The organism is Pseudomonas sp. Z4-7, assembly GCF_051131965.1.
Classification (GTDB): domain Bacteria; phylum Pseudomonadota; class Gammaproteobacteria; order Pseudomonadales; family Pseudomonadaceae; genus Aquipseudomonas.
Genome location: NZ_CP071642.1, coordinates 1,326,830 through 1,775,911 on the forward strand (window position 1 = coordinate 1,326,830; position 449,082 = coordinate 1,775,911).

General features: G+C 60.0%; 434 protein-coding genes, 6 tRNA genes, 13 pseudogenes and 1 riboswitch (1 of these 454 running past the window's edge). Of the genes and pseudogenes, 270 read left to right on the forward strand and 183 right to left on the reverse strand.

Annotated elements, in window-relative coordinates; genetic code table 11:
- Positions 1-26: 26 nt before the first annotated feature.
- Positions 27-1,136 (reverse strand): ABC transporter ATP-binding protein, encoded by a 1,110-nt coding sequence (locus J3P91_RS05750; RefSeq protein ID WP_434569605.1) that lies wholly within the window; start codon positions 1,134-1,136, stop codon positions 27-29.
- On the reverse strand, positions 1,133-2,053 hold the full coding sequence (gene argF / locus J3P91_RS05755) for an ornithine carbamoyltransferase (RefSeq protein ID WP_305496361.1): 921 nt from the start codon (positions 2,051-2,053) through the stop codon (positions 1,133-1,135). The genes J3P91_RS05750 and argF overlap by 4 nt, the downstream gene beginning before the upstream one ends.
- A 403-nt stretch (positions 2,054-2,456) precedes the next feature.
- On the opposite strand from argF, the gene J3P91_RS05760 reads away from it, so the two are divergent.
- From J3P91_RS05760 to grxD, 3 genes are all read left to right on the forward strand, one after another.
- Positions 2,457-2,744 carry a hypothetical protein gene (locus J3P91_RS05760; protein WP_305496360.1) on the forward strand — a complete coding sequence of 96 codons (288 nt, stop codon included), beginning with the start codon at positions 2,457-2,459 and terminating at the stop codon, positions 2,742-2,744.
- A gap of 123 nt (positions 2,745-2,867) precedes the next feature.
- Positions 2,868-4,976 carry a molybdopterin oxidoreductase family protein gene (locus J3P91_RS05765; protein ID WP_434569604.1) on the forward strand — a complete coding sequence of 703 codons (2,109 nt, stop codon included), beginning with the start codon at positions 2,868-2,870 and terminating at the stop codon, positions 4,974-4,976.
- Between the two features lie 99 nt (positions 4,977-5,075).
- Positions 5,076-5,417 (forward strand): Grx4 family monothiol glutaredoxin, encoded by a 342-nt coding sequence (gene grxD / locus J3P91_RS05770; RefSeq protein ID WP_305496358.1) that lies wholly within the window; start codon positions 5,076-5,078, stop codon positions 5,415-5,417.
- Between the two features lie 195 nt (positions 5,418-5,612).
- Here the strand turns inward: grxD and bfr are convergent, their stop codons facing one another.
- Both bfr and J3P91_RS05780 read right to left on the reverse strand, forming a co-directional pair.
- The gene (gene bfr, locus J3P91_RS05775) at positions 5,613-6,086 is read right to left on the reverse strand and encodes a bacterioferritin (RefSeq protein ID WP_186635709.1); all 474 of its coding nucleotides are present in this window, start codon (positions 6,084-6,086) and stop codon (positions 5,613-5,615) included.
- 199 nt (positions 6,087-6,285) lie between these two features.
- On the reverse strand, positions 6,286-6,504 hold the full coding sequence (locus J3P91_RS05780; protein WP_003178704.1) for a bacterioferritin-associated ferredoxin: 219 nt from the start codon (positions 6,502-6,504) through the stop codon (positions 6,286-6,288).
- Between the two features lie 304 nt (positions 6,505-6,808).
- Here J3P91_RS05780 and J3P91_RS05785 point away from each other — a divergent pair, with 304 nt between their 5' ends.
- A complete protein-coding gene (locus J3P91_RS05785; RefSeq protein ID WP_434569603.1) occupies positions 6,809-7,411 on the forward strand; it encodes a peroxiredoxin in 603 nt (200 codons plus the stop codon).
- A 211-nt stretch (positions 7,412-7,622) separates the two neighbouring features.
- On the opposite strand, the gene rnt is transcribed toward J3P91_RS05785, so the two are convergent.
- Both rnt and pyrC read right to left on the reverse strand, forming a co-directional pair.
- The gene (rnt, locus tag J3P91_RS05790; protein ID WP_039591753.1) at positions 7,623-8,300 is read right to left on the reverse strand and encodes a ribonuclease T; all 678 of its coding nucleotides are present in this window, start codon (positions 8,298-8,300) and stop codon (positions 7,623-7,625) included.
- Positions 8,297-9,343: a dihydroorotase gene (gene pyrC, locus J3P91_RS05795; protein WP_434569602.1), complete on the reverse strand. Its 1,047-nt coding sequence runs from the start codon at positions 9,341-9,343 to the stop codon at positions 8,297-8,299. Before pyrC ends, rnt begins: the two co-directional genes overlap by 4 nt.
- A gap of 193 nt (positions 9,344-9,536) precedes the next feature.
- On the opposite strand from pyrC, the gene J3P91_RS05800 reads away from it, so the two are divergent.
- Positions 9,537-10,544 carry a flagellar protein MotY gene (locus tag J3P91_RS05800; RefSeq protein ID WP_434569601.1) on the forward strand — a complete coding sequence of 336 codons (1,008 nt, stop codon included), beginning with the start codon at positions 9,537-9,539 and terminating at the stop codon, positions 10,542-10,544.
- Between the two features lie 128 nt (positions 10,545-10,672).
- On the forward strand, positions 10,673-11,890 hold the full coding sequence (locus tag J3P91_RS05805; protein WP_003204943.1) for an argininosuccinate synthase: 1,218 nt from the start codon (positions 10,673-10,675) through the stop codon (positions 11,888-11,890).
- A gap of 69 nt (positions 11,891-11,959) precedes the next feature.
- Here J3P91_RS05805 and J3P91_RS05810 read toward each other — a convergent pair whose 3' ends face one another.
- Positions 11,960-12,112 carry a hypothetical protein gene (locus J3P91_RS05810; protein WP_434602970.1) on the reverse strand — a complete coding sequence of 51 codons (153 nt, stop codon included), beginning with the start codon at positions 12,110-12,112 and terminating at the stop codon, positions 11,960-11,962.
- Between the two features lie 293 nt (positions 12,113-12,405).
- On the opposite strand from J3P91_RS05810, the gene J3P91_RS05815 reads away from it, so the two are divergent.
- Positions 12,406-13,032: a response regulator transcription factor gene (locus J3P91_RS05815; RefSeq protein WP_305496355.1), complete on the forward strand. Its 627-nt coding sequence runs from the start codon at positions 12,406-12,408 to the stop codon at positions 13,030-13,032.
- A gap of 53 nt (positions 13,033-13,085) precedes the next feature.
- On the opposite strand, the gene J3P91_RS05820 is transcribed toward J3P91_RS05815, so the two are convergent.
- The 8 genes from J3P91_RS05820 to metG form a co-directional block, all read right to left on the reverse strand.
- Complete coding sequence (locus tag J3P91_RS05820) at positions 13,086-13,268, reverse strand: PA3496 family putative envelope integrity protein (protein ID WP_135846865.1); 183 nt, start codon at positions 13,266-13,268, stop codon at positions 13,086-13,088.
- Between the two features lie 107 nt (positions 13,269-13,375).
- Entirely contained in the window at positions 13,376-14,014 is a 639-nt protein-coding gene (gene nth, locus J3P91_RS05825) for an endonuclease III (protein WP_434569599.1), read from the reverse strand.
- Positions 14,011-14,538: an Rnf-Nqr domain containing protein gene (locus J3P91_RS05830; RefSeq protein WP_434602971.1), complete on the reverse strand. Its 528-nt coding sequence runs from the start codon at positions 14,536-14,538 to the stop codon at positions 14,011-14,013. The genes nth and J3P91_RS05830 overlap by 4 nt, the downstream gene beginning before the upstream one ends.
- Complete coding sequence (locus tag J3P91_RS05835; protein WP_434602972.1) at positions 14,531-15,142, reverse strand: RnfABCDGE type electron transport complex subunit G; 612 nt, start codon at positions 15,140-15,142, stop codon at positions 14,531-14,533. Before J3P91_RS05835 ends, J3P91_RS05830 begins: the two co-directional genes overlap by 8 nt.
- Complete coding sequence (locus J3P91_RS05840; RefSeq protein WP_434602973.1) at positions 15,139-16,125, reverse strand: RnfABCDGE type electron transport complex subunit D; 987 nt, start codon at positions 16,123-16,125, stop codon at positions 15,139-15,141. The genes J3P91_RS05835 and J3P91_RS05840 overlap by 4 nt, the downstream gene beginning before the upstream one ends.
- Entirely contained in the window at positions 16,112-17,116 is a 1,005-nt protein-coding gene (rsxB, locus tag J3P91_RS05845; protein WP_434602974.1) for an electron transport complex subunit RsxB, read from the reverse strand. The genes J3P91_RS05840 and rsxB overlap by 14 nt, the downstream gene beginning before the upstream one ends.
- Positions 17,113-17,685, reverse strand: a complete 573-nt coding sequence (locus J3P91_RS05850) for an Rnf-Nqr domain containing protein (RefSeq protein ID WP_434602975.1) — start codon at positions 17,683-17,685, stop codon at positions 17,113-17,115. Before J3P91_RS05850 ends, rsxB begins: the two co-directional genes overlap by 4 nt.
- A gap of 129 nt (positions 17,686-17,814) precedes the next feature.
- Entirely contained in the window at positions 17,815-19,860 is a 2,046-nt protein-coding gene (gene metG / locus J3P91_RS05855; RefSeq protein WP_434602976.1) for a methionine--tRNA ligase, read from the reverse strand.
- Positions 19,861-20,171: 311 nt separating this feature from the next.
- Between metG and apbC the strand changes: the two genes are divergently transcribed.
- Positions 20,172-21,266: an iron-sulfur cluster carrier protein ApbC gene (gene apbC / locus J3P91_RS05860; RefSeq protein WP_434602977.1), complete on the forward strand. Its 1,095-nt coding sequence runs from the start codon at positions 20,172-20,174 to the stop codon at positions 21,264-21,266.
- A gap of 160 nt (positions 21,267-21,426) precedes the next feature.
- Here the strand turns inward: apbC and J3P91_RS05865 are convergent, their stop codons facing one another.
- Entirely contained in the window at positions 21,427-22,185 is a 759-nt protein-coding gene (locus tag J3P91_RS05865; RefSeq protein WP_434602978.1) for an SDR family oxidoreductase, read from the reverse strand.
- A 150-nt stretch (positions 22,186-22,335) separates the two neighbouring features.
- On the opposite strand from J3P91_RS05865, the gene J3P91_RS05870 reads away from it, so the two are divergent.
- From J3P91_RS05870 to groL, 4 genes are all read left to right on the forward strand, one after another.
- Positions 22,336-23,067, forward strand: a complete 732-nt coding sequence (locus J3P91_RS05870; protein WP_434602979.1) for a HugZ family protein — start codon at positions 22,336-22,338, stop codon at positions 23,065-23,067.
- Positions 23,068-23,133: 66 nt separating this feature from the next.
- Positions 23,134-23,610, forward strand: coding sequence for an FxsA family protein (locus tag J3P91_RS05875; RefSeq protein ID WP_434602980.1), 477 nt, complete (start codon positions 23,134-23,136; stop codon positions 23,608-23,610).
- A 261-nt stretch (positions 23,611-23,871) separates the two neighbouring features.
- Entirely contained in the window at positions 23,872-24,165 is a 294-nt protein-coding gene (locus J3P91_RS05880) for a co-chaperone GroES (RefSeq protein WP_003204913.1), read from the forward strand.
- A gap of 53 nt (positions 24,166-24,218) precedes the next feature.
- Positions 24,219-25,862, forward strand: coding sequence for a chaperonin GroEL (gene groL, locus J3P91_RS05885; RefSeq protein WP_181288598.1), 1,644 nt, complete (start codon positions 24,219-24,221; stop codon positions 25,860-25,862).
- Between the two features lie 195 nt (positions 25,863-26,057).
- Here groL and J3P91_RS05890 read toward each other — a convergent pair whose 3' ends face one another.
- Entirely contained in the window at positions 26,058-26,801 is a 744-nt protein-coding gene (locus tag J3P91_RS05890) for a phosphatase PAP2 family protein (RefSeq protein ID WP_434602981.1), read from the reverse strand.
- Between the two features lie 320 nt (positions 26,802-27,121).
- On the opposite strand from J3P91_RS05890, the gene colR reads away from it, so the two are divergent.
- The 5 genes from colR (at position 27,122) to J3P91_RS05915 (ending at position 30,807) form a co-directional block, all read left to right on the forward strand.
- Positions 27,122-27,805: a two-component system response regulator ColR gene (colR, locus tag J3P91_RS05895; RefSeq protein ID WP_030142512.1), complete on the forward strand. Its 684-nt coding sequence runs from the start codon at positions 27,122-27,124 to the stop codon at positions 27,803-27,805.
- Complete coding sequence (locus J3P91_RS05900) at positions 27,795-29,072, forward strand: sensor histidine kinase (RefSeq protein ID WP_305496342.1); 1,278 nt, start codon at positions 27,795-27,797, stop codon at positions 29,070-29,072. Before colR ends, J3P91_RS05900 begins: the two co-directional genes overlap by 11 nt.
- A gap of 123 nt (positions 29,073-29,195) precedes the next feature.
- Positions 29,196-29,864, forward strand: a complete 669-nt coding sequence (locus tag J3P91_RS05905; protein ID WP_434569588.1) for a class I SAM-dependent methyltransferase — start codon at positions 29,196-29,198, stop codon at positions 29,862-29,864.
- A 5-nt stretch (positions 29,865-29,869) separates the two neighbouring features.
- The gene (locus J3P91_RS05910; RefSeq protein ID WP_434602982.1) at positions 29,870-30,583 is read left to right on the forward strand and encodes a lipopolysaccharide kinase InaA family protein; all 714 of its coding nucleotides are present in this window, start codon (positions 29,870-29,872) and stop codon (positions 30,581-30,583) included.
- Positions 30,580-30,807 (forward strand): hypothetical protein, encoded by a 228-nt coding sequence (locus tag J3P91_RS05915; protein ID WP_305496339.1) that lies wholly within the window; start codon positions 30,580-30,582, stop codon positions 30,805-30,807. The genes J3P91_RS05910 and J3P91_RS05915 overlap by 4 nt, the downstream gene beginning before the upstream one ends.
- Before the next feature lie 169 nt (positions 30,808-30,976).
- On the opposite strand, the gene J3P91_RS05920 is transcribed toward J3P91_RS05915, so the two are convergent.
- The 6 genes from J3P91_RS05920 to gap all read right to left on the reverse strand — a co-directional run bounded on the left by J3P91_RS05920 (position 30,977) and on the right by gap (position 40,099).
- On the reverse strand, positions 30,977-34,003 hold the full coding sequence (locus tag J3P91_RS05920; protein ID WP_434569586.1) for a multidrug efflux RND transporter permease subunit: 3,027 nt from the start codon (positions 34,001-34,003) through the stop codon (positions 30,977-30,979).
- A 13-nt stretch (positions 34,004-34,016) separates the two neighbouring features.
- Positions 34,017-35,165, reverse strand: coding sequence for an efflux RND transporter periplasmic adaptor subunit (locus J3P91_RS05925; protein ID WP_434602983.1), 1,149 nt, complete (start codon positions 35,163-35,165; stop codon positions 34,017-34,019).
- 132 nt (positions 35,166-35,297) lie between these two features.
- Positions 35,298-36,395, reverse strand: a complete 1,098-nt coding sequence (locus tag J3P91_RS05930) for a DUF1513 domain-containing protein (protein ID WP_305496336.1) — start codon at positions 36,393-36,395, stop codon at positions 35,298-35,300.
- A 2-nt stretch (positions 36,396-36,397) separates the two neighbouring features.
- Positions 36,398-37,462: an imelysin family protein gene (locus J3P91_RS05935; protein ID WP_305496335.1), complete on the reverse strand. Its 1,065-nt coding sequence runs from the start codon at positions 37,460-37,462 to the stop codon at positions 36,398-36,400.
- A 29-nt stretch (positions 37,463-37,491) separates the two neighbouring features.
- Positions 37,492-38,919, reverse strand: a complete 1,428-nt coding sequence (locus J3P91_RS05940) for a di-heme oxidoredictase family protein (RefSeq protein WP_434602984.1) — start codon at positions 38,917-38,919, stop codon at positions 37,492-37,494.
- A gap of 178 nt (positions 38,920-39,097) precedes the next feature.
- A complete protein-coding gene (gene gap, locus J3P91_RS05945) occupies positions 39,098-40,099 on the reverse strand; it encodes a type I glyceraldehyde-3-phosphate dehydrogenase (protein ID WP_305496333.1) in 1,002 nt (333 codons plus the stop codon).
- A gap of 230 nt (positions 40,100-40,329) precedes the next feature.
- On the opposite strand from gap, the gene edd reads away from it, so the two are divergent.
- The 11 genes from edd (at position 40,330) to J3P91_RS06000 (ending at position 54,041) form a co-directional block, all read left to right on the forward strand.
- Positions 40,330-42,156, forward strand: a complete 1,827-nt coding sequence (gene edd, locus J3P91_RS05950) for a phosphogluconate dehydratase (protein WP_434602985.1) — start codon at positions 40,330-40,332, stop codon at positions 42,154-42,156.
- Complete coding sequence (locus tag J3P91_RS05955; RefSeq protein ID WP_434602986.1) at positions 42,153-43,112, forward strand: glucokinase; 960 nt, start codon at positions 42,153-42,155, stop codon at positions 43,110-43,112. The genes edd and J3P91_RS05955 overlap by 4 nt, the downstream gene beginning before the upstream one ends.
- A gap of 177 nt (positions 43,113-43,289) precedes the next feature.
- Entirely contained in the window at positions 43,290-44,021 is a 732-nt protein-coding gene (locus J3P91_RS05960; RefSeq protein WP_042730801.1) for a response regulator, read from the forward strand.
- Positions 44,011-45,480, forward strand: coding sequence for an ATP-binding protein (locus J3P91_RS05965; RefSeq protein ID WP_305496330.1), 1,470 nt, complete (start codon positions 44,011-44,013; stop codon positions 45,478-45,480). Before J3P91_RS05960 ends, J3P91_RS05965 begins: the two co-directional genes overlap by 11 nt.
- Before the next feature lie 225 nt (positions 45,481-45,705).
- Positions 45,706-46,965: an AGE family epimerase/isomerase gene (locus J3P91_RS05970; protein ID WP_434602987.1), complete on the forward strand. Its 1,260-nt coding sequence runs from the start codon at positions 45,706-45,708 to the stop codon at positions 46,963-46,965.
- Positions 46,966-47,081: 116 nt separating this feature from the next.
- A complete protein-coding gene (locus tag J3P91_RS05975; protein WP_434602988.1) occupies positions 47,082-48,383 on the forward strand; it encodes an ABC transporter substrate-binding protein in 1,302 nt (433 codons plus the stop codon).
- 144 nt (positions 48,384-48,527) lie between these two features.
- Positions 48,528-49,436 carry a carbohydrate ABC transporter permease gene (locus tag J3P91_RS05980; RefSeq protein ID WP_434602989.1) on the forward strand — a complete coding sequence of 303 codons (909 nt, stop codon included), beginning with the start codon at positions 48,528-48,530 and terminating at the stop codon, positions 49,434-49,436.
- Positions 49,429-50,274, forward strand: coding sequence for a carbohydrate ABC transporter permease (locus tag J3P91_RS05985; RefSeq protein ID WP_030139359.1), 846 nt, complete (start codon positions 49,429-49,431; stop codon positions 50,272-50,274). The genes J3P91_RS05980 and J3P91_RS05985 overlap by 8 nt, the downstream gene beginning before the upstream one ends.
- Positions 50,275-50,276: 2 nt before the next feature.
- The gene (locus J3P91_RS05990) at positions 50,277-51,437 is read left to right on the forward strand and encodes an ABC transporter ATP-binding protein (RefSeq protein WP_434569579.1); all 1,161 of its coding nucleotides are present in this window, start codon (positions 50,277-50,279) and stop codon (positions 51,435-51,437) included.
- Between the two features lie 131 nt (positions 51,438-51,568).
- Positions 51,569-52,915, forward strand: a complete 1,347-nt coding sequence (locus J3P91_RS05995) for a carbohydrate porin (protein ID WP_434569578.1) — start codon at positions 51,569-51,571, stop codon at positions 52,913-52,915.
- Positions 52,916-53,186: 271 nt separating this feature from the next.
- Positions 53,187-54,041: a D-hexose-6-phosphate mutarotase gene (locus J3P91_RS06000; protein ID WP_434602990.1), complete on the forward strand. Its 855-nt coding sequence runs from the start codon at positions 53,187-53,189 to the stop codon at positions 54,039-54,041.
- Between the two features lie 137 nt (positions 54,042-54,178).
- Here the strand turns inward: J3P91_RS06000 and J3P91_RS06005 are convergent, their stop codons facing one another.
- Positions 54,179-55,039, reverse strand: coding sequence for a MurR/RpiR family transcriptional regulator (locus tag J3P91_RS06005; RefSeq protein ID WP_171061416.1), 861 nt, complete (start codon positions 55,037-55,039; stop codon positions 54,179-54,181).
- Between the two features lie 196 nt (positions 55,040-55,235).
- Between J3P91_RS06005 and zwf the strand changes: the two genes are divergently transcribed.
- Genes zwf through J3P91_RS06020 form a run of 3 tightly spaced genes read left to right on the forward strand, consistent with a single transcriptional unit; the run spans position 55,236 to position 58,091 of the window.
- The gene (gene zwf / locus J3P91_RS06010; protein WP_305496323.1) at positions 55,236-56,708 is read left to right on the forward strand and encodes a glucose-6-phosphate dehydrogenase; all 1,473 of its coding nucleotides are present in this window, start codon (positions 55,236-55,238) and stop codon (positions 56,706-56,708) included.
- Positions 56,695-57,408 carry a 6-phosphogluconolactonase gene (pgl, locus tag J3P91_RS06015; protein WP_434602991.1) on the forward strand — a complete coding sequence of 238 codons (714 nt, stop codon included), beginning with the start codon at positions 56,695-56,697 and terminating at the stop codon, positions 57,406-57,408. The genes zwf and pgl overlap by 14 nt, the downstream gene beginning before the upstream one ends.
- A gap of 17 nt (positions 57,409-57,425) precedes the next feature.
- Positions 57,426-58,091, forward strand: coding sequence for a bifunctional 4-hydroxy-2-oxoglutarate aldolase/2-dehydro-3-deoxy-phosphogluconate aldolase (locus tag J3P91_RS06020; RefSeq protein WP_283556083.1), 666 nt, complete (start codon positions 57,426-57,428; stop codon positions 58,089-58,091).
- A gap of 229 nt (positions 58,092-58,320) precedes the next feature.
- On the opposite strand, the gene J3P91_RS06025 is transcribed toward J3P91_RS06020, so the two are convergent.
- On the reverse strand, positions 58,321-59,508 hold the full coding sequence (locus tag J3P91_RS06025) for an aminotransferase class V-fold PLP-dependent enzyme (RefSeq protein WP_434602992.1): 1,188 nt from the start codon (positions 59,506-59,508) through the stop codon (positions 58,321-58,323).
- Between the two features lie 16 nt (positions 59,509-59,524).
- A complete protein-coding gene (locus J3P91_RS06030; RefSeq protein WP_305496320.1) occupies positions 59,525-59,761 on the reverse strand; it encodes a DUF3820 family protein in 237 nt (78 codons plus the stop codon).
- Positions 59,762-59,967: 206 nt separating this feature from the next.
- On the opposite strand from J3P91_RS06030, the gene J3P91_RS06035 reads away from it, so the two are divergent.
- The 4 genes from J3P91_RS06035 (at position 59,968) to J3P91_RS06050 (ending at position 63,703) form a co-directional block, all read left to right on the forward strand.
- Positions 59,968-60,432, forward strand: coding sequence for a PA2169 family four-helix-bundle protein (locus J3P91_RS06035; RefSeq protein ID WP_186709209.1), 465 nt, complete (start codon positions 59,968-59,970; stop codon positions 60,430-60,432).
- Between the two features lie 203 nt (positions 60,433-60,635).
- On the forward strand, positions 60,636-62,636 hold the full coding sequence (locus J3P91_RS06040; protein WP_434569574.1) for an FUSC family protein: 2,001 nt from the start codon (positions 60,636-60,638) through the stop codon (positions 62,634-62,636).
- Entirely contained in the window at positions 62,623-62,829 is a 207-nt protein-coding gene (locus J3P91_RS06045; protein WP_249873604.1) for a DUF1656 domain-containing protein, read from the forward strand. Before J3P91_RS06040 ends, J3P91_RS06045 begins: the two co-directional genes overlap by 14 nt.
- 10 nt (positions 62,830-62,839) lie before the next feature.
- Complete coding sequence (locus J3P91_RS06050) at positions 62,840-63,703, forward strand: efflux RND transporter periplasmic adaptor subunit (protein WP_434602993.1); 864 nt, start codon at positions 62,840-62,842, stop codon at positions 63,701-63,703.
- Between the two features lie 165 nt (positions 63,704-63,868).
- Here J3P91_RS06050 and J3P91_RS06055 read toward each other — a convergent pair whose 3' ends face one another.
- Both J3P91_RS06055 and J3P91_RS06060 read right to left on the reverse strand, forming a co-directional pair.
- Positions 63,869-64,339, reverse strand: a complete 471-nt coding sequence (locus tag J3P91_RS06055; protein ID WP_003227420.1) for a MaoC family dehydratase — start codon at positions 64,337-64,339, stop codon at positions 63,869-63,871.
- 40 nt (positions 64,340-64,379) lie between these two features.
- Positions 64,380-65,324: a lysophospholipase gene (locus tag J3P91_RS06060; protein WP_434602994.1), complete on the reverse strand. Its 945-nt coding sequence runs from the start codon at positions 65,322-65,324 to the stop codon at positions 64,380-64,382.
- A gap of 225 nt (positions 65,325-65,549) precedes the next feature.
- On the opposite strand from J3P91_RS06060, the gene fadD2 reads away from it, so the two are divergent.
- Together fadD2 and fadD1 are read left to right on the forward strand one after the other, a co-directional pair.
- Positions 65,550-67,238, forward strand: coding sequence for a long-chain-fatty-acid--CoA ligase FadD2 (gene fadD2, locus J3P91_RS06065; protein WP_434569571.1), 1,689 nt, complete (start codon positions 65,550-65,552; stop codon positions 67,236-67,238).
- 372 nt (positions 67,239-67,610) lie between these two features.
- Positions 67,611-69,302, forward strand: coding sequence for a long-chain-fatty-acid--CoA ligase FadD1 (gene fadD1 / locus J3P91_RS06070; RefSeq protein ID WP_434602995.1), 1,692 nt, complete (start codon positions 67,611-67,613; stop codon positions 69,300-69,302).
- Between the two features lie 212 nt (positions 69,303-69,514).
- On the opposite strand, the gene J3P91_RS06075 is transcribed toward fadD1, so the two are convergent.
- Positions 69,515-69,892: a hypothetical protein gene (locus J3P91_RS06075; RefSeq protein ID WP_305496313.1), complete on the reverse strand. Its 378-nt coding sequence runs from the start codon at positions 69,890-69,892 to the stop codon at positions 69,515-69,517.
- A 195-nt stretch (positions 69,893-70,087) separates the two neighbouring features.
- On the opposite strand from J3P91_RS06075, the gene J3P91_RS06080 reads away from it, so the two are divergent.
- The 3 genes from J3P91_RS06080 (at position 70,088) to def (ending at position 71,937) form a co-directional block, all read left to right on the forward strand.
- Positions 70,088-70,279 carry a CsbD family protein gene (locus tag J3P91_RS06080; protein ID WP_305496312.1) on the forward strand — a complete coding sequence of 64 codons (192 nt, stop codon included), beginning with the start codon at positions 70,088-70,090 and terminating at the stop codon, positions 70,277-70,279.
- Between the two features lie 171 nt (positions 70,280-70,450).
- Positions 70,451-71,401 carry a YihY/virulence factor BrkB family protein gene (locus J3P91_RS06085; RefSeq protein WP_434569568.1) on the forward strand — a complete coding sequence of 317 codons (951 nt, stop codon included), beginning with the start codon at positions 70,451-70,453 and terminating at the stop codon, positions 71,399-71,401.
- Entirely contained in the window at positions 71,398-71,937 is a 540-nt protein-coding gene (gene def, locus J3P91_RS06090) for a peptide deformylase (RefSeq protein WP_434602996.1), read from the forward strand. The genes J3P91_RS06085 and def overlap by 4 nt, the downstream gene beginning before the upstream one ends.
- 124 nt (positions 71,938-72,061) lie before the next feature.
- Here def and J3P91_RS06095 read toward each other — a convergent pair.
- Together J3P91_RS06095 and J3P91_RS06100 are read right to left on the reverse strand one after the other, a co-directional pair.
- Positions 72,062-72,480: pseudogene (locus J3P91_RS06095) on the reverse strand (GNAT family N-acetyltransferase).
- A 374-nt stretch (positions 72,481-72,854) separates the two neighbouring features.
- Complete coding sequence (locus tag J3P91_RS06100; RefSeq protein WP_434602997.1) at positions 72,855-73,886, reverse strand: LacI family DNA-binding transcriptional regulator; 1,032 nt, start codon at positions 73,884-73,886, stop codon at positions 72,855-72,857.
- 216 nt (positions 73,887-74,102) lie between these two features.
- Here J3P91_RS06100 and J3P91_RS06105 point away from each other — a divergent pair, with 216 nt between their 5' ends.
- The gene (locus J3P91_RS06105; RefSeq protein ID WP_434569564.1) at positions 74,103-74,636 is read left to right on the forward strand and encodes a gluconokinase; all 534 of its coding nucleotides are present in this window, start codon (positions 74,103-74,105) and stop codon (positions 74,634-74,636) included.
- Positions 74,637-74,728: 92 nt separating this feature from the next.
- Positions 74,729-76,081 carry a GntP family permease gene (locus J3P91_RS06110; RefSeq protein WP_305496305.1) on the forward strand — a complete coding sequence of 451 codons (1,353 nt, stop codon included), beginning with the start codon at positions 74,729-74,731 and terminating at the stop codon, positions 76,079-76,081.
- 162 nt (positions 76,082-76,243) lie between these two features.
- Here J3P91_RS06110 and alaC read toward each other — a convergent pair whose 3' ends face one another.
- A complete protein-coding gene (alaC, locus tag J3P91_RS06115; RefSeq protein ID WP_305496304.1) occupies positions 76,244-77,458 on the reverse strand; it encodes an alanine transaminase in 1,215 nt (404 codons plus the stop codon).
- Positions 77,459-77,666: 208 nt separating this feature from the next.
- On the opposite strand from alaC, the gene J3P91_RS06120 reads away from it, so the two are divergent.
- Both J3P91_RS06120 and J3P91_RS06125 read left to right on the forward strand, forming a co-directional pair.
- The gene (locus tag J3P91_RS06120) at positions 77,667-78,329 is read left to right on the forward strand and encodes a LysE family translocator (RefSeq protein WP_434602998.1); all 663 of its coding nucleotides are present in this window, start codon (positions 77,667-77,669) and stop codon (positions 78,327-78,329) included.
- A 79-nt stretch (positions 78,330-78,408) separates the two neighbouring features.
- On the forward strand, positions 78,409-78,897 hold the full coding sequence (locus J3P91_RS06125; protein ID WP_434602999.1) for a GyrI-like domain-containing protein: 489 nt from the start codon (positions 78,409-78,411) through the stop codon (positions 78,895-78,897).
- Positions 78,898-78,911: 14 nt separating this feature from the next.
- On the opposite strand, the gene J3P91_RS06130 is transcribed toward J3P91_RS06125, so the two are convergent.
- Positions 78,912-79,400: a GNAT family N-acetyltransferase gene (locus J3P91_RS06130; protein ID WP_434603000.1), complete on the reverse strand. Its 489-nt coding sequence runs from the start codon at positions 79,398-79,400 to the stop codon at positions 78,912-78,914.
- Positions 79,401-79,540: 140 nt separating this feature from the next.
- On the opposite strand from J3P91_RS06130, the gene J3P91_RS06135 reads away from it, so the two are divergent.
- The 3 genes from J3P91_RS06135 (at position 79,541) to J3P91_RS06145 (ending at position 81,688) form a co-directional block, all read left to right on the forward strand.
- Positions 79,541-79,966 carry a YybH family protein gene (locus tag J3P91_RS06135; RefSeq protein WP_305496294.1) on the forward strand — a complete coding sequence of 142 codons (426 nt, stop codon included), beginning with the start codon at positions 79,541-79,543 and terminating at the stop codon, positions 79,964-79,966.
- Between the two features lie 56 nt (positions 79,967-80,022).
- Entirely contained in the window at positions 80,023-80,367 is a 345-nt protein-coding gene (locus J3P91_RS06140; protein ID WP_434569558.1) for a YciI family protein, read from the forward strand.
- Positions 80,368-80,452: 85 nt separating this feature from the next.
- Positions 80,453-81,688 (forward strand): RNA polymerase sigma factor, encoded by a 1,236-nt coding sequence (locus J3P91_RS06145; protein ID WP_434603001.1) that lies wholly within the window; start codon positions 80,453-80,455, stop codon positions 81,686-81,688.
- A 210-nt stretch (positions 81,689-81,898) separates the two neighbouring features.
- Here the strand turns inward: J3P91_RS06145 and J3P91_RS06150 are convergent, their stop codons facing one another.
- The 4 genes from J3P91_RS06150 to J3P91_RS06165 form a co-directional block, all read right to left on the reverse strand.
- Entirely contained in the window at positions 81,899-83,242 is a 1,344-nt protein-coding gene (locus J3P91_RS06150) for an imelysin family protein (protein WP_305496291.1), read from the reverse strand.
- 145 nt (positions 83,243-83,387) lie between these two features.
- Complete coding sequence (locus J3P91_RS06155) at positions 83,388-85,439, reverse strand: putative bifunctional diguanylate cyclase/phosphodiesterase (protein ID WP_434603002.1); 2,052 nt, start codon at positions 85,437-85,439, stop codon at positions 83,388-83,390.
- A 397-nt stretch (positions 85,440-85,836) separates the two neighbouring features.
- Positions 85,837-86,433 (reverse strand): superoxide dismutase, encoded by a 597-nt coding sequence (locus J3P91_RS06160; RefSeq protein ID WP_127929573.1) that lies wholly within the window; start codon positions 86,431-86,433, stop codon positions 85,837-85,839.
- Between the two features lie 174 nt (positions 86,434-86,607).
- Entirely contained in the window at positions 86,608-87,210 is a 603-nt protein-coding gene (locus tag J3P91_RS06165) for a LysE/ArgO family amino acid transporter (RefSeq protein WP_434603003.1), read from the reverse strand.
- A 92-nt stretch (positions 87,211-87,302) separates the two neighbouring features.
- On the opposite strand from J3P91_RS06165, the gene J3P91_RS06170 reads away from it, so the two are divergent.
- From J3P91_RS06170 to J3P91_RS06185, 4 genes are all read left to right on the forward strand, one after another.
- On the forward strand, positions 87,303-88,202 hold the full coding sequence (locus tag J3P91_RS06170) for a LysR family transcriptional regulator ArgP (protein ID WP_434574266.1): 900 nt from the start codon (positions 87,303-87,305) through the stop codon (positions 88,200-88,202).
- A 55-nt stretch (positions 88,203-88,257) separates the two neighbouring features.
- The gene (locus tag J3P91_RS06175) at positions 88,258-89,250 is read left to right on the forward strand and encodes an NAD-dependent epimerase/dehydratase family protein (protein ID WP_434569553.1); all 993 of its coding nucleotides are present in this window, start codon (positions 88,258-88,260) and stop codon (positions 89,248-89,250) included.
- Positions 89,251-89,357: 107 nt separating this feature from the next.
- Entirely contained in the window at positions 89,358-90,239 is an 882-nt protein-coding gene (locus tag J3P91_RS06180) for an ATPase (protein WP_434603004.1), read from the forward strand.
- Between the two features lie 132 nt (positions 90,240-90,371).
- Positions 90,372-91,214, forward strand: coding sequence for a cache domain-containing protein (locus tag J3P91_RS06185; RefSeq protein ID WP_434603005.1), 843 nt, complete (start codon positions 90,372-90,374; stop codon positions 91,212-91,214).
- Between the two features lie 199 nt (positions 91,215-91,413).
- On the opposite strand, the gene rapA is transcribed toward J3P91_RS06185, so the two are convergent.
- Complete coding sequence (gene rapA, locus J3P91_RS06190) at positions 91,414-94,260, reverse strand: RNA polymerase-associated protein RapA (protein WP_434603006.1); 2,847 nt, start codon at positions 94,258-94,260, stop codon at positions 91,414-91,416.
- 248 nt (positions 94,261-94,508) lie between these two features.
- Here rapA and J3P91_RS06195 point away from each other — a divergent pair, with 248 nt between their 5' ends.
- From J3P91_RS06195 to ccoM, 3 genes are all read left to right on the forward strand, one after another.
- Entirely contained in the window at positions 94,509-94,850 is a 342-nt protein-coding gene (locus J3P91_RS06195) for an aspartate-semialdehyde dehydrogenase (RefSeq protein ID WP_434569549.1), read from the forward strand.
- Positions 94,851-94,938: 88 nt separating this feature from the next.
- Positions 94,939-95,100 carry a hypothetical protein gene (locus J3P91_RS06200; RefSeq protein ID WP_434569548.1) on the forward strand — a complete coding sequence of 54 codons (162 nt, stop codon included), beginning with the start codon at positions 94,939-94,941 and terminating at the stop codon, positions 95,098-95,100.
- 144 nt (positions 95,101-95,244) lie between these two features.
- A complete protein-coding gene (gene ccoM, locus J3P91_RS06205) occupies positions 95,245-95,361 on the forward strand; it encodes a cytochrome c oxidase subunit CcoM (protein WP_030139315.1) in 117 nt (38 codons plus the stop codon).
- Positions 95,362-95,608: 247 nt separating this feature from the next.
- Here ccoM and J3P91_RS06210 read toward each other — a convergent pair whose 3' ends face one another.
- The 3 genes from J3P91_RS06210 to J3P91_RS06220 form a co-directional block, all read right to left on the reverse strand.
- Positions 95,609-97,084 carry an inorganic phosphate transporter gene (locus J3P91_RS06210; RefSeq protein WP_305496282.1) on the reverse strand — a complete coding sequence of 492 codons (1,476 nt, stop codon included), beginning with the start codon at positions 97,082-97,084 and terminating at the stop codon, positions 95,609-95,611.
- A gap of 360 nt (positions 97,085-97,444) precedes the next feature.
- Positions 97,445-97,645, reverse strand: coding sequence for a hypothetical protein (locus J3P91_RS06215; protein ID WP_434569547.1), 201 nt, complete (start codon positions 97,643-97,645; stop codon positions 97,445-97,447).
- Positions 97,646-97,911: 266 nt separating this feature from the next.
- On the reverse strand, positions 97,912-98,172 hold the full coding sequence (locus tag J3P91_RS06220) for a hypothetical protein (RefSeq protein WP_434603007.1): 261 nt from the start codon (positions 98,170-98,172) through the stop codon (positions 97,912-97,914).
- Positions 98,173-98,188: 16 nt separating this feature from the next.
- Between J3P91_RS06220 and pcaR the strand changes: the two genes are divergently transcribed.
- The 11 genes from pcaR (at position 98,189) to pcaC (ending at position 109,118) form a co-directional block, all read left to right on the forward strand.
- Positions 98,189-99,031 (forward strand): pca regulon transcriptional regulator PcaR, encoded by an 843-nt coding sequence (pcaR, locus tag J3P91_RS06225; protein ID WP_305496280.1) that lies wholly within the window; start codon positions 98,189-98,191, stop codon positions 99,029-99,031.
- A gap of 109 nt (positions 99,032-99,140) precedes the next feature.
- Positions 99,141-100,487 (forward strand): MFS transporter, encoded by a 1,347-nt coding sequence (locus J3P91_RS06230; RefSeq protein WP_305496279.1) that lies wholly within the window; start codon positions 99,141-99,143, stop codon positions 100,485-100,487.
- Between the two features lie 303 nt (positions 100,488-100,790).
- Positions 100,791-101,651, forward strand: coding sequence for a CoA transferase subunit A (locus J3P91_RS06235; protein WP_434603008.1), 861 nt, complete (start codon positions 100,791-100,793; stop codon positions 101,649-101,651).
- Positions 101,648-102,427, forward strand: a complete 780-nt coding sequence (locus tag J3P91_RS06240; RefSeq protein WP_434603009.1) for a CoA-transferase subunit beta — start codon at positions 101,648-101,650, stop codon at positions 102,425-102,427. The genes J3P91_RS06235 and J3P91_RS06240 overlap by 4 nt, the downstream gene beginning before the upstream one ends.
- Positions 102,428-103,630: a 3-oxoadipyl-CoA thiolase gene (pcaF, locus tag J3P91_RS06245; protein ID WP_434603010.1), complete on the forward strand. Its 1,203-nt coding sequence runs from the start codon at positions 102,428-102,430 to the stop codon at positions 103,628-103,630. It begins immediately after the preceding gene.
- Positions 103,631-103,667: 37 nt separating this feature from the next.
- Entirely contained in the window at positions 103,668-104,372 is a 705-nt protein-coding gene (gene pcaH / locus J3P91_RS06250) for a protocatechuate 3,4-dioxygenase subunit beta (RefSeq protein ID WP_434603011.1), read from the forward strand.
- A gap of 1 nt (position 104,373) precedes the next feature.
- Positions 104,374-104,940 (forward strand): protocatechuate 3,4-dioxygenase subunit alpha, encoded by a 567-nt coding sequence (pcaG, locus tag J3P91_RS06255; RefSeq protein ID WP_434603012.1) that lies wholly within the window; start codon positions 104,374-104,376, stop codon positions 104,938-104,940.
- Between the two features lie 217 nt (positions 104,941-105,157).
- Positions 105,158-106,453: an MFS family transporter gene (locus J3P91_RS06260; protein WP_434603013.1), complete on the forward strand. Its 1,296-nt coding sequence runs from the start codon at positions 105,158-105,160 to the stop codon at positions 106,451-106,453.
- A 69-nt stretch (positions 106,454-106,522) separates the two neighbouring features.
- Entirely contained in the window at positions 106,523-107,887 is a 1,365-nt protein-coding gene (locus J3P91_RS06265) for a 3-carboxy-cis,cis-muconate cycloisomerase (RefSeq protein WP_434603014.1), read from the forward strand.
- A 12-nt stretch (positions 107,888-107,899) separates the two neighbouring features.
- Positions 107,900-108,715 carry a 3-oxoadipate enol-lactonase gene (gene pcaD / locus J3P91_RS06270; protein ID WP_434603015.1) on the forward strand — a complete coding sequence of 272 codons (816 nt, stop codon included), beginning with the start codon at positions 107,900-107,902 and terminating at the stop codon, positions 108,713-108,715.
- A gap of 10 nt (positions 108,716-108,725) precedes the next feature.
- A complete protein-coding gene (gene pcaC, locus J3P91_RS06275) occupies positions 108,726-109,118 on the forward strand; it encodes a 4-carboxymuconolactone decarboxylase (RefSeq protein WP_305496270.1) in 393 nt (130 codons plus the stop codon).
- Positions 109,119-109,327: 209 nt separating this feature from the next.
- Here the strand turns inward: pcaC and J3P91_RS06280 are convergent, their stop codons facing one another.
- The 4 genes from J3P91_RS06280 to J3P91_RS06295 all read right to left on the reverse strand — a co-directional run bounded on the left by J3P91_RS06280 (position 109,328) and on the right by J3P91_RS06295 (position 116,823).
- Positions 109,328-110,581, reverse strand: coding sequence for an OprD family porin (locus J3P91_RS06280; protein ID WP_434603016.1), 1,254 nt, complete (start codon positions 110,579-110,581; stop codon positions 109,328-109,330).
- A gap of 462 nt (positions 110,582-111,043) precedes the next feature.
- The gene (adeC, locus tag J3P91_RS06285; RefSeq protein WP_434569536.1) at positions 111,044-112,501 is read right to left on the reverse strand and encodes an AdeC/AdeK/OprM family multidrug efflux complex outer membrane factor; all 1,458 of its coding nucleotides are present in this window, start codon (positions 112,499-112,501) and stop codon (positions 111,044-111,046) included.
- Positions 112,498-115,662: an efflux RND transporter permease subunit EmhB gene (emhB, locus tag J3P91_RS06290; RefSeq protein ID WP_434569535.1), complete on the reverse strand. Its 3,165-nt coding sequence runs from the start codon at positions 115,660-115,662 to the stop codon at positions 112,498-112,500. The genes adeC and emhB overlap by 4 nt, the downstream gene beginning before the upstream one ends.
- 3 nt (positions 115,663-115,665) lie before the next feature.
- Positions 115,666-116,823, reverse strand: coding sequence for an efflux RND transporter periplasmic adaptor subunit (locus tag J3P91_RS06295; protein WP_434603017.1), 1,158 nt, complete (start codon positions 116,821-116,823; stop codon positions 115,666-115,668).
- Between the two features lie 265 nt (positions 116,824-117,088).
- Between J3P91_RS06295 and J3P91_RS06300 the strand changes: the two genes are divergently transcribed.
- On the forward strand, positions 117,089-117,721 hold the full coding sequence (locus J3P91_RS06300) for a TetR family transcriptional regulator (protein WP_305496265.1): 633 nt from the start codon (positions 117,089-117,091) through the stop codon (positions 117,719-117,721).
- A 243-nt stretch (positions 117,722-117,964) separates the two neighbouring features.
- On the opposite strand, the gene J3P91_RS06305 is transcribed toward J3P91_RS06300, so the two are convergent.
- Genes J3P91_RS06305 through J3P91_RS06315 form a run of 3 tightly spaced genes read right to left on the reverse strand, consistent with a single transcriptional unit; the run spans position 117,965 to position 120,533 of the window.
- Entirely contained in the window at positions 117,965-119,014 is a 1,050-nt protein-coding gene (locus J3P91_RS06305) for an alkene reductase (RefSeq protein WP_434603018.1), read from the reverse strand.
- A gap of 32 nt (positions 119,015-119,046) precedes the next feature.
- Positions 119,047-120,213 (reverse strand): MFS transporter, encoded by a 1,167-nt coding sequence (locus J3P91_RS06310; RefSeq protein ID WP_434603019.1) that lies wholly within the window; start codon positions 120,211-120,213, stop codon positions 119,047-119,049.
- A gap of 17 nt (positions 120,214-120,230) precedes the next feature.
- Positions 120,231-120,533, reverse strand: a complete 303-nt coding sequence (locus J3P91_RS06315) for an ArsR/SmtB family transcription factor (protein ID WP_014336977.1) — start codon at positions 120,531-120,533, stop codon at positions 120,231-120,233.
- A 152-nt stretch (positions 120,534-120,685) separates the two neighbouring features.
- On the opposite strand from J3P91_RS06315, the gene J3P91_RS06320 reads away from it, so the two are divergent.
- A complete protein-coding gene (locus tag J3P91_RS06320; protein WP_434603020.1) occupies positions 120,686-121,270 on the forward strand; it encodes an ACP phosphodiesterase in 585 nt (194 codons plus the stop codon).
- Between the two features lie 117 nt (positions 121,271-121,387).
- Here the strand turns inward: J3P91_RS06320 and J3P91_RS06325 are convergent, their stop codons facing one another.
- Both J3P91_RS06325 and olsB read right to left on the reverse strand, forming a co-directional pair.
- Positions 121,388-122,182 carry a lysophospholipid acyltransferase family protein gene (locus J3P91_RS06325; protein ID WP_434569530.1) on the reverse strand — a complete coding sequence of 265 codons (795 nt, stop codon included), beginning with the start codon at positions 122,180-122,182 and terminating at the stop codon, positions 121,388-121,390.
- Entirely contained in the window at positions 122,182-122,937 is a 756-nt protein-coding gene (gene olsB, locus J3P91_RS06330; RefSeq protein ID WP_305496260.1) for an L-ornithine N(alpha)-acyltransferase, read from the reverse strand. The genes J3P91_RS06325 and olsB overlap by 1 nt, the downstream gene beginning before the upstream one ends.
- A 152-nt stretch (positions 122,938-123,089) precedes the next feature.
- Here olsB and J3P91_RS06335 point away from each other — a divergent pair, with 152 nt between their 5' ends.
- The 5 genes from J3P91_RS06335 (at position 123,090) to J3P91_RS06355 (ending at position 127,407) form a co-directional block, all read left to right on the forward strand.
- Positions 123,090-123,974 (forward strand): acyl-CoA dehydrogenase, encoded by an 885-nt coding sequence (locus tag J3P91_RS06335; RefSeq protein WP_434603021.1) that lies wholly within the window; start codon positions 123,090-123,092, stop codon positions 123,972-123,974.
- A gap of 163 nt (positions 123,975-124,137) precedes the next feature.
- Positions 124,138-125,232 carry a serine hydrolase domain-containing protein gene (locus J3P91_RS06340; protein ID WP_434603022.1) on the forward strand — a complete coding sequence of 365 codons (1,095 nt, stop codon included), beginning with the start codon at positions 124,138-124,140 and terminating at the stop codon, positions 125,230-125,232.
- Positions 125,229-125,540: an amidase gene (locus J3P91_RS06345; protein ID WP_434603023.1), complete on the forward strand. Its 312-nt coding sequence runs from the start codon at positions 125,229-125,231 to the stop codon at positions 125,538-125,540. The genes J3P91_RS06340 and J3P91_RS06345 overlap by 4 nt, the downstream gene beginning before the upstream one ends.
- A 117-nt stretch (positions 125,541-125,657) precedes the next feature.
- Complete coding sequence (locus tag J3P91_RS06350; protein WP_434603024.1) at positions 125,658-126,248, forward strand: YceI family protein; 591 nt, start codon at positions 125,658-125,660, stop codon at positions 126,246-126,248.
- Position 126,249: 1 nt separating this feature from the next.
- Positions 126,250-127,407, forward strand: a complete 1,158-nt coding sequence (locus tag J3P91_RS06355) for a phospholipase D-like domain-containing protein (protein ID WP_434603025.1) — start codon at positions 126,250-126,252, stop codon at positions 127,405-127,407.
- A gap of 131 nt (positions 127,408-127,538) precedes the next feature.
- On the opposite strand, the gene bglX is transcribed toward J3P91_RS06355, so the two are convergent.
- Positions 127,539-129,830, reverse strand: coding sequence for a beta-glucosidase BglX (bglX, locus tag J3P91_RS06360; RefSeq protein ID WP_434603026.1), 2,292 nt, complete (start codon positions 129,828-129,830; stop codon positions 127,539-127,541).
- 260 nt (positions 129,831-130,090) lie between these two features.
- On the opposite strand from bglX, the gene J3P91_RS06365 reads away from it, so the two are divergent.
- From J3P91_RS06365 to J3P91_RS06385, 5 genes are all read left to right on the forward strand, one after another.
- The gene (locus tag J3P91_RS06365; RefSeq protein WP_434603027.1) at positions 130,091-130,699 is read left to right on the forward strand and encodes a LemA family protein; all 609 of its coding nucleotides are present in this window, start codon (positions 130,091-130,093) and stop codon (positions 130,697-130,699) included.
- A 43-nt stretch (positions 130,700-130,742) separates the two neighbouring features.
- Positions 130,743-131,492, forward strand: coding sequence for a TPM domain-containing protein (locus tag J3P91_RS06370; RefSeq protein WP_434603028.1), 750 nt, complete (start codon positions 130,743-130,745; stop codon positions 131,490-131,492).
- Between the two features lie 27 nt (positions 131,493-131,519).
- A complete protein-coding gene (locus J3P91_RS06375) occupies positions 131,520-132,137 on the forward strand; it encodes a TPM domain-containing protein (RefSeq protein WP_434569522.1) in 618 nt (205 codons plus the stop codon).
- Between the two features lie 289 nt (positions 132,138-132,426).
- Complete coding sequence (locus J3P91_RS06380; protein ID WP_434603029.1) at positions 132,427-133,644, forward strand: class I SAM-dependent methyltransferase; 1,218 nt, start codon at positions 132,427-132,429, stop codon at positions 133,642-133,644.
- Between the two features lie 225 nt (positions 133,645-133,869).
- The gene (locus J3P91_RS06385) at positions 133,870-134,451 is read left to right on the forward strand and encodes a DJ-1/PfpI family protein (protein WP_434603030.1); all 582 of its coding nucleotides are present in this window, start codon (positions 133,870-133,872) and stop codon (positions 134,449-134,451) included.
- A gap of 159 nt (positions 134,452-134,610) precedes the next feature.
- Here the strand turns inward: J3P91_RS06385 and J3P91_RS06390 are convergent, their stop codons facing one another.
- The gene (locus J3P91_RS06390) at positions 134,611-135,630 is read right to left on the reverse strand and encodes a DUF4917 family protein (protein ID WP_434603031.1); all 1,020 of its coding nucleotides are present in this window, start codon (positions 135,628-135,630) and stop codon (positions 134,611-134,613) included.
- Between the two features lie 233 nt (positions 135,631-135,863).
- Here J3P91_RS06390 and J3P91_RS06395 point away from each other — a divergent pair, with 233 nt between their 5' ends.
- From J3P91_RS06395 to J3P91_RS06405, 3 genes are all read left to right on the forward strand, one after another.
- Positions 135,864-137,213, forward strand: a complete 1,350-nt coding sequence (locus J3P91_RS06395; protein WP_434603032.1) for a diguanylate cyclase domain-containing protein — start codon at positions 135,864-135,866, stop codon at positions 137,211-137,213.
- A gap of 346 nt (positions 137,214-137,559) precedes the next feature.
- Positions 137,560-138,063: a DUF4142 domain-containing protein gene (locus tag J3P91_RS06400; protein WP_434569517.1), complete on the forward strand. Its 504-nt coding sequence runs from the start codon at positions 137,560-137,562 to the stop codon at positions 138,061-138,063.
- Positions 138,064-138,141: 78 nt separating this feature from the next.
- Positions 138,142-139,050, forward strand: a complete 909-nt coding sequence (locus tag J3P91_RS06405; RefSeq protein ID WP_434603033.1) for an SDR family oxidoreductase — start codon at positions 138,142-138,144, stop codon at positions 139,048-139,050.
- Between the two features lie 51 nt (positions 139,051-139,101).
- On the opposite strand, the gene J3P91_RS06410 is transcribed toward J3P91_RS06405, so the two are convergent.
- Positions 139,102-139,506 carry a low affinity iron permease family protein gene (locus J3P91_RS06410; RefSeq protein WP_434569515.1) on the reverse strand — a complete coding sequence of 135 codons (405 nt, stop codon included), beginning with the start codon at positions 139,504-139,506 and terminating at the stop codon, positions 139,102-139,104.
- A gap of 176 nt (positions 139,507-139,682) precedes the next feature.
- Between J3P91_RS06410 and J3P91_RS06415 the strand changes: the two genes are divergently transcribed.
- Positions 139,683-139,829: a hypothetical protein gene (locus J3P91_RS06415; protein ID WP_434569514.1), complete on the forward strand. Its 147-nt coding sequence runs from the start codon at positions 139,683-139,685 to the stop codon at positions 139,827-139,829.
- Positions 139,830-139,974: 145 nt separating this feature from the next.
- Here J3P91_RS06415 and J3P91_RS06420 read toward each other — a convergent pair whose 3' ends face one another.
- From J3P91_RS06420 to J3P91_RS06430, 3 genes are all read right to left on the reverse strand, one after another.
- The gene (locus J3P91_RS06420; protein WP_434569513.1) at positions 139,975-140,385 is read right to left on the reverse strand and encodes a type II toxin-antitoxin system HicB family antitoxin; all 411 of its coding nucleotides are present in this window, start codon (positions 140,383-140,385) and stop codon (positions 139,975-139,977) included.
- Positions 140,386-140,601 (reverse strand): type II toxin-antitoxin system HicA family toxin, encoded by a 216-nt coding sequence (locus tag J3P91_RS06425; protein WP_434569512.1) that lies wholly within the window; start codon positions 140,599-140,601, stop codon positions 140,386-140,388.
- A 275-nt stretch (positions 140,602-140,876) separates the two neighbouring features.
- The gene (locus J3P91_RS06430) at positions 140,877-141,506 is read right to left on the reverse strand and encodes a LysE family translocator (protein WP_434603034.1); all 630 of its coding nucleotides are present in this window, start codon (positions 141,504-141,506) and stop codon (positions 140,877-140,879) included.
- A gap of 145 nt (positions 141,507-141,651) precedes the next feature.
- On the opposite strand from J3P91_RS06430, the gene J3P91_RS06435 reads away from it, so the two are divergent.
- A complete protein-coding gene (locus tag J3P91_RS06435; protein WP_434603035.1) occupies positions 141,652-142,128 on the forward strand; it encodes an Lrp/AsnC family transcriptional regulator in 477 nt (158 codons plus the stop codon).
- A gap of 291 nt (positions 142,129-142,419) precedes the next feature.
- Here J3P91_RS06435 and J3P91_RS06440 read toward each other — a convergent pair.
- The 12 genes and pseudogenes from J3P91_RS06440 to J3P91_RS06495 form a co-directional block, all read right to left on the reverse strand.
- A tRNA-Gly gene (locus tag J3P91_RS06440) sits at positions 142,420-142,493 on the reverse strand.
- Between the two features lie 148 nt (positions 142,494-142,641).
- The gene (locus tag J3P91_RS06445) at positions 142,642-143,526 is read right to left on the reverse strand and encodes an alpha/beta fold hydrolase (protein WP_434603036.1); all 885 of its coding nucleotides are present in this window, start codon (positions 143,524-143,526) and stop codon (positions 142,642-142,644) included.
- A gap of 309 nt (positions 143,527-143,835) precedes the next feature.
- Complete coding sequence (locus J3P91_RS06450) at positions 143,836-144,528, reverse strand: pseudouridine synthase (RefSeq protein ID WP_434569509.1); 693 nt, start codon at positions 144,526-144,528, stop codon at positions 143,836-143,838.
- A gap of 35 nt (positions 144,529-144,563) precedes the next feature.
- Positions 144,564-144,782, reverse strand: coding sequence for a cysteine-rich CWC family protein (locus tag J3P91_RS06455; protein ID WP_434603037.1), 219 nt, complete (start codon positions 144,780-144,782; stop codon positions 144,564-144,566).
- Positions 144,775-145,392: pseudogene (locus tag J3P91_RS06460) on the reverse strand (GGDEF domain-containing protein); the annotation flags it as partial. The gene J3P91_RS06455 and the pseudogene J3P91_RS06460, both read right to left, overlap by 8 nt.
- Before the next feature lie 281 nt (positions 145,393-145,673).
- Complete coding sequence (gene atzF / locus J3P91_RS06465) at positions 145,674-147,452, reverse strand: allophanate hydrolase (protein WP_434603038.1); 1,779 nt, start codon at positions 147,450-147,452, stop codon at positions 145,674-145,676.
- A 22-nt stretch (positions 147,453-147,474) separates the two neighbouring features.
- Positions 147,475-151,155: an urea carboxylase gene (gene uca, locus J3P91_RS06470; protein WP_434603039.1), complete on the reverse strand. Its 3,681-nt coding sequence runs from the start codon at positions 151,153-151,155 to the stop codon at positions 147,475-147,477.
- 302 nt (positions 151,156-151,457) lie between these two features.
- Positions 151,458-152,099 (reverse strand): urea amidolyase associated protein UAAP2, encoded by a 642-nt coding sequence (locus J3P91_RS06475; RefSeq protein ID WP_434603040.1) that lies wholly within the window; start codon positions 152,097-152,099, stop codon positions 151,458-151,460.
- Positions 152,100-152,110: 11 nt separating this feature from the next.
- Positions 152,111-152,836, reverse strand: a complete 726-nt coding sequence (locus J3P91_RS06480; protein WP_434603041.1) for an urea amidolyase associated protein UAAP1 — start codon at positions 152,834-152,836, stop codon at positions 152,111-152,113.
- A gap of 13 nt (positions 152,837-152,849) precedes the next feature.
- Positions 152,850-153,638 (reverse strand): ABC transporter ATP-binding protein, encoded by a 789-nt coding sequence (locus tag J3P91_RS06485; protein WP_434603042.1) that lies wholly within the window; start codon positions 153,636-153,638, stop codon positions 152,850-152,852.
- Positions 153,635-154,450: an ABC transporter permease gene (locus J3P91_RS06490; RefSeq protein ID WP_024616101.1), complete on the reverse strand. Its 816-nt coding sequence runs from the start codon at positions 154,448-154,450 to the stop codon at positions 153,635-153,637. Before J3P91_RS06490 ends, J3P91_RS06485 begins: the two co-directional genes overlap by 4 nt.
- Before the next feature lie 15 nt (positions 154,451-154,465).
- Positions 154,466-155,533, reverse strand: a complete 1,068-nt coding sequence (locus J3P91_RS06495; RefSeq protein ID WP_434569502.1) for a putative urea ABC transporter substrate-binding protein — start codon at positions 155,531-155,533, stop codon at positions 154,466-154,468.
- 60 nt (positions 155,534-155,593) lie between these two features.
- A riboswitch (guanidine-I (ykkC/yxkD leader) is annotated at positions 155,594-155,695 on the reverse strand.
- 307 nt (positions 155,696-156,002) lie between these two features.
- On the opposite strand from J3P91_RS06495, the gene J3P91_RS06500 reads away from it, so the two are divergent.
- The gene (locus tag J3P91_RS06500; protein ID WP_305496228.1) at positions 156,003-156,422 is read left to right on the forward strand and encodes a hypothetical protein; all 420 of its coding nucleotides are present in this window, start codon (positions 156,003-156,005) and stop codon (positions 156,420-156,422) included.
- Positions 156,423-156,542: 120 nt separating this feature from the next.
- Here the strand turns inward: J3P91_RS06500 and J3P91_RS06505 are convergent, their stop codons facing one another.
- Entirely contained in the window at positions 156,543-157,655 is a 1,113-nt protein-coding gene (locus J3P91_RS06505) for an enoyl-CoA hydratase/isomerase family protein (RefSeq protein ID WP_434603043.1), read from the reverse strand.
- Between the two features lie 131 nt (positions 157,656-157,786).
- On the opposite strand from J3P91_RS06505, the gene ung reads away from it, so the two are divergent.
- Complete coding sequence (gene ung / locus J3P91_RS06510) at positions 157,787-158,479, forward strand: uracil-DNA glycosylase (RefSeq protein ID WP_305496226.1); 693 nt, start codon at positions 157,787-157,789, stop codon at positions 158,477-158,479.
- A 107-nt stretch (positions 158,480-158,586) separates the two neighbouring features.
- Here ung and J3P91_RS06515 read toward each other — a convergent pair whose 3' ends face one another.
- The 4 genes from J3P91_RS06515 to J3P91_RS06530 are packed head-to-tail and all read right to left on the reverse strand — an operon-like array spanning position 158,587 to position 162,648.
- The gene (locus tag J3P91_RS06515) at positions 158,587-159,630 is read right to left on the reverse strand and encodes an AbrB family transcriptional regulator (protein ID WP_434603044.1); all 1,044 of its coding nucleotides are present in this window, start codon (positions 159,628-159,630) and stop codon (positions 158,587-158,589) included.
- Positions 159,623-161,137, reverse strand: a complete 1,515-nt coding sequence (locus tag J3P91_RS06520) for a tripartite tricarboxylate transporter permease (protein WP_434603045.1) — start codon at positions 161,135-161,137, stop codon at positions 159,623-159,625. Before J3P91_RS06520 ends, J3P91_RS06515 begins: the two co-directional genes overlap by 8 nt.
- A 1-nt stretch (position 161,138) precedes the next feature.
- Positions 161,139-161,600 carry a tripartite tricarboxylate transporter TctB family protein gene (locus J3P91_RS06525; protein WP_305496223.1) on the reverse strand — a complete coding sequence of 154 codons (462 nt, stop codon included), beginning with the start codon at positions 161,598-161,600 and terminating at the stop codon, positions 161,139-161,141.
- 55 nt (positions 161,601-161,655) lie between these two features.
- The gene (locus J3P91_RS06530) at positions 161,656-162,648 is read right to left on the reverse strand and encodes a Bug family tripartite tricarboxylate transporter substrate binding protein (protein ID WP_434569497.1); all 993 of its coding nucleotides are present in this window, start codon (positions 162,646-162,648) and stop codon (positions 161,656-161,658) included.
- Between the two features lie 421 nt (positions 162,649-163,069).
- On the opposite strand from J3P91_RS06530, the gene J3P91_RS06535 reads away from it, so the two are divergent.
- On the forward strand, positions 163,070-163,741 hold the full coding sequence (locus tag J3P91_RS06535) for a response regulator (RefSeq protein WP_305496222.1): 672 nt from the start codon (positions 163,070-163,072) through the stop codon (positions 163,739-163,741).
- On the forward strand, positions 163,734-165,125 hold the full coding sequence (locus J3P91_RS06540; protein ID WP_305496221.1) for a sensor histidine kinase: 1,392 nt from the start codon (positions 163,734-163,736) through the stop codon (positions 165,123-165,125). The genes J3P91_RS06535 and J3P91_RS06540 overlap by 8 nt, the downstream gene beginning before the upstream one ends.
- A 54-nt stretch (positions 165,126-165,179) precedes the next feature.
- On the opposite strand, the gene J3P91_RS06545 is transcribed toward J3P91_RS06540, so the two are convergent.
- Positions 165,180-166,001 carry an HDOD domain-containing protein gene (locus J3P91_RS06545; RefSeq protein WP_434569494.1) on the reverse strand — a complete coding sequence of 274 codons (822 nt, stop codon included), beginning with the start codon at positions 165,999-166,001 and terminating at the stop codon, positions 165,180-165,182.
- 36 nt (positions 166,002-166,037) lie between these two features.
- Complete coding sequence (locus tag J3P91_RS06550) at positions 166,038-166,979, reverse strand: YgfZ/GcvT domain-containing protein (RefSeq protein WP_434603046.1); 942 nt, start codon at positions 166,977-166,979, stop codon at positions 166,038-166,040.
- Between the two features lie 149 nt (positions 166,980-167,128).
- Here J3P91_RS06550 and J3P91_RS06555 point away from each other — a divergent pair, with 149 nt between their 5' ends.
- Positions 167,129-167,383, forward strand: coding sequence for a succinate dehydrogenase assembly factor 2 (locus J3P91_RS06555; protein ID WP_039593311.1), 255 nt, complete (start codon positions 167,129-167,131; stop codon positions 167,381-167,383).
- Positions 167,367-167,819, forward strand: a complete 453-nt coding sequence (locus J3P91_RS06560; RefSeq protein WP_434569492.1) for a protein YgfX — start codon at positions 167,367-167,369, stop codon at positions 167,817-167,819. The genes J3P91_RS06555 and J3P91_RS06560 overlap by 17 nt, the downstream gene beginning before the upstream one ends.
- Here J3P91_RS06560 and nadB read toward each other — a convergent pair.
- On the reverse strand, positions 167,788-169,404 hold the full coding sequence (gene nadB / locus J3P91_RS06565; RefSeq protein ID WP_434603047.1) for an L-aspartate oxidase: 1,617 nt from the start codon (positions 169,402-169,404) through the stop codon (positions 167,788-167,790). The genes J3P91_RS06560 and nadB overlap by 32 nt on opposite strands.
- Positions 169,405-169,963: 559 nt before the next feature.
- On the opposite strand from nadB, the gene rpoE reads away from it, so the two are divergent.
- From rpoE to J3P91_RS06585, 4 genes are all read left to right on the forward strand, one after another.
- On the forward strand, positions 169,964-170,545 hold the full coding sequence (rpoE, locus tag J3P91_RS06570) for an RNA polymerase sigma factor RpoE (RefSeq protein WP_003172477.1): 582 nt from the start codon (positions 169,964-169,966) through the stop codon (positions 170,543-170,545).
- A 30-nt stretch (positions 170,546-170,575) separates the two neighbouring features.
- Positions 170,576-171,163: a sigma-E factor negative regulatory protein gene (locus J3P91_RS06575; protein ID WP_305496216.1), complete on the forward strand. Its 588-nt coding sequence runs from the start codon at positions 170,576-170,578 to the stop codon at positions 171,161-171,163.
- Positions 171,164-171,171: 8 nt separating this feature from the next.
- Positions 171,172-172,119: a MucB/RseB C-terminal domain-containing protein gene (locus J3P91_RS06580; protein WP_434569490.1), complete on the forward strand. Its 948-nt coding sequence runs from the start codon at positions 171,172-171,174 to the stop codon at positions 172,117-172,119.
- A 227-nt stretch (positions 172,120-172,346) separates the two neighbouring features.
- A complete protein-coding gene (locus J3P91_RS06585) occupies positions 172,347-173,774 on the forward strand; it encodes a DegQ family serine endoprotease (protein WP_434569489.1) in 1,428 nt (475 codons plus the stop codon).
- Positions 173,775-173,838: 64 nt separating this feature from the next.
- Here J3P91_RS06585 and J3P91_RS06590 read toward each other — a convergent pair whose 3' ends face one another.
- Positions 173,839-175,272, reverse strand: coding sequence for a M48 family metalloprotease (locus tag J3P91_RS06590; RefSeq protein WP_434603048.1), 1,434 nt, complete (start codon positions 175,270-175,272; stop codon positions 173,839-173,841).
- 98 nt (positions 175,273-175,370) lie between these two features.
- Between J3P91_RS06590 and J3P91_RS06595 the strand changes: the two genes are divergently transcribed.
- Complete coding sequence (locus J3P91_RS06595) at positions 175,371-175,610, forward strand: sulfurtransferase TusA family protein (RefSeq protein WP_434603049.1); 240 nt, start codon at positions 175,371-175,373, stop codon at positions 175,608-175,610.
- 29 nt (positions 175,611-175,639) lie between these two features.
- On the forward strand, positions 175,640-176,710 hold the full coding sequence (locus tag J3P91_RS06600) for an AI-2E family transporter (RefSeq protein WP_305496211.1): 1,071 nt from the start codon (positions 175,640-175,642) through the stop codon (positions 176,708-176,710).
- Between the two features lie 137 nt (positions 176,711-176,847).
- Here J3P91_RS06600 and J3P91_RS06605 read toward each other — a convergent pair whose 3' ends face one another.
- Positions 176,848-177,321 carry a peroxiredoxin gene (locus J3P91_RS06605; protein WP_434603050.1) on the reverse strand — a complete coding sequence of 158 codons (474 nt, stop codon included), beginning with the start codon at positions 177,319-177,321 and terminating at the stop codon, positions 176,848-176,850.
- Between the two features lie 10 nt (positions 177,322-177,331).
- Positions 177,332-177,892 carry a glycine cleavage system protein R gene (locus J3P91_RS06610; RefSeq protein ID WP_003184325.1) on the reverse strand — a complete coding sequence of 187 codons (561 nt, stop codon included), beginning with the start codon at positions 177,890-177,892 and terminating at the stop codon, positions 177,332-177,334.
- A gap of 316 nt (positions 177,893-178,208) precedes the next feature.
- Here J3P91_RS06610 and dapA point away from each other — a divergent pair, with 316 nt between their 5' ends.
- The 8 genes and pseudogenes from dapA (at position 178,209) to J3P91_RS06650 (ending at position 183,045) form a co-directional block, all read left to right on the forward strand.
- Complete coding sequence (gene dapA, locus J3P91_RS06615) at positions 178,209-179,087, forward strand: 4-hydroxy-tetrahydrodipicolinate synthase (protein ID WP_434603051.1); 879 nt, start codon at positions 178,209-178,211, stop codon at positions 179,085-179,087.
- 17 nt (positions 179,088-179,104) lie between these two features.
- Positions 179,105-180,220 (forward strand): outer membrane protein assembly factor BamC, encoded by a 1,116-nt coding sequence (bamC, locus tag J3P91_RS06620; RefSeq protein ID WP_305496208.1) that lies wholly within the window; start codon positions 179,105-179,107, stop codon positions 180,218-180,220.
- Between the two features lie 4 nt (positions 180,221-180,224).
- Entirely contained in the window at positions 180,225-180,983 is a 759-nt protein-coding gene (locus J3P91_RS06625; RefSeq protein ID WP_305496207.1) for an MBL fold metallo-hydrolase, read from the forward strand.
- A gap of 28 nt (positions 180,984-181,011) precedes the next feature.
- Entirely contained in the window at positions 181,012-181,725 is a 714-nt protein-coding gene (gene purC, locus J3P91_RS06630; protein ID WP_025212375.1) for a phosphoribosylaminoimidazolesuccinocarboxamide synthase, read from the forward strand.
- An 83-nt stretch (positions 181,726-181,808) separates the two neighbouring features.
- A tRNA-Ser gene (locus tag J3P91_RS06635) sits at positions 181,809-181,898 on the forward strand.
- 89 nt (positions 181,899-181,987) lie between these two features.
- Positions 181,988-182,102 (forward strand): annotated as a pseudogene (locus J3P91_RS06640) (phage tail protein); the annotation flags it as partial.
- Between the two features lie 230 nt (positions 182,103-182,332).
- Positions 182,333-182,533, forward strand: coding sequence for a hypothetical protein (locus tag J3P91_RS06645; RefSeq protein WP_053182737.1), 201 nt, complete (start codon positions 182,333-182,335; stop codon positions 182,531-182,533).
- A gap of 2 nt (positions 182,534-182,535) precedes the next feature.
- Positions 182,536-183,045: a type II toxin-antitoxin system YhaV family toxin gene (locus J3P91_RS06650; RefSeq protein WP_434603052.1), complete on the forward strand. Its 510-nt coding sequence runs from the start codon at positions 182,536-182,538 to the stop codon at positions 183,043-183,045.
- A gap of 641 nt (positions 183,046-183,686) precedes the next feature.
- On the opposite strand, the pseudogene J3P91_RS06655 reads toward J3P91_RS06650, so the two are convergent.
- A pseudogene (locus J3P91_RS06655) lies at positions 183,687-183,830 on the reverse strand (short-chain dehydrogenase); the annotation flags it as partial.
- Positions 183,831-184,248: 418 nt separating this feature from the next.
- On the opposite strand from J3P91_RS06655, the pseudogene J3P91_RS06660 reads away from it, so the two are divergent.
- From J3P91_RS06660 to J3P91_RS06670, 3 genes and pseudogenes are all read left to right on the forward strand, one after another.
- A pseudogene (locus J3P91_RS06660) lies at positions 184,249-184,896 on the forward strand (MCP four helix bundle domain-containing protein); the annotation flags it as partial.
- A 306-nt stretch (positions 184,897-185,202) separates the two neighbouring features.
- Positions 185,203-185,802 (forward strand): annotated as a pseudogene (locus J3P91_RS06665) (methyl-accepting chemotaxis protein); the annotation flags it as partial.
- A 13-nt stretch (positions 185,803-185,815) separates the two neighbouring features.
- Positions 185,816-186,562 (forward strand): phytanoyl-CoA dioxygenase family protein, encoded by a 747-nt coding sequence (locus tag J3P91_RS06670; RefSeq protein ID WP_434603053.1) that lies wholly within the window; start codon positions 185,816-185,818, stop codon positions 186,560-186,562.
- Positions 186,563-186,573: 11 nt separating this feature from the next.
- Here J3P91_RS06670 and J3P91_RS06675 read toward each other — a convergent pair whose 3' ends face one another.
- The 3 genes from J3P91_RS06675 to J3P91_RS06685 form a co-directional block, all read right to left on the reverse strand.
- On the reverse strand, positions 186,574-186,942 hold the full coding sequence (locus J3P91_RS06675; protein WP_434603054.1) for a cupin domain-containing protein: 369 nt from the start codon (positions 186,940-186,942) through the stop codon (positions 186,574-186,576).
- Between the two features lie 101 nt (positions 186,943-187,043).
- Positions 187,044-187,850, reverse strand: coding sequence for an AraC family transcriptional regulator (locus tag J3P91_RS06680; protein ID WP_434569480.1), 807 nt, complete (start codon positions 187,848-187,850; stop codon positions 187,044-187,046).
- Between the two features lie 123 nt (positions 187,851-187,973).
- On the reverse strand, positions 187,974-188,165 hold the full coding sequence (locus J3P91_RS06685) for a YegP family protein (protein WP_305496199.1): 192 nt from the start codon (positions 188,163-188,165) through the stop codon (positions 187,974-187,976).
- A gap of 164 nt (positions 188,166-188,329) precedes the next feature.
- On the opposite strand from J3P91_RS06685, the gene J3P91_RS06690 reads away from it, so the two are divergent.
- Together J3P91_RS06690 and J3P91_RS06695 are read left to right on the forward strand one after the other, a co-directional pair.
- Positions 188,330-189,265: a LysR substrate-binding domain-containing protein gene (locus J3P91_RS06690; RefSeq protein ID WP_434603056.1), complete on the forward strand. Its 936-nt coding sequence runs from the start codon at positions 188,330-188,332 to the stop codon at positions 189,263-189,265.
- 71 nt (positions 189,266-189,336) lie between these two features.
- Entirely contained in the window at positions 189,337-189,702 is a 366-nt protein-coding gene (locus tag J3P91_RS06695; protein WP_434569478.1) for a 5-carboxymethyl-2-hydroxymuconate Delta-isomerase, read from the forward strand.
- 3 nt (positions 189,703-189,705) lie between these two features.
- Here J3P91_RS06695 and J3P91_RS06700 read toward each other — a convergent pair whose 3' ends face one another.
- Complete coding sequence (locus tag J3P91_RS06700) at positions 189,706-190,641, reverse strand: LysR family transcriptional regulator (protein ID WP_434603057.1); 936 nt, start codon at positions 190,639-190,641, stop codon at positions 189,706-189,708.
- Positions 190,642-191,136: 495 nt separating this feature from the next.
- Between J3P91_RS06700 and J3P91_RS06705 the strand changes: the two genes are divergently transcribed.
- The 6 genes from J3P91_RS06705 to J3P91_RS06730 all read left to right on the forward strand — a co-directional run bounded on the left by J3P91_RS06705 (position 191,137) and on the right by J3P91_RS06730 (position 197,642).
- Positions 191,137-192,519 (forward strand): glutamine synthetase family protein, encoded by a 1,383-nt coding sequence (locus tag J3P91_RS06705; RefSeq protein WP_434603058.1) that lies wholly within the window; start codon positions 191,137-191,139, stop codon positions 192,517-192,519.
- 162 nt (positions 192,520-192,681) lie between these two features.
- Complete coding sequence (locus J3P91_RS06710) at positions 192,682-194,331, forward strand: phosphoethanolamine transferase (protein ID WP_434603059.1); 1,650 nt, start codon at positions 192,682-192,684, stop codon at positions 194,329-194,331.
- A 72-nt stretch (positions 194,332-194,403) separates the two neighbouring features.
- Entirely contained in the window at positions 194,404-195,045 is a 642-nt protein-coding gene (locus J3P91_RS06715; protein WP_434603060.1) for a class I SAM-dependent methyltransferase, read from the forward strand.
- Positions 195,046-195,166: 121 nt separating this feature from the next.
- Positions 195,167-196,300, forward strand: a complete 1,134-nt coding sequence (gene rnd / locus J3P91_RS06720; RefSeq protein ID WP_434569473.1) for a ribonuclease D — start codon at positions 195,167-195,169, stop codon at positions 196,298-196,300.
- Positions 196,297-196,590, forward strand: a complete 294-nt coding sequence (locus tag J3P91_RS06725) for a YcgL domain-containing protein (RefSeq protein ID WP_030141193.1) — start codon at positions 196,297-196,299, stop codon at positions 196,588-196,590. The genes rnd and J3P91_RS06725 overlap by 4 nt, the downstream gene beginning before the upstream one ends.
- Positions 196,591-196,709: 119 nt before the next feature.
- Positions 196,710-197,642 carry a D-2-hydroxyacid dehydrogenase gene (locus J3P91_RS06730; RefSeq protein WP_434569472.1) on the forward strand — a complete coding sequence of 311 codons (933 nt, stop codon included), beginning with the start codon at positions 196,710-196,712 and terminating at the stop codon, positions 197,640-197,642.
- Positions 197,643-197,769: 127 nt separating this feature from the next.
- On the opposite strand, the gene J3P91_RS06735 is transcribed toward J3P91_RS06730, so the two are convergent.
- Positions 197,770-198,363, reverse strand: a complete 594-nt coding sequence (locus J3P91_RS06735; RefSeq protein WP_434569471.1) for a nitroreductase family protein — start codon at positions 198,361-198,363, stop codon at positions 197,770-197,772.
- Between the two features lie 160 nt (positions 198,364-198,523).
- Between J3P91_RS06735 and J3P91_RS06740 the strand changes: the two genes are divergently transcribed.
- Together J3P91_RS06740 and J3P91_RS06745 are read left to right on the forward strand one after the other, a co-directional pair.
- Positions 198,524-198,973 carry a YcgN family cysteine cluster protein gene (locus J3P91_RS06740; protein WP_003184256.1) on the forward strand — a complete coding sequence of 150 codons (450 nt, stop codon included), beginning with the start codon at positions 198,524-198,526 and terminating at the stop codon, positions 198,971-198,973.
- 30 nt (positions 198,974-199,003) lie between these two features.
- On the forward strand, positions 199,004-200,233 hold the full coding sequence (locus tag J3P91_RS06745) for a hypothetical protein (protein ID WP_434603061.1): 1,230 nt from the start codon (positions 199,004-199,006) through the stop codon (positions 200,231-200,233).
- Positions 200,234-200,375: 142 nt separating this feature from the next.
- Here J3P91_RS06745 and J3P91_RS06750 read toward each other — a convergent pair whose 3' ends face one another.
- The 4 genes from J3P91_RS06750 to J3P91_RS06765 all read right to left on the reverse strand — a co-directional run bounded on the left by J3P91_RS06750 (position 200,376) and on the right by J3P91_RS06765 (position 202,611).
- Positions 200,376-200,753, reverse strand: a complete 378-nt coding sequence (locus tag J3P91_RS06750; protein WP_434603062.1) for a YgaP family membrane protein — start codon at positions 200,751-200,753, stop codon at positions 200,376-200,378.
- Between the two features lie 77 nt (positions 200,754-200,830).
- Positions 200,831-201,301, reverse strand: coding sequence for an RNA methyltransferase (locus J3P91_RS06755; RefSeq protein WP_264432809.1), 471 nt, complete (start codon positions 201,299-201,301; stop codon positions 200,831-200,833).
- Between the two features lie 201 nt (positions 201,302-201,502).
- Positions 201,503-201,877 (reverse strand): YajD family HNH nuclease, encoded by a 375-nt coding sequence (locus tag J3P91_RS06760; protein WP_434603063.1) that lies wholly within the window; start codon positions 201,875-201,877, stop codon positions 201,503-201,505.
- A 47-nt stretch (positions 201,878-201,924) separates the two neighbouring features.
- Positions 201,925-202,611: a spermidine synthase gene (locus J3P91_RS06765; RefSeq protein ID WP_434603064.1), complete on the reverse strand. Its 687-nt coding sequence runs from the start codon at positions 202,609-202,611 to the stop codon at positions 201,925-201,927.
- Positions 202,612-202,687: 76 nt separating this feature from the next.
- On the opposite strand from J3P91_RS06765, the gene J3P91_RS06770 reads away from it, so the two are divergent.
- Positions 202,688-202,975: a hypothetical protein gene (locus tag J3P91_RS06770; RefSeq protein WP_434603065.1), complete on the forward strand. Its 288-nt coding sequence runs from the start codon at positions 202,688-202,690 to the stop codon at positions 202,973-202,975.
- A 141-nt stretch (positions 202,976-203,116) separates the two neighbouring features.
- On the opposite strand, the gene J3P91_RS06775 is transcribed toward J3P91_RS06770, so the two are convergent.
- Entirely contained in the window at positions 203,117-203,590 is a 474-nt protein-coding gene (locus tag J3P91_RS06775) for a cyclic nucleotide-binding domain-containing protein (RefSeq protein ID WP_434569467.1), read from the reverse strand.
- Between the two features lie 210 nt (positions 203,591-203,800).
- On the reverse strand, positions 203,801-205,855 hold the full coding sequence (locus J3P91_RS06780; RefSeq protein WP_434603066.1) for a S9 family peptidase: 2,055 nt from the start codon (positions 205,853-205,855) through the stop codon (positions 203,801-203,803).
- 159 nt (positions 205,856-206,014) lie between these two features.
- Here J3P91_RS06780 and J3P91_RS06785 point away from each other — a divergent pair, with 159 nt between their 5' ends.
- The 7 genes from J3P91_RS06785 to J3P91_RS06815 all read left to right on the forward strand — a co-directional run bounded on the left by J3P91_RS06785 (position 206,015) and on the right by J3P91_RS06815 (position 211,877).
- A complete protein-coding gene (locus J3P91_RS06785) occupies positions 206,015-206,509 on the forward strand; it encodes an MFS transporter (protein ID WP_305496183.1) in 495 nt (164 codons plus the stop codon).
- Positions 206,510-206,540: 31 nt separating this feature from the next.
- On the forward strand, positions 206,541-207,317 hold the full coding sequence (locus J3P91_RS06790; RefSeq protein WP_305496182.1) for a class II glutamine amidotransferase: 777 nt from the start codon (positions 206,541-206,543) through the stop codon (positions 207,315-207,317).
- A 12-nt stretch (positions 207,318-207,329) separates the two neighbouring features.
- Positions 207,330-207,872: a DUF2937 family protein gene (locus J3P91_RS06795; RefSeq protein ID WP_305496181.1), complete on the forward strand. Its 543-nt coding sequence runs from the start codon at positions 207,330-207,332 to the stop codon at positions 207,870-207,872.
- Between the two features lie 284 nt (positions 207,873-208,156).
- On the forward strand, positions 208,157-209,443 hold the full coding sequence (locus J3P91_RS06800) for an MFS transporter (RefSeq protein WP_305496180.1): 1,287 nt from the start codon (positions 208,157-208,159) through the stop codon (positions 209,441-209,443).
- A 63-nt stretch (positions 209,444-209,506) separates the two neighbouring features.
- Positions 209,507-210,259 carry a 5-oxoprolinase subunit PxpA gene (locus J3P91_RS06805; protein WP_434603067.1) on the forward strand — a complete coding sequence of 251 codons (753 nt, stop codon included), beginning with the start codon at positions 209,507-209,509 and terminating at the stop codon, positions 210,257-210,259.
- Positions 210,256-210,960 carry a 5-oxoprolinase subunit PxpB gene (gene pxpB / locus J3P91_RS06810; RefSeq protein ID WP_434603068.1) on the forward strand — a complete coding sequence of 235 codons (705 nt, stop codon included), beginning with the start codon at positions 210,256-210,258 and terminating at the stop codon, positions 210,958-210,960. The genes J3P91_RS06805 and pxpB overlap by 4 nt, the downstream gene beginning before the upstream one ends.
- On the forward strand, positions 210,957-211,877 hold the full coding sequence (locus J3P91_RS06815) for a biotin-dependent carboxyltransferase family protein (protein WP_434603069.1): 921 nt from the start codon (positions 210,957-210,959) through the stop codon (positions 211,875-211,877). Before pxpB ends, J3P91_RS06815 begins: the two co-directional genes overlap by 4 nt.
- A 122-nt stretch (positions 211,878-211,999) precedes the next feature.
- On the opposite strand, the gene J3P91_RS06820 is transcribed toward J3P91_RS06815, so the two are convergent.
- The gene (locus J3P91_RS06820; RefSeq protein WP_305496176.1) at positions 212,000-213,178 is read right to left on the reverse strand and encodes a vWA domain-containing protein; all 1,179 of its coding nucleotides are present in this window, start codon (positions 213,176-213,178) and stop codon (positions 212,000-212,002) included.
- A 34-nt stretch (positions 213,179-213,212) separates the two neighbouring features.
- Positions 213,213-214,058: an AAA family ATPase gene (locus J3P91_RS06825; protein ID WP_304550908.1), complete on the reverse strand. Its 846-nt coding sequence runs from the start codon at positions 214,056-214,058 to the stop codon at positions 213,213-213,215.
- 199 nt (positions 214,059-214,257) lie between these two features.
- On the opposite strand from J3P91_RS06825, the gene J3P91_RS06830 reads away from it, so the two are divergent.
- Together J3P91_RS06830 and J3P91_RS06835 are read left to right on the forward strand one after the other, a co-directional pair.
- A complete protein-coding gene (locus tag J3P91_RS06830; protein ID WP_434605010.1) occupies positions 214,258-214,488 on the forward strand; it encodes a DUF4160 domain-containing protein in 231 nt (76 codons plus the stop codon).
- On the forward strand, positions 214,476-214,976 hold the full coding sequence (locus J3P91_RS06835) for a DUF2442 domain-containing protein (RefSeq protein WP_434603070.1): 501 nt from the start codon (positions 214,476-214,478) through the stop codon (positions 214,974-214,976). The genes J3P91_RS06830 and J3P91_RS06835 overlap by 13 nt, the downstream gene beginning before the upstream one ends.
- Here the strand turns inward: J3P91_RS06835 and J3P91_RS06840 are convergent.
- The gene (locus tag J3P91_RS06840; RefSeq protein ID WP_434603071.1) at positions 214,973-216,049 is read right to left on the reverse strand and encodes a DUF748 domain-containing protein; all 1,077 of its coding nucleotides are present in this window, start codon (positions 216,047-216,049) and stop codon (positions 214,973-214,975) included. The two genes, J3P91_RS06835 and J3P91_RS06840, sit on opposite strands and share 4 nt — an antisense overlap.
- Before the next feature lie 126 nt (positions 216,050-216,175).
- On the opposite strand from J3P91_RS06840, the gene cysK reads away from it, so the two are divergent.
- From cysK to J3P91_RS06855, 3 genes are all read left to right on the forward strand, one after another.
- Complete coding sequence (cysK, locus tag J3P91_RS06845; RefSeq protein WP_434569459.1) at positions 216,176-217,150, forward strand: cysteine synthase A; 975 nt, start codon at positions 216,176-216,178, stop codon at positions 217,148-217,150.
- Positions 217,151-217,506: 356 nt separating this feature from the next.
- Positions 217,507-218,445, forward strand: a complete 939-nt coding sequence (locus J3P91_RS06850; protein WP_434605012.1) for an aspartyl/asparaginyl beta-hydroxylase domain-containing protein — start codon at positions 217,507-217,509, stop codon at positions 218,443-218,445.
- Between the two features lie 333 nt (positions 218,446-218,778).
- On the forward strand, positions 218,779-219,642 hold the full coding sequence (locus tag J3P91_RS06855; protein WP_434603072.1) for a DMT family transporter: 864 nt from the start codon (positions 218,779-218,781) through the stop codon (positions 219,640-219,642).
- Between the two features lie 119 nt (positions 219,643-219,761).
- Here J3P91_RS06855 and J3P91_RS06860 read toward each other — a convergent pair whose 3' ends face one another.
- On the reverse strand, positions 219,762-220,652 hold the full coding sequence (locus tag J3P91_RS06860) for a DMT family transporter (RefSeq protein ID WP_434603073.1): 891 nt from the start codon (positions 220,650-220,652) through the stop codon (positions 219,762-219,764).
- Between the two features lie 131 nt (positions 220,653-220,783).
- On the opposite strand from J3P91_RS06860, the gene aceK reads away from it, so the two are divergent.
- The 5 genes from aceK (at position 220,784) to J3P91_RS06885 (ending at position 231,039) form a co-directional block, all read left to right on the forward strand.
- Positions 220,784-222,505 (forward strand): bifunctional isocitrate dehydrogenase kinase/phosphatase, encoded by a 1,722-nt coding sequence (gene aceK / locus J3P91_RS06865; protein WP_434603074.1) that lies wholly within the window; start codon positions 220,784-220,786, stop codon positions 222,503-222,505.
- Positions 222,506-222,776: 271 nt separating this feature from the next.
- Positions 222,777-226,688, forward strand: a complete 3,912-nt coding sequence (hrpA, locus tag J3P91_RS06870) for an ATP-dependent RNA helicase HrpA (protein WP_434603075.1) — start codon at positions 222,777-222,779, stop codon at positions 226,686-226,688.
- Between the two features lie 327 nt (positions 226,689-227,015).
- Positions 227,016-228,137 carry a beta-ketoacyl-ACP synthase III gene (locus J3P91_RS06875; protein WP_434603076.1) on the forward strand — a complete coding sequence of 374 codons (1,122 nt, stop codon included), beginning with the start codon at positions 227,016-227,018 and terminating at the stop codon, positions 228,135-228,137.
- Between the two features lie 327 nt (positions 228,138-228,464).
- Positions 228,465-229,775, forward strand: a complete 1,311-nt coding sequence (locus tag J3P91_RS06880; protein ID WP_434603077.1) for an OprO/OprP family phosphate-selective porin — start codon at positions 228,465-228,467, stop codon at positions 229,773-229,775.
- A gap of 139 nt (positions 229,776-229,914) precedes the next feature.
- Positions 229,915-231,039, forward strand: coding sequence for a GNAT family N-acetyltransferase (locus J3P91_RS06885; protein WP_434603078.1), 1,125 nt, complete (start codon positions 229,915-229,917; stop codon positions 231,037-231,039).
- Positions 231,040-231,204: 165 nt separating this feature from the next.
- Here J3P91_RS06885 and J3P91_RS06890 read toward each other — a convergent pair whose 3' ends face one another.
- From J3P91_RS06890 to J3P91_RS06905, 4 genes are all read right to left on the reverse strand, one after another.
- A complete protein-coding gene (locus J3P91_RS06890) occupies positions 231,205-233,037 on the reverse strand; it encodes an ABC transporter ATP-binding protein (RefSeq protein WP_434569451.1) in 1,833 nt (610 codons plus the stop codon).
- Positions 233,038-233,122: 85 nt separating this feature from the next.
- The gene (locus J3P91_RS06895) at positions 233,123-233,686 is read right to left on the reverse strand and encodes a peptidylprolyl isomerase (RefSeq protein ID WP_434603079.1); all 564 of its coding nucleotides are present in this window, start codon (positions 233,684-233,686) and stop codon (positions 233,123-233,125) included.
- Positions 233,687-233,690: 4 nt separating this feature from the next.
- Entirely contained in the window at positions 233,691-234,494 is an 804-nt protein-coding gene (locus J3P91_RS06900) for an alpha/beta fold hydrolase (protein WP_434603080.1), read from the reverse strand.
- A 14-nt stretch (positions 234,495-234,508) separates the two neighbouring features.
- The gene (locus J3P91_RS06905; protein WP_305496160.1) at positions 234,509-235,432 is read right to left on the reverse strand and encodes a LysR family transcriptional regulator; all 924 of its coding nucleotides are present in this window, start codon (positions 235,430-235,432) and stop codon (positions 234,509-234,511) included.
- 50 nt (positions 235,433-235,482) lie between these two features.
- Here J3P91_RS06905 and J3P91_RS06910 point away from each other — a divergent pair, with 50 nt between their 5' ends.
- From J3P91_RS06910 to J3P91_RS06920, 3 genes are all read left to right on the forward strand, one after another.
- Positions 235,483-235,797, forward strand: coding sequence for a 3-phosphoglycerate kinase (locus tag J3P91_RS06910; RefSeq protein ID WP_305496159.1), 315 nt, complete (start codon positions 235,483-235,485; stop codon positions 235,795-235,797).
- Between the two features lie 150 nt (positions 235,798-235,947).
- Positions 235,948-236,547 (forward strand): FMN-dependent NADH-azoreductase, encoded by a 600-nt coding sequence (locus tag J3P91_RS06915; protein WP_434603082.1) that lies wholly within the window; start codon positions 235,948-235,950, stop codon positions 236,545-236,547.
- Between the two features lie 351 nt (positions 236,548-236,898).
- Positions 236,899-237,765 carry a carboxylate/amino acid/amine transporter gene (locus J3P91_RS06920; RefSeq protein WP_434603083.1) on the forward strand — a complete coding sequence of 289 codons (867 nt, stop codon included), beginning with the start codon at positions 236,899-236,901 and terminating at the stop codon, positions 237,763-237,765.
- Positions 237,766-237,888: 123 nt separating this feature from the next.
- Here J3P91_RS06920 and J3P91_RS06925 read toward each other — a convergent pair.
- Both J3P91_RS06925 and J3P91_RS06930 read right to left on the reverse strand, forming a co-directional pair.
- Positions 237,889-238,488, reverse strand: a pseudogene (locus J3P91_RS06925) (mechanosensitive ion channel family protein); the annotation flags it as partial.
- Positions 238,489-238,818: 330 nt separating this feature from the next.
- Complete coding sequence (locus tag J3P91_RS06930) at positions 238,819-239,280, reverse strand: helix-turn-helix domain-containing protein (protein ID WP_122740274.1); 462 nt, start codon at positions 239,278-239,280, stop codon at positions 238,819-238,821.
- A gap of 127 nt (positions 239,281-239,407) precedes the next feature.
- Between J3P91_RS06930 and J3P91_RS06935 the strand changes: the two genes are divergently transcribed.
- The 3 genes from J3P91_RS06935 to J3P91_RS06945 all read left to right on the forward strand — a co-directional run bounded on the left by J3P91_RS06935 (position 239,408) and on the right by J3P91_RS06945 (position 241,105).
- A complete protein-coding gene (locus tag J3P91_RS06935) occupies positions 239,408-239,800 on the forward strand; it encodes a DUF6957 family protein (RefSeq protein WP_434603084.1) in 393 nt (130 codons plus the stop codon).
- 580 nt (positions 239,801-240,380) lie between these two features.
- Entirely contained in the window at positions 240,381-240,764 is a 384-nt protein-coding gene (locus J3P91_RS06940) for a hypothetical protein (RefSeq protein ID WP_434603085.1), read from the forward strand.
- Between the two features lie 62 nt (positions 240,765-240,826).
- Complete coding sequence (locus tag J3P91_RS06945) at positions 240,827-241,105, forward strand: hypothetical protein (RefSeq protein ID WP_434603086.1); 279 nt, start codon at positions 240,827-240,829, stop codon at positions 241,103-241,105.
- Between the two features lie 218 nt (positions 241,106-241,323).
- Here J3P91_RS06945 and J3P91_RS06950 read toward each other — a convergent pair whose 3' ends face one another.
- Positions 241,324-242,250, reverse strand: a complete 927-nt coding sequence (locus J3P91_RS06950) for a hypothetical protein (RefSeq protein ID WP_434603087.1) — start codon at positions 242,248-242,250, stop codon at positions 241,324-241,326.
- A gap of 199 nt (positions 242,251-242,449) precedes the next feature.
- Positions 242,450-242,818 carry a hypothetical protein gene (locus tag J3P91_RS06955; RefSeq protein WP_434603088.1) on the reverse strand — a complete coding sequence of 123 codons (369 nt, stop codon included), beginning with the start codon at positions 242,816-242,818 and terminating at the stop codon, positions 242,450-242,452.
- A gap of 263 nt (positions 242,819-243,081) precedes the next feature.
- Between J3P91_RS06955 and J3P91_RS06960 the strand changes: the two genes are divergently transcribed.
- The 6 genes from J3P91_RS06960 (at position 243,082) to J3P91_RS06985 (ending at position 248,113) form a co-directional block, all read left to right on the forward strand.
- Entirely contained in the window at positions 243,082-243,882 is an 801-nt protein-coding gene (locus J3P91_RS06960; protein ID WP_434603089.1) for a GNAT family N-acetyltransferase, read from the forward strand.
- 135 nt (positions 243,883-244,017) lie between these two features.
- On the forward strand, positions 244,018-244,419 hold the full coding sequence (locus J3P91_RS06965) for a GFA family protein (RefSeq protein WP_434603090.1): 402 nt from the start codon (positions 244,018-244,020) through the stop codon (positions 244,417-244,419).
- A 270-nt stretch (positions 244,420-244,689) separates the two neighbouring features.
- Positions 244,690-245,157, forward strand: a complete 468-nt coding sequence (locus J3P91_RS06970; protein WP_434603091.1) for a hypothetical protein — start codon at positions 244,690-244,692, stop codon at positions 245,155-245,157.
- A gap of 214 nt (positions 245,158-245,371) precedes the next feature.
- Positions 245,372-245,842, forward strand: coding sequence for a hypothetical protein (locus J3P91_RS06975; protein ID WP_434603092.1), 471 nt, complete (start codon positions 245,372-245,374; stop codon positions 245,840-245,842).
- A gap of 122 nt (positions 245,843-245,964) precedes the next feature.
- Positions 245,965-246,411, forward strand: coding sequence for a GNAT family N-acetyltransferase (locus J3P91_RS06980; RefSeq protein WP_434603093.1), 447 nt, complete (start codon positions 245,965-245,967; stop codon positions 246,409-246,411).
- Positions 246,412-246,637: 226 nt separating this feature from the next.
- Positions 246,638-248,113 (forward strand): hypothetical protein, encoded by a 1,476-nt coding sequence (locus J3P91_RS06985; RefSeq protein WP_434603094.1) that lies wholly within the window; start codon positions 246,638-246,640, stop codon positions 248,111-248,113.
- Between the two features lie 184 nt (positions 248,114-248,297).
- Here the strand turns inward: J3P91_RS06985 and J3P91_RS06990 are convergent, their stop codons facing one another.
- From J3P91_RS06990 to J3P91_RS07010, 5 genes are all read right to left on the reverse strand, one after another.
- Positions 248,298-248,672, reverse strand: a complete 375-nt coding sequence (locus tag J3P91_RS06990) for a hypothetical protein (RefSeq protein WP_434603095.1) — start codon at positions 248,670-248,672, stop codon at positions 248,298-248,300.
- A 242-nt stretch (positions 248,673-248,914) separates the two neighbouring features.
- Complete coding sequence (locus J3P91_RS06995; RefSeq protein WP_434603096.1) at positions 248,915-249,301, reverse strand: hypothetical protein; 387 nt, start codon at positions 249,299-249,301, stop codon at positions 248,915-248,917.
- 511 nt (positions 249,302-249,812) lie between these two features.
- On the reverse strand, positions 249,813-250,781 hold the full coding sequence (locus J3P91_RS07000) for a hypothetical protein (RefSeq protein ID WP_434603097.1): 969 nt from the start codon (positions 250,779-250,781) through the stop codon (positions 249,813-249,815).
- Between the two features lie 258 nt (positions 250,782-251,039).
- Positions 251,040-252,320 carry a translesion error-prone DNA polymerase V subunit UmuC gene (umuC, locus tag J3P91_RS07005; RefSeq protein WP_434603098.1) on the reverse strand — a complete coding sequence of 427 codons (1,281 nt, stop codon included), beginning with the start codon at positions 252,318-252,320 and terminating at the stop codon, positions 251,040-251,042.
- A complete protein-coding gene (locus J3P91_RS07010) occupies positions 252,307-252,738 on the reverse strand; it encodes a LexA family protein (protein ID WP_434578001.1) in 432 nt (143 codons plus the stop codon). Before J3P91_RS07010 ends, umuC begins: the two co-directional genes overlap by 14 nt.
- 98 nt (positions 252,739-252,836) lie before the next feature.
- Between J3P91_RS07010 and J3P91_RS07015 the strand changes: the two genes are divergently transcribed.
- Positions 252,837-253,547, forward strand: coding sequence for an SOS response-associated peptidase family protein (locus J3P91_RS07015; protein WP_434603099.1), 711 nt, complete (start codon positions 252,837-252,839; stop codon positions 253,545-253,547).
- Positions 253,548-253,631: 84 nt separating this feature from the next.
- Here the strand turns inward: J3P91_RS07015 and J3P91_RS07020 are convergent.
- From J3P91_RS07020 to J3P91_RS07035, 4 genes and pseudogenes are all read right to left on the reverse strand, one after another.
- Positions 253,632-253,963 (reverse strand): annotated as a pseudogene (locus J3P91_RS07020) (hypothetical protein).
- Positions 253,964-254,191: 228 nt separating this feature from the next.
- Positions 254,192-254,884, reverse strand: a complete 693-nt coding sequence (locus tag J3P91_RS07025; protein ID WP_434605014.1) for a DUF421 domain-containing protein — start codon at positions 254,882-254,884, stop codon at positions 254,192-254,194.
- 151 nt (positions 254,885-255,035) lie between these two features.
- Positions 255,036-255,263, reverse strand: coding sequence for a DUF6555 family protein (locus J3P91_RS07030; RefSeq protein ID WP_434603100.1), 228 nt, complete (start codon positions 255,261-255,263; stop codon positions 255,036-255,038).
- 163 nt (positions 255,264-255,426) lie between these two features.
- A complete protein-coding gene (locus J3P91_RS07035; RefSeq protein WP_434603101.1) occupies positions 255,427-255,837 on the reverse strand; it encodes a response regulator in 411 nt (136 codons plus the stop codon).
- A 414-nt stretch (positions 255,838-256,251) separates the two neighbouring features.
- On the opposite strand from J3P91_RS07035, the gene J3P91_RS07040 reads away from it, so the two are divergent.
- From J3P91_RS07040 to J3P91_RS07050, 3 genes are all read left to right on the forward strand, one after another.
- Positions 256,252-257,262, forward strand: a complete 1,011-nt coding sequence (locus J3P91_RS07040; protein WP_434603102.1) for a chemotaxis protein CheB — start codon at positions 256,252-256,254, stop codon at positions 257,260-257,262.
- 156 nt (positions 257,263-257,418) lie between these two features.
- Positions 257,419-257,643 carry a DUF2188 domain-containing protein gene (locus J3P91_RS07045; RefSeq protein ID WP_041478933.1) on the forward strand — a complete coding sequence of 75 codons (225 nt, stop codon included), beginning with the start codon at positions 257,419-257,421 and terminating at the stop codon, positions 257,641-257,643.
- Between the two features lie 933 nt (positions 257,644-258,576).
- Entirely contained in the window at positions 258,577-260,088 is a 1,512-nt protein-coding gene (locus tag J3P91_RS07050) for a sensor domain-containing diguanylate cyclase (protein ID WP_434605016.1), read from the forward strand.
- 233 nt (positions 260,089-260,321) lie between these two features.
- Here J3P91_RS07050 and J3P91_RS07055 read toward each other — a convergent pair whose 3' ends face one another.
- The gene (locus J3P91_RS07055; protein WP_434605018.1) at positions 260,322-260,531 is read right to left on the reverse strand and encodes a hypothetical protein; all 210 of its coding nucleotides are present in this window, start codon (positions 260,529-260,531) and stop codon (positions 260,322-260,324) included.
- 162 nt (positions 260,532-260,693) lie between these two features.
- A complete protein-coding gene (locus tag J3P91_RS07060; RefSeq protein WP_434603103.1) occupies positions 260,694-260,948 on the reverse strand; it encodes an AzlD domain-containing protein in 255 nt (84 codons plus the stop codon).
- Between the two features lie 12 nt (positions 260,949-260,960).
- On the opposite strand from J3P91_RS07060, the gene J3P91_RS07065 reads away from it, so the two are divergent.
- Positions 260,961-261,995 (forward strand): chemotaxis protein CheB, encoded by a 1,035-nt coding sequence (locus tag J3P91_RS07065; protein WP_434603105.1) that lies wholly within the window; start codon positions 260,961-260,963, stop codon positions 261,993-261,995.
- Positions 261,996-262,196: 201 nt separating this feature from the next.
- Here J3P91_RS07065 and J3P91_RS07070 read toward each other — a convergent pair whose 3' ends face one another.
- The 3 genes and pseudogenes from J3P91_RS07070 to J3P91_RS07080 all read right to left on the reverse strand — a co-directional run bounded on the left by J3P91_RS07070 (position 262,197) and on the right by J3P91_RS07080 (position 264,068).
- Positions 262,197-262,712: a DUF7693 family protein gene (locus tag J3P91_RS07070; protein ID WP_434605020.1), complete on the reverse strand. Its 516-nt coding sequence runs from the start codon at positions 262,710-262,712 to the stop codon at positions 262,197-262,199.
- Positions 262,713-262,739: 27 nt separating this feature from the next.
- Positions 262,740-263,348 (reverse strand): annotated as a pseudogene (locus J3P91_RS07075) (histidine phosphatase family protein); the annotation flags it as partial.
- A 183-nt stretch (positions 263,349-263,531) separates the two neighbouring features.
- Positions 263,532-264,068 carry a helix-turn-helix domain-containing protein gene (locus J3P91_RS07080; protein WP_434603106.1) on the reverse strand — a complete coding sequence of 179 codons (537 nt, stop codon included), beginning with the start codon at positions 264,066-264,068 and terminating at the stop codon, positions 263,532-263,534.
- Positions 264,069-264,071: 3 nt separating this feature from the next.
- On the opposite strand from J3P91_RS07080, the gene J3P91_RS07085 reads away from it, so the two are divergent.
- The 3 genes from J3P91_RS07085 (at position 264,072) to J3P91_RS07095 (ending at position 265,656) form a co-directional block, all read left to right on the forward strand.
- Positions 264,072-264,806 (forward strand): hypothetical protein, encoded by a 735-nt coding sequence (locus J3P91_RS07085; RefSeq protein ID WP_434603108.1) that lies wholly within the window; start codon positions 264,072-264,074, stop codon positions 264,804-264,806.
- Between the two features lie 226 nt (positions 264,807-265,032).
- Complete coding sequence (locus tag J3P91_RS07090; RefSeq protein WP_434603109.1) at positions 265,033-265,440, forward strand: hypothetical protein; 408 nt, start codon at positions 265,033-265,035, stop codon at positions 265,438-265,440.
- 12 nt (positions 265,441-265,452) lie between these two features.
- A complete protein-coding gene (locus tag J3P91_RS07095; protein ID WP_434603110.1) occupies positions 265,453-265,656 on the forward strand; it encodes a hypothetical protein in 204 nt (67 codons plus the stop codon).
- 33 nt (positions 265,657-265,689) lie between these two features.
- Here J3P91_RS07095 and J3P91_RS07100 read toward each other — a convergent pair.
- Positions 265,690-265,896, reverse strand: a pseudogene (locus J3P91_RS07100) (DUF1206 domain-containing protein); the annotation flags it as partial.
- A 183-nt stretch (positions 265,897-266,079) separates the two neighbouring features.
- On the opposite strand from J3P91_RS07100, the gene J3P91_RS07105 reads away from it, so the two are divergent.
- On the forward strand, positions 266,080-266,277 hold the full coding sequence (locus tag J3P91_RS07105) for a hypothetical protein (protein ID WP_434603111.1): 198 nt from the start codon (positions 266,080-266,082) through the stop codon (positions 266,275-266,277).
- Positions 266,278-266,334: 57 nt separating this feature from the next.
- A complete protein-coding gene (locus J3P91_RS07110) occupies positions 266,335-267,126 on the forward strand; it encodes a GIY-YIG nuclease family protein (RefSeq protein WP_434603112.1) in 792 nt (263 codons plus the stop codon).
- Here the strand turns inward: J3P91_RS07110 and J3P91_RS07115 are convergent.
- The gene (locus J3P91_RS07115; RefSeq protein ID WP_434603113.1) at positions 267,098-267,406 is read right to left on the reverse strand and encodes a DUF7693 family protein; all 309 of its coding nucleotides are present in this window, start codon (positions 267,404-267,406) and stop codon (positions 267,098-267,100) included. The two genes, J3P91_RS07110 and J3P91_RS07115, sit on opposite strands and share 29 nt — an antisense overlap.
- Before the next feature lie 407 nt (positions 267,407-267,813).
- On the opposite strand from J3P91_RS07115, the gene J3P91_RS07120 reads away from it, so the two are divergent.
- Positions 267,814-269,772 carry a hypothetical protein gene (locus tag J3P91_RS07120; RefSeq protein WP_434603114.1) on the forward strand — a complete coding sequence of 653 codons (1,959 nt, stop codon included), beginning with the start codon at positions 267,814-267,816 and terminating at the stop codon, positions 269,770-269,772.
- A gap of 206 nt (positions 269,773-269,978) precedes the next feature.
- Here J3P91_RS07120 and J3P91_RS07125 read toward each other — a convergent pair whose 3' ends face one another.
- A complete protein-coding gene (locus tag J3P91_RS07125) occupies positions 269,979-270,446 on the reverse strand; it encodes a hypothetical protein (RefSeq protein ID WP_434603115.1) in 468 nt (155 codons plus the stop codon).
- Between the two features lie 252 nt (positions 270,447-270,698).
- Between J3P91_RS07125 and J3P91_RS07130 the strand changes: the two genes are divergently transcribed.
- On the forward strand, positions 270,699-271,703 hold the full coding sequence (locus J3P91_RS07130; RefSeq protein WP_434603116.1) for a metallophosphoesterase: 1,005 nt from the start codon (positions 270,699-270,701) through the stop codon (positions 271,701-271,703).
- A 221-nt stretch (positions 271,704-271,924) separates the two neighbouring features.
- On the opposite strand, the gene J3P91_RS07135 is transcribed toward J3P91_RS07130, so the two are convergent.
- Positions 271,925-272,542, reverse strand: coding sequence for a hypothetical protein (locus tag J3P91_RS07135; protein ID WP_434603117.1), 618 nt, complete (start codon positions 272,540-272,542; stop codon positions 271,925-271,927).
- Positions 272,543-273,067: 525 nt separating this feature from the next.
- On the opposite strand from J3P91_RS07135, the gene J3P91_RS07140 reads away from it, so the two are divergent.
- Positions 273,068-273,280: a hypothetical protein gene (locus J3P91_RS07140; protein ID WP_434603118.1), complete on the forward strand. Its 213-nt coding sequence runs from the start codon at positions 273,068-273,070 to the stop codon at positions 273,278-273,280.
- Between the two features lie 391 nt (positions 273,281-273,671).
- On the opposite strand, the gene J3P91_RS07145 is transcribed toward J3P91_RS07140, so the two are convergent.
- The gene (locus tag J3P91_RS07145; protein WP_434603119.1) at positions 273,672-274,751 is read right to left on the reverse strand and encodes a helix-turn-helix transcriptional regulator; all 1,080 of its coding nucleotides are present in this window, start codon (positions 274,749-274,751) and stop codon (positions 273,672-273,674) included.
- 87 nt (positions 274,752-274,838) lie between these two features.
- On the opposite strand from J3P91_RS07145, the gene J3P91_RS07150 reads away from it, so the two are divergent.
- Together J3P91_RS07150 and J3P91_RS07155 are read left to right on the forward strand one after the other, a co-directional pair.
- Positions 274,839-275,717, forward strand: coding sequence for a hypothetical protein (locus tag J3P91_RS07150; RefSeq protein ID WP_434603120.1), 879 nt, complete (start codon positions 274,839-274,841; stop codon positions 275,715-275,717).
- A 16-nt stretch (positions 275,718-275,733) separates the two neighbouring features.
- Positions 275,734-276,075, forward strand: coding sequence for a hypothetical protein (locus tag J3P91_RS07155; RefSeq protein WP_434603121.1), 342 nt, complete (start codon positions 275,734-275,736; stop codon positions 276,073-276,075).
- Between the two features lie 687 nt (positions 276,076-276,762).
- Here J3P91_RS07155 and J3P91_RS07160 read toward each other — a convergent pair.
- From J3P91_RS07160 to J3P91_RS07175, 4 genes are all read right to left on the reverse strand, one after another.
- Positions 276,763-278,703: a DUF3732 domain-containing protein gene (locus tag J3P91_RS07160; protein WP_434603122.1), complete on the reverse strand. Its 1,941-nt coding sequence runs from the start codon at positions 278,701-278,703 to the stop codon at positions 276,763-276,765.
- On the reverse strand, positions 278,700-279,185 hold the full coding sequence (locus J3P91_RS07165; protein WP_434603123.1) for a three component ABC system middle component: 486 nt from the start codon (positions 279,183-279,185) through the stop codon (positions 278,700-278,702). The genes J3P91_RS07160 and J3P91_RS07165 overlap by 4 nt, the downstream gene beginning before the upstream one ends.
- Complete coding sequence (locus J3P91_RS07170) at positions 279,182-280,393, reverse strand: ABC-three component system protein (RefSeq protein WP_434603124.1); 1,212 nt, start codon at positions 280,391-280,393, stop codon at positions 279,182-279,184. The genes J3P91_RS07165 and J3P91_RS07170 overlap by 4 nt, the downstream gene beginning before the upstream one ends.
- A 200-nt stretch (positions 280,394-280,593) precedes the next feature.
- The gene (locus J3P91_RS07175; RefSeq protein ID WP_434603125.1) at positions 280,594-281,523 is read right to left on the reverse strand and encodes a hypothetical protein; all 930 of its coding nucleotides are present in this window, start codon (positions 281,521-281,523) and stop codon (positions 280,594-280,596) included.
- 823 nt (positions 281,524-282,346) lie between these two features.
- On the opposite strand from J3P91_RS07175, the gene J3P91_RS07180 reads away from it, so the two are divergent.
- The 6 genes and pseudogenes from J3P91_RS07180 (at position 282,347) to J3P91_RS07205 (ending at position 287,631) form a co-directional block, all read left to right on the forward strand.
- The gene (locus J3P91_RS07180; protein WP_434603126.1) at positions 282,347-285,091 is read left to right on the forward strand and encodes a metallophosphoesterase; all 2,745 of its coding nucleotides are present in this window, start codon (positions 282,347-282,349) and stop codon (positions 285,089-285,091) included.
- A 231-nt stretch (positions 285,092-285,322) separates the two neighbouring features.
- A pseudogene (locus tag J3P91_RS07185) lies at positions 285,323-285,595 on the forward strand (restriction endonuclease); the annotation flags it as partial.
- A gap of 140 nt (positions 285,596-285,735) precedes the next feature.
- On the forward strand, positions 285,736-286,269 hold the full coding sequence (locus J3P91_RS07190) for a hypothetical protein (protein ID WP_434603127.1): 534 nt from the start codon (positions 285,736-285,738) through the stop codon (positions 286,267-286,269).
- On the forward strand, positions 286,262-286,663 hold the full coding sequence (locus J3P91_RS07195; protein ID WP_434603128.1) for a hypothetical protein: 402 nt from the start codon (positions 286,262-286,264) through the stop codon (positions 286,661-286,663). Before J3P91_RS07190 ends, J3P91_RS07195 begins: the two co-directional genes overlap by 8 nt.
- Positions 286,664-286,739: 76 nt before the next feature.
- Positions 286,740-287,108 (forward strand): histone-like nucleoid-structuring protein, MvaT/MvaU family, encoded by a 369-nt coding sequence (locus J3P91_RS07200; RefSeq protein ID WP_122868601.1) that lies wholly within the window; start codon positions 286,740-286,742, stop codon positions 287,106-287,108.
- 55 nt (positions 287,109-287,163) lie between these two features.
- Positions 287,164-287,631 carry a hypothetical protein gene (locus J3P91_RS07205; RefSeq protein ID WP_434603129.1) on the forward strand — a complete coding sequence of 156 codons (468 nt, stop codon included), beginning with the start codon at positions 287,164-287,166 and terminating at the stop codon, positions 287,629-287,631.
- A gap of 387 nt (positions 287,632-288,018) precedes the next feature.
- Here the strand turns inward: J3P91_RS07205 and J3P91_RS07210 are convergent, their stop codons facing one another.
- From J3P91_RS07210 to J3P91_RS07245, 8 genes and pseudogenes are all read right to left on the reverse strand, one after another.
- Positions 288,019-288,210 carry a hypothetical protein gene (locus J3P91_RS07210; RefSeq protein ID WP_008438077.1) on the reverse strand — a complete coding sequence of 64 codons (192 nt, stop codon included), beginning with the start codon at positions 288,208-288,210 and terminating at the stop codon, positions 288,019-288,021.
- A gap of 226 nt (positions 288,211-288,436) precedes the next feature.
- The gene (locus J3P91_RS07215; RefSeq protein ID WP_434603130.1) at positions 288,437-289,039 is read right to left on the reverse strand and encodes a hypothetical protein; all 603 of its coding nucleotides are present in this window, start codon (positions 289,037-289,039) and stop codon (positions 288,437-288,439) included.
- Between the two features lie 10 nt (positions 289,040-289,049).
- Complete coding sequence (locus J3P91_RS07220; RefSeq protein WP_434603131.1) at positions 289,050-289,352, reverse strand: hypothetical protein; 303 nt, start codon at positions 289,350-289,352, stop codon at positions 289,050-289,052.
- A 511-nt stretch (positions 289,353-289,863) separates the two neighbouring features.
- The gene (locus tag J3P91_RS07225; protein WP_434603132.1) at positions 289,864-290,292 is read right to left on the reverse strand and encodes a hypothetical protein; all 429 of its coding nucleotides are present in this window, start codon (positions 290,290-290,292) and stop codon (positions 289,864-289,866) included.
- Between the two features lie 8 nt (positions 290,293-290,300).
- Positions 290,301-292,271: a hypothetical protein gene (locus J3P91_RS07230; RefSeq protein ID WP_434603133.1), complete on the reverse strand. Its 1,971-nt coding sequence runs from the start codon at positions 292,269-292,271 to the stop codon at positions 290,301-290,303.
- Positions 292,268-294,130: a hypothetical protein gene (locus tag J3P91_RS07235; RefSeq protein WP_434603134.1), complete on the reverse strand. Its 1,863-nt coding sequence runs from the start codon at positions 294,128-294,130 to the stop codon at positions 292,268-292,270. The genes J3P91_RS07230 and J3P91_RS07235 overlap by 4 nt, the downstream gene beginning before the upstream one ends.
- 32 nt (positions 294,131-294,162) lie before the next feature.
- Entirely contained in the window at positions 294,163-295,497 is a 1,335-nt protein-coding gene (locus J3P91_RS07240; protein WP_434603135.1) for a hypothetical protein, read from the reverse strand.
- Positions 295,498-297,333: 1,836 nt separating this feature from the next.
- A pseudogene (locus J3P91_RS07245) lies at positions 297,334-298,038 on the reverse strand (mechanosensitive ion channel domain-containing protein); the annotation flags it as partial.
- Between the two features lie 189 nt (positions 298,039-298,227).
- On the opposite strand from J3P91_RS07245, the gene J3P91_RS07250 reads away from it, so the two are divergent.
- Positions 298,228-299,574 carry a DEAD/DEAH box helicase gene (locus J3P91_RS07250; RefSeq protein WP_434603136.1) on the forward strand — a complete coding sequence of 449 codons (1,347 nt, stop codon included), beginning with the start codon at positions 298,228-298,230 and terminating at the stop codon, positions 299,572-299,574.
- Positions 299,575-299,798: 224 nt separating this feature from the next.
- On the opposite strand, the gene J3P91_RS07255 is transcribed toward J3P91_RS07250, so the two are convergent.
- From J3P91_RS07255 to puuE, 6 genes are all read right to left on the reverse strand, one after another.
- A complete protein-coding gene (locus J3P91_RS07255) occupies positions 299,799-300,584 on the reverse strand; it encodes an outer membrane protein OmpK (RefSeq protein ID WP_434569445.1) in 786 nt (261 codons plus the stop codon).
- Positions 300,585-300,958: 374 nt separating this feature from the next.
- Positions 300,959-302,260 carry a urate hydroxylase PuuD gene (locus J3P91_RS07260; RefSeq protein WP_434603137.1) on the reverse strand — a complete coding sequence of 434 codons (1,302 nt, stop codon included), beginning with the start codon at positions 302,258-302,260 and terminating at the stop codon, positions 300,959-300,961.
- A gap of 51 nt (positions 302,261-302,311) precedes the next feature.
- Positions 302,312-302,815 carry an ureidoglycolate lyase gene (locus tag J3P91_RS07265; protein ID WP_434603139.1) on the reverse strand — a complete coding sequence of 168 codons (504 nt, stop codon included), beginning with the start codon at positions 302,813-302,815 and terminating at the stop codon, positions 302,312-302,314.
- A 116-nt stretch (positions 302,816-302,931) separates the two neighbouring features.
- The gene (gene alc / locus J3P91_RS07270) at positions 302,932-303,933 is read right to left on the reverse strand and encodes an allantoicase (RefSeq protein ID WP_434603140.1); all 1,002 of its coding nucleotides are present in this window, start codon (positions 303,931-303,933) and stop codon (positions 302,932-302,934) included.
- Positions 303,934-304,000: 67 nt separating this feature from the next.
- Positions 304,001-304,516, reverse strand: coding sequence for a 2-oxo-4-hydroxy-4-carboxy-5-ureidoimidazoline decarboxylase (uraD, locus tag J3P91_RS07275; protein ID WP_434603142.1), 516 nt, complete (start codon positions 304,514-304,516; stop codon positions 304,001-304,003).
- Positions 304,513-305,439, reverse strand: a complete 927-nt coding sequence (gene puuE, locus J3P91_RS07280; protein WP_434603143.1) for an allantoinase PuuE — start codon at positions 305,437-305,439, stop codon at positions 304,513-304,515. The genes uraD and puuE overlap by 4 nt, the downstream gene beginning before the upstream one ends.
- A 413-nt stretch (positions 305,440-305,852) precedes the next feature.
- Here puuE and uraH point away from each other — a divergent pair, with 413 nt between their 5' ends.
- Positions 305,853-306,206 carry a hydroxyisourate hydrolase gene (gene uraH / locus J3P91_RS07285; RefSeq protein WP_434569440.1) on the forward strand — a complete coding sequence of 118 codons (354 nt, stop codon included), beginning with the start codon at positions 305,853-305,855 and terminating at the stop codon, positions 306,204-306,206.
- A 203-nt stretch (positions 306,207-306,409) separates the two neighbouring features.
- Here the strand turns inward: uraH and J3P91_RS07290 are convergent, their stop codons facing one another.
- The 3 genes from J3P91_RS07290 to J3P91_RS07300 form a co-directional block, all read right to left on the reverse strand.
- Complete coding sequence (locus tag J3P91_RS07290; protein ID WP_434603144.1) at positions 306,410-307,036, reverse strand: LysE family translocator; 627 nt, start codon at positions 307,034-307,036, stop codon at positions 306,410-306,412.
- Between the two features lie 64 nt (positions 307,037-307,100).
- Complete coding sequence (locus tag J3P91_RS07295) at positions 307,101-308,450, reverse strand: NCS2 family permease (protein ID WP_305496146.1); 1,350 nt, start codon at positions 308,448-308,450, stop codon at positions 307,101-307,103.
- Positions 308,451-308,780: 330 nt separating this feature from the next.
- Positions 308,781-309,218 carry a MarR family winged helix-turn-helix transcriptional regulator gene (locus tag J3P91_RS07300; protein WP_305496145.1) on the reverse strand — a complete coding sequence of 146 codons (438 nt, stop codon included), beginning with the start codon at positions 309,216-309,218 and terminating at the stop codon, positions 308,781-308,783.
- Between the two features lie 81 nt (positions 309,219-309,299).
- On the opposite strand from J3P91_RS07300, the gene J3P91_RS07305 reads away from it, so the two are divergent.
- A complete protein-coding gene (locus J3P91_RS07305) occupies positions 309,300-310,466 on the forward strand; it encodes a PLP-dependent aminotransferase family protein (protein ID WP_434603145.1) in 1,167 nt (388 codons plus the stop codon).
- A 142-nt stretch (positions 310,467-310,608) separates the two neighbouring features.
- Here J3P91_RS07305 and J3P91_RS07310 read toward each other — a convergent pair whose 3' ends face one another.
- The 5 genes from J3P91_RS07310 to J3P91_RS07330 all read right to left on the reverse strand — a co-directional run bounded on the left by J3P91_RS07310 (position 310,609) and on the right by J3P91_RS07330 (position 313,379).
- Entirely contained in the window at positions 310,609-310,980 is a 372-nt protein-coding gene (locus J3P91_RS07310) for a glutathione S-transferase N-terminal domain-containing protein (protein ID WP_434569436.1), read from the reverse strand.
- A 103-nt stretch (positions 310,981-311,083) separates the two neighbouring features.
- Positions 311,084-311,629, reverse strand: a complete 546-nt coding sequence (folE, locus tag J3P91_RS07315) for a GTP cyclohydrolase I FolE (RefSeq protein WP_305496142.1) — start codon at positions 311,627-311,629, stop codon at positions 311,084-311,086.
- Positions 311,630-311,706: 77 nt separating this feature from the next.
- Positions 311,707-312,264, reverse strand: a complete 558-nt coding sequence (locus J3P91_RS07320) for a Smr/MutS family protein (protein ID WP_434603147.1) — start codon at positions 312,262-312,264, stop codon at positions 311,707-311,709.
- A 74-nt stretch (positions 312,265-312,338) separates the two neighbouring features.
- Positions 312,339-312,659, reverse strand: coding sequence for a hypothetical protein (locus tag J3P91_RS07325; protein WP_305496140.1), 321 nt, complete (start codon positions 312,657-312,659; stop codon positions 312,339-312,341).
- A gap of 129 nt (positions 312,660-312,788) precedes the next feature.
- On the reverse strand, positions 312,789-313,379 hold the full coding sequence (locus J3P91_RS07330) for a cysteine hydrolase family protein (protein WP_305496139.1): 591 nt from the start codon (positions 313,377-313,379) through the stop codon (positions 312,789-312,791).
- A gap of 253 nt (positions 313,380-313,632) precedes the next feature.
- Here J3P91_RS07330 and prmB point away from each other — a divergent pair, with 253 nt between their 5' ends.
- Positions 313,633-314,541 carry a 50S ribosomal protein L3 N(5)-glutamine methyltransferase gene (gene prmB, locus J3P91_RS07335; RefSeq protein ID WP_434569434.1) on the forward strand — a complete coding sequence of 303 codons (909 nt, stop codon included), beginning with the start codon at positions 313,633-313,635 and terminating at the stop codon, positions 314,539-314,541.
- Between the two features lie 183 nt (positions 314,542-314,724).
- Here prmB and J3P91_RS07340 read toward each other — a convergent pair whose 3' ends face one another.
- Together J3P91_RS07340 and J3P91_RS07345 are read right to left on the reverse strand one after the other, a co-directional pair.
- Positions 314,725-315,513, reverse strand: coding sequence for a hypothetical protein (locus J3P91_RS07340; RefSeq protein ID WP_434569433.1), 789 nt, complete (start codon positions 315,511-315,513; stop codon positions 314,725-314,727).
- 118 nt (positions 315,514-315,631) lie between these two features.
- The gene (locus tag J3P91_RS07345) at positions 315,632-316,594 is read right to left on the reverse strand and encodes an alpha/beta hydrolase (RefSeq protein ID WP_434603149.1); all 963 of its coding nucleotides are present in this window, start codon (positions 316,592-316,594) and stop codon (positions 315,632-315,634) included.
- Between the two features lie 132 nt (positions 316,595-316,726).
- On the opposite strand from J3P91_RS07345, the gene aroC reads away from it, so the two are divergent.
- The 5 genes from aroC to mtnC are packed head-to-tail and all read left to right on the forward strand — an operon-like array spanning position 316,727 to position 320,867.
- Positions 316,727-317,818, forward strand: coding sequence for a chorismate synthase (gene aroC / locus J3P91_RS07350; protein ID WP_434603151.1), 1,092 nt, complete (start codon positions 316,727-316,729; stop codon positions 317,816-317,818).
- Between the two features lie 34 nt (positions 317,819-317,852).
- Positions 317,853-318,998, forward strand: coding sequence for an MFS transporter (locus tag J3P91_RS07355; RefSeq protein WP_434569430.1), 1,146 nt, complete (start codon positions 317,853-317,855; stop codon positions 318,996-318,998).
- The gene (locus J3P91_RS07360; protein ID WP_434569429.1) at positions 318,995-319,615 is read left to right on the forward strand and encodes a methylthioribulose 1-phosphate dehydratase; all 621 of its coding nucleotides are present in this window, start codon (positions 318,995-318,997) and stop codon (positions 319,613-319,615) included. Before J3P91_RS07355 ends, J3P91_RS07360 begins: the two co-directional genes overlap by 4 nt.
- Positions 319,616-319,633: 18 nt before the next feature.
- The gene (locus tag J3P91_RS07365) at positions 319,634-320,179 is read left to right on the forward strand and encodes a 1,2-dihydroxy-3-keto-5-methylthiopentene dioxygenase (RefSeq protein ID WP_434603153.1); all 546 of its coding nucleotides are present in this window, start codon (positions 319,634-319,636) and stop codon (positions 320,177-320,179) included.
- A gap of 4 nt (positions 320,180-320,183) precedes the next feature.
- Positions 320,184-320,867: an acireductone synthase gene (gene mtnC, locus J3P91_RS07370; RefSeq protein ID WP_434603155.1), complete on the forward strand. Its 684-nt coding sequence runs from the start codon at positions 320,184-320,186 to the stop codon at positions 320,865-320,867.
- 86 nt (positions 320,868-320,953) lie between these two features.
- Here mtnC and J3P91_RS07375 read toward each other — a convergent pair whose 3' ends face one another.
- Positions 320,954-321,232: a DUF3509 domain-containing protein gene (locus J3P91_RS07375; RefSeq protein WP_186637286.1), complete on the reverse strand. Its 279-nt coding sequence runs from the start codon at positions 321,230-321,232 to the stop codon at positions 320,954-320,956.
- Positions 321,233-321,587: 355 nt separating this feature from the next.
- Here J3P91_RS07375 and J3P91_RS07380 point away from each other — a divergent pair, with 355 nt between their 5' ends.
- The 4 genes from J3P91_RS07380 (at position 321,588) to J3P91_RS07395 (ending at position 324,906) form a co-directional block, all read left to right on the forward strand.
- The gene (locus J3P91_RS07380) at positions 321,588-323,411 is read left to right on the forward strand and encodes a long-chain-acyl-CoA synthetase (RefSeq protein WP_434603157.1); all 1,824 of its coding nucleotides are present in this window, start codon (positions 321,588-321,590) and stop codon (positions 323,409-323,411) included.
- Between the two features lie 93 nt (positions 323,412-323,504).
- Positions 323,505-324,023: an ankyrin repeat domain-containing protein gene (locus J3P91_RS07385; protein ID WP_434569426.1), complete on the forward strand. Its 519-nt coding sequence runs from the start codon at positions 323,505-323,507 to the stop codon at positions 324,021-324,023.
- Positions 324,024-324,113: 90 nt separating this feature from the next.
- The gene (locus J3P91_RS07390) at positions 324,114-324,644 is read left to right on the forward strand and encodes a hypothetical protein (protein WP_434603159.1); all 531 of its coding nucleotides are present in this window, start codon (positions 324,114-324,116) and stop codon (positions 324,642-324,644) included.
- Between the two features lie 70 nt (positions 324,645-324,714).
- On the forward strand, positions 324,715-324,906 hold the full coding sequence (locus J3P91_RS07395; protein ID WP_053149901.1) for a PLDc N-terminal domain-containing protein: 192 nt from the start codon (positions 324,715-324,717) through the stop codon (positions 324,904-324,906).
- Positions 324,907-324,967: 61 nt separating this feature from the next.
- Here the strand turns inward: J3P91_RS07395 and J3P91_RS07400 are convergent, their stop codons facing one another.
- From J3P91_RS07400 to gcl, 9 genes are all read right to left on the reverse strand, one after another.
- Positions 324,968-326,167, reverse strand: a complete 1,200-nt coding sequence (locus J3P91_RS07400; protein ID WP_434603161.1) for an MFS transporter — start codon at positions 326,165-326,167, stop codon at positions 324,968-324,970.
- 235 nt (positions 326,168-326,402) lie between these two features.
- A complete protein-coding gene (locus J3P91_RS07405; protein ID WP_434603163.1) occupies positions 326,403-327,401 on the reverse strand; it encodes a sulfate ABC transporter substrate-binding protein in 999 nt (332 codons plus the stop codon).
- 93 nt (positions 327,402-327,494) lie between these two features.
- Positions 327,495-328,319 (reverse strand): ion transporter, encoded by an 825-nt coding sequence (locus J3P91_RS07410; protein WP_434569422.1) that lies wholly within the window; start codon positions 328,317-328,319, stop codon positions 327,495-327,497.
- A gap of 21 nt (positions 328,320-328,340) precedes the next feature.
- Positions 328,341-329,252: an urea transporter gene (locus J3P91_RS07415; protein ID WP_434603165.1), complete on the reverse strand. Its 912-nt coding sequence runs from the start codon at positions 329,250-329,252 to the stop codon at positions 328,341-328,343.
- A gap of 121 nt (positions 329,253-329,373) precedes the next feature.
- Positions 329,374-330,789: a pyruvate kinase gene (pyk, locus tag J3P91_RS07420; protein ID WP_434603167.1), complete on the reverse strand. Its 1,416-nt coding sequence runs from the start codon at positions 330,787-330,789 to the stop codon at positions 329,374-329,376.
- A complete protein-coding gene (locus J3P91_RS07425; protein WP_434603169.1) occupies positions 330,779-332,059 on the reverse strand; it encodes a glycerate kinase type-2 family protein in 1,281 nt (426 codons plus the stop codon). Before J3P91_RS07425 ends, pyk begins: the two co-directional genes overlap by 11 nt.
- A 144-nt stretch (positions 332,060-332,203) precedes the next feature.
- Complete coding sequence (locus tag J3P91_RS07430) at positions 332,204-333,094, reverse strand: 2-hydroxy-3-oxopropionate reductase (RefSeq protein ID WP_434569418.1); 891 nt, start codon at positions 333,092-333,094, stop codon at positions 332,204-332,206.
- A gap of 164 nt (positions 333,095-333,258) precedes the next feature.
- Complete coding sequence (hyi, locus tag J3P91_RS07435; protein WP_434603171.1) at positions 333,259-334,041, reverse strand: hydroxypyruvate isomerase; 783 nt, start codon at positions 334,039-334,041, stop codon at positions 333,259-333,261.
- Between the two features lie 130 nt (positions 334,042-334,171).
- Positions 334,172-335,947: a glyoxylate carboligase gene (gcl, locus tag J3P91_RS07440; RefSeq protein ID WP_305496119.1), complete on the reverse strand. Its 1,776-nt coding sequence runs from the start codon at positions 335,945-335,947 to the stop codon at positions 334,172-334,174.
- A 266-nt stretch (positions 335,948-336,213) separates the two neighbouring features.
- On the opposite strand from gcl, the gene J3P91_RS07445 reads away from it, so the two are divergent.
- The gene (locus J3P91_RS07445; protein ID WP_434603173.1) at positions 336,214-336,654 is read left to right on the forward strand and encodes a GlcG/HbpS family heme-binding protein; all 441 of its coding nucleotides are present in this window, start codon (positions 336,214-336,216) and stop codon (positions 336,652-336,654) included.
- A gap of 119 nt (positions 336,655-336,773) precedes the next feature.
- On the opposite strand, the gene J3P91_RS07450 is transcribed toward J3P91_RS07445, so the two are convergent.
- Positions 336,774-338,143, reverse strand: a protein-coding gene (locus J3P91_RS07450) for an IS3 family transposase (protein ID WP_434605022.1) whose coding sequence is annotated in 2 segments (ribosomal slippage) — positions 336,774-337,667 and positions 337,670-338,143 — 1,368 coding nt in all. Because the reading frame shifts where the segments join, the coding sequence is not laid out codon by codon here.
- 171 nt (positions 338,144-338,314) lie between these two features.
- Between J3P91_RS07450 and J3P91_RS07455 the strand changes: the two genes are divergently transcribed.
- Positions 338,315-338,773 (forward strand): REP-associated tyrosine transposase, encoded by a 459-nt coding sequence (locus J3P91_RS07455; protein WP_434603175.1) that lies wholly within the window; start codon positions 338,315-338,317, stop codon positions 338,771-338,773.
- Positions 338,774-338,902: 129 nt separating this feature from the next.
- On the opposite strand, the gene J3P91_RS07460 is transcribed toward J3P91_RS07455, so the two are convergent.
- Positions 338,903-339,508 (reverse strand): TetR/AcrR family transcriptional regulator, encoded by a 606-nt coding sequence (locus J3P91_RS07460; protein WP_305496116.1) that lies wholly within the window; start codon positions 339,506-339,508, stop codon positions 338,903-338,905.
- A gap of 131 nt (positions 339,509-339,639) precedes the next feature.
- On the opposite strand from J3P91_RS07460, the gene J3P91_RS07465 reads away from it, so the two are divergent.
- Complete coding sequence (locus J3P91_RS07465) at positions 339,640-340,554, forward strand: DUF808 domain-containing protein (protein ID WP_434603177.1); 915 nt, start codon at positions 339,640-339,642, stop codon at positions 340,552-340,554.
- A 132-nt stretch (positions 340,555-340,686) separates the two neighbouring features.
- Here the strand turns inward: J3P91_RS07465 and J3P91_RS07470 are convergent, their stop codons facing one another.
- Complete coding sequence (locus J3P91_RS07470; RefSeq protein ID WP_434603179.1) at positions 340,687-341,475, reverse strand: MlaA family lipoprotein; 789 nt, start codon at positions 341,473-341,475, stop codon at positions 340,687-340,689.
- Entirely contained in the window at positions 341,468-342,766 is a 1,299-nt protein-coding gene (locus tag J3P91_RS07475; RefSeq protein WP_434603181.1) for a serine/threonine protein kinase, read from the reverse strand. Before J3P91_RS07475 ends, J3P91_RS07470 begins: the two co-directional genes overlap by 8 nt.
- Positions 342,767-343,194: 428 nt before the next feature.
- Here J3P91_RS07475 and J3P91_RS07480 point away from each other — a divergent pair, with 428 nt between their 5' ends.
- The 3 genes from J3P91_RS07480 to J3P91_RS07490 all read left to right on the forward strand — a co-directional run bounded on the left by J3P91_RS07480 (position 343,195) and on the right by J3P91_RS07490 (position 346,334).
- Positions 343,195-344,049 (forward strand): glycine betaine ABC transporter substrate-binding protein, encoded by an 855-nt coding sequence (locus J3P91_RS07480; protein WP_434569410.1) that lies wholly within the window; start codon positions 343,195-343,197, stop codon positions 344,047-344,049.
- 318 nt (positions 344,050-344,367) lie between these two features.
- A complete protein-coding gene (locus J3P91_RS07485) occupies positions 344,368-344,679 on the forward strand; it encodes a DUF485 domain-containing protein (RefSeq protein ID WP_434603183.1) in 312 nt (103 codons plus the stop codon).
- The gene (locus tag J3P91_RS07490) at positions 344,676-346,334 is read left to right on the forward strand and encodes a cation acetate symporter (protein WP_434569409.1); all 1,659 of its coding nucleotides are present in this window, start codon (positions 344,676-344,678) and stop codon (positions 346,332-346,334) included. The genes J3P91_RS07485 and J3P91_RS07490 overlap by 4 nt, the downstream gene beginning before the upstream one ends.
- Before the next feature lie 287 nt (positions 346,335-346,621).
- Here J3P91_RS07490 and gltA read toward each other — a convergent pair whose 3' ends face one another.
- The gene (gltA, locus tag J3P91_RS07495; RefSeq protein WP_003172803.1) at positions 346,622-347,911 is read right to left on the reverse strand and encodes a citrate synthase; all 1,290 of its coding nucleotides are present in this window, start codon (positions 347,909-347,911) and stop codon (positions 346,622-346,624) included.
- Positions 347,912-348,276: 365 nt separating this feature from the next.
- On the opposite strand from gltA, the gene sdhC reads away from it, so the two are divergent.
- The 11 genes from sdhC (at position 348,277) to J3P91_RS07550 (ending at position 362,460) form a co-directional block, all read left to right on the forward strand.
- Positions 348,277-348,651 carry a succinate dehydrogenase, cytochrome b556 subunit gene (gene sdhC, locus J3P91_RS07500; RefSeq protein WP_024780620.1) on the forward strand — a complete coding sequence of 125 codons (375 nt, stop codon included), beginning with the start codon at positions 348,277-348,279 and terminating at the stop codon, positions 348,649-348,651.
- Positions 348,645-349,013, forward strand: a complete 369-nt coding sequence (gene sdhD / locus J3P91_RS07505) for a succinate dehydrogenase, hydrophobic membrane anchor protein (RefSeq protein WP_003179222.1) — start codon at positions 348,645-348,647, stop codon at positions 349,011-349,013. Before sdhC ends, sdhD begins: the two co-directional genes overlap by 7 nt.
- Before the next feature lie 3 nt (positions 349,014-349,016).
- Positions 349,017-350,789 carry a succinate dehydrogenase flavoprotein subunit gene (sdhA, locus tag J3P91_RS07510; protein ID WP_434569408.1) on the forward strand — a complete coding sequence of 591 codons (1,773 nt, stop codon included), beginning with the start codon at positions 349,017-349,019 and terminating at the stop codon, positions 350,787-350,789.
- A gap of 11 nt (positions 350,790-350,800) precedes the next feature.
- Entirely contained in the window at positions 350,801-351,505 is a 705-nt protein-coding gene (locus J3P91_RS07515; RefSeq protein ID WP_039594133.1) for a succinate dehydrogenase iron-sulfur subunit, read from the forward strand.
- Between the two features lie 262 nt (positions 351,506-351,767).
- On the forward strand, positions 351,768-354,599 hold the full coding sequence (locus J3P91_RS07520; protein WP_305496108.1) for a 2-oxoglutarate dehydrogenase E1 component: 2,832 nt from the start codon (positions 351,768-351,770) through the stop codon (positions 354,597-354,599).
- Between the two features lie 44 nt (positions 354,600-354,643).
- On the forward strand, positions 354,644-355,867 hold the full coding sequence (gene odhB / locus J3P91_RS07525; protein ID WP_305496107.1) for a 2-oxoglutarate dehydrogenase complex dihydrolipoyllysine-residue succinyltransferase: 1,224 nt from the start codon (positions 354,644-354,646) through the stop codon (positions 355,865-355,867).
- Positions 355,868-355,978: 111 nt separating this feature from the next.
- Positions 355,979-357,415: a dihydrolipoyl dehydrogenase gene (gene lpdA, locus J3P91_RS07530; RefSeq protein WP_434569407.1), complete on the forward strand. Its 1,437-nt coding sequence runs from the start codon at positions 355,979-355,981 to the stop codon at positions 357,413-357,415.
- A gap of 196 nt (positions 357,416-357,611) precedes the next feature.
- On the forward strand, positions 357,612-358,778 hold the full coding sequence (gene sucC, locus J3P91_RS07535; RefSeq protein ID WP_305496105.1) for an ADP-forming succinate--CoA ligase subunit beta: 1,167 nt from the start codon (positions 357,612-357,614) through the stop codon (positions 358,776-358,778).
- Entirely contained in the window at positions 358,778-359,662 is an 885-nt protein-coding gene (sucD, locus tag J3P91_RS07540; RefSeq protein WP_434603185.1) for a succinate--CoA ligase subunit alpha, read from the forward strand. Before sucC ends, sucD begins: the two co-directional genes overlap by 1 nt.
- 463 nt (positions 359,663-360,125) lie before the next feature.
- Positions 360,126-361,439, forward strand: coding sequence for a branched-chain amino acid transport system II carrier protein (gene brnQ / locus J3P91_RS07545; RefSeq protein ID WP_305496103.1), 1,314 nt, complete (start codon positions 360,126-360,128; stop codon positions 361,437-361,439).
- Positions 361,440-361,722: 283 nt separating this feature from the next.
- The gene (locus tag J3P91_RS07550; RefSeq protein ID WP_434603187.1) at positions 361,723-362,460 is read left to right on the forward strand and encodes a DUF599 domain-containing protein; all 738 of its coding nucleotides are present in this window, start codon (positions 361,723-361,725) and stop codon (positions 362,458-362,460) included.
- A 72-nt stretch (positions 362,461-362,532) separates the two neighbouring features.
- On the opposite strand, the gene J3P91_RS07555 is transcribed toward J3P91_RS07550, so the two are convergent.
- Complete coding sequence (locus tag J3P91_RS07555; protein WP_030138335.1) at positions 362,533-362,784, reverse strand: hypothetical protein; 252 nt, start codon at positions 362,782-362,784, stop codon at positions 362,533-362,535.
- 158 nt (positions 362,785-362,942) lie between these two features.
- Here J3P91_RS07555 and J3P91_RS07560 point away from each other — a divergent pair, with 158 nt between their 5' ends.
- From J3P91_RS07560 to J3P91_RS07575, 4 genes are all read left to right on the forward strand, one after another.
- Positions 362,943-363,419, forward strand: a complete 477-nt coding sequence (locus tag J3P91_RS07560) for a PaaI family thioesterase (RefSeq protein ID WP_434569405.1) — start codon at positions 362,943-362,945, stop codon at positions 363,417-363,419.
- Positions 363,416-363,877 carry a PaaI family thioesterase gene (locus J3P91_RS07565; RefSeq protein WP_434603189.1) on the forward strand — a complete coding sequence of 154 codons (462 nt, stop codon included), beginning with the start codon at positions 363,416-363,418 and terminating at the stop codon, positions 363,875-363,877. Before J3P91_RS07560 ends, J3P91_RS07565 begins: the two co-directional genes overlap by 4 nt.
- 87 nt (positions 363,878-363,964) lie before the next feature.
- Complete coding sequence (gene htpG, locus J3P91_RS07570) at positions 363,965-365,869, forward strand: molecular chaperone HtpG (RefSeq protein ID WP_305496099.1); 1,905 nt, start codon at positions 363,965-363,967, stop codon at positions 365,867-365,869.
- Positions 365,870-366,015: 146 nt separating this feature from the next.
- Positions 366,016-366,744 (forward strand): dienelactone hydrolase family protein, encoded by a 729-nt coding sequence (locus tag J3P91_RS07575; protein WP_434603191.1) that lies wholly within the window; start codon positions 366,016-366,018, stop codon positions 366,742-366,744.
- Between the two features lie 154 nt (positions 366,745-366,898).
- Here J3P91_RS07575 and J3P91_RS07580 read toward each other — a convergent pair whose 3' ends face one another.
- Positions 366,899-367,759: a pirin family protein gene (locus tag J3P91_RS07580; RefSeq protein ID WP_434603193.1), complete on the reverse strand. Its 861-nt coding sequence runs from the start codon at positions 367,757-367,759 to the stop codon at positions 366,899-366,901.
- A gap of 119 nt (positions 367,760-367,878) precedes the next feature.
- Here J3P91_RS07580 and J3P91_RS07585 point away from each other — a divergent pair, with 119 nt between their 5' ends.
- Both J3P91_RS07585 and J3P91_RS07590 read left to right on the forward strand, forming a co-directional pair.
- Positions 367,879-368,895: an amidohydrolase family protein gene (locus J3P91_RS07585; protein WP_434605024.1), complete on the forward strand. Its 1,017-nt coding sequence runs from the start codon at positions 367,879-367,881 to the stop codon at positions 368,893-368,895.
- A gap of 209 nt (positions 368,896-369,104) precedes the next feature.
- Positions 369,105-369,569, forward strand: a complete 465-nt coding sequence (locus J3P91_RS07590; protein ID WP_434603195.1) for a DUF3859 domain-containing protein — start codon at positions 369,105-369,107, stop codon at positions 369,567-369,569.
- Positions 369,570-369,771: 202 nt separating this feature from the next.
- On the opposite strand, the gene fabB is transcribed toward J3P91_RS07590, so the two are convergent.
- From fabB to J3P91_RS07615, 5 genes are all read right to left on the reverse strand, one after another.
- Positions 369,772-370,992, reverse strand: coding sequence for a beta-ketoacyl-ACP synthase I (gene fabB / locus J3P91_RS07595; protein WP_434603197.1), 1,221 nt, complete (start codon positions 370,990-370,992; stop codon positions 369,772-369,774).
- An 11-nt stretch (positions 370,993-371,003) separates the two neighbouring features.
- Positions 371,004-371,519: a 3-hydroxyacyl-[acyl-carrier-protein] dehydratase FabA gene (gene fabA / locus J3P91_RS07600; RefSeq protein ID WP_030138344.1), complete on the reverse strand. Its 516-nt coding sequence runs from the start codon at positions 371,517-371,519 to the stop codon at positions 371,004-371,006.
- A 249-nt stretch (positions 371,520-371,768) separates the two neighbouring features.
- Positions 371,769-373,670, reverse strand: a complete 1,902-nt coding sequence (locus J3P91_RS07605; protein ID WP_434569399.1) for an ATP-binding protein — start codon at positions 373,668-373,670, stop codon at positions 371,769-371,771.
- Positions 373,667-374,599 carry an ABC transporter substrate-binding protein gene (locus tag J3P91_RS07610; RefSeq protein WP_434603199.1) on the reverse strand — a complete coding sequence of 311 codons (933 nt, stop codon included), beginning with the start codon at positions 374,597-374,599 and terminating at the stop codon, positions 373,667-373,669. The genes J3P91_RS07605 and J3P91_RS07610 overlap by 4 nt, the downstream gene beginning before the upstream one ends.
- A complete protein-coding gene (locus J3P91_RS07615) occupies positions 374,600-376,723 on the reverse strand; it encodes a TonB-dependent receptor plug domain-containing protein (RefSeq protein ID WP_434603201.1) in 2,124 nt (707 codons plus the stop codon).
- 200 nt (positions 376,724-376,923) lie between these two features.
- Here J3P91_RS07615 and J3P91_RS07620 point away from each other — a divergent pair, with 200 nt between their 5' ends.
- From J3P91_RS07620 to pyrF, 9 genes are all read left to right on the forward strand, one after another.
- Positions 376,924-377,949 (forward strand): NAD(P)H-dependent glycerol-3-phosphate dehydrogenase, encoded by a 1,026-nt coding sequence (locus J3P91_RS07620; RefSeq protein ID WP_434603203.1) that lies wholly within the window; start codon positions 376,924-376,926, stop codon positions 377,947-377,949.
- 30 nt (positions 377,950-377,979) lie between these two features.
- Positions 377,980-378,327 (forward strand): DUF4389 domain-containing protein, encoded by a 348-nt coding sequence (locus tag J3P91_RS07625; protein WP_434569395.1) that lies wholly within the window; start codon positions 377,980-377,982, stop codon positions 378,325-378,327.
- Positions 378,324-378,776, forward strand: a complete 453-nt coding sequence (gene sixA, locus J3P91_RS07630; RefSeq protein ID WP_434569394.1) for a phosphohistidine phosphatase SixA — start codon at positions 378,324-378,326, stop codon at positions 378,774-378,776. The genes J3P91_RS07625 and sixA overlap by 4 nt, the downstream gene beginning before the upstream one ends.
- A gap of 49 nt (positions 378,777-378,825) precedes the next feature.
- Positions 378,826-379,269 (forward strand): hotdog fold thioesterase, encoded by a 444-nt coding sequence (locus J3P91_RS07635; protein WP_434603205.1) that lies wholly within the window; start codon positions 378,826-378,828, stop codon positions 379,267-379,269.
- 274 nt (positions 379,270-379,543) lie between these two features.
- Positions 379,544-380,338 (forward strand): alpha/beta fold hydrolase, encoded by a 795-nt coding sequence (locus J3P91_RS07640; RefSeq protein WP_434603207.1) that lies wholly within the window; start codon positions 379,544-379,546, stop codon positions 380,336-380,338.
- On the forward strand, positions 380,335-381,186 hold the full coding sequence (locus J3P91_RS07645) for an alpha/beta hydrolase (RefSeq protein WP_434569391.1): 852 nt from the start codon (positions 380,335-380,337) through the stop codon (positions 381,184-381,186). Before J3P91_RS07640 ends, J3P91_RS07645 begins: the two co-directional genes overlap by 4 nt.
- Positions 381,187-381,333: 147 nt before the next feature.
- Complete coding sequence (locus J3P91_RS07650) at positions 381,334-382,140, forward strand: DUF4892 domain-containing protein (RefSeq protein WP_434603209.1); 807 nt, start codon at positions 381,334-381,336, stop codon at positions 382,138-382,140.
- A gap of 60 nt (positions 382,141-382,200) precedes the next feature.
- Complete coding sequence (locus tag J3P91_RS07655) at positions 382,201-383,238, forward strand: AI-2E family transporter (protein WP_434603211.1); 1,038 nt, start codon at positions 382,201-382,203, stop codon at positions 383,236-383,238.
- Between the two features lie 154 nt (positions 383,239-383,392).
- Positions 383,393-384,091, forward strand: a complete 699-nt coding sequence (gene pyrF, locus J3P91_RS07660; protein WP_434569389.1) for an orotidine-5'-phosphate decarboxylase — start codon at positions 383,393-383,395, stop codon at positions 384,089-384,091.
- A 134-nt stretch (positions 384,092-384,225) separates the two neighbouring features.
- Here pyrF and J3P91_RS07665 read toward each other — a convergent pair whose 3' ends face one another.
- Complete coding sequence (locus J3P91_RS07665) at positions 384,226-385,230, reverse strand: NADP-dependent oxidoreductase (RefSeq protein ID WP_434603213.1); 1,005 nt, start codon at positions 385,228-385,230, stop codon at positions 384,226-384,228.
- 225 nt (positions 385,231-385,455) lie between these two features.
- Here J3P91_RS07665 and J3P91_RS07670 point away from each other — a divergent pair, with 225 nt between their 5' ends.
- The 4 genes and pseudogenes from J3P91_RS07670 (at position 385,456) to J3P91_RS07685 (ending at position 389,903) form a co-directional block, all read left to right on the forward strand.
- Complete coding sequence (locus tag J3P91_RS07670; protein ID WP_434603215.1) at positions 385,456-386,217, forward strand: SDR family oxidoreductase; 762 nt, start codon at positions 385,456-385,458, stop codon at positions 386,215-386,217.
- Between the two features lie 210 nt (positions 386,218-386,427).
- A complete protein-coding gene (locus J3P91_RS07675; protein ID WP_434603217.1) occupies positions 386,428-387,825 on the forward strand; it encodes a PLP-dependent aminotransferase family protein in 1,398 nt (465 codons plus the stop codon).
- Between the two features lie 1,022 nt (positions 387,826-388,847).
- A pseudogene (locus tag J3P91_RS07680) lies at positions 388,848-388,994 on the forward strand (HAMP domain-containing protein); the annotation flags it as partial.
- A gap of 204 nt (positions 388,995-389,198) precedes the next feature.
- Positions 389,199-389,903, forward strand: a complete 705-nt coding sequence (locus J3P91_RS07685) for a methyl-accepting chemotaxis protein (RefSeq protein WP_434605026.1) — start codon at positions 389,199-389,201, stop codon at positions 389,901-389,903.
- 227 nt (positions 389,904-390,130) lie between these two features.
- On the opposite strand, the gene J3P91_RS07690 is transcribed toward J3P91_RS07685, so the two are convergent.
- Positions 390,131-390,889 (reverse strand): hypothetical protein, encoded by a 759-nt coding sequence (locus tag J3P91_RS07690; protein WP_305496076.1) that lies wholly within the window; start codon positions 390,887-390,889, stop codon positions 390,131-390,133.
- Positions 390,890-391,260: 371 nt separating this feature from the next.
- On the opposite strand from J3P91_RS07690, the gene J3P91_RS07695 reads away from it, so the two are divergent.
- From J3P91_RS07695 to J3P91_RS07710, 4 genes are all read left to right on the forward strand, one after another.
- Positions 391,261-391,336, forward strand: a tRNA-Glu gene (locus J3P91_RS07695).
- Positions 391,337-391,338: 2 nt separating this feature from the next.
- Positions 391,339-391,414, forward strand: a tRNA-Gly gene (locus J3P91_RS07700).
- A gap of 105 nt (positions 391,415-391,519) precedes the next feature.
- Positions 391,520-391,595: transfer RNA gene (locus J3P91_RS07705), tRNA-Glu, on the forward strand.
- 3 nt (positions 391,596-391,598) lie between these two features.
- Positions 391,599-391,674: transfer RNA gene (locus tag J3P91_RS07710), tRNA-Gly, on the forward strand.
- Positions 391,675-391,734: 60 nt separating this feature from the next.
- On the opposite strand, the gene J3P91_RS07715 is transcribed toward J3P91_RS07710, so the two are convergent.
- Entirely contained in the window at positions 391,735-392,595 is an 861-nt protein-coding gene (locus J3P91_RS07715; protein ID WP_434603219.1) for a helix-turn-helix domain-containing protein, read from the reverse strand.
- A 297-nt stretch (positions 392,596-392,892) separates the two neighbouring features.
- Here J3P91_RS07715 and J3P91_RS07720 point away from each other — a divergent pair, with 297 nt between their 5' ends.
- From J3P91_RS07720 to J3P91_RS07775, 12 genes are all read left to right on the forward strand, one after another.
- A complete protein-coding gene (locus tag J3P91_RS07720; protein WP_008070254.1) occupies positions 392,893-393,087 on the forward strand; it encodes a Flp family type IVb pilin in 195 nt (64 codons plus the stop codon).
- 156 nt (positions 393,088-393,243) lie between these two features.
- Complete coding sequence (locus J3P91_RS07725; protein WP_434569384.1) at positions 393,244-393,438, forward strand: Flp family type IVb pilin; 195 nt, start codon at positions 393,244-393,246, stop codon at positions 393,436-393,438.
- Between the two features lie 26 nt (positions 393,439-393,464).
- Entirely contained in the window at positions 393,465-393,995 is a 531-nt protein-coding gene (locus J3P91_RS07730) for an A24 family peptidase (RefSeq protein ID WP_434603221.1), read from the forward strand.
- Between the two features lie 2 nt (positions 393,996-393,997).
- Positions 393,998-395,326 carry an AAA family ATPase gene (locus J3P91_RS07735; RefSeq protein ID WP_434603222.1) on the forward strand — a complete coding sequence of 443 codons (1,329 nt, stop codon included), beginning with the start codon at positions 393,998-394,000 and terminating at the stop codon, positions 395,324-395,326.
- 15 nt (positions 395,327-395,341) lie between these two features.
- Positions 395,342-396,157, forward strand: a complete 816-nt coding sequence (gene cpaB / locus J3P91_RS07740) for a Flp pilus assembly protein CpaB (RefSeq protein WP_434603224.1) — start codon at positions 395,342-395,344, stop codon at positions 396,155-396,157.
- Between the two features lie 70 nt (positions 396,158-396,227).
- Entirely contained in the window at positions 396,228-397,559 is a 1,332-nt protein-coding gene (locus tag J3P91_RS07745) for a TadE/TadG family type IV pilus assembly protein (protein ID WP_434605028.1), read from the forward strand.
- A gap of 8 nt (positions 397,560-397,567) precedes the next feature.
- Positions 397,568-398,032 carry a TadE/TadG family type IV pilus assembly protein gene (locus J3P91_RS07750; protein ID WP_434569380.1) on the forward strand — a complete coding sequence of 155 codons (465 nt, stop codon included), beginning with the start codon at positions 397,568-397,570 and terminating at the stop codon, positions 398,030-398,032.
- A complete protein-coding gene (locus J3P91_RS07755; RefSeq protein WP_434569379.1) occupies positions 398,032-398,526 on the forward strand; it encodes a TadE family protein in 495 nt (164 codons plus the stop codon). The genes J3P91_RS07750 and J3P91_RS07755 overlap by 1 nt, the downstream gene beginning before the upstream one ends.
- Positions 398,520-399,740 (forward strand): AAA family ATPase, encoded by a 1,221-nt coding sequence (locus J3P91_RS07760; protein WP_434603226.1) that lies wholly within the window; start codon positions 398,520-398,522, stop codon positions 399,738-399,740. The genes J3P91_RS07755 and J3P91_RS07760 overlap by 7 nt, the downstream gene beginning before the upstream one ends.
- 3 nt (positions 399,741-399,743) lie before the next feature.
- Positions 399,744-401,183 (forward strand): CpaF family protein, encoded by a 1,440-nt coding sequence (locus J3P91_RS07765; protein ID WP_434603228.1) that lies wholly within the window; start codon positions 399,744-399,746, stop codon positions 401,181-401,183.
- Entirely contained in the window at positions 401,180-402,166 is a 987-nt protein-coding gene (locus tag J3P91_RS07770; protein ID WP_434569376.1) for a type II secretion system F family protein, read from the forward strand. Before J3P91_RS07765 ends, J3P91_RS07770 begins: the two co-directional genes overlap by 4 nt.
- Before the next feature lie 27 nt (positions 402,167-402,193).
- Positions 402,194-403,159 carry a type II secretion system F family protein gene (locus tag J3P91_RS07775; protein ID WP_434603230.1) on the forward strand — a complete coding sequence of 322 codons (966 nt, stop codon included), beginning with the start codon at positions 402,194-402,196 and terminating at the stop codon, positions 403,157-403,159.
- 342 nt (positions 403,160-403,501) lie between these two features.
- Here J3P91_RS07775 and J3P91_RS07780 read toward each other — a convergent pair whose 3' ends face one another.
- From J3P91_RS07780 to J3P91_RS07800, 5 genes are all read right to left on the reverse strand, one after another.
- A complete protein-coding gene (locus J3P91_RS07780; protein ID WP_434569374.1) occupies positions 403,502-403,771 on the reverse strand; it encodes a DUF3613 domain-containing protein in 270 nt (89 codons plus the stop codon).
- A 21-nt stretch (positions 403,772-403,792) separates the two neighbouring features.
- Positions 403,793-404,506 (reverse strand): tetratricopeptide repeat protein, encoded by a 714-nt coding sequence (locus J3P91_RS07785; RefSeq protein ID WP_434603232.1) that lies wholly within the window; start codon positions 404,504-404,506, stop codon positions 403,793-403,795.
- A gap of 56 nt (positions 404,507-404,562) precedes the next feature.
- Complete coding sequence (locus J3P91_RS07790) at positions 404,563-405,786, reverse strand: type II and III secretion system protein family protein (protein WP_434603234.1); 1,224 nt, start codon at positions 405,784-405,786, stop codon at positions 404,563-404,565.
- 381 nt (positions 405,787-406,167) lie between these two features.
- Positions 406,168-406,575: a PA2817 family protein gene (locus J3P91_RS07795; RefSeq protein WP_305496075.1), complete on the reverse strand. Its 408-nt coding sequence runs from the start codon at positions 406,573-406,575 to the stop codon at positions 406,168-406,170.
- Between the two features lie 88 nt (positions 406,576-406,663).
- The gene (locus tag J3P91_RS07800; protein WP_434603236.1) at positions 406,664-409,111 is read right to left on the reverse strand and encodes an acyl-CoA dehydrogenase; all 2,448 of its coding nucleotides are present in this window, start codon (positions 409,109-409,111) and stop codon (positions 406,664-406,666) included.
- Between the two features lie 277 nt (positions 409,112-409,388).
- Between J3P91_RS07800 and J3P91_RS07805 the strand changes: the two genes are divergently transcribed.
- From J3P91_RS07805 to J3P91_RS07815, 3 genes are all read left to right on the forward strand, one after another.
- Positions 409,389-410,012, forward strand: a complete 624-nt coding sequence (locus J3P91_RS07805) for a glutathione S-transferase family protein (protein ID WP_434603237.1) — start codon at positions 409,389-409,391, stop codon at positions 410,010-410,012.
- A gap of 134 nt (positions 410,013-410,146) precedes the next feature.
- Complete coding sequence (locus tag J3P91_RS07810) at positions 410,147-411,079, forward strand: ABC transporter ATP-binding protein (RefSeq protein ID WP_434603239.1); 933 nt, start codon at positions 410,147-410,149, stop codon at positions 411,077-411,079.
- A gap of 2 nt (positions 411,080-411,081) precedes the next feature.
- Positions 411,082-411,861: an ABC transporter permease gene (locus J3P91_RS07815; protein WP_030137687.1), complete on the forward strand. Its 780-nt coding sequence runs from the start codon at positions 411,082-411,084 to the stop codon at positions 411,859-411,861.
- Positions 411,862-412,024: 163 nt separating this feature from the next.
- Here J3P91_RS07815 and J3P91_RS07820 read toward each other — a convergent pair whose 3' ends face one another.
- On the reverse strand, positions 412,025-412,555 hold the full coding sequence (locus J3P91_RS07820; RefSeq protein ID WP_434569369.1) for a DUF2062 domain-containing protein: 531 nt from the start codon (positions 412,553-412,555) through the stop codon (positions 412,025-412,027).
- 144 nt (positions 412,556-412,699) lie between these two features.
- Here J3P91_RS07820 and J3P91_RS07825 point away from each other — a divergent pair, with 144 nt between their 5' ends.
- The 12 genes from J3P91_RS07825 (at position 412,700) to J3P91_RS07880 (ending at position 424,191) form a co-directional block, all read left to right on the forward strand.
- Positions 412,700-414,946: a DNA internalization-related competence protein ComEC/Rec2 gene (locus tag J3P91_RS07825; protein WP_434603241.1), complete on the forward strand. Its 2,247-nt coding sequence runs from the start codon at positions 412,700-412,702 to the stop codon at positions 414,944-414,946.
- A gap of 95 nt (positions 414,947-415,041) precedes the next feature.
- Entirely contained in the window at positions 415,042-415,677 is a 636-nt protein-coding gene (locus J3P91_RS07830; RefSeq protein ID WP_305496069.1) for a MotA/TolQ/ExbB proton channel family protein, read from the forward strand.
- Positions 415,674-416,102 carry an ExbD/TolR family protein gene (locus tag J3P91_RS07835; protein ID WP_434569368.1) on the forward strand — a complete coding sequence of 143 codons (429 nt, stop codon included), beginning with the start codon at positions 415,674-415,676 and terminating at the stop codon, positions 416,100-416,102. Before J3P91_RS07830 ends, J3P91_RS07835 begins: the two co-directional genes overlap by 4 nt.
- Positions 416,102-417,112 carry a tetraacyldisaccharide 4'-kinase gene (gene lpxK, locus J3P91_RS07840; RefSeq protein WP_434569367.1) on the forward strand — a complete coding sequence of 337 codons (1,011 nt, stop codon included), beginning with the start codon at positions 416,102-416,104 and terminating at the stop codon, positions 417,110-417,112. The genes J3P91_RS07835 and lpxK overlap by 1 nt, the downstream gene beginning before the upstream one ends.
- A 23-nt stretch (positions 417,113-417,135) precedes the next feature.
- Positions 417,136-417,321 carry a Trm112 family protein gene (locus tag J3P91_RS07845; protein ID WP_003179363.1) on the forward strand — a complete coding sequence of 62 codons (186 nt, stop codon included), beginning with the start codon at positions 417,136-417,138 and terminating at the stop codon, positions 417,319-417,321.
- Positions 417,318-418,082, forward strand: coding sequence for a 3-deoxy-manno-octulosonate cytidylyltransferase (gene kdsB / locus J3P91_RS07850; protein WP_434603243.1), 765 nt, complete (start codon positions 417,318-417,320; stop codon positions 418,080-418,082). The genes J3P91_RS07845 and kdsB overlap by 4 nt, the downstream gene beginning before the upstream one ends.
- A complete protein-coding gene (locus J3P91_RS07855) occupies positions 418,082-418,546 on the forward strand; it encodes a low molecular weight protein-tyrosine-phosphatase (RefSeq protein ID WP_434603245.1) in 465 nt (154 codons plus the stop codon). The genes kdsB and J3P91_RS07855 overlap by 1 nt, the downstream gene beginning before the upstream one ends.
- Complete coding sequence (murB, locus tag J3P91_RS07860) at positions 418,543-419,562, forward strand: UDP-N-acetylmuramate dehydrogenase (protein WP_434569364.1); 1,020 nt, start codon at positions 418,543-418,545, stop codon at positions 419,560-419,562. Before J3P91_RS07855 ends, murB begins: the two co-directional genes overlap by 4 nt.
- A 268-nt stretch (positions 419,563-419,830) precedes the next feature.
- Positions 419,831-420,301, forward strand: a complete 471-nt coding sequence (locus tag J3P91_RS07865) for a (2Fe-2S)-binding protein (RefSeq protein ID WP_434605030.1) — start codon at positions 419,831-419,833, stop codon at positions 420,299-420,301.
- Entirely contained in the window at positions 420,298-422,613 is a 2,316-nt protein-coding gene (locus tag J3P91_RS07870) for a molybdopterin cofactor-binding domain-containing protein (RefSeq protein ID WP_434603247.1), read from the forward strand. Before J3P91_RS07865 ends, J3P91_RS07870 begins: the two co-directional genes overlap by 4 nt.
- Entirely contained in the window at positions 422,613-423,584 is a 972-nt protein-coding gene (locus tag J3P91_RS07875) for an XdhC family protein (protein ID WP_434603249.1), read from the forward strand. The genes J3P91_RS07870 and J3P91_RS07875 overlap by 1 nt, the downstream gene beginning before the upstream one ends.
- 16 nt (positions 423,585-423,600) lie before the next feature.
- Positions 423,601-424,191 carry a nucleotidyltransferase family protein gene (locus J3P91_RS07880; protein ID WP_434603251.1) on the forward strand — a complete coding sequence of 197 codons (591 nt, stop codon included), beginning with the start codon at positions 423,601-423,603 and terminating at the stop codon, positions 424,189-424,191.
- Between the two features lie 249 nt (positions 424,192-424,440).
- Here J3P91_RS07880 and rne read toward each other — a convergent pair whose 3' ends face one another.
- Positions 424,441-427,662 (reverse strand): ribonuclease E, encoded by a 3,222-nt coding sequence (gene rne, locus J3P91_RS07885; protein ID WP_434603253.1) that lies wholly within the window; start codon positions 427,660-427,662, stop codon positions 424,441-424,443.
- A gap of 699 nt (positions 427,663-428,361) precedes the next feature.
- On the opposite strand from rne, the gene rluC reads away from it, so the two are divergent.
- The 3 genes from rluC to J3P91_RS07900 are packed head-to-tail and all read left to right on the forward strand — an operon-like array spanning position 428,362 to position 430,981.
- Positions 428,362-429,318 carry a 23S rRNA pseudouridine(955/2504/2580) synthase RluC gene (rluC, locus tag J3P91_RS07890; protein ID WP_434569359.1) on the forward strand — a complete coding sequence of 319 codons (957 nt, stop codon included), beginning with the start codon at positions 428,362-428,364 and terminating at the stop codon, positions 429,316-429,318.
- Positions 429,308-429,970 (forward strand): HAD-IIIA family hydrolase, encoded by a 663-nt coding sequence (locus J3P91_RS07895; RefSeq protein ID WP_434569358.1) that lies wholly within the window; start codon positions 429,308-429,310, stop codon positions 429,968-429,970. The genes rluC and J3P91_RS07895 overlap by 11 nt, the downstream gene beginning before the upstream one ends.
- A 21-nt stretch (positions 429,971-429,991) precedes the next feature.
- Positions 429,992-430,981: a S49 family peptidase gene (locus J3P91_RS07900; RefSeq protein ID WP_434569357.1), complete on the forward strand. Its 990-nt coding sequence runs from the start codon at positions 429,992-429,994 to the stop codon at positions 430,979-430,981.
- 125 nt (positions 430,982-431,106) lie between these two features.
- On the opposite strand, the gene J3P91_RS07905 is transcribed toward J3P91_RS07900, so the two are convergent.
- On the reverse strand, positions 431,107-431,685 hold the full coding sequence (locus J3P91_RS07905; RefSeq protein WP_434603255.1) for a Maf family protein: 579 nt from the start codon (positions 431,683-431,685) through the stop codon (positions 431,107-431,109).
- A 105-nt stretch (positions 431,686-431,790) separates the two neighbouring features.
- Here J3P91_RS07905 and J3P91_RS07910 point away from each other — a divergent pair, with 105 nt between their 5' ends.
- From J3P91_RS07910 to J3P91_RS08010, 21 genes are all read left to right on the forward strand, one after another.
- On the forward strand, positions 431,791-432,318 hold the full coding sequence (locus J3P91_RS07910) for a YceD family protein (protein WP_003204262.1): 528 nt from the start codon (positions 431,791-431,793) through the stop codon (positions 432,316-432,318).
- Positions 432,319-432,331: 13 nt separating this feature from the next.
- Complete coding sequence (gene rpmF / locus J3P91_RS07915) at positions 432,332-432,514, forward strand: 50S ribosomal protein L32 (protein WP_003179396.1); 183 nt, start codon at positions 432,332-432,334, stop codon at positions 432,512-432,514.
- 4 nt (positions 432,515-432,518) lie between these two features.
- Complete coding sequence (gene plsX, locus J3P91_RS07920; RefSeq protein WP_434569355.1) at positions 432,519-433,529, forward strand: phosphate acyltransferase PlsX; 1,011 nt, start codon at positions 432,519-432,521, stop codon at positions 433,527-433,529.
- A gap of 124 nt (positions 433,530-433,653) precedes the next feature.
- Positions 433,654-434,592 carry an ACP S-malonyltransferase gene (gene fabD / locus J3P91_RS07925; RefSeq protein WP_434603257.1) on the forward strand — a complete coding sequence of 313 codons (939 nt, stop codon included), beginning with the start codon at positions 433,654-433,656 and terminating at the stop codon, positions 434,590-434,592.
- Between the two features lie 15 nt (positions 434,593-434,607).
- A complete protein-coding gene (gene fabG / locus J3P91_RS07930) occupies positions 434,608-435,351 on the forward strand; it encodes a 3-oxoacyl-ACP reductase FabG (protein WP_018613558.1) in 744 nt (247 codons plus the stop codon).
- Between the two features lie 191 nt (positions 435,352-435,542).
- On the forward strand, positions 435,543-435,779 hold the full coding sequence (acpP, locus tag J3P91_RS07935; protein WP_003175607.1) for an acyl carrier protein: 237 nt from the start codon (positions 435,543-435,545) through the stop codon (positions 435,777-435,779).
- Positions 435,780-435,887: 108 nt separating this feature from the next.
- A complete protein-coding gene (gene fabF / locus J3P91_RS07940; RefSeq protein ID WP_305496054.1) occupies positions 435,888-437,132 on the forward strand; it encodes a beta-ketoacyl-ACP synthase II in 1,245 nt (414 codons plus the stop codon).
- Positions 437,132-437,947 (forward strand): aminodeoxychorismate lyase, encoded by an 816-nt coding sequence (gene pabC, locus J3P91_RS07945; protein WP_434603259.1) that lies wholly within the window; start codon positions 437,132-437,134, stop codon positions 437,945-437,947. Before fabF ends, pabC begins: the two co-directional genes overlap by 1 nt.
- A 3-nt stretch (positions 437,948-437,950) precedes the next feature.
- Entirely contained in the window at positions 437,951-439,123 is a 1,173-nt protein-coding gene (gene mltG, locus J3P91_RS07950; RefSeq protein ID WP_434603261.1) for an endolytic transglycosylase MltG, read from the forward strand.
- Between the two features lie 19 nt (positions 439,124-439,142).
- A complete protein-coding gene (gene tmk / locus J3P91_RS07955; protein WP_434603263.1) occupies positions 439,143-439,775 on the forward strand; it encodes a dTMP kinase in 633 nt (210 codons plus the stop codon).
- The gene (locus J3P91_RS07960) at positions 439,768-440,754 is read left to right on the forward strand and encodes a DNA polymerase III subunit delta' (RefSeq protein ID WP_434603265.1); all 987 of its coding nucleotides are present in this window, start codon (positions 439,768-439,770) and stop codon (positions 440,752-440,754) included. The genes tmk and J3P91_RS07960 overlap by 8 nt, the downstream gene beginning before the upstream one ends.
- A 40-nt stretch (positions 440,755-440,794) precedes the next feature.
- On the forward strand, positions 440,795-441,151 hold the full coding sequence (locus J3P91_RS07965) for a PilZ domain-containing protein (RefSeq protein WP_305496049.1): 357 nt from the start codon (positions 440,795-440,797) through the stop codon (positions 441,149-441,151).
- A gap of 10 nt (positions 441,152-441,161) precedes the next feature.
- Entirely contained in the window at positions 441,162-441,956 is a 795-nt protein-coding gene (locus tag J3P91_RS07970) for a TatD family hydrolase (RefSeq protein ID WP_305496048.1), read from the forward strand.
- A gap of 383 nt (positions 441,957-442,339) precedes the next feature.
- Positions 442,340-442,978 carry a TetR/AcrR family transcriptional regulator gene (locus tag J3P91_RS07975; RefSeq protein ID WP_003204240.1) on the forward strand — a complete coding sequence of 213 codons (639 nt, stop codon included), beginning with the start codon at positions 442,340-442,342 and terminating at the stop codon, positions 442,976-442,978.
- Positions 442,979-443,115: 137 nt separating this feature from the next.
- Positions 443,116-444,084 (forward strand): GTP 3',8-cyclase MoaA, encoded by a 969-nt coding sequence (locus tag J3P91_RS07980; protein WP_305496047.1) that lies wholly within the window; start codon positions 443,116-443,118, stop codon positions 444,082-444,084.
- Positions 444,085-444,218: 134 nt separating this feature from the next.
- A complete protein-coding gene (locus tag J3P91_RS07985; protein WP_434569347.1) occupies positions 444,219-444,824 on the forward strand; it encodes a DUF4823 domain-containing protein in 606 nt (201 codons plus the stop codon).
- A 16-nt stretch (positions 444,825-444,840) separates the two neighbouring features.
- The gene (locus tag J3P91_RS07990) at positions 444,841-445,401 is read left to right on the forward strand and encodes a DUF1285 domain-containing protein (RefSeq protein ID WP_305496045.1); all 561 of its coding nucleotides are present in this window, start codon (positions 444,841-444,843) and stop codon (positions 445,399-445,401) included.
- Between the two features lie 178 nt (positions 445,402-445,579).
- The gene (locus J3P91_RS07995; RefSeq protein ID WP_434603267.1) at positions 445,580-446,326 is read left to right on the forward strand and encodes a FadR/GntR family transcriptional regulator; all 747 of its coding nucleotides are present in this window, start codon (positions 445,580-445,582) and stop codon (positions 446,324-446,326) included.
- Complete coding sequence (locus J3P91_RS08000) at positions 446,323-447,198, forward strand: SMP-30/gluconolactonase/LRE family protein (protein ID WP_434603269.1); 876 nt, start codon at positions 446,323-446,325, stop codon at positions 447,196-447,198. Before J3P91_RS07995 ends, J3P91_RS08000 begins: the two co-directional genes overlap by 4 nt.
- 237 nt (positions 447,199-447,435) lie before the next feature.
- Positions 447,436-448,254: an SDR family oxidoreductase gene (locus J3P91_RS08005; protein WP_434603271.1), complete on the forward strand. Its 819-nt coding sequence runs from the start codon at positions 447,436-447,438 to the stop codon at positions 448,252-448,254.
- Positions 448,255-448,428: 174 nt separating this feature from the next.
- Positions 448,429-449,082: the 5' portion of a substrate-binding domain-containing protein gene (locus tag J3P91_RS08010; protein WP_434569343.1), read on the forward strand. The gene runs 351 nt beyond the window's last position; only the first 654 of its 1,005 coding nucleotides appear in the window; it begins with the start codon at positions 448,429-448,431; its stop codon lies beyond the right edge, outside the window.

Genomic DNA, 449,082 nt, shown 5'->3' on the forward strand with positions numbered 1-449,082 from the left:
CCCACAGGTATTGTGTTCTTCCAATCTTAGCTGGCGGTGCCATACCGCCGCACACCACTTTCCCCGATCGGCAGATGCGCCGCCGTGCTGCCCGACGCCTGGAACAGCACCAGGTGCTCAGCCGCCACGCGTATACCGACCGTAGCCCCGACCTGATGGTCGGCATGGCTTGGAAAAATCGACTCCAGTTGTGCGCCGGTCGGCAGTTGCAGGCGATACAAGGTTGAAGCACCGAGGAACGTCTTGCCAACGATAGTTGCCGTGAGCGGACTGTCCGGCGCGTGGACGATGTCGTCCGGGCGCAGCAGGACGTCTACGGCACTGCCGATGGGCCAGGTGTACGCCCGGTTGCCGCGCAGCATGCCCAGTTCGGTCTGCACCGATTCCGGGCTGTCGAGCTGACCGCGGATGAAGTAACCCTGGCCGATGAAACTGGCGACATAGGGCGTCAGAGGTTCGTGATACAGGTTGTAGGGCGTATCCCACTGTTCCAGGCGACCCTCTCTGAACACACCGACATGGTCACTCACCGCAAAGGCTTCTTCCTGGTCATGGGTGACCAGGATTGCGCTGGTGCCGCGGGCCTTGAGAATGTCCCGCACCTCATGGCTGAGCTTGCGTCGCAGCTCGCCGTCGAGGTTGGAGAACGGCTCGTCGAGTAACAGCAGTTGGGGTTCCGGTGCCAGTGCGCGGGCCAGCGCCACGCGCTGTTGCTGGCCTCCCGACAGCTCGTGGGGAAAACGCTTGCCCAGGCTTTTCAGGTTGACCAGCTCCAACAGTTCTTCGACCACGCGATCCTTGTCCGGATGTTTGCGGATGCCGAACGCGATATTTTCGGCGACGCTTAAATGCGGGAACAGCGCGTAGTCCTGGAACACCATGCCGATGCGGCGTTTTTCCGGAGCGAGGGTAAACCCCGCGCGGGAAATGGTTTCCCCAGCCAACTGGATCTCGCCTTCATGCACCGGTTCGAAACCGGCGATGGCCCGCAGGGTGGTGGTCTTGCCACACCCGGAAGAGCCGAGCAGGCAACCGATGTCACCAGCATTGAGGTGCAGGTTGAGGTTCTGGACGACCCGCTGGTCCTGATAACCGCAGGCCAGATTGTGCAGATTCAATAACAATGGAGCACTCATGCGTGGTGGTACGCCGGCTCGACGAGGAATTCAAGCAGGGCCTTCTGTGCATGGAGACGGTTTTCTGCCTGGTCCCACGCCACCGAGCGGGGATCATCGAGCAGGTCGAGACTGATTTCTTCGCCACGGTGGGCTGGCAGGCAATGCATGAACAGCACCTCGGCATCCGCGAGGTCGAGCAGTGCCCGATTGACCTGGAAGGGCGCAAACAACTCCAGGCGCTTGGCGGTTTCTTCTTCCTGGCCCATGGATGTCCAGACGTCGGTGCTCACCAGGTGCGCGCCGGCGACGGCCTGTTTCGGATCGCGCAGGATTGTCACCCGGTCGCCGGCCCTGGCGACGAATTGCGGGTTGGGTTCGTAGCCTTCAGGGCAGGCGATGCGCAACTGGAAGTCGAACTGGATCGCCGCTTCTATATAGCTGTTGCACATGTTGTTGCCATCGCCGATCCAGGCCACGGTCTTGCCCTGGATCGGGCCGCGATGTTCGAGGAAAGTCTGCATGTCGGCGAGCAACTGGCACGGGTGCAGATCGTCGGACAGGCCATTGATCACCGGCACGCGAGAATGCGCCGCGAACTGGGTCAGCGTGCTGTGGGCAAAAGTCCGGATCATCACCGCATCGAGCATGCTCGACATGACGATGGCGCAATCGCCAATGGGTTCGCCACGGCCCAGCTGGGTGTCACGGGGCGACAGGAAAATCGCCTGGCCGCCGAGCTGGATCATGCCGGCTTCGAAAGAAATGCGCGTGCGCGTGGAGGATTTCTCGAAGATCATCCCCAGCACACGGTTTTTCAAGGGCTCGAACAGTACGCCGCGCTTACGCAGGTCCTTGAGCTCCACGCCTCGACGGATCACGCCGAGCAACTCTTCGGGCGTGAAATCCATCAGGGAGAGAAAGTGCCTTGCGCTCATGATTGACTACCTTTTTGTAACTGACCGCAGATGCTCAAAGCCTTGTTTAATGGAAAAACGGGCGAGACCTGCGGCAAAAGCCGCACGGGGCGACGAAATTAGGGGAAGGCGCGATATTGACATTAAATGTCGCGTCTTACCAATAGGGCTACGGTTTTAGGGGATTTCAACGAGGTCATGGCAGGACTGCGATGACATGTTTGAAGCCGGTTTCCTGACAGCAGCGACCCCATTTGTACACTGGCGCTGCGGCGCTTGGCAAACAAGCCGGACGGGCGCCGGAGGACAAACGGCGTTTTATTGGCCAGCGTGCAATTGATTTCGTGTGTCTGTCATCGGATGTGAGATTTCTTAATGCAAGGGCCTGGGTTATAAATGAACCCTTAGACGCAGGAGCCCCGAAATGGATTCGAAAGAGCAACAACTGATGGAACTGCTGGGGCTGACGGCACGCTCCCTGACGCACCTGACCGCTTCGGTGACCTCCATGTCATTCGAATTGTTGCGCAGCGAAGACGAAGTGACCAAGGCTGCCGGCCGCCGCATGATCGACCGCATGGCTACCATCAGCAGCGGCCTCGACGAACATTGGCGATTGATCGGCGAGTTGACCGGAGTGCCCATCGCTCAGGAACAAGTGGAAACCGTCGAGGAAATCCAGCTGCTGGCGCCGCCTCCCGAGCACCCCTGAAATCGGTTGGCCTGATGCCCGGCGATTCACAGGACGAACGTCGCTGGCGCGGTGGAGGATCCCGCGCCATAGTTTTGTTCCCGCGGCCGAAAGTGCCCGCTACGAATAAAACAGAGACTGGCCATGACCAAGACTCTTCATCACCGTGCGTGCCATCTATGTGAGGCTATCTGTGGCCTGACGCTCGAAACCACCGAAACTGAAGGCCAAGGCCTGGCGATCACCTCGATCAAGGGCGATCCGCTGGACAGTTTCAGCCGTGGGCACATCTGTCCCAAGGCCGTCGCCCTGCAAGATATCCAGAATGACCCGGACCGGCTGCGCCAACCCATGCAGCGGGTCGGCGGCGAGTGGCAGCCGATTGCCTGGGATGACGCTTTCGCCCTGGTCGCCGAACGCCTGGCGGCAATCCAGGAGCGCCACGGCCAGAACGCGGTGGGCGTCTACCAGGGCAACCCCAGCGTCCATAACTATGGGTTGATGACCCACAGCAACTATTTCCTCGGCCTGCTGAAGACTCGCAGTCGCTTCTCGGCGACGTCGGTGGACCAACTGCCCCATCACCTGACCAGTCACCTGATGTACGGTCACGGCCTGCTGCTGCCGATACCGGACATCGACCATACCGATTTCATGCTGATCCTGGGAGGCAATCCTCTGGCTTCCAACGGCAGCATCATGACCGTGCCGGACGTCGAGAAGCGCCTCAAGGCGATCCAGGCCCGTGGCGGCAAAGTCGTGGTCGTCGATCCACGGCGCAGCGAAACGGCGGCGATTGCCGACCAGCATGTTTTCGTGCGTCCCGGTGGCGATGCCGCGCTGCTGTTTGGCCTGCTCAATACGCTGTTCAGCGAAGGTCTGAGCCGCGACAGCCATTTGCCGGTGGACGGCCTCGAAGAGGTGCGCCAGGCCGTGGCAGGTTTTACCGCCGAGGTGATGAGCCCCCTCTGTGCGGTGCCGGCGCCGCAGATCCGGCAGTTGGCCCGCGACTTTGCCGCCGCGCCTTCAGCGGTCTGCTACGGCAGAATGGGCGTGTCCACCCAGGCGTTCGGCACGTTATGCCACTGGCTGATCCAAGTGATCAATCTGGTCACCGGCAACCTCGATCGGGTGGGCGGGGCATTGTGCACCGAGCCGGCGGTGGACCTGGTGGCGACCACCTCGGGTGGCCATTTCAACCGTTGGCAGAGCCGGGTGTCCGGGCGTCCCGAATATGCCGGCGAGCTGCCCGTGTCGACCTTGGCCGAAGAAATGCTGACCGAGGGCGACGGGCAGATTCGTGCGCTGGTTACCGTGGCCGGCAACCCGGTACTGTCCACGCCCAACGGGCGGCAGCTCGAACAGGCGCTGGATGGGCTGGAGTTCATGGTCAGCATCGATTTGTACATCAACGAGACCACGCGTTATGCCGATCTGATCCTGCCATCGACTTCGGCTTTGGAAAACGATCACTACGACACCACGTTCAACCTGTTCGCGGTGCGTAACGTCAGCCGTTTCAATCGGGCGATCCTGCCCAAGCCCGAAGGGGCACTGCACGATTGGGAGATTTTTGTCGGCCTGGCCAAGGCCTTCGCCGCGCGGACTGGCAAGGAACTCAAGCCGACCATGCCGCCCGCGCAAATGATTGATTTTGGCCTGCGCGCTGGAAGGTATGGGGATGCCTCGCCACACAAGTTGTCGCTGGCGACGCTGTTCGACCATCCCCACGGCATTGACCTCGGTGCGCTCAAGCCCAACCTGACGACGCGCTTGAAAACCGAAAATGGCCGCGTGCAGGCCGCGCCGGCGGTGATCCTCGCGGATCTGGCGCGCTTTGCCGCGCTGCGAGCGCCGGCATCGGACGAGTTGCTGATGATTGGCCGTCGGCATGTGCGCAGCAACAATTCCTGGATGCATAACTTTCATCGACTGGTGAAGGGCAAGCCGCGCCATCAGTTGCTGATGCATCCTGAAGACCTCGCCAGTCGCGGTTTAGTCGATGGCCAGCGCGTGCAGGTCAGTTCACGGGTGGGCGTGATCGAAGTGGAGGTGCAAGGCAGCCTGGACATGATGAAAGGCGTGGTCAGCCTTCCCCATGGCTGGGGCCACGCCCGACCGGGCGTGCAGATGACGATCGCCAGCGGCCAGCCTGGTTCCAGCGCCAACGACCTGACCGATGAATGTCAGCTCGATGAGTTGTCCGGCAATGCGGCGCTTAATGGGGTTCCGGTGAAAGTGGCGGCTGCGTAGAATTGTCCTTGGGCCGGACCGAGCAGGGTGCTCGGCTTTCCGTTACAATGCGCCACCGTGTCGACATCTGTAGTCGCAAAGTTCAAGCCGAGGTGCTCCGTGGATATCATCGAAACGATCAAAGACCAGATTGCCAACAACACTATCCTGCTCTACATGAAAGGCTCGCCGAATGCCCCTCAGTGCGGCTTCTCGGCCAAGGCTGCTCAGGCGGTGATGGCGTGTGGCGAGAAGTTCGCTTACGTGGACATCCTGCAGAACCCGGAAATCCGCGCCAATCTGCCCAAGTACGCCAACTGGCCAACCTTTCCACAGTTGTGGGTTGGCGGTGAACTGATCGGCGGCAGCGACATCATGACCGAGATGGCCGCGGACGGTTCGCTGCAGTCCACGATCAAGGCAGCTGTGGAAGCAGCGGCGGCGAACAAGACCGAAGCCTGATTCACCCCAAACCAATGTGGGAGCGAGCCTGCTCGCGATGAGGGCGTGTCAGTCAATTTGATGGTGACTGACACACCGCTATCGCGAGCAGGCTCGCTCCCACAAGGAATCTAGGTGAGCCTGGAATCCAGGCAATAAAAAGCCCCGCCTCTCGAAAGAGGGCGGGGCTTTTTAGTGGCCTGCTACTGGGGAAGCTTATTCTTCGCCCATCTGCGACTGCAGGTAGTTCTCCAGACCGATCTTGTCGATCAGGCCCAACTGGGTTTCCAGCCAGTCGATGTGCTCTTCTTCGGACTCGAGGATATCCTCGAGCAACTCGCGACTGCCGAAGTCACCGACGGTTTCGCAATGGGCGATGGCGGCTTTCAGGTCGGCGTGGCCGGTGCGTTCGATGCGCAGGTCGCATTCGAGCATTTCCCGGGTGTGTTCGCCGATGTGCAGCTTGCCAAGGTCCTGGACGTTCGGCAGGCCTTCGAGGAACAGGATGCGCTTGATCAGCTTGTCCGCGTGTTTCATCTCGTCGATGGATTCGTGGTACTCGTGCTTGCCCAGCTTGTTCAGGCCCCAATCCTCATACATGCGCGCATGCAGGAAGTATTGATTGATCGCGACCAGCTCATTGGCGAGGATCTTGTTGAGATGCTGGATGACTGTAATGTCGCCTTTCATGGTGAGGGCCTGCCCTGTAATAGCTGTGTATACGGCAGAGTTTGAGCCGCGCAATTACCAGTGTCAAACCTAAGTTATTGAATAATAAATGAAAATTAATCGGAATAAGAATGTTTGTGTTCCGCGTCTGGAAGCTAAGCACTTGATTTACCGGCATAAAAAAACCGGACATTGAGTCCGGTTCTTCAAAAAGCTGGATTTATGCGGCAGTAAATTCTACCGGATAAGGGATCGAGGCCTGGGCAGTCTGCACTTTGGCCAGGGTTTCACGCACCACTTCCTTGGCAAGGCAGGCACATTTACCGCATTGGCTGGCTACGCCGGTGGCCTGGCGGACTTCCCGATAACTGCAGCAACCTTCATAGATCGCTTCGCGGATCTGTCCGTCGGTGACGCCAGTGCAGAGGCATACATACATAAGTGAGAACCGTCGCTGGTTGTGACTCAATTGAGACGGATCTTAATGTTAACGAGAATGATTGTCAAAGTGGTTTCTGATAGTCCCTGGCTTGAGATGCCTTGGTCTGACGAACGGTTTTTTCCCGGTGGGCCATGAGACGTCGCGGATTTCCGTGATCCCCGAAAAACCGTTGAGGACAGTCCAAACGCGCGGTGTATGATGGTCGGTCCTTGCAAAGCGGGTTCGTGTCACAGGGCTGTCGCCTGAGGGTGGCAGGCTGGCGCGGACCCGGTTTTCACGTTACTACACCAGGAGATATCCAATGAGCGTACTCGTAGGCAAACAAGCCCCTGACTTCACCGTTCCAGCCGTACTCGGCAACGGCGAAATCGTCGACAGCTTCACCCTGTCCTCGGCCATCAAAGGCAAATACGGCCTGGTGTTCTTCTACCCGCTGGACTTCACCTTCGTCTGCCCGTCCGAGCTGATCGCACTGGATCACCGCATGGACGATTTCAAGGCGCGCAACGTTGAAGTGGTCGCGGTTTCGATCGACTCGCACTTCACCCACAACGCCTGGCGCAACACCCCGATCAACAACGGCGGGATCGGCCCGGTGAAGTACACCATGGCCGCTGACATGAAGCACGAAATCGCCAAGGCCTACGACGTTGAGTCCGAAGGCGGCGTGGCCTTCCGTGGCGCGTTCCTGATCGACGACAAAGGCGTGGTCCGTTCGCAGATCATCAACGACCTGCCGCTGGGCCGTAACATGGAAGAGCTGATCCGTCTGGTCGACGCTCTGCAATTCCACGAAGAGCACGGCGAAGTCTGCCCGGCCAACTGGAAAAAAGGCGACAAGGGCATGACCGCATCGCCTGAAGGCGTAGCGGCTTACCTGGGCGAACACAGCGACAAGCTGTAAGCGCACTCAGGCATAAAAAAACCGGCCCTTGATGGGCCGGTTTTTTTATGGGCGGGTTATAAGCTGCAACGCAGGACTTTTTGCACGGAACACCGTGGCGAGGGAGCTTGCTCCCGCTCGACTGCGCAGCGGTCGCAGGCTTTTGGGGCCGCTGCGCAGCCCAGCGGGAGCAAGCTCCCTCGCCACAAGAGCACTGGAGTCAGTGCCGATATCAGTCGTCGAAATCCTGCCAGCCGCCCATTTCCTTCCAGCGATTGACGATGCCGCAGAACAGCTCGGCAGTCTTCTCGGTGTCATAGCGGGCCGAGTGGGCTTCGCGGCCGTCGAAATCGATGTCGGCGGCCTGGCAGGCCTTGGCCAATACGGTCTGGCCGTACGCCAGGCCGGCCAGGGTCGCCGTATCGAAGCTGGAAAACGGGTGGAATGGGTTGCGCTTCATGTCCAGTCGCGCAACGGCGGCGTTAAGGAAGCCCAGGTCGAAGCTGCTGTTGTGACCGACCAGGATCGCGCGCTTGCAACCGTTGGCCTTCAGGGCCTTGCGCACGCCACGGAAGATATCGGTCAGTGCCGTTTCCTCGCTGACCGCCATGCGCAGCGGGTGGTCGAGCTTGATCCCGGTGAATTCCAGCGCGGCTGCTTCGATGTTGGCGCCTTCGAACGGTTCAACGCGGAAGAAATAAGTGTGGTCCGGGAACACAAAACCTTTTTCGTCCATGCCGATGGTGGTCGCGGCGATTTCCAGCAACGCATCGGTGGCCGAGTTGAAACCGCCGGTTTCTACGTCGACCACGACCGGCAGGTAACCCCGGAAACGGGCTGCCATGGGGTGGCGAGCGCCGCCGGAACCACCGTTGCCGTCCAGTTCGTCGTCGAAATGATCTTCACTCACGCGTTTTCCTCCAGCAGGCGCCAGCGCAGTTTTTCACCGGCGCGCAGCGGGATGACAGTCTGTTCGCCAAACGGCAGGCTGGCGGGGGCAGTCCACTCGTCGCGGACCAGGGTAATGCTATCGGTGTTCACCGGCAGGCCATAGAAACGCGGACCGTGCAGGCTGGCAAAACCTTCGAGCCTGTCCAGCGCGTTGCGCTGCTCGAACGCTTCGGCGTACATCTCGATGGCGGCATAGGCGGTGTAGCAACCGGCGCAACCGCAGGCGGCTTCCTTGGCATGGCGGGCATGGGGCGCCGAGTCCGTGCCGAGGAAAAACTTCGCGCTGCCGCTGGTGGCGGCGTCGAGCAAGGCTTCCTGGTGGGTGTTGCGCTTGAGGATCGGCAGGCAATAGAAGTGCGGCCGGATCCCGCCCACCAGCATGTGGTTGCGGTTGTAAAGCAGGTGATGCGCGGTAATGGTCGCGCCGACGTTGGCCGGGGCCTCGTTGACGAACTGCACGGCATCGCCGGTGGTGATGTGTTCGAACACCACCTTGAGCGTCGGGAAACGCTCCACGACGCGGCGCATGTGCTCGTCGATGAAAATTTTCTCGCGGTCGAACACGTCGACATCGCTGCGGGTGACTTCACCGTGGATCAGCAACGGCATCCCGACCTCGGCCATCGCTTCGAGCGCCGGGAAGATCTTGTCGATGCTGGTGACGCCGGAGTCCGAATTGGTGGTGGCACCGGCCGGGTACAATTTGGCCGCGTGGACGAAGCCGCTGGCCTTGGCCTCGCGGATTTCTTCGGGCTGGGTGCGGTCGGTGAGGTAAAGCACCATCAGCGGTTCGAAGCGGCTGCCGGCCGGGCGTGCGGCCAGGATGCGCTGGCGATAGCCATCGGCCTCGACAGCGTTGCGTACGGGCGGAACCAGGTTAGGCATGATGATGGCGCGCCCGAAGGTGCGCGCGACATCGGCGACGGTATGGGTCAACACAGCACCATCGCGAAGATGAATATGCCAGTCGTCGGGACGCAGCAGGGTCAGGCGGTCGGACATTGGGGGGCTTCCAGGCGGGTCAAACTCTGGGGGAATGCTACCGGAAAAGACCGATGCGGGCACCCGCTATCAAGTTTTGCCACAAGTTACCGATAGCCCCTTCAGGTGTGCCACGAATCCGTGCGGTGTCTCGTACAGGCGTCATGCCCGGTGTTTTTCGATTTCCGTAAGTAAAAAGCCAGTGGAGCCTCCCGTGCGCCAGCGTTATCTAGCCTTGCTCAGCTTGTTTGCCAGCCTTCCTGCGATGGCGCTCACGTTCCAGACTCGTCTGGAGAGCATCGAGTGGACGGTCGAAGGCGACAAGTTCGAGTGCCGGCTGAGCCAGCCGATCGCCGATTTTGGTAGCGGCGAGTTCGTCCGCCGGGCGGGCGAGCAGGCCACGTTCCGACTCAAGGCCTACAACCCGGTGCTGGGTGGCGGTTCCGCGACGCTGCTGGCGGCCGCTGCGCCGTGGCAACCGGGGCGGGGCGACATCAACCTGGGGTCGGTCAGAATCGGCAGCGGCGACGTGTTGTTCAACAGCTCCCAAGTCCAGGCGGGACGCCTGATCAGTGGGTTGATGGAAGGGCGCAGCCCCGTGGTCCGGCGTAATGCCGAGGATGGCCGGGTGTCGGAAGTTCGCCTGTTGCCTGTGCGCTTCAACAAGGCCTTCAGCGACTACCAGGGCTGCGTGGCGAAACTGTTGCCGAAGAATTTCGAGCAGATCAAGCAGACCCAGATCGGCTTTCCTGGCGAGGGGGTTGAGCTCGACGCCCAGGCCAAGGCTCAATTGCAGGTCATGCTCGACTTCATCAAGGCTGACCCGAGCGTCAACCATGTCGAACTCGATGGGCATTCCGACAACAGCGGCAACCGCTTGACCAATCGTGAGCTGTCGCGCCGCCGTGCGCTGGCGGTCATGGATTTCTTCAAGGCCAATGGCTTCCAGGAATCGCAGTTCACTGTGCGTTTCCACGGTGAGCGTTATCCGCTCGTGCCTAATAACAACGCTGCCCATCGCGCCAAGAACCGGCGTGTGGTGGTGCAACTGGATCGAGTGGCGGCCACTCAGGCGCCAGCGGCCCAGCCCACCACGCCAACCCCGCCAGCAACGCCAGCTGTGCCTGCGGCGACGCCCGCTGCGGCACCCGGCAAGGCTCCGGCGCCGGTCGCCCCCACCAAGGCCGTGGCGCCCGCAGCGGCGACTGCAAGAACTTCCTGAGGCCATTCTGATCGTCGCGCCATCGACATAATCTGTCGCTTCGTCGTCATAAGCTGTCGCGCCTCTGTAAATTATCCGCGCTGGACGTTAGACTTCCCGGCTTTCCGTACAACCCGTGGAGTGATGGCATGGCGGACGTAAACAAGGTCGTTCTGGCGTATTCCGGCGGCCTGGACACTTCGGTGATCCTCAAGTGGCTGCAGGACACTTATAACTGTGAAGTGGTGACGTTCACCGCTGACCTGGGGCAGGGCGAAGAAGTTGAGCCTGCCCGCGCCAAGGCTCAGGCCATGGGCGTCAAGGAGATTTACATCGATGACCTGCGCGAAGAGTTCGTCCGCGACTTCGTGTTCCCGATGTTCCGCGCCAACACTGTTTACGAAGGCGAGTACCTGCTGGGTACCTCCATCGCCCGTCCGCTGATCGCCAAGCGCCTGATCGAAATCGCCAACGAAACCGGCGCCGACGCCATTTCCCACGGTGCTACCGGCAAGGGCAACGACCAGGTACGTTTCGAGCTGGGCGCCTATGCCCTCAAGCCGGGCGTCAAAGTCATCGCCCCGTGGCGCGAGTGGGACCTGCTGTCCCGTGAAAAACTGATGGACTACGCCGAGAAGCATGCGATCCCGATCGAGCGTCACGGCAAGAAAAAATCCCCGTATTCGATGGATGCCAACCTGCTGCACATCTCCTACGAAGGCGGCGTGCTGGAAGACACCTGGACCGAGCACGAAGAAGACATGTGGCGTTGGACCGTCTCCCCCGAGAAGGCTCCCGATACCCCACAATACCTTGAGCTGACCTATCGCAACGGCGATATCGTTGCCCTCGACGGCGTGGAAATGAGCCCGGCCACCGTCCTCGCGACGTTGAACCGTATCGGCGGCGAACACGGCATCGGTCGCCTGGACATCGTTGAAAACCGCTATGTCGGCATGAAATCCCGTGGCTGCTACGAAACCCCCGGCGGCACCATCATGCTGCGTGCTCACCGGGCGATCGAGTCGATCACCCTGGACCGCGAAGTGGCTCACCTGAAAGACGAGTTGATGCCCAAGTACGCCAGCCTGATCTACACCGGCTACTGGTGGAGCCCGGAGCGTCTGATGCTGCAACAGATGATCGATGCTTCCCAGGCCCACGTGAACGGCGTCGTGCGCCTGAAGCTGTACAAGGGCAACGTGATCGTGACCGGGCGCAAGTCCGACGAGTCGCTATTCGATGCAAACATCGCGACCTTCGAAGAAGACGGTGGCGCCTACAACCAGGCCGACGCGGCCGGCTTCATCAAGCTCAACGCCCTGCGCATGCGCATCGCGGCGAACAAGGGTCGCAAGCTGTTCTGACCCGGCTGCTTAAAAAAGGCCTGCCTTGCGCAGGCCTTTTTTTTGCGCATTGTCTCGTCCTGAATAATGTTATTGCCGAGGAATATCATTGATCGCTTTCCCTGGTTTATAACAAAAGTAAATTTTTGAATTGAGTAACGCAAATAGGCTTCGGAAATAACGATATTGTGCTGCTTTCTCTTCCTTGGAATTTTTTTCTGCAGGAAGCAGGCGTTTGGGCATGAATAGATCAATTACTTTGTATGAGAAAAGTCCCACGTCTAATAACAAGTCAGGTGTGTTTTTTGCCGAAGCCGAGCTGTCATCGGGGAGCCGTGGCGCGTCAGAATCACTCCATCGCTGCGACGGGAAAAATCATGGCGCGTTATGTTACGGGTTATTTGTAGGATTTTTCTGCATTGCTTGTAAGTTTTGTCTTTCGGTGCGAACGGCTTGCTACAGCGGCATCCCACGGGTGAAATGACTACGCTATTGTGCGTGCTCTAAAAATTCGAACAGCTAAGTTGGATTTGCCCATGAATAAAGTGCTGATCGTGGATGATCACCCCGTCATTCGTCTTGCTGTACGTTTGTTAATGGAGCGCCATGGATATGAAGTCATCGCGGAAACAGACAATGGCGTCGATGCGTTACAGCTGGCGCGCGATAAAATGCCCGACATCGTTGTTCTCGATATCGGGATCCCGAAGTTGGACGGACTGGAGGTTATCGCGCGCCTGACCACCAATCCTTCGCCCCTGAAAGTGCTGGTGCTCACCTCTCAGTCGCCAGGGCATTTCTCGATGCGATGCATGCAGATGGGAGCGGCCGGTTATGTGTGCAAGCAACAGGACCTGACCGAGTTGTTGAGTGCAATAAAAGCGGTGCTCTCGGGCTACAGTTATTTTCCCAACCAGGCGTTGCATACCGTGCGTTCGAGCCTGGGCAACGCCAGCGAGTCGGATATGGTCGATCGTTTGTCCGGACGAGAGATGATGGTCCTGCAGCAGCTGGCCCGTGGGAGAACCAACAAGGAGATTGCCGACGGGATGTTCCTGAGCAACAAGACAGTGAGTACCTACAAGACCCGACTGTTGTTGAAGCTCAATGCTCGCTCACTGGTCGACCTGATCGAGCTGGCACAGCGTAACGGATTGGTGTAAGTCCAAAGCCCACGTGCTCGGTAAAAGGCCTCCGTCAGGGAGGCTTTTACGAGTCAGAGGTCAAAATCATAGTCGGCCAATTGTTTCTGCAAGCGACGCTCTTCCAGCAGGTTATCGATGGTGCGACGTTTGCTCAGGTTGGTTTTCGCCACTTCCACGACCACAGGTTCCGCATCGTCAGCCTCGACGGCGATGAAATCGTCTTCTACATCCAGTTGTTCTTTGCCAGCGCTCATGGGTTCGACTCCAGGCTAAGACTGCCATTGGCGCTCCTTATAGCGATAAACCTGCGGCGGGTAAAAAAGATTTTTTCAATCGCTCGATCAAAGAAAGCAATAGCGCCTCAATCGTCAGATGTCTTGTGCTTGTATTCGCACAGGTCTTCGATTCGGCAGCTGCCGCAACGGGGCTTTCTCGCCAGGCAGACGTAACGTCCATGGAGGATGAGCCAGTGGTGGGAATCCAGGAGGTATTCCTTGGGGACAAATTTCATCAATTTCTTTTCCACTTCCACGACATTTTTGCCCGGAGCAATCCCGGTACGGTTGCTGACGCGGAAAATGTGCGTGTCGACTGCCATCGTCAGCTGACGAAACGCGGTGTTGAGCACCACGTTGGCGGTCTTGCGGCCGACGCCTGGAAGGGCTTCCAGCTCTTCGCGGGTCTGCGGGATCTCGCCGCCATGACGCTCTATCAGCAGGCGGCAGGTCTCGATGACGTTTTTGGCCTTGCTGTTGAACAGCCCGATGGTCTTGATGTATTCCGACAGCCCTTCGACCCCCAAGGCGTGGATCGCTTGCGGCGTATTGGCCACGGGAAACAGCTTGGCTGTGGCCTTGTTGACGCCGACGTCGGTGGATTGGGCCGACAGGATTACCGCGATCAGCAGCTCGAAGGGCGAGGAGTAGGCTAGTTCGGTTTTCGGCTCCGGGTTGTCTTCATGAAAGCGACGGAATATTTCCAGGCGTTTTGCGGCGTTCATGGGCGCGGCGTTTCCTCTAGGGGTGGATGGGGTTTGCTGGCCGTCCAGGCCTGGTGGGCCGCCAGCAGCAGGCCGAGCAGGATGAACCCGCCCGGAGCCAGCAGGGCCAGTGGGACGCCATTGCCGGTCAATTCGCGCAGGGCGCTCAGAATGGCCATCAGGAGGCCAGACTGGCCCGCAAGCCTGAGGCGGTCAGCTACCCGGGATTCGTCCACTGGCGCTTGATCCAGCGCTACGCAGCTCAAGGCGATCCAGCCGAGGTAAAGGCCTGACGATGCATACCACTCCGGCAGCCAGGCCTGCGTGACCAGGCTTGCGCAAGCACTCAAGGCTGCGGCCAGCAGGATAGCGGCAACCAGCCGCTGATAAGTCGTGCAGCGTGGCCCGGCCAGCGCCATGGCCCAGCCATGGCCGAAGCTGATCAAAACCCAGGCCAGCCACACCCCCAGTGCATTCGTCAGCGAGCTGCTTGCACCCACCAAGGGCACGAGCAGCAGGCCACGGGTCAATACCGGCTTATTCATTGGCACTCGCTCCGGTCAGGTGGGCCTGGTGCTCATCGAAATAACGCAGCGCATCGTGGATCGCCTGGAGCACCGCGCGCGAGGTCACCGTCGCGCCGGCCAATTGATCGAACTGGCCCTGGTCCTTTTTCAAGGCCCAGCCGTCATCGGTCGGCGCCTGGCGCGACTTTCCGGTGAATGTCCGCAGCCAGGCATTCGGCCAGTCGGCGATTACCGCGCCCAGGCCGGGTGTTTCCGACTGGCGCAGGGTTTTAACGCCAAGCAGGCGGCCGCTGGGGTCGATGGCGATCATCAATTCGATGCTGCCCTCATAGCCCAACGCCTGGCTGCGCAACAGCACCGCGCTGGGCTGGCCGTTGCGGGTCGCCAGGTAACCGCCCAGCAACCGGCTGTGGCTCAACTCAACCGGCGTCGTTATGACTGGTTGCGCCAACGGCTGGTTGTCATAACGCTCGAAGGGCAATACCTCGAGCAAGGTCCTGCCGGCCAAGGCTTGCCGTTGGGCTTCGATGCGTCCGGCCAGATTGATCTGCATGAGGTACGTGGCGCCGATGCCGAGGCCGGCCAGGACGATCAGGATCAGCACGCCGCCGGGTCTTTTCATGTCAGTGCTCGCCTTTGTCGTGCCTCGGCGAGACGATCCAGCGCAGGCACGCCGAGGTTCATCAGCAGCACGGCAAACGCCACGCCGTCCGGGTAGCCGCCCCAGGTGCGAATCAGGTAGACCAGCGCGCCCACGCCAGCCCCGAACAACAGTCGGGCGAGCGGGGCCTTGGCGCCTGACACCGGTTCGGTGACGATGAAAAATGCGCCCAGCATGGTTGCCCCGGTCAACAGATGAAACAGCGGCGAGCCATGGGAGTCCGAGCCCGAGCCGTTCCAGCACAGCAGGCTCAAGGTGAACAGGCTGGCAAGCATGCCCACCGGCGCGTGCCAACTGAACACGCGCTGTTGCAGCAGGAACAAGCCACCGGCGAGGAAGGCCAGGTTGGCCCACTCGACACCGCGTCCACCCCAACGACCGAACGCCGGATTGCTGGCGAACAGCTCGTCGACGGTCAGGCTTGTGTTGATTCGCAGACTGTCCAGCGCCGTGGCGCCGGCCCATCCGTCGGGCGCCTGGGCAATGCCGGCGACTTGTCGCAGACCTTCGAGAAAGTCCATGTCATGGGGCGCGGGCCATTGGCTCAGGTGCTGGGGAAACGCCACCAGCACCAGGGCATACCCGAGCATCGCCGGATTGAAGGGATTGCTGCCGAGCCCGCCCCATAAATGCTTGCCGAACAGCAAGGCGCAGGCAGCGGCCGTGACGGTCAGCCACCATGGGCAATACGCCGGCAAGGCCATGGCCAGCAGCGCGGCGCTGACCAGTGCGCTGCCGTCGCTCAGGCCGGGCTTGAGGGGACGTCGTCGCAGACGCAACGCCAGCGCCTCGACAGCCAGCGCGGCGAGGGCCGACAACAGCAGGTTCAGTGCCACGCCCCAGCCATAAAACCAGACCATCGCCAGCACGCCGGGCAGCATCGCCAGCAGCACGCGTCGCATCGCTTGCCGCAGTCGCTCGTCCACCGGATCAGGGCGTAGCATGGGCGTCCACCTGCCGTTGGGCGTCTTCCACCGCTTGTTCCAGTGCTTGCAGCTGTTCGGCGGACGCCGCGGCAGCGCGGGCCTTGCCGAGTTCGGCGCGACGCATCGCCAGCTGGATCTTGGCCCGCTTCAATTCAGCACTCTGCGCTGATGCCGGGGCGGCGGGCGCCGCGCTGCCTTCCAGTCTGGCCAGGGCCTGCTCTGCCGCTTCGAATTGGCGTTGCAGCACGATCAATTGTGATTGTTGTTCGAAGGTCGGTGGATGGCCGAACGCTTTCAAGGATTTATTCAGCTGTGCCCGACTCATGGCCAGGTCGACCTTGGCTTTTTTCAGGGCGGCGTCGGCGCTGGCGGCTTTTTGCGCGCGCACTCGTTCCAGCGCAGCCTGCACCGGATCAAGTGGCTGGGCCTGGGCTGGTTGAGCGTTGCGCTGTGTTCGGGCCAGGCGCTCGGCCTGGCGCTGCTCTTCTTCGCGGCGCAGGCGCGCATTGCGCAGCTCGAAGCGGCGGCGGGCGTGATTGCGCTTGGTGGTCCGCGCCTGCTGCTCTTCGATGCTGGAGGCCAGGCCACCGATGACCGGCGTTACGGTTGCCATCGGCAGTGGGCGCATCTCGATGCAATCCACCGGACAAGGCGCCACGCAGAGGTCGCAGCCGGTGCACTCATCGATGAGGACGGTGTGCATCAGCTTGGCCGCGCCAACAATCGCGTCCACCGGGCACGCCTGGATGCACTTGGTGCAGCCGATGCATTCGGCTTCGCGGATGTATGCGATCTGCGCCGGGGCCGAGCCATGGCTGGCGTCCAGTTCGAGTACCGGCACGGTCATCAGCTCGGCCAGGGCAGCGATGGTTTCGCGTCCACCGGGGGGGCACTTGTTGATCGGTTCGCCCTGGGCGATGCCTTCGGCGTAAGGCTTGCAGCCGGGATGGCCGCACTTGCCGCATTGGGTCTGCGGTAGCAGGGCATCGATACGTTGAATCAGGTTCATGTCTTGACCAACCCGCGCAATCCGAGAAATGCCACCGCCATCAATCCGACGCTGATCAATTGGATTGGCAGGCCCCGAAAAGGCAAGGGAATATCGTTATCCTGGACTCGCTGGCGCAAGTCCTCGAACAGGCTCAGCACCAGCCAGAAACCCAGCCCGGCGCCCAGGCTGAAGGCCATGGCCTGGCCCAGGCCCTGGTCGTTCCGGCTGTTGAGCAGCGTGACGCCCAGTACGCCGGCATTGCCGAGCAGCAGCGGCCACAAGCCATCGAACGGCTGCGACGGCAGCCAATGCGTCAGCAGGCGCAGCAATGGGCTGATCAGCAGCACGCTCAGGGGCAGCCATACGAACAACCGTAGCGATGTCAGGTGCGCCGGAACCAGCAGCCAGCGGTCGAGCAGATAACCGAGGGCCCCGACAACCAGCATCAGGCAGGCTGTCGCCAGGCCCAGTGCATGTACCCGGCTCCTCGCTTTGGCCGCCAGCAGCGGATCGACGCCCAGCGGCCAGTGCAACACGAGGTTGTTGATCAGGGCAGCGCTGAACAGCGAGAGAAGAATGTCAGTCATGGGCATGAGGCAACAGGGGAGCCGGTTGAAAGATCAGGCATTATCCGGCACGCCGCGAGGGCGGGCCAGATATGAAAATCCCACAGCCGCTCGACAGCGACTGTGGGATCGGTGCAGCGTGCAGTCGCGTTATTTGATCCGCTGACCCGGCTTGGCGCCGCTGTCGGGGCTCAGCAGGTAAATTTCTTCGCCGCCAGGACCGGCCGCCATGACCATGCCTTCGGATATGCCGAAGCGCATTTTGCGTGGCTTGAGGTTGGCGATCATCATCGTCAGCCGGCCCTCGAGCTTGGCCGGATCCGGGTAGGCGCTCTTGATGCCGGAGAACACGTTGCGCTGCTCATCGCCGATGTCCAGGGTCAGGCGCAACAGTTTGTCGGCGCCTTCCACGGCTTCAGCCTTGACGATCAGCGCCACGCGCAGGTCGATGGCGGCGAAGGCATCGAAATCGATTTCCGGCGACAGCGGGTCCTTGGTCAGCTCGCCGTTGCCAGCAGGGGCACCGGTGTCGGTCTGGCTGGCGGCCAGGTCTTCCTTGGACGCGTCGATCATGGCCTGGACCTTGGCCGGGTCGATGCGGGTCATCAACGGCTTGAACGCGTTCAGTTGATGGTTGCTCAGCAGGGTCTGGTGGTCGTTCCAGGTCAGCGGCGCAACGTTCAGGAACGCTTCGGCATCGGCGGCCAGCAACGGCAGCACCGGCTTGAGGAAAATCACCAACTGGCGGAACAGATTGATGCCCAAGGCGCAGATGGCCTGGACTTCGTCCTGCTTGCCGTCCTGCTTGGCCAGCGACCATGGGGCCTTGTCGGCGATCCAGGCGTTGGCGCGGTCGGCCAGGGCCATGATTTCACGCATGGCGCGGGCAAAGTCGCGGCTCTCGTAGGCCTCGGCGATGCTTGGCGCGGCAGCCAGGAAAGCGTCGGTGAGTTCCGGCGCGGCGTTACCCGCCACCAGCACGCCGGCGTTGCCCTTGTGGATGAACCCGGCGCAACGGCTGGCGATGTTGACGACCTTGCCCACCAGGTCGGAGTTGACCTTCTGCACGAAGTCCTCGAGGTTCAGGTCGAGGTCGTCGACGCCACGGCCGAGCTTGGCCGCGTAGTAGTAGCGCAGGTATTCCGGCGACAGGTGATCCAGGTACGTCCGCGCCTTGATGAAGGTGCCACGGGACTTGGACATCTTCTGGCCGTTGACGGTCAGGTAGCCGTGGACATTGATGCCGGTCGGCTTGCGGAAACCGGCGCCTTCGAGCATGGCGGGCCAGAACAGCGCGTGGAAATTGACGATGTCCTTGCCGATGAAGTGATACACCTCGGCCATGGAGTCCTTGGCCCAGAACGCGTCGAAGTCCAGCTCCGGGGTGCGATCGCAAAGGTTCTTGAAGCTCGCCATGTAGCCGATGGGCGCGTCCAGCCATACATAGAAGTATTTGCCGGGCTCGCCAGGAATTTCGAAGCCGAAATACGGCGCATCGCGGGAGATGTCCCATTCCTGCAAACCGGAGTCGAGCCATTCGGCGAGCTTGTTGGCCACCGCGTCGTGCAGCGTGCCGCTGCGGGTCCAGGTCTGCAGCATCTCCTGGAAATCCGGCAGCTTGAAGAAGAAGTGCTGGGAATCCCTGAGTACCGGCGTCGCGCCGGAAATCGCCGATTTGGGGTCTTTCAGGTCGGTCGGTGCGTAGGTGGCGCCGCATTTTTCGCAGTTGTCGCCGTACTGGTCTTCGGTGCCGCATTTCGGGCAGGTGCCCTTGATGAAGCGGTCGGCCAGGAACATTTTCTTTTCCGGGTCGAAATATTGGGTGACCGAACGGGTGGCGATATGCCCGGCGTCACGCAGCTTCAGGTAGATCTGGCTCGACAGCTCACGGTTTTCTTCGGCGTGAGTGGAGTGGAAGTTGTCGAAGTCCACCAGGAACTCGGCAAAGTCGGCGCTGTGTTCAGCCTGGACATTGGCGATCAGTTGTTCCGGGGTGATGCCTTCCTTTTCCGCGCGCAACATGATGGCCGAACCGTGGGCGTCGTCGGCGCAGACGTAGATGCACTGGTTGCCGCGATGTTTCTGAAAGCGCGTCCACATATCGGTCTGGATGTATTCCAGCATATGGCCAAGGTGAATCGAACCATTGGCATAGGGCAGGGCGCTGGTGACGAGAATCTTGCGTGGCTCGGACATGGGGCTCGGCTACTTGATGAAACGGAGGTCGGCCACTATAAAGCGCCGGGAAATATATTTCACCCCGCGGGCCTGTTTCCCGCCGAATCCGTGGCGAGGGAGCTTGCTCCCGCTGGGGGGCGAAGCCGCCCCAAAAATGGTTCTACGCCCTGGCTGGTCGACAGCGTCGGCTTCATTGCGACTGCTGCGCAGCCGAGCGGGAGCAAGCTCCCTCGCCACAAGAGCGTTCGTCACCCTTAATCGGGTCGCCACGCGAGAGCGTGCGGCGTAGGATAGCGGCCTGTTTTCAAGTCTTGTTATCGGAGTTGCCCATGAGCGCCGTCAATCGCGCAGCGGTGGAAGCCGTCCTTCGCCAGTACACCGACCCCTACCTGAGCCAGGATCCGGTCAGCGCCGGATGCGTGCGAGCCATCGATATCCAGGGCGATCGTGTCAGCGTCGAACTGGAGATCGGTTATGCCGCCGATCTGTTCAAGAATGGTTGGGCGCAAATGCTGCAGATGGCGGTCGAAGGCCTGGACGGCGTGGCGAGCGCCAAAGTCCAGGTCACCAGCGTGATTTCCGCCCACAAGGCCCAAGCCCAGGTGCCGGGCTTGGCGAACGTCAAGAACGTCATCGCCGTGGCCTCGGGCAAGGGCGGCGTAGGCAAGTCCACCACCGCCGCCAACCTGGCGCTGGCCCTGGCTCGCGAAGGGGCGAAGGTCGGTATCCTCGACGCGGATATCTACGGTCCGAGCCAAGGCATCATGTTCGGCATCGCCGAAGGCACCCGACCGCAGGTCAAGGACCAGAAGTGGTTCGTACCGCTGCAATCCCATGGCGTGGAGGTCATGTCCATGGCCTTCCTCACCGATGACAACACACCAATGGTCTGGCGCGGGCCGATGGTCTCCGGCGCCTTGCTGCAACTGGTCACGCAAACCGCCTGGGGCGACCTGGATTACCTGGTGATCGACATGCCGCCGGGAACTGGCGACATCCAGCTGACCCTCGCGCAGAAAGTCCCGGTGGCCGGCGCGGTGATCGTTACCACGCCCCAGGACCTGGCCCTACTGGATGCGCGCAAGGGTGTGGAGATGTTCCGCAAGGTGAACATCCCGGTACTGGGCGTGGTGGAAAACATGGCCGTGCACATCTGCTCGAACTGTGGACACGCCGAGCATCTGTTCGGTGAAGGCGGCGGTGAAAAACTGGCGACCCAGTACGGTGTCGAGTTGCTGGCTTCGTTGCCGCTGTCGATGGTGATCCGCGAGCAGGCCGACGGCGGCAAGCCGACCGTCATCGCCGAGCCGGACAGCCAGATCGCCATGGTCTATCAGGAGCTGGCCCGCCACGTGGGCGCGCGGATCGTGTTGCAGGAGGCTGCGTCGCCGGCGATGCCGAACATTACTATCAGCGATGATTGAATAAGCGGTAACACATCCCATTGTGGGAGCGAGCTTGCTCCGGGCGGCGATCCGACGATAGCGGTCTTACATTCAACATTGATGCAAACTGACCCGACGCCATCGCGAGCAAGCTCGCTCCCACATTTTTGGGTCAGTCCATTTTGTTATGCGATGGGGTTTAGATCCGCAACCCGCCATCCATCTCCAGGATCCGCCCGGTGTAGTAGTCGTTCTCGAAGATATACGCAGCCGAGTGCGCAATCTCTTCGGGCTTGCCCATGCGCTTGAGCGGAATTCCCGAGGTCATTTTTTCGAGGGCTTCGGGTTTCATGCCCAGGGTCATTTCGGTTTCGATGAAGCCCGGAGCAATCCCCGCCACGCGGATGCCGTAGCGCGCCAGTTCCTTGGCCCAGGTCACGGTAGCGGCCGCGACGCCGGCCTTGGCCGCCGAATAGTTGGTCTGGCCGACATTGCCGGCGCGGGAGATCGAGGAAATATTGATGATCGCGCCGTTGTTCTTCAGCTCGACCATTTTTGCCGCCACTTCGCGGGTGCACAGGAATACACCGGTGAGGTTGACGTCGATCACCGCCTGCCACTGGGCCAGGCTCATTCTGGTCATTTCACCGTCCTTGACCTTGAGCAGCAGGCTGTCGCGCAGGATACCGGCATTGTTGATCAGCCCGTGGATTGCGCCGAAGTCCTCGGCCACCCGGGCAACCATGTCGATCACCTGATCTTCATTGGCCACGTTGCACAGGTACGCACGCGCCTCGACGCCCTTGGCGGCGCAGGCGGCGACCGCCTCGTCGAGTTTTTCCTGATTGAGGTCCACCAGCGCGAGCTTTGCACCCTTGCCGGCGAAATACTCGGCCATGGAGCGACCCAGGCCCTGGCAACCGCCGGTGATAATGATTACTTTGTCAGTGAGTTGCATTCTCATGTCCAGGTGGCGCAGCGGTGGAGGGGTTGGGCGCGTCTCGATTTGCAGCGCGGCTGCGCGAGCAAACAGGCCCGAAGGTGCGTCAGAACATTACTCCACTCAACCGACCGTTTTCTAGACGAATTTTATTAAAGGAGTCATAAATTGAGCGTTGAAGCTGCCAAGCATGCCCGCGAACTGCTGCTCAAGGAATATCGGGGCATGCTCTCCACCCATTCCAAATCGATGCCCGGCTTTCCGTTCGGCTCCGTTGTGCCGTATTGCCTGGACGCGCAAGGCCTGCCGCTGATACTCATCAGCCGCATCGCCCAGCACACCCACAATCTGCAAAAAGACCCTAAATGCTCAATGCTGGTGGGAGAGCGGGGCGCCGAGGATGTTCAGGCCGTCGGGCGCCTGACCTATCTGGCCGAGGCGCAGAAGCTGGAGGACAGCGCCGCCATCGAGGCCGCCGCCGAGCGTTATTACCGCTATTTCCCCGAATCGCAGAACTACCATAAGGCCCACGATTTCGATTTCTGGGTTCTCCACCCGGTGCGCCATCGTTATATCGGCGGCTTCGGCGCGATTCACTGGATCGACCAGATCACCCTGGCCAATCCCTTTGCCGGCAAAGCCGAGGCGGGCATGGTCGAACACATGAATGCCGACCATGCCAAAGCCATCGCCCACTACGTCGAATTGAGTGGCCTGCCAAAAAACCAACCCGCGCGATTGGTCGGTATCGACAGCGAAGGCATGCACCTGCGCATTGGGCAAGGCCTGCACTGGTTGCCGTTTGCGGGGCCTTGCAATACCCCGACACAAGTGCGCGAAGCCTTGGTTTTCCTGGCTCACGCCGAGCAATGGCCAAAAAATGCCGAGGTTGATGCTTGAATTCACGAAAGGGCGACGTCATTTAGGTTTTCATAGCAAGGCATTCTTGCGTTGAGGAACCATTTGATGCGCCCTTTTTTATTGCTCTTTCTGCTGTTCCCGGTGTTGGAGCTGTTCGTATTCGTCAAGGTCAGCGGTGCGATCGGGTTCTTCCCGGCGTTGCTGCTGGTCATTCTCGGCTCGATGCTCGGCGTGTTCGTGCTGCGCATCGCCGGCCTGGCCACGGCACTGCGTGCCCGTGAAAGCCTGACCCGTGGCGAACTGCCCGCCCAGACCATGCTCGAAGGCCTGATGCTCGCGCTGGGTGGTGGTCTGTTGATCCTGCCTGGCTTCATCAGCGACGTGCTGGGCCTGGTCTTGCTGCTGCCCTTCACGCGCCGGTTGCTGGCCAACAAGATGCGCCAGCGCGCCGAAGAACAGGCGATGCGCCAGCGGGCTTTCGCCGATGACCTCCAGCCCCGTGGCGGTCCGACGCCGCGCGAACCCGTGGGCCGTGAGCCCAACGTGATCGAAGGCGAATTCGAACACCGCGACCCCAAGTAGCTTTCAGTGACACGGCAGCCAGCGACACGGCACCTTCGGGTGCCGTGTTCGTTTTAGCGCTCGTTCAGTAAAAAATTTCACCCTCGACCCTTGTAATCGACTTGCACGCCCTTATGTATGGGTCACCGCAAGGTTTCCGGTGGCGACACCGGACAGACTTCCGCGGTTCGCTTGACGAACCGCACCCCGGCTCCGCCGGCTTTTGTTAAACCCGCCGGGACTACACCGGCCGATGAAAACCAAAATTAGGAGAGATCGACAATGAAGCTTCGTCCTCTGCATGACCGCGTCGTCATCCGTCGCAGCGAAGAAGAGAAGAAAACCGCTGGCGGTATCGTCCTGCCAGGTTCGGCTGCTGAAAAAGCCAACCACGGTGAAGTTCTCGCTGTAGGTCCGGGCAAGGCTCTGGAAAACGGTGAAGTACGTGCGCTGGCCGTGAAAGTGGGTGACAAGGTTGTGTTCGGCCCTTACTCCGGCAGCAACACTGTGAAAGTCGACGGCGAAGACCTGTTGGTAATGAGCGAGAACGAAATCCTCGCCGTTCTCGAAGGCTGATTTCCCCGCTCATTTTCCCGCTACTACTACAAAGTATTTAAGGAATATCGATCATGGCTGCTAAAGAAGTTAAATTCGGCGATTCCGCCCGCAAGAAAATGCTCGCCGGTGTCAACGTCCTGGCTGACGCAGTAAAAGCGACCCTCGGCCCGAAAGGCCGTAACGTGATCATCGAGAAGAGCTTCGGCGCTCCGACCATCACCAAGGACGGCGTTTCCGTAGCCAAGGAAATCGAGCTGAAAGATCGCTTCGAAAACATGGGTGCGCAACTGGTCAAAGACGTTGCTTCCCGTGCCAACGACGACGCCGGTGACGGCACCACCACCGCGACCGTACTGGCTCAGTCGATCGTCAACGAAGGCCTGAAAGCCGTCGCTGCCGGCATGAACCCGATGGACCTCAAGCGCGGCATCGACAAGGCGACCATCGCCATCGTCAAGGAACTGAAGGGTCTGGCCAAGCCTTGCGCTGACTCCAAGGCAATCGCCCAGGTAGGTACCATCTCCGCCAACTCCGACAACTCCATCGGCGACATCATTGCCGAAGCCATGGAAAAAGTCGGCAAGGAAGGCGTGATCACCGTTGAAGAAGGCTCGGGCCTGGAAAACGAACTGTCGGTTGTAGAAGGCATGCAGTTCGACCGTGGCTACCTGTCGCCATACTTCGTCAACAAGCCGGACACCATGGTTGCCGAGCTGGACAGCCCGCTGATCCTGCTGGTCGATAAGAAGATCTCCAACATCCGCGAAATGCTGCCAGTGCTGGAAGCCGTTGCCAAAGCCGGCCGCCCTCTGCTGATCGTGGCTGAAGATGTCGAAGGCGAAGCCCTGGCGACCCTGGTCGTGAACAACATGCGTGGCATCGTCAAGGTTGCAGCCGTCAAGGCTCCAGGCTTCGGCGACCGTCGCAAGGCCATGCTGCAGGACATCGCCGTACTGACCGGCGGTACCGTTATCTCCGAAGAGATCGGCCTGAGCCTGGAAAGCACCACCCTGGAGCACCTGGGTAACGCCAAGCGCGTGATCCTGTCCAAGGAAAACACCACCGTGATCGACGGTGCTGGCAACGATGCCGATATCCAGGCTCGTGTCACCCAGATCCGCGCACAAGTGGCCGAGACTTCGTCCGACTACGACCGCGAAAAACTGCAAGAGCGTCTGGCCAAGCTGTCCGGCGGTGTTGCGGTGATCAAGGTTGGCGCCGGTTCCGAAGTTGAAATGAAAGAGAAGAAAGCCCGCGTTGAAGACGCCCTGCACGCAACCCGCGCAGCCGTCGAAGAAGGCGTGGTGCCTGGCGGCGGCGTGGCACTGGTTCGTGCCCTGCAAGCCATCAGCGAGCTGAAAGGCGACAACGATGACCAGAACGTTGGCATCCAGTTGCTGCGTCGCGCTGTTGAAGCACCTCTGCGCCAGATCGTTGCCAACTCCGGCGACGAGCCAAGCGTAGTGGTCGACAAGGTCAAGCAGGGTTCGGGTAACTACGGTTACAACGCTGCCACCGGCGAATACGGCGACATGATCGAAATGGGTATCCTGGACCCGGCCAAAGTGACTCGTTCGGCTCTGCAAGCGGCTTCGTCGATTGCCAGCCTGATGATCACCACCGAGGCGATGATCGCTGAAATCAAGGACGACGCTCCAGCTGGCGGCGGCATGCCAGACATGGGCGGCATGGGTGGCATGGGCGGCATGATGTAAGCCAGCCTTACCCCTGTAGCGAAAAACCCCGCCTGTGAAAGCAGGCGGGGTTTTTTATTGCCGTGGATTCATGAACGACACCAATCCCAATGTGGGAGCGAGCTTGCTCGCGATTACGGTGTGTCAGCTCATATATCCGGCACTGACCCACCGCTATCGCGAGCAAGCTCGCTCCCACATGGGACGTGGTTCAATTCAGGCATTGGCGGGACTGGCGACCGCGACACGCCCAGCCATGGCGGCAGGTCGGTACAGAACGCAGTAATAACACCCGAGGCAAATCAGCCAGCAGAACACCGCCGTCCAGACGTTGTGGGAGAAAAAGTGCGCCCCTTGCATCATGCGTCCCACGGAAAACACCGTGCCCAGGGCAAAGGCGAACACCAGCGCCTGGCGTGCGAGGCGTGGGCGACGGTCACGCAGTACGAAAAACAACGCGAACAGCGTGAAGCCGGTGGCGGCATGCCCGCCGGGCCAGCATCTGCCGGGCTTGTCGGTAGCCGGGCGTGGGCTCAGTAGCTCACTGTAGGTTTCCTTGCCACCGAACTCCTTGAGACTCCATGGGCATTGCACTGCCGTCACTGCCTTCAAAGGCGTGACAAACGCAGTCGCCAATGCCAGCGACAGGACCAGGCAACCCAGCTCACGTTTGTACGGCTTGAGCCGAGCGATAAAAAACGAGGCGATAAACCCCACGACCGCCAGCACGGAAAACCCGATGACCAGCTGTTTGGCCCGGTCATGCAGGATGTCTTCCAGGAAAAAACTGTGTCGACCGATAAACCCACCCGCCGTCGGATCGTAAAACAGCTTGGCCACGTTCATGTCCAGGGTGGTCAGTTCCAGCAACACCAGAATGGCTGCGACCACGGCGGGCAGGCCCAGGGCGACCCATAGATTCAGGGGCCTGGAAGCGGGGCGGATGGCAGTGGAAACCATGGCAGTACCTTTGATGGGAGTTTTCGTGATCAGCGCGTTGCACAGTCTGGTCTGCGTTGCGTTCGGGCGGTGTGAAGGTTGGGTGAAAAACTCGTCAACACCCGCGCAGCCCCGCTGCTGAGGGCTCTTGACCTTTGTGGGAGCGAGCCTGCTCGCGAAGGGGCGGCACATTCAACCTGGATGGCAGCTGTTCTACCGCCTTCGCGAGCAGGCTCGCTCCCACAGTGACTCGCACTGCGTATACAACCCTAGCCGTAAGCCACGCTTGGCCTTAAGCTGCGCGGGCCACGACGATTGCCCCGTGCGCAGAGGAGATGCCCATGCGAATTCTGTTGGTTGAAGACAACCGTGACATCCTGGCCAACCTGGCCGACTACCTGGGTCTCAAGGGCTACACGGTCGATTGCGCACAGGACGGTTTGTCAGGGCTGCACCTGGCCGCGACCGAACACTACGACTTGATTGTGCTGGATATCATGCTGCCGGGCATCGACGGCTATACGCTGTGCAAGCGCCTGCGCGAAGACGCCCGGCGCGATACACCGGTGATCATGCTCACCGCGCGGGACCAGTTGGATGATCGTTTGCAGGGTTTCAAATCCGGGGCGGATGATTACCTGGTCAAGCCCTTTGCCTTGTCGGAGCTGGCGGCGCGGATCGAAGCGGTCATGCGGCGTGCCCAGGGTGGTGGCCGACGCGCGTTGCAAGTCGGCGACCTGAGCTACGACCTCGATACGTTGGAAGTGACCCGGGAAGGCAAACTGCTCAAGCTCAACCCCGTGGGCCTCAAGTTGCTGGCGGTACTGATGCAGAAAAGCCCCCACGTACTGCGGCGCGAGATCCTTGAGGAAGCCCTGTGGGGCGATGATTGTCCGGATAGCGACAGCCTGCGCAGCCATGTCCACCAATTGCGCCAGGTGATCGACAAACCGTTTGAAAAACCGTTGCTGCACACTGTGCACGGCGTCGGCTATCGGTTGGCCGAGGGCCGAGATGGAGTTTAAGCAAAGCCTTGCGCAACGGATCATCATCGCTTTTGCGCTGATGAGCGCATTGGTGGCGGGAGCGTTTGCACTGGGCATCGTGGCAACGGTCCATCTGGTGGAAGAAAAGCTGATTTCCGCCGGGCTCGGAGGCGACCTGCAACGCCTGCTGTTGATGGACAGCGTTTCCGACTGGAGTCATCGTCCGGAACCCGACCAGCTGTTCTATTTCAGCGGCGGCCCGGGGGACTTCGAGTTGCCCAGGGACCTTCGTCACCTGCAACGTGGCTTTCACGAAGTCTTTCGCGAACAGCTGTCCTATCACGCGATGGTAGAGATTGTTGACGGTCGGCATTACGTGCTGTTGCAGGACCAGAGCGATTTCGAGGAGCGCGAGCGGGTGCTGTTTGCCGTGGTGCTGGTGGGCTTCGTCCTCAGTCTGGCGCTCGCGGTGTTCCTGGGCTGGGTCCTGGCACGCCGGGTGATGGCGCCGGTGGTACGTCTGGCCCGGCAGGTACGGCATCGCGACCAGTTGCTCGGGCTCGCTCCGCCATTGGCGCCGGATTATGCCGCTGATGAGGTGGGCGAGCTGGCCGTGGCGTTCGATGCCACGCTGGGCCGGTTGCGCCAGGCCCTGACCCGGGAACGGTTGTTCACCAGTGACGTAAGTCACGAACTGCGCACGCCGTTGATGATCCTCGCCACCTCCTGCGAATTGTTGCTGGAGAATCCGGCGCTGGACCAGCGTGGTCGCACCCAGGTCGAGCGCATCAACCGCGCCAGCGAAGAAATGCGCGAACTGGTGCAGACCTTCCTGATGCTTGCCAGGGCCCAACGCGAGGACAACGGCATGTCGCCTCGCTCGACGCTGGGGCAGGTCGCGGAAAACCTCCTTGGGGTGTGGCGTGCGCCGATCGAATCCAAGGGCCTGACCTTGATCTTCGAACCAGGGCAAACCACCGATACGCAGTACAACGCCACGTTCCTGACTGCCGTCATGGGAAATCTGCTGCGTAACGCCTTGCATTACACCGACCAGGGTTTTATCCGCGTCTCGCTGACCGCCACTGGATTTGTCGTCGAGGACAGCGGCGTAGGCATTCCCGAGGAGAAGCGCGAGGCGATGTTCGAGCCGTTCGTGCGCGGTAACGAAAAGCGTGGCGAGGGACTGGGGCTGGGGCTGTCACTGGTGCAGCGGATCTGCGAGGACCAGGGCTGGACCGTGAGCCTCAGCACGATGGAACCCAACGGATGCCGTTTCGAGGTGGAGTTGAACCCGAAGTCCTGAGATCGGCGGCGAAAAATCTTGAAAACATTCAGCCGTTTACATGACGAAGTTTTCACAAAGGGATGACCTGGCAGCTACAAGCCGATCCCTAAGGTGGCGCCATCAACTCTGGAGGCGCCATCGATGTCCAATCCCATCAAGCTAGCTTTTTCCGCCAAGTACGACGAGCGACATGCCCAGCAGTACCTGCGCAAACACAAGACGGGGCTGAGCCGCCGTCTTTCCCACCATCGGGACGAACAACTGGCCCGGCGCGCCTTGATGCTCGCGGGCGACCCGGGCCTGGTCCTGGACTTGCCGTGCGGAGCCGGACGTTTCTGGCCGCTGCTGGCCGAGAAAGCCGGCCGGGTAATCATCGGCGCGGACAATTCCACCGCCATGCTCCAGACGGCGTTGAAGGCACAACCGGCCGATGTCGTAAAACGGGTACAACCTTTGCACACATCTGCGTTCGACATCGCCTTGCCTGATAACGCCGTCGACAGCATTTTTTGCATGCGCCTCTTGCACCACATCGGCGAACCCGCGCACCGACTGGCGATATTGAGGGAATTCGAGCGTGTCACCCGTGACAGCGTAATCGTTTCATTGTGGGTCGACGGCAATTTCAAGGCCTGGAAACGCAAGCGCCTGGAGCGCACCCGTGGGCAGAAAGACTACCAGAACCGATTTGTGTTACCGGTCGCTACAGTCGAAGAAGAGTTTCGGCAGGCCGGGTTTCGCATTGAGGAACAGTTGGATTTCCTGCCGCTCTATGCCATGTGGCGAGTTTATGTATTACGCAAGGGGTAGCAGGCATGGTTGTACAGGTAGCAGGAGCCCAGGCGGCTTCTCGTAGTTGCTTTGACCAGATCTGGAATCAGCGTGGCGAGTGGGTGGAAGCGCCCAATACCCGGCGTGGCGGCGAAAGCGGTGTGCAGCGGATCAGCCATGATGGCGAGCTGTTTTATTCCAAGCGCCAGACCGGACACATTTACCGTAGTCTGTTGCACCCGTTCGGCCGTCCGACCGTGTTGCGTGAAGAGCGAGCGCTGTTGGCCCTGGCGGAACTCGGCGTCACGGTACCCCAAGTGGTCTTTTGCGGCGCGCAGAGAGACCCGGTCCACAAGTGGCGGGCGCTGCTGGTCACCCGCGCTCTGGACGGCTTCGAGGAAATCGGGCATTGGTATGCCGCAGGCGGCCGCGAGCGTCATGGCGAGGCGGTCCATGATCGTCTCCTCCAGGCCCTGGCCGAGAACCTCGCCCGTATGCACAAGGGACGCTGGCAGCACAGTTGCCTCTACATCAAGCATGTATTCGTGCGAGTAACCGGAGAGGGCGAGTCGGCTAAGGCCGAAGTGGCGTTGCTCGATCTTGAGAAATGTCGCCAACGGCTGACCGCACGCGGCGCGGCGTTCCATGACATGAGCCAGCTGCGGCGCCATTCGTCGTTCCAGGATTGCGACTGGGGAAAACTCGTCTATTTTTACGAGGCGGCGTTTGGCAGCGCTATCAAAGGTTTATCCCGATGAAACTAGAAATTGCTAGAGGTTTGTTTTTAGTCGGAGCCCTGGCAGTTGCATCCCTGGCGCTGGTGGTGTGGGAGCAGCCACGCTCGCAGATCCTCAGTGCCTCCACTGTCGGCGCACATTGCCCGGTGCCTCGGGTGGCCAAGGCCAGCGAGGCGATCCAGCCGGACGACGACCTGTTGCTGTTCATGTTCAGTCTGTCCCAGGGCATGCGACCGCAGAGTTGAGTGTCAGGAAGCCGAAACATGGGGGCTGTGGCGAGGGAGCTTGCTCCCGCTCGGCTGCGAAGCAGTCGTCATCCATACGACGAATAGCCTGATCCGGAATCCAGTCGGGACCGCTTCGCGGTCCAGCGGGAGCAAGCTCCCTCGCCACGGGACCCCGACCCTCATGCCCTCAGGCTTTGTCCGGCTTGGCCAGCAAGGTGTAGACACACGGCAGCACGAACAACGTGAACAAGGTGCCGATCGACATGCCGGTGGCGATGACCGTGCCGATGTCGAAGCGGCTCACTGCGCCGGCACCGGTGGCGAGGATCAACGGCACCATGCCAAACACCATGGCGGCAGTGGTCATCAGCACCGGACGCAGGCGAATCGATGCGGCCTGTTCCACTGCGTCTCGCGGACTCAAGCCTTGCTCCTTGCGCAGCTGGTTGGCGAATTCGACGATCAGGATGCCATGCTTGCTGATCAGGCCGATCAGGGTCACCAGCCCCACCTGGGTGTAGATGTTCATGCTCGACCAGCCGAGGAACAGCGGAATCAGTGCGCCGCAAATGGACAACGGCACCGTCACCAGGATCACCAGCGGGTCGCGGAAGCTTTCGAACTGCGCCGCCAGCACCAGGAAAATGATTGCCAGCGCCAGGCCAAAGGTGACCCATAACGCGCTGCCTTCCTGGACGAACTGACGCGAAGCTCCGGCGTAATCAAAGGCGAACCCTGTCGGCGCTTCCTCAAGGGCTATCTGGCGAACTGTCTCGATGGCCTCGCCCATGCTTACCGTGGGAAAGCCCGAGATCGTGACAGCATTGAGCTGCTGGAACTGGTTCAGTTGCCGCGGTCGTGCCTGGTCGCTGACCTTGATCAGCGTCGACAACGGAAGCGACTCGCCCTGGGCGTTCTTTACGTAATAATTGTTCAGCCAGTCCGGATTGTCCCGGAATGGCCGCTCGACCTGGGCGATGACCTTGTAGCTACGCCCCTCCAGCGTGAAGCGGTTGATCTCCGCCTCGCCCAGCAGTGTCGCCAGCGTGCCGCCGAGATCTTGCATCGAGACGCCCATCTGGGCGGCTTTGGCGCGATCGATGTCCACCACGACTTCAGGCTTGTCGAACGCAAGGTCGATGTCCATGAAGGCGAACTTGCCGGACTCCAGCGCACGCTTCTTGACCCGTTCGGCAATCTGCAGGAGCGTCGTGTAGTCCTTCGGCGAGTTGATGACGAATTCGAAGGGCAAGCCTTCGCCCGTGCCGGGCAGCGAGGGCAGGTTGAAGCCGAAGATCTGCAGGCCGGGCACGCTTTCCAGCCTGGCCTGGACTTCCGGGAGGATTTCCATCTGGGTGCGGCTGCGTTCGTTCCAGGGCTTGAGCAGGAAGCCGCCGATGCCCGACTGTACGCCGTTGTAGCCGTTGATCTGGAACGAAGAGTAGTACTCGGGGAATTCCTTGAAGATCGTGATGAAGTGATCGGTGTAAGCGTTCAGGTAGTCCAGGTTGGTGGTCTTCGGGGCGTTGGCCATCATGAAGATGATGCCCTGGTCCTCGTCAGGCGCCAGTTCGGACTTGGTGAACATGATCAGCACCGGAATCAGCAACAGCACGAGCACGGCGAATACCAGCACCACCGGCCGAGTGTTGAGCGTGCCGTGAAGCATGCGCTGGTAACGGGCCTTCAGGCGCTCGAAGATCACGTCCAGCCGATGGGCCAGCCCCGAGGGGTTCTGATCATGACGCAGCAGCATCGCGCACATCATTGGGGAGAGGGTCAGGGCGACGATTCCAGAGATCACCACCGCCCCGGCGAGGGTCAGGGCGAACTCCTTGAACAGCGCCCCCGTCAGGCCTTCGAGCAGACCGATCGGTGCATAGACCGCCGCCAGCGTGATGGTCATCGAGACCACCGGCATGGCGATTTCCCGCGCGCCTTCAATCGCGGCGTCGAACGGTGTCTTGCCTTCCTCGATGTGCCGGTGGATGTTTTCCACCACCACGATGGCGTCGTCCACCACCAGGCCGATGGCTAATACCATGGCCAGCAGTGTCAGCAGGTTCATGGAGTAGCCCATCAACTGCATGAAGAACATCACGCCGATCATCGACAGGGGAATGGTCACTACCGGAATGAGCACCGACCGCAGGGCGCCGAGGAACAGGAACACCACGACGATGACGATCAGCACCGCCTCGAACAGGGTCTTCACCACTTCGTCGATGGAGGCCTGGATGAACAGCGTGGCATCGTAGGCGATCTCGGCCTTGAGGTTGGACGGCAGCTGGGCCTCCATTTCCGGCATGATCTTGCGCACTTCCTTGATGACATCGAGGGGGTTGGCCCCAGGGGTTGCCTTGATCCCGATGTACACCGAAGGGGTACCACCGAAAGAGCTGATGGTGTCGTAGTTTTCGGCGCCCATCTCCACCCGCGCCACGTCCCGCAGCAACACGCGGCTGTCACCGTCAGTCTTGAGCGGGATGCCGGCGAATGCCTCGGCGGATTTGAGTTCGGTGTTGGCGTTGATGCTGGTGACCACGTACTCGCCTTTCACTTCACCAGCAGCGGAGAGAAAGTTGTGCTGGCGCACGGCGTTGGTCACGTCGGCGGCGGTCAGGCCGAAGCCTGCGAGCTTGACCGGGTCCAGCCACAGGCGCATGGCAAACACCTGGTTGCCGAGGATCTCGGCCTCGGCCATGCCCGGCAGCGTTGCCAGTTTGGGCTGGATGACGCGCGACAGATAATCGGTGATCTGTGGGTTGTTCAGCTCCTTGCTGAAGAAACTGATGTACATCAGCGCCGAGGCATCGGCTGCCTCGCGGCTGAGGACCGGGTCCTCGGCGTCCTGGGGCAGTTGGTTCTTCACCTCGTTGGCCTTGGCCAGCAGTTCGGTAAAGAGCCGGTCGCTGTTCGAACCGATGCGCGCGTAAACCGATATGACCGAGAAATTCTGGCGGCTGACCGAAGTCATGTAGTCGATGCCCTCGGCACTGGCCAGGCTTTGCTGCATCGGTTGGGTGATGTAACCCTGGATGGTCTCGGCGTTGGCCCCGGGGTAGGCGGTGGTCACCGTGATCAGGGCATTTTCCATCTGTGGATACTGGCGCAGGGGCAGCTTGCTCCAGGCCTGGAAGCCCAGCAGCACGATCAACAGGCTGACCACGGTGGCAAGCACCGGGCGGCGGATGAACGGATCGGTAAAGGCCATGGGGGTTCCTTGATCAGTCCGCGCGCGGTGGGCTGTTCTGTTCGGTCAGGGTCTTGTCGTCGCTGATGGCGATGGGCGTACCGTTGTCGAGCTTGATCTGGCCGGCAATCACTACTTCTTCGCCGCGCTGCACGCCCTTGGTCACCAGGACCTGCCCGTCACGGCGCTCACCGGTTTCGACAAAGCGCCGTTCGGCAATCAGGATCGGCTGGCCCTTGTCATCCTTCTCGACACTGCCATCGGCGGTTTTCTTCTGAGTGACCACGTACATGGAATTGCCATAGAGGGTGTAGGTCACGGCGCTCTCCGGCACGACGATACCGACGGCGACGTCCGGCAGGATGACGTTCAGGTTGGCGAACATGCCGGGCAACAGCTTGCCGTCGGGGTTGGCGAGCGTGGCGCGCACGAGCACATTACGGGTGCTGTCCTCGACCTTGGGGTTGATTGCGCTGATGGTGCCAACGAAGGTCTGGCCGGGATAGGCCGAGACGCTGACGTTGACTGGCTGGGCAACCGCCAGCCGGGGCACCGTCTGTTCAGGAACGTAGAAGTCGACGTACAGGCTGCTGAGGTCCTGCAGGGTCGCGATCACCGTGCCGCTGGCGAGGTAGTCGCCGACATCCACCTGGCGGATGCCGATGGTGCCGCTGAACGGCGCGACGATGTGTTTTTTCGCCAGCGAAGCCTTGAGCTGGTTGACCGTGGCCTGGTTCTTCTTCAATTGGGCCGAAAGCCGGTCGAACTCGCCCTTGGAAATTGCCTGGCTGCCCACCAGTTGTCGGCCACGGCCGAAATCCAGTTGCGACAGGCCAAGGTCGGCCTGGGCAGTTTCCAGCAGGGCGCTTTCGACTTCGCTGTCCAGTTGCAGGATCGGTTGCCCGGCCTTGACCTTCTGGCCGGATTCGAACTGGACCTTTTGCACGGTGCCGGCGATTTCCAGGCTCAGGTCGACGCCTTGCAACGCCTTGAGGCTGCCGACAGTGGGCAGGCGGGCTTGCCATGGCTGTTCGACGGCCTTGGCCACCGCGACGCTGACCGCAGGTTTGGGCGCAGAGAACATCTGGATCTGCTGATAGATGGAATAGGCCTTGTAGCCCGCCAGCGCCAGCACCACCAGCAGGACAACACCCAACATGATCAGCATGCGTCGTCGCAGCATGTTCCACTTCCTTGGAAAATAGCCGAGAGAAATACAGACAGGCGGGCACCTTACCTTGAGTGCCCGGAGGATTCCAATCGGTGTTTGTCGGCAATGTGTAAGGTTTTTCCCTGCGCCCTCTGCGCTTGCAGCTCAGACCAGATGCAGATGGTTGTCCCAGAGCCCCGCCGGCAGATCCAGCGGCTTTGCAACCAGTTGTGGCTGCCGACAATCGTAGTAACGGCAACGTCCCTGGCCCGAAGTCACGACAAACCCGTCGGCTACCGCGCCGACCCCGGCGCAGTCCGGCAGGGGCGCGTCGAGGCGAACCTCGCCGCTGTCCAGGTCCCAGATGAAAAAACGGTTGCCCCGTGGCGCCGTCAGGGCTACCAGGCGCAGGTCGCTGTGCACGGCGACGCTGGCGGTGTAATGCCCCATGGCTTGCAGCTGGTATTCAGGTACCGGGAACGCCTTGAACGGTTGGCCCGGACGCTTGATCGCGAGCAATTCGGACGATTCGTGGGCCGCTCCCATGAACTGCTGGCCGGTGACGATGGTGCCATCGCTGGCGATGCCCATATGGCGCACGCTGTTCATCTGCTGGGCGAGGGTTTCCTTGCTCAACAGCGTGCCATCACGGTGCATCAGCACCAGGCTCGGCTCCATGGCGTCGAGGTTCATTTCGACCCGGCTTTCGGCCTCGGTGCGGATGCCGCCGTTGGCCACCACCAGCGTCTCACCGTCGGGCAGCCACGACACTTGGTGAGGGCCGATGCCGTGGGTGGACAGTTCGCCACTGTGCACCAGCCGTTCGCCTTCGAAACGGTACACGCCGAGCAGGCCGCGTCCCGGATCGCTGGTATCGTTTTCTGTGGCGTAGAGCCATTCGCCGCTCTTGTGGATCACCGCATGACCGTAGAAATGCCGGTTCGGCAGCGAGGTGATGGTTTGCAGCAGCGTGCCGTCGCGCAAGTCGACCAGATAGCTTTCGGTGCCCGGGCGGCGGGCGACGAACAGGGCGATCGGCAGCGCCGGGTGATTGATGATGTCATGGCAGCGCTGGCCAACCTGGGTGGCGAACACCCGTGTGCCGTCCAGTCGATAGCCGACCGCGTAGTGCTTGCCGTCGGCATCGTCCCGTGCCGACAGCAGTAACGGACTCTTGTCCTTTTGCTTGAACAGCGTCCAGCCGCCCAGGGTGATGGCGCCGAGCAGCAAGCTGCCCAGCGTCAGAGCCTGACGTCGAAACATGATCAGTCACCGTCGTTGGCGTTGAAGCCCAGTTGAATGCCCAGCGCCTTGGCCAGTTCGCCTTCATGCAGGCGATGGACGACGTTGAGGCTGTCGTACAAATCGTTGAGTTGCTGGCGCCCGGCGTCGTCACCGAGCATTTCGGTCAGTGAGCGCTGGCTGCTGGCGAACAGTTTCAACGAGGCGTCGTAGGCAGCGTCGATCTTGTCGGCCAGCGGCTTCTGCTCGCTTGGCAACAAACCTCGCAAGCCTTTGTTGTCGACGCCAACCCAAACGGTCCGGGCGGCGCTCAGGCTGGCCTCAAGCCCTTGCAACGACGACTGGCTGCGCCACGCATCGGCCTGGAACGGTTGCGGCACGCCCTTGCTCTGGCGGCCCATCGGCGTGCCGAGTTTTTTCTTCAAGGTGTCCAGGGCGGTCACCTGGACCCGCAGCAGGTCGGCGATCGCTTCATGGGAATCGGCATAGCGCTGGTTCGGGAACTTGCTCATCTGGGCGAGCATGCCGTCGTTGGTGTTCCACCGCGACAGGATCTCTTCGGCCAGTTGCTTCTGGCGTTCGCCGATGGCGATCAGCAGCGGGCAGTACTTGGCTTTCTGGGCGCTGTCGGCCATGTCGATCTTTGCGTCGAACAGCAGGTATTCGTAGGCCGAGAGCCCTTGCACGACGACGCTGGACTTGGCCAGGCCGGCGGCGTCGATCTGCGGCTGGCTGTTGACCAGTTGCTCGACCTGGCGGCCCACGAGGTTTTTCTTGTCCGGCCAGAACTGTACCTGCCAGGCGCGGTTGCCCTCCGCCAGCGGCCCGATCAGCAGCGGCTGGAGTTCAGCCCAGGCTTTTTGTGCCTTGAGGAAATCGGCGCGGGCGGTTTCCAGGTTTTCCTTGCCCTGGCAGAACGCCAGGGCGCTGGTCGCCAGTTGGCGGTCGGCCTCGACCCAGCGACTGTAGGTCGGCAGGATCACCTGCTTGGCGATGGCGGCCGAGGTGACCGCTTGCGGGTCCTGGGGCGAGCAGGCACCCAGGGCGATGGCGGCGAGGCTGGTGAACAACAGCTTGGGACGGAACATGTCGGGCTCCCGTTTTTCGGAAAGTGCGTTTAAAGAGAGTTCAGGAAAGCCAACAGCGCAGCGCGCTGCTCGGCGTTGAATGCTAGAACCTGTCGCTGCGCCGCCTGGGCTTCGCCGCCATGCCAGAGCACGGCTTCGAGCAGGTTGCGGGCGCGACCGTCGTGGAGAAACTGGGTGTGGCCGTTGACGGTTTCGGTCAGGCCGATGCCCCACAGCGGCGGGGTCCGCCAGTCGCGGCCGCTGGCCTTGAATTCGCTGCGGTTGTCCGCCAGGCCTTCGCCCATGTCGTGCAACAGCAGGTCGGTGTAGGGACGGATGACCTGGTTCGCCAGCTCGGGTTCGGCGGCATTGGCGGACGTCGTGTACTTGGGGGTGTGGCAGGACTGGCAACCGGCCTGGAAAAACAGGTTCTTGCCCGCCAGCACCTGGGCCGAACCCACCTCGCGGCGGGCCGGCACGGCGAGGTTGCGGCTGTAGAACAGCACCAGCCGCAGAATGTTGTCGCTGACTTCCGGTTCGCCCTCAGGGCCGTTGCCGTTGGGCGCGCGCTGGCAATCGAGCTGGGCCTGGGTGCAGTCGTCGAAGGGCCGCAGGCTGGTCGTCAGGCCCATGTCGCCGGAGAACGCATGGACGTTCTGTTGATTGAGGTTCGGTTGTCCGGCCTTCCAGCCGAAGCGCCCCGGCACGGTTTTTTGCTGGACGTCGTCCCAGACCATGTTCGGGCGACCGGCGATGCCGGTGTTCTCCCGCGCCTGGGACTCGGCATTGGCCAGGATGGCTGCATCGGGGATGGCCTCGAGCAGACCCAGGCCGATCATCGGCGGTGCGACACGGGCCGAAAATCGTGTGTCGGGGTGCATCGGGCCATAGCCCAGCTGGGTGATCTGCAGGCTCGGCTTGCGCAATTCGACGACGGTGCCGTCCTCGAAGCGCACCGGGACGGGAGAGTAATCGACCCTGACCTTGCCTTCCGGCGCGACGCCCGGCACGGACATGTCCTGCAATTGCCCGCCGTAGACCGGCTCCGGTACGACGCCGAGTTGTTCGATGAGCTTGGCGTAGGGCGGCGCATCGGGGATCGACAGGCGTACCAGCATCGACACCGCGCTGCTGGCATCCGGTGCCGGCGGATGGCCGCGACCGTCCTTGATGTGGCAGTTCTGGCAGGCGTTGGTATTGAACAGGGGGCCGAGGCCGTCCCGGGCGGTAGTGGTCGAGGGCGCGATTACCCAGGGACTGCGGAAAAAACTGTTGCCGACGCTGAAGTCCACGCGCCGCGAGGGCGGCAGATTGGCCGAGGGCAGCGAGAAGGCGTTCTGGTCGGCCTTGCGTACTGTCGCGCTGCCGCCGGATCTGGCTTCGCCGGGCTCGGCCTGGGTAAAACGCGGGGCGTCATCGCAGGCCGTCAGGCCCAGGGCCATGAACAGAGCGCACAAGCGAAGAGGCAACGACAGCATTGGAAATCCTGCGGGACGAGTGAAACGCGGGCGCAAAGTCTAACAGGGTGGGGGAGTTTGAATAAGAGGAATTATCGTTTGGTTCGAGGCCGATGCTTCAACCGCGTGGCGGTGGACGGCCTTTTTCGACTATCGCCCCCAAGGGAGCAATAGTCGAGGCACACGCAGCTATCGGGGATTATTCGGCGTTGCACAGCGCCAGGCAGTTATCCAGCATGCGGTTGGAGAAACCCCATTCGTTGTCATACCAGGCCAGTACCTTGAGCAGCTTGCCGCTGGCCTTGGTGTGGTTGGCATCGAAGATCGACGACAGCGGGTTGTGGTTGAAGTCGCTGGAGACCAGCGGCAGGGTGTTGTAGCCAAGGATCTTCGAATGCTGGCTGGCCTGCTTGAGCAGCGCGTTGACCTCATCGGCCGAAGCTTCGCGCTTGAGCTGCACGGTCAGGTCCACCAGCGACACGTTGATCACCGGCACGCGCACGGCCATGCCGGTCAGCTTGCCCGCCAGCTCCGGCAGCACCAGGCCTACCGCTTCGGCGGCGCCGGTCTTGCTCGGGATCATGTTCTGGGTGGCCGAACGGGCGCGGTACGGGTCGCTGTGATAGACGTCGGTCAGGTTCTGGTCGTTGGTGTAAGCATGGATGGTGGTCATCAGGCCGCTTTCGATACCCAGCTCGCGGTGCAGCACCTGGGCCACCGGGGCCAGACAGTTGGTGGTGCACGAAGCGTTGGAAATGATCTGGTGGGACTGGCGCAGGATGTCATGGTTCACGCCATACACCACGGTCGCGTCGGCGCCCTTGGCCGGGGCCGAGATGATCACCTTGCGGGCGCCGGCGCTGATGTGCGCGGCGGCCTTGGCGCGGTCGGTGAACAGGCCGGTGCATTCGAACACGACGTCGATCTTTTCGGCGGCCCAGGGCAGTTCGGCCGGGTTGCGGATGGCACTGACCGCGATGCGGTCGCCATTGACCGTCAGGCTCTCGTGATCGTGCTGCACGTCGGCATCAAAGGTGCCGTGGACGGTGTCGAACTTGAGCAGGTGAGCATTGATCGCGCTGTCACCTAGGTCGTTGATGGCGACGATCTGCAAGTCGCGACGATAGCCTTGGGTATACAGTGCACGGAGGACGTTGCGGCCGATGCGGCCAAAACCATTGATTGCGATTCGAAGAGTCATTAACTGCGCCGCCGTCGATTTGTTGTTGGAATTACAAGATTATTCGCATAAAAATAGAAAACAAGCCTTTTTAGTGGCAATATTTTGTTTTATCTACAACGAGTGACCTGAATCAACTGGTCCGATTGGTCAGAAACCGTCTGTCGCCCTGTCTTTCCTGCGGCGTGCAAAGGGCTTCTAACCAGCATAGACAATCAGGTCGCCACATCCGTTAGCCTGGAGTTCTACACATGCATCCCCGCGTACTTGAGGTCACCGAACGGCTTATCGCCCGCAGTCGCGCTACTCGCGAGGCTTACCTTGCACTGATCCGCGGTGCAGCCAGCGACGGTCCGATGCGCGGCAAGCTGCAATGCGCCAACTTCGCCCATGGCGTTGCCGGTTGCGGCACTGAAGACAAACATCACCTGCGGATGATGAACGCCGCCAACATCGCTATCGTGTCGTCCTATAACGACATGCTCTCGGCCCACCAGCCGTACGAAACCTTCCCGGAACAAATCAAGAAAGCCCTGCGCGAGATCGGCTCGGTCGGCCAGTTCGCCGGCGGTACGCCAGCCATGTGCGATGGTGTGACCCAGGGCGAGGCGGGGATGGAGCTGAGCCTGCCGAGCCGCGAAGTGATCGCGTTGTCCACGGCGGTGGCGTTGTCCCACAACATGTTCGACGGTGCCTTGATGCTGGGCATCTGCGACAAGATCGTCCCGGGCCTGATGATAGGCGCGCTGCGCTTCGGTCATCTGCCGACGATCTTCGTGCCTGGCGGGCCGATGGTCTCGGGCATTTCCAACAAGGAAAAGGCCGATGTGCGCCAGCGCTACGCCGAAGGCAAGGCGACCCGCGAAGAGCTGCTGGAGTCGGAGATGAAGTCCTACCACAGCCCAGGTACCTGCACGTTCTACGGCACCGCCAACACCAACCAGTTGCTGATGGAAGTGATGGGCCTGCACTTGCCGGGCGCCTCGTTCGTCAACCCGAACACGCCACTTCGCGATGCCCTGACCCGCGAAGCGGCGTTCCAGGTGACGCGCCTGACCATGCAGAGCGGCAACTTCATGCCCATCGGCGAAATCGTCGATGAGCGTTCGCTGGTCAACTCCATCGTTGCGCTGCACGCCACCGGTGGCTCCACCAACCACACCCTGCATATGCCGGCCATCGCCATGGCGGCGGGCATCCAGCTGACCTGGCAGGACATGGCCGACCTCTCCGAAGTGGTGCCGACCCTGAGCCACGTCTACCCGAACGGCAAGGCCGATATCAACCACTTCCAGGCGGCGGGCGGCATGTCGTTCCTGATTCGCGAACTGCTGGAAGCCGGCCTGCTCCACGAAAACGTCAACACCGTGATGGGCCATGGCCTGAGCCGTTACACCCAGGAACCGTTCCTGGAGGACGGCGAACTGGTCTGGCGCGATGGCCCGACCGAAAGTCTCGACGAAAGCATCCTGCGTCCGGTAGCCCGGGCTTTCTCGCCGGAAGGCGGGTTGCGGGTGATGGAAGGCAACCTGGGCCGGGGCGTGATGAAGGTCTCGGCCGTGGCTCTGGAAAACCAGGTCGTCGAAGCCCCGGCCATGGTGTTCCAGGACCAGCAGGACCTGGCCGATGCGTTCAAGGCCGGTCTGCTGGAGAAGGATTTTGTCGCGGTGATGCGCTTCCAGGGCCCGCGCTCCAACGGCATGCCGGAGCTGCACAAGATGACGCCCTTTCTCGGCGTGCTGCAGGATCGCGGGTTCAAGGTAGCGCTGGTCACCGACGGGCGCATGTCCGGCGCATCGGGGAAAATCCCGGCGGCCATCCATGTCAGTCCCGAAGCCTATGTCGGCGGCGCGTTGGCTCGGGTGCGCGAGGGCGATATCATCCGTGTCGATGGCGTCAAAGGCACCTTGGAATTGAAGGTGGACGCCGAGGAATTCGCCGCGCGCGAACCGGCCAAGGGCCTGTTGGGCAACAACATCGGCACCGGTCGCGAGCTGTTCGGTTTCATGCGCATGGCCTTCAGCTCGGCAGAGCAGGGCGCCAGCGCCTTCACTTCTGCCCTGGAGACGCTTAATTGAAACTGGCTTTGGTCGGTGATATCGGTGGGACCAACGCACGTTTCGCGTTGTGGAAGAACCACAACCTGGAAAACATCCAGGTGCTGGCGACGGCGGATTACGCCTGCCCGGAAGATGCCATCAAGGTTTACCTGAGCGGCATGGGCATGGTGCCGGGTTCCATCGGCTCGGTGTGCCTGTCGGTGGCCGGTCCGGTGAGTGGCGATGAGTTTCGCTTCACCAACAATCACTGGCGCTTGAGCAACCTGGCGTTCTGCAAGACTTTGCAGGTGGAGAAGCTGCTGCTGGTCAACGATTTCTCCGCCATGGCCCTGGGCATGACCTGCTTGCGTCCCGATGAATACCGGGTCGTCTGCCAGGGCACGCCGGAGCCGATGCGCCCGGCGGTGGTGATCGGCCCGGGCACGGGGCTGGGCGTCGGTACGCTGCTGGACCTGGGCGAGGGCCGTTTCGCGGCGTTGCCGGGGGAGGGCGGGCATGTCGACCTGCCGATGAGCAGTCCGCGCGAGACCCAGCTCTGGCAGCACATCTACAACGAAATCGGCCACGTCAGCGCCGAAACGGCACTGAGCGGCAGCGGTCTGCCTCGTGTGTACCGGGCGATCTGCGCGGTGGACGGCCATGAGCCGGTGCTTGATACCCCCGAGTCGATCACCGCCGCCGGCCTGGCCGGCGACCCGGTCGCCCTGGAGGTGCTCGAACAATTCTGCCGTTGGCTGGGGCGCGTGGCGGGCAACAATGTGCTCACCGTGGGCGGGCGTGGTGGCGTGTACATCGTCGGCGGCGTGGTCCCGCGCTTTGCCGATTTTTTTGTCGAGAGCGGCTTCGCCAGATGCTTCGCCGACAAGGGCTGCATGAGTGATTATTTCAAAGGCATTCCGGTCTGGCTGGTGACGGCGCCGTATTCCGGCCTGATGGGCGCGGGCGTGGCGTTGGAGCAGTCCTCCGCAGTTTGAGATGTAGCCCCTTGTGGGAGCGAGCCTGCTCGCGAATGCGGTGTATCAGCCAGCACTTATGGCGACTGACACACCGCTTTCGCGAGCAGGCTCGCTCCCACAGGGGGTGTGATGTGTTTGTAAAACCCGTCCATCAGGCATAATCGCCCCCAATTCAAACAACAAGGACGAGGCCCCGTGAGTTCAGTGAACAAATCGATTTTGCTGGTCGACGACGACCAGGAGATTCGCGAACTGCTGGACACTTACCTCAGTCGCGCGGGTTTCCAGGTGCGTACCACCCCCGATGGCGCCGGGTTTCGCCAGGCCCTCAACGAGGCGCCGAGCGACCTGGTGATCCTCGACGTGATGCTGCCCGACGAGGACGGCTTCAGCCTTTGCCGCTGGGTTCGCCAGCATCCGCGCCAGGCCCATGTGCCGATCATCATGCTCACCGCCAGTTCCGACGAGGCCGATCGGGTCATCGGCCTGGAGCTGGGGGCGGATGATTACCTGGGCAAGCCGTTCAGTCCTCGCGAATTGCAGGCGCGCATCAAGGCCTTGCTGCGACGGGCGCAGTTCGGCCAGGAGCGATCCGGCGGCGAAGTGCTGGCCTTCGATGAGTGGCGGCTGGACATGGTCAGCCACCGGCTGTTCCATGCCGATGGCGAAGAGGTGATCCTGTCGGGTGCCGATTTTGCCTTGCTCAAGCTGTTCCTCGATCATCCACAGGAAATCCTCGACCGCGACACCATCGGCAACGCCACCCGAGGGCGTGAATTGATGCCGCTGGACCGGATTGTCGACATGGCGGTCAGTCGCTTGCGCCAGCGCCTGCGCGATACCGACAAGCCGCCGCGATTGATCCGCACGGTGCGCGGCAGCGGTTATCAACTGGCGGCCAGTGTGGTTGCCAGCAATGGTCATTGAGGGAATCCGCAAGATTGCCCGACGGGTGCCCGTGCCGCGCTCGTTGCTCGGACGGATGCTGCTGCTGACGCTGCTGGTGGTGCTGTTCGCCCAGACGCTGTCGAGCCTGATCTGGGTTTCGCAACTGCGCGCCACGCAGCTCGAAGGCCTGGTCACCAGCGCCCGCAGCCTGGCTCACTCGATGACCGCCACCGTGACCTACCTGCGTTCGCTGCCGGTGGCCTATCGGCCGTTGGTGCTGGACCAGTTGCGCAGCATGGGCGGCACGCGGTTTGTCGTTACGCTCAATGACAAGCCGCTGGGCATGGATGTGCTGCCGGTCACGCCGCGCAAACTGGCGGTGCTCAAGGCCGTGGACGATGTGCTGCGCCGCTCCCTGGGCAATAACGCCGACATCTCCGTCAAGTTTGTCAGCCCCGAAGACCTGCGGATCTTCAACGGCGGGCTCAAGCTTGATGAGCTACCCCGTTCGTGGGCTCACTACGCCCTGACGCTCGAGCCGGTGAACCCGCCGGTACTGGTCACGCAGATCCAGATGGCGCCGGGCGAATGGCTGTACATCGCCTCGCTGCTGCCCGAACCCTATACCAGTCTCGAAGAGCAGGACCTGCCCAAGCAGCAGGTGGGCTTCATCGTGCTCACCAGTAGCCTGTTGCTGTTGTTCATCGGCTTGCTGGTGCATTGGCAGAGCCGGCCGCTCAAGCGCTTGGCCCGTGCCGCGCGGGACATGTCCCTGGGCGCTGAAGTGGAGCCCGTGGCCGAGGGCGGCGGCAGCGAAGTGGTGGAGGTGGGGCGTGCGTTCAATGCCATGCGCGAGCGTATCAGCCGCTACCTGACCGAGCGCAGCCAGTTGTTCAGCGCGATTTCCCATGACCTGCGCACGCCGATCACCCGCCTGCGGCTGCGGGTCGAGTTGCTCGAGGATGAAAATCTGCAGGCCAAGTTCGGCCGCGACCTCGACGAGCTGGAGCTGCTGGTCAAGGGCGCGCTGCAATGCGTCAAGGACACCGATATTCACGAGAACATCGAGCCGGTCGACCTCAATCATGTGCTCGATTGCCTGGTGGAGCCTTACCTGGCGCCCCACGGCAACGGCCGGGTGACCCAGGATGGCCGGGCGTTGGCACCGTACCCCGGCAAACCGCTGGCCCTCAAGCGCTGCATCGGCAACCTGATCGACAACGCCTTGAAATACGGGCAGAGGGCCCACTTGCACATCGACGACGATGAAAACGCCTTCATCCTGCACGTTGACGATGAAGGCCCGGGCGTACCGGAACAACGCCTCGAACAGGTCTTCGAACCGCACTTTCGCCTGGCCGGGCAGCAGCAGGGATATGGCCTGGGGTTGGGCATCGCGCGCAACATTGCCCACAGCCATGGCGGCGAGGTGAGCCTGCAGAACCTGCGCGAGGGCGGGTTGCGGGTGACGTTGCAGTTGCCTCGCAGTGTGGATTGATTAGACCGCGTTATCGTTCATCGCGAGCAAGCTCGCTCCCACAGGGGATTTGTGAACGCCGAAGATCCAATGTGGGAGCGAGCTTGCTCGCGATGGCGTCAGTCGTCTCGATACTTCTCTCAGCTGAATGTCACAAGCCGGTGACATAACTCGCCCCTTTCGTTACCTGCCACCCATCCCGCCTTGTTTAGACTCCCTGCGTCAAACAACAAAAAAGGTACCTCGATGGACACCTTCCAACCGGCGTTCAGCAGTTGGCTGAATGCGCCTGCCCATCAGCAATGGCTCGCTGCCGAAGGTTTGCGGCTGCTGGCGTTCGCCAAGGCTTCGAAGCTGCCGTACGGTTTTGGCAACCTGGACGAGCTGGGTCGCCTGCCGGCCGGTGCGCGGGCCGAGACCATGAACACCGCACGCATGACCCACAGCTTCGCCATGGCCCACATCCAGGGCCTGCCGGGGTTCGCCGAGCTGGTGGATCATGGCGTCCAGGCCCTCGGCGGCCCGCTGCGCGATGCCGAACATGGCGGCTGGTTCGCCATGGCTGATCCCGATGCCAGCGACACCGGCAAGGCGGCTTACCTGCATGCTTTTGTGGCCCTGGCCGCCAGCTCCGCGGTAGTCGCCCAACGCCCCGGCGCCGAGGCATTGCTCAAGGAAGCGGTGCGGGTTATCGACGAGCATTTCTGGTGTGAAGAAGAGGGCGCCCTGCGCGAGTCCTTCAACCGCGACTGGAGCGAGGAGGAAGCCTATCGCGGCGCCAACAGCAACATGCACGCCACCGAAGCCTTCCTGGCCCTGGCCGACGCCACGGACGACCCGCGCTGGTTGGCCCGCGCGCTGCGTATCGTCGAGCGGGTCATCCATGGTCATGCGGCCGCCAACGACTACATGGTGGTGGAGCATTTCGACCGCGACTGGCAACCGCTGCGCGAGTACAACCAGGACAATCCCGCCGATGGCTTCCGCCCCTACGGCACCACGCCCGGTCATGGTTTCGAATGGGCGCGGCTGCTGCTGCATCTGGAAGCCGCGCGCGTGCAGATCGGCATGCTGACACCGGGCTGGCTGGCCCAGGATGCGCAGAAACTTTTCGATCAGAATTGCCGCCATGGCTGGGACATCGATGGCGCGCCCGGCATCGTCTACACGCTGGACTGGGACAATCGCGCCGTGGTTCGCCATCGCCTGCACTGGGTGCACGCCGAAGCGGCAGCGGCGGCCAGTGCCTTGCTCAAACGTACCGACGAGGCGCAATACGAAGTCTGGTACCGGCGCTTCTGGGAGTTTTGTGACAAACATTTCATCGACCGCTGCAACGGCAGCTGGCATCACGAGCTGGACCCGCAGAACCGCCCCAGCGCCGATATCTGGCCGGGCAAACCGGACCTTTATCACGCCTGGCAAGCGGTGCTGATACCACGCTTGCCATTGGCGCCGAGCATGGCGTCGGCCCTGGCGCGATTATCCGATCCTGCACCTGTGTAACCATGTCGTGACATACACGCGTCCCTTCGTTACCTGCGAAGGGATTGCCCCTGATTAGAATCCATGCAGCGCAAGCATCAGACTTGCATGCATAACAACAAGAAAGGTACTTCTAGATGAATGCGATTTCTCGCCTCGCTACTGTCATTTCTCTTGCTTCCTTGCTTCCCGTCGCAGCATTCCCCGTCAGCGCCCTGGCCGCCGAATCGAAAGGTTCCGTGGAAGTCGTCCACTGGTGGACGTCGGGTGGTGAAAAAGCCGCGGTCGATGTGCTCAAGGCCCAGGTAGAAAAAGACGGCTTTACCTGGAAGGACGGCGCTGTCGCCGGCGGCGGCGGTTCCACCGCCATGACCGTGCTCAAGAGCCGTGCCGTGGCCGGCAACCCACCGGGCGTAGCCCAGATCAAAGGTCCGGACATCCAGGAATGGGCGTCCACCGGCCTGCTTGATACCGACATCCTGGAAGACGTTGCCAAAGCGGAGAAGTGGGACAGCCTGCTCGACAAGAAAGTCTCCGACACCGTGAAGTACGAAGGTGACTACGTCGCCGTGCCGGTGAACATCCACCGCGTCAACTGGCTGTGGATCAACCCGGAAGTCTTCAAGAAAGCCGGCATCACCAAGAACCCGACCACCCTCGAAGAATTCTACGCTGCCGGTGACAAGCTCAAGGCCGCGGGCTTCATTCCCCTGGCCCACGGCGGCCAGCCATGGCAGGACAGCACCGTGTTCGAAGCGGTGGTGCTTTCGGTGATGGGCGTCGATGGCTACAAGAAAGCCCTGGTCGACCTGGACAACAAGGCGCTGACCGGTCCGGAAATGGTCAAGGCGCTGACCGAGCTGAAAAAGGTCGCGACCTACATGGATCCCGATGGCAAGGGCCAGGACTGGAACCTGGAAGCGGCCAAGGTCATCAATGGCAAGGCCGGCATGCAGATCATGGGTGACTGGGCCAAGAGCGAGTGGACCGCGGCCAAGAAAGTCGCCGGCAAGGACTACGAGTGCGTAGCGTTCCCGGGCACCGACAAAGCCTTCACCTACAACATCGACTCCCTGGCGGTGTTCAAGCAGAAGGACGCAGGCACTTCGGCGGGGCAGCAAGATATCGCCAAGGTCGTGCTGGGTGAGAACTTCCAGAAAGTCTTCAGCATCAACAAGGGCTCGATCCCGGTGCGTAATGACATGCTGGGCGACATGGCCAAGTACGGTTTCGACTCGTGCGCCCAGACCGCCGCCAAGGACTTCCTGGCAGATGCCAAGAGCGGCGGCCTGCAACCAAGCATGGCGCACAACATGGCGACCACGCTGGCGGTGCAGGGCGCGTTCTTCGATGTCGTGACCAACTACATCAACGACCCGAAAGCCGACCCGGCCGATGCTGCCAAGAAGCTTGGTGCAGCGGTTCAGTCTGCGAAGTAATTAGCGCCGCGGTCCCTTGTGGGAGCGAGCTTGCTCGCGATAGCGGAGTGTCAGGCAGCAAATGAGTGAACTGACACACTGCCATCGCGAGCAAGCTCGCTCCCACAAAGGGAGGCCCTTGTAACCTAGTTTTTGGATTTTCCCATGAGTTCTGTTGCTGTGTTCAGCAAGGCCTCGCCGTTCGATGCATTGCAGCGCTGGCTACCAAAACTGGTGCTGGCGCCGAGCATGTTCATCGTCCTGGTGGGCTTCTATGGCTACATCTTGTGGACGTTCGTCCTGTCGTTCACCACATCGACCTTCCTGCCTACCTATAAATGGGCCGGCCTGGCGCAATACTCACGGCTTTGGGACAACGACCGCTGGTGGGTGGCGAGCAAGAACCTGGCAGTCTTTGGTGGCATGTTCATTGGTATCACCCTGGTGATCGGCGTGCTGCTGGCGGTGTTCCTCGACCAGCGTATTCGCCGCGAAGGGTTCATCCGCACCATTTACCTGTACCCGATGGCGCTGTCGATGATCGTCACCGGTACCGCCTGGAAATGGCTGCTCAACCCGGGCATGGGCCTGGATAAATTGTTGCGCGACTGGGGTTGGGAAGGCTTCCGCCTGGACTGGCTGATCGACCCCGATCGCGTGGTGTACTGCCTGGTGATCGCTGCCGTATGGCAGGCCTCGGGTTTCATCATGGCGATGTTCCTGGCCGGCCTGCGGGGCGTTGATCAATCGATCATCCGTGCCGCGCAGATCGATGGCGCGAGCATGCCGCGCATCTACTGGAAAGTGGTGCTGCCAAGCCTGCGTCCAGTGTTCTTCAGTGCCGTGATGATCCTGGCGCATATCGCGATCAAGAGTTTCGACCTGGTGGCGGCGATGACAGCTGGTGGTCCGGGGTATTCCTCCGACCTGCCTGCCATGTTCATGTATTCCTTCACGTTCAGTCGCGGCCAGATGGGCATGGGCTCGGCCAGTGCAATCCTGATGCTCGGTGCGATCCTCGCGATCATCGTGCCTTACCTGTATTCCGAGCTGAGGGCCAAGCGTCATGACTAGTCTCGCTGCGAAACCTTCCATCAGCCTGAGCCGCATCGCGATCTACGCAGTGTTGATTCTCGCGGTACTGCTTTACCTGGTGCCGTTGGTGGTCATGCTGTTGACCAGCTTCAAGACGCCGGAAGACATCAGCACCGGTAACTTGCTGAGCTGGCCGACCGTGGTCAGCGGCATCGGCTGGGTCAAGGCCTGGGCCACGGTCAACGGCTACTTCTGGAACTCGATCAAGATCACCGTGCCGGCCGTGCTGATTTCCACCGCCATCGGCGCGTTGAACGGTTATGTGCTGTCGATGTGGCGCTTCCGTGGCTCGCAGTTGTTCTTCGGCCTGTTGCTGTTCGGCTGCTTCCTGCCGTTCCAGACCGTGCTGCTGCCGGCCTCGTTCACCCTCGGCAAGATGGGCCTGGCCAGCACCACCACCGGCCTGGTGTTTGTCCATGTCGTCTACGGCCTGGCGTTCACCACGCTGTTCTTCCGCAATTACTACGTGAGCATCCCCGACGCGCTGGTGAAGGCCGCGCGCCTCGACGGTGCCGGGTTCTTCACGATCTTCCGGCGGATCATCCTGCCGATGTCGACGCCGATCATCATGGTCTGCCTGATCTGGCAGTTCACCCAGATCTGGAACGACTTCCTGTTCGGCGTGGTGTTCTCCAGCGGTGACTCCCAGCCCATCACGGTGGCGCTGAACAACCTGGTCAACACCAGCACCGGGGCCAAGGAATATAACGTGGACATGGCGGCGGCGATGATCGCCGGGCTGCCGACCCTGCTGGTCTATGTGATCGCAGGCAAGTATTTCGTGCGCGGCCTCACGGCTGGCGCGGTCAAGGGGTAATCATGGCTACGCTTGAACTTCGCAATGTAAACAAGACCTACGGCGCGGGCCTGCCCGACACCTTGAAAGACATCCAGTTGTCGATCAAGGAAGGCGAATTCCTGATCCTGGTCGGCCCTTCGGGTTGCGGCAAATCGACCCTGATGAACTGCATCGCCGGCCTCGAGACCATCACCGGTGGCGCGATCATGATCGGCGACCAGGACGTCAGCGGCATGAGCCCCAAGGATCGCGACATCGCCATGGTGTTCCAATCCTACGCGCTGTACCCGACCATGAGCGTGCGCGAGAACATCGAGTTCGGCCTGAAGATTCGCAAGATGAAACAGGCGGACATCAACGAAGAAGTGGCGCGAGTGGCCAAGCTATTGCAGATCGAGCACTTGCTCAACCGCAAGCCCGGGCAGCTCTCCGGCGGGCAGCAGCAGCGTGTCGCGATGGGCCGGGCCCTGGCGCGGCGGCCGAAGATCTACCTGTTCGACGAGCCGCTGTCCAACCTCGACGCCAAGCTGCGGGTCGAGATGCGCACCGAAATGAAACTGATGCACCAGCGCCTGAAGACCACCACGGTCTACGTGACCCACGACCAGATCGAAGCCATGACCCTGGGCGACAAAGTGGCGGTGATGAAGGACGGGATCATCCAGCAGTTCGGTACGCCGAAGGACATCTACAACAACCCGGCCAACCTGTTCGTGGCGAGTTTCATCGGTTCGCCGCCGATGAACTTCATCCCGCTGCGCCTGCAACGCAAGGACGGTCGCCTGCTGGCCTTGCTCGACAGCGGCCAGGCCCGTTGCGAGTTGCCGCTGGGCATGCAGGACGCCGGGCTGGAAGATCGCGAAGTGATCCTCGGCCTGCGTCCGGAGCAGATCGTCCTGGCGGGCAACGAGCCAAACGGTTTGCCGACCATTCGCGCCGAAGTCCAGGTCACCGAGCCCACCGGTCCGGACACCCTGGTGTTCGTCAACCTCAACGACACCAAGGTCTGCTGCCGTCTGGCACCGGACGTGGCGCCGTCGCCGGGAGAGACCCTGACGTTGCAATTCGATCCATCGAAAGTGCTGCTGTTCGATGCCAAGTCCGGCGAGCGCCTGGGCGTGGCCGCGCAACCGTCGATGGAAGCCCGGGCCGACAATGTGGCGCAGTTCAAAGGCCGCTGATGAACAAAGGTGGGGGCAGCAAGCCTGCTTCCACACAAAAGGAGTATGCGATGGGTGGGGACATTCATCGCAATCGTTGTAAACCGCGTTAGATAAAAACAGTTAATAACAATAAAGACGAGGATGTAGGGATGAAGAAGAAGAACAATGCCCAGCTTATCTGCCAGTTGTCAGCCGTTGCGGCGATGATGCTGGCCGGTAGCGCACACGCAGCCGACGCGTTCAGCGCCGACTCGAAGTGGATGACGGGCGACTGGGGCGGTGAACGGACCAAGCTGATCGAGCAAGGTATCGATATCAAGGCGGATTTCGTCGGTGAGATGGGTGCCAACCTCGACGGCGGCTACAACGATGACAAGACCGCGCGCTGGTCCCAGCAGTTTGGCCTGGGCGTAGCTCTTGACCTGGAGAAACTGGCAGGCTGGAACGATACCGAAGCCAAGATTCAATTCACTCGCCGGGACGGTCGCAACATCTCCAACGACCGTATCGGTGATCCACGTGCCGGCACCCTCAGTTCCTCCCAGGAAGTCTGGGGCCGTGGGCAGACTACCCGTCTGACCCAGTTGTGGATCAAGCAGAAGTACTTCGACAGCAAGCTGGATGTCAAAGCCGGTTACTTCGGTGAAGGCGAAGACTTCAACACCTTCCCGTGCGAGTTCCAGAACCTGGCGTTCTGCGGTTCGCAAGCGGGTAACTGGGCGACCGGCATCTGGTACAACTGGCCGATCATGCAGGCGGCGATCCGGGTTAAATACAACCTCACGCCTGAGCTCTATGCGCAAATCGGGGCCTACAACCAGAACCCTTCGCAACTGGAAAACAACAACCGCTACAAGCTCAGCGGCAGCGGCACCAAGGGCACTCTGATTCCGGTCGAGTTGGTCTGGTCGCCGAAGCTCAATAACCTGCCGGGCGAATACCGCGTCGGTTACTACAAGAGCACGGCCAAGGCTGACGATGTTCGTGAAGACATCAACGGCGATGACGCCGCGACCACTGGCAACGCCTATCGTAGCCACAGCAGCAAACATGGCTACTGGCTCGTCGTGCAGCAGCAGCTCACCACTCACAATGGCGATGCTTCCCGCGGCCTGAACATCGCGGCCAACGCTACCGTCCACGACAAGGACACCAACGTCGTCGACAACTACCAGTCGCTGATGTTTGTGTACAAGGGGCCGTTCGATGCGCGTCCGAAGGACGACGTTGGTATCGGTTTCGCCCGTATCCATGTCAACGAGGACGTCAAGAAAAACGCCGAGCTGACCAACGCCGCCAATGGCGTCAGCGACTACGACGATCCACTGTTCGCGCCGTTGCGTAGCACTGAGTACAACTACGAAATCAACTACGGCTTCCATGTCACCAACTGGCTGACCGTGCGTCCGAACCTGCAATACGTGACTCACCCGGGTGGTGTCGATGAAGTCGACAACGCGCTGGTGGCCGGCCTGAAAATTCAGTCGGTGTTCTAACGCTGTTGCGATAAGCTCCTCTCTATGTGCGCATATTTGCGGACGGCCAAGGCTGTCCGCTTTTTTTTGCGGGGGGCGTTTGGTTGCGCGCGGAACCCGTGGCGAGGGAGCTTGCTCCCGCTGGGTCGCGAAGCGACCCCAAAGCCATTCACTGCGGTGCTTCAGCCAGACCGTATGTGCCTCGTTTACGACTGCTTCGCAGCCGAGCGGGAGCAAGCTCCCTCGCCACAAAGGCAGATGAGCGACTCAATGATTTCCAGGACCGCGACCCATGCATGAGCATCCACTACAACGCTTTTTCAGATCCTTGCGCGAGCGTCCGGTGTTTGCGTGGGAGCGCTATCAGCAGCGCGATGTGTTGGTGATCGACCACCCGTTGTGCCAGGCGGTGTTCAGTCGCCAGGGCGCGCAGCTGCTGCACTTCCAGCCGCGCGGGCAGAAGCCGTGGTTGTGGTGCGCAGCCAGGTGGCCGCAAGTCGGGGCGATTCGCGGCGGGGTGCCGGTGTGTTGGCCATGGTATGGCCGTCATCCAAGTGAAAACGCCTGGCCCTCCCATGGTTGGGCGCGATTGATCGATTGGAAATTGCTCGACAGCAGCAGCGACGAAGAGGGCGTTCACCTGCATTGGCAATTGCAGTTGTGTGACTGGCAGGTGGACCTGCATGCCGACCTGGGTGAGCGCATGGAGCTGCGCTTGAGCACCGAGCATCAGGACAGCCTGCCCTGCCAGTTGAGCCAGGCCTTGCACGCCTATTGGCGCATTGGTGACGTTGGCGAGGTAGCGCTGTCTGGCCTCGACGGCGCCCAGGGTTACGACCAGTTGAACCGGGCGGTTTGCCAGCAGGAAGGCGAGTTGCGGGTGGAGGGTGGCTGCCAGCGGGTGTTCCAGCATGAGGGCGAATTGCAGCTCAAGGATCACGCCTGGCAACGCGAGCTGCGCATCGACACCGGCGACAGCGCCGATACGGTGGTGTGGCATCCCGGCGCACGGCCACTGTTGGGTGTGAGCTGGGATGAAGTGAATGAATTCGTCTGCGTCGAAGCGGCCAGCGGCGGTACCGGGAGCCTGTGCCTGGCGCCGGGTGAGCGGGCGCATTTGAGTTTGCAGGCGCGGGCGGGGGCTTAGGTCAGGATCGCTGGTGTGGCGGCTGGCCTCATCGCGAGCGAGCTCGCTCCCACAGGTTTTGTGAACGCCAAAGAACCCTGTGGGAGCGAGCTTGCTCGCGATGACGGCCTGTCATGCAATAAAGCACTCAAGCCAGGTCAGTTGAACTCATCCCCAACCGGATACCGGCTGGCATTCAGGCTTTCCTTGATCTTGCGCAAATGCGGTTGGAAATCCACGCCGCGGCGCAGGGTCATGCCGGTGGCGAGCACATCGAGCACGGTGAGCTGGATGATCCGCGACGTCATCGGCATGTAGATGTCGGTGTCTTCCGGCAAAGGGATGTTCAGGCTCAAGGTGCTCGCCTTGGCCAGCGGCGAGCCTTCGGCGGTCAGGCCGAGCACCGATGCGCCGTTTTCCCGGGCGATGCGCGCCACTTCCACCAGTTCGCGGGTACGCCCGGTGTAGGAGATGATCACGAACAGCTCGCCGGTATGGGCCACCGAGGCGATCATGCGCTGCATCAGCACGTCGGCATGGGCGGTCACCGCCAGGTTGAAGCGGAAAAACTTGTGCTGGGCATCCAGCGCCACGGGGGCCGAGGCGCCGAGGCCGAAGAAGTGGATCTGGCGGGCCTGGATCAGCAGATCCACGGCGCGACTGATCAAATTTGGATCAAGGGCCTGGCAGGCGCTGTCCAATGAAGCGATGGCACTGCCAAAGATTTTGCGGGTATAGGCTTCCGGATTGTCATCGGCCTCGACCGCACGGCTGACATAGGCCGCGCCGCTGGCCAGGCTCTGGGCCAGTTGCAGCTTGAGTTCCGGATAGCCGCTGACGCCGAACGAGCGGCAAAAGCGGTTGACGGTCGGTTCGCTGACCGAAGCGGCCTGGGCGAGGGCGGCGATGCTGAAGCGGGTCGCCTGCTGCGGATTGAGCAGGATCACCTCGGCCACCTTGCGTTCGGCCTTGTTCAGGTCTTCCAGGCGACTCTGGATCTGCTCCAGTAGATTTCGCACGCGGTCCATACAAGATTCCTAGAGAAACGGGTCTTTGATACGACCCTTGGCGGTGGCCTATCCTACTGATGGCTCCGACGGACCACCACTCGGAATCGGTATTTTCGAAAAATGTTGTGGTTATTACTACATTTTTCCTTGAGTGATACCTTGAAAAAAGGTATTTGTAGTTTAACTTGATAAAAGAACAAACATCATGCATTCGATTACGGTTGAACCGTGCACCTTCGCCTTATTCGGCGCCTTGGGCGACCTGGCGTTGCGCAAGCTGTTTCCTGCCCTTTATCAGCTCGACGGTGCCGGCCTGTTGCATGAGGACACGCGAATCTTCGCGCTGGCCCGCGAACCTGGCAGCGAACAGCAACACCTGACGTTCATCGCGACCGAGCTGCGTCGCTATGTGGGCGAAAAAGACCTCGACGAAACCGTGATCGAGCGCTTCCTGGCGCGGCTGACGTATCTGCATGTGGATTTTCTCAAGGCTGACGATTACGTCGCGCTTGCCGAGCAGGTCGGCCAGGCCCAGCAGCAAGTCATCGCCTATTTCGCCACGCCGGCGGCGGTCTACGGCGCGATCTGCGAGAACCTGGCGAAAGTCGGCTTGAGCGAGAACACCCGCGTCGTATTGGAAAAACCTATCGGCTCGGACCTGGAATCGTCGCGCAAGGTCAACGACGCCGTGGCGCAGTTCTTCCCGGAGAACCGCACTTACCGTATCGACCATTACCTGGGCAAGGAAACGGTCCAGAACCTGATCGCGTTGCGTTTCGCCAACAGCCTGTTCGAAACCCAGTGGAACCAGAATTACATCTCCCACGTGGAAATCACCGTGGCCGAGAAGGTCGGCATCGAAGGCCGCTGGGGCTATTTCGACAAGGCCGGGCAACTGCGCGACATGATCCAGAACCACTTGCTCCAGTTGCTGTGCCTGATCGCCATGGACCCGCCGGCCGACCTGTCGGCCGACAGCATCCGTGACGAGAAGGTCAAGGTGCTCAAGGCCCTCGCACCGATCAGCCCGGAAGGCTTGACCACACAAGTGGTGCGCGGCCAGTACATCGCCGGCCACAGTGAAGGCAAGGCCGTCCCCGGCTACCTGGAAGAACCCAATTCCAATACCCAGAGCGACACCGAGACGTTCGTCGCCCTGCGCGCCGACATTCGCAACTGGCGCTGGGCCGGTGTTCCGTTTTACCTGCGTACCGGCAAGCGCATGCCGCAGAAGCTGTCGCAGATCGTGATTCACTTCAAGGAACCGTCCCACTACATCTTCGCCCCCGAGCAGCGTTTGCAGATCAGCAACAAACTGATCATCCGCCTGCAACCGGACGAAGGCATTTCCTTGCGCGTGATGACCAAGGAGCAAGGCCTGGACAAGGGCATGCAATTGCGCAGCGGTCCGCTGCAACTGAACTTCTCCGACACCTATCGCAGCGCGCGGATTCCCGATGCCTACGAGCGGTTGTTGCTGGAAGTCATGAATGGCAATCAGAACCTGTTTGTCCGTAAAGATGAAATCGAAGCCGCGTGGACGTGGTGCGACCAGCTGATTGCCGGCTGGAAGAAGTCCGGTGATGCGCCCAAGCCGTATGCCGCCGGGTCATGGGGGCCGATGAGCTCCATCGCACTGATCACGCGGGACGGGAGGTCATGGTATGGCGATATCTGAGTTGAAACTGCCCGAGGGCGTCACAGCCCTTGAGTTCAAGAGCCCGGTGCTGCTGGCGGAAAACCTCGCGCTGAACGTGGCGCAGCAACTGCGCGCAACAATCGACACTCGCGGTGCGGCGACTTTGGTGGTGTCTGGCGGTCGTAGCCCGGTGGCATTTTTCCAGAACCTGTCCAAGCAGACGCTGGACTGGTCAAAGGTGGTGGTGAGCCTGGCCGATGAGCGCTGGGTGCCGGTAGAACACGCCGACAGCAATGCCGGTCTGCTCAAGCGTTACCTGCTTCAGGGCGCGGCGGCCAAGGCGCAGTTCCTGAGCCTGTACAGCGCCAGCGCCAACCTGGAGGCCGCGGCCGAACAGGCGGATCGTCTGTTGGCCGAGCTGCCGCCGATTGATGTGCTGGTACTAGGCATGGGGGACGACGGGCATACCGCCTCGCTGTTTCCCGACAGCCCGAACCTGGCCGAGGCCCTGGATGAAAAGGGCGCTCGCCGTTGCTGGCCGATGCTCGCGCCAACCGTCCCGCACCAGCGCCTGACCATGAGCCGCGCGTTGCTGGCTTCGGCCAGGCACAAGGTGCTGTCGATTTCCGGTCAATCGAAGTTGACCACCCTGAACGCCGCGGCGGCCGGTGACAACGTCGCCGAAATGCCGATCCGCGCGTTTTTGCAACCTACGTTAGAGATTTACTGGTGCCCATGAACCAAGGATCAGCCGCTATGACAAACCCATCCCCGACCGTTTCCATGGCGGACAAAGTAACGCTGATCGACAGCCTCTGCGCCAAGGCGCGGATCTTGCCGGTGATCACTATTGCCCGTGAGCAGGACATCCTGCCGCTGGCCGATGCCCTGGCCGCCGGTGGCCTGACGGCGCTGGAAGTGACCTTGCGCTCGCAGTACGGCCTCAAGGCCATCCAGGTGCTGCGCGAGCAGCGTCCGGAACTGGTGACCGGCGCCGGCACGGTGCTCGATCGCCATATGCTGGCCGCCGCCGAGGCCGCCGGTTCGCAATTCATCGTGACGCCGGGTATTACCCGCGACTTGCTGGAGGCTAGCGTCCAGAGCCCGATTCCGTTGTTGCCGGGAATCAGCAATGCCTCGGGCATCATGGAAGGCTACGGGCTGGGTTATCGCCGCTTCAAGTTGTTCCCGGCGGAAGTCAGCGGTGGCGTGGCTGCCATCAAGGCCCTGGGCGGCCCCTTCGGCGAAGTGAAATTCTGCCCGACTGGCGGCGTCAGTCCGGCCAATATCAAGAGCTACATGGCGTTGAAAAACGTGATGTGCGTGGGCGGCAGCTGGATGCTGGATCCGGAGTGGATCAAGAACGGCGACTGGGCCCGCATCCAGGAGTGCACCGCCGAGGCCCTGGCGCTGCTGGACTGATTGTCTTACCGAACTTCGTTGGGTGTTCTACGGCTTTACGGTGCGCTTGGTCGGCGCACCGTTTTTTTTTGCCTGTTGTTTCACTGCGCATCCCCGTGGCGAGGGAGCTTGCTCCCGCTGGGCTGTGAAACAGCCCCAATCAGCACGAACGAGATTGGCCTGACTCACCGAGGTGATAGTTCAAGGGGCTGCTGCGCAGCCCAGCGGGAGCAAGCTCCCTCGCCACGGGTTATGTGTTGCTCAGGTGGATAAGCGCCTGGGTCAACCGCTCGATATCCCGTGCCAAGGTAATCAACCCAGGCGTGATGCGGATGCACGGGCCGACGCTGGTCTTGCGCACCACGGTAAAAATCCCATGTTCTTTCAGCAGCCGATCGGCCATGACTTGCTGATCGGAGTGGGCGGTGAAGCGCATCGAGGTGATGCCGCAATAGAGCCGCCGGTCGTCCGGAGTCATGACTTCGATGCCGGGCACATCCCGCACCGCGTTCACCCACAGGTCCCGCAAGTAGCAGAGCCGGGCACCTTTGGCCGACGCGCCGCCCAGGGTGCGGTGTTCTTCAAAGACCAATGGCAGCGTCAGCAGGGCAGGGATGTTGGGCGTGCTGTGGGGTGTGCGTGAGCGCACATCGGTGGCGGGGTAATTGGTTTCGTCCATGTCCGGATCGATGTCGACCAGCCGCTCTGGAGCGATATAGAGAAAGCCCAGGGCCAGCGGGCCGCCAATCCACTTCTGCAAGTTGAAACCGGCAAACTGGATACCCAGCTTCTTCAGATTGAACTCGATCTGACCCAGGGCGTGCGCGCCGTCGAGAATGATGTCGACATCGAACTCCCGCGCCGCCTCGGCAATCGCCTTGATCGGCATGACGAGGCCGGTCAGGTGGTTGACGTAAGTCAGCGCCATCAGCTTGAGGCGCGGGTAACGAATGAAGGTTTCCCGATAGGTGCCCACCAGGCTTTCGAAACTGGCGGGATGCGGGTGGACCAGTTCGATGATCTGCGCTCCTCGCTGGCGAGCCAGCCAGCGCATCGCGCTTTTGACTGACTCGTACTCGACGTCGCTTATCAGCACCTGGTCGCCAGGCTTGAGGCCGTTGTAATTGCGAATCAGCGTCTGCAGGGCGTCCACCGCGCTGGTGGCCAGCGCCACGGTAGAGGAGGGGACGTGAATCAGTTGCGCTACCTGCCGGCGGATGGCCTCGCTGTGCTCCCGGTCGAAATGCTGACGTACGTATACCGAGTTGCTGCGATTGACGAATTCGATGTTGCGCTGGTACTCCTCGACCACGGTACGCGACATCCGCCCGAAGTAGCCGTTTTCCAGGTTGAGCGGGCCCTCGGGCTCGACTTCGTAGCGGTCGACGAAGGTCTGCCAGAAAGCTTCATCATGGGCGCGTAGGGTGTTTTCGGGCATGGGCGGATTCAGTCGGTCAATGGCGTGGTTTGGGCAGGCCGTGTTTGGCGCGCAGCGGATCCAGCAGGTCCGACAGACCGTTGTGGTCGATCTCCTGCATCAGCGCCAGCAAAGCGCCCAGTTCTCCGTGGGGAAAACCCTCCCGGGCAAACCAGTTCAGGTACTGGCCCGGCAGGTCGGCGAGGATTCGGCCCTTGTATTTGCCGAAGGGCATCTGGCGCGTCACCAGCAGTTCAAGCTTTTGCGGATTCATGGCGATTTGTCTTGATAGGAACCATCGGCAAAATACAGGCATTCTGCATGCAGGCCAAATGACAGATCATGCAAATAACGCGGATACAGATTTTTTGGTATTTTATAACTTATTGAATTTAAAGTATTTTTATTGTTGTTTTTGGCTGGCACGGCCAATGCAATATTCCTTGCAGGTTTTTATTCACCAAGCAAAGGAACTGAAAAATGACTGACATCAATAAAGAATCCATCTCTGTCTTGAACGACCTGATCGAGACCAGCAAGGATGGCCAGGAAGGATTCAAGACCTGCGCTGAAGACATCAAGCATCCAGAACTCAAGGCCCTGTTCGTTAAACGCGCGGCCGATTGCGCAACTGCCGCGGCCGAGCTGCAAGCCGCTGTGCGTTCCTTGGGCGGCGATCCGGAAACCTCCACCAGCGTCGCTGGCGACCTGCACCGTCGTTGGGTAGACGTAAAATCGATGTTTACCGGCAAGGACGAAGAAGCGGTCCTCAACGAAGCCGAACGCGGCGAAGACCATGCACTCAAGGCTTACAAGGAAGCCATCGAGAAGATCAACAAGCACAACCTGGTAGGTATTCGTGACCTGGTTGAGCGTCAGTACCACGGCGTGCAACGCAACCACGACCAGGTCAAGGCGCTGCGTAACCAGGCGCGTGCCAGCTGACACATGCCTGTGACGCAAAAAAACGCCAGCTTGCTGGCGTTTTTTTATGGGCTCGAAACCGCAAGAGTGTTTGTCAGATCCATCAATAATCTGCTCTGGACTCGAATAGGTAGCTAGCTAATAATTGCGCTGCCCCTCGGGCGATCTATCGTTATTACGTTCGTGACTACTTCATTACCTCGGCCCCCAGAAGAGTTTTCCGCGTGCCCATTACCTTCCAGGCCTTGTTCGCCCCTGACCGCCTCGCTGTGCAGTTCGCCATCAAAACCGTGCTCGGCGGCGGCCTGGCGTTGTGGCTGGCGTTGCGCTGGGGCCTGGAGCAGCCGTCGTGGGCATTGATGACGGCGTTCATCGTCGCCCAGCCGCTGTCCGGCATGGTGGTACAGAAGGGCCTGGCGCGTTTGGTCGGTACTTTGGTGGGGACGATCATGTCGGTGGTGTTCATGGGATTGTTCGCCCAGGCACCGTGGTTGTTCTTGCTGGCGCTGGCGCTGTGGCTGGGTGTGTGCACGGGCTGTTCGACGCTGTTGCGCAGCGCCTGGTCGTATTCTTTCGTGCTGGCTGGCTACACGGTAGCGATCATTGCCTTGCCGGCCCTTTCCCATCCACTTGGGGTCTTCGACCAGGCCGTGGCGCGGTGCACCGAGATCAGCTTGGGCATTACCTGCGCCACGGCGGCCAGTGCCTTGCTCTGGCCGTTGCGGGTCGAACGACAACTGGCGGATCAGGCCCGTGCCGCCTGGCAGAGCGGCATGCAGGCGGCGCGTGCAACGTTGGCCGGCGATGCCCAGGCGCGCAAAGGCTTGCTCGAAATCCTCGGCAAGATCGTTGCGGTGGATGCCCAGCGCGAACACGCCTGGTTCGAAGGCAGCCTGGGCCGCCAGCGCGCCCGGGCCATCAGCGGCTTGAGCCAGAAACTGCTGATGCTGTTGCGTATTTCCCGTTCGGTGCGTCGGCAGTGGAAACAACTCGAACCTCAGGAAGCCGAAGCGCTCCAGCCGTGGATGGACGAGGTGCAGCAGGCGCTCGCTGCAGACAGCGCGACGCTCCAGGCCCTGCGGCCTCGGGTTCTGGATGCCTCTCATGACCTGCGGATCAGCTCGGCGCAAAGTTACTGCCTGGCTCGTTTCGCCTTGTTGCTCGATACCGCCCTGGCTGCCTGTGCCGCGCTCGCGGCCGTGCAGGAGGGCAGGGCCGCCGCCGATCCGCCGCGCACGCTGGCGCCGCACCGTGATCTGTCCCTGGCCATGGTATTCGGGGCCCGCAGCGCCCTGGCATTCCTGGCAGTAGCCTGTTTCTGGCTGGCGACCGCCTGGCCCGCCGCATCCGGTGCGCTGTTGCTCACCTGCGTGGTGTGCAGCCTGTTTGCCAGCCGCGAAAACGGTGCGCAGATCGGCATGAGTTTCCTGCGGGGTATTTTCCTCGCAGTGCCGACGGCGTTTGTGATCGGCGAGATTTTCCTGCCGCAATGGAGCAGTTTCGCCATGCTGTGCATGGCCATGGGCGTGCCGTTGTTCCTGGGGGCGCTGTGCATGGCCAAGCCGCCGCTCTACGCCACGGCCACCTCGTTCTGCCTGCACTTTGTGGTGCTGGTCTCGCCGCTCAATGCGATGAAGTACGACGTTTCGGCATTTTTCAACAACGCCCAGGCGATGATGATCGGCGTCGGCGCGGCGGTGCTGGCGTTCAAGCTGCTGATCCTGCGCAACCCGGCCTGGCATAGCCGTCGGCTGCTGGCCGCGACGCTGGACGATCTGGTCAGGCTGACCCATCGCAATCTGCGTGGTGCTGAAAGCTGGTTCGGTGGCCGCATGGCTGACCGGCTGCTGCAACTGGCGCGGCATTATCCCGAGCTGCCGGTGCCGGCGCGCAGCCGTTGGGACGACGGCTTGCTGGGCCTGGACGTCGGTGACGAGTTGCTGCATCTGCGCCTGAGCCTGGCCGTCGCCCAGATACCCGACAGCCCGGCCCAGCGCGAATATTTCGAAACCCTGGAGCAGGCGCTGGAACGCGGCCCCGGCGGCGATCAGGCCGAGGCTTTGGCCCAGGCAAGCGACGAATATCTGCGGGTGCTGTCGCAGCAACCGTCCAGCGATGCGCTGAAGCTCGCCCAAGGCGCGGTGGTGCAATTGCAGAACAGCTGGCGCGCCTGGTGCCGCCAGCACGAATCCGAAGAAGGGAAACATAGCCATGGGCTTGCGTGAATGGTCGATTGGCGGGGTGCTGCTCAGCCCGTTCCTGATTTATGTGGTCCTGGCCTTGCTGGCAACCGGGGCGCTGCGCCTGTTGCTCGGCCTGTTGCCCGTCGGGCGCTGGATCTGGCATGAAGCCTTGTTCGACTGCGCCCTGTACGTCTGTGTCCTGACTGTCATTACCCTGGTCCTCGGACCGTTATAAGGAGCTGAACATGCGTACACCCGTACGTGTCGCCGTCACGCTGGGCGTGGTGGCCGTGGCGATCTTCGCCGGGTTTCATCTGTGGCAGTACTACATGCTCACGCCCTGGACCCGGGATGCGCGAATCCGTGCCGACGTGGTGGTGGTCGCCCCTGACGTATCCGGTTGGGTGCGCGAACTCAAGGCCGTGGACAACCAGCAGGTCAAGGCTGGCGACCTGTTGTTGAGCATCGACCGCGAACGCTTCGAGGCCGCGCTGGAAAAGGCTCGCGCGGTGGTCCAGACCCGTCAGCAGCAGCTGAGCCTGCGTGAGCACGAAGCCAGCCGCCGCGCCGCCCTGGGGCCTCAGGCGATCAGCGCCGAGCTGCGGGAAAATGCCCAGATCAACGCCGGCATTGCCCGTGGCGAACTGCGCGAGGCCCAGGCCCAGGCCAAGGTCGCCGAGCTGAACCTGGCCCGCAGCCAGGTCCTGGCGCCACGCAGTGGTCATATCACCAATCTGCGCCTGGCCGAAGGCAACTACGTCAACGCCGGGCAACCGGTGATGGCGCTGATCGATGATTCGACGTTCTACGTGCAGGCCTATTTCGAGGAAACCAAATTGCCGAGGATCCGCGTGGGCGATCCGGTCAAGGTCTGGTTGATGAGCGCCGACCATGCGCTGGACGGCCATGTGGAAAGCATCAGCCGCGGTATCACCGACCGCAACACCAACCCCGATGCGCAATTGCTGGCAGAGGTCGAACCGACCTTCAACTGGGTGCGCCTGGCCCAGCGGATCCCGGTGCGGATCAAGCTCGACAAAGTGCCGGAAGGGGTGAGCCTGAGCGCGGGGATGACGGCGAGTGTGCAGGTGCAAGAGCGGCTGCAATAGCCGTCGCACTGCGGACTCCGTGGCGAGGGAGCTTGCTCCCGCTCGGCTGCGAAGCAGTCGTAAAAAGAACATCACGGTTAATCAGATTAAACGCGGTGGGCTTTTCTCAGGGGCGCTTCGCACCCCAGCGGGAGCAAGCTCCCTCGCCACGGGGAATCATGATCATCAGCCGATGCTGATCGCCGGCAACGTCGGCAACGTAACAGTCTGCTGCTTGCGCGGAGCCAGGATCTCGGCCTCGCCGTCCACCACCAGTTCATCGCGCTGATTGAACACGCGCGTGGCGATACGCACGCGGAACTTCGGCAGTTTCTCGAGGATTTCCAGGCGCACGGTCAGGGTGTCGCCAATCTTCACCGGTTTCTGAAAGCTCATCTGCTGGCCGATATAGATGGTGCCCGGCCCAGGCAGCTCGCACGCCACCGCCGCGCTGATCAGCGCACCGCTGAACATGCCATGGGCGATGCGTTCCTTGAACATGCTGGCGGCGGCGAATTCGGCGTCCAGGTGCACCGGGTTATGGTCGCCGGACATGGCGGCGAACAGCTGGATATCGCGCTCTTCGACGGTCTTGCTGTAGCTGGCGGTCTGGCCGACTTCGAGGGCTTCGTAAGGGATGTTGGTAACCTGGGTCATGTCTGGATCCTGTAACAGGTAAAGGAAAAACGCTGCGAACCTACTCGCTGCGTGGCGGCCGCTGATGGCTCAGCGCCTGGGCAATCCAGGCCAGCACGTCGGCCGTCACTTCATCGCGGTTGGTTTCATTGAACAGTTCGTGCCGGGCCTGCGGGTAGATCGTCAATTGCAGATGTTGATTGCCGGCGTCGCGCAGGGCATCGGCCAGATCTTTCAGACGCTTGCCTTCGCTCACCGGATCACATTCGCCGCCAATCACCAGCAACGGCAGGCCCGGATCGATCTGCGCGAGATTGGACGCTTTGCTGATCTGCTGCAAGCCGCCGAGGAGGTCGATCCACAGCTGATTGGTACAACGAAAGCCGCACAGCGGGTCCTGGACGTATTTGTCCACTTCGGTCGGGTCGCGACTGAGCCAGTCGAAGGGCGTGCGCGCCGGTTTGAATTTTTTGTTGAAACTGCCGAATGACAGCCACTCGATGAGCGCGCTACGCCCCGTGGCTCCCTGGCGTCGACGTTCGAGGCGGGCGATCAGGCGCGCCGCGCGGTACAGCGCCACGGGCTGGAAATTCGAGCCGCTGAGAATCGCCCCGTGCAGGCTGGCGCTGTGGTGCAGCAGGTAACCCTGGGCGATATAGCTGCCCATGCTATGGCCCAGCAGGAGAATTGGTATTTCTGGATGTTGCTGGCCGATGTGCTGATTGAGGCTCGCGAGATCGCCGACCACCTTGGCCCAGCCGTCCTCGTCGGCAAAATGCCCCAGGACTGTTTCCTCGCCGGTCTGGCCATGGCCGCGCAGGTCCGGTGCGTAGACACCATAACCTTCATCGCACAACGCCTGGGCCAGGCGCCCATAACGAGCGCTGTGTTCGGCCATGCCGTGGGCCAGCATGAGCACGGCCTGCGGGGCGGTTTCGGGCAACCATTGGTTGACGAAGATGCGCCTGTGATCGGTCGCGTTCAGCCAGAACGTTTGGTGGATCATGGCGGTTCCTTTGCACAAAGTCAGACGCAGCGTCGCTGCATTGTATAGCGCATCCGTCGCGTCTCGCCTGATCAGGTCACGGCAAGGGAGGAAGATTCACACGATCTATGACGCAAGTTGCCATATTTGCCTGATTGGCCATAGCTGCTAGTGTCCGAGGAGCTCCGCCTGTGCAAGCGACACGCAAGCGGTCCCGGATACGTTCAGGTAAAGAGGACAAAAACAATGCAGCCTGATTTCTGGAATGACAAACGCCCGACCGGCGTGCCCTCGGACATCGACCTGGGTGCCTACAAGTCGGTTGTCGAGGTGTTCGAGCGTTCCTGCAAGAAATTTGCCGACCGTCCGGCCTACAGCAACATGGGGGTGACCCTCACCTACGCCGAGCTGGAGCGCTACAGCGCGGCCTTTGCCGGTTATCTGCAAGCCAATACCGACCTGGCGCCGGGCGATCGCATCGCCGTGCAGATGCCCAACGTCCTGCAATACCCGATCGCCGTCTTCGGTGCCCTGCGCGCCGGCCTGGTCGTGGTCAATACCAACCCGCTGTACACCCCGCGGGAAATGCGTCATCAGTTCAAGGACTCCGGTGCCCGGGCGCTGGTGTACATGAACCTGTTCGGGCAGAAGGTCCAGGAAGTGCTGCCCGACACCGACCTGCAATTTCTGATCGAAGCGAAGATGGGCGACCTGATGCCCACCGCCAAAGGCTGGCTGGTGAATACGCTGGTCAGCAAGGTCAAGAAAATGGTCCCGGCCTATTCGCTGCCCCAGGCGATTTCCTTCAAGAGCGCCTTGCGCCTCGGGCGAGGCCAGGGCATCAAGCCCCTGAACGTCAGCCTCGATGACATTGCCGTGCTGCAATACACCGGTGGCACCACGGGGCTGGCAAAAGGCGCGATGCTGACCCACGGCAACCTGGTCGCCAACATGCAGCAGGCCCGGGCGTGCCTGGGGCAGATCGGCGATGACGGCCAGCCGCTGTTGCGCGAGGGCCAGGAAGTCATGATCGCGCCGTTGCCGCTTTACCATATCTATGCGTTCACGGCGAACTGCATGTGCATGATGGTCACGGGCAACCACAACGTGTTGATCACCAATCCCCGGGACATCGGTGGCTTCATCAAGGAGCTGAAGAACTGGCGGTTCTCGCTGTTGCTGGGGCTCAACACGCTGTTCGTGGCGCTGATGGACCATCCTGATTTCAAGACGCTGGATTTTTCCAACCTCAAGGTCACCAACTCAGGCGGCACCGCGCTGGTCAAGGCCACGGCCGAACGCTGGAAGCAGCTCACCGGCTGTGGCATCACCGAGGGCTACGGCCTGACGGAAACCTCGCCGGTGGCCAGTGCCAACCCTTACGGCGGCAAGTCGCGCCTGGGTACGGTGGGGCTGCCGGTGCCGGGTACGCTGATGAAGGTCATCAACGACGACGGCGTCGAACTGCCCCTGGGCGAGCGCGGCGAGCTGTGCATCAAGGGCCCGCAGATCATGAAGGGCTACTGGAACAAGCCCGAGGCGACCGCCGAAGTGCTGGACAGCGAAGGCTGGTTCAAGTCCGGCGATATCGCGGTGATCGATCCCGACGGGTTTGTGCGCATCGTCGACCGCAAGAAAGACATGATCATCGTCTCGGGTTTCAATGTGTATCCCAACGAGATCGAGGACGTGGTCATGGCTCACCCGAAAGTCGCCAGTTGCGCGGTCATCGGCGTGCCGGACGAGCGTTCGGGGGAGGCGGTGAAACTGTTCGTGGTGGCCCGTGAGGCGGGCGTCAGCCTTGAAGAACTCAAGGCCTACTGCAAGGAGAACTTCACCGGCTACAAGATCCCCAAGCACATCGTATTGCGTGACTCGCTGCCGATGACGCCGGTGGGCAAGATCCTGCGGCGGGAGCTGCGCGATATCGCCTGAGGCGCTTGCCTCAATGGAAACCCCTGACCCTGTGGGAGCGAGCTTGCTCGCGATAGCGTTAGATCAGTGACAGAGATGTTGGCTGATCCAACGCTATCGCGAGCAAGCTCGCTCCCACAGTTGTTATATGTCGATGCAATCACGCGGTCTTAGAATTTTTACTCTAAAAATGACCATTAGATTTTCTTGAGTCGGATTTGTGACTGTAGGGCCCATTTTTGGCTCTAGTCGACCCTTGGCAAAGCTGCTACTCTCGGCGCGCTTTTGTGACTTCTCGGCCTTGATTCAAGCCAGATTCACCAACAAAACACACACCAATAATAATCGCATCAAATGCGGTGAAGAATTCGCGTTGCTGAGGAGTGGGCTTCCATGATTGAAGACTTTTGGAAGGATAAGTACCCAGCTGGGATTGCTGCCGACATCAATCCAGACGAGTATCCGAATATTCAGGCGGTGTTGAAGCAGTCCTGCCAACGCTTCGCCGACAAGCCGGCATTCAGCAACCTCGGCAAGACGATCACCTACGGTGAACTCTACGAATTGTCCGGTGCCTTTGCCGCGTACCTGCAACAGCATACCGATTTGCAGCCGGGCGATCGAATCGCCGTGCAACTGCCCAACGTGCTTCAGTATCCGGTGGCCGTTTTCGGCGCGATCCGCGCCGGGCTCATCGTGGTCAACACCAACCCGCTATACACCGCGCGGGAGATGGAACACCAGTTCAACGACTCCGGCGCCAAGGCGCTGGTGTGCCTGGCCAACATGGCGCACCTGGCCGAGAACGTGGTGCCCAGGACCAGCGTCAAGCACGTCATTGTCACCGAAGTCGCCGACCTGCTGCCGCCGCTCAAGCGCCTGCTGATCAACAGCGTGATCAAGTACGTCAAGAAGATGGTCCCGGCTTACCATTTGCCCAAGGCCATCAAGTTCAACGACGTGTTGAGCAAGGGCCACGGCCAACCGGTGAACGAAGCCAACCCCACCAGCGATGACGTGGCCGTTCTGCAATACACCGGTGGCACCACCGGCGTGGCCAAGGGGGCGATGCTGACCCACCGCAACCTGGTGGCGAACATGTTGCAATGTAAGGCATTGATGGGCTCCAACCTCAATGAAGGCTGCGAAGTGTTGATCACGCCGCTGCCGCTGTACCACATCTATGCGTTCACCTTTCATTGCATGGCGATGATGCTGATCGGCAACCACAACATCCTGATCAGCAACCCGCGCGACTTGTCGGCGATGGTCAAGGAACTGTCGAAGTGGAAGTTCAGCGGTTTTGTCGGCCTCAACACGTTATTCGTGGCCCTGTGCAATAACGAAGCCTTCCGCAAGCTGGACTTCTCGGCATTGAAGGTGACCTTGTCCGGTGGCATGGCGCTGCAACTGGCAGCGGCCGAGCGCTGGAAGGCGGTCACCGGCTGCCCGATCTGCGAAGGCTACGGCATGACCGAGACCAGCCCGGTGGCTACCGTCAACCCGATCCAGCACATCCAGGTCGGCACCATCGGCATTCCGGTGCCATCGACGCTGTGCAAGGTCATCAATGACGCGGGCGTCGAATTGCCACTCGGTGAAATCGGCGAATTGTGTGTGAAAGGTCCGCAAGTGATGAAGGGCTACTGGCAGCGCCAGGAGGCCACCGACGAGATCCTCGACGGTGAAGGCTGGCTCAAGACCGGTGATATCGCGCTGATCCAGCCGGACGGCTACATGCGCATCGTCGATCGCAAGAAGGACATGATCCTGATCTCCGGCTTCAACGTTTACCCCAACGAACTGGAAGACGTACTGGCCACCCTGCCGGGTGTGCTGCAGTGCGCGGCGATCGGTGTACCGGATGAAAAATCCGGCGAGGCGATCAAGATTTTCATCGTCGTGCGTCCAGGGGCCACGCTCACCAAGGAACAGGTGATGGAGCACATGCGCGCCAACGTTACTGGCTACAAAGTGCCCAAGGCCGTGGAGTTCCGCGATGCATTGCCGACCACCAACGTGGGCAAGATCCTGCGGCGCGAGTTGCGCGATGAAGAACTGAAGAAGCTGGGGCTGAAGAAATAAACCCGCCGCCAATGAAAAGCCCCGCTGATGCGGGGCTTTTTGTTACAAGGCTATGGCCTCGCGCGGGGCGGCCGTTGTGGCGAGGGAGCTTGCTCCCGCTGGGCTGCGCAGCAGCCCCATCCGGTCCGACTGATACACCGCAGGGGCCGCTTCGCGTCCAGCGGGAGCAAGCTCCCTCGCCACTGGGGAACCGGTGATCCTGGCAATCGGGACTACAACCGAAACTGCGCAAAATCCAGGTTGGTGCCACCCGGCCGCATGTCTTGCAGGTAGGAATCCTTGTCGGCACTCAGTTCCAGGCTCAGGGCCGCCTTGCGTTTGCCCTGGTTGCGTACTTCCAGGCCTTCCAGTTTTTCCCGCAGGAACACCGTCGGCACTTTCAGGTGCAGCAATTCATCGGTGGCGGGGGTGTGCAGCAGCAGGTGAATCCATTCGTATTGACCAATGGCCAGCCGGGCCACCGGAATGTCGAACCAGAAGATGTTGCGATTGCGGTTCAGTTCGCTGAAATGGCAATTGTTGACGCCCAGGACGGCGCCGCCCAGTTGCTGGTTCCTGCGGGCGATGGCCTGCTTTTTATCGAGTTTCATAACGTTCCTACGGAATTGGAGCTTCAGGTCGCAGCCTGAATACGTGGGGCATTCTCGGGGGTTGATCGGCAAACATAAAGCGCAACCTGCAGTCGCCGACGAAATCAGCCGCAGAAAAAATGAAACTCCCCGCAAACGGTCCCAGTCAACCCTTGTGTAATGACTTTTCTTACGGTTATTCACAGGAGAGACACCATGGGTAGCACGAGCGATAAAGTGAAGGGCGTTGCCAACGAAGCCGTCGGCAACATCAAGCAAGGCGTCGGCAAGGCCACCGATAACGACCGCATGCGCGCCGAGGGCGTGGTCCAGGAGAAAAAGGGTGAAGCCCAGCAAAACGTGGGCAAGGCCAAGGATGCCGTCAAGAAAGGCGTCGACGAGGCGTAACCGATCAGTTGAAACGTGATCGGAACGGTCATCTGCGGGTGGCCGTTTTCATGTCGACTCGAACTTGCACCGGGGGAAATTGTTCCAAAGTCGCCAACAGGTTACTTTGTCTTGGCATAACCCGATGAGTCGCCAGGCGACCTTCCTTTTTTGCGGCGAAAGGAGACGCACATGATGTTCCCGGCCTTGAAAGGCTTGCCCCTGCACCGCGTGATGATGCGCACGGTAACCGAATTTCTCGACGACGAGATGTCGACGTACGCCTCCGCACTGGCTTACCAGATGTTGTTTTCGCTGTTCCCCTTCATTCTTTTCCTGATAGCCCTGATCGGTTTTCTGCACCTGCCGGATTTTTTCTCCTGGCTGCGCCTGCAATCGGAACTGGTGCTGCCGCCGCAGGCGCTGGAGCAGGTCAACCCGGTGATCGACCAGCTCCAGCAGTCAAAGGGGGGCCTGCTGTCGGTCGGTATCGTGATTGCGTTGTGGACCGCGTCGGCCGGCGTGCGGCTGATGATGAGCGCCATGAATGCCGCTTATGACGTGGTCGAAGGGCGCCCGGCCTGGAAGCGTTTTCCGCTGTCGATCCTGTACACCGTCGGCATTGCGGGCATGCTCCTGGCCGCCGCGGCGCTGATGGTGCTGGGGCCGCAGGTGATGGGCTGGATTGCCGCCCAGATCGGGCTGGAGGAATTTATTGTCACCGTCTGGACGCTTGCGCGCTGGCCAGTCATCGTGTTTTTGCTGATGGTCGCGGTGGCGCTGATCTATTACGTGATGCCCGACGTCAAACAGGAGTTTCGCTTCATCACGCCGGGCTCGGTATTGGCGGTGGTGGTCTGGATCATCGCGTCCCTGGGCTTCGCGTTCTACGTCAAGACCTTCGCCGACTACAACGCCATGTATGGCAGTATCGGCGCGATCATCGTGCTGTTGCTGTACTTCTATATCTCGGCGGCGGTACTGTTGCTCGGCGCTGAGATGAACGCGGTGATCGAGCACATGTCCGCCGAAGGCAAGGACCATGGCGAAAAGAGCCCCGGCGAGCATGAAAAACAGCATGTATCGGGCCTTGGGCGCGACCATTCCATTCCTCACAATCACACTGACGAAGCCCGACCATGATCCGCGAAATCCTGAAGATGGGCGACGAACGCCTGCTGCGCATCGCACCGCCGGTGCCGCCAGAAATGTTCGACAGTCCCGAGTTGTGGCAATTGATCGATGACATGTTCCAGACCATGGAAAGTGTCGGCGGTGTCGGCCTGGCGGCGCCGCAGATCGGCGTCGACCTGCAACTGGTGATCTTCGGCTTCGAGCACAGCGAGCGTTACCCGGATGCCGAGGCGGTGCCGCAGACCATCCTGATCAACCCGTTGATCACGCCGCTGAGCCCGCTGATGGAAGAGGGCTTCGAGGGCTGCCTGTCGGTGCCGGGGCTGCGCGGTGCGGTGGATCGCTACCAGCACATCCGCTATGAAGGTTTCGACCCGAAGGGCGAGCCGATCGTGCGCACCGCCTCAGGCTTCCACGCGCGGGTAGTCCAGCATGAATGTGATCACCTGATCGGCCGCTTGTACCCATCGCGCATCACCGACTTCAGCAAGTTCGGCTTCACCGAGGTGATGTTTCCGGAGCTGGATCCCACCGCCGACGATTAGCTGAGTCCTACCCAAAACCCTGTGGGAGCGAGCTTGCTCGCGATTGCGGTGTGTCATCCAAATTGATTCAGCTGACCTGACGCCATCGCGAGCAAGCTCGCTCCCACACTGGACTGATGGGTCTTCAGGGTCTTGCAGGCACCAACCCCATCGCAATCATCGGCTTGCTCCGCGCATACCGGCTCAGCCGTTCAGCCATCGCATAAGGCAGTTCCGGATCGAAGTCGAACCCGCGTCGCTCATAGAAGCCGCGCAGGTCAGGTGGCAGAACAGCCACACCGGCGCCTCCACGCCTTTCACCGCCTTTTCTATCAACCGCGCCGCGATGCCTTGCGCGCGGAACGCCGGGTCGACGAACAACCCCGTCAACCAATACCCACCGGACACCGGTCGCAGGCACAGGGCCGCGACGATTTCATCGCGCCGCGCCACCCAGAGTTGCGCGTCGCGCACGGCTTTCATCGAAGATTGGTGGGCACGATAAAATTTGTTCATCAACGGCCAAAGCGATTCTTCGAGCGCTGCATAACGGATTTCGGACATGGCTGGGTCATGGCGAAGAGGGGGAGGCGATTATAAAAGAACGCGGCTGCAGGGATAGGTGTATACCTGAGGTACATCCCGTATGAGTGGAGTGCGTATCATGGCCAAAGGCATGGATTCAAAAAAAGCGGCAAAGAAAAAACCAGCGAAGAGCGCCGATGAAAAACGCGCCGACAAAAAAGCCAAGAAGGTCAATCTGTTCGGTCATTGAAACGCTGTCGGCTCGGTTGGTCGCAGGTTTGAGGCGGAGGTTGCAACGCTCCGCCCAAACCCGCTGAGGTGATACCGAGGCGCTGCCAGACTCAGAGGGTGGCGAGGACGGTGCTCTCGGCAGGGTTCGTCGGCATGGTTCGACCGCATCCTGCCGGGGCCGCTCAGGTGCTTTCGCGGACCTTGAGTTCGAACCCCAGGTCCACCACCGGCTGGGCGATGCGGTTGCCAGCCATCAAGGTGAGCATCTGTTCAGCGGCACGGCGGCCGATGGCTTCCCGCGGGGTGCTGATGCTGCTCAAGCGCGGCACCATGTGGGCCGAGGCGGGAAGGTCGTTGAAACCGAGGATCGAAACCTGCTCGGGGATCCTGATACCGCTGCGCAACGCTTCGAGCAGTGCGCCGTGGGCCAGGTCGTCGTTGCCGAAGAAGATCGCATCGACGTTCGGGTGGCTGGCGAGCAACTGCAGGAACAACTCGCCGCCCAGGCCCACCGATGACGGACGCGGCGTGAGTATTTCCAGGTCCGGGTCGTAGAGCCCGGCCTCCTGTAATGCGCGCCGGAAACCTTCGCCGCGCAACAGCGTGCGCTGGTCCAGTTGCGCGCCGATGTAGGCCAGGCGCTTGCGGCCTCGGGAAACCAGGTGTTCGGCAGCGGTTTCGCCGGCCTTGAGCTGGGAGAAGCCCACACAGTTGAGGCCGGCGCCCGGGTCCAGTTCCATCATGTACACGCAGGGAATGTTGCTGGCCTCGATCATCCGTCGAGCGCTTTCGGTGCGGTCGAACCCGGTGAGCAACAATCCTCGCGGCTGATAGGCCATGTAGTTGCGCAGCAGGTCCTCTTCTTCATCCCGGGAATAATGGTAATTGCCGATCACCACTTCGAAGCCCTTGGGCCGCAGCACGCGATGAATGGCTTCGAGAGTGTCGATGAACAACAGGTTCGACAACGATGGCACCAGCACCACCACCGAATGGCTCTGGGCCGAAGCCAGGGCGCGGGCGGCGGGGTTGACGACGTAGTTGAGTTCCAGGGCGGCCTGGCGGACCTTGTCCACCAGCTCGACGGCCACGGTGCTGACGCCGCGAAGGGCACGGGAGGCGGTGATCGGGCTGACCCCGGCCAGGCGTGCGACCTCGTTGAGCGTGGGGCGACCGGTGGTGCGAGTATTCTTATCGTTTTTAGGGGCGGTCATCAGGGCGGCTTGCCAAACAAAAATCAAGGCACTAAGGTAGCGCTGTCTCGGCGCGGCTGCAAATGCGTGAGCAGGGTTTGCCTGATCCCCTCTCCGCTGGCGTCGTGGACGTACATGCTGCAACCACAAAAATGACAAGAAGGCGTCGGCAACTTCTGCTTTTGCTGCGGTGTCATAACTGGCAAAGGTAGCGCTGTCTGCGCGCTGAGGTGTTACATGAATAATCCAATCACCGCCCTGGTCATCATGGGCGTTGCCGGTTGCGGCAAAACCTGCGTCAGCCAGGCCCTGTGCCAACTGAGCGGCGCCAGCGCCATTGAAGGCGACACTTTCCACCCCGCGGCCAACATCCAGAAGATGAGCGCCGGTATCCCCCTGAACGACGACGACCGTGCCGGCTGGCTCGACAGCCTGTGCGATGAGTTGCGCCGTGTCGACGCCATGGGCGCGCGCCCGGTGCTGACCTGCTCGGCCCTCAAGCACAGTTATCGCGAGCGCCTGCGCAGCGCCTTGCCGGGCCTGGGCTTCGTATTTCTTGAATTGACCCCGGAAGTAGCCGCTGATCGCGTGTCCCATCGCCCGGGCCATTTCATGCCGTCGACCCTGATCGACAGCCAGTTTGCCACCCTTGAATCTCCTGTCGGCGAGCCCCTGACCCTGGCTCTGGATGCGTCCAGCCACAGCGTTGATGAACTGGCCCGCCAGGCTTACGTCTGGTGGCTGGCCCACGGCCTGAAGCTTGCGAGCTGAAGCGTGAACAATTTGCGTCAGAAAGATAGCGCTGTCCCGACGGCTTGAAAATAACTGCTTCAATAACAACAACAAATCAGGAGACACCTCCCATGTTCGGCATGTCCCACGAGACGTTCCTGCTGCTAGATGCAGTGGTTACGGTGATCGGACTCATCGTCCTCATCACCAAGTTCAAATTCCACCCGTTCATTGCACTGACCATCGCCGCCGCGTTTCTCGGCCTGACGTCGGGCATGCCGACCGGCACCATCATCAAGGCGTTCCAGGACGGCTTTGGTGGCGTGCTCGGTTTTGTCGGCATCATCCTGGCGCTGGGCACGATGCTCGGCAAAATGATGGCCGAGTCGGGCGGCGCCGATCAGATCGCCCAGACCCTGATCCGTGCCTTCGGCAAGGAGAAGGTGCAGTGGGCCATGATGTTCGCCGCGTTCCTGGTGGGCATCCCGCTGTTCTTCGAAATCGGCTTCGTGCTGCTGATCCCGCTGGTGTTCATCGTCGCGCGCCGCACCGGCGTGTCGATCATCAAGATTGGTATCCCGCTGCTGGCCGGTCTTTCCGCCGTCCACGGCCTGGTGCCACCGCACCCGGGTCCGCTGCTGGCAATCGGCATCTTTGGCGCTGACATCGGCAAGACCATTCTCTACGGCCTGATCGTCGCGCTGCCGACCGCCATCATTGCCGGACCGATCTTCGGTACGTTCATCGCCAAGCACATCCCCGGTCATCCGAATCAGGAGCTGGTGGACCAACTGGCCCGCGAGACGAACGCCGCCGAACTGCCAAGCTTCAGCATCACCCTGATCACCGTGCTGTCGCCGGTATTCCTGATGCTGCTCAAGACCTTCGCGGATGTGGCGCTGCCGGACGGCAACCTGTTCCGTGTCTGGATGGACATGATCGGCCACCCGATCTCGGCCTTGCTGCTGGCGTTGCTGTTGTCGCTGTACACCTTTGGCTACAAGCAGGGCATCGGTTCCAGCCAGATGCTGAAGTGGCTGGACGCGAGCCTGGCGCCGACGGCGGCGATCATCCTGATCATCGGTGCCGGCGGCGGTTTCAAGCAGATGCTGGTGACCAGCGGCGTGGGTGACGTGATTGGCCACATGGCCGTCAGCGCGCAGATTTCGCCGATCCTGCTGGCCTGGCTGGTGGCGGCGGTGATTCGGATTGCGACCGGTTCGGCGACCGTGGCGACCATTACCGGTGCCGGGATCGTGGTACCAGTGGTGGGGATGATGCCAGGGGTGAACCGTGAGCTGCTGGTACTGGCGACCGGCGCCGGCTCGCTGATCCTGTCTCACGTCAACGATGCGGGCTTCTGGCTGGTCAAGCAGTACTTCAACATGACCGTGGCCGAGACCTTCAAGACCTGGACCGCGATGGAAACCATCCTGTCGGTGGTGGGGCTGATCTTTATCCTGCTGTTGTCGCTGGTGATCTAAGACATCCTGGACTTACTGTGGCGAGGGAGCTTGCTCCCGCTGGGCCGCGAAGCGGCCCCAATCCAGTCAACTCCGATTCATAGAGTGAGGCGACCGGTTTGCGACTGCTTCGCAGTCGAGCGGGAGCAAGCTCCCTCGCCACATAAAAATTGTGGTTGGCTGTCAGGCTTGTTTGCCAGCCAACCCATCCGCCCGGAACATCCCGCGGATCCCGCGTACCGCCTGGCGAATCCGGTCCTGGTTCTCGATCAGCGCAAAGCGCACATGATCGTCCCCATATTCCCCGAACCCCACCCCCGGCGAGACGCAGACCTTGGCTTCGGCCAAAAGCTTCTTGGCAAACTCCAGTGAGCCCAGGTGCGCATAGGCCTCGGGAATCTTCGCCCAGACATACATCGATGCCTTGGGATTCTCCACCATCCAGCCCAGTTCATGCAGGCCCTTGACTAGTACGTTGCGGCGCTGGCGGTACTGCTCGGCGATGTCGCGCACGCATTGCTGGTCGCCTTCGAGTGCGGCGATGGCGGCCACTTGCAGCGGGGTGAAGGTGCCGTAGTCGTGGTAACTCTTGATCCGCGCCAGGGCGCTGACCAGTTCCGGGTTACCCACCATGAAGCCGATGCGCCAGCCGGCCATGTTGTAGCTCTTGGACAGGGTGAAGAACTCTACCGCAATGTCTTTCGCGCCCGGCACCTGCATGATCGACGGGGCTTTCCAGCCGTCATAGACGATGTCGGCGTAGGCCAGGTCGTGGATGACCAGTACGTCGTATTGTTTGGCCAGGGCGATGACCCGCTCGAAGAAGTCGAGCTCCACGCACTGGGCGGTCGGGTTGGACGGGAAACCGAGGATCATCATCTTCGGCTTGGGGATCGAACCGCGAATGGCCCGTTCCAGTTCATCGAAAAAATCCACGCCGGGCACCAGCGGCACCGAACGCACCTGGGCGCCGGCGATCACCGCGCCGTAGATGTGGATCGGATAGCTGGGGTTGGGCACCAGCACCGTGTCGCCCTGGTCCAGGGTGGCCAGCATCAGGTGTGCCAGGCCTTCCTTGGAGCCAATGGTGACAATGGCTTCGCTTTCCGGGTCGATGTCCACTTCGTAGCGGTCCTTGTACCAGCGCGAGATGGCTCGGCGCAGGCGTGGGATGCCTTTGGAAGTGGAGTAGCCGTGGGTATCTTCGCGCTGGGCGACGGTGACCAGCTTCTCGACAATATGCGGGGGCGTGGCGCCGTCGGGGTTACCCATGCTCAAGTCGATGATGTCTTCGCCGCGCCGACGCGCAGCCATCTTCAGCTCGGCAGTGATATTAAATACGTACGGGGGGAGTCGATCGATGCGCGCAAAGCGGCGCGGCGAACCTTGTTCAGCCATTGTTGCCTCGAGATACGTGAGCGCCCGGAACCGTCCGAGCGACGTCGGCCAATGCGTTGGCCTGCGGCGCAAGATAATCGGGCCAATGGCGGATTGTCCAGTAGCCGCGCCGAACTATTTTCGACGACACTGTCGCCCTGGCTGCGCCACCAGCGGTGGCCGTAGCGGCTTGTCGGACCTGTCTTACCCAATTGTAATGGAATGAATAATGGAATTTTCCAGCGGCTTCCTGCTGAGCCTTTCCTTGTGCCTGGACATCGGCGTGGCCAATATCGCGATGATCACCCTGGCGATGCAGCGCGGCTATTTCCAGGGCTTTGCCCTGGGCCTGGGCACCTGCGTAGGCGACCTGGTCTATGCGGTCCTGGCACTGGCCGGGATGACTGTCCTGCTGCAATACGAAACGGTGCGGTGGGTGCTGTGGATCGGCGGTTCGGTGCTGTTGCTGTATTTCGCCGCGAAGATGGTTCATTCGGCGATCTTTCACAGTGCGGTGCTGGCCGAGGCCGGCGAGGTCCGGGGCAACTCGTCTCGGCAGGAGTTTTTTCGCGGGATCTTCCTGGCGATGTCATCCCCCAGCGCCATCCTCTGGTTCGCGGCGGTGGGAGGTACGCTCATTGCCCGCTCAGGGGGTGGCACGGTAGTCAGTTCGGCGCTGTTTTTGAGCGGATTCCTCTGCGCCGGGCTGCTCTGGAGCGCCGGCCTGTGCCTGGCGGCAACCCAGGGCGGAAAATTGTTGGGGGATAAATTGCTGCGTTATTCCTATTGGGTGTCGGCGGCGATTTTCTGCTATTTCGCCGTCTACGTGATCGTTTCTGGCTACAACGAGTTTGTCGGAACAACCGCCTCGGCTGTCCCGCCTGGACTCTGACAAGCGAAACGGCCTGGCAATCACCGTTTGGGTTCTATACTGCCAAACCCGACTTCAAGTTTTCCGGAGTGTCGAAGCAATGGAATCGCAAAAACGCGTTAATGCATCCGAGCCGCGCTTCGAGCAAGGACGCTTTCAGCTCATCGCCGGTTTCGGCGCGCGTTTTACCCAGGACACCGCCCAAGACATCCCGCTGCTCTGGGAAAAGTTCTTGCCCTGGCTTGGCAAAGTGCCGGGGCAGAAAGACGAAGTGACCTACGGCGTGTGTTGCAACCCGGACGGTACAGGCGGCTTTGAATACATTGCCGGCGTGGAGATCAGCCGGCTTGACGACCTTCCGGACCAATACCGCTGGATCGAAATCCAGCCCGGGCCCTACGCCGTATTCGAGCACAGAGGGCCATTGAAGAGCCTTCCGGACACTTTCCAGTACATCTGGAAGGAATGGTTGCCACAATCCGGCCACGAAGCGGCGGATGAGCCTGAGTTCGAGCGCTATAGCGAAGACTTCAACCCGCGGACGGGGGAAGGCAGCCTGGAGATCTGGATACCCCTCAAGCCGAGTTGATCGTCGCGAGCCTGTTATTCAAACACCAACCCCATCCGCCGTTCATAACCGATTCGGCCCTTGTAGGCCTCGCCGCTGTCGACCCAGCCCAGGCGGGTGTACAGGCTGATGGCCGCGTCGTTGTCTGCATCCACCGAAAGCTCAAGCCCCTTTATCTCCGGCCATGCCGCTCGGGCGACGGTGGGTAGCGCCTGCAGGCAGGCCTTGCCGTAGCCTTTGCCTTGAGCCCGGCGGTCGACCTGCAAGGCGTGCAGGGTGGCGCTGTGTTCGTTGGCCCAGGCGGGCAGTACGGGTGGCCGCTTGAGCAGCAGGAACGCGACGGGCACTTCGTCGGCCAGCAGCGCAAAACCCTTTACCCCAGGGGCGGGCCTGGACAGCAGCGTATGCAGCGCACCGTGGATATCGCCGGAAAACCTGATCTGTTCGGGGTGGATTTCGATGGCTTCGACCTGTTGCCGTTGCAGCGCGGTCAGGTCTTCATAGGGTACAAGCTGAGCAGTCACGAAAACGTCCATTGTTGCCGATAGAATGAGGCCTGGATTCTAGCGAAATTTTTTCTTTGGATTATTTTTGTTTGGCTGTCGATTCACTGTTTCTCCAGACGACTAAGGCTGTCTCTAACAAAAAACTGCGGAGAACCACCATGAATACCGAAACCGAAATCCAAGCGTTGATCGACACCTATCGCCAGGCCGTCATGGCCAAGGATGTGGAAAAAGTCATGGCGCTCTATGACGACGATATCGTCTCGTTCGATGCCATCCAGGCCCTGCAATTCAAAGGCAAGACCGCCTACCGCGCGCACTGGGAAGCCTGCATGGAAATGTGCCCTGGCCCGCACAAGTTCGATTTCCATCAGGTCCAGATCACCCCGGCGGAAAACATTGCGTTCGCCCATTGGCTGGCCTATTGCGGCGGTACCAACGACAAAGGCGAGGAGCAGGCCTGCTGGATGCGCGTGACCGCCTGCTACAAACGTGCGGCCGGACAGTGGAAGATCGTCCATGAGCATTGGTCGGCACCGTTCGATCCGATGGCGGGTACGGCGATATTCGACTTGCAGCCCTGATCGGCTACGGTTTCCTCCTGCCACCTTTGTCGATCGGTTCGATCACGGAGCTTTCCATGAAGTATTTATGCCTGGTGTATAGCAACGAACAGGCCCTGCACAACTCTCCCGACAGCCCTGAGGACGCAGAGTGCATGGCTTATGCCGAGTCGATCCAGGGCAGCGGACGCATGGTCGCCGCCGAAGCCCTGGAGTCGGTGCAGACCGCCACCACGGTGCGTATGCGCGGCGGCAAACTGTCGATTACCGACGGCCCGTTCGCCGAAACCAAGGAGCAACTGGCGGGCTTCTACCTGATCGACGCCAAGGACTTGAACGAAGCCATCCAGGTCGCCGGGCACATCCCGGCGGCCCGGGTCGGCTGCGTCGAAGTCCGGCCGGTACGCCAGCTGAATCCCTGAACGACAATCACAACGGGATGATTTCCATGAGCCGTGAACCTGCTTTGTTGTCCATCAGTCCGATCACCCAAGGCCTTCCCGGCTGATGTCGGCCGAAGCGGTCAAGGCACGGGTCGAGCAGGTTTATCGCCAGGATTCGCGGCGAATCCTGGCGACGCTGATTCGCCTGCTGGGAGATTTCGATCTCGCCGAGGAAGCCTTGCACGAGGCGTTCTTCGTCGCGGTCGAGCGCTGGCAGCGCGACGGCGTGCCGGACAATCCGCGGGCCTGGCTGGTGTCGGCCGGGCGTTTCAAGGCGATTGACAGCCTGCGTCGGCGGGCGCGCTTCGCGGCGTCCCAACCGATGCTGATCGCGCAACTCGAAGCGCTTGAACAGGCCGAGTGGAGTGATGAGGACGTGGAAGACGACCGCCTGCGGCTGATTTTCACTTGTTGCCACCCGGCTCTGGCCGCTGATGCCCAGGTACCGTTGACGCTGCGGGAAGTCTGCGACCTGACCACCGAGGAAATCGCTCGTGCGTTTCTTGCCGCGCCGGCAGCCATCGCCCAGCGCATCGTGCGGGCCAAGGCGAAGATTCGTGATGCGAAGATCCCCTATCAGGTGCCGTCCCGCACGGAGCTGCCTGAACGACTCGACAGTGTGCTGCGGGTGATCTACCTAGTGTTCAACGAGGGATATTCAGCCTCGATGGGGGCCGAGTTGACCCGCGATGACCTGACCCGCGAAGCCATACGCCTCGCACGCCTGCTGTTGGAGTTGCTGCCCGAAGCTGAAGTGATGGGCCTGTTGGCGCTGATGCTGCTGCACGAGTCGCGGCGGCCCGCGCGAATGTCGATGGCCGGCGATCTGGTCTTGCTCGATGAGCAGGACCGGTCGCTATGGGACCAGACAATGATTGCCGAAGGTTGCGCGATGGTCGAGGCCGCGCTCAACACCCGGCGGTTCGGACCGTATTGCCTGCAAGCCGCGATTGCTGCGGTGCACGCCGAAGCGCCGAGCGCCCGGCAGACCGATTGGCCGCAGATCGTCGGCCTCTACGATGTGCTGTTGCGGGCCGTGCCGTCGCCAGTGATCGAACTCAACCGCGCGGCCGCCCTGGCCAAGCGCGATGGGCCGCAGGAGGGGCTACGCCTGGTTGACGGGATACTCGGCAGGGGCGAGCTGCTTGACTATCACCTGGCCCATTCGGCACGGGCTGAGTTCTGCCGGCAGTTGGGGCGAGTGGAGGAGGCGAGGGCCGCCTATCGACGGGCGCTTGAATTGACGCAGCAACTGCCGGAGCGGCGGTTTATTGAAGCACGGCTTGCCGGTTTGCAATGAGGGGAGTCGAGCCCATGCCCGTGGCGAGGGAGCTTGCTCCCGCTGAGCTGCGCAGCAGCTCCTTTTATTCAACTGACACGCCGCAGGGGGCCGCTTCGCGACCCAGCGGGAGCAAGCTCCCTCGCCACGTGGGTCTCCTTCATCCTGAACTGGCGGGCAACAGACAAAAAAGGCGACCCGAAGGTCGCCTTTTCAGTCAGCCGGCGTTGATCAGAACTCGTGATCAGCGTTGTCCGGGTTCAGGTCGCTGATACCCAGCTTGCCCGCAGCCTGTTCGATCGAGCCGGTCTGCTTGACCAGGGCGGCGATGGCGTCACGCACGATCTGGTTGCCCGCGGTGTTACCGGCGGCGATCAGCTGGTCGTAATGCTCACCCTTGTTGGCGTGATCGACCATGACCTGGATCTTGGCTTCGGTGTCGGCCAGCTCGGCCTTGAGCGTGGTGTCGGCGGCCGGGTCGGCCTTGGCCACCAGGGAGGACAGGCTCGCGCCGGTCATCTTGGTGCCGTCGACGCGGGTGTATTCGCCCAGGTAGACGTTACGCACACCCTTGGCATCGTAGAAATGCGAGTAGTGGGTGTTGTCGCTGAAGCAATCCTGTTCGTCTTCTGGCGAGTTGGCTTCCAGGGAGACCTTCATGCGCTCGCCCGCCAGTTCACCCAGGGACAGGCTGCCCATGCCGAACAGCATCTTGCGCAGACCGGTTTCGGCCGGTTCGGCTTCCAGCGTGGCGCGGTAGTTGTCGGCGACGTTCGGTTTCCAGTTGCCGACCATTTCCTGCAAGTCGTTCACCAGCAGTTGGGTCACGGACTTGAGGTAGGCACGCCGACGGTCGTTGTGGCCGCCAGTGGCGCCGGCGCCTTCCAGGTAGTCCGAAGCCGGACGATTGCCGGCACCCGGGCCGGTGCCGTTGAGGTCCTGGCCCCACAGCAGGAATTCGATGGCGTGGTAGCCGGTGGCAACGTTGGCCTCGGAACCACCCAGCTCGTTCAGGCTGGCGAGTTTTTCCGGGGTGATGTCTTTGACGTCGACCTTGTCTTCGCCGACCTGCACTTCGGTGTTGGCGATGATGTTGGCGGTAGCGCCCGGGTTACCCAAGGCGTGCTCGTAGGATTTGTCGACGTAGTCGATCAGGCCTTCGTCCAGGGGCCATGCGTTCACCTGGCCTTCCCAGTCGTCGATGATGGTGTTGCCGAAACGGAACACTTCGCTCTGCAGGTAAGGTACGCGCGCGGCAACCCAGGCAGCCTTGGCGGCTTTCAGGGTATCGGCGTTCGGCTTGGCGAGGAAGGCGTCGACGGCGGTCTGCAGGGTTTTCGCGGTGGATTCGGCATCGCTGTAGACGGCGTAGACGATGTCGGCGTAGTGCGCGACAACGGCCTTGCCAGCGGCTTCGTCGATCTTGCCAGCGGCTGCGGGGGCAGCCGGAGCCGCAGTGCTGGCGGCCGGCGTTGGCGCTTGCGGCGCGGCCGCCTTGTCTTTGCCTTCGCCGCAACCGGCGAGGGAAATAGCGATGGCCAACAGACTGGCGGTAGCCAGAGGCATACGAATCATGGCGAACATCCTGCTTCGGTGATGAATGGGACAGGCGCGAGGGCGCGCAAAACTGCGACATAATGCGAAAGATTTGCATTATATGTAAAGGGCTGCGGCGGTAATATTTCTAGCGCAGGCAGCCCGCGGAGAAGGGGGGAAACAGTCAGATGATCGAGGCGTTGATGCGCTCGGCTTGCTTCAGATAGTTACCCAGCTCCCGTGCCGGCAACGGTTTGCTGTAGTAGTAGCCCTGACCTTCATGGCAGCCCTCGGCAATGATGTAGGCTTCCTGCTCGATCGTTTCGACGCCTTCGGCGATCACCTGCATGCCCAGGCTCTTGCCGAGCTGGATGATGGCGCGAACGATGGTCGCATCGTCTTCGTCATCGAGCAGGTCCTGGACGAAACTCTTGTCGATCTTGATCTTGTCCAGCGGCAGGCTCTTGAGATAACTCAAGGACGAATAGCCGGTGCCGAAGTCGTCGATGGCGATCAGCGCGCCGGAACGGCGCAGGCTCAACAGATGCTGGGCGGCCGTGGTGATGTCTTCCATCAGGCCGGTTTCAGTGACCTCCAGCTCCAGGCTGCGCGGGGGCAAGCGGTACATCTGCAGGAAATTGCTCACCACTCGGGGCAGTTCGGCGTGGTGCAGTTGCACTGTCGACAGGTTGACGGCCATGCGCAGGTCGACAAAACCCTGGTCGTGCCATTCGCGCAACTGTTTGCAGGCCTGGTCCAGCACCCATTCGCCGATGGCGATGATGGTGCCGTTCTGTTCCGCCAAGGGAATGAACAGGTCGGGCGGTACGAGGCCGTGCTCGGGGTGATGCCAGCGGATCAGCGCTTCGGTGCCGACCACCCGCAGGTCGCGGTAGCTGACCTGCGGCTGGTAGACCAGGGTGAACTGGTCGCGAGCCAACGCCTCGCGCAAGTCTTTTTCCAGTTCACGCCGGCGGCGCATTTCGCTGTCGACGCTGGCGATATAGAACTGGTAACGATTGCGCGAGCGCGTCTTGGCCAGGGTCATGGTCTGCTCGGCTTTTTGCAGGAGCTTCTCGGTGCTGTCGCCGTCTTCGGGGAACAGCGTGATACCGATGGTGGCCCGCAGGCGGATCCCCTGGTCGTCGAGGATGAATGGCGCTTCCAGATCGTCGAGGATGCTCTGGGCCAGTTCGGCGGCCTCGTAAGGCTGCTCGATATCGGCTTGCACCAGGGCGAACTGGTCGCCGCCCAGCCGCGCCAGGGCGCCGAGGCGTCCGCTGTGGGCGCGCAGCCGATCGGCCAAGGCCAGCAGCAATTGGTCGCCGGTCTGATAGCTGAACTGTTCGTTGATACCTTTGAAGTCGTCCAGTCCCACACACAACACGGCCACGCGACGTTGCAGGCGCCCGGCGTCCACCAGGATCTTGTCCAGTTGTTGTTGCAGCTGCTGGCGATTGGGCAGGCCGGTGAGGAAGTCGTACTGGGCCATGCGCAGCAGGCTGTTTTCCGCTTCGTGGCGCAAGTGCGTGTTGCGCTCGATGGATTCGAGCAACTGGTTCGCGGTGTTGATCCACAGGCCGAGCTCGTTCTGCTCATGGCCCCGTAGCTGCGGGATCTTGTGCGCGCTGGGGCGATCGGGGTTGATTTCGGTCAGGTGCTGGATAATCCGCGACAGCGGTTTGGTCAGCAGCCAGTGATAAACCAGGTACAGCACCAGGCCCATGGCCAGGGCCCGGAGCATTCCGGAAATGAAAATGATCACCGAGCTGACAATGAAGCCCTGGCCGTAGATGGCGGTGTCGAGGGTGATGCTCAGGTCGCCGTAATATTCACTGTAGGGCCCGCGTCCCACCAGTTGCGTGGTGAAGGTGCGCTCCTGGCCCAGGATCAGGTCGGTCAGCCAGCGGCTTTCGGAATGCTGGAGGGGCCGGGTCTTCTCGGCGAGCATCGTTTCGTGGGGGTGGCCAATGGAGGCCATGCGCACGGCCTCATCCTGGAACAGGCCTTCGATGACCTGCATGCCCATTTCCCGGTCGAGGCTGTAGACCGCCTGGGTGGAAGGGTCGCGGAACATATCGAGGATGCGCTGGGCGTCGTCGGCGACGGCCCGATTGGTTTTGTAGGCATCGAAAACGATCTGGGCGCAGCTCAAGGCCACGCCAACGATCAATGCCGAAAGGAGCACGACCCGGAGCAACTTCACAGACAAGCTGTTCTTGAGTTCCAGCTTCAAAGAGGGATTCCTTGTTCCGTGCGGGTAGCGTCAAGTTGCCATGAGTATTGGCAATCCTGTGATGTCAGTCAAAGGGACAATCCAACACAAGGCTTTTCGCCTGAAACCTGGCCGTTATACGGTGTTTGCAGAGTCTTTGCTCTACGACCATTGTTTCGGTTGAGGAGGGCCGCAACTTGAGGCCTGGCGGGATTATTTATCGGATTTCAGACGCGAGGTCATTTGCACGTTGCGAAGCTGTTGTGGGGAGTGAGCTTGCTCGCGATGAGCAAGGTACCGTCAACATCTCAGTGTCTGAACCACCGCTATCGCGAGCAAGCTCGCTCCCACAAAGTAAAACCGAAAAAAAAGCGCTTTCCCGTCTCCGGAAAAGCGCCGTTTTCATTGGCATCACAACTTACGCAGTAAAGGTCTTGCCTTCGAACTGCTCAGCCACGAACTTCCAGTTGACCAGGTTCCAGAACGCTTCGACGTACTTCGGACGAACGTTGCGGTAGTCGATGTAGTAGGCGTGTTCCCAGACGTCGCAGGTCAGCAGCGGAGTGTCGCCGCTGGTCAGCGGGTTGCCGGCGCCGATGGTGCTGGCCAGGGCCAGGGAGCCGTCGGCCTTTTTCACCAGCCAGCCCCAGCCGGAACCGAAGGTGCCGATGGAAGTCTTGCTGAATTCTTCCTTGAACTTGTCGAACGAACCGAAGGCTGCATTGATGGCTTCAGCCAGGGCGCCGGTTGGTTGACCGCCGGCATTTGGCGCCAGGCAGTTCCAGTAGAAAGTGTGGTTCCAGACCTGAGCGGCGTTGTTGAAGATACCGCCCGAGGAAGTCTTGACGATTTCTTCCAGGGTCTTGCCTTCGAACTCGGTGCCAGGCACCAGGTTGTTCAGGTTCACGACATAGGTGTTGTGGTGCTTGTCGTGGTGGTACTCCAGGGTTTCTTTGGAGATGTGCGGCTGCAGTGCATCGTGAGGATAGGGCAGCGGCGGCAATTCGAAAGCCATGGTGATTCTCCTAATCAGGTCAGTTGCGGTGAGCGCAAGGCCGATCACGGGCGGCCAGACTAGCGCCGGGGAGTTTGTACTCTTTGCGGCGCAGGAGTCGGATCATAGCACCGGGGGTGCGGCATAACCACGCAACAACTGTGTGGAATAGAGGTTCCAGAGCGGTTTGGAATATCACCCCGAGACGATCAATTGCAGCGCCACGGTGAACATCATCAGCGCTACCAGCAGGTCCAGGATCCGCCAGGTACTGGGTCGGGCCAGCCAGGGAGCCAGCCATGCCGCACCAATGGCCAGGGTCGAAAACCACAGCAGCGAGGCACTGGCCGCCCCCATGACATAGGCACCGGGCATGCTCTGCTGGGCGCCGAGGGAGCCGATCAGCAACACGGTGTCGAGATAGACGTGGGGGTTGAGCAGCGTGACCGCGAGTGCGCTCAGCAGGACTGTTCCCAGTGAGCGCGCGGCCTGTTTTTCATCGCGTTGCAGGCTCTGTTTCGAACAGGCGCGGCGCAGCGCCTGGGTACCGTACCAGAGCAGAAACGCGGCGCCGCCCCAGCGTGCGATCGAAAGCAGCAACGGGCTTTGCGCCAATAGCGTCGCCAGGCCGAACACTCCGGCGGTGACCAGCAACGCATCGCAGATGATGCACAAGGCAGCCACCGGCAAATGGTGCTCGCGGCGCAAGCTCTGGGCGAGCACGAAGGCGTTCTGCGTGCCAATGGCCATGATCAACCCGAGGGCGACCAGCAGCCCGTTTACATAACTTTGCCACATGACGTCAATTCTCCAGCTGGATTTGCAATGCTGGCCATTCTCCGGTCCGGCGCGGTATAAGAAAAACCAATCTTGCTGATTGCTCATTAGGAATTCTGATGTTCGATTACAAACTGCTGTCTGCCCTGGCGGCCATTGTCGAGCAGGCCGGATTCGAGCGTGCCGCCCAGGTGTTGGGACTGTCGCAGTCGGCCATCTCCCAGCGGATCAAGCTTCTGGAAGCGCGTGTCGGCCAGCCCGTACTGGTGCGTGTCACACCGCCGGTGCCCACCGAAATCGGCCGACGCCTGCTCAACCATGTGCAACAGGTTCGTTTGCTTGAGCGTGACCTGCAAAGCCTGGTGCCGGCGCTGGATGAGGCCGGGTTGCCGGAGCGCCTGCGAATTGCCCTGAACGCCGACAGCCTGGCTACCTGGTGGGGCGGTGCGGTGGGGGCGTTCTGTGCCGAGCGGCAGCTCTTGTTGGACCTGGTGGTGGAAGACCAGAACGTCGGCCTCAAGCGCATGCGCGCCGGGGAAGTGGCGGCCTGCGTCTGCGCCAGCGAACGGCCGGTGGCCGGCGCCCGCAGCGTATTGCTGGGGGCGATGCGCTACCGGGCGCTTGCCAGCCCTGCGTTCATCGCCCGGCACTTCCCCGGCGGGGTGCGCGCCGATCAGTTGGCTCGCACGCCGGCCCTGGTATTCGGCCCGGATGATTTCCTGCAACACCGTTACCTGGCTTCCCTCGGTATCGAGGGCGGTTTCGAGCACCATCTGTGCCCGTCGTCCGAAGGCTTCATCCGTCTCGCTGAAGCGGGGCTTGGCTGGGGACTGGTGCCGGAACTGCAAGTGCGCGAGCAACTGGCGCGGGGCGTGCTGGTGGAGTTGTTGCCTGACAAGCCGATTGATGTGCCGCTGTACTGGCATCATTGGCGCAATGGAGGACACTTGCTCGGTCTGTTGACCGAGCAACTGATTCAGGCGTCCCGGCAGTGGCTGGTGCCGTTGGCCTGACTGACAGCGTCAGGATTAGACGAAGTATGCAAAACCCTAGCAATCGGAGCACTACATGAAGATTCTGGTCACCGGCGCAAGCGGCTTCATCGGCGGGCGCTTCGCGCGTTTCGCCCTTGAGCAGGGCCTGGATGTACGGGTCAATGGCCGCCGGGCCGAAAGCGTCGAGCATCTGGTGCGGCGTGGCGCCGAGTTCATCCAGGGCGACCTCAGCGAGCCGATGCTGGCCCTCGATCTGTGTCGCGATATCGATGCCGTGGTGCATTGCGCCGGCTCGGTGGGGCTGTGGGGGCGCTATCAGGACTTTCACCAGGGCAACGTCCAGCTCACCGAAAACATCGTCGAGGCGTGCCTCAAGCAAAAGGTCCGGCGATTGGTGCACCTCTCCTCACCGTCGATCTATTTTGATGGCCGTGACCACTTGGGACTGACCGAAGAGCAGGTGCCCAAACGTTTCAAGCATCCCTACGCCGCCACCAAGTACCTGGCCGAACAGAAGGTCTTCGGCGCCCAGGAGTTCGGCCTGGAGGTGTTGGCGCTGCGGCCGCGCTTCGTCACTGGTGCCGGTGACATGAGCATTTTTCCGCGCTTGCTCAAGATGCAGCGCAAGGGACGACTGGCGATTATCGGCAACGGCTTGAACAAGGTCGATTTCACCAGCATGCAGAACCTCAACGAAGCACTGCTCAGCAGCCTGCTGGCCACCGGTTCGGCCCTGGGCAAGGCTTACAACATCAGTAACGGGGCGCCCGTTCCGTTGTGGGACGTAGTCAATTATGTGATGCGGCAGATGGAAGTCCCACAAGTCAGGCGTTACCGCTCCTACGGGCTGGCCTACAGCGTTGCGGCCATGAACGAAGGGTTCTGCGCATTATGGCCGGGGCGCCCGGAGCCGACGTTGTCGCGCCTTGGCATGCAGGTGATGAACAGGAATTTCACCCTGGACATCGGTCGGGCCCGGCATTATCTCGATTACGATCCGCAAGTCAGCCTGTGGGCCGCGCTCGATGAATTTTGCGCCTGGTGGCGCGTCCAATATGCCCGCTGATCGCCCCGTCATGAACCGAGTGCCCGGTTCGGGGTCAATGGCTGCGGTGGGCGAGGGGGTTATACTCGCCGCATCGAGTCACTACCGATTTCCCAAAGGTTGAACCCATGCCCACGCGTAACGATGCGAACGACGACTTCGACGATGTACCGAGCCTGCGGATGCGGGCGGACATTCCCGATGACGATGACTTCCTGACCAACCGCCAGCCCCACGTGCAAGCGCGTCCGGCGCCTGTTGCGGCGGCCAGGGTCAAGGCACCGAGCACCGGCCCGTTGTGGGCATTGGTCGGTGCCTTGTTGTGCGCCTTGGCGTTTCTCGCGTGGTGGAGTTTCCAGCAGATTTCCCTGATGGAGCAGCAACTGGTGGCCACCCAGGAAAGCTTCGCCCGGATCAGTGAGGATGCCGCGGGCCGCCTGCAGGACATCTCCGGCAAAGTGGTTGCCGGGCAGTCCAACGTGATGAGCGACAGTGAAGCCTTGAAATTGCAGATCAAGCAGTTGGACAGCAAGCTGCAGGAGCAGGGCCGGCAATTCGACGGCAAGTTGATGGAGCAGTACAAGCAGCTGCAAGGCGCGTTCGGACCGTCCGCCGACCTGGACAAGCAGCTGGCCCAGATGATCGCCCAGGATTCCGAGCAGCAGAACGCCTACACCCAGTTGCAAGCGGCCAACACCCAGCTCCAGGCCCAGGTCAAGGCGTTGGCGGCCGAGGTTGCAACCTTGAAGAACCAAGGCGAGGGCGGCGCGCTGGATGCCCAGCTCAAGAGCATCGGTGCCGACATCACGGCCTTGAAAAGAGCCAACTCGAACTCGGCCATCGAGCGCCTGGAGCAGGACATGATCGTGCTCAAGAGTCAGCAGGAGAACCGCTCGGGCGGCAATAACGCCGAGTTCGATGCCTTCCGCGGCCAGGTCACGCGCAACATCAATACCCTGCAATCGCAGATCCAGTACCTGCAACAGCAGCTGAGCAATCGGGCCCAGTAACGGGCCCTGTGGGAGCGAGCCTGCTCGCTCCCACAGATATTGCAGTTCGCCTGCAACCATCTCCTGAATACTCCAACATCGCCCCACCCCGTCTACGCTCTTGGAACACCAACAAGAACGAGGGGCGTGCCCATGGGGTTTATTCGAAGGCTGGCCTGGCTGGCCGCAATGCTGGCGCTGGGGCTGAACCACGCACAGGCCGCTACGCCGGATGACGGCCAGGCGGCTCGGGCGCTGTTGGAAAGGGCGTTGGCCTACTATCACGATTACGGCGACTATGCGTTCGCCGCCTTCAGCCGCCAGGGCGAATTCGTCGACAAGGACCGCTACGTGTTCGTGGTCGACACCCAGGGAGTAATGCTTGCCAGCGGCGGCCCATCGTCAGCGCTGATCGGGCGAGACGTGTCCGAGGTATTGGGGCCGGATCTGCGCAAGGCGTTCAAGGATGCGTTGAAGACCCCGGAAGCCAGCGGCATCCAGCAGGCCGAGTATCGCTGGCAGAACTGGGCGGACGGCAAGGTCGAGCGCAAGCGTGTGTATTTCCAGCGGGTCGGCGAGCATATCCTCGCGGTTGGCTATTACTTGCCAAGGGCTTCTGCCGAACAGGCCAGGGCGCTACTGGACAAGGCTTCGGCGGACCTGCTCAAGAGTGAGAAAGCGACGCTGACGGCGATCAATTCCCTCAAGGGCGGTTACCTTCAGGATGACCTGTACGTCTTTGTCGTTGATCTCGGTACCCGCCGTTATGTCGGTCATGGCACCAATCTGCGTTTGATCAATACCGATTTTGCCAAGGTCAAGGATCCGGCTGGCAAACCGGTGGGTGAGCCGATCCTGGCAATGATGGGCAAGCAGGATGCGGGGGAATATGAGTATCGCTGGAAGAATCCGGTCACGGGGAAAGTCGAGAACAAGCATGCCTATTTGAAGAAGGCTGGGCATTTCTTGGTGGCTGTGGGGTATTACAGTCCTTGATTTCTGGGGTTCTGGGTTTCTGGGTTTTGGGTATATATCCGTTGCTGCGGTAATGGCGGCATAGGGTTCCGCTTTTACAGCGGGTCACTTTCAAAAAGCCCGGAAGCCGGCCCAGTCGAAAGTGACTCGCCGTAAGGGCGAAACCCTAAGTGGTCATAACCGCAAAAAAAAGGATATGTACGCAAAAAGCCCCGGGGAATCACCCCGCCACCAACACCCGAATCGCCTCCAGCCGCAACGCAGCCTTCTCCAGCATCGCCAACCCTTGCTCACGCTGCTGGCGCAGAGCCTCCAGTTCGCTGTCGCGCACGGTAGGGTTCACCGCTTGCAAAGCGGTCAAACGGGCCAGTTCCTCTTCGGTGTCGGCCGCCAGACGGCGTTGCGCCTCGGCCACGCGTTCGGCGTGACGCGGGGCGATCTTCTCTTCGCCGGCGTTGATCCGTGGCGAGAGCTGGTCGCGCTGGGCCTGGATGAACTTGTTGGCGCTGGCGCGGGGGACGCTTTCGAGCTGGTCGTTAAGCGTTTCGAACGACACCCGGCCCGCCAGGTCGTTGCCGTTGGCATCCAGCAGGCAGCGCAGGGCGGCCGGTGGCAGGTAGCGGCCCAATTGCAGCGAGCGCGGGGCGACCACTTCGCTGACATAGAGCAGTTCCAGCAACACGGTGCCAGGCTTGAGCGCCTTGTTCTTGATCAGCGCCACGGCGGTGTTGCCCATGGAGCCGGACAGCACCAGGTCCATGCCGCCTTGCACCATCGGATGCTCCCAGGTGATGAATTGCATGTCTTCACGAGACAGCGCCTGGTTGCGGTCATAGGTGATGGTCACGCCTTCGTCGTCGCCCAGGGGGAAACTGGCGTCGAGCATTTTTTCGCTCGGCTTGAGGATCAGTGCGTTATCGGAATGGTCCTCGCTGTCGATACCGAAGGCGTCGAACAGGGTTTCCATATAGATCGGCAGTGCGAACTGGTCGTCCTGTTCAAGGATGGCCTCCACCAAAGCGTCGCCTTCGCCCGCACCGCCGGAATTGAGCTCCAGCAGACGGTCGCGACCGGTGTGCAGCTCGGCCTCCAGGCGTTCGCGTTCGGTGCGCGCCTCGTCGATCAATGCCTGCCACTCGCCGTCGTCGGCTTCTTCCAGCAACGGCAGCAGGCGCGGGCCGAACTGATGTTGCAAGGCGTTGCCGGTCGGGCAGGTGTTGAGGAAAGCATTCAGCGCCTCGTGATACCACTGGAACAGCCGCGCCTGCGGGCTGGTTTCCAGGTACGGCACATGCAGCTCGATAGTGTGTTTCTGGCCGATCCGGTCCAGACGGCCGATCCGCTGTTCCAAAAGGTCCGGGTGCGCCGGCAGGTCGAACAGCACCAGGTGATGGGCGAATTGGAAGTTGCGACCCTCACTGCCGATTTCCGAGCAGATCAGCACCTGGGCACCGAACTCTTCGTCGGCAAAGTAGGCCGCCGCGCGGTCGCGCTCAAGGATGTTCATGCCTTCATGGAACACCGTGGCCGGAATGCCGGAGCGCACGCGCAGGGCGTCTTCCAGGTCCATCGCGGTTTCGGCGTGGGCGCAGATCACCAGGACCTTGGTGCGCTTGAGCATCTTCAACTGATCGATCAGCCATTCGACGCGCGGGTCGAATTTCCACCAGCGTTCTTCTTCGCTGGCTTCAGGCTGAGCCTGGAAGCTGACTTCCGGATACAGCTCAGCGTGTTCGCCCAGCGGCAGTTCCAGGTATTCGTCAGGGCACGGCAGAGGATAGGCGTGCAGCTTGCGCTCGGGGAAACCCTGGACGGCAGCGCGGGTGTTACGGAACAGCACGCGGCCGGTGCCGTGGCGGTCCAGCAGTTCGCGAACCAGGCGGGCGCTGGCTTCGATATCGCCATCGTTGACGGCGGTCAGCAGCGCTTCGCCTTCATTGCCCAGGAAACCATGGATGGTCTGGTGGGCCTCGGGCGACAAGCGTCCCTTGTCCAGCAGCTCCTGGACGGCTTCGGCCACCGGGCGATAGTTCTCGCTTTCGGCACGGAAGGCCTGCAGATCGTGGAAGCGGTTCGGGTCCAGCAGGCGCAGGCGAGCGAAGTGGCTGTCCTGGCCCAGTTGTTCCGGGGTGGCGGTCAGCAGCAGCACGCCAGGGATGGTCTCGGCCAACAGTTCGACGAGCGCGTATTGCGGGCTGACGTGGTCTTCGTGCCACACCAGGTGGTGCGCTTCGTCGACCACCATCAGGTCCCAGCCGGCGGCGAACAGCGCGTCCTGGGCCTTTTCGTCCTCTACCAGCCATTCCAGCGCGACCAGCGCCAGTTGGGTGTCCTCAAACGGGTTGCTGGCATCACTTTCGATAAAGCGTTCTTCGTCGAACAGCGCGACCTGCAGGTTGAAGCGCCGGCGCATCTCCACCAGCCACTGGTGCTGCAGGTTTTCCGGGACCAGGATCAGGATGCGACGGGCGCGGCCGGAAAGCAGTTGCCGATGGATGATCAAGCCGGCTTCGATGGTCTTGCCCAGGCCCACTTCGTCCGCCAGCAATACCCGTGGCGCAATGCGGTCGGCGACTTCACGGGCAATATGCAACTGGTGAGCGATCGGTTGGGCACGCACGCCACCCAGGCCCCAGAGCGGCGACTGCAGTTGGCGGCTGGTGTGTTCCAGCGTGTGGTAGCGCAGGGAGAACCAGGCCAGCGGATCGATCTGCCCGGCGAACAGGCGATCGCTGGCCAGGCGGAACTGGATGAAGTTCGACAGTTGGGTTTCCGGCAGCGTGACGACTTCGTTCTGCCCGTTGAGGCCGTGGTAGACCAGCAGCCCGTCGACGTCATCGACTTCGCGCACGGTCATTTTCCAGCCTTCGAAGTGAGTGATCACGTCGCCCGGCGAAAACCGCACGCGGGTGAGGGGCGCATTCCGTAGCGCGTACTGGCGAGTGTCGCCAGTGGCCGGGTAGAGCACGGTCAACAAGCGGCCGTCCTGTGCCAGAACGGTGCCCAAACCCAGCTCGGCTTCGCTGTCACTGATCCAGCGTTGCCCCGGTTGATACTGCTGCGCCATGCTGCCTGACTCCCGCCGTGAAAAAGCCGGCTATCTTAACGGAATGACGCGTCAGACCAAAGGATTTACGCACGTAACCAGCGCTCGTGACGGCTCGCCCATCAACCGGCCCAACGGAACTTAAGCGTGTTCTGCGATCAAACAAGCTTGTGTCCTCGCCCCGCGTAATGCCAACCAGCTCACAAGTTTCAGACCAGCGGTTCAAGCTGTCCTCGCCGCCGCCGACAACCTGAAGACAGGAGACCTTTATGTTGCCACCCATGCTTCCCTTGAGCGCCGTACCCATCACCGCTCAGCAGGATCCGATCCGCCCGCGACCGGATATTCCTCCCGTGGTCCCGGTACAACAAAGCTCCAACGAAAGCACCATCGACCTGCAAAAGGGTGACCCGGAGGAGGCCGCTCTGTTGCTGCGCGAAGAGCAGCGTCGTCAGCAGGAGCGCAACCGGCGCCGCCGCGAAGCCGACGAGGATCCCGAGGAGCATCTGGCTGTTCCGGGCACGGAGCTGAACGCCGACAACACCGTGCCGGTCGTTCCGCTCGTCGAGGGCGAAGAGCGCCAGGGCCTATGGGTGGATATCCAGATCTGAGGTCTCGTCGACGTCGCTGGCTGGTCAACGCAACCGGTAACCCGCATCATGGGCGCATCCGCCACTCACCGTACGATGTCGACACAGCATGAGCCAAGAAGACAAACTGATTGATCTCGGTGCAGAGCGCGCAAAGCGCGTTCACGACCTCAACGAAAAACGTCTCAATGAAGTCCGCCAGGCCTTCGAGCAGGCCATGCCCTTGGGCAAGCCGAAGAAAAAATCGAAAAACAAACCGAAAAAGCGCTGAACCCCCTCGATCCATTGATATGGATCAGTTATCACCCTTCCTTTGCGCTCCGTCGCGAGCGTTATTGACCCCGGTCAATTTTCCTCCAGGCCTGATGGGTTAACTTGATCCCATCGCAACAGGGGCAAGACCAGGAGGCCAGTCATGTTTATCGATAATGTGGTGTTTGCCGGTGTGTTGACGGTCGGCCTCATGTTCGTGTTTTTTGCAGGGTTTGGATTATTCATCTGGAAAGACGCACACAAGCGCAAAAAGCCGTAGGTCTTTCCGGCGACAACGAGCACGCAAGGCATTTGGGCGACTTCGGTCGCCCTTTTTTTGCGCGAACTTTCAGGTCCATATAAACCTTGTGGGAGCGAGCTTGCTCGCGATGGCGGTGCGTCAGGCACTGTAGCGGTGGCTGATCCGCCGCTATCGCGAGCAAGCTCGCTCCCACAGGGGAAAGGTATCGGGCATAAAAAAAGGTGCGAACCGCAAGGAACGCACCTTTTTCACGAGCCGCTGAAACTCAGCTGCCGATGGCCTTCGACGCCAGCCAGAACAGTGCCGCCGACAGGCCCACCGTCGCTGGCAGGGTCAGCACCCAGGCCAGCAGGATAGTCTGGACCGTGCCGCCCTGCAGGCCGCTCTTGTTGGCCACCATCGTGCCCGCCACGCCGGAAGACAGCACATGGGTGGTGGAAACCGGCAGGCTGAAGATATTTGCCGCGCCGATCATGCAGGCCGTGGTGATCTGCGCCGACATGCCTTGGGCGTAGGTCATGCCTTGCTTGCCGATCTTCTCGCCGATGGTCAGTACCACGCGCTTCCAGCCGACCATGGTGCCCAGGCCGAGTGCCAGGGCAACCGCCAGGATTACCCAGAACGGGGCGTATTCGGTGGTCGCGGTCAGGTCCTTGCGCAGCTTGTTCAGGTCGTCTTTTTCACGGGCTGCCAGGCCAGGCAACTTGCCGACTTTTTTCGCCGTATCGTCCAGGCAAAGCAGGTAGCGGCGCACTTCGATGCGGCTTTCCGACGGCAGCGAGTGGTAATCCGCCACGCCTTTGAGGGTGTCGAGCAGCGCATTGATGGTCGGTTCGGTCTGCTGCGGGTTGCAGCGGAATTTCTCCGGCAGGTCGCCTTCGACGCTCTTGCCCAAGGCCAGGAACTCACCCAGCGACTCGTTGTTGCGCTTGTAGAACTGGCTAAGGTGCAACGTCGCGTCGCGGGTGCGCTCGATCTGGTAGGTAGTGCTGTTCAGGTCGAGAACGAACTGTGCGGGTACGATACCGATCAGCACCAGCATGATCAGGCCGATGCCTTTCTGGCCATCGTTGGAACCGTGGACGAAGCTGACGGCCATGGCGGAAATCACCAGTACCAGGCGATTCCAGAACGGCGGGTGTTTCTTGTCGTCGATCTTGCGGCGCTGTTCCGGCGTCTTGTGCATCTTCGACAACGGGCGCCACCATTTCAGGCTGAGCAACACCAGGGCCGCGATCAGGAAGCCGGCCATCGGCGAGAACACCAGGGAGGCGCCGATATCGATCGCTTTCTGCCAGTTCACCCCGTCGGCCAACGGAATATCGTTGATCAGCGCATTGGCCAGGCCCACGCCGAGGATCGAGCCGATCAGCGTATGGGAACTGGACGCCGGGATACCGAAGTACCACGTGCCGAGGTTCCAGGTGATGGCCGCCGCGAGCAGCGAGAACACCATGGCCAGGCCGTGTCCGGTGTTCACATTGATCAGCAGCTCCACGGGCAACAGGTGAACGATGGCGTACGCCACCCCCACGCCACCCAGCAGTACGCCGAGGAAATTGAACACACCGGAAAAGAACACCGCCAGGTGAGGCGGCATGGCTTTGGTGTAGATAACAGTGGCAACCGCGTTAGCGGTGTCATGAAAGCCGTTGATGAACTCGAAGGCGAGGACAAAAGCCAGGGCGAGCAAGAGGCTCACGAGCACCCAAGCATCCAGTCCGCTGAATAAATCGATCATGAAGGTTTTCTGACCCAGTCATAAGGGGGCGCGATTATGCCAGAAAACCTCGCTAATCGATGCATCGACTGCTCATCGGTAACATTCTTCAACGAAATAACCGGCAGGAAGCCGTGCAGGCCTGGGTTTTGAATGGGCTGCGCAACCCTTTGATTTCGGGATGAAAATTCCGGCTGGCAAGGTTCTGCGCAGGGCGTGGGGGGCTGGGGCGGGCGCCTGAAATATCTGAAAAAAGAAAATCAGCGGTGAATGTCCGCCGACCGATGGTGCAGAGAATGACGGCCCGCTTTTGGCGGGCCCTCGCTACCGGTGTCCGACCGGGGTGTGGCCGGACACGCTACGGAACTCAAGCCCGGAGAATCATTCTTCCTCGGCCTTGAGTTCTTTTTCCATTTTTTGCAGTTCCTGGCTGAACGCCTGGTCCTGAACAGTGGCGCGTTTGCGCCAGGGTTTGCGTTCCGGTTCAGGTTGCGCGGCGTAGGTGGTGACTTCCCCGCCGTAAACTTCCTTGTAACGTTGTTCCTGGCGCTCAAGTTCTGCGCGCAGTTCGTCTTTCGTCACATCATTACCTAATGAATTGAAATTGATCTGGTGATACGCACTGCATGTACGCGATGCAGACGGCCACGGCACCAGAGCTGATAGCTGACGTAGCATCAGGGTTTCACATATTGCCGATACGGGAGATGCGGCCAGGCTGCTGACACAACAAAACCATTGTGCGCGCGGAAGGAGTGGATCCATTGGCCGATCCGCCACTGGCGCGCATTATAGCGGTCCGCCGCAATAACACTAGCAAAGTTAAAGTACCGGGTTACCGGTGTGAATCAATATTGCATAAGTGTTGCTAGTTGTGCGGCACGCATCACAAGTGTCGATATCCTGACGTCATTTTCATATGACAAGTTCATTATTCTTTGTCGCTGTTCAAGTTCGTCGTCCAAGGTGCTTGCTGGAAAAACGCAAAAAACAGCAAGACTGGCAGGCGCCTGCTGATTGCGATTATCGACCGCCGGTTCGATAATCGCACGGTGTTGATGGATCGACACTTGTCTGTCCGACGGGCAGCCGCTTGTAATAGCCGTCATTCCGGGAGAACCAGAGATGAACGACCAATTGCGCAACGCCTTCACTTCAGTAGCGCCGCCGATCGTCGCTTCGCCGGCCAAGCGGATCCAGGCCCTGACCGGTGACCCGGACTTCATGACCTCGCTGGCCCGTGGACTGGCGGTGGTCCAGGCATTCCAGGAGCGCAAGCGGCACCTGACCATCGCCCAGATCAGCCACCGCACCGAAATTCCCCGCGCGGCGGTGAGGCGCTGCCTGCACACGTTGATCAAGCTCGGCTACGCCACCACCGACGGACGGACTTATTCGCTGTTGCCCAAAGTGCTGACCCTGGGCCATGCCTATTTGTCATCGACACCGCTGGCGGTTTCTGCCCAACCGTACCTGGACCGCATGAGCGAACAGCTGCACGAGGCCTGCAACATGGCGACGCTGGAAGGCGATGACATCCTTTACATCGCCCGGTCGGCCACGACTCAAAGGCTGATTTCGGTGGACCTGTCCGTCGGTGGCCGCCTGCCAGCCTATTGCACGTCGATGGGCCGGATCCTGCTGGCGGCACTGGATGACGCGTCGCTGCGCGATTATCTCGAGCATGCCGACCTGCAGGCCAAGACCAGCCGCACCCTGCACACGCCCGAGGCGTTGCTCGAATGCTTGCAACAGGTCCGGCAGCAGGGTTGGTGCATTGTCGATCAGGAACTGGAACAGGGCCTGCGCTCGATTGCCGTGCCGGTATACGATGCTTCGGGCCAGGTGGTGGCGGCCCTGAACGTCAGCACCCATGCCGGACGGGTCAGCCGCAACGAGCTGGAGCAGCGCTTTTTGCCTGGCCTGCTCGGGGCCAGCCGGGACCTGAGCGCGCAACTATTCACTTAAGCTGTTCGATAAACGCACACACTCCGCTTCGGTGAATTGACGGTATTTGCCCGGGCTCATTAATGTCGCGCAGCGTCATCTGGCGTTTCTTGCGTGGAATAAAAATAAAATGAACCAGCCCCAGACCTCCGTAGGCACCTGCCTCGATGTGCAATCCTTCATCAATGCCCAGCCCATTTCTCGTTACCAATGGCGAGTGGTCATTCTCTGTTTCCTGATCGTTTTCCTCGATGGCCTCGACACCGCGGCCATGGGATTCATCGCCCCGGCGCTTTCCCAGGATTGGGGCATCAATCGGGCCAGTCTTGGCCCGGTGATGAGCGCAGCGCTGATCGGCATGGTATTCGGCGCACTGGGTTCCGGCCCATTGGCTGACCGTTTCGGACGAAAAATCGTATTGGTGGGGGCGGTCGTGTTGTTTGGCGCTTTCAGCCTGGCCTCGGCCTTCTGTACCAACGTCGACCAACTGCTGGTGCTGCGTTTCCTGACAGGCCTGGGATTGGGGGCCGGGATGCCGAATGCCACGACCTTGCTCTCGGAATACACCCCGGAACGCAAGAAGTCCCTGCTGGTCACCAGCATGTTCTGCGGCTTCAACCTGGGTATGGCCGGCGGCGGTTTCATCTCCGCCAAGCTGATACCGGCGTTCGGCTGGCACAGCTTGCTGCTGATCGGTGGCGTGCTGCCGTTGATCCTGGCGGTGGTGCTGGTGTTCTGGCTGCCGGAGTCGGCGCGTTACCTGGTGGTGCGTAACCGTGGCACCGACAAGGTGCGCAAGACCCTGGCGCCGATCGACCCGCCGACCATCGCCCAGGCGGCCAGCTTCAGCGTGCCCGAACAAAAGACCGTAAAAGCGCGCAACGTGCTGGCGGTGATCTTTTCCGGTACCTACAGCGCCGGCACCTTGTTGTTGTGGCTGACGTATTTCATGGGGCTGGTGATTGTCTATCTGCTGACCAGTTGGCTGCCGACGCTGATGCGCGACAGCGGCGCGAGCATGGAGCAGGCGGCGTTCATCGGCGCGCTGTTTCAGTTCGGCGGCGTATTGAGTGCAGTCGGGGTGGGTTGGGCGATGGACCGTTTCAATCCGCACAAGGTCATCGGCATTTTCTACCTGATGGCCGGGGTATTTGCCTACGCGGTAGGGCAGAGCCTGGGCAACATTACCTTGCTCGCCACCCTGGTGCTGGTGGCCGGCATGTGCGTCAACGGCGCGCAATCGGCGATGCCGTCCCTGGCGGCGCGGTTCTACCCAACCCAGGGCCGGGCTACCGGGGTGTCGTGGATGCTGGGCATCGGCCGGTTCGGCGCGATTCTTGGCGCGTGGATGGGCGCGACGTTGTTGGGGTTGGGCTGGAACTTCGAACAGGTCCTGACCGCGCTGGTGATTCCAGCGGCATTGGCGACCGCGGCGGTCGTTATCAAAGGCATGGTCAGCCATGCGGATGCGACCTGACTTTTTCTCTGAAGCTGAATCCGCACCTGTGGCGAGGGAGCTTGCTCCCGCCGGGGCGCGAAGCGGCCCTGTTTTTTGGGGGCTGCTTTGCAGCCCAGCGGGAGCAAGCTCCCTCGCCACAGGCCCTGCGTTGTTTCAGGACAGAGTAAATCGATAGCTACGCAACAATCTGTTCGATAAACGAACACTCTGTCGATTATCGGATTGTTTGGCGTTTTTCCCCAGCTTAATCTTCAGTCACCCAGGCGCTGGACCTCGCGCCTCTTTTTCATGTCGATCTACTGGATAACGGGAGCCTGCCCCATGGCTGAAATCCTTTCGCTGCACGACGCGGTGAAGCAGTTCGTCAACGACGGCGATACCGTCGCGCTCGAAGGCTTCACGCACCTGATCCCGACGGCGGCGGGTCATGAAATCATTCGTCAGGGCAAGAAGGACCTGACCCTGGTGCGCATGACGCCTGACTTGATTTACGACCAGTTGATCGGTGCCGGTTGTGCTCGCAAGCTGATTTTTTCCTGGGGCGGAAATCCAGGCGTGGGTTCCTTGCACCGGCTGCGCGATGCGGTCGAAAAGCAATGGCCGCATCCGCTGGAAATCGAGGAGCACAGCCACGCCGACCTGGCCAATGCCTACGTTGCCGGCGCCTCCGGCCTGCCGTTCGCAGTACTTCGGGCCTACGCCGGCTCCGACCTGCCGAAGGTCAATCCGCTGATCAAGAGCGTCACCTGTCCCTTCACCGGGGAAGTGCTTGCCGCCGTGCCGTCGGTGCGACCGGACATTACCGTGATCCACGCACAGAAGGCCGACCGCAAGGGCAACGTGTTGCTGTGGGGCATCCTCGGTGTGCAGAAAGAAGCGGCCCTGGCGGCCAAGCGTTGCATCGTCACCGTGGAAGAAATCGTCGACGACCTGAACGCGCCGATGAATGCCTGCGTGCTGCCAACCTGGGCCTTGAGCGCGGTATGTCATGTACCGGGTGGCGCGCATCCGTCCTACGCTCACGGCTACACCGAGCGTGACAATCGTTTCTACCAGGCGTGGGATCCTATCGCCCGGGACCGTGAGATATTTACCGCATGGATTGACGAGTACATCCATGGCACCAGGGACTTCAGTGAATTCCAGGCCCGGCTGGCGGCCGCTTCGCAGGTGAAACCATGACCTATTCCACCACTGAGATGATGACCGTCGCCGCGGCCCGTCGGCTGAAGAACAACGCCGTGTGTTTCGTCGGCATCGGCCTGCCGTCGAAAGCGGCCAACCTGGCGCGGCTGACTTCGTCGCCTGATGTCGTCCTGATCTACGAATCCGGTCCGATCGGCGCCAAGCCCAGCGTATTGCCGCTGTCCATCGGCGACGGTGAACTGGCGGAAACCGCGGACACCGTCGTACCCACCGGTGAGATTTTTCGCTACTGGCTGCAGGGCGGGCGCATCGACGTCGGCTTTCTCGGCGCGGCCCAGGTGGACCGTTTCGGCAACATCAACACCACGGTGGTCGGCGATTATCATCAGCCGAAAGTCCGCTTGCCGGGTGCCGGTGGCGCGCCGGAAATTGCCGGCTCGGCGAAAAGTGTGCTGATCATCCTCAAGCAATCGGCGCGTTCGTTTGTCGACAAGCTGGACTTCATCACCTCGGTCGGTCACGGCGAAGGCGGTGATTCGCGCAAACGCCTTGGCCTGCCGGGCGCTGGCCCCGTAGGGATCATCACTGACCTGTGCATCATGGAACCGGAAGCCGGCAGCCATGAGTTCGTGGTCACTTCGCTGCACCCCGGGGTGACCCGTGAGCAGGTCATCGCCGCCACCGGCTGGGCGATCCGTTTCGCCGACCAGGTGCAGACCACCGCCGAACCGACCGAGGTCGAGTTGCGCGCATTGCGCGACCTTGAGGCCCGTACCGCTGCGGCCCACGGCCAGACTCCAGGAGAAGCCTGAATGCGCGACGTTTTCATCTGTGATGCGATTCGAACCCCCATCGGCCGGTTCGGCGGCAGCCTGTCCGCAGTGCGTGCCGATGACCTGGCGGCCGTGCCGATCAAGGCGCTGATGGAACGCAACCCATCGGTGGACTGGCGCGCGGTGGACGAAGTGTTCCTCGGCTGCGCCAACCAGGCCGGTGAAGACAACCGCAACGTCGCGCGCATGGCCTTGTTGCTGGCCGGTCTGCCGGAGAGCATCCCCGGCGTGACCGTCAACCGCCTCTGCGCCTCGGGCATGGACGCCATCGGCACGGCGTTTCGTGCCATTGCCAGCGGCGAAATGGAGCTGGCCATCGCCGGCGGCGTCGAATCGATGTCCCGCGCGCCGTTCGTGATGGGCAAGGCCGATGCGGCGTTCTCACGCAACATGAAGCTGGAGGACACGACCATTGGTTGGCGCTTCATCAACCCGCTGATGAAAGCCCGGTACGGCGTTGATGCAATGCCGCAGACCGCTGATAACGTGGCGGATGACTACGCGGTGTCCCGCGCTGATCAAGACGCCTTTGCCGTGCGCAGCCAGCAGCGTGCGGCGGCGGCCCAGGCGGCGGGATTTTTTGCCGAGGAAATCGTGCCGGTTCGCATCGCCCACAAAAAGGGCGAAACGGTGGTCGAGCAGGACGAGCATCCACGCGCTGACACCACGTTGGAAACCTTGGGCCGACTCAAACCGGTCAACGGCCCGGACAAGACCGTGACCGCCGGCAACGCCTCGGGCGTGAATGACGGGGCCGCGGCGCTGATCCTCGCGTCCGCCGAAGCGGTGAAGAAACACGGCCTGACCCCCAAGGCCAGAGTGCTGGGCATGGCCAGCGCCGGCGTCGCGCCACGGGTGATGGGCATCGGCCCGGTGCCGGCGGTGCGCAAACTGACTGAGCGCCTGGGCCTGGCGGTCGCCGATTTTGACGTGATCGAGCTCAACGAAGCCTTTGCCAGCCAGGGCCTGGCGGTGTTGCGCGATCTTGGGCTGGCGGACGATGCACCGCACGTCAATCCGAACGGTGGCGCCATTGCCTTGGGCCATCCACTGGGCATGAGCGGGGCGCGGCTGGTAATGACAGCGCTGCATCATCTGGAAAAGACCGGCGGCAAGAAAGGCCTGGCGACCATGTGCGTTGGCGTCGGCCAAGGTCTGGCACTGGCTATCGAACGCGTCTGACGGGTCGTCCTACCAATAAGAAACCGAGGAATGCTGCATGACTGACAAGCCTGGTTACCGTCGCCCTCAAGCGGGCACTCAGCCGGAGTATCTGCACCCGCCGTACCAGTCCACCAACCTGCGCTCGCCGTCCAAGCCGTTGGTGTACCTGCCCCATTCATTGTCGGAAATCACCGGGCCGACCGTAGGTGCTGATCGTCTTCAGGAGAAGGACCATGACCTGACCGCCCAGCATGCCGGTGAGCCGCTCGGTGAACGGATCATCATTCACGGGCGCGTGCTCGATGAGCACGGCGAGCCGGTGCCGGGCATCCTGATCGAGATCTGGCAGGCCAACGCCGCCGGTCGCTACAACCACGACCGTGACAACCACGATGCGCCGCTGGACCCGAACTTCACCGGCACCGGTCGCACCGTGACCGATGCCGATGGCGGGTATCAGTTCCAGACCATCAAGCCCGGCGCCTATCCGTGGGGCAACCACCACAACGCCTGGCGCCCGGCGCATATCCATTTTTCATTGTTCGGGCCGAGCATCCTGACGCGCCTGGTCACGCAGATGTATTTCCCCGGTGATCCGTTGCTGGAATACGACCCGATCTACAACTGCGTGCCGGACGCCCGGGCCAAGGAACGCTTGATCGCCAGTTTCGACCTGGAAAAAACCATTCCTCACTACGCCCTCGGTTATCGCTGGGACATCGTCTTGCGCGGCCGCGAAGCCACGCCGATGGAGAAATAAGATGACGCTCAACGCCACTACGTCCCACACCGTCGGCCCTTACTACCACATCGGCCTGACGTGGCTGAACCGCGAAGACCTGACCGACGCCCAGACGCTCGGCCAGCGCGTGGCGATCACCGGGCAAGTGATCGACGGCAACGGCCAGTTCGTCAACGACGCCATGCTGGAAGTCTGGCAGGCCAACGCCGCCGGTAAATACGCTCACCCGGAAGACGATCAGGAAAAACCGCTGGACCCGCATTTCGACGGTTTCGGCCGGGTGCCAGTGGATGCCGAAGGGCGGTTCCGCTTCACCACCATCAAGCCGGGCACCGTGCCGGGGTTGGGCGGTACGACCCAGGCGCCGCATCTCGTTGTACTGGTGTTCGCCCGCGGGTTGGTCAAGCATCTGTTGACGCGCATCTATTTCGCCGACGAACCCGCCAACGAAGCTGACCCGTTGCTGGCCTGCGTACCCGAGGAGCGTCGCGACACCATCGTGGCCAGGCCCGATGCATCGGGTGTTTACCAGTGGAACGTGATTCTCCAGGGCACGGATGCCGAGACAGTGTTCTTCGATTACTGAGTGAAAACCCCCGTGGCGAGGGAGCTTGCTCCCGCTGGCTTGCGCAGCAAGCCCATGGCAGGCGACGCGGTGCATCCAAAACAGCGCCGGGCCTGGTTTTGCGACTGCTGCGCAGCCGAGCGGGAGCAAGCTCCCTCGCCACAGGTGGCAAGACTGTGGAACGGGAGTGTTACGAAGTATGTCTAGACTTCGTCAGTCCCCAACGAGTGATTAACCCATGACCACCCCAATCAGCCACTACACCGGCGAAGAACGCAGCAAGCGCATCTTCGCCATCGTCGGTGCCTCATCCGGCAACCTGGTCGAATGGTTCGACTTCTACGTCTATGCGTTCTGCGCGATTTATTTCGCCCCGGCGTTTTTTCCATCGGACAATCCGACGGTGCAACTGGTCAACACGGCGGGGGTATTCGCCGCCGGGTTCCTGATGCGGCCCATTGGCGGCTGGATTTTCGGCCGGGTAGCGGACCGTCACGGGCGCAAGAATTCAATGATGATCTCGGTGATGATGATGTGCTTCGGCTCGTTGCTCATCGCCTGCCTGCCCACCTACAAGGACATCGGCGTCTGGGCGCCGGTGCTGCTGCTGTTCGCTCGCCTGCTGCAAGGCCTGTCGGTGGGCGGCGAGTACGGCACTACCGCGACCTACATGAGCGAAGTCGCTCTCAAGGGGCAACGCGGCTTTTTTGCCTCGTTCCAGTACGTGACGCTGATCGGCGGACAACTTTTGGCAGTGTCGCTGGTGGTGATCCTGCAGCAGTTTCTCAGCGAAGACGAACTGCGCGCTTACGGTTGGCGAATCCCGTTCGTGGTGGGCGCCGCCGCGGCGTTGATTTCCCTGTTCCTGCGCCGGTCCTTGAAGGAAACCACCAGCAAGGAAATGCGCGAAAACAAAGACGCTGGCAGCATCGCCGCGTTGTTTCGCGATCACAAGGCGGCGTTCATCACCGTGCTGGGCTACACCGCCGGCGGTTCGCTGATTTTCTATACCTTCACCACTTACATGCAGAAGTACCTGGTGAACACCGCCGGCCTGCATGCCAAGACCGCCAGTTACATCATGACCGGTGCGCTGTTTCTCTACATGTGCATGCAACCGCTGTTCGGCATGCTCGCGGACAAGATCGGCCGGCGTAACTCCATGCTCTGGTTCGGCGGGCTGGGGGCGTTGTGCACCGTGCCGATCCTGCTGACGCTCAAAAGCACCAGCAACCCGTTCCTGGCGTTTGTCCTGATCACTTTCGCCTTGGCGATCGTCAGCCTCTACACCTCCATCAGCGGTCTGGTGAAAGCCGAAATGTTTCCACCAGAAGTGCGGGCGCTGGGAGTAGGGTTGGCCTATGCGGTGGCGAACGCGATTTTTGGCGGTTCGGCCGAGTACGTTGCCTTGAGCCTGAAAGCCCAGGGCGTGGAAAACGCTTTTTATTGGTATGTCACGGTGATGATGGTCGTTGCGTTCCTGTTCAGCCTGCGGCTGCCAAAACAACCGGCGTATTTGCACCACGATCTTTAAGGCTTGGTTGATTCATTGTGGCGAGGGGATATCTGGCCATAGAGGCATCCATTTTTCGAAGGACTGTTTATGAGCGAACGACCGGGCAATCAGCTGTTCGATGCCTACTTCACCGCCCGCGACATGCGCGAAGTGTTCTGCGATGCGGGGCGTGTGCAGGCGATGCTCGACTTTGAGGCGGCGCTGGCCCGGGCCGAGGCGCGGGTTGGGCTGATCCCCCAGGAGGCGGTGGCGCCGATCGGGAATGCCTGTCGCGCCCAGCTGTACGACTTTTCAGCGTTGAGCGAAGCGATTGCCAGTGCCGGCAATTCTGCGATCCCGCTGGTCAAGGCGTTGGGCAAGCGCATCGCTGCCGAGAGCGCCGAGGCCGAACGCTACGTGCACTTGGGCGCAACCAGCCAGGACGTGATGGACAGTGGCTTGGTGCTGCAACTGCGCCAGGCGCTCGGACTGATCGAAGGTGAACTGGCGCAACTGGCCGTCACCCTGGCTCGACAAGCCGAACGTTACGCCGCCACGCCGCTGGCCGGGCGCACCTGGCTGCAACACGCCACGCCGGTCACCCTGGGGATGAAAATCGCCGGCTGGCTGGGGGCCGTCACGCGCAGTCGCCAGCGCTTGCGGGAACTCAAGCCGCGCCTGTTGGTACTGCAATTGGGCGGCGCCTCCGGGACCCTCGCCGCCCTGGGGAAGCAGGCGCTGCCGGTGGCCGAAGCCTTGGCCGCCGAGCTGCAACTGAACCTGCCGGAGCAGCCTTGGCACACCCAGCGCGATCGCTTGGTGGAGTTCGGCGCGGTGCTGGGCTTGATTGCCGGCAGCCTGGGCAAACTGGGGCGCGACGTCAGCCTGTTGATGCAGACCGAGGCAGGCGAGGCGTTCGAACCTTCGGCACCGGGCAAGGGCGGTTCGTCGACCATGCCTCACAAGCGCAACCCGGTGGGCGCGGCGGTGTTGATCGGCGCTGCGACGCGGGTGCCCGGCTTGTTGTCGACGCTGTTCAGCGCCATGCCCCAGGAACATGAGCGCAGCCTCGGCCTGTGGCACGCCGAATGGGAAACCCTGCCGGACATCTGCTGCCTGGTGTCCGGCGCGCTGCAACAGGCGCGACTGCTGGCCGAAGGGCTGGAAGTGGATACGGCGCGCATGGCCCGCAACCTGGAACTGACCCAAGGGCTGGTGCTGGCCGAAGCCGTCAGCATCGTCCTGGCCCAGCGGGTGGGTCGCGACACCGCGCATCATCTGCTGGAGCAATGCTGCAAGCGCGCGGTTGCCGAACAACGGCATTTGCGCGAGGTGCTGGGGGACGAACCCCAGGTCACCGCGCAGTTATCCGCGACCGAGCTTGATCATCTGCTCGATCCGGCTCACTACCTCGGACAAGCCCAGGCCTGGGTTGCCCGAGCGGTGGCCGAACACCTTGCCTTGAATGCCTGAAAGGAGATTGTTGTGGGATTGGTCAAACTCGCCGAGGGCGATCTGAGCTATTGTTTTGATGAGCGGCGATTGGACAGGCCGCAGGACGCCCCGGTGCTGGTGCTCTCCAACTCTTTGGGTACCGATTTGCATATGTGGGACGAGCAGGTCGCGGCGTTCAGTGAACACTTTCGGGTCTTGCGTTTCGACACCCGTGGTCACGGCCGGTCGCTGGTCACTGAAGGCCCCTACAGCATCGAACAGCTGGGCCGCGACGTGCTGGCGATGCTTGATGCGCTGGACATCGACAAGGTGCATTTCTGCGGCCTTTCGATGGGTGGCCTGATCGGGCAATGGCTGGGAATCAACGCCGGCGAGCGCCTGCACAAACTGGTGGTATGCAACACCGCCGCGAAGATTGGCGACCCTTCGATGTGGAACCCGCGCATCGAAACCGTGCTGCGTGATGGCAAGGCGGCGATGGTGGCGTTGCGTGATGCGTCGATTGCCCGCTGGTTCACGTCGGATTTCGCCAAGGCCCATCCGGCGAAGGCGGAAAAAATTACCGACATGCTGGCGGCGACCTCGCCCCAAGGCTATGCGGCCAACTGCGCCGCAGTACGCGACGCCGATTTTCGTGAGCAGCTATCGCTGATCCGTGTGCCACTGCTGGTGATCGCTGGCACCGAAGATGCCGTGACGCCGCCAGCGGGCGGACGTTTTATCCAAGAGCGGGTCGAGGGTGCCGAATACGCCGAGTTTCATGCAGCGCACTTGTCCAATGTCCAGGCCGGCGCCGCGTTCAGCGCGCGGGTACTGGATTTCCTGCTTGATACTGGCCGCGCCTGAGGAGTTTTCAGTGGACGAGAAACAACGTTACGACGAAGGCATGCAAGTACGCCGCGCAGTGCTGGGCGATGCCCACGTCGACCGCAGCCTCAATGCCTTGACCGAATTCAACAGCGAATTCCAGGAGATGATCACTCGCCACGCCTGGGGCGACATCTGGACCCGCCCGGGCTTGCCGCGCCATACCCGCAGCCTGATCACCATCGCCATGCTGATCGGCATGAACCGCAACGAGGAACTCAAGCTGCACCTGCGCGCCGCCGCCAACAACGGCGTGAGCCGCAGCGAGATCAAGGAAGTGATCATGCAGAGCGCCATCTACTGCGGCATCCCGGCGGCCAATGCCACCTTCCACCTGGCCGAATCCGTCTGGGATGAACTGGGCACCGAATCACGAACTTGAGGGATGACTTCATCCCTGTGAGAGCGGGCTTGCTCGCGAAGGCGGTGGTTCAGCCAGCACTCATGTTGGATGTGCCCACGCCTTCGCGAGCAAGCTCGCTCCCACATTGGATCTTCGGTGAGCACAAGTTTTTTGCTCGGCACTGATCCCCTGTGGGAGCGAGCTTGCTCGCGATGGCGGTGGTACAGCCACCATCCATGTTTGGCTTTTTACAACAAGCTGATCGGATAGCTGACAATCAACCGGTTCTCATCGAACTCATTGGTATTGAAGTCCCGGCGCATCGTCGAGTTGCGCCACTTCACGTTGAGACTCTTCAGCGCACCGCTCTGCACGGTATAAGCCAGCTCGGTCTCGCGGCCCCATTCCTTACCGTCATCGACGGTGGCGGTGTGCACGTTGTCACCGCTGATATAGCGGTTCATCAGGGTCAGGCCCGGCACGCCGACGGCGGCGAAGTTGAAGTCGTGGCGCAACTGCCAGGATTTTTCCTTGGCGTTGTCATAGCTGGAGTTGTAGCTGTCGTTCGCCAGGGTGCCGCCGCTGGTGCCGTTGACGCGCATCCAGGCATCATCGCCGCCGACTTTCTGCAGGCCGACATAGAAGGTGTTGCCACCGTATTTGGCCGAGAGCATGGCGAACGCGGTCTTGTTATCCAGGTCGCCCGCCAGGGCGCTGCCATCTTCCTTGCCGGTGAAGTAGCCCAGGTTGGCGCCCAGGGTCCAGTCGCCCATGGGTTGGCTGTGGGTCAGGTTGAAATATTGCTGCTGGTAGATGTCGGACAGTTCCGCGTACCAGACACCGACCTGGGTGCGTTTTTCGTTGAAGGCGTATTCGCCGCCGCCGAAGTTGAAACGGTCGGAAGTGAAGGCACCGCGGCCGTTCATCGACATGTCTTCCATGCTCGCGTCGTTGCGCGGGCTGTTGCCACGGAACTGACCGCCATAGAGGCTCAGGCCGGTGATCTCGGTGGAAGTGACCTGGCCGCCCTGGAAGGTTTGCGGCAGGGAGCGACCGTCGTCGGAACGCAGGATCGGCAGCACCGGCATCCACTCGCCGACTTTCAGCTCGGTCTTCGAAACCTTGGCCTTGAGGGCCACGCCCAAACGGCCGAAGTCATCGGCCGGGCGACCGTCGTCGTGCACCGGCAGCAACTGGGTGCCGGCGGTGCCACGACCGCCGTCGAGCTTGACCGAGTACAGGCCGAGCACGTCCACGCCGAAACCGACCGTGCCTTGGGTGAAACCGGACTTGGCGTCGAGGATGAAGCTTTGAGTCCATTCCTCGGCCTTGCCCTGGGCGGCGGCGTCGTTGGTGAAGTTGCGGTTGAAGTAGAAGTTACGCAGGTTCAGCGTGGCCTTGGCGTCCTCGACGAACCCCGATTCCGCTGACGACACTGGCAATGCTACACCGGACAGCGCGACGGCAATGAGGCTGGGGAAAACTTGCTGTGTGGGTTTCATGGGCGTGTCTCTTGTTTTTCTGTGGACGAAGCGAGTCGTTGCCGCAACCCTTGGGTTGCAGGCGGTACGGTGGGGCTGGACGGTTAAAGTGGCTGAGGATCAGCCGGACGGTGCAGGGCGTAGGAGCATGGCGTCGAACCTGTTGTTATTGGTTTTGTGCGAGCGATGGTGAAGGGCCGCCCGGGATCGGTTCAATTGCGATTTGCGGGTTTCGGGCGATTATCGAACGGCAAAACAAGCGCAATTCCTTGTGGGAGCGGTGTACGCAGATTTGACGAGCGCAGACGACTCGGGTGGGAGCGAGCCTGCTCGCGAAGACGTTGGCACATTCAATATCAGTGCAAGCTGATCCAATACTTTCGCGAGCAGGCTCGCTCCCACATTGGAATTTGTGTTGGGCTGGGAATCAGGCGCAAACAAAAAGCCCACCTTTCGGTGGGCTTCATGTTTCAGCGCATCAAATCAAAACAACTTTGTCTCCGGCGCTTTCTCCGCGATCGGTTCGCGTTTGCCCGTCTCGGCATTCCAGCCGCCGCCAAGGGCCTTGTACAAATTGACCTCGCTGGTCAGTTGCGCAAGGCGATCGGTGATCAGCGATTGCTGCGCGCTGAACAACTGGCGCTGGGCATCGAGGAAAGTCAGGTTGCTGTCGACGCCGATGCGGTAGCGACGCTCGGCCAGGCGGTAGTAGTCCTGGTTGGCGGCGACGAAGTCGGTCTGTGCCTGCAACTGTTCGTTGTAGGTCTGGCGCGCGGCCAGGCCGTCGGAGACTTCCTGGAACGCGGTCTGGATCGACTGCTCATACTGCGCGACGTTGATGTCTTTCTGGATCTTGGCATAATCCAGGCTTGCCCGCAGGCTGCCGGCGTTGAAGATCGGCAGGTTGATCTGCGGAGCGAAGGTCCAGGTGCCCGAGCCGCCCTTGAACAGGCCGGACAGGTCCGGGCTGAGGGTGCCGGCATTGGCCGTCAGGCTGATGCTTGGGAAGAACGCGGCCCGCGCGGCGCCGATATTGGCGTTGGCGGCGAGCAGGTTGCGTTCGGCCTGGAGGATGTCCGGGCGCCGTTGCAGCAGGTCCGAGGGCAAGCCGGGTGGCACTTCGCTGAGCAGGTCGGCGCTCAGCGGTTGTGTCTGCAGGTTGGTCGGCAGGCCGGTGCCCAGCAACAGGGTCAGGCTGTTTTCGTCCTGGGCCACCTGGCGGGTGTAGCGGGCCAGTTGCACGCGGGCGTTTTCCACCGCCGTACGGGCTTGGCTCAAGTCCAGGGCCGAGGCCACGCCGACTTCGGCGCTGCGCGAGGTCAGCTTCAGGCTTTGCTCATAGGTGCCGAGGGTATCCTGGGTCAACTTGAGCAGTTCCTTGTCGGCCTGCCAGGTCAGGTAAGCGTTGGCGACGTTGGCCACCAGGCTGATCTGGGTGCTGCGGCGGGCTTCTTCGGTGGCGAAGTAGCTTTGCAACGCTTGCTCGCTCAGGCTGCGGACGCGACCGAACAGGTCCAGTTCGTAGGCGCTGATACCCAGCGTCGCCGAGTAGGAGCTGCTGATTGCCGCTTCACCGGTTTGCGAGGCGCGTGCCGGCACCCGCTGGCGGTTGCCGGAGCCGGTGGCCGAGACCGCCGGGAACAGGTCGGCGCGCTGGATGCGGTACTGCGCGGCGTAGGCGTCGATGTTCAGCGCCGCGACGCGCAGGTCGCGGTTGTTTTCCAGGGCGACCTGGATCAGCTGTTGCAGTGCCGGGTCGTGGAAGAACTGTTTCCAGCCCTGCTCGGCGGCGGCCTGGCCGGGTGCTTTGGCCGGCTCATAGGCCGGCCCTTGCGGGTACTGCGCCGCGACCGGTGCTTCGGGCCGCTGATAGTCGGGAATCAGCGAGCATCCGCTGAGCACGACGGCGGCGATGGTCAGGGAAAGTAGCGACTTGCTCATTGGCCAGCCTCTTTAGAAGTTTCAGGAGTGTGGTCCTGGTCGATATTTTTACGCCGACCGATTGACGACACCGTCACGAAGAACAATGGCACCCAGAAGATTGCCAGGATGGTCGCGGTGAGCATACCGCCAATCACCCCGGTACCGATGGCGTGCTGGCTGCCCGAGCCGGCGCCGGTGGAGATGGCCAGCGGCACGACGCCGAGGACGAACGCCAGGGACGTCATGATGATCGGCCGCAGACGCATCCTGCAGGCTTCGATCGCAGCCTCCACCAGAGTCCGGCCCTGTTCATGGAGTTCCTTGGCGAACTCGACGATCAGGATGGCGTTTTTCGCCGCCAGGCCGATGGTCGTCAACAGACCCACCTGGAAGTACACGTCGTTGGACAGGCCGCGCAGGCTGGTGGCCAGCAGGGCACCGATGATCCCCAGCGGCACCACCAGCATGACCGCGATCGGAATCGACCAGCTTTCATACAGCGCCGCCAGGCAGAGGAATACCATCAGCAGCGAGAGCGCGTACAGAGCCGGCGCCTGGGAACCCGACAGGCGTTCCTCGTACGACAGGCCGGTCCAGGAGATGCCGACACCCGCCGGCAGCTTCTGCGCAATGGCCTCGACTTCGGCCATCGCTTCACCCGTGGAATAACCTGGCGCCGGAGCACCGAGGACTTCCATCGCTTCCACGCCGTTGTAACGGGCCAGTTTCGGCGATCCGTAGGTCCACTCGCCCTTGGCGAAGGCGCTGAACGGCACCATGGTCCCGGCGCTGTTGCGCACGTACCATTTGTTCAGGTCCTCCGGGCTCATGCGCGCGTCCGGTCGGCCTTGAACGTAGACGCGTTTCACCCGACCACGGTCGATGAAGTCATTGACATAGTTACTGCCGAGGGCAATCGACAGCGTGTTGTTGATGTCCGAAAGGGTGATGCCCAGTGCACTGGCCTTCTCGTCATCGATGTCCAACTGGTACTGGGGCTCGTCGTTGAGGCCGTTCGGACGCACCTGGGTCAGGACCTTGCTCTGCGAAGCCATGCCCAGGAACTGGTTGCGAGCCTCCATCAGTTTTTCGTGACCGATGCCGGCGCGGTCTTGCAGGAACACGTCGAAACCGGTGGCGTTACCCAATTCCATCACCGCGGGCGGAGCAAAGGCAAACACCATCGCGTCGCGGAACGTGAAGAAGTGCTGCTGGGCGCGGCCGGCGATCTTGAATACGGTGTTGTCGGCGTTTCGCTCTTCCCACGGCTTGAGCATGATGAACGCCATGCCGGAGCTCTGGCCACGACCGGCGAAGTTGAAGCCGGTCACGGTAAACACCGAGGCCACGCCATCCCCTTCACCGCCGTCCTTGCTCGGACGCAGCAGGAACTCACGCATCTTGTCCACCACCACCTGGGTGCGCTCGGCACTGGAGCCGGCCGGTGTCTGCACTTGGGCAAACAGCACGCCCTGGTCTTCTTCCGGCAGGAACGCGGTCGGGATGCGGGTGAACAGCCAGACCATGCCGACCAGAATGATCACGTAGGCCAGCAGGTACGGGGCCTTGTGCTTGAGCATGTTGCCCACGCCACGCTCGTAGCTGCGGACGCCACGGTCGAAGTTGCGGTTGAACCAGCCGAAGAAACCGCGTTTCGGCGTGCCGTGCTCGCCCTTGGGGATTGGCTTGAGCATGGTGGCGCACAGGGCCGGGGTGAAGATCAGGGCAACCAGCACCGACAGAGCCATGGCCGAGACGATGGTGATGGAGAACTGTTTGTAGATCACGCCGGTGGAGCCACCGAAGAACGCCATCGGCAGGAGTACCGCCGACAGCACCAGGGCGATACCCACCAGGGCGCCCTGGATCTGGCCCATGGATTTCTTGGTCGCTTCCTTGGGCGACAGGCCTTCTTCGCTCATCACCCGTTCGACGTTTTCCACCACCACGATGGCATCGTCCACCAGCAAGCCGATGGCCAACACCATGCCGAACATGGTCAGGGTGTTGATGCTGAAACCGAACGCGGCGAGGATCCCGAAAGTACCCAGCAGTACCACCGGCACCGTCATCGTGGTGATGATGGTGGCGCGGAAGTTCTGCAGGAACAGGAACATCACCAGGAACACCAGCGCGACCGCTTCGATCAGGGTTTCAATCACGCCCTTGATCGATTCGCTCACCACTGGCGTGGTGTCGTAGGGGAACACCACCTCCAGGCCTTGCGGGAAGAATGGCTTGAGATCATCGACGGTCTGGCGCAGGGCCTTGGCCGTGTCGAGGGCGTTGGCGCCCGTCGCCAGGCGCACTGCCAGGCCGGAAGCCGGCGCGCCGTTGAACTGAGCGTTGATGCTGTAGTTTTCGCCGCCGAGGGCCACATCGGCGACATCGCCGACGCGCACTTGCGAGCCGTCCGGGTTGACCTTGAGCAGGATCGCCTTGAACTGCTCGGCGGTCTGCAGGCGGGTCTTGCCGATGATGGTGGCGTTCAATTGCTGGCCGGGCAGGGCAGGCAGGCCACCGAGCTGGCCGGACGCGACCTGGACGTTCTGCGCGGAAACCGCGTTGCTCACATCCACCGGGGTCAGGTTGAATTTGTTCAACTTGGCCGGGTCGAGCCAGATCCGCATGGCGTACTGGGCACCGAAGACCTGGAAGTCGCCGACGCCCTTGGTGCGCGAGATCGGGTCCTGCATGTTCGACACGATGTAGTTGGACAGGTCCTCACGAGTCATGCTGCCATCGCGCGAGACCACGCCGATCACCATCAGGAAGTTTCTCACCGACTTGGTCACGCGGATGCCCTGTTGCTGCACTTCCTGCGGCAACAGTGGAGTGGCCAGGTTCAGCTTGTTCTGCACCTGGACCTGCGCGGTATCGGAGTTGGTGCCTTGCTCGAAGGTTGCGGTGATGGTCATGCTGCCGTCGGAGTTACTTTCCGACGACACATAACGCAGGTTGTCGATGCCGTTGAGCTGTTGCTCGATGACCTGCACCACGGTGTCCTGCACGGTTTGTGCGGATGCACCCGGGTAGGTCACCTGGATCGCAATGGCCGGCGGCGCGATGCTCGGGTACTGGTTGATCGGCAACTTGAGGATCGATAGGGCCCCGACCAGCATGATCACCAGGGCAATCACCCAGGCGAAGATCGGACGGTCGATAAAAAATTTCGACATGGTTTACTCCCCTTTGCCGCCGGCGGCTTTGTCAGCTGCCTGAGCGGAGGCCGGGTTCTTTGCGTCAACGTTGGTGGCTTCGGTGGCTTTGACTTCCACCCCTGGCCGTACGTACTGCAACCCTTCGGTGATCAGGCGATCACCGGCCTTGAGGCCGTCTTCGATCAGCCACTGGCTGCCGACGGTACGGCTGGCCTTGAGCTGACGCAGTTCAACCTTGTTGTCCGCGCCCACGACCATCGCAGTCGGCGTACCCTTGAGGTCGCGGGTCACGCCTTGCTGCGGCGCCAGGATTGCGGCGCTGTTCACGCCGGCCTGCAGCTGCGCGTGGACAAACATGCCCGGCAGCAGCGTGTGCTCAGGGTTGGGGAACACGGCGCGCAAGGTCACGGAACCGGTGGTCTGATCGACCGAGACTTCAGAGAACTCCAGCTTGCCTTCATGAGGGTACTGGCTGCCATCTTCCAGAGTCAGCTTGACCATGGCGGCATTATCGCCAGCCTTTTGCAAGCGACCACTTTCCAGCTCCCGGCGCAGGTTCAGCAGCTCGACGGAACTCTGTGTCACGTCGACGTAGATCGGATCGAGTTGCTGGATGGTCGCCAGGGCGTCGGTCTGGCCATTGCTCACCAGCGCACCCTCGGTGACCGAGGAGCGCCCGATGCGACCGGAAATCGGCGCGTAGACCTTGGTGTAGCGCACGTTGATCTGGGCCGTCTGCAGGTTCGCTTCCGACTCAAGGCGGTTGGCCACGGCGGTGTCGTACTCCTGGCGGCTGACGGCCTGCTCGTCGACCAGTTGCTTGTAGCGATCGGCAATCGACTTGGTGGATCGCAGGTTGGCCTCGGCGCTCTTGAGGTTCGCTTCATAGACGGCCGGGTCGATCTGGTACAGCTGCTGGCCGGCCTTGACGTCGGCGCCTTCCTTGAACAGGCGCTTGAGGATAATGCCGTTGACCTGCGGACGCACTTCGGCGACGCGGAACGCACTGGTGCGGCCCGGCAATTCGGAGGTCAGGGTAAAAGGCTGAGTCTTGAGGGTTACGACGCCGACCTGAGGAGGGGGAGGGGCAGGGGCAGCCTCTTCCTTGTTGCATCCGCTGAGCAGCGATGCCAGGGCGATGGCAGTGACCAGAGCGGTAATAGCTGGCTTGAATTGCATGGAAATCCTCGGGTCCAGGCGCGCAACAGGCGCACTCGAAAAGTGGAAGGTTAAAAAATCAGCATTATTCAATTAATAGGTTGCTAAGAAATATACTTACGTACATGGTTGTTTGTAAACAGCCAAATTGCGTACCATCCGTATTTACAAAAGCCTGACAAAGGCCGATGCAGTCCGGGGACGCATTCCGACAGGCACTGCTTCATAGGTTATCCAACCGATCCTTACGCATTGCTTACGCATCCTGATTGAGGTGTTTACTGCCATGGTACGTCGTACCAAAGAAGAAGCCCTGGAGACTCGCAGCCAGATCCTTGAAGCGGCCGAAAAGGCCTTCTTCGAGCGCGGCGTGGCGCGAACCACGCTGGCCGACATCGCGACGCTGGCCGGTGTGACGCGTGGTGCGATCTACTGGCATTTCAGCAACAAGGCGGATTTGCTCCAGGCCATGCTCGATACCTTGCATGAGCCGCTCGATGAGCTGGCCCGCGCCAGCGAAAGCGAGGAGGAACTCGACCCGCTGGGGTGCGTGCGCAAGCTGCTGGTGAGGTTGTTCCAACAAGTGGCCCTGGACCCGAAAACCCGCCGCATTAATGAGATTCTGTTCCATAAGTGCGAATTCACCGATGAAATGTGCGACTTGCGCCAGCAGCGGCGCGAGGTCAGCCTTGACTGTAACGTGCGCATCGCGCTGTCCCTGCGCAATGCAATGAAGCGTGGGCAGATGCCGGATGACCTGGATCCCGAGAGGGCTGCGGTGGCTATCCATGCCTATATCGACGGGATCCTGTATCAGTGGCTGCTGGCGCCGGACAGCTTCGCCCTGGCCGGTGAGGCGGAGCGCTGGGTGGATATCGGGTTGGACATGCTGCGCCTGAGCCCTAACCTGCGCAAATGAAACAAAGTGTGCAATTGCGACCGGTTATGTCAATGGCGTAGGACGTTGCCGCCGTCTCCCGGGCGGTGTCGTATGAATCAAGGCTGCTTTTATATACGCATGGTTGCCGCGATGACAGGTCCAAAAGCGGCTAATTTGTAGGAAATTTGTTGGGATCGGATGACAGATCGTTAACATCCGCCGCTTGCAAACAAAAAAGCCCCGGCTCTTTCGAGTCGGGGCTTTTGCTTACACGGCGCCGGTTTACAGCGCGGGATAATCGATATAACCCACCGGTCCCTTGCCATAGAAGGTTTCCGGGTGAGGTTCGTTCAGCGGTGCATCGGCTTTCAAGCGTGCCGGCAGGTCCGGGTTGGCAATGAACGGCACGCCAAACGCCACGGCGTCAGCCTTGCCTTCCGCCAGCCAGGCATTGGCACTTTCTTTGGTGAAACGCTCGTTGGCGATGTAAGGGCCGCCGAACGCTTGCTTCAGTTGTGGGCCGATGCTGTCCGCGCCTTCTTTCTCGCGCGAGCAGATGAAGGCGATGCCACGCTTGCCCAGTTCGCGGGCCACATAGCTGAAGGTTTCCAGGCGGTTTTCGTCGCCCATGTCATGGGAATCGGCGCGCGGTGCCAGGTGCACGCCCACGCGGCCGGGGCCCCAGACTTCGATCGCCGCGTCAGTCACTTCCAGCAACAGGCGCGCACGGTTCTCCAGGGAGCCGCCGTAGTTGTCGGTGCGCTGGTTGGTGCTGCTTTGCAGGAACTGGTCGAGCAGGTAGCCGTTGGCGCCATGAATTTCCACGCCATCAAACCCGGCGGCCTTGGCGTTTTCGGCACCCACACGGTAGGCATCGACGATGTCGGCGATTTCCGCGGTTTCCAATGCGCGCGGCGTCGGGTAGTCGGCCAGCGGACGTACCAGGCTCACATGCCCCTTGGGCTGGATGGCGCTCGGAGCCACCGGAAGCTCGCCGTCCAGGTAGGACGGGTGGGAAATCCGGCCGACGTGCCAGAGCTGTAGGAAAATCTTGCCGCCGGCGCCGTGGATGGCTTTGGTCACGTTGGCCCAGCCGCGTACCTGGTCGTTGGACCAGATGCCTGGGGTATCGGGGTAGCCCACGCCCATCGGCGTCACCGAAGTGGCTTCGCTGAGGATCAGCCCGGCGGAGGCGCGTTGCACGTAATACTCGGCCATCAGCGCGTTGGGTACTCGGCCTGCGTCAGCGCGGCAGCGGGTGAGCGGGGCCATGATGATGCGGTTTTTCAGCTCGATGTCGCCGAGTTTGATGGGGTCGAAAATTGTCGCCATGAAATGCAACCTCGCAAGTGAAGGGTTAAAAGTCAGTGAGTGGCAGGGGCCAGGTCGGCATTGCCGCCCTGGCGAAAAGTGATCAGGGTTACCAGCAGTGCCAGCACGGCCAGCGCGCCGGCGGCCAGGGGCACGGCTGTCAGGCCCAGGCCATGGTCGATGACACTGCCGCCGACCCAGGCACCCAAGGCATTGCCAATGTTGAAGGCACCGATGTTCAGGGTGGACACCAGGTTTGGCGCGGCTTTGCCGAAGGTCACCACGTTGACTTGCAGGGCCGGCACGGCGGCAAAGCAGGCGGTGGCCCAGAGGAACAGGGTGATTTCAGTCGGGATCAGCGCCACGCTGGTCCAGCTCAATACCGTGGACACCAGCGCCATGGTCAAAAAGACGCCCATCAGCGTGTTCGCCAGGCTCTTGTCCGCCAGCTTGCCGCCGATGATGTTGCCAAGCGTCAGGCCGAGGCCGATCAGGACCAGGGTCCAGGTCACGCCACGGGGCGAAACGCCGGTGACTTCGCCGAGCAGAGGGGCGACGTAGGTGAACAGCGTGAACACCGAGGCGGAGAACAACGCGGTCATGCTCAGCGACAGCCACAGGCCTGCGCCCTTGAGCGCCACCAGCTCGGCACGCATGTCGAGTTTTTCCTCGTCGCGCTTGGCCGGCAGGAAGCGGATCAGACCGATCAGGGCGATCACACTGATGACCGTCACGGCCCAGAAGGTCGAGCGCCAGCCGGCCTGTTGGCCCAGTGCGGTGCCCAGCGGTACGCCGAGCACGTTGGCCAGGGTCAGGCCGGTGAACATCAGGGCCACGGCCGAAGCGCGCTTGTTCGGCGCCACCAGGCCGGCCGCCACCACCGAGCCGATGCCGAAGAACGCACCGTGACACAGGGCAGTGACGACCCGGGCGAACATCAGTACGTTGTAGTCGCTGGCGACGGCGCAGAGCAGGTTGCCGACTATGAAGATCCCCATCAGCGCCACCAGCGCAGCCTTGCGCGGCAGCCGCGCGGTGGCCATTGCCATGAACGGCGCACCGATGGCCACGCCCAGCGCATAGCCGGTCACCAGCCAGCCGGCACCGGGAATCGATACGCCGAGGTCCGCCGCCACATCGGGCAACAGGCCCATGATGACGAATTCCGTCGTGCCGATGGCGAAGGCGCTAAGCGCCAGGATCAAGAGTGAAAGGGGCATTTCGAATCCTTGTCAGGTCAGAGCTCTTGGCTCATTTGCTTGAGGAATTGCTGGATCACGTCCTCGTTGCGTTTGAAGAAGTGCCATTGACCGACCTTCTGGCTGGTGATCAACCCCGCCCGCTGCAACACCGCCAGATGCGCCGATACCGTGGACTGCGAAAGGCCGCAGCGCTGATCGATCTGGCCGGCGCAAATACCGAATTCATGGTTGTGCAACTGTTCGGGGAACTGGACCTTGGGGTCCTTGAGCCAGTTGAGGATGTCTCGCCGTACTGGGTGCGCCAGGGCTTTTATTATTTCGTCGAGGTCGAGGGTCATTGGGGCAGCTCTTATGAATAACGCTATATCGCGATGAGGCGAACCTTAAATCGTTGCTTCGCGATATACCAATATGTATTTGATCTGATGAGCGAACAAATCGCTATATCGGGTTATAACGATATAAGCGCGGCGATGGTAAGCTGCCCGCCATGAACTATCTCGCACACCTGCACCTCGGCGGCCCTGGCCGGGAACAACTGCTCGGCAGCCTCTACGGCGATTTCGTCAAAGGGCCGCTGCAGGGGCAATTCACTCCGCAGATCGAAGCGGCGATCGCCCTGCATCGACGCATCGACATGTACACCGATCGCCATCCGTTGGTGGATATCGCCTTGTCGCGCTTCTCCACGGTCCGCCGGCGTTATGCCGGGATCGTGCTGGATGTGTTTTTCGACCATTGCCTGGCCCGCGACTGGGCGCAGTACGGCGAAGGGCCGCTGCTGGATTTCACTTCCCGGGTCTACCAGGTGCTCGCCGCCGAAGCGCAACTGCCCGGGCGCCTGGCGCAGATCGCGCCGTTCATGGCGGCGGATGACTGGTTGGGTTCCTATAAGGAATTCGACGTGCTCGGGCAGGTGCTGCGCGGTATTTCCCGGCGCCTGTCGCGGCCCGAGGAACTGGCGGGGGCGATGGCGGAGTTGGTCAGGCTGTATGAGCCGTTGAGCGAGGATTTTCGGTTGTTCTATCCGCAGTTGCAGGATTTTGCGCAGAATCAGATCACACCGCAAAATTGATATTGTGGGAGCGAGCCTGCTCGCGAAGACAGTGCATCAGTCGATAAAAATATTGGCTGACACACCGTCTTCGCGAGCAGGCTCGCTCCCACAGGGTGGGAGTTCAGAGGCTTCGGATCAAGCCGCAATCGCCGCAGGCCGTACCGGCGCTTGCTGTTTCTCTGGAATCGTTCCGAACAGCGCCTTGTGCACCGCCTGTTGCGCCTGGAATGCCAGGGCCGCGCGTTCCTGGCCGTGGCAGGCAATGGGCTCCAGCAAGTGGATTTCCACGTCGCCCAGGTCATTGGCAAACAGGCGCATCAGATGTGACAGCAGGTCATCATCGCCAATGAAGGGAGCCAGCAAGTCGGGTTCGCCGTTACGCAGGTAACGGATCGCCACCGGTTGCAAGGCCACATCGGCATCGATGGCCGCCGACAGCAGGCGACCATGGAACGTGCGCAGCGAACGTCCGTCGGTGGTCGTACCCTCAGGGAACATGAGCAGCGGATGCGCTTGCTCCAGATGGCGGCTCATCTGTTTGCGAATCAACTGGCTGTCGCCCGAGCCGCGCCGGATGAACAGGCTGCCGGCCTTGGCGGCCAGCCATCCAGCCACCGGCCAGGTGCGCACTTCGGCCTTGGACAGGAACGACAGCGGCGTGAGCATGCCCAGCAGCGGAATGTCGGTCCAGGACACATGGTTGCTGACCCACAGCATCGGCTGTTTTGGCAGGTGTCCATGAACGGTGACGCGAAAGGGCAGGGCATTGCTCAGTCGCGCCATGAAAAACCGCGACCAGCGCTGGCGGCGCACCATCGAATGGGCCAGCCCCAGGCGTTCCAGCAGCCCGAACACACTGGCCATGGCCAGGCCCAGCGCTACGACCAGCAACACGCGCGCGATTCGCGCGTACACCCGCAGCCGGCTCATCACACCGCCGCCTTGAAGTGACGGGCATAACGCGGGCAGAGTTCGTCGCGCTTGAGCAGGATGAACACGTCGGCGACCTGGAAATCCTCGTCCCAGCACGGCTCGCCGCAAATCTTCGCGCCCAGGCGCATGTACGCCTTGAGCAGCGGTGGCATCTCGGCGATGACGTTGGACGGAACGTCGAGTGCCGGCAAGGGTTTTTTCGGCACGGCTTGCAGGTGTTCGGTGCACAGGTAGCGTTCGCGCAGGCGTTGCATGATCGCCTGGGCCTGGATGCCGCCGTCTTGCATCGGAATGCTCGCGCAACCCATCAGGTAGCTGTAGCCGCCTTCATTGAGGACTTCGGCCAGTTCGCCCCAGAGCACCGCGATGGTGCCGCCGTTGCGGTAGGCCGGGTCGACGCAGGTGCGGCCGATTTCCAGGATCGGACCCTGGAGATGGACCAGCCCGTGCAGGCTGAATTCTTCTTCGCTGTAGAACCGGCCCAGACTGCTGGCGGCCTGGTGGTCGAGCAAGCGGGTGGTCGCCACGAGGCGGCCGGTGTTCAGGTCGCGTACGCCGATGTGGGCGCAGTGAACATCATAGTCATCCATGTCCAGACCCAGTTCCGCGCCCTTGAGCTTGGCGTTGAATTCGCCGCTGAAGACGTTGAAGCGCAGGGCCTGTGCTTCTTGCAAGGCCTTGGCGCCAATCAGGCGTTCGGCTTGCAGGCGGCGTTCATTGCCGGTGTCGCTGATGCGGGCGATCTGAGTCATAGCGAATCTCCGTGCGGGCTTTACACCCGTCTTGGGGTGAGCCAATCGACTTTCTTTATGCAGCCATGTTGTGCAAAGTCAGGCTATGTAGCCCCGGTGTCATCGCCATGAAGCTTTGGTGATGCTTATATGACAGCCCACGAGGAACCCCCATGCCTTGGCAAACCCTGATCGAACGCGGCGAGCGGTTGCCTGCCTTCATGGATCTGGCGGAAGGTCACGCGGGCTTGTTGCAACGGCTGGGGCCGGTCACGCCATTCGAGCTGGCCGTGGCCGGCGCGAGGTTGATGGCCACGCCGGGGCTGGCGTTCCTGGTGGGCTACCAGGCGGCCCTGCGGGCGCTCTGGCCAAGCGCGCCGCAGAGCCTCGGCGCCTTGTGCGCCACCGAGCAGCGCAGCCTGCGCCCGGCGGATATGCAGACCCGTCTCAGCGACTTGCGGGTGAATGGACGCAAGGATTTCGTCACCGCAGGCGATGCCGCCGAATGGCTGCTGATCGAGGCCCGAAGCGAAGCGGCCGGCGAAGCACCGCGGCTGAAGCTGGTGGTGGTCTATGGCGGAGAACCTGGAGTGAACCTGGAAAAACTCCCCGCCATCCCCTTGATGCCGGACATCGGCCATGCTCGGGTATTGCTCGATGGCGCGTTGTGCGAAGTGCTGCCGGGTGACGGCTGGGATGCCTACGTCAAACCGTTCCGTACCCTGGAAGACCTTTATGTGCTCAGTGCAATGGCTGCCTGGCTCTATGGTGTGGGCCAGGAGTGCGATTGGCCGCAGGCCTTGCAACTGCGTCTGCTGGCGTTGCTGGCGGGGTGCGCGGAGGTGAGTCGGCAAAATCCGTCCAGTGCGGCCGGGCATGTGCTGCTGGGTGGGCTGTTCGCGCAGTTCAAGGGGCTTGATGCCGAATTGAATGAGGCACTGGCTGCTGGGCCGGCGTCGTGGCGAGAAATGTGGGGGCGCGACAAAGGAGTCATGGACATCGCGGCGGGCGCGCGGGCCAAGCGGTTGGCCAAGGCGTTGGAATCTTTATTGGCTTGACGGGCCTCCTCGCGAGCAAGCTCGCTCCCACATGGGTCTGTGTCGCACATGAGACCCATGTGGGAGCGAGCTTGCTCGCGATGGCGTCCTCCCAGACCCCATCAACTCAAACTGTCATCAAGCCCGGCTAGGCTCTGCAGGTTAAATCCTGCGAGCCCCACGCATGTCCAGACGCTGGCTGTTGCTCCCGCTGTTGCTGTTGACCCTCACAGCCCGCGCTGAAGAGTGGCCGTCAGAACAATGGCCAACCGGCCCGACGCCCACTGGGCCGGCCCTCGAAGCGCTGGAGCAATACGCCTTTACCCAAAGGGATGACAGCACCCGCGAGGGCATCCGCACCGACGCGCTCCTGATCATCCAGGACGGCCGACTGGTCTATGAACGCTACGCCGGACCCACGACCGCCCAGACTCCGCACCTGACCTGGTCCATCAGTAAAAGCCTGCTGGCGACAATCTTCGGCGTGGCCTACGGCGAAAGGCTGTTTGCCCTGGATGATCTTGCTGCCAAGTACTACCCGCCGCTGCAGCGACACCCGGACATGACCCTGGCCGATCTGTTTCATTGGACTTCCGGCCTGGACTGGCAGGAAGACTACGAATACGCGCCACTCAATTCCTCGGTCGTGGCGATGCTCTACACGCGGGGGCGCCACGACATGGCGGCGTTCACTGCCGCGCACACAAGCTTCGGCCCGCCCGGGCAAGTGTTCCGTTACTCCAGTGGCGACAGCAACCTGCTGGCGGCGGCGCTGAAAACCATCGTCGGCCCGGCGCGCTATGCCGATTACCCCTGGACGGCCCTGTTCGAACCGCTGGGCATCCGCCACGCGACCTGGGAAACCGACGCCAGCGGCACGTTTGTCGGATCGTCCTATGCCTACCTGACGGCGCAGGACCTGGCGCGTGTCGGCTTGTTGATGCAGCGCGATGGCCGCTGGGGCGACCGGCAACTGGTGCCGAAAGACTGGATAGCATTCAATCGCGAGCCTTTCGCCGGTTTCCAGGCGGGCCAGGACGAAGCCGTGCCTGGCGGGCATTGGTGGCTCAATCGCGGTGCCGACGCCACCCTCCGCCCATGGCCTGACGCACCGCCGGATACGTTTGCCGCGCTCGGTCACTGGGGCCAGGCGCTGTATATCATTCCCAGCGCCAGGCTAGTGATCGTGCGCTACGGCGATGACCGCGACGGCAGCTACCGCCACAACGAATTGCTCAAGCGCGCCATGGCGGCCTTCGCCGGGGCGGTACGACCATGAGACGCAACGTGTTGCTCAGCCTGGCGTCGGTGCTGCTCATTGCCCTGTTCGGTTGGGTCTGGCTGGAACGGGTGGCCCTGCAGGCCTTTCCCGGCATTATCAGCGCGTACACCGCCAAGGAGTATTGCTCGTGCCGCTATGTGATGCGGCAGCCAGCCGAGTATTGCCGGGGCTACGTGAAGCAGTCGGTTCCCGTCAGCGATTTTTTCGAGACCGTTGAAGCCAGACGCGTCACCGTCAGCGGGTTGGGGCGTAGCCACAGTGCGCGCTGGATCGGCGAGCGGCAGGGGTGCCGGTTGGAACCCTGAATGCTGATTCAAGGATTGCCTTTGTGGCGAGCCAAGGCAGTTGTCGAAACCGACAGTTTGCAATCGCCCTCGTCCCGGTTAAGGTTCGCCACAGGTTTCTCTGCCCTCCGAGTCTGTATGTTCAAGCGGTTCCTCCCCCACGCTGTCATCACGTTGCTGCTGGCCTGCGCCGCATTGCCGGCCCAGGCCGATTGGTACCTGGACGGCGAATCGTCGCGGCTTTCGTTTATCAGCAGCAAAAACGGCAATGTGTCCGAGGTCCAGCGCTTTCTGGTGCTTCATGGCCAGGTCCAGCCCAAGGGCCTGGCGCGGCTGGAGGTCGAGCTGGAGTCTATTAACAGCGGCGTCCCGCTGCGGGACGAACGCATGCGCGCCGAGCTGTTCGAGATCAAGCAGTTTGCCGAAGCCACCATCACCGCGCAGCTTGACTTGATGCCGATCCAGGACCTGGCCAACGGCGCACAGTTGGAGCTGCGCCTGCCGGTAACGGTGGACCTGCATGGCAAGCAGCACGAATACAACGTGCAACTGCTGGCGACGCGCCTGGATGAGCGACGTTTCCAGGTCGTGACCCTGGAGCCGGTGGTGCTCAACGCGGCGGATTTCGGCCTGGCGCCGGGCCTGGAAAAGCTGCGCGCACTGGCCGGATTGTCGACTATCAGCCTGTCGGTGCCGGTGAATGCGGTGCTGATCTTCACGGCGCGCTGACATGAGCGGTCCGGTATTCCCTTGGCGCGAAGGCAATCGCTTCGAGTTGCTGATCGACGGTCCGCAGTTCTTTCCGCGCATGCTGGTGGAAATCGCCCGCGCCCAGGAGCAGGTGGAACTGGAGCTGTATCTGGTGGAGGCGGGCGCTTGCGCCGAGGCGATGGTCCAGGCGCTTGTCCAGGCCGCCGAGCGGGGTGTTCGCGTGCGCTGCCTGTTCGACGACTACGGCAGCCTGGCGTTTACCCTGGGCCTGCGCAATCGCCTGGTCGAGGCAGGTGTGGAGCTGCGGTTCTACAATCGCCTGAGCTGGCGTCGCTGGGTGCGCAATCTTTACCGCGACCATCGCAAGCTGCTGCTGGTCGATCAGCGCCTGGCGGTGGTCGGCGGCACCGGGGTCACCGACGAATTCTGGAACCCTTTGGAAGACCAAAGCGACTGGCACGAGGTGATGGTGGAAATCGTCGGCCCGCTGGTGCTCGACTGGCAGCTTCTGTTCGACCGCCAGTGGCTCGCCAACCGCCATCGTCGGGCCTGGAAACCGGCTTCCAATTTCGGCTTGCCGCGCTTGCCCCGTGTTCCGCCGGTGGGCGAGGGTATGGGCCGGGTGGCCTATGCCGACGCCCGCCAACACCGCGACATTCTGCAATCACTGTCCCGGGCGTTAAACAGCGGCCAGAAACGTATCTGGATGGCCACGCCGTATTTCCTGCCGACCTGGAACGTGCGTCGCTCCTTGCGCAAGGCCGCCGCTCGGGGCGTCGATGTGTGTCTGCTGCTGACCGGCCCGCGCACCGATCACCCCTCCGTGCGCTACGCCGGCCACCGTTATTACCCGCGCCTGCTCAAGGCCGGTGTGAAGATCTATGAGTACCAGCCATGTTTCCTGCATTTGAAAATGGTGCTGGTGGACGATTGGGTCAGCATCGGCTCGTGCAATTTCGATCACTGGAACCTGCGCTTCAACCTGGAGGCCAATCTGGAAGCACTGGACTCAGGACTGAGCAAGGCCGTGGCGGCCAGTTTTGAGCGCGATTTCGACCAAAGCCTGCAAGTGAGTCTCGACGCCTGGCAGCGTCGGCCGCTGTGGAAGCGCGTCAAGCAACGGTTGTGGGGATGGGTGGACCGGCTGGTGGTGAATCTGCTGGATCGACGGGGGTAACCAGCCCACCGCAAAACCAATGTGGGAGCGAGCTTGCTCGCGATTGCGGCCTGACTGTCGATGATGCATTAACTGACAGGGCCTCATCGCGAGCAAGCTCGCTCCCACAGGGTTGTTATTGTGCGGCTGGCTCAGAGCAACTCGAAACTCTGCTGCTTCACGTCCTGGGAATCCAGGCCGATCTGCACGTTGAACTTGCCCGGTTCAGCGGCGTACTTGAGCTGGGCGTTGAAGAACTTCAGGTCGTCTTCGGTGATGGTGAAGTGGATGACTTTCTTCTCGCCGGCCTTGAGCATCACCTTGCGGAAGTTCTTCAGCTCTTTCACCGGACGGATGATCGAGCCGGTCACGTCCTGGATGTACAGCTGCACCACGGTTTCACCGTCACGCTCGCCGGTGTTTTCCAGGGTGATGCTGGCGTCGAGCTTGCCGGTCTTGTTCAGCGTGGTGGACGACAAGGCCATGTCCGACAGGTTGAACGTCGTGTAGCTCAAGCCATAGCCGAACGGGTAGAGCGGGCCGGTGGTGTCGTCGAAATATTGCGAGGTGTAGTTGCCCGGCTTGCCCGGCGTGAACGGCCGGCCGATGCTCAGGTGATTGTAGTAGGTAGGAATCTGCCCGACCGAGCGTGGGAAGGTGATCGGCAGCTTGCCCGACGGGTTGTAGTCGCCGAACAGCACGTCAGCAATGGCGTTGCCGCCTTCGGTGCCGCTGAACCAGGTTTCCAGGATCGCATCGGCTTGCTGTTGTTCTTCCAGCAGCGACAGCGGACGGCCGTTCATCAGCACCAGCACCAAGGGTTTGCCGGTGGCTTTCAGGGCTTTGATCAGCTCGCGCTGGCTGGCCGGGATGTTCAACTCGGTGCGGCTCGAGGACTCGTGGGACATGCCACGGGACTCGCCCACGGCGGCCACGACCACGTCGGCTTCCTTGGCGGCTTTCACCGCTTCATCGATCAGCACCTGGGCCGGGCGCGGGTCATCCACCACTTCCGGTGCGTCGAAATTGAGGAAGTTGAGGTAGTCGAGCACCTTCTTGTCGCCGGTGATGTTGGCGCCACGGGCGTAGATCAGCTTCGACTCGCCGCCCAGCGCACGGGCCATGCCGTCGTACACGGTGACCGACATGGCCGGGCGACCGGCGGCGGCCCAACTGCCCATCATGTCGATCGGCGCCTTGGCCAGCGGACCGACCAGGGCGATCTTCGCGGTCTTCTTCAAGGGCAGGGTCTGGTTGCGGTTTTCCAGCAGGACCAGGCTGCGGCGCGCCACGTCACGGGCATCGGCGCGATGCATGCGGCTGTCGGCATAGACGTCGGCCGGGTCATCCTCGGCCTTGCCGATGCGCAGGTACGGGTCCTTGAACAGGCCCATGTCGTACTTGGCGGCCAGCACTTCACGCACCGCGTTATCAAGGTCGCTCTGCTCGATTTCGCCAGCCTTGAGCAGCCCTGGCAGCTCTTTGCCATAGAGCGAGTCGTTCATGCTCATGTCGATGCCGGCCTTGATCGCCAGTTTGGCCGCTTCGCGACCGTCCCGGGCGACGCCATGCTTGATCAACTCGAAAATCGCCCCGTGGTCGCTGACGGCCAGGCCCTTGAAGCCCCATTCCTTGCGCAACAGGTCGTGCATCAGCCAGGTGTTGGCGGTGGCCGGCACGCCGTTGATGGAGTTCAGCGCGACCATCACCCCGCCTGCACCGGCGTCGATAGCGGCGCGATAGGGCGGCAGGTAGTCCTGGTACATTTTCACCGGGCTCATGTCCACGGTGTTGTAGTCCCGGCCGCCTTCCACCGCGCCATACAGGGCGAAGTGCTTGACGCTGGCCATGATGCTGTCGGCGGCGTTGGCGCCGCTGCCCTGGAATGCCTTGACCATCACCCCGGCAATGCGCGACACCAGGTAAGTGTCCTCGCCGAAACCTTCGGAGGTGCGGCCCCAGCGCGGGTCGCGGGAAATATCCACCATCGGCGCGAAGGTGATGTCCAGGCTGTCGGCCGCCGCTTCCTTGGCCGCGATACGGCCGGAGCGGTAGATGGCGTCCATGTCCCAGCTCGAAGCCAGGGCCAGGGGAATCGGGAAAATGGTCCGGTGGCCATGGATCACGTCATAGGCGAAGAACATCGGGATCTTCAGCCGGCTGCGCATGGCCGCGTCCTGCATCGGACGGTTTTCGTCGCGGGTGATGGAGTTGAACGTACCACCGATGTTGCCCGCGGCGATTTCCTTGCGAATCATCTCCCGGGGCATTTCCGGGCCGATGCTGATCAGGCGCAGTTGGCCGATCTTTTCCTCGAGGGTCATTTGCTTCATCAGGTTGCTGATGAAAGCGTCCTTGTTCTCTATGGGGGCTGGCAGGTTGTCGGCTAATACAGGTTGAGTGGCCAGGGTGACAAACAGGCCCAGCAGACACAGCTTCTTCATGAATGATTTTCTCGCAAGCCTAAAGGGCGGTGAACAGGACACGCCGGTCAGCCTGAATGTGAGGAGCGGCTATTGTTGTTCGGGTGTATCCGGATAAATGCAGCACACTTTCGAACCCATGGGGATGAACTAAGTTTCGCACCGGGCATCTTTTAGCCCATCGACCCGATTCAATCCAGTGCGGCGGCGATTATGCCCCAGACGCCGGTAAGATAGGTGGCGGTGTTTTTTTAATGCAATGCAAGGGAGCGCTCGATCCGATGAATCCACGACTGAACCACCCTCGCGGCCTGCAAATGCTGGCCCTGATGCTGTTCACCACGCTGTTGGCCGGTTGCGGCATCAATAACATCCCGACGCTGGACGAGCAGGCCAAGGCGGCCTGGGGCCAGGTGCAGAACCAATACCAACGCCGCGCCGACCTCATCCCTAACCTGGTGGAAACCGTCAAGGGTTATGCCCGGCATGAGCAGGAAACCCTGACCGCAGTCATCGAAGCGCGGGCCAAGGCCACCTCGATCCAGGTCGATGCCAATACCTTGGACAATCCGGAAAAACTCAAGCAGTTCCAACAAGCCCAGGACCAGTTGAGCGGGGCGTTGAGCCGCTTGATGGTGGTGTCCGAGCGCTACCCGGACCTGAAGGCCAACCAGAACTTCCTGGCCTTGCAATCGCAACTCGAAGGCACCGAGAACCGCATTGCCGTGGCGCGTCGCGACTTCATCCTGGCGGTGCAGAAGTACAACACCGAGATCCGCACGTTCCCCGGTCGTCTTTGGCACAGCGTGATGTACAGCGACTTGCCGATCCGCGAAACCTTCGAGGCGACCAGCCCGAATGCCGAAAAAGCGCCTGAGGTGAAATTCTGATCGTTGTTCCACAGGCTATGGCATTCCTACGGATGAGGTTCCAATGCGCGCGTTGAAGTTTGGCCTGGTGCTGTTGCTCTGGGTGTTCGCAGTTACGGCCCAGGCCGAATTGAAGTTCCCGGCATTGACCGGGCGGGTGGTGGACACCGCCCAGATGCTGGAGCCCTCGGTGCGCACGCAACTCGATGCGCAACTCAAGGCCCATGAGCAGGCCACCAGTGAACAGGTGGTTGTCGTCACCCTGCCGGACCTGCAGGGCGCCAGCATCGAAGACTTCGGTTACCAACTAGGCCGCCACTGGGGCATCGGGCAAAAGGATAAAAACAACGGCGCGCTGCTGATCGTCGCCCGCGATGACCGTAAACTGCGGATCGAAGTGGGGTACGGCCTGGAAGATCGGCTGACCGATGCCCAGAGCTCGGTCATCATCAATCAAGTCATCACTCCGGCATTCAAGACGGGAAATTTCAACAAGGGCATCAGCGACGGCGTCGCGGCGATGCTCGTGGTGTTGGGCGGCAGTCCGCTGGATGAGCCAGCCCCTGCGTATGACGCGGGAGGGCAGGGTGAGGGCGACTTCATCGACCGGCATGCGGGGCTGATAATCTTCCTGGCGATGCTGTTCATCCTGACGATAGGCGTTTGCCAGGTGCTTGGTATCCTGCCGAGCAGTGGCGGTTCCGGCGGTGGCAGCCCCAGAAGCGGCGGTGGCGGTTTCGGCGGCGGCGGTGGCGGAGGCTTCAGCGGTGGCGGTGGCAGTTTTGGTGGCGGCGGTTCGTCGGGCGGCTGGTGAGCATAATAATGAGCAGGCATTTTTGACATGGCATTACTGACTGAACACGAACAACGCAAGGTGGCCGAGGCCATTGCCCGGGTCGAGCGCGACACCGATGCCGAACTGGTGACGGTGCTCGCTGCTCGCGCCGACGACTATGCCTACATCCCGCTGCTCTGGGCCAGCTTGCTGGCCTTGGTGGTGCCCGGCGTGGCGCATTACCTGACGGGCTGGCTGACCACGCACAGCTTGCTGTTGGTGCAGTGGGGCAGTTTCATCGGGTTGTGCCTGCTGTTTCGCCTGCCTGCTATCACCACGTACCTGATCCCTCGCTCAGTACGTCACTGGCGAGCGTCGAACCTGGCGCGCCGGCAATTTCTCGAGCAGAACCTGCACCATACGGTGGACGGCACAGGCATGCTGATTTTTGTTTGCGAGGCCGAGCGGTATGTGGAAATCCTGGTGGACGAGGGCATTTCCAAGCGACTCGACAATAAGCATTGGGAGGCGATCGTCGCGGCATTTACCCAGCGGGTTCGCCAGGGCCAGACGTTGCAAGGCTTTGTGACGTGCATTGAAGCCTGCGGCGAACTGCTCAAGGCGCATGTGCCGGTGACCCATGCGCGCAATGAGTTGCCGAATCGGTTGGTGGTGCTCGGCTGACACTATTTTCTGCCGGACACCGTTGTGGCGGGAGCGCCTTTGTGGCGAGGGAGCTTGCTCCCGCTGGAGCGCGAAGCGCTCCCCATCGGTCTGAAGGTTGAGTCAGGCCTGGAGTCAGGCGACTGCTTCGCAGTCGAGCGGGAGCAAGCTCCCTCGCCACGAAAGCCTGGCTGACCATGAAGATGGATTCTCGCTTTTGCACCGTTGGGGAAATTCCCCGTGCCCTGGCCTCCCATCCCCCCTAAAATACCCGCCATTCCCGATCCGCCCGCCCCGAGGCCGCTTTTCCATGTCCGTCACTGCAACTTCCGCCCGTCCCGCGCCGGATCACCACGCCCAGTTCATCGAGCTGTTGCAGGCTAGCCTTGGGCAGAACGCCTTCATCAAGCTGGTGCTGGCCAAATACGTCGGTGACGAAGCCGATCTGCAGCGGCTGATCATCAAGCAACTGACGGTCAAGGATCAGCCGTGCCTGTCCTTCGTCTACCGCTACAAGACGCGCGACATCACCAAGAATTTCCCGCTGGTCGAAGGCGTTGAGACGGTCGCCGCGCTGTTGCCGGCCTCGTTCAAGAACGCACATCTGCTGGCAATCACTGACGAGGCGCAGCTGGAGTACAGCAAGAAGGGCAAGAGCTCGTTGTTCAAGAGCAAGCCCCAGCAGCTGCGGGAAGTGCCGTCCGCGGGGCACAACCGTGAGAAAAGCCGCTTCCTCGATCTGAGCCGGCCGTTCCTCGCCGACCTGGGCGTGACCAACCACAAGCACGAGCTGATTCCGGCGATGTCGCGCAAGTGGAAGCAGATCAACAAGTTCATCGAAGTCTTCAGCCACGCGTTGACGTCTTCGCCGCTGGCGCTGGACAAACCGGTGCGGGTCGCGGATTTCGGCTCGGGCAAGGGCTACCTGACGTTCGCCATCCATGATTACTTGCGCAACACCTTGCAGGCCGAGGGGCTGGTGACAGGCGTCGAATTGCGCGAGGACATGGTCAAGCTGTGCAACGAAGCCGCCGCGCGGCTAGAGCATCCGGGCCTGGAGTTCCAGCACGGTGACGTGCGCAGCGTCGCGCCGCGTGAAGTGGACGTGATGATCGCCCTGCATGCCTGCGACATCGCCACCGACTACGCGATCCACATGGGCATCCGCTCGGGGGCCTCGATCATTATGTGCTCGCCGTGCTGTCATAAGCAGATCCGCCTGCAGATCCAGAGCCCGGCGCTGCTCAAGCCGATGCTGCAATATGGCCTGCACCTGGGCCAACAGGCGGAAATGGTCACCGACAGCCTGCGGGCGCTGTACCTCGAAGCCTGTGGCTACGAGACCAAGGTGTTCGAGTTCATCTCCCTGGACCACACCAACAAGAACAAGATGATCCTGGCGGTCAAGCGCGCCGAGCCGGTGGATCCTGCCGAACTTCTTGCCAGGATCGAAGAGCTCAAGGCGTTTTACCACATCACCGAACATTGCCTGGAAACGCTGCTGCGGGCTGACGGCTACCTCGCTTGAAACCGCTGCTCGAAATCCTGTGGGAGCGAGCTTGCTCGCGATTGAACGATGACGCGGTATGCCTGAAACACCTTATCGCCTGAATCGCGAGCAAGCTCGCTCCCACAGGGGGCGACCGACACGCCGCTGTGCAGCCCGTCAGCCAGTGGACAGAGTTTCTCCCTGTTCTGTTACAGCGGACTACCTTTAATGCGTTCCCCCACGCATCCCAAAGGAGCCCATGCCATGGCCGCGAAGAAAATCCTCATGCTGGTCGGCGATTACGTCGAAGATTATGAAGTGATGGTGCCTTTTCAGGCCCTGCAGATGATCGGCCACACAGTGCATGCGGTGTGCCCGGACAAAACCACCGGGCAGACGGTGCGCACCGCGATCCATGATTTCGAAGGCGACCAGACCTACAGCGAGAAGCCTGGGCATCTGTTTGCCCTCAACCATGATTTCGCCAGCGTCCAGGCCAGCGACTATGACGCACTGCTGGTGCCGGGCGGTCGTGCGCCGGAATACCTGCGCCTGAATGAAAGCGTCCTGCAACTGGTGCGCGATTTCGATCTGGCGGGCAAGCCGATCGCCGCGGTGTGCCATGGGGCGCAATTGCTTGCGGCGGCAGGCATCCTGGAAGGGCGGGAATGCAGCGCCTATCCGGCATGTGCTCCGGAGGTGCGCCTGGCCGGCGGGACGTTTATCGATATTCCAGTGACCGAAGCCCATGTCCAAGGCAACCTGGCCACGGCACCGGCGTGGCCCGCCCATCCGAACTGGCTGGCGGGGTTCCTGACGCTGCTGGGCACGGCCATCACCTTGTAGTACCAGGACGCGCGCACTCGCGCCTATGGAGTGAGCTCTTGTGGCGAGGGAGCTTGCTCCCGCTGGAGCGCGAAGCGGTCCCATCGCGTAAATGGCGACCGCTTCGCAGTCGAGCGGGAGCAAGCTCCCTCGCCACGGTTCTGCGCCGCCCCGTCGGATTTAGACCTCCACCGGCACCGCCAGCTTCGGATCGCCCAGCGGGTGGGTCTTGGCATCGAAGAAACGCAGTTGCGTGTCCAGGCCCTCGAACAATTTGGCGTAATGCCGCTTCTGATGCTGGATGAACGCCTGGCTGCGCGGGTAAATCGAGATGGCCACCGTCCTCGGCGCCGCTTGGCGCAGGGCATGGACGATATGGCTGTCCTGCTCGCCCAAGGCATGGCCGAACAGACACAGATTGTCGTCGTGGTGCAGCAACTGGTCGTAGCAGAACGACAGGTAATCGCTGCTGCGGATGGTCTTGAGTTTGTCCTGGCTCGGCCCTTCGCTGACAAAAAGCGGCACGTCGTCGAGGGTCTTGAGGGTGTTGTTGATGGCAAAACTGCCCAACAGCGTGCCTTCGGTGGAAGCGAGCTTGCGTGCCGTGCCGTCCTGGTTGCGCACCAAATGCAGGCCGCCGTGCAGATACAACAGGCGCGGCTTGTCTGTACTGGTCCGACTCGGATCGAAGCTGTGATCGGCACCCAGGAACAGATCGGTCAGGGTCTCGGGCGTATGCTGGATCGCCCAATAGCTGAGCAGATCGTAGTTGGTGGTGAACACTGTGCGGTAGCGGCCCAGCTCCTGATTGAGACTTCCCAGGGTCGAGGGTTGCACCAGTCGCCAGGGGATATGCACCGCGTGCACGGTGTTGATCAAGGCTTCCTTGATTGCGTAATAGCGATTGCGCGGGGCGGCGGAGCTGACGGCCAGGGCCTTGTTGACCCGGCTGGTGGTTTTCAACGCGCCCAATACCTGCTCGAAACTGCGGGTCTGCAGGGCGTCGAAGACGCTCAGTTCCGAAGGGCTCAGTGGTTTTTCCTCGACGGTGCGGGCGTTCTCGAACAACGAGTCATAGCCGAAATCATCCCACACGGCGCGGCTCGCGCCATTGCCCACCAGCAGGCCGCTGAAAGCGGTGTTGGTGCGCAACGTCTCCCAATTGTCGAGCCGGGCGTCGTATTCCTGGAAATCGGTCATTGCGAAGGTCATCTCAAAACGTGGCAAAGGGCAGGACGCGACTTTATCACGACCCAGTCTTGAGCCAGATCAAGATACGTCGTGACCGGCCGATAACCTTTCAGGCGTTCTGGTCGAGCGGTTTACTGAGGCGGATCGGGCGCCTGGGCTATCCTCACCGGTATTCAGGGCGCGCGCTGGCCTGGCGATTTCCCGGTTCGTTCATTGCTGTATTCCCGGATGGCTTCTGTGCCATGGATATTCGAAACTCCACGCCGCTGGCCGGTTACCTTGATCTGCTGATGGATGCCGTGTGCGCCGTCGACGCCCTGGGGCGTTTCGTGTTTGTAAGTGCCGCCAGCGAGCGGATCTTCGGCTACACGCCGAAGGAGCTGATCGGCCGTTCGATGATCGATATGGTCCACCCTGCCGACCGCGAGCGGACCCTTGACGCGGCGCGCGAAGTCATGCGTGGAGAGCCCAAGCTCAATTTCGAGAACCGCTATCTGCGCAAGGACGGTGGGGTCGTCCATATCCTCTGGTCGGCGCGCTGGTCCGAGCCTGACCAATTGCGGATCGCCGTGGCGCGGGACATCACCGAGCGCAAGCTGGCGGAGTCTCGGCAGGCCGCGTTGTACGCGATCTCCGAGGCCGCCCATGCGGCTGCCGACCTGCTGGCGTTGTTCAAACGTATCCATTTGATAATCGGCGAGTGGCTGCCAGCACTGAATTTTTCGGTGGCGTTGTATGACGAGCAATGTGCCCAGCTCAACTTTCCCTATCACGTCGACGACCGGGAGCGGCAGCCGGAACTGCCGGGTACGACCATCGGGCGTTTGTGTGCCGAAGTCATACGCAGCGGCCAGCCGATCCTGCTGACGCCCGGCTCCAGCTCGTTGCCCGTGGAGCTGCACGACCTCGTGGCGAAACCGGACGCGCCGTGCTGGCTGGGTGTGCCACTGAATTCGCAGAGCGGCACGATTGGCGCGTTGATCGTCAAGAGCGCGGCGGATAACGAGCGCTACACCGAGCAGGACAAGGAATTGCTGCAGTATGTTTGCGTGCAGATTGCGATTGCCATCGAGCGCCAGCAACTGCATACCCGGTTGCAGCACATGGCGCAGTACGATCAGCTCACTCAGGTACCCAATCGCGAGTTGCTGCGTGACCGCTTCAAGGCCGCGTTGACCACGGCCCGTGTTGCATCGGGGCGGATGGCATTGCTCTACATCGATCTGGATCGCTTCAAACAGATCAACGACACCTACGGCCATGCCGTTGGCGACATGCTGCTGCAAGCGGTGGCCAGCCGACTCAAGGGTTGCATACGTGACACCGACACCGTCGCACGCATCGGTGGCGATGAATTTGTGGTGCTGCTCCATAGCATCCAGAGCGTGGCAGACGCCGACCGGGTGCAGGAGCAGATTCGTCACGCGCTGGCCCAGCCGCTGCGGCTGGACGGTCATTGCCTGAGCATCGAACCGAGCATTGGCGTGGCATGTTTCCCCGAACACGGCACGGAAGACATCACCTTGTTCCGCCACGCCGACGAGGCGATGTACGCAGCCAAACGCCACAATCACCGGGCCTTCGGCATCTGACACTTCACCGTTCGTCGTCGCGCCAGCGCTTTTTCCAAACCTTGAATGCCGACTCATTTCAAATAAAATACGGGGCAGGCATGCCCATCATTCATGCAATACGGAGGGCTCGAGCATGCGCGGGTCAAGCAACATTTATCCGGGAAACATTGCTCATGATCGAACGAAGGTGTCTGAAGCGGGTCGCAAAAGTGGGAGAACCACCACCGCGAGTGTCGATAAAAGTCCGCTGAAGGCTGAGATCGGCCGCAAGCCGGATCGCACGACTCGCTAAATATTCAACGGTGGTTCTGATTCAGCGGCGGGGAAACCCCGGCGCAATTTTCTATCAGAGGAGGGCGTGACCATGAGCCGGATGGCCACCTTTTTACGCACCACCAGTGTTGTCGTGCTGATGGGCCTGGGTGCCAGCAGTGCCTGGGCCCAGTCACCTGCCGAATTCATCGACGATGCATCCGCCAAAGGCATGGCTGACATCGAAGCCAGCCGTGCCGCACATTCGAAGGCGGAATCAAGGGAGGTCAAGGATTACACCATCATGGTGATCAACGACCGCACTACCGCCAACCAACACCTGGCGAAAATCGCCAAGAAGCTCGACTTGCCCGTCGCGCCCCGGGAAGAAGTCGCGGACAAGGCCAAGACCTTGATGCCGCAAGTGGCCGAGGGCGAGTCGTTCGAAGCGGCGTATGCCGCCAGCCAGGTCAAGGCCACTGAGGAAGCCATCGAGCAGATCCAGCAACAGGCCCAGACCACCAACGTGCCGGAGATCAAGGCGTTCGCCGACGAAACCCTGCCCAAATTGCAGACGCATCTTGAGATGGCCAGGGCGCTGCAGGCCAGTCGCTGATTTGCCGCACCTGTTTTTACCTCAGGACCGGGACGCCAGCGTCCCGGCTTGTTTTGCCCGCCGAAAAGGAGAACCTCGATGTCTACACGCCGAGAACCCAACCAATACGCGATGCAGAATCCACTGACCCAATACCCTCCTCCGGAATTCCCCGACCAGCCGCAATCTCCTCCCGGCATTGACCAGGACATGGAACCACAGCCCGATCACGGCGAAAAAACCTATCAAGGCTTCGGTCGCCTGGAGGGGCGCAAGGCGCTGATCACGGGCGGCGATTCGGGGATCGGTCGCGCGGCGGCCATTGCCTATGCCCGCGAAGGCGCCGATGTAGCTATCAACTATCTGCCCAGCGAGGAACGCGACGCGCAGCAGGTCATCGAGCTGATCAAGGCCGAAGGCCGCAAGGCCATTGCGATTCCGGGAGATCTCAAGGACGAAGCGTTCTGCGTCCAGATGGTGAAGATGGCGCAGCAGGAGCTCGATGGCCTGGATATCCTGGTCAACGTCGCCGGTAAGCAGGAAGCGCAAAAGGACATTGCCGACATCACCACCGCGCAATTCGACGACACCATGAAAACCAACATCTACGCGATGTTCTGGATCTGCAAGGCCGCGATACCGCTGATGCCGGCCGGGGCGACGATCATCAATACCGCGTCGATCCAATCCTACGATCCGTCCGCGACGCTGCTCGATTACGCCACCACCAAAGCGGCGATCGTGGCGTTTACCAAGGCGTTGGCCGGACAGGTCATCAGCAAGGGAATCCGGGTCAATGCCGTGGCTCCGGGGCCGATCTGGACGGTGCTGCAACCCAGCGGCGGACAGCCTAGGGAGAAGATTCCTACATTCGGCTCCCAGGTTCCGATGAAGCGTCCGGGGCAGCCAGCGGAATGTGCGCCGCTGTACGTGCTGCTGGCCTCGCAGGAGTCGAGTTATATCACCGGGGAAGTATTCGGCGTGACGGGAGGGAATCCGTTGCCCTGATGCGCGTCACTCGGATGCGCGAGCGTTGCAATAACGCTCGCGCATCTGCTTTCAGCACTGGTTCAGGTCGACTTTCTTCTCTTCTTCTACACCCTCAAGGCTCTTGGCCTCGTCTTTGCCCATGTCTTGGTAGCGCTTGCGCAACGCTTCCAGCTGCTTGAGGTCCAGCGACTCGAGACCGAGCATTGCATTCTGCGCGTCCTTGGTCGCGCGCAACAATTCGTCGACTTTCAGATGCAGGATATCGGTATCGCGGTTTTGCGTGTTCTGGATCAGGAAAACCATGAGGAAGGTGATGATCGTGGTCGAGGTATTGATGATCAGTTGCCAGGTGTCGTTGAAACCGAAGAACGGTCCGCTGGCGGCCCAGAGCGCCAACAACACAATAGCTCCGAGAAAGGTCTTGGGACTTCCTGCCCACAGGGCCAGTTTTTGAGCAATCTTTGCGAACGTCATTGCCGTGTTTCCTCAGTGGTTGCACCTGTCTGGTGTGACAGCAACGAAGCGGCGAAAATTCTACTTACATTTCAATCCGAACCTCCGTCGACGTTCATCGTTCGGGACGAAGACTGGCGCAACCATTTGCTCTGCCTGATGGTCACTCCTTAAAGCCTTCATCGACGGAGAACACCATGAACCTCACCCGCACCTTCTGCCTCGCCTGTTGCCTGTTCGCACTGCAGGGCTGCTTTGACAATTCGGATAACGAGACCAAGGACAACACCGACGGCACCAAGTCTTCGGTGCAGATGCAGGAATCCAAGTCAGAGAGCAAATAAATGACATAGCCCAGGCCGGGCTATGTCAAACCTGTGGGAGCGAGCCTGCTCGCGAATGCGGTGGAACAGTCAATCCAGGTTGATGATCCGACGCCTTCTCGAGCAGGCTCGTTCCCACAGGTTCTTGTGTTTCGGCAGGTATTGCTCAGCGTCCTTGTTGCAAAACCTTGAGTGCCGCAGATGCCAGGAAGCCTGACCGGCTTTTTTCTTCCGGATGATGCAGCACATATTCATCGATACGGTTCAGCAGGTAGCCGGGCAGGGTGATGTTGAGTTTCTGCGCCTTGCCCAGATATCGGGTCACATCAATGTCCACCAATGCCCAAGCGCACCCGGCATATTTCGGATTGGCCGCGTGCAGCGTCACGGTGTTGGCCGGCGGAATGGGCGAACCATCTTCGGCAAGAATTTCAAAGTGCCCTTCGATGGCCTCGCGCGCCATGGCCATGGCATCGTCCAGATCATCGCCTGCGGAAAAACAACCAGGGATATCCGGCACTTCAACGCCCCAGGCGTGGTGCTCATCGCCCATGGAAATCGCAATCGGGTAAAGCATTCAATCGTCCTCCGGGGAAGCTGGGCAACTGGCCGTCTGGAGCAGGGCCTGTTGCAAGATACTGATGGCCGTTTTCTTGAGCAGGTCCTTCTTGGGATGAGGAACCGTAACCAGTCCCGGTTTGGTCGGGTGCTTGAAATGGTGGTGACTGCCTCGGATCCGTACCAGGTACCACCCATCCGCAACAATCTGGCTTATCAGGAATCGGCTGTTCACAACACCTCCGTGGTGTGTGTGGTAGGTACTATACCTACTGGAAAGAAATGATCAACACTATAACCACCGTTAGCGACGACCGGGATCGAGTGGGATCTACGTCCTAAAGTCTAGAAGCGGCGCAGGACAAGGCGACGGAGAGTCGAATTGGGTCTATTTCCAGATGTGGGACGCAAGGAACATTTGGAGGATCGCAACCCGTGGCGAGGGAGCTTGCTCCCGCTGGGCTGCGAAGCAGCCCCGGTTTCAGCGATTCGCAGACATATCCACAGGACCTACGACTGCTGCACAAACGTCAGCCGTACCGCAAACCCAATCAGCAGGCTGCCAAACAACCACTGCTGCACACGTTGGGCCGAAGGCGATCGCTGAAGCCAGCGTCCGAGCACGACGCCCACCAGTGCGTAGGCGCTGTCGAACAGCAGGCCGACGCCGACCAGCACCAAACCGAGCATCGCGAATTGCCCCTGCACCGGCCCGCCCTGTGGGTCGATGAACTGCGGTAGCAACACTGAGCAAAACAGCAACGCCTTGGGATTGAGCAGGTTGGTCAGCAGACCGCGTTGTATCGCTTGGTACCACTGTCGCTTTCCGACCTCGGCGTCAGCTCCTTCAAAGCTTGGCACCAACGTGGTTCGCAAACACTGGAACCCGATCCACGCCAGATACGCAGCCCCGGCCAGGCGCACCACATCAAAGGTCCAGGGCGCTGTCTTGAACAACACCGAGAGCCCCATTGCCGCCAGCGCGACATGACATGCCCGGGCAATCCCCAAGCCTACCGCCGTCGCCAGCGCCGCAGCCTTGCCCTGACGGGCACCGGTTTGCAGCACCAGGATCATGTCCGGCCCGGGCAACAGATACGCCACCGTCAACGCCATGAAAAACAACCAGAGCTCTGTCATTGCATGTCCTCCGCAATCAATGGATTGGAGAGGCCAGTCTATGGCCGAAGGGTAGGGCAGGTGGTTGCGTAATCAGCTTCTAAAGCTCGAAGGATTGGCATAATCTGCCAAGTAATCGAGCCATTCAATTGGAAAGTGCCAAACCATGAAACTTGATGCCTTCGACCGCAAAATCCTCGCCGCACTGCAACGGGACGGCCGACTGAGCAACGTACAACTGGCCGAAGAAATCGGCCTGTCCCCCTCGCCATGCCTGCGCCGCGTGCGAATGCTCGAGGAAGCGGGAGTGATCCGCGGCTATCAAGCCATCCTGGATCGCGATGAAGTGGGCCTCGGTATGACGATCTTTGTCGGCATCAAGGTCGAACGGCACACCGATGAACGAGCCGAGGCATTTCGCCTGGCGGTGACCGCGCTACCCGAAGTGATCTCGGCATTCCTGGTCTCAGGCGAGTCGGATTTCCTGCTGCAAGTGGTGGTGCCGGACTTGCGGGCCTATGACCGATTTGTCACGGGCAAGCTGCTGAAGCTGCCGGGGGTAAGTGACATTCGCAGTAATTTTGCGATCAACACGGTGAAGGCTCCGGGGCCGTTGCCGTTGGGGCATTTGGTGGGGGAGTGAGGCTGTTGCTGCAATGCCGAAAGCAGCCACTCTTGTGAGCGCTTCGCACTCAAGCGGGAGCAAGCTCCCTCGCCACGGGAGTCCCTCGTTCTTGAGATTATGATCTGTCTTTCCTGCAACGGTCCGGTGTCAAGGGTGCGCAACGTCTCGCAACAGCCTTCGGATAAAGCCGCTGACCTGTTCATTCCAGATCATCGCCAACCAAAAAATCAGGCCAAAAAAAACCGGCCACCAGGAGCCGGTTTTTTTATCCCCCGTCAAAACCATCACGACGCGGGACCAGAATTCGATTGGAGCGGGTGAAGGGAATCGAACCCTCGTTATCAGCTTGGGAAGCTGGAGTAATGCCATTATACGACACCCGCTCAGAGCGGCTGACTTTGTACCAGATGTGGCCTGGGATTTGAAGTTTTTCTTTCCGGACGGCGAGGTCATCCGTCTACGCAAGCCTCAAACCAGAGCGGTCATTCGCGAGCAAGCGCCGTTGCCGGCGACTTGCTCGCGATGACTTTTTCAGATGGCCACTGCATGGTAGTCCTGCACATAGCTGTAGCGCGGTCGGCTGGCGTGGTGGGTTGGCTTGAGGAAACCCAGCAACGCCTCGCGGCTGTCGCGGCAGGCGGCCTTGTGTTCCATGTCGAGGAAGTGCCCGGTGGCTTGCAGCGTGGTGAAGCTGCTGTGCTGGACATGGTTGGCGAAGAGCCTGGCGTCGGTGGCCGCGGTGTATTCGTCCCATTCGCCATTCAGGAACAACACCGGCACGTTGATCTTTTTCGCCGCGTTGACATAGCACTGCTGGTCGCTGTGGAGCACGTCGTTGATGTGAAAGTGCATCTGTCCGTATTCATGCTCGGCCAGGTTGCTGACGTGGCGATAGTTGAAGCGCTTGAACAGCGGCGGCAGGTGCTTGCCGATCGTGCTGTTGACCAGGTGTCCGACACGATCGCCGTCCAGGCTGCTCAGGTAATCCACGCCCCGTTCCAGGTAGTCGCGCATCGGCGCGTTGAGCACCGGTGAGAAAGAACTGATCACGGCTTTTTCGATGCGCCGCGGGCGCTGGGCCAAGGCGGTCAGGGTGGCGGCTCCGCCCCAGGAAAACGACAACACGTGATCGGCGGCGAAGTGGTCGATCAGCTCCAGCAGGATCTGGCCTTCGACTTCCTTCGTCAGCATTTTCTCGTGGCGGTTGTGAGCCTTGGACTTGCCCGCGTAGGGCTGGTCGTACAGCACGACATTAAATTGCGGGTAGAGGTTTTTGGTGGTCTGAGCAAACGACGCGGTGGTGGCCATCGAGCCGTTGACCAGGATGATGGTCTTTTGCGCGGCGTCTGCGCGATAGAACTCCGTGTAAACCCGATACTGACCCTGTATATCCAGCACAGCGATTTCTGGCCTCATGTCATAAGACTCCTGGCAAGCGGGTATGCGCGCAATGAGATTGCACGGGCAATGTGACAGGTAGGCATACGCCTGGAAGATAAGGCCCATGTCGATCCGCGCAAGCCGGTCGACGGGTGTTGTTATGGCGGGCAATTTGCCGGCGAGCGAGGCGGAACCTGAGGGCTCCAGCCGGCAAAAAGTTTCTTAGAGGTATGGGGTGACTCGTCGGTCACATTTCGGCCGACGGTTTGATTCAAGCAGGGGGGAGGCTGTTGCGCAAGTGCTCTTTGAAAATTGCCCGACACTTCTGCCCAGCGGTCGTCTGGCTCAGATCAGGCCAACTTCTTCTGGGCTCAAGGCGCGGTATTGGCCCGGCGCGAGATGAGGATCCAGCAGCAGCGGGCCCATGCTTTCACGGTGCAGGCGCAGCACCTTGTTGTTGAAGTGACCAAACATGCGCTTGACCTGGTGATAACGGCCTTCAACGATGCTCAAACGCGCGGATGTCGGCCCCAGTTGGGTCAATTGCGCCGGTTGGGTGGTGAGGTCTTCGAACGCAAAGTACAAGCCTTGGGCAAACGTGAAGGCGTACTCGGCGGTAATGGTTTGCTCGGTCTCGACGTAGTAGACCTTCGGCAGTTTGGTCTGCGGCTGGGTCAGGCGCCGCGACCAGCTGCCGTCGTTGGTGATCAGCATCAGCCCGGTGGTATTGAAGTCCAGGCGACCGGCAATGTGCAAGTCGTCCTTGTCCGGTTCGTCCAGTAGATCGAGGACGGTGCGGTGCTGCGGATCGCAGGTGGCACTGACGCAGCCGGGCGGCTTGTGCAGCATGAAATAGCGCGCCGGTCGGCCTGCTTGCAGCACTTCGTCATCCACCTCGACGCGGCTGAATTCACGCACCTGTGCCTGTGGATCGTTGACGGTCTGGCCGTCGATCCGCACGCGCCGTTCCACCAGCAGCAGACGGACCTGTTGGCGGTTGAAACGCGGCAGGTTACTGAGGAAACGGTCAACGCGCATGGGCAGTTCGGGCAAGGGAGCTGGGGGCGGGCATCTTACGTGATCGATTGAGAATTGGCGCGCAACTGGTCATCGACCCGGGCGCATCGCGGGCACAGGCAGGATTGGTTGCGCAGCTCGGCCGGCAAATTTTCCAGCACCGTCGGGTCGATGCTCACGCCGTAGCACCAGCAGGCACGATCAGCGGTTTTCGGATTGGCCAGGGTGCAGTCGTTGGTGGCGCCACACGCCGGGCAGAGATCGGGTTTATTCATAACTGGAATGAGGCATTTCCACGCAGGTTCGGTTGCTTCCGGTCTGTCGGGCGCGTTGCAGCGCATGATCGGCCCGGGACAGCAGGCTGTGCAAGGTGTCTTTGTCCTGCAAGGTGGTCAGGCCGATGCTGATGGTGATCCGCAATTGCTTGCCGCTGCAAAAGTAGCGCTGTTGCTCGATGCGCTGGCGAATTTTCTCGGCGATTTTCAGAGCGTTCTGTCCATCGGTGTCCTTGAGCAGCAGGACGAAGGCATCGGCGCTCCAGCGGCAGACAATGTCTGAATGGCGCAGTGTATCGGTCAGGTCGCGAGCGAAACCCGTCAGCAACTGATCACTGGCGATGTGGCCGTGGTTGGCGTCCAGTCGCTTGAAGTCATCCACCTCCAGCAACAGCGCGCTCAGTGGCCTGGGCTCGCGTTGGGCTTCGTGCAGGGCCTGTACCGCAAGCAGGTCGAAGCCCCGCCGATTGGGTAGCTCGGTGAGGCCGTCAAGAATCGCTTGGGCATCGATCCGCCGCTGGTAGCTGACCATCAGCCGATGCAGCACCACGAGCGCGGCCACCGTCACCAGCAGGCCGATCAGCAGATTGAAATACAGCGTCTTGAGCACGTTGTCCCGCAGCGATGTGTTGGCGGCGTAGTAACCCAGCAGCGACGTCACCAGGAAGCCGGCGCCGAGCAAAATGGCCAGGATGAGCACCGGCGAGCGCTGGGAATACAACGGCGAACGAAGCGACATGGCGATTCCCTTGGAGTGACCCGATGGAATCAGTTTAGTGGCCCTGTAAGAAAAGACATTCGGATTTACAGCTTTGCAAGATCGTGGCGAGGGGATTTAGCGAAACGTCGCGCCGCCCAGCGGGGATAAATCCCCTCGCCACAGGGTGCTGTTTACTGACGGGTACTCAGATAAGCCCGCCATCCGCCCAGATGACTGATGTCCTGCGCGCCGTCCAGACCATACGGCTCGCAAATGAAGCCGCTTTCCCAGTGTCCGTCGGCCAGTTGCACCTTACCCAGCCCCAGCGGTGCCGGGATACCGGTGAGGAACGAACCCAACTCGCTGCTTGGCAATTCCCAGACTTCCACTTCGATCGCCACGCCCCCCTCGCCGACCCGAAGCATGCCAGGGCGCAGGGGCGGGCCGCCGGCCAAGGCGTAGAGGCGATAATCCGCTGAGCTTCGGGTCGCCTCGATCAGGCGGGCGCCACGTTGCTTGAGCTGCCAGTTCAAGGCCAGCCCATCCAGGTGCGCGCCGCACACGACCAACCGTGCCCGATCATGGCGCGCCGGGTTGGCAGGCACTGGCAGATCAGGCGCTTGCTGACGCTGCAAGGCGTCGGCCACGCTCAGCAGGTACTGATCGGTGAAGGCGCGGCCGAACAGCGTCACGCCCCAAGGCAAACCGTTGGCCATGAATGCGCTGGGAACGGCCACGGCGGCGTAGTCCAGCAGATTCATGAAGTTGGTGTAGTAACCCAGTTGCGAATTGCGCAGGAGCGGTTCGGCGGCGAGTTCGGCGAGCGTCACCGGGCGCCCGATGGTCGGGGTGAGGACGCAATCGAGCGCTTCCATCGCGCGATCGCATTGGGCCTTGAGCGCCTGCAAACGGTACTGGGCACGGAAGGTTTCCACGCCGGTCACCGTCGGCGCTTGCGCCAGCACGGCGCGGATCACCGGCAGTACCGCGTCGGGTTCGCGCTCCATCAGTTCCTCGGCCACGCTGTAGCGTTCGGCAACCCACGGCCCCTCATAGAGCAGGCGTGCCGCTTCGAGGAAGGGTGACAAGTCCAACTCGACAGCTTCGCCGCCCAGGTGTTCGAGGCGCTCGATGGCATCGGCGAACAGCCGTGGGCCTTCGTCGCAGTCGAAAAATTCCAGGTCTTGCCGGCGGGGCACGCCGAAGCGAAAACTTCGTGGCGCGCCGAACGCCGCGCCGTCGTTCCATTGCGGGTTGGGGCGGCTGTATTCGTCGCGCGGGTCGAGACGCGCAGTCAATGCCAACAGCTGGCTGGCTTCGCGCGCCGTCGCGGTGAAGGTGGTCACGCAGTCCAGCGTACGGCAGGCCGGCACCACGCCAGCGGTGGAGATCAGGCCCTTGGTGGCTTTCAACCCCACCAGGTTGTTCAGCGCCGCAGGCACGCGGCCAGAGCCGGCGGTGTCGGTGCCCAGGGCAAAGCTGGCCACGCCCAGGGCCACCGCCAGCGGCGAGCCCGCGCTGGAGCCGCCCGCCGGGTAGTCGGCCAGCACGCTGTTGCGGCAAGCCCCGTAGGGCGTGCGGGTACCGTTGAGGCCAGTGGCGAACTGGTCGAGGTTGGTCTTGCCAACAGGAACCGCACCCAGCGCCAGCAATTGCTCGACGATGCTCGCCGAACGTTGCGGCACGTAGGCAAAGGCCGGGCAGGCGGCGGTGGTGGGAATGCCAGCCAGGTCGATGTTGTCCTTGATCGCGAATGGCACGCCATACAACGGCAGGTTTTCCAGGTCGCGGTTTTCCAGTGCCGAAAGGTAAGGTTCGAGTTCTCCGGGCGAGAGCAGGTGGATGAACAGGTGATAGTCCGGGTTGAGCGCAGCGGCTTTTTCCCGCAGGGCCAACAGCAGCTGGCGCGGTGTCGTTTCACCCTTGCGATAGGCGTCGCGCAGGTTGTCCAGGCGCAGAGAGAGGGTCATGGCGTTAATCCTTTGATTGAGTTCAGTCACGTTCCAGCACCACCACGCGTTGCCCGGCGCGCACCGCTGAACCGGGCTGGACGCGCACTTCTCGGACGACGCCGGCGATGGGCGCAAGCACCGGGATTTCCATTTTCATGGATTCCAGAATCACCAGCACGTCACCTGCGGCGACCCGCGCACCCACCTCCACCTGGACCTGCCAGAGGTTGCCGGCGATGTGGCTGTCGACGCTCAGTTGGCCCTCGTCCAGCACTGAATCTTCGCTCGGCGCGGTCGCCGGTTCCTCGCTGTCGAAATGCGCCTGGCCACTGGCGATCCAGCGCTCGCGCTCGGCACGGAAGGCGCCTTGTTGCTGCTCGCGGAACGCGTCGATGCTGTCCGCTTTCCGGGCCAGGAAGCGCTGGTAATCAGCGAGGTTGAGTTGGCTGTGTTCGATCGCCAGGTCGAAGCGGCCCAACGGGAAATCCCGACGGATGCGCAGCAGCTCATCGGCGCTGACCGGGTAGAAGCGGATCTGGTCGAAGAAGCGCAGCAGCCAGGGCTTGCCGTCAAATGCGGCGACGTCCCGATAACGATTCCACATCTGCAACGTGCGGCCGACGAACTGATAGCCGCCGGGGCCTTCCATGCCGTACACGCACAGATAGGCGCCGCCGATGCCCACCGAATTTTCCGCGGTCCAGGTGCGCGCCGGGTTGTATTTGGTGGTCACCAGCCGGTGCCGCGGGTCCAGCGGCGTGGCGACCGGCGCGCCGAGGTAGACATCGCCGAGGCCCATCACCAGATAACTGGCATCGAACACCGTGCGTTGCACTTCGTCGAGGTTGGGCAGGTCGTTGATGCGCCGGATGAACTCAAGGTTGCTCGGGCACCAGGGCGCGTCCTTGCGCACGGTGGTCATGTACTTTTCGATCGCCAGCTGGCAGGCCGGATCGTCCCAGGACAGCGGCAGATGGACGATGCGCGACGGCACCTGCAAGTCTTGCGCGGCGCACACGGCGTCCCACTCGCCGGCGACGATGGCCAGCAGATCGGCCAGGGGTAATTGTTCGGGCTGGTAATGCACTTGCAGCGAGCGAATACCCGGCGTCAGGTCGATCACCCCTTGCAGGTGTTTTTGCTCCAGGGCCTGCATCAAGGCGTGAGCGCGAAAACGCAGCACCAGGTCCAGTTCGGGAGCGCCGATTTCAAGCAGCAGATGGGTGTCGCCGGACAGCCGCGCGACCAGGCGGGTGTCGTCCTGGCCGATGTCCAAAACCACGGGCGAAATCAATGTCTGTGTAATTCCCAAACCTGTGGCGAGCGAGCTTGCTCGCGCTGGGTCGCGCAGCGGCCCCAAATTTTCAGCGCCAGGAATATTGTCTGGCGAGCGCTGCGCACTCGAGCGGGAGCAAGCTCCCTCGCCACGGGGGAAATCCATTGCCAATGCGCGGGCAATCTTCAGGTCCACCGGCACAAACCGCACCTTGTCCCCCGCCTTGAGCTGTCCCAGTTGCCACAGGTCCGCCTCGATCACCGTCACGGGGCAGACGAAGCCACCCAGGCTCGGGCCGTCGGGGCCGAGGATGACCGGCATGTCGCCGGTGAAGTCCACCGCGCCGATGGCGTACGGGTTGTCATGGATATTGGACGGGTGCAGGCCCGCTTCGCCGCCGTCGGCACGTACCCATTCCGGCTTCGGCCCGATCAGCCGCACGCCGGTTCGGCTGGAGTTGAAATGCACTTCCCACGCGGTGCCGAAGAACGTCTGGATGTAGCGCTCGGTGAAATATTCCGGCGCGCCGTGGGGACCGTAGATCACACGGATCTGCCGCACGGCTGGCAACACCAGGGGCGGCTCTTCGATCGACGGCATGACGACGTGCTCATCCAACGCAGCCAGGTGCAGCACGTCGCCGGTGCACAATGCTCGCCCGCCGTGGCCGCCGAACTGGCCGAGGGTGAAGGTGCTTTTGCTGCCGAGGTAATCCGGTACCTGCAAGCCGCCATGCACACACAGATAACTCCGCGCCCCGGCGCCTGTAATCGTGCCGATGGCGAGGGTGGACCCTGCACCGATCGACAGCGCGGTGTCCATCGGCACCGTTTCGCCGTCCAGCGTCAGGGCGATTTCTGCGCCGGTCACCGCCACTCGCGCAGCGCAGTTGAAGCGCAGCAGCGGCCCGCTCATGGTGATTTCCAAGGCCGCCGCACCTTCCTCGTTGCCCAGCAGGCGATTGCCCAGGCGCAACGAACGGCTGTCCATCGGTCCCGACGGCGGCACGCCCACCGCCCAATAACCGAGGCGACCGGGGTAATCCTGAACGCTGGTTTGAGTGCCTGGGCTGAGCACTTCGACGGTGTTGGCGCGGTAGGCCAGGGTCTCCAGGCAGCGGGTCCAAGGCTGGCCATTGGCGAAGGGCGCGTCGAGCAGGATCTGTTGCAGGTAGACACGGTTGGTTTCCACGCCGTAGAGCAGGCTTTCGTCCAGCGCTTGATGCAGGCCCAGGCGTGCCTGCTCGCGGGTCGGCGCCCAGCGAATGACTTTGGCGATCATCGGATCGAAGTAGGGCGGGATCTGGCAACCGGCCTCGACCCAGGTGTCGATGCGCAGTTCCTTGCCGTTGGCCTGCGCAAATTCCACCGCAGTCAGCAGCCCCGGGCTCGGCTGGAAATCCCGGCCTGGGTCCTCGGCATACAGGCGCGCCTGGATCGCGTGGCCCTCGGCTTTCAGCCCTTGGCTCAGCTCGCTCAGTGGCGGCAGTTCTCCGGCGGCCAATTGCACCATCCAGCGCACCAGGTCGACGCCCCACACCTGCTCGGTGACGCCATGCTCCACTTGCAGGCGCGTGTTCACTTCCAGGAAATAGAAGCGTCCTGCCTCACTGTCATAGACAAACTCCACGGTGCCGGCGCTGCGGTAGTCGACCGCCTGGGCCAGCTTGATCGCGGCAGCGCAAAGCGCGTCGGCCATGCCCTCGGGCAGGTTGGGCGCCGGGGTTTCTTCGATGACTTTCTGGTTGCGCCGCTGCACCGAGCAGTCGCGCACGCCCAAGGCGATCACCTGGCCCTGGCCGTCTCCGAACACTTGAACCTCAAGGTGCCGCGCCCGTTCGATGTACTTCTCGATGAACACGCCAGCGTCGCTGAAATTGTTCTGCCCGAGCCGTTTGACCGCTTCGAAGGACTCGCTCAATTCAGCGGCGCTGCGGCATACGCGCATGCCGATTCCGCCGCCGCCCGCCGTGCTTTTCAGCATGACCGGGTAGCCGACCTGCGCGCCGGCCAGTAGCGCCGCATCGAGGCTGTCGAGCAGTTCGGTGCCTTCGAGCAGGGGCACGCCGTGCTGGCGAGCCAGGGCGCGTGCGGTGTGCTTGAGGCCGAACACTCGCAACTGCTCCGGTGTCGGGCCGATGAAGGCAATGTTGGCGGCCTCGCAAGCTTGTGCGAAAGCGGCGTTTTCCGAGAGAAAACCGTAGCCGGGATGGATCGCAGTCGCGCCGCTGTCCCGGGCGATCGCCAGCAGCTTGTCCACGGCCAGGTAGGTGCCCGCCGCCGCGCCTTCGCCCAGGCAGTGGGCTTCGTCGGCCTGGAGGATGTGCAGGCTGGCTTCGTCGGCCTGGGAGTAAACCGCGACGCCTTTGACGGCCAGCTCGCGCAGGGTCCGCAGGATGCGGCAGGCAATGGCGCCACGGTTGGCAATCAGGATTTTTTCGAACATGGCATTTACCCCTCAGGCCGCAATGTCAGCCTGAATCGGGATGCGGGCCGTCCCGCAGTTTTCGATGGCCGACGGGGTCGTCCCTGGCGGCAAACCTCCAAACACCACTGCCCCTTGTGGGAGCGAGCTTGCTCGCGATAGCGGTGGCACATCCAACGTCAATGTGATTGACAGACCGCTATCGCGAGCAAGCTCGCTCCCACAGTGGATGGGTGGTGTTCATAAAATCTTTTTTTATTTGATGCACTGCCCCGACCGGCTCTGGCACAGCGCGAACAGCCAGCGGCGCAGGCGCATGAGTTTCAGTTCCATATCAGCAGCTCCGCAGGGGTAGGGTTGTAGGCGTTGCACGGGTTGTTCAGTTGCGGGCAGTTGGAAATCAACACGATCACATCGATCTCGGCCCGCAGGTCGACGTATTTGCCCGGTGCCGAGATCCCGTCTTCGAAAGTCAGGCCGCCGTCGACGGTCACCGGCACGTTCATGAAGAAATTGATGTTCGGTCCGATGTCACCCTTGCCCAGTCGACCATCGTGGGCGCAGGCCCGCAGGTAATTGTCGCGGCAGCTGTGCATGTAGCGTTTTTCCAGGGCGTAGCGCACGGTGTTGCTTTCCTGCGCGCAGGCGCCGCCGAGGGTGTCGTGGCGCCCGCAGGTGTCCTCGACGATGGTCAGCATCGGGCGGCCAAGGTTGGAATACAGCACGCTGCCGGTGCCCAGGTAGACGCTGTTCTGCCGGCGCAGTGTGCGTTGCACGTCGTAGCGTTCCTTGGGGTTGGCCAGGCTGAAGAACAACGTATCGACTGCCTGGTTGCCTTCCAGGTCAAGGATGCGCAGGGTCTGGCCGGCCTTGACCTCGGTCAGCCAGGGTTCGCCGGCGGGAATCGTGGAACGGTAGACGGCGGTCTCGGGTTGCTTGTGTGCAGTGGCGATGGCGAGTGACATGGCGACGATCCTCAGGCGAACAGGCGGTCGGTGTTGATGAAGCCGCGCTGGTTTTCCGGGCGCGATTGGCGGCAGTGTTCGGCGACGCTGGGGTTGGCGTTCATCCAGCTGAGTTTGAGCGGCTGCGGCGCGTATAGCGGGTTCGGGTCCATCGGATGTTGCAGCGCGGTCAGCACCACCAGGGTGTCCATCGGTGCGTACAGCTCGATGTAGTCACCGGCCTTGGAGTTGCCCTCCACGAAGTGGAAGTGGCCGGCCTCGTCGACATCGACCCGGCTGAAAAGGTTGAGGGTCATCAACAGGTCGGACAGACCCAACCCCCATTTGCCCAGTTCTACCAACAGGTTGTCGGTGCCGTTGCGGAAGAAGCCGTTGCGCAGTTCCTGGTAACGGCCCTGACCATACTTTTCAGCGATTTCCTCGGCGCAGAGCACGCCGCCAAAACTATCGCTCCAGCCACAGGTATCCGCAGTGATTGCCGCCAGTACCCGGCCCATGTCCGAGTACAGGCAATGACCGGCGGTGAGCTTGGCGGTGTGTTGGCATTTCAGACTGTCCGGCAAGTTCAGGCGCTCGGTTTTTTCGTTGGCATTGAGCAAGGTAAGGCTCACGTTGGCACCGCCACGCACATCGGTCAGGCGCAGCAACTGGCCGCGCTTGAGGACGAACGAGCGATGGCCGCCACCGGGCAGCAATTCTTCGGCGAAGGGGGGGGACAGCTGGGTCGAATCGGTCATGGAATTTCTCCTTTCAAGCGATACGCAACGTGCCGGCCAGTTCGGCGGGCAGGGCGTCGACGGCGGCACGGGCGGTGCGGCGTTCGCTGTTCAATGGGATGTCGTAGGTGATGCGCGCGCCATAGGCGCCAGGGGCGTGGGGATCGACACGAACCTTGTCGAACACCAGCAGGCGGGTGCCAAGGCTGAAGCCTTCGGACAGGTCATGGGTCACCATGAACACGGTCAGCCGGGTTTCCCGCCAGAGCTCCAGCAGCAGGGCATGCATGTCTTTGCGAATGCCGGGGTCGAGGGCGCCGAAGGGTTCGTCGAGCAACAACACTCGCGGTTTCATGATCAGCGCCTGGGCGATGGCCAGCCGTTGCTGCATGCCGCCGGAGAGCTGCGCGGGGTATTTGTCCAGCGCGTGGCCGAGGCAGACTTTGTCCAGCAATTGTGCGGCGTCTTCGCGGGCCTGGCGTTTGGCGCCGCCGAACAGACGCCCCAGCAGCGGCGAGCGCGGCAATTCCAGGCCGAGGGCGACGTTGTCCAGTACCGTCAGGTGCGGGAATACCGAGTAACGCTGGAACACCACTCCACGGCTGGCATCCGGCTCGCCCGCCAAAGGCTCGCCATCCAGCAGGATCTGTCCGCGACTGGCGCGTTCCTGGCCTAGCAGCAGCCGCAGGAAAGTCGACTTGCCGCAACCCGAGGCACCCACCAGGGTGCAGAACTCCCCCTCGGCAACGCTCAGGTTCAAGCGCTCGAGCACCACTTGGTCGGCATACTGCTGCCAGACGTTGTTCACGGTAATGAAGCTCATGCCTTCGCCCCCTCGTACCAGGGAAATGCTCGGCGGGTCAGGCGCTTGAGGCCCCAATCCATCAGCCAGGCGAGCAGGGTGATCCACACCACGTAGGGCAGGATCACATCCATCGCCAGGTAACGACGCACGAGGAAAATCCGATAGCCCAGGCCATCGGTGGAAGCGATGGCTTCGGCAGCGATCAGGAACAGCCAGGCCGAACCCAGCATCAGTCGCAGGGAAATCAACAGGCGCGGCAGCAATTGCGGCAGCACCACGCGCAACATCAGGGTCCAGGTCGAGGCACCCAGCGTCTGGGCCTTGATCAACAGCTCAGGCGGAATTTCCCGGGCACGCTGCTCCAGGTCGCGAGCCAGGCAAGGGGTGATGCCGATGACGATCAGCATCACCTTGGACAACTCCCCCAGGCCGAAGACGATGAACAGGATCGGCAGGATCGCCAATGGCGGCACCATCGACACCACGGTGAGCAGGGGCGACAACGGCGCGCCGAACAGCGGCAGCGTGCCGGCGGCGATGCCCAGGCACAACCCGGCCAGGGCGCTGATGCCCAGGCCGATCGCCAACCGGCGCAGACTCGACGCGGTGTCCTGCCAGAGCAGGTAATCGCCGCTACGAGCGTCGGCGGTAAAGGCCAGGCGTTTGACCGCATCGGCCATCTGCACAGCGCTGGGCAGCAGCTTGTCGTTGGGGTTGTCCGTCAGCCGTTCCGCCGAGCCCATGAAGTAGGCAAACAGCACCAGCGCAAATGGCAGGATCACCAGCAACAAGCGGCTGGGGCGATCGGGGTAGCGGTTGATCAGGCGCATGCCAGTCCTCCGGTCCTACAACTTGGCGTCGGCGGCCAGTTGCACGTAGGTGGGGTCGAAGCGCAGCTTGAGGTTGGTTTTGTCGCCCAGGGTCACGCCATTGGCGAACGCCATGCCCACTGCGTCGGCATCCTTGGCGCCTTCCCCCAGCAGACCGTGGCGGAACGAGAACTCGGCGACCTTGCGCAGGGTGGCGGGCAGTTGCTCGCTGGTGGCGAAGGCGAGGGCTTCCTTGGGGGTGGCGAACAGCTTGGTAGTGTCCAGTTGCGCCTGGAAACCTTTGAGATCAGTACCCGACGCCTTGGCCATGTGTTCCAGCGCGGCATTGGCGGCTGCGTTCCTGGCGTTCATCAGCGCCACCACTTCGAACCAGGCGCCGGTCAGTGCCTTGCCCAGGGCCGGGTTGTCTTTGAGGGTCTGAGTGTTGACCACCATCATGTCCATGATTTCGCCGGGAATCTGGCTGGAGTTGAATACTTCGCTGACACCCGGCTGGGCCTTGATGTCCGAGAGCATCGGGTTCCATGTCGTGACGGCTTTGACCTGGTCGGTGTTGAAGGCGGCAGAAATATCGGCGTCGGAGGTGTTGACGACTTTCAGGTCTTTCTCGGCGAGGCCGACCGAATCCAGGGCCCGAGCCAAGAGGTAGTGGGACACCGACAATTCCACCAGATTGACGTCCATGCCCTTGAGGTCGGCGACTTTCTTGCCCTCGCCCTTGAGGACGATGCCGTCGTTGCCGTTGGAGAAGTCACTGACGATCAGTGCGGTGCTGTCCACGCCGCCGGCGGCGGGAATGGTCAGGGCATCCATGTTGGTCATGGTGCAGCCATCGAACTGACCGGCGGTGTACTGGTTGATGGATTCGACGTAATCGTTGAGCTGCACGACATCAATGGTGATGCCGTATTTCTTCGCCCATTTGTCGACGATGCCCTGGCTGCCGGCGTATTCCCAGGGCATCCAGCCGGCATAGATGGTCCAGCAGACGCTGAAATGGTCCTTGGGCGCGGCGTGGGATGGGATGCTCGCGAAGGCCGCAAGCGCGGCGAGGAGCAGTGAGGACAGACGAAGCTTGAGCATGGTGGTTCTCCAGTTGATCAAGGGCGGACAGGAGCAACGCGGCACCGCGAACGGTGGCTTGTCTCCCGGGCTTTTGTCCCGCCGTGTAACCTCAACTGGAGGTCGCCAACTCTCGGACCAGCCACTCGCCAGAGGCGAGCCGGAACCCTAGTCAGCCATTGCAAATTGTGGTGCCGCGAACCTGTGATGACTCCTGCACAAGGTTCGTTAAAGCGAGAGCCGTGCCAAGTACGCGCAAGCCCCGGCCCAGAGCGACCGCATGCCAGGAAGGCGCGGATCTCAAGCGGATTCATGCGTTGTTGTGGTGCTGTGGCGCACCGCAATGAAGCAAAAGGCTACATGTTTCGAGTTATTGCAACGTCGCACCAGATTCCGATTTCGCTGTCAGATTAATCGTCAGTCACCCCAATAGATGACTGCCGCCCGTCAGCGTCGCTGATGTGGCCCATCCGCGGTCCAGGAGGCCGCCATGTATCGACGACTGCTGCTCATTGCGTTTCTCGGTTTGACTCTTTCGGCCTGCGTGCCTTATTCCGACGGAGGCTCCAGCTACTACCGTTCCGAGGTCTACACCTCTCCGGCGCCGGTCTATTACAGCGGCGGTGGAAGTTACTACTCGGCACCGCGTGGCTATTACGCACCACCCCGGTACTACCAGCCGGCGCCGCGTTATTATTCGGCTCCGCGCTACTACCAGCATGGCCCACGCTATTACTCGCCACCGCGAGCGGCGTATCGCCCCTATCCGCATCGGGGCGGCTGGGACGGCCGGGACCGGGGCGGCTGGAATGACGACCGTCGCGGCCGGGGCGGACGTGACCGTGGGCATGATCATCGGGGACGTGGCCATGATGGACGTGGCCATGACGGACGGGGCGGTCATCGCTGACGGATCGGCAGCAAAAAGCGGCGCAATGAGCGCCGCTTTTTTTGTGCCTGCGTAAAGCTAACCCTCTAAACCCTGTGGGGGCGGGTTCCACCAAAGGTATGCCCACCAAAAGCAGGTCCGTTATTCGTTGGACAAATCCGCCAACGGATGCCGCCCCTCCCATACCTTACGGAAATGCGCCTCGACCGCCGCTTGCGGCACATGATTGATATCCGGCCAATGCCAGCGCGGCTTGTGGTCCTTGTCGATCAACCGCGCCCGCACGCCTTCGCTGAATTCCGGATGGCGGCAGCAGTTGAGGCTCAAGGTGTATTCCATGCGGAACACACCGGCCAATGACAAAGGGCGGGCGCGGCTGATCTGCTCCCAGACCAGGTGCGCCGTCAGCGGCGAGCCTTCGGTCATGGTCCTGGCGGCTCGGGCGATCAATGGGTCCGGATGATCCACCAGCAGGCTGAGGGCTTTCCAGGCGCAGCGCACGTCGCTGACATCCAGCCACTCATCGATTTGCTGCCGACGCGGCAACCATTGGGCTTCGGGTTGTTGCGGCAGTGCTTCTTGCTGCAGGGCCTTGAGCAGGCTGTTGAGCTGCATCTCGGTCTGTTCCTGCCAGTTAAGCTGCAACAAGCCTTCGATCAGGTCATCCTGCTGCTCATCGAGCAGAAAGCGATCGGCCAGACCCAGATCAATGGCATCCCTGGCGTTCATGTGGGCGCCGGTAAGGCCGAGGAACAGGCCAAGCTTGCCCGGCAGACGCGACAGGAACCAACTGGCGCCGACGTCCGGATACAAGCCGATGCTGATTTCCGGCATCGCCAGTCGACTGCTCGGCGTGACGATTCGCGTGCTGGCGCCTTGCAGCAGGCCCATGCCGCCGCCGAGTACATAGCCATGGCCCCAGCAGATCAACGGTTTCGGATACGTGTGCAGATTGAAGTCCAACCGGTATTCGGCAGCGAAAAACTGCGCCGCCAGCGGCGGCACTTCGCCGGGGTGGGCGCGACACGCTTCGACCAGGCTGCGCACCTCGCCACCGGCGCAGAAGGCCTTGGCACCATTGCCGCGCAACAGCACACAGACAATCTGCGATTCCCGGGCCCAGGCGTCGAGGCGATCGCGCAGGGCGTTGATCATCGGCAGGGAAAGGGCGTTCAAGGATTTTTCGGCATCCAGCGTGGCGACGCCCAGGCGCGCCCCGTTGATGCCGGTCAGTTCTTCGAAGTGCAGATTCATCGTGACCTCGATCGGAAAATTGAATGATCAGTATGACTGCTGTGGGGGAAAGTGCCGGATTGACGTCAGATCAATTGACAAGCCCTGTAGGCTTTCCTAGGGTGCGCCCATTGTTTCTACCGGGTGCAACCATGACCGCTGACGACCGTATCAAACTCGAACCCAGCTGGAAGCAGGCACTGCGTGCCGAGTTCGACCAGCCGTACATGGCGGAGTTGCGCGAGTTCCTGCGCAGTGAATACGCCGCCGGCAAGGAAATCTATCCGCCGGCCCCGCTGATTTTTAATGCGCTCAATTCCACGCCGCTGGACAAGGTCAAGGTGGTGATCCTCGGCCAGGACCCGTACCACGGCCCGGGCCAGGCCCATGGCTTGTGCTTTTCGGTGCAGCCGGGCGTGCCGACGCCGCCGTCGCTGGTGAACATCTACAAGGAATTGAAGCGCGACCTGAACATCGATATCCCCAACCATGGCTATCTGCAGAGCTGGGCCGACCAGGGTGTGTTGTTGCTCAACACGACCTTGACCGTGGAGCGCGCCAATGCCAATGCCCACGCTAAAAAAGGCTGGCAGCACTTTACCGACAAAGTCATCGAAGTGGTCAGCGAACACCAGCCGCACCTGGTATTCCTGCTGTGGGGCGCTCATGCCCAGAGCAAGCAGAAGCTGATCGATGCGACCAAGCATCTGGTGTTGACCTCGGTCCACCCGTCACCGCTGTCAGCCCATCGGGGCTTTATCGGCTGCGGGCATTTCAGCCGGACCAACAAGTTTCTCCAGCAGCATGGCGAGCAGCCGATCGATTGGCGGTTGCCGCCGGTTTGATGCGCTAGCCGGGCGGGCCCCATCGCGAGCAAGCTCGCTCCCACAGGGTTCTAGGGCAACACAAATCCCTGTGGGAGCGAGCTTGCTCGCGATGAAGGCAACTCGGTCTACAAGCCCGGATCCGGTCTGCGAACCCAATACCTGAACAACGGCTCAGCCAGAAACAGCACGAACAACAGCCGCATCACCTGTAGCGCCGTCACCAACGGCACCGACAGTTGCAGGGTCTCCGCCGTCAAGCTCATTTCGGCGATGCCGCCGGGCATCATGCCCAGGGTCAGCGAGCGCAAGTCCAGGTGGGTCAAGGTGCTCAGGCCCAGGGCCGCAAGCGTGGCGATCAGCATGGTCAGCACCGTGCCAATCAAGGTACGACCCATGAACGACGGTGCGCGGCGGAAGAACTGCCGGTTGAAATGACAGCCCAGGCCGCTGCCGATCAGCCATTGGCCGATCTGGCTGCCGCCGTCGGGCAGGCCGATGTGCAGGTCCCAGCCGATGCTCACCGCCGCGCTGACCAACAAGGGCCCGAACAGCCATGGATTGGGTTGGCGCAAGCGCTCCCAGATCCAGGCGAGGAGGGCACCCGCCGGAAACAGAACCGCCAGCCACAACCAATCCACCGCCGTGGCGTGTTGCACCGGCGTGCCGTCACCGAGCAGATACTTGAAGGCAGCCGGCACGCACAACACCACCACCAGCACACGCAGGCTCTGGCCCGCGGCAACATGGCTGAGCATCGCGCCATTGCGGGCGCCGAGGTTGACCATCTCGCCGGAACCGCCCGGCATGCTGGAGAAAAAGGCCGTGGCGCGGTCTTCGCCGGTGCGGCGCATCAGCCAGACACTTACGATGCTGGACACGCTGGTGATCAGCGCGCCGAAGAAGATCAGGCCGAAGTGGCTGAGGACCTGTTCCATCACCACCGGCGTGAAGTGCAGGCCGATACCGATGCCCACCACCCATTGGCCGCATTTGCGGCCGCCGGGGATTTCCATCAGTTGCCAGGGAGTGAGACAGCGCACCAGGATGATCGCCAACAGCGAGCCGACCATCCAGGGCAAGGGCCAGCCGATCAGGCTGGCCAGATAACCGCCGGCCAGACCGACCAGCGGTGTTCCCCACCATTGTCTGAAAGTTGTCGCCTCAGACATTGGCCAGGGCACGACGCTGGGCACTGCGACGACGCCAGATGCGCAGCAGCGGCAGGAACAACATGATTGCCGTCAGGACCCAGCAGCCGAAGGTGATCGGGCTGGACCAGAGGATTTCCAACGCGCCATTGGAAATCGACAATGCACGACGCAGGTTCTGCTCCATCAGACCGCCAAGGATGAAGCCCAGCAGCACGGGCGACAGCGGGAAATCCAGCTTGCGCAGGATGTAACCGAAGATGCCGATGCCGATCATCAGGAACAGGTCGAATGTGGTCGCGTGCACAGCGTAAACGCCGATCCCGGTGATGATCGCGATGACCGGCACCAGCGCCCAGTTCGGCACGGCCAGGATGCGGGTGAAGATACGAATCATCGGGATGTTGAGGATCACCAGCATGACGTTGGCGACGAACAACGAAGCGATCAGGCCCCAGACGATGTCCGGCTGTTGCTGGAACAGCAGCGGGCCGGGCGTGATGTTATAGAGCGACAGCGCGCCGATCATCACCGCCGTGGTGCCCGAACCTGGGACGCCGAGGGTCAGCATTGGCACCAGCGCGCCGCAAGCCGCGCCGCCGATGGCGGTTTCCGGCGCCGCGAGGCCACGCTTGTCGCCCTGGCCGAACGTCCCACTGGCTCCAGCCATGCGTTTTTCGGTCATGTAGGCCACGGCACTGGCCAGGGTTGCGCCAGCGCCAGGCAATACGCCCATGATGAAACCGAGCACGCCGCAGCGGATGTTCACCCAGAACACCGAGGCCGCTTCCTTGAAGTTGAACATCATCCGCCCGGTGGCTTTCACCGCCTCCTGGCCGCGATGGGTTTTTTCCAGCAGCAACAGAATCTCGCTGATGGAGAACAGGCCCAGCACCAGCACGACGAACTGGATGCCATCGGTCAAATGGATGTTGTCACCCGTAAAACGGTACACGCCGCTGTTCGCATCGATGCCGACGCAAGACAGGAACAGCCCGATCAGCGCAGCGATGAAGGTCTTGAGCGGTCGGTCGCCGGCCATGCCGCCGAGGCAGACAATGGCAAACACCATCAGGACGAAATATTCCGCCGGTCCGAAGGCGATCGCCCATTTGGCCAGCAGTGGCGCAAACAACACCATGCCGCAGGTGGCGATGAACGCGCCGATGAACGAACTCCACGCCGACAGCGACAACGCCACCCCGGCCAGGCCTTGGCGGGCCATCGGGTAGCCGTCCAGGGTGGTCATCACGGTGGAGGCTTCACCGGGGATGTTAAGCAGGATCGAGCTGATACGTCCGCCGTATTCGCAGCCCAGGTACACCGCCGCCAACAGGATCAGCGCCGATTCCGGCGGCAGGCCCAGGGCAAAGGCAATCGGGATCAGCAGCGCCACGCCGTTGATCGGCCCCAGGCCCGGCAACAGGCCGACCACGGTACCGATCAGCGTGCCGCTCAACGCGGTGACGAGGTTGTACGGCGTCAGCGCAACGCCAAAACCCTGGCCGAGATAATTCAGGGTATCCATATCAATTCTCCAGGACGCCGAGCAGGCCCAGGGGCAGCGGCACGTCCATCAGCTTGTCGAACAACAGATAAAGACCAATGGCCATGAGGCTGATGATCACCACGCTCGGCACCCAGCGGCCGCCGTACAGACGTGCCATCGGCACGCCGATCAGAATGCTGGCGAGGATGAATCCCAAGGGCTCGAAGGTCCCGGCGAATACCAGCAGCAGCGCCACGCAGATACCGATCTTCTGCAGGGTTTCACGGTCCAGGTGCGGATCGTCTTCGCTGTGCACGACGGGCGTGGGACGAAACAGCATGTACAGCAGCGCCAGTCCCATCAGCCCGAGTATCAGCAGGGGAAAGGCACGCGGGCCAACCGGTTCATAGGAAAAGGCTGCCTGATAGGGCCAGGCCATCAGTGCCAGGCCGATGCAGGCCAGCAGCAGCACCGCGGCAATAATACGTTGGATGACGAGCATGACTAACTCCTGGGCGGCGCCGACTGTGCCGGTACCGCCGCGAGAACAGAGGCGATTACTGGATCAGGCCGAATTCTTTGGCCAGCATCTTGTAGTCGGCCACTTGCTTCTTCACGTAGGCGTCCAGCTCCGGACCGGTCATGGCGAACGGGAACAGTTCCCGCTGGTCGCGCAGCTTGGCGAACTCTTCGGAGGCCAGCAGCTTGTCAAAGGCGTTTTTCCACCATTCGTATTCTGCATCGGTGACCTTCGGGCCCAGGTAGAAGCCACGTACTACCGGCCAACGGATGTCGTAGCCTTGTTCCACGGCGGTCGGGATGTCTTTCATCTCCGGCTCGTCCAGGCGTTTATCAGAGAACACCGCCAGCAAACGCATGTCGCCGCTCTGGATGTGTGGCATGGAGTCGGAGATGTCGGTACTGCCCACCTGGATATGGCCACCGAGCAGGGCGGTCGCGATTTCACCGCCGCCTTCAAGGGCCACGTAGCGCAGTTTGCGCGGGTCGATGCCGGCGGCCTTGGCAATCAAAGCGGTCTGCATCCAGTCCTGGCTGCCGACGGTACCGCCGGAACCGATCACCACCGAGCCCGGATCTTTCTTCAGGGCCTGTACCAGATCGTCGAGGTTTTTGTAGGGCGAATCGCTTTTCACGGCGATGGCGCCATAGCTGGTGCCGACGGCAGCGAGCCAGCGCACATTGGTTTCGTCAAAACGGCCAAATTTGCCTTGCGCCAGGTTCAGCAACGAGCCACTGGACCAGGCCACCAGCGTGCCGGCGTCGGCCGGGCGTTGTGCGACGACTGCGTTGTAGGCCACCGCGCCGACACCGCCAGGCATGTAAGTGACGCGCATCGGCTTGGTCAGCAGTTTTTCGTTGACCAGCGCGCTTTGCGCCAGTTTGCAGGTCAGGTCGAAACCGCCGCCAGGGGCAGCGGGTGCGATGCATTCCGGGCGCTTCGGCTCTTTGGATGGGTCCGCGGCGAGCAATTGCCCGGCGAACATCAGGCATCCGGCGGCCAAGGCTACTTTGCGCAGTGATAGGTTCATTTTTGTCTCCACAGGAGTTGTTGTTGTGTGTTTCAAGTCAGGCTTCGCAGAACATGTACGGTGCAGATCCGCAAACGCGTTTCAAAGACGCGGCAGTTCGGTCTGCGCAGCGGCACAGGCAAGGGTAGTCTGGTTGGGGCAGGAATGGCGGGTGGGCGTTGAAGCCAGAAGCTGTATGGACAGCATGATGAATACTCCGCTTATTGTTTTTATTCGGCGAAAACGCTTCGAGGCGTTTTTCGTTTCGCGATGTGTTTCGCGACCGGCAGTCGAAACTGTCCGTGGAGCGACTCTAGCGGCCCAACCTTTCGCTAACCTTTCAAAAGCTGTCAGGATGATTTTGAGCTTCACAGTGGCGGATGCGGCTGTAAACTCCGCGCCAAAGAATGGCCCCGACCATCCCTGAATCGAGGAAAACCCCATGCGTGTCCTGCTCGTCGAAGACCATCTGCAGCTCGCCGAAAGTGTCGCCCAGGCCCTCAAGAGCACAGGGTTGACGGTGGATGTGCTGCACGACGGGGTGGCCGCCGACCTGGCCTTGAGCAGCGAGGAATACGCGGTGGCGGTCCTTGATGTCGGGCTGCCGCGCATGGACGGCTTCGAGGTGCTGGCGCGCTTGCGGGCGCGGGGCAAGACGCTGCCGGTGCTGATGCTGACCGCTCGCAGCGACGTCAAGGACCGGGTCCATGGCCTGAACCTCGGCGCCGACGATTACCTGGCCAAACCTTTTGAACTCACCGAGCTTGAGGCGCGGGTAAAGGCGCTGCTGCGCCGTAGCGTACTGGGTGGCGAGCGGCAGCAGCGCTGTGGTGGACTGGTCTACGACCTGGACACCCGGCGCTTTACCCTCGACGAGGAACTGATGACCCTGACCTCTCGCGAGCAGGCTGTCCTGGAAGCGTTAATCGCCCGGCCCGGGCGGGTGATGAGCAAAGAACAACTGGCTGCCCAGGTGTTCGGCCTGGACGAAGAGGCCAGCCCCGACGCCATCGAAATCTATGTCCATCGCCTGCGCAAGAAGCTCGACGGCCATGCGGTGGCGATCGTGACGTTCCGCGGCTTGGGCTATCTGTTGGAAAACCGCGATGCATAAGCCCGACAGCCTGCGCTGGCGGCTACTTCGCAACCTTGCTTCGTTGCTCGTGGTACTGATGCTCGCCAGCGGCCTGAGCGCCTACTGGAATGGCCGTGAAGCCGCCGATACGGCCTACGACCGGACGCTGCTGGCGTCGGCCCGAACCATCGCCGCCGGTCTTTCGCAGCGCGACGGTACCCTCAGCGCGGACGTACCCTATGTCGCTCTGGACACCTTCGCCTATGACAGTGCCGGACGTATCTATTATCAAGTCAACGACATCCACCAGAAGCTGATCTCCGGCTACGAGAATCTTCCCGGGCCGCCGCCCGGTACGCCGCGCACCGACGATTACCCGGCGCTGGCACGTTTCTACAACGCCAGTTACCAAGGGCAGAATGTGCGCGTGGTGAGCCTGCTCAAGGCCGTGAGCGAACCCGAAATGAACGGCATGGCGGAAATCCGCGTGGCCGAAACCGAAGAGGCGCGGGTCAGCATGGCCCGCAGCTTGATGGCCGATACCTTGTTGCGGCTGGGCATGCTGGCGGTGGGCGCGCTGTTGCTGGTGTGGTTCGCGGTCAGCGCGGCGTTGCGCCCGCTGGAACGCTTGCGCACGGCGGTGGAGGAACGCCAGCCGGACGATCTGCGGCCGTTGCCGCTGGTGGAAGTCCAGCACGAATTGTGGCCGTTGGTACGTGCCCTCAATCATTTCACCGAACGGCTGCGCGGCCAGTTCGAACGCCAGGCGCAATTCATTGCCGATGCCGCCCATGAGCTGCGCACGCCGCTCGCGGCGCTCAAGGCTCGTCTGGAGCTGGGCTTGCGCGCCAGCGAACCGTCGACCTGGCGCGAAACCCTGGAAACCGCCGCCCAAGGCACTGATCGCTTGACCCATCTGGCGAATCAACTGCTGTCGCTGGCGCGGGTGGAGAACGGCGCGCGGGCAATTGCCGAAGGCGGTGCACAATTGCTCGACCTGAGCCAGCTCGCCCGAGAACTGGGCATGGCCATGGCGCCACTGGCCCATGCCCGTGGGGTTGCGTTGGCCCTGGAAGCCGATGAACCCGTCTGGTTACGGGGCGAACCGACTTTGCTCAACGAGCTGTTGAGCAACCTGGTGGACAATGCCCTGGCCCATACTCCCTCGGGCGGTAACGTGATCCTGCGGGTCACCGCGCCGGCGGTACTGGAAGTCGAGGATGACGGCCCAGGCATTCCCGAGACTGAGCGGGAACGGGTATTCGAGCGCTTCTATCGGCGCAACCAGCAAGTGGCGGGCTCGGGATTGGGGTTGGCAATTGTCGGAGAAATCTGCCGTGCGCACCTGGCGCAGATCACCCTGCATGATGGGCAGGAGGGCGGGTTGAAGGTGCGGGTGAGTTTTGCTCCTGGCTCAGAATGAGCCCGAGCCGAATGCCACAGGTTGTGACCAACACACATTCATTGCCCGGCCTGCTTAATAAAACATTGACCGCGCTTCTTCGATATCCGCGCAGCGGTCCTTGTTGTCCAGGTCGATGCCCAGCTTCCTGATCGCCGGAACCCCGAACGCGTCAATCCTGCTCAGCGGATGGTCGGCATCCTTGTAGCAGTACAGCGCGGCAACCTGCACCAGGTCGACATAATCGAGTTGCTTCGAGTCTCGGGTGAAATCCAGGTACAGCCCCGGCAACTTCACCAACCGTTCCGGAAACTCCCAGACACTGAGCAGCTTGTCCCCCAGCACGGGATGGATCGTCTCGATGACGTGATTGAGGCTGACCGGGTCCGACAGCAGTTCATTATTGTCCTCGGCGTACGTCAGGATCGGCAGCACGCCGATCTGATGGACCAGTCCACCCAGCGCCGCCTGATCGGGCTTGAGATGCGTGTAGCTGCGACATAATGCATAGCTGACGCCGGCGATCTCCAGGCTCTTGCGCCAGACTTCCCGCATCTTTTGCTCAACCACTTCGGAGCGAGCATGGAATATCTGCTCCATGACCAGCCCGATCGCCAGGTTGCTGCTGTAGTTGACCCCCAACCGCGTGATGGCCGTGTGCAGGTCCGTTACTTCCTGGGTGGCACGCAGCAGGGGGCTGTTGACTACTTTTATCAGGCGCGCCGAGAGGGCGGTGTCACGACCAATCACTTTGCTCAGGTTGCTGACGCTGATTTCCGGGTCTTCGGCGGCCCGGCGAATCTGCATGGCCACTTCCGGTAATGTTGGCAGGACCAGGTCATCATTATCGATGGCCGCCACCAAATCCCGCTGGACCTTATCCGCCAAATCGCTCATTTCGGTTCTCTAGGGTGTTGCGACAAAATGTTGCGATCAACGCTGGATTTCGCGGTCGCGGTCCAGTTCGTAAGGCAAGTCCAGCAATTGTAGCGCGGGTCCTTCCAAAGCTCCGAGGTGCAAATTGCCATCTTCCGCTGCTTCGGCCTGCAACACCGCCAGCAGTTCAATGTTTTGTTCGGCGCGGGCAGCAATGACCACTTCGCCGATGGAACTGCCGTGAGTGGGGGAGAACAGCGGAGTGCCCGGCTCTGGCAGCTCGCCTGCCCCCAGCTGCAGGCGATACAGCCGGCGCTTGAGCTTGCCGAGGTACTGCATGCGCGCGACGATTTCCTGGCCGGTGTAGCAGCCTTTCTTGAAACTCACGCCGCCTACGGCCTGCAGGTTGAGCATCTGCGGAATGAACAGCTCGCGAGTAGCCGGCATGACCTGGCCAATGCCCGCGCGAACCTGGCCCAGCAGCCAGCGGTTGAGATCGCCTTCGGCCAGTTTCGCGCTCAGGCGAGTGCGCAGCGTATCGGCCTGTTCGGCGCGAGCCCAGAGTTCGGCGCGGCCTGGAGAGACGCGGATGGCGATCAAGGATTCATGGCGAACCACGCTGTCGGTATCGACCGGCAGTTCCAGGCCCAGGTCGGTGAGCGTGGCATCGGCGCCTTCCAGTCCGAAACGAACCCATGCGGCGCTCTCGTCGGTGAGCTTGGATTTGGAGAATACTGCGTATTTTTTCAGGTCCGCCAGTTGCGGTTCGAGCAATTCGCTGGCCATTGCCAGGAGCACGCCGTCGCCTTCAAGCAGGATCCTGAAGCTCGATTGCATCCGGCCCTTCTGGGTGCAACGTGCGCCGAGGCTGGCCCGGCTGTCGCTCAGGTAGTTGAGGTTGCAGGTCAATTGGCCTTGCAGGAATTTGCTTGCGTCCACGCCGCGGACCGCGAGAACGCCTTCGTGGGACAGGGTGCAGAAAAAAGCGGAATCAGCCATGGGTCATCGCAGGGTAAAAAGTCTGGCAGACATCATAAGGGGACGCCCTTGAAATGGGTAGTTCACAAAGGATCGGAGGCGCCCGACCAAAGCCGTCTGTTCCGCTACGGCCGGGCCTGTATACTTGCGCTCTATTTGAGGAGTGCTCCATGGTCGAAGATGTTGAACTGAATCGCCTCTACTGGCACAGCCGCCGCGGCATGCTTGAGCTTGACGTGCTGCTGGTGCCGTTCGTGAAGGAGGTCTACCCACACCTTGATGAAGTCGACCGTGCGTGTTACGTCCGTTTGCTCGAATGCGAGGATCAGGACATGTTCGGCTGGTTCATGGAACGCAGTGAATCCGAGGATCCGGAACTGCAGCGCATGGTCCGGATGATCCTGGACCGTGTCCAGCCCAAGTAGCCGCTTCGAGTGCCGCTGGCGCGCCTCCCGGCAGCTGCTGGCGGCCTATCTACTGGCCCAGGTGTTTGCCTTGGGCTCGTTGTTCCTGTGCTCGATTCCTCCCTGGCTCGCAGTCGTTGCTTCCATGTTGTGCCTGGGCCACGGCGCCTGGGTGCTACCGCGATATCTGTTGCTGAGCCATCGCCAGGCCTTTCGTGGTTTGCGTCGCGATGCCGACGGCTGGCAGCTCTGGAGCGAGGGCGGCGGCTGGCAGGCGGTGCAGTTGCGGCCGGACAGCCTGGCATTGCCGATGATTGTGGTGCTGCGCTTTCGCTTGCGGGGCGAGTGGTGGGTCCGCTCATTATGCGTGCCCCGCGACGCGCTGGCGCCGGATGTCCATCGGCGCCTGCGGGTCCGGCTCAGGTTCAGCCGGCGTAGGTGGGCGGCACCAGGATAGTGTCCAATGCCTCGGGCAGCAGGTCCGGGTAGTCGAGGGTGTAGTGCAGTCCTCGGCTTTCCTTGCGCTCCATGGCTGAGCGAATCATCAGTTCCGCCACCTGCGCCAGGTTGCGCAACTCGATCAGGTCGCGGCTGACTTTATAGTTGCTGTAGAACTCATCGATCTCATCGAGCAGCAAACGCACCCGATGCTGGGCCCGTTGCAGGCGCTTGTTGGTGCGTACGATGCCGACGTAGTCCCACATGAAGCGCCGCAGTTCGTCCCAGTTGTGGGCGATGATCACGTCTTCGTCCGAGTCGGTCACCTGGCTGGCATCCCAGGTGGGCAGGGTGGTGGGAATGGCGATCTGCGGCAACTGCTCCAGAATGTCCGCCGCCGCCGAGCGGGCATAGACGAAACATTCCAGCAGCGAATTGCTGGCCATGCGATTGGCTCCGTGCAATCCGGTGAAGCTGGTTTCGCCAATCGCATACAGGCCGGGTACATCGGTGCGGCCGTGCCGGTCGACCATCACCCCGCCGCAGGTGTAATGCGCCGCTGGCACCACCGGGATCGGCTGCTTGGTGATGTCGATGGAAAATTCCAGGCAGCGTTCATACACCGTGGGGAAATGACTTTTGATGAAGGCTTCGGGTTTGTGGCTGATGTCCAGGTACACGCAGTCGATGCCCAGGCGCTTCATTTCATGGTCGATGGCCCGCGCAACGATGTCCCGTGGGGCCAGTTCGGCGCGAGGATCGAAGCGCTGCATGAAACGTTCGCCGTTGGGGAGCTTCAGATGAGCGCCTTCGCCGCGCAGTGCCTCGGTCACCAGGAAGCTCTTGGCCAAGGGGTGATACAGGCAAGTGGGGTGGAACTGGTTGAATTCCAGGTTCGCCACTCGGCAGCCTGAACGCCAGGCCATGGCAATGCCGTCACCGCAGGCACCGTCGGGGTTGCTGGTATAGAGATAGACCTTGGCTGCACCGCCGGAGGCGAGGATCACGAAGCGCGCCCCGTAGGTGTCGACTTCGCCGGTGCCCCGATTGAGCACATAGGCCCCCAGGCAGCGGTCACCTTCCAGGCCGAGGCGTTTCTCGGTGATCAGGTCGATCGCGACTCGCTGTTCCAGCAATTCGATGTTCGGCCGTTGCCGGGCCTGGGCCAGCAGGGTCTTGAAAATTGCCGCGCCGGTCGCATCGGCTGCATGGATGATCCGCCGGTGGCTGTGGCCACCTTCGCGTGTCAGATGAAATTCAAAGCCGCCATCTTCAGTGCCCGATTGCTCGTCACGGGTGAAAGGCACGCCCTGGTCGATCAGCCATTGGATGGCTTCCCTGCTGTGCTCGACGGTAAAACGCACGGCTTCGCGATTGCACAACCCGCCGCCGGCGTTAAGCGTGTCGTCGACATGGGATTGGATAGTGTCCGCGTCATCCAGCACGGCGGCGACGCCGCCCTGGGCCCAGAACGTCGAGCCGTTGGCCAGGTCGCCTTTGCTCAGCACTGCTATGCGCAGGTTCGCGGGCAATGTCAGCGCAAGGCTCAATCCGGCGGCGCCGCTGCCGATTACCAGAACATCATGTTGAAACTGTTGGCTCATTCGAATGGTTTCCGCTCAAAGCGACCCGGGTCGGGGTGGGTGCCAGGCATCCGGTTCAATGGGGGCAGGCGACCGTGCAGCCCACTAGTATATAGAGGGGGGGATCGGCACAATAGCCGGGCGTTCATGGCAATATGGAACCAGTGCGACAGGGAAGCGACGCGCTTCGTCGGATCAAGGTTTTGCTGAAACGGCGACAACGCAGCCTTTTCGAGGACAGAACGCTGTTTATCTCGTCACGGTTGCTAAATTTTCGTTTCGAAGAGCTACAAATGGTGGGAACTTTTGCCAAGCGCCTAGGTTCAATAGACGGTTGTCTGCAAAAGGGAACAGCGTCGGGTTGGTGCAGGACTTCGATTCGAGTCCCATCCGACAGGCCCGACGACAGATTATTCGCGCGGCCGGGCAATCCCGTGCTGCGTTTTTCGTGCGTGCCGGATCAGAGCACGCCGGAAACTTGCTTGGAAGGGGGAGAACTTTTGCGAAAAGCCCGAGTCTATGGTTGCAAGCTTGGACGATTAGTAATGCAAGCCTCCTTCGAGCTTATCGAGGAGTGTTCATGCTAACCCAGGAAGAGGATCAGCAACTGGTCGAGCGCGTTCAACGCGGCGACAAGCGAGCTTTCGATCTGCTAGTGCTGAAATACCAGCACAAAATTCTCGGGTTGATCGTGCGTTTTGTGCACGACACCCATGAAGCCCAGGATGTTGCCCAGGAAGCTTTCATCAAGGCGTACAGGGCACTTGGTAATTTTCGCGGGGATAGCGCGTTTTATACGTGGCTTTACCGCATCGCCATCAACACGGCGAAAAACTATCTGGTTTCACGCGGCCGCCGGCCGCCGGATAGCGATGTTAGCTCCGAGGATGCAGAGTTCTATGACGGCGATCACGGCCTCAAGGATCTCGAATCACCGGAACGTGCATTGCTGCGGGATGAGATCGAAGGCACTGTCCATCGAACCATTCAGCAACTGCCTGAAGATTTGCGTACGGCGTTAACTTTACGTGAATTCGACGGTCTGAGTTACGAGGACATTGCCAGCGTCATGCAATGTCCGGTGGGTACCGTGCGCTCCCGGATCTTCCGCGCTCGGGAGGCCATCGATAAAGCCCTGCAACCATTGTTGCAGGAAAACTGAGACAGCGGCGACAGCCAAGAGAGGAACGCCATGAGTCGTGAAGCCCTGCAGGAATCGCTGTCCGCAGTGATGGATAACGAAGCGGACGAATTGGAATTGCGTCGGGTATTGAATGCCTTTGACGATGTTGAAACCCGTGAGACCTGGGCTCGCTACCAGATTGCCCGGGCGGTGATGCACAAGGACTTGTTGCTTCCACGCCTGGATATCGCTGCGGCCGTTTCTGCTGCTCTGGCTGACGAAGCCGTGCCGGCAAAAGCCTCCCGCGGTCCATGGCGCAGCCTGGGTCGCCTGGCAGTTGCTGCCTCGGTTACCGTAGCTGTACTGGCAGGTGTGCGTCTGTACAACCAGGATGAGATTGCCGGCGTGCAAATGGCGCAGCAGTCCAACCAGCCTGGCCTGGCAGCACCACAGGTCAAGGGCCCGGCGGTACTGGCTGGCTACAGCGAAGGTTCGGAAGCTGCCGGTCCGATGGCCAACGGCGTCCTGCAAGGCCAGCCAGGCTGGCATGATCAGCGTTTGCCTAACTACCTGCGTCAGCATGCCCAGCAGGCTGCGCTGAAAGGTACTGAAAGCGCGCTGCCATACGCTCGTGCGGCCAGTCTGGAAAACCGTTAAGGAGGACCATGCGCGCCATACCTCTTTTCTCGCTTCTGGTAGGTGGCTGGTGCGTTGTTCCAGCCTATGCCGGTGAAGCTCAGGACTGGCTCAATCGTCTGAGTCAAGCCGAGCAGCAGCAAAGCTTCCAAGGCACTTTCGTTTACGAGCGTAACGGTAGTTTTTCTACCCATAACATCTGGCATCGCGTCCAGGATGGCAAAGTCCGCGAGCGGCTGCTCCAGCTCGATGGTTCGGCACAGGAGGTCATGCGCATTGATGGAAAGACTCAATGCGTCAGCGGCACCTTGATCGCCGGGCTGGGCAATACGCCAGATGGCACCGCACGTGCGCTCGATCCGCAGAAACTCAAGAATTGGTATGACCTTGCCGTTATTGGCAAGTCGCGCGTGGCTGGGCGTCAGGCTGTCATTGTCGCCCTGACTCCCAAGGATCAGCATCGCTATGGCTTTGAGCTGCATCTCGACAGAGAGACCGGCTTGCCGCTCAAGTCCCTGTTACTCAGTGACAAAGGCCAGTTGCTCGAACGTTTCCAATTCACTCGCTTGAACATCGGTGAGCCTTCAGACGCTGATCTGCAGGCCAGTGTCGAATGCAAGGCTGTTGCGCAGGGGCCCGGTAAGGCCGCCACGGTGAAAACCGCCTGGCATTCCGACTGGCTTCCGCCCGGCTTTGAATTGACCAGTAGCGCTGCGCACAAGGACCCGGACACCAAGATCCAGGTCAGTAGCTTGATGTATGACGATGGCCTGGCCCGTTTCTCCGTGTTCCTGGAGCCGCTAAACGGTGCAACTGCCACCGACACCCGCACGCAGCTTGGCCCGACCGCAGCGGTATCGCGTCGGCTTACTACACCCCAGGGCGAGATGATGGTGACGGTGGTTGGCGAAATACCTATCGGTACGGCGGAACGGATCGCGTTGTCCATGCGTTCCGACGTCGCGGCAGCCCAATAACACGCTGCCCGGGTGGCTCGATTGCGCAAGAGGCCGGCAAGCGTGCTTGGGCAAAATGCTGAAACTTCCTGTCAGCATTTTCATTTGCAAAATAACCAGTTTTTTTCTATTAGGTCAGAGCCGCTCGGCTCTGGCCTTGTCTGTTTGCGGAACAAAAATACTGGCGTATCGTTCCCAGGTATTTCTGCTCCATATCGCTTAACCATGCTCGTCGTAACGGGAGCCGTATGTCGATACCACGCTTGAAAACCTATCTCTCCATTTTTGCCACCGTGCTGGTGCTCGGTCAGGCCGTTCCCGCTGTGGCGGTCGAGTTGCCGGACTTCACTCAACTGGTCGAACAGGCTTCGCCTGCCGTGGTGAACATCAGTACCACGCAGAAGCTGCCGGAGCGTCGGGTGATGGACCCGCAGATGCCGGACCTGGAAGGCCTGCCGCCCATGCTGCGCGAGTTCTTCGAGCGAGGGATGCCACAGCCGCGTTCGCCTGGCGGTGGTCGTCAGCGTGAAGCGCAGTCCTTGGGCTCGGGCTTCATCATCTCGCCAGACGGCTACATCCTGACCAACAACCATGTGATTGCCGACGCCGATGAGATCCTCGTGCGCCTGGCAGATCGCAGTGAACTGAAGGCCAAGCTGATCGGCACCGACCCGCGTTCGGACGTGGCCTTGCTGAAAATCGAAGGCAAGGACCTGCCGGTGCTCAAGCTCGGCAAATCGCAGAACCTGAAAGCCGGCCAGTGGGTGGTGGCAATCGGTTCGCCGTTCGGCTTCGACCATACCGTGACCCAGGGCATCGTCAGCGCCATTGGGCGTAGCCTGCCAAACGAAAACTACGTGCCATTCATCCAGACCGACGTGCCGATCAACCCGGGCAACTCCGGTGGGCCGCTGTTCAACCTCGACGGCGAAGTGGTGGGTATCAACTCTCAGATCTACACCCGTTCGGGCGGTTTCATGGGGGTGTCCTTCGCTATTCCGATCGACGTGGCCCTGGATGTATCCAACCAACTTAAAAGCGAGGGCAAGGTCAGCCGTGGCTGGCTGGGCGTGGTCATCCAGGAAGTGAACAAGGACCTGGCCGAGTCGTTTGGCCTGGAAAAACCTGCCGGCGCGCTGGTGGCGCAGATCCAGGAAGGTGGTCCGGCCGCCAAGGGCGGCTTGCAAGTGGGCGATGTGATTCTCAGCCTCAATGGGCAGCCGATTGTCATGTCCGCCGACTTGCCGCATCTGGTGGGCGCCCTCAAGGCCGGGGCCAAGGCCAATCTGGAAGTGATTCGCGAAGGCAAGCGCAAGAATGTCGAGTTGACTGTCGGCGCGATCCCGGAAGAAGGCAAGGAACTGGATTCGCTGCCCAAGTCCGGCGTCGAGCGCAGCAGCAATCGCCTGGGTGTCGCGGTGGCCGAGCTGACCGATGAGCAGAAGCGAACCCTGGAATTGCAGGGTGGTGTGGTGATCAAGGAAGTACAGGACGGTCCCGCTGCGTTGATCGGCCTGCAACCTGGCGACATCATTACCCACCTGAACAACCAGGCCATCGGCTCGGCCAAGGAGTTCACCGACATCGCCAAGGCGTTGCCGAAAAATCGTTCGGTGTCGATGCGCGTCCTGCGCCAGGGGCGTGCAAGCTTCATTACCTTCAAGCTGGCTGAATAAACCGGTATTCAGCTGAAAAAAACCGCCTCGATATCGAGGCGGTTTTTTTATGCCTGGTCAACGCTCAGCCCATCATGTCCTTGACCATGCGTTCCTGCTCCATGAGTTCACGCTGGCGGGCGTCGATGCGCGATGACAAAGGGAAATTGCTCCCGGCGCGTCGTTTGGCAAAATCCAGTTGCTGGATCGCCTGGCGATAGTCGCCAACCAGCGCGAAATATTCGGCGCGCGCCTGGTGCAAGCCGATGATGTTGCCCGACAGGCCACGTGTTTCGGCCACCATGTACCAGATGTCCGGGTCGTCCGGGCGGCTCTTGAGCAGGGTTTCCAGGGCCTTTTCCGCGTCGGCGGGGCGATTCTGCTTGAGCAACAGATCGATGCGCACCTGATTGAGCGGGTAGTTGCCCGGATATTGGCTCAGCAGTCGATCCACGCGAGATTGAGCGTCCGCCAGCTTGTTACTGGTGATGTCCAGGTCCACCTGGGCGAGGTTGTAGATGATCTCGTTGGGCGCTTTGGCCAGCAATGGCTTGAGGTTCTCCCTGGCTTCATTCAGTTGGCCGCCCTTGATCTGGGCGATCGCCAGTCCGTAACGGGCCACGTCACTCTTCGGGTTCTCGTCCAGCTGTGCGCGGAAGCGCTTGGCCCCCAGGCCAGGGGTTTCCTCATAGGTCAACTGGACCCGCGCGCGGATCAGTTGGTAACGCATGCTGTCCTCGATTCCGCCCGGCTTGGCCTGTTCGGCGCGGTTGCGGGTGTCGGCGATGCGCGATTCGGTGACCGGGTGAGTCAGCAGGAATTCCGGGGGCTTGGCGTCAAACCGGTACTGGCGCATCAGACGCTCGAACATGGTCGGCATTGACCGTGGATCGTAACCGGCTTTCTCCAGATTCTGGATGCCGATGCGGTCGGCTTCCTGTTCGTTTTGCCGCGAAAAACGCCGTTGCTCCTGGATGGCGGCCGCCTGGGTCCCGGCAATGGCGGCGATCCCGGCGTCACCGCCACCGGCGGCGGCAATCACGATGCCGGCCAGCAGCGCCGCCATCATCGGCACCTGCATGCGTTGTTGGGCTTCGACGCCGCGGGCAAAATGGCGTTGCGACAAGTGCGCCAGTTCGTGGGCCATGACCGAAGCATATTCGCCTTCGGTCTGGGCATTGAGGAACAGGCCGCCGTTGACCCCGACGATCCCGCCGGGTGCGGCGAAAGCGTTGAGCTGGGGGCTGTTGATCAGGATGAATTCCAGGCGTCGGTCGTTGACCTGGCTGGTCTCCACCAGCTTGTACACGCTGGTTTCGACATAGTCCTTGAGCTGCGGATCGTTGAGTTGCGAGACCTGGCTGCGCAACAAGGCCAGCCAGGCGCGGCCCAGCTGATGCTCCTGTTCCGGCGAGACGATGGCAGAACTGGCATCGCCAAGTGACGGCAGGTCGTCGGCGAAGCCCGGTGAGGCGAGCAGGCAAGCGAGCGTCAGCAGGGTGGGGCGCAGAAATGTCATGCACGAAGCCTTAGTCGACAAAGACCTTACTGTAGCCGGACAGCGGGTCCGGGACCAGATATTCTAGGCCGCTCGACGACCTGTTGCGGAGTGAAACAATGACCGATGCTGTAGCCCACGATGCCGAGCTGGACGCCAGTGGCCTGAACTGTCCGCTGCCGTTGCTCAAGGCCAAGCTGGAACTCAATCGCCTGGCCAGTGGCGCCGTGCTCAAGGTGACGGCCACGGATGCGGGCTCCCAGCGCGACTTTCGCACCTTTGCCCGCTTGGCCGGTCATACGCTGCTGCGCGAAGAAGACGATAACGGCATCTACCGTTACTGGCTGAGAAAAGCCTGAAAACCGACAGCGTCTCCTAAGGATTTTTAATGTTCAAAGTGTTACGCGACTGGATTCAGCGCTACTTCTCCGATGAGGAAGCGGTGGTCCTGGCAGTGCTGCTGTTCCTGGCGTTTACGGCGGTCCTGACGCTGGGCGGGATGCTCGCGCCGGTGCTGGCGGGAATGGTGCTGGCGTACCTGATGCAGGGGCTGGTCACAGCCTTGGAACGCCTGCGTTTGCCTGGCTCCGTGGCGGTAGGGCTGGTGTTCGCGCTGTTCATGGGGCTGCTGGTGGTGTTCCTCGTGGTCATCGTGCCGTTGCTCTGGCACCAGTTGGTGACTCTGTTCAACGAGCTGCCGGGAATGCTCGCCAAATGGCAATCGCTGTTGTTGCTGCTGCCGGAACGCTACCCGCACCTGGTCTCGGACGAGCAAGTGCTGCAGACCATCGAAGTGGTGCGTGGCGAGATCGGCAAGTTCGGCCAGTGGGCGCTGACGTTTTCGCTGTCCAGCCTGCCGTTGCTGGTGAACATCATGATCTATCTGGTGCTGGTGCCGATCCTGGTGTTTTTCTTTCTCAAGGATCGGGAAATGATCGGACGCTGGGTCCGAGGCTACCTGCCGCGCGAGCGGGCATTGATCACCCGTGTGGCCCAGGAGATGAACCGGCAGATCGCCAACTACATCCGTGGGAAAGTCATCGAGATTTTCATCTGTGGCGGCGTGACCTACATCGGCTTTGTGGCCCTGGGTCTCAACTATGCCGCGTTGCTCGCGTTGCTGGTGGGCATTTCGGTGGTGGTGCCTTACGTCGGCACTGTGGTCGTGACCGTGCCGGTGGCGCTGATCGCGCTGTTCCAGTGGGGTTGGAGCGACCAGTTCATCTATCTGATGGCGGTGTACGGGATCATCCAGACGCTGGACGGCAATGTGCTGGTGCCGCTGCTGTTCTCCGAGGCAGTGAACCTGCATCCAGTGGCGATTATCTGCGCGGTATTGTTGTTTGGCGGGCTGTGGGGCTTCTGGGGGGTGTTCTTTGCGATTCCCCTGGCGACGTTATTCAAGGCGGTGCTGGATGCGTGGCCGAGCAAGGAGCCGGTGGTGGCGCCGTTGTTGTAGAAGTCAATCTGACTGGTCGGGAGGCTGATGGCCCCTTCGCGAGCAGGCTCGCTCCCACAGGGGATTGATTAACGCCACAAATCCAGTGTGGGAGCGAGCCTGCTCGCGAATGAGGCCAGTGCAGACAACAAAGAACTTCAGGCTTGGTTGAGCGCCTGAGCCGCCGCCAGCACCGCATCCACATGCCCCGGCACTTTCACGCCACGCCACTCCTGGCGCAGCACGCCATCCTTGTCGATCAGGAAGGTGCTGCGATCAACGCCCAGGTATTCCTTGCCATAAAGCTTCTTCAGCTTGATCACGTCGAACAGTTGGCAGACCGTTTCGTCCTTGTCGCTGATCAGCTCGAAGGGGAACTCCTGCTTGCACTTGAAGTTCTCGTGCGACTTGAGGCTGTCGCGCGACACACCGAATATTTCGGTGTTGGCGCCCTGGAACTGCGCGTATTGGTCGCGAAAACCCTGGCCTTCGGTGGTGCAACCGGGGGTGCTGTCTTTCGGATAGAAATAAATGACCACCTGTTTGCCTTTCAGGGCGGCGAGGCTGACGGTCTGCCCGCTGGTGGCGGGCGCCTGGAAATCGGTAACCGGCTGGTCGATGGCAACGGCCATGAACGCTTCCTTACATTGGGTTTTGTGGGCGCCACGGTTCGATCAGTGCGTCCAGGTTCATCGCGTCGGCGAAATCCAGGAACTGATCGCGCAGCCAGCTGATCTGGGTGCCGGCCGGCAATGTCACGGTGAACGTGGCGTTGAGCATGGTGCCGCCAGTCTGCGGGGCCTGATAGGTATCGCAGGTCAGGTTTTCCAGCTCGACGTGATGGTCCATGAAAAACTGGCACAGTTCGTTGATGATGTCCGGGCGGTAGGCCGAACTCACATAAGCAACATAGGGCAGGGCCTGGGGACGATTTTCCAGCGCGGCGCTGCGCACCACGTTGACGGTGAAGGCGTGCTTCTTGGCCAGCACCGGCAGGCTGCCCTCCAGGCGCGCCAGGGCGTCCCAGCTGCCGGAAATCTCCAGCACGAGGGCGCTGCATTCGCCATGACGGGTCAGGCGTGAGGTCACGACGGCGCAGCGATTTTCATGGCTGGCGCGGCACAGGACGTTAGTCAGCTCCATGGGGTTTGCGCCAAGGGCACTGATAACAAGGAATTGTTCGCGGACTGTGGGGGTGGACATGCAGCATTCCTAAAGCGATGAGCGGTCGGTACCTTTGTGCCGCGCGGCACGGTAGCAGCCCTGCGAAAGCGAACGGTTCAAGCCCTCTGCCCGGGTTTCTGCTGCATTGCGGGATCAGCCAATGCTTCAGGACAAACGCAGGATCGGGGCTTGTAGCGACGAAAACGGAGGCTGGGAACCGGCGTGTGAGCTTATCGGTACCGATCAAAGCCTGAAGGGTAGCGAAAACCATCGCCAAGGGGAATGGGAGTTCGCTTGTACAAGCATCTTGGCGCCAGTACCATTACCGCTCTCTTTTTCCGGCAGGAGCGGTTTCATGATTGCGGGCAGTATGGTGGCACTGGTCACACCCATGGATGCACAAGGGCGTCTTGACTGGGCCAGCCTCAGCAAACTCGTGGACTTCCACCTTGAAAACGGCACCCACGCCATCGTTGCCGTCGGTACCACCGGCGAGTCGGCCACCCTTGACGTTAACGAGCACATCGAAGTAATCCGCGCCGTGGTCAAGCAGGTCAATGGCCGCATTCCGGTAATCGCCGGCACCGGCGCCAATTCGACCCGCGAAGCCGTCGAGCTGACCCGCAACGCCAAGGAAGCCGGGGCCGACGCCTGCCTGCTGGTCGTTCCGTACTACAACAGGCCGACCCAGGAAGGCCTGTACCAGCACTTCAAGCACATCGCCGAAGCCGTCGACATCCCGCAGATCCTCTATAACGTTCCCGGCCGCACCTCCTGCGACATGCAGGCCGAGACCGTGATCCGCCTGTCCACCGTGCCGAACATCATCGGCATCAAGGAAGCCACTGGCGACCTGACGCGTGCCAAGGCCATCCTCGATGGCGTGAGCGAGGACTTCATCGTCATGTCCGGCGATGATCCGACCGCTGTCGAGCTGATCCTGATGGGCGGCAAGGGCAACATTTCCGTCACCGCCAACGTCGCGCCACGCGCCATGGCCGACCTGTGCGAGGCCGCGCTCAAGGGCGACGCCGAGACCGCACGTGCAATCAACGAAAAACTGATGCCGCTGCACAAGGACCTGTTCATCGAAGCCAACCCGATCCCGGTGAAATTCGCCCTGGTCGAGATGGGCCTGATGCACGAAGGCATCCGCCTGCCGCTCACCTGGTTGAGCACTACCTGTCACGAACAGCTGCGGCAGGCCATGCGCCAGTCCGGCGTCCTGGTTTAATTGAGGAACTACACCGCATGAAGCGAATGGCCGGCCTTTCCGCACTTGCCTTGATTATCTCCAGCACCAGTGGCTGTGGATGGATCTGGGGCCCGGATGGTTATTTCCGCGACCGTGGTAGCGATTACCTCGAAGCGCAACAGACTGCACCGATGCAACTGCCACCTGATGTCAGCGTTGCCAAGCGCCTGGATCCGCTGCTGCCGATCCCGCGCAACGTCGCCGATGACAGTGTCAAGGGCGAGTACGTTGTCCCGCGTCCACAGCCGTTGTCGGCCGTGGCCGATGCCAGCGACTACACCTTGCAGAAGAGCGGTGATTCGAGCTGGGTCATGGGCCAGCATCCACCGGCCGAAGTCTGGCCCGTGGCTATCCAGTTCTTCCAGGACAACGGTTTCCGCCTGGACGAACAGCGCCCGCAGACCGGTGAGTTCACCACCACCTGGCAGCGCTCCGATGAACTGTCCGCGGCCATGGCCAAGCGCCTGAGCGCCGCCGGTGTCGCAGCCGACAGCGAAACCCGCGTGCGCGTGCGCATCGAGCCGGGCGTGCAGCGCAACACCAGTGAAATCTACGTGGTCAGCGCCGAGCGTCCCGCCGGCAGCACTGCCGACGTGGCTTTCACCAATCGTTCGGTCAATACCAGTCTCGACGCCGCGCTGGTCGACGACATGCTCGCCAGCATGAGCCGTAACGCCGAGCAGGGCGGTTCGGTCTCGATGCTCGCGACCCGTGACTACGACACGCCGAGCCGGGTCAGCCTGAGCGAAGACGGCAGCGGCAACCCGGTGCTCAACGTCGGCTCCGACCTCGACCGCGCCTGGTCGAGCGTTGGCCGCGCGCTGGAGCAGGGCGAATGGCGGGTTGAAGACATCAACCGCAGCCTGGGTCTCTACTACATCAACCTCGCTGAAAAAGCCGAGAAGAAAGACGAGAAGCCTGGCTTCTTCAGTAGCTTGTTCGGCAGTGCGCCGGACAAGGAAGAAATCGAAGCCCGCGCCGAGCGTTACCAGGTTCGCCTGAGCAAGGTCGGCGACAACGTCCAGGTCACCGTCGAGAAAAACATCAATACCGTGGCGCCAGCCGATGTGGCTCGCAAGGTATTGGGTGTGATTCAGGACAACCTGGGCTGATCCGATGCGTTTTGCCGTTCTCGGCAGCGGTAGCCAGGGGAACGGCACGCTGATAGCCAGTGCTGGCACCTACGTGCTGGTCGATTGCGGTTTCTCCCTGCGGGAAACCGAGAAGCGCCTGTTGCGCCTGGGTGTGCATCCGGCGCAACTGAGCGCGATACTCGTGACCCACGAACATGCCGACCACGTGCATGGCGTGGGTTTGCTGTCTCGGCGCTACAATCTGCCGGTCTACCTCAGTCGCGGGACGTTCGGTGGGCTGCGCAAGCCCATCGAGCCGGCTGGCTTCGTGGCCGGTGGCGAGCAGTTGCGTATCGGTGCCCTGGACATCAGCGTGGTCAGCGTGGCGCACGACGCCCGCGAGCCGACGCAGTATGTGTTCAGTGATGGCGAGCGGCGCTTCGGATTGCTCACCGACCTGGGCTCGTACTGCGACAGGGTGATGGACAGTTATCGGGACCTCGACGCACTGATGATCGAGTCCAACCACTGCCGCGACATGTTGGCGCGAGGGTACTATCCCTACTTCCTGAAGCAACGGGTAGGCGGGGAACACGGACATCTGAATAACCACCAGGCGGCATTCCTGGTGGCCGAGTTGGGCTGGCAAGGCCTGCAACACCTGGTCCTGGCCCATCTGAGCAGCAAGAACAACCTGCCGCAGCTGGCCCGGCAATGTTTCGTCGACACCCTCGGGTGCGACCCGGACTGGCTGCAACTGGCCGATCAAGATTCAGGGCTCGACTGGCGACATATCGCCTAGCCCATCTACTTAGCAAGCGGAGCCCATCATGGAAAAACGTGAAGAACTCTACCGCGGCAAAGCCAAGTCGGTTTACAAGACCGATGACGCTGACCGCTTGATCCTGCTGTTTCGCAACGACACCTCGGCGTTCGACGGCAAGCGCATCGAACAGCTGGATCGCAAGGGCATGGTGAACAACAAGTTCAACGCCTTCATCATGCAAAAGCTCGAAGCCGCCGGCGTGCCGACCCAGTTCGACAAGCTGCTGGGCGACAACGAATGCCTGGTCAAGAAGCTGGACATGATCCCGGTCGAATGCGTCGTGCGTAACTACGCCGCCGGCAGCCTGGTCAAGCGCCTGGGCGTGGAAGAGGGCATGAAGCTCAACCCTTACACGTTCGAGCTGTTCCTGAAGGACGACGCCAAGGGCGACCCGTTCATCAACGAATCCCACGTCGTGGCATTCGGTTGGGGCACCGCTGAGCAACTGGCGCGCATGAAGGAACTGTCGCTCAAGGTCAACGAAGTGCTGACCAAACTGTTCGACGACGCCGGTCTGCTGCTGGTGGACTTCAAACTCGAATTCGGCGTGTTCAGCGACGGCTCCATCGTCCTGGGTGACGAATTCAGCCCGGACGGCTGCCGTCTTTGGGACAAGGACACCAAGAAGAAGATGGACAAGGACCGCTTCCGCCAAGGCCTCGGTGACGTAATCGAAGCCTACGAAGAAGTCGCCCAACGCCTGGGTGTTCCGCTGTAATCGACGCAAGCATCTGATAGCAAGGAAAAAATTTCGCTCGGGGGTTCGCTTCCGGCAAATGTGCTGGTATGATGCGCGCCACTGGAGAGATGCCGGAGTGGCCGAACGGGACGGATTCGAAATCCGTTGTACTGGCGACAGTACCTAGGGTTCAAATCCCTATCTCTCCGCCATATTAAAAAGCCCTGAGCGCTTAACCGCCTCGGGGTTTTTTTGTATTTTTGGGGGGGGCTTCCTCGACTCCGCCCCGACCGCCTTGGCTTTTCTGTTGCACAACTAATATGGCCGCCCGTCAGAAAATAAGTGTATTCGGTGGTCCATGGCTTGATCGTGCGAGACTTGTATTGGGGCACAGAGGCACGCAAGTCGACGCTTGATATGACATGTTCGTCTTTTCTGGTCATTCGCATAGGCTTCGCCATCTGTTACATCATCACGCTTCCTTTATTCGGCTTTGATGGTGTTAAATGCACTCCTCGTGAACCATAGTGATCTACAGTGATCCTACTGAGGGCACGGAAATGCCCCCGTAAGGGCCATGCTCGCCATGAAGCGCTCAGGCCATGTCCTGTTGAAAGTGCAGGAAAATTAGCGATGGAGAGAAGTCATGTCTAAAGGCAATGTCGTCTCGTTTACCGACAGAAAGGCGGAGATCCAAGCTGGTATCGAGTTCCTTGATCTGCTTGACAGGGATATCAAGGAAAATCCTGAAGGTATCCAGCCTATCCCTCGCGGCCTGCTGCAGCGAATTCAAGCAATTCGCAATCAGGCGGACGATAATCGTCGTCGCGAGCTTCAAGAAGGCTAAGCGTGACTGAAAGCACGATTCATATCGAAAACGGGTGGGCACTTTATGCTCACCCGTTATTCATTGCGCGCCTCGAAGAAATTACCGTCGCTGTTGAGAGGGTGATGGCTAATGACCCGGAAAACTTTCACCATCATCCGGTCTACAAGCTTTTCGATGCGGTGAGCGCGAATATCCTAATCAATGTTCCGTCCGATCCGACCCACCCCTGCTATCGTCAGGGGAACACGCTAGGGCGTGACTTTAAGCACTGGTTTCGGGTGAAGAAGCAGGGGATACCTCCACGGTATCGCCTGTTTTTTCAGTTCAAATCCGAGGCGCCGATGACCATCATCTATGCGTGGCTCAATGATGAGAGAGCGTTGAGGAAGGACGGCGATAAAAATGATGTGTATGCAGTTTTTACTGCAATGCTCCTAAACGGTAAAATGCCTAATTCCTACACCGACCTCATCGCGGCTTGCGACGTCTTGGAATATGGAAATTCTACGACAGGAACGGAGGAAGAATAAAATCATCCGTTCCCCATAAAAGCCTGGCGTATCCGCTGGGCTTTTTCGTTTCTGGGGTTTTGTGGCGTACGGGAGCGTAGCGTTATGGATTGCGCGACAGTACCGCGAGCGTGAGTCTCGGGGCAGGGATCGTCTGACCTATGATGCGCCGTGGGGGATAAACCACGATTTTATTGTCAAAGATGACCGGTATCTAAATTTATCGAACACGTTCTGACCATCACGTGCAGCTTGTCGAACGTTAAGAAATGTCAGCTCTTCGTGAGTGACTTTCCAGCGCGTTTTCTTGACTTTTTTGGCAGCCAACGGAGTCTCCGAGGTATGTGTATTCATGCTGATCAGCTTGTGTGACTAATCGAGTCCGGGCAAACCGGAGGGGGTTGGTCTCATCAAGCCAAGCTCGTTCGACCGGCCCCGTGAGGGTAATAATGTTCACTTAAGGCAATCAAGGAACCCGTGGCGAGGGAGCTTGCTCCCGCTGGGCCGCGAAGCGGCCCCAAAACCTGCCAAATACGTAGTATCAGACACACCGCATCCGCCGGTTTACGACTGCTTCGCAGCCGAGCGGGAGCAAGCTCCCTCGCCACGGGTACATCATTCTTTCTTAGATGATCCACATCACCCGTGAGAGGCCCGTTGAACTAGGCTGGCTCTGCATCCAAGCGTCGCGCTATGACATCGAGTACGTCACAACCATCCCTCAAGGAGATGCAGCACAGTTGTGCAAAGTCCTGAAGCACTACTGAGTCACTCGGAATATCCCCTCGCATGGCGAGGCATTTCAAACTCCGTTTGATTGAAGGCCTTCTTACCATTTGTAATCGAGTCGCCAAACCCAAGCCGCTCTTACGAACGACGCTTGGACTATAGGGCCTTTCTGTAGAGATCATCAATCAGACGATGCGTAGGAAGCTTCCCTGAATTATGTGAGCGAAAAATGTCAGAAAATTCCCCGGCGATACTGCGTCCAACCCGTACCTTTTTATCCAGATCAACTCCCCTCCGCATCCTGAATAACTACAGCCCTTCACACCAAAACCTTTGTGACAATCAGACTAATGGGCTATAGCTCAAGGCATGGCTGCCGATAGGCAGGTTATCCCCCATGTAAGGAGTGACACCATGCTACGGTTTTTCGCCGACCTTGGCTTTCGTTGGAAAATCACTCTGCCGATTGGGTTCCTGGCGGTGCTGCTGGTGCTGATGGGGTGGACGGGCATGCGCGGCATCGGTCAGGTGACCGAGTCCAGTACGCAGTTGACCAAGCGCTATCTGCCGGCCATCAGCCTGTTGCTCAATGCCGACCGCGATCTTTATCAGGCCTTTGTGGCCGAGCGCAGTCTGCTTGATGGTCATGCGGATGAGCATATCCAAGCGCTGAGTGCCAGTCATGGCGAGAATGCCAAGCAGGCCTATGACCGTGTGCAGAAATATGCCGCGATGCAGCCCGGTGCAGAGACTCAGGCATTGGTCAGCCAGTTCAATGACAGTTTCGGGAAATGGATGCAGGTTTCGCGGCGGGTGGTCGAGCAGTCGGTAGGCGATCCGCAGGGCGCCAGCGCGCTGAGCTTTGGTGACAGCGAGCGCCTGTTCGAAACCATGCGTGATTCAATCGACAAGCTGGGTGATCTGGAAGATGCGGCGTCCCATCGCGAGGGCGATGCGGCCATCGCCAATGGCGAGGCGGTCGGCGTGCAGCAGGGCGTTATTCTGCTGGTTGGCCTGCTCGGTTGCATCCTGGTTCTGGTTGCCTTGCCGCTCGTGGTGCTGAGCCCGATGCGCCGTTTGTTGCACCGCGTCGAGCAGATTGCAGAGGGCGGCGGCGATCTCAAGGGGCGCCTTGAAGTGCGTTCGGCTGATGAGCTCGGGCAGCTTGGCAGCGCGTTCAACCGGTTCCTGGACAAGTTGCAGCCGCTGATTGCCGAGGTCGGACGGGTAACCGGGGAAGTGGACTCGGCAGCCCGGGCCATGGCTGCTATGGCTGCGACGAATGACCGGTTGATCAGCAGCGAGCATGCGGCGCTCGACCAGGTCAGCACCGCCGCGACGCAGATGAGCGCCGCTGTGCATGAAGTTGCTCATAACGCAGTGAGCGCCTCGGACGCCGCGCAGCAGGCCACCAGCCAATCCCGCGACGGCGCCGAGGTGGTCAGCAGCACGATCGAGTCGATCCGCCAACTGGCTCACGAAGTGGAAAGTGCCTCGGGCACGATCGAGGCATTGGCCCAGGAAACGTCCAGTATCGGTGCGGTGCTGGAGGTGATCCGTGGCATCGCCGAGCAGACCAACCTGCTGGCGCTGAACGCCGCCATCGAGGCTGCGCGAGCTGGCGAACAGGGCCGTGGTTTTGCCGTGGTGGCCGATGAGGTCAGGGCGCTGGCGGCACGTACCCAGGATTCGACCAAGGATATCCAGGTCCGTATCGAGCGCCTGCAGAGCGGTGTTGCCAAGGCCGTGCAGGCCATGCAGGTCGGCAGCAGCAAGGCGCGGGACAGCGTCGAGCGCGCCGCCGGTGTCGACCAGGTGCTCAGTGGTACTGGCGGGTCGATCCAGCGGATCAATGACATGGCCGCGCAAATCGCCAATGCCTGTGAAGAGCAGAGCAGCGTGACCGAGGAGATCGCTCGCAACATTTCCGATATTCGTGACCTGTCCAACGAAGCGGCAGCGAACTCCGCCCAAAGCATGCACGCCAGCCAGCAGCTGTCGAACCTGTCGAGGAACCTGGCAGAGCTGACCGGTCGTTTCCGGACCTGAGCAGGTTGCGACCGTGTCCACCGCTGATCTTTTGCACGCATTGCATCAGGACGGTTTTGTCCTGATGCCCGGTGTGTTGAGCGCCACGCAAATCACCGAAATACGCCAGGCCATCGACCAACTGAAACCCCATCACTGGGACTACAGCGGCGTCATCGATCATTACAAATGCGTCTTCAATCGAGACCCGTTCTGGCTGCCGTATCTGGAGGTGAGCGGGGTGATCGACCTGGCCGAGGCGGCGTTGGGCGAGGATTGCCACATCATTGGGCAGACCGCCTGGCGCTGCCATCCCGGTTTTGTCGGCGCTGGGCTACACCTGGATTACTTGCCGATGCAGCTGCCCCCCAGCCTGTTGGCCGAGCCTTCTTTTGAACTGCCGATGCAGGTTTTCACCGCACAGTTCTACCTTGATGACATCGACGCCGACTTGAGCCCGACGCGGGTAATTCCCGGCAGCCACAAGGCGGGGCGGGCGCCCATGGCCGGCGAAACCCAGTGGCAGGGCCGTTCGGCAAAGCCGGTGCTGTGCCAGGCGGGTGATGTGCTGATATTGCGCAGCGAGTTGTGGCACGCCGGCAGTGACAACCGGACCGCCGACCGCACCCGCTACATGCTCCAGGTGCACTATGGCCGGCGGATGGTCGCGCAGAAGTTTTCACCTTACCTGCACTGGCGGTTCAATCCCGCGGTGCTGGCCGCCGCGACACCTCGCCAACGGCGGCTGCTGGGCGACCATCAGGAGGCGGAATACGATTGAGCCTGGCTCGGTCAGATCCAGATATCATTGATCGCGGTTCGCGCATTCACTTGTTCGCCGGTATTGATGACTCCCCGCGGTTCGATCAGCAACAGCTTCACTTCCTGCGCTGCACTGGGCTTGTGCTCGACCCCTTTCTTGACGACGTACATCTCGCCCGGACCGATCAGCACCGCACCATCGCGAAAGTCGATACGAAGTACGCCGTCCAGCACGATGAAGGTTTCATCCGTGTCGACGTGGGTGTGCCAGATGAAATCGCCTTCCAGGCGGACGATCTTGAACTGGTAGTCATTCATTTCAGCCACGACTTTCGGTGCCCACTGATCGTGGAACAGCGTGTACTTCTGCGCGAAGTTGATTGGGGAATATCGAGTCATCCTGGCGTGCTCCTCTGTGGTTGATGAGCCGCACCTTAGCGCTGGGGATAGCTTGGGTATTGGATGATCGTGCAGCTTTTCGCGTTATGCCGTGCGTGCCGCTAGCGCAGCATTTTCAGCCAGCGTGCCGGTGAAATGCCAAAGGCCTGGGTGTGCAGCCGGGTCATGTGGCTCTGGTCGAAAAAGCCGCAGGCCAATGCGGCTTCGCTCAGTGGCATGCCATGCAGCACCAGACGACGGGCTTCATTCAGTCGACGCTGGGTGATGTAGCGATAGGGGCTGGTGCCGTACAGGGCGCGAAAGTCCCGGGACAGGCTCCATCGGTCCCGGCCACTGGCCTGCACGAGATCATCCAGGGTAATGGCCTGATCAAGGGCATCATGAATGAACAGGCGCGCGCGCTCCGCTGCCGGGTAGTCAAGCAGTCGGCGTCCGCGTTGGTTACCTGCCGCGTCAGCCAGTGCCTGGGCCACGTCGTAGAGGGCATCGTCTTCCTCCAGCGGATCGAGGTGATGCCCGAGGCTGCCCAAGAGCCTGCGAGTCGCAACGTTGAGCCGGGGATCGTTCGACAACCCGCCTTCGATGAAAGGCAATGGCCTGCCCCCCAATACCTGCTGGATCAATGACGGTTCGATGTAGGACATTCGATAATGAAAACCATCGCTTGTCCCCGCCTCGCCGTCATGGACTTCGTCCGGGTGCAGCACGATGGTTCCGCCGGGCTGGCTATGACGTTTGCTCTGCCGGTAGTTGAAGCTCTGGACTCCGGCGAGCGTGAACCCGATGGCATAGGTGTCATGCCGGTGGGTGCTATAGCCGTGCCCACTGAAGTAGGCTTCGATGCGCTCGAGCTTCTTCGATTCAGGCGCGCGCAGCAGCCAGTCGCGACGGTTACCAGGTTGGGTCATGGAAGGTCGGCTCTCGCTTTTGTCTGCATACGATACCTGTCCGGCACGACCCATCACAGCGGCGGCTTGTAGTTCAGGGAAAGCTGCTCATCGAGCAGCTTCGAGTGATACGAATGGACGCCTTCAGATTTCCTTTACAGGCGTCTCGCATTGGGCGGTTTTGATCAATCCGATGACGTGAAGGCAGTCCGCCTTGTTCACGTAGGATTCACCGCTGGCGATGGTTTCGTGGTTGCCGGCTCGCAGGCGCCAGCGCCATTGACCTTGTCCTGTGGTCGGGGTCCCTCGGGTCTGTCGATAGATTTCAAAGTACATCGGTTCGCTCCATGCGATTAACGGATTCAGGACATGCTTGAACATGTCCTGGCAAGCCTAGCCAAGCTGGAATTTTTCGCTAATGGGAATACGTTTCCAATGATTGTGAGATATTTCCGCAAATTGCAGCGCTTGCTTGATCCGACCGGAACCAGGAGCAATGGATGAACCGCAACGAATTGCGCAAGGCCGACATCAACCTGATGGTGGTTTTCGAAACGCTGATGCTGGAGCGTAACGTGACACGGGCGGCGGAAAAGCTGTTCCTCGGCCAGCCAACCATCAGTTCGGCACTGAACCGCTTGCGCACGCTGTTCAACGACCCGTTGTTCATTCGCGTCGGGCATCGCATGGAGCCCACCGCGCGGGCCGAGGAAATCATCCAGCACCTGTCTCCGGCACTGGATTCGCTGTCGGTGGCCTTGAGCCTGACCCATGATTTCGACCCCTCCAGCAGTGCCATGACGTTTCGCATCGGGCTGTCCGACGATGTCGAGTTCGGCCTCTTGCCGCCGCTGTTGCGCAGCTTGCGGCAGGAGGCGCCGCAGATCGTGTTCGTGGTCCAGCATGTCGATTACTGGCGTATCCCCGATTTGCTGGCCTCGGGCGATATCACTGTCGGCATCAGCCAGACCCGTGGGCTGCCGGCCAATGCCAAGCGCAAGCTGTTGCGACATATCCAGCCCTGCGTGTTGCGCGCCGATGCCTCGGATACCCCGCTGACCCTGGATGAATACTGTTCGCGGCCCCACGTGCTGGTTTCCCATACCGCCAACATCGCCGGGTTTGCTGACGAATGGCTGGCCGAGATCGGTCGCAAGCGCCAGGTAGTGCTGTCGGTGCCGCAGTACAGCGCGCTGCCGGCGTTGCTGGCTGGAACCGACCTGATCGCCAGCCTGCCGGACTACACCGCCACCGCCATGGCCGCTTCCGGCCAGGTGTTCTGCGAACCCTTTCCCTTCAAGACACCGACCCTGGACCTCTCCATGGTCTGGCTGAGCCATGTCGACAATGACCCGGCCGAACGCTGGTTGCGGTCCCGCCTGGAGGCTTTCATGAGCGAGCGCGCCGGCGTGCTGGACGAAACAAAACCTGCCTGAAACTGCAAAGTCGAGGTATGGTTGCGCCGACTGTCATCCCAACATCATCTTTTCGAAACGGAGTCGAACACATGCCTCACTTGCACATGGAGTACACCGCCAACCTGACCGAGCTGAACGCCGACGTCGCGCTGTTGCGCATGAACAACGCACTGGTGGCATCCGGTCAGTTCGCCGCCGAGTTCGACATCAAGAGCCGGGCCGTGAAAATCGATACGTTTCGCGTCGGCACCGGCATGGGGGAGCGCGGGTTCGTGCATGTGAAGCTGGCCTTGCTGAGCGGTCGTTCGCCGGAAACCAAGAAGCAGCTGGCCGATAGCCTGCTGGCGGTGATCCAGGATCTTGGCCCATGGCCCGTCGGCGTCAGCGTGCAACTGTGCGTGGAAGTCCTCGATATCGACCGCGGCCCCTACGCCAAGGCCGCCATCGGTCTTTGAAGTTCAAGCGAGGTCTTGCCCGGGACAGGCCTTGACGATCTGTTCACGCAGCCAGGCGTTGGCGCTGTCCTGATCGGCCGCAAGGCTCCATTGCATGTCCAGGGTAAATCCCGGCAAGCCCGCCGGCGCCGGGCAGTGCTGGAATGTCGCTGCGCTGGCCAGCAATTGCTGGATGCGACGGGGCAGGGTCAGGAGGAAATCGGTACCGGCGATCATCTTCAACGCCGCGCCGTAACTGTTGGCACGTGCGGCGATCTGCCGTTGCCGAGCCTGCCGCGTCAGCCAGCCGTCCACCATGTTGGTGGGCGACGCCCAAGGCGTGGGAAAAACGTGTCGACGCTGTACGAACGCTTCGATGCTCAACGGCGATTCCAGCGGAGCCGACCGTTTGTCTGTCACGCAGACCAGTTCTTCTTCCAGCAGGCGTTGGGTCTTGAGATCGGCATGGCTGCTGTGGAAATGGGGGCCGAAACAGATCACCAGGTCCAGGCTGCCGTCACGCAAGTCATCAACGGGAATATCGGCTCCGAGCTTGTGCACGTTTACCACGACGGGCAGGTCTGCATGATCGAAGCCTTGCAGCAGTTGTGGGAGGAGCAGCTGTTCAAAGTATTCCGGTGCGCAAATCTCGAAGGTCACGGCCTGCCGGGTCGGATCGAAGGTCGGCGTGCCGGCATGGCAGAGGTTGATGCTTTGCAAGATGCTGCGCACATGCTCGTGCATGCCTTCGGCCTTGAAGGTGGGGCGCATGCCGGTCCGGGTGTTGATGAACAGTTCGTCGTCAAAGCAGGCCCGCAACTTTTTCAGGCTGTAGCTGACCGTTGACTGGCTGACGCAGAGGATCTCCGCCACACCGGTGACGCTGCCTTGCTCGAATACGGCGCTGAACACCATGAGGTCCTGCATGTCGAGCTTTCTGAGGGTGTTGCTGTTCAGCATCCGTTCTGTCTCTCGCTGTGCTCCTTGCGCGGGGCGTGCGCAAACAGGTTTTGATCCTAACGGAACGAGCGTGTGCAGAGAATGCCGACCGCTGCTTTTCCCGCCGGCAAGGCTGTGTTCAGCCAGCATGGCAAAGACGATTGTTTAGCCGACGCCAACGCAGACTCCATCAAATCCTGGTTTAACGGCTCCTGGCGTCATGGGAGGCTCGTGTCGAATGTTTTTTCCGTGATGCTCCTATGGACGGTTGGCCTGTCGCATTTCAATACCCGCCTTGCCCCGCCATCGTCCTGGTCGGCGCCCAACCGCCTGCCGTGCCTCCAGCATCCTTTGCGCTGCCCTGCGAACTGGCGTTCTGGGCCCTCTGGCATTGTCGCCACGCACGTCCTCCGGATGGCCGTATTTCCTGTTGATTCCTTGAACCGTGCTCGTTGATCGCGAGCACAGGATGACGGTGCCTGATCGCCCGTCCGACACGAAAATACGAGCGTTCCCATGAATCTTGTCGAATCTTCTTTTGCCTCCGTGCAGCAAGCCCAGGCGTTCCTGGCACAGAACCCGGATATCGAGCTGTTCGAATTGTTTATCGTGGATAACAACGGCTTGCCTCGGGGCAAGTGGCTGCATCGGGACGAACTGCTCGCGGTCTACCAGAGTGGCCGGCCGCTGCCGAGTACGATCCTCGGGCTGACGCTCAATGGCGACGATGTTGAGAACTCTGGCCTGGTCTGGGATGTCGGTGATATCGATTGTCGTGCCTACCCCATCAGCGGCAGCTTGCAGCGCATGCCGTGGCGGCGGATTCCTACCGCCGCCGTGCAAGTCGGCATGCATCCCCGGGAGGGCATGCCGGCGGCCATTGCCGATCCGCGCTATCTGCTCAGTCGGGTGATCGAGGCCTTGCAGGCGCAGGGTTATTACCCGGTAATGGCGGCGGAGCTGGAGTTCTACCTGCTGGATGCGCAACGGGACAGCGAGGGGCGGCCGCAACCGGCGCGGGACGCAGATGGGAGCAGGCCGCGTTCCACCCAGGTCTATGGTTTGCGTGAGCTGGAACAGATCGAGCCCTTCCTTGCTGATCTTTATGCGGCCTGCAAGCTGCAGGGTATCCCGGCCCGTACGGCCATTTCCGAATACGCGCCGGGGCAGGTCGAGATCACCCTTGAACACCGCACCGATGCCCTCCAAGCCATGGATGACGCAGTGCGCTACAAACGGCTGGTCAAGGGCGTGGCGCACCAGCACGGCATGGCGGCCTGTTTCATGGCCAAACCGTTCGATCACCTGGCGGGTTCCGGCATGCACATGCATGTCAGTCTCGCCGACCGGGAGGGCAATAACCTGTTTGCCAGCGAAGCTGCCGACGGCACGCCGTTGCTGCGTCATGCGGTGGGCGGAATGCTCGCGACTTTGCTCGATTCGCTGCTGTTGTTTTGCCCGAACGCCAACTCCTACCGCCGTTTCCAAAGCCACAGCTACGCGCCGCTGGCTGCGACCTGGGGCGTGGACAACCGCACTGTCAGCTTGAGAGTCCCGGGTGGCCCGGCCTTTTCTCGGCACATCGAACACCGTATCTGTGGTGCCGATGCCAATCCGTACCTGGCCGCAGCGGCGATCCTGGCCGGTATCCATCGTGGCATACGCGAACAGCGCGATCCCGGAGCGCCTGTCGAGGGCAACGGGTACGCCCAGGCGAGCCAATTGTTGCCCACCGACTGGCTGACCACCTTACGTGCCCTTGAATCTTCGACATGGGCGCGGGAAGCGTTGGGGGATGGATTCCTTGGCGTCTACCTGGCGGTCAAGCGCGCCGAATATCGCCAGTTCATGGGCGAAGTCGGCGAGCAGGATTGGCGTTGGTACCTGAACCAGGCCTGAAGTGTTTTGAAGTGGCTGTTGAAAAATTATTTAACAGCAACTTTTTCACGAAAAATTGATGGTGGGCTGCCTAAAGTTTGTGTTGCCGTAGCAAATGAATTTTTCACATTTGCCTACGGCAGGTCTTTTTAAAGAGCAACTTTCAGGAAGTCTCCAACCCTCATGCTGACTATTAAAGCCGTGCGCCCCGAGTGGGTGACGCTGGTCGCCAGTGCCTTTTTGTTAGTGGCCTTCAACGCCATTCTCTGGCAACACCTGCTCGCCATCACGGCGGCGGACGGACACGGTGTGTTGCTGTGCATGGCGTTTGCCGTGATGGTGTTCTGCGCGTTCAATCTGGTGCTGACACTGGTGGCGTTCCGTGCGCTGCTCAAGCCGGTGTTGATGCTGTTGTTCATGATCAGCGCCGGGGTCGCTTATTTCATGGCCCAATACGGTGTTTTGATTGATGCCGGCATGTTGCGTAACTTTGCCGAAACCAATGCCACGGAAGTGCGTGACCTGTTGTCGTTAAAGTTGTTTGGCTACCTTTTGCTGTTAGGTGTACTGCCTGCATGGTTATTGTTCAAGACCCCGATAAGTTATCGTCGCTGGCCCAGGGAGTTGTTAAGCAAGTTGCTCGTCGGCGTCGTCTCGGCTGTGCTGTTGGGCGGGGTTGCCTTGATCAATTACCAAGGGTTGTCTTCGCTGTTTCGCAATCATCACGAGTTGCATCTGATGGTGGTGCCGAGCAACTACATCGGCGCCTCGATCGGCTACTTGCGCGAGCAGGTCGCCTCGGCCAAGCAGCCATTTATTACATTGGGCGAGGATGCGCAGCGCAACCCGGCCTGGCAAACCCATGGGCGCAAATCCCTGACGGTGCTGGTAGTGGGCGAGAGCGCGCGTGCGGAGAACTTCGGCATTCTCGGCTATCACCGCGATACCACACCGCAGTTGGATAAAGAGGCCGGCCTGATTGCCTTTACCGACGTGCATTCCTGCGGCACCGAGACCGCCGTGTCGGTGCCGTGCATGTTTTCCAACATGGGCCGCAAGAACTACGACGCGAGCAAGGCCAAGAACGAAGAGGGCCTGCTGGATGTGCTCAAGCGCGCCGGACTGGAAGTGATCTGGCGCGACAACCAGTCCGGCTGCAAAGGCACCTGTGATCGGGTTGCGGTGCAGGACGTCAGTAATCTCAAGGACCCGGTCCTGTGTGCCAACAGTGAATGCCGCGATGAGATCCTGCTCCAGGGTCTGCAGCAATTCATCGATACCCTCGACAAGGACACGGTGCTGGTGTTGCACCAGATGGGCAGCCACGGGCCGGAATACTTCAAGCGTTATCCCAAGGAGTACGAGCATTTCACCCCGGTGTGTGAAAGCAACGCGTTGAACAATTGCAGCCGCGAAAGCATCGTCAACGGCTACGACAATACGCTGGTGTACACCGACCATGTGCTGTCGACCCTGATTGACCTGCTGCGGATAAATCAGGACAAGGTCGACACGGCCATGCTGTACCTGTCGGACCATGGCGAGTCGCTTGGCGAATACAACCTGTTCCTCCATGGCACGCCTTATATGCTCGCTCCGGAGCAACAGAAACATGTGGCGATGCTGGCCTGGTTCTCCGACGGTTATCAGAAAGCCTTCTCGGTCGATACGCATTGCCTGCAACTGAGTCGGGACAAACCCCTCAGCCAGGATAACCTGTTTCATTCGATGCTCGGGCTGCTGGAGGTCAACAGCAAGGTCTACAACCAGGAGCTGGACATGTTTGCCGGTTGTCGCGGCGCAGTCATCGACGGCGTGCTCGCCCGTGAGTAGAAGTTTCCTACACCTTTTTTTCACGCGGCACTGTTTAAGCTGTTGCTCACTTATTTTTACTGAGCTGTGAGTATGCCCGGGCAATCCCCATCCACCGTCGAGCTTGAATTCGCCCGACAGCACGAGCAGGAGCATGCGCAAACGTGCCGTCAACCGGCGCCTCGGCGGTTGCGCCTGGTGTTCTGGCGTGACGAGCAGTTGGTGCGCAACGCTCTGAAGGCCGCCGGCGAGCCCGGCCTGGTGCTGGATGTGGCGTGCGGGGCGGGGCGCTTCTGGCCAGTGCTGGCCGAACATGCCAACCGGGTGATCCTGGCGGCGGACCCGTCGCCGCAAATGCTTGATCACGCGCTCGCCCACCACGAGCAAGCGTTGCTTGAGCGGGTCAGGACCTTCCCGAGTTCTGCGTTCACCCTCGGGCTATCCGCGAACGCGGTGGACTGTATTTTTTGTCTGCAACTGTTTCTGCATATCCAGGCCAGCGAGCATCGCCTGGCGTTGCTGCGCGAATTCCATCGGGTCAGCCGCGACACAGTGATCGTGTCGGTCCAGATCGAGGGCCGGCTGAGAACCGGCCAGCCGCCACCCAGGCGCCTGGTCGACCGGGCCCGGGTCGAAGCGGAGTTTATCGAAGCCGGTTTCAGCGTGCAGTGGTATCAGGATTTCCTGCCCGGTTTTGCCCTGAAGCGGGTTTATGTATTACGTAAGACCAGTTAACCGCTGATGTAGGACTATTCTTGCGTTTGCGCAGGCGATTTCTCTAAAGCTCTTGCTCCGTAGATGCTCGCAATCGCCGACGGCGATATATACTGCGCGCCATTCTTCAAGGGAGAGCCGTGTGGCCATCGATATTCACTGGATTCGCGACAACGATAGCCTCGGTCGGTTTTGCGCCGAATGGCAACAGTTGCCATTCGTCGCCCTCGACACCGAATTCATGCGGGTCGACACCTTTTATCCCATTGCCGGCTTGCTGCAGATCGGTGACGGTAAAAGCGCCTACCTGATCGACCCATTGACCATTGATGACTGGCAACCCTTGGCTGCGCTGCTGGAGAACCCGGCTGTGCTCAAGGTGTTGCATGCCTGCAGCGAGGATCTGGAAGTCTTGCTGCGCCTGACGGGCAGCCTGCCCGCGCCGCTGTTCGACACCCAGCTGGCCGCCGCTTACCTGAACCTGGGCTTTTCGATGGGTTACTCGCGGCTGGTGCAGGAAGTGCTGGGTATCGAGTTGCCCAAGGGCGAGACCCGTTCCGACTGGTTGCAGCGGCCCCTTTCCGAGACGCAGATTAGCTACGCCGCCGAGGATGCCGTGCACCTGGCGGAAGTTTTCGTCGAGTTGCGCCCGAAGCTTTCCGATGAAAAGTACGCCTGGGTATTGGAGGATGGCGCCGAGCTGGTGGCCAACCTGCGACGTGAAATCGACCCGTATGAGGTCTACCGCGAGGCCAAGCTGGCCTGGAAGCTCTCCCGTGCGCAATTGGCCGTACTGCGCGAGCTTTACGCCTGGCGCGAACGCGAGGCGCGAGCCCGTGACCTGCCGCGTAACCGCATTATCCGCGAGCATTCGCTGTGGCCCTTGGCCCGCACGCAACCGGATAACCTCGGCGCGCTGGCAAAAATAGAAGACATGCACCCGCGCACGGTGCGTCAGGACGGCGAATTCCTGCTGGACCTGATCAAGCGTGCCGGCAGCGTGCCGCCCGAGCAATGGCCGCCCGCCGTGGCCGAGCCGCTGCCCATCGAGGCCGCGGCGCTGCTCAAGCGCCTCAAGGCGCTGGGCCAGGCTGAAGCCGAGCGCCTGGGCATTGCGCCTGAATTGATGCTTCGCAAGAAAACCCTCGAAGCCCTGATCAAGAGCGGCTATCCCGAGGGACCTTACCAACTGCCCGATTCGCTGCGTGGCTGGCGCCGCGAGTTGATGGGCCAGGCGCTGCTCGACAGCCTGGCCACCGCCGGAGAACAGCCTTGAAACGTATCTGCTCCATCTACCGAAGCTCGAAGAAAAACGAGATGTACCTGTATGTGCTCAAGAGCGAGGCATTGGCCCGTGTGCCTGAGCCATTGATGGCGGCCTTCGGCAAGGCGATCCATGCCTTCGACCTGGTTCTGAGCCCGGAGCGGCAATTGTCCCGCGAAGACATCAACAAGGTGCTTGAGAACCTCGATACCCAGGGTTATCACCTGCAGATGCCACCGGCAGAGGACGAATACATCGAGCATTTGCCCGAAGAGTTGTTGCGCCGCAACGACCCGGTCTGATTGCCTTGGGCGTCCGTCCTGGGGGCTCTCGAAACACTGGAATGATTATCGGGATGGCCGCGAAGATGGAGCAACACTCTGTCGGCGGTCGTTTGCACTGTTTTTGAAAGGTTTGATTCATGCGCGTTCTGATTGCCGAACACGACCACGCGATGTATGCCCAGCTCCTGCGCCAGGCTGCAGCCGATATCGAAATCCTGACCAGCGGCGACTCCGCTGAACTGTCACGCCTGGCCGCCGATTGCCCGGTCTGGCTCGGCCAGCCGGACTTGCTGGCGACCTTGTTGCGTCAGGGCCACAAGCCCCGTTGGCTGCAATCGACCTGGGCAGGCATCACCCCGCTGCTGGCCGAGGGCCTGGCCCGTGATTACCGCCTGACCCGCGCGGTGGGCATTTTTGGTCAGGTCATGGCCGAATATGTGCTCACCTACATGCTCGGGCATGAGCGCGAAGTCCTGGCGCGCCTGGTCAGCCAGGTGGAGCGCAAATGGGACAATCGCCAGAGCCAGAGCCTGGCGGGCCGCAAGGTATTGATCGTCGGGACCGGCGATATCGGTCGCCGCGTGGCTGAGTTCCTGGTGCCATTTGGCGTGCAGTTGTACGGCATCGCCAGTGAAGCTCGGGAATTGGCGCCGTTTATTGAAGTTGGCGCGTTGCAGGACTTGCCCCGTCTGGTGGGCGAGGTGGACTACGTGATCAATCTGTTGCCGAATACACCGGACACTCACGATATCTACGACGCGGCGTTGTTCAAGCAATTCAAACCCACCGGGCTGTTCATCAATGTCGGCCGTGGCGTGGCCGTGGTCGACGCGGACCTGGTGCAAGCGTTGCAGGACGGGCACCTGGCCGGTGCGGTAATCGACGTGTGCCGCCAGGAGCCGTTGCCACAGCGCCATCCGTTCTGGACCGCCTGGGGATTGTTGCTGACCGGCCACAGCTCCGCACCGACGTCGCCGCCGATGATGGTGCAGTTGTTCCTGGAGAACCTGCGAGCCTATGAGGCCGGCGAAGCGTTGCGCGGGGAAGTGGATTTCAGTCGGGGCTACTGATCCGGCATTCAATGCGGTCCATTGTGGGAGCGAGCTTGCTCGCGATAGCGGTTTATCAGTCGACATCAATGTTGGCTGACTTGACGCCATCGCGAGCAAGCTCGCTCCCGCAGGGGGTGTGTCGAGATCAGAAGGTGAAATCACCCTCGGCCACCAGTTCGCTCAACGGCCGGCGCGGGCTCGGGACTTCGCGGGCCTGGAGGTAGTCGGCCAGCGTCGATTTGTCTCCCAGCTTGCCAATCGCCACGGCCGCGTGCAGAGCGTAGCCGTCGGGGATCTTCAGTTCCTTGCGGGTCAGCTCCTGGTCGAAGCCGGCCATGCCATGGGTGTGCCAGCCGCTGAGGCTCGCTTGCAACGCCAGGTGGCCCCAGGCCGCGCCCGTGTCGAAGGTGTGGCACTGGGCCGGGGTTTCCTCGGTGGCGCCGGGCACCGCGAAGGTGGTTTTCGAGGCGATGATCACCAGCGCCGAGGCGTGTTGGGCCCAGCCACGGTTGAATTCGTTGAGCAAGCCCAGGTAACGCTCCCAGTTCGGCGTGTCGCGACGGGCATACAGGAAACGCCACGGCTGCGAGTTGTAGGCCGAAGGCGCCCAGCGCGCGGCTTCGAAGAAGCTCAGCAGGGTTTCTTCGCAAATGCTTTCAGCGGTGAAAGCGCGGGGCGACCAGCGTTCGATGAACTGGGGGTGGATGGCGTATTCGGCGATGCGGGGATTGGCACTCATGGGCTTACCTTGGCTGGGATCGGGAACGTGATGAAGCAACCTACGTCCACACATCCGGGCTGACAAGCCCCCTTGTACCGACAGTCGCCAATGCTTGGCCTCAAGAGGCCCCGGCACTAGACTGTCGGCCTTTTCACCACGTGATGTTGATGCTTGAGCCATGGCCGCCAAAGTCGAACCGTTCTGGATACGCAAAACCCTCGATCAGCTTGATTCACAGGAGTGGGAATCGCTGTGTGACGGCTGTGGCCTGTGCTGCCTGCAAAAGCTCGAAGACGAAGACGACAACAGCGTCTACTACACGCGTATCGCCTGCAAATTGCTCGACCTGAAGACATGTCAGTGCACCGATTACCCCAATCGTCGCGACTTTGTTCCTGATTGCATCCAGCTCACGCCAGGCAAGGCCGATGAGTTCAAATGGTTGCCGCCAACCTGCGGCTATCGCCTGGTCAGCGAGGGCAAGGACCTGCCGCTTTGGCACCATCTGGTCTGCGGCGACCGTGACGCGGTGCACCACGAACGCATTTCCCAATCCGGGCGCATGCTCGCCGAAGGCAGCGTGGCTGAAGAGGATTGGGAAGATCACCTGATTTTCCGCGCCGGCTGAAACACCCGCCATCGCACCCCAGGAGAACCCATGGCTGCAGGATTGAAATGGATGCTGGCGGCCGGGCTGCTGGCAGTGAGCGGACCGCTGTGGGCCGCGCAGAAAGTCGATCTGGATTATCACATCCACCTGTTGCCGCAGAGCGACCAGGCCGAAGTGCGCCTGACGCTGGCGCGGGGCTCGGCGGTGCGCAGCCTGGATTTCGATCTTGGAAGCGATGGTCGCTACAGTGATTTCAAAGCCGATGGCCAGTGGCAACTGACTCCCGGTCACGAAGCTCGGGGCGTCTGGCGCCCAGCTGCTGACAAGGCGAGCCTGACTTATCGCGTCCGCCTCAGCGAGTCGCGCAAAAACGGCTCCTTTGAGACCCGCATGACCCCCGGATGGGCGCTGCTGCGCGGTGATGACCTGGTACCGCCAGCCAGGCTGGATCAGCAGGACGGCACTGAACTGGTTTCACGCCTGGAATTCGAATTGCCGGGTGGCTGGCAAAGCATCGAGACGCCCTGGCCGCGTATCGGCAAGCAGCGTTTTCGCATCGACAACCCTTCGCGCCTGTTCGACCGACCGACGGGCTGGATGCTGGCCGGCAAGCTCGGCAGCCGCCGCACGCGCCTGGGCGAGACCGAAGTGACCGTGGCTTCGCCGCGAGGCCAGGGCATGCGGCGGATGGACGTGCTGACGCTGCTGACCTTCGTCTGGCCGCAGGTGCAGGCAATCGTGCCGCGCCATCCGGCCAAGCTGTTGATCGTTGGCGCGGGCGACCCGATGTGGCGTGGCGCCCAGGGCGGCCATGAATCGATTTACCTGCACAGCCGTCCGGCATTGGTCAGCGAACGGGGCAGCAGCCCGTTATTGCGGGAGTTGGTCCAGGTGCTGGCGCGCATCAACGATCATGATCGCAGCGATTGGATCAGCGAAGGGCTCAACGAGTATTACGCCATCGAATTGCTGCGCCGTGCCGGCGGCATGAGCGACGAGCGTTACCAGGCACTGAATGATCGACTCGGCCGGGACAGCAAGGGCGTTACGACATTGCGTGGTGAACAGGTGAGCCCTGCAATGGTGTCCAAGGCGGTGCTGCTGTTGCAGGAGCTTGATCGGGAAATTCGCCTGAAGACCCGCAACAAGCGTTCGCTGGATGATGTACTGCAAGGGGCGATGCGGTTGGAAACCGTCGACACCGAGGAGTTTGTGCAGCTCAGTGAAAGTGTTCTGGGTGCAGGCTCAACTGTTCTGGATAGCCGGTTACTCCAGTAACACCGCCATCGCGAGCAAGCTCGCTCCCACATTGATCGAGTCGTACACAAATAGTGTGTCCATTGAAGATCCAGTGTGGGAGCGAGCTTGCTCCGGGCGGCGTTCCGACGATGGGGCCATCAGCCTCTACGCATCTGTCCGCTCAGAGCCCAGCCTTCGGCGAAACCAACGAATCATTTCCCGTCACCGTAGCGGTGCCGGTCGCCGCCTCGGCATTGGTTTTCATGCGGCTCAGTTCATCACCGGCCTGCTCGATCCGGGCGCGGGCGTCGTGCAGGTGCTGACGGTTTTTTTCCAGCAGGGTCTTGGCCGAACAATGTCCGGTGATGCCGCGGGCCAGGGCCATGCCGCCGATTGCCAGTTGGGCCAGGCCGATCACACCGCCGCGGCGCAAGCCCTTGCCCATCATCAGCACCCCACCGGCCAGTGACCCAATGCGCTCCCAGCCGTGCACATTCTGCGGGCTGCGGGTTTGGAAAGGGGTAGTCTCAACCGGCCCGAACGGATTGTTGTCGCTCATGATCTGTCTCCAGTGTGGGGATGTGTATAAAGCTGACTGCCAGAGCGAATCCGTCGTTCCATGGAATTTCCCGCCGGTCAGCGAAATTGCGGCCCCGAGCGGGTGTTGTTGCCTTTGGCCATGCGGTCGTAGAGCACGACGTTGACTGTAGCGGCCAGGTTCATGCAGCCGTTGGTGGGGATATAGATCACGTCTTCGCACCAGTCGCGGATGTCCTTGTCCAGGGAACCGTCTTCCGGGCCGAAGATGTACAGGGCCCGGTCCGGATGGGTGTATTCGGGCAAGGGACGGGCGCCGTCCACCAGTTCCACGGCCACCGGCACGCAGCCCAGGGGCAGGATCTTTTTCAGGTCGTCGATGCCGATCAGCGGGATGTCGTAGTGGACTTTTTTGGTGTCGGTAACGAAGTCGGCAGCGCGTTCGTAGCGCTTGCCGGTGTAGAACACCGACGCGACGCCGTAACAGCCAGCGGCACGCATGACCGAACCGACGTTTTCCGGCGACTTGGGGTTGAACAGACCGATGCAGCTGTAGCGTTTGTTGGCCACGGACGGGGTGCCTTTGGGAAAAGGCGCGATTATACGGGGAATGGGTGAGGCTGGTCAGGTTCGAGATCAGTGGTGTTTGTTAGATTGCCATCGCGAGCAAGCTCGCTCCCACACTGGATTTTCGGCGTCCACAAAACCTGTGGGAGCGAGCTTGCTCGCGATGGCGGCCTGACAGTCTGCAACATTTTTGGGTAATGACGACTACTCGTCTTTTTTCATCAACCCGGCCAGCGCGGCGAAGGGGTTGTGCGTCGCCTTGGCGATCTTCGGCGTGCTCAGGGAGCCGTCGCCGAAGTATTGCTGGTCGGTATAGCGCGAGTGCTCGTTGTCGTGGCAGTACAGGCACAGCAGTTCCCAGTTGGAACCGTCCTGCGGGTTGTTGTCGTGGTTGTGGTCACGGTGATGGACGGTCAGTTCGCTCAGGCGCTTGCCGGAAAACTCACGGGCGCAGCGACCGCAGACGTGGGGGTACATTTTCAGGGCTTTGTCGCGGTAGCCCATTTCCCGGTCGCGCTGGGCGTCGGCGAGGATGCGGTCGAGCTTGGCGGTGTTGGGCGGTGGGGTGGACGAACTCATGGGTTCACCTTTGTAAAAAGACTGATGACGGTTGGACAGAGTTTAGCTCAGCCCTTGAGCTTCTCGGCAATCCAGATGGTGTGGCGGGTGCCCTTGTTGCCATGGGCGAACACTTGCACCTCTTCGGCCTTGAAGCCGGCCTTTTTCAGCTTGTCGGAAAACTGCCGGTCAGCGCTGGCCGACCATACCGCCAGCACGCCCTTGGGGCGCAGGGCCTTGGCGCACGCGGCCAGGCCGCCGGCCGAATACAGCCAACTGTTGGCTTTCTGGGTCAGGCCTTCCGGGCCGTTGTCGACATCCAGCATGATCGCGTCGAACCCCTGCGGCTCGGCTTGCAGGACCTTGGCGACGTCTTCCATGCGGACCACGGTGCGCGGGTCCGACAGCGGTCGCCCGGCCTTTTCGCCGAGGGGGCCGCGGTTCCACTCGACCACACCCGGGACCAGCTCGGCCACTACCACTTCGGCGCTCTTGCCCAGGTGTTTCAGGGCGGAGGCGAGGGTGAAGCCCATGCCGAGACCACCGATCAGCACCCGCGAGCCGGGACGGCCGGCGACCTTGCGACAGGGAATCTCGGCCAGGGCATCTTCGGAACCGTGCATGCGGGTATTCATCAACTGTCCGCCGTCACCGCCCTGGATCTTGATGACGAAATCTTCGCCATACTCGAAAAGGCACAAGGCACCGCTGTTGTCGGGAATGGGCGTGGTGTCGAGAAGAACGAAACGTTTCATGGAAATCTCATGGGAATGGGGCAGACCGGCCCGGTTGGGACTAGCCTGAAAGCAGACAATAGCCACGGAGCCATTGATGAAGTGCACCATTCTAACGGCCATTGCCGTGGCGGCGCTCTCGATAAGTTGCGCCCAGGCCCAGCAACCGACGATTCCCGTCAACCCGCCGAGCATTCCCGGGGCGCCGGGCACCGCCACGCCCATGCCGTATCCGCCGGTCACGCTCAACGGCGTGCCCAAGGCTGCCCCACCGGGTGGCGGCCCGCCGCTGTTGCCGCCGATCGAAATGCCCAGGCCGCCGAAGGACCAGCCGATCCCGGGCATGGAACCGAAGCCGGCGAAGGCGAAGTCGCCGGGGGGTTAGATTTTTAACTCGACGCCATAACCTGTGGGAGCGAGCTTGCTCGCGATGGCGGCGGATCGGTCAGAATTAAAGTCGACTGACACACCGCTATCGCGAGCAAGCTCGCTCCCACAGGGGCTCGTGCAAGGTCCAATGGTTCAGCTACACCTGCTGCGACAGCAACTGCCCGTCGGCCATGCGCAGGCGCTTGGACAGGGAGACGGCGAGGGCGCGGATGATCTTGGCGGCGATCTTCGGTGCGTCGTTGAGCATTTTTTCCAGGGAGTCCTTGCCCAGGTTCAACAACTGACATTCGGTGGCGGCGATGCAACTGGCCGAGCGTCGTTCGCCGTCGAGCACGGCCATTTCGCCGAAGGCGCGGCCGCTGCGCAGCGTGGCGATGGTCACGGGCTGGCCGTCGGGGCCGGTTTTCTGCACGGCCACCTGGCCGGTGTGAAGGATGCACATGAAACTGCCGGCATCGCCCTCGCGAAAAATCGCTTCGCCCTGGGCGACGGTACTGATGCTGAAATAGCCCGATGCCGCGGCGAAGTCGACGGGCAGCAGTTGGTCGAAGAGACCACAGTCCATCAGCCAGTCGCGAATTTGGTTGTTCAGTAAGGTCGGTTCTGACATGTCGTCACGGTCTTTTCTTATCGTGTTCTGCGATTTTGGATTGTCTTGAATGTAAGGCGATTCCCTGTGGGAGCGAGCCTGCTCGCGAATTCGGTCTTTCAGCCAACGTTGGGGCAGGCCGATCCACCGTCATCGCGAGCAGGCTCGCTCCCACATTTGATCCAGTCGAGCCAGGTATGGAGCTAAGACCCGGCCATCCCGCAGAGTTCCTCAAGCCACGCCCAAAACCTTCAAGACAAATGCATATTCGAGCGCTACGTCACGCAATCCCTGGTAGCGGCCGCTCATGCCGCCATGGCCAGCGCCCAGTTCGGTCTTGAGTAGCAGCGGGTTTTCGTCGGTCTTGGTCGCGCGCAGTTTCGCCACCCACTTGGCCGCTTCCCAGTACTGCACGCGGCTGTCGTTGTAGCCGGCGATCACCAGCATCGCCGGATACGCCTGGGCGCGGACGTTTTCGTACGGCGCGTAGGCCCGGATCCGATCATAGACGTCCGGCTCCTCGGGGTTGCCCCATTCGTCGTATTCGGTCACGGTCAGTGGCAGTTCGGGGTCGAGCATGGTGTTGAGCACGTCGACGAACGGCACTTCGGCGATCGCCACCTTGAACAGGTCCGGGCGTTGGTTGAGGACTGCGCCGATCAGCAGGCCACCGGCGCTGCCGCCGCTGATCGCCAACTGATCGGCCGAGGTGAAGCCCTGGGCGATCAGGTGTTCGGCGCAAGCGATGAAATCACTGAAAGTGTTGTGCTTGTGCTCCTGCTTGCCGGCGCGATACCAGGCCTCGCCCAGTTCGCCGCCGCCGCGCACATGGGCGATGGCAAACGCTACGCCACGATCCAGCAGGCTCAAGCGCGAATGGGAGAACCACGGGTCGAGGCTTTCGCCATAGGCGCCGTAGCCGTACAAGTACAGCGGCACGGGTTTGCCCAAGGCCTCGCGCTTGACCACCAGACTGATTGGCACTTGCGTACCGTCCGGTGCCGTCGCCCAAAGCCGTTGGCTGACATACGCATCGGCATCAAACGGACCCAGCACCGGGGTTTGCTTGAGTACGACCTGAGCACCGCTGGCCAGGTCCAGCTGGCGGATCTGCGCCGGACGATTCAGCGCTTCGTAGCGCAGGCGAATGCGCTCGCTGACAAACTCCAGGCTGTTCTGCACGTGCAGGCTGTAGGCCGCGTCCGGCAATTGCACCCGATAGGCCGGTAAACCTTGTGGGTGGACTTCGATGATCGGCAGGCCGCCCTCGCGCAGGCTCAATGTCATGGCGCTGGCGTTCAGGCTCAGGCCGTCAATCATCACCGCGTCACTGTGGGGGATCAGGTTCTGCCAGTCGGCTTCGGCCGGCGCTTCGCCCATATCAGGCGCCTGGTACAGGGCGAAATTGATGCCGTCGCGGTTGCTGCGGATGAACCAGGTCCATTGCCCTTCGAGCAGGCCATGGTCGACATCGTATTCGTGGTTCTCTACCCGTGGCGCGACGCAGGTAAACGGTTGTTGTGGTTGCGCCGCGTCCAGCACCCAGACTTCGCTGGTGGTCTTGCTGCCCAGGGACAGGATCAACTGCCGCTCGGAGCTTGAACGGTAGCAATGCAGGAAAAAGCGCCCGTCCGGCTCATGGAACACTTCTTCGGCGGCGGTGCCGTCCAGGCGATAGCGCAGCAGCTTGTGCGGGCGATGGGTATCGTCAAGTTCGCCGAAGAACAGCGTCAGGCTGTCGTTGGCCCAGGTCATGCTGCCGTCGCAGTTTTCGAAGGACAGCTCGCTGACCTTGTCGTTGGACAGTTCTTTGACGAACAGCGTGTAGATCTCATCGCCGCTGGTGTCCAGGCTGTAGGCCAGACGCTGATGGTCGGGGCTGATGCTGAACGCGCCGAGGGAAAAGAAACCGCCATCGGCCAGCGCGTTCGGGTCCAGCAACAGCTGTTCACGACTTTCATCGATCGTCAGGCTGTCATCGGCCGGACGCGGGCAACGGTAATGGCGAGCGTATTCATCACCCGCCGTGGTGCGGGTGTAATACAGGTAAGGGCCCCAGGGCGAGGGCAGGGAGAGGTCGGTTTCGAGGATTCGTCCCTTGATTTCCTGGAACAGCGTTTCGCGCAGTTCGGCCTGATCGGCGAGCCGGGCTTGCTGGTAGCTGTTTTCAGCCTTCAGGTATTCGAGCACGGCGTCGGTGTCGCGCTCCTGCAGCCAGGCGTAGGGGTCAACACCGGGGGCCTTGCGGGCAATCGGGGCGTCGGGAACGTGGGCGGATAGGGGCATGGAAAAACTCTCAAGCATGATACGAACAGGGACAAGTGGCCGACGGGGTCAGTTCGGTAGCCGGACCGAAAAACTCACCCCGCCGGGCATCCGGCAGATGCCGGGGCAGCCTGACGAGCGAAAAGCCGTTACTATAAGCGCCTCTTTGCCTGCCTTGCCATGGACACCATGACCGAGAACGATTATCTGATTGCCTGGGGTCTCTACGCCTTCGCCGCCCTCGGCTGCCTCCTGGTGTGGATGCGCATGACCCGCTTCATGTGGCGCTGGTTGCGCGAGCCGCTGCGGCTGCTGATGGCGGTGTTGCTGTTCAGCCCGACCATCGTCGACCCGGTGAAGGAAAAGGTCGCCCCGGCGCTGGCCATTGCCGCTCTGGACCTGCTCTTCAAGGTTGGCAACAACGTCTGGCGCGCAGCGTCCGACCTGCTCATGTACGCCATGATCGCCTTCGGCCTCTATCTCGTCCTGGTGCTGATCCGTATTCCTGTCGAACGCGCGGCCAAGGCTCGCCAGGAGCGGGCCGCCGCGGCCAAAGCGGCCGCCGCTGCCGAGCCTGACGACGAGCCTGCGTTCGGCGTGGCCGGTGATGACCGTTATGGTCGCCCACCCGTGCCGAGCAATCCCCAGCGTTCGCGTATCGAACCGCGCCTGTAACCGGGCTGCCCAATCAAACGAGGGTTCGAGCATGTGTGAGTTATTGGGCATGAGCGCCAATGTGCCGACCGATATCGTCTTCAGCTTCACCGGGCTGATGCAGCGCGGCGGCAAGACCGGGCCGCACCGCGACGGCTGGGGCATCGCTTTTTATGAAGGCCGTGGCCTGCGCCTGTTCCAGGACCCGGCCGCCAGCAGCGAGTCGGAAGTGGCGAACCTGGTGCAACGTTATCCGATCAAGAGCGAAGTGGTCATCGGTCACATCCGCCAGGCCAACGTCGGCAAGGTCTGCCTGTCCAACACCCACCCGTTCGTGCGGGAGTTATGGGGGCGCAACTGGTGTTTCGCCCACAACGGCCAGCTCGCCGATTTCCAGCCGGGCGTGAGTTTCTACCGCCCGGTGGGCGATACCGACAGCGAGGCGGCGTTCTGCGACCTGCTCAACCGCGTGCGCCAGGCTTATCCTGAGCCGGTGGAGGTCGAGCAGTTGCTGCCGGCCTTGATCGAGGCGTGCAGCGAATACCGCAGCAAGGGCGTGTTCAATTGCCTGCTCAGTGACGGCGACTGGCTGTTCTGCTATTGCTCGACCAAACTGGCGCAGATCACCCGGCGCGCACCGTTCGGCCCGGCGCGGCTAAAGGATGTGGACGTGATTGTCGACTTCCAGGCCGAAACCACGCCCAACGACGTGGTCACGGTGATTGCCACCGAACCCTTGACCGAAAACGAAACCTGGACCCGCTACGAACCGGGCCAATGGAGCCTGTGGCGACGCGGCGAATGCGTCAGCCATGGCCGGACCGAATAAGGACGTCACGTTATGTTGCTCAGTTATCTACGGTTGGTGTTGTTCGCGGTGGGCCTGCTGGTTGGGGTCCAGGTGCCGGGCTTCGTCAATGATTACGCCAAGCGGGTCGAGGCCCACCTGATCGAGGCGCAGACTGGCCTGCAGGGGTTCCAGGGCACCGCCAACCAGTTCTTCAAGGGTGACATGCAGGCCCTGGTGGCGCATTACCGCGCCAGTGAAGACCCGATCTTTCGCAGCGATGCCGACAGCCTGAACACCTTGCTCGTGCGCCAGCAGGCTCTGGACAAGCAGTTCCAGGCAATGCAGGGCCCGTGGTACATCCGCCTGCTGCAGGTGGCCCTGGCCGCCGATCCGGACATCCGCAAGGAAACCTGGAACGGCTACAGCTACCAGATCCTGCTGACCCCCGAGGCGATGATCTGGGGCATCAGCGGCGCGATGTTGCTGTCGTTCGGCCTGGAATGCCTGTTCCGCCTGATCGACTGGGTGGTGCTGGGTGGCAAGCGCCTGCGCCAGAGCCGGCCGATCGAAGAGCGTGACCTGCGCGGACTCTGACTCGATGGTTCAGTGAGCTTCCTGTGGCGAGGGAGCTTGCTCCCGCTGGGCTGCGGAGCGGCCCCAAGATTTTGCGAGCGCTACGCACTCGAGCGGGAGCAAGCTCCCTCGCCACAAAAGCGGTCCGCCTTTCCTGGCGATGTGCTGCCCAATCAAGTTTTTCTTATGACCCGGCCAAGGTTTTATTCGTTGGACGCGATCAGCCGTGGGCTCAAGAATCGGGGCAACGGTCTCCACGCCAGCGTCGTCGAGACTCACAACAATAAAACCCGTGGAGAACCACCATGAGTGCACCCGACACGCTCGGCGTCCCCCAACCCCAGGCCCGCTCCGGTCCGTTCGATTGGTATCGCAACATCAACCAGCAGGAACGGCGCACCTTCTGGAGCTGCAAGATCGGTTACGCCCTGGACGGCATGGACACCCAGATGCTCAGCTTCGTGGTGCCGACGCTCATCGCGATGTGGGGCATCAGCACGGGTGAAGCGGGGCTGATTCACACCAGCACCTTGATCGCTTCGGCCATCGGCGGCTGGGTGGCGGGCATTCTCTCGGACCGCATCGGTCGAGTGCGCACGTTGCAATTGACGGTATTGTGGTTTGCGTTTTTCACCTTTCTCTGCGGTTTCGCCCAGAACTACGAACAACTGTTGATCGCCCGCACGCTGATGGGCTTCGGCTTCGGCGGCGAGTGGACCGCCGGCGCCGTGTTGATGGGCGAAGTGATTCGCGCCAAGGACCGTGGCAAGGCGGTCGGCATGGTGCAATCGGGCTGGGCCCTGGGCTGGGGCATGACGGCGATTCTGTATGCGCTGCTGTTCTCGGTGCTGCCGCCGGAAGACGCCTGGCGCGCATTGTTCATCCTCGGCATCGTGCCGGCGGTGTTCGTGATCTTCGTTCGCCGGCTGGTCAAGGACCCGGAAGTCTATAACCAGACCAAGGCCCGGCTGACGCCCGAGAACCCAGCGAAGTTCTACGAGATTTTTGCCCCCGGCATTCTGTTCACGACGATTCGAGCCTCGCTGCTGACCACTGGCGCGCTGGGTGGCTACTACGCCATCACCTCCTGGCTGCCGACCTTCCTGAAAAACGAGCGCGGCTTGAGCGTCCTGAGTACCGGCGGCTACCTGGCGATGGTGATCGTCGGCTCTTACGTGGGTTACGTCATCAGCGCTTATTTGTCCGACATCCTCGGACGCAAGAAAAATTTCGTCCTGTTTGCCGTCGGTTCCTTCACCATCGTGCTGCTGTACACCCAGGTGCCGGTGAGCAACAACGTGATGCTGTGGCTGGGCTTCCCCTTGGGCTTCTTCGCTTCGGGCATGTTCAGCGGCATGGGGTCGTTCCTCACCGAACTGTTCCCCACGCGCATCCGCGGATCGGGGCAGGGCTTCTGCTACAACATTGGCCGCGCGGTGGCGGCGCTGTTTCCGCTGTTGATCGGTATCCTGAGCCAGAAGGTGCCGCTGAGCGTCGGTATCGGAGCCTTCGCGGCGGTGTCCTATGGCGTGGTGATCCTGGCGGCCCTGAGCCTGCCGGAGACTCAGGGCAAGCAGTTGGAAGCCGACTGATTGATAACCTGTGGGGGTGCGATCCCCATGGTCCATAAGAAAGAATCCACAGGAGCGTTCACCGTGAACCGCCTGCTACTGAACTGCGACATTGGCGAAAGCTTCGGCAACTGGACCATGGGTCTGGACGCCGAGGTGATGCCCTTCATAGATTGCGCCAACATCGCCTGCGGCTTTCATGCCGGCGACCCGAGCATCATGCGCAAGACCGTCAGCCTCGCCCTGAGCCACGGCGTACGGATCGGCGCGCACCCGGCCTATCAGGACCTGGCGGGCTTCGGCCGCCGCTCCATGGCCTATGGCGCCCAGGAGCTGCAAGACCTGCTGCACTACCAGATCGGCGCCCTGGACGGTATCTGCCGGGCCCAGGGTGGACAGGTCAGCTACGTCAAACCCCATGGTGCGATGTACAACGACATGATGGCCAACCCGGCGCAACTGCGTGCTGTTATCGAGGCCATCGCCGCGTATGACCGGCAGTTGCCGCTGATGCTGCTGGCGACCCGGGACAACAGCGCCGCCCAGTCCCTGGGCGACGAATACGGTGTGACCCTGTGGTTCGAAGCCTTTGCCGACCGGGCCTATGACAGCGCCGGTCGCCTGGTCTCGCGGCAATTGCCGGGGGCGGTGCATCACGATTCCGAGGTGATCATCGGGCAGGCACTGACCATTGCCCGCGGCGACGCGCTGACGGCCAGCGACGGCAGCGCCTTGAATCTGCACGCCGATACGTTGTGTGTGCACGGCGACAACGCCAGCTCCGTGGCGGCCGTGCAGCGTATCCGCGAGGCCCTCGACCGGCAGAGCGCGCCATGAAACCACGCGTGGAAGTGGTGGCGGTGGACTGCCTGATGGTGCGTCTGTTCGATGAAATCGCCGAGGCCAACATGCCGTGGATGCTCGCTGCGAGCGAGCGCCTGCGCGCGGTTTTCGCCGATGATCTGATCGATCTGGTGCCGTCCTACACCACCCTGATGGTGCATTACGATTTGCTCGCCCTGACTCCGACCCAGGCCCGCGAGTTGATCGGCGAAGCGCTGAACAACCTCTCGCCGGATGCCCGGTCCGCCGGGCAATGCCATGTGCTGCCGGTGTGGTACGACCCAAGTGTCGGGCCGGAGCTGGACCTGCTGGCGAGCCGCAGCGGGTTGACGGTGACGCAAGTCATCCAGTGTCACAGTGAGCGCGAATATCAGGTGTTCGCCCTGGGCTTCGCGCCGGGATTCGCTTTCATGGGGCTGGTGGACGAGGAACTGGCCGCACCGCGACTCGACACCCCACGCAAACGGGTCGCGGCGGGCAGCGTCGGAATCGCCGAGCGCCAGACCGCCGCGTATCCGGTGGTATCGCCTGGCGGCTGGAACCTGATCGGCCGCACCCCAGCCAAATTGTTCGACCGCGAGCGCGATGGCTACAGCCTGATGCAGCCCGGCGACACGGTGCGTTTTGCCGCTGTCGGTCACGCTGAGTTCATTGCCCTGGGCGGCGACGACACACCGTTGGAGGCACAGGCATGAGCCGTCTGTTGATCGAGGCCAGCACAGCGCTGTGCCTGTTGCAGGACACTGGCCGCTTCGGCGTCAGGCACCTGGGCGTGACCCAGGGCGGCGCGGCGGACTGGCTGTCGATGAGCTGGGCCAATTGGATGCTGGGCAACGCCCCGGACGCGGCGGTGGTGGAAATCACCCTCGGCGGTTTTACCGTGGTGGCCGAGGAGGATTGCGTGCTGGCGCTGGCCGGTGCGGACCTGGGCGCGCGGATAGACGGGCAGGGCGTGGCGTCGTGGCGCTTCTTCAGCCTGCGCCAAGGCCAGACGTTGGCGCTCACTCAGCCGGTGCTCGGTGCCCGCGCCTACCTGGCGGCTCCCGGCGGCTTTAATGCGCCTGCGGTGCTGGGCAGCCGGGCGACGGTGGTGCGCGAAGAACTCGGTGGCCTGGATGGGCGGGGGCGGGCGCTGAGTCGCGGTGAGCAGCTGAGTTATTCAGGATCGGCAACGCCTCGGCCGATGCCGCACAGGCGGATTCCGGACTTTCAGCAGCTGCAGCCGCTGGACCTGATCCTCGGTGCGCAAAATGGCGCGTTCAGCGGACGCAGCCTGTTCGATGCCTTCAATACACCGTGGACGCTGGACAGTCGCGCCGATCGCATGGGCATGCGCTTGCTCGGTCCGGCGCTGGAATACCAGGGCCCGGCGATGATTTCCGAAGGCATTCCGCTCGGCGCCGTGCAGGTGCCGCCGGACGGCCAGCCGATCGTGCTGCTCAATGATCGGCAGACCATCGGCGGTTATCCGCGCCTGGGCGCCTTGACGCCGCTGTCCCTGGCCCGGTTGGCGCAATGCCTGCCAGGGACGCAACTGCGGTTGCGGCCGGTGGTGCAGGAGGTGGCGCATCGGCAGCAGGTTGAGTGTATGCGGGGGTTGTTAAACCGCTAAAAGCTTCGTCGGATCGCCGCCCGGAGCAGGCTCGCTCCCACAGGGTGGACCCCATATGTGACGAAGATTCAGTGTGGGAGCGAGCCTGCTCGCGAAGAGGCCCTTACAGGCACCGGAAGACTTTACTTGGAAAGAAACCGCATCCCTTCCTCCAACCCTCGCAACGTCAGCGGATACATCCGGTCCTCCACCAACTCACGGACGATATTGGTCGAGGCGGTGTAACCCCAGGTGTCCTTCGGGTACGGATTGATCCAGATGAGCTTCTTGTACTTCTCCATGAAGCGCTGCATCCACACATAACCGGCTTCTTCGTTCCAGTGCTCGACGCTGCCGCCGGCCTGGGTGATCTCGTAGGGGGCCATGGCCGCGTCGCCGATGAAGATCACTTTGTAGTCGGCGCCGTATTTGTGCAGCAGGTCCTGGGTCGAAGTGCGCTCCGAGGTGCGACGCAGGTTGTTCTTCCACACCGATTCGTAGACGAAGTTGTGGAAGTAGAAATACTCCAGGTGCTTGAACTCGGTCTTGCAGGCCGAGAACAGCTCCTCGCAGATCTTCACATGGGCGTCCATCGAGCCGCCGATGTCGAACAGCAGCAGGAGCTTGACGGTGTTGCGGCGCTCCGGGCGCATCTGGATGTTCAACAGGCCAGCGTCCCGGGCGGTGTGATCGATGGTGCCGTCGATGTCCAGCTCTTCGGCCGCGCCCTGGCGGGCGAACTTGCGCAGGCGGCGCAGGGCGATCTTGATATTGCGAGTGCCCAGTTCCACCTGGTCGTCGAGGTTCTTGTACTCGCGCTGATCCCAGACTTTCACGGCCTTGCCCTGGCGCTTGCCAGCGTCGCCGACCCGGATGCCTTCGGGGTTGAAGCCGCCGGAACCGAACGGGCTGGTGCCGCCGGTGCCGATCCACTTGTTGCCGCCGGCGTGGCGTTCCTTCTGTTCTTCCAGACGCTTCTTGAACTCTTCGATCAGCTTGTCCAGACCGCCCAGGGACTGGATCTGTGCCCGTTCCTCATCGGTCAGGGAGCGCTCGAACTCCTTGCGCAACCAGTCCTCGGGAATCAATGCCTGCAGATGATCATCAAGTTTTTCCAGACCATTGAAGTAAGCGCCGAACGCGCGGTCGAACTTGTCGAAATGCCGTTCGTCCTTCACCAGGATGGCCCGGGACAGGTAATAGAACTCGTCCATGTCGGCGAAGATCACCCGCTGTTTCAGCGCGTTGATCAGGTCCAGCAGTTCGCGCACCGACACCGGCACCTTGGCGGCGCGCATCTCATTGAACAGGTTAAGCAGCATGGCAATCGCCCTCGCTCTTGTTGGACGAAGAGGATCAGCGAGTGCCGCGACGGCTCATGAACGCCAGGCGCTCAAGCAATTGCACGTCCTGTTCGTTCTTGACCAGGGCGCCGGCCAGCGGCGGGATAGCCTTGGTCGGATCACGCTCGCGCAGCACCGCTTCGCCGATGTTGTCGGCCATCAGCAGCTTGAGCCAGTCCACCAGTTCGGAGGTGGAAGGTTTTTTCTTCAGACCCGGCACCTTGCGCACGTCGAAGAACACGTCCAGCGCTTCGCTGACCAGGTCTTTCTTGATGTCCGGGTAGTGCACGTCGACGATTTTCTGCAGGGTGGCGCGGTCGGGGAAGGCGATGTAATGGAAGAAGCAGCGGCGCAGGAAGGCGTCCGGCAGTTCCTTTTCGTTGTTGGAGGTAATGATGATGATCGGGCGCTGCTTGGCCTTGATGGTTTCGTCCGTCTCGTAGACGTAGAACTCCATCTTGTCGAGTTCCTGCAGCAAGTCGTTGGGGAACTCGATGTCGGCCTTGTCGATTTCGTCGATCAGCAGGATGACCCGCTCTTCGGACTCGAACGCTTCCCAGAGCTTGCCCTTCTTCAGGTAGTTGCGCACGTCGTGGACCTTGTCCACGCCCAGCTGTGAATCACGCAGGCGGCTGACCGCATCGTATTCGTAGAGGCCTTGGTGGGCCTTGGTCGTGGACTTGATGTGCCAGGTGATCAGGCGCGCGCCGAAGGACTCCGCCAGTTGTTCGGCCAACATGGTCTTGCCGGTGCCCGGTTCGCCCTTGACCAGTAACGGCCGTTCCAGGGTGATGGCGGCGTTCACCGCCAGTTTCAGGTCATCGGTGGCCACGTAGGCGCGGGTGCCTTCGAACTTCATCTGCAAATCCTCGAACGGTGTCGCCGGCCCGGCGAGGCGGGGCGCGCGAAATAAATGTCGTGCCCGACTATAACGCGCGGCCCCGCCGACTGTGAACGCAGACGCTGTATTCAGTCTCTGAATGGGGCGTCACATGTTGACTCAGTCTCGGCGTCTTGCCAGTATTGCCTATCGCCAAATCGGCGATACATTCGATGGCATGTCCACTAAATATCGATTCAGAGATACCTATCGCATCCAATTGCGGGAAAGGGATCATCCACCTCCCCATGTCCACCTCACCGGTGGCGGAGTGGATGTCGTCCTGGGCCTAGAGACCGTTGAAGTCATGATGGGCCGCGCTCCGCCATTGATTATCAAGGAAGCGCTGGACTGGGTCCGGGCCCATCAGGCGCAACTGCTGGAGGATTGGCAACGATGCTACCCATGAAACGGCCGCGGCTAATGGCCGTGCAGCCTTTATTGCCGTTCAGTCTCGAACTGACATTCATCGACGGTCAACAACTGAGGCTGGACTTGAGCGCCGATGTGCAAAGTTATCCGGGCTTGCAGCCATTGCTTGAAGACGGTGCGTTTGGTGGCGCAGCCCTGGGCGACGACGGCTGGAGTGTGGAGTGGCCGGACCTGGATATCCAGATCGGCGCCGACACCTTGTATTTCAACGCATTGGCCCAGAATGCCGCGGATGAAAACACCCGTATTTTCATCGATTGGCGCGCCCGAACCGGGTTGCCATTAAACAAGGCGGCCGAAGCGCTGGGGGTCAGTCCGCGCAGTATCACTCGCTACAGCAGCGGCCGTGAGGCGGTACCGCGATCGCTGGCTCTTGCATGCCTGGGCTGGGACTCTCTGCAACGCGGTACGGGCCGGGCGGTGGCGGAGCAAAAAGGTCGCTACGTTGTCACTCCCAAGACCTAGTCTTTGGAGGGCGGCGGCTGTTCATAACGGGCATTGAAGGCCTGGACGAAACCGTTGCGCAGAATCTGCAGGAAGGCTTCGAAGGCGCTGATGTTCTGCTGATGCACGTTGCCGCTGAGCTCCACGCGAGTGGCGAACTGGTTCTTGCTCTGGTTTTTCAGGGCGGTTTCGCCCGTGCCGACCAAGGCTTCCCAGACCGAGCGGAAGATGTTCTTGTTCTTGTTTTCGACGTCCTGTTGCCAGTCGAACACGTCCACATCGCGAAGCAGCGGCTTGATGTAACCGCTGAGCCGGGCGTTATCGGCTTCGGCCTCGACTACAAGGTCGCCGTGGCCGGCGTTGAAATCGAACTTGCCATAGGCCGCGGCAAAGTCGTTCAGGCGCTTGAGCTCGATGTTGGTGGCGCGCAGGCGGAAATCGAAATCCTCGAAGTCGCTCAATGGATCGAAGGTTGCCTGGACTTCCAGTGGCGCATGCTCGGCCACCAGGGCCTTGCCTTCGAAACGGGCGTCGCGCTTGCCTTCGGTGTCGACCACATTGGTCAGGTTATAAAAGCTGGCGTTGACGTTGGTAGCTCGCAGATTGACCGGTGGTTTGGAGTTGAAGTTGCGAAACGTGGCCTTGCCGTCGCTGATCCGCACCTCGTTCAGGGTGATGGGCATCAGTTTGCTCAATTGTTCACGCCAATTGGTACCCCGGCCGGTCTGGGAGTTCTGCCGGTTGGGCCCGCCGTCAACGAAGTTGACCTCGGGATGGGTGAACTCCACGGCGGCCACCACCGCATGGTCATACCAGAGCGAGTGCCAGCTCACGGACAGGTCGACCAGTGGCGCGTCGACGAATGGCACCGGGATCTTGCCATCGACCTTGACGATTTTCAGGCCATTGATCCGGTAGGCGCCGCGCCAGAGCGCGAGGTCGACATCGCTGACCTGGCCGCGGTAGTCGCCCATGTCCGCCAATTTGTCGTTCAGGTAGTCGCGCACCAGATAAGGCAGCGCGAAATGCACGGCCACCAGCAGTGCAACGATGGCGACGAAGGCCCACAGTGGCCAACTGTATCGACGCTTCATGTCAGTAGTCTCCGTTGTTAAAGCCATTGACTCTCGTAACAACTGGAACGTTCGCTGCAACTGGACGCCCTTTGGCAACAGGCTTACCTTTAAGCGCTAAATTCCCTCTGCATTAAGGACCCGGTCATGAGTCGTATATACGCTGACAACGCCCATTCCATAGGCAATACGCCACTGGTGCAGATCAACCGCATCGCCCCGCGCGGCGTGACCATCCTGGCGAAGATCGAAGGGCGCAACCCGGGTTATTCGGTCAAGTGCCGGATCGGCGCAAACATGATCTGGGACGCTGAAAGCTCAGGTCGTCTCAAGCCCGGCATGACCATCGTCGAGCCAACCTCGGGTAATACCGGCATTGGCCTGGCGTTCGTCGCCGCCGCCCGTGGCTACAAGCTGATGCTGACCATGCCGGCGTCCATGAGCATCGAGCGGCGCAAGGTGCTCAAGGCGCTGGGCGCGGAGCTGGTGCTCACTGAGCCGGCCAAGGGCATGAAGGGCGCCATCGAGAAGGCCGCCGAGATCCTCGCCAGCGACCCGTCGAAATATTTCATGCCGCAGCAGTTCGATAATCCGGCGAACCCGGCGATCCATGAAAAAACCACCGGTCCGGAAATCTGGAACGATACCGATGGCGCGGTGGACGTGCTGGTCGCGGGGGTGGGTACGGGTGGAACCATTACCGGGGTCTCTCGGTATATCAAGAACACCTGTGGCAAACCGATCCTGTCGGTGGCGGTGGAGCCCGAGGCGTCGCCGGTGATTACCCAGGCGATGGCGGGGCAGGAGATCAAGCCGAGCCCGCACAAGATCCAGGGGATCGGTGCGGGTTTTGTGCCGAAGAACCTCGATCTGTCGATTGTCGACCAGGTCGAGCGAGTGACCGATGAGGAGTCCAAGGCCATGGCCCTGCGCCTGATGCAGGAAGAGGGCATCCTTTGCGGCATTTCCTGCGGCGCAGCCATGGCCGTGGCGGTGCGCCTGGCGGAAAAACCGGAAATGCTGGGCAAGACGATCGTGGTGATCCTGCCTGATTCGGGCGAACGGTACCTGTCGAGCATGTTGTTCAGTGACCTGTTTACCGAGCAGGAGACTCAGCAGTAACTGAACGCTGGATTTAGCGGCGGAAGGCTCTTGTGGCGAGGGAGCTTGCTCCCGCTCGACTGCGAAGCAGGCGCCCGGGATTGAGGCGTGCCGCCGATTGCAGGGGCGCGCTTCGCACGCCAGCGGGAGCAAGCTCCCTCGCCACAAAAAGATCTCGCCCTCTGGAGGGCAGGTGGAAGATCGTTCGATGCGTCAGCCAAGGTTCAGCTGACGCATGTTAACAAGGGCTTTGTTGCGTAATCCTCAACAGTGAATGTCGCGTCTGACGATGTTTCATCTGCATGAGGATATCTAACATGGCCAGCCGCCGCGTCGGGCTGATGGCGCTGCGCAATTCAAACAAGGAGTTGAAAGAAATGAGCGTTTCGTTTGTCGCCAAGGCCTCGGTGTTGCTGCTGTTTGTGGGCAGTACGCTTTTTGTGCATTTGCGTGGCAAGGCGCGTCTGCCGGTGTTGCGCCAGTTCGTCAACCACTCGGCGTTGTTTGCCCCTTACAACGCCTTGATGTACTTGTTTTCCAAGGTGCCCTCCAAACCCTATCTGGATCGCCGCGAGTTTCCTGAGCTGGACGTCCTCAAGGAAAACTGGCAAGTGATCCGCGACGAAGCCATGCACCTGTTCGACGAGGGTTATATCCGCGCCGCCGAGAAAAACAACGACGCCGGTTTCGGTTCGTTCTTCAAGAAAGGCTGGAAGCGCTTCTACCTCAAGTGGTACGACAAACCGCTGCCGTCGGCCGAGTTGTTGTGCCCCCGGACCGTCGAGCTGGTCAATCGGATTCCCAACGTGCGTGGCGCGATGTTCGCCCTGTTGCCGGGGGGCAGCCACCTCAATCCCCATCGTGACCCGTTCGCCGGTTCCCTGCGATATCACCTGGGGCTGTCCACGCCCAACTCCGATGATTGCCGGATCTTCGTCGACGGGCAGGTCTACGCCTGGCGCGACGGCGAAGATGTGATGTTCGATGAAACGTATGTGCATTGGGTCCGCAATGAAACAGACCAGACGCGCGTGATCCTGTTCTGCGATATCGAGCGTCCCCTTAAAAATCCCTTGATGACTCGTTTCAATCGCGCCATCAGTGCCTTCCTCGGCCGCGCCACCGCGCCGCAAAACCTGGACGACGAGCACGTCGGCGGCATCAACCGCGCCTATGCCTGGAGCAAGACGTTCAGCGACGGCATCAGCGGTCGGGTCAAGCAATTCAAGCGCCGGCATCCCAAGGCCTATCGGATGATGCGACCGGTGTTGGCGGTGACAGTGTTGACGGCGCTGGGCTACTGGTTGTTCGTTTAAACATTGCGTTACACATCTGGCGCTGGTTATAGTCGGCGCTCGGTCTTCGGACCCATCCCTCAAGAGATCGGCTCATGCCTGCATTCCCATTCACCGCGGTTGTGGTTCCAGCGTTCAACGCTGGCGTCGTGCCGTGCGGGAATCCGCAGCCTGAGCAGATCGGTCAATACCCTCCACCTGTCGGTCGCTCACCGGTATACGCCTGCGTATCACCGCCGGGTGTTGGCGTTCGGGGCTGATCGGCAACGGTTGCCGTTCCCTGTGCCTGCCTGAAAAACGACTGGATTTCAGCTTCGGCTGAGTTGGCTTTTTGCCTGACTACAGGTGGTTTTCATGTTTTCCTTTTCCAAGAACGCCTTATTGGCGACGGCTTCCACGAGTCTGTTCGTTTTGTTGTGGAGCAGCGGAGCGATCTTTTCCAAACTGGGCCTGGCCCACGCGTCACCCTTCGCTTTCCTGCTGATCCGTTTTGCGATTGCGCTGTGCGCGCTGGTGCTGTTGATCCCGCTGTTGAAGTTCAAGCTGCCGAAGGCTGGCAAGCCGATGCTGTACGCGGCGGCGACCGGCCTGGTGTTGTTGGGTGCCTATCAGATTTTCTATCTGCTGGCGCTGCAATTGAACGTTACGCCCGGTGTGATGGCCACGTTGATGGGCGTACAACCGATCCTCACCGTGGTGCTCATGGAGCGCCAGCGTTCCTGGCAACGGATGTTCGGCCTGGCGCTGGGCCTGGTGGGCTTGATCATGGTGGTGTACCAAGGCATTGGCCTGGCTGGCATGTCGTTGACGGGCATGCTGTGCGGGTTGCTGGCGCTGGTGAGCATGACGGCAGGTTCGATCATGCAGAAACGCATCACCGACAATCCCCTCGGTACATTGCCGGTGCAGTACCTGGCCGGGCTCTTGCTGTGCGTGGTGTTCGTGCCGTTTCAACCGTTTCACTTCGAGCACAATGCGGGGTTCATCGTGCCGGTGTTGTGGATGGGGCTGGTGGTGTCGGTGTTGGCGACCTTGTTGCTCTACCGCTTGATCGCCCGGGGCAACCTCGTCAACGTCACCAGCCTGTTCTACCTGGTGCCGGCAGTGACGGCGATCATGGACTACCTGGTGTTCGGCAATCGGCTGGCGTTGTTGAGCCTGCTGGGCATGGTGCTGATCATCGTCGGGTTGGTATTTGTGTTCCGTAAGAGCCGCTAGCCGATAGATATCTATTGATTGCACCGCTGCTTTCGCGAGCAGGCTCGCTCCCACAAGGGTTGCAATTGACCCTGTGGGAGCGAGCCTGCTCGCGAAGCTTTTTTGGCCACACCGATGAATTACCGGCTAGACGCCCCAGGCTTCAACACCAGCCACAACGCCGCCGCAATCAACACCCCGCCATACAAATGCGCCATCCCCAACGGCTCATCCAGCAACAACGCGCCCCACAGCACGCCGAAAGGCGGGATTAGAAAAGTCGTTGTCATGGATTTGACCGGACCGATAGAGCTGAGCAAGCGGAAATACAGGATGTACGCCAGCGCGGTGCAAACCAGGCCCAGCCCCAGCAACGATAGCCAGACGCTCCAGCCGCCCCAACTGGCCGGCGGTTGGCTGACGACGCTGTAACCGAACAACGGCAACAGGAAAACCGTGGCGCCGAACATGCTGCCCAGGGCGGAGAGGCGGCTGTCCAGCCCACCTTGATGGTCGAGCCAACGACGGGTGAGGAAGCCGGCAAAACCATAGCAAGTGGTGGCGAGCAAGCAGGCGAGGGCACCCATCAGTAACGGGTGGTCGAATGCCACCGGGCCGGCACCGGTCAGGATGCCAACGCCGAACAGGCCGAGGAACACCCCGCTGACCTTGGCCACGGTGAGTTGCTCGCTGAAAAACAACCCGCCGATCAACACGCCCATCAACGGTGTGGTGGCGTTGAAGATTGCCGAATAACCGGCCGGCAACACCTGGGCGGCAAGGGAATAGAACGTTGCCGGAATGCCCGAGTTGATCAGGCCCAGCACCATCACCGCTTTCAGCTTGCCGCGAAAATTCCAGTCGATACGCATCAGCGCAAGAATGACCAGCAGGCCGACGAAGGCAATGGAAACGCGGAAAAAAGCCGTAGGAATCGTGCCAATCACCGGGGCGATGATGCGCATGAACAGGAAGCTGGCCCCCCAGATGGCGGCCAGCGACAGCAAGCGCAGGGTGTCGACGAGATTCACGAGATGCGTCCTTCCTTGATCGGGCCGCAAGTGTCGCCCCGCCAAACACCGATGGCAATGGTTGCGTTGCCGCTTGATTGGCCTCTAAGCTCAGTCGCCAATAACAAGCATGACCCGCCGAGGTTTTCCCTATGTCGCAGCCATGGCCCGCCACCGATATCGCCCGTTCGATTCTCGACGGCTTCGATGATTACCGTGAGCAATTCCGGCACATCACCGATGGCGCCCGTGCCCGGTTCGAGCAGGCGCAGTGGCAGGAGGCGCAAGCGGCGTCGGCGGCGCGCATCAACTTGTATGAAGAAAAAGTCTTCGAAACCGTGGCCAGGCTGCGCAACACCTTCGATGCCGAGGCCTTGATGGATGTCGGTTGCTGGCCGCTGGTGAAAAGCGCCTATATCAGCCTGATCGACCTGCGGTTTGACGATGAGCTGTCGGAGACCTGGTACAACTCGATCTTCTGCGGCCTGTTCAGCCATGACCTGATCAGCGACGGCACCATGTTCATCCACACCACCCGGCCGAGCCTGCGCCGTGCCCGTGCGGCCCAGACCCGGACCTACAAACCCCAGGGGCAACTGGACAGGATGCTGGCGGCGATTTTCGCCGACTATCGCTTCAGCGAGGACTACGCTGACCTGCCCGGCGACCTGCAACGCCTCGAAAGCCAACTGCGCGAGAACCTGCCGGATTGGGTCTGCAAGGATCCGGAACTGACGGTGGAGTTGTTCTCCTCAGTGCTCTACCGCAACAAGGGCGCTTACCTGGTGGGGCGCATCTACACCCGTGACGACCAATGGCCGCTGGTGATCCCGCTGCTGCATCGCGAGGGGCGCGGCATCCAGATCGACGCGCTGATTACCGACGAGGCGCAGGTGTCGATCATTTTCTCGTTCACGCGTTCGTATTTCATGGTCGATGTGCCGGTGCCGGCGGAATTCATCGGTTTCCTCAAGCGCATCCTGCCGGGCAAGCACATCGCCGAGTTGTACACGTCCATCGGTTTCTACAAGCACGGCAAATCGGAGTTCTACCGGGCGCTGATCAACCACCTGGCGAATACCGACGACCAGTTCATCATGGCCCCGGGCGTGCGCGGCATGGTCATGAGCGTGTTTACCCTGCCGGGCTTCAACACGGTCTTCAAGATCATCAAGGACCGTTTCTCACCGTCGAAAAACGTCGACCGGGCCACGGTGATCGAGAAGTATCGACTGGTGAAAAGCGTCGACCGGGTCGGGCGCATGGCCGACACCCAGGAGTTCGCCGACTTCCGGTTTCCCTTGAGCAAATTCGAACCGGCCTGCCTGGAGGAGCTGCTGGAAGTGGCGCCGTCCACGGTGTCGGTGGACGGCGACACGGTGCTGATTCGCCACTGCTGGACCGAACGCCGGATGACGCCGCTGAACCTCTATCTGGAAAACGCCAACGAGGCTCAGGTACGCGAGGCGCTGGAGGATTATGGCCTGGCGATCAAGCAACTGGCGGCGGCCAATATCTTCCCCGGCGACATGCTGCTGAAGAATTTCGGCGTGACCCGCCATGGCCGCGTGGTGTTCTACGACTACGATGAAATCTGCTTCCTGACCGAAGCCAATTTTCGCCACATCCCGCAGCCGCGTACACCGGAAGACGAAATGGCCTCCGAGCCCTGGTATTCCATCGGGCCGCTGGACGTCTTCCCCGAAGAGTTTCCGCCGTTCCTGTTCGCCGACGCCGGGCAGCGCAAGCTCTTCGACCAATTGCATGGCGAGCTGTACAACGCCGATTACTGGAAAAGCCTGCAAGAGGCGATTCGGGCGGGGAAGGTGATCGATGTGTTCCCGTATCGGCGCAAGGACCTGGACAGCGAATAATCGCCCGGCAAACAAAGCCCCTGTGGCCTGCGGCTTATAGTCTGTGGTCTGTGGTCTCTGGCTTTTGTGGCGAGGGAGCTTGCTCCCGCTGGACTGCGCAGCAGGCCCCTGCGTTCTGTCCGTCACATCGCGGTGCCGAATACAGCTGGGGGCTGCTTCGCACCCCAGCGGGAGCAAGCTCCCTCGCCACAAAAGCGCTAGCGCTCGGCGTCCGGTGCGCAAATCTGCGACAATCGCTCCCTTGCTCAAACCGACGACCCCTGCGTACCTGATGACTGACCAAGCCCCCGCTATCGACAAACTGCTGAAGAACCTCGATCACGCCATGCTCGCCGACCGTCACCGGTTGCGGCGGCAGTTGCTCGAGCTGCGCAAGAAACCCGACGAGGCCAAGCTGGCCCAGTGGGTGACGCGCATGCAGGCATCGTGCGACCAGGTGCTGGCGCGCAAGGCGAGCGTGCCGTCGATTCGCTACGATGACAACTTGCCGATCGCGGCCAAGCGCGACGAGATCAAAGAGGCGCTGCTCAAGCATCAGGTGTTGATCATCGCCGGCGAAACCGGCTCGGGTAAAACCACCCAGTTACCGAAAATCTGCCTGGAAATCGGTCGCGGCCAGCATGGCTTGATCGGCCACACCCAACCACGCCGGATCGCTGCCCGCAGCGTGGCGAGCCGGGTCGCCGAAGAGCTTGGCACGCCGCTGGGGGCATTGGTGGGTTACCAGGTGCGCTTCGAGGACCAGAGCGATGCCAATACCCTGATCAAGCTGATGACCGACGGTATCCTGCTGGCCGAGACCCAGAACGACCGCTACCTCGAACGCTATGACACGATCATCGTCGACGAGGCCCACGAACGCAGCCTCAACATCGATTTCCTGCTCGGCTACCTCAAGACCCTGTTGCCGCGCCGTCCGGACCTGAAGGTGATCATCACCTCGGCGACCATCGACCTGGAACGCTTCTCCAAGCACTTCGATGACGCGCCGATCGTCGAAGTCTCGGGCCGTACCTTTCCGGTGGAGACCTGGTATCGCCCGTTGACGCTGGAGCAGGACGAGGAGGGCAATCGGGTCGAGGACGACTTGACCGTCGACCAGGCGATCCTCGCCACCCTCGATGAAATTGCCGCCCATGAACGCAGCGAGCGCCGCAGCCCCGGCGATGTGCTGGTGTTCCTGCCGGGCGAGCGGGAGATTCGCGACGCGGCGGAGATGCTGCGCAAGGCCCAGCTCAAACACACCGAAATCCTGCCGTTGTACGCGCGACTGTCGCCGGCCGAACAACAGCGGATCTTCCAGTCCCACCCGGGCCGCCGCGTGGTGCTGGCAACCAACGTCGCCGAAACGTCGCTGACCGTGCCGGGTATCCGCTACGTGATCGACAGCGGCACCGCGCGCATCAGCCGCTACAGCTACCGCGCCAAGGTCCAGCGCCTGCCCATCGAAGCCATTTCCCAGGCCAGCGCCAACCAGCGCAAGGGCCGCTGCGGACGAGTCGAGCCGGGGATTTGCGTGCGCTTGTACAGCGAAGAGGATTTCCTTGGCCGGCCGGAGTTTACCGATCCGGAGATCCTGCGCACCAACCTGGCGGCGGTGATCCTGCAGATGCTGCATCTGCGCCTTGGCGAGATCACCGACTTTCCGTTTATCGAGCCGCCGGACGGCAAGGCCATCAGCGACGGCTTCAACCTCCTGCAAGAGCTTTCGGCGGTAGACCGCAACAGCCAGTTGACGCCGTTGGGGCGTCAACTGGCGCGCTTGCCGGTGGACCCGCGCATGGGCCGCATGTTGCTGGAAGCGGCGAAACTGGGCAGCCTCCAGGAAGTCCTGATCGTCGCCAGTGCCATGTCGATCCAGGACCCGCGCGAACGCCCGCCCGAGCGCCAGCAGGCCGCCGACCAGGCCCACGCGCAGTGGAAGGATGCGGACTCGGACTTCGCCGGGCTGGTCAATCTGTGGCGCGGCTTTGAAGAACAGCGCCTGGCCCTGACCGCCAGCCCCCTGCGTAACTGGTGCCGCAAGAACTTCCTGAATTACTTGCGCCTGCGTGAATGGCGCGATTCCCATCGCCAGTTGAGCCTGATCTGCCGCGACATGCAGTTGAGCCTCAATAAGGAACCGGCCGACTATCCGAAACTGCACAAGGCGGTGCTCTCGGGCCTGTTGAGCCAGATCGGCCAGAAAACCGAGGACGGCGATTACCTCGGTGCGCGGCAGCGACGCTTCTGGGTCCATCCCTCGTCCGGGCTGGGCAAGAAGCGCCCGCAGTGGCTGATGACCGCCGAACTGGTGGAAACCACCAAGTTGTATGCGCGCATGGTGGCGAAGATCGAACCGGACTGGATCGAACCGCTGGCCGGGCACCTGATCAAGAAGAACCACTTCGAGCCCCATTGGGAGAAGAAGCGCGGGCAAGTGGTGGCTTACGAGCAGATCACTTTATTCGGGCTGATCGTGGTCGGTCGCCGGCCGGTGCATTACGGGCCGGTGGACCCGGTGGTGTCCCGCGAACTGTTCATCCGCGAGGCGCTGGTGCGTGGCGAAATCCAGTCCCGGGCCAAGTGCCTGAGCGCCAACACCCGATTGCTGGAGCAGCTTGACGAACTCGAAGCCAAGGCCCGTCGCCGCGACATCCTGGCGGATGAGGAGACCCTCTTCGCGTTCTACGATGCACGCCTGCCCGCCGAGATCCACCAGACCGCGACGTTCGATAGCTGGTACCGGATCAACAGCCAGAAAGACCCGCAGTTGTTGATCATGCGCGAAGAAGACGTGCTCGCTCGCGAGGCCAGCGAGGTGACGGCCAATCTGTATCCCGACACCTTGCGCGTCGGCGACCTGACCTTGCCGTTGAGCTATCACTTCGAGCCCAACCACCCGCGCGATGGCGTGACGCTGCGGGTACCGGCGCCGCTACTGCCGATGTTGCCGCCGGAGCGCCTGGAATGGCTGGTGCCGGGGATGATCGAGGCCAAGTGCATTGCCCTGGTGCGCAACCTGCCCAAGGCCTTGCGCAAGAACTTCGTGCCGGTGCCGGACTTCGTCAAGGCGGCGCTGCAGCGCATCACGTTTGCCGAGGGCTCGCTGCCGCAGTCCCTGGGGCGTGAGCTGCTGCGCATGACCGGCGCGCGGGTCAGCGACGAAGCCTGGGCGGAAGCGGCGCAGCAAGTGGAAAGCCATTTGCGCATGAACCTGGAAATCGTCGACGGCCAAGGCAAGTTCCTCGGTGAAGGCCGCGACTTGGCCGAGCTGACCGCGCGTTTTGCCGAAGCCAGCCAGGCCGCGTTGGCCGTGCCGCAGACGGCGAAGAGTCAGGAACCGGTGGAAGCGAAAATCTTTGCGCCAGTGGCGGAAAAAACCCAACAGAAGATCGCCGGGCTGTCGATGACGGTGTACCCGGCGCTGGTGGAAGAGGACGGCGTGGTCAAGGAAGGCCGTTTCCCGACCCCGGCCGAAGCCGAGTTCCAGCATCGCCGCGCCTTGCAACGCCTGCTCATGCAGCAACTGGCCGAAACGGCGAAGTTTCTTCGCGGCAAGCTGCCCGGCCTGACCGAACTGGGCCTGCTGTATCGCGAACTTGGGCGCATCGACGGTCTGGTGGAAGACATTCTGCTGGCGAGTCTCGACAGTTGCGTCCTCGACGGCGAGCCGAGCCTGCCACGCGACGGCGCCGCGCTGGCGGCACTGGCCGAACGCAAGCGTGGCGGCTGGACCGAACATGCCGAACGCCTGGCCAGGCTGACCCTGGATATCCTGAAACTCTGGCACGGCCTGCAAAAACGCTTCAAGGGCAAGATCGACCTGGCCCAGGCCGTGGCGCTGAACGACATCAAGCAGCAGCTCAGCCACCTGGTGTATCCGGGCTTCGTGCGTGAAACCCCGCATCAATGGCTCAAGGAACTGCCGCGCTACCTCAAGGCTATCGAGCAACGCTTCGAGAAGCTCGGCAGCCAGGTGCAGAAGGACCGGGTCTGGAGCGGCGAGCTGTCCAACCTCTGGGCGCAATACCAGGCCCGCGCCAGCAAGCATGCCCAGGAAGGCAAGCGCGATCCGCAGCTGGAACTGTACCGCTGGTGGCTGGAGGAATACCGCGTATCGCTGTTCGCCCAGCAACTGGGCACCAAGGTGCCGATCTCCGACAAACGCCTGAGCAAGCAGTGGGGGTTGGTGGAGGGCTGATGGAGTAACGCCGCATAACCCCTGTGGGAGCGAGCTTGCTCGCGATGGCGGCGTATCAGTCGACATACATGCAAGCTGAACCACCGCTATCGCGAGCAAGCTCGCTCCCACAGGTTTCATCCCTGGTGAAAGGGAGAATGGGCCAAACGCCAGCGTTTATGGCAAACTTCGCGCCTATAAATGCCGGTCCCGTGGTTTTGGCTTCAATGTCACGGGCGGATCGGAATAAAGCGATGCCAGGTCTGCTCCCACGGGATGGGAAAGACCCTTTGCGTGTTGGTACGTCGGTGCCAATACTTTCTGCCTGAACAGATCAGAGACACGACCATGCATAACGTCGTCATCAGCGGCACCGGCCTGTACACCCCGGCCAACAGCATCTCCAACGAAGAGCTGGTGCAGTCTTTCAATACCTATGTCGCGCAGTTCAACGCCGACAACGCCGACGCCATCGAGCGCGGCGAAGTCGAGGCATTGACCGAGTCCAATGCGGCCTTCATCGAAAAGGCTTCAGGCATCAAGAGTCGTTTCGTGATGGACAAGGACGGTATTCTCGATCCCAAGCGCATGACGCCGCGCCTGCCGGAGCGCTCCAACGAAGAATGGTCGGTGCTCTGCGAAATGGCCGTCGGCGCCGCGAAACAGGCGCTTGAGCGCGCCGGTCGCAGCGCCGCTGACATCGACGGCGTGATCGTTGCCTGTTCCAACCTGCAGCGTCCCTATCCGGCCATTGCCATCGAAGTCCAGGAAGCTTTGGGTATCGAAGGGTTCGGTTTCGACATGAACGTGGCCTGTTCTTCGGCGACCTTCGGCATTCAGGCGGCCGCCAACAGTGTGCAACTGGGCCAGGCCCGGGCGATCCTGATGGTCAACCCGGAAGTGTGCACCGGCCACTTGAATTTCCGTGACCGCGACAGCCATTTCATCTTCGGCGACGCAGCCACGGCGGTGATCATCGAGCGGGCGGACCAGGCGACATCGCCGTACCAGTTCGACGTGGTCAGCACCAAGCTGCTCACCAAGTTCTCCAACAACATCCGCAACAACTTCGGCTTCCTCAACCGCGCGGCGGAAGAGGGCATCGGCACGCGGGACAAACTGTTCGTCCAGGAAGGCCGCAAGGTGTTCCGCGACGTCTGCCCGATGGTCGCCGAATTGATTGGCGCTCACTTGCAGGAAAACCAGCTGAACGTCGGCGAAGTGAAGCGTTTCTGGCTACATCAGGCCAACCTGAGCATGAACCAGCTGATCGTGCGCAAGCTGCTCGGGCGCGAAGCCAGCGAGGAAGAAGCTCCGGTGATTCTCGACCGCTACGCCAACACCAGCTCGGCGGGTTCGGTGATTTCCTTTCACCTGTACCAGGACGACCTGCCCAGTGGCTCGGTCGCGGTGCTCAGCTCGTTTGGCGCCGGCTACTCGATCGGCAGCGTGATATTGCGCAAGCGTTGATACGGACTGCTTGATTCGTGGCGAGGGAGCTTGCTCCCTCAGCATGCAATAAACCTAACTTCATGTAGGAGCGAGCCTGCTCGCGAAGGCGGCGGACCAGTCAATGCAACGTTGACTGACTTACCGCTTTCGCGAGCAGGCTCGCTCCCACAGGTTTTGCAGCAAATCCGTTATTCCCATTCGAAGTAAAAAGTTCCGCTGTCATAAAATCTTTATGTGATAGCAACTCGCCTGACACAACCCATCGCCAAGATCCCCTCCCAACACCAGCGGGCCCAGTTCCGCGTGTTTTCTAACGCATAGACTACCAACTAGGGGAATTCTTCGATGATCCGTAAGCACTTCGCAGGTTTTGCCGCCAGCGCTCTGGCAATGGCAGTAACCGCCCAGGCTTTCGCCGGCACCGTAACCACCGACGGCGCCGATATCGTGGTCAAGACCAAGGGCGGCTTGGAGGTCGCTACCACTGACAAAGAGTTCAGCTTCAAGCTCGGCGGTCGTTTGCAGGCTGACTACAGCCAGTTCGACGGGATCTACACCGACAATGGCAATTCGGCAGACGCCGCCTATTTCCGTCGTGCTTTCTTGGAACTGTCCGGCGTGCTGTACACGGATTGGGCATACACCATCAACTACGACATGTCCCATAACACCGGCGATTCCGATAACGGCTACTTCGACGAGGCGTCTCTGGCCTATAACGGTTTCAAACCGGTTTCCATCAAGGTTGGCCGTTTTGACCCAGACTTTGGCCTTGAAAAAGCCACCAGCTCCAAATGGGTCACCGCGCCTGAGCGAAACTCCGCCTACGATCTGGTCGATTGGGCCATGGACAAGCAGAACGGTATGGGTATCCAGGCATCCAGCACTTTCGCTGATTCGTTCTATGCTTCGGCCGGCGTGTTCAGCAAGGACAATGACGATGCTGACGGCGACAGCGTCAAGCAAGTCAACGGTCGCTTTGTATTCGCGCCGATGCACGAAGCCGGCAACGTGCTGCACTTCGGTTTGAGCGTGGCCTCCCGTGACGTCTCCGACACTGCGTTCGATGCTCGTTATCGCTCCCGCCTGGGCATGCGTGGCGTTGAAACCCTGGGCGGCAACGATGCCGGTCCTAACGGCAACCGTCCGGTCCTGGGCGGCGCGAACAACTCGCCGGCCGGTTCGTACGACACTGACACCGCCTTCGGCCTGGAAGCCGCTTTCGCTATGGGGCCAGCGTCGATCCAGGGTGAATACATCTCGCGCAAGACCAAGGCTGACAGCGACGCCTTCGAAGACCTCAAGGGCCACGGCTTCTACGTCCAGGGTGCCTACACCCTCACCGGCGAGTCCCGTGGTTATAAAGTCGGCAAGTTTGACGCGATCAAGCCACAGAACAAATCCATCGGTGCCTGGGAAGTGTTCTACCGCTACGACAGCATGACCGTCGAAGACGACAACATCACCACTGCCTCGGCGACCCGCGAAGTGGGCGATGCCGAAGCCAAGGTGCACAATCTAGGTGTGAACTGGTACGCCAACGAAGCGGTGAAAATCACCGGTGCCTACGTCAAGGCCAAGACCGACAAGGTCACCAACGTCAACGGCGATGACGACGGCGATGGTTTTGTTGTCCGCGCTCAGTACGTGTTCTAAATCGCTTTGACTTGATACACCGCTCCACTTTCATCCGTTACGCTCCTTTGAACCCCGCCTCTGGCGGGGTTTTTTTATGCCCGACCGGCCTGGATCGGCGATACTCGGGTAATCCGCCGCCTGGATATCGAGGAACCGCATGCCGCTTCACGTCCTGGACAACCTGTCCGCCATCGCGTCACCCGAGTGGGACGCGTTGGTGCCCGCCAATCAACCGTTCCTGCGCCACGCTTTTTTAAGCACACTTGAAGACAGCGCCAGCCTGGGTGCGCATTCCGGCTGGCAGCCCGAGCACCTGTTGCACATGGAAGACGGACGGCTGCTGGCGGCCCTGCCCAGTTACCGCAAGTGGCATTCCTACGGCGAGTACGTGTTCGATCATGGTTGGGCCGACGCCTGTGCCCGGGCGGGCATCGACTATTACCCCAAGCTGTTGACGGCGGTGCCGTTCAGTCCGGTCAGCGGGCCGCGGCTGCTGGCGGCGTCAGTGGAGGACGGTCTGGAATTGCTCGGCAGCCTGCCGGGTTATCTGGAAATCGAAGGGCTTTCCAGCGCTCACATCAACTTCACCGATGCCTTTACCGATGCGGCGCTGGCCGGTCAGGAGGGTTGGCTGCAGCGGATCGGTTGCCAGTACCACTGGCAGAATCGCGGCTATCGGGACTTCCAGGATTTCCTTGATGCGCTCAGTTCCCGCAAGCGCAAGCAGATGCGCAAGGAGCGCGAGCAAGTGGCAGGGCAGGGCATCGAGTTCGAGTGGCTCGAAGGCCATCAACTGGACGAGGCGCAATGGGATTTTGTCTACGCCTGTTACGCCAATACCTATGCGGTGCGTAGGCAAGCACCTTATCTGACCCGGACATTCTTCAGCCTGCTGGCCGAGCGCATGCCCGAAGCCATTCGCGTGGTGCTGGCCAAGCAAGGTTCGCGGCCGGTGGCGATGGCATTCAGCCTGGTCGGTGGCGACAGTTTTTACGGCCGTTACTGGGGTTGTCCCGCGGAGTTCGATCGCCTGCACTTCGAGACGTGTTTCTACCAGGGCATGGACTATGCGATCGCCAACGGTCTGCAGCGCTTTGACGCCGGGGCCCAGGGCGAGCATAAATTGATTCGTGGGTTCGAGCCGGTGATTACCCGCTCGTGGCATTACTTGCGCCATCCGGGCCTGAAGGCGGCGGTGGCGGATTTCCTCGTGCGTGAGCATGAGGGCGTGCTGGCGTATGCCGAAGAAGCCAGGACAGCACTGCCGTATCGGCAGTGCTGAGGATGTCATGAAACCCCGTGGCGAGGGAGCTTGCTCCCGCTGGGCTGCGCAGCAGCCCCAAAAAATCTGAATCCAACCATGAAGCTGGACCGGGCTCCAAGGGGGGCGCTGCGCACCCCAGCGGGAGCAAGCTCCCTCGCCACGGGTTTTGTGCGGACTCCGGAGTCAATCAATCCCGACAAATCCACCCGTCTGATGCTGCCAGAGCCGCGCATACAGCCCGCCATGGGCCAACAGCTCGGCATGGCTGCCGGTTTCGGCGATGTGGCCGTTTTCCAGTACTACCAGCCGGTCCATCCGGGCGATGGTCGAGAGGCGGTGGGCAATGGCGATCACGGTCTTGCCTTGCATCAGCGTCTCGAGACTTTCCTGGATCGCCGCTTCGACTTCCGAATCCAGCGCGGAGGTCGCTTCGTCCATGATCAGGATCGGCGCATCCTTGAGCAATACCCGGGCGATGGCGATGCGTTGGCGCTGGCCACCGGAGAGCTTCACGCCGCGCTCACCGACGTGCGCATCGAAACCGCTGCGGCCTTCGGCGTCCGACAGTAACGGGATGAACTGATCGGCACGGGCCTTGTGCACCGCTTCCCAGAGTTGCGCGTCGGTGGCGTCGGGCTTGCCGTAAAGCAGGTTGTCGCGGATCGAGCGGTGCAGCAGCGAGGTGTCCTGGGTGATCATGCCGATGCGTTCGCGCAGGCTTTCCTGCCCGACATGGGCAATGTCCTGGCCGTCGATGAGGATACGTCCGCCCTGCACGTCATAGAGGCGCAGCAGCAGGTTCACCAGCGTGGATTTACCCGCGCCGGACGGCCCGATCAGGCCGATTTTCTCGCCGGGCCTGATGGTCAGGTTCAGGTCGCTGATCACGCCGCTTTTCTTGCCGTAGTGAAAATCGACATGTTCGAAACGCACCTCGCCACGGGCCACCGCGAGCGGCTTGGCCTGCTCGCGGTCGGTGACGCTGACCGGCTGGGAGATGGACTGCAAGCCGTCCTGGACCATACCGATGTTTTCGAAAATGCCGGTGACCACCCACATGATCCAGCCGGACATGTTGACGATGCGGATCACCAGGCCGGTGGCCAGGGCAATGGCGCCGACGCTGATGAGCGATTGCGTCCACAGCCACAGCGCCAGGGCGGTGGTGCCGACGATCAGGAGCCCGTTCATGCTGGTGATGACCACGTCCATGCTCGTCACCACGCGTCCGGCCAGCTGGGCTTTCTCGGTCTGTTCCTCGATGGCTTCGCGAGCGTATTGCTGTTCGAAGTTGGTGTGGGCGAACAGCTTCAGGGTGGTGATGTTGGTGTAGCCGTCGACGATCCGGCCCATGAGCTTGGAGCGCGCATCGGAGGACACCACGGAGCGTTCCTTGACCCGTGGCACGAAGTAGCAGAGCGCGCCGATGTAGGCGGCGATCCAGGCCAGCAGCGGGATCATCAGGCGCCAGTCGGCTTCGGCGAACAGCACCAGTGAGCTGATGGCATAGATCAGCACGTGCCACAACGCATCCACGGCCTGTACCGCCGAGTCGCGCAGGGAGTTGCCGGTCTGCATGATGCGCTGGGCGATGCGCCCGGCGAAGTCGTTCTGGAAGAAGTTCAGGCTCTGCTTGAGCACGTAGCTGTGGTTTTGCCAGCGGATCAGGCTGGTCATGCTCGGGCTCAGGGTCTGGTGCACCAGCAGGTCATGCAGGGCCACGAAGATCGGCCGGAACACCAGCGCGACCACCGCCATCCAGGCCAGCTCGAGGCCGTGCAGCTTGAAGAAGTCGGTGTTGGGCGTGGCCTGGGTCAGGTCGATGATGCGGCTCAGGTAGCTGAACAGCGCCACTTCGATCAGCGCGCCGATCAGGCCGACCACCAGCAGTGCGGCGAAGCTGGGCCAGACCTGTTTCAGGTAATACGTGTAGAAGGGCAGGACGCGGTTCGGCGGGGCCGAGGTCGGGGCGTCGCGGAAGATGTCGATCAGTTTTTCAAAACGGCGGTAAACCATGGGGTACATAGCCCGGGCGGGGGCTCTCCTTTTTTGCGGTGGGCGGCGCGGGGTAGCCGGCGCCGCTCAGGCTTGCCCTGTGGGTTCAGTCGATGCGCTTGGCCGACTTGATGATCACAGGATCGACCGGCACGTTTTGCATGCCTGATTTAGTGGTGGCCTGGGAGTTGACGATGATGTCCACCACGTCCATGCCCTTGACCACCTTGGCGAATACCGCGTAGCCGGCGTCGCGGCCCGGGTCGAGGAAGGCATTGTCGGCCACGTTGATGAAGAACTGGCTGGTGGCCGAATCCGGGTTGGATGTGCGGGCCATCGACAAGGTGCCGCGAACGTTATGCAGGCCATTGCTGGCTTCGTTCTTGATCGGTGGCTTGGTGTCTTTCTGCTGCATCTGCTGGGTGAAACCGCCGCCCTGGGCCATGAAACCCGGGATCACGCGATGGAAAATCGTGTTGTTGTAGAAGCCGCTGTCGACGTACTCAAGGAAGTTCTTGGTACTGATGGGCGCCTTGACCGGGTCCAGTTCGATTTCGATCTGGCCGTTGGTGGTGTCCAGCAGGACGTGTGGTGCCTTGGCCGGCGTGGCAGCCATCAGGTTGGCAGCAAACAGTACGGTGCCGGCGGCGAGGGCGATTTTTTTCAGCATGGGTTCAGTGATCCTGGGTAGTGAAGTCGGTTGCGGTCAAGAATTCGAGCAGGGTCTGGTTGAAGCGTTCGGGTTGATCCAGGGGCGTAGCGTGCCGTGAATCGACGATGACTGCCAGTCGTGCGTCAGGCAGCAGTTTTACATAGGCCTCTTTCAGCGCCACCGGGGTGTAGTCGTGGTCGGCGCAGATAATGAGGGTTGGACAGGCAATTTGCGCCAGGTGTTCCTGCACGCCCCAGCCGACAATGGCGTCGAAACTGGCGAGATAGGCACGTTTGTCGTTCTCTGCCCAACGCCGGGCCATTTCCAGGCGCAGTTCGGTTTGTTCGGGCTTGGGAAACAACTTCTCGCCGAGGGCCTTGCCGATGGTTTCCAGGCTCAGCAGGCGCATCAGGCTCCAGCGCTTGAACCATTGCCAGCAATCGTCGGGCGTACGGACTTTGACTTCAGGGGCACTGTTGACGATGCACAGGCTCCTGACCCGTGCGGGTTCGTCCACGGCCAGCTGGAAACAGATCATGCCGCCCATGGACCAGCCCACCAGGTGCACCGGGCCGAGATCGAGGTGCTCGATCAGGGCGCCCAGGTCGGCGCTGAAGCCCGCGATGCTGTAGTGCTCGCGCGGCTTGTCGGAGCGGCCGTGGCCGCGCACATCCATCACGATCAGGCGGTAGTGGCGCGACAACACGGGAATCTGCTTTTCCCAGTCGCGAGTGCTGGAGCCCAACCCGTGGACCAGCACCAACGGTGTGCCGTGGCCATATTCCTCATAGTGCAGGTTGCAACCTTCATGTTCGAAAAAGGCCATCGGCGAGATCCTTGTCAGGCTTGTTCAGGGGCAGCGAACGGCGCATCCAGCGGCGCGGTATCGAAGGTGCGCAGCAGCTCGATGAGAATCTGCGTGGCCGGTCCCAGGGGCTTTTCCTTGTTCGAATACAGGTAGAAGCTCGGGTTGCGGCTGGCGCCCTGATCCAAGGGTAGACGTTTGAGCGTGCCCTCCCTGAGTTCTCGCTCGATCATGTGCCGGGGCAGCCAGGCAAAGCCCAGGCCGCTGCCAACGAATGTCGCGGCGGTGGCCAGGCTTCCGACGGTCCAGCGCTGTTCGGCGCCGAGCCAGCCGACATCGCGGGGCTGCTGGCGGCCGGAATCGCGGATCACCACTTGCAGCTGGCTTTCCAGGTCCTGGAACGTCAGCTCGCGGTTGAGTCGGTGCAGGGCGTGCTCGGGATGGGCCACCGCGACGAATTCGACATCGCTCAGTTCCGCGCCCAGGTAACCGGGAATGCTGAAGCCGCTGATGGCAAGGTCGGCGACGCCTTCGAGCAGCACCTCTTCGACGCCGGACAACACTTCTTCGCGCAGCCTTACCCTGCAGCCCCGACTCTGCGGCATGAACGCGGTCAGCGCGCGGACGAGGCGGGCAGTGGGGTAGGCCGCGTCGACCACCAGGCGCACTTCAGCTTCCCAACCCTGCTCCATGTGGTGGGCCAGGTCTTCCAGCTGGCTGGCCTGTTTCACCAGTTGCCGGGAGCGGCGCAACAGCACGCCGCCGGCTTCGGTCAGCACGGCCTTGCGCCCGTCGATACGCAGCAACGGCACGCCGAGCTGATCCTGCATGCGGGCCACGGTGTAGCTCACCGATGATTGAGAGCGGTGCAGTACTTCGGCGGCCTGGGCGAAACCACCATGGTCCACCACCGCCTGCAACGTTCGCCATTGATCAAGGGTCACGCGGGGCGCTTTCATATTGAGCTCCTCTTGTCCTAAGCTGGCGGTCCCCTCGTGGAGACTGCCGAATGAAAAAAATCTGTTGTGCGCTGCTGGCCCTGCTGCCGCTGAGTGCCTTTGCCTACCCGATCGACGTGGAAAAACACCTCAACGGCTTGAGCATCGACTACACCGCCTACGACACCGATGCCGACATCGGCTCGATCCAGGTCAACAACTACGGCAGCACCGACGCGGCGTGCAGCGTGGTGTTTCGCAACGGCCCCGAAGCGCCGCGAACCCGCAAGATCGAAGTCGCCGCCGGCAAGTTCAAGAACGCTACCGCCAAGTTCAACCGCAACATCATCAAGCTGCGCATCGAGCTGACCTGCAAGCCGAAATAACCAGCGGCGGGGCAGCGTCACAAGGCGTGCTCCGCTTATAAACGAAATAATCGATGTTTTGCAGCAATTATTTGCGCTTTTTCATCGATATGATCGCGCTTAACCTTCACTCCATCGACTTACAACATTCTCAGATGGAGCCTACAAGCCATGTCCCGCGTTCTGATCATCGAAAGCAGTGCCCGCCAGCAAGACTCGGTTTCCCGTCAACTGACCCAGACCTTTATCAGCCAGTGGAAAGCCGCGCATCCGGCCGATGAGATCAGCGTTCGCGACCTGGCAGTCAACCCGGTTCCGCACCTGGACGCCCATCTGCTGGGGGGCTGGATGAAACCGGCCGAGCAGCGCAACGACATCGAGAACGCTTCGCTGGAGCGCTCCAACCAGTTGACCGATGAGCTGCTCGCCGCCGATGTACTGGTGATGGCCGCGCCCATGTACAACTTCGCCATCCCGAGCACCTTGAAAGCCTGGCTCGACCACGTGCTGCGCGCCGGCGTGACCTTCAAGTACACCCCCACCGGTCCCCAGGGGCTATTGACCGGCAAGCGCGCTTTCGTGCTCACCGCCCGCGGCGGCATTCATGCCGGTGGCAGCACCGATCACCAGGAACCGTACCTGCGCCAGGTCATGGGCTTCATCGGTATCCACGACGTGACCTTCATCCATGCCGAAGGCACGAACCTGGGCGGCGACTTCCAGGAGAAGGGCCTGAACCAGGCCAACGCCAAGCTATCCCAAGTGGCCTGAGCGTTAATCCTCGGGTAATCGCCAGGTGTTCTAGTGACTTGGCGCTTCCCTTCAAACCGTTTTGCGCATTGAACCTCCCTTGGCACTTATTGCTCCTGAGTGCAGCCGCCCGATTGAACGCTGAAGCGAGATCGGGCTTTTTTTTGTCTGCGACCTCCCATTCACTGAATTTCCCCTGTGGGAGCGAGCTTGCTCGCGATAGCGGAATGTAAGCCGACATCTCTCTCGACTGTCAGGCAGCCATCGCGAGCAAGCTCGCTCCCACAGGGTTTAGTGTCTGGGCTGGTTATTGCGGTTAGCGGCGATCCTGAAAAACCGCTATCTTCGCCGCCATTCGAAACGAGGGGCGGTATGGGCTATCTACTTTTTGTGACCTTGATCCAGGCGTTTTCCTTCAGCCTGATCGGCGAATACCTGGCCGGGCATGTCGACAGTTATTTCGCGGTGCTGGTGCGCGTAGTGTTGGCGGGGCTCGTGTTCATTCCACTGACCCGCTGGCGCCAGGTTGAGCCGTCGTTCATGCGCGGCATGCTGTTGATCGGCGCCCTGCAGTTCGGCGTGACCTACGTCTGCCTCTACCTGAGTTTCCGCGTACTGACGGTGCCGGAAGTGCTGCTGTTTACCATCCTCACGCCGCTGCACGTGACCTTGATCGAAGATGCACTCAATCGACGCTTCAACCCCTGGGCCTTGATTGCGGCGTTGGTGGCGGTGGCCGGCGCGGCGGTGATTCGTTATGACCGGATCAACCCGGATTTCTTCATGGGCTTTTTGCTGCTGCAACTGGCCAACTTCACCTACGCGGCCGGGCAAGTGTTGTACAAGCACCTGGTGGCGCGGCACCCGAGCGACCTGCCGCACTATCGGCGTTTCGGCTATTTCTACCTCGGCGCGCTGATGGTCGCGCTGCCGGCCTTCCTGCTGTTCGGCAAGGCCGATTTCTGGCCTGAAGCGCCGTTGCAATGGGGCGTACTGGTCTTCCTCGGCCTGGTCTCCACCGCGCTGGGGCTGTATTGGTGGAACAAGGGCGCGTGCCTGGTGAACGGCGGGACATTGGCGGTAATGAACAACCTGCACGTGCCGGTGGGGTTGCTGGTGAACCTGCTGATCTGGAACCAGCATGAGGCGTTGGGTCGGTTGCTGCTGGGTGGGTCGGTGATACTCGCGGCGGTGTGGATCAGTCGGTTGGGGATACGCCAGCCCCAGCCTTCACATTGACCCTTCACCCTGAACCCTGTGGGAGCGAGCTTGCTCGCGATGGCGCACTATCAGTCAACATCTATGTTTCTGATGCACCGCTATCGCGAGCAAGCTCGCTCCCACAGGGGAATCGGGTTGGCTTCAGACCACCTGCTTTTCCGGTTGCGGAATATGGCTTGCCCCTAATACCGCGGGCAGCAAACCCGCCCGCAGATCCGTACCGCTCGGCTGTTGGTACAAGCCCAGCCCGAACTCTGGCATCACCGCCAGCAGGTAATCGAAGATATCCCCCTGGATGCGCTCGTAGTCGGCCCACACGGTGGTGCCGGTGAAGCAGTAGATTTCCAGCGGGATACCCTGGGCAGTGGTCTGCAGCTGGCGGACCATGCAGGTCATGTTCGGCTGGATCTCCGGGTGGCTTTTCAGATAGGCCAGGGCATAGGCGCGGAAAGTGCCCAGGTTGGTCATCCGCCTGCGGTTGGCCGCCATCGCCGCGACGTTGCCCTGGGCTTCGTTCCAGGCCTTGAGCTCGGCCTGCTTGCGGCCGATGTAATCGGTCAGCAGGCGCACCTGCGTCAAGCGCTGTTCTTCCTCGTCGTGCAGGAAGCGCGCGCCGCTGGCATCGATGAACAGGCTGCGCTTGATCCGCCGTCCGCCGGATTGCTGCATGCCGCGCCAGTTCTTGAACGATTCGGACATCAGGCGCCAGGTGGGGATCGAGACGATGGTCTTGTCGAACCCTTCTAATAGTGAGCTTCTTAGAATATGGACAGCATACAGCCCAGTAAAACCGGGCTTAGGGCGAAAATGAAGCTGTCTGGATTTTTGTAGGCAGAAACGGACAACCACCGATGCTCGCGAAGCGTAGCATGTCCGGCGCGTCTCATCCTCTCAGCAATGGCCGCCATTGGAATTCCCAGAAATTCAGCAAATCACTAAGGCAAGACAGGCCTACGTGGCTCTAGCCTTGGCCTTCATATCTCGTGGCAAATCGGCGAAAAATTGCATCTGCACACCTGAATGTCGTCATAGATACCAGAGATAATGAGTCGTCCGATGCGGCGCTGATGATCAGTCTTTCGATACCTGATGCCAGAAACGACGCAATGTAGATTCAGGCATTTTTAGTTGTTTAGCAGCCTCACCTTGCGTAAGCCCTTTTCCCTTCAGTTCCTGTACTGCCTGCCATTTCCTCCGCGCCGAGGCGACGTTGGGCGGAACCTTGTTTTCAGGTACAGAGGGATGATTGATATCAGCCAAGCCGAGGGCTTCGATCTCGGCTAGAGCAGCGAGAAGGAGTTCTCGAGGTGTGCGATTGCTGTCGCGAGAAACTGTCAAAGCAATCAGCGCAGTCAGCTCAAGATCAAGCGCCGAAGCCAATTTTTGGCTCATATCCAAGGTCACCGAGTGCTTACCGCTCTCCACTTTGCTGATGGTTGTTTGATCCAGGCTGGAAGCCATGGAGCGCTGCGTATTCCCTTTGCTTTGGCGCAGCGTTTGGAGCACTTCCGCAAAGGATTGGCGGAGCGACATGACAAGTCCCCAAAAACAAAGATGTATGCCGCGTTTGCCTATCGCCAAACAAACGAATATATTCCTCAATGTGGCGGCAAGGTCTTTGTGCCTGCAATTTATGTGAAATTAAATGCGAGGTTGTGAGATGGGAAGCCCACTATCCGAAGGACTGCTGGGGGAGGGGGTTGATCTGGCCGGCTCCGAGTTAGACCTTGAGCGTGTGATCCTCGCAGCCAGGAAACACTACAAGTATCTCCCCCTTTGCGTCGTCGAGGAGTGGATCATCCTAGACGCCATCGTCACCGACGAAGAGCGAGCGAAGATAACCGCCGCAGGCTGCCAGCCAATGTTTATGTTTGCCCACAAAGTTGTCGACGATGAACAGAGGCGTTTTGAGCCAGGCCATTGGGTGCGCTCGAGTATGGGTACTGCGTTCAACGACGGCTTTCTGTTCGAAACTCGGAATTCCGTCTACGTCCTTCTCGGGCCGGGACATCGCAAGTCAGCAACCATCAAAGAGATTTTCTCTCTATTTTGAATTACCGACCGGGCTGCTTTGCGTCCGCAGAAAATTGAGGCACCTGATGTTCAGAACACAAGACTCAGATCTTATCGGCGTCCCGGGGATCTTTGGTGAAGGCCTTGCGCATTGGCATAGCGTGTCACGGATTCTCAGAACTCACTGGTATCACCTTACTGTTCGCTTGACTGACCAAGGTCGCAGCACTGAATTCGTTGACATGATTGAGGGGGAGCACAGGTTGCAAAGCATGCTCGTCACTCAGAGCGCTGAACGAGAGATAACAGATGTTCAGGTCATGACCCCCGCATGGATGAATAAAGGTGCCGGGTGGGACATGGAGCGCGTAACTAAAGTATCCCTCGGCTACGACGGTGATTTTGAGGTCTGCTTAATAGAGGTTGAGGGAGGAGCTTTCTACCACAGCTCTCACCGACCAGACTTTCAAATCGATTTGCTAACAGACCTTCGCCCGATCTTTCTCTCGAGCATGATTCGATCAGTCTGAAAATTACCAACAATCTTGCACGATACCAACGCGTCTGGTTCCGTGCGGAATTCCTGATAACGCCTTGCGGAATAGCACCGGAGCGCAGTGATGCTCGACACTATAGATGTGAATTTCCACGGAAAGCGCCACACAGATTTTGATCTCAAACGAATAATCAAAGCCCAGGAACAAGGTTTTGATGTGCCAGTGACCGCCTATCTCTGCGGTGTTTCCATCAGGTCTCGCGCAGGAATCGGTGTTGTTTTTGGCCACAAGCGTAAAGATCAATATGGGCGGTTTGGTGACGGCCATCTGATTCGGACTTCTGATGTGATCAAAGTCGAGCGTGAAGGCAGGTTTTGGGTGATGACAACGGAAAATAGCCGTTATGTCTTGGCGACTTTTCAGCGCCAAAATGGCCGCGCCAGCTTGCGTGATTTTTTGCGTGCTACTAAAGGGCAATACCATCCGACCCCTCGGATCTTGCAGTGATATTTCACCCGGGAGGGGGGAGTCTCGGCCTACTGTTGTGAGTTTGGGATCAAGGTGGCTTCATGCTCCTGAAGAAAGGCGAGGTCGTCACAGTGGCGTCCGGTATCTTTGAGTCGTACAGCCGGGAAGGGCCGTTTGTAGCGACCCAAGATTTCGACCTTGGCGCATTCGTTGCCAAGGCCGTGTCTGATGTCACGGAACCTTGGGAAGTCACCTGGGGGCTTTGGGAGGTTCCTCGAATGCTTGTTGAGCATGGTCTCCTTCTAGAGCTACCTTGTCGACGAATTCACTTGGGGTCACTGGGTGACGTTGAGCTGACGGAAGAGAAGAAGGATTTGTGATTTCGCGTTTCTGATTAGCCGTCGAGGACTACCAGTGAGTGCGGCTTTGGAGATTAAGTCGGGCATTGACAGTTCATTGCGTGCCTCTCCGGGGACTCTGTCGTGTACCAAGCCACTGCGTGTCTTGGCCCTCGCGTGCTTCCATCCTCACGCCTACGGCCGGTGGCATGCGCGCTCCGCTTGCATTGTTTTATGCGTTGGGCAGGGTAACGCCCTGGTCAGCACTCGATGAAATGATCCGCTTGATCGATGTACATTTCTATATTTTCAAAAAGCCAAGTCTGAGTGGCATCTTCACGGCCCCTCGTTTGTCGAACTCGCGCTTTCCACTGCCCAAAAAAAATGTATTCGTGATGGCGCTTGAGCAGGGAGGCGAGTGCGGACTGCTTTAAAATGACTTGAGGCACCGGTTTGCGGACAACACCGTCCTTGTCTGACTCAACAAAGGGAGATGTGAGCTCCGCTACGTGATACGGGAAACGATCGCTAGGAAGGCGGATGTCTTGGACATACCCGGCGATAGCCAACGGGATTGTCAGGGTATCTGTACCGTACCATCGAATGAAATCGCCGAGGTTGCTGTGATCGAAATAGAACTTGTTCCATGGGATGGTAATTTCTTTGGATTTCAGCGTGACGAGATTTTTTAGCTCGTCATTGTCTTCACATAATGCCCGCAGTTCGAGTATCTGACCGAGCGTTTTAAGATAGTTGGTAAGACGGCCCTTATTTCCATACGCTTTGTTTTTCGCTTCCGGCGATCCCCAGCCGCGCGCCCTAGCCTCTACTTCGGTATCATCAAGCTCCCACAGTGCTTTGATCAGTATGTGAAGGCGAAATTCAAATTTCGATGCTGAGATAGCCGAAAATAGGTCTGAAGATGACTCTTTAGCGATGACGCTAAGCTGGCCTCTAAGATTATATTTACAGTTCGGATCGTGGCTGGACTGCTTCTTCAGCCTGAAGCAGGGAGCCACCTCAATCGTTTTGGTAGCATATCGTCTGTCGTGTCGCTTGACGAAGGAAAGGCGCGCAGCGCAGCCATTGGAGGGGCAAGATAGCAGTCCTACGGGGCTGCTTTCATACTGCAGTGCACTGATTTTTGCTCCAGAAGCATTCCTGGCCTCTGGGATTTTGCTTCCCATTTATTCCTCCTTGTCCAGACGGCTTGAGCAGGTGCAAGGTTTGCAGAGCTGCGAACACCATTAATTGAGCACATGGCGCTGATTCCCCGGCAGCATGAGTTTCCGGACTCATCCACGAAAGCATTATGTTCTGTCCATGAGCTTGCTCCATCAACAACGTACTGAGCCCGGTGGGTCGCCCAATGGCAAGGTGGCGAACTTAGTTCGTCGCAGTGGTAGTGCCTGGAGCGGGGCCTTCGCTGAACGTGTAGTTGATGACCACGTCATTACGGATCAAGACGTCGAGCGTTTTCTGAGTGCCAGTAGTCGTCACCTTCATGGTGACCACGTAGCTTTGGGCATGGGCTGAGCCATTGGTGTAGGTGTAGATCCACTTCTCGTCAGTCTCGCTGACGGGGCTCTTGGCGTAGGGCTCACCGAACAGTGACTTCAACTCAGCGGTTGTGGTTTTGCCCTTGGTGATACTCGCTACGCTGGCCGATGGAAAGTCTCGGCCCGCTGTGTAGTGCGACGTAGCACAGCCGCCGAGTGCGACACACATCCCCATAACTGCGATGAGCTTTTTCATATCCTTCCTTGATTCTAGAAAGCTCCAAATCTAGCTGGCATCAAGGCTAAAAGCCATCGCCATCTTGATCTTCCGCGCTCGTACTCGCCGGCAGGGCACCTACGCTTAGAGATAATGCTCGTGTCCCAGATGACCGGAGAAGCTCCGATCATTGAGATCTAAAGCGAGCAAGCAAACGTACTGCTACGCGCAGGTGCTTTGCAGGTGCGTATTGTCTGATTTATCGCTACCTTCCTTGGAACCACTCGATAGGGATTACGCAGATGGATGTTGGAATGGCCCACGCAATCGAGGCTGCAGAAGCCGAGTATTTGTGCTCCCGCGTTGAGAGCTTGTCGCGGGTGAGTGGAAACCCTTTCGGTGCTCGCGTGTTTTTCAACGAAGCTTTTCCATGCTTTCAAGTGAATGCGTCGCCTAGCCCGATGTTCAATCGCATCTACGGCGACATCACCGGTAGCCCCCAGCCACTTTTGAGCTTGCTCAAGAGCTCAGCAGAATATTCAACCGTGACGCCTCTCATTGGAAAGCCTTCGTCCTTGGAGCAGTTCGCTTCTGTGGACGGGAGGCGACTAGAACGCTTGAGAGGTTGGACGCACCTGCAGCTCGCGTGCGCCATCAAGGACGTAGTCTTGAGCCACCACTCGTTTGAGATCGAAGAAGCCACCTCACACACTCTTCCTGCGTTCGCAGCTGTTCATGCGGGTGGATTTCATACCAAGCCAGAGCATCGTCAGTTGCGCCAGGCCTGTTTTGCAGGGCTACTGTCTAATGATCGTCTGAAAATTTACGTCCTTAAAGCTGATGGACATGTAGTTGCAGGAGCGTTGATGTACCTCGCCTGTAATGGAGTTGCATACCTCGGGACGGCTGCCACCCGAAAAGATGCACGAGGCTTAGGCTATCATGGAGCCCTGATATCTCATCGCATAGAGCAAGCAAAGAATTACGGCAGTTTGGTGATCGCCGCAACTGCGCTTCCCAGTTCGCAAAGTCGCCGTAACTTGCAGCGCACGGGGCTTGCGACATCTCACTTTCAAGCGCTATATCGCTTAGCAGATAGTTGATGTATGCCGATGAAGGAGCATCTGCTATTGGCCGACCTCTGCCGTCACGATGGGCGGGAGTCGGCCAGAAACTGTCGGTCGACTGGTTAGAGTGGGACGGTTACGCTGACGTTTTTCGCATGACTGGAAAAGCGTATGACAGAGGTGTACCAAGGACGCTGCTTATGCGCAGCCGTCAGCTACGAGCTATCCGCCACACCGAAAGCAGTGAGCCATTGTCACTGTCGCCAATGCCGCAAAGGTCACGGGGCAGCATTCGCTTCGTACGGCAGCGTTCCCCGTAACGCACTACGGATACTTTTCGGCGCCACCAGCATCAAAATCTATACATCCTCAGAGACAGTGTTGCGCGAATTCTGCACGCACTGTGGCTCGACATTGTTCTGGTCACGATCTCAAGGCGAGTTTGCCGACTGGATTTCGATAGCACTGGGCACGCTCGACACGCCCTTCATGCCTGAAAAGCAAAAACACGTTCATGTCGACTCCGCAGTCCACTGGTACACGCCATCCCAATTATGCTTCCAGGTCGGCTGACTGCTTTGAGTCAATCTCAGCTGGTCACGATAGGCAGAAAACGGCCAAAAGCGGCCCTTCAATCTCGCTATTCATCTATCTCCCGAGCGTGCGAAATTACTAGCCATCCAATTTCTCTCAAAGGCAGGCTCATGACCTCCACCCTGGCAGACTTCTCATTGCTCTGCGAACTGGTGCCTGAGCCGGATGGCCCAGATATCTTTGACTCGGAGCGGGGTTATCATTGGATTATGGTTTCAAATTGAGCTTTGGGGTAAGGAGCAACAACACATGAAGCAAAACCTTATTTTGGTCATTGCGATGGCGCTGGGAACCACCTCCACGGCCTACGCCAACTCACGGATAGCAAACATAGATTCCTTGGAAAGTAGCTATGTAAAATGCATAGAGACACGTTTTGAGAACAACTGCTGGGACAAGGCGTTTATCGGTCACTTCGACAAGTGGCAAAAAAACGAAACCACAATAATAACCAAAAGCCAAGAGGCCTACCTGGCTTGGCTGGATGGGCACTCCGTGTACAAAGTTCACATCATCCCAAGTGTTAAACGAGCCGGAGTATTCGAGAATAGAAACTATCTAGTTGAACGAGATGATGGCGAAGTCATAGGCCTGCATGTTGGCTATAGAAAAGTTTTAGGCAGTTGGTACATATATGCCCTTCAAGGCGGGTCTGATGACACATTTATTCGATCAATACTCGACATGCCCGCTCCAGAAACACCCCCCACTAAATGATAGAAATCATCTCGTCCAATCCAGTCGCCTTCAGAGTTCACTGGTATAAGCCATCAGCTCATCGCCTCAGATCGAGTGACCGCAATGGGTCGAAAACTGCCCTTGAGAAAAGGCAGCTTTCGGCCAGAAGTAGCCCATCGCGATCAGAAACGTTTGACGACAACGCGTCGCTCTCGCACTCTGTTTTGCCCCCTATTCTTCACTAGGCTTCCCTATGTCATTCGCAACCGTAGTGCTGCTTGACTCCTGGCCACAGCCAAGTACGTCGCCCGAACCCATCGTGTTTGCCACGGACACGCAGCTATGTTTACGGTATTGCACCGCTGGGGAAGAAATAGCTGTAATCCATTTTCCCCTAGTTAAAAAAATTCAGTTCGGCTCACCAAACGACGAAGCTTTGGGCGGTCATCCGCTTATTGGACTTGGCCTCGAGCATTACCAAATTCATCGAATAGATAATTCGCCTTGGCTAGCAGAGCTTGAGCAGAGAAACGCCATTCATCCGCTACACGATAGACAGCGGTTTCTAAAAGATGCCATCCATTATGTCTTCACGTTTCAGGACTCTACCCTAGAATGCATCATAATTGAGGGGCAGTTCTGGCATCCAAAAGTACAAGTCTTTACCTCGGAGCAGAAGGCAAGCGATGCCTGGCGCAAACTGATAAATGACGTGGGCGCATGATCCCAATAGTCACGAGTGGATGCCCGCCTTGGGTCTGTATCTGCCACTCGCATCGCTCACAGTACGCGCCCAACGCGCCCTCGATCAGCCAAAAAGGATTCACACCTAATCAGGGACGATGAATGAAACCAATAGAAATTCAACACATCACTCACCTGCCGGCGGAAGTTATTACTTTGGAGAAAGAGGCAATTGCAGAAGGGTTCAGATTTCTGACGCGCCTGATTTCGGAATGGCATTCAGGAAAGAATCGCTTCAACGCGCCCGGTGAATGTCTCATGGCAGCGTATTCGAACCAGCAATTGATAGGAATCGGAGGGCTATCAGTTGATCCCTTTAATCAGACCAATACCGCAAGGCTACGGCGAGTGTACGTGGCGCCTGCGGCAAGAAATCAACATGTCGGTCACGCGCTGGTAAAGGCGTTGGTTGCACACGCCGCTCTTCGCTTTCAGAAGGTGCGTCTTTCTACCGATACTTCTGCAGGCGATGCGTTTTACCTGCGCTGCGGCTTCATGCGAACAGAAGACGCCCATGCCACCCACATCATGGAGCTGGTCAACCCCTGACCCGGGAGCTTTCGGCCAATAGCGGGCGTTCCCAAGCGACAGCTAACGGCCAAAAAGCAAACAGTAGACCTGCTGCTCATGTCTTCGTAAAGTGCTCACCATCCAAGCTGAATTGTCTACTATCTACACGTGAAAGTAATCGATTAGTAAACAGATTGTTCTGACTGCGGGGATTCGGTCGGCCGGAAGGAGAGAATGATGCGTGTGATAATTAAGGAGAACTGTATTGAAGGACAAACTGGTCGTGCTTGCGATGAAAATAAAGCTGACGCGCTGGATTTTGATATTTTCTTTGAGGTTCCCGTGGCTCGCGCCTAGCCTTTTGCGGTTTATTGGAAAGGATTATGGCGAGCAGGACAGCGAGGTAATGCGAGAGATTCATAGCAAAGAAAATCGCATTCTAACTGCCAGTATGTTTGAAGGTGAAGTTTCTTGGAAAGGTATAAGCTTTGTTGCAGAAATTGGGCGTGAGGATTTAGATAAAGTTCACAGGTGGATGAGTGGACAGCCGCGCGCAGGAGGAAATTACAGTTCAATGCACGAAAAGGTGATAAAAAGTAAAGATTTAATTGGTGCCAGTTACATTAATCTAGGTTTAGTGTCTTTTGATCGCGCAACAATGTTTTCGGTTGGATGCGTAAGTATCGCGGCTCAACTACCTAAAAGCTGTTATATAACTCTTCTGAGGTTAAGAAATGGGGCTTGCTATATTTCTCTTTACGTGAGCTTCGATGAGTCTGTTAACTCGCTAGTTTCTGATGTTGACGTTCGCCATGTTAAGCGATATGAAGTATTTCAATCTTTCAACCCGTTCTCCCCAAAATTTGCAATAACTGAGCATCACGACAGACGATCTGTAATTGAAGATTTTTTGTATAGCAAGGCAAATGAAGTAGTAGTTGAGGCTAAGCAAGCGATTCAAACGCTGCTAGAAGTTTGGGGCATAAAAAGAAAGGCTGATGAGTTTTCGAAGGTTGCCGATTTTTTCAGAGAAGATGTAGGTTCTTATTTTGAGGATTCTCCATCATTGGAAAACGAGAAGGCCAGCACCTCTATTGTAGTAATTGAACGCGATAGAGGCCTGTTTCTGACAAGTCCGCTGAGTGAAGAATCATCAGAAGAGTACATAGAAAACTACGTCCCGAGTCAATTTGGACTAGATGCAATTTTTTTGAAGAGCCAAGTAACCTTGGAAACTGAAAGCTTCCATCGTTATAATTTCAAGCTCATTGGAGTGACTGACAATTATAGCTATATAGCAATCCTGACAGAAATATATTCACGATTCAAAAAGTGCACAAGCAAGGTAAGTCCTGTTTTCCTAGGTGGCAATAGAAAAGAAGAGCGCGATCTAAAAAAATTACTGGACGCAGGACTAGAGCTGAACGTAATTGAGGAAAGATTGACTGCTGTTGAAGAGGGGTTACATTGGTGTGAAGAAAAATATCGAAAATTTACGCGCAATCGAATAGCTGGTATTCGCTCCCATGTCTCTTCATTTCGAAAGGACGTAGAAAGGCGTAGGGACTTGAATAATGGAAAACTGCAAGTAAAAAGTTTAATTTGGATGCGGCGCTACTCGATAATGGTATTTGTCTTCGTGCTGGTGCAAATTGCTTTATCACTGCTCAATGTTGATTGGACAGATTCCGGTAGAAGTAAAAATCCAATTTATATTAATCTTTTCCATAATGCAAAGTAAGTTTAATTCATAATGTCGATCAAGCAGTAAACCTCCGAACTTACATTTAAGTGCTGGGGGGCAGTGGCTGCAGCACCATCGATTTTAGGTGCTGGGGAGCGACAGCTTTTGGCCGATGGCTGCCACTCGCGCCAACAATTAAATACCACTCGCGATGATGCCGACTCGGAGGCAGTGCTCGCTTTTAACCCGGCTGGACAGCTGTCCATCCCTTGCCCTTACTCGACGATGCTTTATCACCCGCCATGCACACGCTTACCTGAAGGCGTTTCATTTTTGCAAATACTTGAGGACTCAGCGCTTGGCCGTACAGTTGCGACAGTTGGGCACTGCGAGCGATGGACTCCTGATAGTTTCGGCTGGCATCGGCTTCGCAGCTATCGATGTCGGCTTTAAAGGTGGCTTGCTGGGAGGAGACATCCACTCCCGGTTTCTCGAATCTTGTACCATCGTAGCTTTGGCGGTTGTAGTCGATCTTGGCCGTTGACGTAGAGGGTGCTGAGGCACATCCGGCAAGAATTACGGAAATGAGAGCGGCAATGAGGTGGGTTTTGCGCATGGAGCTTCCTTGGGCTTACGGCTTGGGCCATCGAGCGTTATTAATATGAGGATGGTATCGGCGCCGAGTGTCAGTCCCTTGAGGATTTTTCTGTATATTCCCCTTCCGAGGCGATCCGATATTTACTTTGGGAACTACACCAATCCGACCTGTTGCCACCGGTAATCGGCAGCTTTCGGCCAAAAGCGGCGTTCGATCACTACCCTCCAGCCGAAGAGCGAAAACCTCTCGATCAGTGAAAGCTAGTCTCTAAGGGTACGCATTATTTCCTCTACCACCGGCTTCGTGTATTTCTCACTGGGGTCAGTTTCCGGTGGGTCGTTACTGCGGAACCATTCACCTTGATCGAATGCTTGGTAAAGCGAGAAAGCGGGCTGAGGCATGTCGTTAGTCATGCCTACTTCAACCACAGCATTTATGATGCCGTTCATAACGCCGTTGCAAAAATCATAGAGCAGAGATCCTTGTAGATAGCCTTCCGCAACCGCGACGGACAGCTCGTTCAGCACATCATGCGGTGCAACGGCGAACCTTTCGCAAATGGGGACAAGATCACTCAGCGTTAAACCGTCTGCTTCCGCTTTCACCGACAGTTCCTTGAGTTCGTTCTTCGGTAACACCATGATCATGAGCTTCTTCCGGTTAGGTGCGAAGATAGCGCTTACAGAGTGGCCGCACAGCGCTGCCACACGTCAGTTCCATGCTGCAATACGGATTCATGGTCGGTCGACTTCAGCTACAGGCAATGTCCGCTTTGGGTCGATTGTATCCTTTCGTACAGCCAGCATTTAGAGGGCTGCTCATCGGCTTGGTCGCCTACACCCTTGCACCCATTCGAGCGACACACCATCCTGGCGCCGTTGCTTGAGACACGATATCGCGCCCTGATCTGACACCATTATCTCTATAACTTGGATCGAACAAGTGACTTGCTGGATGCTTACATCTCACTGACTATCTGGGTAAGGCGATTGCGTATGTTAACTCAGTAATCGAATGAGATCGGGCAGTTACTACTGCCCGATACGTGCAGGACATGTTGCCGCACGCCTACAGGTTTGAGGCGCCAGCCGTTTGCGGTTCACCGCCAAGCATTCGGTTAAGATCCATTAGCCAGGTAAACGTCTGCAAGACTCAATTCTACCGACACATTGCGCCCTCGCAACGCAGGGAATTGAAATCATAAACTGCGGAATGTCCCGGTTGGCCGCTCGGTAGGGGGACGCCCTTGGGTACGTAAAACGTGACCGCGTTGCCGCCGTACAATCCGGCCGGGAAGGTGAAGGCTTTCAATATCACGTAGGCCTTGTAAACGCTCGGCGACGGGCGCGTTGCAACTGCTCCGGCTACGGGCGGAACATCGCGCCTGGGGCTACTCGCTACCTTGGCATCAATCCAAGCCTGAGCATCAGCACTTGTGGCAGCCCGTAGCGAGCCGTTTTTCACTGCTACGTCGATGCCCGCCTGGCCGGCCAGCGGCGCCTGTTTATCGCGCAGGGACTCGGGGCTCACCGTTGAAGACGTGACGAGCCTCGCGTCCGCGCCGAAGGGCAAACCAACCGAAATTTTGCCAGATTGGTCGCCGGGATAAACCATCGTCACGGGCTGACCGAACAATTTTCGGGATAAGGGATTCAGGTATTCGTTAGCTTCTGCGGTCACGTAGGAAGAACCGCATGCTCCTTTGTTGTGGTAGCTGCTGTTGAGAATGGGTATCTTGGAATCGAGTCCGGCCACTGCTTGGCGGTGATAGCCAGACACGTAGACAGCGACGATGTTAGTGCCCTGAGTCCAGCCGATATTCCACACCGTCGGCTCATAGGCGCCGAGTATTAACGCCACAGGTTTGTCAGGGCTGTTGACAGCAATGTCGAATTGGGTGGCCTGATGGCCGCTCTGGTCAATCTGAAAGGGCACCTCACGCCCGGAATAGGCGCCCGCCGCATAGACTGTTAGCCCTGCTGGGGCCTTGAAGCTTTCAAAGCCGCAGCTCGGCGGAGCACCTGCCTGGACAGCCGTTGGTGCGGAGTCGAACTTGAACGACTTCAAATCGTCTGCGTAGACAGCGATCGTGGCACTCATCAATGCCGCAGCAATCCCTACTTTCATATCCCTTCCTTCAGCGAGTGAAAATCCCGCTCACAGTACCCTTGCGAAGACGTTAAAACACCATCTGGTCAGCGGAATCGGAGAGTTTTTTTGAGTCACGCGCGAAAGCAGGCCTACCTGTTAATTTGGGCCTGGCCGTTCTGGGTGAATCTGTAATGCAGCCCTCACGGCAGTCAGAAAAACGAATGTCCGCTCCTGGCCGTAAGCAGCGGTTCAAGCGCCTCGTTTTTAGGGCGGAAGATGTCCATCGCGTCGTTGCTACTTGGCTCTCACCGTCCACAACTGATCAAGCTTCGTCGTATAGCTCTGACTCATCAGCTCCCGACGCATTGCCCAACCAGGGGCGACAGGCACGCTGGCTAAACGCACCACTCCCTTTCCCCAGCGGCCATTAATCTCGTCCAGCACGCCCATCACCTTATCCGCCATTACCGGCTGAGATTGTGCGAACAGGTCATCGGTGAATTCGCCAGGCTGTCGCAGATCCATCAGCAATACTTCGGCTTTGCTGTATTTGAAGCCAGGCCGGAACAAACGGTTAACCGCTTCGTTTGCTGCCTTGGCCATGAGCCGCACGTCGTTGGTCGGGTACGGCAATTCCACCAAGGCGCCGTTCGCATACTTCGCTTCCTCGGGATTAAACATTCCTGTCCTAATGCTCACGCGGATCTTCTTGCATAGCGAGTTTTGTGCTCGAAGCTTTTCCGCCGCGCGTTGTGTATAGGTAGCGACAGCTTCCTTAATTGGCTCAATCTCGGTAAGCCGCGAGCCGAACATCCTGCTGCAGCAAATCTCCTGCTTGGGTGGATCAGCTTCACCCAATTCCAAACATGAAGTGCCGGCGAGTTCGCGAGCCGTCTTCTCGATCACCACGCTGAATTTCTGGCGAAGCATCCAGGGGTCGGCTTTTGCCAAGTCCATCGCGGTCTTGATGCCCATCGTTTCCAGGTGAGCCTTCATGCGCCTCCCGATACCCCAGACCTCGCCGACATCGGTGTTGCGCAACGTCCAGTCCCGTTTGAACGGATCGCACAGATCCACCACACCACCGGTAATATCCAGTAGCCGCTTGGCTGTATGGTTCGCCAGCTTGGCCAAGGTCTTGGTGTGAGCGATGCCTACGCCGACTGGGATGCCCGTGCGCTTGAAAAGCACGGATCGCATTCTTCGGCCAAAGTCAGATAAATCACCCTGTATGCCAGTCAGATCGGCAAACGCTTCGTCAATGCTATAGACCTCAAGCGCTGGCACCATCGATTCGATGATAGTCATGACGCGCTCGCTCATGTCGCCGTACAGCGCGTAGTTACTGCTGAACGCTACAACACCATGCCGGCGGAGATGGTCTGTGATCTGGAAGTACGGCTGACCCATTTTCACGAAAGGCTTTGCATCGTAGCTACGCGCAATCACACAGCCGTCGTTGTTGGACAGCACCACGATAGGTGTCTTAGCGAGGTCGGGTCTAAAGACGCGCTCGCAGCTTGCGTAAAACGAGTTGCAGTCAATCAGGGCGAAGACAGGTTCAGGTGTTGTCATGATCGCGGACGCTGTATTTCACTACACCCCAAATCATGAGTTCGTCGCCTTCCATCACGTGCCTTGCCGGATACTTGGGATTTTCCGACAGAAGTATTACGGCGTTGTCGCGCAAATGCAGACGCTTGAGCAATGGCTCAGAATTAAGGGCAGCTATGACGATGTCCCCACTGATCGGATCTATGCTTCGATCAACCACCACCATATCCCCCGAATAGATCCCCGCGCCCTGCATGCTGTCGCCATCAATCCTCACGAGGTAGACGTGGGGAGCTCGTATATCGAAGAGCTCATCTAGAGAAATGTGCTTTTCGATGTGATCAGCAGCGGGCGAAGGGAAGCCTGCAGGCACCTTGAATGAGTACAGAGGCAGCTTCTCGCCGCCGGTAGCCAGCGGGCCCAGAATGGTGATGCTCATGATGCAAACCTTAGAGTGGAAACTGTATATACATACAGTTAACGATTTGGTTCGCTTGCGGTCAATCTCATAAGCACGACAATTCGACGGGTGACAGCATGTGCGGACGCTACTCGATCTACGAATCGATGGATCACTACCTCAAGGAGCTTGCGCCAAAGCAGCTAGTGATCAATGGCTATGACCTTTGGCCCATTGAGCGATACAACGTCGCGCCGGCGACGCGGGTAGAGATCATTCGGCCAGGGGGAGAGGGGTTGAGTGTCGACAAGGTCAAATGGGGATGGTCGCCCTTCTGGGCGAAGGGTAAGCGTCCCGACCCGATAAACGCCAGAGTCGAGAGCGTCATCACCGGTAAGTTTTTCAATCAGCTCTGGCCAAACGGACGCGTGCTTGCTCCGGCGAATGGCTGGTTCGAATGGGTAAAGGACGAAGAAGATCCGAAGAAAAAGCAGCCGTATTTCATTACTCTGAAAGAGCAAATTCCGATGTTCTTCGCAGGGCTGGCCGAGGTGCACGAAGGTATGGAGCCGGATGATCGCGACGGCTTTGTCATCATTACCGCCGCGAGTGATGAAGGCATAGTCGATATCCACGACCGCAAGCCCTTAGTCTTATCGCCGGAGCATGCGCGTGAATGGATCGACCCGAATACCTCACCTGAGCGAGCTCGTGAACTAGCGATGGAGCAATGCAGGCCCGCTACAGATTTTGATTGGTACAAGGTTGGTAAGGATGTCGGAAATGTTCGGAATCAGGGCTCGCATCTGATTCAGCCGCTTTCCTTGGCCTCTGATGTCGATGATTGAGCAGACGCGACACCGTAGCCCTGCAGAGGCCTCACGTTCTGTATAGGCACATCGACAGCTACCTCATTAGCCCAGCCGCGTTTGTTACATCGATTTAACCGATACCACTTCCACGTACCTGTACTTCTGCCTGGCAGCCCTCACAGCATCTTGCTCAGCAAGTAACGAACTCAGCGTGTCGGCCTCATGGATCAGCTCGTGCATCGTCCCTCGAATTCGTTTCCAACCCGAAGCGTGACCCTGAGCCTAGGCGTGAACGGTTTCGCCGGCTTCTTCTTGGCTGCAGATACAGCTATCGGGTTGGTGATGACGACTTCTGCCACAGGTTCCGGTGCTGGAGGTGCAAGAACCTCTTCGGGCTTAGCCGTACCGAACAAAGCTCGGCGCATTTCTACTTCAGTGAAATCAGCTTTCATAAAACGTCTCGATGGAGCAGCAATTAGCTCAAGTTTAGGAAGGCTTACATCAGGATGGGCTATGGAGCGGAAGGAGATTTCGCTTGCCCAGGTCAATTTCAAGACAAGACTCCCTCCAGGCTCGCGAAAGTTGCCCCTTAGACAGTAATGTAATGAGCCCGTCCGCTAGGTCACTGGCGTACCGGGCGTACAGCATCACTGTACCCGGTAGCCCAACCGAGGGCGTCGTCACCGACAGCGCGGTGTTGTGAGCGCAATTGACCAGATGTCATGACTACACCGAGAACAATCAGCCCGCTGGGCCTCCGCAATTTGCTGAGAGAAACCGCAATTTGCGCAGCAATACAGGGCCGACGCAGGCGCGGTTTCAAACTCGGCACGATGCTCTAATGGTAGGACGGACAGCCCAGGGCGCAGATCTTTCTGCTCAAAAAAATAAAGGCTGATGTCGCCGTCGGTCTCAACGAGACCGAGCCTTACTTGTCCGAGATGTTCAACACCTTGCTGTCGTAACTCCATCAACAATTCGTTGGATGAGATGTTCAGCGTTTCTAAAGACTTGAGCTCATAGAGACCGTCACGGATGACGGTTACCGGAAGCCCATCCATCCAGGCTTCGAATCTTTTGCTCTTGGTCATCACTAAGACGGTAAGCCGGTAGAGAAGCAGGAGCGTGAGAAATACTACGGCGACCGGCAGCAGCGGAACGTCATGATAGAAGGACACATCTCCTGCGGCGGAGCCCAATGTCAAAATCACGACCAGCTCAAAGAGTGAAAGCTGTCTGATCCCTCGTCGTCCGCTGGATTTCAAAAAAAGAAACACTGCGAGAAAAGCGAAGGTGGCCCGGAAACCCACCTCCAGCAAAAACGTTAAGGGAAATACGTCTATCAGCATCCGCTGGATATCAAAAGGCGACATCATGACCTCGATTTTATTGTGAGAGTAGCCGACGGATCGATTCAGCCTTTGATTCCAATAACTGGCCAGAGTATTCAGCCGGCCACCGACTTTGCGGTAGGGCTACGACGCGAAGCGGCTTTATCAAAGGCGCGCGCCATATAGCGCACTGCTACGTTGAGCTGGCTCGCCAGGTGACATCGGTAATGCCGTATTTTTCGGCTTGAGGTTTGGACACCATTTTCAGTGGCGGGCGACCAGGTCTGGGAATGGGTGCTACGCCCGCATCGCAACTAGCCCAGTGCCAGGCATCGGCGTTTTGCATCGCTTTGCTACGGATGATGAAGGACTTCGGCACACCATGAAGCTTGTAGTTGATGATGAATAGATTGTTTTCCATGAGTAACTCCGTCTGCTCTTGCTAACGGAGTCATCGAGCGGGGAAAAATTCAAAAAAATCAGGGGCTTCAGCGCCGAATTGTTTTCATGAGCAGTAGTGTTGCAGACCTAACGGGCTGAGCACCAACCCCGTCCTGCCTGGCCTTACGATTTCGAAGCCAGGCTCAGCGTTTGCTAATCGGTTTACCGGGCTGCAAAAGTTCCGCCACTGCCGCCACCAATTCATCCAGTGACCAAGGCTTGTGCAGGTAAATAGTTTGAGCTGGCACTGCGGTGCCCTGGATCAGATAACCCGAGGTAAGTATCGCAGCGATGTGAGGCCACCTGCCTTTGACCATCTCTATGAATTCGATGCCTTGGACTTGTCCGGGGACGCCATAATCGGCAATCACTAAGACGCATTCGCCATGTGCTCCGAGCAGGTAGGTCAAGGCATCATCCGCCGTAGCGAACGAGACAGTCCTAGCGCCAATCTCATCCATGATATCGGTCATGAGCGACTGCAGAGTTGGGTCGTCCTCAATCACGATGACCTCGCCGCGAATCGGCAGCAATCCTTCCCAATTTACGTTCAAACAATCCTCCTCTCAAAACCGACCAAACAAACGGAACGGTTGCATGAGTGTAAGCGTAAATAGCGTGGGTGCGGTGAAAGCGCTTGGAGCACACGGGACACTCGACTCAGGTCGTGCCCCTACAGACGTCCTCGCAGCGTATTGAACGAGAGCTAGGCGCCTCGATTTTCTAGTCGCCTGAGTGGGCACCGAATTAAGATCCAATTGTGTGCCAAGGGCTAAGGATGCTGCTCAGCAATCCCATGACCTAGATCAAGCAGTGCGCATTTTTTCGAACCTTCCCCCCGAGGTATCTATCGAAACTATGAAGCGGGTCAACGCATCATCGAGACACAGACAAGCACTCATTCGCATAGTAGCTGGGGCAGTTGATCAAATTGGAGCATGCAACAGCTAGCAACCTAGGATCGATTCATGCAGCAGGAAAGCCAAAACCACCAAGTCATCGTCATCGGCACTTCCAGCGGCGGTCTCGCTGCATTGCGTGCGTTTCTTGCCGAGCTTCCGTCTGATTTAAATGCGGCTGTCTTTGTCACGCTGCACATCGGAGACCAACCTAGTGCTCTCCCTAACCTTCTTGCCCAAGCGAGCCCATTGCCCGTCGGCTTCGCTGTAAGTGAAGAACGGGTACAGATGGGTCGTGTATACATAGCGCCTCCGGACAAACATCTGCTTGTCAAAAAAGGAGCTATTCAGGTCGTTCGGAGCGCCAAGGAAAACCACTCGCGACCTGCGATTGATCCGATGTTTAGATCGGCTGCCATCAGCTACGGAAGCAATGCCATAGGGGTGTTGATGACTGGCGAACTTGATGACGGTGTAGTTGGGCTTCAGGCGATAAAGGCCTATGGCGGGCTTGCCTTCGTACAAGACCCTGAGACTGCCGAAGCGCCCTCAATGCCGACGAGCGCTCTTCTTCATGTAAGTGTTGACGGATGCCTGCCGCTCACTGAGTTGGGTAGGAGGGTTGTACAGATCATCAATCAGCGCATAGCCGGAGCGACAGCGCCTTCTGAGTCAAAACGTATCGAGCCATTCGCTACGGAGAATGATCTGGCCGAGGATTTCAGTAAGGGTGGTTCCTACGCGCTGGATGAGATCGGCCAAGTCGCAGGCATGTCCTGTCCTGAATGCGGAGGCGCTCTGTGGGAGATAGACGCGTCATCACCACGGTTTCGCTGCCATACCGGTCATGCCTACACCGCCGCCGCGTTATTTCATGCCCAGAATGAAACGATTGAGGAGGCACTGTGGGTCGCCATTAGAGCATTGCATGAAAAACAGTTGCTCCTTGGTCGGCTCATGCAGAGCAGCAAAGACGGCGGGCGCTTTGCCGCGTTACGAGAATACGAACTTGTAAATGAAGGACTCGAAGGTCATAAGGCGACCCTTCGAGCATTGCTTACTTCGTTACGTTCCGCTTGAGAAACGTGCCGATTGGATCTTGTTGTTGTATCGCCTAAAAACGTCCGAAGCGGATTTCCGAGAGCATTCAGCGTGCCGCCAATCCGTTCAAACTCTCTGGATCTCCAATGGTCAACCTAATAGCAGATATCGATACGGCATATCAGAGGTGAGCCAATGGATAACTATCACATCAAGAAAACAGAAAAGCTTTGGGAACTCGTCAAAGAGGGCGCGCAACGCGCCTCCAAGACCGCCTCTACCAAAGCAGAAATTACCGAGATAGCGAGCGAATTTCTTCAAGGAAAAACAGCCTCTCTCAAAATTCACAAAGAGGACGGCACGATCCAAGAGGAACGTACATTTCCTCGATCAGCGGATCCAAGGAAAACAAAAGGCTGAACCAATTCTCTGTCATGGAGGCGGTGCGCATTGCACCGGACTGCTGCGCAAGCAGCCAACCTAGATGTATCCGGTCATTTCAAGTGAGCTCGTTTTAAACACAGGTGCTGATCATGGTAATTGCATGCCTAGGATGGGGGTCGTTGATTTGGAAACCGGGCACCCTACCGCTTGCGAGCGAATGGTTCATGGACGGCCCGGTGTTGCCCATCGAGTTCGCCCGAGTCAGTGATAACGGAGACCTTACGACAGCCATATGTGCGAACGCCCCCGGGTGCAAAGTGCTTTGGGCGGTATTAGATCTGGACAACCTTGATGACGCGCGCGAGGCCCTAAGAATTCGAGAGGGGGTTCCTCAAGATCGGGAGGATGGCATCGGCAGTTTCGTGGTCGGTGCGACGGCAGAGGGAGTTATTGCTGAATGGGCAATCCACCGCCAATTGGACGCGGTAATCTGGACTGGACTGCCTCCAAGGTTTAGAGGCATTGAAGGGCTAGTTCCCGCAGCCGAAGACGCTATTGCCTATCTTGCCGGCTTATGCGGAGAAACACGTGAGCATGCGCGCGACTACATCGGAAAAGTGCCTTCCCAGATCGATACACCTTACCGGCGCGAGATCCAGGCAAGGCTTGGGTGGCAGTGATTGATATACCCCACACGAACGTCGCTGCCACAATTGAGCATTGGGAGCGCTGCGCAACTGGCTGCAAATATCTTTACCAGCCAATGGAGGTGAGTTTTCGCACCATCAGTCGAAGGGGTGCTTAAGGCGTTTTACAAGGTGGCGCAGGTATTGAATTTTGGGCGCTCTGTCAATGTTCGACGCGTTCCGGGGGCGCTCAGAAGCTGCGGGCGAATGCTTTGATCTTTCTTTAGATCTACGGTATGAAAATTGCTCTGTTAAGCCCACCGCAAATTTTGACGACGAAAAAATGACGCTCTTCTTACCGATATCAGCAAGGCTGACACCTAAAGCATTGTCTCTTTCGCTGATAGGTTTCATTCTTCTAGTTTGTTTTTCGTTGATCCTCGCAACCGCTTGGCAGATGGTGAAGTCGTCCGGCGAGCGAGTAGACGCGGCCAAAATAACTGTTTCGAACATTGTCCTGGCCGCAGAACAGCAGGCACGTGACACGATGCTGCAAGCCGACAATACCTTGCGAGATCTTGCTGAGCGTGTAGCGCACGATGGGATTGGCCCCGATCAACAAGAGCGCTTGGCGAAGCTGATGGCCCGACAGGTGAGTGATATTGAAGGAATTCAGGGGCTTTTCATCTTCGATGCACAAGGCAACTGGATGGCCAATTCGTTCTCTGAGGGTTTGCAAACTAAAAACAACAGCGACAGAGCGTACTTCATTTACCATCGTGAGCACGATGACCAGTCCATCCACGTAGGCTCCATAGTTGAAAGTCGTACGACTGGCGACATGGTGATTCCTATCAGCCGGCGTATTGAAACAGCTGATGGAGCCTTCGCTGGGGTTGTTTTAGCCACTGTTCCGGTTTCTTATTTTCAAAGCTTTTTCAAGCGTGTGGACGTTGACGACGAAGGAGTAATTTTCCTCGCACTCAATAACGGCGAGCTACTCGCCCGACGCCCGACAGTCGCAGCTTTGATGACGACCAATCTTTCCAAAGGTGAGATCTTTAGCCGGTATTTACCCCAGAGCGATAGCGGTACTGCAATTCTCAAATCCGTTGTCGATGGCGTTGAGCGGATCTATGCCTATCGTCGCTTGGCTGGGCTGCCTATCGTCGCAGCAGCCGGAGTGTCGTACGAGCATGTATTTGCTCCTTGGTGGTCATATGTTTACCAATCGGTTGCACTGGTAGGTTCGATCATATTGGCATTGGCATTTCTAGGCAGCTTGCTATATCGGCAGATCCAACAACTGCTTGTTGCAGAGCGCGAGCTCAAAGTAATCCGCAAAGAGCTAGAGGTGATTGCCCATACAGATGGTCTCACTTCTCTGGCTAATAGGAGAAGTTTTGACTTGGCTATGGCAAAGGAATGGAAGCGTGCCACGAGAAATCAGACAAGCTTATCTTTAATTCTTTTGGATATAGATTTGTTCAAACAATATAATGACCATTACGGTCATTTGAGCGGCGATGAGTGCCTAGTGCGCGTAGCAAGCGTTATTGCAGGCAACGTCAATAGACCCGGTGATATTGCTGCTCGCTACGGTGGGGAAGAGTTCGTAGTTTTGCTTCCGGACACTGAACTAGCAGGTGCGGTCATGGTTGCAGAAAATATTAGACTTTCCCTGTTAGACGCAAAAATTGAACATTCAGCAAGCCCATTTGGCATAGTCACAATAAGCTCAGGTGTAATCTCTACTTGCAATACAGGGGATGAGAATTACAAGGATTTTCTCCTCAAAGCTGACCGTTTACTTTACGCCGCGAAGTCAAAAGGAAGGAATCGGGTAGAAAGCTAGATCGTTTTCTCTCCCCAGGTGCGCTTGGCCACTTTATCGGCTGGCTGGACTGTTGCTGTACCATGTTGTCCAAGAAACGCGACTTCAGGCGCCTATGGGTTTCCTCACGGTTAATTGCAGACGCAGCCGGCCTCAACCCTCGACAGGGAGCCGAACCAAGTTGATCGCAGCCTTGCCAGTGATGTAGTGCGCGCGAGAAACGCGTTTGAGATCAAAATCAAAAACCGGCTGGGTCATGGAAGCTTTTTGAGGCGGGCTAGACCTTGCTTGATATATCCGGCGTTCTCGCCAATTGTCTCCAGGGCACCACGGATGTTGTCGCCTACTTCCGTATGCCCCTGGGCTTCCACATGGAGGGTTAGCTCCATTAGGGCAGCCTCGAGGGCAAGCTGGTTTTGGTACATTCTCTCCAAAATATCGGGTAGTGAATATTCAGTCACGATGCACGTTTCCCTCAGGCTAAAAGAACAGCATAGCAACCGGATAGCTTAAAGAATTGCGTTACCCCTCAAACCACGGCAGGCCGCTGATACGGTTCGGGTAAGTCAATGAAACTCGACGGAAAAGCGGCTGCCCAGGCCGCAGCAACTGGGCCGACAACCAACTCAAAGGTTTCGCCATAGGGCCGCTACGGCAATGCCCGCAGCAATCGCTGGCAAAGGTTTTTTCGAAACCAGCGTTATGATGCCCGTCGTCAACAAGGCGAGACGGGCGCCATTGCCACCTGTAACCGCCAAGGGTGTGAGGACAGCTATCAGGATTGAGCCAGACATCGCACTGATGAATTGTTGCATACGGTAGCTTATGGGCACGAAGGACATGACGAAAACGCCTTCCCTGCGTGCTATTAGATTAAACATAGGAAAATAATCGTGAATGGTAAATTGGATGCTAGTGCACGAAACGTTGTGGTTATAGGTACTTCTGCGGGTGGTGTTCAAGCCCTTATGTCGTTCTTTGAACATCTCCCTTCAGATTTGCCAGCTGCATTTCTCGTGGTGCTGCATATTCCCGCTCACGAGCCAAGCGTGCTTCACAGCATCCTCTCAAGGGTGACTAGGATGCGAGTCAAGGCGGCTCAAGACGGTGAGCGTCTGGAGCCGGGCACCGTTTATGTGGCCGTCGCGGATCGTCATCTGGTGGTGACGGTGGAAGGTATACGCTTGACGCGCGGGCCAAAGGAATGCCGAGCTCGGCCTGCTGTGGACGTGTTATTTCGTTCAGCGGCGGTGAGCTATGGCGCCAGAGTAATAGGCATAGTCTTGTCAGGCGCACTTGATGATGGCACCGCTGGGCTTTGGGCGGTGAAAGATCGAGGTGGCTTGAGCTACGTTCAGAGTCCCTCAGAAGCGATGCTCAGCTCTATGCCTGAAAGTGCCATACAACACGTTGAGATCGATTTAGTTGGCTCGGTTGAATCCATCGCACGTGAGTTAGCCAAAGTGGTCGGCACCCTGGCTGCTCAACGCTCTCAGAGCGAAGTAACAACAAGCCATCTAGTCGAAAATACCATTGCCATAAACGGCAACGGTTTAGAAGCCGGCGTCATGGATCTCGGTAAAATTTCTAAGTTCACCTGCCCGGATTGTCACGGAGTCTTGGTACAGATTCATGAAGGATCAATCGTGAGGTTTCGCTGCCACACCGGTCACGCGTTTTCCATCAAGTCGCTGATTTGTGAGGTCAACGCCGCTATCGATACCGGACTTTGGGACACTTTGCGAGCAGTGGAGGAGCGGATTATGTTATTACGCCAGATGGCCGAGCTGGCGAAAGCAGCAGGTACGCCCAATGAGGCTTCTGAGCTCTACAAGCAAGCTGATGCTGCAGAACGGCGCCTTGAGTCATTGCGTAGCCTAGTGCTTGATCCGACTTTATTCGGGCATGATGACGCTAACGGCAGCTAACCGAACCAAGACCCTCAGCGTATCTCGCCGAGTTTGCCGCGATAGCTAGCTGATCACCACAAACTCGGCGGTAATCATGCAAGCGCAGCGCGCAGGTGTGAGGATGGAAGCGCGGAGGCCGAGACGCTTGCGTTTACGCCAAGGCTTGGTTCAAGACAGCCGTTCCCTAGTAGGGGCACGCAACGATACGTTAAATCAGACTCACAACTCCTTCAGCATCCGCTCTAGTGTCTGATGCTCCCATGTGCTGAGCAGTGCTACTGGATCAGTGCCAAAGCGATCCCCCGAGTCAAACGACCAGCGCCGCCCATCAGGGCTGATGCATTGTTCGCAGTAGTCGAGCTGATCACAGTCGTTGTAAATCGATATCTCCCAACCGTCTACATTGATCTGGAAGTGGCCGGCGTAAATCTCGTCCCACGATTCATGACCAACCTTACTCATGACGCTGCGACCGAAAATCGCCTCCCTCAGTACCTGGGATACCTCTCTTGCGGATAGCTCAGCCGCAGTGTTTTCGCTAACGCTACCTACCGGAGATGAACGAGCTGCCTCTCTGGCAGCTTTCAGCCTTTGCTCAGCGTACATCGCCGGATCATCACCTAGCAGCGGATAGCCTGCGGCTGAGAGAGCTTCGGCGCGCTCTTCAATGAGCAGGCGCTCAGGATCACGAGCGACTTGATAGGCTCTGCCTGATACTCGCCAAGTTGCATCCATTCGTGATTCCTTAGGGGCTGACCGGCTCACTCTCCAACCGGCTTCGTCGGGATCTTTCGAAAGCAGGCACTCACCACAATTGGGCACGTGGTTAGCGATCTCATACTCACGCCAATCGGCCATCGCACGGCCATCGATTTCCTGTGGGTTGCGCTCGATGAGCCACGCCACTGCATTGATGAGTTGCCCATGCGAAAACACAGCAATGTCATGAGCAGGATGATCTGCAAGTCGATTCAGGAAAGACTGGGCTCGAGATATAAAGTCCAGGAAAGATTCTGCGCCATCACCATCCCTGAAAGCTGGATCCTCACTGACCCAATACTCTTCCACCCAACCTCGCCGCTGAGCAACGGTCGTGTTGGTACACCGCGCAGGTTTGAGGTAGGTGAATTCATGGATGGGCCAGATTTCAAATGGTACTGAAGAGAAAGCAGCCACTGTCTGCATTGCAGTTGCTTGGGCTCGGGAGAACGGCGAGGCAACGATCAGATCTGGGGCCTGGACGAATGACCCTGCCACTAGGCGCGCTTGTTCGACACCCTTTGGCGTAAGAGGGATGCTCGCGTGATCCAGGCTGGCTTTGCCGGCGTTGGCGGCGCTTTCACCGTGCCTGATTAGCCTGACATGCTTCATCGAATATTCTCACAGGCTGGTACGTAGCGCGTTCCATCCATTGCTGATGTCGGCGGCTTATGACGTAGAGTCAATGGATTGTTGCCCCAAAGATAACCCTTTGGTCAGTGGTCTGCATGGGCAAGTCAGGATTGGTGGGTGTGGAGAGCCTCTGAGAATCCCGACAGCACTGTGGTGAGGAAGCTATTCCTTGTGCCAGTAACGTTGCACAGTGGAGGCAGGTAAACCGAGCCTCATCACTGTTTCACGCTGAGTCATGCCCGCAACCTTGCATTCACGTACAGCAGCCAATTTTTGCTGGGAAACCTGAGCTCCCGACGGCCTGCGTACCAACTCGCCATTTTCGATTTGGCTTGCGAAATCGGCCAAAAAACGTGGCGAAGAAAACTCGCGTACTTCCGTTTTTACTTCGGCTAGCAACTCCTGAGGCGATATTTTTTCGCGAAGGCTTGTGGCGAGCACCAGCAACGAGATGGTTCGGAGGTCAAGGATCTTTGCTACGGACTCGAGCGTTTCAAGCGATACGCTGACTTTACCGTTTTCAAGGTTGTTCACGTGAGTGGGGTCGATGCCGGTCGAAAAATCCTCTGCTTTCAGGTCGCGTGCGCGTCTGAGAACGCGCAGGACAGCGGCAAGTGAGTCCCTAGCAAGCATTGGAATCTCCAAATGCGAGGATAAGGCCACATTGCTAAAACCCATTCCATCTAATATATTCAGCATCGGGTGTGGCTGGTTGATATCACCTGCGTAACGCCGACCCGCAGGGAAATGCCAGAGGCTCCTCGCAGAAGGATGTTCCGCACGCACCTCCCTGCTACCGGGAAATGCTTACATTTGGGGGAAGCTGTTGATTTCAACCGCCCCAGAACTCTATTACGTGAATACAAGGTAAATGTTGTAATGAAGTTTGATTGCGTAAAGGTTTCAGGAAAGCTCGACTATGTTCGATCAGTTATACCCATGAAGGGTGGCTACAAAGCCAAGATCAGTATTGATGGATCGATCATTCCTAATTTGACATTGACCAATAAAATTTACGAAGAATTAGAGGTTGGCCAAAGTGTGACATTTTATGGGATGTTCAAGAACAGTAGTAATAAAGAAAAAAATATTGGTATGATTTATGGTGTTCAAAAAGAAAGTGGCGAGAAAATGTTCGCTACTTCCTTTAGGCTCATGGTGCCCATGATTTTGGCGGGCACCGCCGCTCTCGCATTCTGCATGGTATTTCTCATCGGCTGGTTTCCTTCTTTATTCGCATTGATCTTCTTATTCGGGCAAGATCAAAGCTATATGTATAACGCTACGGTGGTTACGATAGTTGAAGCAGGGTTGGTTGCACTATTTTTTCTTTGGCGTGCCTGGGTAGTTTTCAGTGCCACCTCGAGGCCGGAATCGTGGGAAATTATTGCCCCTTCAACTCTGTCGAGTCGCTTCAGCAAGTTTCATAAGGAGTAGTGTTCGCGGCTGGCGGGGAAAGCGAAATGTTTGGCCCACAATTTCGCTAGGAACTGAACTCAGGCAAATCCCGGCGCGCTACGCATTATGCAAGCGGAGCGCGCAGGTGTGCTGGATGAAAGCCCGGAGGGCCGAGACGTGGCTTGCCACGGCTCGGTTCACGCCAGCCATCCGCCGAAGGCGGAACGCCATAACCACCGCCGAGCTTTGTGAAAAGGAGGCTGAAATGACCTGCGATTTACTCCGCGAGCGTGAGAGAACTAGGCGAAGAGTTCTGTGGGCGCTTGCCAGCTTCCATCCTGGTGATCCGAATGCCTCAGAACTGCTCACCATCCTTGATAGCCTCGACGTCCAAGAACGATACGACACCCCCTGTAGCGATAAGCCACTCGAGCTCATTGAGGTTCGTAACTCTGTCTCGGTGAGGCGTCATAACTCCGGAATCGACATCATTTTGGAGGAAACTATTCCGCAGCCCTGGAGGGAACGTTTCCACCAGGCAAGCATCGGATCGACCAAATTGGTTGATGGGCCATACGCCGCAGACTGGGATAAATTCCTGGCGAGTTGGGAAGCAGAGATGCGGCATCTGGAGCAGCATAGGGCCGCAAGAAATAAATCTAAAAAAGACTGAGCGGGTGAGGGCATGGGACAAGAGGATGACACGGTATACTGCGATATCCAGATGCCGCTAGCCCAGGGCCGAGAGCTCCTAGGATTAGTAAATGCACTGCGAGAATCGAAAGCTCATCCGCGTCTCGACAAAGTCCTCGAGCACATGCAAGACGAGCTCAGTATGTCCATCGATATCGTAGACAACCCGCCAACGTGGGGGCCTTGGTGCGAGTAAGGCTCCTCATGGCCCTGAAACTTCCGTTTCTAATCAGTCCCTGCTCGGCACTCCAGGTACGTCCATGTTGATCCTGCGCCAGATAGCTTCAGAGAAGCTGTAAACCGAGAAAGCAATCAACCCTAATGCCATCACCATCAAAATCAATCATCCGGCTGGTAGATTCTGGAGCGCGTCTAGAGCCTCCTTCATGCCAGGTGGATCCATCGCTTGATAAGCAGAACCGTTAATTGCCAGCAACCCTCTGGCGCAGGCCAGGGCTGGCTCAACATGTGTTGAAGTAGGTGGCCGCTAGGAGCAGGGCATTTGTAGGCACTTTCTAAGACCTAATTTTCATGGAGGAGCTCGTTCGGGTGAGGGGGTGGCATTAGGCCACTTCGACTTGTAAGCTTGCCACCCCAAAATTTGGAAACGGAATCCACAATGAAACTCAATGCTGCCCTCCTGCTGTTGGCAATCACTGCTCTTTCTGGTTGCGTGCAAACTGCCTATAGCAAAAGCATCTCAGTTACCAAGGATGCGGAAGGTCGAATCGTTCAGACGGTCGAGACTGAGACGATTACACAGCCAGGCCAGGGATACCAAATGAAGCTGGAAAAAATCAAAGGCATTCAGCCATAAACGTCCTCTTCAACAGAACGGAATCTCAAAGTGTTTCTAACCCTCCTGCAACACTACATGCGCGACCTCGATCTCAGGAAAGCAAAGATCCATTTGGCTGGTTTCAACCAAGTGGAGGAGCCAATCGACGAATTCATCGCGGGCACTTTTGATGAATGGCAGTCCTACCAAAACGCCAAAAACTTCAGCCGTGAGTATCTGATTAGCCTGATCCAGATGCCAGGCACAAAGCGTTGGCTTTTCGCCGGTGTGTATGACCAGTTGGTGCCTACGAAGAGGCCCGCAGACACAAAAACCAAGTGGAAATATACCTATCGCCACCTCGCTGGGTTTGAGGAACTCGAGGGGCGGCTAATCCTTGAGTACGCTCGTTCAGGACGTCAGGCTTACGTTTATGCCGACAAGGTTGTGCATGACATGCGGGTGCATTCTCTTCGAGCCAAGCGAATGACCGTGGGCGACTTCCCTGGCTTCAAGGCCGTAGATATCAGTCACAGAACACTCAAGGTCATTGTAAAAGAACAGATCGATTCTTGGCGGTCTGCTTTGAGCAGTGTGGCCGGCGTCTACCTCATCTCAGATCGTGAGCACCACATGCTCTACGTGGGTAGCGCAACGGGAGAGGGAGGCATTTGGGCACGGTGGGAAACCTATGCTCACGGTGGGCATGGGGGGAATGTGCGGCTCAAGGCACTGGAAGCTGAAAAGGGCAGTGTTTTTACCAACGGCTTTTATTTCTCGATCTTGGAGATCGCGGATAAGAACACTGGCGAGAAGCAGATGATGCAGCTCGAGAGCGAATGGAAGAGGCGCCTGCTTACTAGAGATGCTGGGCTGAATGGGAACTAGCTAAACCCGGTGTTACGCTCCAAGCTCTTGAAGTTGGCGCAGGGCCGTAGGTTAGCAGCGCAACCGGATCTGTTCCGAATCGGTTTCCAAGATCAAATCGTAAGTGCCTGCCGTCCGGACTGTTGCATTTTTCGCGGTAATTGAGCTCAACACAATCGTTGTAGAGATTGATAGGTATGGCAAGCGGAGCGCGCGACGTTTTGGATGTAATCCTGGAGGGACAAGACGCCGGGTTGCCAAGGCTCGGTTCACGACAGCCATTCCCCGCAGGGGCACGCACAAAAAACGCGCTAGTCGGACGCGGCGGAAAACGACCAGGTTGAGTGGAGAAATCCGATGGGTATGACGGACGATGACGACACAGTGTACTGCGACATTCACATGCCCCTAGGGCGGGGCCGTCAGCTGCCGTAGATGTTGGGCATACTCACGAAGTCAAATGCCCATCCGACTCTGGACATGATCCGGAGCGAAGGCCGGATTGCTCAGAAAAATGTCGTGAAAATTACCATGAGGGGCTTTTTTCAAACATGCTCACTCACGCGAGCAGGGCACGTGAAGTGGTATGTATGACAAGACTTGACCTCAAGATTGCGGTAGATCGGCCGAAAGCATGCTAAGAAATGCTTTTGGATCCCATTTTAAACCTGCTTGCTCGGAGCTGGCGGCCGAATTTAAGGTGCGCATATGTTGTTACTGGAGTTTCTTGCAGCCAAACGTTATTCGGGCGCCGACCGTATTTACGTCGCCCCGCACATCCCACTCAAGCTGCTGAATAATGCACTGGATTCGTATGGCCTAAATGAAGACCCAGCTAGCATTAAGGTTCTGATAGACGACACGGTGTTTGGTAGCGGAAAAGAAGGCGCGTTGATCGCAGAGGATTTCTTTGGCTTCAAAGAAGTATTTGCCGACATGGAGCCTTTCGAGTTCAAGGATGTGGAAAAGCTGGAAGCAAAAGGCGCCAAAATCCACCTTAACGGCGAAGCCGTCACGAGCATGTCCGTGGTGGACAAAAAAAACCTCCAGCACTTTTTTTCTTTGTTGAGTGAATGGCGGGAAGTGGTTCGTGCTGGCGGGGCGGGCGCCCAAGTGGTGGTCGGCGGCCCAGCCGAGCTTTCCGATGTGCAGGTGCAGCAAGTGATACAGCGCATGGTCGCTGCAGCGCAGCGCTTAGCGCCCGAGCGGGTGTTCGTGACACCCAACATCCCGCCGAAAAAACTTCAAGGTGCGCTCGAGTCCTATGGCGGATCTCTGGTCGCCGATGATGTGCTGATATTGATCGATGACACGCTGTTCGGCGGCGCAAAGGAAGGGCTGCTGTTTGGTCGCGAAACCTTCGCCCTGAAGGTACTGATGGATTCGCCCCGGCTGTTCTTCTGGCGCCACGCTGAAACTATTAATTTGATCAAGCGCGACCTGTATATCAATGGCCGCAAGATCGGCACGCTAACTCAGGCTGGCGAAAAGGAACTCGGGCCATTCCTTTCCGCGATTAATGCGGAATTGAAAGCTGCGCGCGCTGGCGAAGTGATCGGTTCCCCCGCCGCAATACCAGCGCCGGTGGAGCCCGCCCACACCGCCAACGATGAAGTGGAATCGCTTACATTCATTGAACCTGAGGTTTTTCTGCAGCAGGCACCCGTGCGCACGGTGACTGCGCAGACGGAAAAAATCACGCCGGAAAAAGCAGCTGCGCCTGCCAAAAATGGCACCAAGGACAAACTCCTTGGCTATGTCGGCGGAGCCATTGAGCAAAACAAATCGAGAATTATCCCTTTTTTGAAGGAGAAGACCGGCGAAGCGTCGATGGCGGCTTTGCGAAACGATGAAAACATCGAAAAGCTAGCTAGCATCCTTTACGCCTTCTTGCCCGGTTTTGTGCGACTGGCGCTTAAGGAGCATGTGTTCGTCAAATTCGTGCTGGAAAATCGCGACAAGATCCTCGACAAGTTGCTGCAAGAAGAACTCCAGCCCCAGCCAAATTTGGCAGCGCCAGTATCGGTGGCCATGCTTGGTTTCGACAAACAGCTTGATAATTTGCTGGGCGATGACCAATTATCATTAGTGGCCGATGGCGCCACCGCCATCGCCAAAATGCGCGGCATCTCGCAGGCCCTGCAAGCTGAACTCACCGATGCCGACGACGTATTGTTGTTCAGTCTGCCGATTCAATGCCTCAATGCTGTACTGACCAAGGCGCATAAATTATCGGGCGAGCCCCAAGCCGATGTGGAGTCGCACATCTTTTTTGCGCTTTCGTTCATGTACGGTTTCTCGTACCACAAAATTCCGGAGCAATTACGCCACGACAATGTGTTTGAAGCTTTCTTCACGGGTTTTTTGATGATTTGCGAAAAGTATCTGGAGTTGCCAGGTGCAGTGGTAGACGTCGAAGGCGAATCGGTTCCCATGGCCTACGGCTTGGCCAAAGTCGTTTCCAAACAAGACTTGAACATGATGGTGCGGAAAATGCTTACCGAAGCAGAGGCGGTACAACAACCAGGTGAGTTTCAGGTCGACGATATTATGTCGCTGCTGCGGGAGGCGAACACCTTTGCAACCGAATGGATCACCGCGCTTACCCAGCAGATAGTGGCAGACGAGCAAGCGTTGCAGCGTAAATGGGGAGATCTGTTGACCTGACCTGCAGCCAAAGACCGTGGGGTGTCGAGCTTGCTAGCAGTGAGGTCAGCAGATTTAGCATGGCAACAGAGGTTTGGCACTGCGCCGCCACAGGCCTGTTCTCATCGCTATAGTTCCAATTATTCAACTGCTAGTCCATAAGCTCTCGCTACGCATACAACCTATTGCGCTCATCCGCGTGCACACAGACGGCTCATTGGCTTCCTTCAGTCATTCCAGGATTTGGGCGGTTCCCCAAGATTTTGGTTCGTCCGCATTTTGTATGCGATGAAGGCCGTCACTCCGTAAATAAACCAGTAAACGGGCGCTGCCGCCAAGCTGGATAGGAACAATAAAGCAGTGCAGACGATGAGCATGATGATGTAGAGGTTCAACAGCGGACGATCGTCTCTTTTTCGGATGTGATTGAGACCAATGCAGATGCCTATCATGTAGAACGAAGTCACGAGAACCCAAATCCTGAAGGTGACCGAAATTGCCCTATCACCTCTGCCGTGATCCTGTTGAAAGAAAATCGGGCCAAGCAGCCAGAAGATGCCGAGCGACAGTGCAACTGTCCCCAGAAGCCCCCATCCGAAATAGGTTTTCGCGAAACTGTAATGTCCCTTGCAAAGGCGGCTTTGCAGAAAAGGAAAGGTCAGGACGGCGAGCAAGATTGGCACGAGAAAGGACATCGAAACGTTCCGTCGTTGTATAGAGTGATGTTTTTGAATGTTTGAAGCTTGTACCAGCTTTACTACCTACGACAACTGATGATCAGAGGAAATCTATCAATTTCAATAGTAGCACATGGCCGCCAATTCTTGCCGCCGACAGCTCGAAAAGTAGTGGAAGGGTAGGTTGGCGGCGCTCATTCTGCTGACAAGGGGGTACAATGAAGCTACTCAATCAACCCATCGGCAAACGCTCCGGAGTACCGATCCAAAATGAAGCAGGCGCTTTTACGCCTCCCCAAAAACGACCTTGGTCGTGACTTTGTAGTTGGTGATATCCACTTCAAAACCATGGAGCTGCACAAGGGTCTTCGTGCGCTCGGCTTTGACAGTGCGGTTGATCGGGTCATTGCTGTAGGTGATCTGATCGACCGTGGGCCTGGGATGCTAGATGGCCTAAAGCTGCTCGGCGAACCTTGGTTCTTTTGTGTCCAGGGCAATCACGAACAAATGTTGATCAACGCTTACCGTGAGAATCCACAAGCGCGCTACAGCTCCCACGGTGCGGGTTGGTGGGCAACCATCGCCGATGAGTCGAAAGGAATGGTGATCGAAAGGCTGGAACGTCTTCCGACCGCCATAGAAATTCAGTCCGCACGTGGCCTGGTCGGTGTCGTTCATGCCGATGTGCCGGCAGGGATTTCTTGGCAGGAGTTTGTTGGCAGCCTAGACAATGCTCAGATCGAAGAGATCGCTCTGTGGGGCAGGGAACGGATCATCAAGCATTATCGTGATGGTGTTACCGGCATCTGGAGAGTGTGCTCGGGACATACGTGGATACCGAAACCGCTGAGATTGGGGAATTTTCTTGCGCTTGATTGCACGGGAGGAGGGGATGGCCCATTAGCAATCTACTGCATCCAGGAGGATGTGATCTATGTAGAGGGACGCCCTGTGTCACTTGATGGTGCAGAGATCATCACAGGGCAGTTGCAGGAGCTAGAGCAAGTCCTCAGTCAGCTTAAGACCGAGGTAAGCGGTAACAGGTTGATTGAATCGCAGAGGCTCAGCGGCAAGGCTGAAGCGTTGGCCAAGCAGGCGAACTCGTCGTGGATCAGCATGAGAGATGATGACGCCGAATCTCAGAAGCTTATTAACGCGTTACACGGCCTAAGCTTACTCACCGGCGAGCGCAGAGGTGCCAAGCTTGATGAGCTGAAGGCAAGGTACAGTGGAACGCAGACGGAGCAGCTGCTTCAGAGGCTTTTCGGCGCCTGATTTGCTGTTCTGGGCTTCACAATATGGATCTCAGGACGCTTTCGCCACTAAACCAGCAGCATTTCACAGGCGTGCTGAAGGTGGAATAACACGGTAGTGATACGGCCATCGTCGTCAAAGCTATTGAAGGGACTGCATCCCGATACGAAGGGAGCTGACAGCTTTGATCTTAAGGGTTCGTGCGTCCCGTAAAAACTTCATCATTCATTCCTTCGACAAGGTCAAACCCCGGGACTGATCGGGTTTCGCACTACGGGGGGAGAACTGAATTCTTCATCAATTCTCTGCAACCAGTCGGGGTTTTCGGATTTTCGGCCTGAGCCCACGACTATCTTCAGCGCGCACTCTCGACATTGGTCGAGCAGTGAATAAGGGATTTGCTCTAGCAGTCCTTTGTACTCATCAACGTCACCATCGCGGTATCGATAAAGGTCTGCGCACCAGAGGTTGTTGACCCACTCGCTGATATCTTCTTCGGAGTGCTGTGACGTATACACTAGGTCTTTGACGAAATCGACGATCCGAGGGCGCTCGCGCTTACCGAATCCTCGAGTGGTGAGACAGAAAAATTTCACCGATTTGATAGCCTGTCGGTACTTCCAGGTCAGCGAGTCGAGAGACTGCTCGTCACGCATCTCCGGCACAAGCCTATAAGGGTTAATCAACTCTCCCGTGTTTTTAGCTACCGCATGAATTATTCGATTTATATTGAATGATCGCCATTCATCACGGGCGTGGCAAAACGCGCCAATGAGAATATCGGTTTCCTTTTGCAAATCCGAGATTTCCCGTTCGGTAATGCAGCCTTCACCATCTTGATATTTAATGAGTATGCGCATGTGTTCTCCTGAAATTGCCCCTTCCATAGGACGCTGGATAGAGTCTAGGTGCTAATCCCTTGAGGCAACAGCTTCCCTAAGGAATTGCTCCGATACCGCTATCTTTTCACCAGCCCTTTGTACCGTTCTGGTGATGCAAGGATCTGGTCTCTGAGTTCTTCAGGGTCGATTCTCATGCCGACCCGCGTAGTTATCTGTAGCGTTCTCAAACTGTTCACAGCCTTTATGAACGCTCGTTCCTCTGCCTGCACCCATTCAGGACGTTTATCTTTCCAAAGTGACCATGACATCGGGCTAACTCCACCACTTACTGGATGGAAGCAGTATGTAGGAGCTACGAGTAATGTCTAAGCCGAGAAGTGACTTAAGTCATTATGCAAGCGGAGCGCGCAGACCAGGACGTTCGAAGGCATGAGGACGGAAGCCCGGAGGGCCGAACCCTGTCGATAGACAGGATTCGGTTCACGACAGCCATCCCCGCAGGGGCACGCACAAAACCAAGCTGGTGAAGAGGATGATCCAGCCTTGACTGATCCCTACAATGGCATCCTCCTGACTGCGTCCCTTCACAGACTGATGGATGCCGGGGTCATTGGCTTTGACTCGGATCGCATGTTGGTGGTCGATCCAGAGTTAAGCTTCGAGGAGCGAACGATCCATCAGCTGGTAGGGGTGCACGAGATTGATTTTCGTCCTGAAGCGATGAAATACCTTCAGCATCGCATCAAGCGCACATAGGATTACTGTGGAGGTTGAGCTTTAATTAATAGCGGCCAAGTTTGGTGCGGTAGCTTGTCAGCAAACTAGCGGGTGAGGATGGAAGCCCGCATGACCAAGACGTCCGCTTTTGGCGGTTTGGTTCACGACAGCCGACCCCCATTGGGGTCACGCTCCGAAACAGCTGAAGCGCCTTCAGCATCCACTCATGCGTCTGATCCTGCCGTGTGATCAGCAGCGCCACCGGATCAGCACCCAACCGATCAGCCAAGCTGCCCATCCGGACTTAGAGCATGTTGGCGGTAGCTGAGCGCGTCGCAGTCGTTATAAAACGTGATGTGCCAGCGATCTACATTTGCCACGATGTGATTCGCGTCGGCCTCATCCCAGACCTGAACACCTACAGTCACCATCACACCTTGTCGCTTGCGTACATTTCCAAAGCCCGGCGCAATGAATTTTTGATGTGGTCGCGAAGGTAAGGCGGTTCTAGGACTTCGATCTCGTCTGCATTGCTAAGCAAAAACAGTCTCAGCCCTTGGGTATCTTGAATTGAGCATTTCAAGATGGTACCGATAGAGGTGTGTTCGATTTTTTGAGTTTCATTTAGCTGGTTTTCAGTGAGGCGGTTAAGGAGATTCGCTTCAAGACGCAGCCTCAGCTCTACAGGAGCCTCCTCATGAATGGTATTTAGATCTCTCTGCACTACGAATGCGCCGACGCTGTATCCCTCTGGCTCAGGGGTATCTTGCCAATAGGTCTTGATGTTAACCATCCTATGAAGCATGAGCACGCACTGCTTGCCTGGCCCATTGCTGCTGTACTTCCCGCGCAGGGCATCCCGCTTCGGCATCTTACCGTCAGGCCACTGCTCAGATTCGACGTAGGCCGACAGATAGACATTGGAGTCTTGGAAGGAGAGCGCTAGAGGCCTCAAAATATATGTGCATTCGAGATCACCAACATCGCGTGGCTTATAGACGACCTCTAACGACTGACCGTCGAGCATGGCCGCTTGGATGAGCTCAAGGTGCGCCGGATCGTAAGCACCAGGCAGTAGGGTGATGAAGCGAGTGCCCGTAGTGATTCTGCCCTGGCCGATCAGGTCGTGTTTTGAGTTTCGGCTTATTACCCCTAGCGCGTAATCTCGAAGCTCCACTAGCTGGTCGGTTACCACTTTGAACCCGAAGCGCTCGGCATGCTGCAGTATTGCTACGAGCGTCATCGATTCAGCGGGTGTCAGTACGAGATCTAAGCGAGCTTTTCGCAGTTTCCACCGGTAGGATTTTTGACCTACTGGCTTTTCACCGGTGATCAGTCCCTCCGAAGCAAGGGTCTGCAGGTCGCGCAATGTGGTTTTAAGGTGGGGAACCTGTTCAATCCAATGTGTCAGCTGAGCGTGCAGATCCTCGGTAAGCAGGGAGCGACGCTCCCGCAGCAGCATACCTAAGAGTGCCTTGCGTCTATCTTCTTTGGAAATTTTATTAACCATAGCGAACTCACAGACAAAATCTGTCCTTATTGTGAGTCAGTATCACTTTGCCAGCAAGAAAACCCACCGAACTTAATGGAGCGTCGCATGATTAAGGTCTCGCACCGGAAGTACCCAGCTTACAAAGACCGCGCTGAGGTCAATGCTTTCATTGAATGGCTTGCTGATCAGTTGGGGTCTAACAAGCCTTTAGAGCATCATTACACCAACCGCCAGACCCGCAAGATCTGGCAGTTCTCCAGTCTTCATGACGCTTTTGAGCAGTACGAATGGAATCACCCAGGGGTGGCCCATCTCAATGTAAGTGCGGGCAGTTGTGGTAATAGCAACACTAAAGCCCTTGAGGCTCTAGCCGCTGACCTCAGCGCGGCTGCATGCGACGACTCGATGCTGCGGGGAACCCAGGCCACCATGTCTTGGGGTGGTGTTTCTGCTAAGAACAACCGCTGGCTTGAAGAGAATCGAGTGGGTTTGGCAGCGATGATCGAGCAGGTTGCTGAGGTTCTGCGACATGGAGATCTGGATAGCCCTAAATTCTTCAGCGATCTGCGCTTCAATGCAGGCATGACTAAGGTCTATTCGCTGATCTGCGAGAATTTCATCATCTACGACAGCCGAGTCGCTGCTGCTATGGGCTGGCTAGTCATGAAATACTGCGGTGACAGAAAACTTACCTCTCTCCCTGACGGGCTTCGTTTCCCTTGGGCGCCCGCAAAGGAGGCTCAGAACACTGTTGCGCCTAAGAACCGCGATCCGAGTTTGGAGTGTGACTTTAAATTTCCCCGGCTGCGACGAGGTCATCACCACGCACTCTGGAATATGCGGGCGAGCTGGGTGCTCAGCGAAGCCTTGGCTCATCCATTGGCGCGCGCGAGCCGCTTTCATGAGGGGTTCGGGAATCCTCTTCGTAAGCTTGAAATGGGCCTTTTCATGATCGGGTACGACCTTGGCCAACGAATCGGATGAGCGAGGGGATCGGGGAATGAACGACCAACTTAATCTGGAGGCGCTGATCCTGGCATCGGTTGGATCGGGCATTTCCCACTCCTTGTTGGGGAACCGAATAGCCGAGCAGGTACCACACGTATCTTGTCGAGAGCTTGATGCTGCGCTGGGGGAGCTCCAATTATCCGGCGCACTGCATCAGTTTTACACTAAGGCGGAGTGTGTTTGGGTTGTTGGCCCGTGCGAGGAGGAGGTTTTCAAAGACTTCAGTCCCGAGGTGATTGAGCAGATCCTCAACCCCGGAGAGTTTGTTGAAATAGATGTCGATCAGCTACTCGCTGAGCTGGATGCCATGATCGCTCGGGCCCGGACGAAATAGTGTCAGGGCTAGGCAGGGGATGGGTATGGAACGTCCGGTCGAACTGGTTCCAGTCCATGCTCAGCAGCCCTTGGACTGCCGGGATAAACGCTCAGAGAATAACCGCTTAGGGCGGTTCAATAAGTCTGGCGAAGGTTGTCCGGCTCCTCCCTCCGGTTTATGCGCCCCGTGCTGTCAGTGGTAAAGGCTCGATTGTTCCAGTTACTGCGAACCGCATCCCGGCGATCTCGAGTTTTTCGGCGATGGCCGTCTTGTCAAAGTCCATGGCTTTAAGCTCTCTAATGACGTCCGCATTTCGAGGTCGCGTGGGCGGTCGCGGTATGGAGGTTCACCTTCGCGGCTGTGAGGTACGATGGCTTCCTATGCGAACAAGGGGGCTAGACGCTCGCATCATAGCGGCCCTTTATCGTCGACTGACTGACTACCGGTCGGAATCGAGGCACTGAAAACGGATGATGATCTCCGTACGCGTGGGCAGGTGCCGAAGACTTTTTTTCAAGTACACGGTAGGTCGCGATGTCGGATCGATATGGGCAAGCGGGGCGCGCGGCGTGCAGTATGGAAGCCCGAAGGGCCGAGACGCAGGCGTTCCAAGGCTCGGTTCACGAAGGCACGTACCAGTAACGCCTTTGCGTTATCCGCAGTTAAAAATGGAAATCTTCGGAAACAGCACTCAGTCGACTGTTTTCACTGCTCAGATCGCTGCGGCCAGTCCATTGGGATCAATGCATTCCCAGAGGTGCGAGTCCATCGTTCCCTTGTCGCACCCACATAGCGGGGATCATCAGCGAAGTAGGCGTGTTCGATCAGCAGTACCTGGAGATCCTTCTGAGCCGCCGTTTCATTGAATAAAAAATTGATGTGCTTGCGCATTGCGAGAATTTCTTCGTCTTCACCTGTGAGGAAGGTTTCATCTTCACCACGAGTCGGGTAGTAGGGGCGGCTTATCTGATCGAAAGCCAGGAAGCCAGGTACTGGCGCTCCAACGTCCTTGAAGAACGATTGCAAGGCAAAGGTGAGGGCAACATGAATAGCCAGGCAGTTTTCATCGGAGCCTAGGTCTATCATTCGCAGGACGGCATTCTGTCCACGTTCGATGACCGCTACCTCGGGTGGACGAGCATAAAATTCAATGTCCACATCAACGCATGGCTCTTTGGTCGGCAGATAAACGATTGATTTCGTCATTCTCTCCGAGACCTTGCGTTGAGCCCTATCCAATAGCACCTTCCTGGCAGCATGGTCGACTTTCGCTTCCAGCTCTTCAATCTGAGAGCGCAGCACATCAAGGCTAACTGCGGCTGGCCGTTCAGCAGGGCTGAGCTCAAGAAATAATGAGACTTTTCCTAGCAGGTTCGCCCGATAAGTCGAAGCCGACTCAAACCTTTTATTTTCTTCATTTTGCCGCACCCATGTTGCGATCCGCTCGTTCACTGCCTTGAGATCGGCATTGATGCCTTTGAGCTCGTCATGAAGCACTTGGTCATGCTCCACGAGTCGTGGCTTTACGCTTTCCACAGCAACACTTTCTGAGCGGATGATCTGGAGGGTGGCCTGCAAAGCACCTGCTATTGACCGTCCCTTCTGGGAAGGCGAGTCACAAACAGGGCACACTTCGCCGATCTTCCGGATGTGTTCTGAAATCTCCAGCTTTTCGTATTGGCGCTGTACTGTGCCTCTAAATTCCTCCATTTCAGTTAGCGCGGTCTGAGTTGCGCGTACTCTGCGACGTTGATAATCCAACAGGTTCAGCAGCCTTTTCCGCTCAGCGTATAACGCTGGCAGTTCGTTTTCGTCAGGATTGACCGAGCGACTGGCTGAGCTTCTGCGAGCTGCAACAAGGGCGGTCTTGAGTTCTTCGTCCGTAGCTTGACTGTCCGGGAGAGCGCTGATCATGCCGCATCGCTGAGCATCCATCAAAAGCCGCATTGCCACTGTCCTGAACTCACTGTCGGTCGCTTTCTGGGTACGTTGACGGCGCTCTTCCCTGTCATACCGTTGGCGCAGCTCACGGAGCTTCCGTTCATGGATCACGGACTCTTCGTTTACCACACGGAGAAAATAAGGCATCGTTTCAATTATGCCCTTTGCTTCGTCTGCCTGATCTAGGCCGTGGAGTAACGCCTTCTCGTTGTTGATGACTTCTTTGGTCACAAACATATAGGCAGTGGCGTGGCGCACTGAAGCTCTCCAGCGCTGCACACCAGCTTCATACGAGTCTCCAGCAAGATCCCCAATTCCAAACGCTCGCTCAATGAGTGCCCTCGCTGACTTGAGCGTGGTAGCGCCTTCGAACTCACTGATCTTCCGAGGGAGCGGTAGGTCTCTGCCGGTGCTGACAAACATACTCCCACTACTCTTCTGAGTGAGTGGTGGAATGATGCGTCCCGTGATCATTTCAGCGCTATCGGAGATCCATTTGACTCCAACCGCGATGCTGTGACGGCGCACATACGCCGCGAGTTCGCACTCGCTCGATCCTAAGCAGTAATCGATAGCCTTGATCAGCGTCGATTTTCCAGTACCGGAGGCGCCAGTGATGATGTTCACGCCAGGCTCTAGTGTGATTGTTCTCAGTCGACCTTCTTCCCCAAGGAAAAAGATGCTCGCAATGTTCCAGCGATTCATACGGTCAACCCCATCATGTTGAGTGTAGTGCGGGTGCTTCCCGCCATTGCCATCCAATATCCCAGTGAGCGGGCACGTTTGAAGGCATTCAAATTACGAGAGCTGAGCCGATTGATCGCGCTCTTATTCGTGGACTTCGGCCCTGCTGACAAAAGGCCTTGCTCATTGATACTGAAGAGCTTCGAAAAACAACCATATTGGATGGCTTCAGTAACGATGTCTGCCGAGCTATCGATGCGTTCGCGGAGGTCAATCTGGATGACCGGATTTCTCTGTAGCCACTCAAGAAGCCCTGTCAGGCGGTTAGTCCCCAGAAATGTTTTTTCCAGATTTCCTGACAGCGCAATCGGCAATGCTGCATAGCAGAGCAACATCTCCGGACTACTAGATTTTTCCTCTTCGTACGCCGATGTGAAGGTCGCGAGGATATAGGCACAGAACGCAGGATTCGTTTCAGCGTAGAGGTCGTGAGCGACTATCAAGACTCATCCTCCAGAAGTTTAATGTAGTCAGGGTGCCAACCCACTCGACGGTCTATCGAGAGAGTTTGGTAGGTGCCTCGTATGTAGAAGTGGCGACTCGGCGTAGAGATCGGTTCCACGTTCTTAGGCGCCTCGTCATAAGCCCACCTCAGAAGCTGGAGGCCACTCTCTCGCTTGATCGCTTCATCTTTATCCTCGCAGTCCAATGCCATCTGCTCATGCAGGTCAGACCAGTATTCGATCAGTCGGGAGTCGTATTTGGCGACCTTGAGCTTCATACTTGGGTTATCGGAAACCCAACTCGAGCGCTGTCCATGGGCTCGCCATTGATCTCGAGTGGAGCGTTTCAGGTCGACCTTACTGCCATTGACCAAAGCAATTTGCCGTTCAAGCATGCGGTGGGGCGAATGACCAGGAGGAAACATCGCGTCCTCAAACTCCCACGACAAGTTGTCCTCGACCAGATCGCTTTCGATCTCCATCAACATGTGCTGCAATTCGGTAAACGAAATTGCTCGGTCTCTCATACCGCACAGCGAATGTACAACCTGAAGTCCCCACCATTCGACAAGTCTCTTTGTCACACTGGGACGGTACTCGACAGGTGTCAATTTCAGCTGCTGAGCTATCAAGGCTTCGATCTGAGTGATATCAGGGCTGTTCGGGAATATCTCGATTTGCCTTAGCAAATTCAAACGATTCGAATCACTCAACGCCAAAAAGGCTTCACATCCTGGCGCTCGATCCACATAGGGGAGGGGCGTTTTGGTGGAGGTGGTACGTCGGTCAACGACTCGTTGTGCTTCTTCTGTCATTGCCATGAGAAGCGAGTGTCGATCAGTGTTTCCTTCACACAACGAAAGCAGAGGAGAGCCGTCCGGTATGACCCCAACAGCGATCAAATGGAATCTGGTCGACGCAAGAGACACACTCGGCAGCGTATCGATCCATGCCTTGATCGTCTTCCAAAGCGCCGTTGAGCTGAGTGAAATGGGAGGTGGGCGTTTAGAGAGAGAATGCTTGAGTTGAATGAGCAGGTGCTGGCCATTCACTTCCAATTGCACGTCATCGAGGCGTTCGATGGAAACTGCTGAATCATCCGTGGAATGTCGCAACAGCGACAGCAAGGCATAGTGGGCTTGGTAATAAAAGCCTAACGCGGAAGCGCCGGCTTCGTGCCCCGTTGAACCACTTGATAAATCGGCCACCGTTCCTTGGCTCCTGTTGAATTCAGTGGGGTCGTTACAGACGAACACGACGCATGGTAACAGAATGCCACTATTTTGGGGCTGAAAAGACTGAACGATGATTTCAGGCTGGTCGATTCCCTCGACGTTTTCGAAGCTACCCCGAGAGTCGGGATTTAGGGGGCCATATCGATATGATCAAGGCTCGTTTCGAGATGTGACTAGACAGCCCCAGAGGCAACCATCTGGTAGTAACTGAGATAAATTTGCCCGGTCTGCGCTGCGTGACGCTTTTTCCTGAGCAGCAAACTTACAAAGTCGATACGTTCCTCAAGCACGGCCATTAGGTCTCCTCCGTCAACCAGAAATATTGACGCTCCTCCAGCCTGGTGTGCAGCAACGCCATCCGAGGAAAAGCCGTTGATCGATAGAAATATCCCTAACGTGTTGTCCAGCTTGGTTCTCACCTTGTCGGTGAAAATTGCGAGATCACCCTTGTTGACTGGGCCTTTCTGCCATTTGGCCTCGAACAAATACTCAGTTCCGTCCAACGAAAAGGCTCCGTCGATTTGCTCTCCCTTATTTTTAAACGAGGCCTTTGGGTCAAGGTCGAACAGTTCAAACACTTCATACATTACGCGCTCCAGTTCGAAGCCGCGAGTTTGTGCATTGTCAGAGCCAATCAGAGCCAGATATCGTGTGTTTATGGCTTGGAGCTTCTGCCGTACAGCAGCGTTTTCACGGAGCTTTTTGGCGGCGACTTCTTGCCTGCGCTTAATCTCGTCCTGTTCTTTTTTGACGTCCTGATGTGGCTCTACCAATGATCTGAGCTGGTTGACTGCACTCCTAGCTTTTTCCACTTTCTGGTGGCCATCTTCCAAGCGTTGAAGATGAGAGAAGTCGGTAATTCTACAAAGCTCATAACAAATCTTCGTCAGATCACCCAGATGGGGTTCAGCATTAGCACACAAATAATCGACCACGTCCGAGGCAATCTGGCGCTTGTAGTTGTCCCAGTGAAACCGGTTAAGGATGGCTGGCGTGGAAAGACAAAGATGTAAAAATCCCCTGAGCTCCGATTTATACCAGTACACCGAACAGAGCGCCTCTTTGAGCGCCATCACCCCAGCAGGGGAAAGCTGTTTTGCCATGTGCATCACCTGGTTATGCAGATAGTCTATGTTTTCTTGCAGCCCTAAGTCCGGCTTCCAAGTTCTGTATCCGCAAGCTTAGCCGATGGTTTAGGTCATGGCGCGACACGCACTTGCATCGGGGGGGCAGGCGGAGAATTTGAGATTCAACTTCCGACAATTTAGGCTTTGATCATGATGGGGTGGAGTTCGCTTTGGCGGTCGCAAGCGGAGGGTATGGCGTGCAGGATGGAAGTCCAAAGGTTTGAGAAGCAGGCATTGCCAATGCTCGGTTTACGACAGACTTTTCCCGTAGGGGGGGCATGCACAAACATCGCCGCAATGGAATGCAGAGCTGATGAAGTTTAATGGAGAGAGTCCGATGTGTACGCCAGACGATAACGACACCGTGTATTGCGACGTTCAAATGCCCTGGGCGCAAGGTCTGATCTGCAGCTGAGCACACTCAGACAAATGCCCATGCGACTCTGAGCAGAGTCATTAAGCCTATGCAGGATGAGCTCAGACCTCAACCGATATCATTGAGATCGCCACCCTCTCGATACCGATCATGAACTTTCCAGCATAATGTCGGCCCATTTCTGAGGGCCGGCTCTGGTTCAGTAATTTTTCTGAGAACCACAGGGTCGTACGAGGCTTTTTTCATGCGGCGCTGCCTACGCAACTCACTTACCTCAGACCTGTAGACTGAACGCCGCCGGCCTCCGATAATGGCATTTCGACCAATCCTCAGCAATGGAGTGCTCATTCGGTGTCATCGACTGTCAGCTGGCTGCACCTATCCGACTTTCACACAGGCAAAGATGGTTATGAGGAGTCTGAAATGTTCTCCCGAATCATCCAGCACGTACGTCATAAACTAGCTAGCGGCTTCACGCCGGATTTTGTCTTCATAACTGGAGATGTAGCAGACAAAGGGGCATCCTCGCAGTACGAAAAGTTCTGCGATGAATTTTTGCAGCCGTTGCAAGAAGTGATCGGCGGAGATATTCACTCTAGAACTTTCATGGTTCCTGGTAATCATGACCTTGATCGAAAGGTGAACCACGCTTTTGATCGGGTCGAATTTGGGAAGCTACGTGAACGCTATTTTGACCCTACCACCGATGGTGCAGGCGCTAGAAAAATGCTCGTGGAACGCTTTCGAAGCTTCATCGACCATGATGTTACAGATAGGGCAGACGGATTTGCGGCCTCTCAAGGCGCATTTTCGGAGCGCGTTACCTTACGCGGTGTTGATGTAGGCGTTGTGGGGGTGAATACCGCCTGGCTATCTAGGGATGAGCACGATGAGGGCTTTTTGACTCTCGGCAAACCACTCTTAGAGACAGCTTTGCGTAAAGTCGATGGGAGCGAGCTAACGATAGTGTTGGGGCATCACCCAATCAGTTGGTTTGCCAAGGAACAGCAACGACCTATCAGATCTCTACTGGCCCATCAGAACTGCATTTACCTGCATGGACATCTCCACGATGCTTGGAGCGAGCCCAGCTATGGGGATGGTGACTTTTTTTTGGCAATCCAATCAGGCGCCGCTTTCCAGGCCCGGGAGGGGGATAGGTGGCGCAACGGCCTAGTGTGGGGAAAAGCGGATTTTTCGACGGGTATGGTCGGTTTGCAGTCCTATCATTGGAATACAAATCATCAAAATTGGACTTTGAATACCGATCCTTTTTCTGAATCCCACCGCGATGGTGAGTGGTGGAATTATCGGTTGCCCTCGTCTCTCAAACCGACTTCTGGAAAAGCAATGCAGCCAGAGCGCCAGTTACCTGGTGGTTGGGAGATTGTGCGTGGTGTCGATTTAGAACCGCATCTTGGTGCATTAGAGTCCGCGTCCGCCCTAGCTTTTTTTGACGGTGCCGTGCCCGACTGGTCGACCGCGCTTTCTAGGTCAATCCCACGGCGAGAAATTGTCGACAGACTCGTGGCACCCTTCAGAGCTCTGACCGATAACGATTTGTGCACTGTCACATTGCTAACCGCAGCTGGGTGTGAAGGTAAAACCACGGCATTGCTTCAGGCCGCGTTTGAAATAATCAAAGACGATCCTGAATGGTCGATATTACGGCGAAAAAATGATGTCCGCCCATTTGATATCATAGAGCTAACTCCATTTTTGTTAGCTGACGGTAAATGGTTAGTTGTGCTTGATGGTGCAGATCAAGCTGCGAAGGCTGTACACGCATTTGCGTCAAGTGACGTAGAGCTTGCTCAGGGAAAAGTGTCCTTTTTACTCGGAAGTCGTGATTCAGACTGGCTGGCGTGCGGAGCAGACAAACTCGCTTGGAAGGCCGCCTGCAGTTTTAAGCATGAACAACTTTCAGGATTGAGCTTGCATGACGCCTCGAAGATTGTCGATGCTTGGTCTCTACACGGTGATATGGGCCTTGGAGATCTTGCCAACACCGAAGCAAAGCACAGAGCGGAGCGGTTTCGGGATTTAGCGAAACTTGAAGCGAAAAGTAGTTCAGGGGGGAACTCAGGAGCGTTCTTCGGCGCTCTTCTCGGTGTCCGTCATGGAAGCGATCTGATTGATCATGCAAGAGCCATGTTGGATAAGCTCGAAACCATCGCCATTCCTTCTGGTGGAACCCTAAAAGACGCAATGGCGTTTATCTCAATCATGCATGCCGAAGGGCAGGATTATCTATCAATTCCAGTATTGGCGGGAGTTTTAGGATGTGATATTGGAAAGTTCCATGCGTTGGTTATTCGTCCCCTTGGCCAGGAGGCAGCGGCGACTACTACCTCGACCTGTGTCTATACGAGACATAAAAATATCGCGAAAGCGATTGTGAATGTACTTGAAAATGGCTATTTGGAGAATATAGCCGAGCATTTCAAGCAGTTGGTGAAAGCTGCGCTCGCTGCCCATCGGGAAGGTGGCTTTATCAAAGGCCTGCATTCGTGGCGATATGATCTCGCAGAGCATTTTTACACTAGCAATAGGCCGCTGCTCGCTGTTGAGATTGCGCAGGCGGTGTTTGAGGCGGAACCGAACGAGCCGAGGGTTATTACGAACCTTGCTTATCTGCATCGAGTGGCTAAAGAACCCCAGGATGCAGTTAGGATGTATCGGAAAGCGCACTTAGTAACTGAAAATCGCCCTTATTATAATGACTGGGCAGTGTCAGAGTCAGAATGTCGGAACTTCCTGGAAAGTACGATTCTCTCGGCTTATGCACTAAGCGATCAGTGTGCACCGAGCCGACCTGCAGTTAACGATGTTAAGGGCTATCTTTCTACCCTTGGTAAAGGGTTTAAGCAGCTATATAACGCCTACTTGGACAGTTCCTATAGAGAAGCAGACCACGCTGTCATGTCAATAAGATTGATTTTCGCCCCACAAAAGTTGAACAGCGAATTTAGGGAATTCAGGTCAAGGGTTGAAAAACGCCGCGCGAATGAATATGACCTCGCTAAAGCGATTCACCTTATAGGTGTCGGAGTCCGAACAGCATTAGAAGGCGGAGCACACCCCTCTGTGACAGATGCAGTGCTAACTCGTGGCAAATTTACATTTTCTGGGCTGGAAACGTTGTCTCGTAATAAAAGCGAGGGATAGGATTTTCCATGTCACAGTAAGATCTGCGGTGGGCTGTTCGTGAGCCTGTCGCAGTTCACCAAGCTAAGTTCTCAGCGGCGGTTCTAAGTGCATTGCGAGTCTGTGAATTTCGATTCAGGGAAAGCTCGCCGTCTCACCTCCCATGGGCTACTACAATTCGCCGATACCTTGAACCGTTTCCCGCATCAACACTTCGAAGCTAGCAGCAGGCTGATTACCTAATTCTGACGCAAGCTACTGCAGACCATCGTCTTCAACTCTTCCTACTTGGGATGTCTCAAGAAAAACGACTGGCCACATTCGCACTGACCTGGCCGACACCTTGCCCTCTTGGATTGAAGATGCCAGCTCAACGTTTAGGTCTGCCTTGGTCATGTTCTGCTCATCACCATGTAGCTGGTGGATGCCATGGAAGGGTTTCAATTCGAAGCCTCTCTGGTTGAGATTTTTCAAACCATCGGCTACGACATGAAAGAAGCCAAAAAGACGGCTAACCATCGCGCGTCGCCCGAAGATGGATTGGCGTAGTACCTGGCAAGCCTCCCTTGCTTTGAGCGCAGGCGTAGGCTCGTTAGGGCAATCGGTTAAAGTCATAAAAGAAACCAGCCGGCTTTGATCGTTTTACCAAAGGTACACTGGCACGCATGAACCAGATACTCACAGGGGAGGAGGGGATGAAGGCATTTTTGGACTGCGAATCCACTCAGCTTAACCGAGACACGAAGTTGATTTCGCTGGCACTCGTGTCCGAGGCCGGCCACGAATTCTACGTCGAGCTCACTGATACCTACCAAGTGGCAGACTGCAGCGACTTCGTGATCCAGAACGTCCTGTCTCAGCTCAACCTCCCTGAACATGGGAAACCCCTGGTCGAAGCTCAAACCTCACTGCTCGCTTTCCTTAGCGACCTTGAAGGCCCGCTCGAAATTTGCTCGGACGCTCCGGACTGGGACTGGGATCTCTTCTGCCAATTGGCCTACGTAAATCATCGTTGGCCAGCTAACGTTGCCAATCGTCCAACCAACCTGATCCTGCTATTCAGGCATCTCGAAGCGGATGATATCGGCAACGTGACGCTCCCGGAACTTCCACATCACGCGCTGCTGGATGCTCGCCTCTTAGCCGACCTTTATCGTCGACTGACTGCCGGTTCCAATCGAGGCGCTGAACATGGCTGATGATCTTCGTACGCTTGAGTCTGTTAGGCGCAAAGCCCTCTGGACACTCTCGCACCTGGTGCCGGGCAACCCACAAGCTGTCGCTATTTTGAATGTGCTTGACGATATTGAAGACCAAGAGCGCGTCGACTTAAACCAGAGTCATCCACATCTCGATATTGATGCTGTCCGCAAAGCAGTCCTGATTGAGCGCCACAGTTCCGGTATCAACATCGTTGACGAGGCCAGTATTCCCCAGCCGTGGCGTGAGCGTTTTCTTCAAGCGAGCATCGGCTCGACGCGCCTGATCGATGCCCCATACGCCCGTGATTGGGAAAAATTCCTGGCTCAATGGCAGGTTGAAATGCAGCACTTGGCTGCCCACAAGATTGCAAGACGAGCGCGTCAGCGTTAAGCATCGGGCGCACCTGCGATTGTCTACCTTTGATGGCGCTGACTATACTGCTGTCACTAACTACCTGAGGTCTTACATGTCCCGTCTCGCTGAATTCCGCGCGCTTGAACAGCAGCTTGCTGCCCAATTGGCAGAGCTTGAAACACTGAAAAACGATGATGGCCTGAAGCGTGAGATCGAGTTCGAGAAGAAGCTCCGCGATCTTCTGGGCGAGTATGGCTACAGCCTGCGCAACATCGTCGCGATTCTCGATCCGCAATCTTCTAGCCGCCGCGCTCCTGCAGTCGCTGAGACCAAGGGTGTCCGCAAGGCTCGCGCCGTCAAGGTTTACAAGAACCCTCACTCAGGTGAAGTGGTTGAGACCAAGGGTGGCAATCACAAAGTGCTGAAGGAATGGAAAGCCGAACATGGCTCCGATACGGTCGAGAGCTGGCTGGCCCAGTAAAATCTGTTGAGTACAAATGGAGGGCCCTGCGGGCCCTTCTTTATGGGGATAGGAAATGCTTCGTTCAGCAGCGCTTGAGTTGGCAACGAGCTTCAGGTTGGCAGTCGAGATGGTCGTACAGACCGACGATGTCCCCATGCACATTCAAGGTTTCCCACGCGGATGCTGCGGAATCATTTCTGAGCTCATGGGCGACTATTTGAACACCGTAGGACTTGGCGAATTCTTCTATGTTTGCGGGATGAAGGACGGCGCTTCACATGCTTGGCTTGAAGTCGATGGACTGATCGTCGACATCACCGGAGATCAATTCCCTGACCGACCTAGTATCTATGTCGACACACCAGACGCTTGGTACGGCGAATGGGAGGAGGACATCAAGCACTTGGCGGTTCATGAACCCTCTGCATTCTTCTATGGGGAAGAGCGCCGTTTCCTAGAACGGGTGCTGGCGCAGCTCAATAGCCGTGAATCCACATCAGATCAATCGCAATCGATCCGTTCTTTCAGAGCGGTGAACTAGCAGCACTCATCGCTAACGTTGAGCCCATCGCCGAGGAGCTAGGCAAAAAGTCGATGCACCTGCGTTGCAGAGATCAGTACGTAGACTTTTTCAGGGATCAGGGTTATCGATATATCCAGGCGATGACTTCCGACGAGATCAGCACTTGGCATGAGATGGGAATCAAAAAGAGGTGGGATTGATCACTGGAGTCCATCGCGCGTGCGGCTCAATCGAATGACTGCGTGAGCTCCGCGTGGGTAAGCCACGCAGTTGACTCGGGACGGTAAGCCACTGACGTGGGCGCCATGGTTTCAGTGAGTCGAGCTTACTCGGTCACCTTTTTTTGCCGTTCTGAAAGCATGCTAAATGGCGGAGGCTGCAAGCAGGTTGCCTTACACGCTACCGTTATTTGTGAACCAGGTCTTTGTATAACTCACGGGCTGCAAGGATCTGATCCCTGAGTTCTTCCGGGTCGATTCTCATGCCGCCTCGTGGTGTCACCTGCAGTGTCTTCAGGCCGTTCGCAGCTTTGATGAAATCTCGTTCTTCCGCTTGAACCCATTCAGGGCGTTTGTCCTTCCAAAATGACCATGCCATTTCGCCTAGCCTCACTCCACGATGGATGGAAGCTAGTATGTGGTAGCCGCAGGGAATGTCCAAGCTAGGTGGTGACTTTGATCATCATGCAAGCGGAGCGCGCAGACCAGGAGGGTCAAAGGGCATGAGGATGGAAGCCCGGAGGGCCAAGACCTGTCGTAGACAGGGCTTGGTTAACGACAGCCGTCCCTGCTAGGGCATGCCACGACAACCGTAGTGTCGAATACTACCTCAAGGCGCGCTGTTCAAATGACCGAGGAACAACCCCCTGCGCGCAAAGATCATACGTTTTGCGTAATGCTACCTCATCGCCAGAAGACACCCTCGCGTGGGTAAAGATCGTCGACAGAAAGCGTTTCCTTTCGCCGTTGCCGAGCTCAGACCAAATCCTCGGCTGCCCTTGTGCATCAGGGATCGCCAGCCGGTCGAGGAGATACTCTTCCAGGCTGTGCAGACGTTGCTGACCATCGACCAGAATCTCGCTGTTCTCCGCCAATACCCTGCCAGTGCTCGCCGGCTCGCACCAATCGTTTGTAAGGTAGCTTCCCAAGTCTGCCCCTGACCAAACAGCGCTAATAAAACGAGCCTGCTGGCCTACGTTCCACTCCAATCCGCGCGCCCACTTGGGTACGGGCATACCCATGACAAATCGTCCAGCCCATGGAAACCTATCGTGAGCGGAGGAGGAGTCAACCAGATACATTTCCCAGTGACTTACCAGAACATCAATTGGGTAATGACTGACGGTTGTAGCCAGAACCCGCTGCGGCATCTGGATGCGTAATTCAGACGGTTCGTCGTCGGCATAGCGTTGAAAAATAGAAGTCATGATTTCCTGGCTAGCTCAGGTTGGTCGAAGTATTCGGATAAGTACGGGCGCATCGCCATGCATCCACCGTTGCAATGATCAGCAGATCCCGATCTGTGGAGGTATAAATCTGGCCGCTATCGGCCAAAGCATGCGCATAGCCCTCGGCATAGGCTGCCGCCTTGTTGAATTCAGATGTGCAGACTGAGGATTCGATGTGCCTGATCAGCCGCTGCCATGTGCGCCGTTGGCGGTTGCCGATAATCGTGTAGGGGAACGATAAGGCGCTGTTCAGGCGCTGTGCGAAGTCATCTGTCGAAGAGGTCAAAGCCATTGCTCGAAAAAAGGTGCTTACCTATGACAAACGGTTTGTTTTAGAAAACCTTGAGCCTGATGCGATTTTTTTGTAAAAGGCCGGTGAATTAGGTTTCAGCCCGGGACAAGTGACCAGGTGAAGGTAGGAGAGCGCTGTTTTTCTCCCAATGATTAGTGCCTTGGAAATAATCAGCTCAATCATAAACTGCGAATATTCTCATAGTTTTGATTCCTTCAAGCGGGGATCAAATATCCCCGCCCAAGAAAACGGCCTGTTAAGGCAGCTCAGTTTAGGAGCGATCTTTTGAAAATAAGCAGTTTGCTGATTCTTTATTGGGGTCTTCAAGAGCCCGAGCACTGTTGAAGCATCCTCCAATCTTTCCCTTTGAATAATACTCAGTCATTACCTGCACAGAGTGTGAGCGGATCATCTTCATGACAACGGCAGGTGGAATAGTGTGTGCTTTGTGGTCTTCCATTTTCTTGCTCCATTAGCGTGGGGGGTTATAATAGGTGTCGCTGTATTGGCTTCAGTGGTCGACAAGCGAGCTGTTAGGCACAAAGTCAATAATGTTCGTATGCTTTTTCCACCGCTGCTCATAATCGTCAATTTGATCGAGAAGAAACAATTCACGGGCTAGAGCGGCTTTCCACAGTTCCTCAAGACGCTCGGATTCACTACGGAGCTGTGCGATTCGGGCTTTCAGTTCTTGCGTTTGTCCTTTTTTCCTATCGTTTTTTTCTTTCTGAGCTGCTGCATAGTGGTCGATATCGTTAATGAGATGCTCGTAGATTTCACGATCACTTTTGATCAGGCTTGGGTCTTTGCCGGCTTCAAGGGCGACAGCGCTCCGTGAGATCTTGGTGCCTTTCGGTACGCGCTCCGGGGTGCTGGCGACCAGGCGGAGTAGGGCATCATAAAGATCTTTTAGGCCTGCGCCTTTAATGTTGGTTTTCATAAATATGTCTAGTTTAAGTGGCTGAGGATTACTTCATAGTCCTGGATGTTTCGCTGCTCCATCCTGAACTCGAAGGATTTTGGGTCTAGATCCATGAGATCAATATGGGCGTGCTCAATTACGGACTTAACATTGCTCGCCTTGAGTACGGAACTAGCGCACCCGAAGCAATTGACGAAATTACCATGTGCACGTTCGTTGCAAGGTTTGCTACTTGCACACCCACCCAGCGGGGTTGGTTGATAAGAAATAAGGCCTTTCTTCGCTTTCTGCATGGTTTCTTCGGCAGTTTGTCGGTAGATAATCCTGTTAGGGTCATTCGCTTTGCTCATCGGGGTTACGCGTTCGCCATGTCCACCATGTAGCTTCTCGGTCGAATACAAAACTTCATTGAGGTACGAAATCCACTGGGCGTCATTCATGGCGTTTTTAAATTCTTTTGCAAGCTCTGGGCTTTTCAGCTTCATGTTGTACCCACCTGCAGAACAGCCGCGCTGGTAGTAGATGCTCATAGATTCGGTAAGATGAGTCAGGAGCCTTTTGAGCTCGGGTATATCTAGCACTTGGCTTTGGGCGCCAAATACGGCCATGGTTCTGCGGAATTGGTGGGAGGCAATTTTCCACGGTTTACCTACCTTGTATTTCGGATCTGAACGCCAGTCTGCAAGTGGGTCAATTGCTTCCAGTTCAAGGATGTCAGCTTCTTCAATGAGAATTTTAGGTAGATATTTATCATATCTCGCAGAATTTCTGGGTATAACAGTCTTTCCGGGTTTGGTTTGGCTGAATGGCAGAAAGGCAGGTGTCAAAATCAAGCATTCAGCTCCAGGCGTGTTTTCGGGGACGTATGGGGTTATTATGCTTTTGATCAGCTTCAGAGCGTTGATTGGTTCAGTAATAAGCTCGTTTGCAATCCAAGCAGTATCCTTAACGGAACCTGTTAATTTTGTTGAGACTCCCATCATGTATAATCCCTTAGAGTTCCATCCCTCTGCGGGTTGAACGCATTCATCCTCTAGTAATTTAGCTTCATGATCTCTGACCAATGTATAAATGTGAACAAGGCACTTCGCGCTGTGTTGGGCGACATGCAAATGTGTGCAAATTCTTGCGGCGCAAGAAATTCCGTATCTTTTAGAATACTCTTGAAGGTCGTGATCAATCAGAGCTTGAATGAAGTTTGTTCGGGGCTTTTCCGCCTCTAATCCGCACTCGGGGCGACTTTTCGACCTGCTGGCCTTGCTGGCGTCGCGGCCATAGCAAGGGTCGCTTGCTAGTTTATGGGTCAGAGACTGAATGTTTTCGAAGTTCTCGATAAAATCATGAATAAGGCTGTTGTACTGATGATACTTTGCATGAAGGATTCGGCTTGGTATAACAGGGGTTTGCTTTCCGCCTGTACATCTCACGTTATGGGCTTTCTTGAAGTCTTCAAAAAGCTTGTGATGCGGTTCTAGTTTAAGTGAGTTATCAGTAAGCTTCAGGTAGTCCCTAATCACGACAGACAATGCAGATGCATATTTTTCGCCAATTTCCGTAATAAACTCAATGTTGCTAGGGGAAGATATGAGTTCTTGGATTGTTATGTTGCGTTTGTCGGCGCTCCTTGATATCGCTTTTAGCGCCTTGTAGGATTGATAGATGGTAGAGATTCTTAGTTCTCGACCAGCATGGCTCAACGAGAATATGTAGGTGGCAAGCAGTAGTTGGGATGTTTCTAAGTTGTTTGCGTTAAATTTCGCTGAATTGATAAATTGCTCAAAGCTAAAGTCGGTGGAATCCGTGGGTACTAAGCGCAGTTGCGGAAAATCCCAGTGCAGATTTTTTAGAAAGATTGGCTGGCCATTTTGGTCGTGGCTTATAATGCAATCACCATTGAGGTCGTTGAGATTCATCCCAATATGAGCAGTAATGCTTTTGTTTTGATCAGCGCTTTGCGCACATGTTGGTTCTGAATAAATGGGTTGAAGGTTTTTCATGATACTACCTTTAATCGTACCAAGCGCTCTAGGTGGCGCTGCCAGTAATTGGTGAGGCTATTGCTGTCGTAGACGTCTTTTCGCAAGTCTTCCAGCTTTTTCTGAAGTGAAGGGTTGACGGATAGCATCTCTTTCAAAATTCGGTCTATTTGCTGCAGTGTTGGGCCATGTATCTTCTCGAAATGTTCAAGGCTAGAACTGGCATGTATCATTTGTTTGGTAACATATTCGAAGCTCAGTAGCTTCCAGGCGTCTTCATCATTTGCGTGGACTTTATGGTGAACGCAATTCAAACACCCTGCTTCGCTTTTGCAATTCGGTTCGGAGGTGATTTGAGTGTCGTTTTTTTTCTTTGGGAAACTCTCACCATTACAACCGCCCACAGGGGTAGAGCATTGGTGTGGGTTGTTAAAAAACTCATTGACCACTGCATTGAATTTGCCAATTTGATCAACTGCGTTTTTTTCGTTCGCTTTTAAATAGTTTTTTCTTTGGGTTCTTTCGCTATGGCCTAGAAGGATCCTAGATGCTTCATGACCGTGATTTTTTGCCGTATAGTTATCTTTGTAATTCCTGTAGTTATTGTAGCTAAGGAAAGGCACGTCCGGGTCAATTAGGCGGGTCAAGCTTACATTGAGTCGACTTAAGATATTGGTGTCCATGATTCTATAGTTGTACTTGCTGTTACCGTTGAATCCAATGAAAAGATAAGGATGGTCAATTCCTTCGCAGAGAAAACCTCTTAGTTCAACAAATTTCTTGAAATGCTTGATGAATTCGACCTTGATCCTGACAGTAATAGTTTTGTTGTTTGCCCGGAATTTGAGCGTTCTCATGCCGATCTCTTCATCCTTGATGATTTCGTAATTCGGATCCCAAGGCAGTTCTCGCAGTGGGGACTCATTGATCCCCGTATTTGCTACAAACATAGCTACGAAGCAATTGTGCGCGTACCGCCCCAATCTGACGCGATATTCATTGTCTTTTGTAGAGTTTGCTACAGATAGCCTTGAGGCATAGGCCTTGAGTGCCTTGTTGTGAGCTTTGGTACAGAAATTAGAGGAGCGGGCTTTGTACTCTTCTAGAGTACGCATCCTGCCCTCACTATAATCAATGGTCACTGAAGCAGCGGAGTGGGCACCGTCTTTTGAAAGAATTTTGCTTGTTATTATTGGATATTTAATGTCCGGCATAATCCAAGCGAAGTCTTGATTCAACTTTAGCGCGTACGGTAGATTAGCATTCTTTAACAAAAGATCAGTTAGACCTACGAATACTGGTTCGCATATTTGAAGGTGACGCTTCACCGACTCTTCACTAGGAGGTTCAGCCGTTTTTGTTTGTTTCTTTCTAGGTCGTCGAACTAACGGAGTTTTCGCGAGCAAGTAAACTTCTTCAGGAAACATTTGTTGCCCGAACGTTTTGCATGCTGTTTGTATGCGCTTGCGTGTTCTGTATGCCCTATGGTCGCTGTTAAGGTGCGCCGTGAATTCCGCTAGTGCCTCATAGTAAAGCTCAGGCGATTCAAGGAAATTAAACCAGCCGTTGGCTTCGCACCAACTAGCCATGCCTGCCCAGTCATTTACAGCGCTGTAACCAGAAGTGAGCGCTATTGACGTTAGACTTGCAGTGATTATGTGGCTAGCGAGTGTTTTTAGGTTGGCTAATCGCTTAGGTAGGCGGCTCGATAGATCAACTTCTTTCCACGCTCTTGCGCCAGTACGGCTGGCGAAGCACCAGGCCCCAAAATCAAAGGCATGTCGGTGATTGAAACGAATAATGATTGATTCGATTGGATTTGTTGCTAGCACATGTTGAGCGTCAGCTAGCAAAGTTGCATTGTTGATCTGAGCGTCCAAGCGGATCTCGCAGCGGCTCCGGTAGGGCATTTTTAGTTTTCCAGGAGACCCATAATGTGCTTCTGATAGTCAGAGTCGGCTTCGTGCACCAATTCGCTAATCCTCCGATAGTCCAAGTAACTCATGGTTGTTTTACGGTTCGAATGATGCAGACGCTTGGCAACATAATCGATCAGTTCCAAATATCCGATTTTACCTTGATCAAGAAGTGCTTTGCGTTCTTCTACGAGGTTCATACCAAAAGAGGCTCTTAGGTCATGGAAGCTAAAAGTAAATTCGTGGCCGCGCTTTTTGAGCAGAGGCAACATAGTTTCGCTGATAAACTTGCGTACTGCAGAACCTTTCTCATGATTTTTATATTTATCTTTATCCAGCGCGCTCACGTAGAGGGGCTTGCCAGTTCGGCTGAGAAACACATATTGCTCAGATTCATCCCTTTCCAGTGCCTGATTTCTGCGGCTTTGGTAGCGTTCGGATTGAAGGTAGGTGAAAAGCCGATTATGTACCCAGCCCGGCACCTGGATATTCTGCCGCTTACCATATTTGGTATCTACGAGGTAACCTTCCCCTGCGTAGATTGGGTATGTAGCGATATCATCTGCTGAAGCCTCAAGCACGTTTCCGACACGTATTGTTAGTACCGTCTGAATTCTCATTCCTGAGAAGAGAGCCAAGATAAAGGCGAGTATCATTTCTACGTTACTTGTCAGGAGAAGTATTTCAACTACAGCATCCTGTTCGAATTTATTCAACGGGCGAAGCTTTCCTCCGTCATAAATGAAGTCACTCGACTCTTCCTTGTTTGTGGGGAAGGTTAGGTCAGTAGTGACGACCTCGCGGAAGCGTGTTATCCCATGCCTGTCAAGGCGGGAGACATAAATGATGTTCTCTTTCCAGGCTGGCTTGGCGGGGATGAAATTCCGGTACTTAATTCGCCATCGATAGTAACGAATGACGGTGCGAATCTTGTTGTTCACACCTTCAGCGCCGGTTTCCTTTCGGGCGATTGCTAGCTTGAAGTGTGCTTTAAAGATGTACGTTGGCCTTTCAAATTCTCTGCCTTTAAAGTCGAGGTGGTCTTGATTGTGATCAAGCATCACATTCATGAAGTCTCTTAGGTTTGCTGCTTCAGAGGCTAATGTGCCTTCTGAGAGCTTGGGGTACTGCTTGGCTCGCCATAATAGGAAGAGATTCCCTTCTACCCACGGAGTGCCATCAGGTTGAAGAATAATCTTCATCCCTTGAATGTAATCTTCGTCTTTGTACTCCACCGGGTAAGATAAAGGAGGCTCAGCCGGAACTGAGACCATTGCCTTTATGGGGAGCTCGTAGCTTTTGGTGAAAGGGGTTAGGTCTTTCAATTCCACAGTTGTATACATGGCGCACTTGGATGTCAGATATGGGCGGAATTACCAGAGTTGTACCTCTGATTCTATTTCAGTGGCTGAGAAGATTAACTAACGTCAAAAGTTTTGCAAGAGTGGTTTTTTCAATTTTCTTTCGAAGAGGTGTTTTAATTATTTATATATTGTTATGGGTTTTTGATTTCCTTTCTTATGTGTTTTAGTTGGCTTGAGGATGGAGGTGCTCAGCCGCAGGCAGCGTCGTCTCTGGAGCTGCGTTTTTTTTGATTTTGAGAATTGTCGTTTTGTAAAATATGTTTGTTGCTTACAGGCGTTCTGTCGATACGAAGCTTCTTTGTAATATGTCGATAAACGCAGTCCAAGGTGTCTGGCAGGTTGTCATGTCTGCTTGGTCTGCCGTCTAGGCGGCGTGGATCTTGATGTCAGAGGATTTTTGACTGCGAATAATTAATTACTAAAAAAATGGCACAGGCGCCCTCAATTGCGCCTTTTATTCGTTAATTGACACGGAGTTTATATTTTTTGCAGAAAAGCGACGGACGGTCGAGGAAACCCACCAACTAGGCATTTTTTGCCACTCTTCCAGTCCGCACGGAGGGCTCAATTTCGCTCTCCACCGCGTGTGGACTACTTGATTGAGGGCGGTTGCAGTGGACGTAACTGGTCTGTCTCTGGACGCTGGCACCTGGGGGGTAGGAGCTGGGTTTCGGCTTCTCAGGCATGTAGCTGTCGAAGTAGACAAGGATTGCCAACATGGCCACAGGGCTTCGCTGACGCCCGTTTTGCCGGTGTGTGGGTCTGAGACGCTGGCTCTGCTGCGCCTGGCCCTAACGAAATGAGCGGCGCTGTGAACTTACTAAGGAAGGCGGAGGCTATGGCTGATGCGGACTTGTAGTATCACAGGCTTGCAGTGTGGCTCAGCCAAGGCGTGTTCCAGTTTGGCCACGTTTAAAGTGCATAATCGTCCCAGAATGACGGTGGGGCAGGCCCGGAATATGGGTTTGGTTGAGGTTCAACCGACGACATCGACAGTTGCGGCGCTGGGGCATTAGCAGGTGCGCTCGAGCTGCGTGGGGTGCTCGCATCTGTATCATTTCACGAGCCTTGGCATAGAGGGCTGGTGCAGGTGGCGCTAGCATTTTCGTCGAGGCGTCGAGTCCAGGAATTGTTCAGGCCTAGAGGCAGTGACCGGCAAAGTGTGAGGGCGGGGATGCAGATGATCATTGTCCTCAAGGAGGCGCTGCTGACCTGCGTTCGCGTCGATCACTAGGTGATGTAGATATCACCACTCATGTGAAACAGGCGGTCGTCTATGGGCGAATGACTTTTAGCGAAACGCACCCAGAGAAACTCAAAATTAGGGTGGTATAGCTATGCGCAGGCGAGGGGCGATCACCACCTCATTTTGGATGCATGAAAGGGCAAAGCGTCACTCTTCTTGAGAAAGTTGAACGTACGCAGCCCTCGGGTTCTTACCATCCAGCCTTTCCTCTCACTCCCCATCATCTATGACTCGCAGGTATTGAATAGTTGGATGGACGAATTATTTGGCAGGACTGCTACTTATTCAGGGACGCCCATCTCGCGATGGCGTAGCTATTCCTGCTCCGACACCCCACCCACGTGTTAGCTGTACAGAAGATCACTCTGGCGTTTTCCGTTCTGACATCGGGGGAGAGTCTTCAACGAGGTGGTTTTACGAGGGGAGGGGAGATTGGCACGACTTGAGGTAAGGAGGAGAGGGCGCAGTTTGCCACGCTTGCGTTCCCTTCGAGCAGACCTGTTGCTGTCAAGATCGCTGCGAGCTCACAATACGTCGACTTTGGCTTCAACTCACGCGTAGTTCTGTACCTTCACCGTGTGCAGGGTGATGTCCACCACATCACCGTCGGCGCCCACCTGGGGCATTTCGATCCAGTCGCCGACCCGCAGCATGTCGTTGCTGGTCAACTGCACGCTGGCGACAAACGACAGCAGCGTGTCCTTGTAGACCAGGAGGATCACCGCCGACATCGCACCCAGGCCCGACAGCAGCAACAGCGGTGATCGGTCGATCAGCGTGGCGACGATGATGATCGCGCCGAACACGTAGAGGACCATTTTTGTCAGCTGCACGTAGCCCTTGATCGAGCGGGTGCGGGCGTGTTCGGTGCGCGCATAGACGTCCAGTAGCGCACTGAGCAGGGCACTGACGGCCAGCAGCATGAACAGGATGGTAAAGGCCAGCGCGACATTGCCTAGGAAGACCATGCTGGTCTTGCTCAGCCCCGGCACCAGGTGCAGGCCGAACTGGATGATCAGCGACGGCGTCGTCTGCGCCAGGCGATGAAAGACTTTGTTCTGGCGCAGGTCGTTGACCCAGTGCAGGGCCGGTTGGCGGCCGATCAGCTTGGCGCCGTGCAGGATCAGGTAACGCGCCACGCGTCCGAGCACCAGCGCGATCGCCAGCAGCAGGGCCAGGGCGAGACCGGAATGCAGGAGCGGGTGCTGATCCAGGGCCCCCCAGAAATCCTGAAGGTTGAGCCAGAATTGTTTGATATCCATGGACGAGACGGTCTTCTATGAGCGCGATGGCGAATTAGAGCATTTAAGCGTGGCGAAGTGACCGTTGATGACAAATCCGGTCTTGAAAACACACTGATTTGCAGCCGTTTGTATAAAGAAACTCGGCCTGCGCGCTCGAAACCGGTAACCTATGCAGCTGTTTTTTTGCATTTCTTCGAGGTAGCACCCGTGTTTTCCCAATTCGCCCTGCACGAACGCCTGCTCAAAGCCGTGGCCGAGCTTAAATTTGTCGAGCCAACGCCGGTGCAGGCAGCGGCTATTCCGCTCGCGCTCCAGGGGCGTGACCTGCGGGTGACGGCGCAGACCGGCAGCGGCAAGACCGCTGCGTTCGTGCTGCCGATCCTCAATCGCCTGATCGGCCCGGCCAAGGTCCGCGTCAGCATCAAGACCCTGATCCTGCTGCCGACCCGCGAACTGGCCCAGCAGACCTTGAAGGAAGTGGAGCGCTTTTCGCAGTTCACCTTCATCAAGTCCGGCCTGATCACCGGCGGGGAAGATTTCAAGGTCCAGGCCGCCATGCTGCGCAAGGTGCCGGATATCCTGATCGGCACGCCGGGGCGGATGATCGAGCAACTGAACGCCGGCAACCTCGACCTCAAGGAAGTCGAAGTGCTGGTGCTGGACGAAGCCGACCGCATGCTGGACATGGGTTTTGCCGAAGACGTGCAGCGCCTGGTGGATGAATGCGTCAATCGCCAGCAGACCATGCTGTTCTCCGCCACCACTGGCGGTTCGGGCCTGCGCGAGATGATCTCCAAGGTCCTGAACAACCCTGAGCACTTGCAGCTCAACGCGGTCAGCCAGCTGAACTCCACGACTCGCCAGCAGATCATCACCGCTGACCACAACCAGCACAAAGAGCAGATCGTCAACTGGTTGCTGGCCAACGAGACCTACGAAAAAGCCATCGTGTTCACCAACACCCGGGCCATGGCCGACCGCATCTATGGTCGTCTCGTCGCCCAGGAATACAAGGCGTTCGTACTGCACGGTGAGAAAGACCAGAAGGATCGCAAGCTGGCCATCGACCGCCTCAAGCAGGGCGGTGTGAAGATACTGGTTGCCACCGATGTCGCCGCCCGTGGCCTGGACGTCGACGGCCTGGACATGGTCATCAACTTCGACATGCCCCGCAGCGGCGACGAGTACGTGCACCGCATCGGCCGCACCGGTCGCGCCGGCAACGATGGCCTGGCGATCTCGCTGATCTGCCACGGCGACTGGAACCTGATGTCGAGCATCGAACGCTACCTCAAGCAGAGCTTCGAGCGCCGCACCATCAAGGAAGTCAAAGGCACCTACGGCGGACCGAAAAAGGTCAAGGCGTCGGGCAAGGCCGTTGGCGTGAAGAAGAAAAAGGTCGACGCCAAGGGCGACAAGAAAAAAACCGGCGCCAAGGCCCCGACCAAGCGCAAGACCGCCAACCGCCCGAAGAGCGACGCGCCATCGCTGGTCAGCAAGGACGGCATGGCCCCGCTCAAACGCCGCAAGCCCGAGGCGCCGGCGGCTGAATAAGCCCATGAACGAGAACCCGGGTGGAAACAGACCCGTGGCGAGGGAGCTTGCTCCCGCTTGACCGGGCTGGCGCTCCAGTGCGAAGCGCTCACAAAAAAGGGCCGCTACGCAGCCCAGCGGGAGCAAGCTCCCTCGCCAAGGTGCATGGTTGTATCTACACGGTGTATCGTTCTATCCAGATGAAAACCGGACCTTGGGTCCGGTTTTTTTATGGGTACGCCGGATCAGAAATGATATTTGACCAGCAAGCTGGTATTGCTCTGGTTGGTCTTGAAGCTTTCGCTGTCCTCGATGGCGTACTTGTTCTTCCAGTAGTCGTATTCCACGCCCACGTATAGCTGCTTGGCGCCGAGCTTCAAGGCCTTGCCCAGGTCATATTTGATCTGCGGGACGATATGCAGGTTGGCGTGGTACGTGCCCTTGGCGTTGCTGTCGTTGTCGACGACCCAGTCGATGAACCCATCGAACAGAATGTCGGATGAACCCACCGGGACGGTGACGGCCCAGACCGGGGTGATCTGCCAGACGTTGTCGCCTGCCCGCGAGCCTTCGGTCTGGCGGTTGTAGAAGTTCAACTGGAAATAGTCGAAGCCGGGAATCGCCAGGTCGAAACCCGGGCCGATCAGGTAGGACTCGTTGTCACCTTCGCCAAACTCATAGGTCATGGCCAGCAGCACGTCCTTGACCGGGCCCAGTTCCAGCTTCTGATCAAAAATCTTGCCGAACGACAGGCGCGGGCTGAACTCGCCGTAGTAGGTGTTCGGGCCGGAATTGCTGTCGTCTTCGCCGTTGTAGAAGATCCGGTCGAGGAAGAAGAAGTTGTCGCCGTATGTCCAGGCATCGGCGTGTTCGAACGTCACGGTCTGCTGGATACGCGGATTGATCTGGAAATCCTTGCCGTAGAGGTAACTCAGGCTGTTGTTCTGCCACTGCAACAGATCGCCGGCCATGGCTTGGCTGCCGGCGAGCAACGATCCTGCGAGTATCAGGCTGGTGCACGTACGTTTCATTCGGTTTGCTCCCAAAGGTAAGTGGTACCGCGTTGTTGTCGTCAGCGCTCTGGTGTGGCGCCTTTTTCCACGGACAAAACATCCGTTCGGTCAGCTTTTTGTTTGTGGCAGTGGCTGAAAGTCGGTGGGTCGCTCAGGACCTGATGATTATTTTGAGGTGTCCGGGTTTGAACGGCCGCGCAGGATACGGACTTGCCTGGAGCGACTCAAGTGCGCTGCGACGGCGCATCTGGAGGCGTGACGATGGAGCGCATGCATAAAGCTTTCCTCTTGTTCTTATTGTTGAGGCGCAGGCGGCCGCTGACAGGCGACCGGTCGTGTGCCGGCCTGCCTGTCTGCGGTATTGCGGGTGGAGCGGGGTGTGTCTGGCCGGACTAGTTGGTGCGTGCGCCCTGGGTGATCCAGGCTCCGATCAGGTCACGTTCCTGCTGGGTCATCTGGGTGATGTTGCCCAAGGGCATGATCTGGGTGGTTACGGCCTGGGCCTGGATGCGTGCGGCCTGTTGCTGGATCTGCTGCGGCGTATCGAAGATCACCCCGCCTGGCGCGGCGCTGAACAGCGGACTGGTGGGCTTGGCCGAATGACAGACCGAGCAGCGCTCCTGGATCACGCTGTGGACCTTTTCAAATGACGGGCCCTGCGCACTGGACGCCTGGGCGGGCGCCGTTGCCGGAGCGGTTGGCGCCGTGGCCGGTTTGGCCCCGCCGCCCACTGCCGTTTCCGGCAACGGTTGATACTCGATCACGCCAGGAGCCTTGGCGACTTCCGGTGCCGTTGGCATTGGCTTGGGCCCGGTGACATAAGCCAGGCAGATCATCGCCAGGGCGCCGACCGGCAGCGTCCAGGCAAACCGGTTGCTGTCATGGCGGGTGTTGAAGTAATGACGCACCAACACGGCCGCCACGGCGATCCCGGCCAGGATCAGCCAGTTGTATTGGCTGCCGTAGGTGCTCGGGAAGTGGTTGCTGATCATGATGAACAGCACCGGCAGGGTGAAGTAGTTGTTGTGGCGCGAACGCAGCAGGCCCTTTGCCGGCAACGCCGGGTCAGGTGTGCGGTTCTCGGCGATGGCCGCCACCAAGGCGCGCTGGGCCGGCATGATGATGCGGAACACGTTGCCGACCATGATCGTACCGATGACGGCGCCGACATGCAGGTAGGCGCCGCGACCGCTGAACACCTTGCTGAAGCCGTAGGCCGCGGCGATCAACAGCACGAACAGAATCAGGCCGAGCAAGGCGGGGCGCTTGCCGAGTGCCGAGTCGCAGAGTGCCGAATAGACGAACCAGCCAACGAACAATGAACCGATGCCCAGGGCAACACCCTCAGCGCCGCTCAGGCTGCTGCCGGGAGCCAGCAGGTAGACGGTCGGGTTCCAATAGAACACCAGGCACAGCAGGGCGATGCCCGACATCCAGGTGAAATAGGCTTCCCATTTGAACCAGTGCAGGTTGTCCGGCATGGACGGCGGCGCGAGTTTGTATTTTTCCAGGTGGTAGATGCCGCCACCATGGATGGCCCATAAATCACCGGCCAGGCCGCTCCGGGGATTGACGCGATTGAGGTTGTTTTCCAGCCAGACGAAGTAGAACGACGCGCCGATCCAGGCCACGCCAGTGATCATGTGAACCCAGCGCACGCTCAGGTTCAGCCATTCCAGCATATGTGCTTCCACAGTCTTTACCTCTCGCCCGTCACCCTTGTCTTCGGGTGATCGGACCTTCTCTTATTGGTGGGGGGCGAGGATCAAGTACTCATCCTCTTGGAAAAAATGTTCATCGCAGTTGTTGCCTGTGCCACTGCGATCAACCACCAGGAAGTCATCCCGCTTTTCGATCGTCAGCACCGGGTGGTGCCAGACGCCGCGATGGTAATTGATGCCCTGCCTGCCGTTGGTGACGAAGGCGCGGACCAAGCCTGATACAGGTGCATCGCCAAGTGGCGCGACCACGATCAGAAAGGGGTTGCCGAGCAGCGGAATGAAGGCCTGGCTGCCCAGCGGATGGCGCTCCAGCATGCGCACGGTCAACGGCATCTGCAGCGCGTCGGCGCGGAAGATGCTGATGGTCGCCTGGTCGTCCGGCGTGGCGGTCTCGACCGTCGCCAGGCGATGGAAGCGCATGGTCGAACCGTTGTTGATCATGAAGTGATCGCTGCCGTCGGTTTCGATCACGTCACCGAACGGGGCGAAGGCTTCTTTGGTCAAAGGCTCGATCTTGAGTGTGCGCATGCTGGTCTTCTTAACCTTGAATTCTGTGTTGTTTGTTATGCCGCCATCGCGAGCAAGCTCGCTCCCACAGGGGAACGCATTTCAAATGTGGGAGCGAGCTTGCTCGCGATTGGGATTCACCCTTGTTTCGACACCTTGCCCAATACCCGCAGGCGGCTCACGCCACCGTCCGGGAACACGTTCAGGCGGATGTGCGTGATCGGCCCCAGCGCCTTGATCTGCTCGGCGAAGGTGTGTTCGGCGTGCATTTCCAGCTTCTGGCTCGGCAGCAGTTCACGCCAGAACAGCGACTGGGTTTCGATCTGGCTGTCGGTGCCGCCTTTGACGAACGCGCCCTGGATCGAGCAGCTGTCCGGGTAGTTGCCTTTGAAGTGCAGGGTATCGACGACGACTTTCTCAACAATGCCGGCATGGCCCAGGGCGACGATCACCCAGTCATTGCCGGGGGTGCGCCGACGGGCGGTTTCCCAGCCGTCGCCCATGTTCACGCCACGGCCCGGGTTGAGGATGTTGCTCATGCGGCCGAAGTGTTCGTCGGAGCAGGCCAGGGCACGGCCACCGTTGAGGGCGGCAGCCAAGTCAATCTGTTCGTTGTCACCGACGGCGGACCAGTCGCGGTATGGAACCCCGTAGACCCGCAGGCGGGCCACGCCACCGTCCGGATAGATATTGAAACGCAGATGGCTGAACGCCTGGTCGTTGCTGATTTCGTGGTAGTGGTGGCTGTCGCCCTTCAGCTCGACGGCCGACAGCACTTCGGTCCACTGGGTGTTTTCATCCGGCTCGCCTTCAGCCAGGAAACAGGCTTCCAGGGAGGCCGACGGTGGGTAATTGCCGGTAAAGAATGAGGTGTCGATATCCACGCCCTTGATCGAGCCCGGCACGCCCAGGCGGATCACCGCGCTGTCGTAGCCTTCGAAACGCTTGCGGCGCGACTCCCAGCCGTCCATCCATTTGCCGTTATCGTCGAACACACCCTCCTTCCATACGGCCGGGGTCGGCTGGAACAGGCGGTTGGCATCGGCGAACCAGTCATCGGTCACCGAAATGATCCTGGTGCCCAGGCGGGCGTCGGCCAGGTTGACGAATTTCTCGAACGGTACGGCGTAAGCTTTCATTCTTCTTGTCTGCCTTTGATAAGTTGGCTGGGGATGCTTGCAGGACCTGGTCTTGAGGTGCTGCTCGCTAAAGGGTCAGTAATCGGAACAACGCGATCTTGTTGATCTCTGCCAATGCGCATTTGAATTCGGCATCCGCCGAGTGGTGAATGCGCGTTTCGAACGCGGCAAGGATCTGGTGCCGGTTGCTGCCTTTTACCGCCATGATGAAGGGAAACTTGAACTTGGCCTTGTAGGCCTCGTTCAGCTCGGTGAAGCGCTGGAACTCTTCGGCCGTGCATTGGTGAATACCGGCGCCAGCCTGTTCGTTGGTGCTGGCTTCGGTCAGTTGGCCCTGGACGGCGGCTTTGCCGGCCAGGTCCGGGTGAGCGTTGATCAACGCCAGCTGGCTGGCGTGGTCGGCACTCAACAGGATGTCGCTCATGCGCTGGTGCAGGGTTTCGATCTGGTCGATCGAGGGATCCTGGCCCAGGTCGAAGGCCTTTTCGGCAACCCATGGCGAATGTTCGTAGATGTCGGCGAAGGCTTCGACGAACGCTTCGCGGCTCAGGTTGGAAGGCTTGAGGGTCTGGAAGGCAGTCATTTCGAAGCTCCCGGATACGGGTGGGTCTGCTGCCAGTGGCGTGCAATGTCGACCCGGCGGCTGAACCACACCTGTTCGTGGCCCTTGACGTATTCCAGGAAACGCTTGAGGGAGGCGATGCGGGCAGGGCGGCCGATCAGGCGGCAATGCAGGCCGATGGACAACATCTTCGGTGCTTCGGCGCCTTCGGCATACAGTACGTCGAAGGCATCCTTGAGGTACTGGAAGAAGTCGTCGCCCTTGTTGAAACCCTGCACCTGGGTGAAGCGCATGTCATTGGTGTCGAGTGTGTAAGGGATTACCAGGTGCGGCTTGCCGGTGGGGTTGTTCGGCTCCCAGTACGGCAGGTCGTCGTCGTAGGTGTCGCTGTCATAGAGAAAGCCGCCTTCTTCCATTACCAATCGCCGGGTATTGGGGCCGGTGCGGCCGGTGTACCAGCCCAACGGCCGCTCGCCGGTAAGTTCGGTGAGGATGCGGATCGCTTCGAGCATGTGCTCGCGTTCCTGCGCTTCGTCCATATACTGGTAGTCGATCCAGCGATAGCCGTGGCTGCAGATTTCGTGGCCGGCGGCGACCATGGCGCGGATCACGTCCGGATGGCGCTGGGCGGCCATGGCCACGGCGAAGATAGTCAGCGGAATATCGAATTGCTTGAACAGCTTGAGGATCCGCCAGACGCCGGCACGGCTGCCATACTCGTATAGCGACTCCATGCTCATGTTGCGCTCGCCCAGCAACGGTTGCGCCGAAACCATTTCCGAGAGGAACGCTTCGGACTCACGATCGCCGTGCAGGATGTTGCGCTCGCCGCCTTCCTCATAGTTGAGTACGAAAGACAGGGCGATTCGGGCATTGCCCGGCCATTGCGGGTGGGGAGGGTTACTGCCGTAACCGATCAGGTCGCGTGGGTAGTCAGCGCTCACTGCAGTCTTCCTTCTTCTTCGAACCATGTAGGTGGCGCCTTGGGGGGGGGATCACAGGCTGGCGTCACGACGATGGGCTGATTGTATACAACTTTATATTCGACTTGTAAGCCTGTTTTTTGCATTTTTCATCGCGACCGTCGATTTGTCTCCACTGCAAGAAATTTGCCCACTTGGTCAATTTGCCCTTCATAAGCCTTTGTCGAAGCAGGGGCGGACCGGGAGTCGGGCGGAACCATCGTCAGGTGGCATGCACGAGAAAAATTCATTTTTTATTGTGTACAATTTATGTTTAAAGTGTCTTAATTCGAGAATTGCCGCAGCGTTAATGCTTCAGAATGGTGCGGCCTGTCTTTTCAACTGACTCAGGAGGCGCCGTGCCTGGTCGCCTTGCGGCAAGGCACGCACAATCAATGGGACGTCTGACTACACACGTTTTGGATGCTGCACACGGTTGTCCGGGCAGCTCGATCAGGATCGAGCTGTACCGCGTCGAAGGTTCGCAATTGCAGCTGGTCGCCAGCGCATTGACCAACAGCGATGGCCGTTGCGACGCACCGCTTCTGCAAGGGGATGACTACCGCAGCGGGGTCTACCAGATTCAATTCCACGCCGGCGACTACTACCGCGCCCGTGGCGTGCAACTGGCCGAGCCGGCGTTCCTTGATGTGGTGGTGCTGCGCTTCGGTATTTCGCAGGAGCAGGAGCATTACCATGTGCCCCTGCTGATTTCGCCTTACGCCTATTCAACCTATCGAGGCAGCTGAGCCCCCAAGCAGCTGCCTTGCCCTGGAAGCGACTGCGCATAGAGCTTCTTTGGTTTTTAGCCCGCTCACACTGCGGGCTTTTTTTGGCCTTGAAAAAGAGGTTGTCTTCGAGGCCGCCTTCGCGAGCAGGCTCGCTCCCGCAAGGTTTCGTGAACACCAGTAATCCAGTGTGGGAGCGAGCCTGTTCGCGAAGCTTTTGCTTATCAGCGGCTCAACAAAGAAGCCGCCCCCGCCCCACTGAACAACCCCGCACTGACCCGGTTGAACCAGCTCTGGCCCTTGCCGGTACGCAGATACCGGGCAGCGCCGTGGGCACCCAGGCCATAGGCCAGTTTGCACAGCAGGTCGAGCACGGTCCAGGTGGCGATCATGATCAGCAGTTGCGGCAGGAATGGCTGTTCGGCGCTCAGGAATTGCGGCAGGAACGCCGCGAAGAAGAGGATGTCTTTCGGGTTGCTCGCGCCCAGCACGAATGCCCGGCCGAACAGGGCGCGAAACCTTGGAGTGGCGGTAGCCTGGGGCACTTCGGCACCCTGGGATGGCTGGCGCGATTGCTGCCAGCTCTGCCAGGCGAGGTAGAACAGATACAGCGCGCCGACAATTTTCAGGGCGCTGAACAATTGTTCCGACGCCAGCAACAGCGCCCCGAGCCCCAGCGCTGAGGCGCTCAACAGGCAGATCGAGGCGACCACCCCACCGAGGAACGCCGGATAAGAACGACGCAGACCGTAGTTGAGGCTGTTACTGATCATCAGCAGCGACAGCGGGCCGGGGATGAGGATCACCACCAAGGCGGCGCCACTGAACAACAACCAGGTTTCCAGATTCATTGCTTTGCTCCTGATGCACAAAAGCCTCACCCGACGGGGTGAGGCGGATACAGACGGCGCCCGCTTACAAGAAGATGAACTTGGCGATAAAGATCGCGCAGAGCACCCACAGGCTGACGGATATTTCCTTGTGTTTACCGGTGCCGGCCTTGAGTACCACGTAGGTGATGAAACCCAGCGCGATGCCATCGGCGACCGAGAAGGTCAGCGGCATCATGATGGCAGTGACGATGGCCGGGATGCTGTCGGTCGCTTCGTCCCACTCGATGTGAGCCATGCCGCCCATCATCAGCATGGCCACATAAATCAAGGCGCCGGCCGTGGCGTAGGCAGGAATCATCCCGGCCAGCGGGGCAAAGAACATGGCGGCAATAAATAGCACACCGACCGTCACCGCCGTAAGCCCCGTGCGGCCGCCGGCTGCCACGCCGGCCGCGCTTTCCACGTAGCTGGTCACCGGCGGAACACCGACCATCGCGCCGAATACGCTGGAGGCGCTGTCGGCCTTGAGGGCCTTGGACAGGTTTTCGATCTTGCCGTCGGGCTTTACCAGGCCAGCGCGCTGGGCGACGCCCATCAAGGTGCCGGCGGTGTCGAACATATGCACGAACAGGAAGGCCAGTACCACACTGATCATGCTGACGTTGAACACGCCGGCGACGTCCATCGCCATCCAGGTCGGAGCCAGGCTTGGCGGCGTCGACATCACGCCGTTGTATTGCACCAGTCCCAGGCCCCAACCGGCCAGGGTCACGGCAATGATACTGATCAGGATCGCGCCGAACACGCGGTGATAGCTCAGCACGGCGATCATCAGGAAACACACGGCGGCCAGCAGCGGTCCTGGCTCATGCAAGGAACCCAGCTTGATCAACGTCGCCGGGCTGTCGACGATGATTCCGGCGGTCTTCAGGCCGATCAGCCCGAGGAACAATCCGACCCCCGCGCCCATGGCGTAGCGCAGGCTCACCGGAATGCTGTTGAGCAACCACTCACGCACCCGCGACAGGGTCAGGAACATGAACAACACCCCGGAAACGAACACCGCGCCCAGCGCGGTTTCCCAGTTGTAGCCCATGGTCCCGACGACCGTGTAGGTGAAAAAAGCATTCAGGCCCATGCCCGGCGCCAAGCCTACCGGCCAATTGGCATACAGGCCCATCAACAGGCAACCCAGGGCGGCGGCAATGCACGTAGCGACGAACGCAGCACCGTGGTCAATGCCCGCGTCGGCCATGATGTTGGGGTTGACGAAGATGATGTAGGCCATCGTGATGAAGGTCGTCAGGCCGGCGATCAGCTCGGTCTTCACCGTGGTGCCATGCAAGCTGAGTTTGAAGATTCGCTCCAGCCAGCCACTGCGTAGTGGCGGCGAAAGGTCCAGGGTCTGGGCTTCGGGTTTGCGGCTTTCCACAGCGAGTACTCCTCAAGAGTCTTATTGTTATTTCAGCACCGCGTGCTCCCTGAGGAAGGCTGCGAGGCATTGAGGCGGTAAGGCTGGCGAAGTAGTTGACCTTTTGGTCAGGAACTCGCACGAAGCGAATTATGCTTTTGTATACAAATAAAGCAAATAATGTTTTCTGTTTTGTTGACGAAAATTATGACGGTCGGGCTATATCGGCCTTCAGGACGTTATCGCGAGCAAGCTCGCTCCCACAATCGTGCTGTGGTGAATGAAAGATTGTGTTCACCGATGAACCCTGTGGGAGCGAGCTTGCTCGCGATAGCGGCGGAGCAGACGCTTTCATTCGCTGGATTTCCCCAACCCCAGATTCACCGCCAGCCACCCATCCACCGCCGCTTCCCCCGCCTCGGCAAACACCCGTTCAAGCAATTTCACCTGCTCGCGCCGTAACGCCTGTTCAAAGCGCGCGCCCTCGGCAGTCAGTTCCAGCAGCCGCTTGCGCTTGTCGGCCTCGGAGGCAACGCTGTTAACCAAATGCATTTCCATCAATTGCCGCAGCGGCATGTTCAACGCCTGTTTGCTCACGCCAAGCAGCGCCAGCAGCTCCTTCACACTCAATGATGGATAACGGGCAATGAAAAAAACGATGCGCTGATGCACGCGGCTCAAGCCCCGGCGCTCAAGCATTTCATCGGCTTTGGCGGTGAACGCCTGATAACCGAAGAAGAACGCTTCCATGGCCATTTGTTGGGAGGTCGGATTTTTAAGGTCAAGCATATTGACGTTTCCAGAGGCGGCGCGGTAATTTCGGTCAAACAGTTTGACTCATTTTTCCAACGCCTCGCTACAGGTGACCCCATGGCTTTTTCCGAACGTGTCTCGCGCCTTAAGAGTTCTTTGATCCGTGAAATTCTCGCCGCGGCGCAGCGCCCGGAAGTGATGTCATTTGCCGGCGGCCTGCCGGCCGAAGCCATGCTGCCGAAGGTGCAGTGGGAGGACATGCCGCTGTCCATGGGCCAATACGGCATGAGCGAAGGTGAGCCGGCCTTGCGTGAAGCGCTGGCAGCGCAGGCGCGATCGTTGGGCCTGGCTTGTGAGGCCGGTCAGGTATTGGTCGTGAGCGGTTCCCAGCAAACCCTCGATCTGGCGGCAAAGCTGCACATTGACGTCGGCACCGAGATCCTGCTCGAAGCGCCGACCTACCTGGCGGCTTTACAGATTTTCCAGTTGTTCGGCGCCAATTGCATCACCGTGCCCCTTGAAGCGGATGGTCCGGACCTTGAGCAATTGCGGGCCCGGCTGCAGCAGCATCGACCGGCGTTCATCTACCTGATCCCAACGTTCCAGAACCCTTCGGCGGTACGCTACAGCGAGGCCAAGCGCGATGCGGTCGCGGCACTGCTGGACGAGCTCGGCGTGACGCTGGTGGAGGACGAGCCCTATCGCGAACTGACCTTCGATGGCGGCAGCGCCACGCCAATTGCCAGCCGTTTGAAAAAGGCCAGCTGGATCTACACCGGCACGGTGTCGAAGACGCTGCTACCTGGGTTGCGGGTGGGGTATCTGATTGCCAGCCCGGATCTGTTCCCGCATCTGCTACGGCTCAAGCAGTCAGCGGACCTGCACACCAATCGCATCGGCCAGTGGCAGGCGTTGCAATGGATCGGCACCGAGCAGTACCGCAGCCATTTGAGTGAATTGAGGGATTTTTACCGGGATCGCCGCGACAGGTTCCAGGCCGCGCTGCAAAAGCATTTCGCCGACATCGCCGACTGGAACGTGCCCCAGGGCGGGCTGTTTTTCTGGCTGACCCTCAAGCAACCGCTGGATACCCGGACCTTGCTTGCCGCAGCCCTGGCGGAGGACGTGGCGTTCATGCCAGGAGAGCCGTTTTTTCCCGAGCCGGACAAGCATCCCGGGCACTTGCGGTTGAATTTCAGCCATATCGATCCGGCGCGGCTGGATGAAGGGCTCAGGCGACTGGCGGGGGTGGTGCGGGGGGCTTTGGCTGCCGAGGCGGCTTGAGGCTTGGGTTGGATCGACCCGCCTCTTCGCGAGCAGGCTCGCTCCCACACGGATCTCTGGGTGATTGCAAACTTGTAATCAACACCGGCCTCCTGTGGGAGCGAGCCTGCTCGCGAAAGGGCCTTCAACCCCGGCAAAAATCTCAGACCGCCGAAAACCGCTTATCCAGATAATCAATAATCACCTTGGACTCATACATCCAGGTGGTCTCGCCGTTCTCTTCAATACGCAGGCAAGGCACCTTGATCCGGCCGCCCTGTTCCAGCAGCGTCTGGCGATCCTGCTCGTTGTTTTTCGCATCGCGCAGGGTCACGGGCACGTTGAGGCGGTGCAGGGCGCGGCGGGTCTTCACGCAGAACGGGCAGGCATGGAACTGATAAAGCGTCAGGCTGCGGGCCGCCTGGTCGACTTGCGCCTGGGCCTCGGCCGAGCGCTTTTTCTTGCCGGGGCGAGTGATGAAATCGATGAAGATGATGAGCTGGCCCAGACCAACTCGAAGCGCTTTGACGATCACGGTGCAAGCCTCGAAGCAGGGAAGAAGAGGGCGCGCAGCTTACCTGATTTTTGCCAGGCGAAAAAAAACCGGCGATCAATGCCGGTTTTCTTGATGCATCGCGTTACTTGATCAGGCTGAGGAATTCCATGCGGGTCGCCGCGTTTTCACGGAATTCACCGAGCATCACCGACGTGATCATCGAAGAATTCTGTTTTTCCACACCGCGCATCATCATGCACATGTGCTTGGCTTCGATCACCACTGCCACGCCCATGGCCCCCGTCACCTGCTGGACCGCATCGGCGATCTGGCGGCTGAGGTTTTCCTGGATCTGCAGGCGACGCGCATACATATCGACGATACGCGCGACTTTCGACAGGCCCAGCACCTTGCCACTCGGGATGTAGGCCACATGGGCCTTGCCGATGAAAGGCAACAGGTGGTGCTCGCACAGCGAGTACAACTCGATGTCTTTGACCAGCACCATTTCGCTGTTGTCGGAGCTGAACAAGGCACCGTTGGTGACTTCTTCCAGGGTCTGTTCATAACCGCGGCAAAGGTACTGCATGGCCTTGGCAGCGCGCTTGGGCGTGTCGAGCAGGCCCTCGCGGGAAACGTCCTCGCCGAGTTGGCCGAGAATCGCGGTGTAATTCTGTTCCAGAGACATGAAACTACCTGTGGGATTTTACGCAAAGGGCAAGGGTACGGTGGCGGACACGGTGCTGCAAGCTCGGCAGTCGAGGGTTACTCGTCGCGACCTTCCATCATGGTGCGCTTGAGCATCACGTAGACCGCCCCGGCGCCGCCGTGCCTGGCCTGGCAGGAGGTGAAGCCGAGCACTTGCGGGTGCTGGCGCAGCCAGGTGTTGACGTGGCTCTTGATCATCGGTCGCTTGCCGTCCAGCCGCACCGCCTTGCCGTGGGTGACGCGCACGCAGCGGATTTCGAATCGGGTGGCTTCGGCGAGGAAGGCCCAGAGGGTTTCCCTGGCTTTTTCGACGGTCATGCCGTGCAGGTCGAGGCTGCCTTCGAAGGGGATCTGGCCGACCTTCAGCTTGCGCATCTGGCTTTCCTGGACCCCGTCGCGCGCCCACATCAACTCGTCTTCAGGGCCGACGTCGATGACGAACTGATCGGACAGGCCATCCACGGTTGTTGCATCGGTGCGCACGGTGGCGGCCTGGCGCAACTTGGCGATCTGCGCGCGATCGGCCTTTGGCTTGCCGGTTTCGGCGCGATCGTGCTTGATCGGTTTTACGCCCTGGATCGCACTTTTGAACAGGGAAAAGTCGTCGTCTTGCATGTCAGCCTCCGCGAAGGCCGGCCAGTTTACCCAACTCCGCTGGGATAGGGCGCGACAAAACGTCGGATGGCGGATCAGTCGTGTTTTTTCATCAGATGGGGAGCCATGGCCAGCTCCAGGGATTGGCGGGCGCGGCGGCGGCAACGGCGCCAGAGCCAGATGCCCAACAGCAGAACCAACAGACCGATTGCCAGGATGATCGCCGAGCCGAGCGGGGTGGCATTCAACTCGCCCAGCGCGGGCGGACGGCCGAGCAGGCTGGCGGCGCCGGCCATCGCCAGCAGCACACCGAGCGTTGCCAGCAGCGCCGCGATCCCCGCGCCGATACGAAATCGCCAGTTGCTCGGGCCCTTGGGCCGCAAGCGACGTGCGTCAAAACCATCGGATAACTTCATTCCGACCTTCCTCAATGGGTATCGGCCCTTCGACCGGAAGATGTTCGGGTTGTTCCTGACGCCGGGACAATTGCAGCAAATGAGACGTTTTTGCGGATGAGCGGCGCAACCAGCCGCTCATCGGTTGTTTCAGGTGAAGTCGCGGGTCATGGCCAGGGTGGCGAAGTTGTCCGCCATGATCGCCATTTCAGTCTGGTGGACGTGTTCGGCGCTCAGCACGCCGCCTTTGTGCGGCAGATCACGAGTGGCGCAGGCGTCTTCGACCAGGGTGCAGCGAAAGCCCAGGTTCTTGGCGGCGCGCACGGTGGTGCTGACGCTGGAGTGGCTCATGAAACCGCAGACGATCAGATCCAGTGGGCCGAAATCTTCCAGGCGCTTCTTCAGTTCGGTGCCGTGGAAAGCACTCGGCAAGAGCTTTTCGATAATGGTTTCGTCGTCCCGCGGCTCAAGGCCTGGAATGAATTCCCCCCGTTCGCCCTGTGGATCGAACAGCCCGCCGTGGGTACCGAGGTGGCGTACATGCACGATCGGCCGGCCGGCGGTGCGGGCTGCGCCGAGCAGTTGCTTGATGTTCGCGACCGCCGCATCCATGCCGCTGAGGGCCAGGGGGCCGGCGAGATACTCTTTCTGGGCATCGATGATGATCAGTGTCGCTTGACTCAGGTTGGCCGCTGCATAACCGCGGCCGCTGAGTTGAAACATCGTTTTTGGAACGGACATTCTGGGGCTCCTTCGAGTGGGGCTTTTGCGACATTCTCCTCCGGCTGAGCGGTTCTGTGAATCGCTTCCATCGCAAGGGCCGTCGTTGCTGGCCTACAGCCTTATCAAGATCGCCATCTTATTCAACGGGCGGTGCAAAAAAAGGACAGATCCTACGGCTGGATCGGAGTTTTTCGTTTCTCGCGGGGGGTGTTTGGGAGAGTGCGGGTTTGGCTGGTAGACTCGCCCGTCGATTTCTCTGGAGTTTGCCGCTGTGATCACTTCCCGCCTTCGTACCCTGCGCGACCATATTCGTTGGGCCGTCAGCCGTTTCCATGGCGAGGATCTGTTCTTTGGCCATGGCACCGACAATGCCTGGGATGAGGCTCGCCAACTGGTGTTGGGCGCGCTGCATTTGCCTTGGGAAATTGCCGACAGCTATCTGGATTGCCGTCTCGAAGACGAAGAGCTGGTGCATGTACAGCGCCTGCTGCGCCGACGTATTGCCGAGCGCATTCCAACGGCCTACCTGCTCGGTGAAGCGTGGTTCTGCGGAATGTCTTTCATTGTCGACGAACGCGTGCTCATCCCGCGTTCGCCCATCGGCGAGCTGATTGAAAAACGCTTCGAGCCCTGGCTGGGCCAGGAGCCTGCGCGGATCCTCGACCTGTGCACCGGTTCCGGCTGCATCGGGATCGCCTGTGCCTATGAATTCCCGGAGGCCGAAGTGGTGCTGGCCGACCTGTCGTTCGAAGCGCTGGAGGTGGCCAATCAGAATATCGAGCGCCATGGCGTCGATGAGCGGGTGTTCACAGTCCAGGGCGATGGTTTTGATGGCTTGCCGGGGCAACGTTTCGACCTGATCGTGTCGAACCCGCCTTACGTCGACGCGGAGGATTTCGCCGACATGCCCCAGGAATACCAGCACGAACCTGAGTTGGGCCTGGCCTGTGGCGATGACGGCTTGAACCTGGTTCGCCGGATGCTGGCCGAGGCGGCCGACCATCTGACCGAGAAGGGCCTGTTGATTGTCGAAGTGGGCAACAGCCAGGTGCATGTCGAGGCACTGTACCCGGAAGTCGACTTCGCCTGGCTGGACTTCGAACGCGGCGGGCATGGCGTGTTCATGCTCAGCGCCGGACAGTGCCGTGAGCACCAGGCGTTGTTTGCTTCAAGGATTTGACGCAGTGCTGCTTTTGTGGCGAGGGAGCTTGCTCCCGCTGGGCTGCGAAGCAGCCCCCGCTTCAAAGGTTTGAGATAGGAGTCGCCCGGTTTACGACTGCTGCGCAGCCGAGCGGGAGCAAGCTCCCTCGCCACGGTTTCTGCGTTCTGCCGCGCTCCCACAGGGTTATTCACCCGCTTGGATTCAATGTCGCGTCGCAATCCAGATCAGCAATCCCGCCTGGAACATCGCAAACGCCACCAGGCAAGTGATGGTAAAGCGCAAGCCGGTGTCTTCGCGCTTGAACTTGTTGACCTTCTCTTCCTGCTTCTTGAGTTTGACTTCCTGCTCCGCCAGGTTCTGCTCGGCTTGTTGCAGCATCTGCGCGGCTTCGAGAATCTCGACGAACTGCAGCTTCTCGGTGTTCCAGTCGCCCACCAGGTCGCCAACCTGGGCGGCCTTGACGCTGCCCTTGAGATGCTGGGCGTCGGCGTAGACCACCTCGAAGCCGTGGGCCTTGAGGAAGTGATCGCGGCGCAGGCGCGTGTCTTCGTTCAGCGCGTCCTTGTTGTTCAGGTCGCTGCCGTCCACCCGATAGCTCGACCAGCGCTTCTTCGCCCAGGTGATGCCCTGAGCGGCGAGAAAGCGTCCGAGCCCACGATTCAAAGGCTCGACTTGCAAGTTGTCAGGGGAGAAAGACAGACGTTTCTCGACGTGGTCGGCCCAGACGTCCAGATGGTTCTGTTCCTTGCGCACCCGTTGGCCCGGCAACTTGATGCTCATGCGCAGCAAACTGCGCTCCTTGCTGTGACGCTCGGCGTAGCTGAACTCGACAAAGCGCAAGGGCCGCACACCGGTGGCGCGATCGGTCTTGAGCGGGGCCAGCCGGAGCATTTTATGCTGCTCAGCCTGCACATCCGCCCAAGGCTGCTCCACCGCAGGCGCGGCGGCCGGTTCGGCGACGGTGTCGGGAGAAGTTTGAGTCTCAGTCATAACGGCAAAATCCTGTCCAGGCCGGCTTGTCGACAGCCATTGCGCTGCCCGACGTCGGTTTATCGGCCGTTTTCGCCAGGACTGGAGGGCAATTGGCCGGTATGGCGATCAAGTCCGCTCAATGGGAACCGATCGAGCCGATAAAGCGCAGGATCTGCACACCCAGTTCAGCCGCCAGGGGCAGATTGGGGTCTTTATAGGACGCCAGTTGCCGCTTCACGTCGTTGGGCACAATGCGCATCACATGGTTCATGCCCTCGATCAGGGCCAGTTGTGCGTCAGGCTTGGCGGCTTTCAGCTGCCTGGCATCGTCGACGCTGACCTGGATGTCATGGCTGCCCTGGATGATCAGCGCCGGCATCTTCAATGCCGCGAAGGCTTGGGCCGGGTCCTGGCGGAACAACGAGATCAGGTAAGGCTGCACACTGGGACGGAAAATCACCTGCAGCTGCGCAGGAACGTCCGCGTCAGGGCGCCCGGCCTTGAGGCTGTCGAGTAACTCGTTGCTGCGCAACATCAGCGCCGGTGGCAAGCGGCTGCTCAGTTGTTGCCGTAGCACCTGGTCGATCGGCCGTGCACTGCCGGACACCGAAATCACTGCCGCAGCGTTGGCCTGGGGCGCGGCGAGGCTGGCGATCAGCGCGCCTTCGCTGTGGCCCAGCAGGATCAACCGGCCCAGTCGCGGATCGGCGGCGAGCTTGTGGCTCCAGGCCACGGCATCGGCGACGTAAGCCTCGACGCTGAGGTTGCGCTCGTCCGGCGTGGCGGCGAGGCTGGCGGCCACGCCGCGCTTGTCGTAGCGCACGCTGGCGATGTTGTGCCTGGCGAGTACCCAGGCCAGGCGCTTGAGGCTGTCGTTGCGCCCGCCCTCGGGGTTGTTTCCGTCACGATCCGTAGGACCTGACCCGGAAATGATCAGGACAACGGGCACCGGTGTGTCGGACTTGGGCAGCAGCAGCGAGCCGAAAAGTTCACCGTTGCCGGTGTCGAGGCTGATGGGGCGTTGCAGGACGGTGGCCTGGGCCTGGCCGCAAACCAGGCCAGTCAAGAGGGCGAGACTCAAGGCAAACAGTTTTAACATCGTGACGCCATTAGTTGCGAAGGTGCCGGTTGGACTGGCGCGCACCGATAAGGTTCGAGGATGAACTACTCGGGGAGCCTGCGTATACTGGCGCCCATCTCGATTTTTCAGCGATTCCACGGAGCACCCTGCATGTCCGGCAATACCTACGGCAAGCTGTTCACCGTCACCACCGCGGGCGAAAGCCATGGCCCGGCGTTGGTCGCCATTGTCGACGGCTGCCCGCCGGGCCTGGAGATTTCCCTGGAGGACCTGCAGCGTGACCTTGATCGCCGCAAGCCCGGCACCAGCCGCCACACCACCCAGCGCCAGGAAGCCGATGAAGTCGAAATCCTCTCCGGTGTGTTCGAAGGTCGCACCACCGGTTGCGCCATCGGCTTGCTGATTCGCAACACCGACCAGAAGTCCAAGGACTACTCGGCCATCAAGGACCTGTTCCGCCCGGCCCACGCCGACTACACCTACCATCACAAGTACGGCGAGCGCGACTACCGCGGCGGCGGTCGCAGTTCGGCCCGGGAAACCGCCATGCGCGTAGCGGCCGGGGCAATCGCCAAGAAGTACCTGGCTAGCCAGGGCATCATCATCCGTGGCTACATGAGCCAGCTGGGCCCGATCGAAATCCCGTTCAAGACCTGGGATTCGGTGGAGCAGAACGCCTTCTTCAGTCCCGACCCGGACAAAGTACCCGAGCTTGAAGCCTACATGGACCAGTTGCGCCGGGACCAGGATTCGGTCGGCGCGAAAATCACCGTGGTCGCCGAGGGCGTGATGCCTGGCCTGGGCGAGCCGATCTTCGACCGTCTCGACGCCGAACTGGCCCACGCGCTGATGAGCATCAACGCAGTCAAGGGCGTGGAGATCGGCGCCGGTTTCGCCTGTGTCGCCCAGCGTGGCACCGAACACCGTGACGAGTTGACTCCCCAGGGATTTCTGAGCAACAACGCCGGCGGCATCCTTGGCGGCATCTCTTCGGGCCAGCCGATTGTTGCCCACCTGGCGTTGAAGCCGACGTCCAGCATCACCACACCGGGACGCTCGATCGACATCCACGGCGACCCGGTGGACGTCATCACCAAGGGCCGCCACGACCCTTGCGTGGGGATTCGCGCAACGCCGATTGCCGAGGCGATGATGGCGATCGTGCTGATGGACCACCTGTTGCGTCATCGCGGACAGAACGCCGACGTTCGGGTCGGCACACCGGTGTTGGGTCAGCTTTGATGGCTGGCCTGCCGACCGCCGTGGCCTGACGACCATGGCGGCAGTGCCGTACTGGCGGCTTTCCAGCTTCTATCTGTTTTACTTTGCGTTGCTCGGTTCGACCGCGCCGTTCCTGGCGCTGTATTTCGATCACCTCGGGTTCAACGCCGCGCGCATCGGCGAGCTGGTGGCGATTCCCATGCTGATGCGTTGCGTCGCGCCGAACCTCTGGGGCTGGCTGGGTGACTACACCGGCCGGCGCCTGGCAATCGTGCGGTTTGGCGCGATCTGTACGCTGCTCAGTTTCTCACTGATCTTCATCGACAGAAGCTACGCCTGGCTGGCGATGGTCATGGCGCTGCATGCGTTCTTCTGGCACGCAGTGCTGCCGCAATTCGAAGTCATCACCCTGGCCCACTTGAGCGGGCAGGCGGCGCGCTACAGCCAGATCCGCCTGTGGGGCTCCATCGGCTTCATCATCACCGTGGTCGCGCTCGGTCGGTTGTTCGAATGGTTGAGCCTGGACATCTATCCCGTGGCGCTGGCGTTGATCATGGGTGGCATCGTGCTCAGCAGTTTCTGGGTGCCCAACGCCCAGCCCGTTCAGGGGCCGCGGGTGGCCGGGGACGGTTTCCTGCGGCAGTTGCGCAATCCGGGCGTGCTGGCGTTTTATGCCTGCGTTGGCCTGATGCAACTGAGCCATGGGCCGTATTACACCTTCCTGACGTTGCACCTGGAACGCCTGGGCTACAGCCGCGGATTGATCGGCATGCTCTGGGCCGTCGGCGTGGTCGCGGAAGTGCTGGTTTTCCTGCTGATGAGCCGGATCCTGGCGCGGTTTTCCGTGCGCCGGGTGTTGATGGCCAGCTTCCTGCTGGCGGCGCTGCGCTGGTTGCTACTGGGGTCGTTGGCGGAGTTTCTCTGGGTGCTGTTGCTTGCCCAGGTCCTGCACGCGGCGACGTTCGGCAGCTTTCACGCCGCTGCCATCCATTTCGTGCAACGTAGCTTCGGCTCACGCCAGCAAGGTCAGGGGCAGGCGCTATACGCCGCGCTGGCCGGCACCGGCGGGGCGCTGGGCGCACTGTATTCCGGCTACAGCTGGAATGCCCTGGGCGCCGGTTGGACTTTCAACATCGCCAGTCTCGCAGCCTTCGCTGCAGCCGTTATCATTGCCACACGCATGCAAGAGGACAGGCCATGAGCCTTACCCGTGAACAACTCACCCGGGAAATCATCGACGCCGGGCGTTTTCTGTATGGTCGCGGCTGGTCCCCGGCCACCAGCAGCAATTATTCGACCCGGTTGTCTTCCGACCAGGCCCTGCTTACCGTTTCCGGCAAACACAAGGGGCAACTGGGCGTCGACGATGTGCTTGCCACCGACCTGGACGGCAACAGCCTGGAGCCGGGCAAGAAACCGTCTGCCGAAACCCTGTTGCACACGCAGCTGTATCGCTGGCGGCCGCAGATCGGCGCGGTGCTGCACACCCATTCGGTGAATGCCACGGTGCTCTCGCGCCTGACCGGCGCAGCCTTTATCGACTTCGAGGACTACGAGCTGCAAAAGGCCTTCAGCGGAGTCACGACCCATGAGTCCCAGGTTCGCGTGCCGATTTTCGACAACGACCAGGACATCGCGCGCCTCGCCGCCAAGGTTCAGCCCTGGCTCGACGCGCACCCCGATTGCGTCGGTTATCTGATCCGTGGGCACGGCCTGTACACCTGGGGGCCGGGCATGAACGATGCGCTGCGGCAAATCGAGGCGTTCGAGTTCCTGTTTGAATGCGAGCTCAAGACTCGCACAGTCCTGAACCGTTAAATTGCTGGAGCCATGACCATGAGCAGCCTGTCCGTCTATCACGTTTCAAGTCCCGAGATTCCGAACAAGGTCCTGACCCATTTCGAAGACATCGCCGCGACCCTCGCCGAAAAAGGCGTGCGCTTCGATCGTTGGGAAGCCGCGACGAAGATCCAGCCCGGCGCCAGCCAGGAGGAAGTGATTGGCGCCTACCGGACCCAGATCGACAAGCTCATGAGCGAGCGCGGCTACGTCACGGTGGATGTCATCAGCCTCAACAGCGACCACCCGCAAAAAGCCGAACTGCGCGCCAAGTTTCTTGATGAGCACCGTCACGGCGAGGACGAAGTCCGCTTTTTTGTCGCCGGTCGTGGCCTGTTTACCTTGCACATCGACGACTACGTCTACGCGGTACTGTGCGAAAAGAACGACCTGATCTCGGTGCCCGCCGGTACGCCGCATTGGTTCGACATGGGCGAACACCCACATTTCGTCGCCATTCGGCTGTTCAATAATCCGGAGGGCTGGGTCGCCAAGTTCACCGGTGATGAAATTGCCAGCCGTTTCCCGCGCCTGGAGGACTGAGCCCGTGACGATCAAGGCTATCCTCACCGACATCGAAGGCACCACCAGCGCGGTCAGTTTTGTATTCGACGTGCTGTTTCCCTATGCCGCCCGACACCTGCCGGATTTTGTCCGGCACAACGCCGGGCGCGCCGACGTCGCGGAACAACTGGACGCCGTGCGCCGCGACAGTGCCGAGCCGAACGCGGACGTCGAACGGGTCATCGCGATCCTGCTGGGCTGGATTGCCGAAGACCGCAAGGCCACGCCTCTCAAGGCGTTGCAGGGTATGGTCTGGGAGCAGGGATACACGGCCGGCCAGTTGAAAGGGCATGTTTATCCTGACGCGGCGCAGGCGCTCGAAGCCTGGCATCGGCAAGGTTACCGGTTGTTTGTCTATTCCTCAGGGTCGATCCAGGCACAGAAGCTGATTTTCGGCTGTTCCGAGGCTGGCGACCTGTCGCCGTTGTTCAGCGGTTATTTCGACACCACGTCGGGAGCCAAGCGGGATGCGCAGTCGTATCGGCGAATCAGCGAGGCGATGGGGATCGCGCCGCAGGAAATCCTGTTTCTGTCGGATATCGTCGAGGAACTGGACGCGGCCAGAAATGCCGGAATGGCAACCTGTGGATTGGCCCGCGAGGGCGGTGATCTGGCCGGCCACACAACGGTGGAAAGCTTCGCGCAGATCGAACCTTCGCGCTTCTGAACGCCTTCTCGCGGCTAAAAAAATCAGGCCATGGAACCGCTGGGTTCCATGGCCTGTCTTTGTTCAGAGCTTGAAGCTGGTTGCTGTCAGGCGCTGTGATAGGTCGGCAGCGCGAAACGGTGCTGGCTCTGCAGCATCGCGACCGGTGGCAGTTCGCTGGCCTGTTCAGCCAGATCACGGCGAATGGCACTGATCGCCCAGGAGAGTTGATCCCCGGCATGCAGCTGAGCGTAGGAAATCGTACGCTTGAACAGTTTGCCATCGCTGTTACGCAAGGTCAGCAGGATGCCGCCGTCCGGGCGAGGCTGCGTGGTGACTTCGTAGTTGGAAAACAGCGATGCAAACTTCTCTTGAATCATGTTCATAGTTGACTGCTCCATGGTATGGCAAACCGTGGAGGGGTAGTTGCAGTGTCTATGCCAGCATTGGAATACTGAAAAACTCCTTTAAAAACAAGAAGTTAATCTTTTAGGGTTTTTTTGCATTCGTGCATCTTGCATGAACGGCCATCGTGCATCCTGCATTTTGCGGGGATGCTTGATTATTTTTGGAACCAAACCGCATCCTGGCGCTCCCGCTTCGCCTGTTCACCACAGCGGATACAAAACATTGCAAAAACCGCATGTACAGCACCGGAATCGCTGGCGTAATTTCCCTCCAGATTCGCCCAATCCATAACAAGAACCGCGGCCCACAAGGTCGAACGGGGAAGGATCGTCCATGAGTCGTACACCCAGCGACGCTATTACCTGGGGCATGATGCTGCGCAAACTGCCCGTCATTGCCAGAGTTGTTCCCCGAATCATCAAAGGCCTGAAACTCGCCAACGTCCAGGACCCCACCCAGCCTTGCGGCCTTGGTTGGTGTTTCGAACAGGCCACGCAACGCAATCCCCTCGGCCCGGCGCTGCTCTGCGGCGACACGGTGCTGTCTTATGCACAGGTCAATGAACAGGCCAATCGCATTGCCCATTACTTGCTGGCGCAAGGTATTGGCAAGGGCGACTGCGTGGCGATTGTTCTGGAAAACCGCCCGCAGTTGCTGATTACGGTGTTGGCGGTGGCGAAGGTCGGGGCGGTGAGCGCGATGATCAATACATCGCAAACCGGAGACGCCCTGGTGCACAGCCTGGCGCTGGTCGCGCCGGTGGCGGTGGTGGTCGGGGATGAACGGGTCGCGGTCTTCAACGACGTGCGCGGCCGAACGGCGCTGGCGGATGCGCGGACCTGGTGGGTTGCCGACCAGGACAGTGGCGCGGTTCCGTGCGGATTCGTCGACCTGATGGTCGGCAGCGAGGATTACCCAGGCGATAACCCGCTTGGCAGACAGGTGTTTTTCAACGATCCCTGTTTTTATCTCTACACCTCGGGCACCACCGGGTTACCCAAGGCCGGCGTATTCCGCCATGGACGCTGGATGCGCACCTCCACCAGTTTTGGCCTGATCGCCCTGGACATGCAGCCCGATGACGTCGTTTATTGCACGCTGCCGCTGTATCACGCCACCGGCCTGTGTGTTTGCTGGGGTGCGGCAGTTTGCGGTGCCTCGGGGTTCGCCATCCGCCGCAAGTTCAGCGCCAGCCAATTCTGGAGCGACGTGCGTCGCTACCGGGCGACCACGTTGGGTTATGTCGGCGAACTGTGTCGCTACCTGATCGAGCAGCCCGCCAGCGCCGACGACCGGCGGCATGAGGTCCGGAAGATGATCGGCAACGGCTTGCGCCCGGGCGCCTGGCTGGCCTTCAAGACCCGCTTCGGAATTGGCCATATCTGTGAACTGTATGCGGCCAGCGACGGCAATATCGGCTTCACCAACATCCTGAACTTCGATAATACGGTCGGGTTTTCCCTGATGGGTTGGGAACTGGTGCAGTACGACCATGACAGCGGTGCGCCCTTGCGCAACCTGCAAGGGCGCATGCAGAAAGTCCCAAAAGGCGAGCCGGGCCTGCTGCTGGCGCGCATCGACGAAAAGGCGCCGCTGGATGGCTACACCGATCCGGCCAAGACCGAAAAAACCGTCTGCCGAGACGTCTTCGTCCCAGGCGATTGTTATTTCAACACCGGCGACCTGCTGCGCAATATCGGCTTCGGCCACGGGCAGTTCGTTGATCGCCTCGGCGACACCTATCGCTGGAAAGGCGAAAACGTCTCCACCACCGAAGTCGAAAACGTGCTCCTGCAACATCCACAGATCGCCGAGGCGGTGGCCTACGGCGTGGAGATCACCGGCACCAACGGCCGCGCCGGGATGGCCGCGATCACCCCGGCCGAGTCCCTGGCGACCCTGGATTTCAGCGAGCTGCTGCAATTTCTGCAAGGCAAGCTGCCGGCCTACGCGGTGCCGCTGTTCCTGCGGATCAAGGTGAAGATGGAAACGACCGGCACGTTCAAGTATCAGAAAACCCGTCTCAAGGCCGAAGCCTTTGACCCCTGCCTCACGGGCGAGGAACCGATCTACGCCTGGCTCCCCGACACCTCGACCTACGTGCGGGTGGACCGCCAACTGGCGACGCAGATCCAGGGTGGGCAATACCGCTATTGATTGTGGCTATGGCTCTTGCAGAGAAAAAAGGGATGACAGGCTATGAGTCCCTCGGGAAACTAGCGGCTTTGCAAAAGCCAGAGGAAGTTGTCCATGTCCGATACAAGCCGCCAGATGACCCCGGAAGAGGCTGCGGAGTTTGCCGAGCAGGTATTCAACGTCGCTCGTCAGGGCGATGCCGCGATGATGGCCGCGCTGTTGAGCAAGGGCCTGCCGCCAAACCTGCGCAATCACAAGGGCGACACCTTGCTGATGCTGGCCGCGTACCACGGGCACGTGGAGACGGTAAAAGTGCTGCTGGAGAATAAGGCCGATCCGGAAGTCCGCAACGACAACGGCCAGAGCCCGATTGCCGGTGCGGCGTTCAAGGGGGATCTGGCGGTGGTTTCGGCCCTCGTCGATGGCGGCGCGCAAGTCGAAGGCTCATCGTTCGATGGCCGCACGGCGCTGATGATGGCGGCGATGTTCAACCGGGTGGAAATAGTCGATTACCTGATCAGCAAAGGCGCCGACCCGAAGGCCAAGGATGCCAACGGCGTATCGGCGCTGGATGCGGCCAGGACCATGGGCGCGGTGGACACCACGGCGCAGTTGGAAAAGTTGTTGGGCTGAAGCCTGGCTCCCCAGCCACAGGGTTCCTGACTTGACCTGGGGTGATGCGCTATCCTGCGCGCCTGAAAATTCAGCCACAGGATCCGCCCAATGAAAGCCGCACTCGTCGAACTCATCAGCAAAATCAGCTCCGGCTGCCTGGGCGAGGCGGACATCGAGAAAATCGCCGACGAAGCGGCCCAGGCCTACGCCGACCCGGTGACGTTCCTGGCGGCGAACCCGGACATCAACTATGACGACAGCTTCCCGATCCCGCTGGGGGAGTGGGTGGTGGTAGGCAGTCTGCCGGACACCGTGCTGTTCCAGGCCGACTCCTACGTCGACCTGTTCGAGCAGATCGTCGCCTCGTTCGGCCCTGGCGTCGCGTTCAACCTCAAGCCCAAGCAACTGGCGAAGACCGAGGCGCTGACCGCGCTCAATCGTATCCAGATCCAGATGAGCAGCCTGAACAAGGAAAACGGCGGCTACGTGCTGATGAACTTCAGCCAGTTGCTCGACGATGAATTGCAGATGGTGCTGGTGTACGGCAACGACGTGCCGCGTGTGCTGGAACTGTGTGGCGAAGTCGGCATCGCCGCGGCCCCCGCCCTGGAAGCGCTCAAGATCGCGGTTCACGTCTGAAACAATAAACGGAACCCTTGCCCGGACCCCGCTATCCTAAGTGTGCATACCACCATTCGGGAGCGACACCATGGGTTCCACTTTCAACGGCCTGATTGGCCTGATCATCCTGGCGCTCGATATCTGGGCGATCATCAATGTGCTCAAGAGTGGCGCGGGCACCGGGGCGAAAGTCCTGTGGGTGCTGCTGATTCTCCTGCTGCCGGTGTTGGGCCTGATCATCTGGGCGATTGCCGGGCCGCGGGGCAACGTGCGGGTCTGACCGCTCCATGAAAAAAGCCCGACAGGTCCTGGCCTGTCGGGCATTTTTTTGTTCGACGGTATCAGGCCGTCGCCAGCGAAGCCTTCTTCGAAGCACTCAGGAAACGCAACAGGGCCAGCAACGGGAAGGCGCTGCCGACGATCACTACCCACAGCCAGCCGCCATGCTCGTAGACGGCGCTGGCGATGGACGAACCGAAAGCGCCGCCGACAAAGATGCTGGTCATGTACAGCGCGTTCAGGCGGCTGCGGCTTTTTGCGTCAAGGGCGTAGATGGTGCGCTGGCCCAGGACCATGTTCATCTGCACGCAGAAATCCAGGACCACGCCGGTCACCGCTAGGCCGATCACGCTATAAGCGGGATGGATGAACGCCGGCAGGAAACTCAGGCTGGCGAACAGCATGGCCAGCAGCGAAGCAATTCGGGTGTGGCCGGCGTCTGCCAGGCGGCCGGCAATCGGCGCGGCGACGGCACCGATGGCGCCGACCAGCGCAAACAGCGCAATTTCAGTCTGGGACAGGCCATGGTTGCGCGACAGCTCCAGGGGGACGGCGGTCCAGAACAGGCTGAACGTGGCAAACATGCACGCCTGGTACAAAGCCCGCTGGCGCAACTGCGGCTGCTGGCGTAACAGGGTGCCGAGCGAGCCCAGCAGTTGCGGGTAGGAGGCGCGGTGCTCGGGCTGGCGCTTGGGCACGGTGAATGCCAGGACGATGCTGATTGCCGCCATCAACGCGGCGGCGATCATGAACATCGCCCGCCAGCCAAGGTGATCGGCGACGAGGCTGGACACCGGCCGCGCCAGCAGGATCCCCAACAGCAGGCCGCCCATGATCCCACCCACGACCCGTCCCCGGGATTCTTCCGGCGCCAGGTGCGCGGCCAGCGGAATCAGCACTTGCACCGAGACGGAACTGAACCCCACCAGCAATGACACCAGCAGGAACACGTTCGGCTGCTCGGTAAACGCCGCGCCCAGCAGGCTGGCGATTGCCACCACGGTGGTGAGGATCATCAAGCGCCGGTTTTCCAGCAAATCCCCCAGCGGCACCAGGAAAAACAGGCCCAGGGCGTAGCCGATCTGGGTCAGCGAGACGATCAGGCTGGCCATGGTGCTGGACAGGCCGACGTCGGGCGCGATCAGTTCGATGATGGGTTGGGCGTAGTAGATATTGGCAACGATGGCGCCGCAGCAGAAGGCAAACAGCAGGACCATGCCCTGGGTCAGGGCAGCGGGCGAGGCGGGTGAATGAGCACTCATGGCAATCTCATCGATCGATTGAAAGGGATGGCGAGAGGCTAAAGACTTGCAGGGCTCTGGAACAGGGCTTGGGGTTGATAGCAGTCATGCCCGGAATTAATGGTGGTCTTCAGACTCCTGTGGGAGCGAGCTTGCTCGCGATAGCGGTCTTTCTGTATCAGTGATGTTGAATATACAGACGCAATCGCGAGCAAGCTCGCTCCCACAGGTTCTGACTGGTTAGCCGAGCCGGGGCTTATTGCCCGCTATAGATCTGGTCAAAAATCCCACCATCGTTGAAATGGGTCTTCTGCACGGTGCGCCAGTCGCCGAAGGTTTTTTCCACCGAGAGGAAATCCACTTTCGGGAAACGGTCGGTGTATTTGGCCAGCACCGCCGGGTTGCGAGGGCGCAGGTAGTTGGCGGCGGCAATTTCCTGGCCTTCGGGCGACCACAGGTATTTGAGGTACTCCTCGGCAGCGGCGCGGGAACCTTTCTTCTCGACGACTTTATCCACAACGCTAACCGGTGGCTCGGCTTCGGCGGAGACGCTTGGGTAGACCACTTCGAACTGGTCGCGACCGAATTCACGGGCGATCATTTCCGCTTCGTTCTCAAAGGTCACCAGCACATCGCCGATCTGGTTGGTCATGAACGTAGTCGTCGCGGCACGACCGCCGGTATCCAGCACGGGGGCCTGCTTGAACAGCTTGCCGACGAAATCCTTGGCCTTGTTTTCATCGCCGCCATTCTTCAGCACATAACCCCAGGCCGAAAGGTAGGTATAGCGGCCGTTACCCGAGGTTTTCGGGTTGGGCACGATCACTTGCACGCCGTCCTTGAGCAGGTCCGGCCAGTCCTTCAACGCTTTCGGGTTGCCCTTGCGCACGATAAACACGGTGGCCGAGGTGAACGGCGCGCTGTTGTTCGGCAGACGGGTGACCCAGTTATCCGGAACCAGCTTGCCGTTGTCGGCCAAGGCATTGATGTCAGTCGCCATGTTCATGGTGATGACATCCGCCGGCAGCCCATCGATTACCGAACGCGCCTGCTTGCTCGAACCGCCAAAGGACATCTGCACGGTGATGCTTTCGTTGTGCTCGGCCTGCCAGTGTTTCTGGAACGCGGCGTTGTAGTCCTTATAGAAATCCCGCATCACGTCGTAGGAAACGTTGAGCAGAGTCGGGGCGGCGTGGGCCAGGCTGCCGAACGCCAGGCCGGCGGCGAGGAGGGAGGCGCCAAAGAAATTCTTCACTGCGAGGTCCTTTTTATTGGCAAGGGATGCGGGCGATAAGCCAGCACCCTAGCGATTAGCTTATAGGTCATCAAGAATTAAAAAGTGCTTTGCTTATTCCAATTTTTTAAACAGTGCGTTACCGCAACGAGAACAGAATGCAGCGCCATGTTCGTGGTTGTTTTTGCTGCACACCGGGCAATTGTGCTTGAGCTGGTCACCGCGCATGGCGGTGGCGAGTTCCGCAGTGAAGATACCCGTCGGCACGGCGATGATCGAGTAGCCGGTAATCATCACCAGGGACGAAACCACTTGGCCCAGCGGCGTCTTCGGCACGATGTCGCCGAAGCCTACGGTGGTCAATGTCACGATAGCCCAATAGATGCCCTTGGGAATGCTGGTGAAACCATGCTCGGGGCCTTCGATGACATACATCAGGGTGCCAAACACCGTCACCAGCGTCGACACGCTGACCAGGAACACGATGATTTTCTGCTTGCTGCCGCGCAGTGCGGCCAATAGATAGTTGGCCTGCTTGAGGTAGGGGCTGAGCTTGAGGACGCGGAAAATCCGCAGCATGCGGATGATCCGCACGATCAGCAGGTACTGGGCATCGCTGTAGTACAACGCGAGGATGCCCGGCACGATCGCCAGCAGATCCACCAGGCCATAAAAGCTGAACGCATAGCGCAGCGGCTTGGGCGAGCAGTACAGGCGCAGGCCGTATTCAACGATGAAAATCAACGTGAAGCCCCACTCGATGTAGGCCAGCAGGGCCGCGTAGTTCTTGTGCACGCTGTCGATGCTGTCGAGCATCACAATCACCAGGCTCGCAAGGATGATCAACAGCAGCGTGCTGTCGAAGCGCCGGCCGGCCACCGTGTCGGTCTGGAAAATGATCACGTAGAGGCGTTCACGCCAGTTGTTGTTGCTGTCCATAACCTTCGCCTGAACCAATGATCAGCGCAGCCTAGGGTGATTGCCCCGCAGAGCGCAAGGCGCGATGTCGAGACAGGCTGGGTGCCAAAGCCGCGCGGTGGCATGCACCAGCCAGCACGCGAGAATGAAAGGCGCCGTCAGCGGCGCCACGCCCAGCGCCGCGAAACCCGGTGCGAGAAGGACCGCCAGCAGCACGCCCGCCAGCGGCTGCCATGGCCCGCGTGCGTGTTGGCCCAGGGCCAGGGCCGCTAACGCCGGGTTGTAGCCGCCCAGGCCGGACAAGGCGTGCGGGCAATCGTGCAGCCAGGCAAAGGCAAAGCCTGCGACGGAACCGAACAGCGCCCAGCCGACGGCGCGACGGTTGGCGATCAGCAGGCCGATGGTGATCAGCACACCAGCCAGGGGCTGGTCGAGAAACATGACCTGGCCCAGGCCGTTCAGCGGGGCAAGCAACAGGTTGGGGAGTGTCTGCTCCAGTGCAGCGGGCAAGGGCGCAGGCGGGGCGAGACCCAGCAGCAACCAGCCGAGCCCGACAAAAGGCGCGGTGTAGGCGGGCAGGCAGCGTGGGCCTCGGGTGCGCTTGAGCCACTGCTGGGTCAGCATTGCGCTGAGGCCGCCAGCGGCGATGATCAATGGCGGCAACAGGGCTGACCAAGGCAATGCCAGGCTCAGCAGCAAACCCAGCAGGATGGCGTTATAACTGAACAGCCCGGCCTGCCGATCCTCCTTGGCATAACCACGTCGTTGGGCCGTCAGCAATCCGGCCACGCCGCCCAGTAGCGCGCCGCCGAACAACGCTGGCGCGGTGAGCAGAATCGCCAAGAGGCAGAACAGGCCGCACAGGGGATGGCGCTGGAGGAAAATCTGGCTGAAGCCGTTGAGCAGGGCGGTGGCCCAGTCTGGGCAGTGGGAGGATGAAGAATGGTTGGGCATATGGGTCAGGGATAAGGGAACATTGTGGCGAGGGAGCTTGCTCCCGCTCGGTTGCGTAGCGACCGCAAAAAAAGGGGCCGCTACGCGACCCAGCGGGAGCAAGCTCCCTCGCCACGGAAAATCAGATGAGGGTCTCGATGCGCAAGGAGTTGGTCGACCCCGGCTGCCCGAACGGCACGCCGGCGGTAATCAGCAGGGTGTCGCCACGCTGGGCCATGCCCTGGGCCTGGGCGATTTCCAGCGCGGTGGAACACACTTCGTCCACCTGCCGCAGCCGATCGTTGACCACCGAATGCACGCCCCACGCGACGGTCAGGCGACGGGCCGCCTGCAGGTTGGGCGTCAGGTTGAGGATCGGCACCGCCGGCCGTTCCCGCGCCGCCCGCAGGCTGGAGCTGCCCGACTCGCTGTAGTTGACCAGCACCGCCACGGGCAGCACGTTGCTGATCCGGCGGATCGCGCAACTGATGGCGTCCGACACCGTGGCCTCGGCTTTCGGTCGGCTGACGTCGAGTTGTGCCTGGTAGTCCGGGCCGTTTTCCACCTGGCGGATGATCTTGCTCATCATCTGCACGGCTTCGAGGGGATAGTCGCCCGAGGCGGTTTCCGCCGACAGCATCACCGCGTCGGCACCCTCGGCCACGGCGTTGGCGACATCGGTGACTTCGGCGCGGGTCGGCGCCGGGGAGAAGCGCATCGACTCAAGCATCTGTGTCGCCACCACCACCGGTTTGCCGAGGGCGCGGCAGGTGCCGATGATGTTTTTCTGAATCTGCGGCACGCTCTCGGCCGGCACCTCGACGCCCAGGTCACCTCGGGCAACCATGATCGCGTCGCTCAGTTCGGCGATTTCCCGCAGTTGGGCGACGGCCGAGGGCTTCTCGATCTTGGCCATCAGGAACGCCTTGTCGCCAATCAGCGCGCGGGCTTCGCGAATGTCCTCGGCACGCTGCACGAATGACAGCGCCACCCAGTCCACGCCCAGCTCCAGGCCGAAGCTCAGGTCGCGGCGGTCCTTGGCGGTCAGCGGGCTCAGGTCGAGCACGGCCTGGGGCACGTTCACGCCCTTGCGGTCCGACAGTTCGCCACCGTTGAGCACCTCGGTATCAATGGCGTCGGTGTGTCTGGCGGTTACCCGCAGGCGCAGCTTGCCGTCATCGAGCAGCAAGTCCATGCCCGGCTCCAGCGCGGCGATGATTTCCGGGTGGGGCAGGTTGACCCGACGCTGATCGCCTGGCGTCGGGTCCAGGTCCAGACGCAAGGCTTGACCGCGCTGCAACAGCACCTTGCCATCGGCGAACTTGCCGACCCGCAGTTTTGGTCCTTGCAGGTCCATCAGGATGCCCAGCGGGTAATTGAGCTGCTGCTCGACTGCGCGGATCCACTGGTAGCGCTGGGCGTGGTCGGCGTGGTCGCCGTGGCTGAAGTTCAGGCGAAAGATGTTCACTCCGGCCTGCACCAGTTCGCGGATGTCATCGATCCCACGGGTGGCGGGGCCGAGTGTCGCGAGGATCTTGACCTTCTTGTCAGGCGTCATTTTTCGGGTTCTCGAGGATCAGGATGGCGCGAAAATCGTTGACGTTGGTGCGGGTCGGCTCGGTGACGATCAACCCGTCCAGCGCGGCGAAGTAGCCGTAGCCGTTGTTGTTATCCAGTTCATCGCTGGCGTTCAGGCCCAGCTCGGTGGCGCGGCGATAGCTGTCCGGAGTCATGATGGCGCCGGCGTTGTCTTCGGAGCCGTCGATGCCGTCGGTGTCGCCCGCCAGTGCATAGATGCCGGGGTGGCCCTTGAGGCTGTCGGTCAGGCTCAGCAGGAACTCGGCATTGCGCCCGCCACTGCCATTGCCGCGCACGGTGACCGTGGTTTCGCCGCCGGAGAGGATCACGCACGGCGCAGCCAAGGGCTGGCCGTGAAGGGCGATTTGCCGGGCGATGCCGGCGTGGACCTTCGCCACGTCCCGGGATTCGCCTTCCAGGTCACCGAGGATCAATGGGCTGAAACCGGCCTGGCGAGCCTTCACCGCCGCGGCTTCGAGGGATTGCTGAGGACGGGCGATGAGCTGGAAATGACTGCGTGCCAGACTCGGGTCGCCGGGCTTGACGGTCTCCGATTCCGGATTTTGCAGCCACGTGCGCACCGAGGCCGGGATCTCGATGCCGTAGCGCTTGAGAATCGCCAGCGCGTCGGCCGAAGTGCTGGGGTCGGCCACGGTGGGGCCGGAGGCGATGACCGTGGCGAGATCACCGGGCACATCGGAAATCGCGTAGGTGTAGACGGTCGCCGGCCAGCAGGCCTTGCCCAGTCGGCCACCCTTGATCGCCGAGAGGTGCTTGCGCACGCAATTCATCTCGCCAATGGTGGCGCCAGACTTGAGCAGGGCCTTGTTGATCGATTGCTTGTCGGCCAGGGTGATGCCCGCCGCCGGCAAGGCCAGCAACGCCGAGCCCCCGCCGGACAGCAGGAAGATCACCCGGTCGTCTTCGTTGAGGTTGCTGACGAGTTCGAGCACCCGTCCGGCCACTTCCAGGCCAGCGGCGTCCGGTACTGGATGAGCGGCCTCGACCACTTCGATTTTCTCGCAGGGCGCGCCATGGCCGTAGCGGGTTACCACCAGGCCGCTGACTTCTCCGTGCCAGCAGCGCTCGACCACTTGCGCCATGGCCGCGGCGGCCTTGCCGGCGCCGATGACGATCACCCGACCGCTGCGGTCAGCGGGCAGGTACTGTTCGAGGACGTGCTGCGGATGGGCCGCGTCGATGGCCGTGGCAAACAGCTCGCGCAGCAATTGTTGCGGATCGACCGACATGGCGGGCTCCCGATTTTTATTATTGGCTGAGGCGACTCGGTTACCTGTGGGAGCCTGCTCGCGAAGGCGGTCAACCTGCCAATCAAGCGTTGACTGACACACCGCTTCGCGAGCGGGCTCGCTCCCACAGGGGCAGGGCAGGGCCTATTTGTCGCGAATCGAGAAATTGGCCATATGCTCCAGCCCCTTGATCAGCGCCGAGTGGTCCCAATTGCTGCCACCCATGGCCGCGCAGGTACTGAACACTTGTTGGGCGTTGGCGGTGTTGGGCAGGTTGATGTTCAGCTCCCTGGCGCCTTGCAGGGCCAGGTTCAGGTCCTTCTGGTGCAGGCTGATGCGGAAGCCCGGGTCGAAGGTGCCCTTGATCATGCGCTCACCGTGCACTTCGAGGATCTTCGACGAGGCGAAACCGCCCATCAGCGCTTCACGGACCTTGGCCGGGTCCGCGCCGTTCTTCGAGGCGAAGAGCAGGGCCTCGGCCACGGCCTGGATGTTCAGCGCGACGATGATCTGGTTCGCCACCTTGGCGGTCTGGCCATCGCCGTTGCCGCCCACCAGGGTGATGTTCTTGCCCATCGCCTGGAACAGTGGCAGCGCGCGCTCGAACGCGGCGCTGTCGCCACCGACCATGATGCTCAGGGTCGCGGCCTTGGCGCCGACTTCACCGCCCGACACCGGGGCGTCGAGGTACTGCGCGCCTCTTTCATTGATCTTCGCCGCGAACGCCTTGGTGGCGGTAGGGGAGATCGAGCTCATGTCGATCACCACCTTGCCCGCGCCCACGCCGGCCGCTACGCCGTCGGCGCGCAACAGCACATCCTCGACCTGCGGTGTGTCCGGGACCATGACGATGATGAACTCGGCCTCCTGGGCAACTTCCTTCGGGTTGGCCAGCGCCACCGCGCCGCCTGCCACGAGGTCGGCCGGGGCAGCGTCGTGATGCTGGGTCAGGAACAGGCTGTGACCGGCCTTTTGCAGGTTCAGTGCCATGGGGTGGCCCATGATGCCGGTGCCGATGAATCCGATTTTAGCCATGTGGAAAATCCTCTCTTGTTTAAGGTGCCCCGCGGACTCTGTGGCGAGGGAGCTTGCTCCCGCTGGGCCGCGAAGCGGCCCCAGAAATCCATCGGTGAAAAAACATGCGTCTGCTTCGCAGCCGAGCGGGAGCAAGCTCCCTCGCCACAAAAGCTCGTGTCAGGTCAGATCGCGTTATGGCTTTTCAACCAGCCCAAGCCTGCTTCGGTCGTGGTGAGCGGCTTGTATTCACAGCCGATCCACCCCTGATAACCAATGCGATCCAGGTGTTCGAACAGGAAGCGGTAGTTGATCTCGCCGGTGCCGGGCTCGTTGCGGCCCGGGTTGTCCGCCAGTTGCACATGGTTGATCTCGCCCAGATGCGCCGACAGCGTCCGGGCCAGGTCGCCTTCCATGATCTGCATGTGATAGATGTCGTATTGCAGGAACAGGTTGGCGCTGCCCACCTGTTTGCGGATCGACAGGGCCTGGGCGGTGTTGTTCAGGAAAAAACCCGGGATATCGCGGGTGTTGATGGCTTCCATCACCAGCTTGATGCCGGCGCCCTGGAGCTTTTCGGCGGCATATTTCAGGTTGGCGACGAAGGTTTTTTCCGCCAGCGCTTCGTCGCACTTCTGCGAACGGATCCCGGCCAGGCAATTGACCTGGGTGTTGCCCAACACCTTGGCATAGGCAATCGCCAGGTCGACCCCGGCGCGGAACTCCTCGACCCGATCCGGCAGGCAGGCGATACCGCGCTCACCCTTGGCCCAGTCGCCGGCCGGCAGGTTGAACAGCACCTGGGTCAGGCCATGGGCATCGAGCAGGGTCTTGAGTTCAGCGGAGCTGTAGTCGTAGGGAAACAGGTATTCGACACCACTGAAACCGGCCTTGGCGGCCGCTTCGAAACGGGCGAGGAAATCCTGCTCGGTAAACAGCATGGACAGGTTGGCGGCGAAACGCGGCATGGTGGTCTCCTGTAAATAGTTGGCAGGCCTCCCTTGTGGGAGCGAGCCTGCTCGCGAAAGCGGTATGTCAGTCAACATTCAATAAAGGGTAGATCGCCTTCGCGAGCAGGCTCGCTCCCACAGGAGAAGGTCAGTCGAGCAATGAAATCGCGGTGGGTGCATCGTTGCCCACCAGCGCCAGGTCTTCAAATTCATTGACGGCGTTGATCTCGGTGCCCATGGAAATGTTGGTCACCCGCTCAAGGATGATCTCGACGATCACTGGCACCCTGAACTCTTCGATCATTTCCTGGGCCTTGCGCAGCGCTGGCTGGATACCTGACGGCTCGAACACCCGCAATGCCTTGCAACCCAGGCCCTCGGCCACGGCGACGTGGTCCACGCCATAACCGTTGAGCTCCGGTGCGTTGAGGTTGTCGAAGGACAGCTGCACGCAGTAGTCCATGTCGAAGCCGCGCTGGGCCTGGCGGATCAAGCCCAGGTAGGAGTTGTTCACCACGACGTGGATGTAGGGCAGCTTGAATTGTGCGCCCACCGCCAGTTCTTCGATCATGAACTGGAAATCATAGTCGCCCGACAGCGCCACGACCTTGCGATCCGGATCGGCCTTGACCACTCCCAGCGCGGCCGGAATGGTCCAGCCCAGGGGACCGGCCTGGCCGCAGTTGATCCAGTGGCGTGGTTTGTAGACGTGGAGGAACTGCGCCCCGGCGATCTGCGACAGACCGATGGTGCTGACATAGCAGGTGTCCTTGCCGAACACCTGGTTCATTTCCTCGTAGACGCGCTGCGGTTTCACCGGCACGTTGTCGAAATGGGTCTTGCGTTGCAGGCTGGCCTTGCGTTGCTGGCAATCCTGAAGCCAGGCGCTGCGGTTCTTCAGCTTGCCGGCGGCTTGCCATTCGCGGGCCACTTCGATGAACACGGTCAGGGCCGAGGCTGCGTCGGAAACGATACCCAGGTCGGGGGTGAACACCCGGCCGATCTGGGTCGGTTCGATGTCGACATGAATGAACGTGCGGCCTTCGGTGTAGACGTCTACCGAACCGGTGTGGCGGTTGGCCCAACGGTTGCCGACGCCCAGCACCACGTCCGACTTGAGCAAGGTGGCGTTGCCGTAGCGGTGCGAGGTTTGCAGGCCGACCATGCCTACCATCAACGGATGATCGTCCGGGATCGTGCCCCAGCCCATCAAGGTCGGGATCACCGGGATGCCGGTGAGCTCGGCGAACTCCACCAACAGGTCGCTGGCATCGGCATTGATGATGCCTCCACCCGCCACCAGCAATGGGCGCTCGGCCTGATTCAGCATCGCCAGGGCCTTCTCGATCTGCACCCGGTTGGCGGCCGGCTTGGCCAGGGGCAGCGGCTGATAGGCGTCGATGTCGAATTCGATCTCGGCCATCTGCACGTCAAACGGCAAGTCGATCAGCACCGGGCCCGGACGGCCGGAGCGCATCTCGAAAAAAGCCTTCTGAAAGGCGTAGGGCACCTGTCCCGGCTCCAACACGGTAGTCGCCCATTTGGTCACGGGCTTGACGATGCTGGTGATATCCACCGCCTGGAAATCTTCCTTGTGCATGCGGGCGCGGGGCGCTTGTCCGGTGATGCACAGGATCGGAATCGAGTCGGCCGAAGCGCTGTAGAGGCCAGTGACCATGTCAGTGCCCGCCGGCCCCGAAGTACCGATGCACACGCCGATGTTGCCGGCCTTGGTCCGGGTGTAGCCCTCGGCCATGTGCGAGGCGCCTTCAACGTGGCGAGCGAGGACATGATCGATGCCGCCAACCTTTTGCAGGGCAGAGTACAGCGGGTTGATCGCGGCACCCGGGATGCCGAAGGCGGTGTCTACGCCTTCACGGCGCATCACCAGGACGGCGGCTTCGATTGCTCTCATTTTGCTCATTGTTTTGTGCCTCTTACGTTTTGTAATTGTATACAAGTGGCTGTGGATCGGAGTTTATTCACGGCAGACGGCTAAGGTCAATTGATTTTCTCAAGCAGCTGTTTGGTTCTCAGATGCCAGATTTTGCTGATGCCTTTTGTCGCTTAAGGCGGATAGTGAAAATTATTGTATACAAAAATTAGGTTTGTTGTGTTCTATTTACTGAATTCGGTTTTGCTGAAAGTAAAGCCTCGAGGCTCTCCCATGACTAAAGAAGGACAGCACCCATGAGCGATCTCACCTTGAAAATCGCCGTCAGCCTGGCGGGGCAAGCCCTTGCCGCAGGCCGCGAGATCAGCGCAGCCCCCTTGACCGTCGCGATCCTGGACAGCGGCGGACACCTCGTAGCCTTGCAGCGCGAGGACGGTGCGAGCCTGTTGCGCCCGCAAATCGCTATCGGCAAGGCCTGGGGCGCGATCGCCCTGGGCAAGGGCTCACGCCTGCTGGCCCAGGACGCCCAGCAGCGCCCGGCGTTCTTTGCCGCTTTGAACGGCTTGGGGCAAGGCAGCGTCGTGCCGGCGCCGGGCGGAGTGTTGATCAGGGATCAGGACGGGAGGGTGATAGGGGCGATTGGTGTCAGCGGGGATGTTTCGGATGTGGATGAGCAGGTGGCGATCAGGGCGGTGGAGGTGTCGGGGTTAAGGGCGGATGCGGGGGTGGTTGCTTGATTATGTAGTGATTGGACTGGCGCCATCGCGAGCAAGCTCGCTCCCACAGGGTTGGGTGTTGGACACATAATTTAAGAAATGCGCAAATCCAATGGACTGACCCCAAAATGTTGGACGGTCTACTGCCACATGCCCACGGATTGAGTCCTGTATTCCACGGGGCTCAGTCCACCGAGCTTCGATTTGATCCGCTCATGATTGTAATAACTGATGTACTCGTCCAGCCCTACATTCAGCTCTTCCAGATTTTCAAAGCGTTTCAGGTAGAAAAACTCGGATTTCAGGGTGCCGAAAAAACTCTCCATCGCCGCGTTGTCGAGGCAATTTCCCTTACGTGACATGCTCTGCTTTATGCCGCGTTGCTTCAGTGCATGCTGATAGCGAGGTTGCTGATACTGCCAGCCCTGGTCAGAGTGCAGCAGCAGATGAGCCGGCCCTTGCAGGCGCTCGAAGGCCTTTTCCAGCATTCCAGTCACCAAGGCAAAGCATGGGCGCGGGGCTGTTTCATAGGCAATGATCTCGCCGTTGTACAAGTCCATTACCGTCGACAAATAGAGCTTCTTTGACCCGACTTTGAACTCGGTGACGTCCGTTACCCACTTCTGATTGGGCCGTTGCGCGACGAAATTACGCTCCAGAAGATTCGCCGCGACGGTTCCAACTTGCCCTCTATAAGATCGATATTTTTTTGGGCGCACCAAGGATTTAAGGCCCATGCGCTCCATCAGGCGCTGAATCATTTTTTCACTGACCGGCTCTTTCTTTTGAAGTGCCAAAGCGATGCGGCGATAGCCAAATCGCCCTTCGTGCTGGTCGTAGAGGTCGCAGATCTTTGTTTTCAGCGAGGCATATTTGTCAGGTTTCTGAAGGGCGCTGGCCTGGTAATAGAACGTGCTGCGGGCCAGATTGGCTAACTTCAGCAGACTGTCCAGAGGAAACCTGGATCTCAACGCCATTACGGAGATGGTTTTTTCCCGGGGCGACTCCTCTTCGAAGCTTCCCTTACCTCTTCGAGCTTTTTTAGGTAAGCGTTCTCCATACGTAGGTACTCGAGTTCGGCCTTCAGTTGCTCTCGGCTCTTCGAATCGTCGTCTACGGGTTGGGAGTGATCAGGGACAGGCGTTTTTTTGGGCATGACAACAGCCTTTTTTCTCTTGGGTACGATCAGGGCAGGAAGACTGCCACTGTAGTACTGCCGCTCCCAAATGCCCACCTGCGAGGACTGACCGAGCCCGAACCGCGCGGCGACTTCCCGATGTGAGAGCCGCTCTTTTTGCATGCATTGGATGACTGAGCGTTTAAAGGCCGCGCTGTAATGGTGACCATGCGATTGCAGCCCAGCACTGCCTCGAGCCTGATAGGTGGCGACCCAGCGCCGAAGCAGGCTGTAGTCGATCAAGTAGCGGTGAGCTACCTTTCGAAAGCCTTCATTGCCATTGATATAAGCCTCAATCGCCGTAATTTTGAACTGAAGCGAAAATTTGCCCATGGAAACACCGCCAAAAGTCAGGTTGGTGTCCAACTTTTGGGGTGCAGTCCACAATGTGGGAGCGAGCTTGCTCGCGATGACGATCTACCCGACACATCCTGCGAAGAGTCTGTCCGGCGTTCAAAATCCGCTGGCCTAGCCTTTGATGACCTGATCATTGGAGGCGCAGGAATGTCTGATTTACCCGCTTCACATCGCTTGCGAACCGGCCGCTACGGTGAGTTGAATCGAATCTATTTATTGACCACTAACACGGCTGGTCGAAAGCCCGTCTTCCACGATTTCGCTTTAGGCAGATTAGTCGTTGAACAATTTCGATGTGCTGAGGATAAACGATGGGCAAAGTCATTAGCCTGGGTGGTCATGCCGGATCATTTTCATTGGCTGGTTGAGTTGCAACAAAGCTCACTGAACGAGTTGATGCAAAAGACCAAGTCCTTGAGCGCTCGGGCAGTAAACATATCCACCGGCTATAGAGGCAGCCTTTGGCAGCCGGGATACCATGACCGAGCATGGAGGCAGGAGGATGGATTGATAGTTATGGCGCGCTATGTCGTCGCCAACCCACTGCGGGCAGGCCTGGTGAAGCGGCTTGGCGACTATCCATTGTGGGATGCCATCTGGCTTTGACTTGAAATCGAGTGGCCTTCATCGCGAGCAAGCTCGCTCCCACAGGGTTTTGTGGTGAATACAGGCTCTGCTGGCAACCTGGATTCCCTGTGGGAGCGAGCTTGCTCGCGATAAGGGCAACACGGTCTATCAGCCCACCTCACACCCCTTCAAAACCAACCGGATAATCGTCTGCGCCGCCGCTTCGTAATCCGCTTCGTCGAGCTTGGCCTTGCCGGTCACGGCGCTGATCTGCCAGTCGAAATCGGCGTAGGTCTGGGTGGCGGCCCAGATGCTGAACATCAGGTGGTTGGGGTCGATGGGGGCGATCTGGCCGCGGTCGATCCAGGTCTGGATGCAGTCGATGTTGTGCCGGGCCTGGGCGTTGAGTTGTTCGACCAGGTCGGCGCTGAGGTGCGGGGCGCCGTGCATGATTTCACTGGCGAAGACTTTCGAGGCGAAGGGCAGGTCGCGGGAGATGCGGATCTTGGAGCGGATGTAGTGGCTCAATACTTCGCCCGGCTCGCCGTCAGCGTTGAAGGGCGTGGAGGCCTGGAGGATCGGCTCGATGATGCTTTCCAGGACCTCGCGGTAGAGGTTCTCCTTGGATTTGAAGTAGTAATAGACGTTGGGTTTGGGCAGGCCCGCCTTGGCCGCGATGTCGCTGGTTTTGGTCGCGGCGAAGCCCTTGTCGGCAAACTCTTCGCTGGCGGCACGCAGGATCAGTTCTTTGTTGCGCTCGCGGATAGTGCTCATAAACCCTGGGGTTCCTTGCCGATTCTGGCGGTGGCGCATGGTAGCACCGGCCTCGCGGGCCGCTCAAGAATGCCCCAAGGTGGCGCCGCTCGCGGTATGCTGCGCAGCATTATTGTTCAAGGAGCCCCTCCATGGCTGGAAGCAGTTTGCTGGTTTTGATCGACGACATCGCCACCGTGCTCGACGATGTGGCGCTGATGACCAAGATGGCCGCCAAGAAAACTGCCGGCGTGCTCGGCGATGACCTGGCGCTCAATGCCCAGCAAGTCTCCGGCGTGCGGGCCGAGCGGGAGCTGCCGGTGGTCTGGGCGGTGGCCAAGGGTTCCTTCATCAACAAGCTGATCCTGGTGCCGTCGGCGCTGGCAATCAGTGCCTTCGTGCCTTGGCTGGTGACACCCCTGTTGATGGTGGGTGGCGCCTACCTGTGTTTCGAAGGGTTCGAAAAACTCGCCCACAAGTTCCTTCACAGCAAGGCTGAAGACCAGGCCGGGCATGCGCAACTGGTGGAGGCGGTGGCCGACCCGGCGGTGGACCTGGTGGCCTTCGAAAAGGACAAGATCAAAGGCGCGGTTCGCACCGACTTCATTCTCTCGGCGGAAATCATCGCCATCACCCTTGGCACTGTCGCTGATGCGCCGCTGACCCAGCAGGTTATCGTGCTGTCGGGCATTGCGATTGTCATGACTGTCGGCGTGTACGGCCTGGTGGCGGGGATCGTCAAGCTCGATGACCTGGGCTTGTGGCTGACCCAAAAGCCTGGCCAGGCCGCCAAAAGCATCGGCGGCGCCATCCTGCGCGCCGCGCCCTACATGATGAAAAGCCTGTCGGTGATCGGTACGGCAGCGATGTTCCTGGTGGGCGGCGGCATCCTGACCCATGGCGTACCGGCGGTGCATCACTGGATCGAAGGCGTGGCGGCTGGTGCCGGCGGCGCCGGGTTCATCGTGCCGATGCTGCTCAATGCGGTGGCGGGGATTGTCGCGGGAGCTGCAGTGTTGGCGGGTGTGCTCGTGGTGGGCAAAATCTGGAAAGTGCTGAAAGGCTGAGTCCGGCAACACAAAACAACTGTGGGAGCGAGCTTGCTCGCGATAGCGGTGTATCAGCCAATGCAAATATAGCTGAACCGACGCCATCGCGAGCAAGCTCGCTCCCACAATGGGTTCTATGGTGTTCGCAAGTTACTCGGCGATCTGCAACTTGCGCGACTCGGTATACACGTACCGCACCTTCTCATACTCGAACGGCGAGTTCAGCTGCCCGTAGCGGAAGCTGGTCTGGTAGCGCCTGTCCACGCCGCGCAACAGCAGCAGTTCCGGGTGGTTGGAGCTGACTTCTGAGACGTTCAGGAAGTTGATCGCCGATTCCGCGGTGTAGTCCACCAGCAGGCCCGACGTGTCGCGCAGGTTCGAAGGGCCGAAGATCGGCAGCACGAAATACGCGCCGCCGGGCACACCATAGAAGCCCAGGGTCTGGCCGAAGTCCTCGCTCTGGCGCGGCAGGCCCATGGCCGTGGCCGGATCCCAGAGGCCGGCGATGCCGACGGTGGTATTGAGGAGCAGGCGCGCCGTGGTTTCCATCGAACGCTTGCCCTTCAATTGCAGCAGGCTGTTCATCAGGTTCGGCACGTCGCCCAGGTTGTTGAAGAAATTGCTGACGCCGGTGCGCACGAAGCTCGGAGTGACGTAGCGATAGCCGTCGACGACGGGCAGGAAGACCCATTCGTCAAAGCGGTAGTTGAAGTGGTAGACGCGGCGGTTCCACGATTCCAGCGGGTCGTAGACGTTCAAGGCGTTGAGCGTCGAGCGTTCGAATTCGCGCTGGTCCAGGCCGGGGTTGAACTTGAGTTTGGTCAGCGGCTCCTTGAAGCCGTCCGAATCCACCACCACGGGCGCATTGGCCTTGCTGTTATCGGCGTGGACCATGCCCGCACTCATTAACGCGGCGATAAGCAGGAGGTATTTAGCCACGGAAGAACTCCAGCATGGCGTCGCTGTTGACGCGATAGTTAAGGTTGCCGCAATGGCCGCCCAGTGGATAAACGGTCAGGCGGTCGCCAAAAGTCTTGCGTAGGAAGCCGAGGTCGCCCGGGCCGAGAATCACATCGTCGGCGTTGTGCATCACCGCGATTTTCGTGCTGGTCTGCAGATAATCCTTCAGCGCGTAGAGACTGACCTGGTCGACCAGTTGCAACAGGCTGCCGCCGTCTGTGCGCGCACGCCACATCGGGATCACCTGCTCGGTGAGGTAGCAGTCGAAATCGCATTGCAGCGCGCGCTTGAGGAACGGCGTCAGGCTGGTGCTTTCAGTGATCGGGAACTTCGGCGGGATGATCAGGCCGCGACGGTTGATCAGGTCCGAGGTAAAGGCGATGTCGGCCGCCGAGAAACGGAACGAGGTGCCGATCAGCATCGCCATCTGTTCGTTGGTCAGGTGTTGCTTGGACTGCTGGAAGTCATAGAGCAACGCATCGTTGAGATCGATGTAGCCTTTCTGCTGGAAGTAGCGGGTCAGCTTGTTCAGCACCAGTTCATAGAATGTCGTGGTGCTGTTGATGCCCTTGACCTCGGTCTGGACCAGCTTGTCCAGGTTGGTGATCGAGGTGTAGAGGTTTACTGGCGGGTTCAGCAACAGGACTTTCTTGAAGTTGAAACTGCGCCGGGTCTCGTCCAGGTGCGCAACGAAGGCCGCGTCCAGGGCGCCGAGGCTGTAGCCGGTCAGGTAGTACTCGGTGACGGGCACTTTCGGATTTTGCGCGCGCACGGCCTGCATCACGCGGTACATGTCTTCGGCGTCTTCCTTGGTGATGCCTGGCGTGGCGAAGCGCGAAGCGGCACTCATGAAATCGAAACTGGTGGGCGAGGACAACTGCACCACGTGGTAGCCGGCCTTGTAGTAGAGGCGCTTCAAATACTCATTGAGCGTGCTGTCATACCGCGCGCCGGTGCCGGCGATCAGGAAGATCAGCGGCGCGGGTTTGTCCTGGGTAGCCATGCGGTAGGTGAGGCTTTTCACCGGCCAGAAATTGTCCGGCAGGATGAATTCGCGCTCCGGACGCAGGGTCAGGCTCTGGTCCGACTGGTTGATGTCCTCATTGAGCGGCAGCTCCGGGCGCAGGTCCGGCGGCGTGGTGGCGATGGTCGCCTCGAACGGGTTGGTCAAGGGGTAGCCATAGCTGGCGGCGTCGACATCCACCGCCAGCGCGGACGCACTCAGGATAAGGCCGCCGGCGAGGGCAGCGAAGCGCAAGGAACGGAGCATGTCTGGATCCCTTAAGAGGAAGGTGCCGAATGAAGTTCGCAGCCTATGACCACCGAAGTGAAGCCAAGTGCCATGACGGCTGCAAAACAAGCGCGGACGGGTCGCGATAGTAGCGGGACGATACACGTTGAGGCGTGGTGACCGCTAGTGACCTGGCGGCTCGCCTGGTTCAGGCATGCAAGATTTGATCGAAATCCGCGGTCTGAAACGCCGGGATTGGCTTGCTGGCTTTCTGATGTCGTTTCTCGCTGCCTCAGCGTCGCAGACAGAGCAGGTTCCAGATCGGCGCAGGTTGATGATCAGCCTGTCAGTACTCCACTGGCGTTCGAACCGGTTTGCAGGTGAGCGTGATGGGGGCGCTGTGCACCATAACAATACGTTGACGCTGCTCGGCATCCGTCGGGCGCAGCACTTTCGGGGAAGTAACGATGAAGATGCGACGACTCTTGGGCGCAGGTGCCGCACTGGTACTGGCGATCAGCTCCACCCTGGCCAGCGCCGAAACCAAAACCCTGAGCATTGGTTATGTCGACGGCTGGTCCGACAGCGTCGCGACCACCCATGTGGCGGCCGAAGTGATCAAGCAGAAACTCGGTTATGACGTGAAGCTGCAAGCGGTGGCGACCGGGATCATGTGGCAGGGCGTGGCCACCGGCAAGCTCGATGCAATGCTTTCGGCCTGGCTGCCGGTGACTCACGGTGACTACTGGACGAAAAACAAGGACAACGTGGTCGACTACGGCCCGAACTTCAAGGACGCCAAGATCGGCCTGATCGTGCCAGAGTACGTCAAGGCCAAGTCGCTGGAAGACCTCAAGACCGACGATTCCTTCAAGAAACGCATCGTCGGCATCGACGCCGGTTCAGGCGTGATGCTCAAGACCGAACAGGCGATCAAGGACTACGACCTGACCGGTTATCAACTCAAGGCCAGCTCCGGCGCCGGCATGATCGCCGAGCTGACCCGTGCCGAGAAGAAGAACGAGTCCATCGCCGTCACCGGTTGGGTGCCGCACTGGATGTTCGCCAAGTGGAAACTGCGCTTCCTGGAAGACCCAAAAGGCGTCTACGGCGCGGCTGAAACCGTAAACAGCATCGGCAGCAAGGAGCTGGCTACCAAGGCGCCGGAAGTGGTCGAGTTCCTGAAGAAGTTCCAGTGGGCCTCGAAAGACGAAATCGGCGAAGTCATGCTGGCGATCCAGGAAGGCGCCAAGCCGGACGCCGCCGCGAAGGATTGGGTTGCCAAGCACCCGGACCGCGTGAAGGAGTGGACCGGTAAGTAATGGGCCTGGTCTGACTGTTCCGAAAAACCGCATGAGTTGTTCATGCGGTTTTTTTGTGCCCGCGATTCCTTAGTTCTCCACGATTCCCTTGTGGGAGCGAGCTTGCTCGCGATGACGGCGCAACGTTCAATAGAGATGCAAGCAGACACGCCGCTATCGCGAGCAAGCTCGCTCCCACAGGAGGGGGAACTGCGGAAAATTGCGGGAAACTGGCAAAACCGTCATGTCGTTCTAATACTAAGGTCGTCTGGAACCTGGCCTTGAGCCGCATAGAGTAGGGTCGTTCCAACTTAAATCTGTGCTGCGAGGATAAAAACAATGAACGACAGCATTTACCTCTCGATACAAAACAGCCCGCGCTTCAAGGAGCTGGTGAGTAAAAGGGAAAAGTTCGCCTGGATTCTCTCGGCGATCATGCTAGGGCTTTACTCGGGATTCATCCTGCTGATTGCCTACGGGCCGCACATTCTCGGGGCCAAGATATCCCCGGAGTCCACCATCACCTGGGGCATTCCCATCGGGATCGGCCTGATTCTCTCGGCTTTTGTCCTGACCGGCATTTATGTACGACGCGCCAATGGCGAGTTCGACGACCTGAACAATGCGATTCTCAAGGAGGCTCAGCAATGATCCGGCGTCTACTGGCTCTTTTGAGCATCGCTGCGTTCGCACCGAGCGTCTGGGCGGCTGATGCCGTGGCGGGGGCTGTGCAGAAACAACCCCTCAACGTCGCGGCTATCCTGATGTTCGTGGCCTTCGTCGGCGCGACTCTGTACATCACCTACTGGGCATCCAAGAAAAACAACTCGGCGGCCGACTACTATGCGGCCGGCGGCAAGATCACCGGCTTCCAGAATGGCCTGGCGATTGCCGGCGACTACATGTCGGCGGCGTCCTTTCTGGGTATTTCCGCGCTGGTGTTCACGTCCGGTTATGACGGCCTGATCTACTCCATCGGCTTCCTGGTGGGCTGGCCGATCATTCTGTTCCTGATCGCCGAGCGTCTGCGCAACCTGGGTAAATACACCTTTGCCGACGTGGCATCCTATCGCCTCGGGCAAACCCAGATCCGCAGTCTGTCCGCCTGCGGCTCGCTGGTGGTGGTGGCGTTCTACCTGATCGCGCAAATGGTCGGTGCCGGCAAGCTGATCCAGCTGCTGTTCGGCCTGGACTACCACGTTGCGGTGATCCTGGTCGGTATCCTGATGTGCCTCTACGTGCTGTTCGGCGGCATGCTGGCCACCACCTGGGTACAGATCATCAAGGCCGTGCTGTTGCTGTCGGGTGCTTCGTTCATGGCGCTGATGGTGATGAAGCACGTCAACTTCGACTTCAACATGCTGTTTGCCGAAGCGGTCAAGGTTCACCCTAAAGGTGAAGCGATCATGAGCCCTGGCGGCCTGGTGAAGGATCCGATCTCGGCCTTCTCCCTCGGCCTGGCGCTGATGTTCGGTACCGCTGGCCTGCCCCATATCCTGATGCGCTTCTTCACCGTGAGCGACGCCAAAGAAGCTCGCAAGAGCGTGCTGTATGCCACCGGCTTCATCGGCTACTTCTACATCCTGACCTTCATCATCGGCTTCGGCGCGATCCTGCTGGTCAGCACCAACCCGGCCTTCAAGGACGCGGCAGGTGCCTTGCTGGGCGGCAACAACATGGCGGCGGTGCATCTGTCCAACGCGGTTGGCGGCAGCATCTTCCTGGGCTTCATCTCGGCGGTGGCGTTCGCGACCATCCTGGCGGTGGTAGCGGGCCTGACCCTGGCCGGTGCCTCGGCGGTGTCCCATGACCTGTACGCCAGCGTGATCAAGAAAGGCAAGGCCAACGAGAAGGATGAGATTCGGGTTTCGAAAATCACCACTATCTGTCTGGCGGTGCTGGCGATCGGCCTGGGCATCCTGTTCGAGAAGCAGAACATCGCGTTCATGGTGGGCCTGGCGTTCTCCATCGCGGCGAGCTGCAACTTCCCGGTACTGCTGCTTTCGATGTACTGGAAGAAACTGACCACCCGTGGCGCGATGATCGGCGGCTGGCTGGGCCTGGTCAGTGCCGTGGGCCTGATGGTGCTCGGTCCGACCATCTGGGTGCAGATCATGGGTCACGAGAAGGCGATCTTCCCGTACGAATACCCAGCGCTGTTCTCGATGGCCATTGCGTTCGTCGGCATCTGGTTCTTCTCCATCACCGACAAGTCGGCTGAAGGTGCAAACGAGCGGGCGCTGTTCTTCCCGCAATTCGTGCGTTCGCAGACTGGCCTGGGGGCGAGTGGGGCGGTGAATCACTGAGGCAGCTGGAAGTTGAAAGCTTCAAGTTGAAGCGTTGTGTTTGAAGAAATACCCCGGTCGAGAGGCCGGGGTATTTTTTTGCATGTGATGTTTGCGTTGTCTGTGAGGACGCCTTCGCGAGCAGGCTCGCTCCCACAGTGGTATGCGATCCTTGTGGGAGCGAGCCTGCTCGCGAAGAGGCCGGTCCTGACACTAAGCTTTTTGAAGGCATAAACAAAACAGCCCCTGCTCTTTATAAGAAGCAGGGGCTGTTCCGGTGCAGCTTGAGACTTACTGCAAGGCAAGCCTTACTTGCGGTCTTCCAGCTTGGTGATGTCACGCGACTCGTAGCCGGTGTACAGCTGGCGCGGGCGGCCGATCTTGTACGGGCTGGAGAGCATTTCCTTCCAGTGGGAGATCCAGCCGACGGTCCGCGCCAGGGCGAAGATCACGGTGAACATGCTGGTCGGGATGCCGATCGCCTTGAGGATGATCCCCGAGTAGAAGTCGACGTTCGGGTACAGCGAGCGCTCGATGAAGTACGGGTCGGTCAGGGCGATCTCTTCCAGGCGCATGGCCAGTTCGAGTTGCGGATCGTTCTTGATCCCCAGTTCCTTAAGCACTTCGTCGCAGGTCTGCTTCATGACGGTGGCGCGCGGGTCGCGGTTCTTGTAGACCCGGTGACCGAAGCCCATCAGCTTGAACGGATCGTTCTTGTCCTTGGCCTTGGCGATGAACTTGTCGATGTTCGAGACATCGCCGATTTCATCGAGCATGGTCAGTACCGCTTCGTTCGCGCCGCCGTGGGCAGGGCCCCAGAGCGCGGCGATACCGGCGGCGATACAGGCGAACGGGTTGGCACCCGACGAGCCGGCCAGGCGCACGGTGGACGTGGAGGCGTTCTGCTCGTGGTCGGCATGGAGGATGAAGATGCGGTCCATGGCCTTGGCGAGCACCGGGCTGATCGGTTTGATCTCGCACGGGGTGTTGAACATCATATGCAGGAAGTTCTCTGCATAGGTCAGGTCGTTGCGCGGGTACATCATGGGCTGGCCCATGGAGTACTTGTAGACCATGGCTGCCAGGGTCGGCATCTTCGCCACCAGGCGGATCGCGGAGATTTCGCGATGCTGGGGGTTATTGATGTCCAGGGAGTCGTGGTAGAAGGCCGAGAGGGCGCCGACAACACCGCACATGACGGCCATCGGGTGAGCATCGCGACGGAAGCCGTTGAAGAAGGTCTTCAACTGCTCGTGAACCATGGTGTGGTTCTTCACGGTGCTGACGAACTGGGCCTTTTGCTCTGCGGTTGGCAGCTCGCCGTTGAGCAGCAGGTAGCAGGTTTCCAGGTAGTCCGATTTTTCAGCCAGTTGCTCGATCGGGTAGCCGCGGTGCAGCAGGATGCCGTTGTCGCCGTCGATATAGGTGATTTTCGACTCGCACGAGGCGGTCGACATGAAACCTGGGTCAAAGGTGAAACGGCCCGTGGCCGTCAGGCCCCGTACGTCGATTACATCGGGACCAACGGTGCCGGTTAAAATGGGCAGCTCGACGGGGGCTGCGCCCTCGATGATCAACTGCGCTTTTTTGTCAGCCATGTGGCCTCCTATTAATGCTTGGAATCATCAGACAGACCCCCCACGCAGGGCCCGCACCACTATAGTGAGATAAATCCGAATGTCAATTTGCCTAAAGTCTTGCTCCAGAAGGCTTTAACCGGACTTTTTCCGCGAAATTGCCTGCCGTTTACGCCTTTTGCCCTGCATGTGCAATGCGCTATTAGGGGAAGGTGAACGCGTTGTCATTAGTAGCCTAACTGTCTATACTCGGCCACCGACCGCCAGGGGCTTTTGGGCCTGCTTTCTTGGGGGTCGTCACTCCCTGGGTGGTGAGTACCTGACCAGTGCGCGCCCCAACAACTTTGCCCTGATTGTTAGGGGCTCTTCAGTGTGAAAAAAAAGCCGTGAAAAGCCAACGACCTGTAAACCTAGACCTAAGGACCATCAAACTCCCAGTCACTGCTTACACGTCCATTCTTCACCGTATTTCCGGTGTCATCCTCTTCGTCAGCCTGGCCATCATGCTTTATGCATTGGACAAGTCGCTCGATTCGGAAGAAGGCTTCGGTCAGGTGAAAGCGTGTCTGACCAGTCCGCTAGCCAAGCTAGTGATTTGGGGCATCCTGTCCGCCTTGCTGTATCACCTGGTAGCCGGCGTGCGCCACTTGATCATGGACATGGGCATCGGTGAGACGCTGGAAGGCGGCAAGCTGGGCTCGAAAATCGTTATCGCCGTTTCCGTGGTGGTAATCGTTCTGGCAGGAGTCTGGATATGGTAACCAACGTCACGAACCTTTCGCGTTCGGGCCTCTATGACTGGATGGCGCAGCGTGTCTCTGCGGTCGTTCTCGCGGCTTATTTCATCTTCCTGATCGGATATGTGGTAGCCAACCCCGGCCTGGGCTATGCCCAATGGCACGAACTGTTTGCAAACAACTGGATGCGTATCTTCAGTCTGCTGGCACTTGTCGCACTCGGCGCTCACGCCTGGGTCGGCATGTGGACCATCGCGACCGACTACCTGACGCAGATGGCGTTCGGCAAGTCGGCGACTGCCGTACGTTTCCTCTTCCAGGCAGTATGCGGCGTTGCGATGTTCGCTTACTTCGTCTGGGGTGTGCAGATTCTCTGGGGTATCTGATTCATGGCTAACATTCCAACGATTTCTTTCGACGCCATCATCATTGGTGGTGGCGGTGCCGGCATGCGCGCAGCGCTGCAACTGGCACAGGGCGGTCACAAGACTGCCGTGATCACCAAGGTTTTCCCGACGCGTTCGCACACCGTTTCCGCCCAGGGTGGCATCACTTGCGCCATCGCTTCGGCCGACCCGAACGATGACTGGCGCTGGCACATGTACGATACCGTCAAGGGTTCCGACTACATCGGCGACCAGGACGCTATCGAATACATGTGTCAGGAAGGCCCGGCCGCCGTGTTCGAGCTGGACCACATGGGCCTGCCGTTCTCGCGTACCGAAACCGGCCGCATCTACCAGCGTCCGTTCGGTGGCCAGTCCAAGGACTACGGCAAGGGCGGCCAGGCTGCACGTACTTGCGCGGCGTCCGACCGTACCGGTCACGCACTGCTGCACACCCTTTACCAGGGCAACCTGAAGGCCGGTACCACGTTCCTGAACGAGTACTACGCCGTTGACCTGGTGAAGAACCAGGACGGTGCCTTTGTCGGCGTGATCGCGATCTGCATCGAAACCGGCGAAACCACCTACATCCGCGCCAAGGCCACCGTGCTGGCGACCGGCGGCGCGGGCCGTATCTACGCGTCCACCACCAACGCCCTGATCAACACCGGTGACGGCGTCGGCATGGCCCTGCGTGCCGGCGTGCCGGTGCAGGACATCGAAATGTGGCAGTTCCACCCGACCGGCATCGCCGGCGCTGGTGTACTGGTCACCGAAGGCTGCCGTGGTGAAGGCGGTTACCTGATCAACAAGCACGGCGAGCGTTTCATGGAGCGTTATGCTCCGAACGCCAAGGACCTTGCCGGTCGTGACGTCGTGGCTCGTTCGATGGTTAAAGAGATCATTGCCGGTAACGGCTGTGGCCCGAACGGCGACCACGTGATGCTCAAGCTCGACCACCTCGGCGAAGAAGTGCTGCACAGCCGCTTGCCAGGCATCTGCGAACTGTCCAAGACCTTCGCTCACGTCGATCCAGTCGTTGCGCCGGTTCCAGTGGTTCCAACCTGCCACTATATGATGGGCGGCGTTGCCACCAACATTCATGGCCAGGCAATCACCCAGAACGCCGAAGGCGTGGACGAAATCATCCCTGGCCTGTTCGCAGTGGGTGAAGTGGCGTGCGTATCGGTGCACGGTGCCAACCGCCTGGGCGGCAACTCGCTGCTCGACCTGGTGGTATTCGGCCGCGCTGCCGGTCTGCACCTGGAAAAAGCGCTGACCGACGGTATCGAATACCGCGACGCCAGCGACACCGACATCGACGTGGCGCTCAAGCGTCTGGCCGGTCTCAACGAGCGTACCGAAGGCGAAGACGTCGCCACCCTGCGTCGCGAGCTGCAAAGCTGCATGCAGAACTACTTCGGTGTGTTCCGTACCGGCGAATACATGCAGAAGGGTATTGCCCAGCTGGCGCAATTGCGTGAACGAATCGCCAACGTGAAGATCAACGATAAGTCGCAGGCGTTCAACACTGCCCGTATCGAAGCGCTGGAACTGCAGAACCTGCTGGAAGTGGCCGAAGCCACCGCCATCGCGGCTGAAGTGCGTAAAGAGTCCCGTGGTGCCCACGCCCGCGAAGACTATGAAGACCGTGACGACGAAAACTGGCTGTGCCACACCTTGTACTTCCCGGGTGATAAGCGCGTTACCAAGCGTGCCGTGAACTTCTCGCCGAAGACTGTTCCGACTTTCGAACCTAAAGTCCGGACTTATTAAGGGTGACCGCTATGTTGCAAGTCAGTGTGTATCGCTACAACCCTGATCAGGACGCCGCGCCGTTCATGCAGGACTTCCAGGTCGATACCGGTGGTAAAGACCTGATGGTGCTGGACGTGCTGGCCTTGATCAAAGAGCAGGACGAAGGTTTTTCCTATCGTCGCTCGTGCCGCGAGGGCGTTTGCGGCTCCGACGGCATGAACATCAACGGCAAGAACGGCCTGGCCTGCATCACGCCGCTGTCGGCCGTGGTCAAGGGCAACAAGCTGATCGTTCGGCCGCTGCCAGGCCTGCCGGTCATCCGTGACCTGGTCGTCGATATGAGCATCTTCTACAAGCAATACGAGAAGGTGAAGCCATTCCTGCAGAACGACACGCCGGCTCCGGCCATCGAGCGTCTGCAGTCTCCTGAAGAGCGTGAAAAGCTCGACGGTCTGTACGAGTGCATCCTGTGCGCCTGCTGCTCGACCTCGTGCCCATCGTTCTGGTGGAACCCGGACAAATTCCTGGGCCCGGCCGCCCTGCTGCAAGCGTATCGCTTCCTGGCAGACAGCCGTGACACCAAGACGTCCGAGCGTCTGGCCGCACTGGATGACCCGTTCAGCGTATTCCGCTGCCGCGGGATCATGAACTGCGTCAACGTCTGCCCGAAAGGCCTGAACCCGACTAAGGCCATCGGTCACGTACGTAACATGCTGCTGCAAAACGGCGTGTGATTCAGCTGCTGTACCCGTAGAACCGCTGTACCCGTAAAGGCGAGGGCGTGGGCTTCAACCCACGTCCTGGCTATAACCAGAACAGCCACTCACAAAGCGGCCGTTCTTATTTTGAAGAAATGAGACAAGCAGGGGCATCCGGGCTGGTACCCGGACTATCAGCGTGATCCTAAGTGGCTTGTTTTAGTCGCTGCACTCGGACTTCTGCAAGTTTGCTCGGTGTTTTCGCCGGTGGTGTTCCCCTAATCGAGGGTGACCAAGCATGCAAGAAAGCGTGATGCAGCGCATGTGGAACAGTGCCCACCTCTCCGGTGGTAACGCTGCCTATGTGGAAGAGCTCTACGAGCTCTACCTGCACGACCCTAACGCTGTGCCAGAAGAATGGCGCACCTACTTTCAGAAGTTGCCGGCTGACGGTAACTCTGCCACCGATGTTTCGCACTCGACGATTCGCGATCATTTCGTGCTGCTGGCAAAGAACCAGCGCCGCGCCCAACCGGTGTCTGCCGGCAGCGTGAGCTCCGAGCATGAGAAGAAGCAAGTTGAAGTACTGCGACTGATCCAGGCCTACCGGATGCGCGGCCACCAGGCAGCCCAGCTGGACCCGCTGGGGCTGTGGCAGCGTCCTGCACCTGCAGACCTGTCGATCACTCATTACGGCTTGACCAATGCCGATCTTGATACGACCTTCCGTGCCGGCGACCTGTTCATCGGCAAAGAGGAAGCGAGCCTACGCGAAATTCACGAAGCGTTGCAGCAGACATATTGCCGCACCATCGGCGCTGAATTCACGCACATCACCGATTCCGAGCAGCGCCAGTGGTTCCAGCAGCGTCTGGAAAGCGTTCGTGGCCGTCCGACGTACTCCGCCGACATCAAGAGCCACTTGCTCGAGCGCGTCACCGCCGGTGAAGGTCTGGAGAAATACCTGGGTACCAAATACCCGGGCACCAAGCGTTTCGGCCTGGAAGGCGGCGAAAGCCTGATTCCGATGCTCGACGAGCTGATCCAGCGTTCCGGCTCCTACGGTACCAAGGAAGTCGTCATCGGCATGGCCCACCGTGGTCGCCTGAACGTACTGGTCAACACCTTCGGCAAAAACCCGCGTGAGCTGTTCGACGAGTTCGAAGGCAAGAAGAAGGTCGAGCTGGGTTCCGGTGACGTGAAATACCACCAGGGCTTCTCGTCCAACGTGATGACCACCGGTGGCGAAGTCCACCTGGCCATGGCCTTCAACCCGTCCCACCTGGAAATCGTTTCCCCGGTGGTCGAGGGTTCGGTCCGTGCCCGCCAGGATCGTCGCAACGACCCGACCGGTGAAAAAGTCCTGCCGATTTCCATCCACGGTGACGCGGCATTCGCCGGTCAGGGCGTGGTCATGGAAACCTTCCAGATGTCGCAGACCCGCGGCTTCAAGACTGGCGGTACGGTTCACATCGTCATCAACAACCAGGTCGGTTTCACCATCAGCAACCCGCTGGACTCGCGTTCCACCGAGTACGCTACCGACGTCGCGAAAATGATCCAGGCGCCGATTCTCCATGTGAATGGTGATGACCCGGAAGCCGTGCTGTTCGTGACCCAGCTGGCCATCGACTACCGCATGCAGTACAAGCGCGACGTGGTGATCGACCTGGTCTGCTACCGTCGTCGCGGCCACAACGAGGCCGACGAGCCAAGCGGTACTCAGCCACTGATGTACCAGCAGATCGCCAAGCAGCGCACCACCCGCGAGCTGTACGCCGATCGCCTGACCCAGAGCGGCGTTCTGGATGCCGCGCGCGTCCAGGAAAAAGTCGATGAATATCGCAACGCCCTGGACAACGGCCTGCACGTTGTAAAAAGCCTGGTCAAGGAACCGAACAAGGAACTGTTCGTGGACTGGCGTCCTTATCTGGGCCACGCCTGGACCGCGCGTCACGACACGCGCTTCGATCTCAAGACCTTGCAGGAACTGTCGGCCAAGCTGCTGGAAATCCCGGAAGGCTTCGTGGTCCAGCGCCAGGTTGCGAAGATCTACGAAGACCGCCAGAAGATGCAAGCCGGCGGCCTGCCGATCAACTGGGGTTACGCCGAAACCATGGCGTACGCGACCCTGGCGTTCGAAGGTCACCCGATTCGCATCACCGGCCAGGACGTAGGCCGCGGTACTTTCTCGCACCGCCACGCGGCGCTGCACAACCAGAAAGACGCCAGCACCTACATCCCGCTGCAACACCTGTACAAAGGCCAGCCACGTTTCGACCTGTACGATTCGCTGCTGTCCGAGGAAGCCGTCCTGGCGTTCGAATATGGCTATTCCACCACCGAGCCGAATGCGCTGGTGATCTGGGAAGCCCAGTTCGGCGACTTCGCCAACGGTGCCCAGGTGGTAGTCGACCAGTTCATCACCAGCGGCGAGCACAAGTGGGGTCGTCTCTGCGGCCTGACCATGCTGCTGCCACACGGTTATGAAGGGCAGGGGCCGGAGCACTCTTCGGCACGTCTGGAGCGTTACCTGCAATTGTGCGCCGAGCACAACGTCCAGGTTTGCGTACCGACGACCCCGGCGCAGATCTACCACCTGCTGCGTCGTCAAGTCATCCGTCCGCTGCGCAAGCCGCTGATCGTGCTGACGCCCAAGTCGCTGTTGCGGCACAAGCTGGCGATTTCTACGCTCGAAGACCTGGCCGAAGGCTCCTTCCAGACCGTTATCTCGGAAATCGATACCCTGGACGCGGCAAAGGTGACTCGCCTGATCCTGTGCAGCGGCAAGGTCTACTACGATCTGCTGGAAAAACGTCGTGCCGAAGGCCGCGAAGACATCGCCATCGTGCGTATCGAGCAGCTCTACCCGTTCCCGGAAGACGACCTGATGGAGGCCATCGCGCCTTACACCAACCTCACCCACGTGGTGTGGTGTCAGGAAGAACCGATGAACCAGGGCGCGTGGTACAGCAGCCAGCATCATCTGCGTCGCAGCATCGGCAACCATAACAAGGCCCTGGGCCTGGAGTACGCCGGTCGTGACGCTTCTGCTGCCCCTGCGTGTGGTTATGCGTCGATGCACGCCGAGCAGCAGGAAAAACTGCTGCAAGATGCCTTCACTGTTTAACGCCTTCGTGCTGACTGAAACCGAATTTTAAGGACCCACAGATAATGGCTATCGAAATCAAAGCCCCGTCATTCCCGGAATCGGTTGCCGATGGCACCGTTGCCACCTGGCACAAGAAACCAGGCGAGGCCGTCAAGCGTGACGACCTGATCGTCGACATCGAGACCGACAAGGTCGTGCTGGAAGTATTGGCCGAAGCCGACGGCGTGCTGGGCGCAATCATTGCCGAAGAGGGCGCTACCGTTCTGTCGAACCAGGTCCTGGGCTCGATCGAAGAGGGCGGCGCTGCCGCCGCCGCTCCAGCCGCTGCTGCTGCACCGGCTGCCGCTCAGGCCGCTGCTCCTGCTGCATCGGGCGAAGACGATCCAGTCGCTGCCCCTGCTGCTCGCAAGCTGGCTGAAGAGAACGGTATCAACATCGCTTCCGTTGCCGGCACCGGCAAGGGTGGTCGTGTGACCAAGGAAGACGTGGTTGCAGCTGTTGCCGCCAAGAAAGCCGCACCGGCCGCAGCACCAGCCAAGCCTGCCGCGCCTGCCGCTTCTGCACCAGTGTTCGCTGCCGGCGACCGCGTGGAAAAACGCGTACCGATGACCCGCCTGCGTGCCAAGGTTGCCGAGCGTCTGGTCGAAGCCCAGTCGAACATGGCGATGCTGACCACTTTCAACGAAGTCGACATGACCGAAGTCATGGCCCTGCGTTCGAAGTACAAGGATCTGTTCGAGAAGTCCCACAACGGCGTACGCCTGGGCTTCATGTCGTTCTTCGTCAAGGCTGCCACCGAAGCGCTGAAACGCTTCCCGGCCGTCAACGCGTCGATCGACGGTTCCGACATCGTCTACCACGGCTACGCCGACATCGGTGTCGCGGTCTCCAGCGACCGTGGCCTGGTGGTTCCGGTACTGCGCAACGCCGAGCTGATGAGCCTGGCCGAAATCGAAGGCGGCATCGCCACCTTCGGCAAGAAGGCCCGTGACGGCAAGCTGTCCATCGAAGAGATGACCGGCGGTACGTTCACCATCACCAACGGTGGTACATTCGGTTCGATGATGTCGACCCCGATCGTCAACCCGCCACAAGCGGCTATCCTCGGCATGCACAACATTCTGCAGCGTCCGATGGCGATCAATGGTCAAGTCGTGATTCGTCCGATGATGTACCTGGCACTGTCCTACGATCACCGCCTGATCGACGGCAAAGAAGCCGTGACGTTCCTGGTCACCATCAAGAACCTGCTTGAAGATCCGGCTCGTCTGCTGCTGGATATCTGATTTTCGCCGCGAGGGCCGGTCTGTTGACCGGCCTCTTGCTGAAACAACCGGTTTCGTCCCTCGACGGTCACCACAAGTGACCGTCCGGTTTGATTCGAAAAGGAATGACTCATGACTCAGAAATTCGACGTGGTAGTGATTGGTGCGGGCCCTGGCGGCTACGTAGCGGCCATCAAGGCTGCGCAACTGGGCCTTACCACTGCCTGCATCGAGAAATACACCGACAAGGAAGGCAAGCAAGCCTTGGGCGGTACTTGCCTGAACGTCGGTTGCATTCCTTCCAAGGCGCTGCTGGACAGCTCCTGGAAATACAAGGAAGCGAAAGAAAGCTTCAACGTTCACGGTATCTCTACCGGTGAAGTGAAAATGGACGTCGCCGCGATGGTTGGCCGCAAGGCCGGCATCGTCAAGAACCTGACCAGCGGTGTTGCCACCCTGTTCAAGGCCAACGGCGTGACTTCCATCGAAGGGCACGGCAAGCTGCTGCTGGGCAAGAAAGTCGAAGTGACCAAGCCGGACGGCTCGGTTGAAGTGATCGAAGCCGAAAACGTCATCCTGGCGCCAGGCTCGCGTCCGATCGACATCCCGCCGGCTCCGGTCGACCAGAACGTCATCGTCGACTCCACCGGTGCCCTGGAATTCCAGACCGTGCCAAAACGCCTGGGCGTGATCGGCGCTGGCGTGATCGGCCTGGAGCTGGGTTCGGTATGGTCGCGCCTGGGCGCTGAAGTGACCGTGCTCGAAGCCCTCGACACCTTCCTGATGGCCGCCGACACCGCGGTTTCCAAGGAAGCGCTGAAAACCCTGACCAAGCAAGGCCTGGACATCAAGCTGGGCGCTCGCGTGACCGGCTCCAAGGTCAACGGCGAAGAAGTCGTGGTCAACTACACCGACGCCAACGGCGAACAGACCATCACTTTCGACAAGCTGATCGTAGCGGTCGGCCGTCGTCCGGTGACCACTGACCTGCTGGCCGCCGATTGCGGCGTGGAAATCGACGAGCGCGGCTTCATCGCGGTCGATGACCATTGCGCAACCGCCGTGCCGGGCGTCTTCGCCATCGGTGACGTGGTTCGCGGCATGATGCTGGCGCACAAGGCATCCGAAGAAGGCATCATGGTTGTCGAGCGCATCAAGGGTCACAAGGCCCAGATGAACTACGACCTGATCCCATCGGTTATCTACACCCACCCGGAAATCGCATGGGTCGGTAAAACCGAGCAGGCCTTGAAAGCCGAAGGCGTTGAAGTTAACGTCGGCACCTTCCCGTTCGCCGCCAGCGGCCGCGCCATGGCAGCCAACGACACCGGCGGTTTCGTGAAAGTCATCGCCGACGCCAAGACCGACCGCGTATTGGGCGTGCACGTCATTGGCCCAAGCGCTGCCGAGCTGGTACAGCAAGGCGCGATCGGTATGGAATTCGGCACCAGCGCTGAGGACCTGGGCATGATGGTCTTCTCCCATCCGACCCTGTCCGAAGCCTTGCACGAAGCGGCCCTGGCCGTGAATGGCGGCGCCATCCACGTGGCCAACCGCAAGAAGCGTTAACGGATAATAAGAAACCACGGCGGTGCGGCCCGTCGCGAGCCTTGCGTGCAAGACTCACCGCGGAATGTCCGCTGGACGCAGTCTTGCGTAGCGGCACCGGTTAACCGGAACGCTACGCAAGCAGCAGTCACAGGTGGTGCGGCACCACAACGGTGCAGCACCGAATGCGCAGTACCTAACGAAGACGGTAATAAGCATGAATCTTCACGAGTATCAGGGTAAGCAGCTGTTCGCTGAGTACGGCCTGCCAGTATCCACCGGTTACGCGGTAGACACCCCGGAAGCGGCAGCAGAAGCTTGCGACAAGATCGGCGGCAGCGAATGGGTTGTCAAAGCCCAGGTTCACGCCGGTGGTCGCGGTAAAGCGGGCGGCGTCAAGCTGGTTCGCAGCAAAGAAGACGCCAAAGCCTTCGCACAGCAGTGGCTGGGCAAGCGTCTGGTGACTTACCAGACTGACGCCAACGGTCAGCCAGTCACCAAGATCCTGGTTGAATCGTGCACTGATATCGCTAAAGAGCTGTACCTGGGCGCTGTCGTTGACCGTTCGAGCCGCCGCATCGTGTTCATGGCTTCCACCGAAGGTGGCGTGGACATCGAGAAAATCGCTCACGACACCCCTGAGAAAATCCTCAAGGCCACCATCGATCCACTGGTTGGCGCACAGCCATTCCAGGGTCGCGAGCTGGCTTTCCAGCTGGGCCTGGAAGGCAAGCAGGTTGCCCAGTTCGCCAAGATCTTCGTTGGCCTGGCCAAACTGTTCCAGGATCACGATCTGGCCCTGCTGGAAGTGAACCCGCTGGTGATCAAGGCCGACGGCGATCTGCACTGCCTCGATGCCAAGATCAACATCGACGCCAACGCCATGTACCGTCAGCCTAAGCTGAAGACTTTCCACGATCCGTCGCAGGACGATCCGCGCGAAGCGCACGCTGCCAAGTTCGAACTGAACTACGTAGCGCTGGAAGGCAACATCGGCTGCATGGTCAACGGTGCCGGCCTGGCCATGGGTACCATGGACATCGTCAACCTGCATGGCGGCAAGCCAGCCAACTTCCTCGACGTGGGCGGCGGTGCTACCAAGGAACGCGTTACCGAAGCGTTCAAGATCATCCTGTCCGACTCCAACGTCGCTGCAGTACTGGTCAACATCTTCGGCGGCATCGTTCGCTGCGACATGATTGCCGAAGGCATCATTGGCGCCGTGAAAGAAGTCGGCGTGAAAATCCCGGTTGTTGTGCGCCTTGAAGGCAACAACGCTGAACTGGGCGCTAAAGTACTGGCAGAAAGCGGTTTGAACATCATCGCTGCTACCAGCCTGACCGACGCTGCTCAACAAGTCGTCAAAGCTGCGGAGGGCAAATAATGAGCGTCCTGATCAACAAAGACACCAAGGTTATCTGCCAGGGCATTACCGGTTCGCAAGGTAGCTTCCACACCCAGCAAGCCATCGAATACGGCACCCAGATGGTCGGCGGTGTAACGCCGGGCAAAGGCGGCACCGAGCACCTGGGCCTGCCAGTGTTCAACACCGTGAAAGACGCTGTAGCTGCCACTGGCGCCACCGCCAGCGTGATCTACGTTCCAGCTCCTTTCTGCAAGGACTCCATCCTGGAAGCAGCATTCGGCGGCATCAAGCTGATCGTCTGCATCACCGAAGGCATTCCTACCCTGGACATGCTGGATGCCAAGGTCAAGTGCGACGAGCTGGGTGTTACCCTGATCGGCCCTAACTGCCCAGGCGTGATCACTCCAGCCGAATGCAAGATCGGCATCATGCCAGGTCACATTCACTTGCCAGGCAAGGTCGGTATCGTTTCCCGTTCCGGCACCCTGACCTACGAAGCCGTGAAGCAGACCACTGACGCCGGTTTCGGTCAGTCCACTTGCGTCGGCATCGGCGGTGACCCGATCCCAGGCTCCAACTTCATCGACATCCTGAAGCTGTTCCAGGAAGACCCGAAGACCGAAGCGATCGTCATGATCGGTGAGATCGGCGGTTCCGCTGAAGAAGAAGCCGCTGCCTACATCAAGGCAAACGTGACCAAGCCGGTCGTTTCCTACATTGCTGGTGTGACTGCCCCTGCGGGCAAGCGCATGGGCCATGCGGGTGCAATCATCTCCGGCGGCAAAGGCACTGCGGACGAGAAGTTCGCCGCGCTGCAAGACGCCGGCGTGAAAACCGTGCGTTCGCTGGCAGACATCGGCAAGGCCCTGGCCGAGCTGACTGGCTGGGAAATGAAGAAGTAAGCTTCGGCTGACCCTTCGTTCCAGCAACAAAGGCCACCTTCGGGTGGCCTTTGTCGTTTCTGGTTCGCTCTTGTGGCGAGGGAGCTTGCTCCCGCTCGGCTGCGTAGCAGTCGTAAACTGGACAGCGCATTTTGTCTGAATAAATACAGGCGCCTGAATGAGGGCCGCTGCGCAGCCCAGCGGGAGCAAGCTCCCTCGCCACGGGGGATAGGTAGCTTGGAGAATAGGCGCGAGCCGAAAAATAGATACGTAAATGCGACACAGCAATGTCGTGTATCGGATAGTTCGCCCTGTAACAGTGCGTTTTTCACTTGAATTCGTTAGGCTAGCAGCCATTTTTGCGACCGCTGCCCACAAGGAAGCGACGCGCTAAACGGGTCGGTCTCATACGGATCGGCAGCATTTCCCTCACCCATAAGGGAAATCCCTCTCTAAATTCCGATTCAGTAGTGTGGTTTCCTTAATGAAAGTGTTGAAAGGCCAGGACATCCTGGCGCTTGGTTTCATGACATTTGCCCTGTTCGTCGGGGCCGGCAACATCATCTTCCCGCCTATCGTCGGTTTGCAGTCCGGGCCTCATGTCTGGATGGCGGCGCTGGGCTTTCTCATCACGGCGGTCGGGCTGCCGGTGATCACGGTCGTTGCGCTGGCCAAGGTCGGCGGCGCGATGGACGCCTTGAGCAGCCCCATCGGCAAGATCGCCGGTGGTTTGCTGGCAGCGGTGTGCTACCTGGCGGTCGGCCCGCTGTTCGCCACCCCGCGAACCGCTACCGTATCGTTCGAAGTCGGCCTGGCACCGCTGACCGGCGAGAGCCCGTTGGCGTTGTTCCTGTACAGCGCGGTGTACTTTCTGGTGGTGTTCTTCATCTCGCTTTATCCGGGCCGCTTGCTGGACACCGTCGGGCGCTTTCTCGCGCCGCTGAAAATCATCGCCCTGGCAGTGCTGGGCATCGCCGCGTTTGCCCTGCCGGCGGGCGACATCGGCGTGGCGACTCCCGAATATGTGGCGGCGCCGTTTTCCCAAGGCTTCATCAATGGCTACCTGACCATGGATACCCTCGGTGCCTTGGTGTTCGGCATCGTCATCGTCAACGCCATCCGTTCCCGAGGGGTCGAGTCTCCGGCATTGATCACCCGCTACGCCATCATCGCTGGGCTTATCGCCGGGGTGGGGCTGGCGCTGGTCTATGTCAGCCTGTTCCGCCTGGGTTCGGGCAGCCATGAAGTTGCCGCGGGCGCGACCAACGGCGCGGCCGTCTTGCATGCCTACGTGCAACATACCTTCGGCAGCCTGGGCAGCGGCTTCCTTGCGGTACTGATCTCCCTGGCGTGCCTGGTGACGGCGGTTGGCCTGACCTGCGCCTGCGCCGAGTACTTCAGCCGCGTCTTGCCGCTGTCCTACAAGACGCTGGTGATCATCCTCGCGGCGTTTTCGCTGCTGGTGTCCAATCTCGGGCTGACCAAGCTGATCGCTTTCTCGATTCCGGTCCTGACCGCGATCTATCCGCCTTGCATCGCATTGGTCGCCCTGAGCTTCTGCAAGGACTTCTGGCATGAGCAGGGGCGCATCGTCGGCCCGGTCATGCTGGTGTCGTTCCTGTTCGGCTTGATCGACGCCCTCAAGGGCGCCGGGCTGGCGGATTGGCTGCCGACGCAGTTGGCCCACCTGCCGTTGAGCGACCAGGGCCTGGCTTGGCTGGTGCCTTCGGTCATGACCCTGGTGGTCGCAGTGGTCTGCGATCGACTGCTGGGCAAGCGCAGCGAAGCGTTGGCGTAAGCGGCTTCCAGCAGGCCCATCGGTAAAACGAAATGCCCCGTATCAATCGATGCGGGGCATTTTTCATGGCGTGCAGTGTCTTTTTCCGTGGACTGACGTCGAAGCAATGTCTTGAAAAGCCTGCACAGAACCTTGTGGGAGCGAGCTTGCTCGCGATAGCAGTCTATCGGCCACTTCATCGCTGACTGATCCGACGCTATCGCGAGCAAGCTCGCTCCCACAGGTCTGCATTTCAAGGCAAGTCTGGCTTTAGACGTCATGTTTCAGACATACAGGAAATCGAATGTCATTCATCCAAGCCAACCTGATCCATTTGCTCGCCGCCGTCTGGTTCATCATCTGCTGGGCCGGCTACACCCGTTACGCTTCCTGGAAGGCCCGCGACACGGCGTGCCTGGCCAGCGTGATGCACCTGTACCGCGAAGACTGGATGCGTCGCATGTTGCTGCGTGATAACCGCATTGCCGATGCCAGCGTGATCGGCAACCTGGAGCGCAACGCGTCGTTCTTCGCCTCCAGCACGCTGATCATCCTGGCCGGTATCCTGACCGTGCTCGGGGCGTCTGACCGCGCGGTATCGCTGCTTGCGGACCTGCCGTTGGTACAACAGGCCTCCCAAGGCATGGCGGAAGTGAAGCTGCTGTGTCTTGCGCTGGTGTTCGTCTACGCGTTCTTCACGTTCAGCTGGTGCATGCGCCAATACAACTTCGCCGCGGTCCTGGTAGGTTCGGCGCCAATGATCGGCGAGCGGCATGTGTCCGAGCTGGAGCGCAAGGCCTTTGCTTCGAGGGCGGCGCGGGTCATTTCGATGGCGGCCAACCAGTTCAACTTCGGCTTGCGTGCCTATTATTTCGGCATGACCATGCTGGCGTGGTTCGTCAGCCCCTGGCTGTTCATGCTGATGAGCGCCGGCGTGGTGTTTGTGTTGTATCAACGCGAGTTTCATTCGGATGTGCTGGACGTGATGGTCTATACGCCTACCGAAGCGCCGGTGCCCGAAACCGGCAAGGAAGCGGCTTGACGGCAGTTTTCTCGAATTGCAGGTAAAAGAAAACCCGCACCAGGCGGGTTTTCTTTTACCACTGAAACCGTATCAGTTGGTTTTAGGCGCGGTAGCAGGGGCTTGTTCCTGCTGGGCGGCACTGTTCGATTCAGACTGAGCTTTGGCAGCTTCGGCGTTTTCTTTCGCCGCGTCGTTCACTTTATCCTGTGCTTTGTTCATGTCTTGCTGAGCTTGTTCAGCGTGTTGGTTGGCATCTTGAGCCTTGTCCTCGGATTTTTTATCGCAGGCAGCGAGACCGAGGGAGGCGGCCAACATCAAGGCAATAGCAAAAGTCTTACGCATGGGGTGTTTCTCCTTATGGATATAACTACTGGCCTTTTGAGCGCGCCCCCTCGGGTTAAGTTCCTCTTTTGCTCTAGATATATAACTTTGCAGCGCAGCGGAACTTTATGGCCCACGGTGGTTGTTGGGCTTCTTCATACATAAGGGCATTAACACAAATGGCTGAGGATTCCGTTTTTGAGCGTGCGACACGGTTCTTATCCGCGCTAAGGCATTGCCAGGTGCTGGGTCTGACATTGCACAGCGCCAATTCCGAAGGTTTGACCGTGATGTTGCCCTACAGCCCATCTATCGTTGGTAATCCGCTGACAGGCATCGTCCATGGCGGAGCGCTGACCACGCTGATGGATACCGCTTGTGGCATGTCGACCTTGTGCGTGCTGCCGCAATTCGAGGTCTGCCCGACCCTGGATCTGCGCATCGATTACATGCACGCGGCCATGCCTGATAAAGCCATCTATGGTTTCGCCCAGTGCTATAGGGTCACGCCGGACGTGATTTTCAGCCGGGGTTTTGCCTACCAGGATGATCCCGCGCAACCCATCGCCCATGTGGTGGGCACTTTCATGCGCCTGGGCGATAGCGCTCGGGGAATGAGAAAGGGTGGCCTGACGGCTGCAGCGCAAAAGCCATGAGCGATATCACCGAGGAACACCTGCGCCAGGCCTGCGAGCATGGCGACTACGCGCTGCTGCTGGCCTCGATCCCCTATGCGCGCCTCATCGGCGTCGAATGTTCTCGTCAGGGCGACGAGTTGCTGTTCTGCCTGCCGGCCAACAAGGACAACATTGGTAACCCTTTACTGCCCGCGATCCATGGCGGGGTGATTGCCGGTTTCATGGAGCTGTCGGCCGCCGTTCATCTACTGATTGCGACCCGTGCGACCGGGGTGCCGAAGATCATCGATTTTTCCCTGGATTACCTGCGCGCCGGGCAGTTTCGTGACACCTATGCCCGGTGTCAGGTCTGGCGCCAGGGCCGGCGCGTGGCCAATGTGGCGATCACCGCCTGGCAGGAATCCGAAGCCGAACCGATTGCCACGGCTAGGGCTCATTTCAAGATCCCTGCACCCTCCAGGCCGACCGCCCCTTGAAATCATCACCGGTGCCCCCACCTTGTGGACATCCCGCCGCCAATCTCAGCGAGGCGGACACCACCATCCACTTGGAGTTTGATGACCATGAGCGTGGAAACTCAAAAGGAAACCCTGGGCTTCCAGACCGAGGTGAAGCAACTGCTGCACCTGATGATTCACTCGCTGTATTCGAATAAGGAAATTTTTCTTCGCGAGCTGATCTCGAACGCCTCTGACGCTGTCGACAAATTACGTTTCGAAGCGCTGTCCAAGCCAGAACTACTGGAAGGCGGCGCGGAGCTGAAAATCCGTGTGAGCTTCGACAAGGACGCGAAAACCGTCACTCTCGAAGACAACGGTATCGGCATGAGCCGCGACGAGGTGATCACGCACCTGGGCACCATCGCCAAGTCTGGCACCGCCGATTTCATGAAAAACCTGTCGGGCGACCAGAAGAAGGATTCCCACCTGATCGGTCAGTTCGGCGTCGGTTTTTATTCCGCGTTCATCGTTGCCGATCAGGTCGAAGTGTTCAGCCGCCGTGCCGGCCTCGCAGCGAGCGAAGGCGTGCACTGGTCATCCAAGGGCGAAGGCGAATTTGAAGTCGCGACCATCGACAAGGCTGAGCGCGGTACCCGCATCGTCTTGCACCTGAAGTCCGGTGAAGAAGAGTTCGCCGATGGCTGGCGCCTGCGCAACATCATCAAGAAATACTCTGACCATATCGCGCTGCCGATCGAGTTGCCGAAGGAAGTCACCGCTGCCGAAGGCGAAGAAAAACCTGAAGTGGAATGGGAAACCGTCAACCGCGCCAGTGCCCTGTGGACCCGTCCTCGTACCGAGATCAAGGACGAGGAATACCAGGAGTTCTACAAGCACATCGCCCACGACTACGAGAACCCGCTGAGCTGGAGCCATAACAAGGTCGAAGGCAAGCTGGAATACAGCTCGCTGCTGTACGTGCCGGCCCGTGCGCCATTCGACCTGTACCAGCGCGAAGCACCACGCGGGCTGAAGTTGTACGTGCAGCGCGTGTTCGTGATGGACCAGGCCGAATCGTTCCTGCCGCTGTACCTGCGCTTCATCAAGGGTGTGGTGGACTCCAACGACCTGTCGCTGAACGTTTCGCGGGAAATCCTGCAGAAAGATCCGATCATCGACTCCATGAAGTCGGCGCTGACCAAGCGCGTCCTCGACATGCTGGAAAAGCTGGCGAAGAGCGAGCCTGAGCAATACAAGAGCTTCTGGAAGAACTTCGGCCAGGTGATGAAAGAAGGCCCGGCCGAAGATTTCGCTAACAAAGAGAAGATCGCCGGCCTGCTGCGTTTCGCCTCGACCCAGAGTGACGACGGCGAGCAGAGCGTCAGCCTGGCCGATTACCTGGCCCGCGCCAAGGAAGGCCAGGACAAGATCTACTACCTGACCGGCGAAACCTATGCACAGGTCAAGAACAGCCCGCACCTGGAAGTCTTCCGCAAGAAAGGCATCGAAGTGCTGCTGCTGACCGACCGCATCGACGAGTGGCTGATGAGCTACCTCAATGAGTTCGACGGCAAGAGCTTCGTCGATGTGGCCCGTGGCGACCTCGACCTTGGCAACCTGGATTCGGAAGAAGACAAGAAAGCCGCCGAAGAAGTCGCCAAGAGCAAGGAAGGCCTGGTCGAGCGGATCAAGACTGCGTTGGGCGATGCCGTCAGCGAAGTGCGTGTCTCGCACCGCCTGACCGACTCCCCGGCCATCCTGGCCATCGGCGAGCAGGACCTCGGCCTGCAGATGCGCCAGATCCTTGAGGCCAGCGGCCAGAAGGTGCCGGATTCCAAGCCGATCTTCGAATTCAACCCGGCTCACCCGCTGGTGGAAAAACTCGACAACGAGCAGAGCGAAGAGCGTTTTGGCGACCTCTCGCACATCCTGTTCGACCAGGCGGCCCTGGCGGCCGGCGACAGCCTGAAGGACCCGGCGGCCTATGTCCGGCGTTTGAACAAGCTGCTGGTTGAGCTGTCAGCTTGATCTGACGTAAGAAAGTCCCCTGTGGGAGCGAGCTTGCTCGCGATGACGGTAGACCAGTCAACGCATCTGTTGAATGTCGGACCGAAATCGCGAGCAAGCTCGCTCCCACAAGGGCTTCTTGAATGTTTCATCAAGAGGAGTCCGTCATGAGTCAGGTTACGGTTCGTTCACTGGTGTATCAGATCGATGGGCAAAGCTATGAAGGTCGCCTGGCCTTCGACGTCAACCAGCAGGGCCCGCGTCCGGGTTTGCTGATGGCGCCGAACTGGATGGGCGTGGGGGCGGGGGCCGAGGACATTGCCAGGTCGGTGGCCGCCAACGGCTACGTGGTGCTGATCGCCGACCTGTACGGGCAGACGCTGCGCCCGACCAACGCCGACGAGGCGGGAGCGGCAATGATGCCGCTCAAGAATGACCGGGCCTTGTTGCGCAAGCGCATGCAGGTTGCGCTGGAGCAATTGCAGAACCAGGGCGAAGCGCAGGTCGACACGGCGAAACTGGCCACGTTCGGCTTCTGCTTCGGTGGTTGCTGTTCACTGGAGCTGGCTCGCAGCGGCGCACCGCTCAAGGCTGCGATCTCGTTCCATGGGACCCTGGATACGCCGAACCCGGCCGATGCGCAGAATATCCAGGGCGCCGTCCTGGTGATGCATGGCGCCTCCGATCCGCTGGTGCCGAAAGAACAGTTGCCGGCTTTCGAGGAGGAGATGAACGCCGCCGGGGTGGACTGGCAATTGCTGAGTTATGGCGGCGCGGTGCATTCCTTCACCGATCCTCAGGCCAATGTACCGGGCAAGATGATGTACAACGCCAAGGTCGCCGGGCGGGCGTTCCGGTCGATGCATAATTTGCTGGATGAGGTGTTCAAGGGCTGAGGTCGGGCCTGGATCTCTGCTGTCTGATACAAAGCCATCGCGAGCAGGCTCGCTCCCACATTTGCTCCAAGGTGTTCACGGCATTTGTGAGCGACATTGATTTAATGTGGGAGCGAGCCTGCTCGCGATGGCTGCATATGAGACACCCCTGAAATCAGGGCAATTCGATCCGCTCGCTTTCCCCCGGCACAGTCGGCCAGTCCCCGGCCGCCCAGCGCCGGCGGGCTTCATCGATACGGGCCGGGTCGCTGGCGACGAAATTCCAGTTCATCCGCCGTGGCCCGTCCAGCGGTGCCCCGCCGAACAGCACGGCATGGCAGTCGCTGCTGGCGAACAGGGCCATCTCTTCTTCGGCCGGCAGGATGACCAGCGAATGAGGCTCCAGCGGCTCACCGTCCAGTTGCGCCTCGCCGCTCAATACATACAGTGCACGCTCTTCATGCTCGGTGGGAATCAACAATGTCGTCGCGGTTTGCAGGTTCAGTTCGGCATACAACGTAGGCGAGAGCACCGGTACCGGCGATTCCAGGCAAAAGCCTGACCCGGCAATCATACGGATGCTGACGCCCAGGTTCTCGCTGACCGGCAAGGTCGGCGCCGGATGATGGCTGTAGTGCCCGGGGCCCTGCTCATGAGGCTGGGGCGAGGCCAGCCAGACTTGCAGGCCATGCATGACAAAAGCGCTGCCCAGCAACGACTGCGGAGTACGCTCGACATGGGCGATCGCGCTGCCCGCCGTCATCCAGCTGACATCCCCGGCATCCACTACCTGGTCGGAACCCAGGCTATCCTTGTGCTGAAGTTTTCCTTCGAACAGGTAGGTGAGGGTGGATAACCCGATGTGCGGGTGCTGGCGGATGTTCATGCCTTTGCCTGCCGCGTAGGTGGTTTGCAACATATGGTCGAAAAACACGAAAGGCCCGACGCTGCGGCATTTTGCGGACGGCAGCGGGCGAAGAATCGGCTGGCCCTCCACGTCTTCTGCGCGGGGACGAACGATCAGGGGAGCGGTCATGGTGTCTTCCAGGTTGAACGACGAATGCGCAAAGCATAACCCGAGGCTACAGCGGACGGCAGCGCTGGCTGAACCCAGGCGGGACGGATGGGTCTATGCTGCTTATGGCTTTTCGGAGACTGCCTGTGCCCTTGACCCGTTTGATCTTCATTTGGCTGCTGGCTGTTTCGAGCACCGGCGCTGTGGCTCGCGAATACACCTACAGTGATGCGCACCTGCACTACGTCGACTTCTTCCAGGAAACGGCCGGCATGCCCAAGTTGCTCAAGGCCATGGCGGACAATCGCATCGAGCATGTGATGATCTCCGGCGTGCCGGTGGCCAAGAAATGGCATGAAGACGAACCCAAGCGCCCGCGCTATTACGCCGGTGACGATGCCGACGCCTATTGGTACAGCGCCACCGATGTGATTGTGGCCGCCGCGGTAAACAAACTGCCCGCCGAACAGCGGCAGTACTTCCATCCGTTCCTGTCCGGCTTCAATCCCAATGACAAGAACTCCGACGCTCATATCCAGCGCATGCTCGACCTGTATCCGGGGCTGTGGCAAGGCATCGGCGAAGTCTTCACCCGCCATGATGACCTGACGGCGCTGACCTCCGGCGACACACCGCGCGCCAACAACGAAGCGATGACGCGGATCTATCACCTCGCGGCGGAAAATGACCTGCCGGTGATGCTGCATTCCAACATCACCTCCAAGCGTGAGAAAAATCCGCTGTACCTGGCGGAGGTCGAAGAGCCGTTGCGCAATCATCCCCATACGCGATTCATCTGGGCTCATGCCGGCACCAGCATGGAAATCCATCGGCACCAGACTCGGCTGGATTTCCTGTTGCCCACCCTGACGCGGATGCTTGAGTCTTATCCCAATCTGTTCATCGACCTGTCCTGGAGCATGCTCACGCCGTATTTGCTCGACGAGGCGGGTAAGCCCCGCGAGGAATGGGTAAAACTGGTGGAGCGCTTCCCGGAGCGCTTCATGGTCGGATCTGATGTGGTCGGACGTTTCAACAAGCTGGGCAAGGAGCTGCAGAGCTTCGACCCGTTCCTTGATGCCTTGCCGGAAGATGTCGCGAGGAAAGTGGCGCGGGATAACTTCCTTTCGGTATTGCCGCGCTCAGTGACCCGCTAAGTCCGTTTTTGTGGCGAGGGAGCTTGCTCCCGCTGGGCTACGCAGTAGCCCCAAAATCTGGCGACTGCTGCGCAGCCGAGCGGGAGCAAGCTCCCTCGCCACAGGTCTGCCAATCCCTGGGCTGTTGGTGGCGTGGCGAACATCGCTTTGTCATCAGGCTGTCACTCCCGCGTCATACCCTCGCGCTCATCTCAATCAAGGAGCGCACTATGCATCTCACCCGTTCAAGCGCACTGGTCGCGCTGTTGTTGACCTGCGGCCTGGCACAGGCCGAAGTCCGTGTCGAAGGTCCGGTGGAATACGGTGTCTTCGAAGGGCCGCAAGCCGAATTGCAATCGGGCGAGCGGGTCCTGCGGCGCAGCAATGAGCAGATCCGCCAGACCGCGAGCGTACCGGCAAAGCTGGGCACCAAATTTGGCATGCGCTACCAGCTGGCCGGCAAGGTCGCGGATGACCAGCCGTTGACCCTGTTGTATTTCACCCCGGGCATCCGTACCCCCGATGGCGTGCGCCATGACAAATTCGAAGTCATCCAGAAGCTGGTGCCTGGCGCGCCGCAGGATGTGATGGCCTACGAATTCACCGAAAGCCACGAAGTGGTGCCGGGGGAGTGGCGATTCATGGTGTTCCAGGGTGATCGGTTGCTGACGCAGCAGCGGTTTGTCGTGCGCTAAATTTAATCCACCACAAGCCAATGTGGGAGCGAGCTTGCTCGCGATAGCGGTGGATCAACAAAATCGATACTGACTGATCTGGCGCCATCGCGAGCAAGCTCGCTCCCACAGGGGAGCTCCCTCAGAGATTTTGTGTTGTGAGCAGATAAAAAAACGCCCCGAACCAGTCGGGGCGTTTTTGTGTGCGGCGTAGCAGCGGGACTTACTGGCCCTGCCAGCGCTTCATCACCAGGGTGGCGTTGGTGCCACCGAAGCCGAAGCTGTTGCTCATCACGGTGTTGATGGTGGCGTTTTCGCGAGTCTTGGTCAGGATCGGCAGGTCGGCCACTTCCGGGTCAAGCTCGTCGATGTTGGCCGAACCGGCCATGAAGTTGCCTTCCATCATCAGCATGCAGTAGATCGCTTCGTGAACGCCGGCGGCGCCCAGGGAGTGACCCGACAGGCTCTTGGTGGAACTGATGGCCGGGGCCTTGTCGCCGAACACTTCACGTACGCCCTTCATCTCCGCGACGTCGCCGACCGGAGTCGAGGTGCCGTGGGTGTTCAGGTAGTCGATTGGCGTATCGACGGTGGACATGGCCATCTGCATGCAGCGCACGGCACCTTCGCCGCTTGGCGCGACCATGTCGTAGCCGTCGGAAGTGGCGCCGTAGCCGACGATTTCCGCATAGATCTTCGCGCCACGGGCGAGGGCGTGTTCCAGCTCCTCGACCACGACCATGCCGCCACCGCCGGCGATGACAAAACCGTCACGGTCGGCATCGTAGGCACGGGAAGCTGTCTGCGGGGAATCGTTACGCTTGCTGGACAAGGCGCCCATCGCGTCGAACAGGAACGACTGGCTCCAATGTTCTTCTTCGCCGCCGCCGGCGAAGACGATGTCCTGCTTGCCCATCTGGATCTGCTCGACCGCGGTGCCAATGCAGTGGGCACTGGTGGCGCAGGCGGAGGAGATCGAGTAGTTCAGGCCCTTGATCTTGAATGGCGTGGCCAGGCAGGCCGACACGGTGCTGCCCATGGTCCGCGTGACGCGGTACGGGCCGACACGCTTGACGCCTTTTTCGCGCAGGATGTCCAGCGCTTCCATCTGGTTCAGGGTCGACGCGCCACCGGAACCGGCGATCAGGCCGGTGCGCACGTTGGAAACCTGCTCGTCGGTCAGGCCGGAGTCAGCGATGGCGTCCTTCATGGCCAGGTAGGCATAAGCTGCCGCGTGGCCGACGAAACGGTAGATCTTGCGATCGATCAGCTCTTCGAGATTGACGTCAATGGAGCCGGAAACCTGGCTACGCAGACCCATTTCGGCGTATTCCGGGTTGTACCGGATGCCAGGGCGACTTGCACGCAGGTTAGCGGAGACGGTCTCTTTGTCATTGCCCAGGCACGAAACGATGCCCAGACCAGTGATAACGACGCGGCGCATGCGGATAACCCTTAGAAGTTGTCAGTGGAGGTGAAAACGCCGACCCGAAGGCCTTCGGCGGTGTAGATCTCGCGACCGTCGACAGCCACCGAACCATCGGCAATGGCCATGTTCAGCTTGCCCTTGAGGACGCGTTTGATATGGATGTTATAGGTAATCTTCTTCGCGGTCGGGAGCACCTGACCGAAGAACTTCACCTCGCCCGAACCCAGGGCGCGACCGCGACCCGGCAAGCCCTGCCAGCCAAGGAAGAAGCCGACCAGTTGCCACATGGCATCCAGGCCCAGGCAGCCCGGCATCACCGGGTCACCTTCGAAATGGCAGGCGAAGAACCACAGGTCCGGAGTGATATCCAGCTCGGCGACCAATTCACCTTTGCCGTACTTGCCACCCTCGTCGCTGATATGGGTGATGCGATCCACCATCAGCATGTTCGGGGCGGGCAGTTGCGCGTTACCTGGGCCGAACAGCTCACCGCGACTGCAGCGCAGCAGATCTTCCCGAGTAAAGGCGTTTTGTTTGGTCATGCGAGCTCCTCAATAGTCCCATGCGGCAGGGTGGGGCAAATCTTCCCGGCCGATCGAAGCGTTCATGCCTCGAGTCGGCAGCCTACTCATAGACTATTGCGTTGTAGTGAAAGTCACAGCACACGGGAAAATGAATGTACACCTGTGCACTGAAATTGTTATTCGTTTCCCGATCGAGACTTGTCCGGGTGCTTAAGACTGCCGCACTTTCGCCTTTCACGCCAGTCACAGATGGTCCGGGGCCCCGGATCAACGTACCCAGCGCTGCAAAATCTGCTGCAGGTCAATTCTTTTGAATGGCTTGGCCAGGTAATCGTTCATGCCTGCGGCCAGGCAGGCTTCACGGTCGCCCTGCAACGCGTTGGCCGTCAGGGCGATGATGGGCACCTCGGCACAGCCCGGCAACTGACGGATCTGTCGCGTGGCTTCGTAGCCGTCGATCACCGGAAGCCGGCAGTCCATCAGGATGACTTCGAAAATCAGGCTTTCGGCGCTGCGCACGGCCTGGGCGCCATCGGTGGCGACGCTGACCGTGAAGCCCAGGCTGCGCAGCATGGCTTCGATCACGGTCTGGTTGACCGGATTGTCTTCCACCAGCAAGACGTTGCGGCCCTCGCCATCATTGCCGCCACCGGGCGCGCGCGGGGCCAGGGTCGGTGGGGACTGCCGCGACAGCGCGAGCGGGATTTCCAGGGTGAACACCGAACCTTGGCCTTCCACGCTCTGGGCCCGCAGTGTGCCGCCCATGCGTTCGGCCAGGGTGCGCGCGATCGGCAGGCCCAGGCCCGTGCCGCCATAGCGGCGGGAAATCGAACTGTCGGCCTGCTGGAACGCATCGAACATGCGCTCCAGGCTGTCGGCCGGGATGCCGATCCCGCTGTCGCGTACCGTGCAGGTGAACCACAGCAGTTCATGATCCAGCGCCTGCCACTGGCATTGCACGGTGACGCGCCCCTGGTCGGTGAACTTCAGTGCGTTGCCAATCAGGTTGACCAGGATCTGGCGGATCCGCGTCGGGTCGCCTTGCACTTGCAGGGCCCGCATGTCGTCGGGGATCAGCAAGTCCAGGCCCAGCTTGCGTTGCGCGGCGCTGTGCTGGAACGACTGGGCGCAGCTGCCGACCAGTTCCGCCAGGTTGAAAGCGATATGTTCAAGTTCCAGGGCCGAACGTTCGATGCGCGAGAAGTCGAGAATATCGTTGATCACCTTCAGCAGGTGCTCGGTGGATTCCGAAGCCAGCGCGGTGTACTCGTGCTGCTCGTCGGTCATCTGGGTGGTTTCCAGCAACTGCAACATGCCCAGGACACCATTCATGGGCGTGCGCAGTTCATGGCTCATCATGGCCAGGAATTCCGATTTGGCGCTGTTGGCCTTTTCCGCTTCCTCGCGGGTCTGGATCAACTGCGCCATGGCTTGCTGCTGTTCGCGGCTGGCCTGCTCGAGGCCGTCGGCCAGATTGTTGATGTGCCGTGACAGAGCGCCCAGTTCGCCGTCGTCGACGATCGGCAACGGGGTGCTGTAGTCGCCTTGCTGGATCGCCTTGACCGCGTTGCCGATGTCGCGGATCGGCTGTGACAGGCTGGCGGCCAGTCGGCGCGCCACCAGGAAGGTAAAGAGCAGGGCGAACAACGCCAGGATCGCGGCCTTGAGCAGGATCTCCTGCTGGCGCTCGCTGAAGGCATCACTGGACATGCCGACGATCACGCGGCCCAGGTAGTCTTCGCCGGGCGCCTCGGTGGACGGGCTGGTGCCTTGCAGGAAGTCATTGTTCAGCGCAATGCGTTGCAGGCGAACCGGAGCCTGGAACACCTCCACCTGCCGCGAGTGGTTGCGCGTCTGCGCCGGTTGCTCGACGTACACGAGGATCCGCTCCGTGCGGTCCTGGACTTCCAGGAAGCGTACATGAGGGGTGGCCAGGGTGGCGGTGAGCAAACTTTCCAGCACTTCGTTGTTGCCGGAAATCACCCCGTATTCCGCAGCCGGAGCCAGTTGGTTGGCGATCAGTTGCCCGGTGTGGTTGAGTTCCTGGCGCAAGTCCTGGATTCGCACGAAGGTAAAGAAGCTGATCAACAGCACGGTCAGCAACAATGCCGGGCCGAGGGCAATGAGCTGGGTGCGGGTATTGATATCCCAACGTCGACGCAAGGTCATGGGCGGTGTTCTCCTTCTGCCAACTGCGCAGCGACGGCTTCGGCATCAATCGGTTCAATGCCCAGCGAGCGGGCGACCTGCTGGTTACTCATGACTTTGAAACGGACCGGATACAGCGTGCGCGGCCAGCTGGCGGTGGGACGGTCGAGCAATTCGTCGAGGATCGCCAGCCAGTCGTCTTGGTCGCTGTAGGTGCTGGCCAGGCTGCCGGCCCTGACAAACGCGGCGCTTGGCCCGATCAGCGCGCGTTGCCGGGCGTAGCTGCTGAGCAGCAGGTTCTTCACGGTCTTGGGGTTGTAGAGGTCGGGGTCATCGAGGCCCAGCAGTACGTCGCTGCGGCCCAGCAGGTTCTGCAAGGGACGGTTGTCGCTGCTGTCGTCCCAGCGTTCGCTGACGATTTCCAGGCCCAGCGGCATGGCTGCCTGCTGGATGTCCTTGAGCAGGAATTCGCTGTGCCGGTCGAACAGCACGCCGACCCGCCGCACTTGCGGCAGTACCCTGCGGATCAGTTGCAGTTGCCGCGCCATGGGCGGATCGCTCCACAGCAGGCTCAGACGCTCAGGCGTTGCCTCGCCCAGGCGTTCGTATGCCTGCAAGCGACTGATGCGCAGGACCAGCGTGGCCGGGCCGTGGTTTTTTTGCAGGCGCCAGTCGAGGCTTGGCGGATCAAGCAGGACCAGGCGCAAATCGCCGGGCAGGCGGTCCGGCGACGGCAGGCTGGCCAATGGCGCGAACCGCACGTTGTCTTGCGGGCGTCGGGCTTGCAGGGCCTGGGTGAACGATTGCACGCCGGGGGTATCCTGGGCGCCGGTCAAGAGAATCTCGGCGGCCCGGGCATCAAGGGTCGTCAGCAGACTGACAAACGCCAGGCACAGGAGTAGCGGCAGGCGGCCACGGAGGGGCGTCTTGCGCGGTTGGTCCGCAGACATCTAGAACGACAGCTCCGCGCTGAAATACAGGACGTGACGGGCGTCGTAGCGATTGTCGGCGAACGTGGTCGGCTGGTTATCGAGGCGCTGCTGCACGATACCCGCCAGCTCCAGGCTGGCCTTGCCCAGGGGGATCCGCTTGGCGACGCGGGTATCGACCCGCTCGTAGCGGTAGCCATTGAGATCGTCGGCCCCGTAATAGAAAACCGCGCTGTTCCAGCCCTGGCCCCAGTCGTGCAGCCATCCGGCCGAGCCGCTGTTGCGGGCGGTCAGTTGTTCGTCGAGAGGATTGCTGGCCCGGGCATCGACGTAGGCATAGGTCAGGCGCAGGCGATCGGCGCTGGTCAGGCGCCAGTCGAGCTGGGTCTCGGCACCGTCGAACTGCGAGTCGTTGGCATTGCTGGCGATGTACTGGTTGTTGCGCAGCGGTTCGCTGATCATGCCGGTGATTTCGTCATGGAACAGCTTCACATCCACCGTCAGGCCCAGGTCCATGAAATAACCGTTGTAGCCCAGCTCTCGCGAACGCATGTGCTCCTGCTCGAGGTTCCCCGGGCCGCGCGTGCGGACGAAATAGCGCGCGCTGTCCTGGCCGAACGCGGCGGGCCGCAGGTTGGTGACCTGGTAGCTCCAGTTGACGTTGTTCTCGAACATGTCTGGCGAGCGCACCGCTTCGGAGTACACCGCCCGAAGCCCGTGTCGCGGGTTGATCAGGTAATTGACCGCGACTCGCGGGGTCAGTGAGCTGCCGGTCAGGCGGGTGTCTTCGAACATCGCCCCACCCTGTAGCAGCCAATGCTCGCTGGCGCGCCATTCGAGTTGGCCGAACAGACGCCAGGTGGTGTCGTCCAGCGTGCCGTTGAAGTACGTTTCGGAGTCGGCCCGGTCGTAGCGATAATTCGCCCCGGTGACCAGGCGCAGGCTATCGGACAGGCTCAGGGTGTCCTGGATTTCCAGGTCGTAACGTGACTCCCGGGCGCTCTGGTCGATGTCGCCGCACAGGGTTCGCGAGGCACCGTTGCGCCATTGATCGATCACCTGGTTGGCCAGCGCCTGTTCCTGGGCCGTGCCGGCAGGTGCCCCTGTGCCAAGGAAGCTTGGAATATTGCGCGCCAGCTTCTCGGCGTAATTCGGGTTGAGCTGCCAGAGGTCGGTCAATTGCGGGCTGAAGGACACCTCGGCATCGCAGGCGCGCCAGGTCTGCTGGCGATCCCAATGCTGGATCGAGCCTTGTACATAAAGACTGTGGTTGGGGTCCAGGTCGAGGTTCCAGCGCAACGAACCGGCGTAGTCCTTGGCGATGACATCGGAGTTGTCCCCGGCCGCGGTTATCCCGGCGAAAACCGGACGATAGGTATAGGGCCGCTGGTTGCTGCCCTCCTTGGCGCTCAGTTGCCAATCGATGCTCTGCCATTCGTCCAGGGACTGGCTGACGGAGAGGTTGATGCGATTCAGGCGCCGACTGTCGCGGTAGTCGGCGCCGTTGCGGTCACTGTCGAAACCGTCGTCTTCCTGGCCGGACAAGGACAGGCGCATATCGCCATTTTCCCAACCGCTGCCCTGGCTGGCGTACCAGTCGCTGATGCCACGCTGGCCGCGGGTCATTTTCAACCGGGTGCCGTGGCTACCTGCCGGGGCGCGGGTGATGATATTGACGACTGCCATCAGCGCATTGGCGCCGTAGCTGACGGTGTTGGGGCCGCGGAAGACTTCGATCCGGTCGATGTCTTCCATGGCGACCGGAATGTCACTCCAGTCCACCGTGGCGAGGCCGGCGCGGTACACCGAGCGGCCATCGATCAGCACCTGCATGCGTCGCGCTTCGCTGGCGTTGGTGCCGTGGTAATTCACCGTGGCCTGGTTGCCGCTGAGGTTGCCGACCATCATGCCCGGCACCAGGCGCAACAGTTCGCTGATGTCCCGGGCACCGCTGGCCTTGATCAACTCGCTGTCAAGCACGGTCATGCTGCCCGGCACCGCCGCCGGCGACTGTTTGAGGCGCGTGGCGGTGAGTACCTGGGGCAGGGGCTGGTTGTCCACGAACAGATCATCGGCCACCACGGAGGGGCTGATGACCAGCGCCAACAGCAGTGATGAACCTGGACGGGAAGGGCCAACGAACACGGCACAGCCTATGATTGAAGGAGGGATGGCGGGCATGTTAACCGAGCCGTGCGACTTTTCCATTCACGTTGACAGCATTTTCCTCGCAATTGATTGTCAGCTTGCTACTGCCATCGGTAATTGCTGGCGGGGCTGGTCGCGGTTCGGCTGCTCCGTATAATGCCGGGCATTGCCACTTGGTATGGAAGAGCGGATTGCATATGACTGAACAGCGCCCGATCGCGGTCCTGGGAGGCGGGAGTTTCGGCACCGCCGTGGCTAACCTGCTGGCGGAGAACGGCCACGCGGTGCGCCAGTGGATGCGTGACCCGGAGCAGGCCGAGGCCATACGGCTCAACCGGGAGAATCCGCGTTACCTCAAGGGCATCAAGGTTCGCCCTGAAGTGGAGCCGGTCACCGATTTGCAGGCCACGCTCGATGGCAGCGATCTGTTCTTCGTTGCCTTGCCTTCCAGCGCCCTGCGCTCGGTGCTGGCGTCCCACGCCGAACGCCTGAGCGGCAAGTTGCTGGTGAGCCTGACCAAAGGCATCGAGGCGCAGACCTTCAAGCTGATGAGCGAGATTCTTGAGGAAATCGCCCCCAAGGCGCGCATCGGCGTGATTTCCGGGCCGAACCTGGCGCGGGAAATCGCCGAGCATGCGCTGACCGCCACCGTGGTCGCCAGTGAAGACGAGGAGCTTTGCCGGCGGGTCCAGGCCGCCCTTCATGGCCGAACCTTCCGGGTCTATGCCAGCGCCGATCGTTTCGGCGTGGAGCTGGGCGGGGCGCTGAAGAATGTCTACGCGATCATCGCCGGCATGGCGGTCGCGCTGGGCATGGGCGAAAACACCAAGAGCATGCTGATCACCCGGGCGCTGGCGGAGATGACCCGTTTTGCCGTCAGCCAGGGTGCGAACCCGATGACATTCCTCGGGCTGGCCGGGGTGGGCGACCTGATTGTCACCTGCTCTTCGCCCAAGAGTCGCAACTACCAGGTCGGCTTCGCCCTCGGCCAGGGCCTGAGCCTGGACGAGGCCGTGTCGCGCCTGGGCGAAGTGGCGGAAGGGGTCAATACCCTCAAGGTCCTCAAGGCCAAGTCCCAGGAAACCGGGGTGTATATGCCGCTGGTCGCGGGACTGCACGCCATTCTGTTTGAAGGGCGCACGCTGGAGCAGGTCATCGAACTGTTGATGCGTGGCGAACCGAAGACCGATGTCGATTTCATTTCCACCAGCGGTTTCAACTGATTCCGTATCGACCGCAAGCAGGAGCGAACCATGAACGATCCGAAAGGGCAGCCACAATACGAATCCATCCTGCTGCGTGTGCTGTGGATGGTGATTTACCTGCTGGTCTGGCAGGTGGCGCAATTCATCCTCGGCGCCGTGGTGCTGGTGCAATTGGTTTATCGACTGATCTACGGCGCACCCAGCGCCAGCCTGATGAATTTTGGCGACAGCCTGAGCCAGTTCCTCGCGCAGATCGGCCGCTTCGGCACTTTCCACAGCGACCAGAAACCCTGGCCCTTCGCTGACTGGCCGACCCCGCGGACACCGGAAGGCGAAGCGCCTCACACCGTGGCGCCGGCGCCGCACCCGGTCCGTGACGAGGAGCCGAAACTATGAAACTGTGGGTATTGCGTCACGGTGAAGCCGAGCCGCACGGGGCTCGTCCGGACCCTGAGCGGGTATTGACGGTCCATGGCCGCGAAGAGGTGCTGCGCAGCGCCGGGCAGTTGATGGCTGAGCCGTTGCGGGCCATTTATGCCAGTCCCTACGTGCGTGCCCAGCAAACCGCGCAACTGGTGCGTGAAGCCCTGGGGTTCGAGCCAGAGTTGATCACGGTCGACTGGCTCACCCCGGAGACCCGGCCGGCCGATGTGTTGAAACATCTGGAGGACCAGGACGACGTACTGCTGGTCAGCCACAACCCGCTGGTGGGCAGCCTGCTGGGCTTGTTGCAGCACGGCCACCTGCAGCAACCTGAACAGGTGCAAACGGCCGGTCTGGCGGAGCTGGAAGGCGACTTGCCGTTGGCCGGCTCGATGAAACTCAAGAGCCTCAGGCACCCCTAAGAAACCGCTTGCGGGCGGGCAAAACAAAAAATCACGAAGGAAGGGCACGATGAGTCTTTGGCGCACCACCCCCAACATCGAACAACTGAACGCCGCCGGTAAAAATACCATCAGCGAAGTGCTGGACATCCGTTTTGAATCCTTCGATGACGAATCCCTGACCGCGAGCATGGTGGTCGATCATCGCACCCACCAACCGTTCGGGTTGCTGCACGGCGGCGCGTCGGTGGTGCTGGCCGAAACGGTCGGATCCATGGCCGCCTACCTGTGCGTCGACACCAGGAAGTTCTATTGCGTCGGCCTGGAAATCAACGCCAACCACCTGCGTGGCGTGCGCAGCGGGCGGGTCACCGCGACGGCTCGCGTGGTTCACCTGGGCCGCACTACGCAGGTCTGGGACATTCGCCTGGTCAATGATGATGGCAAGGTCAACTGTGTATCGCGCCTGACCATGGCGGTAGTGCCGCTGGGCGAGCAGCCGCCGGCGCGTTGATGCCTACGGGGACGTCTTCGTGGCGAGGGAGCTTGCTCCCGCTGGGCCGCAAAGCGGCCCCCGGTCAATTGACTCGCGCAGCCTGACATACCGCGTCGCCTGGCTTCGGGCCTGCTGCGCAGGCCAGCGGGAGCAAGCTCCCTCGCCACGGGTGCAGCGGGGCAGGGCGCCATATCCCAACCCCGACTGTCATCATTCCTGTCAGTTACGGTCATTGCCGGGCTATCGGGTTCTGCGGACAATCGGTGGCAGTTCTCGCAACGGATCGGCCAACATGTCGCAACAGGTGTTTTTCGCCCACGCCAATGGTTTCCCCTCGGCTACCTACGACAAGCTGTTCGCCGCGCTGGCGCCGCAATATGAGGTCGCGCACCTCGAACTGCACGGTCACGACCCACGGTTTCCGGTGGACGACAACTGGAACAACCTGGTGGACGAGCTGATTCATCACCTGGAGCAGCAACCGGAACCGGTGTGGGGCGTCGGGCATTCCCTGGGCGGTGTGTTGCACTTGCACGCGGCGTTGCGTTGCCCTCGGTTGTATCGCGGCGTGGTCATGCTCGATTCCCCGGTGCTGACCCGCGCCGACCGATGGCTGATCCTGGCCGCCAAGCGCATGGGGTTCATTGATCGCCTGACCCCGGCCGGGCGGACCCTGGGACGACGCGAGGAATTCAGCGACCTGGCGTCGGCGCGGGCCTATTTTGCCGGCAAAACGCTGTTTCGCGGTTTCGACCCGGAATGCTTTGAAGCTTATCTGCAACATGGCTTGCAACCCGTCGGTGACCGGTTGCGGCTGCGCTTCGACCCGGCCACGGAGATCAGCATCTACCGTGGCGTGCCCCATACCCGCCCCGCGAGGGCTGGAACACTCCAGGTTCCGCTGGCGGTAGTACGGGGCCGGCAGAGTCGCGTGGTGATGCGTCATCACACGCGTGTGGTGGGGCGCATGCCGCAGGGTGAATCCCTGACCATGCCCGGTGGCCACATGTTTCCCCTCGAATATCCCCAGGACACGGCCAACCTGCTCAAGGACCTGCTCCAGCGCTGGCAAGGGCCTGACGCATGAACGCCGTCGAAGAGGTTCGCCTGAGCTTGCCCCACATCGAACTGGCGGCCCATCTGTTCGGACCGGAGGATGGCCGGCCGGTGATCGCGCTGCATGGCTGGCTGGACAACGCCAACAGTTTTGCCCGGCTTGCCCCACGGCTGGAGGGTGTGCGGGTGATTGCCCTGGACATGGCCGGCCACGGTCATTCCGGACACCGCCCGCCCGGGGCCGGTTACGCCCTGTGGGACTACGCCCATGATGTGCTGCAAGTGGCCGAGCAATTGGGCTTGAAACGTTTCGCGTTGTTGGGGCACTCCATGGGCGCCATCGTTTCGCTGGTGCTGGCCGGCTCTCTGCCGGAGCGGATCACACACCTGGGCCTGATCGACGGGGTGATTCCGCCTACAGCCAAGGGCGACAATGCGGCGGAGCGGATGGGCATGGCCCTGCAGGCGCAGCTGGATTTGCAGGAAAAGCGCAAGCCGGTCTACACAACCCTCGACCGAGCCATCGAAGCGCGCATGAAAGGGCTGGTGGCGGTCAGTCGCGAGGCTGCCGAGTTGCTCGCCCAGCGCGGCCTGATGCCAGTGTCGGGCGGCTATACCTGGCGCACCGACAACCGCCTGACCTTGCCATCGCCACTGCGCCTGACCGATGAACAGGCCATGGCGTTCGTGGCCCGAGTCGCCTGTCCAGCGCACCTGGTTGTGGCAGCTGACGGCATGCTGGCCCAGCATCCGGAGTTGCTGGAACGTCTACCCTTCAGTCATGAGCGGTTGCCTGGCGGTCATCATTTGCACCTGAACGATGAGGTCGGTGCGGCTCTTGTAGCAGACTGTTTCAATCGGTTCTTCAGCGTTTCTTGACTTGCGCCGGGCAACTGTCGAGGCTTGGCGGGTGGAAAGGGAGCCAACCATGACAGAAAACCGTACATTCGCCTTGCTGCGCATCAGCATTAAAAGACGCCTTCGCGTCGCGCGGGTCCAGGCACAGTCGATCCGATGAAACTATCCATGTATTCATTCGCCCTGCTGGCGCTGGCCGCTTTCGGTCCGGCCGCCCTGGCCGCCGATGTGTCCGGCAGCCAGGACCTGGCGCGCGTGCCGCGGATGCCCGACGCGCAAATCGTCGATTACAAGCAAACCAGCGACCTTGAGCGTATCTACCCGATGGGCTCGATCCGCAGGATCAGCGGCCAGCTACGCTTCGATGGGCAGGTCGACGCCCGCGGCAACGTCACGTCGGTCACCTATGAATTACCGCCGGAGCACACCGCCACCCAGGCTTTTACCGCTGCTCGCGAAGCATTGCAGAAGCAGGACGCCGAGCTGCTTTTCTGGTGCCAGGCGCGTGATTGCGGTGAAAGCAGCCTGTGGGCCAATCAGGTGTTTGGCAATGCCAAGCTCTATGGTGCCGACAGCGGCCAGGCCTATCTGCTGTTGCGCCTGGCGCCGCCGGCGGACAACACGCTGATCGCGCTGTATGCCATCACCCGCGGCAACCGCAAGGCCTACCTGCACGTCGAACAGTTCGAAGCGAACGCTCCCCTGGGGGATCTGCTGCCGACATCTGCGACGTTGCTGCGCCAGCTCAAGGACACCGGCGTGCTGGATCTGCCGCGTCTTGCCGGCGAGCCGGACGACGCCTGGCAGCGCTTGCTCTCCCGGGCGCTGAACCTGGACACCGGCCTTCGGGTCAGTATCGCCGGCCCGCAGGCCGAGGTCTGGCGCCAGGCCCTCATTGGCCAGGGTGTGCGGGCCGCGCGCATGGAGACGTCCAGCGATGACGCGAAGGGTCTGCACCTTGAACTGTTGCGATAAGCTGTTTCAGGGATGCACCCTACGCCGTTGACCGGCCCCGTTAATTTTTCGAGACCTTTCATGCTCAATAACGATCGGCTATTGGTGCAGATCCTGCTGCTGGTGTTGTTCGGCGCAAGCCTCTGGGTGATGGCGCCATTCTGGTCGGCGCTGTTCTGGGGCGCCGTGCTGGCTTTCGCCAGCTGGCCGCTGATGCGCTTGCTGACCCGCTGGGTCAACGGGCGTGAATCCCTCGCCGCGGCGTTGCTGACGGTCGGCTGGATGTTACTGGTGGCGGTGCCGCTGGTGTGGCTGGGGTTCAACCTGGCCGATCATGTGCGCGATGCCACGGCGTTCATCAGGGATGTCCAGGTCGACGGCCTGCCCGCCGCGCCGGAATGGCTGGCTGGTGTGCCGCTGGTAGGCGGGCGGCTGGTGACGCTCTGGGACAGCATCGATCAACAGGGCGCGGCGATGATGGTGTCCATCAAGCCGTACCTCGGAAGGGTCGGCAATTGGTTGCTGGCCCGCAGCGCGCAAGTAGGCGGCGGTATTCTCGAACTGACGTTGAGCATCGTGTTCGTGTTCTTTTTCTACCGTGATGGCCCACGCCTGGCGGCCTTTGTCCAAGGCTTGCTGGAGCGGTTGATTGGTGACCGGGCCGGGTACTACGTTGATCTGGTGGCCGGTACGGTGCAGCGGGTGGTCAACGGCGTGATCGGTACCGCGGCGGCCCAGGCCGTGCTCGCGCTGATCGGTTTCCTGATCGCGGGCGTGCCGGGAGCACTGGTGCTTGGTATTGTCACTTTCCTGCTCAGCCTGATTCCCATGGGCCCGCCGCTGGTCTGGATCCCCGCAACGGCCTGGCTGGCGTGGAAGGGCGAATACGGGATGGCGGTGTTCCTCGGTATCTGGGGCACCTTCATCATCAGCGGCGTGGATAACGTGCTCAAGCCTTACCTGATCAGCCGTGGCGGAAACCTGCCGCTGGTCATCGTGCTGCTGGGGGTTTTCGGCGGGTTGATCGCCTTTGGTTTCATCGGCCTGTTCATCGGTCCGACGCTGTTGGCGGTGGCGTACAGCTTGCTGACGGATTGGAGCAAGAGCCACGCGCGCTAGGACTGCAGGTTAACCTGTGGCGCGGTGCGGGTAATCAGCCAGTTGGTCAAGATCAAAGTCGGGGCTGGATGACGATTTACCGATCATCGGGTCCCGCACAGGCGCTGGTTCCGCTACAATGCGCGCCGATTTCGACTTGCCTGAGAGCCCGCTCATGTCCGCCTGCCAGACGCCTATCATCGTCGCCCTGGATTTCCCTACCCGTGACGCCGCCCTGAAGCTGGCCGACCAGTTGGACCCCAAGCTCTGCCGGGTCAAAGTCGGCAAGGAACTGTTCACCAGTTGTGCTGCGGAAATCGTCGGCACCCTGCGGGACAAGGGCTTCGAGGTCTTCCTCGACCTGAAATTCCACGACATCCCCAACACCACCGCCATGGCCGTCAAGGCCGCTGCGGAGATGGGTGTGTGGATGGTTAACGTGCACTGCTCCGGTGGCCTGCGCATGATGGCGGCGTGCCGGGAAGTGCTGGACCAGCGCAGCGGTCCGAAACCGCTGCTGATCGGCGTGACCGTGCTGACCAGCATGGAGCGTGAGGACCTGGCGGGAATCGGCTTGGACATCGAGCCCCAGGAGCAGGTGTTGCGTCTGGCGGCGCTGGCGCAGAAGGCCGGCATGGACGGTCTGGTCTGTTCGGCCCTGGAAGCCGGCGCCCTGAAGACGGCCCACCCGTCACTGCAACTGGTGACCCCGGGGATTCGTCCAGCGGGCAGCGCCCAGGACGACCAGCGCCGTATCCTGACTCCGCGCCAGGCACTGGATGCCGGTTCTGACTATCTGGTGATAGGCCGTCCGATCAGCCAGGCCGCCGATCCTGCCAAGGCCTTGGCGGCGGTGGTGGCCGAACTGGCCTGACGGCCACCTGTGGTTCAACTCTGCTCACCTCACCTGTGGGGGCGAGCCTGCTCGCGAAAGCGGTATGTCAGTCAAGCTGATATTGACTGACACGGCCCCTTCGCGAGCAGGCTCGCTCCCACAGTTGCTTCCTGTCAGACCTTCAACACCAACTTCCCGAAGTTCTCCCCGCTGAACAGCTTGGTCAGCGTCTCGGGGAAGGTCTCCAGACCTTCGACAATGTCTTCCTTGCTCTTGAGCTGCCCCTTGGCCATCCAGCCGGCCATTTCCTGCCCGGCGGCGGCGAATTGCGCGGCGTAGTCCATGACCACGAAACCTTCCATGCGTGCGCGATTGACCAATAGCGACAGATAGTTGGCCGGTCCTTTCACCGCTTCCTTGTTGTTGTATTGGCTGATCGCGCCGCAAATCACCACGCGGGCCTTCATATTCAGGCGGCTGAGCACCGCGTCGAGGATGTCGCCGCCGACGTTGTCGAAATACACATCCACGCCTTTGGGGCATTCGCGCTTGAGGCCGGCATGGACGTCTTCGCTCTTGTAGTCGATGGCGCCGTCAAAACCCAGCTCATCAATGAGAAACCGGCATTTATCGGCACCGCCGGCAATGCCGACCACGCGACAACCTTTGATTTTGGCGATCTGCCCGGCGATGCTGCCTACCGCACCGGCGGCTCCCGAGAGCACTACGGTTTCGCCGGCCTTGGGGGCGCCGACATCCAGCAGGGCGAAGTAGGCGGTCATGCCGGTCATGCCCAGCGCGGACAAATAACGCGGCAGCGGCGCCAGGTTCGGATCTACCTTGTAGAAACCTCGTGGCTCGCCGAGGAAATAATCCTGCACGCCCAATGCACCGTTGACGTAGTCCCCGACCGCGAAGCCCGGATTGTTCGACGCGACAACCTGGCCTACGCCCAAGGCCCGCATGACTTCGCCGATGCCGACCGGCGGGATATAGGACTTACCCTCGTTCATCCAGCCACGCATGGCCGGATCCAGAGAAAGGTATTCGTTCTTCACCAGGATCTGACCGGCTGCCGGTTCGCCGACCGGCACTTGTTGATAAGTGAATGTCTCGCGGGTCGCGGCGCCTACCGGGCGTTTCGCGAGCAGGAACTGGCGGTTGATCTGGGCAGTCATGGCTTGCACTCAAGATGAATGAAGCCTTGTTGATAGACCCTCGGGGACTTGGCCGCAAGGTTTGCCGACACAGCGAATGCACGTCGATCCAACCCGGTGATGATGCGGACGGGGCTGTCATCACTGGCATCCATGAATATCCAACCGGCATTTGCATAGTGCTGCCGTAGTAGCGCGGGCGATGACTATATTCAGCGACTCCCGTAACTCTTCGAGGCATTGACAATGAGCATGACGTTTTCCGGACAGGTTGCCGTGGTGACGGGCGCGGCAGCAGGCATTGGCCGCGCCACCGCGCAGGCGTTCGCGGCGCAAGGCCTGAAAGTGGTCGCGGCGGACCTGGACGTGGCCGGCGGCGAGGGCACCGTGCAGTTGATTCGCGATGCCGGTGGAGAGGCGGTGTTCGTGCGCTGTGACGTGACCGTGGAAAGCGATGTGCAACGTCTGATGGACGAGGTGATCAGTGCCTACGGTCGCCTGGATTACGCATTCAATAACGCCGGCATCGAGATCGAGAAGGGCAAGCTGGCCGATGGCACGCTGGACGAGTTCGACGCGATCATGGGGGTCAACGTCAAAGGCGTCTGGCTGTGCATGAAGTATCAATTGCCGTTGCTGCTGGCCCAAGGGGGCGGCGCTATCGTCAATACGGCCTCGGTGGCCGGGCTAGGGGCTGCGCCGAAAATGAGCATCTATGCAGCCTCCAAGCATGCGGTGATCGGCCTGACCAAGTCGGCCGCCATCGAATACGCCAAGAAGAAGATTCGCGTGAATGCGGTCTGCCCGGCGGTCATCGACACCGATATGTTCCGGCGCGCCTACGAGGCGGACCCGAAGAAAGGCGAGTTCGCCAATGCGATGCATCCTGTGGGGCGTATTGGCAAGGTCGAGGAAATAGCCAGCGCGGTGCTATACCTGTGCAGCGACGGGGCGGCATTCACCACCGGGCATTCGTTGGCCGTGGACGGCGGGGTCACGGCGTTCTGACCGTCAGGGTTGCAACCCTGTACGCAGGACTAAGCCCGCACTGGATGCGGGCTTTGTTTTTTCTGGGGAAGGTTCACTTGATGGACCGACCAATGTATTTCAAAGAATGAGAAGCAGACGTTTTCACGCCGTTGGCTTACATCGTCCGATCCGGCCCTGTGCTTAACTGTTTGTGAACGCAAACACATACGCTTAGGAGCTTGGTTACTCATGGAGTTGAGAATCGACCGGCAGGCCCTGGTGCCTGTCGTGCAGCAAATTGTCGACGCGCTGGCCAGCCGGATCCGCCAGGGTGTGGTACCGCCAGGAGCCCGACTGCCGTCCATCCGACAGTTGGCGCGGGAAAACCTGCTAAGCCAGGCGAGTGTCCACGAGGCTTGCCAGCGGCTGGTGGCCCAGGGGTTGCTGGCATCTCGTCACGGCTCAAGTTTTCTGGTTGCCTCAGGCCCCTTGGCATGGCATGAGCCTGTCGATCAGTTTTGGCCGCCGGGCATTTCTGACCAGCAGGCGGGATTGGGGGACGGTTTGCCAGGGCCACTGGAGTTGGGTGGCGGCGGGTTGCCGGAGAGTTGGCGTGAAAGCGATGACCTTGGTTATGCGATCCGCCAGGTCTCTCGAACCGACATGGCGGGGCTGTTCAACTACAGCACGCCGATGGGGCTGCCGGCACTGCGGGAGCAATTGTCCAGGCGCCTGAAACAGTTTGATATCAACGCTGATGAAAACCTGGTCCTGACCACGACGGGGGCAAGCCACGGGCTGGACCTGATCGTGCGGACACTTCTGCAACCAGGGAGCTGCGTCGTGGTGGAAAGCCCGGGTTATTCGAAACTGTTCGACCTGCTCCGGCTGCACAAGATCGACATGGTCGAACTGCCGAGGACTCCCCACGGCCCGGACATCGCTGCGCTCGAATGTCTGTTGGCGATGCATCGCCCCAGTGCCCTGTTCATCAACAGTGCCTGCCACAACCCGACCGGCAGCAACCTGTCCCTGGCCGTGGCCCAGCGGTTGCTGGAGCTGGCGAAAGAGCACGCCTTGCTGGTCATCGAGGACGATGTCTATGCCGACTTCCAGGGTTCGACGCGAGTCCGACTGGCCGCTCTGGATGCCGATGTGATCTACCTCGGCAGTTTCTCGAAAACCCTCAGCAGTTCTTTGCGAGTCGGCTTCGTGGCAGCCAGGTCCTGCGTTATCGCGCGCCTGAGCGAGGTCAAGGGAATAACCAGCATGGGCGGGTCGCGATTCTGTGAAGCGGTGTTGACCAATCTGTTGGCCAACGGTGCCTACCGAAAACTGGTCCAGCGCCAGCGACAGCGGTTGAATGCCGATATGGCTGTAACATTGGAGTTGCTCGACGAGACCGACTGGGAAGTGTTTGGCAAGCCGGCGGGAGGGCTGTTCATTTGGGCGCGTCCGCCCGTTTGCGACTATGCCAGGTTGCAGCGTCTGGCCAGGTACTGCGGCATCCAGCTGTCCTCGCGTACGGCGTTCAGTCCTTCAGGCACCGACACTGACTGGTTGCGGATCAACGTGGCCCATGCCCGAGACCCCAAGGCGCTGGCGTTTTTCCATGCCACGGCTCTGGATCGACCTCAAGTGTCCTGAAAACGACGCGGCTGTAGCTTTTTGCCATTATTCCGACGCAGGCATCTTGTGTTGCGAGGTGTCTCGTTGCGAATCTGCAAGCAACACACACTGGCAGAGGACTGGGCGCAATGATTACGGCCGTGCAAGGACGTTTTGCCAACCTCGGTATGGCGAAAAAACTGGGCATCGGGTTTTTCCTGGTGTTGCTGCTCACCGCGTTGGTGGCGGCCATCGGTGTCTGGTCCCTGCAAACCATCAGTCAGCGTTTCGATGGTTTGAAACAGATGTCGTCCCTCAACAGCGGGTTGCTCAAGGTCCGGTTGCTTGAGCAGGAATACGCCTCGCGCTCCGACCCCAAGACGGCCGATGCCTTGCGCCAGGGTGTCGATGCATTGGTTGCCCTGGCGAATGAGCTCAAGGCGCAATCGGCTGCCAATGTACCGGTGATGAATGATGTGGAGCAGGCCCTGGCGGCGTATCGCAAGGCGTTCGATGAGTTTGTGGATCTGAGCCAGAGCAAGGACCTGGCCCTGGAAATGGCCAGTTGGTCGGTTTCCAGTGTCGCCAACAACCTGGATGTGTTGCAGGCGGGTCTGGCCGATGACGGCGCCTATACCTTGAAAGAGTCCGAAGGCAAGGACGGTGCGGAATTCATCGAGCAGGCCAACCAGGTCAGCGAGGTCTCGCGGCTGATGCTGCAGGCCATGAACGAAGCGCGGGTTCGCCTGGACCAGAGCCGTAAAGGCAGCGAGGAGAACGCTGGGCAAGGCAACATCGAACAGGCCGAGCAGGCCATGAAACTGGCCGAAGTACTCAAGGGCGCGGTCAAGGATCCAGGTTACCAGACCGTACTCAACGAAGTGGCCGGGCACATCGGCGGATTTAATCAGCAGTTGGCCGAATACACCGGTTTGCTGGCCAAGGAGAAAACCGTCTACCAACAATTGCATGAGCGTGCCGACCAGGTTGTGGCGCGGGTCGACCAGGCCTACAACGCCGAAGACAGTGCAATGCAGGCGGAGCTGAAGAAAAATTCGCTGATGATCGTCGGTTCGTCGGCCCTGGCCCTGCTGGTGGGATTGATCGCTGCCTGGCTCATCACCCGCCTGATCGTTACGCCGCTGCGCAGTGTCATTCGCGTCGCCCAACAGATTGCTTCAGGTGACTTGAGTGCCAAGGTCGATGTGACACGTCGGGATGAGATCGGCCAGTTGATGCTGGCCATGCAGCAGATGGCGGCCGGCTTGAGCAGCATCGTCAGCGGCTTGCAGGCCGGCATCGAGCAATTGGCCAGCTCGGCACAGTCGCTGTCGTCCGTGACCGAGCAGACCAACCTTGAAGTCAGCAGCCAGAAGGAGGAGACCGAGCAGGTGGCCACGGCCATGAACCAGATGACCGCCACCGTGCATGACGTGGCGCGCAACGCCGAAGAGGCCGCGCAAGCAGCCCAGACCGCCGACGACAAGGTTGAAAGCGGCCAGCGGGTGGTGCGCCAGAGCATGGTGCGTATCGAACAACTGGCTGATTCGGCCATGTCGGCCAGCACCAGCATCGAAAGCCTCAGCGCCGAGATACAGAACATCGGCACGGTGCTGAGCGTGATCAAGAGCGTCGCCGAACAAACCAACCTGCTGGCGCTCAACGCCGCTATCGAGGCGGCCAGGGCTGGCGAGCAGGGCAGGGGTTTTGCCGTGGTGGCCGATGAGGTACGAGCCCTGGCCAAGCGTACGCAACAGTCCACCGAGGAAATCGAGCGATTGGTCAGCGCCCTGCGCTCGGCCGCACAGGCCTCCGTACAACAGATCCAGAGCAGCGGCGAATTGGTCAAAATGGCCGTCAGCGATGCGCTGCAGACTGAAAGCGCACTGGGCAGCATCGCGGCGGCGGTGTCGTTGATCCAGCAGATGAACCAACAGATCGCGGCGGCAGCCGAGCAACAGAGTTCGGTGGCTGAAGAGATCAACCGCAGTGTTACCAGTATCCGTGCCAGCGCCGATCAATCGTCCATGGCCATGCAGGGCAATGCCGCTTCAAGCATTGAGCTGGCACAGCTGGGGAGCGAGTTGAAGGGGATGGTGGGGCATTTCAGGTTGTGAGTGTGGGGCTGCACTGATCGCCTTCGCGAGCAGGCTCGCTCCTACATTGGATCTTCGGTATGCGCTGCATCATGTGCGACACCAGACCCTGTGGGAGCGAGCCTGCTCGCGAAGGCGGCGTGTCAGGCACTGAGATGCTGGATGTGCTGGCCTCTTCGCGAGCAGGCTCGCTCCCACCCACAGAGAAATGTGTTTGCACAAGAAACGGGCGGGCTATCAGTCCGAACTCAATCGTAGACTTTCTTCTTTTTCCACTCGTCGTTCGCTTCGTCTTCCTTCAACCCTTCAGTCAACTGGTTAACCTCGCCCTCGACCGGCTGGGTGCTGGCCAGGACCTGGGCGTTGGCGCGGGCCAGAAGCTTCTCCAGATAGGCCAACTGTTCGGCATAGACCTGCGGCTCCTGCTGTTTGCGCAGGTATTGCACGCCCCGCTCGAAGGCCAGGCGGGCCTGCCCCGGTTGCTCCTGTTGCAAGGCTTGCTGACCGAGATTGTTAAAGAACTCGATGTGCAGCAGTACCAGCAGGTGCCGCACTTCACGGATCCAGCGCTTGGCCTCGTTGGGCGGCAGGAAGCCATCCTGCGCGGCGCGGGTGATCTGGCCGTGCAACGCTTCGAGCAGAAACCGCACATCCTTGGCCTTGGCCTCGGTTTGTATCGGTGCCGGCGGGTTGCTTACCGGAATCGACTCACCCTGGGCAGCCAATGCGGAGAGTTCATCCAGGCGAGCCTTGACCGCAGCGTTGGACTTTTCAAGATTGAGCAAGCGCTGGCAGACATTCATCTCCAGGCGCGTCATCAGCAATTTCAGGGCCGGGGTCATCAACTGGCCGGGGAAGGTTTCCGTGAGCTCGCCGCAACGCCGCAAGCGGTCGTTGAGTTCGACTTTGGTGCGGGCCTTTTCCAGCTTGTTGTTTTCCACCACATGGTTCATGTAGCCAATGGCGATCAACAGTGCGATCCCGGCTACGACGAGCAGGGTGATCATGAGTGGTGTCACCGGTAAGACCTCTTTATTAGCGTTCGCATGTCATGAGTGTAGTGGCTTGGCTTTTAAGCGCATAGGCCCGAGCGACGCGATTAGACGGGCGACGTACTGTTCACGCGGCGCGTAGCGGAGTAGATGCACATTGCCACTATTTGTCGGGCGCGACTATAACCCCTTGGCGGGCGACAGAATATAGGCGCCAGAGAGCGGACGGGGAAAATCCGCGAATCCTCCTCAAACCGGGCGAAGTCATTGATTTAAATAAATTTATATTCGGGGGTTGACGACCCTCCAATCCATCCATAGAATGCGCGCCACTTACAGCGTAAAGCACTCAGCCAAACGCGATAAGCAGTGAATGTTGTACGTGTGTCCCCTTCGTCTAGTGGCCTAGGACACCGCCCTTTCACGGCGGTAACAGGGGTTCGAGTCCCCTAGGGGACGCCAATGCGGGAATAGCTCAGTTGGTAGAGCACGACCTTGCCAAGGTCGGGGTCGCGAGTTCGAGTCTCGTTTCCCGCTCCAATTTTAAACAGCGTTGCTTTCGGGCAGGGCTGAGTGAAACCAGAGCCGACATCTTCGGATGCGGATTTGGGCACTGGGATACACACCATGTGTTCCAGTTAGCGTGTCCCCTTCGTCTAGTGGCCTAGGACACCGCCCTTTCACGGCGGTAACAGGGGTTCGAGTCCCCTAGGGGACGCCATTTGCGGGAATAGCTCAGTTGGTAGAGCACGACCTTGCCAAGGTCGGGGTCGCGAGTTCGAGTCTCGTTTCCCGCTCCAAATTCAAAAAAACGCCGCTCATCGAGCGGCGTTTTTTTATGCGCGTGAAAAAAGTCTTTTTCAGCCCTCAAGGCTGTGTACCAGGCTTTCCAGCGCCTCCTCATCCGATGGCAACGGCGCCGGGCTTGCGCAACGCATCAGATAGGCAAGGCGATATTCGCTCGGCGTACAGTTGGCGTACTGCTTGAAGGCACGCGCGAAGTAGGACGGGTCCTTGAATCCGGCCTCGTAGCCGATGCTGGTGATGGGCATCTGGCTGTTGTCGAGCAATTCCTTGGCGAAACTCATGCGCTTGTTCAGCACGTAGTCGGTGAACCCCAGGCCATTGGTCTCCTTGAACACGCGGCTGAAGCGAAACGTCGTCATGCCGCAACGCTTGGCCAGGTCGCGCTGATCGATGCTGTCGCGAAAGTGCTGGTCGATGTACAGCATGATGTGGTTGAGGGCCTGGTGTTTCTGATGCCCGGAGGTCAGGCGGATGCTGTCCGGCAGCGTTGGCGCATGGTCGATCTGCGAGGTCGAGCCATGGCCACCAGCCTGCCTGCGCAATTCGCACAATTGCACCACGGCGGTCAGGTAGCGTTTCCTCTCGGCGGCTGTCAGGGGAAGTACCATGTATTCCCAGACGCTCGAGCGCATGGCCCAGACCGCCAGCTCCTCGGAGTGCTGCACCGTGAACATGCTGATGGGAATTGCCGGGACGGTGCGCTTGATGTCCAGCAGCCGCCTGAGTCCCTGGGTATCCGGCCGGTCGAAATGAATGCAGATCATGTCGGCCTGTACGCCATTGGGCAGCAGGGGGTTTTTTGCCAGGACGCAATTGCACGTTTGCTCGAACTGGCTGGCGAGTTCCTTGGTGGACCGATCATGCGTCAGATCGAACCACAACAGCTTGGGCTTTCCAGTCTGATTCGGCGCCATAGGACAACTACTCGGTGGTTCTTCCTGCCCGTTAGCTAGCAGTATTGTCAATGTGCTATCAGTTTGCCGAATAAATTTTCCCCGGCGTCCCGTCCTTTAGCGCGTGCCCCAGCCACCGCCGGTATAGCGCCCGGGAGGGTTGGGGTTCATGGGCAGGGCTATTTCGTCTGCCGCGCAAAATAATCCTAGCGTTGTGCAAAATCCTCCTAACGACTGTACCGACCTGCTGACTAGGGTTGCATCAGGCAGTTCGCAAAGTACTGCCTCTTTGAAAACAACCCCGATGAGGTGTGCGAAATGACTCTTCAAACTATCAAGGCTTCGGTACTGAAGTTCGCCAAAGATGAAGATGGCCTGACCATTGTGGAATACGCCGTGGCCGGTGGCCTGATCACCGTATTGGTCGCCGCAGCCTTCGTCCTGCTGGGCGGGGCTGTCAACACCAAGATCCGTGCGTTGTGCCAGGCCGTCAACGGCAACGTTGCCTGCTGACGGCGAACTTGCGCGATGGGGACACGGTAACTTCCAGGGAAGCTGCTTGCGACTCTTTTGCAGTGAGTACAACGACTTGGACAAATGGACTTGGTGCTGTCCCCGACAACTAAGTTCATGACTTCGAGCCTTTGTTCAAAGGTAGGGTGAATCAAGATGACTCTTCAAACAGCAAAAACTGCAATCAGCAAGTTCGCCAAGGATGAAGATGGCCTGACCATCGTCGAATACGCCGTGGCGGGCGGCCTGATCACGGTGTTGGTGGCAGCGGCTTTCGTCCTCCTGGGCGGTGTCGTGGATACCAAGATCCGCGCGCTGTGCCAGGCCGCCAACGGCAACGTGGCCTGCTAACGACAATCGCAACAGGGAGGCACGTCATGTCCATGGAATTGCTGATATCGACAGTATTGCTGCTAGGACTGCTGGGAGTGGCGGTGGTGGGCGATCTGCGTCGCCACCGTATCCCTAACACGCTGGTCCTGACGGGGGTTGCGCTGGGATTGGCCGGCCAGGTTTATACCGGCGGGTTGAGCGGGTTGGGTGACAGCCTGCTGGGCATGCTGATCTGTTTCGCGCTGTTCCTGCCGATGTACGCCGTGGGCGGCATGGCCGCTGGCGACGTCAAGTTGATGACCATGGTCGGCGGTTTCCTGCCCTTTCATTACGCCCTCTGGGCGGCGCTGTTCAGCCTGATCGCCGGCGGGGTGTGCGGTTTCCTGATCGTCCTGGCCCGCGGCCAACTGCTCCGGACCCTGCAGCGTTACTGGTTGAGCGTCCGGGCCCAGGCCTATCTGGCGCCCACTGTCGATGAGGTGGCTGGCAAACCTTTTCCCTATTCGATTGCAATCCTGATCGGCACCTTGAACAGCGTTTACTGGCAACTGGTTGCCGACGGCTGGGGAGTCTAGTCATGCACGTCATCAACGATAGCGATGCCTACCCCAGTGAACGGGAAGCGGTGCAGCGCCTGGCGCCCCAGCCTGGCTCCATACGCGACACCGGCCTGACCGACAGCTTTCTCGGCGAACTGCTCTGCAAGCATTTGCACGAAGCCGGTGTGCTGGACATGTCGCGACTGGTCGAACGCCTGGCCCTGACCGGCGCAGTGCTGGAGGAAGTGCTGGCCTTCCTGCGCAAGGACGGCCGGGTCGAAGTGCTGGGCCAGCTGGCCCAGGCAGGCGGGCAGTCGCTGCGTTATGGCCTGACCGAACGCGGCCGCAGTTTCGCCCGGGATGCGCTGGCCCGCAGTGGCTACATCGGCGCGGCACCGTTCCCGGTCAGCACGTATCGCTCGCTGATCAAGATCCAGACCATCCACCACGGCCGTATCACCGCCAAGGATATGAACCACGCCCTGGCGGGCATGGTGCTGAGCCAGGGCATGCTCGACCAGTTGGGCGTCGCGCTGAATTCCGGGCGAGCAATCATGATCTACGGCCCGGCGGGCACTGGGAAAACCTACGTCAGCAGCCGGCTGATCCGGTTGTTTGCCGAGGCCATCTGGGTGCCCCACGCCATCGTCATCAACGAGTCGGTGATCGAGATCTACGATCCGCAGGTGCACCAGCGTCTGGATGACAGCAGCCAGACGAACAGCCTGATGCTCAACGAAGGCATCGATCGCCGGTTGCTGTGCTGCAAACGTCCGATCGTCATCACCGGCGGCGAATTGAGCATGGAGCAACTGGACGTACGCTACGACCCGTTCACCCGCCAATACCAGGCGGCCTTGCAGCTCAAGGCCAGCAACGGCCTGTTCATCATCGACGACATGGGCCGCCAGCGCATGGCCCCGGCTGAATTGCTCAATCGCTGGATCGTGCCGATGGAGGAAAAGCGCGACTTCATCAACCTGGGCGGCGGCCGCCACTGCGAGCTGCCGTTCGACCTGGTGCTGGTGTTCTCCACCAACCTCAATCCCCTCGAACTGGCCGACGAGGCCTTCCTGCGGCGCATCGGCTACAAGGTCCAGTTCGGCTACCTCAAACCCGAGGAATACGAGCGCATCTGGCGCCAGGAATGCGAACGCCTGGGCATCGTGCATGACCCGCTGCTGGTGCGTCATGTCCTGCAGCGGTTGTATGGGGGCGAGGGCATGCCGCTGGTGCCCTGCCATCCCCGCGACCTGTTGAGCATGGCGCTCGACCGCCAGCGTTACCTGGGCGGTTCCGGGCCCCTGGCGCCCCAAGAGCTGGAGTGGGCCTGGCACAACTACTTCGTTCAGCTCGACTTCCTTTGATCTGGAGATACCGACATGAGCTCTCGTACGTTTTCGCTGATAGGCGTTTCCCTGGTAATGGGCCTTGGTGCCGCATGGATGGCTGACTCCTGGCTGAGCGCGCGACTCAACGCGACCCCCGACGATCATCTGCGCAGCGTCGTCATCGCGACGGTCCAAATCCCCTTCGGGCAAATGGTCGAGGCCCAGCAGGTGACGACCGTGCGCATGCCCATGGACACCATCCCGGACGATGCCTTCGATGCCAGTGAAAAAGCCGTGGGCAAGATCGCCACGTTCGACATCCTGCGCGGCGACATCGTGCGCGGTGCCCGGCTCAGCGAGCACTTGGGTGGCAGCACCCTGGCCTCGCTGATCGCGCCGGACAAACGCGCCATATCGGTACGCGTGGATGATGTGGTCGGTGTCGGTGGATTCCTGTTGCCAGGTAATCGGGTCGATGTGCTGGCGACCAAGACCACCAACGCCGGTAGCAACAGCGCCACGTCCCGGACTCTGCTGGAGAACCTGCGGGTGCTGGCGGTGGACCAGACGGCGGGTACTGACAAGACCCAACCGGTAGTGGTGCGGGCCGTGACCCTGGAAATGTCCGCCAGCGAAGCGGAATTGCTGGTCACCGCGCAGACCGAAGGCAAGCTGCAACTGGCCTTGCGCAACCCGTTGAACCTGGAGAAGAGAGCCGTGGCCGTTGCGCCGCCAGCTCCGGCGCCGATGATGGCGGTGGCTGCAGCTCCGGTGCCACGGCCTGCGGTGCAGCGCAGCGCCAAGCCTCAGGGCAGTGCGGTCACGTTGATCCGTGGGGTTGAAAGCAGTGTGATCAACATCCGCTGAATGAAGCACCCGTGCCAGCCCCCTCGGGCTGGCGATACCGATCCTCAACGTTGTAGATGAGGGCTCGATGATGAATTCCAGTACCCGGCAGCCCTTGACGCTGCCTAGACGCCAGGGAGGGGCGGTGAGTGTATTGATGGTGATCGCGCTGGTGGCGATTTCCATGATGGCGGCGTTGGCCCTGGACGGCGGTCACATGTTGCTGAACAAGACGCGCCTGCAGAACGCGGTGGATGCCGCGGCCTTGGGTGGCGCGAAGACCCTGAGCCAGGTGAGCGGTGGCGTCAACATGTCCAGCAGTACCCGCACGGCGGCCCTGGACACCCTGACGCTCAATGCCGACGCCGCTGGCAACGCCGAACTCGCAACGGCCATCGCCGGCAATCCGGGGGCGTTTGCCGTGGTCGAGTTGGCCAGCAGCGTCTATGGGCCTTTCTCCTATCCTGGCCCGACCGATGCGAAGTACGTACGGGTATCGGTCGCCAGTTATCAACTGAACGGGTTCTTCTGGAGTGCCGTCCAGACGATAGGCAGCGACGGCCTGGGCAACAAAAGAGTCGCGGCGATCGCCACGGCAGGCCCCAGCCCGACGGCTCCGTGCGATCTGGCGCCGCTCATGGTCTGTGGCGATACCTCTCAATACAACCCGGCCGCCGGCAATTTCTGGGGCTACCGCTTTGGTGACCTGGAAGTGTTGAAGACTGCGGCAGGCAATACTTCGCCCATCGGACCGGGCAACTTCCAACTGCTCGATTTTGGCTCCGGCGGCAGTGCGGTACGGGAAGACCTGGCCGGTGGTGGTTCGATTTGCCGCAGTGTCGGGGACAACGTCCAGACCTCGCCCGGCAACAAGGCGGGCCCGACATCCCAGGGCCTGAACACCCGCTTCGGGATCTACAACGGTCCGGTCAGTTCCTCCGACTACCCGCCCGATCTGGTCACGGCCTCCAACACGCCGGCAATGACCTATGACGATGCGCTTGGCCCCAGATACGAAGGCCAGTCTGTCACCTCGAGCAATGGCGACCTGTCGGCGGGCGGCCAGGCAATCCTGGATTACAACGATTGGCGCGCCAGCGTTGCCGCGTGTGTCGCGGGAGGCGGCAGCGGCTGTGAAAGCAATGGGGTGTTCGAGCGCAGGATGCTGAAAATCGTCATCGGCGACTGCGCCGGAAAACTCAGCGGCTCGACTTCGATCCCGGTCCTCGGTTTCGGCTGCTATTTCGTCGTGCAGCCGGTGAACGGCGGTGGTTCGGAATCCGTCATCTTCGGTCAGTTCGTCCAGGAGTGCGAGGGCGACAACGTCCCCGGGCCGACGCCGTCCAGCGATGCCGGCCCGCAAATCATCCAGCTCTATAAAACCTACCTCAACGGCAGCGGCACTCCGAGCACCGACTCGTAGGAGGCGTCATGAGACTTGTCCCATTCAGACCGCGTCGCGCCCAGCAAGGGGTGGCGCTGGTGGAATTCACTCTGGTGCTGCCGTTGTTGCTGCTGCTGTTGCTGGCCTTCGGCGAGTTCGGTCGCATGCTTTATCAGTACAACGTGCTGCTGCAAGCCAGTCGCGATGCCGGCCGCTTCGTCTCCAGCCAGGCCTGGAACACCACCCTTGGCGCCATCGACTTGAACGGCACGCTGCGGACCCGGACAAAAAACGTCGCGGTGTATGGCGTGCCCAGCACCGCCGGTGCGGCGGTAGTGCCGGGGTTGACAGTCGGCAACGTGGTGGTCGAGGCCGTGGGCAGCAATCACGTGAGGGTGACCATCACCCATGCCTTTTCCCCGGTCATCGGCACTGTGATTCCAGGCTTCTTCGGTGCTCCTACCCGCCTGGGCATCGATCTGGTCGCGACTACCGTGATGAGGGCGCTCTGATGAACCGCAAGCACATGCGCGGTACCTATGTCGTGGAGTTCGCCTTCGTCGGCCTGCTGGTGTTCACCCTGCTGTTCGGCGTCGTCGAAATGGGCCGCCTGTATTTCACTGCCAATGCCCTGGATGAAGCGGCACGGCGCGGGGCACGGCTGGCGGCGGTGTGCAACATCAGCGATCCGGTGGTCTTGCGCCGGGCCATTTTCAACGCCGCGACGGACGCCGGCACCAGCCAGCTGATCAGCAACCTGGCCACCACGAACCTGGCGCTGACGTACCTGGACGTCGACGGTGCTGTCGTCGCCAACCCGGCCAACACCACTGGCACCGCAGGTTTTCGGGCCATCCGCTACGTGCAGCTGAGCGTGCAGAACTTCACTTTCAATCTGTTCATCCCCGGCTTGGGCGTGTCGATCACGTTGCCTACCTTCAGGGCGACCTTGCCACGCGAAAGTCTTGGGCGTCATTCCGATTCAGGGGAGATCACACCATGCTGAACACCCGGGAAACTCCGCTCACGACCGCTACCGGCAGGCCCGGCTTGCGGTTACTGGTCAGCAGTCGCGACGCGACGTCGCTGCGCGATCTGCAATGCGTCTGCCAGCGCATGCCGGGCCTTGAAGTCAGCACCCGGCTGGTCAGCAACGGGCATGTCGATCCGCTCTTCGGCCTCGATCGCATGCCTGACCTGTTGCTGTTGCGGGTCAGCCATCTGTGGCGCGAGGAACTGTCGGCGCTGCTGCAACGTCCGGCCCATGAGCGCCCGCCGATGCTGGTGTGCGGTCTGTTGGGCGAGCAGGAGGGCATGCGCCTGGCCATGCAGGCCGGTGCGCGTGACGTGCTGCCCGAACCTTTCGCCGATACGGAGCTGGCGGCCGCGCTGAACCGGCTGGTGGCCGAAGTGCGTCTCGGCAACGGCAACGAAGGCAAGCTGATTGCAGTGATCAGCGCCAAGGGCGGCTCCGGCGGGACCCTGGTGGCGTGCAACATGGCCCAGCAACTCAGCGCTCGTGCAGGCAATACCTTGCTGTTGGACATGGACTTGCAGTTTGGCAGCGTGACCCATTACCTGGACGTGGCGCAGTCCCACAGCCACCTTGAAGTGCTGCAGCAGGTCGATGACATGGACAGCGTGGCGCTTCGCGGTTTTTGCAGCCATTTCAGCCCGACCTTGCATGTGCTGGGTGGCCGGGCCGGCGAGCTGTGCCTGCCCCAGGATGCCCAGCCCGAGCAGCTCGATGTGCTGTTGCAACTGGCACGCGGCAGCTATGACTGGGTCGTGGTGGACCTGCCCAGGCAGATCGACCACCTCACCGGCGCAGTCCTGGAGCAGGTCGACCGGGTGTACGTGGTGGTCCAGCAGAGCGTCAGCCACCTGCGTGATGCCAGCGCCCTGGTGCGGATCCTTCGCGAAGACCTGGGCGTGCGCGGCGAGCAATTGCAGATCGTGATCAACCGCTACGACAAGACCTCCGCCGTCAGTCTGAAGGATGTTGGCGAGGCCCTGCGTTGCGCGAACCTGTCGAAATTACCCAATGACTTCAACCTGGTCAGCCAGAGTCAGAACACTGGCGTGCCGTTGGGGCTGCATGCGCCGAAGGCGGCTATCACCGCCGCCCTGCGCGATTTGGCCGAGGACCTGGTCGGTCACCAGATGGCCGCAGACAAAGGCCTGCTCAAACGCGCCTTCAACCGTTTTTTCGGGGGATGACTCATGATCAGCGACTTCCGCAACCGCTTGCGCAAACAGCCCGCCAGAGCCGCGGCTCCAGCCGCCCAGCCGAGAGACAGCCTGCCCGATAGCATGGATGAATTGATGCCATGGGAGCAGGCCATCCCGGATGTGCTCTATGAAACCCGCAGCCAGGTTACCCCGGTGGAAGCCGAGTGGCGGGAAAAAATCTATCAGCAACTGCTCAAGGTCATGGACCTGTCCCTGCTCGATGCCCTGGAGCAGGCCGAGGCTGCGCGGCAGATCCGCGATATCTGCCAGCGCTTGCTGGAAGAACATTCGGCCCCTGTCAGCACGGCCAGCCGCCAACTGATCATCAAGCAGATCACCGATGAAGTACTCGGGCTCGGGCCACTGGAACCGTTGCTGGCCGACCACAGCGTCTCCGACATCCTGGTCAACGGCTTCGCCTCGGTCTATGTCGAACGCTTCGGCAAGCTGCAACGCACCGACGTGCGTTTCCGCGATGACCAGCACTTGTTGAATATCATTGACCGCATCGTTTCCAGCCTCGGCCGGCGCATCGATGAGTCCTCGCCGTTGGTCGACGCACGCCTCAAGGACGGCTCGCGCGTCAACGCGATCATTGCGCCGCTGGCCATCGACGGCCCGAGCATGTCGATCCGGCGTTTTGCCGTGGACCTGCTCAACACCGACAGCCTGATCCAGGTGGGCACCATGACCCCGGCCATCGCCTTGCTGCTCAAGGCCATCGTCCGCGGACGCCTGAACGTGTTGATTTCCGGCGGGACCGGCAGCGGCAAGACCACCATGCTCAACGTGTTGTCGAGCTTCATCCCGCATAACGAGCGCATCGTCACCATCGAGGATTCGGCCGAGTTGCAGCTGCAGCAACCCCACGTGGTGCGCCTGGAAACCCGGCCCTCGAACATCGAAGGTCGTGGCGAGGTGAGCCAGCGTGAACTGGTGCGCAACAGCCTGCGGATGCGCCCCGACCGCATCGTCATCGGCGAAGTGCGTGGCGCCGAAGCGATGGACATGCTCACCGCCATGAACACCGGCCACGATGGTTCTCTCACGACGATCCATGCCAACACCGCCCGCGATGCACTGGGACGAATCGAAAACATGGTGTCGATGACCGGGGCGACGTTTCCCATCAAGGCGATGCGTCAACAAATTGCCTCGGCCATCGACGTCGTGATCCAACTGGAGCGTCAAGAAGACGGCAAGCGTCGCGTTGTGAGCATGCAGGAGATCAATGGCATGGAAGGGGAGATCATCACCATGACCGAAATCTTCTCGTTTGCCCGCCACGGTCTCGGCGAGCACGGTGAGGTGCTCGGGGAATATCGGCCCAGCGGCATGATCCCGGCGTTTCGCGACGTGCTGGCCAAGCGCGGCATCGAGCTGCCGCTGACACTGTTCCGTCCTGAGTGGATGGAGGGTCGGCAGTCATGAATAACATTCCTGGTGAGTTCATCCTGGCGTTCCTCGGCATGGTCTTTGTGGCTGTGTTCCTGCTGTCCCAGGGCGTGGTGGTCCCGGTCTTCGGCGAGGCGGGGAAAATGCGCAAGCGCATTCGTGGCCGTCTGCATGTGCTGGAGAAAGCCAATCACTTGCCCAACATGCAGACGGTATTGCGGCAGAAATACCTGACGCGCCTGTCTCCCTTGGAGGCCCGGCTGGAGCAACTGCCGTTCATGGCCAGCCTGACCCAGATGATCGAACAGTCCGGCCATGAATACCGGGCCTATCGGGTCATGCTGCTCGGCCTGGCGCTGGGCGTGGCCGCCGGGGCCGCGGTGCTGCTGGTGTCGCCGCTCTGGTGGATGGCGCTGATCGCGTCGTTTGTCGTGACGTGGCTGCCGCTGCTGAAAATCATGCGCGACCGCAACAGGCGTTTCGCTGCGTTCGAGGAGGGCTTGCCGGATGCGCTGGACGCCATGTGCCGGGCCTTGCGCGCCGGGCATCCGTTCAACGAAACCTTGCGACTGGTGGCCGAGGAGCACAAGGGGCCGGTGGCCCAGGAGTTCGGCATGACCTTCTCCGACATCAACTATGGCAACGACGTGCGCAGGGCCATGCTGGGTCTGCTGGAGCGCATGCCGAGCATGACCGTGATGATGCTGGTGACCTCCATCCTCATTCACCGCGAGACCGGCGGCAACCTGACCGAAGTGCTCGAGCGCCTGAGCCGGTTGATCCGCGGGCGCTTTCGCTTCCAGCGCAAAATCAGAACGTTGTCGGCGGAGGGACGCATGTCGGCCTGGGTACTGGTGGCGATCCCGTTCGTGCTGGCGATCGCCATCGTGCTCACCAGCCCCAGCTACATGCCTGTGCTGATCAACGACCCCATCGGTCACAAGCTGATCATCGGTGCCTTCTGCGCCATGTTGATCGGAATCTTCTGGATCAAGAAAATTATCCGGATCCAGGTTTAAGCGCAGTTATGCCCAGAGGTGGCAGTCATGGATTTCTTACTTGGGTTGTTCAGTCGGTTCACCGGAAGCGAGGAGCTCGCCCGGCTGTTGTTCATCGCTGTGATCGGCCTCAGCACGGTGCTCGCGGCCGTTGCCGTCAGCCTGCTTTTGCTGGGCTTGCAGGACCCGGTCCAGCGGCGCCTGGCGTTGATCAAGCGCGGCTATGCCGGCAGCACGGCGGGGCAGGAGGCGCCCGGCAACCTGCAACTGCTGCTGGAGCGGGTCGGCCAGCGCTTTGCCTCGGCCGACCCGACGCAGGTTTCGGCGACCCAGATGCTGCTGACGCATGCTGGCTACCGCTCCGCCTCGGCGGTCCAGATGTATTGGGCTGTGCGCCTGATCCTGCCGCTATTGATGATTGGCCTTGCGCTGGTGTTGCTGCCGATGATCAAGGTTTCAGTGGCTATTGGTTTGCTGGCCGTGACGCTCGTTGCCGGCATCGGCTGGCTGTTGCCGGCGCTCTATGTCGGCAAGCGCAAGCAGGCACGGCAAACCCGTTTGCGCGCGGCGTTCCCGGATGCGCTGGACCTGATGGTCGTCTGCGTCGAGTCAGGCCTGGCCCTGCCCACGACGATAGAACGGGTGGCTGAAGAAATGTCGGTCAGCCAGGTCGAACTGGCCGAGGAACTGGCCTTGGTCAACGCTCAGATCCGCGCGGGCATCACCAGCACCGAGGCGCTCAAGCAATTGGCCGTGCGCACCGGCCTGGAAGACATCCAGGGCCTGGTCAGCCTGTTGGCGCAAAGTATCCGTTTCGGCACCAGCGTGGCCGATACCCTGCGAATCTATGCCGACGAATTTCGTGACCGGCGGACCCAGGCCGCCGAAGAAATGGGTGCCAAGATCGGCACTAAACTGATCTTCCCGCTGATCTGCTGCCTCTGGCCAAGCTTCTTCCTGGTCGCCATCGGCCCCGCCATGATCGGTGTGTTCAGGGCTTTCGGGAATATGTAGCACTGCTTGTCTGTCATAGATTCATGTGGGAGCGAGCCCGCTCGCGAAAGCGCTGTAACAGTCGATGTAGATGTTGGCTGCCAGATCGCTATCGCGAGCAAGCTCGCTCCCACAAGTGCTTGTGTTGCTCCACCTATTCATGTCCATCCGCTGACCGCGCTTATGTCGCTGCATCTTCAGGCACCACACTCCGTGGCGAGGGAGCTTGCTCCCGCTGTGGCGCGCAGCGGCCCCGGTCTGTTTCAGTCAAATACCCGTAAGACAAAAGATCGCAGCCCCGGCAGTCCTGCATCGAATGCAAGGTTGCCGAAGGCTGCGATCCCGGGGTTGTCGTGACGGGTGTTATTTGCTGCTGGTGATCTCTCCACCCGAGTCCTGGTCAAAAAATTCCGGGATCGGATAGGTGAAACTATTGAGCCAGCGCTGCATGGCCAGCTCGCGTTCGGTGGCCGAGACGGTCTGAAGATTGGTCGATGCCACGACACCGCGGATCTGCAGTTGCATCCAGCGCTCGGTGCCTTGCTGCGCCGCGGAGGAAGGACCTGGCTCGATCGCCCAGGCGGTGGTAGACAGGCAGGCCACGCAAACGATCATCAATTGTTGGGTTTTCATTGTCCGGACTCCTCGAATGCTCTACTTGGCCGCGCCGGTTGAGGCCTCGACGACCTCGTTCAGGCGGTTCGCTTGTGTCGTCAGGGGATGACTGGCCGAGCCCCTGATTTTTTCCGCGCGGGCCTGGGCATCAGCTATCTGCTGAGGGCTCAGCTTGGCCATGTTCGCGAGCTCGGCGGCCTGCTTCCAGTTGTCCTGGTAGATCAACAGGGTGACCATGTTAAGTGCCGCCAGCGAGTCTGATCGCTGAAGTTCCATGGCTGTCATGAACTCGAAGCGGGCCTGGGGAATCCGGCGTTGGTTGAGATAGACCACCCCCAGGTCGTTGCGGATCTTGCCTTCGGAGGGGGCCATCCTGGCGGCGTGCTCAAGGTGTTCCGTAGCGCTGGCGTAATCATTTCGAGCGGCGGCCAACTGCCCCAGGCCATGTTCGCCGTCGGCGGCCAGGCAAGTCCCGAGCAGGCTCCTGTACAGCGGCTCGGCCTCGTTGCGCCCCATCAGGCGCAGCACCCGAGCCTTGCGCAGGCGAACCTGGACCAGCTCCTCGGGTAAACCTTCGAGGTTCGCCAGGCTGGCATACAAGCGCCCATCATTGGCCATGTCATCGGCCAGGTTGAGGGCCAGATCCTGATCGGATCCGGGCTTGGCGCAACTGGCCGGGTGCGAGGCCACGGTGCCGTTGCTGGCGCAACCGGTCAACACCAGGGCCGCCGCTATTGCGGTCAATGTTTTCATTGAATTTCCCCTTGTCACCGGCTGGATGGGTGACGCCTCGGATTTCGGATGGCGGCTCATTGGGAAAGCCCGCTGCGCTTGTCGAACTCGCCGTTTTCAAGGAAATACATGCGATAGAAGTTCGGGTCATAGTTGCGCAGTTGCTCGCCCGGTAGCGTCGGCAACTGAGCGTTGGCGGCCAAAGGCTGAACCAGGTGCGGCGTGACGATCATCAGCAGTTCGCGCTCTTCGCGATTGATCGAGTTGTCACGAAAAAATGCACCGAGAATCGGCACGTCGCCCAGGCCCGGAAATTTGTTCACCTGAGACGCATTGCGTGTGCTGATCAGACCGCTGATGACAAAGCTTTCACCGTCGGCCAGGGCGATGCTGGTATCGGTGCGGCGCACGGTCAGCGCCGGGACGAGCGTGCCGGCAATGTTCACGGCGTTGGTGAAATCCAGTTCACTGACTTCGGGCGCCACCTTCAACACGATGCGATTCTTGCCGATGACGGTCGGCGTGAGCGTCAGGCGAATTCCGAACTCCTTATACTCGATGGACACGTTGTCGCTCCCGGCACTCGGCACCGGAATCGGTACTTCGCCACCGGCCAGGAAGCTCGCGCTTTGCCCGCTGAGCGCCACCAGGCTCGGCCGCGCCAGGGTATAGGCAAAACCGCTGCCCTCCAGCGCATTGATCATCAGCAGCGTCTGCCCGGTGGCGAAGGACAGGTTGAACATGTCGTTGTTGACCGGCAGGGAAGGACGGACTACGCCGCCGATCGTGGGCAGCGTTCTGGGCGAGCCGAACAGGAAGTTGCCACGGCTGCCGAAAATCGAAGTCGAGGCCTCCTTGAGCTTGGTCCGGCTGACCTCGACGAAGCGGATGTCGGTCTGGACCTGGGCAAGCAGCATCGGGTCTTCCGACGGCACACTCGCGGCGCTGGTCAGCGCCGCGGTGGCCCGGCCCGTCACGAAGACCATGCTCTGGCGCGGTATTTTCGAGCACTCGGTCCAGACCATCAGACTGGTGGCACCGGGCATCAGGCCGGTGAGAATGAAGGCATCGCTGCCGCTGGGTTGCACGTCGGCAATCTTCGGATCGCCCACCGCCAGCTTCGTCACGGGGGCCAGGATACGCAGTTCATTCTGCAGCCCTTGGCCGACCTCGAAGGTCGCGGGCAGATTGTCCAGTTGCGAGCAGTTGGCCGAAGCAGCGTGGGCTGCTTCCAGGCCGAGGCCCATCCAGAACAATCCATGTATGAAGCGTTTTAGTGTAGGCACGGTGCGATAGGTCATGAAGTGATCCTCGTCAGAGAGGCCATCCCAGGCTGGTCGGTCGCCTCGGATCACTTAAGAGGCCCGGGCTGCCCCTCTGTATCTCACCTGATCGCCTGATCGGGTGGCCTCGGGCGTGGTCAGACATGCCGTCCCGAGTCCTGCTGTTGTGACGGTAGTTCACCCATGGCAAAGCGCCACGTCGCAAATGAAGTTTCCGCCTGAAATCTGACGGAAGGAAAGAAACTAAGAAACAGGTGTCAATAAAATATCTTTTTGCTGTCTTGCGCCGGGGAGGAAATTGGCGGGGCAGGGCGATTCGGGTCTCCCGATGTTCTTTCATTCCCACAAAAAAAAGCCCGCAGGGTTAAACCGTGCGGGCCTTCGAGTGATGGCGGGCAATCAGTGCTTGCTGTCCTGATCCGACATGGCCAGCAATTGTTTTTCCTGGTTCCAGTCGAACGGCTCGTCGTTTTGCTCGGCTTCGAAACGACGTTCCTCAAGGGCCTGGTACAGGGCGATCTCTTCGTCGGGCATGTAGTGCAGGCAATCGCCGCCGAAATACCACAGCAGGTCTCGAGGCACCAGGTGGGCGATCTGTGGATAACGCACGATCACCTGGCACAGCAGGTCCTGACCCAGGTACTGGCTTTCGATCGGGTCGACTGGCAGTTGCGCGCGCAATTCGTCAAAGCGCTCCAGGAACAGCGCATGGCTTTCTTCGGGAACCTGTTCGGCCTCACCCACGGCGACCAGGATGCTGCGCAAGTGGTCAAGCAAGACGAGGTGATCGGCAACGACGTTGGACACGAGATAAGTCCTCAAGAGCAAAACGGGCGCAGGAGTATAAAGCCCCTGCGCCCGCTTTTACATGCTATCGATCAGATCGCTGCCAGCATCACCGCACCTTGGCCTCGGCGAGCGTCAGTTCCTCCTTGTCGAAATCATCCACATCGATGACCTTGCGGCGTGCCGCTTCGGCTGCGTGCAGGGTCTGCGCCTCACCGGCTTGCAGGACACCCGCCTCCAGGGCCGCATCGATGACGTGTTCGCCTGGCGCCGGGTTGAGTTGACCCTGCTTGAGCGCTCCATGAAGCTTTTTGTGGAGCGGTTGAGCGGCGGCCAGCAGATCAGCGGCATGTTGCAGCGCGCCCACCGGGTCCTCTTCCGACTGCGGGCGATAACAGCCTTGGAGCAGCTCTTCCAGAGTCGGATCGCCCTTGGCGCGGCCGATAACGGCAGCCACCTCGGCGTCCAGCCTGTCGCTCGGTCCCTTGTGACGGCGGCCGAAAGGAAACACCACCACTCGCAAGAGGCCGCCCAGCAGCCGATTCGGGAAGTTGACCAGCAGTTCGTCCAGTGCCCGCTCCGATTGACCCAGGCTTTCCTCCATGGCCCAGCGAAACAGCGGCGCCATATGGTCTGGCGAATCAAGGTCGTGATAGCGCTTGAGCGCCGCCGAGGCCAGGTAAAGGTTGCTCAATACATCGCCCAGGCGGGCCGACAGGCGTTCGCGACGTTTGAGTTCGCCCCCCAGCAGCATCATGCTCAGGTCCGCCAGCAAGGCGAATGCCGCCGCCTGCCGGTTGAGAGCACGAAAATAGCCTTGGCTCAGGGCATTGCCCGGCACGTTGTCGAAGTGCCCCAGGCCGAGGTTCAGGACCAGGGTGCTGGCGGCGTTGCCGATGGCAAAACCGATGTGCTTGAGCAGCAACCCGTCGAATTCGACCAATGCCTGGTCTTTGTCTTCTCGAGTTGCCAGGGCCATTTCCTTCAATACGAACGGATGGCAGCGAATCGCCCCCTGGCCGAAGATCATCAGGTTGCGCGAGAGGATATTCGCGCCTTCGACCGTGATGAAAATCGGCGCACCTTGCCAGCTGCGGCCCAGGTAGTTGTTCGGCCCCATGATGATGCCCTTGCCGCCGTGCACGTCCATGGCGTGGCTGATGCACTCGCGGCCGCGCTCGGTCAGGTGGTACTTGAGGATGGCAGACAGTACCGAAGGCTTTTCGCCGAGGTCCACCGCGTTGGCGGTCAGCATGCGTGCCGCGTCCATCAGCCAGGCATTGCCGCCGATCCGTGCCATGGCTTCCTGAATGCCCTCGAAGGCGGACAACGGCACGTTGAATTGCTCCCTTACCTGGGCGTACTGGCCGGTGACCAGGCTGGTGAACTTCGCCGCGCCGGTCCCTACCGCCGGCAGGGAAATCGAGCGCCCGACCGACAGGCAATTCATCAGCATCATCCAACCCTTGCCGAGCATGGCCTGGCCGCCAATGAGGCAGTCCAGCGGAATGAACACGTCCTTGCCCCAGTTCGGTCCGTTCATGAAGGCGGCGCCAAGAGGCAGGTGACGGCGACCGATATTGACACCGGGCGTATCCGTGGGGATCAGCGCCAGGCTGATCCCCAGGTCCTCTTCTTCACCCAGCAGGTGGTCGGGATCATAGGCTTTGAAGGCCAGGCCGAGGAGGGTGGCGACGGGGCCGAGGGTGATGTAGCGTTTTTCCCAGTTCAAGCGCAGGCCGATGGTTTCCTGGCCTTGCCATTCGCCTTTGCAAATGATCCCGGTGTCGGGCATCGCCCCCGCATCGGAGCCAGCCAGCGGCCCGGTCAGGGCGAAGCAGGGGATATCGTCACCCCGGGCCAGTCGCGGCAGATAATGGTTGCGTTGTTCATCGGTGCCGTAGTGCAGCAGCAGTTCTGCCGGGCCGAGGGAGTTGGGGACCATCACGGTGGACGCCAGGTCGCCACTGCGGGTCGCCAGTTTCATCGCCACCTGGGAGTGGGCATAGGCGGAAAATCCCTTGCCGCCGTATTCCTTCGGAATGATCAGGGCGAAGAAACCATGTTCCTTGATATGGGCCCAGGCTTCGGGCGGCAGGTCCATGGCCTGGCCGATCTGCCAGTCGCTGACCATCGCGCAGAGTTCTTCGGTTGGACCGTCGAGGAATGCCTGCTCTTCGTCAGTCAGTTTCACTTTTGGGTAGGCCAGCAGCATGTCCCAGTCCGGCCGGCCGCTGAATAATTCCCCGTCCCACCACACCGTGCCGGCATCAATGGCATCGCGCTCGGTCTCGGACATCGGTGGCAATGTTTTCTGGAACCAGTCGAACATCGGCGCGCTGAAATATCTGCGGCGCAGGTCAGGTAGCAACAGCGGGGCTGCAACGGCGGCGAGTACCAGCCATAGGACAAGCAGCAGCCACCCGGGCGCATGGCTGAAGATCCCCATCGCCAACAGGTAGACCGCAACGATGCCCAGCGCTGGCAGCGGGGCGGTGCGGCGGTGTGCCAGCCAGGCTATCCCGACGACCAGAACCAGTATCCACAACAACAGCATAAATAATCCTCCGTGAACCAGGGCAAGACCGACCCTCAGAGCTTAGACGTCCTCTGTAAAACCGGCGGTCGGCGCGATGTGATTGATTTCGTGGGAAACCTTGGATGCATTGCGCCAGTCTGGTTGGCAACACCGGTAGGAAATCGTTCGTTGGTCAGGTGAGAAAACGCCATTGTTTGGCTGAAACGCCGTTATTGCTCAGCGACATGCAGGGTGATTTGAGTCGCGGTTGATCCGGCGTATGCTGCTGCGGCATTTATCCATTGAGGAAGCCGTGATGCTGAAGATCTGGGGTCGGAAGAATTCGTCGAACGTGCGCAAGGCGCTGTGGTGTGCCGAAGAGCTGGGGCTGGCCTACGAGGCCATCGACGCGGGCGGCGCGTTTGGCGTGGTGGATACGCCCGGGTACCGCGCGAAAAATCCCAACGGCCGGGTTCCGATGATAGAAGACGACGGCTTCGTGCTCTGGGAATCCAACACCATCGTGCGTTACCTGGCGGCTCGCCATGCCCCAGGCTCGGCCTGGTATCCCGATGACATACAGGCCCGGGCCAGCGCTGAAAAATGGATGGACTGGACCACGTCCAGCTTTGCCGCTCCGTTTCGCACGGTGTTCTGGGGCGTGCTGCGCACCCCGGCCGAGCAGCAGGACTGGCCGGCCATCAATGCGGCAATCAAGGAGTGCGACCAGTTGCTGGCAATGGTGGAGCAAGCCCTCGGCGAACAGCCTTACCTCTGCGGTGAGGAAATCGGCATGGGCGACATTCCCTTGGGCAGTTTCATTTATGCCTGGTTCGAGATGCCCATCGAGCGCGCCGCATTGCCTCGGCTGGAGGCCTGGTATGCGCGGCTCCAGCAGCGTCCGGCTTATCGCAAGGCCGTCATGACCGCGTTGACTTAATACTTACTATCGACACACTTCACTGTACTTGTGCGGCGACGCCACGCACCATTGCCTTCATGCGCCGTGGTTGTATTGCTCGCCGCCGGCCCTTATCTATTCTTCTTCCTCCCCTTCTTGGTGCGTAATCCGATATGAGTTCCGCTCTGTCCATACGGCAGCTAACCAAAACCTACGGCAACGGTTTCCAGGCCCTGAGTGGTATCGATCTCGATGTCGCCGAAGGTGATTTTTTTGCCTTGCTGGGCCCCAACGGTGCCGGCAAATCCACCACCATCGGCATTCTTTCCACGCTGGTGAACAAATCCGGCGGGACGGTGAACGTCTTCGGCCATGACCTGGACCGCGAGCCCGCCGCGCTCAAGCGCTGCATTGGCGTGGTGCCCCAGGAATTCAACTTCAACCAGTTCGAAAAGACCTTCGACATCGTCGTGACCCAGGCCGGCTACTACGGCATCCCGCCGAAGATCGCCAACGAGCGCGCCGAGCAGTATCTGACCCAGCTCGGCTTGTGGGACAAGCGCGATGTGCCGTCCCGCTCGTTATCCGGCGGCATGAAGCGACGCCTGATGATTGCCCGCGCGCTGGTGCATGAACCGCGCCTGCTGATTCTCGACGAACCCACCGCCGGCGTGGACATCGAGCTGCGTCGTTCGATGTGGACCTTCCTCACCGAGCTGAACCAGAAAGGCATCACCATCATCCTCACCACGCACTACCTGGAAGAGGCCGAGCAGCTGTGCCGCAACATCGGCATCATCGACCACGGCACCATCGTCGAGAACACCAGCATGCGGCAGTTGCTGAGTCAGCTGCATGTGGAAACCTTCCTGCTGGATCTCAAGCATGACCTGAGCGCCGCGCCGCAGTTGGTGGGTTATCCGGCTCGCCTGCTCGACGGCCATACCCTGGAGGTCCAGGTCGACAAGTCCGCTGGTATCACCGGGCTGTTCACCCAGCTGGCCGTGCAAAACATCGAAGTGCTGAGCCTGCGCAACAAGACCAATCGCCTTGAGGAGTTGTTCGTGTCCCTGGTGGAAAAAAACCTGGCGAAGGTGGCGATATGAGTATGAGTTCGGAACTGCGCCCCAACCTCATCGCCCTCAATACCATTGTCTATCGTGAAGTCCGGCGCTTCATGCGGATCTGGCCGCAGACCCTGCTGCCCCCGGCGATCACCATGGTCCTGTACTTCGTGATTTTCGGTAACCTGATCGGCCGGCAGATCGGCGACATGGGCGGTTTCACGTACATGGACTACATCGTGCCGGGGCTGATCATGATGTCGGTGATCACCAACTCCTACGGCAACGTGGTATCGAGTTTCTTCGGCAGCAAGTTCCAGCGCTCCATCGAAGAGCTGATGGTTTCACCGGTTTCACCCCATACGATCCTGATCGGCTTCACCCTGGGCGGCGTGCTGCGCGGGCTGGCGGTCGGCCTGATCGTGACGCTGCTGTCGCTGTTCTTCACCAATCTGCAGGTGCATCACCTGGGGGTGACGATCCTGGTGGTGGTCCTGACGGCGACGATCTTTTCGCTGCTGGGCTTCATCAACGCGGTGTTCGCGAGAAACTTCGATGACATCTCCATCATCCCGACGTTCGTGCTCACGCCGCTGACGTATCTGGGCGGGGTGTTCTACTCGATTTCCCTGCTGCCACCGTTCTGGCAGACCGTATCGCTGGCCAACCCGGTGCTGCATATGGTCAATGCTTTCCGATACGGGATTCTTGGCGTTTCGGACATTCGCATCAGTATTGCAATTACCTTCATGCTGGTGGCGACCGTGGTGCTTTATGTGGGCTGTGCGCGGTTGCTGGTGAGTGGGCGAGGGATGCGTACCTGACACTGTCCGTGTCTGAAGTGTCGTACCTGTGGGAGCGAGCCTGCTCGCGAAGGCTGAGCGTCATCCGATGCAGATGTTGGATGTGATGGCCTCTTCGCGAGCAGGCTCGCTCCCACAAGGACTTCGGCTTACCCCCGAATGTCGTGTCTGGGGGGAGACGCGTTCAGTCCAGCTTTTCTCTCATCCGACTGCGCTTGCGTCGCCGCCACTGCCTGGCAACCCACCATCGCCAATACGCCATGGTGACGAAATAAGCCAAGACTCCAAGCACCAACCCAGTGACCACCGACCCCAGCAAAAATGGCTGCCACAACGTTGACAGCTGGTTGGTGATCCACTCCCAGGTCAATTCGTCCGGCAGCGTCCGGGCTGGAACGTCCATCAGCCAGGCGCCGGTCTGATAGGTGCAGAAGAATACCGCGGGCATGGTGATGGGGTTGGTCAACCAGACCAGGCTTACCGCGATCGGGATGTTGCCGCGAACCGTGACGGCCAGCGCGGCGGCCAGGAGCATTTGCAGCGGTATCGGCAGAAAAGCGGCGAACAGGCCAACGGCCATCGCCCGCGCCACCGAATGACGATTGAGATGCCAGAGGTTGGGATCGTGCAGCAGGGTGCCGAGAAAGCGTAAGGATTTATGTTCCCGAATGCTCGCGGGGTCAGGCATGTAACGTTTGAATAATCGCCGGGGCATAAGGCTTCTCGGTCGGGTCAAAGCTGTAAGGCCGCAAGTATGTCCGGATTCTACAACCGGGAGATTCAGACTTTGTGACAATTGTTAACGCCCACGGTGCCCCGCACCGGCTAAGCCTGGAGAGGGACTCTCAAGGATGGGCTTATGCGCACGGCAATGGTCGCGCTTGCACTGGGGCTGCTGGCCCCGGTTTTTCTACCGGTACTGCCGTCGCCATGGCTGATCGCAGCCATGGCGACGCTGGCGTTGATGGTACTGCCGTTTCGCCTGTACCCAGCGGGTTGCTTCCTCTTCGGGCTGGTCTGGGCGAGCCTCGCCGCACACCATGCACTGGACGGACGGTTGCCCTTCGCACTGGACGGCGAGACGCGCTGGGTCGACGGGCGGGTCGTCGGTTTGCCGCAACACGGCGATGGAACGGTGCGTTTCGAATTGGCCGATATCCAGTCAAGGCGCACGCGCTTGCCAACCTCGATGCGCCTGGCCTGGTATGGCGGGCCGCCGGTCAGCAGCGGTGAGAAATGGCGCCTGGCGGTAAAGCTCAAGCGACCCGCGGGGTTGCTCAATCCCCATGGCTTTGACTATGAGGCGTGGCTGTTGAGCCGCGGCATTGGCGCGACCGGCAGCGTCAAGCAAGGGCGACGCCTGCAACCGGCCCAGGGCGCTTGGCGCGACGGGGTGCGCCAGGCATTGGCGAAAGTCGATGCCCAAGGGCGTTCCGGGGCGCTGATGGCATTGGTCCTTGGCGATGGCTCCGGGTTGAGTCGCGAAGATTGGCAGGTGCTGCAAGACACCGGCACGATCCATCTGCTGGTCATTTCCGGGCAGCACATCGGTCTGTTCGCCGGCCTCGTGTACCTGCTGGTCGCCGGCGCGGCGCGTCATGGTGTCTGGCCGGCGTGGTTGCCATGGCTGCCTTGGGCGTGCGTGCTGGCGTTCACCGCGGCGCTGGGTTACGGCCTGCTCGCCGGTTTCGAAGTGCCGGTGCGGCGGGCCTGTGTGATGATCGGACTGGTGCTGCTGTGGCGCTTGCGCTTTCGCCAGGCCGATCCTTGGAAAGCCTGGCTGTTGGCGCTCCTGGCAGTGCTGCTGCTCAATCCGCTGGCGAGCCTGCGGCCGGGGTTCTGGTTGTCGTTCGCCGCGGTGGCCGTTCTGATGTTTACCTTCGGCGGTCGCCTGGGCCCCTGGCGTTGGTGGCAGACCTGGACCCGCGCCCAGTGGCTGATTGCTCTCGGGCTGTGCCCGCTACTCTTGATCCTCGGGCTGCCGGTCAGCCTCAGCGGTCCGTTGGCCAACCTGCTGGCGGTGCCCTGGGTCAGTCTGCTGGTGTTGCCTTCGGCCTTGCTTGGCACCGCGTTGCTACCGATACCTTACATAGGCGAGAGCCTCCTCTGGATTGCCGGCGGCTTGCTCGATCTGCTGTTCAAGGCGCTCGCGCTGGCAGCCGGGCAGATGCCAGCCTGGGTGCCTCCCGCGGTGCCGCTGTGGGCCTGGTGCGTGGCGGCGCTCGGCACTGCGCTGCTGTTGCTGCCCAAGGGCGTACCGCTGCGGGTCCTGGGTTGGCCGATGCTGATGCTGATGGTTTTTCCCCCACGGGAAGAAGTACCCCACGGGCAAGCCGAAATCTGGCAACTGGACGTCGGCCAGGGGCTGGCGATCCTCGTGCGCACCCAGCGGCACGTCTTGCTTTATGACGCGGGGCCGCGTTTTGGCGACGCCGATGCGGGCGAGCGCGTGGTGGTGCCGACCTTGCACAGGCTCGGTGTGCGTACCTTGGACATGCTGCTGCTCAGTCACGCCGATGCCGATCACGCCGGCGGTGCACAAGCCGTACGCAACGGATTGCCGACCCGTCGGGTGGTCAGCGGCGATCCCGAGGCGCTGCCCGTCGATCTGCAGGCAGGGGCGTGCGATAGCAGCGAACGCTGGGAATGGGACGGGGTCAGGTTCGAACTGTGGCGCTGGGCATCGGCTGTCGAGAGCAACCAGAAATCCTGTGTCTTGCTGGTCGAGGCCGGTGGCGAGCGGTTGCTGCTGACCGGCGATATCGATACCCATGCCGAACGGGCCTTGCTCGACAGTCCCTTGGCGATGCCGACCCAGTGGCTGGCAGCGCCGCACCATGGCAGCCGCAGCTCATCGTCGATGGCGCTGCTGGCGCGACTTGAGCCCCATTCGGTATTGATTTCCCGGGGGCGCAACAATGCGTTCGGCCATCCCCATCCGTGGGTGATGGAGCGTTATCGACGCTTGGGCATGGCGGTCTACGACAGTGCCGAACAAGGTGCCATTCGTCTGCAACTCGGCGCCTTTACACATGCGCTTGGGCAGGCGGGCATTCGCCGTTACTGGCGTGATCCGCCGCCTGCCGGGCCAGCGTCGGAGCATTGATCTGGCGCAGCGTTCTTGCCGTGTTGTCGGCAGGGCGGGCCTGCACAGCGAGTCTGTATGATAAAGTGGCGCACTTTTTCGAGGGGGCTGTCACTGTGTGGGAATTGGTCAAATCCGGCGGCTGGATGATGTTGCCGATCATTCTGAGTTCCATCGCGGCACTGGGTATCGTTGCCGAACGCCTGTGGACCCTGCGGGCCAGCCGCGTGACCCCGGAGCATCTGCTCGGGCAGGTCTGGGTCTGGATCAAGGACAAGCAGCTGAACAAGGACAAGCTCAAGGAGCTGCGAGCCAGCTCGCCGCTGGGGGAGATCCTCGCGGCAGGCCTGGCGAATTCCAAGCATGGTCGCGAGATCATGAAGGAGTGCATCGAGGAGGCCGCCGCGCGCGTCATTCATGACCTGGAGCGCTACATCAATGCCCTTGGGACCATCGCGGCCATGTCGCCATTGCTGGGCCTGTTGGGCACGGTCCTCGGCATGATCGACATTTTCAGCGCGTTCACCGGTTCCGGCATGACCACCAATGCCGCCGTGCTGGCGGGCGGTATTTCCAAGGCACTGATCACCACCGCCGCGGGCCTGATGGTGGGTATTCCGGCCGTGTTCTTCCATCGCTTCCTGCAACGCCGCGTCGACGAGCTGGTGGTGGGCATGGAGCAGGAAGCCATCAAGCTGGTCGAGGTGGTGCAGGGCGACCGTGACGTGGACCTGGCCGGGGGCAAGAAGTGAAATTCCGCCGCAAACCACGGGAAAATATCGAGATCAACCTGGCGTCGCTGATCGACGTGGTGTTCATCCTGCTGCTGTTTTTCGTCGTGACCACCACCTTCACCCGGGAAACCCAGTTGAAGGTTGAGCTGCCGCAAGCGGTGAGTGGTTCGCCGGCCGAGGACCAGCAGTTGAAAAACCTGGAAGTCACCATCAGCGCCGAGGGCGCGTTCTCGGTGAACAACCAGTTGCTGCCCAAGAGCGACCTGGCGAGCCTGATCGAGGCCCTGCAGAGGGAGTCCGGCGGTGATACCAACCTGCCGCTTGCCATCAGCGCCGACGGCAAGACGCCTCACCAATCGGTCATCACCGCCATGGACGCGGCTGGCAAGCTCGGCTTCAGCCACCTGCGCATGACCACGATCGAGGCGGCGCCGGCACCTTGATGGCCATGTCCGATCGATTGCTTGCCGCGTGGTACAAGGGGCATCCCGCCCTGGTGCTGCTGCGCCCGCTTGAATGGCTGTACCGACGCGTAGTGACCGGCAAGCGCGAGCGCTTCCTGGCGGGCGAGGGCGAGATCTACCAGCCGCCGGTGCCGCTGATTGTGGTGGGTAACATTACCGTCGGCGGCACCGGCAAGACGCCGTTGATCCTCTGGATGATCGAGCATTGCCAGCGCAGTGGCCTGCGGGTCGGCGTGGTCAGCCGGGGTTACGGCGCCAGGCCGCCGCAATTGCCATGGAGAGTCGAGGCCGAGCAGGGCGCCGACGTCGCGGGCGACGAACCGCTGCTCATCGTCCAGCGCAGCGGCGTGCCGTTGATGATCGATCCTGATCGCAGCCGCGCTGTCCGGGCACTGCTGGACGCCGAGCCACTGGACCTGATCCTGTCCGACGACGGTATGCAGCATTACCGCCTGGCCCGTGACCTCGAACTGGTATTGATCGACAGCGCCCGTGGCCTGGGCAACCGCCGTTGCCTGCCGGCCGGCCCGTTGCGCGAGCCGGTGGAGCGCCTGCGCTCGGTCGACGCCGTGCTGTTCAACGGCGCCAGCGCTGATCGCGAGGACGGCTTCGCGTTCGAGTTGCGGCCCACCGCGCTGATCAACCTGGCCAGTGGCGAACGGCGCCCCCTCGACCATTTCCCACCCGGCCAGGCCCTGCATGCCGTGGCCGGTATCGGCAACCCCCAGCGTTTCTTCAATACCCTCGAAACGCTACACTGGCGGCCTGTACCGCACGGGTTTGCCGATCATGCCGAATACAGTGCCCAGGCCTTCGATTTCGAACCGTCATTGCCAGTGGTCATGACGGAAAAGGACGCGGTCAAATGCCGTGCCTTCGCCGCGCCCGACTGGTGGTACCTGGCGGTTGACGCCGCGCCTTCGCCAGCCTTCGCGGCCTGGTTCGATACGCAGCTGATGCGCCTGTTGCCGGATCGGCTCTTGCCTTAAAACGTTATACCCAGGGGAATTTCATGGACACCAAACTGCTCGACATCCTGGCTTGCCCGGTCTGCAAAGGCCCGCTGAAGCTCAGTGCCGACAAGACCGAGCTGATCAGCAAGGGCGCCGGCCTGGCCTATCCGATTCGCGACGGCATCCCGGTGATGCTCGAAAGCGAAGCCCGTACCCTGACCACTGACGAGCGCCTGGATAAATGAGTACAGCTTTTACCGTTGTCATTCCGTCGCGCTTTGCCTCCACGCGCTTGCCCGGTAAACCGTTGCTGCTGATCGCCGGCAAGCCGATGATCCAGCATGTCTGGGAGCAGGCTTGCAAGAGCAGCGCCCAGCGTGTGGTGGTGGCAACGGACGATGCGCGCATCGTGGAGGCCTGCCAGGGCTTTGGCGCCGAAGTGGTGATGACCCGCGAGGATCACAACTCCGGTACTGACCGCCTGGCGGAAGTGGCTGGGAAACTCGGTCTGGCGCCCGACGCCATCGTCGTCAACGTGCAGGGTGACGAGCCGCTGATCCCGCCGAGCGTGATTGATCAGGTCGCGGCGAACCTGGCGGCGCACCCAGAGGCGCGCATGGCCACCCTGGCCGAGCCGATCGAGGACGTGCAGACCCTGTTCAATCCCAACGTGGTCAAGGTGGTCAGCGACCTCGACGGCCTGGCGTTGACGTTCAGTCGTGCCACTTTGCCTTGGGCCCGAGAGGCATTCGCTCAGGACCGCGACGTGTTGCCCGAAGGCGTGCCGTACCGTCGCCATATCGGTATCTATGCCTACCGCGCCGGTTTCCTTCAGGACTTCGTCGCTTGGGGCCCGTGCTGGCTGGAAAACACCGAAGCCCTCGAGCAGCTTCGGGCGTTGTGGCATGGCGTGCGGATCCATGTCGCCGATGCGCTGATCGCGCCGCCGACCGGTGTAGACACTCCCGAAGACCTCGAGCGCGTTCGTCGCCTGCTGGAGGCTTGATGCGGGTTCTGTTCGTCTGCCTTGGCAACATTTGCCGGTCGCCCACCGCCGAAGGCATCTTGCGCCATAAGCTGCGCGAGGCCGGGCTGGAGGGGCAAGTCGAAGTCGCCTCTGCCGGGACCGGTGACTGGCACGTCGGCAAGGCCCCTGATAAACGCAGCATTGCCGCGGCCCTGCGACGTGGCTACGATCTGTCGGCCCAGCGGGCCCGGCAAGTCACCCGCGCCGATTTCGCCGCCTATGACCTGATCCTGGCGATGGACAGCAACAACCTGCGCAACCTCAAGGCACTGCAACCGGCCAGTGGCAAGGCCGAGCTCGATCTGTTCCTGCGTCGCTACGAGGCTGAGCTCGATGATGTCCCAGATCCGTACTACGACGGCGAACAGGGTTTCGAGCAGGTGCTCGACCTGATCGAACAGGCCACGGATCGCCTGGTCATCGAAGTGAAGGGGCGGTTATGACCTTGCATGTCCAGGCCGGTGTCAGCCTCAAGCCGTTCAACAGCTTTGGCGTGGACGTCGCCGCACGGTTGTTCGCCGAGGCCCACAGCGATGCCGATGTCCGCGAGGCGCTGGCCTATGCCGCCGGGCATGATCTGCCGTTGCTGGTGATCGGCGGCGGCAGCAACCTGCTGTTGACCGATGACATCGACGCGCTGGTGTTGCGCATGGCCAGTCGGGGGATCCGCCTGCTCAGCGACGACGGCGAACGTCTGGTGATCGAGGCCGAGGCCGGGGAGCCCTGGCATCCTTTTGTCCAGCACACGCTGGCGCAAGGTTGGTCGGGGCTGGAGAACCTCAGCCTGATTCCCGGTACGGTAGGGGCGGCACCGATGCAGAATATCGGTGCCTATGGCGTGGAAATAAAGGATGTCTTTGCCGGCCTTACCGCGCTGGATCGCCATACCGGCGAGTTGCGCGACTTCACCCTTGAAGAGTGCGCTTTCGCCTACCGCGACAGCCTGTTCAAGCAGCAGGCGGGGCGCTGGCTGATCCTGCGGGTACGTTTTGCCCTCAGTCGTGTCGCGCATCTGCACCTGGAGTACGGCCCGGTCCGCCAGCGCCTGAGCGAGCAAGGCATTGCTCAGGCAACGCCTTCGGATGTCAGTCGGGCGATTTGCAGCATCCGCAGCGAAAAACTTCCGGACCCCGCCGTACTCGGCAACGCCGGCAGCTTCTTCAAGAACCCGTTGGTGCACGCCACCCACGTGGCCCATCTCAAGCTGCAATACCCCGACCTGGTGGCTTATCCACAGCCTGGGGGGCAGATGAAAATCGCTGCCGGCTGGCTGATCGAACGCGCCGGCTGGAAGGGCTTTCGCGAGGGCGACGCCGGCGTCCATAAGTTGCAGGCACTGGTGCTGGTCAACTATGGCAATGCCACGGGCCTGCAATTGCTGGACCTGGCTCAACGGATCCAGAAGGACATTGCCGAACGTTTCCAGGTCGATCTGGAGATGGAGCCGAATCGGTACTGACGGGCGCTTGGCCCTGCGTGAACAAAAAAACGCCCTGCATGACCTGCATACGCTCATTCGTGCAGGATTGTGCAGGGCGTTTTGCTTGTTCCTGGGTTAATTTAATTGGCTGACGATGCGAGCATACGCATCCCCAAGGCCCGGTGCAGACGCTGTTGACGTTTGCACAAGAGAGCCGGATCAGCCTGAGCCAGTCTGCGACACCGAACCGATCACCCAACGGCAGATTGCTCGACCCCCATAACTCGAAACGAATGCGGGCGTGCCCATGATTACCCTGAAACTCAATGGAACAGATCATCAACTGGATGTCACCGAGGACATGCCGCTGCTGTGGGCAATCCGCGATGTGGCCGGTTACAACGGCACCAAGTTCGGCTGCGGCATGGGCCTGTGCGGCGCGTGCACGATCCACATCGATGGCGCCCCGGCGCGCAGTTGCATCACGCCGATCGGCTCGGTGAAAGGCCAGAACGTCAGCACGATTGATGCGCTTCACGTCGACCCGGTCGGCCAGGTTGTACAGAAGGCCTGGCTGGACACCGCCGTGGCCCAGTGTGGTTTTTGCCAGGGCGGGCAGATCATGTCCGCCACGGCATTGCTCAAGACCAATCCCAATCCGACGGATGAACAGATCGAGGAGGCCATGGTCGGCAACCTCTGCCGTTGCGGCACCTACAACCGGATCAAGAGCGCGATCCGTCAGGCCTCCACTCACCTGAAGGAGGCCAAGGCATGAGCCGCTTGCCGAATGATTTTGTGCTGAGCAACCTCAGTCGTCGGGGTTTCCTCAAGGGCGCCAGCGCCACGGGTGTGCTGGTGCTGGCCGCCAGCTGGGGGCTGCCGGAGGCCTTTGCCGAAGAGAAGAAGTTCGGCGCCGAGGGCATGCCCCATGGTGCAGTCGACGACCCCAAGGTCTACGTAAGCATTGCCGCTGACGGCAGCGTCACGGTGATTTGCAACCGTTCGGAAATGGGCCAGGGCGTGCGCACCAGCCTGAGCATGGTGGTGGCCGACGAACTCGACGCCGACTGGGCGCTCGTCAAGGTCAGGCAGGCGCCAGCCGACGAGGCGCGCTTCGGCAACCAGGACACCGACGGCTCGCGCAGCATGCGTCACTGGTACGAGCCGATGCGCCGCTGCGGTGCCGCCGCCCGGACCATGCTTGAATTGGCCGCCGCTGCCCAGTGGAAAGTGCCGGTGGGCGAATGCCGTGCGCAACTGCATAAAGTGGTGCATCAGCCTTCGGGGCGCGAACTGGGTTATGGCGAGTTGGCCGCCGCCGCGGCGGCCTTGCCGGTTCCGGCCCGCGACAGTCTGCGCCTCAAGCAGCCGTCGGAGTTTCGTTACATTGGCAAGGAAGCGAGCCGTGCCATCGACGGCGCGGACATCGTCAACGGCCGAGCGGTGTTCGGTGCCGACGTGCATTTCGACGGCATGCTCTACGCCGTCGTGGCCCGCCCACGGGTCTATGGTGGCAAGGTCAGGAGCGTGGACAGCAGCGCGGCGTTGAAGGTGCCGGGCGTGATCAAGGTGGTGCAGATCGAAGGACGCCCTTTGCCCTCCGAATTCCAGCCGCTGGGCGGCGTGGCGGTGGTAGCGAAAAACACCTGGGCGGCGATCAAGGGCCGCGAAGCGTTGAAAATCGAATGGGACGATGGCCCGAACGCCGGCTATGACTCCATCGCCTACCGCAAGGAACTGCAAGCGGCTGCTCTGAAACCAGGCAAAGTCCTGCATAGCACTGGCGACCTTGACGACGCATTGGCCAAGGCCGATTCGACGTTGGAGGCGGCCTACTACCTGCCGCACCTGTCCCAGTCACCGATGGAGCCGATGGTCGCGGTCGCCCGCTTCAAGGACGGTCAATGCGAAGCCTGGGCACCGAGCCAGGCACCCCAGGTCACCCGCGAGCGCGTCGCCGAACGCCTGGGCATCCCTTTCGAGAAGGTCACGATAAACATCACATTGCTGGGCGGCGGTTTCGGACGCAAGTCCAAACCCGATTTCGTCGTCGAGGCGGCTGTGCTCGCCAAGGAATTCCCCGGCCAGGCGGTTCGGGTGCAATGGACCCGCGAGGACGACATTCATCACTCGTATTTCCATACCGTATCGGCCGAATACCTGAAGGCCGGCCTGAACAAGGACGGGCTGCCCTCCGGTTGGCTGCATCGCACCGTGGCCCCGACCATCACCGCGCTGTTCGCGCCGGGCATGACCCACGAAGCGCCGTTCGAAGTGGGCATGGGCGTGACCAACATGGCCTATGCCATTCCTAACCTGCGCCTGGAGAACCCCGAGGCGGTGGCCCACACCCGCGTTGGCTGGTATCGCTCGGTGTCGAACATTCCCCATGGTTTTGCGATCCAGAGCTTCATCGACGAACTGGCCCACAAGGCCGGCCAGGATCCGCTCAAGTACCACCTGAAGTTGCTCGGCCCGGACCGCAAGATCAACCCCAACAGCCAGAATGACAGCTGGAACTACGGCGAATCGCCCGAGCGTTATCCCATCGATACGGCGAGGATCCGCACCGTGCTGGAGACTGCCGCGAAGGCCGCTGGCTGGGGCCGTGAATTGCCCAAGGGCCGGGGCCTGGGGCTGGCGGTGCACTACAGCTTCGTCACCTACGTGGCCGCGGCGCTCGAAGTCGAGGTCAAGGATGACGGCACGATAATCGTGCACAAGGCGGACATTGCCGTGGACTGTGGGCCGCAGATCAATCCCGAGCGCATCCGCTCGCAGTTCGAAGGCGCCTGCGTGATGGGCCTGGGCAACGCGATGGTCGGGGAGATCAGCTTCAAGGATGGCAAGGTCCAGCAGGACAATTTCCACATGTACGAAGTGGCGCGCATGTCCCTGGCACCCAAGGAAGTAGCCGTGCACCTGGTCACCCCGCCGGGCGAAGTGCCGCTGGGTGGCGTTGGTGAACCGGGTGTGCCGCCGATCGCGCCAGCGCTGTGCAACGCAATCTTCGCCGCCACCGGCAAGCGCATCCGTGATCTGCCTGTGCGTTATCAGCTGCAAGGCTGGCAACAGGCCAAAGCCTGATGGACAGCGTTGATCTGAACGTGCTGCGCAGCGTGCTGGAATGGCGTCGCGCCGGGCAGCGGGTGGTGTTGTTCACGGTGGTCCAGACCTGGGGCACCGCGCCGAGACCTCCGGGGGCCATGCTGGCCCTGCGCGAAGACGGCGTAGTGATCGGTTCGGTATCGGGCGGTTGTGTCGAGGATGACCTGATCGCCCGGCTGCACGACGGCCGGATTCCGGCGGATGGCCCGCCCGTGCAGCTCATCACCTACGGTGTCACACGCGAGGAAGCGGCGCGTTTCGGCTTGCCGTGCGGCGGCACCTTGCGCCTGACAGAGGAGCGAGTCGGCGATCCAGGCTGGGTCGCCGAGTTGCTGGCGCGGTGCGAGGCCCACGAAATAGTTGCCCGGGAATTGACCATCGCGACCGGCGCTGTGGTGCTGACACCAGCGAGCAAAAGCGATGCATTGATGTTCGATGGTGAAACACTGCGGGCGATTTATGGCCCGCGCTGGCGGCTGTTGCTGATCGGCGCCGGACAGCTGTCGCGTTACGTCGCGGAAATGGCCCGGTTGCTGGATTTCGAAGTGCTGATCTGCGACCCGCGCAAGGAGTTCGTCTACGGTTGGGAAGAGCAGCATGGCCGCTTTGTTCCGGGCATGCCCGACGAGGCGGTGCTGAGCATCGAGACCGATGAACGCACCGCGATCGTTGCCCTGACCCATGACCCACGCCTGGACGACATGGCCTTGCTCACCGCCCTGGATTCCAGGGCTTTTTATGTGGGCGCCCTCGGCTCACGGGTCAACAGTCAGAAGCGCCGGGACAACCTCGCTCAGCTAGGCTTGTCAGCACAGGCCATCGAGCGGCTGCACGGGCCCATCGGCCTGCACATCGGCAGCCACACTCCGGCGGAAATCGCCTTGTCGCTGCTGGCGGAAATCGTCGCGATCAAAAATGGCGTCGAATTGCGTCAAAAGAAACCGCTGTAGTCCAGGAGGGAAGGGTATGTCTGAGTCCATTGGCGTGATCATCCTCGCGGCGGGCTCGGGCCGCCGTTTCCGGCAGGTCGCCGGGGCCGACAAGGACAAGCTGCTGGCGGATTGCACAGGCCGTGACGGCGCGGTGCGCTCGGTGATCGAGCACGTGCTGGTCAATCTGCCGGCCTCCCTGGACAAGCGCGTGCTGGTCACCCGCAATGACCGTCCGCAGGCCATTCGCATGGCCCAGGCCTATGGATGCGATTTTGTCGAGCTGGATTCACCGGGACTGGGAGATAGTATTGCCGCCGGCGTCCGAGCCTGTCCGGATGTGGCTGGGTGGCTGATCGTGCTGGGCGACATGCCGTTTATCCTGCCGTCGAGCATCGGAAAGGTGGCGGCAGGGCTTCGCGAGGATGGCATCAGCGTGCCGGTTTTTGCCGGGGAGTATGGGCATCCGGTGGGATTTGGCCGTGGGTTTGGCCCGCAGTTGATGGCCTTGACCGGTGATCGTGGGGCGAAGGTGTTATTCGCCGGGGCGCAAGTGGCCGAGGTGCCGGTGGACGATCCTGGTATGACCTGGGACATTGATGTGCCGGAGGCATTGATCTTCAGATAGATTTTTTGAAGGATTGTAAAATTTATGGTGGTTGCAATTCCCCTGTGGGAGCGAGCTTGCTCGCGAAAGCGGTCTGATATTCAACAGTGATGCAAGCTGATCCACCGCCTTCGCGAGCAAGCTCGCTCCCACATGGGTTTTTCAGCGGATATAAATCTCGTGCCAGGCTCTCATAGGGACCTGCAAATCGAAGGCATAAAAAAGCCCCGCCTGGCATCACCAGGCGGGGCTTTTTACTGGGCGGTGGAATCAGGCGTGAGGTTTAGGCTCGTGCTCTTTTTCCAGGGCTTCAGTGTGACGCGGAGCGACTTCTTCTTCAGCAACGTGCTGAGGTTCGTCGATCACCGGGGCCGATTCAGTCGGGGCTTCAGCTACCGGGGCAGGGGCTGCCTCGGCGACTTCTTCCACGACCGGAGCCGGTTCGGCGGCAGGCGCTTGAGCGGCGGTAGCGGCAGCCAGTTCAGCTTCCTTCTGCAGACGCTCGGCCTCACGCTTGCGACGACGCACTTCGCGTGGATCGTTCGGGGCGCGGCCGTTAGGGGTCAGGGCACTGACCGGTGCAGGCGCTTCAACCGGGGCAGGGGCTTCGGCAACCACTGCTTCGGCAACCACTGGCGCCTCGACCATTGGCGCAGGCTCGACCACTTGCGGTTCGACGACTACTACCGGCTCCGGTTCAGCAACCGGCGCTGGTGCGGCTGGCTCGGCATTCCAGTTGAAAGCGGTCTGCTCTTCGCGTACTGGCTCTGGTGCGGTTTCCTCGGCAGGCATTTCAACGGCAGAAACTTCAACGGCAGGTTCAGCGGCTACCACCGGCTGCTCGACGACCGGGGCAGGCTCGGCGGCGGCTTCGGCTTGCGGCTCGGCTTCACGAACCGGTGCGAGTTCCACTTCTGGCGAAGCAGTGATTTCTACCGGAGTGGTCGCTTCGACAACTGGCGCTTCGACCGCTGCCTCTTCCACCGCAGCGGTGGCCCGTTCGGCCTGCTCGTGTGCCTGGGCCTCGGCTGGGGCGCTGATCGCGCTGCTGGCAACTGCCGCGGTGACGGCCAGGCCGGCGGCCAGGTCGGCAGCGCTAGGCGCTTCGGCGTTCTCGCCGGCTTCGGACTCTTCCGAGCCTTCGATCACGTTGCCGTTGGCATCGCGTTGACGCTCGCGACGGTTGCTGCGACGACGCTGGCCGCGGGAGCGACGACGTGGACGATCGCCCTCGGCGCTGTCCTGACCGTCTTCCTGCAACTGCTCCTCGGTGTTCAGTACTTCCTCTTCGCTGGCTTCGGCGGCTGCCTGCTCGGCGCGCGGCTGACGCTCTTCACGCGGCGGACGCGGTGTACGTTCTTCGCGAGGCTGGCGAGCCGGGCGTTCTGCTGCCGGAGTCGCAGGAGTCGCAGCAACAGCCGGTGCGGCGTCCAGAGGCTCGCGCAATTCGCGAACACGTTCTTCACGCTCGCCACGCGGCTTGCGATCTTCACGTGGTGCGCGTGGCTGGCGCTCTTCGCGAGGCGGACGCGGTGCGCGTTCTTCGCGAGCTACCGCTGGAACTTCCTCACGGGCTTCGCGTGGTTGACGCTCTTCACGCGGCTCACGGGGTGCGCGCTCTTCACGCGGGGCACGTTCTTCGCGCGGCTTGCGTTCTTCGTCGCGACGACCGTTGCGGTTGCGGGTCTGCTGGCGACCGTTGCGGCGTTCTTCGTTGCGGGCCGGACGCTCGGTAGCGGCAGGCTTGGCGACAACCGCCGGGGCGGCAGGCTCTTCCTTGGTGGCGAACAGGCTGACCAGGGACTTCACCAGGCCTTTGAACAGGCTAGGTTCCGGGGCTGCGGCTGGGGCGGCAACCGGCGCGGCGGCTTCGGTCGGGACCGGAGCGTTGGCACGGGCCGGCGCGGTCTTGACCGCTGCTTCCTGGCGAACCAGGGTGCGGGTGGCGGCAGCTGGCTGGACGTCTTCGACTTCGGCGGCGGCCGCGGCGATTTCGTAGCTGGACTGGTTGGTGTGGGCCTCGGGGCTGTCATCACGCAGGCGCTGCACTTCGAAGTGCGGCGTCTCGAGGTGGTCGTTCGGCAGGATCACGATGCGGGCGCGGGTGCGCAGTTCGATCTTGGTGATCGAGTTGCGTTTTTCGTTGAGCAGGAACGCGGCCACCGGGATCGGCACCTGGGCACGAACTTCAGCGGTGCGGTCCTTCAGGGCCTCTTCTTCGATCAGGCGCAGGATCGCCAGGGACAACGACTCGACGTCACGGATGATGCCGGTGCCGTTGCAGCGCGGGCAAACGATGCCGCTGCTTTCGCCCAGGGATGGACGCAGGCGCTGACGGGACATTTCCAGCAGGCCGAAGCGCGAGATACGACCGACCTGTACGCGGGCACGGTCGGCTTCCAGGCATTCACGGACTTTTTCTTCCACGGCGCGCTGGTTCTTGGCCGGGGTCATGTCGATGAAGTCGATGACGATCAGGCCGCCGATGTCGCGCAGGCGCAACTGGCGGGCGATTTCTTCGGCGGCTTCAAGGTTGGTCTGCAGGGCGGTTTCTTCGATGTCGCTGCCTTTGGTGGCGCGCGCCGAGTTGATGTCGATCGACACCAGGGCTTCGGTCGGGTCGATGACGATGGAGCCGCCCGACGGCAGTTCGACGACGCGCTGGAAGGCGGTCTCGATCTGGCTTTCGATCTGGAAACGGTTGAACAGCGGAACGCTGTCTTCGTAGAGCTTGATCTTGCTGGCGTACTGCGGCATCACCTGGCGAATGAAGGTCAGGGCTTCGTCCTGGGCTTCGACGCTGTCGATCAGCACTTCGCCGATGTCCTGGCGCAGGTAGTCGCGGATGGCGCGGATGATCACGTTGCTTTCCTGGTAGATCAGGAAAGGTGCGGAACGATCCAGCGAGGCTTCCTTGATCGCGGTCCAGAGTTGCAGCAGGTAGTCGAGGTCCCACTGCATTTCTTCGCTGCTGCGGCCCAGGCCGGCAGTGCGCACGATCAGGCCCATGTCGGCGGGTGCGACCAGGCCGTTCAGGGCTTCGCGCAGTTCGTTGCGCTCTTCGCCTTCGATGCGGCGGGAGATACCGCCGGCACGTGGGTTGTTCGGCATCAGGACCAGGTAGCGGCCGGCGAGGCTGATGAAGGTGGTCAGGGCGGCGCCCTTGTTGCCACGTTCTTCTTTTTCGACCTGGACGATGACTTCCTGGCCTTCGCTCAGGACGTCCTTGATGTTGACGCGGCCTTCGGGGGCCTTCTTGAAGTATTCGCGGGAGATTTCTTTGAGGGGCAGGAAGCCGTGGCGCTCGGAGCCGAAATCGACAAAGGCAGCCTCAAGGCTTGGTTCGATGCGAGTAATCCGGCCTTTATAGATGTTGGCCTTCTTCTGCTCGCGTGCACCGGATTCGATATCCAGGTCGTAGAGGCGCTGGCCGTCTACCAGTGCAACACGCAACTCTTCGGGTTGAGTTGCGTTAATCAGCATTCTTTTCATGTAGTACCGTCGGTTTCCGGGCTGCCGGAAACGGCGTTCGGCACACACGACTTCTCACGGTCGGTGTCAGGTGCGTCCTGGCGATGGCGGGGCCATTCCAGTGTCCAGCGAGTTCGACCCAATGATGGCGAAGTCGCGACGGACGCGTCCTGCTTGCTGGTACTCAAGCACTCAGTCAGGAGGAGGAATCAACCGGCGCCTGTGGACGAGATGAAGCGTCTAAATATAAGCCTAGTGCTACACAGTCCGACGGTTGTACATCTCCACCCTACACGTATCCCTGATAATTCGGGTGCTGCCGCGCGCAGAATCCGCAGCGGGTTGGCATTTACCGTGAGCTCCGGAAGGGGAGGTCACGCATCATGGCTCATTTAGGCGTTGTTTCCGAAGCTCTCGCTCGGGGTCGTCTGCGGGCGACTGCACTTTGTGAACTGGCCGTGAATGTGGCGCGCAAGGCGAGTCAAGACTCTGCTTTGCAGCGTATTTCAGGCCTCATGTCACCTGCGCTCGTTACACCTGCGGACTCTACCGTTACGTAGCAAAAGCCCCGTAGGACGGCCTCTCGTCCTCGTGAATTGCGTTGGTCAGGGCCGGTTTTTGACCGCTGGTCCGCTGTCCAGCCACTTTTGGCGGCGTTCGCGACTATAGCAGCAATGATTAAGTGCTTCAATTCCATAAAAAATTGTTATCATCGCCGCCATGACGACTACTGCCCCTTCGACCCCAGGCGTTCAACTGCTTGAGGTCTCGCCGGAATATGCCGGCCAACGAATTGACAACTTCCTGCTTGCCCGGCTCAAAGGCGTGCCCAAGACCTTGATCTATCGCATTTTGCGCAAAGGCGAAGTGCGGGTGAACAAAGGTCGGATCAAGCCTGAATACAAGCTCCAGGCGGGCGACGTCGTGCGCGTGCCGCCGGTTCGCGTGCCCGAGCGCGATGAGCCGGTGCCATTGGCACAAGGCTTGTTGCAGCGCCTGGAGGCCGCCATCGTCTTCGAAGACAAGGCGCTGATCGTGGTCAACAAGCCCGCGGGCATCGCGGTCCACGGCGGCAGCGGCCTGAATTTCGGCGTGATCGAAGCCTTTCGTCAACTGCGTCCCGATGCCAAGGAGCTGGAGCTGGTCCATCGCCTGGATCGGGACACCTCCGGGCTGTTGATGATTGCCAAGAAGCGCAGCATGTTGCGCCATCTGCACGAACAGTTGCGCGGCGATGGCGTCGACAAGCGCTACATGGCGCTGGTGCGCGGTCGTTGGGAAACGTCCGTCAAGCAGGTCCGCGCGCCGCTGCTCAAGAGCAACCTGCGCTCCGGCGAGCGCATGGTGGAAGTCAACGAAGAAGGCAAGGAAGCGCTGACCGTGTTCAAGGTGCTGCGCCGTTTCGGCGACTTCGCCACCATGGTCGAGGCCAAGCCGGTCACCGGGCGGACCCACCAGATCCGCGTCCACACCCTGCATGCCGGGCATTGCATTGCCGGTGACAGCAAGTACGGGGACGATGACTTCAGCAAGGAAATCCGTGACCTGGGCGGCAAGCGCCTGTTCCTTCATGCCTACATGCTGACCGTGCCGTTGCCGGACGGCGGCGAGCTGAAATTGCAGGCCCCCGTGGATGACATGTGGGCCAAGACCGTGGAGCGGTTGAGTGCATCCTGACTACAAGCTGCTGATATTTGATTGGGACGGCACTCTGGCCAACTCCATCGGTCGGATTGTCGAGTCGATGCACGTCGCGTCGGACCGTACGGGTTTTGCTCGGCGGGATGATTTTGCGGTGAAGGGCATTATCGGTCTCGGGCTGCCGGAAGCGATTCGCAGCCTGTACCCGGAAATCGCTGATGATGAGTTGAGCGTTTTTCGCCAGCATTATGCCGACCACTACATCGCGCTGGAGGCCGAGCCTTCGCCGCTGTTCGACGGCGTGGCCGACACGCTCCAGGCCCTGCGGGAGGAGGGCTATCACCTGGCTGTCGCGACCGGCAAGGCTCGACGCGGGCTGGATCGGGTGCTGAAGTCCCATGGCTGGGACGATTATTTCGACATCACCCGCGCCGCCGACGAAACCGCCAGCAAGCCGCATCCGCTGATGCTTGAACAGATCCTGGCCCACTGTAACGTGCGGCCCGAGCAGGCGCTGATGGTCGGGGATTCGTCGTTCGACCTGCAGATGGCGCGAAATGCCGGCATGGGCTCTGTCGCTGTCAGTTATGGCGCGCAGACGATCGAGGCGCTTCGGGCGTTTGAACCGTGCCTGGCGATTGACCATTTTCCCGAATTGCACGCGTGGCTGAGCCAGCGTGCCGGTTGACGTTTTGATGGGGATGCATGCATGACCGATGAATGGAAAGCACCGGCCAAGGCAGATGCCGAGAGCGGTGATGGAAAAAGCTGGAAGCTGTTGGAAAAGACTCTGTTGGCCGGTGTGCAAGAGCAGCGTCGGTCGCGTCGCTGGGGGATCTTCTTCAAGCTGCTGACCTTCGTTTATCTTTTCGTTGCGCTGCTGCTGTTTACGCCGTTGATGAGTATCGAAAAAGGTGCGGTCAGTGGTTCGGCGTATACCGCGTTGATCGACATTCAAGGCGTGATCGCCGACAAGGAGCCAGCCAGTGCGGATAACATCGTCGGCAGTCTGCGGGCCGCCTTCGAAGATCCGAAGGTCAAGGGCGTGGTGCTGCGCATCAACAGCCCGGGCGGCAGTCCGGTGCAGTCGGGTTACGTCTACGACGAGATCGTCCGGTTGCGCGCGCTTCACCCGAACACCAAGGTCTATGCAGTCATCGCCGATCTCGGCGCGTCGGGTGCCTATTACATTGCCAGCGCCGCGGACCAGATCTATGCCGACAAGGCCAGTCTGGTCGGCTCCATTGGCGTGACGGCGGCCGGTTATGGTTTTGTCGGGACCATGGAGAAGCTCGGTGTGGAGCGGCGGGTCTATACCTCTGGCGAGCACAAGTCGTTCCTTGATCCGTTCCAGCCGCAAAAGCCTGAAGAGACCGCGTTCTGGCAGGGCGTACTCGACACGACTCACAAGCAATTCATTGCCAGCGTCAAGAAAGGCCGCGGCGAGCGCTTGAAGGACAAGGAGCATCCGGAATTGTTTTCCGGGTTGGTCTGGTCCGGGGAGCAGGCTTTGCCGCTGGGCCTGATCGACGGCCTGGGCAGCGCCAGTTCGGTGGCTCGGGATGTGATCGGTCAGAAGGACCTGGTGGACTTCACCATCGAAGAATCGCCGTTTGACCGCTTCTCGAAGAAGCTGGGCGCAAGCATCGCCGAGCATCTGGCGATGTGGATGGGCTTCCAGGGTCCGGCGTTGCGCTGATTCAAGCGTGACGCATTTGCCCTTGTGGCGAGGGAGCTTGCTCCCGCTGGGCTGCGCAGCGGCCCAGATTTTTGCGGTCGCTGCGCAACCGAGCGGGAGCAAGCTCCCTCGCCACGGAGGGCGGTTCAGGGAACCTGCACACCCTCAGCCAGCAACATATCCACAAGACGAATCAGCGGCAGGCCGACCAGGCTGGTGGCGTCCGGCCCTTCGGTGCTCTGGAACAGGCTCACGCCCAGGCCTTCGGCCTTGAAGCTGCCGGCGCAGTCGTACGGTTGCTCGGTGCGCAGATAGCGCTCCACGCGAGCCTGATCCAATGTCCGCATGGTTACGGTAAACGGAACGCAATCGACCTGGCAGGCGCCGGTCTGGCTGTTGAGCAGTGCCAGGCCGGTCAGGAAGGTTACCTTGGTCCCGCTGGCGGCCAGCAGTTGCTCGCGGGCGTTCTCGAAGGTGTTGGGCTTGCCCAGGATGCGCTCGCCGAGCACGGCGACCTGGTCCGAGCCAATGATCAGGTGTGCCGGGTAACGGTCCGCCAGGGCGAAGGCTTTTTCCCGGGCCAGGCGTTTCACCAGTTCGAGCGCGGCCTCGCCGGCGCGATGGCTTTCGTCGATGTCCGGTGAGTCGCAGACGAACGGCAGCCCCAGGCGGGCAAGCAGTTCCCGACGGTAGACCGAGCTTGAGGCAAGTAATAAAGGCAGCATTGGCGTCTCCAGGAGGCAGGAGAGGATTCTAGCGAGGCGTGCAAGTGACGGACAGGGCTGAATTTCCTTTGACATGGCCCGGTGCATCCCTATAATGCTGCGCCTATGTTGAATGACCCGATTCCACCTCACGTTGACCCGCGCAAATTGGCTGACCGTGGCACCACCCTTCAAGGTGAATTGCTGCTGGCCGATTTGAAGAGACTCTGCGACCCGCTTTCCGACGATGTCGGTACGGTCCAGGCCAAATTCGTTTTTGAACGAGATGAACGTAAATCTGTGGTGATCCACAGCTTTATCGACACTGAAGTCAAAATGGTTTGCCAGCGTTGTCTTGAGCTGGTCACCCTGCCGATCCACAGCGAATGCAGTTACGCCGTGGTGAAGGAGGGTGCGAATACCCAGTCGTTGCCGAAAGGTTATGACGTGCTGGAACTGGGCGAAGATCCATTGGATCTGCAGTCACTGATCGAGGAGGAGCTTCTGCTCGCCTTGCCCATTGTGCCTGCTCATCATCCGGAAGAATGCCAGCAGCCGGCGGGAGCAGATGAGCCCGAACCGAGCGAGGACGAGGTAACGCGGTCCAACCCGTTCAGTGTATTGGCGCAGTTAAAGCGTGACCCAAACGTTTAGGAGTTAATCAATTATGGCTGTTCAGCAGAACAAAAAATCCCGCTCTGCCCGTGACATGCGCCGTTCGCACGACGCTCTCGAGGCTAGCACCCTGTCTGTAGAAAAAACCACCGGTGAAGTTCACCTGCGTCACCACGTATCGCCAGAAGGCGTATACCGTGGCCGTAAAGTGATCGACAAGGGCGCCGACGAGTAATCACTTGTCCGCTCAAGTCATCGCGATTGACGCAATGGGCGGGGACTTCGGTCCCCGCAGCATTGTTCAGGCCAGCCTCGCTTGCCTGAATGCTACGCCCTCGCTGCACCTGACCCTCGTCGGTCAACCCTCCCTCCTGGAAGAATTGCTCAGTGGTTATCCTGCTGCGGATCGCGCGCGCCTGACGATTACGCCGGCAGCCGAAGTCATCGCCATGGACGAGAAGCCTGCCCAGGCTCTGCGCGGCAAGCCCGACGCCTCGATGCGTGTTGCGCTGGAGCTGCTGCGCGACGACAAGGTCCAGGCGTGTGTCAGTGCGGGTAATACCGGGGCGTTGATGGCGCTGTCCCGCTACGTGCTGAAAACCCTGCCGGGGATCGATCGGCCCGCCATGGTCGCGGCGATCCCGACCCAGCGCGGTTTCTGCCAGCTACTGGACCTGGGCGCCAATGTCGACTGCAGCGCCGAGCATTTGCTGCAGTTCGCGGTGATGGGCTCGGTCGCGGCTGAAACCCTGGGCATCGCTCGCCCTCGCGTGGCACTGCTGAATATCGGCACCGAAGACATCAAGGGTAATCAGCAGGTCAAGCTCGCGGCCACATTGTTGCAAAGCGCCCGGGGCATCAATTACATCGGTTTTGTCGAGGGTGACGGGCTGTATCGCGGCGAGGCTGACGTGGTGGTATGCGACGGTTTTGTCGGCAATATCCTGCTCAAGTCCAGCGAAGGCCTGGCGACCATGATTGGCGGCCGGATCGAGGCCCTGTTCAAGCAGAGCCTGGCTTCCAGGGCGGTGGGTGCGCTGGCATTGCCGCTGATGCGTCGTCTGCAGGCGGACCTGGCCCCGGCGCGGCACAACGGTGCGAGTTTTCTCGGGCTGCAGGGCATCGTGATCAAGAGTCATGGTTCGGCTGGGGTGCAGGGCTTTCAGAGTGCAATCAACCGGGCGGTGATTGAAATCGAGGAAAACCTGCCTGAGCGTCTGCATGGCCGTCTTGAAGATTTGTTAACTTAGGCGTTTTCGTCCGACAATGCTTAAATGTGACCGGTCGGTTCAACCCGCCATCCAACTGTCAGTTTCCTAGCGCCCCCCAGGGGCGTCAATTTTTGACGACAAGATCATTAGGGGCTTTGTTTTCATGTCTGCTTCCCTCGCATTCGTCTTTCCAGGACAGGGCTCGCAGTCCCTCGGCATGCTGGCCGAGCTGGGCGCGCAATACCCGTTGATCCTGGAAACATTCAAAGAAGCATCCGACGCGCTCGGCTACGACTTGTGGGCACTGACCCAGCAAGGGCCGGAAGAGCAACTCAATCAAACCGATAAAACCCAACCGGCCATCCTCACCGCCTCGATTGCCTTGTGGCGCCTGTGGCTGGCTGAAGGCGGCGCGCGTCCGGCGTTTGTCGCCGGTCACAGCCTGGGCGAGTACAGCGCCCTGGTGGCGGCTGGCAGCCTGAGCCTTGGCGACGCGGTCAAGCTGGTGGAACGGCGTGGCCAGTTGATGCAGGAAGCGGTTCCGGCCGGGCAGGGTGGCATGGCCGCTATCCTCGGCCTGGAAGACGTCGATGTGTTGGCAGCCTGTGCCGAAGCGGCGCAAGGCGATGTTGTCAGCGCGGTGAATTTCAATTCGCCGGGCCAGGTGGTCATTGCCGGCGCGAAGGCGGCTGTCGAGCGCGCGATCGAAGGTTGCAAGGCCCGTGGCGCCAAGCGCGCGATGCCATTGCCGGTCAGCGTTCCGTCGCACTGCGAGCTGATGCGCCCGGCCGCCGAGCGGTTTGCCGAATCCATCGCCGCCATCGACTGGCAGGCGCCGCAGATTCCCGTGGTTCAGAATGTCAGCGCCAACGTGGCGTCGGATCTCGAGACCCTCAAGCGCGATCTGCTGGAACAGCTCTACAAGCCGGTTCGCTGGGTCGAATCGGTACAGACCCTGGCAGCCAAGGGCGCGACCGAACTGGTCGAGTGCGGCCCTGGCAAGGTGCTGGCAGGTCTGAACAAACGCTGCGCCGAAGGCGTGTCGACTTCCAATCTCAACACCCCAGACGCTTTCGCTGCCGCTCGTGCAGCGCAAGCCTGAACAGGAGAAGCTTGCATGAGTCTGCAAGGTAAAGTTGCACTGGTGACCGGTGCAAGCCGCGGCATCGGCCAGGCTATCGCACTGGAATTGGGTCGCCAAGGCGCCATTGTCATCGGCACCGCGACTTCCGCTTCAGGCGCCGAGCGTATCGCCGCGACCTTGAAGGAAAACGGCATCCAAGGCACCGGCCTTGAACTGAATGTCACCAGCGACGAATCTGTTGCGGCGGTTCTGGCAAGCATCCAGGAGCAGTTCGGCGCTCCGGCGATCCTGGTCAATAATGCCGGCATCACTCGCGATAACCTGATGATGCGCATGAAAGATGACGAATGGTTCGATGTGGTCGATACCAACTTGAACAGCCTGTATCGGCTGTCCAAGGGCGTTCTGCGTGGCATGACCAAGGCCCGTTGGGGCCGAATTATCAGTATCGGCTCGGTTGTGGGTGCCATGGGCAACGCTGGCCAAGTAAACTATGCTGCGGCTAAAGCCGGCCTGGAAGGTTTCAGCCGTGCGCTGGCACGGGAAGTCGGTTCGCGCTCGATTACGGTAAACTCGGTTGCACCGGGTTTCATCGACACCGACATGACCCGCGAACTGCCGGAAGCACAGCGTGAAGCTTTGTTGACACAGATTCCGCTGGGTCGTCTGGGGCAAGCTCAAGAAATCGCGTCCGTGGTCGCTTTTCTTGCTTCGGACGGTGCGGCATACGTGACTGGGGCTACAATCCCGGTAAACGGCGGGATGTACATGAGTTAAATGTGACGGATTGCTTCAAAAAAATGTCATACGAGCTGTCTAAAATCCGTTATAAAGCTGCAATCTATTTATAGGCGGCGGGCCCCAGGGTTCGAGGAGTGAAGCTTTCGGTTGAAAAACCGAAAAGTCTTTCTATACACTTACCCACCGGCCAGCTGCCTGAATTTGTCCATTAGGAGTGAAAACAAGGTATGAGCACCATCGAAGAGCGCGTCAAGAAAATCGTTGCCGAGCAACTGGGCGTTAAAGAAGAAGAAGTTGTGAACACCGCTTCCTTCGTCGAAGACCTGGGTGCCGACTCCCTTGACACCGTTGAGCTGGTGATGGCTCTGGAAGAGGAATTCGAGACCGAGATTCCTGACGAAGAAGCTGAAAAGATCACTACTGTACAAGCTGCTATCGACTACGTTACCAGCCACCAGGCGTAATCGTATTCAGTCGTCGCTAGCTGTCATGGAAAAACCGCACTGCCATTTCGGCGTGCGGTTTTTTCTTTAGGCCTGATGCAAAGTCGTCATTTGAAAAAGGAGAGTGCTGTGTCGCGTAGACGCGTCGTAGTCACCGGTATGGGTATGTTGTCGCCACTGGGCACGGATGTGCCGAGCAGCTGGCAGGGCATTCTGGCTGGCCGTAGTGGCATTGGTCTGATCGAACACACCGACCTTTCTGCCTATTCCACCCGTTTTGGCGGCTCGGTAAAGGGTTTCAATGTCGAGGAATACCTGTCGGTCAAGGAAGCCCGCAAGCTTGACCTGTTCATTCAATACGGCCTGGCAGCCGGTTTCCAGGCGGTGCGCAATGCCGGGCTGGAAGTCACCGACGCCAACCGTGAGCGCATCGGCGTGGCCATGGGTTCGGGTATTGGCGGCTTGACCAATATCGAAGAAACCAGCCGTACGCTGCATGATTCTGGGCCGCGGCGTATTTCGCCGTTTTTCGTGCCGGGCTCGATCATCAATATGATTTCCGGTTTCCTGTCCATCCACCTCGGTGCACAGGGACCCAACTACGCCATCGCTACTGCCTGCACTACGGGCACCCACTGCATCGGCATGGCCGCGCGCAACATCATGTACGACGAAGCTGACGTGATGATTGCCGGTGGTGCTGAAATGGCCGCCTGCGGCCTCGGCATGGGCGGTTTCGGCGCGTCCCGTGCGCTGTCGACCCGCAACGATGAGCCGGACCGGGCCAGCCGCCCGTGGGACAAGGGCCGCGATGGTTTCGTACTGTCGGACGGTGCCGGTGCGCTGGTGCTTGAAGAGCTTGAACACGCCAAGGCTCGTGGCGCGACCATCTATGCCGAACTGATCGGCTTCGGTACCAGCGGCGATGCGTTCCACATGACCTCGCCACCGGCCGATGGCGCCGGTGCGGCCCGTTGCATCACCAATGCCTTGCGCGACGCCAAGCTCAATCCAGGGCAGGTCCAGTACATCAACGCCCATGGCACGTCGACCCCGGCTGGCGATCTGGCCGAAGCCCAGGCCATCAAGACCGTGTTCGGCGACCACGCCTACAAACTGGCTGTCAGCTCGACCAAATCGATGACCGGCCACCTGTTGGGCGCGGCGGGTGCGGTGGAAGCGATCTTCAGCGTACTGGCGATCAACAGCCAGGTGGCGCCGCCGACCATCAACCTTGATGAGCCGGACGAGGGCTGCGACCTCGACTTCGTGCCGCATACCGCCCGCAGCATGGACATCGACGTCGTGTTGTCCAATTCCTTCGGCTTCGGCGGGACCAATGGCTCGCTGGTGTTTCGCCGGTTCGCCGGTTGATGGAAAGCTGGGTCGACGGTCAGCCGGCTGACGCTCTGTCGCTGAAAGATCGCGGCCTGGCCTACGGTGATGGGTTGTTCGAAACCATCGCCGTGCGGGACGGTAAGCTCGTTCTGCTTGAGGGGCATCTGCAACGCCTCGCGTTGGGATGCCGACGGTTGGCAATCAGTGTCGATTGGGCGGTATTGAACGCAGAACTGCAAGCCTATGCGCAGCAGCTTGGCGATGGCGTTCTGAAACTGATCGTGACCCGTGGCGACAGTCTGCGGGGCTATGCCGCCAATCCTTCAGCCCAGGCCCGCCGCATCTTGCAGGGCAGCCCGCCGGCGGCCTATCCGCTGGCCCATGCCGAGCAAGGCGTTCAGCTGTTTCCTTGCACTACACGCCTGTCCGAGCAACCGTTGCTCGCTGGCCTCAAACACCTCAATCGCCTAGAACAAGTGCTGGCCCGCGCCGAATGGAGCGACACCGAGCATGCCGAAGGCTTGATGCTGGATATGTCCGGGCGGGTAATCGAAGGCGTGTTCAGCAATCTGTTCATGGTGCACGACGGAGCGCTGATCACGGCGGATCTGAGTCGTTGTGGTGTCGCCGGGGTGATGCGCGGGCAATTATTGTTTCAAGCCGAGTCTCAAGGCATCGTCACGCAAACCATTGATATCAGCCTCGAACAGCTGCACCAGGCCGACGAGGTCTTTGTCTGCAACAGCGTATATGGCGTGTGGCCGGTACGCGGATGCGGTTCGGCGCGCTGGTCGGTTGGCCCGCTCACCCGTAAACTGCAGACCCTTGCCCGTGCGCTATTGGATGCTTGATTCGTGAGACGTAAATTCTTGCTGCTGCTGGAAGTCGGACTGGTTCTGGCGGGGCTGTTGCTGGGCGCTTCGGCGTGGAAAATTCATTCGGCGCTGCAGCAGCCGTTGAACATCACCCAGGAAGAGCTGCTTGACGTACCCAACGGCACCACGCCGACCGGGACGCTCAATCGTCTCGAAGCCGATGGCCTGATCAAGGATGCGTTCTGGCTGCGGGTCTACTGGCGCTTCAACCTCGCCGGCCAACCCCTGCACTCCGGCGAATACCGCATGGTGCCGGGGATGACGATGGACGGCCTGATCGGTGTCTGGAAGCGTGGTGACGTGGTGCAGTACAGCGTCACGCTGGTGGAGGGCTGGAATTTCCGTCAGGTTCGCGCAGCGCTGGCCAAGGATGAGAAGCTCCAGCAGACCCTCGCCGGCCTGAGCGACAGTCAGGTGATGGACCGTCTTGGTCATTCCGGGATATTTCCCGAAGGCCGGTTCTTCCCGGATACCTATCGGTTCGTGCGCGGTACGTCGGATGCCGATCTGCTGAAGAAGGCCTACGATCGGCTGGAAGAGGTGCTCGCCAAGGAGTGGGCGCAACGAGCCACCGACGTGCCTTACACCCAGCCCTACCAGGCATTGATCATGGCTTCCCTGATCGAGAAGGAGACCGGCGTGCCCCAGGAGCGTGGCCAGATCGCCGGGGTGTTCGTGCGCCGCTTGCGCCTGGGCATGTTGTTGCAGACCGATCCCACCGTAATCTATGGCCTGGGGGAGCGCTACGCCGGCAAGCTCACCCGCGCCCATCTGAAAGAACCGAATCCCTACAACACCTATCTGGTTCCAGGGCTGCCGCCGACGCCGATCGCGATGGTCGGGCGCGAGGCGATTCATGCGGCGTTGAACCCGGCGGACGGCAACAGCCTTTATTTCGTAGCCCGGGGCGATGGCAGCCATGTGTTTTCCGATGACCTGGAAACGCACAACAACGCGGTGCGCGAATACCAGCTCAAGCGCCGCGCCGATTATCGCTCCAGCCCGGCCCCGGTTGCGCCGGACGATGTGGCGCCGATTCCCGCCGCTTCACCTGATACGGCGCCTGAAGCCGTGCCCCAGGTGCCGCCCCAGGAACCCGCGCCGCAACCCGCCCCCGAAGCGAATGCCAGCGAGCCGCCGAGCCCGCAATGACTCTGATTAAGGATCGCCCGTGACTGGCTTGTTTATAACCCTGGAAGGCCCCGAAGGCGCCGGCAAGAGCACCAACCGCGAATACCTCGCCGAACGTTTGCGGGCTGAAGGCATCGAGGTGGTGCTGTCCCGTGAGCCGGGCGGCACGCCATTGGCCGAGAGGATTCGCGAGGTGCTGCTGGCACCCCTTGACGAGGTCATGAACCCCGACACCGAGCTATTGCTGGTTTTCGCCGCCCGGGCGCAACATCTGGCCGAGGTGATCCGCCCGGCGCTGGCCCGTGGTGCGGTGGTGCTGTGTGATCGCTTCACCGATTCGACCTATGCCTACCAGGGGGGCGGCCGGGGCTTGTCCCTTGAACGCATCGCCGCGCTGGAAACCTTTGTCCAGGCGGACCTGCGGCCAGACCTGACCCTGGTGTTCGACTTGCCGGTGGACATCGGCCTGGCCCGCGCCAGCGCCCGGGGTCGGCTCGATCGCTTCGAGCTGGAAGGGCAGGCCTTCTTCAACGCCGTGCGCAATGCCTTCCTGGAGCGTGCCAAGGCTGATCCGGCGCGTTACCTGCTGATCGACGCCGCCCAACCGCTGGCACAGGTCCAGCAGTCGCTGGGTGGTCTGCTGCCGCGTCTGCTGGAGCGTGCCCGTGGCTGAAGCCTATCCGTGGCAGGACAGTCTCTGGCAGCAATTGGCCGGGCGTGCCCAGCATGCCCATGCCTACCTGCTCCACGGTCCGGCCGGGATCGGCAAGCGGGCCCTGGCCGAACGCCTGATGGCGAGCCTGTTGTGCCAGGCCCCGGTGGCCGCGGGCGGCTGCGGCGAATGCAAGTCCTGCCTGCTGCTCAAGGCCGGTAGCCATCCAGACAACTACGTGCTGGAGCCTGAAGAGGCGGACAAGGCGATCAAGGTCGACCAGGTCCGGGACCTGGTGAGTTTCGTCGTCCAGACCGCGCAGATGGGCGGGCGCAAGGTCGTGTTGATCGAACCGGTGGAGTCGATGAACATCAACGCTGCCAATGCCTTGCTCAAGAGTCTCGAAGAGCCTTCCGGGAATACCGTCCTGCTGTTGGTCAGCCACCAGCCGAGTCGGTTGTTGCCGACCATCAAGAGCCGTTGCGTGCAGCAGGCTTGTCCGCTGCCCAGCGAGGCCATGAGCCTGCAGTGGCTGGGCCGGGCCTTGCCTGACAGCAGCGATGAGGAGCGTGTCGAGCTGCTGACCCTGGCCGCCGGTTCGCCACTGGCGGCCGTCAGCCTCCAGGCCCAGGGCGTGCGTGAGCAGCGGGCACTGGTCGTGGACGGCATCAAGAAACTGCTCAAGCAACAGCAGTCGCCGACGCAACTGGCCGAGGGCTGGAACGCCATTCCGTTGCTGCTGCTGTTCGACTGGTTCTGTGACTGGTCGAGCCTGATCCTGCGTTATCAGCTCACCGAGGACGAGGCTGGGCTGGGACTGGCGGACATGCGCAAGGTGATCCAGTACCTGGCGCAAAAAAGCAGCCAGGACAAAATCCTGAACATTCAGGACTGGATTCTTGCCCAACGCCAGAAGGTGCTGAGCAAGGCCAACCTCAATCGCGTCCTGTTGCTGGAGGCGCTGTTGGTGCAATGGGCAAGTTTGCCTGGTCGTAACTGACAGGCACACTAAACTCAGCTCAATTGCAGCGGAGATCAGCATGAACGAACCTGTCAGCCCCGGGCCACGCAATGGCATCCTGTCCCTGACCATCAAGGACAAGTCGGTGCTCTACGCCGCCTACATGCCCTTCATCAGAAACGGTGGCTTGTTCATTCCCACCAACAAGAATTATCGCCTGGGCGACGAGGTGTTCATGCTGTTGAGCCTGATGGACGAACCGGAGAAAATCCCGGTCGCCGGCAAGGTGATCTGGCTCACCCCCAAAGGCGCCCAGGGCAACCGGGCGGCCGGGGTTGGCGTGCAGTTCAACGAAGGCGACAACTCGGCCCGCAATCAGATCGAAACCCACCTGGCCGGAACCCTCAAGTCCGACCGTCCTACCCATACGATGTAGCTGGCCCCATATGCTTGTAGATTCCCATTGTCACCTTGATCGCCTCGACCTTGCCGCCCATGGCGGTTCGCTGGACGCCGCGCTGGATGCCGCGCGCCAACGAGGCGTCGGGCATTTCCTGTGCATCGGTGTCAGCGCCGACAACGCCGCCGACGTCAAGGTCCTGGCCGACCGTTATGCGGATGTCGATTGTTCGGTGGGTATCCACCCGCTGGACGTACAGCCCGATGCCGCGCCGGCCCTGGACTGGCTGCTGCACGAGCTCGACCATCCTCGGGTGGTGGCCATTGGCGAGACTGGCCTCGACTATCACTACGAGCCGGAGGCCGCCGAGGTGCAGCAGGCTTCGTTCCGCTTGCACCTGGAAGCGGCTCGTCAGACTGGCAAGCCGGTAATCATCCACACCCGCGGTGCCCGCGCCGACACCCTGGATCTGCTGCGCGACGCGGCGTTGCCCCAGGCGGGCGTGCTGCATTGCTTCACCGAGGACTGGGACATGGCCAAGGCTGCGCTGGACATGGGTTACTACATCTCCCTGTCCGGTATTGTCACGTTTCGCAATGCCGATGCCCTGCGCGACGTCGCCAGCAAAGTGCCGGCCGATCGATTGCTGGTGGAGACCGATTCGCCCTACCTGGCGCCAATACCCTATCGCGGCAAGCCGAACCTTCCCCAGTACGTGCGCGAGGTGGCCGAGTTCCTGGCCATGTTGCGCGGTGAATCCTATGAGCGGTTCGCGCAGCAGACCACGGAAAACTTCAAACGCCTGTTCCCCCTGGCCCATGTCGGTTCGCCGAGGGCCTGAATCACGGACAAAAAAAACCCGGGTTCTGGGGGGTGAATCCGGGTTAAGACCATTAGGAGTAAACAAAGGCACTCGGTCCGTTGGTACCTTTATCGGCGCGTCACTTGGGGGAGATGTCACGCCGACAGTTCAAGTATTGATCACTGTGGCGATGCGTCCAGTGTGGTTGCGGCGGTTTTTAAACAAATTTGGAATACGCTCGCTTCGGATAGGTTCTCACTGTCCTGTTAACCTGCCAGTACGGTAGGGTGCCAGGTAAACGGAGGAGTCGGGACTGCACGGTTTTCCGCAGAACACTGATCGAAAATGGATGATCCGTGCATTTTTGCGTAATTTAGGCATAATACCCGGCTTCGAATTTTGACCCTTCAGACCTTTTTCTTATGCACAAAGAACCCCGTAAGGTCCGTGAGTTTCGTCGCCGCGAGCAGGAAATTCTCGATACCGCGCTCAAGTTGTTCCTCGACCAGGGTGAAGACAGTGTCACCGTCGAGATGATTGCGGATGCCGTGGGTATCGGCAAAGGCACGATCTATAAACATTTCAAATCCAAGGCCGAGATCTACCTGCGGCTGATGCTCGATTACGAGCGCGATTTGAACGAGTTGTTGCATTCGGCCGATGTGGACAAGGACAAGGAAGCGCTATCCCGGGCCTATTTCGAGTTCCGCATGCGCGACCCGCAGCGTTACCGCTTGTTCGATCGCCTGGAGGAGAAGGTGGTCAAGGGCAACCAGGTGCCGGAAATGGTCGAGGAGCTGCACAAGATCCGCGCTTCCAACTTCGAACGCCTGACCCTGCTGATCAAGGGCCGGATCAGCGAAGGCAAGCTCGAAGATGTGCCGCCGTATTTCCATTACTGCGCAGCCTGGGCGCTGGTGCATGGCGCCGTGGCGCTGTATCACTCGCCGTTCTGGAGCAATGTGCTTGAAGATCAGGAAGGCTTCTTCCAGTTCCTGATGGACATTGGCGTGCGCATGGGCAACAAGCGCAAGCGCGACACCGACGTCCCGAGCAGTTGAGGCATTCAGCTGTCTGATTGCGCCATGTCTGCTTACATGGCGCATTGCCCGAGGAATATACTCAGGCTTGGGCCTTGCAGAAATCTGATTTTTAGGTCAGGTTTTGCGGGCCCGATTCTTCTTTCGCCGGAGTGATCATGATCGTTGACCGTCAAGGCAGGCGTTTTCGCAATTTGCGGATCAGCCTGACTTCAGCCTGCAACTATGCCTGTACCTACTGCGTGCCAGACGGCAAGCGGCTGGTGGCTGCGCAGGATGAACTGTCGGCCGAGGCCATGGCGCGGGGCGTGGCCTATCTGATCGAAGCCGCCGGCATCGAGCGGTTGCGCATCACCGGTGGAGAGCCACTGGTCAGCCCCAAGCTGGAAAGCTTCATGACGGCGGTGGGGCAGATGGGGCTGCAAGACATCAGCCTGACCACCAATGGTCAGCTGCTGGCAAAGAAGCTGCCTCTACTGGTCAACGCCGGTATCCGCCGTATCAACGTCTCCCTCGACACCCTGGACCCCGTGGCGTTTCGCAGCATTGCCCGTGGTGGCGACCTGGCGACCGTGCTGGACGGCATGGAGCAGGCCCGGGCGGCGGGAATGAAGATCAAGGTCAACATGGTGCCGTTGCGCGGGCAGAACCTGGACCAGGTGATGCCGTTGCTCCAGTACTGCCTGGAGCGTGGTTATGAGTTGCGTTTCATCGAGTTGATGCGCATGGGCCACCTGGCCAAGGATTCCAATGCGTTCCTTCAACAGTTCGTCAGCCTCCAGCAGTTGCTGGGGCTGATTGGCGACCAGTACGAATATCTGCAGGCCGATGCGCCGATCGATGCCACGGCCGTGCGTTACGAAATTCCGGGGTTGGGGCACTTCGGTGTGATCGCCAACGAAAGCGTGCCGTTCTGCCGCACCTGTTCCCGGCTGCGGCTGTCTTCCACGGGCTGGTTGCATGGCTGCCTGTCGTCGAGTAACCGTCACTACGTTGGCGATCTGTTGGACAAACCGCGTCACCAGGCATTGCCGGCGCTCCAGCGGCTGTTGGTCAAGGCCTTGGGGGACAAGCAGGAAGTGGCGTTCTCGGGTGGTGCGACCATCATGAAGATCATCGGCGGCTGAACAACGGCTTTTTGTGGTGACGGAGCAAGCTCCCCCACCATAGACATTCCAAACCGGATAATTGTCGAGCTGGCGCAAAAGCTGCATCCCATGGCCATTCGCCGGTTTTCCGTCACCGGTTTTTGGAGGATAGGATGCGTAGCCTGTTTTTGCTGCTGGCCGTTTTGACGCTGGGTGGCTGCATGAATGTCAGCGACATGGGGGAGGGCGTTCGTTATCACATGAGCGACGCCGGCCTGCTGGACCATAGCGACAGCCGTCGGGTGAACAACCTGCGCATTCAGCCGGATTCCTTCATCTACATTGCCCAGGGTGCTTTTGCTCCGCCAGGCAGCGCTTATCCGCGGCCCAATGTCGTGGCTGAAGAAGCGTTCAACGGTTTCATCGAGTATTTCCCCATGGTTCGTCGCGCCCGGGTCCCGGAAGGCCTCGACCAGGCGATGGGCGAAGCGCGTGCCGCCGGTGCTCATTACTTGCTTTATACCCGGTTCGCCAAAGCGGACAACCGCATCGGCAACACCGACGAATGGCTGGACGAAGAAGCCGTGGATCGACTAGGTGTCGATACCGGTGTCATTCAGATCATGTTGATCGAGACCAGCACCCAGTATTTGATTGATACTGCGCGTATCAAAAGTCGTGGCGGTTTACTGACGTTGCACGACAAACAGCCAGAAGACCTGATCGCCGCCCCGCTGCGTGAATATGCCCGCACCTTGCTGGGGATTAGCGACCAGTAACATTCAAGGAGTCACCATGAGCGGACCGCAAAAAGCCAATGACCTGCTGGGACAGATCCCGAAGACCAAAGGCCTGCCGCCGGTCCACTTGTGGAACCCCGACTTCTGCGGCGACATCGACATGCGCATCGCCCGTGATGGCACCTGGTATTACCTGGGCACGCCGATCGGGCGCAAGCCGATGGTCAAGCTGTTCTCCACCATCATTCGCCGCGACGGCGATGATTATTTCCTGATCACCCCTGTGGAAAAAGTCGGCATCAAAGTCGACGACGCCCCGTTCGTGGCCGTGACCCTTGAGGTCGAGGGGGAGGGGGAAGGGCAGTTGCTGCGCTTTACTACCAACGTTGAGGAAACCACCGAAGCCGGCCCCGATCATCCGATGCGGGTGGTCATCGACCCCCAGACCCAGGAGCCTGCGCCGTACGTGCACGTGCGCAGCAACCTCGAAGCGCTGATTCATCGCAACGTGTTCTATCAACTGGTGGAGCTGGCAGTAAGTCGCGAAATCGATGGTCAGCGCTGGTTGGGCGTATGGAGCGGCGGCGTGTTTTTCCCCATCGGTCTTGAGCCCTGAATCCTGGGTGGGAGCGAGCCTGCTCGCGAAAGCGGCAGCATAGTCGACACCTTTTTATGCAGACCCACCGCTTTCGCGAGCAAGCCCGCTCCCACAGTGGTTATGCAAAATTCAAATTGACACCCAATCATATGATGATTAGCGTGGGCGCCTGATAAGAAAAGCCCACGGGGTAGTCATGTCCAGCAGTTTTCACGCGTCGACCGTCGATTGGCTGGGTGGCTGGATTGCCGCCGGCCAGGTCAAGCCTGGGCAAACCATCAAGGTCGAGGCAGATCTGGGCGAGCAACTGGGCGTCAGCCGCACGGTGATCCGTGAGGCAATCAAGACGCTGGTGGCCAAAGGCATGTTGGAAGTCGGCCCGAAAGTCGGCACGCGAGTACTGCCGGTGCGCCGCTGGAACCTGTTCGACCCGCAGGTGGTTGGCTGGCTGTCACGCAGCGGCCTGCCGGAAAACTTCGTCGACGACCTGCTGGACCTGCGGCGCACCATCGAACCGATGGCGGTGCGCTGGGCCTGCGAACGGGCGACGGCTGATCAGGTGCAGGCGATCCGCCTGGCTTATTATGCGCTGGAGCGGGCGGTGGACAGCGGCGCCGATTACAACCTTGCCGACCAGTTTTTCCATGAATGCATTCTCGCCGCCAGCCACAATCAATTCATCGAGCAGATGGTCCCGGCCCTGGGCGCGTTGCTGGCGGTCTCGTTCGAGGTGTCGGCGGCCGATCCGGACGAATTGCGGCGCACCTTGCCGATCCACAAGGATATCGCCGAAGCCATCGCCGAGCGCGACGCGGCGCGCGGCGTCTGGGCCTGCATGACCCTGATCGACAACGCTGACCTGGCCATCAAGCGCTTTTACCCCGACGTCATGGCCGGTCGAACAGACAATACCGGGCGAGCCGGGAACGGGAGGTTGCAATGAACTGGACGGCTGTGACGGAACATCGGGCGAAACTGGGCGAGGGACCGTTCTGGGACGAACCGACCCAGGCGCTGTATTGGGTAGATATCGCCGGCAAGCAGGCGCTGCGGCTGATCGGCGCCAATGTACAGATCTGGCAGATGCCAGAACACGTTTCCGCTTTCATCCCGACCCAGAGCGGCGATGCGTTGGTGACATTGAGCAGTGGCGTCTATCGACTGGATCTGGATTCGCCTGGGCTGGAACCGCGCCTGAAGTTGCTGTGCATGGCCGATCCCCAGCCCGGCAATCGTGCCAATGAAGCGCGCTGTGATGCGCTGGGCCAGCTTTGGCTGGGCACCATGCAAAACAATATCGGAGAAGAGGGCGAGGACCTGCCCATCGAGCGACGTTCAGGCGGCCTGTTCCGTGTTGGCGGCGATGGCCGGGTGATGCCCCTGCTGCGCGGGCTGGGCATTCCAAACACGCTGCTATGGAGCCCCGATGGCACGACGGTGTATTTCGGTGAGAGCCTCGATGACACGCTGTATCGGCACTTCATCTACCCCGACGGCAAACTCGCGCCCGCGGAGGTCTGGTTCGGTCCCCATTCCCGTGGCGGGCCGGACGGTTCGGCGATGGATGCGCAAGGTTACATCTGGAACGCTCGCTGGGATGGCAGTTGCCTGCTGCGGCTGCATCCGGACGGCCATGTCGATCGGGTGATCGAGCTGCCGGTCAGTCGCCCGACCAGTTGTGTATTCGGTGGGGAAGATCTCAAGACGCTGTACATCACCAGTGCGGCCAGTCCGCTCGGTCATCCGCTGGACGGTGCGGTGTTGTCGATGCGCGTCGATGTGCCGGGCGTGCCTTGTACGCGGTTCGCTGGTTGAATCCCAAAATATGGGATGTAAATATATATATTGAGATTATTTGGCGGTCGGGTTTATAGTCGGCTGCATCAGCAATACGCACTCACACTTAAAAAAACAAAACAGGTGAAGCGATGCATCGAATTTCCCCCGAACGCCCCAGCGGCGTTCGCCAGCTACTGTCGGTTATGCAGTCTCTAGACCGGTCCCCCGTGGGTGCCCGGTTTTTCTCGTGTCTTGCCGCGGGAGCCCAGGTTCATGGCTGAAGCGCTTTGCTTGCCACCGGTGCCGGAGCCGCCGCAGGGCGATCGGTTGAAAGGCAAGGTCGTGCTGCTGACGGGTGCTGCCCAGGGCATTGGCGAGGCAATCGTTGCTGCGTTTGCTTCCCAACAGGCGCGGCTGGTCATCAGCGACATCCAGGCTGAAAAAGTCGAGGCCGTCGCCGCCCATTGGCGTGGGCGCGGTGGGGATGTACAAGCACTCAAGGTCGATGTTTCAAGCCAGCAGGACCTGCACGCCATGGCCCGGCGAGCGGTTGAATTGCATGGTCGCATCGACGTATTGGTGAACTGCGCTGGCGTCAATGTGTTCCGCGATCCGCTGGAAATGACCGAGGAAGACTGGCGCCGTTGCTTCGCCATCGACCTGGACGGTGCCTGGTATGGCTGCAAGGCCGTATTGCCGCAGATGATCGAGCAGGGTGTGGGCAGCATCATCAATATCGCGTCGACCCACTCGTCCCACATCATTCCCGGCTGTTTCCCTTACCCGGTGGCCAAGCATGGCCTGCTCGGGCTGACCCGTGCCCTGGGCATCGAATACGCCCCCAAAGGCGTGCGGGTGAATGCCATTGCGCCGGGCTACATCGAGACCCAGCTGAATATCGACTACTGGAATGGCTTTGCCGATCCCCGGGCCGAACGCCAGCGTGCGCTGGATCTGCACCCTCCACGGCGTATCGGCCAGCCGATCGAAGTGGCAATGACGGCGGTGTTTCTGGCCAGTGACGAAGCACCTTTCATCAACGCTTCATGCATCACCATTGATGGTGGACGTTCGGTCATGTACCACGACTGAATATTTCTGGATTGCAGTGGGAAACTTCGCCTGTAATCCAATCATCATACGATATGACTATTTAGACCTATGCTGTGCAGTAACACGATTTGACCGGCCAGCCTGCGCATTTCCACCAACGTGGAGCAGATCCCTGGACGTTTGGCTTTCAATAAAAAAAACAAGGAGTCAGCTATGAAACATCGTCGTGGGATCCGTTCCCTGTGTCGCGCCGCCCTGGCGGTTACCGCGTTCAGTCTCAGCAGTCACCTGCTGGCGGCCGATGCGGTGAAAATCGGTTTCCTGGTCAAGCAGGCCGAGGAGCCCTGGTTCCAGACCGAATGGGCATTCGCCGAGAAGGCGGCCAAGGACAAAGGCTTCCAGTTGATCAAGATCGCCGTCCCTGACGGCGAGAAAACCCTCTCCGCTATCGACAGCCTGGCCGCCAACGGTGCCAAGGGCTTTGTGATCTGCCCGCCGGACGTGTCCCTGGGCCCGGCCATCATGGCCAAGGCCAAGCTCAACGACCTCAAGGTGATCGCCGTGGACGACCGTTTCGTCGACGCCAACGGAAAATTCATGGAAGACGTGCCGTACCTGGGCATGGCCGCGTTCGAGGTTGGCCAGAAACAAGGCGCCGCGATGGCTGCCGAAGCGAAAAAACGCAACTGGGACTGGAAAGAAACCTACGCGGTGATCAACACCTTCAACGAGCTGGACACCGGTAAGAAACGCACCGACGGTTCGGTCGATGCCCTGAAGAAGGCCGGTATGCCGGAAGACCATATCCTCTTCTCGGCGCTGAAGACCCTCGACGTGCCGGGCAGCATGGACTCCACCAACTCGGCG

What these genes read in the sequence shown, in the direction of transcription:
- nadB (WP_434603047.1), bottom strand. Translation starts at nt 169,404, where the DNA reads ATGAGCCAACAGTTTCAACATGATGTTCTGGTAATCGGCAGCGGCGCC.
- J3P91_RS06020 (WP_283556083.1), top strand. Translation starts at nt 57,426, where the DNA reads ATGACAAACCCATCCCCGACCGTTTCCATGGCGGACAAAGTAACGCTG.
- J3P91_RS06825 (WP_304550908.1), bottom strand. Translation starts at nt 214,058, where the DNA reads ATGAAGTTCGAAGGCACCCGCGCCTACGTGGCCACCGATGACCTGAAA.
- J3P91_RS07330 (WP_305496139.1), bottom strand. Translation starts at nt 313,379, where the DNA reads ATGTCCGTTCCAAAAACGATGTTTCAACTCAGCGGCCGCGGTTATGCA.
- aroC (WP_434603151.1), top strand. Translation starts at nt 316,727, where the DNA reads ATGTCCGGCAATACCTACGGCAAGCTGTTCACCGTCACCACCGCGGGC.
- J3P91_RS06850 (WP_434605012.1), top strand. Translation starts at nt 217,507, where the DNA reads ATGAGCGTTTCGTTTGTCGCCAAGGCCTCGGTGTTGCTGCTGTTTGTG.
- J3P91_RS05940 (WP_434602984.1), bottom strand. Translation starts at nt 38,919, where the DNA reads ATGCTGTCGTTGCCTCTTCGCTTGTGCGCTCTGTTCATGGCCCTGGGC.
- purC (WP_025212375.1), top strand. Translation starts at nt 181,012, where the DNA reads ATGGAAAAACGTGAAGAACTCTACCGCGGCAAAGCCAAGTCGGTTTAC.
- metG (WP_434602976.1), bottom strand. Translation starts at nt 19,860, where the DNA reads ATGTCCGAGCCACGCAAGATTCTCGTCACCAGCGCCCTGCCCTATGCC.
- J3P91_RS06055 (WP_003227420.1), bottom strand. Translation starts at nt 64,339, where the DNA reads ATGACCCAGGTTACCAACATCCCTTACGAAGCCCTCGAAGTCGGCCAG.
- J3P91_RS06230 (WP_305496279.1), top strand. Translation starts at nt 99,141, where the DNA reads ATGAACCAGCCCCAGACCTCCGTAGGCACCTGCCTCGATGTGCAATCC.
- J3P91_RS07755 (WP_434569379.1), top strand. Translation starts at nt 398,032, where the DNA reads ATGAACCGCAAGCACATGCGCGGTACCTATGTCGTGGAGTTCGCCTTC.
- J3P91_RS06485 (WP_434603042.1), bottom strand. Translation starts at nt 153,638, where the DNA reads ATGAGCTTCATTACCGTGAACAACGTCTGGCAGCAGTATGCCGACCAA.
- J3P91_RS07425 (WP_434603169.1), bottom strand. Translation starts at nt 332,059, where the DNA reads ATGTCGGTCGATCCGCAACAATTGCTGCGCGAGCTGTTTGCCACGGCC.
- bfr (WP_186635709.1), bottom strand. Translation starts at nt 6,086, where the DNA reads ATGAAAGGCGACATTACAGTCATCCAGCATCTCAACAAGATCCTCGCC.
- J3P91_RS07155 (WP_434603121.1), top strand. Translation starts at nt 275,734, where the DNA reads ATGAACGACCAACTTAATCTGGAGGCGCTGATCCTGGCATCGGTTGGA.
- apbC (WP_434602977.1), top strand. Translation starts at nt 20,172, where the DNA reads ATGAGCGCCGTCAATCGCGCAGCGGTGGAAGCCGTCCTTCGCCAGTAC.
- J3P91_RS06045 (WP_249873604.1), top strand. Translation starts at nt 62,623, where the DNA reads ATGGGCTTGCGTGAATGGTCGATTGGCGGGGTGCTGCTCAGCCCGTTC.
- hyi (WP_434603171.1), bottom strand. Translation starts at nt 334,041, where the DNA reads ATGCCGCGTTTCGCCGCCAACCTGTCCATGCTGTTTACCGAGCAGGAT.
- J3P91_RS07190 (WP_434603127.1), top strand. Translation starts at nt 285,736, where the DNA reads ATGAACCAGATACTCACAGGGGAGGAGGGGATGAAGGCATTTTTGGAC.
- J3P91_RS06235 (WP_434603008.1), top strand. Translation starts at nt 100,791, where the DNA reads ATGGCTGAAATCCTTTCGCTGCACGACGCGGTGAAGCAGTTCGTCAAC.
- J3P91_RS06600 (WP_305496211.1), top strand. Translation starts at nt 175,640, where the DNA reads ATGTTCAAAGTGTTACGCGACTGGATTCAGCGCTACTTCTCCGATGAG.
- J3P91_RS06980 (WP_434603093.1), top strand. Translation starts at nt 245,965, where the DNA reads ATGAAACCAATAGAAATTCAACACATCACTCACCTGCCGGCGGAAGTT.
- J3P91_RS06265 (WP_434603014.1), top strand. Translation starts at nt 106,523, where the DNA reads ATGAGCGAACGACCGGGCAATCAGCTGTTCGATGCCTACTTCACCGCC.
- gcl (WP_305496119.1), bottom strand. Translation starts at nt 335,947, where the DNA reads ATGAGCAAAATGAGAGCAATCGAAGCCGCCGTCCTGGTGATGCGCCGT.
- gltA (WP_003172803.1), bottom strand. Translation starts at nt 347,911, where the DNA reads ATGGCTGACAAAAAAGCGCAGTTGATCATCGAGGGCGCAGCCCCCGTC.
- J3P91_RS06735 (WP_434569471.1), bottom strand. Translation starts at nt 198,363, where the DNA reads ATGAGTGCCAATCCCCGCATCGCCGAATACGCCATCCACCCCCAGTTC.
- J3P91_RS06990 (WP_434603095.1), bottom strand. Translation starts at nt 248,672, where the DNA reads ATGCGCAAAACCCACCTCATTGCCGCTCTCATTTCCGTAATTCTTGCC.
- J3P91_RS05890 (WP_434602981.1), bottom strand. Translation starts at nt 26,801, where the DNA reads ATGGTTTCCACTGCCATCCGCCCCGCTTCCAGGCCCCTGAATCTATGG.
- J3P91_RS06880 (WP_434603077.1), top strand. Translation starts at nt 228,465, where the DNA reads ATGATCCGTAAGCACTTCGCAGGTTTTGCCGCCAGCGCTCTGGCAATG.
- J3P91_RS06160 (WP_127929573.1), bottom strand. Translation starts at nt 86,433, where the DNA reads ATGGCTTTCGAATTGCCGCCGCTGCCCTATCCTCACGATGCACTGCAG.
- J3P91_RS07025 (WP_434605014.1), bottom strand. Translation starts at nt 254,884, where the DNA reads ATGTCGCCTTTTGATATCCAGCGGATGCTGATAGACGTATTTCCCTTA.
- J3P91_RS07855 (WP_434603245.1), top strand. Translation starts at nt 418,082, where the DNA reads ATGCGGGTTCTGTTCGTCTGCCTTGGCAACATTTGCCGGTCGCCCACC.
- dapA (WP_434603051.1), top strand. Translation starts at nt 178,209, where the DNA reads ATGATTGCGGGCAGTATGGTGGCACTGGTCACACCCATGGATGCACAA.
- J3P91_RS06480 (WP_434603041.1), bottom strand. Translation starts at nt 152,836, where the DNA reads ATGACCGATTCGACCCAGCTGTCCCCCCCCTTCGCCGAAGAATTGCTG.
- J3P91_RS07565 (WP_434603189.1), top strand. Translation starts at nt 363,416, where the DNA reads ATGAGCGATATCACCGAGGAACACCTGCGCCAGGCCTGCGAGCATGGC.
- J3P91_RS07465 (WP_434603177.1), top strand. Translation starts at nt 339,640, where the DNA reads ATGGCTGGAAGCAGTTTGCTGGTTTTGATCGACGACATCGCCACCGTG.
- uca (WP_434603039.1), bottom strand. Translation starts at nt 151,155, where the DNA reads ATGTTCGAAAAAATCCTGATTGCCAACCGTGGCGCCATTGCCTGCCGC.
- J3P91_RS07480 (WP_434569410.1), top strand. Translation starts at nt 343,195, where the DNA reads ATGAAGATGCGACGACTCTTGGGCGCAGGTGCCGCACTGGTACTGGCG.
- pgl (WP_434602991.1), top strand. Translation starts at nt 56,695, where the DNA reads ATGGCGATATCTGAGTTGAAACTGCCCGAGGGCGTCACAGCCCTTGAG.
- J3P91_RS05930 (WP_305496336.1), bottom strand. Translation starts at nt 36,395, where the DNA reads ATGTTTCGACGTCAGGCTCTGACGCTGGGCAGCTTGCTGCTCGGCGCC.
- J3P91_RS06175 (WP_434569553.1), top strand. Translation starts at nt 88,258, where the DNA reads ATGAAGATTCTGGTCACCGGCGCAAGCGGCTTCATCGGCGGGCGCTTC.
- J3P91_RS07340 (WP_434569433.1), bottom strand. Translation starts at nt 315,513, where the DNA reads ATGACTGAGACTCAAACTTCTCCCGACACCGTCGCCGAACCGGCCGCC.
- J3P91_RS06080 (WP_305496312.1), top strand. Translation starts at nt 70,088, where the DNA reads ATGGGTAGCACGAGCGATAAAGTGAAGGGCGTTGCCAACGAAGCCGTC.
- J3P91_RS05995 (WP_434569578.1), top strand. Translation starts at nt 51,569, where the DNA reads ATGAAGAAGAAGAACAATGCCCAGCTTATCTGCCAGTTGTCAGCCGTT.
- J3P91_RS06085 (WP_434569568.1), top strand. Translation starts at nt 70,451, where the DNA reads ATGATGTTCCCGGCCTTGAAAGGCTTGCCCCTGCACCGCGTGATGATG.
- J3P91_RS07050 (WP_434605016.1), top strand. Translation starts at nt 258,577, where the DNA reads ATGACGCTCTTCTTACCGATATCAGCAAGGCTGACACCTAAAGCATTG.
- J3P91_RS07300 (WP_305496145.1), bottom strand. Translation starts at nt 309,218, where the DNA reads ATGCTTGACCTTAAAAATCCGACCTCCCAACAAATGGCCATGGAAGCG.
- J3P91_RS06545 (WP_434569494.1), bottom strand. Translation starts at nt 166,001, where the DNA reads ATGAGCGATTTGGCGGATAAGGTCCAGCGGGATTTGGTGGCGGCCATC.
- rapA (WP_434603006.1), bottom strand. Translation starts at nt 94,260, where the DNA reads ATGGCGCAGCAGTATCAACCGGGGCAACGCTGGATCAGTGACAGCGAA.
- J3P91_RS07355 (WP_434569430.1), top strand. Translation starts at nt 317,853, where the DNA reads ATGGCGGCAGTGCCGTACTGGCGGCTTTCCAGCTTCTATCTGTTTTAC.
- J3P91_RS06685 (WP_305496199.1), bottom strand. Translation starts at nt 188,165, where the DNA reads ATGTACTTTGAAATCTATCGACAGACCCGAGGGACCCCGACCACAGGA.
- fadD2 (WP_434569571.1), top strand. Translation starts at nt 65,550, where the DNA reads ATGCAGCCTGATTTCTGGAATGACAAACGCCCGACCGGCGTGCCCTCG.
- J3P91_RS06575 (WP_305496216.1), top strand. Translation starts at nt 170,576, where the DNA reads ATGAGTCGTGAAGCCCTGCAGGAATCGCTGTCCGCAGTGATGGATAAC.
- J3P91_RS06585 (WP_434569489.1), top strand. Translation starts at nt 172,347, where the DNA reads ATGTCGATACCACGCTTGAAAACCTATCTCTCCATTTTTGCCACCGTG.
- J3P91_RS07580 (WP_434603193.1), bottom strand. Translation starts at nt 367,759, where the DNA reads ATGACCGCTCCCCTGATCGTTCGTCCCCGCGCAGAAGACGTGGAGGGC.
- J3P91_RS07095 (WP_434603110.1), top strand. Translation starts at nt 265,453, where the DNA reads ATGGGACAAGAGGATGACACGGTATACTGCGATATCCAGATGCCGCTA.
- J3P91_RS06280 (WP_434603016.1), bottom strand. Translation starts at nt 110,581, where the DNA reads ATGAAACCCACACAGCAAGTTTTCCCCAGCCTCATTGCCGTCGCGCTG.
- J3P91_RS07410 (WP_434569422.1), bottom strand. Translation starts at nt 328,319, where the DNA reads ATGGACAGCAACAACAACTGGCGTGAACGCCTCTACGTGATCATTTTC.
- J3P91_RS06105 (WP_434569564.1), top strand. Translation starts at nt 74,103, where the DNA reads ATGAATAATCCAATCACCGCCCTGGTCATCATGGGCGTTGCCGGTTGC.
- J3P91_RS07175 (WP_434603125.1), bottom strand. Translation starts at nt 281,523, where the DNA reads ATGGCAAAACAGCTTTCCCCTGCTGGGGTGATGGCGCTCAAAGAGGCG.
- J3P91_RS06500 (WP_305496228.1), top strand. Translation starts at nt 156,003, where the DNA reads ATGTATCGACGACTGCTGCTCATTGCGTTTCTCGGTTTGACTCTTTCG.
- cpaB (WP_434603224.1), top strand. Translation starts at nt 395,342, where the DNA reads ATGAGCTCTCGTACGTTTTCGCTGATAGGCGTTTCCCTGGTAATGGGC.
- J3P91_RS06785 (WP_305496183.1), top strand. Translation starts at nt 206,015, where the DNA reads ATGGACACCATGACCGAGAACGATTATCTGATTGCCTGGGGTCTCTAC.
- J3P91_RS07150 (WP_434603120.1), top strand. Translation starts at nt 274,839, where the DNA reads ATGATTAAGGTCTCGCACCGGAAGTACCCAGCTTACAAAGACCGCGCT.
- J3P91_RS08000 (WP_434603269.1), top strand. Translation starts at nt 446,323, where the DNA reads ATGAACTGGACGGCTGTGACGGAACATCGGGCGAAACTGGGCGAGGGA.
- pcaR (WP_305496280.1), top strand. Translation starts at nt 98,189, where the DNA reads ATGAACGACCAATTGCGCAACGCCTTCACTTCAGTAGCGCCGCCGATC.
- J3P91_RS06325 (WP_434569530.1), bottom strand. Translation starts at nt 122,182, where the DNA reads ATGAGCCGGCTGCGGGTGTACGCGCGAATCGCGCGCGTGTTGCTGGTC.
- J3P91_RS06335 (WP_434603021.1), top strand. Translation starts at nt 123,090, where the DNA reads ATGCCTTGGCAAACCCTGATCGAACGCGGCGAGCGGTTGCCTGCCTTC.
- J3P91_RS06715 (WP_434603060.1), top strand. Translation starts at nt 194,404, where the DNA reads ATGCCCGGGCAATCCCCATCCACCGTCGAGCTTGAATTCGCCCGACAG.
- J3P91_RS07620 (WP_434603203.1), top strand. Translation starts at nt 376,924, where the DNA reads ATGACTGAACAGCGCCCGATCGCGGTCCTGGGAGGCGGGAGTTTCGGC.
- J3P91_RS06380 (WP_434603029.1), top strand. Translation starts at nt 132,427, where the DNA reads ATGTCCGTCACTGCAACTTCCGCCCGTCCCGCGCCGGATCACCACGCC.
- J3P91_RS05750 (WP_434569605.1), bottom strand. Translation starts at nt 1,136, where the DNA reads ATGAGTGCTCCATTGTTATTGAATCTGCACAATCTGGCCTGCGGTTAT.
- J3P91_RS06645 (WP_053182737.1), top strand. Translation starts at nt 182,333, where the DNA reads ATGTCTAAAGGCAATGTCGTCTCGTTTACCGACAGAAAGGCGGAGATC.
- J3P91_RS07560 (WP_434569405.1), top strand. Translation starts at nt 362,943, where the DNA reads ATGGCTGAGGATTCCGTTTTTGAGCGTGCGACACGGTTCTTATCCGCG.
- J3P91_RS05925 (WP_434602983.1), bottom strand. Translation starts at nt 35,165, where the DNA reads ATGCTGCGACGACGCATGCTGATCATGTTGGGTGTTGTCCTGCTGGTG.
- J3P91_RS07145 (WP_434603119.1), bottom strand. Translation starts at nt 274,751, where the DNA reads ATGGTTAATAAAATTTCCAAAGAAGATAGACGCAAGGCACTCTTAGGT.
- J3P91_RS07070 (WP_434605020.1), bottom strand. Translation starts at nt 262,712, where the DNA reads ATGGATGCAACTTGGCGAGTATCAGGCAGAGCCTATCAAGTCGCTCGT.
- J3P91_RS06760 (WP_434603063.1), bottom strand. Translation starts at nt 201,877, where the DNA reads ATGAGTTCGTCCACCCCACCGCCCAACACCGCCAAGCTCGACCGCATC.
- fabG (WP_018613558.1), top strand. Translation starts at nt 434,608, where the DNA reads ATGAGTCTGCAAGGTAAAGTTGCACTGGTGACCGGTGCAAGCCGCGGC.
- J3P91_RS06895 (WP_434603079.1), bottom strand. Translation starts at nt 233,686, where the DNA reads ATGCTGAAAAAAATCGCCCTCGCCGCCGGCACCGTACTGTTTGCTGCC.
- J3P91_RS07665 (WP_434603213.1), bottom strand. Translation starts at nt 385,230, where the DNA reads ATGACTGCCCAGATCAACCGCCAGTTCCTGCTCGCGAAACGCCCGGTA.
- J3P91_RS05915 (WP_305496339.1), top strand. Translation starts at nt 30,580, where the DNA reads ATGAAACTAGAAATTGCTAGAGGTTTGTTTTTAGTCGGAGCCCTGGCA.
- cysK (WP_434569459.1), top strand. Translation starts at nt 216,176, where the DNA reads ATGAGTCGTATATACGCTGACAACGCCCATTCCATAGGCAATACGCCA.
- J3P91_RS06210 (WP_305496282.1), bottom strand. Translation starts at nt 97,084, where the DNA reads ATGATCGATTTATTCAGCGGACTGGATGCTTGGGTGCTCGTGAGCCTC.
- J3P91_RS07045 (WP_041478933.1), top strand. Translation starts at nt 257,419, where the DNA reads ATGGATAACTATCACATCAAGAAAACAGAAAAGCTTTGGGAACTCGTC.
- acpP (WP_003175607.1), top strand. Translation starts at nt 435,543, where the DNA reads ATGAGCACCATCGAAGAGCGCGTCAAGAAAATCGTTGCCGAGCAACTG.
- J3P91_RS06930 (WP_122740274.1), bottom strand. Translation starts at nt 239,280, where the DNA reads ATGTCGCTCCGCCAATCCTTTGCGGAAGTGCTCCAAACGCTGCGCCAA.
- J3P91_RS07985 (WP_434569347.1), top strand. Translation starts at nt 444,219, where the DNA reads ATGCGTAGCCTGTTTTTGCTGCTGGCCGTTTTGACGCTGGGTGGCTGC.
- pabC (WP_434603259.1), top strand. Translation starts at nt 437,132, where the DNA reads ATGGAAAGCTGGGTCGACGGTCAGCCGGCTGACGCTCTGTCGCTGAAA.
- J3P91_RS05935 (WP_305496335.1), bottom strand. Translation starts at nt 37,462, where the DNA reads ATGTTCCGTCCCAAGCTGTTGTTCACCAGCCTCGCCGCCATCGCCCTG.
- J3P91_RS06750 (WP_434603062.1), bottom strand. Translation starts at nt 200,753, where the DNA reads ATGAGCGACAACAATCCGTTCGGGCCGGTTGAGACTACCCCTTTCCAA.
- murB (WP_434569364.1), top strand. Translation starts at nt 418,543, where the DNA reads ATGACCTTGCATGTCCAGGCCGGTGTCAGCCTCAAGCCGTTCAACAGC.
- J3P91_RS05970 (WP_434602987.1), top strand. Translation starts at nt 45,706, where the DNA reads ATGGACACCTTCCAACCGGCGTTCAGCAGTTGGCTGAATGCGCCTGCC.
- J3P91_RS06125 (WP_434602999.1), top strand. Translation starts at nt 78,409, where the DNA reads ATGGAATCGCAAAAACGCGTTAATGCATCCGAGCCGCGCTTCGAGCAA.
- J3P91_RS06935 (WP_434603084.1), top strand. Translation starts at nt 239,408, where the DNA reads ATGGGAAGCCCACTATCCGAAGGACTGCTGGGGGAGGGGGTTGATCTG.
- groL (WP_181288598.1), top strand. Translation starts at nt 24,219, where the DNA reads ATGGCTGCTAAAGAAGTTAAATTCGGCGATTCCGCCCGCAAGAAAATG.
- J3P91_RS05820 (WP_135846865.1), bottom strand. Translation starts at nt 13,268, where the DNA reads ATGAGCGCTGGCAAAGAACAACTGGATGTAGAAGACGATTTCATCGCC.
- J3P91_RS07715 (WP_434603219.1), bottom strand. Translation starts at nt 392,595, where the DNA reads ATGGCGCCGAATCAGACTGGAAAGCCCAAGCTGTTGTGGTTCGATCTG.
- J3P91_RS07210 (WP_008438077.1), bottom strand. Translation starts at nt 288,210, where the DNA reads ATGGCATGGTCATTTTGGAAGGACAAACGCCCTGAATGGGTTCAAGCG.
- sucD (WP_434603185.1), top strand. Translation starts at nt 358,778, where the DNA reads ATGAGCGTCCTGATCAACAAAGACACCAAGGTTATCTGCCAGGGCATT.
- J3P91_RS06590 (WP_434603048.1), bottom strand. Translation starts at nt 175,272, where the DNA reads ATGACATTTCTGCGCCCCACCCTGCTGACGCTCGCTTGCCTGCTCGCC.
- J3P91_RS06520 (WP_434603045.1), bottom strand. Translation starts at nt 161,137, where the DNA reads ATGGATACCCTGAATTATCTCGGCCAGGGTTTTGGCGTTGCGCTGACG.
- pyrF (WP_434569389.1), top strand. Translation starts at nt 383,393, where the DNA reads ATGTCCGCCTGCCAGACGCCTATCATCGTCGCCCTGGATTTCCCTACC.
- J3P91_RS05875 (WP_434602980.1), top strand. Translation starts at nt 23,134, where the DNA reads ATGCGCCCTTTTTTATTGCTCTTTCTGCTGTTCCCGGTGTTGGAGCTG.
- J3P91_RS06295 (WP_434603017.1), bottom strand. Translation starts at nt 116,823, where the DNA reads ATGCAATTCAAGCCAGCTATTACCGCTCTGGTCACTGCCATCGCCCTG.
- J3P91_RS06530 (WP_434569497.1), bottom strand. Translation starts at nt 162,648, where the DNA reads ATGAACCTATCACTGCGCAAAGTAGCCTTGGCCGCCGGATGCCTGATG.
- J3P91_RS06370 (WP_434603028.1), top strand. Translation starts at nt 130,743, where the DNA reads ATGCGCGCGTTGAAGTTTGGCCTGGTGCTGTTGCTCTGGGTGTTCGCA.
- J3P91_RS07290 (WP_434603144.1), bottom strand. Translation starts at nt 307,036, where the DNA reads ATGAATCTGGAAACCTGGTTGTTGTTCAGTGGCGCCGCCTTGGTGGTG.
- J3P91_RS07685 (WP_434605026.1), top strand. Translation starts at nt 389,199, where the DNA reads ATGACCGCCACCGTGCATGACGTGGCGCGCAACGCCGAAGAGGCCGCG.
- J3P91_RS07910 (WP_003204262.1), top strand. Translation starts at nt 431,791, where the DNA reads ATGTTGAATGACCCGATTCCACCTCACGTTGACCCGCGCAAATTGGCT.
- J3P91_RS06340 (WP_434603022.1), top strand. Translation starts at nt 124,138, where the DNA reads ATGTCCAGACGCTGGCTGTTGCTCCCGCTGTTGCTGTTGACCCTCACA.
- J3P91_RS06900 (WP_434603080.1), bottom strand. Translation starts at nt 234,494, where the DNA reads ATGGCCTTTTTCGAACATGAAGGTTGCAACCTGCACTATGAGGAATAT.
- J3P91_RS06975 (WP_434603092.1), top strand. Translation starts at nt 245,372, where the DNA reads ATGTCATTCGCAACCGTAGTGCTGCTTGACTCCTGGCCACAGCCAAGT.
- J3P91_RS07445 (WP_434603173.1), top strand. Translation starts at nt 336,214, where the DNA reads ATGAGCGATCTCACCTTGAAAATCGCCGTCAGCCTGGCGGGGCAAGCC.
- J3P91_RS07735 (WP_434603222.1), top strand. Translation starts at nt 393,998, where the DNA reads ATGCACGTCATCAACGATAGCGATGCCTACCCCAGTGAACGGGAAGCG.
- J3P91_RS07990 (WP_305496045.1), top strand. Translation starts at nt 444,841, where the DNA reads ATGAGCGGACCGCAAAAAGCCAATGACCTGCTGGGACAGATCCCGAAG.
- J3P91_RS06400 (WP_434569517.1), top strand. Translation starts at nt 137,560, where the DNA reads ATGAGCCGGATGGCCACCTTTTTACGCACCACCAGTGTTGTCGTGCTG.
- J3P91_RS07875 (WP_434603249.1), top strand. Translation starts at nt 422,613, where the DNA reads ATGGACAGCGTTGATCTGAACGTGCTGCGCAGCGTGCTGGAATGGCGT.
- J3P91_RS06875 (WP_434603076.1), top strand. Translation starts at nt 227,016, where the DNA reads ATGCATAACGTCGTCATCAGCGGCACCGGCCTGTACACCCCGGCCAAC.
- J3P91_RS07515 (WP_039594133.1), top strand. Translation starts at nt 350,801, where the DNA reads ATGTTGCAAGTCAGTGTGTATCGCTACAACCCTGATCAGGACGCCGCG.
- J3P91_RS05910 (WP_434602982.1), top strand. Translation starts at nt 29,870, where the DNA reads ATGGTTGTACAGGTAGCAGGAGCCCAGGCGGCTTCTCGTAGTTGCTTT.
- ccoM (WP_030139315.1), top strand. Translation starts at nt 95,245, where the DNA reads ATGTTTATCGATAATGTGGTGTTTGCCGGTGTGTTGACGGTCGGCCTC.
- J3P91_RS06240 (WP_434603009.1), top strand. Translation starts at nt 101,648, where the DNA reads ATGACCTATTCCACCACTGAGATGATGACCGTCGCCGCGGCCCGTCGG.
- J3P91_RS07060 (WP_434603103.1), bottom strand. Translation starts at nt 260,948, where the DNA reads ATGTTTAATCTAATAGCACGCAGGGAAGGCGTTTTCGTCATGTCCTTC.
- fabB (WP_434603197.1), bottom strand. Translation starts at nt 370,992, where the DNA reads ATGCGCCGCGTCGTTATCACTGGTCTGGGCATCGTTTCGTGCCTGGGC.
- J3P91_RS07365 (WP_434603153.1), top strand. Translation starts at nt 319,634, where the DNA reads ATGAGCAGCCTGTCCGTCTATCACGTTTCAAGTCCCGAGATTCCGAAC.
- bglX (WP_434603026.1), bottom strand. Translation starts at nt 129,830, where the DNA reads ATGAAGAAGCTGTGTCTGCTGGGCCTGTTTGTCACCCTGGCCACTCAA.
- pcaF (WP_434603010.1), top strand. Translation starts at nt 102,428, where the DNA reads ATGCGCGACGTTTTCATCTGTGATGCGATTCGAACCCCCATCGGCCGG.
- J3P91_RS06830 (WP_434605010.1), top strand. Translation starts at nt 214,258, where the DNA reads ATGTCCACTAAATATCGATTCAGAGATACCTATCGCATCCAATTGCGG.
- brnQ (WP_305496103.1), top strand. Translation starts at nt 360,126, where the DNA reads ATGAAAGTGTTGAAAGGCCAGGACATCCTGGCGCTTGGTTTCATGACA.
- J3P91_RS07785 (WP_434603232.1), bottom strand. Translation starts at nt 404,506, where the DNA reads ATGAAAACATTGACCGCAATAGCGGCGGCCCTGGTGTTGACCGGTTGC.
- umuC (WP_434603098.1), bottom strand. Translation starts at nt 252,320, where the DNA reads ATGACAACACCTGAACCTGTCTTCGCCCTGATTGACTGCAACTCGTTT.
- J3P91_RS07345 (WP_434603149.1), bottom strand. Translation starts at nt 316,594, where the DNA reads ATGTTAAAACTGTTTGCCTTGAGTCTCGCCCTCTTGACTGGCCTGGTT.
- J3P91_RS07520 (WP_305496108.1), top strand. Translation starts at nt 351,768, where the DNA reads ATGCAAGAAAGCGTGATGCAGCGCATGTGGAACAGTGCCCACCTCTCC.
- J3P91_RS07090 (WP_434603109.1), top strand. Translation starts at nt 265,033, where the DNA reads ATGACCTGCGATTTACTCCGCGAGCGTGAGAGAACTAGGCGAAGAGTT.
- J3P91_RS06995 (WP_434603096.1), bottom strand. Translation starts at nt 249,301, where the DNA reads ATGATCATGGTGTTACCGAAGAACGAACTCAAGGAACTGTCGGTGAAA.
- J3P91_RS07625 (WP_434569395.1), top strand. Translation starts at nt 377,980, where the DNA reads ATGAACGATCCGAAAGGGCAGCCACAATACGAATCCATCCTGCTGCGT.
- J3P91_RS06795 (WP_305496181.1), top strand. Translation starts at nt 207,330, where the DNA reads ATGTTGCTCAGTTATCTACGGTTGGTGTTGTTCGCGGTGGGCCTGCTG.
- J3P91_RS07415 (WP_434603165.1), bottom strand. Translation starts at nt 329,252, where the DNA reads ATGCCCAACCATTCTTCATCCTCCCACTGCCCAGACTGGGCCACCGCC.
- J3P91_RS07760 (WP_434603226.1), top strand. Translation starts at nt 398,520, where the DNA reads ATGCTGAACACCCGGGAAACTCCGCTCACGACCGCTACCGGCAGGCCC.
- J3P91_RS07205 (WP_434603129.1), top strand. Translation starts at nt 287,164, where the DNA reads ATGCTTCGTTCAGCAGCGCTTGAGTTGGCAACGAGCTTCAGGTTGGCA.
- J3P91_RS07575 (WP_434603191.1), top strand. Translation starts at nt 366,016, where the DNA reads ATGAGTCAGGTTACGGTTCGTTCACTGGTGTATCAGATCGATGGGCAA.
- fabD (WP_434603257.1), top strand. Translation starts at nt 433,654, where the DNA reads ATGTCTGCTTCCCTCGCATTCGTCTTTCCAGGACAGGGCTCGCAGTCC.
- sixA (WP_434569394.1), top strand. Translation starts at nt 378,324, where the DNA reads ATGAAACTGTGGGTATTGCGTCACGGTGAAGCCGAGCCGCACGGGGCT.
- J3P91_RS07220 (WP_434603131.1), bottom strand. Translation starts at nt 289,352, where the DNA reads ATGGCTTTGACCTCTTCGACAGATGACTTCGCACAGCGCCTGAACAGC.
- J3P91_RS07605 (WP_434569399.1), bottom strand. Translation starts at nt 373,670, where the DNA reads ATGACCTTGCGTCGACGTTGGGATATCAATACCCGCACCCAGCTCATT.
- colR (WP_030142512.1), top strand. Translation starts at nt 27,122, where the DNA reads ATGCGAATTCTGTTGGTTGAAGACAACCGTGACATCCTGGCCAACCTG.
- J3P91_RS05785 (WP_434569603.1), top strand. Translation starts at nt 6,809, where the DNA reads ATGAGCGTACTCGTAGGCAAACAAGCCCCTGACTTCACCGTTCCAGCC.
- J3P91_RS07970 (WP_305496048.1), top strand. Translation starts at nt 441,162, where the DNA reads ATGCTTGTAGATTCCCATTGTCACCTTGATCGCCTCGACCTTGCCGCC.
- rluC (WP_434569359.1), top strand. Translation starts at nt 428,362, where the DNA reads ATGACGACTACTGCCCCTTCGACCCCAGGCGTTCAACTGCTTGAGGTC.
- J3P91_RS07030 (WP_434603100.1), bottom strand. Translation starts at nt 255,263, where the DNA reads ATGGAAAACAATCTATTCATCATCAACTACAAGCTTCATGGTGTGCCG.
- folE (WP_305496142.1), bottom strand. Translation starts at nt 311,629, where the DNA reads ATGTCTCTGGAACAGAATTACACCGCGATTCTCGGCCAACTCGGCGAG.
- pyk (WP_434603167.1), bottom strand. Translation starts at nt 330,789, where the DNA reads ATGACGCCTGACAAGAAGGTCAAGATCCTCGCGACACTCGGCCCCGCC.
- sdhD (WP_003179222.1), top strand. Translation starts at nt 348,645, where the DNA reads ATGGTAACCAACGTCACGAACCTTTCGCGTTCGGGCCTCTATGACTGG.
- J3P91_RS06775 (WP_434569467.1), bottom strand. Translation starts at nt 203,590, where the DNA reads ATGTCAGAACCGACCTTACTGAACAACCAAATTCGCGACTGGCTGATG.
- J3P91_RS07015 (WP_434603099.1), top strand. Translation starts at nt 252,837, where the DNA reads ATGTGCGGACGCTACTCGATCTACGAATCGATGGATCACTACCTCAAG.
- J3P91_RS06000 (WP_434602990.1), top strand. Translation starts at nt 53,187, where the DNA reads ATGCATGAGCATCCACTACAACGCTTTTTCAGATCCTTGCGCGAGCGT.
- J3P91_RS07395 (WP_053149901.1), top strand. Translation starts at nt 324,715, where the DNA reads ATGGGTTCCACTTTCAACGGCCTGATTGGCCTGATCATCCTGGCGCTC.
- atzF (WP_434603038.1), bottom strand. Translation starts at nt 147,452, where the DNA reads ATGACCCTCTCTCTGCGCCTGGACAACCTGCGCGACGCCTATCGCAAG.
- zwf (WP_305496323.1), top strand. Translation starts at nt 55,236, where the DNA reads ATGCATTCGATTACGGTTGAACCGTGCACCTTCGCCTTATTCGGCGCC.
- J3P91_RS06540 (WP_305496221.1), top strand. Translation starts at nt 163,734, where the DNA reads ATGCATAAGCCCGACAGCCTGCGCTGGCGGCTACTTCGCAACCTTGCT.
- J3P91_RS06730 (WP_434569472.1), top strand. Translation starts at nt 196,710, where the DNA reads ATGCGCGTTCTGATTGCCGAACACGACCACGCGATGTATGCCCAGCTC.
- J3P91_RS06905 (WP_305496160.1), bottom strand. Translation starts at nt 235,432, where the DNA reads ATGAAAGCGCCCCGCGTGACCCTTGATCAATGGCGAACGTTGCAGGCG.
- lpxK (WP_434569367.1), top strand. Translation starts at nt 416,102, where the DNA reads ATGGCCATGTCCGATCGATTGCTTGCCGCGTGGTACAAGGGGCATCCC.
- J3P91_RS06490 (WP_024616101.1), bottom strand. Translation starts at nt 154,450, where the DNA reads ATGCGCCTGATCAACCGCTACCCCGATCGCCCCAGCCGCTTGTTGCTG.
- sdhA (WP_434569408.1), top strand. Translation starts at nt 349,017, where the DNA reads ATGGCTAACATTCCAACGATTTCTTTCGACGCCATCATCATTGGTGGT.
- rsxB (WP_434602974.1), bottom strand. Translation starts at nt 17,116, where the DNA reads ATGAACCTGATTCAACGTATCGATGCCCTGCTACCGCAGACCCAATGC.
- bamC (WP_305496208.1), top strand. Translation starts at nt 179,105, where the DNA reads ATGAAGCGAATGGCCGGCCTTTCCGCACTTGCCTTGATTATCTCCAGC.
- J3P91_RS06550 (WP_434603046.1), bottom strand. Translation starts at nt 166,979, where the DNA reads ATGGCTGATTCCGCTTTTTTCTGCACCCTGTCCCACGAAGGCGTTCTC.
- J3P91_RS06195 (WP_434569549.1), top strand. Translation starts at nt 94,509, where the DNA reads ATGTTGCCACCCATGCTTCCCTTGAGCGCCGTACCCATCACCGCTCAG.
- J3P91_RS06525 (WP_305496223.1), bottom strand. Translation starts at nt 161,600, where the DNA reads ATGCTCGTCATCCAACGTATTATTGCCGCGGTGCTGCTGCTGGCCTGC.
- J3P91_RS06915 (WP_434603082.1), top strand. Translation starts at nt 235,948, where the DNA reads ATGTCCCGCGTTCTGATCATCGAAAGCAGTGCCCGCCAGCAAGACTCG.
- pxpB (WP_434603068.1), top strand. Translation starts at nt 210,256, where the DNA reads ATGAAACCACGCGTGGAAGTGGTGGCGGTGGACTGCCTGATGGTGCGT.
- J3P91_RS07810 (WP_434603239.1), top strand. Translation starts at nt 410,147, where the DNA reads ATGAGTTCCGCTCTGTCCATACGGCAGCTAACCAAAACCTACGGCAAC.
- J3P91_RS07125 (WP_434603115.1), bottom strand. Translation starts at nt 270,446, where the DNA reads ATGTCCTTTCTCGTGCCAATCTTGCTCGCCGTCCTGACCTTTCCTTTT.
- J3P91_RS06885 (WP_434603078.1), top strand. Translation starts at nt 229,915, where the DNA reads ATGCCGCTTCACGTCCTGGACAACCTGTCCGCCATCGCGTCACCCGAG.
- J3P91_RS06695 (WP_434569478.1), top strand. Translation starts at nt 189,337, where the DNA reads ATGCCTCACTTGCACATGGAGTACACCGCCAACCTGACCGAGCTGAAC.
- J3P91_RS06945 (WP_434603086.1), top strand. Translation starts at nt 240,827, where the DNA reads ATGCTCCTGAAGAAAGGCGAGGTCGTCACAGTGGCGTCCGGTATCTTT.
- J3P91_RS06140 (WP_434569558.1), top strand. Translation starts at nt 80,023, where the DNA reads ATGAAGTATTTATGCCTGGTGTATAGCAACGAACAGGCCCTGCACAAC.
- J3P91_RS07180 (WP_434603126.1), top strand. Translation starts at nt 282,347, where the DNA reads ATGTTCTCCCGAATCATCCAGCACGTACGTCATAAACTAGCTAGCGGC.
- odhB (WP_305496107.1), top strand. Translation starts at nt 354,644, where the DNA reads ATGGCTATCGAAATCAAAGCCCCGTCATTCCCGGAATCGGTTGCCGAT.
- J3P91_RS06840 (WP_434603071.1), bottom strand. Translation starts at nt 216,049, where the DNA reads ATGAAGCGTCGATACAGTTGGCCACTGTGGGCCTTCGTCGCCATCGTT.
- J3P91_RS06260 (WP_434603013.1), top strand. Translation starts at nt 105,158, where the DNA reads ATGACCACCCCAATCAGCCACTACACCGGCGAAGAACGCAGCAAGCGC.
- J3P91_RS07460 (WP_305496116.1), bottom strand. Translation starts at nt 339,508, where the DNA reads ATGAGCACTATCCGCGAGCGCAACAAAGAACTGATCCTGCGTGCCGCC.
- J3P91_RS07380 (WP_434603157.1), top strand. Translation starts at nt 321,588, where the DNA reads ATGAGTCGTACACCCAGCGACGCTATTACCTGGGGCATGATGCTGCGC.
- lpdA (WP_434569407.1), top strand. Translation starts at nt 355,979, where the DNA reads ATGACTCAGAAATTCGACGTGGTAGTGATTGGTGCGGGCCCTGGCGGC.
- J3P91_RS07550 (WP_434603187.1), top strand. Translation starts at nt 361,723, where the DNA reads ATGTCATTCATCCAAGCCAACCTGATCCATTTGCTCGCCGCCGTCTGG.
- J3P91_RS07040 (WP_434603102.1), top strand. Translation starts at nt 256,252, where the DNA reads ATGCAGCAGGAAAGCCAAAACCACCAAGTCATCGTCATCGGCACTTCC.
- kdsB (WP_434603243.1), top strand. Translation starts at nt 417,318, where the DNA reads ATGAGTACAGCTTTTACCGTTGTCATTCCGTCGCGCTTTGCCTCCACG.
- J3P91_RS07750 (WP_434569380.1), top strand. Translation starts at nt 397,568, where the DNA reads ATGAGACTTGTCCCATTCAGACCGCGTCGCGCCCAGCAAGGGGTGGCG.
- J3P91_RS07135 (WP_434603117.1), bottom strand. Translation starts at nt 272,542, where the DNA reads ATGCGCATACTCATTAAATATCAAGATGGTGAAGGCTGCATTACCGAA.
- J3P91_RS07775 (WP_434603230.1), top strand. Translation starts at nt 402,194, where the DNA reads ATGGATTTCTTACTTGGGTTGTTCAGTCGGTTCACCGGAAGCGAGGAG.
- J3P91_RS06390 (WP_434603031.1), bottom strand. Translation starts at nt 135,630, where the DNA reads ATGACCGATTTCCAGGAATACGACGCCCGGCTCGACAATTGGGAGACG.
- J3P91_RS06415 (WP_434569514.1), top strand. Translation starts at nt 139,683, where the DNA reads ATGAACCTCACCCGCACCTTCTGCCTCGCCTGTTGCCTGTTCGCACTG.
- J3P91_RS06505 (WP_434603043.1), bottom strand. Translation starts at nt 157,655, where the DNA reads ATGAATCTGCACTTCGAAGAACTGACCGGCATCAACGGGGCGCGCCTG.
- J3P91_RS06515 (WP_434603044.1), bottom strand. Translation starts at nt 159,630, where the DNA reads ATGTCTGAGGCGACAACTTTCAGACAATGGTGGGGAACACCGCTGGTC.
- J3P91_RS06920 (WP_434603083.1), top strand. Translation starts at nt 236,899, where the DNA reads ATGGGCTATCTACTTTTTGTGACCTTGATCCAGGCGTTTTCCTTCAGC.
- J3P91_RS05815 (WP_305496355.1), top strand. Translation starts at nt 12,406, where the DNA reads ATGAATAAAGTGCTGATCGTGGATGATCACCCCGTCATTCGTCTTGCT.
- J3P91_RS06855 (WP_434603072.1), top strand. Translation starts at nt 218,779, where the DNA reads ATGTTTTCCTTTTCCAAGAACGCCTTATTGGCGACGGCTTCCACGAGT.
- J3P91_RS06495 (WP_434569502.1), bottom strand. Translation starts at nt 155,533, where the DNA reads ATGCTCAAGCTTCGTCTGTCCTCACTGCTCCTCGCCGCGCTTGCGGCC.
- gap (WP_305496333.1), bottom strand. Translation starts at nt 40,099, where the DNA reads ATGACTCTTCGAATCGCAATCAATGGTTTTGGCCGCATCGGCCGCAAC.
- J3P91_RS07265 (WP_434603139.1), bottom strand. Translation starts at nt 302,815, where the DNA reads ATGCGCACACTCAAGATCGAGCCTTTGACCAAAGAAGCCTTCGCCCCG.
- J3P91_RS05765 (WP_434569604.1), top strand. Translation starts at nt 2,868, where the DNA reads ATGACCAAGACTCTTCATCACCGTGCGTGCCATCTATGTGAGGCTATC.
- J3P91_RS06790 (WP_305496182.1), top strand. Translation starts at nt 206,541, where the DNA reads ATGTGTGAGTTATTGGGCATGAGCGCCAATGTGCCGACCGATATCGTC.
- J3P91_RS07215 (WP_434603130.1), bottom strand. Translation starts at nt 289,039, where the DNA reads ATGACTTCTATTTTTCAACGCTATGCCGACGACGAACCGTCTGAATTA.
- J3P91_RS07400 (WP_434603161.1), bottom strand. Translation starts at nt 326,167, where the DNA reads ATGAGTGCTCATTCACCCGCCTCGCCCGCTGCCCTGACCCAGGGCATG.
- J3P91_RS07675 (WP_434603217.1), top strand. Translation starts at nt 386,428, where the DNA reads ATGGAGTTGAGAATCGACCGGCAGGCCCTGGTGCCTGTCGTGCAGCAA.
- J3P91_RS06385 (WP_434603030.1), top strand. Translation starts at nt 133,870, where the DNA reads ATGGCCGCGAAGAAAATCCTCATGCTGGTCGGCGATTACGTCGAAGAT.
- J3P91_RS07645 (WP_434569391.1), top strand. Translation starts at nt 380,335, where the DNA reads ATGAACGCCGTCGAAGAGGTTCGCCTGAGCTTGCCCCACATCGAACTG.
- uraD (WP_434603142.1), bottom strand. Translation starts at nt 304,516, where the DNA reads ATGACTGCCTTCCAGACCCTCAAGCCTTCCAACCTGAGCCGCGAAGCG.
- J3P91_RS06445 (WP_434603036.1), bottom strand. Translation starts at nt 143,526, where the DNA reads ATGAGGCCAGAAATCGCTGTGCTGGATATACAGGGTCAGTATCGGGTT.
- J3P91_RS06365 (WP_434603027.1), top strand. Translation starts at nt 130,091, where the DNA reads ATGAATCCACGACTGAACCACCCTCGCGGCCTGCAAATGCTGGCCCTG.
- J3P91_RS07000 (WP_434603097.1), bottom strand. Translation starts at nt 250,781, where the DNA reads ATGAAAGTAGGGATTGCTGCGGCATTGATGAGTGCCACGATCGCTGTC.
- J3P91_RS06405 (WP_434603033.1), top strand. Translation starts at nt 138,142, where the DNA reads ATGTCTACACGCCGAGAACCCAACCAATACGCGATGCAGAATCCACTG.
- J3P91_RS07375 (WP_186637286.1), bottom strand. Translation starts at nt 321,232, where the DNA reads ATGAACATGATTCAAGAGAAGTTTGCATCGCTGTTTTCCAACTACGAA.
- J3P91_RS07490 (WP_434569409.1), top strand. Translation starts at nt 344,676, where the DNA reads ATGATCCGGCGTCTACTGGCTCTTTTGAGCATCGCTGCGTTCGCACCG.
- J3P91_RS06535 (WP_305496222.1), top strand. Translation starts at nt 163,070, where the DNA reads ATGCGTGTCCTGCTCGTCGAAGACCATCTGCAGCTCGCCGAAAGTGTC.
- J3P91_RS07390 (WP_434603159.1), top strand. Translation starts at nt 324,114, where the DNA reads ATGAAAGCCGCACTCGTCGAACTCATCAGCAAAATCAGCTCCGGCTGC.
- J3P91_RS06710 (WP_434603059.1), top strand. Translation starts at nt 192,682, where the DNA reads ATGCTGACTATTAAAGCCGTGCGCCCCGAGTGGGTGACGCTGGTCGCC.
- J3P91_RS05840 (WP_434602973.1), bottom strand. Translation starts at nt 16,125, where the DNA reads ATGCTACGCCCTGATCCGGTGGACGAGCGACTGCGGCAAGCGATGCGA.
- J3P91_RS06110 (WP_305496305.1), top strand. Translation starts at nt 74,729, where the DNA reads ATGTTCGGCATGTCCCACGAGACGTTCCTGCTGCTAGATGCAGTGGTT.
- def (WP_434602996.1), top strand. Translation starts at nt 71,398, where the DNA reads ATGATCCGCGAAATCCTGAAGATGGGCGACGAACGCCTGCTGCGCATC.
- J3P91_RS07900 (WP_434569357.1), top strand. Translation starts at nt 429,992, where the DNA reads ATGACCGATGAATGGAAAGCACCGGCCAAGGCAGATGCCGAGAGCGGT.
- J3P91_RS06700 (WP_434603057.1), bottom strand. Translation starts at nt 190,641, where the DNA reads ATGCTGAACAGCAACACCCTCAGAAAGCTCGACATGCAGGACCTCATG.
- J3P91_RS07745 (WP_434605028.1), top strand. Translation starts at nt 396,228, where the DNA reads ATGAATTCCAGTACCCGGCAGCCCTTGACGCTGCCTAGACGCCAGGGA.
- J3P91_RS07905 (WP_434603255.1), bottom strand. Translation starts at nt 431,685, where the DNA reads ATGCTGCCTTTATTACTTGCCTCAAGCTCGGTCTACCGTCGGGAACTG.
- J3P91_RS07475 (WP_434603181.1), bottom strand. Translation starts at nt 342,766, where the DNA reads ATGCTCCGTTCCTTGCGCTTCGCTGCCCTCGCCGGCGGCCTTATCCTG.
- J3P91_RS06680 (WP_434569480.1), bottom strand. Translation starts at nt 187,850, where the DNA reads ATGACCCAACCTGGTAACCGTCGCGACTGGCTGCTGCGCGCGCCTGAA.
- J3P91_RS07385 (WP_434569426.1), top strand. Translation starts at nt 323,505, where the DNA reads ATGTCCGATACAAGCCGCCAGATGACCCCGGAAGAGGCTGCGGAGTTT.
- J3P91_RS06305 (WP_434603018.1), bottom strand. Translation starts at nt 119,014, where the DNA reads ATGGCGACAATTTTCGACCCCATCAAACTCGGCGACATCGAGCTGAAA.
- J3P91_RS07105 (WP_434603111.1), top strand. Translation starts at nt 266,080, where the DNA reads ATGAAACTCAATGCTGCCCTCCTGCTGTTGGCAATCACTGCTCTTTCT.
- J3P91_RS06135 (WP_305496294.1), top strand. Translation starts at nt 79,541, where the DNA reads ATGAATACCGAAACCGAAATCCAAGCGTTGATCGACACCTATCGCCAG.
- J3P91_RS06705 (WP_434603058.1), top strand. Translation starts at nt 191,137, where the DNA reads ATGAATCTTGTCGAATCTTCTTTTGCCTCCGTGCAGCAAGCCCAGGCG.
- J3P91_RS07160 (WP_434603122.1), bottom strand. Translation starts at nt 278,703, where the DNA reads ATGAATCGCTGGAACATTGCGAGCATCTTTTTCCTTGGGGAAGAAGGT.
- ung (WP_305496226.1), top strand. Translation starts at nt 157,787, where the DNA reads ATGACCGCTGACGACCGTATCAAACTCGAACCCAGCTGGAAGCAGGCA.
- hrpA (WP_434603075.1), top strand. Translation starts at nt 222,777, where the DNA reads ATGACTGACCAAGCCCCCGCTATCGACAAACTGCTGAAGAACCTCGAT.
- J3P91_RS06740 (WP_003184256.1), top strand. Translation starts at nt 198,524, where the DNA reads ATGGCCGCCAAAGTCGAACCGTTCTGGATACGCAAAACCCTCGATCAG.
- J3P91_RS07225 (WP_434603132.1), bottom strand. Translation starts at nt 290,292, where the DNA reads ATGAAAACCAACATTAAAGGCGCAGGCCTAAAAGATCTTTATGATGCC.
- J3P91_RS07730 (WP_434603221.1), top strand. Translation starts at nt 393,465, where the DNA reads ATGTCCATGGAATTGCTGATATCGACAGTATTGCTGCTAGGACTGCTG.
- J3P91_RS06820 (WP_305496176.1), bottom strand. Translation starts at nt 213,178, where the DNA reads ATGCTGCTTAACCTGTTCAATGAGATGCGCGCCGCCAAGGTGCCGGTG.
- rpoE (WP_003172477.1), top strand. Translation starts at nt 169,964, where the DNA reads ATGCTAACCCAGGAAGAGGATCAGCAACTGGTCGAGCGCGTTCAACGC.
- J3P91_RS07725 (WP_434569384.1), top strand. Translation starts at nt 393,244, where the DNA reads ATGACTCTTCAAACAGCAAAAACTGCAATCAGCAAGTTCGCCAAGGAT.
- J3P91_RS06435 (WP_434603035.1), top strand. Translation starts at nt 141,652, where the DNA reads ATGAAACTTGATGCCTTCGACCGCAAAATCCTCGCCGCACTGCAACGG.
- J3P91_RS07610 (WP_434603199.1), bottom strand. Translation starts at nt 374,599, where the DNA reads ATGTCTGCGGACCAACCGCGCAAGACGCCCCTCCGTGGCCGCCTGCCG.
- J3P91_RS06780 (WP_434603066.1), bottom strand. Translation starts at nt 205,855, where the DNA reads ATGCCCCTATCCGCCCACGTTCCCGACGCCCCGATTGCCCGCAAGGCC.
- emhB (WP_434569535.1), bottom strand. Translation starts at nt 115,662, where the DNA reads ATGTCGAAATTTTTTATCGACCGTCCGATCTTCGCCTGGGTGATTGCC.
- J3P91_RS05900 (WP_305496342.1), top strand. Translation starts at nt 27,795, where the DNA reads ATGGAGTTTAAGCAAAGCCTTGCGCAACGGATCATCATCGCTTTTGCG.
- J3P91_RS07980 (WP_305496047.1), top strand. Translation starts at nt 443,116, where the DNA reads ATGATCGTTGACCGTCAAGGCAGGCGTTTTCGCAATTTGCGGATCAGC.
- J3P91_RS06625 (WP_305496207.1), top strand. Translation starts at nt 180,225, where the DNA reads ATGCGTTTTGCCGTTCTCGGCAGCGGTAGCCAGGGGAACGGCACGCTG.
- J3P91_RS06970 (WP_434603091.1), top strand. Translation starts at nt 244,690, where the DNA reads ATGAAGCAAAACCTTATTTTGGTCATTGCGATGGCGCTGGGAACCACC.
- J3P91_RS06030 (WP_305496320.1), bottom strand. Translation starts at nt 59,761, where the DNA reads ATGAATCCGCAAAAGCTTGAACTGCTGGTGACGCGCCAGATGCCCTTC.
- J3P91_RS06395 (WP_434603032.1), top strand. Translation starts at nt 135,864, where the DNA reads ATGGATATTCGAAACTCCACGCCGCTGGCCGGTTACCTTGATCTGCTG.
- J3P91_RS07485 (WP_434603183.1), top strand. Translation starts at nt 344,368, where the DNA reads ATGAACGACAGCATTTACCTCTCGATACAAAACAGCCCGCGCTTCAAG.
- J3P91_RS07360 (WP_434569429.1), top strand. Translation starts at nt 318,995, where the DNA reads ATGAGCCTTACCCGTGAACAACTCACCCGGGAAATCATCGACGCCGGG.
- J3P91_RS06420 (WP_434569513.1), bottom strand. Translation starts at nt 140,385, where the DNA reads ATGCTTTACCCGATTGCGATTTCCATGGGCGATGAGCACCACGCCTGG.
- J3P91_RS06765 (WP_434603064.1), bottom strand. Translation starts at nt 202,611, where the DNA reads ATGAAACGTTTCGTTCTTCTCGACACCACGCCCATTCCCGACAACAGC.
- aceK (WP_434603074.1), top strand. Translation starts at nt 220,784, where the DNA reads ATGTCGCAGCCATGGCCCGCCACCGATATCGCCCGTTCGATTCTCGAC.
- J3P91_RS07120 (WP_434603114.1), top strand. Translation starts at nt 267,814, where the DNA reads ATGTTGTTACTGGAGTTTCTTGCAGCCAAACGTTATTCGGGCGCCGAC.
- pcaH (WP_434603011.1), top strand. Translation starts at nt 103,668, where the DNA reads ATGACTGACAAGCCTGGTTACCGTCGCCCTCAAGCGGGCACTCAGCCG.
- J3P91_RS07790 (WP_434603234.1), bottom strand. Translation starts at nt 405,786, where the DNA reads ATGACCTATCGCACCGTGCCTACACTAAAACGCTTCATACATGGATTG.
- J3P91_RS07690 (WP_305496076.1), bottom strand. Translation starts at nt 390,889, where the DNA reads ATGATCACCCTGCTCGTCGTAGCCGGGATCGCACTGTTGATCGCCATT.
- alc (WP_434603140.1), bottom strand. Translation starts at nt 303,933, where the DNA reads ATGAAAGCTTACGCCGTACCGTTCGAGAAATTCGTCAACCTGGCCGAC.
- J3P91_RS06060 (WP_434602994.1), bottom strand. Translation starts at nt 65,324, where the DNA reads ATGATCCACCAAACGTTCTGGCTGAACGCGACCGATCACAGGCGCATC.
- J3P91_RS06815 (WP_434603069.1), top strand. Translation starts at nt 210,957, where the DNA reads ATGAGCCGTCTGTTGATCGAGGCCAGCACAGCGCTGTGCCTGTTGCAG.
- J3P91_RS06965 (WP_434603090.1), top strand. Translation starts at nt 244,018, where the DNA reads ATGACAGAGGTGTACCAAGGACGCTGCTTATGCGCAGCCGTCAGCTAC.
- adeC (WP_434569536.1), bottom strand. Translation starts at nt 112,501, where the DNA reads ATGAGCAAGTCGCTACTTTCCCTGACCATCGCCGCCGTCGTGCTCAGC.
- J3P91_RS06300 (WP_305496265.1), top strand. Translation starts at nt 117,089, where the DNA reads ATGGTACGTCGTACCAAAGAAGAAGCCCTGGAGACTCGCAGCCAGATC.
- J3P91_RS07430 (WP_434569418.1), bottom strand. Translation starts at nt 333,094, where the DNA reads ATGGCTAAAATCGGATTCATCGGCACCGGCATCATGGGCCACCCCATG.
- J3P91_RS07800 (WP_434603236.1), bottom strand. Translation starts at nt 409,111, where the DNA reads ATGCTGTTGTTGTGGATACTGGTTCTGGTCGTCGGGATAGCCTGGCTG.
- J3P91_RS07080 (WP_434603106.1), bottom strand. Translation starts at nt 264,068, where the DNA reads ATGCTGAATATATTAGATGGAATGGGTTTTAGCAATGTGGCCTTATCC.
- J3P91_RS07555 (WP_030138335.1), bottom strand. Translation starts at nt 362,784, where the DNA reads ATGCGTAAGACTTTTGCTATTGCCTTGATGTTGGCCGCCTCCCTCGGT.
- J3P91_RS06355 (WP_434603025.1), top strand. Translation starts at nt 126,250, where the DNA reads ATGAGCGGTCCGGTATTCCCTTGGCGCGAAGGCAATCGCTTCGAGTTG.
- J3P91_RS06185 (WP_434603005.1), top strand. Translation starts at nt 90,372, where the DNA reads ATGGGGTTTATTCGAAGGCTGGCCTGGCTGGCCGCAATGCTGGCGCTG.
- J3P91_RS06220 (WP_434603007.1), bottom strand. Translation starts at nt 98,172, where the DNA reads ATGACGGCTATTACAAGCGGCTGCCCGTCGGACAGACAAGTGTCGATC.
- J3P91_RS07865 (WP_434605030.1), top strand. Translation starts at nt 419,831, where the DNA reads ATGATTACCCTGAAACTCAATGGAACAGATCATCAACTGGATGTCACC.
- J3P91_RS07965 (WP_305496049.1), top strand. Translation starts at nt 440,795, where the DNA reads ATGAACGAACCTGTCAGCCCCGGGCCACGCAATGGCATCCTGTCCCTG.
- J3P91_RS07590 (WP_434603195.1), top strand. Translation starts at nt 369,105, where the DNA reads ATGCATCTCACCCGTTCAAGCGCACTGGTCGCGCTGTTGTTGACCTGC.
- J3P91_RS07765 (WP_434603228.1), top strand. Translation starts at nt 399,744, where the DNA reads ATGATCAGCGACTTCCGCAACCGCTTGCGCAAACAGCCCGCCAGAGCC.
- argF (WP_305496361.1), bottom strand. Translation starts at nt 2,053, where the DNA reads ATGAGCGCAAGGCACTTTCTCTCCCTGATGGATTTCACGCCCGAAGAG.
- J3P91_RS05985 (WP_030139359.1), top strand. Translation starts at nt 49,429, where the DNA reads ATGACTAGTCTCGCTGCGAAACCTTCCATCAGCCTGAGCCGCATCGCG.
- J3P91_RS06035 (WP_186709209.1), top strand. Translation starts at nt 59,968, where the DNA reads ATGACTGACATCAATAAAGAATCCATCTCTGTCTTGAACGACCTGATC.
- J3P91_RS06835 (WP_434603070.1), top strand. Translation starts at nt 214,476, where the DNA reads ATGCTACCCATGAAACGGCCGCGGCTAATGGCCGTGCAGCCTTTATTG.
- J3P91_RS05880 (WP_003204913.1), top strand. Translation starts at nt 23,872, where the DNA reads ATGAAGCTTCGTCCTCTGCATGACCGCGTCGTCATCCGTCGCAGCGAA.
- J3P91_RS05865 (WP_434602978.1), bottom strand. Translation starts at nt 22,185, where the DNA reads ATGCAACTCACTGACAAAGTAATCATTATCACCGGCGGTTGCCAGGGC.
- J3P91_RS06940 (WP_434603085.1), top strand. Translation starts at nt 240,381, where the DNA reads ATGCTCGACACTATAGATGTGAATTTCCACGGAAAGCGCCACACAGAT.
- J3P91_RS05975 (WP_434602988.1), top strand. Translation starts at nt 47,082, where the DNA reads ATGAATGCGATTTCTCGCCTCGCTACTGTCATTTCTCTTGCTTCCTTG.
- J3P91_RS06800 (WP_305496180.1), top strand. Translation starts at nt 208,157, where the DNA reads ATGAGTGCACCCGACACGCTCGGCGTCCCCCAACCCCAGGCCCGCTCC.
- J3P91_RS06315 (WP_014336977.1), bottom strand. Translation starts at nt 120,533, where the DNA reads ATGACCCTCGACCTCGACGAAATAATAAAAGCCCTGGCGCACCCAGTA.
- J3P91_RS06100 (WP_434602997.1), bottom strand. Translation starts at nt 73,886, where the DNA reads ATGACCGCCCCTAAAAACGATAAGAATACTCGCACCACCGGTCGCCCC.
- J3P91_RS07820 (WP_434569369.1), bottom strand. Translation starts at nt 412,555, where the DNA reads ATGCCCCGGCGATTATTCAAACGTTACATGCCTGACCCCGCGAGCATT.
- J3P91_RS06675 (WP_434603054.1), bottom strand. Translation starts at nt 186,942, where the DNA reads ATGACTCGATATTCCCCAATCAACTTCGCGCAGAAGTACACGCTGTTC.
- J3P91_RS05780 (WP_003178704.1), bottom strand. Translation starts at nt 6,504, where the DNA reads ATGTATGTATGCCTCTGCACTGGCGTCACCGACGGACAGATCCGCGAA.
- J3P91_RS07655 (WP_434603211.1), top strand. Translation starts at nt 382,201, where the DNA reads ATGCTCAATAACGATCGGCTATTGGTGCAGATCCTGCTGCTGGTGTTG.
- J3P91_RS07255 (WP_434569445.1), bottom strand. Translation starts at nt 300,584, where the DNA reads ATGAAACGTACGTGCACCAGCCTGATACTCGCAGGATCGTTGCTCGCC.
- J3P91_RS06950 (WP_434603087.1), bottom strand. Translation starts at nt 242,250, where the DNA reads ATGGGAAGCAAAATCCCAGAGGCCAGGAATGCTTCTGGAGCAAAAATC.
- rne (WP_434603253.1), bottom strand. Translation starts at nt 427,662, where the DNA reads ATGAAAAGAATGCTGATTAACGCAACTCAACCCGAAGAGTTGCGTGTT.
- J3P91_RS06025 (WP_434602992.1), bottom strand. Translation starts at nt 59,508, where the DNA reads ATGCCCGAAAACACCCTACGCGCCCATGATGAAGCTTTCTGGCAGACC.
- J3P91_RS07230 (WP_434603133.1), bottom strand. Translation starts at nt 292,271, where the DNA reads ATGAAAAACCTTCAACCCATTTATTCAGAACCAACATGTGCGCAAAGC.
- J3P91_RS06690 (WP_434603056.1), top strand. Translation starts at nt 188,330, where the DNA reads ATGAACCGCAACGAATTGCGCAAGGCCGACATCAACCTGATGGTGGTT.
- J3P91_RS07130 (WP_434603116.1), top strand. Translation starts at nt 270,699, where the DNA reads ATGAAGCAGGCGCTTTTACGCCTCCCCAAAAACGACCTTGGTCGTGAC.
- J3P91_RS06145 (WP_434603001.1), top strand. Translation starts at nt 80,453, where the DNA reads ATGTCGGCCGAAGCGGTCAAGGCACGGGTCGAGCAGGTTTATCGCCAG.
- J3P91_RS07825 (WP_434603241.1), top strand. Translation starts at nt 412,700, where the DNA reads ATGCGCACGGCAATGGTCGCGCTTGCACTGGGGCTGCTGGCCCCGGTT.
- pcaG (WP_434603012.1), top strand. Translation starts at nt 104,374, where the DNA reads ATGACGCTCAACGCCACTACGTCCCACACCGTCGGCCCTTACTACCAC.
- J3P91_RS05835 (WP_434602972.1), bottom strand. Translation starts at nt 15,142, where the DNA reads ATGAAAAGACCCGGCGGCGTGCTGATCCTGATCGTCCTGGCCGGCCTC.
- J3P91_RS06350 (WP_434603024.1), top strand. Translation starts at nt 125,658, where the DNA reads ATGTTCAAGCGGTTCCTCCCCCACGCTGTCATCACGTTGCTGCTGGCC.
- J3P91_RS07870 (WP_434603247.1), top strand. Translation starts at nt 420,298, where the DNA reads ATGAGCCGCTTGCCGAATGATTTTGTGCTGAGCAACCTCAGTCGTCGG.
- J3P91_RS07455 (WP_434603175.1), top strand. Translation starts at nt 338,315, where the DNA reads ATGTCTGATTTACCCGCTTCACATCGCTTGCGAACCGGCCGCTACGGT.
- J3P91_RS06050 (WP_434602993.1), top strand. Translation starts at nt 62,840, where the DNA reads ATGCGTACACCCGTACGTGTCGCCGTCACGCTGGGCGTGGTGGCCGTG.
- J3P91_RS05990 (WP_434569579.1), top strand. Translation starts at nt 50,277, where the DNA reads ATGGCTACGCTTGAACTTCGCAATGTAAACAAGACCTACGGCGCGGGC.
- J3P91_RS06310 (WP_434603019.1), bottom strand. Translation starts at nt 120,213, where the DNA reads ATGCCCCTTTCACTCTTGATCCTGGCGCTTAGCGCCTTCGCCATCGGC.
- J3P91_RS05830 (WP_434602971.1), bottom strand. Translation starts at nt 14,538, where the DNA reads ATGAATAAGCCGGTATTGACCCGTGGCCTGCTGCTCGTGCCCTTGGTG.
- J3P91_RS07195 (WP_434603128.1), top strand. Translation starts at nt 286,262, where the DNA reads ATGGCTGATGATCTTCGTACGCTTGAGTCTGTTAGGCGCAAAGCCCTC.
- uraH (WP_434569440.1), top strand. Translation starts at nt 305,853, where the DNA reads ATGGGACGTCTGACTACACACGTTTTGGATGCTGCACACGGTTGTCCG.
- fabA (WP_030138344.1), bottom strand. Translation starts at nt 371,519, where the DNA reads ATGACCAAACAAAACGCCTTTACTCGGGAAGATCTGCTGCGCTGCAGT.
- J3P91_RS06770 (WP_434603065.1), top strand. Translation starts at nt 202,688, where the DNA reads ATGAAGTGCACCATTCTAACGGCCATTGCCGTGGCGGCGCTCTCGATA.
- J3P91_RS06745 (WP_434603061.1), top strand. Translation starts at nt 199,004, where the DNA reads ATGGCTGCAGGATTGAAATGGATGCTGGCGGCCGGGCTGCTGGCAGTG.
- J3P91_RS07780 (WP_434569374.1), bottom strand. Translation starts at nt 403,771, where the DNA reads ATGAAAACCCAACAATTGATGATCGTTTGCGTGGCCTGCCTGTCTACC.
- J3P91_RS07770 (WP_434569376.1), top strand. Translation starts at nt 401,180, where the DNA reads ATGAATAACATTCCTGGTGAGTTCATCCTGGCGTTCCTCGGCATGGTC.
- J3P91_RS07815 (WP_030137687.1), top strand. Translation starts at nt 411,082, where the DNA reads ATGAGTTCGGAACTGCGCCCCAACCTCATCGCCCTCAATACCATTGTC.
- J3P91_RS07845 (WP_003179363.1), top strand. Translation starts at nt 417,136, where the DNA reads ATGGACACCAAACTGCTCGACATCCTGGCTTGCCCGGTCTGCAAAGGC.
- J3P91_RS05850 (WP_434602975.1), bottom strand. Translation starts at nt 17,685, where the DNA reads ATGACTGACATTCTTCTCTCGCTGTTCAGCGCTGCCCTGATCAACAAC.
- J3P91_RS07305 (WP_434603145.1), top strand. Translation starts at nt 309,300, where the DNA reads ATGGCTTTTTCCGAACGTGTCTCGCGCCTTAAGAGTTCTTTGATCCGT.
- J3P91_RS06410 (WP_434569515.1), bottom strand. Translation starts at nt 139,506, where the DNA reads ATGACGTTCGCAAAGATTGCTCAAAAACTGGCCCTGTGGGCAGGAAGT.
- J3P91_RS06200 (WP_434569548.1), top strand. Translation starts at nt 94,939, where the DNA reads ATGAGCCAAGAAGACAAACTGATTGATCTCGGTGCAGAGCGCGCAAAG.
- J3P91_RS06450 (WP_434569509.1), bottom strand. Translation starts at nt 144,528, where the DNA reads ATGCGCGTTGACCGTTTCCTCAGTAACCTGCCGCGTTTCAACCGCCAA.
- htpG (WP_305496099.1), top strand. Translation starts at nt 363,965, where the DNA reads ATGAGCGTGGAAACTCAAAAGGAAACCCTGGGCTTCCAGACCGAGGTG.
- J3P91_RS05965 (WP_305496330.1), top strand. Translation starts at nt 44,011, where the DNA reads ATGGTCATTGAGGGAATCCGCAAGATTGCCCGACGGGTGCCCGTGCCG.
- J3P91_RS05980 (WP_434602989.1), top strand. Translation starts at nt 48,528, where the DNA reads ATGAGTTCTGTTGCTGTGTTCAGCAAGGCCTCGCCGTTCGATGCATTG.
- J3P91_RS07320 (WP_434603147.1), bottom strand. Translation starts at nt 312,264, where the DNA reads ATGCAAGACGACGACTTTTCCCTGTTCAAAAGTGCGATCCAGGGCGTA.
- J3P91_RS06320 (WP_434603020.1), top strand. Translation starts at nt 120,686, where the DNA reads ATGAACTATCTCGCACACCTGCACCTCGGCGGCCCTGGCCGGGAACAA.
- J3P91_RS07880 (WP_434603251.1), top strand. Translation starts at nt 423,601, where the DNA reads ATGTCTGAGTCCATTGGCGTGATCATCCTCGCGGCGGGCTCGGGCCGC.
- J3P91_RS05760 (WP_305496360.1), top strand. Translation starts at nt 2,457, where the DNA reads ATGGATTCGAAAGAGCAACAACTGATGGAACTGCTGGGGCTGACGGCA.
- J3P91_RS06910 (WP_305496159.1), top strand. Translation starts at nt 235,483, where the DNA reads ATGAAAAAAATCTGTTGTGCGCTGCTGGCCCTGCTGCCGCTGAGTGCC.
- J3P91_RS06075 (WP_305496313.1), bottom strand. Translation starts at nt 69,892, where the DNA reads ATGAAACTCGATAAAAAGCAGGCCATCGCCCGCAGGAACCAGCAACTG.
- J3P91_RS06375 (WP_434569522.1), top strand. Translation starts at nt 131,520, where the DNA reads ATGGCATTACTGACTGAACACGAACAACGCAAGGTGGCCGAGGCCATT.
- olsB (WP_305496260.1), bottom strand. Translation starts at nt 122,937, where the DNA reads ATGACTCAGATCGCCCGCATCAGCGACACCGGCAATGAACGCCGCCTG.
- J3P91_RS07995 (WP_434603267.1), top strand. Translation starts at nt 445,580, where the DNA reads ATGTCCAGCAGTTTTCACGCGTCGACCGTCGATTGGCTGGGTGGCTGG.
- J3P91_RS06455 (WP_434603037.1), bottom strand. Translation starts at nt 144,782, where the DNA reads ATGAATAAACCCGATCTCTGCCCGGCGTGTGGCGCCACCAACGACTGC.
- J3P91_RS07975 (WP_003204240.1), top strand. Translation starts at nt 442,340, where the DNA reads ATGCACAAAGAACCCCGTAAGGTCCGTGAGTTTCGTCGCCGCGAGCAG.
- fadD1 (WP_434602995.1), top strand. Translation starts at nt 67,611, where the DNA reads ATGATTGAAGACTTTTGGAAGGATAAGTACCCAGCTGGGATTGCTGCC.
- J3P91_RS06555 (WP_039593311.1), top strand. Translation starts at nt 167,129, where the DNA reads ATGGTCGAAGATGTTGAACTGAATCGCCTCTACTGGCACAGCCGCCGC.
- J3P91_RS07720 (WP_008070254.1), top strand. Translation starts at nt 392,893, where the DNA reads ATGACTCTTCAAACTATCAAGGCTTCGGTACTGAAGTTCGCCAAAGAT.
- J3P91_RS06475 (WP_434603040.1), bottom strand. Translation starts at nt 152,099, where the DNA reads ATGTCACTCGCCATCGCCACTGCACACAAGCAACCCGAGACCGCCGTC.
- J3P91_RS07010 (WP_434578001.1), bottom strand. Translation starts at nt 252,738, where the DNA reads ATGAGCATCACCATTCTGGGCCCGCTGGCTACCGGCGGCGAGAAGCTG.
- J3P91_RS06430 (WP_434603034.1), bottom strand. Translation starts at nt 141,506, where the DNA reads ATGACAGAGCTCTGGTTGTTTTTCATGGCGTTGACGGTGGCGTATCTG.
- J3P91_RS08005 (WP_434603271.1), top strand. Translation starts at nt 447,436, where the DNA reads ATGGCTGAAGCGCTTTGCTTGCCACCGGTGCCGGAGCCGCCGCAGGGC.
- nth (WP_434569599.1), bottom strand. Translation starts at nt 14,014, where the DNA reads ATGAACGCCGCAAAACGCCTGGAAATATTCCGTCGCTTTCATGAAGAC.
- J3P91_RS05905 (WP_434569588.1), top strand. Translation starts at nt 29,196, where the DNA reads ATGTCCAATCCCATCAAGCTAGCTTTTTCCGCCAAGTACGACGAGCGA.
- J3P91_RS06890 (WP_434569451.1), bottom strand. Translation starts at nt 233,037, where the DNA reads ATGGTTTACCGCCGTTTTGAAAAACTGATCGACATCTTCCGCGACGCC.
- pyrC (WP_434569602.1), bottom strand. Translation starts at nt 9,343, where the DNA reads ATGTCCGACCGCCTGACCCTGCTGCGTCCCGACGACTGGCATATTCAT.
- J3P91_RS06180 (WP_434603004.1), top strand. Translation starts at nt 89,358, where the DNA reads ATGCCCACGCGTAACGATGCGAACGACGACTTCGACGATGTACCGAGC.
- J3P91_RS06595 (WP_434603049.1), top strand. Translation starts at nt 175,371, where the DNA reads ATGACCGATGCTGTAGCCCACGATGCCGAGCTGGACGCCAGTGGCCTG.
- sucC (WP_305496105.1), top strand. Translation starts at nt 357,612, where the DNA reads ATGAATCTTCACGAGTATCAGGGTAAGCAGCTGTTCGCTGAGTACGGC.
- J3P91_RS07805 (WP_434603237.1), top strand. Translation starts at nt 409,389, where the DNA reads ATGCTGAAGATCTGGGGTCGGAAGAATTCGTCGAACGTGCGCAAGGCG.
- J3P91_RS07650 (WP_434603209.1), top strand. Translation starts at nt 381,334, where the DNA reads ATGTATTCATTCGCCCTGCTGGCGCTGGCCGCTTTCGGTCCGGCCGCC.
- J3P91_RS07670 (WP_434603215.1), top strand. Translation starts at nt 385,456, where the DNA reads ATGAGCATGACGTTTTCCGGACAGGTTGCCGTGGTGACGGGCGCGGCA.
- J3P91_RS06955 (WP_434603088.1), bottom strand. Translation starts at nt 242,818, where the DNA reads ATGAAAAAGCTCATCGCAGTTATGGGGATGTGTGTCGCACTCGGCGGC.
- J3P91_RS05805 (WP_003204943.1), top strand. Translation starts at nt 10,673, where the DNA reads ATGGCGGACGTAAACAAGGTCGTTCTGGCGTATTCCGGCGGCCTGGAC.
- J3P91_RS07200 (WP_122868601.1), top strand. Translation starts at nt 286,740, where the DNA reads ATGTCCCGTCTCGCTGAATTCCGCGCGCTTGAACAGCAGCTTGCTGCC.
- J3P91_RS06580 (WP_434569490.1), top strand. Translation starts at nt 171,172, where the DNA reads ATGCGCGCCATACCTCTTTTCTCGCTTCTGGTAGGTGGCTGGTGCGTT.
- J3P91_RS06120 (WP_434602998.1), top strand. Translation starts at nt 77,667, where the DNA reads ATGGAATTTTCCAGCGGCTTCCTGCTGAGCCTTTCCTTGTGCCTGGAC.
- J3P91_RS06150 (WP_305496291.1), bottom strand. Translation starts at nt 83,242, where the DNA reads ATGATTCGTATGCCTCTGGCTACCGCCAGTCTGTTGGCCATCGCTATT.
- J3P91_RS05810 (WP_434602970.1), bottom strand. Translation starts at nt 12,112, where the DNA reads ATGCCCAAACGCCTGCTTCCTGCAGAAAAAAATTCCAAGGAAGAGAAA.
- alaC (WP_305496304.1), bottom strand. Translation starts at nt 77,458, where the DNA reads ATGGCTGAACAAGGTTCGCCGCGCCGCTTTGCGCGCATCGATCGACTC.
- J3P91_RS05920 (WP_434569586.1), bottom strand. Translation starts at nt 34,003, where the DNA reads ATGGCCTTTACCGATCCGTTCATCCGCCGCCCGGTGCTTGCCACCGTG.
- J3P91_RS06345 (WP_434603023.1), top strand. Translation starts at nt 125,229, where the DNA reads ATGAGACGCAACGTGTTGCTCAGCCTGGCGTCGGTGCTGCTCATTGCC.
- J3P91_RS06960 (WP_434603089.1), top strand. Translation starts at nt 243,082, where the DNA reads ATGGATGTTGGAATGGCCCACGCAATCGAGGCTGCAGAAGCCGAGTAT.
- J3P91_RS06165 (WP_434603003.1), bottom strand. Translation starts at nt 87,210, where the DNA reads ATGTGGCAAAGTTATGTAAACGGGCTGCTGGTCGCCCTCGGGTTGATC.
- J3P91_RS06610 (WP_003184325.1), bottom strand. Translation starts at nt 177,892, where the DNA reads ATGTCCACCCCCACAGTCCGCGAACAATTCCTTGTTATCAGTGCCCTT.
- J3P91_RS07635 (WP_434603205.1), top strand. Translation starts at nt 378,826, where the DNA reads ATGAGTCTTTGGCGCACCACCCCCAACATCGAACAACTGAACGCCGCC.
- J3P91_RS07640 (WP_434603207.1), top strand. Translation starts at nt 379,544, where the DNA reads ATGTCGCAACAGGTGTTTTTCGCCCACGCCAATGGTTTCCCCTCGGCT.
- J3P91_RS06605 (WP_434603050.1), bottom strand. Translation starts at nt 177,321, where the DNA reads ATGGCCGTTGCCATCGACCAGCCGGTTACCGATTTCCAGGCGCCCGCC.
- edd (WP_434602985.1), top strand. Translation starts at nt 40,330, where the DNA reads ATGCATCCCCGCGTACTTGAGGTCACCGAACGGCTTATCGCCCGCAGT.
- J3P91_RS07325 (WP_305496140.1), bottom strand. Translation starts at nt 312,659, where the DNA reads ATGAAGTTATCCGATGGTTTTGACGCACGTCGCTTGCGGCCCAAGGGC.
- rpmF (WP_003179396.1), top strand. Translation starts at nt 432,332, where the DNA reads ATGGCTGTTCAGCAGAACAAAAAATCCCGCTCTGCCCGTGACATGCGC.
- J3P91_RS07110 (WP_434603112.1), top strand. Translation starts at nt 266,335, where the DNA reads ATGCGCGACCTCGATCTCAGGAAAGCAAAGATCCATTTGGCTGGTTTC.